This is a genomic window from Pseudomonas sp. LBUM1640, assembly GCF_059716225.1.
This window is the reverse complement of sequence record NZ_CP166816.1, coordinates 1,952,316-2,287,500: the sequence shown is the minus strand read 5'-3', so window position 1 is coordinate 2,287,500 and position 335,185 is coordinate 1,952,316. Positions and strand designations below refer to the sequence as shown.

Here is a 335,185-nt window from a genome sequence, read left to right as displayed (position 1 = left end):
ATTGCTCAAAGCTGAACTGTTAAGCATCATATGCCTTCTGCTTCTCTATTATGACTTCGGACGCTTCCCCCAATGACCACCCCACCCCGCAGCCTGGCCTCGGCGTTATTTCCTGTCGGCCTGCTGTTAATTGCCATGGCTTCCATCCAGTCCGGCGCCTCGCTGGCCAAGAGTATGTTCCCCATTGTTGGCGCCCAAGGCACGACCACTTTGCGCCTGGTATTCGCCAGTGTGATCATGCTGCTTCTATTACGCCCCTGGCGCGCCAAGCTGACGGCCAAGTCACTGCGCACGGTCGTCATCTACGGCATGGCATTGGGCGGCATGAACTTCCTCTTCTATATGTCCTTGCGCACAGTGCCCCTGGGCATCGCGGTTGCGCTGGAGTTCACCGGCCCGCTCGCCGTCGCTATCTACGCTTCGCGCCGAGCGGTGGATTTCCTATGGATTGGCCTCGCGATCGCCGGCCTTCTTTTGTTGATTCCCATGGGGGAAGCCAGCAGCGGTATCGACCCGACCGGTGCCGCCTACGCGTTGGGCGCGGGTGTCTGCTGGGCGCTCTACATTCTGTTTGGCCAAAAGGCCGGCAACGACAATGGCGTTCAGACCGCTGCCCTCGGTGTAATGATCGCCGCATTGTTTGTTGCGCCGATCGGTATCGTCCACGCCGGCACCGCGCTCCTGACGCCCGCATTGATCCCTGTCGCCATTGGCGTTGCCATTCTATCCACGGCGCTGCCCTACACCCTGGAAATGGTCGCGCTCACCCGCCTGCCCGCCCGCACCTTCGGCACCCTGATGAGCATCGAACCTGCATTCGGCGCGCTCTCCGGCCTGTTCTTCCTGCAGGAGCATCTGTCCCTGGCACAATGGCTGGCCATCACCTGCATTATTCTGGCCTCCGTAGGCGCCACGCTGACGATGCGCAACGAATCAAAACCGTTGGTGCCAGCGGACTGACCCTCTTTAAAGGTAGCTCTGGTATTTACCGCTCATTTAGGCCATGTTTAGGCGGTAAACGAAGATCATTCATGGAGAATTTCGACAAGGACAGCTGAACGCTACAATCGAGAGCGAGTAGAGCCTGCTTCGAGCCTTTTTACGCAGCGGCTATTAAGGATAGGAATGAAACGAATTTTGATACTGTTAATGGTCGTGGGCATTGCGGGCTGTGCTGCGACCACCAAGACAGAAGTTAAACGGGGCAAAAAAGGGCTGCACATCAACTGTTCCGGCCTGTCCTCCTCCTGGGACGAGTGCTACACCAGTGCAGCCAACTCATGTGGCGCAAAGGGCTACCGGGTTATCGCCAAATCTGGTGACAATTCCGAAGAACCCGGCGACTACCCTTTCGGCCTCAACCCTGCCGGCTATACCAGCCGCAGTATGATCGTCATCTGTAAATGACCGCCCGAGCAGTCCACGTCCGACTGCTCCCTCTTCTTAAATTTCCGACATCGACCCGGCCATTCGCGACGCTGCGGCTACACTCCTGCTCGACAATCGAGCAACGGAGTTCCCATGACGCACAACAAGAAAATCGTATTGGTAGTGGGTGCCGGTGATGCCACCGGCGGCGCCATTGCCAAGCGCTTCGCCCGCGAGGGTTATGTGGCCTGTGTCACCCGTCGCAGCGCCGACAAGTTGCAGCCCTTGGTCGACAGCATCCAGTCGGCGGGTGGCGAAGCCCATGGCTTTGCCTGTGATGCGCGCAAAGAAGACGACGTCATCGCCCTCATCGAACAGATCGAAACCGAACTGGGCCCCATCGAAGCGTTCGTCTTCAACATCGGCGCCAACGTGCCTTGCAGCATCCTCGAAGAAACCGCACGCAAGTACTTCAAGATCTGGGAGATGGCTTGTTTCTCCGGTTTCCTGAATGCGCGAGAGGTGGCAAAGCGCATGGTCACCCGCAATAGAGGCACCATCCTCTTCACGGGAGCGACTGCAGGCTTGCGTGGGAGCGCAGGTTTTGCCGCGTTCGCCGGTGCCAAGCACGGCATCCGCGCGCTCGCGCAAAGCATGGCGCGAGAATTGGGCCCCAGGAATATCCACGTCGCCCACGTGGTGGTCGATGGCGCCATTGACACCGACTTCATTCGCGACAATTTCCCGCAAAAATACGCCCTGAAAGATCAAGACGGCATCCTCAACCCCGAGCACATTGCCGACAACTATTGGTACTTGCACAGCCAGCCACGTGACGCCTGGACCTTCGAACTGGACCTGCGCCCCTGGAATGAAGCCTGGTAAGCACACGCCCCCAAAAAAGAACAATAAGCAGCGAGCATCAACCATGAGTAAAACCCTGGAATTCTTCTTTGACCTCGGCAGCCCTGCCACTTACCTGGCCTACACCCAACTCCCCACCCTGTGCGCCGAAACCGGTGCGCAATTGGTGTATCAACCCATGCTGCTCGGTGGTGTGTTCAAGGCCACCGGCAATGCCTCGCCGATCACCGTGCCTGCCAAGGGGCGTTACATGCTCAATGATTTGGCGCGCTACGCCCAACTCTACAACGTGACGCTCAAGTTCAACCCGCACTTCCCCATCAATACCCTGGTGCTGATGCGTGCAGTGACCGGCATACAAATGCACCAGCCTGAACGTTTCCAAGCCTTCATCGATTGCCTGTTCCGCGCCCTCTGGGTTGAAGGCCGTCACCTTGGCGACCCCACTGTCGTAGCCGAAGTGCTGACCGAAGCGGGCTTCAACCCCGAGGACGTGCTGACCCTGGCCAATGATGAAAGCGTAAAAGCCGCCCTCAAGGCCAACACCGAGCAAGCGGTTCAGCGCGGCGTGTTCGGTGCGCCGAGTATGTTTGTAGGCAAACAGCTGTTCTTCGGTCAGGACCGTCTGGAATTTGTGCGCGAAGCCCTCAGCTAAATGTCTATCGCCAATCGCCCCTGAGCGCCGCTTGCGAGCAGATCGTAAGCGGCGTTTGCCGTATGCAGGTCGAACTGATGCGCGTCCATGATCGGCTTGAGCTTGCCGGCATCAATCAACCCGCTTGCTTGGGCCAATATCTGCCCGTGGTGCTCACACCCTTTGCCGGTCAACAACGGCAACAATGTAAACACACCGGAATACGTCGCTCCACGGAACGACAGCGGCGCCAGGCTATGCTGCCCCCAGCCCAGGCAACTGACCACATGGCCGTGATAAACCTTGGCGGCTCGAAAGGAGGCATCCAGCGTCTCACCACCGACAGTGTCATACACAATGTCGAAACCTTCGCCTGCCGTGTGCTGCGCCACATAGTCTTCGACCCTGTGTTGCTGGTAGTCGATAAAGGTGGCGCCCACGCCTTCAATAGTGGCCCGATGCTTGGCGGAACCGGTCGCATAGACGTCGGCGCCATAGGCAATCGCCAACTGCACAGCGACATGTCCTACACCCCCTGCGCCGCCCTGGATCAGGACCTTATGGCCCAAGCCTACCTGCGCACGGTCCACCAACCCTTCCCACGCCGTGATCAGCACCAGCGGCAACACCGCCGCTTCGCGCATGCTCAGGGTCTGAGGTTTTTTCGCCAGCAGGCGTGCGTCGACCACCGCATATTCAGCTAATGACCCCTGCGCACCACCAATACCCGTCGCGAGCGCATAAACCTCATCGCCCACTTGCCACTCACCCACCGCCGGGCCTAGTGCTTCAATCGTTCCCGCAAGGTCCATGCCGATGACTGCCGGCAAGGGCTGACGGGCATGGGCGGCTTGGCCTGCGCGAATTTTCGCGTCCAGCGGATTAAGGCCACTGGCCTTGATCCTGACCAGCACCTGCCCGGCACCCGCCACGGGTTTGGGCAGCGTAGTCAAACGCAACGGTGCATCTACTGTGTCCACAATCAAAGCGCGCATATCAGTCATATCGGCGATCTCGGTTCAGCGAAGAATAAAGCCGATAATCCCCCCACCCACTCATGCCGATAAGACGCCAAAAAGCTATAGTGCCCATGCGCATACGGCATGAATCGGACAGCCCATGGACAAACTCAACGCAATGGCGATTTTTGTTCGAGTGATCGAACGCGGCAGCTTTTCCGCCGTCGCCCGGGAAATGCACACCACCCAGCCGACCATCAGCAAAGTGTTGCGTGCGTTGGAAACCGAACTGGGCGGCAAGCTGATTGCCCGCAGTACGCGCCACCTGTCCCTGACTGACGAAGGTCAACGCTACTATAGCCACTGCCGTGAAATCCTCGCGGCCGTGGACGCGGCCGAGCACAGTTTCCAGACCGGCAGGGAAACCATCGCCGGCCCGTTGCGCATCGGCTCATCCGTCAGCTTTGGCCGCCTGCAAATCGCCTCGCGGTTAAGCGGTTTCTTGCAGCGATACCCTGACGTGCAAGTCGACCTGCAACTCAACGATCAACTTCAGGATCTGGTCAGCGAAGGCCTGGACGTGACCCTGCGCATCGGCGAACTGCGCGACAGCGGCTTGATTGCCCGGCAGATCGGCATCACCCACCGTGTCACCGTGGCCAGCCCGGCCTACCTGGCCCGGCACCCCGCTCCGCAAACGCCGCAAGACCTCACGCAGCACAACTGCCTGCTGTTCAACCTGCTGAGCAGCCAGAACCAATGGACCTACGACAAGGATGGCGCGCGACACACAGTGCGCATTGCCGGCAACGCTCAGAGCAATAACTCCGAGGCGGTGCGCGAGATGGTGTTGACGGGGCTCGGCATTGCGCTGTCGCCCCTGTGGTTATTCGTTGATGACTTGCAGGCCGGCCGATTGGTCGCGGTGTTGCAGGACTACACCGCGCTGTCACTGCCGATTCACGCGGTCTCGGCGCCCAATCGCCGCCAATCGGCCCGGGTCAGGGCATTCGTCGACTATATGGCCGACGCCCTGGCCCAAGCCCCGCAACTGCAGCCGATCAAATAGCCGCTGTACGCACTTGTAACCACTCCAATGCAGCACCACTGAGCAACGGGCTCAAGCGCTCACGCACCTCGGCGTGGTAGGCGTTGAACCACTCGCGCTCGTCCGCCGTCAGCAACGACGGTTCCAGGCAGCGGGTGTCAATCGGGCACAAGGTCAGGGTTTCGAACTTGAGGAACTCCCCAAACTCGGTCTTGCCCGCTTCACGGTTCAATACCAGGTTCTCGATGCGCACGCCCCAACGGCCTGGGCGATAAGTGCCCGGCTCAATCGACGTAATCATCCCCGGCTGCATCGCGGTTTGCGGTGCAGTGGCCGCCTGATAGGCGATTACCTGCGGGCCTTCATGCACATTCAGGAAATAGCCTACGCCGTGACCGGTGCCGTGACCGTAGTCCACGCCTTCGGCCCAGATCGGCGCACGGGCGATTGAATCCAGCAGGGGCGACAGAATGCCCTTGGGGAAATGTGCACGCGACAGGGCAATCACGCCCTTGAGCACGCGTGTGCAGTCGCGCTTCTGTTCTTCGTTCGGCGTGCCGATTGGCACCATTCGGGTGATATCGGTGGTGCCGCCCAGGTACTGGCCACCCGAGTCAATCAGCAGCAAGCCATCGCCTTCGATCAGCGCATGCTCTTCTTCGGTGGCGTGGTAGTGCGGCATTGCACCGTTGGCGTTGAATGCAGCAATAGTGTTGAAACTCAGCGACACATAACCCGGGCGACGGGTACGCGCGGCGGTAAGGTGCTCATCGATAGTCAGCTCGGTGATGCGTTCACGCCCCAACGCGCTGTCCAGCCAGGCGAAGAATTCGCACAACGCCGCGCCGTCCTGCTCCATGGCTTGGCGGATATGCTCGGCGTCCGCCAGGCTCTTGCGTGATTTGGCCAATGTGGTCGGGTTCAGCCCTTCGATCAGCTTGACGCCGGCATCGAGGTTTTCCAGCAAGCCGGCAGTCACCCGCGCCGGGTCGACTTGCAGGCTCGCACCCGAGGGCACGGCGCGCAATGCATGCGCCACTTCGCTGTAGTCACGCAGGGTTACGCCATCCTGCTCGAGCACCGCTCGCAAGGCAGCGTCGACTTTACTCAACGCCACAAACAAAGTCGCTTGCTGCTGATTGATCAAGGCAAAGGACACAAACACCGGGTTGAACGATACGTCACCGCCACGCAGGTTGAACAACCAGGCGATGTCATCCAGGGTGGCGATGAAATGCCAGTCGGCGCCCTTCTCTTTCAAGCTGGCGCGCAAGGCGGCGAGTTTTTCGCCACGACTGACGGTGGCCTGCGGCGGCAAGTGCTGGTAGATCGGCTGGTTCGGCAACGTGGGGCGGTCTTGCCAGACTTCATTGAGCAAATCGATATCGGTACGCAAACGCGCACCGCGCTCTGCCAGCTTGTCGCCCAGGGTACGTGCCGAGGCCACGGCCATGACCGCGCCGTCCACCGCCACCACAGCGCCTTCCGGGGTTTGCTCGGCCAGCCAGTCCAATGGGCCAGGCTGGCCGGGCTGCAGCTTCACCAGCTCGATGCCGCTGCCCTTGAGTTCCTTGCTCGCCTGTTCCCAGTAACGGCTGTCCGCCCACACACCGGCGAAATCTGCAGTGACAATCAGCGTGCCCACCGAGCCATGAAACCCCGACAACCATTGCCGCCCCTGCCAGTAACCCGGCAAGTACTCGGACAAGTGCGGGTCGGCCGACGGCACCAGCAGGGCGTGAATGCCCTCGCGGCTCATCAGTTCACGGGTATGCGCCAGGCGCTGGGGAACCGTTCCATGGGTCAAAGGCTGCGTACTCATTGTGTCTCCTGCTAACCACTAATAATTGTTATGTACTGCGAATGAAAATTCAGACGGCCCAAAACGCCGGTGCACTGGCGAGTGCGGCCTTGATCAATTGCACAGCCTGGTCGATGTCGTGTTCGGTGGTAAACCGGCCCAGGCTCAGACGAATGGTGCGGCCGGCGCTGCGTGCGTCATGGCCCAGGGCCAGAAGCACATGGGACGGCGCATTACTCGCCGAGTTGCACGCCGAGGTTGCCGAAAAAGCGATGCCCGCGCTAAGTGCTGCCGAATTGAACTCACCTTCGCTGAACGTCAGGCTGAGGGTATGCGGAATGCGCTGCGTGGCGCTGCCATTCAGGCGCACGCCCGCCACCGCTTCCAACTGTGCAAGCAGACGCTGACGCAAGGCAACGATGGTGGCCTTTTCCTCAGCAAAGGACTGCGCCGCCAAGGCAAACGCGGTGCCCATGCCGGCAATCTGATGTGTCGCCAGGGTGCCGGAGCGCAAGCCGCCCTCGTGGCCGCCGCCGTGAATCTGCGCCAAGACTTTCTGCTGCGCCCGCGGGCCGACATACAGCGCGCCGATGCCCTTGGGGCCATACAGCTTGTGCGCGGAAAACGACATCAAGTCCACCGGCCATTCAGACAGGTCGATCGCCACTTTGCCCGCACCTTGCGCCGCATCCACATGCAGCAACGCGCCGTGTTCACGCACCTGCGCGCCGATGGCGGGGATATCGTTCAGGGTGCCCAGCTCGTTATTGACCAGCATCAGGGACACCAGGAAGGTGTCTTCGCGCAAGGCTTCACTGACCGCCGTGGCGCTGATCAACCCGTCGGCGTCCGGCACCAGATAGGTCACGGCCACCCCGGCTTCCTGCAACTGCCGTGCGGTGTCCAGCGTGGCCTTGTGTTCGATCTGGCTGGTGATGATGTGCCCGCCCGCCACGCCGCGCGCCTGGGCTACGCCCTTGATCGCGAGGTTGTTGGATTCAGTCGCACCGGAGGTCCAAACGATTTGCTCAGGGCTGGCACCGACCAACTCGGCGACCTGGCGCCGCGCCTGTTCAACCGTTTGCCGCGCCGCTTGGCCGAACGCATGGGAACTGGACGCAGGGTTACCGAAATTGGCATTGAAGCCCAGACACTCGACCATCACTTGGATAACCCGCTCATCCACCGGCGTGGTGGCGGCGTAGTCGAAATACAACGGACGTTTATTCATGACGTTTAAGACTCGCAGAGCGTATTCCCGAGAACAACGTCTCAGGGGCATCGACCGGAACAGAGGTCGTCAGGTTTAACCGATCGAATGCCATTAAAGAAGAACCACTTTATGTAAATGTGCGTAGGAACGCTCCTGAAATTCAGCTTAACAGGCTGAAGTAACCCAATGGCAAACAAAAAACCCGAGGTTCCTTAAGGGAATCCTCGGGCTTTTTGCCGCTGAGCACCGGCTCAACTGGGACGGCCCAGCAGAACCATACTGCGTTCGGCGTTCATTTCGCCCTGATGATCAAAGCCCAAGTGTCTCTGTGGCTGGCCGGTCAGTGCAGCGCGTTGCTGTTGGTATTCATCAAACGACAGGCCGCGACGGCTCAGGGCCTCCAAAGCCAACTGCTTGGTTTCTTCAGCGGTGTAGGGGCGCGATTCAGGCGATGGATGGGTCGCACAACCGGCAAGGAAGGCGCTGACAACTATTAAGGAAACAGCCAGGAAATGGTTCATGGTGGAGGCCCTGCAAAGGAGGTTTCGAGTCAATGAACACAGGCTACTCCCGCCCTTGCGCAGTGAAAAATCACCGTCCGTGATAGTCGCTATCAACCGTTCAGACACCTGCGATAGCCAGCCCAGCATATTCATTTAAGATCTATAAATATGGAAATACGTTCATTTACGGAATAACCGTAACCCTTTATAAATGGCCTCACACCGAATCAACACTGTTCGCCACGCAACTGTTGCGTCAGCAACAGCCATTCAACAAAACACCAGGCAACGAACAGCTTCACTTTTCAGCAGTGAGCCTGCAGCCCAAGCCAATCAAGGCCTCCAGCCGTTGGTACAGCTCTTGCTCAACACGTTTCACTTCACCTGTTATGTACCCCTGTTGAAAAAGGAACTGTTCATGACCCGTCCCCTGAATGTCGTTGCCCTGTCCGGCGGAACCTGGCGCCCATCGCGCACCCTGGTGCTGACCCAAGCCGTGCTGGCCGAACTGGCCACGTTGCTGGCGATCCAGACCACGTTGATCGAGCTGGGCGACATTGCCCGGCCCTTGGGCGGTGCCCTGTCGCGTGATGAACTGCCGGCCGAAGTCGAATCGCAACTGTTGGCCATCGAACAGGCCGACCTGCTGATCGTCGCCGCACCGGTGTATCGCGGCTCCTACCCTGGGCTGCTCAAGCACCTGTTCGACCTGGTCGGCCTCAACTCGCTGATCAACACGCCGGTATTGCTCGCCGCTACCGGCGGCAGCGAACGTCACGCGCTGGTGCTCGATCATCAACTGCGCCCGCTGTTCAGCTTCTTCCAGGCACTGACCCTGCCGATCGGCGTGTACGCCACCGAAGCCGACTTCACCGACTACCAAATAACCAGCGAGCCCTTGAAGAGCCGCATACGCCTTGCAGCAGAACGCGCAGCCCCGTTGTTTGCCGCGCACTCCCCTTCTCTGCTGAAAATCGCCTAAGGATTTGTCATGGATGTTTTCTGGTTTCTGCCGACACATGGCGACGGTCATTACCTTGGCACCACCCAAGGTGCGCGCCCGGTCACCCTCAATTATCTGAAGCAAGTTGCGCAAGCGGCTGACAGCCTGGGTTACTACGGCGTACTGATTCCTACCGGGCGTTCGTGCGAAGACTCCTGGGTCATCGCCTCGGCGTTGGTGCCGCTGACCGAACGCCTGCGTTACCTGGTCGCGATTCGCCCGGGCATCATTTCGCCCACCGTCTCCGCGCGCATGGCCGCCACCTTGGATCGTTTATCCAACGGGCGTTTGCTGATCAACGTGGTGACCGGCGGCGACCCCGACGAAAACCGTGGTGACGGCAGCTTCCTCGACCACAGCGAACGCTACGAAGTCTCCGACGAATTCCTGCAGATCTGGCGCCGCGTATTGCAGGGCGAATCGGTGGATTTCGAAGGCAAGCACCTGCGCGTACAGAACGCCAAGGCGCTTTACCCACCCGTGCAGAAGCCGTATCCGCCGCTGTATTTCGGCGGTTCTTCCGACGCCGCCCACGACCTGGCCGCCGAACAGGTCGACGTGTACCTGACCTGGGGCGAGCCACCCGCCGCCGTCGCGGAAAAACTCGCGGATGTGCGCGAACGCGCCGCACGCCACGGCCGCACGGTGAAGTTCGGCATTCGCCTGCACGTGATCGTGCGCGAAACCGAAGAAGACGCCTGGAAAGCCGCCGACAAACTGATCGAGCACATCAGCGACGACACCATCGCTGCCGCACAAAAGTCCTTCTCGCGGTTTGACTCCGAAGGCCAGCGCCGCATGGCGGCCTTGCACGACGGGCGCCGCGACAACCTGGAAATCGCCCCCAACCTGTGGGCCGGCGTCGGCCTGGTGCGCGGCGGTGCCGGTACGGCATTGGTCGGCAACCCGCAGCAAGTGGCCGAGCGCATCAAGGAATACGCCGACCTGGGCATCGAGAGCTTCATTTTCTCCGGCTACCCGCACCTGGAAGAGGCGTACCGCTTTGCCGAACTGGTGTTCCCGCTGCTGCCGGAACCCTATGCGAGCCTTGCCGGGCGCGGCGTCACCAACCTCACCGGCCCGTTTGGCGAAATGATTGCCAATGATGTGCTGCCAAAAACGAAGGCCTGAGTGCAGTGAGATCGGCTCTATGTAGGCGCGTTTTATTGTGGCGAGGGAGCTTGCTCCCGTTCGACTGCGCAGCAGTCGCCGGCTTTTAGGGGCGATTCGCACCCCAGCGGGAGCAAGCTCCCTCGCCACAAAAGCCAGCGCCCACATTTGGGCTTCATTGCCAAACAGACATTGAGGAACCACCGTGACAGCCAAACCCCACAGCGTCCTGCCCTCGCCGCTGCAAACCGCCAAACTGCTGGCCGCCGAATTCGCGCTCACCGCCGTCGAACGTGACGAGCGTGGTGGCACACCGAAAACCGAACGTGACGCCCTGCGCCACAGCGGCCTGTTGGCCCTGAGTATTCCCACCCAATACGGCGGCCTCGGCGCGCGCTGGAGCGAAACCCTGGGCATCGTGCGCGAATTCGCCAAGGTCGACAGCTCCATCGCCCACGTCTTCGGCTTCCACCACCTGATGCTCGCCACCGTGCGCCTGTTTGCGCGACCGGACCAATGGCAACCCTGGTTCGAGCAGACCGCGCGCAAAAACTGGTTCTGGGGCAACGCCCTCAACCCGCTGGACACGCGCACGGTGGTCAAGGATTTCGGTGGCTGGCGTGAATTCTCCGGCAAAAAAAGCTTCTGCTCCGGCGCCAGTGACTCGGAAATGCTCATCGCCTCGGCGGTGGATGAAAGCGCTGGCGGCAAACTGCTGATCGCGGCGATCCCCAGCGGGCGCAGCGGCATCACCTTGCACAACGACTGGAACAACATCGGCCAGCGCCAGACCGACAGCGGCAGCGCCAGCTTCGAGCGGGTGCGCGTCGAGGAATCGGAATTGCTCCTTGACCCAGGCCCGCTGAGCACACCCTTCGCCTGCCTGCGCCCGCTGATCGCACAGCTGACGTTCACGCATATGTTTCTCGGGATTGCCGAAGGCGCCTTTGACGAAGCGCGCAATTACACCCTGACCGAAACCCGCTCGTGGCACAAATCCTCGACCGACGACGTACGCCAAGACCCTTACGTGCTGCATCACTACGGCGAGTTCTGGGTGGCCCTCGAAAGCGTGCGCCTGCTGGTTGAACGCGCCGCCGAGCTGCTCGACCAGGCCTGGGCCAAAGGCCCCAACCTCAGCGAACACGAACGCGGCCAATTGGCCATTGCCATCGCCACCGCCAAAGTCGCCGCCACCCGCCAAGGCCTGGACCTGTGCAGCCGCCTGTTTGAAGTCACCGGCGCGCGGTCCACCCACGCCTCGCTGCGCCTGGACCGCCACTGGCGCAACCTGCGCACACAAACCTTGCACGACCCGGTGGACTACAAACTCCACGAACTGGGGGACTGGGCGTTGAACCAATCCCTGCCGATTCCCACGTTTTATTCCTAAGAGAGGTGCCCATGCAGCTTTTAACCTTACCGCCCTCGCCCGCCCTTGCGACCTCGATCCGCGCCACGGCCCAGGTCTTCGAAGACCCCAAATCCCAGGCGCTGCTCGACCACATCCAGCAAGTGGCGCCCAGCGAAGCGAGCGTGCTGATCATCGGCGAGACCGGCACCGGTAAAGAGCTGGTGGCGCGCCACATTCATAATCTGAGCGCGCGGCGTAACCGGCCGTTCGTGGCAGTCAACTGCGGGGCGTTCTCTGAATCCCTGGTGGAAGCCGAACTGTTCGGCCATGAAAAAGGTGCGTTTACCGGCGCACTCAGCGCCAAGGCCGGCTGGTTCGAAGAGGCCGACGGCGGCACCTTGTTCCTCGATGAGATCGGCGACTTGCCGATGGCGATCCAGGTCAAGCTGCTGCGGGTATTGCAGGAGCGCGAAGTGGTGCGCCTGGGTTCGCGCAAGAGCATTCCAATTGATGTGCGTGTACTGGCCGCGACCAACGTGCAGTTGGAAAAGGCCATCAACGCCGGGCATTTTCGCGAAGACCTCTACTACCGCCTCGACGTGGTCAGCCTGGAGCTCAGCCCGCTGCGCGAGCGCCCCGGCGATATCCTGCCGCTGACCCGGCACTTCATCCAGGCCTACAGCCAACGCCTGGGTTACGGCCCGATCACCATCAGCCGCGAGGCCGAGCATAAGCTCAAAAGCTACAGCTGGCCGGGCAATATCCGCGAGCTTGAAAACGTGATTCACCACACCCTGTTGATCTGCCGTAACGGCGTGATCGAACGCGATGATTTGCGCCTGTCGAACATGCGCATCGAACGCCAGGACGACAGCCAGCACGGCACCGACAACAGCGCCGAAGCGTTGCTGGCGCGGGCCTTTCAAAAGCTGTTTGAGGAGCAGGCCGGCGCCCTGCATGAAAAGGTCGAGGACGCGTTATTGCGCGCGGCTTATCGCTTCAGCCATTACAACCAGGTGCACACTGCCAACCTGCTGGGCTTGAGCCGCAACGTCACGCGCACGCGGCTGATCAAGATCGGCGAGTTGGCGGTAAACAAGCGCCGCCCTGGCGAAAACGTGCAGGGCGAACGGATGCTGCACTTATCCATTTAGGCGGCAGTGCAACGCGTTGTCATGGCTGCGCTCAAAGCTGCGCAGAACCTGGAACGAACCGAAGGTCACCGCCGTGGCCTGGTGGGCGCGGATCAGCGTCCAAAAATCTTCTTCGCCGTGCTCAAAGCATTTAAAGGCCGCCTCGCCCTCCTCGCGCGAGCGCCATTGCAGGTAATTGAGCACCCGCCGCCCGTCATCGCTGACCTGCACACTCGCATTGATAAAGCCGCCATGGCCCTGGGCCAAGCGCTCGCTTTGGGTGGACAAGGCCGCCACCAGCGCCAGTTGCTGCTGGGGCTCGATCTGAAACTCGATCAGTTGAGTGAAGCCGCGATTTTTCTCTGATACCTGCATGAACACTCCCCTTTCTCTGTAGGCAGAATCTTGCGATTCGATGCCACGCAGGGTAAAACCTCTAGTTAAGTCAAGGTCAAGCGTTGTTTCGGAGTTTTTCATGCTCAACAAAGCACTTACCGTCGGCCAATTGGCCGCCCGCAGTGGCGTGGCGGTTACGGCTCTGCACTTCTATGAAGCCAAGGGGCTGATCAAGAGCAATCGCAATGCCGGCAACCAGCGCCGCTATCCACGGGATGTGTTGCGGCGGGTGGTGGTGATCAAGATCGCCCAACGCTTGGGCATTCCGCTGGCGACGATTGGCGAGGCGTTGCAGACCTTGCCGGATGGGCGCACACCGACGACTGAGGACTGGGAACGGTTGTCGGCGCTGTGGCGAGAGGACCTGGATGAGCGCATCAACAAGTTATTGCTGCTGCGCGACAAGCTCAGTGGGTGTATCGGCTGTGGGTGTTTGTCGTTGGAGGCGTGCCCGTTGCGCAATCAGGATGACCTGCTTGGTGAGCGTGGGCCCGGCGCGCAGTTGTTGGAGCCCACCCCCGACACCTGATCTGCAAACCCAATCAGTGTGGGAGCTGGCTTGCCTGCGATGCAGACACCTCGGTATGCCAGTGACACCGTGGTGTTGCTATCGCAGGCAAGCCAGCTCCCACATTTGATCTCAGTTGAGGCTAGAACCCAGGTGCAATCTGGCCTTTGTAGCGCGTGAGGATGAACTGGCGCACTTCATCGGAGTTCAGCGCCTTGGCCAGCTTCTGGATACCCGGGTCGTTGATGTTATCCGGCCGCGCCACCAGGTACTCGACGTACAGCGATTTGCCCTTCTCCACAATCAACGCACTGTTGGTATCAATCCCCGCCTCCAGTGCGTAATTGGCAAACACAAACGCCAGGTCCACCTGGCTCACCGAACGGGCCAGCAAGGCGCCTTCCAGTTCACGGATTTTCAGGTGCTTGGGGTTCTGCGCGATATCACGCGGGGTGCTGAGGGTGTTGCCCGGGTCTTTGAGTGTGATCAGCCCGGCCTCATCCAGCAGCACCAGCGCGCGGCCGGTATTCACCGGGTCATTGGGGATCGACACGGTGGCGCCGTCCTTCAATTCAGCGATGTTTTTGATCCGCGTCGAATAGGCGCCAAACGGCTCGATATGCACGCCCACCACCGGCACCAGGTCGGTGTGGCGAGTCTTGTTGTAATCATCCAGAAACGGCCGGTACTGGTAGTAGTTGGCGTCGATGTTTTTCAGCGCCAATTGCTGGTTGGGCTGGATGAAGTCGGTAAAGACTTTGATCTGCAGATCCACGCCCTCCTTGGCCAGCACCGGTTTGACGAACTCGAGGATTTCCGCGTGGGGCACGGGGGTCGCGCCCACCACCAATGTCTCGTTGGCGAACGCATTGAACGACAGGACAGCAGCCAAAATGGCCAGGGACTTTTTCATGAATGCTCCACGATCAGCTTTATAAGAATTAACGGCGGCTATAGCGCGCCACCAAACGGTCACCGGTCATCTGCAGGGCCTGCACCAGCACCAGCAAAAGCACCACGGTGACCACCATCACGTCGGTCTGGAACCGCTGGTAGCCATAGCGAATCGCCAGGTCACCCAGGCCGCCGCCGCCGATCACCCCAGCCATCGCGGTGTAGTCCACCAGCACAATCGCGGTGACGGTGACCGCCGCCAGCAGCCCAGCGCGAGCCTCCGGCAGCAGCGTGTGGCGGATCACCTGCCAGGTACTCGCACCCATGGATTGGGTAGCCTCGACCACACCGCGGTCGACTTCGCGCAACGCGGTTTCCACCAGCCGTGCAAAAAACGGCGTACAGCCCACCACCAGCGGCGGGATGGTGCCCGGCACCCCAAGGGAGGTGCCGACCAGCAAGGTGGTCAGCGGGATGAGCACAATCAGCAGGATGATGAACGGCAGCGAACGCAGCACGTTGACCACCACCGACAACAACCGATACACCACCAGCGCTTCGTGCAATTGACGCTTGCCGGTCAGAAACAACAACACGCCCAGCGGCAACCCCAGCAACACGGTAAAACCCAGGGCGGCGCCGAGCATGCTCAGGGTTTCCAGGCAGGCTTGGCCGATGTCGGCCCAATAGATGTGTTTGAACAATTCGGCCATGGCTTATGACCAGTCGTGACGTGGCGGCTTGGTGCCATTGAGCAGCCAGTTGCCCACCACGTGGTATTTCCAGCGCACCGGGTCATGCAGCGTGTGCACCCGCGCATTGCGCCAGTGGCGGTCGAAGTTGTGCTTCTTCAGCGTCGAGCGGGTGCCGCCGAGTTCGAACAGCTTGTTGCTGGCTTCGATGGCGATTTCAGTGGTCAGCACCTTGGCCCGCGCCACCGCCAGGGAAGCCTGGGCGACGTTGTCTTCATTTGGCGCCGGGCGTGCCGCGTCCAGGGCCAAACCGGCGCGCTCCAACAGGGCTTCGGCGGCTTCCAGGCGAATATCCAGGGCACCGACCTGAATGATGGTCAGCGGGTCTTCGCTGGCTTTTTCCACCCCGGCGTCGATCCACGGCCGGGCGAATTGCTGCACGAATTGCACGGTGTCGCGCAAGGCGGCACGGGCGATGCCGGCGTCGATGGCGGCGGTGGTCAGCTGTGCAAAAGGACCGGCAAGGGTCGGCGAGTCGTAGGATTTATGCGTAGGAAACAGATTAAAGGCCGGCACCCGCAGGTTTTCCGCGAGCACAGTACCGCTGGAGGTAGTGCGTTGGCCCATGCTGTCCCAGTCATCGACTACCACCAGCCCTTCGGTGCCGCGCTTTACGAAGGCCAGTTGCGCATTTTGCTGCTCATCCAGCGCTAAAACCGCCAGCCAATGGGCATACAGCGAACCGGTGCAATAGCCTTTGCGACCGTTGATCACATAGCCGTCACCTTCGCGTCGAACAGTGGCCTGGATGTCCTGCACGTTCTTGCCGCCGGTTTCCGACAGCGCATTGGCAAAACGATGACCTTGCAGCGCCAGGCCGAAAAAATACGCCTGCTGCTCGGGTGTGCCTTGCAGGCGGATGTCTTCGAGCAGGCAATAGTGGTTCTGCGGGATTTGCCCCAGCGACGGGTCGGCCGCCGAGATAATCGCAATCACTTGGGCCAGCACCGCGTAGGAGACTTGGGCGCCACCAAATTCGCGCGGCACGCTGATGCCCCACAGGCCGCTGTTGGAATACAAATCCACCACGTTGGCGGGCACCTCGCGGGTGCGGTCGCGTTCGGCGTCCTGCTCGAGCAGCACGGCGGCGACACGATGGGCGACGGCAATCGCCTGGGCTTCATCGCGGATCAGGTCGGCGTGGGGCGTGTGAATCGGGTAATCGGCAGATACAGGCAGTACAGACATACAACGCTCTCGGGCGAATGGTTTGCCTGGTCTATTGCAGCTTCTGTGCCGAGCCCGGAAACCGCTGGGTTGGCCGTAAAATCGGGATCCAAAAGCGCCTTTGGCGCAGCAGTCTGCCTGTTCACTGTTGCCTGGCCAACACCTCGTCGGCTACCCGCAGGCCGCGCGATACGTGGCCTATAGTGAAAAGGCCGTGCCTCCAAAACCACCACCAAGGAGAACGATATGAGCGTTAAACCTATTCCCGAGGGTTATCACAGCGTCACGCCTTACATGGGCATCGACAACGCGAGCGAGGCCATCGAGTTTTACAAGAAAGCCTTCGGCGCCACCCAGGTCATGCGCCTGGACATGCCCGACGGCAAAGTCGGCCACGCCGAGCTGCGCATTGGCGACTCGGCAATCATGCTCGGCTCACCCTGCGCTGACATGGCCCTGCGCAACCCGGCTGAACACACCAGTGTCGGCCTGCACCTGTACGTGAACGACGTGGATGCGCAATTCGAACAAGCCGTTGCAGCAGGCGCCAGCGTGGTGTCTGAGCCGAAGGATCAGTTCTATGGCGACCGCTCGGCGAGCGTGAAGGATCCGTTTGGGCACCTGTGGTTTTTGGCTACGCGCAAGGAAGACCTGACCGAAGCGCAGATCCGTGAGCGCGCCATGGCGATGTTCAAGCAAGGCTGAATTGCCTGGTCCCATACACATCCAAATGTGGGAGCGGGCTTGCTCGCGAAAGCGGTGTATCAGGTAACAAATCAGGTGACTGAACTGACGCTTTCGCGAGCAAGCCCGCTCCCACACTGGGTCTTCATCGTTTGGAAGATCGGGCTCCTACACACTTCATGAACAACCCCTCCACGTTTTCCCCCTTGCCCCGAACGCTGGGTGATTCCACGATGCAGGCAATCATCACAAGGAGTCATTCCATGTTCGCCGGATTCCAAAAAGACCACTGCCACGTCAATGGCGTGGACATCAGCTACCGCAAAGGCGGTACAGGTCCCGGTCTGCTCCTGCTGCACGGGCACCCGCAAACCCATGTCATCTGGCATAAAGTCGCCGAACAGCTGGCTGAGCATTTCACTGTGGTGGCTGCCGACCTGCGCGGTTATGGCGACAGCAGCAAGCCGCCAGCAGATGAGCAACACGCCAACTACTCGAAACGCGAAATGGCCCGTGACGGCGTCGAACTGATGCAGGCCCTGGGCTTGGAGCAGTTCTCGGTACTGGCCCACGACCGTGGCGCCCGCGTTGCCCATCGCCTGGCGCTGGACCATCCAAAAGCGGTACAGCGCATGGTGTTGCTGGATATCGCGCCGACCCTGTCGATGTACGCCCAGACCGATGAAGCGTTTGCCCGCGCCTACTGGCACTGGTTCTTCCTGATCCGCCCGGCGCCGTTGCCGGAAGCCTTGATCGAGAGCAACCCCGAGCTGTACCTGCGCAGCGTGATGGGCAGCCGCAGTGCCGGCCTCAAGCCGTTCACCGATGAGGCCTTCGCCGAATACCTGCGCTGCCTGCAACTGCCGGGCACTGCGCGTGGTATCTGCGAGGACTACCGTGCTGCCGCCGGTATCGACCTTGAGCACGACCAGGGGGATATCGACGCCGGCAACCACCTGAACCTGCCGTTGCTGGTGATGTGGGGCGCCGAAGGCACCGTCGGCCGCTGTTTCGAGCCGCTCAAGGAATGGCAGAAAGTCGCCACCGACGTGCGTGGCAAGGCCCTGCCGGCCGGCCACTACATAGCTGAAGAAGTCCCTGAACTGTTGCTGGGCGAAGTCCTGACCTTCCTGCGCTGAATGCTGTAACCCCGTGACCTGAAAGACCCGCCTCGCAGGCTGCTGATGGCCTGCGACGGGTTCTGCTTGCCCAAAAAACGATTGAGATAATAACAATGACACTCAAAAAACTGCTGGGAACCCTGTACGTACAGGTGCTCATCGCCATTGCGCTGGGCGTGTTGATCGGCCACGTCTGGCCGCAAGTCGGCATCGACCTCAAGCCCCTGGGCGACGGGTTTATCAAACTGATCAAGATGATCATCGGCCCGATCATCTTCTGCACGGTGGTTTCCGGCATCACCAGCATGCACGATGTGAAACAGGTGGGCCGGGTTGGCGGCAAGGCGCTGCTGTACTTCGAAATCGTCTCCACCATCGCCCTGCTGATCGGCATTCTATCCGCGCACCTGCTGCACCCCGGCGTGGGCTTCAATATCGATGTGAAGACCCTGGACAGTTCGGCCATCGCCGGGTTTGTCGGCCAGGCGCAGCACAGTGAAGGCGTGACCGGTTTTCTGCTGAACGTTATTCCGGGCACCTTTTTCGATGCCTTCGCCAAGGGCGAAATCCTGCCGGTGCTGTTTATTTCCGTACTGTTCGGCCTGGGCCTGGTAATGGTCGGCGAAAAGGCGCGGCCACTGGTGGGCGTTATCAACCAGGCCAGCGAAGTGTTTTTCCGCATCGTCGGCATGATCAGCCGCGTCGCCCCGATCGGGGCCTTCGGCGCCATTGCCTTCACCATCGGCAAGTACGGGGTGGGTTCGCTGCTGCCGCTGCTGAAGTTGGTCGGCACCTTCTATATCACCGCGTTTTTCTTTGTCGCGGTGGTGTTGGGCAGCATCGCGCGTTACGCCGGCTTCAGCATTTTCAAGTTGATGGGCTATATCAAGTCAGAACTGTTGATCGTACTCGGCACCAGCTCCTCGGAGTCGGCGCTGCCGCAACTGATCCAGAAACTCGAAAGCCTCGGCGCATCCAAAGGCGTGGTGGGCATCGTGGTGCCGACCGGCTACACCTTCAACCTCGACGGCACCAACATCTATATGACGTTGGCGGTGCTGTTCCTGGCTCAGGCGACCAATACGCACCTGCCACTGGAGCAACAACTGACCTTGCTGGCGGTGGCCATGCTTACCTCCAAGGGCGCGGGCGCCGTGGTCGGTGCGGGCTTTGTGGCATTGGCCGCAAGCCTGGCGGTGGTGCCGACCGTGCCAGTGGCGGCGATGGTGCTGATTTTGGGCGTCGACCGCTTCATGGCTGAATGCCGCTCACTGACCAATATCATCGGCAACGCCGTCGCCGCCTTGGTGGTGGCCGCGTGGGAAGGCGAGCTGGACCGCGAAAAAATGGCGCCCATCGCCCTCAAGCATGGCCGCCATGCACGCGCTGCGGCGCAGGCGAAGATCGCCGCCGAGTAAACCCATCCCCTGTGGCGAGGGAGCTTGCTCCCGCTGGGCTGCGCAGCGGCCCCAAAAAACATGGGAGCGCTGCGCACTGAAGCACCAGCCCGGTCCAGCGGCAGCGAGCTCCCTCGCCACACCGGTGCTATTCTGGCGGCTCATGTCGCCATGCCTGTTTCTGATGACTAATAAGAAAGATACCGTGCCCCTACCCGAAGACCTGCGGGTGTTCCTGACCGTGATCCGCAAAGCGGGTTTCGCCGCCGCCGCCGATGAGCTGGGGCTGTCGCCTGCGTATGTCAGCAAGCGCATCCAGATCCTCGAAACCACCCTGGCCACCCGCCTGCTGCACCGCACCAGCCGACGTATTGCGCTGACCGAAGACGGTGAACGGGTGCAGCGCTGGGCCGTGCGCATCCTCGAAGACTTCCAGCAACTGTCCGACGAACTCAGCGACGCCCATGACAGCCCGCGCGGGCATCTGCATGTGTGCAGCAGCTTCGGCTTTGGCCGCAACCACGTGGCGCCGGCCCTGTCATTGCTGGCCGAACAGTACCCGGACCTGGAGATCCGCCTGGACCTGTTCGACCGCGTGGTGGACATCGTCAGCGAAGGTTTCGACCTGGAGATCCGCGTGGGCGATGACATTCCCGGCCAGCACATCGGCCGGCGCCTAGTGAGCAATCGTCGGGTACTGTGCGCCGCGCCGGCCTATCTCAAGCGGCGCGGCACGCCACAGCAGTTAAGTGACCTGGAACAGCACGACTGCCTGGTGCTCAAAGAGCGCGACAACGCCTTCGGCATCTGGAACCTGGAGCGTGATGGCGCCCCCGAAAGCGTGCGCGTGCGCGGGCCACTGTCTTCCAACAATGGCGAAATCGTATTGCAGTGGGCGCTGGACGGGCGCGGTGTATTGCTGCGCTCGATGTGGGACGTAAAGCCGTTGCTGGAACAAGGCAAGCTGGTGCAGGTGCTGCACGCCTACACCCAGAGCGCCAACGTATGGGCGGTGTACCCGACACGCTTGGCCTACTCCGGGAAATTAAGAGCCTGTGTGGAGTTTTTGCAGGAGCACTTCAAGGGGTTGTCGATCTGACGCGGCGGCGGGTGCTAATCGTGCTGCTCATCCCTGTGGCGAGCAGGCTTGCCCTGCGCAGCCCAACGCGAGCAAGCTCGCTCGCCACAGGGGTGTGGGGTTGGCAGTAAGCGTGTGGGAGGCTTCAACAACGTTTGTCTTCGCACACTGCACCGCGTCGATTGGCGCTGTACCCAAGCAATGCAGTCATGACCAGCAAGGCCGTCAGCGGCACCCCATGAAACAACACAATCACCTGCGCCGGCGTCCACGTCAGGTAGAACGGCCCGACCACCAGCATGCCCACGCCGAAGCCGGCCATCTGAATCAGGGTCAATAAGCTGAACAGCGGCAGGCGCAAGCTATCCGGCTCGCTTTGCGCGCGGGAGACCAGCGCGACCTCGGACACGCCATCGCCCAGCCCGGCCCACACCACATACAGCAGTGCCAGCCATAGCTCGGTTTGCTGGAAGGTCAGGATAAAGCCGCTGGACATCAGCGCCACGCCCAGCATGAACAGGCCTTCCATGGCCTGAGTGCCGCGGCGTTTCAACAGCGTACTGGCGATTCGCGCACCGACGAACTTGCCACATGCCCAGACCGCCAGCAGATACCCCATGACGGTCTTGGCCGTGTCCGGCGAAATGTACTGCGACAGCACCGGCCAGCCGACGTTATGCGCCGCGCTGCCGAGGGTGTCGAGCAGGCTGATCAACAGCATCGCCGCCAGCACCGGGGCGCCCCGCAGGCCTTGGGTCAGCTCGCGCCATTCGGCTGAGAGCCCGCGATGCGCGGCAACGGCCACCGAATACAAAGCGCGCAACGGCAGGATCAGGCCGGCGGCCAATACGTAGGTGCCGATATTCACGGCAAACACCGCCTCAAAGCCTCCCGTGGCGATCAATAGCCCGGACAGCAAACTGCCAAACACCGCGCCGGTGGCCGCCGCCGAGGTGATCCAGGCATTGGTGCTCACCCGCTGCTCCAGTGCCACCCAGGTTGGCAATTGACTGTTCAGGCCAATCGCGAACAATGAATTACACACGCCAATGCCAAATGCGATGAAAGGCAGGACGCTCAGTTGATGCGCCGGTACCAACAGCAGCAGCGGCGTCAGCAACAGCGCCCGGGCCAAGTCAAGCCCCGCCAAGGTGCTGCGCCCCGCGAAGCGCCGGAAAAACGGGATGCCGAACAGGCTGGCGACAATCCCGCCGGTGACGCGGCAGGCCAGAAAAATACTGACGAACACCACGCTTTGGCTGAGCCAATAGACATAGGTGGACAGCGCCACCATGTTGAGGAATGCGCCAAAATCCGAGACGCCACGGGCGAAGATGATCAAGCGTGCGTTGCGGGTCGACAGCGTTGATTCAAGATCAACGTTGAGCACGTCCATGTCAGGAATTTCCTTTTCTTATAATGAGCCGACTTCCTTGTCGGTCCCACTTAAGTCCAAGGCGCCGGGCGTGTCAACTGAGCCAGGGGTTGGCCGCCAAGTGTTGGCGCTCGAAGGCCTTGATCTGCTCACGGCGCTGCAACGTGCTGCCAATTGCATCCAGGCCGAGCACCAGCGCGGTCTTGCGTAGGGTGTCGATCTTGAATGCAATGACCTGGCCATCGGCCAAACGAATTTCCTGGGTTTGCAGGTCCACGCTGATCTGCGCGTGGGCAGGCGTGCTGACGGTCTGCCCGAGTTTGTGCAACACCGCCTCGTCCAGGGTAATCAACAACACCCCATTGCGCTGGCAGTTGTCATAGAAAATCCCGGCAAAGCTGCTGCCGATCAGCGCGCGGATGCCCATTTGCTTCAAGCCCCACACCGCATGTTCACGGCTGGAACCACAGCCGAAGTTCGGCCCCACCACCATAAAGCTCGCGCCCTGCCAGGCCGGCTGGTTCAGCACGAACTCAGGGTTGGGCTCGCCCGACGCCAAAAAGCGCAGGTCGAAGAACAGCCCACGGTCGAGGCCGCTGCGGTCGATACCTTTGAGAAATTGCTTGGGCATGATCACATCCGTGTCGATATTCGCCGCCAGCATCGGCGCGGCTTTGCCGGTAACCAGGGTGAAAGGTTGCAGGCTCATGCGCGGTCTCCAAAGTGGCGAATATCGGTGAGGCGGCCAGTGATCGCGGCGGCGGCGACCATTGCCGGGCTCATCAGGTGCGTGCGGGCACCCGCGCCCTGGCGGCCTTCGAAATTACGGTTGGTGCTGGAAGCGCAGCGGTCGCCGGGGGCCAGCACGTCGTCGTTCATCGCCAGGCACATCGAGCAGCCGGACTGCCGCCATTCGAAACCGGCGTCGATGAAGATTGCCGCCAGCCCTTCGGCCTCGGCCTGGTCACGCACCTCGGTGGAGCCGGGCACGATCATCGCCCGTACATGCTCGGCCACGTGTTTGCCGCGCACCACACTGGCCGCGTCGCGCAGGTCTTCGATACGGGCATTGGTGCAGGAGCCGATAAACGCGTGGCTGATCACGATATCGCTGAGCGGCATGCCGGCTTCCAGACCCATATAGTTGAGGGCGCGGCGCATGTCCTGGCGCAGGATCAGGTCGCTGACGTCTTGCGGGTCGGGTACACGCGCGCCAATCGGCGCAGCCTGGTCGGGGCTGGTGCCCCAGGTGACCATCGGCTCCAGGGTGTTGGCATCCAGCTGCACTTCCTGGTCGAACACCGCGCCTGCGTCCGAATGCAGTTGGCGCCAGCCCACCAGTGCCTGTTCCCACACCTCACCCTTGGGCGCGCGGGGCTTGCCTTTGAGGTAGGCGAAGACTTTTTCATCCGGCGCCATGAAGGCGCCACGCGCACCGGCTTCCACCGCCATGTTGCAAATGGTCATGCGCGCCTCGACGCTCAGCGCATCGATGGTCGAACCGCGAAATTCAATGGCGTAACCGGTGGCACCGGACGCGCCGACCTTGCCGATCAGCGCCATGATCACGTCTTTGGAGGTGAGGCCTGGCGCCAGCTCACCTTCAACCGTCACGCGCATGCTTTTCAGGCGTTTATAGACCAGCGTCTGCGAGGCCAGCAAATGCTCGATTTCCGAGGTGCCGATGCCAAAGCCGAATGCACCGAGGGCGCCGTAGGTGGTGGTGTGGCTGTCACCGGCGGCGATCACCATGCCCGGCAGGATGAAGCCCTGCTCGGGGGCAATCACGTGTTCGATGCCTTGGCGTTTGTCGAGGATGTCCAGCAGCTCGATGCCGAAATCCTGGCAGTTCTGCGCCAGGTACGACACTTGCCGCGCGCCGCCCGCGTCGGGCATGGCTGCGATGCGCTTGGGCGTGGTGGGGTTTACATGGTCGACCACCGCCAATGCCGTGCCGGGGCGCCAAACCTTGCGCCCGGCCTCACGCAGGCCGCTGAAGGCCTGGGGGCTGGTGTACTCGTTGATCACCTGGCGGTCTATATAAAGCAGCACATGGCCTTGGTCATCCAGGGCGCACACCGTGTGGGAGTCGATGTGTTTGTCGTAAAGGGTTCTGGCAGTCATTTTTCTTAGGGCTCACGTTTCTTGAGGCTGGCTCAACGGCATAAGCCCATCCTACGCAGCCGCCCCGCCCCATCAATGGCGCCTGGGTGATGGCTTGGAACATGTTTCGTGTTCGATCAGCGCTTCAAGCCGCTGTGAATGTGAACCTGAAACATTTTCTTTCATATCCGGCTTAGGGATTTCTGATTCTCATCCGTCTTAACTTAGATACAGCCCGTCGCGTCAGCAAAAGCTACGACCGGCCTTTTCCGGGCCTCTTTCGCCCCCCTCCGATCAAGACCCTCATTCACATGTCGAAGAAGTCACGCTCAAAACTCTGGTTTCTCGTACACAGCTGGTTGGCATTGCCCATCTGGTTTTTTGTACTGATCGTCTGCGTCACCGGCACCCTGGCAGTGGTCAGCCAGGAAATCGTCTGGCTGGCCAACCCGGATATTCGCGCGAGCAAGCCGTCGGATGACGCGCAAATGCTCAGCTTCGACCAAGTGATCGCCGCCATCAAACGCGACGAGCCCAAGGCGATTGTGCAGTCGATCATCCGCCCGGACGAAACGCACTTCGCGCTCAGTGTCGACCTCAGTTACCCCGATGGGCGTTCCGTGGAGGTCTACGTCAACCCGTACACCGGGGCCATCCAGGGCATCAGCCCGTCGTTCGATTTCAAGCAATTTACCCGCGCCCTGCACGGCTGGTGGCTGGTGCCGTTCACCAATGGTTTCAGTTGGGGCTGGTATCTGGTCTCGGCGCTCGGCCTGCCGTTGCTGGCGTCGCTGGTGACGGGGCTGGTGGTCTACAAACGCTTCTGGAAGGGTTTTCTGCGCCCTACCCTGCGCATCCGCCACGGCGCGCGGATCTTCTGGGGCGATTTCCACCGCCTGAGCGGGATCTGGTCAATCTGGTTTATTGCGGTGATTTCCATCACCGGCACCTGGTTCCTGATCCAGGCGATCCTGGGGGATAACCAAATTTCCATCTCCAGCGAACCGATCGTCCCGGTGATTGCCCGCGAGAAAGTGCCAATGTCCGCGCCCGGCGTGCCGGCGCCGATGATCGCGCTGGACGAAGCCATCAAAATTGCCACCCAACGCATTCCCGGGTTGGATGCCACGTTTGTGTTCCTGCCGCTCAATGCCTACAGCCACCTGCAAATCGGCGGGCGCGGCTGGTATCCGCTGATGTTCCAGACCGCTCAACTCAACCCCTACAACGGCGAAATCGCGGTGTCACACTTGCTGTCCGACCGCTCGACGCTGGAGTTCGTCACCGAATCCATGCGCCCACTGCACACCGGCGACTTTGGCGGGCTGTGGATCAAGCTGATCTGGGCGTTCTTCGGCCTGGTGCTGAGCATGATGGTGTTGAGCGGCCTGCTGATCTGGACCAAGCGCACCGCCCTGGCCACGCTCAATGCCCTCAAGCGCGAAGCCAAGACGCAGCGTGCGCAGGCTGCCGCCCCCGCCCTGCAGGCTGAAACTTCGCAGGCCAACTCATGAGCAAGGTCACTCGCGCTACACCCCCTTCGCCGCTGCGCGCCTTTTGGCTGAAATGGCGGTTCCACATCAACATCCTGCTGTTGCTGGTGCCGCTGGGGTTCATGCCCAAGTACTTTGCCGATGCCGCGTTGTTTCGCGGCGACACCGGCATTGGTGAGCGGGTAGTCGGTGACGTGCAGGTCGGGCCGTGGAGCCTGAAACTCGCCGAATTTCGCAATGAAGGCCCACGCCCGGACCCGGCCGGGCCGATGAAATTCTTCAACGCCGCCCTGTGCGACACCTGCGCCGAGCAGGTCAAGGCCACCTACCTGCGTATCGGCAAACCGCGCAGCCTGCGCGCCGCCGGGGTGATCTTCTTCGGCACGCCGTACCGCATGGGCGCCGCCCTGCCGGTGCCGGAACGCACGCCGGCCGACGCCGAACTGTGGGTCACCATGGAAGGTTGGGACGGCACGATGCACCAGGGTTCCATCCCGCTGAGCCAGGCCTCGCCTGCCACCATTGCCTGGCTGAACAAGCAAGGAGTTAAACCATGACTTTGAAGCGCCTGACCCGCGCCGGCGCCGCGCTGTTGCTCGGCGCCGGTTTCAGTACCGTTGCCCTGGCCCACAACCCGATGTGCGAATGCAAAGAGATCGCCGGCGAGCAGATCCAGTGCACCGGGGGCTTTTCCGACGGCAGCGGCGCCCCAGGTGTGACCCTGGACGTGATCGGCTACGACGAAACCATCCTGCTGCCCGGCAAACTGGGCCAGGACTCGACCCTGACCTTCAAGAAGCCTGCGGCCGAGTTCTACGTGCTGTTTGACGCAGGCCCCGGCCACGTGGTGGAAATCGACCAAGCGGATATCCCACCTCAATGAGCACGACACAGGTTGTACGCCCGGCAGGCGCCGGCCACGAAACCCTCTACGTGCTGCTGCTGTGCCTGATCATCCTGGCGGTGGCCGGCTCGGTGATCGCCCTGCACGGTGAAACTCAGGAAGTCGCTGCACTGCCCAGCCACCAGTTGGACGCCCGCCGCGACCTCAGCGCCTCCGAGCAAGGCATCTACGCCGACCTGCGGGTGACCCTGGATGAGATCCAGCTGCTGCAACAGGAGCAAAGCGCCCTGCCGACGCCTGAGCAACTGGCCGAAGAAGGTTTCGCACCGTTTGCCCAGGACGCCAGCTCGGTCAGCCGAGGCGACCATCGCTGGCAGTTGCTGGAACCTTCGGCCTATGTGGGCCTGAGCCAGACGCCCAGTGCCAGCGGCTCGCTGCTGATGCGCGTGCACGGCGCCGAGCCGGATATCTGGCTCAACCGCCAAGCCAACCTCGCCGCCCCTTCCGACCTCACTGACCAGGCGCTGATCGCGGCCGGCTGGCAGCAGGTGGTCGCGCAATTCGATGCAGGCGTCACCCGCCAGCACCGTCACTGACCGAGAAGACCGAGTGCCCATGTCTATTTCATCTCCCCTGTTACGCGTGTTGCTGGTCAGCCTGTTCAGCCTGATGCTCGCACCGTTGGCGAATGCCGAGGCGGCTAAACGCCTGCGCATCGGCATCACCCTGCACCCTTATTACAGCTACGTAACCAACATCGTCGGCGACAAGGCCGAGGTGGTGCCGCTGATCCCGGCCGGTTTCAACCCGCACGCCTACGAGCCGCGCGCCGAAGACATCAAGCGTATCGGCACGCTGGACGTGATCGTGCTCAACGGCGTCGGCCATGACGATTTCGCCGACCGCATGATCGCCACCAGCGAGCGCCCGGACATCCCGGTGATCGAGGCCAACGCCAATGTGCCGCTGCTGGCCGCCACCGGCAATGCCGCACGCGGTGCAGGCAAGGTGGTTAACCCGCACACCTTCCTGTCGATCAGCGCATCGATTGCCCAGGTCAACAACATCGCCCGCGAGCTGGGCAAACTCGACCCGGACAACGCCAAGACCTACACCCAGAACGCCCGTGCCTACGGCAAGCGCCTGCGCCAGATGCGCGCCGACGCCCTGGCCAAGCTGACCAGCGCGCCCAACCCCGACCTGCGCGTGGCCACGGTGCACGCGGCCTACGACTACCTGCTGCGTGAGTTCGGCCTGGAAGTCACCGCGGTGGTTGAACCGGCCCACGGTATCGAGCCGAGCCCCAGCCAGCTGAAAAAAACCATCGACGAACTGCGCGCCCTCGATGTGAAGGTGATCTTCTCGGAGATGGATTTCCCGTCCACCTACGTCGAGACCATCCAGCGTGAATCCGGGGTCAAGCTGTACCCGCTGTCGCACATCTCCTACGGCGAATACACCCCCGAGAAGTACGAAGTGGAAATGACCGGCAACCTCAACACCGTGGTGCGGGCGATTCAGGAGTCGGGGGCATGACGGCGGCGGAACAACTGAAGGTGGCCAGCATTGGCCCGACGATTGAGTTCGACAAGGTGTCGCTGACCCTCGGCCGCACGGTAATCCTCGATGGCGTGAGCTTCCAGGTCCAGCCGGGCAGCATCCACGCGCTGGTCGGCCCCAACGGCGGCGGTAAAAGCTCGCTGATCAAGACCTTGCTGGGGCAAACGCCACACCAGGGCCAATTGCGCCTGCGATGGCCGTCCACGCCCGGCACCGTCGGCTATGTACCGCAAGCGCTGGAGTTCGATCGGGGCTTGCCGATCACGGTCGACGACTTCATGGCCGCCATGTGCCAGCGGCGCCCGGCGTTCCTTGGCCTGTCCAGGCATTACGCCGGGGCGATTGGCGAGGCGCTGGAACGCGTCGGCATGCAAGACAAACGTAAACGCCGTATGGGCGCGTTGTCCGGCGGTGAGCGTCAGCGTGTGTTGCTGGCCCAGGGCCTGATCCCGGCGCCGCACCTGCTGGTGCTGGATGAACCGATGTCGGCGCTCGATGAAGCTGGCATCCAGGTATTCGAACGCCTGCTGAGCGACTGGCGCCTGGCCGGGATCACCGTGCTGTGGATCGAACACGACCTGGAAGCCGTTGGCCGCCTGGCCGACCGCGTCACCGGCCTCAACCGCCGTGTGCTGTTCGACGCCACGCCAAAAGAGGCGCTGACCCCGGACCGCCTGCTGACCCTGTTCTCCACCCACCCCCGGAGCCCGGCGCAATGAGCTATGAAGCGTTTCGTTTAATGGTCCAGGGCTGGGCGTCTTCCGGGTATCTGCCGGAAGCGCTGGCCTATGGCTTTGTGGTCAATGCGTTGCTCGCCGGCTTACTGATCGGCCCGGTACTGGGCGGCCTGGGTACGCTGGTGGTGGTCAAGCGCTTTGCGTTTTTCTCCGAAGCAGTCGGGCATGCCGCGTTGACCGGCGTGGCCGTGGGCATTCTGTTGGGTGAACCCTACACCGGGCCGTATGGCGCCCTGTTCGGCTACTGCCTGCTGTTCGGCATCCTGCTCAATTACCTGCGCAACCGCACCGGTTTGGCGCCGGATACCCTGATTGGCGTGTTCCTCTCGGTGTCCCTGGCGCTGGGCGCGAGCCTGCTGCTGACGCTGGCCGGCAAGATCAACGTGCACATCCTCGAGAACGTGCTGTTTGGCTCGGTGCTGACGGTCAATGGCAACGATTTGCTGGTACTGGCCGTGGTTGGCTCACTGGTGATGGCCCTGGCGCTGCCGCTGTACAACCGCATCATGCTCGCCAGCTTCAACCCGCAACTGGCCGCGGTACGCGGTGTGGCGGTGAAGACCCTGGACTATTTGTTTGTGATTCTGGTGACGCTGATCACCGTGGCCGCGGTCAAGGTGATCGGCGCCATTCTGGTCGGCGCCCTGTTGGTGATTCCGGCAGCGGCAGCTCGCCTGCTGAGCCAATCGCTCAAAGGTTTTTTCTGGGTCTCGGTGGTGATCGCCACGGTGAGCACGCTGTGCGGCATTCTGCTGCCGATCATCTTCGACCTGCCTGTCCCGTCCGGCGCCGCCATCATTCTGGTCGCCGGTATCGCCTTCGCCTTCGCCGCCATCGCGCGCGGCACAGTGCCCAGCCTCAAAGGGAATCTTGGATAATGCGCCCTGTCTTTCGCCCACTGGCCTTGGCCATCGCCTGCCTGATCAGCACCTCGGTGCTGGCCGCCGTTGACGGGTTTAATCCCAACGACTTTAAAGTCAACCAAGGCCTTGGCCATGCCGCCCTGACCAAAGCCAAAAAGCCGGTCAAGGTCCTGGCCTCGCTGCCCATTACTTACGGCTTGGCCGAGGTACTGCTCAACGGCACCGACGTGAAGCTTGAGCGCGCTGCCCCGGCCAACCTGCCCGGCTCGCGGCAAGTGTCTTACTTCACCGGCCGTGGCGCGCCGACGTTGAATACCCTGGCCCAGGAGGCAGACGCCGCTATCGGCCTGCGCTCATTATGGGCGGATGACCCGCTCTACCCCGTGGCACGGCGCAGCAATATCCGAATCGTCGAAGTAGACGCCGCACGCCCGGTGGACGGCGGCTTGCCGGGTATCGCCGTGCAGCCGGGCAGCACCGATGGCTTGAACAGCCAGCCGTGGCAATCGAGCAATAACATGGGCCGCATGGCCGATGTGATGGCCGCTGACCTGAGCCGCCTGGCGCCGAGCGCCAAACCGAAGATCGACGCCAACCTCGCCGCCCTCAAGCAGCGCCTGCTCAAGCTCAACGCCGACAGCGAAGCGCGATTGGCAAAGGCGGACAACCTGAGCGTGGTCAGCCTGAGCGATCATTTCGCCTATTTGATCAGCAGCCTGAACCTGGAAGTAGCCAGCACCGATGCACGGCCTGATGCGGACTGGACACCCGAGGCGTTGCAGCAATTAACGGCCAGCTTGAAGGACAGCGACGTGGCCGTGGTGCTGCATCATCGTCAGCCGAGTGAAGCGGTGAAAACCGCGGTGACGGCAGGTGGTGCGCAGCTGTTGGTGTTGAACGTCGACAGTGCGGACCCGGTGGCGGAGTTGGAGACCAATGTGGATCAGGTGATCAAAACCCTGATGCCATAGGCGAGCGACTCTTCCAGTCGAGCTCGGTTCAAATGTAGGAGCTGGCTTGCCTGCGATAGCATCACCTGGCTATGCCTGATACACCGAGGTGTCTGCATCGCAGCGGTTCGGCGGTCCGACAAGCCAGCTCCCACACAAAAGCAGCTCTGTTTTTGATCTGTTCCTGCTGTGCTGTTGCCCTGCTTTTGCTTCAACCACTCAGGTCGGCTACTAGGCCGCCGTGCTGTAGATTTTGATCTTGATCTGACAGGCCCCGTTAACCACGCTGGCCGAACGCAGGCTTGAATCCGTGGGTAACCCTAAGCCGCCGTTACCGAAGTAATGGATATGTTCCCCCCGCCCACCAGTCACACCACATCCACCCCCACATGAATCGCATCATGCCGCCAGAACTCCAGGTCGCAGTCGATCAACCGCTGGTGCTGGTCATAGTTGACCCGGGCAATCCGCAAACCCGGGCTGCCCACCGACACGCGCAACGTGGCGGCGGCGTCCACCGGCAATGAGGTTGGCACAATCTCGAAGCGCACCCGCCCGTAATGCAGGTCGTACTTGCGCGCATACAGCTCGGTCATCGACTGGTTCAGGTCACAGTCCAGAATCCCCGGAAAATACTGCGGGTTCAGGTAGTGTTCCACATACAGCACCAGCCGCCCATCAATTCGCCGACCCCGGCAAATCTGGATCACGCTGGACAACGCCGGCAACTGCAACCACGCACACACCGCCGCCGACGCCGGTTGCAGCCGCGCCGAAATCACCTCGGTCGACGCCACGCGCCCCTGGTCGCTGACCATCGCGTGAAAGTGGCTGCGCTGCATCAGGTTATAGGCCAGCCGTGGCGGCGAAACGAACCAGCCTCGGCGCTCCTCGCGATAAATCTGCCCCTGAGCTTCCAGCTGTAACAAGGCTTCGCGCACGGTAATACGCGTGGTTCCAAACAACTCACTGAGCTTGCGCTCGGCGGGCAACTTACTGGCAGGCGGCAACAGGCCGTGGTCGATCTGCTCTTGCAGCGCCAGGCCGATGGATGTCACCGCCTTGATTGCCTCATCACGCATCAACGTTACCTATCTGGACTAGACCAGCACCGTTCAGGTGCACAAACCGCTCCGTAAATGGGCTTTGGCTACTGCTTGCCAGCCTAGGCACTACAGATGACCGACAGATGACAGTCCCTGCCAACGCCCGTCTCCACACCCTGCAATACATCGGCCAAGTCCAAGACCTGCGGGCACTTGGGCATGGTCTACGCTGAGCCTGGAATGAACGACAAAAGCGATTTAAAAACGACATCGACATGAAACTGTCATCCATCGAGCCTAGATTGGCTCAGGTATTGCTGACCTAGACCAAACGGGGCGATTCATCACTGATTTCTTGGGGCGCGCCGCCCCTCAGGCGCAACGCGCCCCAAGAAATCAGTGATGAACCGCCCCCCGCAAACGTTCATAAAAACGCCGCGTTGAAAACGCCCAAAGGAGCTTCGGATGAAAAAGCTTTTCCTGGCATCACTGTTAGGCTCGACCATTGCCATGTGCACCGCCGCCATGGCTGCTGATACCGATCTAAAGACTCTGGAAGCCGCCGCGAAAGCGGAAGGCGCCGTTAACAGCGTCGGCATGCCCGATGACTGGGCCAACTGGAAAGGCACCTGGGAAGACCTGGCCAAGACCTACGGCCTCAAGCACATCGACACCGACATGAGCTCGGCCCAGGAAATCGCCAAGTTCGCCGCCGAGAAAGACAACGCCAGCGCCGATATCGGTGACGTCGGCGCCGCCTTCGGCCCGATTGCGGTGAAACAGGGCGTGGCCCAGCCGTACAAACCGACCACCTGGGCACAAGTGCCGGATTGGGCGAAAGATAAAGACGGCAACTGGGCACTGGCCTACACCGGCACCATCGCCTTTATCGTCAACAAAAAGCTGCTGCACGGCTCCGAAGCCCCAAAAAGCTGGGCTGACCTGAAAACCGGTAAATACAAAGTCTCCATTGGTGACGTGAGCACCGCCGCCCAAGCCGCCAACGGCGTGCTGGCGGCTGCCCTGGCCAACGGTGGCGACGAGAAAAACATCCAGCCTGCACTGCTGATGTTTGCCGAGATCGCCAAGCAAGGCCGCCTGTCGCTGGCCAACCCGACCATCGCCACCATGGAAAAAGGCGAAGTCGAAGTGGGCGTGGTCTGGGACTTCAACGGCTTGAGCTACAAAGCCAAGATGGCCAACCCGGATGACTACGTGGTGCTGATCCCGTCGGACGGTTCGGTGATTTCCGGCTACACCACCATCATCAACAAATACGCCAAGCACCCGAACGCCGCCAAGCTGACCCGCGAGTACATCTTCAGCGACGCCGGCCAGACCAACCTGGCGCGCGGCAACGCCCGCCCTATCCGTGCCGAGCACCTGACTCTGCCGGCCGACGTGCAGGCCAAGCTGCTGCCGAACGAGCAGTACAAGAAAGTCACGCCGATCAAAGATGCCGACGCTTGGGAGAAAACCTCCAAGGCACTGCCGCAGAAGTGGCAGGAAGAAGTCATCATCAATATGCAGTAAGGCTTTAACCCACATTGGATGTCTATTGGAGATCCAATGTGGGAGCGGGCTTGCTCGCGAAAGCGGTGGATCAGTGAAAGAAGTGTTGCCTGACATACCGCTTTCGCGAGCAAGCCCGCTCCCACATTTTTCACCCAGTTCCTCCCAGAAAACCGAGCCAAGTCTAATCCGTTGCGGAGCCCCAGCCCCTATGAAGCACAACGTCATCCTTGTGGTGCTCGACGGCCTGAACTACGAGGTTGCCCGCCATGCCATGGGGCATCTGCAGGCCTATATCGGCGCAGGACGCGCAGCGCTTTACAAACTGGACTGTGAACTGCCGGCCCTGTCCCGGCCCTTGTACGAATGCATCCTCACCGGCGTGCCACCGATCGACAGCGGCATCGTCCACAACAATGTCTCGCGCCTGTCCAACCAGCGCAGCATTTTCCATTACGCCACCGACGCCGGTCTCACCACAGCGGCGGCGGCTTATCACTGGGTCAGCGAGTTGTATAACCGCACGCCCTTTATTGCCGCACGTGATCGTCATACCGACGACAAGGCGCTGGCGATCCAGCACGGGCATTTCTACTGGAATGATCACTACCCGGATTCGCACCTGTTCGCCGACGCCGAAAGCCTGCGCCGCAAACACGCACCGAATTTTCTGGTGGTGCACCCGATGAACATTGATGACGCCGGCCACAAGCATGGCCTCGACACCGCGCAATACCGCAACAGCGCGCGCTCGGCCGACATCATCCTTGCCGACTACCTGCAAGGCTGGCTCGACGCCGGTTACCAGGTGCTGGTGACCGCCGATCACGGCATGAACAACGACCGCTCGCACAACGGCCTGCTGCCGGAAGAGCGCGAAGTGCCGCTGTTCGTGCTGGGTTCGGCGTTCAACTTCGACCCCTCTGCCAGACCCAAGCAAACCGAACTGTGCGGCACCGTCTGCGAACTGCTCGGTGTGCCCCATGACAAACCTGTATGCCGGGAGCTGTTGAAGTGAACGCCATGACCCGTGGCAAATGGCTGGCGATCCTGTGCCTGGTGCCATTTGCGTTGTTCTTTATCGTGTTTGAAATCGCCCCGCTGGTATGGGTAATGATCAACAGCCTGCAATCGGAAGAGTTCGGCTGGGGCCTGGCCAACTTCACCAAGATCTTCAGCTCGAAGTTCTACTTGCAGGCCATCCAGTACAGCCTGGAGATCAGCTTCTACTCCAGCGTGTTCGGCATCATCATTTCGGTGCTTGGCAGCTATTCGTTGCGCCGTGTGGATGGGCGGTTGCGCAACTTCGTCACCGCCTTCGCCAACATGACCAGCAACTTTGCCGGTGTGCCGCTGGCCTTCGCGTTCATCATCCTGCTGGGTTTTAACGGCAGCATCACCATCATGCTCAAGCAGGCCGGGATCATTCAGGACTTCAACCTGTACTCCAAGACCGGCCTGATCATTCTGTACACCTACTTCCAGATTCCGCTGGGCGTGCTGCTGCTCTACCCGGCCTTCGATGCGTTGCGTGAAGACTGGCGCGAATCGGCCTCGTTGCTCGGTGCCAACGGCTGGCAGTTCTGGCGGCACATCGGCTTGCCGGTGCTCACACCGGCACTGCTCGGCACCTTTGTGATCCTGCTGGCCAATGCCCTCGGCGCCTACGCCACGGTGTACGCACTGACCACCGGCAACTTCAACGTGCTGCCGATTCGTATCGCGGCAATGGTCTCCGGCGACATCTCCCTGGACCCGAACATGGCCAGTGCCCTGGCCGTGGTGCTGGTGGCGCTGATGACCGTGGTCACGGTAGTCCATCAACTGCTGCTCAAGAGGAGCTACCATGTCTCGCGCTGAAGCCGGCTCGGCCTCCCTCTACCATCGGGTAGTGGTGTACCTGTTATTTGCGATTTTGGTGTTGCCGCTGGTGGGCACCTTTGTCTACTCCATTGCGAGCAGTTGGTCGGCCACCATCCTGCCGGCCGGTTTTACCGTGAAATGGTACGTGCAACTGTGGAGCGACCCGCGCTTTCTGGCCGCCTTTGGCCAGTCGCTGCTGGTGTGCGTGTGCGCGCTGATCCTGTCGGTGGTGCTGATTCTGCCGCTGCTGTTCGTGGTGCATTACCACTTCCCCCGACTCGACGCGCTGATGAACATCCTCATCCTGCTGCCCTTCGCGGTGCCGCCGGTGGTGTCGTCGGTGGGCTTGCTGCAACTCTATGGCTCCGGGCCGCTGGCGATGGTGGGCACGCCGTGGATCCTGATCGGCTGCTACTTCACCGTGGCCCTGCCGTTCATGTACCGCGCGATCACCAACAACCTGCAAGCGATCAACTTGCGCGACCTGATGGACGCCTCGCAATTGCTCGGCGCCAGCACCTGGCAGGCAGCGATCCTGGTGGTGCTGCCGAACCTGCGCAAAGGCCTGATGGTGGCGTTGCTGCTGTCGTTCTCGTTCCTGTTCGGTGAGTTCGTGTTCGCCAATATCCTGGTCGGCACCCGCTACGAAACCCTGCAGGTGTACCTCAACAACATGCGCAACACGAGCGGCCACTTCACCAGTGCCATCGTCATTTCCTATTTCTTCTTTGTGCTGGTGCTGACTTGGGCCGCCAATATCCTGAACAAGGACAAAAGCCAATGAGCTTCGTCAGCGTCCAACACCTGCAAAAAGGCTACGCCGGCACCCCGGTGTTCAGTGACATCAACTGCGAAATCGCCAAGGGCGAATTCGTCACCCTGCTCGGCCCGTCTGGTTGCGGCAAGTCGACCTTGCTGCGTTGCATCGCCGGCCTCACGTCGGTGGACAGCGGCAAAATCCTGCTGGATGGCCAGGACATCGTGCCGCTGAGCCCACAGAAACGGCATATCGGCATGGTGTTCCAAAGCTATGCGCTGTTCCCCAACATGACCGTGGAGCAGAACGTCGCCTTCGGCCTGCGCATGCAAAAGGTCAACGCCGACGACAGCCACAAGCGCGTGCAGGAAGTGCTGCAACTGGTGGAACTCAAGGAGCTGGCCGGCCGCTACCCGCACCAGATGTCCGGCGGCCAGTGCCAGCGCGTGGCCCTCGCCCGCTCGCTGGTGACCCGCCCGCGCCTGTTGCTGCTGGATGAGCCGCTGTCGGCGCTGGATGCACGGATTCGTAAGCACCTGCGCGAACAGATCCGTCAGATTCAGCGTGAGCTGGGGCTGACCACGATTTTCGTGACCCATGACCAGGAAGAAGCGCTGACCATGTCGGACCGCATCTTCCTGATGAACCAGGGCAAGATCGTACAGAGCGGCGATGCGGAGACCCTCTATACCGCGCCGGTTGATGTGTTCGCCGCCGGTTTTATCGGCAACTACAACCTGCTCGACGCGGACAAAGCCAGCCAATTGCTGCAACGGCCGATCAGCGGGCGCATCGCGATTCGCCCGGAGGCCATCGAGCTGAGCCGCAGCGGCGAGTTGGACGCGCTGGTGCGCAGCCACAGCCTGCTGGGCAACGTGATCCGTTACCGCATCGAAGCGCGTGGCGTGGAGTTGGTGGTGGATGTGCTCAACCGTTCCGCCGACGATTTGCACCCGGACGGCCAGCGTTTGGCACTTTCCATCGACCCCAGTGCGTTGTGTGAAGTAGCCTGACGCCACGATTTATTCCAGAGAGCATAACGGATGGCATTGGTAATTTTTGATTTGGACGACACGCTGATCCACGGCGACTGCGCCACCCTGTGGAGCGAGCAGATGGGCCGCCTGGGCTGGGTCGACCCTGAGTCGTTCATGCGCAAGAACAACGAGCTGATGGATGCCTACGGCCAGGGCAAGCTGCGCATGGAAGACTTCATGGACTTCAGCCTGGAGCCGATGATCGGCCGCACGCCGGAGGAGATCGAGCACCTGGTAGAGCCTTGGGTCGAGGACGTTATCGAGCCGTTGATCTACAGCGAGGCCACCAAGACCATCGCCCGCCACCGCGCGAATGGCGACCGGATCCTGGTGATTTCCGCCTCGGGCACCCACTTGGTCACGCCGATTGCGGCACGCATCGGTATCGATGAAGTGTTGGGCATTGATCTGGAAGTCAGCCACGGCGTGTACAGCGGTCGTACCGTGGGTGTACTGACTTACCGTGAAGGCAAGATCACGCGGTTGATGGCCTGGCTGGAGCAGGAAGGTGAGTCGCTGGAAGGTGCATATTTCTACTCGGATTCACGCAATGATTTGCCCTTGCTGCTGAAGGTGGACCACCCGCAGGTGGTGAACCCGGACCCGACGTTGCGTGAGCATGCAGAAAAGGCTGGTTGGCCGATTCATCATTGGGTGTGACACCAACCACTTTGAATTGAAATCCAATCAACTGTGGGAGCGGGCTTGCTCGCGAAAGCGGTGGATCAGTGAAGAATATTTCATCTGAACACCACTTTCGCGAGCAAGCCCGCTCCCACCTTTTGATCTCATCTCAGCCTGAGATAGATGTCAGACCAAACTCTCGTCGATCACCAACACCAACTTCCCGGAAATCTGATTGGTCGCCAACTCGGCAAACGCCGCCTCGGCATCCTTGATCGAGAACGTCTTGGCCAGCTGTGGGCTCAAACGGCCTTCGGCAAACAACGGCCACACATGCTGGCTTAAATCGCTGAACAGGTCCGCCTTGAACTGATCACTGCGGCTGCGCAGGGTCGAGCCAAGCAGCTGAATGCGCTTGCCCAGCACCTGCGCCAGGTCGAGCTGCGCGTCGCGCCCGCCCATCAAGCCGATCAACACCCAGCGACCGTCCAGGGCCAGCAATTTCAGGTCCAGCGCGGCATAGCTGCCGCCCACCGGATCGAGGATCACATCAAACGGCCCGAAATCGCGCAGCCCTTCAATACCGTCGGTACGTACCACCCCGCCCTGGGCGCCGAGTGCTTCGCAGTAAGCCAGGCGCTGCGCCGAGCCGACACTGACCCAGCACGGGCTGCCAAACGCCTTGCACAGCTGGATCGCCGCCGAACCCACGCCGCTGGCACCGGCATGCAGCAAAACTTTTTCGCCGGGCTTGAGGCCCGCCAGCTGGAACAGATTCAGCCACGCGGTGCTGTACACCTCAGGCAGCGCCGCCGCTTCGGTCAGCGACAAGCCCTCCGGCACTGGCAGCACGTGGCGCGCATCCACCACCACTTCTTCGGCCATGCCACCACCGGCCAGCAGCGCGCAGACGCGATCGCCGACCAGCCAGGACGAGCCCGGCCCCACTTCGCTGATCACCCCGGAACACTCAAGACCCAGCACGTGGCTGGCGCCAGGCGGAGGCGGATAGAGCCCCGCGCGCTGTAACAAATCGGCGCGATTAAGGCCCGCAGCCGCCACACGAATGCGAACTTGGCCTACATCGCAGGTAGGACTGGGTTCTGTCAGCCACTCCACATGACCTTCAACGCCTTGCAATGCTTTCACAGTGCCTCCATAGTGAGTCTGGACTGAGCCCGTTGCTGTAGCGCCGGGCTTTTTGCATTATGCGACCGGATCATATGGAACCGGCTCCCTCAAAGACGGCCTAATATGCGTTATCAATTGCCCCCGCGTCGAATCAGCATGAAGCATCTGTTCCCCAGCACCGCCCTCGCTCTTTTCATTGGTCTCGGCTTCGCGTCGATGTCGACCAATACGTTCGCAGCCAACAGCTGGGACAACCTTCAGCCTGATCGCGATGAGGTGATTGCCAGCCTTAACGTCGTCGAGTTGCTCAAGCGTCATCACTACAGCAAGCCGCCGCTGGACGACGCTCGCTCGGTGATCATCTATGACAGCTATCTCAAGCTGCTGGATCCGTCGCGCAGCTACTTCCTGGCCAGCGATATCGCTGAGTTCGACAAGTGGAAGACCCAGTTCGACGATTTCCTCAAAAGTGGCGACCTGCAGCCCGGCTTCACCATCTACAAGCGTTATCTGGACCGCGTCAAAGCGCGTCTGGACTTCGCCTTGGGTGAACTGAACAAGGGCGTCGACAAGCTCGACTTCACCCAGAAGGAAACCCTTCTGGTGGATCGCAAAGACGCGCCCTGGCTGACCAGCACCGCCGCGCTCGACGACCTGTGGCGCAAGCGCGTCAAGGACGAAGTGCTGCGCTTGAAAATAGCCGGCAAAGAGCCCAAGGCCATTCAAGAGCTGTTGACCAAGCGCTACAAGAATCAGCTGGCACGTCTGGACCAGACCCGTGCCGAAGATATCTTCCAGGCCTACATCAACACCTTCGCGATGTCCTACGACCCGCACACCAATTATCTGTCACCAGATAACGCGGAAAATTTTGATATCAACATGAGTCTGTCGTTGGAAGGCATCGGTGCCGTCCTGCAAAGCGACAACGACCAGGTCAAGATCGTACGCCTGGTGCCGGCAGGCCCGGCCGACAAGACCAAGCAGGTCGCCCCGGCCGACAAGATCATCGGCGTGGCCCAGGCCGACAAAGAGATGGTCGACGTCGTCGGCTGGCGCCTGGACGAAGTGGTCAAGCTGATCCGTGGGCCGAAAGGCAGCGTGGTGCGCCTGGAAGTGATTCCACACACCAATGCGCCAAACGACCAGACCAGCAAGATCGTGTCCATCACCCGTGAAGCGGTGAAGCTCGAAGACCAGGCCGTGCAGAAGAAAGTCCTCAACCTCAAGCAGGATGGCAAGGACTACAAGCTGGGCGTGATTGAGATCCCGGCCTTCTACCTCGACTTCAAAGCCTTCCGCGCTGGCGACCCGGACTACAAGTCCACCACCCGCGACGTGAAGAAAATCCTCACCGAGCTGCAGAAAGAGAAAGTCGACGGCGTGGTCATCGACCTGCGCAACAACGGCGGCGGTTCCCTGCAGGAAGCCACCGAGTTGACCAGCCTGTTTATCGACAAAGGCCCGACCGTGTTGGTACGCAACGCTGACGGCCGTGTCGATGTGCTCGAAGACGAAAACCCAGGTGCCTTCTACAAAGGCCCGATGGCGTTGCTGGTCAACCGTCTCTCGGCCTCGGCTTCGGAGATTTTCGCCGGCGCCATGCAGGACTATCACCGCGCGTTGATCATCGGCGGCCAGACCTTCGGCAAAGGCACCGTGCAGACCATCCAGCCGCTTAACCATGGCGAGCTGAAACTGACGTTGGCCAAGTTCTACCGGGTTTCCGGGCAGAGCACCCAGCATCAGGGCGTGCTGCCGGATATCGATTTCCCGTCGATAATCGACACCAAGGAAATCGGCGAGAGCGCCCTGCCCGAAGCCATGCCGTGGGACACCATCCGCCCTGCGATCAAGCCGGCGTCGGACCCGTTCAAGCCGTTCCTGACGCAGTTGAAGGCTGACCATGACGCTCGCTCCGCCAAGGATGCCGAGTTCGTGTTTATCCGCGACAAGCTGGCCTTGGCCAAGAAGCTGATGGAAGAAAAAACCGTCAGCCTCAACGAAGCGGATCGCCGTGCACAACATACGAGCATCGAAAATCAGCAACTGGTGCTGGAGAACGCGCGCCGCAAGGCCAAAGGCGAAGACCCGCTCAAAGAGCTGAAGAAAGAAGATGAAGATGCGTTGCCGGAACCGGAAAAAACCAAGCCGGAAGACGACGCCTACCTGTCTGAGACCGGTCGGATCCTGCTGGACTACCTGAAAATCAGTAAGCAGGTGGCCAAACAGTAAATGATGGCAATTTAATGTGATCGCTCCCAGGAGTGTCATCATATAGACATCATTCTGTCGTGAAATGAAGGACCGCAGGCTTTGAGCCTGCGGTCCTTTTTTTTCGATCGAGATCGCCATGACCATGACCGAACAGCTGAATGCATTGGGCTCTATCCTGGCTCAAGGCAGTTTGCACAGCCTGTTCCAACCGATCATTTGCCTCTCCGAACGGCGCATCCTCGGCTATGAGGCCCTGAGCCGCGGCCCGTCCAACAGCCCGCTGCACTCCCCCGTCGCCCTGTTCGCGGTCGCCAGCCAGGCTGGGCGCCTCAGTGAATTGGAAATGGCCTGCCGCGAAAGCGCCTGCCGGCGTTTCAGTGAGCAGAAACTGCCGGGCAAGCTGTTCCTGAACATCTCGCCGGAATCCTTGATGGAGACGGCGCACCAACCGGGGCGCACCTTGCAACTGCTGCGCGACTTCGGCATTCCACCCAGCCAAGTCGTAATCGAACTCACCGAGCAGACCCCCACCGACGATTTCGACCTGCTGCAAACCGCCTTGCATCATTACCGCGACATGGGCTTCGCCATCGCCCTGGATGACTTGGGCGCCGGCTATTCCAGCCTGCGCCTATGGTCGGAGCTGCGCCCGGATTACGTGAAGATTGACCGGCACTTTATCGACGGCATCCATCAGGATGCGCTCAAGCGCGAATTCGTCGGCTCCATCCTGCAAATCGCCAAGGCATCACGCGCTCAGGTGATTGCCGAAGGAATCGAGCTGGCGGAAGAACTGGCGGTGTTGACGGAGATGGGCGTTGATCTTGTCCAGGGCTACCTGCTTTGTCGCCCCCAGGAACAGCCACCGCAGGAAGCGCGCCTGATGTTGCCCAAGCCGGACAACGCCAACCTCACCCTCAGTGAAGAAGGCAGTGACCTCAGTGCCCTGCTCAACGAACAACCGGCGGTGCACCAGGACACCGCCACTGCCCTGGTACTGGAGTCGTTCCGCCGCCAGGCCAACCTCAACTCCTTGGCTGTGCTGGACGGGCGCGGCCACCCGGTCGGCATCGTGCATCGGCATTCGTTGTCGGACGCGCTGCTCAAGCCGTTCGCCACTGACCTGTTCGCGCGCAAACCCATCAGCCGGTTGATGAGCGATGACTTTCTGGCGGTGGAGTTGAGCCAATCCCTGCAGCAAGTCAGCCGCTTGTTAACCAGCCGTGCGCGGCAGCGGATTGAAGAAGATTTCATCATCACGCTCAACGGCGACTACCTGGGTTTGGGCCGGGTAATCGATGTGCTCAAGCTGATCACCGAGCTGAAAATCCAGCAGGCGCGTTACGCCAACCCACTGACGCTGTTGCCGGGCAATGTGCCGATCCAGCAATGCCTGACGCGACTGTTGCAGCAACAAAGAGAGTCGGTGATCTGCTACGTGGATATCGACAGCTTCAAGCCGTTCAATGATATCTACGGTTACGGGCGTGGGGATGAGGTGTTGCTCTGCCTGGCGCAGTGCCTGAACGACCGGGTCGACCCCTGCCGCGACTTTGTGGGGCATATCGGCGGTGATGATTTTTTGCTGGTGCTCGGCCCGCAGGATTGGCGCAAGCGGCTCAACCAGTTGCTGGATGATTTCCACACCCAATGCCGACGCTTCTACCGTGCCGAACACCTGGACGCCGGTTGTTTCGTGGCGCTGAACCGTCAGGGTGTGCGTCAGGAGTTCGCCTTGTTGTCGCTGTCGATTGGCGTGGTGCATTTATATCCACAAGCCTGTGCACAACTGGACGCCAGCCAGTTGGCGGAGCTGGCTTCGCAGGCCAAGCACCACGCCAAGGACGTGGCCGGCTACAGCATTCATGTGATCGACAGCCTGGAGATGCTGGCGCAGGCCTAGGCCTCAGCAGACTCGGGGTACTCGTATTCGAACACCCGCACTACTTCCGAAGCATGCCAGGATGCAGCGGCGACGCCATCTGAGGGCCCGCTGAAACGCCCCAGGCGCTCCACGCATTCAAAGAAGCCGGTACGCGGCAGGCGGCTGGCGCCCTGGCTGATCACCAGGGAGCTGCGCAAGGGCTGCTCAGCCTTGGCGTCGAGCGCGGCCAGGTGCTCAAGGGCGGCGGCCAGGGTTTGCATGGCCGGCGTGGGGAATTGCAGGCGTTCGAGCAGCGCGCGATACGTCAGCAAATGGCGCTGGCGGCGCGCCTGGTCCAGTTCGTTGAGTAACCCATCCCAGTGTTGACGACTGATACGTAGGCTCAAGATTCATCCCTCCAACCTGCAACGCCCAATTCCCAGGCCAGGCTGCGGCGGATGGCGGCATCCGGCTGGCGTTCACCCTTTTCAATCAATCCCAGATACGAGGGGCTGATGCCCACAGTGCGGGCCAGCGTTTCTATGGCCAGGCCCTTGGCCTCACGCAAGCCGCTCAGGTCCGCGAGCGGGCGCAAAGCCTGATCGGCAGTAACCTGAACAGTAGAAGAAGGCGTTGGCACTGATTGTTGCTGACCGGCTGCTTTTAGTAGCGCCTGGTACTGGTCCCATGGCAACACCGCGTACTCGGGTTCGCCATCGCGTGAAATTATCTGAATATCCATGACTGCCCCGTAGGATAACAACACTCACTAAGTAAGCTCTTTCCTTAGGAGTGTAATCCTAACAGCCACAAAGGTCGCAGGGGGATATAAGCGTCGTCAGTTTTTTTGCGGGTTTTCCTGGGCCAGCAGCGCAGGCGTTGCAGGCAAGCGCTCAACCACCGCGAGCTTCTCGGGGCGCTGGGCGTCGCGCCAGGCGCGAAAGGCGCTCAGCTCGCCATTCAGTGCCTTCATGACCCATGCCAGCACGGCGATGTCGTCGAGCATGCCGAACACCGGGATAAAGTCCGGGATCGCGTCAATCGGGCTAAGAAAGTACATCAGCCCCGCCACCACCGAGATCAGCGCCTTGGGGCTGATTGCCCGGTACTCACCGCGCCAGTAAGCCAGACAAAGGGCCTGGAGCAATTTGAGATCATCCTTAAGCTTGCCCAGCCGGTTGCCCTGGCTTGAGCCTTTGGCGGCGACGGCAAACAGCAAGGTCGGCAACCGCCCGCGGCCGAGCAAGCGAGCTGCCATAGGCAAGAATCGGGTGAAATTGAAGGGTGGTTTCATTCGTCACTCCAGTTCCAGGCGACATAAAAGGTTATCCACACAAATTGTGGATAACCTTGTGAACAGAGCTTGTTTTATCGGCTGAAAGCCACGTACTACAAGGCTTTCAGTCAGATCGGGCGTTTTTTGCGCACATAAAAAAAACCTAAGATTTCATTGACTTGGCGTAGATGTGCGGCTACCCGTGCTCGAGTCTTATATCAGACTGTTTCAGGTTGCAGGGGTTCGTTTGGATTGTCAGCGGGTTTTACGATCGTTCCCACGCTCTGCGTGGGAATGCCGCCCGGGACGCTCCGCGTCCTGATGGCCGCACGAGGCTTGAAGCCAGGAATACGTGACGCGGAGCGTCGCAGGAGGTGTTGCCACGCAGAGCGTAGGAACAATCATTCACCTGGCGTCAGATACGACAACGCCCCGTTAAAACGGGGCGTTGTCGGTTCAGGCGCCGATTACTTCTTGGCAGCTGGAGCAGCAGGTGCGTCAGGGGCTTCAGCCTTGGCTGGGTCCTTGATGGCCAGCAGTTCCAGGTCGAATACCAGCACGGAGTTGGCTGGAATCGCCGGGCTCGGGCTCTGAGCGCCGTAGGCCAGGTCGGACGGGATGTACAACTCGACCTTCTCGCCAACGTGCATCAGTTGCAGGCCTTCGACCCAACCTGGGATCACGCCGCTGACCGGCAGGTCAATCGGGCTGCCGCGATCCACGGAGCTGTCAAAGGTAGTGCCGTTGGTGAGCTTGCCGGTGTAGTGAACAGTCACCACGTCGGTCGGCTTAGGCTGGGCGCCATCGGCTTTCTTCACGATCTTGTACTGCAGACCGGAAGGAGTGGTGACTACGCCGTCTTTCTTGGCGTTTTCTTCGAGGAATTTCTTGCCGGCGGTTGCCGACTCTTCACTCATTTTGGTCATACGTTCTTCTGCACGCTTCTGCAGTGCGGCAAACGCTTCAACCAGTTCGTCGTCTTTCAGCTTCTGTTCTTTCTTGCCGACGGCATCTTCGATGCCTTGGGCTACCGCTTTGGAGTCCAGGTCATCCATGCCTTCTTGGGCAAGACTTTTGCCCATGTTCAGGCCGATACCGTAGGAAGCTTTCTGCGCCGGGGTTTTCAGCTCTACGCTGGTCTGCGAATCACAACCCGCAAGTACCAGGCTAACCAGGGCCACCGCCGCCGCCAACCGATGCTGTTTCATGCTATTTCCTTGTTCATGCGCCAAAAGGGCAATCGAATAAAGTCGCGAGCTTATCAGGCGGCCACGACCAATGGCTACCGGCATGTGAGCAGGAAACTTCTGATAAGTTCACGTGTTTAAAAGCATTTTCATTCATGATGGAGGCCCGCGAAGGATCGCGGGACTGCCTGCAACCAGGCTCATGGCCACTTGCCGCGCCTATGGCGTAGTGGCATAACAACGCGACAACTCGACAAGGATAGTTATCTTGCGCATCTTTTCCCGTGCTTTGCTTCTGATATTGCTAGCACTCGGCCTGCTTCTGGCCGTGGTGCTCTACTACACCGTCAACCCCAAGCTGCCGGACTACGTGCCCGTGGAGCAGGTGCACTACCAAGATCAATGGAGTGCCGCCGACCGCCAGACCTACTACTTCACGCCCCAGGGCACCCAGGTAAAAGGCCTGCATTACGACTGGTTCACCGCCCTGGAGCTGCCGTTTTCGGACCAGCGTTTTGCCACGCCCGAGTACCTGGCGCGCTTCGGTTTTCTGGTCGACCCCAAGCAGGTTCCCACCGCGCAAAACCCTGGCAACTTGCCAGTGGGGTTTGCCCGGCACCGCAATGCCGACAGTAACGTTCAATACCTGGATATCACCTGCGCCGCCTGCCACACCGGCGAGCTGCATTTCAAGGGCCAGGCCCTGCGCATCGACGGCGGTTCGGCCCAGCACGTGCTGCCTTCCAGCGTGCCCACGTTGCGCGGCGGCAGTTTCGGTCAGGCGCTGGTGGCCAGCCTAGCCGCCACTTACTACACGCCGTGGAAGTTCGACCGCTTCGCCCGTAAGGTACTTGGCCATGACTATGACGATCACAACAAGCAGCAACTGCGTCAGGACTTCAAACAGTCGCTGAACCAGTTCCTCAAAGTCGCCTGGAACGACACCCATCGCGGCCTCTACCCCACCGAAGAAGGCCCGGGCCGCACCGACGCGTTTGGCCGCATCGCCAACGCCAGTTTTGGCGACGCCATCTCCCCGGACAACTACCGCGTCGCCAATGCGCCGGTGGACTACCCGCACCTGTGGGATATCTGGACCTTCGACTGGGTGCAATGGAACGGCTCGGCCCAGCAACCCATGGCCCGCAACATTGGCGAGGCCCTCGGCGTCGGCGCGACGCTGGACTTCTTCGACAGCGCCGGCCAGCCCCTTCAAGGCGATGCCCGCTACCCTTCCAGCGTGCGCGTGCGTGACCTCAACCTGATCGAAGAAACCCTGCAACGCCTCAAGCCGCCCACCTGGCCGCAAGAGCTGTTCGGCGCCATCGACAAGCCCCTCGCCGCGCAAGGCCGTGCGCTGTTTGCCGAGAACTGCGCCGGCTGCCATGTGCCTGCCGTCAACCAAGTCAATGGCCGCCCGGTGCAACAACTGAAAATGCTCCCCGTGGAATACATCGGCACCGACCCGGGCACCGCCAGCAACATCGCCGACCAGCGCTACGACCTCAGCGCCCTGCAATGGGACCCGGCGGAACTGGCCAAGCTCAATGTCGAACTGCACCCGACGCCGACCGCAGCACTGGACCTGCATAAAATGTCGGTGGCCCAAGGCCTGGCCTACGTCACGGCTTTCGTCGAAGAACACGCCTACCGCGCCGCCGGCGTTACCCCGGCCGAGCGCCCAAGCCTGGACGGGTTCGGCCTGCCCATCGGCGTGCGCGAGTTGCGCGCCTACAAGGCACGGCCCCTGGCCGGGGTATGGGCCACGCCGCCGTTCCTGCATAACGGCTCGGTGCCGACGATCTACCAACTGCTCTCGCCTCAGGATGAGCGCAGCACCACCTTCTACAAAGGCACGTTCGCCTACGACCCGCGCCACTTGGGCTTTGAGACCGGCGCGTTCAAGAATGCCTTCCTGTTCGACACCTCAATCACCGGCAACCACAACAGCGGCCATGAATTCCGTGACGGCAAGCGTGGTAATGGCGTGATCGGCCGTGGCCTGCTGCCGCAGGAACGCTGGGCGCTGCTGGAATACCTCAAAGTGCTGGGCAGCCCGCTGGAGCAACCGTTGCCATGATTATCCGATCTCAATACAAGGACCGTTCCATGCTCGCTCGTCTCTGGCTGCGCCTCGGCGCGTTTGTGGGTAAGACCCTGTTGTGGCTGGTCGGCCTGGGTCTGCTGGGCTGGCTGATCGCTACTGCCTGGTTTGCCTGGCAACACAGCGGCCCGGTGTCGCCCGACGAACAGATCCCGCCCGGTGAAGCGGCCATGACCCAAGGCATCATCCAGACGGCGGTGCGCATCGTTGATCAGCACCGCGAGGGCACCCGCTACCTGCGCGACGCGCATGCCAAGGCTCACGGCTGCGTGAAGGCCGAAGTCAGCGTGCCGGCGGATCTGGACCCGGCATTGCGCCAAGGTGTGTTCGCCGAGCCGGGCAAGACCTGGCAGGCGCTGATGCGTTTGTCCAACGGCAACGCTTACCCGCAATTCGACAGCATCCGCGATGCGCGCGGCATGGCCCTCAAACTGCTGGAGGTGCCGGGCAAACAACTGATGGCGGATCAGCAGGCGCGCACTGAACAGGATTTCGTGATGTTCAGCCATCCGAACTTCTTTGTCAGCGATGTGGCGGAGTATGCGCAGAACGTCGGCGCCCAGGCCGACGGCAAAAAGGTTCTGGCGTTCTTCCCCAAGGCTGACCCGCGCAGCTGGCAGGTGCGGCACCTGTTTATCGCCCTGGCGACCCTGGCCCCGGCTCCGGCCAGCCCGACGCAGACTACATACTTTTCGGTTTCGCCTTACAAATTCGGCGCGGCCAATGCCAAGTTCCGTGTTGCGCCCGACCCGCAAAGTTGCCCGGAATATGTGCTGCCCACGCAGAACCAGGATTTGCCGAATTTTCTGCGTAGCGCCTTGAACCAGCAACTGTCGACTGATCGTGTGCCGGCGTGTTTTGTGTTGCAGGTTCAGCGGCAGAATGCGCAGAAATTCATGCCGATTGAAGACACCAGTATTGAATGGAAGGAGAGTGATGCGCCTTATGAAACGGTGGCCAGGGTGCGGATACCGGCGCAGGATTTTGATACGCCGGCGTTGAATCTGGCTTGTGATAACCAGTCGTTTAATCCTTGGTTCGGGGTGGAGGCGCATCGGCCGATTGGGGGGATTAATCGGTTGCGTAAGGCGGTGTATGAGGCTGTGAGTGACTATCGGCATAGTCGTAACTTGTAGTACATATCCGTTATTTGGGTGATGGCCTCTATTGGTTCCGCTCTTACAGCCATGCCTTTCAAGGTCTTGGTTTAAAATCCCCCCCAAACTTCAGTCAGGATGACGAAACCATGTGGGAAAAGGTTCTAGAGCGGTTCGAAAAACAAGCACCGGCCAGTGTCATGACCAAGCTGGTATTAGAGCAGGCCGTACCTGCCGAATGGGTTGATAAGGTGTTCAATGATCACCGCCAACGTCAGTACTCCCGTGAGCTTTTATTTTCAACCGTTGTAGAGCTGATGTCCCTAGTTTCATTGGGCCTGAGACCCTCTCTACACGCGGCAGCGCGCAAGATGGAGGGGCTTTCAGTCACCCTTTCGGCGCTCTATGACAAGATTAATCGGACCGAGCCCGAGCTGCTTCGAGCCCTGATTTCGGGTAGCGCAGAGCGTTTAGAGCCGACCATAAAAACGCTCGGCCATTCATCGATCCTACCCGGCTGGCAATTGCGTATTGTTGACGGCAACCACCTGCCCTCCACTGAAAAACGTCTTGGTGCTTTGCGCGCTGAACGAGCTGCGGCTCGCCCGGGCTTTTCCGTAGTGGCCTACGACCCTGATCTGGATTTAGTCGTTGATCTTCAGCCTTGTGAAGACGCCCATGCCAGCGAGCGGGTCAGTGTTTTACCGCTGTTGGCCCGCGCAAGCGCGGGCCAACTGTGGGTGGCTGACCGGCTCTACTGCACGCTGCCGGTCCTACAAGCCTGCGAAGACACGGGGGCTTCGTTCATCGTTCGCGAACACAGCAAACATCCTCGCATAATTCAGGAAAGCGACTGGCAAGAGTCAGGGATCGTCGACAGCGGAAGCGTTCGTGAGCAAATCATTGAAGTAAAAGGTGGCCGCCGCTGGCGACGCGTTGAGTTGAGCCTGCAAACGGCAAATGATTCAGGCGATTCGGTGATGCGGTTCTGGAGCAACTTGCCCGACACCATTAGCGCTCGGCAAATAGCCGATTTGTACCGCCGCCGCTGGAGTATTGAGGGAATGTTCCAACGCCTTGAATCGGTGCTGGACAGTGAGATTAAGAGCCTTGGTAGCCCTAAAGCCGCGCTGCTGGGCTTTGCCTCAGCGGTTCTGGCTTACAACGTTTTGTCGGTTCTCAAACGCAGTGTTGATCAGGCCCACCGCGAAACGCAGCCAGCGGGTTGGGAGGCCTCGATTTACCATTTGGCGGTGCATGTTCGCAGTGATTATCAGGGAATGCAGATCGCATTGCCTGCGGAGAATTTCCCTATTGAAAAGACCTCGCAAGGGCTGGCAGAGCGGTTGTTGGCCCTGGCGAGGTTGATCAAACCCAAGGCCGTCGCGAAAAGTCCTCGTGGTCCTAAAGTCGCCAAACCTAAGGAGTGGCTGGAAGGTAAAGCTGCACGGGCCCATGTCTCAACAGCTCGGGTGCTCAAGGCTGCCAAGTCGGATAAACAAACTTAAACATGACTTTAAACGGATCTTTAAACGCAGACCTTGAAAGGCATGGCTCTTACAGCGGGTCACTTTTGAAAAGAGCCCAAAAGTAACCAAAAGGCTCTTGCCCCACCACTCGGCACCTCGCCTCCGGCTCGGTGTGCCCTCACGCAGGCTTTGGAGCGGGGGCCGCCGCGATGGGCCATCCTTGGCCCAGCGCGGCTAAACCGGCGTCCTGCCGGTTTACCCCCGCTCCAAAGCCTGCGTTCGGCCAGCGTGGTTGACGGGGCGCCTAAGATCAAAATCAAGATCAAGGTCTACAGCACGGCGGCCTGGTAGCCGACCTGAGTGGTTGAATCAAAAGCAAAGCCAAGGCGGCCTGACAGCCGACCTGATCTTGGAAACTGAACTCAATCAAATGTGGGAGCTGGCTTGCCTGCGATGGCATCAACTAGGTGTCACTGAAAGACCGAGGTGTCTGCATCGCAGGCAAGCCAGCTCCCACAGAAAAGCAGATCTGCTTTTGATCGTGATCTTGATCTTAGGCGCCCCGTTAAACCACGCTCCAAAGCCTAGGCGAGGTGCCGAGTGGTGGGGCCAGAGCGGTACCAATAGCGGCCGTTACTCAAACAACGGATATGTACACCACAGGCCGTAAAGAATCCGTATAAATCTCGGCCTTCCCATAACGATTACGTCGTCCCTATTGAGCAACTAACCCCGCACACTCTACCGTCACTCCCTACCCCCAAAACCCGTAGGAAGTCATCGTGGAAAGTTCAACTTTAGGCATGGTCGTCCTGTCAATGATTGCGCTCTTCGGCACCGCCGCGTTTTGCTTCGAGCACCTCGCCACCCGCGGCGAAAAGAAAAAGAAAGCCAAATAAGCTGATCGCTGAAATCAGCAGAACCCCAGTTTTTCAAGGGATACCCCGGCACCGGGCTGTCCCTTGTTTTCGTTCGCCCAGCAAAAACCTATCTATATACCGTCTTAATACCGCCCCCCGTAATCAGTGCCCAAGCTTGATACCCGAGCGCCTAACCTCCCCGGCTTATTCCACAAGGGGAGTTACACCGTGCTCACACTAACCTTCATTTATGTCGCCAGCGGCTTATGCGCCGTGGGCCTGTTCGCTTACTTGGGCTACGCCCTCATTCGCGCCGAAAAGTTCTAGGGAGTTCGCCATGTACGACGTGATGTTTATGGGCCTCTCCCTGGTGTTCTTTAGTGCGACTGCCATGGCCATTGTCGCCATGGGCAAGATTTGAACGGAGCCACGACATGTTAAGCACTTTGCTGGAATTCGCGCTGGTCCTGGGGTTGATGACCGCGCTCGCCGTGCTGATGGGCAAGTGGCTGACCCGGGTATTTACCGGGAACCGCCACGCCCTGCCGGAACGTTTTACCTTTCGCCTGCTGGGCATCGACCCGCTGGAGACCATGGGCTGGGCACGCTACGGTTCGGCCTTGCTGCTGTCGAACGCCGCGATGATGCTGCTCGGCTATACAGTCCTGCGCCTGCAGGCAGTGATGCCGATCAACCCGCTGGGGCTGGCCGCGCAAACCCCGGACCTGGCGTTCAACACCGCCGCGTCCTTTATTACCAACACCAACTGGCAGGCGTACTCAGGCGAAACCAGCCTGTCGAACTTCAGCCAGATGGCCGTCATCACCTTTCTGATGTTTGTCGGCGCTACGTCAGGCGTGGTGGCAGCCGCGGGTTTCATTCGTGGCTTGAGCCGCTCAAGCTCGGGCGACATCGGTAACTTCTGGGTCGACTTCACTCGCACCCTTTACCGGGTGATGCTGCCGCTGTGTGTGGTCATGGCGCTGGTGTATGTGTGGCAAGGCATGCCGCAGACCTTCGCCTCCCAGGCCTTGGCCACGACGCTTGAGGGCGCGCAGCAACAATTGATTGTCGGCGCAGTCGCCAGCTTTGAATCAATCAAGCACATCGGCACCAACGGCGGCGGCTTTTTCAGCATGAACGCCGCGCACCCGTTCGAAAACCCGACGCCGCTGACCAACATCCTGCACATCCTCAGCATGCTGCTGATCCCCTCTGCGCTGACCTACACCTTTGGCAGCATGCTGCTGCAACGCCGTCAGGGCTGGGTGTTTTTCGGCACCTTCCTGGTGATGTTTATCGGCTTCCTCGCGCTGGTGTATGGTGCCGAGCAAACCGGTAACCCACTGCTGACCCAGGCCGGCGCCAACCAGACGCTGTCGATCGAGCAAAGCGGCGGCAACATGGAAGGCAAGGAACTGCGTTTCGGCATCGCCGACAGCAGCCTGTTTATTGCCACCACCACCGCGGCTACCACCGGTTCAGTCAACGCCATGCACGACTCGCTGACGCCCATGGGCGGCTTTGTGCCCCTGGCGCAGATGATGCTCAACTGCGTGTTCGGCGGCGACGGCGTGGGCTTTATCAACCTGATCCAGTACGCGCTGCTCACGGTGTTCCTGGTGGGGATGATGATCGGCCGCAGCCCGGAATTCCTCGGCAAAAAGATCGAAGCCCGCGAGATGAAACTGGTGATGCTCTCGGTGCTCGCGCACCCGATCAGCATCCTCGGTTTCACCGCCCTCGCCGCCTTGTGGCCGAACACCATGGCCAGCCTCAACAACCTCGGCCCCCACGGTTTCAGCGAAGTGCTGTACGCCTACACCTCGGGCACCGCCAACAACGGTTCGGCGTTTGCCGGGGTGAACGCCAACACACCGTTTTTCAACACCACCATTGGCCTGGCGATGCTGATCGGGCGCTTCTTCACCATGCTGCCGATGCTCGCCGTGGCCGGTTCCCTGGCGATGAAAAAGACCGTACCGGCCGGCGCCGGCACCATCCCCACTGCGACTCCGCTGTTCATGCTGCTGGTGGTGTTCGTGGTGCTGGTGGTCGGTGGCCTGACCTTCCTGCCGGCGCTCGCGCTCGGCCCGCTGGTGGAGCAACTGCAGTTGCTGTCCGGCCAGACGTACAACTAAGGACCTGTTGATGACGACTCAATCGATATTCAAAGGGCTGCTGCGCCCGGTGCTGGTTTCGGCGGTGTTTTTTATGCTGCTGACCGGGCTGGCGTACCCCGCGTTCACCACCGTGGCCGCGCAATTGCTGTTCCCGTTTCAGGCCCAGGGCTCGCTGATTGAACGCGACGGCCTGGTGATCGGCTCCGCGCTGATCGGCCAGGATTTCACCAAGCCTGCGTACTTCCATGGGCGCCCAAGCATGACCCTCGGCGCCGACCCGCAAGACCCGAGCAAAAGCGTTTCGCAGCCATACAACGCAGGTTCCAGCGGCGCCAGCAACCTGGGCCCGACCAGCCAGAAACTGGTGGACCAGGTCGCCGCACGCGCCAAGGCCTATCGCCAGGACAACGGCCTGGCCGCCGATGCCCCGGTGCCGGTGGACGCGGTCACCGCCTCCGCGTCGGGCCTCGACCCGCACATCTCGGTAGCCAACGCCCGTCTGCAACTGGCGCGGGTCGCACGCTTGCGGCATATCCCCGAAACCGACCTGCTGCAACTGCTCAACGACCACACCGCCGCACGCACCCTCGGCCTGCTCGGCGAGCCACGGGTGAATGTGCTGCAACTCAACTTGGCGCTGGATGCACGTCAGCCCTCTATTGCGGTCAGTGAGTAAGAGATTGCCCTCATGAAGAATGCTCGTTTACCCCTGTTTGACCGACGCATCGTGCTGACTGCCGGCGTTGATGCGTTGAAGAAACTGCTGCCCCAGGCCCAATGGAAAAACCCGGTGATGTTCGTGGTGTACCTGGGCAGCATCCTCACTACTTTGCTGTGGTTCCAATCCCTGGGTGGCCAGGGTGAAGCGCCCAGCGGTTTTATCCTCAGCATCACCTTGTGGTTGTGGTTCACCGTGCTGTTCGCCAACTTCGCCGAAGCCCTGGCCGAAGGCCGCAGCCGCGCCCAGGCCGCAAGCCTGCGCGGCATGAAACGCCAGACCCTGGCCAAACTGCTGCAGCAACCGCGCCACGGCGCGGCCTGGCTACCGCTGGAAGCCAGCCTGCTGCGCAAAGACAACGTGGTGTTGATCGAAGCCGGCGACCTGGTGCCGCTGGACGGCGTGGTGATTGAAGGTGTGGCCTCGGTGGATGAGAGCGCGATCACTGGCGAATCGGCGCCGGTGATTCGCGAGGCCGGGGGCGATTTTTCCTCAGTGACCGGCGGCACGCGGGTACTGTCGGATTGGCTGGTGGTGCGCATCAGCGTCAACCCCGGCGAGTCGTTCCTCGACCGCATGATCTCGATGGTCGAATCGGCGAAACGGCAGAAGACGCCCAACGAAGTCGCCCTGACGATTTTGCTGGTAGGCCTGACCCTGTTGTTCCTGCTGGTCATCGCTACGCTCAGCCCCTATTCGATCTTCGCCGTGGCCATGAGCGGCAGCGGCAGCGTGATCAGCGCCACGGTGTTGGTGGCATTGCTGGTGTGCCTGATACCTACCACCATCGGCGGCCTGCTCTCGGCCATCGGCGTGGCGGGCATGAGCCGGATGATGTCGGCGAATGTCATCGCCACCTCGGGCCGTGCGGTCGAGGCGGCGGGTGATGTTGATGTGTTGCTGCTGGACAAGACCGGCACCATCACCTTGGGCAACCGCCAGGCCAGCAGCTTTTTGCCGGCGCCGGGCGTGAAGGAAGCCGAGTTGGCCGATGCTGCGCAACTCGCGTCGCTGGCGGATGAAACCCCGGAAGGCCGCAGCATTGTGGTGTTGGCCAAGCAGAAATTCGACATCCGCGCCCGCGACATCAACGCCCTGGGCGCCAGCTTTGTGCACTTCACCGCGCAAACCCGCATGAGCGGCGTTGACCTGCCCGAAGGCCGGGCGATTCGCAAGGGCGCGGCGGATGCGATTCGCAGCCATATCGAAGCCTTGGGCGGCAGTTTCCCGGCCGCATTGCAGGCCAAGGTTGATGAAGTTTCACGGCGCGGCAGCACACCGCTGGTGGTGAGCGACGGCGCCAAGGCGCTGGGTGTGGTAGAGCTTAAGGACGTGGTCAAAGGCGGCATCAAGGAACGCTTCGCCGAGCTGCGCCGCATGGGCATCAAGACCGTGATGATCACCGGCGACAACCGCCTGACCGCCGCCGCCATTGCAGTAGAAGCTGGCGTGGATGACTTCCTCGCCGAAGCCCGCCCGGAAGACAAGCTGCAACTGATCCGCGACTACCAGGCCCAGGGCAAGCTGGTGGCCATGACTGGCGATGGCACCAACGACGCACCGGCGCTGGCCCAGGCCGACGTGGCGGTGGCGATGAACAGCGGCACCCAGGCGGCCAAAGAGGCCGGCAACATGGTCGACCTCGACAGCAACCCGACCAAGCTGATCGAAGTGGTCGAGGTGGGCAAACAGATGCTGATGACCCGTGGCGCCCTCACCACCTTCAGCGTGGCGAATGACGTAGCGAAGTACTTCGCAATCATCCCGGCGGCGTTTGTCGCCACCTACCCACAACTGGGCGCGTTGAACGTGATGCACCTGAGCAGCCCCAACTCGGCGATTCTCAGTGCGGTGATTTTTAACGCGCTGATTATTGTCGCGCTGATTCCGCTGGCCTTGCGCGGGGTGACTTACCGCGCGATCGGTGCGGCGGCGTTGCTTAACCGCAACTTGTTGATCTATGGCCTGGGCGGGGTGTTGGTACCGTTTGCCGGGATCAAGTTGATTGACATGCTGCTGAGCGGATTGGGTCTCGTGTAGCACCGAAATCCAATGTGGGAGCGGGCTTGCTCGCGAATGCGGTTGATCAGTCACGCATGTAATGGCTGACACAACGCCTTCGCGAGCAAGCCCGCTCCCACACTTAAATCGTATTCAACAGGAAGAATATGCCCGCATTAAAAGATGATCGCCCCGACCCCGACGCCTTGCTGGCGCGGGTACAGCTGGAAGAACAGGCCGCCTTGCGCGGCAAATTGCGTATCTACTTCGGCTCCAACGCCGGTGTGGGCAAGACCTGCGCCATGCTCGCGGCGGCGCAACGCGAAGTCGCCCAGGGCCGGGACCTGCTTGCCGGCGTGATAGAAACCCATGGCCGCGCGCAGACCGCCGAGCTGCTTGACGGCCTGGAACAACTGCCCCGCGCCGCGCTGTTGCACCGTGAATTCGCGCTCAGCGAATTCGACCTCGACGCGGCTCTGCGCCGGCACCCGGCGGTGGTGCTGGTGGATGAACTGGCCCACAGCAATGTGCCCGGCTCACGCCACCCCAAACGCTGGCAAGACATTGAAGAACTGCTCAGCGCGGGCATCGACGTGTGGACCACGCTCAATGTCCAGCACCTGGAAAGCTTGAATGATCTGGTCAGTGGGATCATCGGCATTCGCGTGCGCGAAACGGTGCCGGATCATGTGTTCGATAACGCCCACGAAGTGGTGGTGATCGACCTGCCGCCCGACGATCTTTTGCAACGCCTCAAAGATGGCAAGGTGTACCTGGGCCCTGCGGCCGCGCGCGCCTCGCAGCACTTTTTCCGCAAGGGCAACCTGCTGGCGTTGCGCGAGCTGGCGCTGCGCCGCACGGCGGATCGGGTCGACACGCAAATGCGCGTGTACCGCCGCGAACAGTCGATCAAAGCCCTGTGGCCGGCCCGCGAACGGCTGTTGGTGGGCATTGCCGGAGATACCGGTGATGAACGCCTGGTGCGTGAAGCCGCGCGCCTGGCACAAAAACTTGAAGCCGACTGGATCGTGGTGCATGTGGCCACCCATCAAGGGCGCGGCGCCAAGCATTACCTGACGGCAATGAAAACCCTGGCGCTGGCGACTGAATTCGGCGCCGACACCGCGACGCTGCCGGGCATGGACGTGGCCGAGGCCCTGGCCGCCTGCGCCCGCGAGCACAATGCCAATCGCCTGGTGCTCGGCCACCATCCGCGCCGGGCGTGGCGGTTCTGGCACCAGTCGGTGAGCGACCGGATCAGCCGACACCATCCGCAAATCGATCAGATCGTGATTGCCCACGGTGTATTGCCGGGCCCGGCGCCGGTGATCGAAAAACCGCTGCCTGCACCGGGCAGCGCCTTGGCCTATCTGTGGGCCACACTCGCCTGCTTCACCGCCAGCGCCATCGCTGCATTGCTGCTTCAAGTGTTCGACCTCGCCAACGTGGTCATGCTGTTTTTACTCACCGTGGTGCTGGTGGCCTTGCGTTACGGGCGCGGCCCCGGCGTGTGGGCGGCGATGCTCGCGGTGCTGTGTTTCGACTTCTTTTTTGTGCAGCCGCGTTACTCGTTCACCGTCACTGACACCCAGTATTTCTTCACGTTTGCGCTGATGCTCGGCATCGCCCTGATCACCGGGCAACTCACCGCGCGCCTGCGCCATGAAGCACGCACCGCCGCCGCGCGCGAACGCCGCGCGACCTCCTTGGCGCGGCTGGCCCGTGATCTATCCGCCGCATTGACCGTGGAGCAAATCAGCGAAGTGGCGCTGCGCACCTTCAGCGGCGTGTTCGAAGCACGGGTCGGCCTGGCACTGCCGGACGCTGCCGATGGGGTGCACAGCGTCAGCGCGAGCGGGCTGCCGATTGACGACAGCATTGCCCAATGGACTTACGACCATGGCCAAGCCGCCGGCCAAGGCACCGATACGTTGTCGGCGGCCAAAGGCTGCTACCTGCCGCTCAAAGCGCCGATGCGCGTGCGCGGCGTGCTGGTGCTGGAACTGGCACAGAGTGAGCGCCTGAGTGACCCGCAAGAGCGCCGCCTGCTGGAAGCCTGCATGAGCCAGTTGGCAATTGCACTGGAGCGTGTGCACTTCGTCGAAGTGGCGCAAAGCACGCTGGTGCAGATGGAAGGCGAGAAGATGCGCAACACCCTGCTCGCGGCAATTTCCCACGACCTGCGCACGCCGCTGACCACCCTGATCGGCGCCGCCGACACCGCCCTGCCCCACGCCCCAGCTGGGCCGTTGACCGAGTTGCTCAATGGCATTCACGAACAGGCAACGTCGATGCAGCGGCTGATCGAAAACCTGCTGGACATGGCGCGCATGCAGGAACGCGGTGTGCGCCTGAACCGGCAATGGCACTCATTGGAAGAAATCGTCGGCAGCGCATTGCGCCAGTTGCGTGAGCCGCTGGCGCGCCACCGCGTGCACACCCTGCTGGACCCGCAATTGCCGCTGGTGGAAATCGACGCGCTGTTGATCGAGCGCGTGCTGGTCAACTTGCTGGACAACGCCGCCAAGTACACGCCGCCGGGCACCTCAATTACCGTCGCCGCGCGCTCAGACGCAGCGACCATCGTGCTGGAGGTCAGCGACACCGGCCCAGGCAAAGCGCCGGCCAACCTGTTCGAACCCTTCGCGCGGGGCCAGCAGGAATCGTCCGTCGCCGGCATCGGCCTGGGCCTGGCGTTGGCCAAACGGATTGTCGAGGCCCACGGCGGGCGCATCCAGGCCAACCCTGGCGATGCGTCCGGCATGCACTTCATCATCACTTTACCGGCGGGCACCCCGCCGCTTATGGAAACCCTATGAGCACTGCACGCATTTTGATTGTTGAAGACGAGGCCAATATTCGCCGCTTCGTTGGGATCGCCCTGCAAGATGAAGGGTTTCAGGTGTTCGAGGCCGACAGCGTCAAGCGCGCGCTGATCCATGCCGCCAGCCGCCAACCGGACCTGGTGATCGTCGACCTCGGCCTGCCGGATGGCGACGGCAAACAATTGATCAGTGAATTGCGCGGCTGGCTGGCGGTGCCGATTCTGGTGCTGTCGGCGCGTGATCGCGAAGAAGAGAAAGTCGCCGCCCTGGATGCCGGCGCGGATGATTACCTGACCAAACCGTTCGGCGTGCCCGAGTTGCTCGCGCGCATCCGCGCTCAACTGCGCAGGCATGGGCAGACCGGCGCCGTGGCGGCGACCAGCAAGGTGGCGTTTGGCGAGATTGAAGTCGACCTGTCGACCCATGAGGTATGGCGCCAGGGGCAACCGGTGCACCTCACGCCCATCGAATACCGCCTGCTCTGCGCGATGATTCGTGGCCAGAGCCGGGTGCTCACGCACCGCCAGCTATTGCTGGAAGTGTGGGGCCTGGATTACGTCGACCGCGCCCACTATTTGCGTGTGCACATGGCGCATTTGCGGCAAAAACTGGAGCAGGACCCGGCGCAGCCGCAGCATTTTATTACCGAGTTGCAGGTGGGGTATCGGTTGATGGGATTGTAAAGAAATACTCGCTCACTTGCCTCGGCATTCGATGTGGCGCACGGGTGCCGTCAGATTGTCAGGGCGGTTATTGCCTGAATGGGCGGCACGCTCCCATCAGAAAGGAGAGCGGCCGCCGCCCGAATCAATAACAACAGCCGCCTGCCATTAAAAACAACTATTGGGTTCTAATGATATCGCTCATTTGGACGCCGTCTGCCCGCACCTTAAAATCGGGTGCTTGACTCTGACGATAAACAAAGTTCGCCCAGTACGACACATGCGTCTCGCCAGCCGCGTTTGTGTTAACTTCCAAGTGAGAGCCATTAGGCACAGCGTACCCCGTATTACCTTGAGGGGTCCCAAAACTACTGATATCTATTTTATCCACGCCCGTTTTAAAACCAACGATAGTATCCAGTCGTTCCGGGGTGGAATCCCACCGATGTTGAAAGGCCACCGTATTGCTGCCCTGCCCCAATGTAATCCTGTTAGGTACAATATTGGGTGCGACGCTATTAGTACCCGAGCCTGTCTTGACGTCCTCAACTACCGCTTGCGGCGAAATTATCACATTATCCTTAAATCCGCCTACGCTGGAACGCGCCCCAGCGTGCATATCGATAACTTGATCGTGCGTATCACTTGCTGCATCGAGGGTATCGTGACCGCGTCCGTTTACGATGGTCATCGTGGCAGGGTTATTACCACGCCCCAAGTTACCAATCTGATATTCATGCCCTGGCGCACTTGTATTTAATCCAAACGCAGGGATCAACCGCTCGAAATCCTTTATTTGCGGGCGGGTTACAGAGTTACCTTTATAGTCTTGACCTGTGGTAGTTTCCGAATGACGACTGTGAACGCTGTAACCTCTGGAGTCGGGCTCACCCTCCGCCGGTGCACGAGCAGGCACGCCCAAGGAATACAACAGCGCGCGAGCAAGTAAATTCCCCCCTCGGTTAAGCGCAGTGGGCGCCAAAAAGGCCTGATCTTTGGCGTTGTCAGGGTTGCTACGAATATACACTTCGGTAGGTATAGTTGGGTTAGTCGATGGATAACCTACCACCAGGTTGGGCCGTGTTTCATTCTGTTTAAAGGTCCCAAACTTCACTTTCGCATCAGGGGTGGCGTAGATATCCTTAGCGTGAAACCTGACTTTTATATCGGCGCCAAGGTCACCCATCTGGGCGCCTAACTCCCTTCTCTGTGCATCATTCAGCGGTTGATACCCGCGATTACCAAGATTAGAAAAGTGTGTGCCAGGCCCACTGTCATAATCCACTTCGACATCTACCCACCCATTCCCATCTCTATCCACCAAGTGCGCAGAGGTTTCCACGCCATTGCGGGAGGCCGTTAGGACGTCGTTCCCAGACTGCGGCGCTACCGAGTTAGTAACCGGGATGACAGACGAAAAGGGGGTAGATGTAGAGGAGCCAATACTCATAGTAATCACCTGCGCAGATTAATTAAAAATACTTACATCACGCACAGCTTACATAACCCACAAATAAAAAATAAAGGGAGACACCTTGAGCAGATATTTCACATCTAAAATCAGGCAACTTCCCGCAACAAACAAGCCGAAAACCAACCCTCCTCAACAGAATATCCCTACATAAAAAACAAGCGTTCCAAACATTTAGAACATTAACTAAAAACTCTTTTACATCTTAAGTACTGACATAGGCATGGCCCGCGCGGCTATGCACTTCATTGCCCAGTTGCGAGCGGATAACTGATTCAGCCAGGCGTAAAAAAGCGTTCGGCAGCAAAGTCCACAAACGCACGAATTTTTGGCGAGAGGTGCCGACTGGAGGGCCACAGCGCCCAGAACTGGCCTAGCCTTGACCACCGCAGTGATTCTGGCGCCGGAACAGGGTTGGGCCTCTGCGACCACTCGTTACTTGCTTGGCGCAGCAGCGGTGTTTCTACTGATGGATGGCTTGGCGATCAGCGTAGTACCCAAAGAGCGTGCGGGGATGACGGGGCTCACCGTGCTCACGGCGGCGGTGATTTTCGTGTTCCTTGGCCGACGCGATGTCGCACCGATGCCCACGGCCCCCGCCCTTGAGTCATTGAGCTGAATCGCAGACAAAAAAAAGCCCGCTCAATGAGCGGGCTTCTTGTGGCGACCTGGCGTTCAGCGTTCCAGGTTACCGAATATGGCGCAGCGGACGGGACTCGAACCCGCGACCCCCGGCGTGACAGGCCGGTATTCTAACCGACTGAACTACCGCTGCGCGTAACACATGAAGCGAATGGTGGGTGATGACGGGATCGAACCGCCGACCCTCTGCTTGTAAGGCAGATGCTCTCCCAGCTGAGCTAATCACCCTTCGTTTCGGTGTGGGCGCATCATACAACAAAAAATCGTAATGTGTTGATTTAAATGCAATTTATTTAAAAAAACTTCATTGAGCGATTTATTGCCATATTTCGGACAAAAAAAACCCGCTCAATGAGCGGGCTTTCTGTGGTGACCTGGCGTTCAGCGTTCCAGGTTACCGAATATGGCGCAGCGGACGGGACTCGAACCCGCGACCCCCGGCGTGACAGGCCGGTATTCTAACCGACTGAACTACCGCTGCGCGTAACACATGAAGCGAATGGTGGGTGATGACGGGATCGAACCGCCGACCCTCTGCTTGTAAGGCAGATGCTCTCCCAGCTGAGCTAATCACCCTTCGTTTCGGTGTGGCGCGCATTCTACGGAGCGACCTTAGGTCTGGCAAGCACTTTCTTAAATCTTTTTTTTCAGCCCTTCCAATGGCTTAGGCAGGGTTGGCCTCAGGCGATATCAAGAGAATAATGCCCCCCTTTGTATAAAGGAGAGACTCACCCCATGTGGTTCAAGAACCTGCTTATCTATCGCCTGACCCAAGATCTGCCTGTTGATGCCGAGGCGTTGGAAGCGGCCATGGCCACCAAACTGGCGCGCCCGTGTGCAAGCCAGGAGTTGACCACTTACGGTTTCGTCGCGCCGTTCGGTAAAGGTGAAGACGCTCCCCTGGTTCACGTCAGCGGTGACTTCCTGCTGATCGCCGCGCGCAAGGAAGAACGTATCCTGCCGGGTAGCGTGGTGCGTGACGCACTTAAAGAGAAAGTCGAAGAGATTGAGGCCGAGCAAATGCGCAAGGTCTATAAAAAGGAACGCGAGCAGATCAAGGATGAAATCATCCAGGCCTTCCTGCCGCGCGCCTTTATCCGTCGTTCGTCAACCTTCGCCGCCATCGCGCCGAAACAGGGCCTGATCCTGGTCAACTCGGCCAGCCCGAAACGCGCCGAAGACCTACTGTCGACCCTGCGTGAAGTGATCGGCACCCTGCCGGTTCGCCCACTCACGGTCAAAACCGCGCCAACCGCGGTCATGACCGACTGGGTCACCACCCAGAAACCTGCCGATGACTTCTTCGTCCTCGACGAATGCGAACTGCGCGACACCCACGAAGACGGCGGCATTGTGCGCTGCAAGCGCCAGGACCTGACCGGCGAAGAAATCCAGCTGCACCTGACCACCGGCAAGGTCGTGACCCAATTGTCCCTGGCCTGGCAGGACAAGTTGTCCTTCATGCTCGACGACAAGATGACCGTCAAGCGCCTGAAGTTCGAAGACCTGTTGCAAGACCAGGCGGAACAGGACGGCGGCGACGAGGCCCTGGGCCAACTGGACGCCAGCTTTACCCTGATGATGCTGACGTTCGGTGAGTTCCTGCCGGCGTTGGTTGAAGCACTGGGCGGCGAAGAGACTCCACAGGGCATTTAAGCCATGTGAAGCTCAAAATGTGGGAGCGGGCTTGCTCGCGAAGGCACCGGGTCAGTCACCAGATATATTGACTGACACACCGCCTTCGCGAGCAAGCCCGCTCCCACATTTGATCGGGTTTACACTTCAAGAATCTAATAACAAGGACATCCCCCATGCGCGCACTCGCCGCCTTGAGCCGCTTTGTCGGCAATACCTTCGCCTATTGGGTGTTGATTTTCGCGGTGCTCGCCTTCCTGGAGCCCGGCTGGTTCATCGGCCTCAAAGGCGCCATCGTGCCGCTGCTGGGCCTGGTGATGTTCGGCATGGGGCTGACCTTAAAACTTGAAGACTTCGCCGAGGTCGCCCGCCATCCGTGGCGTGTGGCCCTGGGCGTAGTCGCACACTTTGTAATCATGCCCGGCGTGGCCTGGTTGCTGTGCCAGGCCTTCCACCTGCCGCCGGAAATTGCCGTCGGCGTGATCCTGGTAGGTTGCTGCCCAAGTGGCACCTCATCCAACGTGATGACCTGGCTGGCCCGGGGCGACCTGGCGTTGTCGGTGGCGATTGCCGCCGTCACCACCCTCCTCGCCCCGCTGCTCACCCCGGCGCTGATCTGGCTGCTGGCGTCAGCCTGGCTGCCGGTGTCGTTCATGGAATTGTTCTGGTCGATCCTGCAAGTGGTGCTGCTGCCGATCGTGCTCGGCGTGGTTGCGCAACGCGTGCTCGGCGAGCGCGTCCGCCATGCGGTGGAAGTATTACCGCTGGTGTCGGTGGTCAGCATCGTGATCATCGTCGCAGCCGTAGTTGCGGCGAGCCAGGCGAAGATCGCCGAATCGGGCCTGTTGATCATGGCCGTGGTGATGTTGCACAACAGCTTTGGCTACTTGCTGGGCTACTTCACCGGCCGGCTGTTCAAGCTGCCGTTGGCGCAGCGCAAGTCGCTGGCACTGGAAGTGGGCATGCAGAATTCCGGGTTGGGCGCCGCGTTGGCCAGTGCGCACTTCTCGCCGCTGGCGGCGGTGCCGAGTGCGCTGTTCAGCGTCTGGCACAATATTTCCGGGGCATTGCTGTCGACCTATTTCCGCCGCATGAGCGAAAAGGAAGACCGCCGCTTGTTGGCAAACACGCCAGAAACTTGATCGCCTGATCAATTTTCGGCACTCTACCGAGCTTCGCGGGGACGACCTCGCGACGCTGTCGAGCACTTATTCAGGGGACGACCCCACTTTTAGAAGAGAGGGTCATCATGTCCTGGATCATTCTGTTTTTTGCCGGGTTGTTTGAAGTCGGCTGGGCAGTCGGCTTGAAGTACACCGACGGTTTCAGCAAGCCACTGCCGACGGCCCTGACGATTGCCGCCATGGCCATCAGCCTTGGTCTGCTGGGCCTTGCCATGAAAGAATTGCCGCTGGGCACCGCCTATGCCATCTGGACCGGCGTAGGGGCGGTGGGCACGGTGATTGCCGGGATTATTCTGTTTGGCGAATCCATGGCGCTGTTTCGGTTGGCGAGTGTGGCGTTGATTATTTGCGGGCTCGTTGGCCTCAAGATCAGCGCCTGATTCACGACCGCTTTCGCAGGCAAGCCAGCGATGGCCATAGGTATCTACGCAACTTTTTGTGTTGCATTAGGCCTGTGGCGGGGTTAGGTAGATTGAGTACATATCCGTTGCTGCGGTAACGGCGGCTTAGGGTTTCGCTCTTACAGCGAGTAACTTTTGGCAAACGCCCCAAAAGTAACCAAAAGGTCTTTGCCCCACCACTCGGCACCTCGCCTAGGCTCGGTGTGCCCGCACTCCGGCCCGGCTCCGCGGGTCGCCGCGATGGGCCATCCATGGCCCAGCGCGGCTAAACCGGCATCCTTGCCGGTTTACCCGCTCCACCGTGCCTGCTTGCGGCCATCGTGGTTAACGGGGCCTGTCAGATCAAGATCAAAATCTACAGCACGGCGGCCTAGTAGCCGACCTGAGTGGTTGAAGCAAAAGCAGGGCAACAGCAGAGCAAAAGCAGAGCTGCTTTTCTGTGGGAGCTGGCTTGCCTGCGATGCAGACACCTCGGTACATCAGGTACACCGAGTTGATGCCATCGCAGGCAAGCCAGCTCCCACATTTGACCGAGTACACACACATATACCTGATGCACTGAGCTCAAAATGTGGGAGCGGGCTTGCTCGCGAATGCGGTGGGCCATTCACAGATGCATCAACTGACACACCGCATTCGGGAGCAAGCCCCTTCCCACATTTAACCGAGTTCAGCTTCCAAGAACAGGTCGGCTGTCAGGCCGCCTTGGCTTTGCTTTTGATCTAACCACTCAGGTCGGCTACTAGGCCGCCGTGCTGTAGATCTTGATCTTGATTTTGATCTTAGGCGCCCCGTCAACCACGCTGGCCGAACGCAGGCTTTGGAGCGGGGGTAAACCGGCAGGACGCCGGTTTAGCCGCGCTGGGCCATGGATGGCCCATCGCGGCGGCCCCCGCTCCAAAGCCTGCGTGAGGGCACACCGAGCCACAGCGAGGTGCCGAGTGGTGGGGCAAGAGCCTTTTGGTTACTTTTGGGCTCTTTTCAAAAGTGACCCGCTGTAAGAGCGGAACCAATAGAGGCCATCACCCAAACAACGGATATGTACCCAGTGGCCCCCACGACAACCACAGCACTCAACCCATAAAAAAAGATGTGTAGATACCTATGCTGCGATGAGACCTTCAAAGCCCGCAAATAACTACCTGTCACTCCCGCGCAACACCCCCACCCGCGCGTGCAACTGCGCAGGCGTCGCCGCCTCCACCATCACCGGCTCACCCGCCACCAGCACCACGCGCGACCAGATCCGGTGAAAGAAGCCCTTGTTCGGATCGCGACTGAAAAAGCTCCCCCACAAGCCCTGCAGCGCCATCGGAATCACCGGCACCGGCGTCTCCTCCAGAATGCGCGTCACGCCACCGCGAAACTCATTCATCTCACCGTCCGCGGTCAACTTGCCTTCCGGGAAGATGCACACCAACTCGCCGTCCTTCAGGTACTGGGCAATCCGCGTAAAGGCCTTTTCGTAGATCTGGATATCCTCGTGACGCCCGGCAATCGGAATCGCCCCGGCGGTGCGGAAGATAAAGTTGAGCACCGGCAAACGGTAGATCTTGTAATACATCACAAAGCGAATCGGCCGACGCACCGCGCCACCAATCAACAGCGCATCAACAAACGACACGTGGTTGCACACCAGCAAGGCCGCGCCTTCATCCGGTATCAGCTGCAGGTTGCGGTGCTCCACGCGGTACATGGAATGGCTGAGCAGCCAGATCATGAACCGCATGGTGAACTCGGGGACGATCTTGAAGATGTAGGTGTTGACCGCGATGTTGAGCAGCGACACCACCAGGAACAACTCGGGAATCGACAGCTTGGCCACGCTGAGCAGCAGGATCGACACGATGGCCGAGACCACCATGAACAGGGCATTGAGAATATTGTTGGCCGCGATCACCCGCGCGCGCTCGTTTTCGGCGGTGCGTGATTGGATCAGCGCATACAGCGGCACAATATAGAAGCCGCCGAACACGCCCAAACCAAGGATATCGAACAACACCCACCACGCCTGGCCGTAACTGAGTACCGCCAGCCAGTCGTTGGCCTGGACGTTCTGCGGGAAGCCGCCGGAGTGCCACCACAGCAACAGCCCGAACACGGTCAGGCCGAACGAACCGAACGGCACCAGGCCGATTTCCACCTTACGCCCGGAGAGCTTTTCGCAAAGCATCGAACCGAGGGCGATGCCCACCGAGAACACCGTGAGGATCAGCGTCACCACGGTTTCGTCGCCGTACAACCATTCCTTGGCGTAAGCCGGGATCTGCGTGAGGTAGATCGCGCCGACAAACCAGAACCACGAGTTGCCGACAATCGAGCGCGACACCGCCGGCGTCTGCCCCAGGCCCAGGCGCAAGGTGGCCCAGGACTCGCTGAAGATGTTCCAGTTCAGGCGCAGCTGCGGCGTAGACGCCGCCGCGCGCGGAATGCTGCGGCTGGCCAGATACCCCAGCACCGCCACGCCGACAATCGCCACGGCCACTATCGGCGCGTAATGGGTGGACGACATCATGATTCCGGCGCCGATTGTGCCCGCCAGGATCGCCAAAAACGTGCCCATTTCCACCAGGCCATTACCGCCCACCAACTCATCGTCGTGCAGGGCCTGGGGCATGATCGAGTACTTCACCGGGCCGAACAGCGCCGAGTGCGTGCCCATGGCAAACAGCGCCAGCAGCATCAGTTCCAGGTGATTGAACAAAAAGCCGGTGGCGCCGACGGCCATGATCACGATCTCGCCGACTTTGATCGCGCGGATCAACGCGTCCTTGTTGAACTTCTCGCCGAACTGCCCGGCCAGCGCCGAGAACAGGAAAAACGGCAGGATAAACAGCAAAGCGCACAGGTTGACCCAGATCGAGCGGTCACCGTCGATGGTGAGCTTGTAGAGAATGGCCAGGATCAGCGATTGTTTGAAGATGTTGTCGTTGAAGGCGCCCAGCAACTGGGTGATGAAAAACGGCAGGAAGCGCCGTGTGCGCAGCAAGGTGAATTGTGAGGGGTGGCTCATCGTCCGTGTTCCTGCGTGGCCTGTAGGCTGTTGTTGATCTTCAGGCCACGACTTTACCTAATCCCGCTTACTTATTCGCTAGCCCTGCAATGCAAGGTGAAACAAAAAGCTCACCTTTATAGGCGCCCTGCACGGTGCGCGTGGCCACGATCAACCACATCAACGCCAACGCCACCACCAGTACACAACCAAACACACTGAAGAACCCCAAGTGCAGCAGGCTTGCCAGCTTCAGTGTGGCCAAGGCGTACACACCTAAGGGGAAGGTAAAGCCCCACCAGCCGAGGTTGAACGGGATACCGGCGCGCAGGTAACGCAGGGTGATCAACACCGCGATCAGCATCCACCACAAGCCGAAGCCCCACAGGGTGATGCCGGCCACCAGCCCGAGGCCGTTGGCCATCTCGCCGACGCCTGGCAAACCATTGGCGGCGAAGATCGCCGGGGCGTCGCCGCCCAGCAACAGCATGCCGAGCGCGCCGGTGCCGATAGGCCCGAGGGCCAGCCAGCTCGACGCGGCCATGTTGGCGTGAGGCAGTTTGTGCAAGGCCATGCGCAGCATCAGGATGGTCAGGATGCTGAACGCCACCGGCAGGGAAAACGCCCACAGCACGTAACTGGTCACCAGCATCACCAGTTGCGAATGGGCGTAGGCCAAGTGCGGCGCCAACAGGCCACCGCTGGCGGCGGCGACTTCAGCGGCAACGACCGGCAGCAGCCATACGGCGGTCATCTGGTCGATGCTGTGTTCCTGGCGGGTGAACATCATGAACGGAATCAACACGCCGCAAGCCAGCGCCATTGCCACGTCCAGCCACCACAGGGCTTCGGCCAACGGCACCACATCGGCGCCCCAGCGCGGCAGCCCAAACAGCAGCAAGCCATTGATAATCGTCGCCAGGCCCATGGGGATGGTGCCGAAGAACATCGACACCGTGGAATGCCCGAAAATGCGCCGCGCCTCGTGGAAAAACATCAGCCAGCGAGCCGCGTACAACACACTGAACAGCACAAACAGGCCGACGGTGAGCATCCACAGCCCTTCGGCAATGGCATGCAGGCCGGGCAGATTGAACGGCAATTGGGCCAGGGCAAGCGCCAGCACGCCGGTGCCCATGGTCGCGGCAAACCAATTGGGGGTGAACTGGCGAATCACTTCCCGTGGGCGGGCCAGGTGACTGAAGGGTTTGAAGGTGGCGGTAGTCGAGCAGGTCATGTTGGCAATCCTCTTCCTCGCATGAGGTTGAGACCATCATAGAAGCTGATCGAATATCTATATAACGGGTAATATCTCTAACTGTTATCTATTTTACCAATATGCAGAGCGTGGCTAGGTCGCAGCCTTGGCCCGCGTCGAACCCTGCAACAGCAAACCGGCCAAGGCACTCAGGGCCAGCACGATGAGCACGGCGCCATAGCCGTCGGTGGTGGCGATCAGGCCAAACACCCGGCTCAAGTTACCCGCCAGCAGCGCGGGCACGCAGAACGCCAGGTAGCTCAAAACATAGAACGCAGACATCAACCCGGCCCGCTCATGGGGCAACGCCAAGCCGACGATACTGCGCACACTGCCCATAAACCCACCGCCGAACCCCAAACCTGCGATCACACTGGCAACGAAGAACAGCCACAAGCTGGCGCTCTGCACTGCGAACAGCAGCAACGTCACACCCACCGCCAACAGCACTGCCGACAGGCGCATGACCTTGTCTGCCGGGCGATCGCGCAGGCTGTAAATCATCACCGCACCACTCAAGGTCACGACCGCCACCAGGCCGCCGCCTATCAAGTGCGAGGTTGAACCAGTGGCAGTCCGCACCAGCGAGGGCGCCAGGGACGAAAAGAACCCACCCAGTGCCCACACCGCCACATTCAGCGGCATCGCCAGCCACAAAGCCCGACGCGCCTGCGCGGGCACATGCAGGGTGGGCGCCAGCGACTTCAAGGCACCCGGAATGCGGCTGACGGTTTCCGGCAAGCGCCATACATAGAGCGCCTGCAGCACCATCAACCCCAGCAACGCGAGGTAAATCAATTGGGTCGGGCGTGGTGCGTACTCCACCAGCAAGCCACTGCCCAAGGCGCCACTGGCCATGCCCAGCAGCGGCGCGAGGCTATTGAGCATCGGGCCGCGCAGGCGGTCAGTGTCCAGCAGCGTCGCCGCCAGCACCGCCGTTGCGGTGCCGGTGGCGAAACCTTGCAGCGCGCGGGCGGCAATCAGGTAGGCGGTGCTGTCAGCGTTGATAAACAGCAGCATCGACACAATATTGAGGATCAGGGCAACGAAAATCACCGGCTTGCGCCCCACGTGGTCCGACAGCGAACCTACAGTCAGCAGCGCCGCCAGCAAGCTCACGGCATACACACCGAAGATCACCGTCAGCATCGCTGCGGAGAAGTGCAGGTTGTCCTGATAGACCTGATACAGCGGCGTCGGCGCGCTGGACGCAGCAAGAAAGGTCAACATTGTGATGACCAGGAACGCCAGACTGGAACGTTGAGAAATGACGCTAGGCATGTGCACACTCCGCTAAAGCTAATATTTTGCTTTTGTGGAGTGTGCTACCGGGAAGCGCTTAAAGCAAATTCTTTGTGTTAAGGTTTTACGCATGGCGATAAAAGAAGGCCTTCGCCCGGGGGGCCGCAGTGCCCGGGTTCAAGAATCAGTGCATAACGCCGCGCGCGAACTGCTGGAAGCCCACGAGCGTTCCAGCGTTACCGTGCCGATGATTGCTGCGCGCGCGGGCGTCACGCCGTCGACCATTTACCGGCGCTGGGGCGACCTGTCCACGCTGCTCGCCGACGTGGCCCTGGAGCGTCTGCGCCCGGAGAGTGAGCCCGCCAACACCGGCAGCCTGCGCGGCGACTTGCGCGCATGGGGCGAACAATACCTGGATGAAATGAGTTCGGAGCTGGGGCGTAACATGATGCGCGACGTGCAGTGCAGTCATCCCAGGGACTATTGCAGCAACATTCTGATGGGCCAGATGCAGGTTATTCTCGACCGTTACCAGGGCAGCCTTGATGTACTGCCAAGCCTGGACCGACTGCTGAATCTGATTGCTGCGCCTACGGTTTATCGCAGTCTGTTTTCCAGTGCGCCGCTGCCGGTTGAGGAACTGCATGAATTGATCGAACTGGCACTGAAAGGCTAAGGGCCCAACGCCGATAAACTGTGGGAGCTTTGCAGCATAGGCATCTACACATCTTTTATGGGTTGAGTGCTGTGGTTGTCGCGGGGCCGCTGAGTACATATCCGTTGCTGCGGTAACGGCGGCTTAGGGTTTCGCTCTTACAGCGAGTCACTTTTGGCAAACGCCCGGAATGCCGGCCCAGCCAAAAGTAACCAAAAGGTCTTTGCCCCACCACTCGGTGCCTCGCTAAGGCTCGGCATGCCCTCACTCCGGCCATCGTGGTTAACGGGGCCTGTCAGATCAAGATCAAAATCTACAGCACGGCGGCCTAGTAGCCGACCTGAGTGGTTGAAGCAAAAGCAGGGCAACAGCACAGCAAAAACAGATCAGAAGCAGAGCTGCTTTTGTGTGGGAGCTGGCTTGTCGGACCGCCGAACCGCTGCGATGCAGACACCTCGGTATATCAGGCAAACCCAGTTGATGCCTTCGCAGGCAAGCCAGCTCCCACATTGACCGAGTACACACACATCTACCTGATGTACTGAGCTCAAAATGTGGGAGCGGGCTTGCTCGCGAATGCGGTGGGCCATTCACCAATGCATAAACTGACACACCGCCATCGGGAGCAAGTCGAACCGTCGCACCGCCCCTCCCACATTTAATCGAGTTCAGCTTTTACCATCAGGTCGGCTGTCAGGCCGCCTTGGCTTTGCTTTTGATTCAACCACTCAGGTCGGCTACTAGGCCGCCGTGCTGTAGATTTTGATCTTGATTTTGATCTTAGGCGCCCCGTTAAACCACGCTGGCCTCACGCAGGCTTTGGAGCGGGGGTAAACCGGCAGGACGCCGGTTTAGCCGCGCTGGGCCAAGGATGGCCCATCGCGGCGGCCCCCGCTCCAAAGCCTGCGTGAGGGCACACCGAGCCGGAGGCGAGGTGCCGAGTGGTGGGGCAAGAGCCTTTTGGTTACTTTTGGGCTCTTTTCAAAAGTGACCCGCTGTAAGAGCGGAACCCATCCAAGCCATCACCTAAACAACGGATATGTACCCAGCGGCACCCAATAAAAAACGACCTCATCAAGAGGCCGTTCTTTGCAACTGACTGACTGACTGCTTACGTACGCATCCCGCGCCCGCTCACCAGCAACCGTGCGCACCCGATATACAGCACCACAGTGGCCACCAGCATAAAGGTAATCGCCACACTGATCTTGATATCCGACACCCCCAGGATGCCGTAGCGGAAGGCGTTGACCATGTGCAGCACCGGGTTGGCCAGCGACACGGTCTGCCAGAACGGCGGCAGCAAGGTGATGGAGTAGAACACCCCGCCCAAGTAGGTCAGCGGCGTCAGCACGAACGTCGGGATGATCGAAATATCATCGAAGTTGCGCGCAAACACGGCATTGATAAAGCCCAGCAGCGAGAAGATCGTCGCCGTCAGTACCACCACCAGAATAGTCACGCCCAGGTGATGCACTTGCAGGTGGGTGAAGAACAGCGACAGCAAGGTCACGATCACACCGACCATCAAGCCCCGCAACACGCCGCCCAAGGTGTAGCCGATCAGAATTGTGTGCGGCGATACCGGCGAGACCATCAGTTCTTCGATGGAACGCTGGAACTTGCTGCCGAAGAAGCTGGAGACCACGTTGCCGTAGGAGTTGGTGATCACCGACATCATGATCAGGCCCGGCACGATGTACTCCATATAGGTGAAACCACCCATGTCGCCAATCTGACGGCCGATCAAATTACCGAAAATCACGAAGTACAGCACCATGGTGATCGCCGGCGGCAGCAGGGTCTGCGGCCAGATCCGGGTAAAGCGCTTTACTTCGCGGTAGACGATGGTCTGCAGCGCGACAAGGTTGGGTTGCAGTTCGGAACTCATACCGCCACCTTCGCCAGATTTTTCTCCACCAGGGACACGAACAACTCCTCAAGGCGATTGGTTTTGTTACGCAGGCTCAGCACTTCAATGTTCTGGGCAGCCAGCTGGGTAAACAGCGCGGTGATGCCCATGGCTTTGTCCACCTGGACTTCCAGGGTGTGGGCGTCGACCAGGCGACTTGGGTAGCCGAGCAACTGCGGCGCCACCGACAGATTGTTTTTCACGTCGAGCAGGAAGGTTTCCACATGCAACTGGCCCAGCAGGTTACGCATGCTGGTGTTCTCGACGATGGTGCCGTGGTCGATAATGCCGATGTTGCGGCACAGCTGCTCAGCCTCTTCCAGGTAATGGGTGGTGAGGATGATGGTGATGCCCTTCTCGTTCAGCTCGGTGAGGAAGGCCCACATCGAGCGACGCAGTTCAATGTCCACCCCAGCAGTCGGCTCATCGAGGATCAGCAGGCGCGGTTCGTGCACCAGCGCACGGGCGATCATCAGGCGGCGCTTCATGCCACCCGACAGCGAGCGCGAAGGCACATCGCGCTTGTCCCACAGGCCCAGTTGGGTCAGGTACTGCTCGGCGCGTTCCTTGGCGATTTTCGCCGGGATGCCGTAGTAACCGGCCTGGGTCACGACGATGTCGAAGGTCTTTTCGAACTGGTTGAAGTTGAATTCCTGGGGCACCACGCCGATGGAGCGCTTGAGCGCTGCCGGGGATTTGTCCAGGTCATGACCAAAGATATTCACCGTGCCGCTGGTCTTGTTGACCAGTGTCGAGAGAATGCCGATGGTGGTGGATTTACCAGCGCCATTAGGGCCGAGCAACGCGAAGAAGTCACCTTCGGCTACGTCCAGATCGATACCACTCAGGGCCTGGAAACCGTTGCCGTAGGTTTTGGTTAGCTGCCGGATTGACAGAGCGGAACTCATATCGGAATACGCACCAAAGAAGGGAATAGAAACAGTAGATGAGGGCGCAGCCCAGGTAGTTCAACGGCGGCGCATGACAAGCATGGTGCTTGCGCGCGCCGCACAAGTACAGTCACCCGTATTAATAGTGGGTATTAAGTCAACGCGGTCATCACGGCTTTGCGGTACGCCGAGCGCTGTTGCAGGCGTTGATACCAAGCCTCTAGATGGGGCATCGCAGGGCGTTCGATGGGCATTTCAAACCAGGCGTAGATAAAGCTGCCCAGGGGAATATCGCCCATGCCGATTTCGTTGCCGGACAGGTAAGGCTGCTCGGCAAGGGCTTTGTCGACGGTGCTCAATGCATCGATACAGGCTTGGCGCCCGGCATTGATGCTGTCCCAGTTCTGCTTTTCGGCAGGTGTGCGCAGGATGCCCCAGAACACCGCCTTGAACGGTTCGGCGAGGGTCGAAGTGGTCCAATCCATCCACTTTTCGGCATTCGCGCGTGCTTGCAGGTCGTTGGGATACCAGCTCGACGCCTGCTTGGCGCAGAGGTAACGCACGATGGTGTTGGACTCCCACAGCACAAAGTCACCATCTTCGATCATCGGCACCCGGCCATTGGGGTTCAACGCTCGGTATTGCGGCGTGTCGACCACACCAAAAGCCCCGCCCGCATCAATTGCCTCATAGTCCAGGCCGAGCTCTTCGGCGCACCACAGTGCTTTCCTGACGTTTGATGAATTTTTACGACCCCAGATTTTCAGCATGACCGCGCCTTATCGTTGATGAACATGGCTTGATGAACGCAGCAGCATACGCCGGTTCACGCGCGGCTTAAATCGGTCTGCATATCGCCCAACTGTTGCGGCATATCTTCGGCGAACAGGTGCGGGTAACACTGCTGAATATGCGCGAAGAAAAAACCCTCGGGCACGTCAGAAAACTGCCCGTGGTCCAGCACGTACTCCATCGAGCGCTGGCCCTGGCGATTGAACGCGTGAAACACGCTGTCATTAATGCCATCGAACCCCAGCGGCGGCACATCAAATAACTCGCACAGTTGGCTGTTGAACGCCGGCGTGGCCTTGACCCAACGGCCGCGCAGGTACAACTCGGTGTAGCCGTGCATGGCCAGCACATCGCTTTTGAGCAACGCGATCAGGCGCGGCGTCGACAGGTGATTGCGCACGTCTGCCAGGCCGATGCGCGCCGGGATCCCGCAGTGGCGGGCGCAGGCAGCGAGCAAGGTGGCCTTGGGCACGCAGTAACTCTCACCGCCAGCCAGGGCGAAGCTGGCGCTGAGGGTGCCGGGGTCGCGGCTGAAGGTGTAGGGGTTGTAGCGAATCGCCTCACGCACGGCGTAATAAAGACTGACTGCCTGGTCACGTAAATCCGCACTGGGACCGCGATGTTTTTCGGCGAACTCCACCACCGCAGGGTGGTCACTATCGATGAAGCGGCTGGGATTGAGGTACGTATCCATGCGCGTTATCTCCGAAGGAAGCCTTGAGTCTAACGACTGGTCTGCCCTTGCGATAACGACGATTCGGCCAAATGTCGGCGCCTGGTGATCGGCGCCAGCTGTACAACTCGTAACACCCTGATCACCGCGCTTTTTCGGATGCCGACTAAGCTCCATGGTGGTTTCGCCCCTGGTTTCACGGAGGATTGAATATGCTGTTGTTGTGGATACTGGTTCTGGTGGTCGGCATTGCCTACCTGGCACACCGCCGCACCGCGCCCCTGCCCGCCCTGGGCGTGGTCGCCGTTTACCTGCTGGCGATGGGCGCCTGGAGCCACGCACCGGGTTGGCTGCTGCTGATCTTCTGGGTGTTGATCGCAGCCGTGGCCCTGCCCTTGCTGCTGCCCGACCTGCGCCGTCAATACTTCACCAAACCGCTGTTCAGCTGGTTCCAGAAAGTCCTGCCGCCGATGTCCGAGACCGAGCGCGACGCGATTGATGCTGGCACCGTGTGGTGGGATGGCGAACTGTTCAGCGGTCGCCCCGATTGGGACAAGTTGCTGGCCTATCCCAAGTCGCAACTGACCGAAGAAGAACAAGCGTTTATCGACGGCCCCACCGAAGAACTCTGTGCGATGGTCAGCGACTGGGAAATCGGCCAGGCCATGGACCTGCCGCCCGCCGCCTGGGAACACATCAAGACGCACGGTTTCTTCGCCCTGATCATTCCCAAGGAATACGGCGGCAAGGGCTTCTCCGCCTATGCCCACTCCCAGGTCGCCATGAAACTCGCGACCCGTAGCGGCGACCTGGCCTCCACCGTAATGGTGCCCAACTCCCTCGGCCCGGCCGAGTTGCTGCTGCATTACGGCACCGATGAACAACGCAACCACTACCTGCCGCGCCTGGCGCGTGGCGACGATATTCCGTGCTTCGCGCTGACGGGCCCGCTGGCCGGTTCCGACGCCGGCGCCATGCCTGACACCGGCGTGATCTGCAAAGGTGAGTGGGAAGGCAAGGAAACCCTTGGCCTGCGCCTGAACTGGGAAAAACGCTACATCACCCTGGGCCCGGTCGCGACCTTGCTCGGCTTGGCCTTCAAGGCACATGACCCAGACCACTTGCTGGGTGAAGAAGAAGACTTGGGCATCAGCCTGGCGCTGATTCCGACCGACACCCCCGGCGTAGAAATCGGCCGTCGCCACCTGCCTTTGGGCGCCGCGTTCATGAACGGCCCCAACTCCGGCAAGGATGTATTCATCCCCCTGGAGTTCCTCATCGGTGGCCAGGAAATGCTCGGCAAGGGCTGGATGATGCTGATGAACTGCCTGTCGGTAGGCCGTTCGATCTCGCTGCCTGCGGTGGGCACCGGCGCAGCCAAGTTCACCAGCCTGGTGACCGGCCAGTACGCCCAGGTGCGTGAGCAGTTCAACGTGCCACTGTCGGCCTTCGAAGGTATCCAGGAAGCCCTGGCGCGGATCGGCGGCAACGCCTGGCTGATGGACAGCGCACGCATGCTCACCGCCAACGCGGTGGACCTGGGGGAAAAACCCTCGGTGCTGTCGGCGATCCTCAAGTACCACCTCACCGAGCGTGGCCGCGAATGCATCAGCCACGCCATGGACGTGCATGGCGGCAAGGGCATCATCATGGGCCCCAACAACTACCTGGGCCGTAACTGGCAGGGCGCGCCGATCTTCATCACCGTAGAAGGCGCGAATATCCTCTCGCGCAACCTGATGATCTTTGGCCAGGGCGCGATTCGCTGCCATCCGTTCGTGCTCAAGGAAATGGCCCTGGCCGGTCGTGAAGACCATGACCAGGCACTGAAGGAATTCGACGGCCTGCTGATGCAACATATCGGTTTCGCCGTGAGCAACGCCGCCAGCACATTGGTGCTGAACCTGGGCGTGGGTCACTTCGAGAAAGCCCCGGGCAACCGCCTGAGCCAGGGTTACTTCCGCGCATTGAACCGTCAGGCCGCCGCATTTGCCCTGCTCGCCGACTTGAGCATGATGCTGCTGGGCGGCGAATTGAAACGTCGCGAACGCCTGTCGGCGCGCCTGGGCGATGTGCTGAGCCACATGTACCTGGCCTCGGCCGCGCTCAAGCGTTATCACGACCTGGATTCGCCGGACCACCTGGAACCGCTGTTCGCCTGGGCAATGGAAGAAAGCCTCGGCGAGTCGGAGCGCGCGCTGGATGAGCTGCTGAGCAACTTCCCGAACAAGGTGCTCGGTTGCCTGCTGCGGGTGATCGTGTTCCCGTTTGGCCGTCGCCATACCGGGCCGTCCGACGCACTGGATGCCGAAGTGGCTGCCGTCATCGGTCGCGCCAAAGGCGATCCGACCCTCGAAGAACTGCTGGCCGGCTGCTACCGCCCGCAATCGGCGGACGATCCGGTGGGCGCCTTGCAACATGCCTATGACCTGCTCGGCGCCAGCCATCCGCTGCAGAAAAAACTGCATGCGGCGCTGAAAAGCGGCCAGGTCAAGCCATCTGCCGGGGAGCATGCCATTGATGCCGCGCTGCATGCCGGGGTGCTGCAACCGGCCGAGGCGCAAACCCTGCGCGACGCCGAAGCGGCGCGGCGCAAGGTCATCGACGTGGATGATTTCAGCAAGGAAGAGCTGACCCAGGCTGAGGGTAAAGTCCGCTGATACCAGCGGTCATATAAATACGGGCGCTTGAGCTATATACTCTCGCGCCCGTTTTTGCTTTAGAGGACTTATCGCGTGTCCAACATCGTTGCCGATCATCTCGTCTTGCTCGACCACTTGCGCAGCATCCTGGTTGCCGTTGGCGAAGCCGAACAGGTGCCCGAGGAAAGCCACACCTTGTTCCTGGAGCGTTTCGACGAATTGCGCGCCCTGCTGCCGATCGATCCGATCGAAAGCCAGTACCTGGGCCAGGACCTGATGAGCCAGGTCATCCTGCGCTACCCGCAAATCGCCCACTTGGTGCCGCGCGATCTGCTGTGGTTCTTTGGCGGTGACTGCCTGCACTTTATGCCGGATGACGAGCTGGACCTGTATCAGGCCCTGGAAGAGCGTCGCTTTGAAGCGGAACAGAACGACGAACCGTTCGACTGGAACCAGGAAAAGCAGCTGCTGGCCATGCCGCAGGATCAGAGCAAGCACTGATCTGCAGCGTAGTCATGAATTGGCTTGTTGTGGCGAGGGAGCTTGCTCCCGCTGGGGTGCGCAGCGCCCCCAAAAGCTTGCGACTGCTACGCAGTCGAACGGGAGCAAGCTCCCTCGCCACAACAGCCGTACACACGTTCCTACCGTCGGCGCAACGTCGGCTCCTTCGCCATACACGCCACCAGATAATCAATAAACACCCGCAACTTCGGCGGTAAATACCGTGTCGGCGAATGCAACAACCACGCCTCGCCATGGTAGGACGCAATAAAATCCCACGTCGGCAACACCTGCACCAAACTCCCCGCCTCCAACGCGTGCCGCGCCGTGAAATACGGCAAGCTGCCAATCCCCACATGCTGCAACACCGCATCCAGCCGCACCCCGGTGTGGTTCGCCGCGTAGCGCCCACGAACGCCAACCGTTACCGCCTTGCCAGCCTGGCGAAATTTCCAGCGCGAATCGCCTGGGGTTTCGCCGAGGTAGATGCAGCTGTGCTCGAGCAAATCATGCGGATGGCCTGGCGTGCCATGCTCGGCCAGGTACTGCGGCGTGGCGCAGAGCAAGTGTTCGATGGGCAATAATTGCCGGCCGACCAAACCCGGCGGCGGGCTGTCGGTAATGCGGATACTCAGGTCGACATTGTCATCGATCAAGTCCACATGCCGATCCTCAAGGATCAACTGCACATCCACCTTGGGATAGCGCCGCAAAAACTCCGGCATATGCGGGTGCACCACAAAACGCCCTACGGCCTTAGGCACGCTGACTCGTACCAGGCCCTCGGCCTCATGGTTGAACTGGCCACTGATTTCCATCACCGAGCGCGCGGCGTTGACCATCTCCTGGCAACGCTTGAACACCTCTTCACCGCCTTCGCTCAGGCGCAATTTACGCGTGGTGCGTTGCAGCAAACGGGTGGCCAGGGCCTGTTCCAATCGCGAGATACTGCGGCTCACCGCCGAAGGTGAAACGCTCAGTTGTCGCGCCGCTTCAGAGAAGCTGCCGGTTTCTACCACTTTGACGAAAATCGCCATTTCACCCAGCAGCGGCAAAGGAAGATTGATGCTCATGACGCACAGGTCCATTGATAATTGAACGGATTATCACTCATCTGCGCACTATTTATACTGCCCGTAGAACCCTGACGCGGATGTAGATGATGACCGAGCGCCTGTTTTTTACCCACGACCACCTGACTGCCGAGCTTGAAGTGCTGACCTGTACGCCGCACGAGGACCAGTTTGCCGTCACGCTGCAGTCGACGATCTTCCACCCGCAGGGCGGCGGGCAACCGTTCGACACCGGTTGGCTCGGCGACAGCCAGGTGCTGCGCGTCAGCCAGGAAGCCGACCGCGTGGTGCACTACGTCGACCGGCCCGTGGAGCCCGGCCCGATCATCGCGCGGGTCGATGAACAACGCCGCGCCCTGCACACGCGCCTGCATTCGGCCGGGCATTTGATTGGCAATGCAGGGGAAAGCCTGGGCTGGAGGCCAATCAAGGCCCACCACTGGCCGGGCGAAGGCAAAATCACCTTTATTCGTGGGCAAGCGGCGCAAGCCATCGACGCCGAGGCGATTCAAACACGAATCAACCAGTGGATCGCCGAGGGCTACCCGCGTCATATGAGGCTGGAAGATGGCAGCCGCGAAGTGGGCTTCGGCGACCTGCCCGCCTACGCCTGTGGCGGCACCCATGTGCAAGCGTTGAGCGAACTGGGCCAAGTGACAATTTTGGCCCTGTCGGAAAAAAAGGGCGCGCTGTCGGTGCGCTATGAAATCAACTGACAGGCATACGGGCTCGCTTGTTGTGGCGAGCCTGCACCCAATCAAAAAACCCATCAAACCGCAATCGCCCCCGCCCTCCCCGACTCCACCACAAACGACTTGAGGGTCGACACTGTCGCCGCCGGGTCACGTGGGTCGGTAATCACCCGATAGTTCGTCAGCATCCTCGCAGCCTCAAGCTGCACCGACACATACCCACGCTGGCGACTGTCGAAGAACCTCACATGCGGGTTGAGCGGCAAGATCTGGCTGAACGCCTCAAACGGCGGGCCATCGGAGGTCACCGAGCTGCCGACAAATTCGGTGGCGACGATGGGCGAGTCCGGGTTGTTGCCATCGGCATGCAGGTCCGTGGTCCAGAACGAATGAATATCGCCGCCCCAGAACACCGGATTCTTGAGCTTATGGCGTTCAATAGACGCCAGCATCCGTGAACGATTGGCCATGTAGCCGTCCCAGCCATCGGTCCAATGGCCGACGTTGGGGTTAGTCAGGTCACGCTGGATCAGCGGGGCCACCAGCAAGTCTTGGGCGATCACATTCCACTGCGCCTGCGACTGGGCAAAGCCCTGGTCCAACCAGGCTTCCTGCTGCCAACCCAGCATCGTGCGGCCGGGGTCGCGCAAGTCCGCACAGGTGTTGGCCGCAATGTGCCCCTGATGGCTGCCATTGGCGGGGATACACGGTTGCTCCGAGCGGTACTGCCGGCCATCCAGCACATGAAAACGCGCCAACCGGCCGTAATCCAGGCGCCGGTAAATGCGCATGTCCGGACCCTTCGGCACGCTGCTGGCGCGCAGTGGCATATGTTCGTAAAACGCCTGGTACGCCGCCGCCCGCTGCCTTAGAAACTGCTCCACCGGAATCTTCGGGTCCTGTGACCAGCGGTTTGCGTAGTCATTCTGCACTTCGTGGTCATCCCACGTGGCCACGCTGGGTGCCGCCGCGTGCAAGGCCTGCAGGTCCGGATCGGTTTTATACAGCGCGTAGCGGTTGCGGTAGTCACTGAGGCTCACGGCATTGCCGCTGCCATGGGGGCGGATGATCTTGCCCGAGTCCGGCGCATAGGAACTGTCGTAGATGTAGTCACCAAGGAAAAACACCAAATCGGGTTGCTCGGCCGCCAGGTGGCGATATGCGCTGAAATAGCCGCGCTCCCAGTGCGAGCAGGAGACGAACCCCACGCTGGCCGCCGCCATGGCGTGCAGCGGCGGCGTGGTACGTGCCTGGCCCACCGGGCTCTGTGCGCCAAGGCCGTCGAACTGATACCAATACGGCCTGCCCGCCGCCAACCCCGCGACCTCGACATGCACCGAATGGGCAAACCGCTCGGTCGCCATGACCTCGCCCTGCTTGACGATGCGCGTCATCGCCGCATCGCTGGCCACGCGCCAACGCACCGGTACTGCGCGGCTCAAACCACCGCAGCCATCCGCTGCGTTGAACAACGGCGCCAGGCGCGTCCAGATCACAAAGCCATCCGGCAGCGGGTCGCCGCAGGCCACGCCGAGTGTGAACGGGTAATCCACACCCGCACTGCGTGCAAACGGGCTGAGGATGGAAAACGCCGTGGCGACCGCCAGCCCGGTGAGGACTCGCCGCCGGCCATGGTCCACCTCGCCACTCACAACGCGCGCTCCCAGTCATCGCGCACGGTGGCGAAGCCGAGCAAGTCTTCATACACACCGTTCTTGAGGAACGCTTCGCGCATACAGCCTTCATAGCGCAAGCCAATTTTCTGCATGACCCGCGCCGATTCCTTGTTGCGGCCAAAACATTGGCTACCGACGCGCTGCAACCCCAGCGTGGTAAACCCGAAGTCCATCACCGCGCTGGCTGCTTCTGCCGCATAACCCTGGTTGCGAGCGTGCGCCGCCACCCAGCCGCCCAAATGCCCAGCGTGATGACGGGCATTCAGACGCAGGCTGACCATGCCGATCAGCGCGCCGGTTTCTTGCACATGCATCCCCAGGTTCAGCACCTCACCCGTGCGAAATTTTTCCGCGACCCCGGCAATAAAGTCCTGGGCGGTGTGCACGGTATAGGGCGATGGAATATTGGCCGTGTTGTCTGCAATGTTCGGCCCGTTGACGAGTGCACAAAGCACCTCGGCCTGGTTCATTTCCAGCGCGCGCAGCAGGAGTCGCGAGGTGGATAAATGCGGCAATGCAGTGGGCATACGAGCGGGCTCTCGAGATAAATTCTTCAAGAATGTACGGCCTTCATGTCAATTGCATTACGTCACAAAACTGCAAGGTGAATACCCTGTAAGACACGTCCTAGAGCCTTTAAAACGTAAATTAAAGTTAACCATTCGGTCATTTTTGGTTGTTAGCGTGTCGCCCCTAATTCAATAACGGGGTAACAGAATGAGAACCTGGGATGAACCCAAGAAACGCAAGGCGCACATCGAGTTGATCCCGATGATCGACGTGATGATGTTCCTCCTGGTGTTTTTCGTACTGGTGAGTCTGAACGTGATTCCAGCACTCGGCATGAAGACGCAATTGCCCAGCGCCAGCAGTTCACAGCAGCTCAAACCGCAGAACAAATTCATCCTGACCTTGGGCCTGGAAGGTCAGTTGCAACTCGATGGCAAGGACCTCACGGTCGACGCGTTGGTGCCGGCGCTGAAGGCCGCCGAAAAGCCCGATACCAAATCGACCATCATCGTCAACAGTGACAAGGGCGTTGAAGTCTCGCGCCTGGTGGAAGTGATGGACACCCTGCGCCTGGGTGGCTTTACCTCCGTGTCCATTGCCACGCGTAAGTCCTGAACATGTACGTCTTGTTTCGTGCGCGTCAGCTGCTGGGCAGTGTCCCGGCCCTGATCGCCCTGGTGCTGATTGCAATGGGCATCCAGTCACAGACATTGAAAGTCGAGCCGGTGTACGACGAGTCGGCGGTCGAGCTGGCCCTGGTCGAGCCGGAGCCTGAAGTGATTCCCCAGCCTGTGGTGGAGCAGGAGCCACCGCCACCGGTAATCGAGGACGAAGAGGCCGAACCGGCCCCGCCGCCACCGCCGCCAAAGCCGCTGCCAAAACCTGAACCCAAACCCAAGCCGGTGCCCAAGCCCAAGCCTGTCGTGGCCGCCAAGCCGGCACCAACGCCCACGCCGACGCCACCGGTTGCAGCCAAGCCGGTACAGGCCGCCGTCGTCGCGCCTCCAGCGCCGCCCGCCCCACCGGCGCCGCCCAAGGTCGACGGCCAGGCACTCGAAGGCGGTTACCTCAAAGGCCTGCGCAACGAGCTGGACACGTACAAGCAATACCCCACCGGGCGCCAGGCGTCCCTTGAACGCCCCAGTGGCGAGGTGGTGATCTGGTTGATGGTGGACCGACAAGGCCGCGTCCTCGACTCCGGGATCCAGACCCCGGCGCCGAGCATGCTGCTCAATCGGGCCGCTACCAATAGCCTGCGCCGCATCAAGCAGGTCAAGCCGTTCCCCGAACAAGCCTTCGGGGGCCGTAACGAGCAACGCTTCACCGCCACCTTCAACTACAGCGTGCAATAAGCACCCGACACCAGGACGACAGTGATGAGGTTCACACGTATTCATCTGGCACTCGTTGCCGCGACTAGCATGAGCCACGGAGTGGTCATGGCAGACACCAGCGACAGTGACGTCGGGACTATTGGGGTACAGGGCAAGGCAACCGCGGGGGGCGGTTACATGGTCCAGGAAGAGAGCGCCAAAGGCCGCTCGACCATCACCAAGGAAGCGTTGGACAAGCAGGCAGCCACCGGCAACGCCATCGACAAGCTCAAATACACGCCGGGGCTGAACATCTCCAGCGAGGACAATACTGGCCTCTCGGGTTTCCGCTTCACCATGCGCGGCATGAACTCCGACCAGGTCGGTATGTCGGTCGACGGCATGCCGATCAACGACTCCGGCAACTACGCACTGTATTCCAACCTGCTGGGCGACCCGGAAAACATCGACCAGATCTTTGTCACCCAGGGTTCTTCTGAAGCCGATGGCCCGCACATCGGTTCCAGCGGCGGCAACATCGGTATCGTGACGATTCGCCCAACCAAGGAAACTGGTGCCTTCGTCAAACAAATCGTCGGCAGCAACGCCACCCGCAAAACCTTCGCCCGCCTCAACACCGGTGAAGTCAACGGCCTGAGCAACTGGCTGTCGGCCTCCCACACTGAAGGCCAGATGTGGCGCGGCTCCGGTGCGGTGCGGGCGGACAAGGTGGAGTGGAACAGCTTCTTCGACGCCGGCAACGGCAACACGGCCAACCTGATCCTCAAGTACCACGAGCAAGACAACAACAGTTACAGCCAGTTGACCAAGGCCCAGTTCCAGCAGTACGGCCGCAAATATGACCCCTACCCGGCCAAGCCGGCGCTGGGCGCCAACGGCAAGATCAGCAGCTACTACGACCTGGCGCAGAACCCGTTCCAGACCTTCACCGCCGTACTCAACACCCAGTACAAGTTGAGCGACAACCTGTCCCTCTCGGTGATCCCGTATTACTACTACGGCAACGGCAGCGGCGTGGGCTCCTCCGCCTATGCACTGAACAGCGGCTCGAACAAGGGCGGCGTGTTCGACCTCGGCAACCTGCCGACGGCGGCCCAATACAATGCGGACGGTTCCTCGACCACCGGCGTCTACTACCGCCCTTCGCGCACACAGACCTGGCGCCCGGGCATCACCACCAAGCTGAACTGGGACCTGGGCGACCATAGCCTGCAATTCGGCTACTGGTACGAACGCGCCCGCCAAAGCCAGACCCAGCCGTTCATTGCCCTCAAAGACAGCGGCAAGCCCAGCGACACCTGGCCGGACGGCAACGCCGTGGTCGATGCCAACGGCAACACCGTACAGGGTCGCGACCGCTACACCGTGACCCCGGCGCAGAAAGTCTGGGCCCAGGACACCTGGTATATCAATTCGGACTGGACGCTGATTGCCGGCCTTGCCTACATGAATGTCGAGCGTGAAGGCACCAACCACGGCAGCATTACCGAGCAACCGGGCAAAGCCAACCAGACCTATAACAAGTTGCTGCCCAACGCCGGCCTGAAATACCAGATCGACGAGCGTGACCAACTGTTCTACAGCCTGTCGCGCAACATGCGTATCCCGCAGAACTATGTGCTGTACGACAAAGGCGTCGGCTCGCTCGACGCCAAGCCGGAACTGAGCTGGAACCAGGAACTGGGCTGGCGCTACACCGGCGAAGACACCACCCTCGCCGCCACCCTGTTCTACATGCAGTTCAAGAATCGCCAGCTCACCTCGCTGGACAGCAACGGTGATTCGGCCGACATCAACGCTGGCACCGTGATCAACAAAGGCCTGGAACTGGAGTGGAGCGGCCAGTTGCCCCACCACTTCAACTACTACACCTCCTACACCTACACCAGCGCCAAGCAACAGGATGACTTGACCGTCTTCAGCGGTGGCAAGCCCATCGTGCTGCCCACCAGCGGCAAGCAGTTCGCCAACGTGCCCACCAACATGCTGGCGGCCAACATTGGCTATGACGACGGGCGCTTCTACGGCACCTTCGGCGGCAAGTTCACCAGCAAGCTCTATGGCGATCTGACCAACGACGAAGCCATCTCTGCGCGCACCATTTTCAACCTCGGCGCCGGTATCTACCTGCCCGTGGACAAGAAAGTAGTCAAGGACGCAACCCTGCGCCTGAACGTCGACAACCTGTTCGACAAGAAGTACCTGGACGGCGTGTACACCACCAAGACCAACGCGGCGAGCTATAGCGGTTTCCGCGATGGCGACCCGGCTTACATCGTTGGCCTGGACCGTACCGTCACGGTTTCCCTGGAAGCGAATTTCTAACTGCGAGGCTAAAGATCATGGACATGAACCTGCTTCACGACATCACCTTTTATGTGATGTACGCCGCCATGGCGATTGCGATTTTTATCAGCATCGAGCGCGGCATTTACTTCGCCTACGTGCGCCGCCAGGCCCGTGCCTTGACCGAGGTGCTGGGTGCCAACGTGCACAGCGAGCGTGACTTGCCTGAGGGCCTGACCCGCCGCGACAGCCTGCCGCTGAACATGGTGCTGCCGATCCTGGCGCAAAAGGCTTCCAACGGTTCACGCAAGGACCTGGACGATGAAATCGAAACCCAGTACCTGAAGACTCGCGCGCCGCTGTCGCGCAGCCTGTGGATCATCGAAACCATCACCACGGCCGCGCCGCTCCTGGGTTTGCTGGGCACCATTCTTGGCATCATCGACACCTTCAAGGCCCTGGCCAGTGCCGGCGTGTCCGACCCGGGGCAGATTTCCGGTGGTATCGGCACGGCCCTGTTTGCCACCGGCCTGGGGATTGCCATCGCGCTGTTCTGCGTGGTGTTCCACAACTTCTTCCAGGACAGCCTGGAGCGCATCAACGACCAGCTGAAAATCCTGCTGATTCGTGCCGCCACCGGCGCTCGCATTCAGGGTGAAGTGCCGCACCTGGTGCCGACCCCACTGCACAGCCGCACTGCATAACCTTCGAGGCGGGCCCGTCAGGCGCCCGCCTTTCTTTTGCCTGCCGAGACACCTATGTCCCTATCGATGAAGTTACGTATCGCGGGCCTCGCCAGCCTATTGCTCAGTCCGCTTGCCCAAGCGGACTTTTCAATTCCAGGCTTTGAACTGGTACACACGGTGCCGGTGGATACCGCCCTTGGCACTGCCGATTTGCGCCAGCCGGGGCCGGTGTGGATCGAGTTGTTCGACGGCGCGAAAAGCAGTATCGATATCGGCCAGTTCTACGCGGCCGACCATCCCGGCTCGGTGATGGACACGGTTATCGAACACCTGGAAGCCGCCGGCAAACGCGGTGTGAAGATTCGCTTTTTGCTGGAAGAAAAAGGCATCAAGTTGTCGGAGGCCTCCACCCTGGAACGCCTGCGCGCGATTCCCAACCTGACCTTCCGCGTGCTGTCCTATGGGCAACTGAGCGGCGGCATTATCCACGCCAAATACATGCTGGTGGACGGCCAGCAGGCGTTTATCGGCAGCCAGAATTTTGATTGGCGCTCACTGGAACATATCCACGAGACCGGGCTGCGGATCACGGACAAGGCAGTGGTCGGCCAGGTCCAGGCGATCTTCGAGCAAGACTGGCAAGCCCAGGCAGCACTGGCGCAAAACAAACCGGTGCCGTTGCCGGCGACCCGCCCAGAACCTGCACGCACCGGCAATTACCTGGTGGCCAGCCCGCAACGCTACAACCCACCGGGCGTGGGTGATTCGCAGTTGGAATTGCCACGTTTGTTGAGCGAGGCCAAGAAAGAAGTCCGCGTGCAACTGCTGGACTACGCACCGCTGTCCTACGGACCGGATCGAACCCGGCCGTACTACGCGGTGATCGACAACGCCGTGCGCGCCGCCGCCGCGCGTGGGGTGTCGGTCAAGCTGATGGTGTCCAACTGGAACACTGACAAACTGGAACTGCCCTACCTCAAAAGCTTGGCCGTGCTGCCTAACGTGCAGGTCAAGATCGTCACCCTGCCCGAGGCCAAGCAGGGGTTTATCCCTTACGCACGGGTGATCCACAGCAAGACCATGGAAATCGACGGGCAAGTGGCGTGGGTCGGCACCAGCAATTGGTTGGGCGGATATCTGGATAACTCGCGCAACCTGGAGGTGGTGATGCGCAGTGAGGCGATGGCCAAGCGTGTAGGGCAATTGCATGAGCAGTTGTGGGACGGGCCGTATGCCAAGGCGCTGGATGTAGCGGCGCAATACCCGGAGCCGCATCCGGGCAAGCCTTGATCACCCATTTCAAACTTCACCGAAATCCCCTGTGGGAGCGGGCTTTTGTGGCAAGAGATTGCTCCCGTTCGACAGCGCAGCCGGAGCCGGCTTTTAGGGGCTGCTACGCACCCCAGCGCAAGCAAGCTTGCTCGCCACAGCAAGCCCGCTCCCACATTTGAATCTCTACATCTCGGGAATTTAAGTAGGACATTTCCTTCATCCGGGCCTCCCACATCGCTCCTTCGTGATGGTAGTGTGTGAAAATGTTTCTGACATTTCGATCAGAAATTTCCCACTCCTATTTTGCAAAGGAATGCCTCTAGCCATGCACTTCCCACTCAAAAAGCTGGTTGCTGCGACCCTGTTCGCCACCAGCCTCTGCACCGTCGCCACGCCTGCCTTCGCCAACATCACCGCCGAACAAAGCGCGACAATTCTGAAGAGCTTCAGCGAAACATCGGCCACCGATTTCCGTGGTTTCCTCGGCACCCTGGCCAAGGGCGACCTGGGCAAAACCGCCGACGTCGGCCCGGCCATCGACGCCTTTCTCGCCAACAAAACCCTGACCGCCGACCAGCAGAACGAAATCAATCGCCTGCTGGGCATTTACACCCGCGTTAAATACGGCAAAGCCGCGCTCGAAACCCTGCGCGAACTGGTCGAAATTCCGACCTTCAACGTCGACGGCCTGCCGCAGTACAAGAACCCGGAATTTCTCAAGATCGCCGACAAGATCCAGGGCCTGGCCAAGGCCTTTAACCTGAACTTCCGTAACGTCGACAACCGCGTCTACGAAATTTCCCTGGAAGGCAGCGGCGATGAAGTGGTCGGTATCCACGCCCACGCCGACGTGGTGCCAGTGACGCCAGAAAACTGGGTGCTCAAGGACGGCACCAAGCTCGACCCGTTCAAGGTCACACTGATCGGCGACCGCATGTATGGCCGTGGCACCGAGGATGACAAGAACGGCATCGTGGTGGCCATGTACGCCATGAAAGTGATCAAGGAAGAAAAGCTGCCGCTGGCGCGCAATTTCAAGCTGCTGGTGGACACCACTGAGGAAACCTCCGGCGACGCGATTCCTTACTACTTCGAACACAACCCAACGCCGCAATACAACCTGGCGCTGGACGGTGGCTACCCGGTGGTGATTGCCGAGAAAGGCTACGGCACTGTCATGGCCACCTTCCCGGTGCGCAAAGGTGAAGGCAAAGGCGCGGAAATTATCTCGATGACCGGCGGCATGGCCACCAACCAGATTCCTTCGGTGTCGGTGGCCACCCTGGTCAGCGACAAGCCTGCGGAACTGGCCGCCAGCCTGCAACAAGCCGGCGAGGAATACGCCAAGGGCCATGGCGGTGATTTCACCGTGGCGGCCAAGGTCGTCGGTAAAGAGGTCAAGCTGACGGTCACCGGCGTGTCCGCTCACTCGTCGGAGCCGCAATCGGGCGTCAACCCGGTCGCCCGCATGCTCGAGCTGATCAACAGTGTCGACGGCAAGATCGCCCTCAAGCACAACCACATCACCGACGCCGCGCGTTACGCCGCCGACAACTGGGGCCTGGATTACCTCGGTGGCAAGCTGGGCGTGGGCTTCTCCGATGCGTTCATGGGGCCGCTGACCACCTCGCTGACCTTTGTTGGCCAGGACGCCAAAGCCTTCAAACTGGCGGTGAACCTGCGCGTACCGAAGGGCAAAACCCCGGAAAAACTCAAGGCACAAATTGCTGACAAGTTGAGCGCCTGGGACAAGCACACCCAGGTCAAGGTGGACTTCACCTACTCGGTGGCCGAGCCGATGTACCGCAACCCTGAAGGTGAGTGGGTGAAAGCCTTGCTGGCGGTGGCCAGCGAAAACCTCGGTATGGAACACAAGTTCGGCACGTCAGCCGGTGCCACGTCCGTGCATGAACTGCCTAATGGCGTGCAATTTGGCCTGGCGCGCCCGGAAGTGAAGTACACCGGGCACACCGACGGAGAGTTCAAGACCGTCGACCAGTTCCTGCTGGACCTGCAGATCGTCACCGAAATGATGAGCCGTGTCGGGCAGCTGCCGAAGCTCTGACGCCCTTTGAGCCCGCCGCAATGGCGGGCTCATCGCATCAGGATATCTTCGAAAAACCCACCGATGGGCAACGCGGGATGACAGAGCTGTATCTCCAGCACCCACACCATTTCGCTGGGCGTGATGTCCAGGTTGGCCAGCGCCTTGTCGCCGAACAACGCATGCGGGAAATCGGCAATGCGGTGACCTGCCAGGTTGCGTGACAGCCGCCAGCCTTTTGCCACGGCACGCGCTTCAGCGAAGTCATACAGTTCACAACCGGTCATGCCCTGCAGCCAGGCCTCACGTGTTTCATCGAAGACTTCATGCAGCACCCTCCTGCAATCGAGGTGCAACGGCGCCTCACCGAAAATGAAGGTGTCGCCGTAGTCACCCTCGTAGCCGTCCCACACCGGGCCAAGGTCGACCACCACGATGTCGCTCGCGCGCAGCGTGCGCAGCGTGCGCAGCGGGTCAATCCCCTCCCGGGAGGGGCGCACCGTGTCGTCGCCAAAGCGGATGTAAGTCGGGTGCCAAGTATGCGAGGCGCCCATGGCCTGCAACTGTTGGCTGGCCATTTCCAGGGCGGCGCCGGTGGTCATGCCGACCTTCAACTGGCTGGCGATCGCTGCCAGCGCACGCACGGTTTTTTCACGCGCGGCGAGCATGCCGTCCAGCGAATACCGTGGGCCAACTTTTTCCCAGGTTTCATCCAGCGTATTGAGCAGCGTGTCGGCGCTCGACCGGCCACTGGGTACGAAGGCTTCTGCGACAAAACGATGGCTCGGCAAACCCGCTTCCAGGCAGTCGGCACGCGCCTGGCTGATCATGGTGCCGTTACCGCAGGCGTACACCTGAGCCGCTTGCCAGGGGTGGCCATGGCTCAGCGCCACTTCCTGCACCCTGCCCTGCGATGCCAATACCGGGTGCCAGTGAAAACGCGGGTGGTCGATGACCGCTTTGTCCAGAAATGCGCGGTCGTAAAAATCTGCCGCCTGCGCGCCGCCCCAGTAAAACGTCACCTCCACTTCCTGTTTCAAGGCGCTCAGCAGGATCGGCTTGATACCTGCGTAGCCGGTGCCCGTGGCGAACAGGACGACCGGCGCAGCGTCATCGTCCTGCCAGGTGCAGGCACCAAAAGGCCCTTCCAGTTGCAACAGATCGCCGGCCTCAAGGTCGCCCAATAAGGTCTCGGAGAAAAGCCCGCCGCTGACCCGGCGAATCTGAAACACCAGGCGCCCATCGCCTTCGGCGGGCAGGTTGGCGATCGAGAAGCAACGCGAGTCGCCATCGACCAGGCGGAACTTGAGGTACTGGCCCGCCCGCACGGCCAACGGCCTATCCGGCATCACCACCAACTCGATGATGTCGGGGCTGAGTGCACGCTTGCTCAGCACCGTCGCCTCGACGACCAGCGCAGGTGTGTCCAGTGACCAACCGGGAATCTCCAGGCGCATGTCGGCGCAGGCATGGCTTTGGCACAACAGCATTTCATTCGCCGCCAGCGGATAGCTGGGTGCGGGTGCGCCCGGCAGCAGTTGCTTGGCCCGGTACTGCCCCTGCGTGACCACGACCTTGCACGAGCCACATGCACCGCGTCGGCACGAGAACGGTACGCACAGGCCGCTGGCGAGCATCGCGTCGAGCAACAATTCGTCACCGGCTTCAAAGGTTTTCCCCGAGGGAGACAGTTCGATTACATGGCGTGTGTGCATAAAAACCTCGGGGTGAGTGAGGCTTGATTGTTGCGCTAGACTAGGCCCATTAGAACCTCCAGTTTTGGATACTTCAGATGGTCCAGATGCGTAAATGGCGCCCGCTGCTCAAGCTGGATGCGAACACAGGCCAAGCGACCTATCGGCAGATTGCCGAAGGCCTCGTCGCGGCGATCCTTGAGGGCCGGTTGCCCCCCGGCACACTGTTGCCAGGCACGCGGGAGATGGCGAGATTGCTCGCCGTCAACCGCAAGACCGTGATCCTGGCCTACGAAGAAGCCTTGACCAAAGGCTGGCTGATCAGCGAACCGCGCCGCGGGACGTTCGTCAATGCGCAACTGGCGCCCACGCCACTGCCCACTCGCGTGCAGCCGTCGTTTGCACCGCCCCTGCTGGCGCAGGCCGTGGTCCCGTATTTCACCCAGAACGCCCAGGTCATCGCACTCGAGCACCGCCATGACGCGCTGTTTTTCGATAACGGTGCCTGCGATCACCGCTTGCTGCCGCAGGCGGTGTTGCATCGCTACTACCGCAACGCGTTGCGCAGCAGCTTTGCATCCAACAGCGTGCGCTACGGCAGTGAAGGCACCGGCTATGAGTTGCGCTGCGCGCTGGCAGAGATGCTGCGCAGCAATCGCGGGCTAACGGTCAGCGCCGAGAATATCTGCCTCACGCCAGGCACCCAGGTGTCGCTGTACCTGACCGCCAGCCTGCTGATCAAGCCAGGCGACGTGGTGCTGGTGGAGCGCCTGAGCTACCCACCGGCCTGGGAGATCTTCCGCAAGCTGGGCGCGCGATTGGTCACCGTCGACATGGACGATGAAGGCTGCCGCACCGACCACATTGAGCAGTTATGCCAAGCGCATAACGTGCGGATGATCTACGTCACGCCCCACCATCAGTTCCCCACCACCGTGAGCCTGCATGCGGCGCGCCGCCAACAGCTGTTGGCCCTGGCGGCGTTGCATGACTTTTGCATCATTGAGGAAGACTACGACCACGAATATCACTTCAATGGGCGCCCCTACTTGCCGCTGGCCAGTGATCACGCGCAACGCCATGTGATCTACATCGGCTCGTTATCCAAGGCGCTGGGGTCGACGTTTCGCTGCAGTTATGTGGTGGCCCCGGCCAGCGTGATTGAAGTGCTGCAGAGGAGCGCCGCACTGGTGGTCGGGGACACCGACGCGGTCGCGCAGAAGATGCTGGCAGATTTGATCAATCAAGGTGAGTTGAAAAAACACCTGCGCCGCGTGTCGAAAGAATACGCGGCGCGTCGAGAGGTTCTGCAGGGCTGCCTGCACGCGGCATTCGGCGAGCGTATCCAGGTGCGCGAGCCCGAAGGCGGCCTGGCGCTGTGGGTGCGTTTCCAGGATGAAACAGACGTCGATCAGTTGGTAGACGCCGCCCTGGGCCAGGGGGTTGTGGTGCGCAGCGCGCGTCAGTTTTCGCCCATGAACCTGCCGGAAAATGCACTGCGCCTGGGGTTTGCTTCGCTGGATCGGGATGAGATCCGTCAAGCCACGTTGCGCTTGGCGCGGGCGATGAACTCCCGTTGAACACCCACCCACAAAAAACGCCGATCATGATTGATCGGCGTTTTTGGAGGTGCAGCGTTCAGAGAGGGAGCATTAAACGCGACTGCTGTTCCACCCGGGCAAGTTCAGGGAACTCCAGCAGCAGTGCCCTGTTGCCCCTGCCGATGTGTTCCATGACCGCTCGCGTCACGTGTTCACGCACCATCCCGGTCGAGACGTAATACATGGCCCAGGCTTGTTCTGGCGTGCAGTGACCAATCTGCTCTTCGATTTCCTTGTACGCCTTGTAGTCGTCCGATTTTACGTCGCACTGGTCATCACGTTGGCCCATGATTTTTCTCCCTCTCTGGGACCTTTACACAAGCCCCTTGGTCAGTCGCAAGACATGCCCGTTCGCTCAACCGATCACGTACCGCTCTTCACTTTGGTCCACACACGCGTGCGGATTCGCTCCAACTTCAACGGCAACGGCTCGAGGGGAACCAGCGTGGCAATGGTTTCCTTGGAAGGGTAAATCCACGGGTTGTCGCGCAGCTTCTGCTCTACAAGCTCAGTGGCATCCTTGTTGGCATTGGGGTAAAGCGTGTGGTTGGAGCTCTTGGCAATCACGCTCGGTTCAAGCATGTAATTGATAAATGCCAAACCTTCTTTCGCGTGGGGGGCGTCTTTGAGCAGCACAAAGTTCTCCGACCACACCAACCCACCCTCGCGCGGCAAGCTGTAGGCGATCTTGCGGCCGGTGTGGTTTTTTTCGTTGATGGCCTGTGCCGTTAACGCCCCACTCGCCCACCCCACGACCACACAGATATTGCCATCGGCAAAGTCAGCGTCGGTTCTGGAGGAGTCGAAGTAGAGGACGTACGGGCGGATTTTCAACAGCAGCGCCTGAGCTTTCTGGTAATCCTCAGGGTTCTGGCTGTTACTTGGCAGCCCCAGGTAATGCAGGGCGATCGAAATGATTTCACTTGGCGAGTCGAGCATCGCCACGCCACACGACTTGAGCTTGCTGATGTTTTCTTCTTTGAAGATCAGGTCCCAACTGTCCACCGGGGCGTTGTCACCCAAGGCTGCTTTGACTTTATCAACGTCATAACCAATGCCGGTGGTGCCCCACAAGTAGGGAATGGCGTAGCGATTGCCTGGGTCGTTAGCCGAAAGCAGGGCCAACATCTCAGGGTCGATATGGGCAAAGTTACTCAGCTGTTTGCGGTCCAGCGGCGCAAGCACGCCCGCCTGGATCAGGCTTGGCAGGACATTCGAGGTGGCGACGACGACGTCATACCCGGTGCGCCCGGCCATGACTTTGCTCTGCATGATCTCGGCGCTGTCGAAGGCATCCACGTGCATCTTGGTGCCGGTTTTTTGCTCGAATTCCTTTGGGGTCTCTGGCGCGATCAGCCCGAACCAGTTGTACAGATTTACCCGTGGCTCTGCGGCCGCTGCCGGCGCGCTGATACCGACACAGAGCAGCGAGGCCAAAAAAATGGCTCGCAAATGTGATTGACTCATATAACTATCCTTGTCAAAACGACAGGCCTTCAAGGCCATGATCCACTGGCTGGTGAATATACCCGGCGTCGCCGATTAGTAAATACCTACAAGTACTTAGCTCGGCACCACGAATCCCTAACCCTAAAGGGGTAGAACATGTCACTCGACCTTCATAACCTGGCCTGGCATCGATCAGCGGGCAAGTTGATCATGGAGCTGAACCGCCCGGCCTTCTGGAGCTCGCTGGTGCGCGTGGTAAAGGAGTATGTGCAGATCGATAACTGGGTGGTGTTGGTGTTCAGCGATCAACAGGTCAACGTTATCTGTGTGACCGAGGTCGCCGACGCGGAAGAAGTCGACGCACTGACGGAACGCTATGTAAAAGGCCTTTATCTGCTCGATCCGTTCTACATTGCCAACCGTGAAAACCCGCAGAGTGGCTTTTTTCATTTGTCGGACATCGCACCGGAGCACTTTCTGACCACCGAGTATTACCACCAGTATTTTGCCCAGTACGTGTCCGTGGATGAGGTGCAGTACAACGTCCAGCTCGACGCGGACAGAACCCTGTGCATTTCATTTGGCAGTAACGTGCGATTCAGCCCGGAGCAGATCACCACACTGGAGATTATCAAGCCTTGGGTGATGGCCTTGATGCACCAACGCATGTGCTTTGAAATTGACGTGGATAAAAATCTCACTGAGCCGCCACTCTGGTCCGAAGCGATTATTCAGCTCGGCACACAGATCACAATGCGTGAAAAGGACGTACTCAAATTGCTGCTCAGTGGTTTCTCGAATAAAGAGATCGCCGGCAAACTGTCGCTGTCGACGGAAACCATAAAGGTGCACCGGCGCAATATTTACAACAAGTTGAATATCAAATCACAGTCCGAACTGTTTGCGCGTTTCTTCATGCCCAAACAAGATGTTTACACCGTGATTTGAAATCGGCGCCCTCAGCCCGCCGCCCCCAGGAACGGCAGCGCCAGGAACAACTTGATCACCACCGCATTGGTGATGTCGATAAAAAACGCCCCCATCATTGGCACCACCAGAAAGGCAATCTGCGAGGGGCCGAAGCGTTGTGTCACCGCCTGCATATTGGCAATTGCGGTGGGCGTGGCGCCCAACCCGAAACCGCAGTGCCCTGCCGCCAGCACCGCCGCATCATAGTTACGGCCCATCACCCGGAACGTCACGAAAATCGCGAACAGCGCCATCAATAACGCCTGTGCCGCCAACAGGATGACAATCGGCAACGCCAGCGCCGCCAGGTCCCAGAGCTTGAGCGACATCAACGCAATCGCCAGGAACAACGACAAGCTGACATTGCCCAGCAACGACACCTCACGCTCAAACACTTGGTGCCAGCCGAGTGCCGACAAGCCGTTGCGCAACACCACACCCACGAACAGCACGCACACAAAGGTCGGCAACTCGTAGGCCGTGCCTTGGATAAAACCACTCAGGAACGTGCCAACTTGCAGGCTGATCGCCAGCAGCGCCAACGTCTCGATAAACGAAAACGAGGTGATCATGCGCTCGCGATTGGGCTGCTCGAAACCTGTTGGCAGGCGCGGTTGCGAGTGTTCAACGCCCGGCACCTGGACACGCTTGATGAGCAAGCGCGCCACCGGCCCGCCAATCAAGCCGCCCAGCACCAAGCCAAAGGTCGCCGAAGCAATCGCCAGTTCAGACGCGGTGGCCACGCCATATTTCTCACTGAACACCGCGCCCCAGGCGGCGCCTGTGCCGTGCCCACCCGACAAGGTGATAGAACCGGCCAGCAAGCCCATCAATGGGTCGAGCCCCAACGCTTTGGCCAAGGCAATGCCCATGGCATTTTGCACCACCAGCAAGGCCGTCACGACCAGCAGGAAAATACCCAGTACGCGCCCACCTCGTTTCAAGCTGGCGAAATCCGCGTTCAGGCCAATGGTGGCAAAAAACGCCAACATCAATGGGGTTTGTAAAGACGCGTCGAATCGAACCTCAATGCCCGCCAGTGCGCGCAACGCCAGAAGCAACGCGGCTACCAATAAACCACCCGCGACCGGTTCCGGAATACTGTAGGCGCGCAAAAAGTTGATTCGGGTCACCAGCCAACGCCCCAGCAACAGCACGAGAGAAGCGGCGACCAAGGTTGAATAAAAATCGAGTTGCAGCATCTGGGCAGTTCTCTGAAGTGAACAAGGAGAATGGGCTGGCCAGAGTAGAGACAGCGGAACAGGTACACAGCTACCCGAAAGTGATTACAGACTATTCCTACTCACTTCGCACTTAGGCTTACAGGGTGGTGTGTATTGCCGGATAAAATCGGCACGAACAAAAACGCCGATCATCACTGATCGGCGTTTTCGTTAAATATGGAGCGGGAAACGAGACTCGAACTCGCGACCCCGACCTTGGCAAGGTCGTGCTCTACCAACTGAGCTATTCCCGCAAATGGCGTCCCCTAGGGGACTCGAACCCCTGTTACCGCCGTGAAAGGGCGGTGTCCTAGGCCACTAGACGAAGGGGACACGCTACTGAAACACATGGTGTGTATTTCAGTGCCCAGAGGCCTCATCCGAAGACTTGACCCTGGTTTCACTCAATGCCGCCCGAGGGCAACACTGCTTAAAAATTGGAGCGGGAAACGAGACTCGAACTCGCGACCCCGACCTTGGCAAGGTCGTGCTCTACCAACTGAGCTATTCCCGCATATGGCGTCCCCTAGGGGACTCGAACCCCTGTTACCGCCGTGAAAGGGCGGTGTCCTAGGCCACTAGACGAAGGGGACACACGTACAACATTCACTCCCTACCGCGTTTCGCTGTGTGCTTTACGCTGTAAGTGGCGCGCATTCTATGGATGGATTGAAAGGTCGTCAACCCCCAAGGATAAATTTATTTAAATCAATGACTTCCCCCTGCTTTCCAGGGCTTTGCGGGCATTGTGCCCGTCCAGGCTTTGGCGCCTATATTCTGGCGCCCGACAAGGCGCTATAGTTCGCCTCAGCAAATGATGGCAATGTGCATCCACGCAGGGAACGCTTACCTATATAGAAGAAACTACCTGGGCAACTGGTCGAACAATCCTATCCGTCGGATGGCCCAGTCACTACACTCCACAGCAAACCCTATAAAGAGGTCACACCGGTGACACCACTCATGATCACCCTGCTGGTAATAGCCGGGATCGTAATACTGATCGCCATTGGCTACATGAACCACGTGGTGGAAAACAACAAGCTGGAAAAGAAGCGCACCGAGATCGAGCTTAACGATCGGCTGCGTCGTTGCGGTGAAATCACCGAGACGTTCCCAGGCCAGTTGATGACCCCGAAACTGAAACTGTTGTTGACCCGCCTGGAGCTCAACGTCAACCAGCGACTGTTGAACCTCAACAAGTCCAGCGCGCCGCTCAAGGCTCGTATCGCTGAGTTGAATGCACTGATCGGCCAGGGCGAATCGATTCCGGTGACCAACCCTCCCGCGCCGATCCAGACCGAAGCCAAGGCCAAGGACGTGCGTTTCCTGCTCGAAGCCCTGCACGGCCAAGTCACCCGTGCGGCCCAGGATGGTTTCCTGCCGACCAACGAAGCCAAGCACTGGATCAAGGAAATTCGCCATATCCTGGTGTTGCTGCACATCGAGTTCTTCAACAACCTCGGCCAGCACGCCCTGCAACAAGGCCAGCCTGGCCAGGCACGTCTGGCGTTCGAACGCGGCGTACAGTACTTGCGTAAACAGCCGGAGCCGGTGCTCTACAGTGCCCAGCTGCAATTGCTGGAGAACCAACTGGCCCGCGCCAACTCCACGGTGCTGACCAACAGCCAGCCCGCCGAAGATGAAGTCAACGAGTTGACCGAAGGCCTGAAAGTCGTCGATGCCGACGCCGAGTGGAAAAAGAAAGCCATCTACGACTGATCGCCCTACCTCCCATGTGGCGAGTTCCTCGCCACATGCCATCACTTTGCACCTATCCCCCCGCCCCCGACTAGCGTAAAAAAGTGCCCCTCACTCCGTGAAGTTAGAGGCCTGCTATGCCTGTTGCCGTGATTGATGGACAACCGCTGCACTATGTCGACCAGGGCACCGGCCCGGTTGTGCTGCTGGGTTCGAGTTACCTGTGGGACCGCGACATGTGGGGCCCGCAAATAGAAGCCCTGTCGCAACAGTACCGCGTGATCGTCCCCGAGCTGTGGGGGCATGGTGAGTCCGGTCCGCTACCGGCGCCAACCCGATCCCTGGATGACCTCGCGCGCCAGGCGTTGGCGCTGCTGGATCAGTTGGATATCGCGCACATCAATCTGGTCGGCCTGTCGGTCGGCGGCATGTGGGGCGCGCGCCTTGCGCTACTGGCACCTGAGCGTATTAACAGCCTGGTGCTGATGGACACCTACCTCGGCGCCGAACCCGAGGCCACGCGTCAGTACTACTTCTCGCTGTTCAAGATGATCGAAGACGCCGGCGCCATCCCTGAGCCCTTGCTGGATGTGGTCGCCCCGATCTTCTTTCGCCCCGGCATCGACCGCGAGTCAGCGTTGTACCAGGACTATCGCAAGGCGCTGCAGGCCTTCCCCAAGGAGCGCCTGCTGCAAAGCATCGTGCCGCTGGGTCGCCTGATCTTCAGCCGCGCCGACATACTGGACCAACTGCCACGCCTGGACCCCGACACCACCCTGGTCATGTGCGGCGAGCAGGATAAACCCCGGCCACCCGCCGAATCTCGGGAAATGGCCGAACTGATTGGCTGCAGCCTGACCCTGATTCCGGACGCGGGGCATATCTCTTCCCGAGAAAACCCGGACTTCGTCAACGAAGCGCTGCTGACCTTCCTCGCCAACCACGCCTGACCTGCCCGGCCCTTTGATCACGGCTGACACGCCGTGATCAAAGCCGGAAGTGCCCCACCATGCCTTTGAGTTCCGCCCCCAACTGCGCCAACTGGATACTCGACGCCGCATTGCCTTGCATGCTCAACGCCGACTGATCGGCACTGGCACGAATGCTGGTGACACTGCGATTGATCTCTTCGGCCACCGAGCTTTGCTCCTCGGCCGCCGCGGCAATTTGCTGGTTCATCTGCTGAATCAACGACACCGCTGCCGCGATGCTGCCCAACGCACTCTCGGTTTCCAGCGCATCGCTGACCGCCAGCTTCACCAGCTCGCCACTCTGCTGAATCTGCTGCACCGAGGACTGCGCCGCACTGCGCAACGTACTCACCAGCCGCTCGATTTCCTCGGTCGACTGCTGCGTGCGCTTGGCCAGCGCCCGCACCTCGTCGGCCACCACCGCAAAACCTCGGCCTTGTTCGCCGGCGCGGGCTGCTTCGATAGCCGCATTGAGGGCGAGCAAATTGGTTTGTTCGGCCACGCTTTTGATCACGCTCAGCACGGTGCCGATAGTTTGGATTTCCGCGCTCAGGCTTTCGATACTCGCGCTGGCACTGGTACTGGAGGTGGCGAGCAATTCAATGCGCTGCAGGCTTTGACGCACCACCTGCTGGCCGCTATCAACTTTGTCATCGGCGGTCTGCGCGGCGTGCGCGGCCTCTTCGGCGTTGCGTGCCACGTCATGCACCGTGGCGGTCATCTGGTTCATCGCCGTGGCGACCTGCTCGGTTTCTTCCTTCTGGCTGCTGACTTCAACATTGGTCTGCTCGGTGACGCTGGACAGTGAATGCGCCGAACTGGCCAATTGCTCGATTCCGGCCTGCAACCCGCTGACCATTTGGCTCAGGCCGCTGCTCATCTGCTGCATCGCCTGCATCAACTGGCCGATTTCATCACGGCGGCTGACTTCCATACGCCCGCTCAGGTCGCCCGCCGCAATCTGCTGGGCCACGGCGATCACACTGCGCAATGGCGCCACGATCAACCGGGTAATCACCCACGCAGCAATCAAGCCCACCAGCAGTGCCAGCGCTGACGAACCGACGATCAGCAGCGCGCTTTTTTTCAGCTGTGCCTGCATGGATTGATCTTCAGCGTCATACGCCTGGTTGACCCGGCTGACGACTTGATCGGCGCGGTCATGCAATTGCTTGTAGACGACTTTTTCCTGGGCCAGCAACCCGGTGTACTCGCCGAGCTTCTCGCTGAACGCAGCGATATGCCCGGACACTTCGTTGAGCACCGTCTGGTAACCCGCATCCTTGACCGAGGTTTTAAGCTGCTCGACTTGCGCCAGGGCCTGGTCGGCCTGCTCGATCTTGCCTTGCTCGGCGTTGTCCGCATCGACCTTGCGGCTCTGATCCAGGCGTAGCCGCGCTTCGTTCATGGCTTGCAACATCAACCGCGACACCTGGCTGACCTGCCCTGCCTGCTCGATAAATTCGGCGCCCTCCTTGCCTTGGCTTTCCTTGAGGCCATAGGCGCCATCGTCGGCCAGGCCTGCCTGCAACACGTCGAGGTTATTGGCCACACTGGACACCGACCAACTGGCCATTTCCAGGGCCAGGTCCTTGGTCTGGGTGAGCTCGACAAACTCGTCGAACGCCTTGCGATACGCGGCCAACGCCTGTTCGACCTCGCTCATCACCGGCACATTGGCGGCGGACTGGGCCTTGAGGCTGGCCGCCTGCGCCGCCAAGGCATCGACACTTTCGTGCAGGGCGTCGACGGCCTTGGGGTCGGCGTGCAGCGCGTAATCCTGCTCGATCAAACGCACCTTGAGCAGGCCGCTGTTGAGCGAAGACATCGCCTTGAGCCCTTCGAAACGCAGGCCAACGGTTTGCAGGGACCACACGCCGATGGCCGCCACCAGCGCCGTCAGCAGCAGCACCAGCGTGAAGCCCAAGCCCAATTTTTTCGCCATACCGAGGTTGGCGAAACGTCGTTGCACGGCCGAAATCATTGCACTTGAATCCTCTTGCAATGGCAGATGCCATCAAGCCTGGTTTCCATGCTGCGAGATTCGCAACGACGCGCTACCGGCACAAGACGTTGGCGCCACAATAATGGCAAAAAGCTACACGTTCGTCGTTTTCAGAATGGTCGAGGTCGATCTGGCGGGCCCCATGGCACGGAACAACGCCAGCGCGCGCTGATCAGCAGCATAGGCCACATTGATGCGCAGCCAGTCACTGTGTTCGCCTTTGGGACTGAACAGCGCCCCAGGTGTCAGCAACACACACAGTCGCCGGGCGCATGCCGGCAAACGTGAACGGTCACCGACGCCAGGCCGCGCCCACACAAACATGCCGCCGGCCGGTACGGCAAATACCTCCCACTCTTCGTCCTCCAGCACCTGCAAGGTCGCGGCCATTTGCAGATTCAAGCGCTTGCGCAGGCGCTGCACCCATTTGCGGTAGGTGCCGTTGGCCAATAGCGTGGCCACCACCGCTTCGGCAAACCGCGAGGTGCCGATGCCCGTCAACGTCTTGAGCGCGGCCATTTGCGTGACAATCGCCACGCTGGCGCTCAGATACCCGACCCGCAAGGCGCTGCTGAGGGTTTTGGAGAAGCTCGATATATAGATTACCCGCCCTTCATGAGGCAGCGCCGACAGCCGTGTGCAACTGGCGTGCTGCAAGTCGCCGTAGACGTCCTCTTCGACGATCAGGAAATCTTCGCTGCGCGCCAGTTGCAACAGACGCTCGGCCACCACACGGCACAGGCTGGTGCCTGTGGGGTTGTGATACAGGCAATTAATGAACAGGCACTTGGGACGATGGCTTTGCAGCAGCGTTTCCAACACCGGGATGTCTGGGCCACCCACGGCACGCGGGACTTCCAGCAGCTTGACGCCGTGACGCTCCAACTGACGATAGAGGTTGGCATACCCCGGTGTCTCGACCACCACCGTATCGCCAGCCTTGAGCAGTGTGCGTATCAACAGGTCCTGCGCATGGCTGGCGCCATGGGTGGTGAGAATGCAATCGAGGTGGGTGACCACCTTCATCTGGGTCAGCCGCTTGAGCAATTGCTCGCGTAACACCGGCAACCCCAGCGGCGTGCTGTAGTTAAACAGGCCGGCGGTGTCGGTACGGCTGATCTCGCGTATGGCGTAACAAATGTCATCGCTTTCACGCCAAGCGTCCGGCAACCAGCCGCAACCCAGGTTCAACTCACCGAGCGGGCCATCGACGTAGGCTCCCCAGCCCTGCTCCGCACCTTCATACCACTGGCTTTCAAGGCAGACCGGCGGTTGGGCCACGACAAATCCCGAGCCCTGTTTGGATGCTAATACCCCTTGGGCCACCATTCGCTCGAATGCTTCGATCACGCTGGACTGGCTGAGCAGGTTGTCGAGAGCCAATTGCCGAATGGACGGCAAGCGCGTACCGGGGCTTGCGCCGCTCTTGCGAATCCATTGCGCCACCGCACTGACGATTTGCTGCACCACCGGTACAAGGGCTTGTCGATCGATGCCTAAATCCATGAGCCACTCACTTCAACTGTCTGTTAATCAACCCTAAACAGTTAAGCACAGAAGCCCGGTACAGCCGGCCGCAAAAATTTATTAAAGTATTGATTTTATTGGATTATTTACCTACTGATACACAATCTGACGAGGCCTTGTGCCAGCCATGGAAACGCCCCACAGCGTCCCTGGCCTTTTTCGAATAGGCAGTGTCATCGAGTCCTAGATTGCCGTCGCGCCGCCGTCCACCGCCAGCGCCTGCCCCGTGGTAAACGCTGCACCGTCGCTGCACAGGTACAACACGGCACTGGCTATTTCCTCAACTTTGCCAATGCGCCCGACCGGGTGCATGGCGGCGGCAAACTCAGCTTTGCGCGGGTCGGCTTCATAGGCACGGCGGAACATGTCGGTGTCGATCACGGCAGGACACACCGCATTCACGCGAATTTTCTTCTTCGCGTACTCAATGGCCGCCGATTTAGTCAGGCCGATGACGGCGTGCTTGGACGCCGCATAGATACTCATCTTCGGCGCCGCTCCCAACCCCGCCACCGATGCGGTGTTGACAATCGCCCCGCCGCCTTGGGCCAGCAGCAGCGGCAACTGGTACTTCATGCACAGCCACACGCCCTTGACGTTAACGCCCATGATTGCGTCGAACTCATCCAGGCTGCCATCGGCCAGCTTGCCTTTCTCGATCTCGATCCCGGCATTGTTGAAGGCATAGTCGAGGCGCCCATAGGCGGCGATGGTCTGTGCCATCAGTTGCTGCACATCCGCTTCCAGCGTGACGTTGCAGCGCACAAACAGCGCCTCGCCACCGGCCTGCTGAATCAGCGCAACGGTGCCCTCGCCGCCCGCCACATCCAGGTCGGCAACCACTACTTTCAAGCCTTCTGCGGCAAATGCCAGTGCGGTGGCGCGGCCAATACCAGCGGCGGCGCCAGTCACCAGGGCGACCTGGCCGGAAAACGTCATGCTCATGAGGGGTGTCCTATGCAAGAAATAGCCGTAGGCCGAGTCTAGCCAACGGCGGCACGCGAGCGTCAGCACTATCAGAAGGCCAGTGAGCGCCGTATGAATTGCGGTGATAAGAGCACTGGCCTCACTATCAGCCAGACCTATCGGCGGGCATTCGCGCCTCTCGCACACCCTTGCCCTCAGCCGCTTCCAGGTCTATCACTGAGGGTTCATTTCTAAAGAGTCCTTGCCATGACTGCCCAGACCAACCGCCAGTTCCTGCTCGCCAAACGCCCGGTCGGCGCGGCCACGCGGGAGACCTTCACCTACCAGGAAGTGCCGGTGGGCACGCCGGGGGACGGCCAAGTGCTGGTGCACAATGAATACCTGTCCTTGGACCCGGCAATGCGCGGCTGGATGAACGAGGGCAAATCCTACATTCCGCCCGTGGGCATTGGCGAAGTGATGCGTGCGTTGGGCGTGGGCAAGGTGATTGCCTCGAATAACCCGAAATTTGCGGTTGGCGACTACGTGAACGGCGCGCTGGGCGTGCAGGATTATTTCCTCGGCGAGCCACGTGGTTTCTATAAGGTCGACCCCAAACTCGCCCCCCTGCCGCGCTACTTGTCAGCCCTCGGCATGACGGGCATGACCGCCTACTTCGCCCTGCTCGACACTGGCGCGCCCAAGGCCGGCGAAACCGTGGTGATCTCCGGCGCCGCCGGCGCGGTGGGCAGCATCGCCGGGCAGATTGCCAAGCTCAAAGGCTGCCACGTGGTGGGCATTGCCGGTGGCGCCGATAAGTGCAAATTCCTGGTGGACGAATTGGGTTTTGACGCGGCCATCGACTACAAAAGCGAAGACGTGCCCGCCGCCCTCAAGCGCGAATGCCCTAAAGGCGTGGATGTGTATTTCGATAACGTCGGCGGCGACATTCTCGACGCGGTGCTCAGCCGTCTGGCGCTGAAGGCGCGGGTGGTGATCTGCGGGGCAATCAGCCAGTACAACAATAAAGAAGCGGTCAAAGGCCCGGCCAACTACTTGTCACTGCTGGTTAATCGCGCGCGCATGGAAGGGTTTGTGGTGATGGACCATGCGGCGAATTTTGCCGCGGCCGGGCAGGAAATGGCCGGGTGGATGGCGCAGGGTAAGCTCAAGAGCAAGGAAGATATCGTCGAGGGGTTGGAGACTTTTCCGGAGACGTTGATGAAGTTGTTTAACGGGGAGAATTTTGGGAAGTTGGTGTTGAAGGTTAGCTAAGTCTGGGACATATCCGTTGTTTGGGTGATGGCTTGAATTGGTTCCGCTCTTACAGCGGGTCACTTTTGAAAAGAGCCCAAAAGTAACCAAAAGGCTCTTGCCCCACCACTCGGCACCTCGCCTCCGGCTCGGTGTGCCCTCACGCAGGCTTTGGAGCGGGGGCCGCCGCGATGGGCCATCCTTGGCCCAGCGCGGCTAAACCGGCGTCCTGCCGGTTTACCCCCGCTCCAAAGCCTGCGTGAGGCCAGCGTGGTTTAACGGGGCGCCTAAGATCAAAATCAAAATCAAGATCTACAGCACGGCGGCCTAGTAGCCGACCTGAGTGGTAGAAGCAACAGCAGGGCAAAAGCACGGCAACACAGTATCCATCTGATGGAATGAGATCTAAATGTGGGAGCGGGCTTGCTCGCGAAGGCGGTGTGTCAGTCAATTCATCTGTTACTGGCCCACCGCCTTCGCGAGCAAGCCCGCTCCCACATTTTGAGCTCAGTACATCAGGTAGATGTGTGCACTCGGTCAAAGGTGGGAGCTGGCTTGCCTGCGATGCAGACACCTCTGTACATCAGGCATAACCAGTTGATGCAATCGCAGCGGTTCGGCGGTCCGACAAGCCAGCTCCCACAGAAAAGCAGATCTGCCTTTGCCCTGTTTTTGCTGTGCTGTTGCCCTGCTTTTGCTTCAACCACTCAGGTCGGCTACTAGGCCGCCGTGCTCTGCTTTTGATCTGCTTTTGATCTTGATCTGACAGGCCCCGTTAACCACGATGGCCGCAAGTAGGCACGGTGGAGCGGGTAAACCGGCAGGGATGCCGGTTTAGCCGCGCTGGGCCAGGGATGGCCCATCGCGGCGACCCGCGGAAACGGGCCGGAGTGCGGGCATGCCGAGCCTAAGCGAGGCACCGAGTGGTGGGGCAAAGACCTTTTGGTTACTTTTGGGGCGTTTGCCAAAAGTGACCCGCTGTAAGAGCGGAACCCTAAGCGGCCGTTACCGCAGCAACGGATATGTACCCAATCAGAGCCCCACTGAGCGATCAAGCAATCTCAGCAACCACCGCCGCCAACGCTGCAGCCGGATCCGCCGCCTGGCTGATCGGGCGACCGATCACCAGATAGTCCGAACCCGCATCCAAGGCCTGACGCGGAGTCAGAATGCGCCGCTGATCATCCTGCGCACTGCCCGCCGGGCGAATCCCCGGGGTGACCAGTTGCAACGACGGGTGCGCAGTCTTCAACGCCTGGGCCTCCAGCGCCGAACACACCAGGCCATCAAGGCCAGCCTTCTGCGCCAGGGCCGCCAAGCGCAACACCTGCTCCTGAGGCTCGATATCCAAACCGATGCCAGCCAGGTCTTCACGCTCCATGCTGGTCAACACCGTCACACCGATCAGCAGCGGTTTCGGCCCGCTGCGCTGTTCCAGCACCTCGCGGCAGGCACTCATCATGCGCAGGCCACCGGAGCAATGCACGTTGACCATCCACACGCCCATTTCCGCAGCCGCTTTCACCGCCATGGCCGTGGTGTTGGGGATGTCATGGAATTTCAAATCCAGGAACACTTCAAAGCCTTTGTCACGCAAGGTGCCGACGATTTCCGCCGCGCAACTGGTGAACAGTTCCTTGCCGACCTTGACCCGGCAAAGCTTGGGGTCCAACTGGTCAGCCAGCTTCAGTGCGGCGTCACGAGTAGGGTAATCCAGGGCGACGATGATAGGAGTCTGGCAGACGGACATTGGAATGGGCTCTCAGGCAAGTCGAAATCGGCGCGGATTGTAGCGCAAGCAGCGCCGTTGCGGGATCCGATGATCGGTAAAATACTGATCAAGCGCCCATAACCCGGCATTTCGAGCAATTGTGTCAAGGCTGATACATTCACGACATGCCCACAACACGCATCGCGTCTAGCCTCGCGCACATGACCGCCCGTCCAGCACTTCCAGCCATGGAGCTGGGCGCCTATGCTGACAGCAACAACCAGGCAGATGATCGCACTATGCATACCCCTACCGTCTCTGTAAACGAAGAGCAAAAAGGCGCGGTGATCGCCGAAGACAAGCGCTGGAACACCCGTGCGCTGATCGTCGATGACGACCTGCCGATCCGTGAACTGCTGATCGACTACCTGGCACGCTTCAATATTCTCGCCGTTGGCGTCACCGACGGCACCGCCATGCGCACCGCCATGCAAGCCGAAACCTTCGATGTGGTGGTGCTCGACCTGATGTTGCCGGGCGAAGACGGCCTGTCGTTGTGCCGTTGGCTGCGCACCGAATCGGACATCCCGATCCTGATGCTCACTGCGCGCTGCGAACCCACCGACCGCATCATCGGCCTGGAACTGGGCGCCGATGACTACATGTCCAAACCCTTCGAACCCCGCGAGCTGGTGGCGCGTATCCAGACCATCCTGCGCCGGGTGCGCGATGACCGTACCGAGCAGCGCGCCAATATTCGTTTCGACAACTGGCGCCTCAACAGCGTACTGCGCCAGTTGGTAGCGGACGACGGGCTGGTGGTGCCGCTGTCCAACGCCGAATTTAGGTTGTTGTGGGTGTTTATCGAACGTCCGCGCCGCGTGCTGAGCCGTGAACAATTGCTGGATGCCGCGCGTGGCCGTTCCATCGAGGCGTTTGATCGCAGCATCGACTTGCTGGTGTCGCGCTTGCGCCAGAAGCTGGGAGATGACCCCAAAGCACCGCAGCTGATCAAAACCGTACGCGGCGAAGGCTACCTGTTCGACGCTCGGGATATCGGCTGATGCGCAACGGCTTCAATACGCTGTTCGGCAGGCTGTTCGGCGTATTGCTGGTGGCTATTGTGCTGGCCCATGCGCTGGCGTTCTTCTGGTTTCACCACTACGGCCCGCCGCCACCGCCACCTCAGGAAACCTTCGTCGAGCAGCCGGATGGCACGATGAAGCCCCTGCCCCGGCACCATCGCTCCTGGTTTGGGGGCCCGGTGGTGCCGCTGACCTTCCAGTTTATTTCGCTGATTATCGCCGCCTGGTACGGGGCAAAACTGTTGAGCCGGCCGATCCAACGCCTGAGCGCCGCCGCCGAACGATTGAGCCTCGACCTCGACAGCCCGCCCCTCAATGAGTCCGGGCCTCGGGAGGCGCGCCAGGCTGCATCGACGTTCAACCTGATGCAAAAACGCATCCGCGAGCAAGTCAGCCAACGCGCGCGCATGCTCGGCGCGGTTTCCCATGACCTGCGCACCCCGCTGTCGCGCCTCAAGCTACGTCTGGAACAGATCGAAGACACCAAGCTGCAAGGCCAGATGCGCCAGGACCTGGACGACATGATCGGGATGCTCGACGCCACCTTAAGCTACCTGCATGAACAGCGCACCAGCGAAACGCGGCACTGGCTCGACGTGCAGGCGCTGGTCGAATCCCTCAGTGAAAACGCCCAGGATCAGGGTTCTGATGTGCAGTTCGCCGGCACGTGCGCGCCTTTGCAGGTGCAGCCGATGGCGCTGCGCTCCTGCCTGAACAACCTGATCGACAACGCCCTGCGCTATGCGGGCACCGCGCGTATCGAGCTGGCTGACAGCCGCGGGGCGCTGGTCATTCGTGTCATCGACCATGGGCCCGGCATTGCGCCCGATAAGCGTGAGGCCGTGTTCGAGCCGTTCTTTCGCCTGGAAGGCTCACGTAACCGCAACTCCGGTGGCGTCGGCCTGGGCATGACGATTTCCAAGGAAGCCGTGGAACGCCTCGGCGGCCACCTGAGCCTGGAGGAAACCCCAGGCGGCGGCTTGACCGCCGTGATGTGGTTGCCGAGGGCTTAAAGGGGTTTGTCTTCGCGGCGGACCTGAGCCTGGGTCGCACTCCAATCCGTCAGCAGGCTGTAGGCGACCGCCAGTAAGGTCGGGCCGATAAACAGGCCGATAAAGCCAAAGGCGATCAACCCGCCAAACACGCCTAACAGCACAATCACCAACGGCAAGTTGCCACCGCGGCTGATCAGGTAAGGCTTGAGCACGTTGTCGACGCCGCTGATGATGAACGTGCCCCACACCCCGAGGAACACCGCATAGGTGTAATCGCCCTTCCAGGCCAGCCAGGCCGTGGCCGGGATCCACACCAGCGGCGGGCCCATGGGGATCAGGCTGAGCAGGAAGGTGACAATACCCAGCACCAGCGCGCCCGGCACGCCGGCGATCAGAAAACCGATCAGCGCCAGCAACGCCTGGGCGGCGGCGGTGCCGATCACACCGTTAACCACCCGCTGTACCGTACCAGCCACCAGTTCGATGTAGTAACCGGCGCGGTCGCCGATCAGGCGCTCCAACAGACGATGCACAAAGGTCGCCAGGCGTGGCCCGTCCCGGTAGAAGAAAAACACGAACACCAGGCTTAAGGTGAGCTCGAGAATACCGCCGCCAATCTGCGCACTGCGCGCCAGCAGCCAATTGCCGACCTGGCCCAGGTAGGGCTTGATACTGACCATCAGCGCCGCGCCCTGCTGGTCGATGCTGTCCCACGTTGCCACCAGGCGCTCGCCGACAAAAGGAATCGAACCCAGCCAGGTCGGCGCGGCAGGCAGGCCGTCGACCTGGATATCCTTGATCAGGCCCACGGCGTCACGCACATGGTCGGCCAGGTTGAACCCCAGCCACACCAGCGGCACCGCCACCAGCAACATCCAGCCCAGCGTCAGGATGCCCGCCGCCAGAGATTCGCGGCCACCCAGCCAGCGGGTCAGCAAGCGCATCAGCGGCCAACTGGCAAACGCCAGCACCGCGCCCCAGAACAGCGCCGACCAGAACGGCGCCATGACCCAGAAGCTGGCACCAAACAGCACCAGCAGCAGGATTTGCACCAGTAGGCGATCGTTATTGAGCATCGGGTATCTCGAAAAGAAGACTGTAGGAAGAGAGCTTAGGCGAACGGCGCGGGTCCGTTCGCCTTGTGACGGTCAGCGTATCAGATGCAGGTGCAAACCCTTAGCCTCACCGGTGCCGGTTTCCAGGCGTGCGGCGCGTACTCCGCTGTCGATCAGGCCCTGGCGCCAGGCTTCGGCGGTCGGCCCGGTCAAGCTGACGCGCAACGTGGCGTCGAGGTTCAAGCCACGGGAAATCAGGGTCAGCCAGGTGGCGTCAGGTTCGGCACCCAGCGCGGGGAAGTCCAATTCGCCAGTGCTTTTCAGTTCGCGCAGCAAGGTGGCCGAGGTGGGCAACAAGTCCCCCAGCGGCGCACTGGCGTCCAGTTGCTCTACATGCAAATAGGCGCGACGGTTGCCGCGGGTGATGCCATACAGCGCCACCAGGGCGTTGTCCTGCGGAGCCGCCAGGCGCAACAGCAGGTATTCCTGCTGACCATCGGCGCCGACCAGCTTGGCGTTGCCGAACACTTCATTGGCCCACAGGCTGCTTTCGCCGCAATCGCGGGCCTGGCACCAGAACAGCAGCTGCGCGCCCTTGGCCTGCAACGCTTCACGCGTCGCGGTAAACGCGGCACTGGAAGTGTGTTCGGCGGGCAGTTCATAGGTAATGGCGGTGGTTTGGCCGCGCGCCGTGGCTTGGCCTTCGTAACGCAGTTGGCCGCTGATCTTGCGGATCGCGCCCATCGGGTAGATGCGTTCCTTTTCTTCAGCGGGGCGGTAATCGACGATTTGCGCATCGACCTGGCGGGACACAGCCGGTAAATCCTGGCTTCCCGGCACGTCGGCGGCGAACACCAAAGGGCTGAAGCAGCACAGCCCGAGGGCACGGATACATCCTTTACGCAGGCTCATCGGATCGGTGTGCCCTGGCCATCGGAGTTCGCAGCGGTGTTGAGATCGTACATGGTTGACTCCCTTTCAATCCGCCCAGCCTCGGCAGTTGCCCGCGCCAAGTCAAGGCGCGTGGAAGAACCGATTGAAACAGTCTGCAACAAGGATCGCGCCGGGCTCATCATTAAGGTGTAAATGATGGCCGCCCGGCAGCGTGTTCACCGTAAAAGGTAGCTGAGAAAGCAATTCGGAATGTTTCGCCAGCATGCCGTCAGCCGCGACCACCAACTGCGTAGGGCAACCTACGCGCCGCACGAAAGCCATCGCCTGTTCATCGGTCAGGCGCATCGGCGAGGCGAGCGTCAGGCGACTGTCGGTACGCCAGGTGTAACCCCCCGGCACCGGCATCAAACCGCGCAGGGCCAGCAGTTCGGCGGCTTCACGGCTGACCGCCACCACGCCTTTCATGCGCGCTTCAACCGCCCGATCCAGGCTGCTGTAGACCGGCTTGCGCTTGCCGTGCAGGTTTAATTGCGCCTGCAACGCCATGCCCAGACGCTCAGCGGCGTTCTCGCCAGCGGCGGTCGGCGGAATCACACCGTCGATCAACCCCAGGTGCGTCACGCGTTCCGGCAAGGCGCCAGCCAGCACCATCGAAACGATGGCGCCGAGGGAGTGGCCAAGTAATGCAAAACGTTTCCAACCCAGTTGCTCGGCGACCTGCAGCACATCAAAGACATAATCCCACAAGGCATAACCGGCCCCCGCAGGGCGATGCGCCGAATGCCCATGGCCGGCCATGTCCAACGCAACGATACGCAAACCGTGCAGCTTGGGCGCCAGTCGCGCAAAGCTGTTGGCGTTGTCCAGCCAGCCATGCAGGGCGATCACCGGCAGACCGTCCTCGGGGCCAAACAAATGCGCCGCCAACTCGATGTGCGGCAGGCTCAGGCGGACTTCTTCGACCGGTGTGCTCATGCGCAACTGCGCTCGCGGGCTTGCCAGCGGGAGAACACGTTCTTGATCAAGGTCGCAGTGTCCTGAGGGCGTTCAAGGGGGAACATGTGGCCGCCAGGCATGGTGAGCATTTCGCCCATGGGCAGGCGGTCGACGCCGCTGGCATGGTGGCGCATCACTACCCGGCTCTGACGGCCGCGCACCACCGCCAGCGGCACTTTCAGTTGGCGAACCTGGCCGGGGCTGGTATGCGGCACGCCGCGGTAGATGCTGATTTCGGTAGCCGGATCAAAGCGTAGGCGCAGACGATCGCCGACCTGTTGCAGGCCATGTTGCAGGTAAGCGTCAAAGCACTCCGGGTCGAACCCGCGAAACAGGCTCTTGCCGGCGAAGTAACTGCGCGCGGCATCCAGGTCAGTGAATTCTTCACGGCGGCCCAGGGTGCGGCCGGCCGGGGTCAAGCGGTCGATAAAGCCGAAGCGCTTGGCGGCGCGAATCACCCAACGGTCGGCGCGGGTCAGCACCGGCGAGTCGAGCATCACCACGCCCCGGTACAGCTGCGGGCAGCGCAGGGCCGCGTGCAAATGCAACACGCCACCCAGGGAATGGCCCACGCCCCACACTGGTTCCGGTTGCAGCTGCAGATGATGGATCAACTCGTCCACCAGGTTCTGCCAGTTGTCGTCCACCGGAAACCTGGGGTCGTGACCGTGCTGCGGCAAATGAGCCACGGTGTACTCCGGGGCCAGGGCGGCAAACAACTTGCCGTAGGTGGCCGACGGGAAACCATTGGCGTGAGCAAAAAACACGTGCTGCGACATACCGGACTCATCTACAAAAACAGAAGTGGATTGTCACCACGCCTGGGCAACACAGCAATGACTGTAACTGCCAGGAATGATGACACTCACGCCACGCCTATCGCGCCGGCGGGTTCTCGCCCAGCGGCACCACGGCCATGGTCAGGCGCGATACACAGCTGGCCTTGCCGTCATCGCTAGTCAGGCGAATGTCCCACACTTGCGTGGTGCGGCCGATATGGATCGCCCGCGCCACCGCCGTCACCCGCCCGCTGCGCACACCGCGCAGGTGGTTGGCGTTGACCTCAAGGCCCACGCAATAAAACTTGCTGGCATCGATACACAGGTAAGCCGCCATGGAGCCGACGCTCTCGGCCAGCACCACCGATGCACCGCCGTGCAGCAAGCCGTAAGGCTGATGAGTGCGAGGGTCGACCACCATGCTGGCGGTGAGGGATTCGTCGTCGAAGCGTTCAAAGCGGATATCCAGCAGCTCACCAATGGTGTTTTTCTGGATGGCATTGAGTTGCTCGATATTCGGTTGGGTGCGCCACAAGCTCATGAAGTTGTCCTTATTGGTTTTATTACGACCCTAATCCTGCCACACAATGGCTTCGGTACGCTCGCTCCACGCCTGGAAATAAGTGCCGTAGGTCGATTCGATCACGTTGCGTTTTATCTTTAAGGTCGGCGTCAGAAAGCCGTTTTCTACCGCCCAGCTGTCTTTCACCACCACCAGTTGGCGCAAGCGCTCATGTTTGTCCAACGCCACGTTGACCTGCGCCAGCCAGCGTTCAAGGCTGGTGCTCAGTGCCTGTCGGTCCTGATTGCCCGCCGACAACACGCACAAGCCGATCGGCGCCGTGAGGCCATCACCGACCACGCACACCTGCTCGACCCGCGCATGTTCGGCCAGGCGGTTTTCAATCGGCGCCGGGGCCACGTATTTGCCCTTGCTGGTCTTGAAGATTTCCTTGAGCCGCCCGGTCAGGCGCAGGCGGCCATCGGCATCTTGTTCACCCTTGTCGCCGGTGCGCAGGAAGCCATCGGCGGTCAGCGTTTCGGCGGTTTTCTGCGGGTCCTTGAAATAGCCGAGCATGGTCGCGCCGCTGCGCACCTGCACTTCGCCCGTCGCGTCGATGCGCACTTCAACGCCAGGGCACGGCAGGCCGATCCAGCCAAGCGTCTGCTGGCCGGGGCGACAAACGTGGGAATAGCCGCAGCTTTCGGTCATGCCATACACCTCCAGCACATCCAGCCCCAGGCGCTGATACCAGCGCAACAAGGCTTCGGGCACGGGCGCTGCGCCGGACAATGCAATACGCAGCGCGTCCAGGCCCAGCCCCGCGAGGACTTTATGGCCGACGCGCTTGCCGATAAAGGGCAGGCGCAACAGGGCGTCGAGGCGCTGTTGCGGGATCTTGCTGTAGACGCCCATCTGGAACTTGGTCCAGATCCTCGGCACACCGAATAGCGCCGTTGGCCGTGCCCGGCGCAGATCCGCCAGAAAGGTATCCAGGCTCTCGGCGAAATACACGGTTTGCCCGGTGTAGATCGAAGCCAGCTCCACAAACATCCGCTCGGCCACATGGCACAGCGGCAGGTAGGACAGCAGTCGGTCGCCCTCCCCCAGGCCAAACAACTCAGTGCCCCGCGTGGCCGCAAAGCCCAAGGCGCCAAAGGTTTGCATCACGCCTTTGGGCAAGCCGGTGGTGCCGGAGGTATAGACGATGGTGGCCAGGCTCGTGGCGGCCGGTTCAGGGTTGCCCTGGATCGGCGAACAGGCTTGCAGGTCGGCCCAGCGGTAATCGAAGTCACCGGCCGGGCACAGTGGCAGGCTGATGGTCGGCAAGCCGGGCGGGATACCCGGCGCCATCGCAGGCCAGTCGTCCAGCTTGCCGATCAGCGCCAGCGCCGCCTCGGAATGGGTCAGCACATGGGCGATGGAGTCGGCGGTGAGGTTGGGGTACAGCGGCACCGAGACGTGCCCGGCCATCCAGATCGCCAGGTCGGCGATGATCCAGTGCGCGCAGTTTTTCGAGATAAGGGCGATGTGCGAGCCCTGGGGCAAGTTGCGGGCGCGCAGCCAGTGCGCGGCGCAACGGGCTTGGTGGCCGACCTCGCCCCAGGTGAGCGTTTGTACCTCGCCACCGCCCATCGGCTGCACCAGAAAGGGTTTGCGCGGGTGCCGCGCTTCACGTTCGAAGAAGACCTGCAACGGCAAACGAAAAGCGACAGGCATGGGGCGCGCTCCTTTGTGATCCGATGATAGCCAACCAAGCACTTGCTTGGTTGACTATATAGCACACACGAAGCGGTGATCTATCCTAGGGGCGTAGGTGGCTGCACGTATTTTTTATGGGCTGAGTAGTGGGGGGGTCGCTGGGGCGCTGGGTACATATCCGTTATTTGGGTGATGGCTGAGATTGGTTCCGCTCTTACAGCGGGTCACTTTTGAAAAGAGCCCAAAAGTAACCAAAAGGCTCTTGCCCCACCACTCGGCACCTCGCCTCCGGCTCGGTGTGCCCTCACGCAGGCTTTGGAGCGGGGGCCGCCGCGATGGGCCATCCTTGGCCCAGCGCGGCTAAACCGGCGTCCTGCCGGTTTACCCCCGCTCCAAAGCCTGCGTTCGGCCAGCATGGTTGACGGGGCGCCTAAGATCAAAATCAAAATCAAGATCAAGATCTACAGCACGGCGGCCTAGTAGCCGACCTGAGTGGTTGAATCAAAAGCAAAGCGAGGCGGCCTGACAGCCGACCTGATCTTGGAAGCTGAACTGGGTTAAATGTGGGAGCGGCGGTGCGACGGTTCGACTTGCTCGCGATGGCGGTGTGTCAGTCGGCTTATTTGTAACTGGCCCACCGCATTCGCGAGCAAGCCCGCTCCCACATTTTGAGCTCAGTACATCAGGTAGATGTGTGTACTCGGTCAAAGGTGGGAGCTGGCTTGTCGGACCGCCGAACCGCTGCGAAGGCATCAACTCGGTGTACCTGATGTACCGAGGTGTCTGCATCGCAGGCAAGCCAGCTCCCACACAAAAGCAGCTCTGCTTCTGATCTGTTTTTGCTCTGCTGTTGCCCTGCTTTTGCTTCAACCACTCAGGTCGGCTACTAGGCCGCCGTGCTCCCACATTTGGAGCTCAGTACATCAGGTAGATGTGTGTACTCGGTCAATGTGGGAGCTGGCTTGCCTGCGAAGGCATCAACTCGGTGTACCTGATATACCGAGGTGTCTGCATCGCAGGCAAGCCAGCTCCCACACAAAAGCAGCTCTGCTTCTGATCTGTTCTTGCTGTGCTGTTGCCCTGCTTTTGCTTCAACCACTCAGGTCGGCTACTAGGCCGCCGTGCTCCCACATTTGGAGCTCAGTACATCAGGTAGATGTGTGTACTCGGTCAATGTGGGAGCTGGCTTGCCTGCGAAGGCATCAACTCGGTGTACCTGATGTACCGAGGTGTCTGCATCGCAGGCAAGCCAGCTCCCACAGAAAAGCAGCTCTGCTTCTGCTCTGTTCTTGATCTGCTTTTGCTTCAACCACTCAGGTCGGCTACTAGGCCGCCGTGCTCTGCTTTTGATCTGCTTTTGATTTCGATCTGACAGGCCCCGTTAACCACGATGGCCGAACGTAGGCTTGAATCCGTGGGCAACCCGGCAGGACGCCGGGTTAGCCGCGCTGGGCCAAGGATGGCCCATCGCGGCGGCCCACGGATTCAAGCCTGCGTGCGGGCATGCCGAGCCTAAGCGAGGCACCGAGTGGTGGGGCAAAGACTTTTTGGTTACTTTTGTGTCTTTACAAAAGTGACCCGCTGTAAGAGCGGAACCCATAGAAGCCGTTACCCAAATAACGGATATGTACTCTGCCCCTACGGGTTCTTCACGCTCACCAGGCTCATCAACCCCGCCAACGGAAAATCCCCTTCAAGCTCCGCCAGGCTGGCGGTGTGCATCGGTTGCGGCTGACGCAGATGACCATGCTGCAAAAAGCTGATCAGGCTGCCCACCAAGGGCTGGTGACTGACCAGCAGCACATTGTCATCGGTGTCGAGCTTGTCCAGCACCTGCAGCGGGCTGCTGTCCGGCGTCAGCCACGGCACGGTACGAATCTCCGGCTCAAACCCCAACGCGTCACGCACCAGGTGCGCAGTTTGCTGCGCGCGCACATACGGGCTGGCGAGAATGGCACTGATCGGCTGGCCAATCAGCTGCGCAGCACTGCGCAACACTTCGCCGCGGCCGTGCTCGGTGAGGTTGCGCTCAGCATCAGAAGGAGCATGGGATTCGGCTTCACCGTGACGCAAAACCCACAGTTTCATAGTTTCGGCTCTTCATCGCGCACCGGATGCGGCGCCGGCGGCACACTGTGGGCGGCTTCGCCCTCGGGTGCGCGCGGGGTCGGCCAATCGGCGAACGGCCAGGGTTTTTGCTCGGTGTGGAAGCTGCCGAAACGGCCGATCTGCGCAAGGAACTGGCTGAGGCTGTCGCCAAAATTCATCAGGCCCAGGTTTGGCGCGCCGTAAATCAGGCGATACACCAACTGCACCACCACCAAAGCACCGAGCAGGAACTGCGCGACTTGCCACACCAGGGCAAACACCAGCATCCACAGGATACGCAGGAGAATGGACTCGTATTTAGGGGCAGCTTTGGGATCGTTCATAGCGCGTTCCTCAGTTGAAACCACTGGTGGAAATAAAGTCGACATCGGTTTTGGGCTCGGCGCGCATCAGCAACTCGATGACCTGGTTCAAGGTGCGCCCTTCAAACAGGATCGCGTGCAGCCCGGCGACCAGCGGCATGTACACGCCGACTTCCTGGGCCTTGGCCTTCAACACTTTGAGTGTGTTGACGCCCTCGGCGACTTCGCCCAGGCGTGTGACGGCGTCTTCCAGGCTCAAGCCCTGGCCCAACGCGAAACCGACCTGATAATTGCGGCTTTTGGGCGACGAGCAGGTGACGATCAAGTCGCCTACGCCCGCCAGGCCCAGGAACGTCATCGGGTTGGCGCCTTGATTCACCGCAAAGCGAGTCATCTCCGCCAAGGCCCGCGTGATCAGCATGCTCTTGGTGTTTTCGCCCATGCCCAAGGCCACGGCCATGCCGGCAATAATGGCGTAGACGTTTTTCAACGCCCCGCCCAGCTCGACGCCAAAACGGTCGCTGCTGGCGTAAACGCGGAAGGTACGGCCATGCAGCACCGCCTGGACGCGCTCGCACAGTGCCTCGTCTTCACTGGCGACCACGGTGGCCGTCAGCGCGTGCTCAGCCACTTCCCGCGCCAGGTTCGGCCCGGACAGCACGCCAATGCGCGCCTGCGGGGCAATCTCTTCGAGGATTTCGCTCATCAGCTTGAAGGTGTGTGCCTCGATACCTTTGGTCAGGCTGACCAGTTGCTTGCCCGCCAGGCGTTCGGCGTGGGGGGCCAGCACCGAACGCAAGGCGCTGGAAGGCAGCGCGACAAAGCACAGGTCGCAGTCAGTCAACGTAGCCAGCAAGTCGGTCACCGGCTCGACCGCCGGGTGGATCTTGATGCCTTTAAGGTAACGGGGGTTTTCACGGTGGACGCGGATGGCCTCGGCCTGCTCGGGATCGCGCATCCATTGGCGTACCGCGTGGCCGTTTTCGGCCAGCAGGTTTGCCACGGCGGTACCAAAACTTCCGCCTCCCAGGACCGCAATAGGGCGCTGTTCAGTCATATGCAATCCGTTAATCCATACCAGTGGCGATGGCCGCATTATACGGGCCGACCCGCTTGCGGCCAGCCCCCGTGTCAATTCATACGCTTGTCGGAAAATGCCAAGTCTGTGTGAAGTAATTGCCAGTGCGACGACTGGCAAATGGCCCCACCTCAGTTAACATGGGCGGCTATCCGTAATTATCAAGGCCGTGCCGTGTATTTGGGCCCTCCTCCTCGTTCATCTCTATTGTTGATGCTGTTGTGTGGCGCACCTGCGTTGGCGGATGACCTGTTTCTCGACAGCCAGCCGCTGCCCCAGGTACTGACGGCCACACGCCTCAAACAATCGGCCGCCGCCGTGCCCGGCAGCATGACCGTGATCGACAGTGAGTTGATCAAGGCCAGCGGTGCGCGGGACATCGCCGAGTTGCTAAGGCTGGTGCCGGGGATGATGGTCGGTTACACCACCGGCAACCAGGCAGCGGTGAACTACCACGGCACCAGTGCCAGCGATGCACGGCGCATGCAGGTGTTGATCGACGGGCGGTCGGTGTACCGCGCAGGCCTGGCCACGGTGGACTGGAGTGATATTCCAGTGGCCATGGAAGACATCGAGCGTATCGAGGTGTTTCGCGGCCCCAACACGGTCAGCTATGGCGCCAATGCCCTGATGGCGGTGGTCAACATCCTCACGCGTTCGCCCTCCAACAGCCACGGTTCACGGGTCAAAGTGATCCGTGGCGAGCGCGGGATCAACGACTTCTACGCCAGCCAGGGCGTGGGCTGGGAGACCGGCGACTTGCGCCTGTCGATGTCCGGGCAACAGGACGATGGTTTTGACAGCGATAAGGTCGGTGCCGACCGCCGTGACAACCGCCGCCTCAGTCGTTTCAGCCTGGCCGTGAGCCAGACCCTGAACGCGCAGCAGAGCATTGATGTGCAACTCGACGCCAAAGAAGGCAGCAACCAGCGGCCCTATACCTACACCCCGGTATTCGCCGGGATTACCGAAGGCGGCACCAATTCCGACGTCACCGCCAAGGACTATGCCGGTTCCTTACGTTGGAATTTTGATTTCAACCCCGAACACAGCCTGTACATCCAGGGCTCGGCCCAGCAATGGGACCGTCAACAGGTGTGGAAAGCCTGTGACGCCAAGGTGTCGTTCAGCCCGGAACTGACCCAGCTGTGGCAGCTTAACCCCAACTATGCCGAACAGTTGGCCCGGCATATGAACACCTACACGCCCGGCAACCCACCGCCTGGCAGTAGCGCCGAGCGGGCGCTGGCCGAACAAGTGCTGCAGCAATGGGCTGGCGACGGCAAAAACCCCGTGTGCGGCGACATCGACCAAAGCACCCGCGAAAGCCGCTACGACCTCGAGATCCAGGACACCCTGAGCCTCTCCGACAGCCTGCGCCTGGTCAGCGGCATGAATTACCGCTATGACCGCGCCGACTCCGACACCTACTTCAATGGCACGCTCGACGACACCACCTGGCGCCTGTTCGGTCACCTGGAATGGCGTGCCAGCGAACACTGGCTGCTGCAAGGCGGCGCGATGTACGAAGACACCCACTTGAGCGGCAACTCGCTGACGCCGCGTGTGGCGGTCAACTACCTGATCAACCCGCGCCACGGTTTGCGGGCGGTGTATTCCGAGGCGATTCGCTCACCGGACATGTTCGAGAACAACGTCAACTGGAGCTATCGCGTCACCAACCTGAGCTCCCCGGCCTACGGACAAAACTCCGGGCAATATTTTGTAGTAACACGCGGCCCCGGTAACCTCGATAAAGAGTTGATGCGTTCGCGCGAGCTGGGCTACAACGGCTTCTTTGCCGACCTCGGGCTGAATGTCGACGTGAAACTGTTCTACGACGAAATCACCGACATGATCAGCTCGCCGCTGCGCAACAACCAATACATTGCCAGCAACGCCAACAGCGCGCGGTTCACCGGTGCCGAATCGCAGTTCGATTGGCGCATGAGCAACGCCGACCGTCTGCGGCTGACCTATGCTTACGTCGACGCCACCTCCAGCAACCCGCTGGACAAGGCACAAACCGCGCGCAACAGCGGCTCGGCCGGCTGGCTGCGTGAATGGGGCCACGGCTGGTCCAGTGCGTTGTTCTACTATGGTGACGACGCACTCAACAGATATCGCTTCGAACGGGTCGACCTGCGCGTGGCCAAGCGCATGGCCCTGGGCAAAGCCAACGTGGAGCTGGCCGGCATGTTGCAACAACGCCTCGATAACCAGCCCACCACCTTTGCCGACAACAATTACGACAGTCGCCACGTCCTCTACTTCAGCGCGGAATTAGAGTTCTGACATGGGCGATCAGTCACGGATGACCGTCTTGTTTGTTTTACGCCTCTGGAGGCGCGCCTTGTTATGGGTGTGCCTGCTGCTGGCCGCGCCGGCCTGGAGCGCCGACATTCTGCTGACCGCCGCCGAAGACGGTGGCGGTGTACAAGCTTTTGCCCAGGCCCTTGCCCAGCAGCGTCCCGAAGACCACGTGACCTTCACTGCACTCAAAAACCTGCCGGCACCGAGCCATTTGCCGGCCAACACCCGCCTGATCCTGCTGGACCTGCCCGGTCTCGACTGGCGCCTGCAGGATGCCCAAGGCCCGCCGACCCTGGTGCTGCGCATCAGCCGCCTGCAAGCCCGGCAGCGCCTGGGCAACACTTACCCGGCAAAAATCAGCCTGCTGTGGAGCGACCCGCCGCTTGCGCGCCAGCTCAACCTGATCGCCCGCATCCTGCCGCAGGCAAAACGCATCGGCGTGCTCTACGGCATCGACAGTCAATTCCTGCTGCAGGAACTGCGCGATTATGCGACGCCGATCGGGCTGGAGATCGTGCCGCAGCTCTGGGACAACATTAATGACAGCCGTGCGTTGCAAAACCTGCTCAAGAACAGTGACGTGCTGCTCGGCCTCGACGACCCGCAGTTGTACAACCCGAAAACCGTGAAGAACCTGTTGCTCAGCAGTTACGCCCAGCAGCTACCGCTGGTGGGCCCCAATGCCGGGTTCGTCAAGGCCGGCAGCCTGGCCAGCACTTACAGCGACCAGGCCGACTGGCTGAATGTACTCGACCGGCTACTGGACCACCCGCCCGCCAGTTGGCCGCGCTCGTTGTACCCGGAACACTTCAAAGTCGCCAGTAACCCGCAAGTCGCACGCTCACTGGGAATCGAACAGGTTGACGAAGTCGCCGTCGCCGCCCGATTGGCCGAAGGAGAAAAACGTCCATGACCTTGCGCCGTCGTTGGGACATCAACACCCGCACCCAGCTCATCACCCTGGGCCCGGCGCTGTTGTTGACCTTGCTGTTGATCAGCTTCTTTACTTTCGTGCGTATCCAGGACCTGCGCCAGGAACTGGACCACACCGGCCAACTGATCGCCAACCAACTCGCGCCCGCCACCGAATATGGGGTGATTTCCGGCAACAACGACGTGCTCGAGAGCCTGCTGCGCGCAACCCTGGCCACGCCCCACGTGCGCTTCCTCGAAATTCAGGACAGCGCCGAGAACATTTTGGTGTACGTCGAACAGCCGTCGGAAAAACACGACCGTTCGCTGTCGGTCAAAGTGTTCCAGGCGCCCATCCGCCTGCAACATATCCAACTGGGCAATGACTTTTTCCAGGACAACCTCAACGAACCCAAGGCACCGCGCGCGGATTACCTGGGCCGGGTGATTGTCGGCATGTCCAACGACGCATTCAGCCAGCGCCAACAGGAAATCCTCTTCAAGGCCGGCATCCTCGCCCTGTTCGCGCTGCTATTTACCTTCCTGCTGGCGCGGCGCCTGGCTGCCAGCTTGTCGCAGCCGATCAGCGCCATGGGCCACGCGGTGAAGGCTATCCAGCAAGGCGACTACAAGACGCCGCTGCCGATTGTGGATGACTCGGAGCTGGGCGATCTGTCGCGCCATATCAATAACCTCGCCGAGGGCCTCAACCAGGCCAGCCGCGAACAGCACCAGGCCATGGCCCAGTTGATCCAGACCCGCGAGGAAGCCGAACGGGCGAACAATGCCAAGTCGGATTTCCTGGCGATGATGAGCCACGAGTTGCGTACGCCCATGAACGGCGTGCTGGGCATGTTGCAACTGCTGGAAACCACCGAGATGACCGAGGAGCAGACCGAGTACGCGGCACTCGCTTCTGAGTCCACCGAGCATTTGCTCAAGGTGATCAATGACATCCTCGACTTCTCGCGCATCGAGCGCGCCGCGCTGGAACTGGAACATATTTCGTTCAACCTCGCGGACCTGATCAGCAGTTGTGCCCAGGCCTTCCAGCACAGCGCCCAGCAACGCGGGCTGGCATTGGAGTTACCGATCCCACTGGGCATGGACGCCCTGCGCGTGCAGGGTGACCCCACCCGTATCCGGCAGATTCTGGTGAACCTGATTGGCAACGCGCTGAAATTCACCGAACACGGCACGGTGACCGTCGAGCCCCATTGGCAAACCCTCGACCATGAATTGGTGTGGTTCACCTGCACCGTGCGTGACAGCGGCATCGGGATCTCCGCCGAACGCCTGGAATTGATGTTCGACGCGTTCCAGCAGGCCGACAGTTCCATTTCAAGACGTTACGGCGGCACCGGGCTGGGCCTGCCGATCGCCCGCACGCTGGCCGAACGCATGGGCGGCACGCTGCGTGCCCAGAGCGAAGAAGGCCGGGGTTCGGTGTTTACCCTGGAAATCCCGCTGGCCATCGACCAGCAGAGTTTGCCGACGATTGCCCCGCGCGCCGAAGGCAAGAGCAGCGCCGGCGATGGCCGCCATGTATTGCTGGTGGAGGACAACCCAGTCAACCGCACCGTGGTTGAAGCAATGCTGCGCAGCCTGGGCTTTGAAGTGAGCCTGGCCACCGACGGTGCCGAGGCCATCCGCAGTGCCGAGAGCCTGATATTCACCGCGATCCTGATGGATTGCCGCTTGCCGCTGATCGATGGCTACGAGGCCACCCGTCAGATTCGCCAACTGCCCGGCTGCGCCGATCTGCCGATCATTGCCCTGACCGCGAACGCATTACAGGGCGATCGCGAAGCGTGCATGGCTGCCGGAATGAACGATTACCTGGCCAAGCCGTTCAAACGCACGGATTTGCAGCAAATCCTGCAGCGTTGGCTGCAATAGCGCCGCGCCATCAACCAACTGCGACTGGCGTGAAAGACGAAAGTGCGGCAGTCTTAGGCACCCGAACGGGCCCATAAACAGGCCCGGTTTAAAATTTCAGTGAACAAGTGTACATTCAGTACCTTATCGCTGTGACTTTCACTACAACGCAATAGTCTATGTGTAGGCTGCCGGTATGAGGCATGAACGCTTCATCCGGTTCGGGAAGATTTGCCCTACCCTGCCGCATGGGATTATTGAGGAGCTCGCATGACCAAACAAAACGCCTTTACTCGGGAAGACCTGCTGCGCTGCAGTCGCGGTGAGCTGTTCGGCCCAGGTAACGCGCAACTGCCCGCCCCGAATATGCTGATGGTGGATCGCATCACCCATATCAGCGAAGAAGGTGGCAAGTACGGCAAAGGTGAATTGGTCGCCGAGCTGGATATCACCCCTGACCTGTGGTTCTTCGCCTGCCATTTCGAGGGCGACCCTGTCATGCCAGGTTGCCTGGGCCTCGACGCCATGTGGCAACTGGTCGGCTTCTACCTGGGCTGGCAAGGCCTGCCGGGCCGCGGCCGCGCCTTGGGTTCGGGCGAAGTGAAGTTCTTTGGCCAGGTCTTGCCGACCGCCAAGAAAGTCACCTACAACATTCAAATCAAGCGCGTCCTCAAGGGCAAGCTGAACCTCGCTATTGCCGACGGTTCGGTGACTGTCGACGGTCGCGAAATCTATACTGCCGAAGGCCTTCGGGTCGGCGTATTCACTTCCACTGACAACTTTTAAGGGTTATCCGCATGCGCCGCGTCGTTATCACTGGTCTGGGCATTGTTTCTTGCCTGGGCAATGACAAAGAGACCGTCACCGCTAACCTGCGTGCAAGTCGCCCTGGCATCCGTTTCAACCCGGAATATGCCGAAATGGGTCTGCGTAGCCAGGTTTCCGGCTCCATCGACCTGCCCCTCGAAGAACTGATCGATCGCAAGATCTATCGCTTCGTTGGCCACGCTGCCGCCTACGCCTACCTGGCCATGAAAGACGCCATCGCCGACTCCGGCCTGAGCGAAGACCAGGTTTCGAACGTACGCACCGGCCTGATCGCCGGCTCCGGCGGCGCATCGACCCTCAACCAAATGGAAGCGCTGGACATCCTGCGCGAAAAAGGCGTGAAGCGCGTTGGCCCTTACCGTGTAACACGGACCATGGGCAGCACCGTTTCGGCCTGCCTGGCCACGCCGTTCCAGATCAAGGGCGTTAACTACTCGATCTCCTCCGCCTGCGCCACCAGTGCTCACTGCATCGGTACTGCGGTTGAGCAGATCCAGCTGGGCAAGCAGGACATCGTATTCGCCGGCGGCGGTGAAGAAGAACATTGGAGCCAGTCGTTCCTGTTCGACGCCATGGGCGCGCTGTCCACCCAGTACAACGAAACCCCGGAAAAGGCCTCCCGTGCCTACGACGCCAAGCGTGACGGTTTCGTCATCGCTGGCGGTGGCGGCATGGTAGTGGTCGAGGAGCTGGAACACGCTCTGGCCCGTGGCGCGAAGATCTACGCGGAAATCGTCGGCTACGGTGCTACTTCCGATGGCTACGACATGGTTGCGCCAAGCGGTGAAGGTGCGATCCGTTGCATGCAGATGGCCATGTCCACTGTTGATACCCCAATCGACTACCTGAACACCCACGGCACTTCGACTCCGGTCGGCGACGCCAAGGAAATGGAAGGCGTGCGCGCGGTATTCGGCGACAAGGCTCCGGCCATCAGCTCCACCAAGAGCTTGTCCGGTCACTCCCTGGGCGCCGCTGGCGTACACGAAGCGATCTACTGCCTGCTGATGATGGAAGGCAACTTCATGGCCGGTTCGGCCAACATCGACGAGATTGATCCGGTTGTGGCTGATATGCCGATCCTGACCAAGACCGTTGAAAACGCCAAAATCGATACCGTGATGAGCAACAGCTTCGGCTTTGGTGGCACCAACGCCACTCTGGTACTGAAACGCTGGCAGGGTAAGTAAGCCCCCCGCAGGTTGATCACATGAAAAAGCCCCGACTGGTTCGGGGCTTTTTTTATGGGAGTTGGGTTGGATTGGGCTGGGTACATATCCGTTATTTAGGTGATGGCTGATATGGGTTCCGCTCTTACAGCGGGTCACTTTTGAAAAGAGCCCAAAAGTAACCAAAAGGCTCTTGCCCCACCACTCGGCACCTCGCCTCCGGCTCGGTGTGCCCTCACGCAGGCTTTGGAGCGGGGGCCGCCGCGATGGGCCATCCCTGGCCCAGCGCGGCTAAACCGGCGTCCTGCCGGTTTACCCCCGCTCCAAAGCCTGCGTTCGGCCAGCGTGGTTTAACGGGGCGCCTAAGATCAAAATCAAGATCAAGATCTACAGCACGGCGGCCTGGTAGCCGACCTGAGTGGTTGAATCAAAAGCAAAGCCAAGGCGGCCTGACAGCCGACCTGTTTACTGAAGCTGTTCTCGGTCTAATTGTGGGAGGGGCGGTGCGACGGTTCGACTTGCTCGCGAATGCGGTGTGTCAGTCAGCTTATTTGTAACTGACCCACCGCATTCGCGAGCAAGCCCGCTCCCACATTTTGAGATCAGTACATCAGGTAGATGTGTGTACTCGGTCAAATGTGGGAGCTGGCTTGCCTGCGAAGGCATCGACTGTGTCTTACTGATGTACCGAGGTGTCTGCATCGCAGCGGTTCGGCGGTCCGACAAGCCAGCTCCCACAGAAAAGCAGCTCTGCTTCTGATCTGTTTTTGCTCTGCTGTTGCCCTGCTTTTGCTTCTACCACTCAGGTCGGCTACTAGGCCGCCGTGCTCTTGCTTTTGATCTTGATTGCGCTGCATCCACCTGCAGCAGGTCTCCTGAAAGGTATCGGCGCTTTACCGACTTTGCGTAAGACGAAAAGGCGATATCAATGTGCCTGCTCATCGCGAGGGGGTTTCGGCAGAATGGCCAGGAAGTTATCGCGCGCCACTTTGCGGGCTACATCTTCGGGTAGCGCATCCAGAAAGGGATCAAAGCGGCGCATTTCCTTACCCAGCTTGTTGAAGCGCCCTACGACATCCGAGCCCAGCATAAAGCGCTCCGGGAAGCGCTCCACCAGCGTTACCCACTCAGGCCGAGGCTTACCCGCCTCATCGAGCAAGTACGGCGTGAGCATGCTCCAGGAGAGGTCGATGTACAGGTTGGGATACGCCTCCAACATCCGGTTCAAGGTCGGCAGTAGAAAGTCCATCTGCACCTGATGACGGTGGATCTCCTTGCTGGTGCCGGCATGGGCCCAGATAAAGCGGGTGTGCGGGTGGTTACGCAGGGATTCCTCCACTTCCGCCAGGTACAGCGGGTTGCGCTCGCGTTTAGAGGTGATATTGGAATGCAGCATCACCGGCAGGTCGTTTTCGGCGGCGAGGTGATAGATGCGCGTCATGGCTTCGTTGTTCGCGCGCGGGGTGTCGCCGGCGGTCAAGGCCGTGAGGTCGTCGTGGCGCGTGAACACTTCGCCGATGCCCTGCCACAGCCCAGGGTTGAGGTCGAGCATGCGCTGGATGTGGGCGGCGGAGTTCTTGTCGTTAGGGTTAAAACCAGACAGAAACGGATGGAAATGCTGACGCTGCTCGGGCGTGAGCTTATTCACCGCAGCGGCAACGATCACGTCTGTCGCGCTGTACCAATAGGCATCGGCATCGTCACCGGCGTAGTAACGCGGGCGCTTGGGTTCGTCTTCATGCCATTTTTTCGCCACGGGAATGCCGGAAATCATCACATGTTCAATGCGCGCGTCGGCCATCGCCTTGAGCAAGGTGTCCATGCCGGCCGTTTCCTGGAAAAAATCCACGTAGTGCAGGTGCGCGTCGCTGTAGGCATAGTCGCGCGCCTGCACAGCAAGGCTGGCGGCGGCGAGCAACAGGGCGATACTCAGGCGGGTCCAGGGCACGGTAAAACCTCGATATAGGCTAATACAGGTAGACCTTGCGCCTCACGCCAGGGTTCATCAGCCAACACACACGGAACACCCAAGTGCCAGCATGTTCTATAACTGCATGAGCTTCTTACTGCCAACCTGTGAGGTTCACCATGCCTGTTACCGTCAACACCCTGAACCAAGACAACTTTCGCCACAGTGTGAATATCAATAATCACGAACTGTTCACCGACCTGCCCAAGAGCCTGGGCGGCGATGACTCGGCGCCCTCCCCCCACGATTACTTTGACGCCGCCCTGGCCTCGTGCAAGGCCTTGACCGTCAAGCTCTACGCCCAGAAGAAAGACATCCCGCTGACCGGCGTGACCGTGGAGGTCAGCCACGACAGCACCGAGGAGCAACAGGGCAAATACAAGCTCAACGTCAAGCTGACGCTCAAGGGCGTACTCACCGATGAGCAGCGCGACGAACTGCACCGCGTGGCTGATCGCTGCCCGGTGCACAAACTGATGACCACCGCCGAGGTCACCATTGAGACTAAATTGTCCGAAGGCGCCTTCAGCCAATAGCGCCAATCCACTGTCGAGCGGGTTATGCTCAAGCAGCCTCCAACCCGCTCAGACAGGGACGCACCATGACCACCCTCACCGTGATCCGCCCGCGCATCGAAGATGTCGAAGGCCAGCCGATCCTGCGCCCGCTGCCGTCGCGTGAATGCCGCAGCGTCGGGCCCTTTGTGTTTTTCGACCATATGCTGCTCACCCGCTATGCGCCGGGCACGGGCATGAATATCCGCCAACACCCGCATATCGGGCTGTCCACACTTACCTATCTGTTCGAAGGTAGGTTGCAGCACAAGGACAGCCTCGGCTCGGACCAAGTGGTGCAGGCCGGCGACGTCAGCTGGATGACCGCCGGCAGTGCGATTGCTCACGTCGAGCGCACGCCTGAAGCGCTCAAGGCTGCGGGGTTCAGCCTGCATGGCCTGCAAGTGTGGCTGGCCTCGCCCAAGGACCACGAGACCGGGCCGGGGCATTACAGCCATCACCCGGCGGCGAGCCTGCCGGTGAGTGACAACCTGGGCGTACAGATTCGCCTGATCGCAGGCAGCGGTTTTTGCCTCAAGTCACCGGTGCCGGTGCTGTCGCCCACGTTATATGCCGAAGTGCAGATGCAGACGGCCACGACGCTGCTGATCCCCGATGAGCACGAAGAGCGCGCGGTGTATGTGCTGGAAGGTGAGGCGCAGCTGGACGGCGCGGCGTTGGAGGTGCACAGCCTGGTGGTATTGCCTGCGGGGCAGGAAATGACGCTGTTTGCTGAAAGCGATTGCCATCTGGTGGTATTTGGCGGCGCGCCGCTGGATGGGCCGCGGCGGATCAACTGGAATTTTGTCGCGAGCGACCCGGCAATGATTGAACAGGCCAGGCAGCGTTGGGCGGCCGGGGATTGGCCGACGGTGCCGGGAGAGTCTGAAAGGATTGAGTTGCCAGTGAGATAGCGTTGGATGATCGTTCCCACGCTCTGCGTGGAAACGCAGCCCGTGACGCTGCGCGTCACAAAGAGCCGACGCAGAGCATCCAGCCAGGCATTCCCACGCGGAGCGTGGGAACGCTCACAGGGTCAGCCCTTGAACACTTCATCCAGCAAGTTATGCATCGACTGGAACGCCCGCTTGGCGGTCTTGGCGTCGTACATCATCTTGCCCGGCACATTGGCGTGCGGGTCGGTGAACGAATGCACCGCGCCGCCATAGCTCAACAGCTGCCAATCCACACCGGCCGCGTTCATTTCCGCTTCGAACGCCGGCAGTTGCTCTTTGGGCACCAAGGGGTCGCAAGCACCGTGCAGCACCAGCACTGAACCCTTGATGTGCTTCGCACCTGCCGGGTTCTGCGTGTCGATAGTGCCGTGGAACGATACGGCAGCCTTCAACGGCGCACCGGTACGCGCAAGCTCCAGCGAGCAGAAACCGCCAAAGCAGAAGCCGAAGGTTGCCAGCTTCGAGGTATCAACCGCGGCTTCGGTCTGGCCTTGCAGGTGCTCGAATGCCGCCTGCAGACGTTTGATCAACGCCGGGTTGTCATTCTTCAACGGCATCATCGCCGCGCCGGCTTCATCGCCATTCGACGGGCGCACGGTTTGCCCGTACAGGTCGGCGATCAGTACCACGTAGCCCTTGGCGGCAACGCTTTTAGCGATCTCTTCGGCACCCGCACTCACGCCCATCCAGTTCGGCGCCATCAGCAGGCCCGGCAGCGGGCCTTTGTGGCTGGCATCGAACGCCAGGCGGCTTTCATAAGACTGGCCATCAATCTGATAGACCACGGAACGTACAGTGACTTGGCTCATCGTTTACTCCAGTTGAGGTGCGTTAGAACGAAAAAACCCGCCGAAGCGGGTTTTTCTACAACGGTGTTAAACCGACAGTTCAACCAACAGCTTGTTCAGTCGGCGCACGTAGGCAGCCGGGTCCTTCAAGCTGTCGCCGGCAGCCAGTGCCGCCTGGTCGAAGAGGATGTGCGACAGGTCGCCAAAACGCTCTTCGCTTTGCTCGCCGTCGAGTTTCTCGATCAGCGGGTGAGCCGGGTTGAATTCGAAGATCGGCTTGGAATCCGGAACCTTCTGACCGCTGGCTTCGAGGATCTGACGCATCTGCATGCCCAGGTCCTGCTCGCCGATGGCCAGAATCGCCGGGGAATCAGTCAGACGGTGGGAAACCCGCACTTCGCTGACGGCATCGCCCAGGGCGGCCTTGATCCGCTCAACCAGGCCTTCTTTGGCCTTGGCGACTTCTTCGGCTTCTTTCTTCTCTTCTTCGGAGTCCAGGTTACCCAAGTCGAGGTCGCCACGGGCGACGTCAACGAAGGTCTTGCCGTCGAACTCGCTGAGGTAGCTCATCAGCCACTCATCGATACGGTCGGTCAACAGCAGCACTTCGATGCCTTTCTTGCGGAAGACCTCCAGGTGAGGGCTGTCTTTAACAGCTTCGTACTTCTCGCCGGTCAGGTAGTAAATCTTGTCCTGACCTTCCTTGGCGCGTGCCAGGTACTCGGCCAGCGACACGACTTGCTCCGCATCGCTACCTTGAGTCGAGGCAAAGCGCAGCAGGCCGGCGATTTTTTCCTTGTTGGCAAAATCTTCAGCCGGGCCTTCTTTCATCACCTGGCCGAAGTTTTTCCAGAAGCCTTTGTATTGCTCAGGCTCGTTCTTCGCCAGTTTTTCCAGCATGTCGAGCACGCGCTTGGTCAGCGCCGACTTCATGGAGTCGATGATCGGGTCTTTCTGCAGGATTTCCCGCGACACGTTCAACGACAAGTCGTTGGAGTCGACCACACCTTTGATGAAGCGCAGGTACAGCGGCAGGAACGATTCCGCCTGGTCCATCACGAACACACGTTGCACGTACAGCTTCAGGCCTTTGGGCGCTTCACGCTGGTACAGGTCGAACGGCGCGCGGGCTGGTACGTAGAGCAACGAGCTGTATTCCAGCTTGCCTTCGACCTTGTTGTGGCTCCAGCTCAGCGGGTTTTCGTAGTCGTGAGCGATGTGCTTGTAGAACTCCTGGTATTCCTCGTCTTTGACTTCGGTACGAGGACGGGTCCACAGGGCGCTGGCGCGGTTGACCACTTCCCATTCCTGGGCCGGCTGCTCTTCGCCTTCAGCAGCTGCTTGCTCTTTGGGCAGCTCGATCGGCAAAGCGATGTGGTCGGAGTACTTCTTGATGATGTTGCGCAGGCGCCAGCCATCGGCGAATTCATCTTCAGCGGCTTTCAGGTGCAGCACGATGCGGGTGCCGCGGTCAGCCTTGTCGATGGTGGCGATTTCGAACTCGCCTTCACCTTTGGACGACCAATGCACGCCTTCGCTGGCGTCGAGACCGGCGCGACGGCTGAACACTTCAACTTTGTCGGCGACGATGAAGGCCGAGTAGAAGCCCACACCGAATTGACCGATCAGGTGCGAATCTTTTTTCTGATCGCCCGACAGGTTTTTCATGAAATCGGCGGTGCCGGATTTAGCGATGGTGCCCAGGTGGGTAATCGCGTCTTCACGGCTCATGCCGATACCGTTGTCTTCGAGGGTGACGGTCTTGGCGTCCTTGTCGAAGCTCACACGGATTTTCAGTTCGGCGCCACCTTCCAGCAACTCAGGCTTGGACAGGGCTTCGAAACGTAATTTGTCGACAGCGTCAGAGGCGTTCGAGATCAATTCGCGAAGGAAGATTTCCTTGTTGGAATACAGCGAATGGATCATGAGGTGCAGCAGTTGCTTCACCTCGGTCTGGAAGCCCAGGGTTTCCTTTTGAGTTTCCACACTCATGGTCATCAAACTCCAATTGGATGGCAGTGGCCGCGCCCTTGAGGGTTGGCGGCGGGTTGTCATCAAAGTTGGGGGCTAAGACCAGGATTTCAAGGGCGGGCCGACTCCTCAATTTTGAAATGTGCACGGGCGGTGGCAATCGGTTCGGCCGCAGTGCTTTGCCAGGCGGTGATCGCCACATTCGCAACGCGCCGGCCCTGGCGCCACACCTGGCATTTGGCGTAAGTGTCGCGAAACTGCCCGGCGCGCAGGTAATCGAGCGAGAAATCGATGATTTTCGGGATGCCTGGCGAGCCGGTGAATACCAGCAGATGTAACGCCGCCGACAGTTCCATAAACCCGGCAATCACGCCACCGTGCAGCGCTGGTAATATCGGGTTACCAATGTTGTCCTTGTTGGCCGGCAGGCGAAACAGCAACTCATCGCCCAAACTCGTGCATTCGATGCCGATCAGCTTGGCGTAGGGAATCAGGTCGAGCAGCGCTTCGTAGTTGCCGCGCTCATGCGCCTGTTCGAGGCGGGTCTTGAACCGATGAGTCATGCCTGCTCTCCCTTGAGGGTGCTGCCCAATCCTTGCGTACCTTTAAGGCGCTTGCCCATGCGCATGAACGTGCCTACCACGTGGGCGATGGGTTGCTGCGGGTCATCCTGGTAGGCAAAGCCACGGGTGAAGATCACGTCGGTGGTCACTCGGTAGCACTGCGCGAAGCCGTACACCGGTTTGTGCGGTTCGGCGGGATGCATGTAGTCGACACGCAGGTCGAGGGTCGGGCAGACCTCAAATTCGGGCAGCACACACAAGGTGGCCATGCCGCAGGCGGTGTCCATCAACGAGGTGAGCGCTCCGCCATGAATTACGCCGGTCTGCGGGTCGCCGACGATAGAGGGCGCGTAGGGCAGCACCAGCGTCATGCCCTCCTCGCCGGCTGCATGAACGGTAATGCCCAACACCTGACAGTGGCGCAGAGCCGAAACAAAGCGCATGGCGCGCTCCAGCAAGGGATTTTCGGTCATGTGTACAGACTCTTATTAGTGTTGATTGGTGGAGTATGGGGTGACGGGTGAAAGTTCCTTGAGGGCCGTGTTTTATATATCTGTGAAACAAAAGGAACTAATGCTGACTGCCCAAGCTCGAAAGGCCAGTAGATATCTTCAATAAGGAGAAACACCCCATGCGCAAGACTTTAGCTATTTCCATGATGTTGGCCGCTGCCCTCGGTCTCGCTGCCTGCGATAAAAAATCCGAAGACAAAGCCCAAGATGCAGCCGCGCACTCTGAGCAAGCTCAGAAAGACATGGCCAAAGCTCAGGATAAAGTGAACGACGCTGCAAAAGAAAACGCCGATGCTGCCAAAGCTCAGGCTGAATCGAACGCAGCCGCCGCGAAAGAAGCAGCACCTGCCACATCTGCAGAGCCAGCCAAGAACTAATCGTCTGGCCATTGCTGCAAAAAAAGCCCGCTTTTACATAGCGGGCTTTTCTTTGTCTGCTGTTTTATCCGTGACAAAAAGTTGGACTAACCTTGCGGCGCTAGTTAAGACACCGCTTCTTTAGTCGCTTCCGATACCGCCATGTCGGTCGGGGTATATACCATCACCTGCAGTACGTCGGAATGAAACTCACGGCGATACAGCACCACCACCACTCCACTGCTCATCAACATGAACAGCCAGGGGCTGACAAACCAAGCCAGCATGGTCATGCCGAAGTAATAAGAACGCAGGCCAAAGTTGAACTGGTTAGCCGCCATGGAAATCACCCGGGCCGCCCTCAGGGCAAACGCCTTGCGCTCCTGCTCCGAGACCTGCCGCTCACCCACCATCGGCGCCGACCCCACCAGCACCGCCGCAAAATTGTATTGGCGCATGCACCAGCTAAACGTGAAGAACGCGTACACAAATACCAGCGCCAGGCACAGCAGCTTGATTTCCGACATGCCCTGAGAGGCTTGCTGCACCATGGGAATGTCCGCCAGCAACGACACCGCACGCTCTGAAGCACCCAGCACGGTAAGAATGCCGGCGAGGATGATCAGCGTGCTGGAAGCGAAGAACGAGGCGTTGCGTTCCAGGTTGCCGATCACGCTGGCGTCGGCGATCCGGTTATCACGCAGCAGCATGCGGCGCATCCAGTCTTCGCGGTACAGGTGCAGCACGCTGGCCAGGCACGCGGTGTCGCGGGCTTTCCAGAGGGCGTAACGGGTGTAGCCACCCCAGCACAGCACGAACCAGAGGGCAGCAAGCAGGTGGATCTGATTGGTTTCAACGAACGACATGCGGGTCCTTAAACACAGTGGATGGGGCGAACGCGGTTTAAAATGTGGGAGCTGGCTTGCCTGCGATGGCGTCGGTGCAGTCGCTACCGCGCCACCTGGTCCACCGCTATCGCAGGCAAGCCCCACACACTGACCGAATTCCAACTCTAGTGGGTTGTTTCTCGTACGCATAAAAAATGCCCCGTATCGATTGATACGGGGCATTTCAGTAATGCGTGAAACCGTTGGTTATGCGATGGCTTCGCTACGCTTGCCGAGCATACGGTCAACCACTACAGCCACCACCAGCGTCATCACCGCCGGCACCAGCCACGCCAGGCCTTGCTCGCTCAGCGGCAGGTGCGCCAACTGCGCAGGCAACCAATCGGCCAGGCCCGCGCCCTTGAGCGCGTCAATGCAACCAAAGATGAACGACACCAGCATCACCGGGCCGACGATACGGCCCTGCTCCAGCCAGAAGTCTTTGCAGAAGCTCAGCGCCACCAGCACGATGCACGGCGGATAGATCGCGGTGAGGACAGGGATCGAGAAGGCAATCAGCTTGGTCAGGCCCAGGTTGGACACAAACAACGAAAACAGCGCCAAGATCACGACCAGCGTCTTGTAGGACAGCGGCAGGATTTTACTGAAGTACTCAGCGCAGGCGCAGGTCAGGCCCACGGCGGTCACCAGGCACGCCAACGAGATCAGCACCGCGAGGAAGCCGCTGCCCAGGGAGCCAAAGGTGTGTTGCACGTAAGCATGCAGCACGGCCGCGCCGTTGCTGGCACCGGCAGCCACGGCATGGCTGCCCGAACCCAGGCGGAACAGGCTGATGTACACCAGTGCCAGGCCCACGCCGGCGATCAGCCCGGCAATGATCGCGTAACGCGTGATCAGCTGCGGCGACTCGACGCCACGGGAGCGAATGGCATTGACGATTACGATACCGAACACCAGCGCGCCCAGGGTATCCATGGTCAGGTAACCATTGATGAAGCCTTGGGAGAACGGTGCAGCCACGTATTCAGGCGTGGCAACGCCGACGTCACCGGCCGGCAAGGCAAACGCGGCGATGCCGAGGATGGCTAGGGCAATGATTTTCAGTGGCGCCAGGAAGCGACCGACGGTGTCCAACAGACGGCCCGGGTACAGGGACACAAAGAACACCACCAGGAAATACACCGAGCTGTAGAGGAAGAGCGCCAGCGGGCTCTCGCCGGTCAGCGGCGCCAGGCCGACTTCAAACGAAACGGTCGCGGTGCGCGGGGTAGCGAACAGCGGCCCTACCGCCAGGTACGCCGCCGCCGCGAGCAGGCCGCCGGCGATCTTGCCGATCGGGCTGCTCAACGCGTCCATACCGCCGCCAACCTTGGCCAGGGCGATCACAGTGACCACCGGCAGACCAACCGCAGTGATCAGGAAGCCCAGCGCTGCCATCCAGACATGAGGCCCGGACTGCAAACCAACGATAGGCGGGAAGATGATGTTGCCGGCGCCCACGAACAGGGCAAAAGTCATAAAGCCTAACGCCAGGACATCCTGGCTTTTCAACACTTTCATTTGAGGAAATACCACACTACTGAATCGGAATTTAGAGAGGGATTCCCTATGGATGAGGGAACTGCTGCCGGCCCTGATGGGGACCGACCGGTCTAGCGCGCGGCTTCCTTTTGGGATGCGGACGCATAAAGAGGCGGCTAGCCTAACGAATTTGGGCGACAAACGCACTGTTGCGGGGCGAACTGTCCGATAAGCGACATCTGGATGTCGCATTTTCGTACTTAACTAGCAATACAGAACAATGTGGGAGCTGGCTTGCCTGCGATACAGACGACTCGGTCCATCAGTTGGACCCCGTTGATGCCATCGCAGGCAAGCCAGCTCCCACAGGAATCGAGTACATACCCAGAACGCACAAAGGCCACCCGAAGGTGGCCTTTGTGTGGGTGAAGCGTCAGCTAAGCGCGAGGCTTACTTGACAGCCCAACCGGTCAGCTCGGACAAAGCCTTGCCGATGTCTGCCAGCGAACGCACGGTTTTAACACCTGCGTCTTCCAGGGCAGCAAACTTCTCGTCTGCAGTGCCTTTGCCGCCAGAGATGATTGCGCCAGCATGGCCCATGCGCTTGCCCGCAGGGGCAGTCACACCAGCGATGTAGGAAACAACCGGCTTGGTCACGTGTGCCTTGATGTAGGCAGCCGCTTCTTCTTCAGCCGAACCGCCGATCTCACCGATCATGACGATCGCTTCGGTCTTCGGGTCTTCCTGGAACAGCTTCAGGATGTCGATGAAGTTGGAGCCTGGGATCGGGTCACCGCCGATGCCGACGCAAGTCGACTGACCGAAACCGGCGTCAGTAGTTTGCTTAACAGCTTCGTAGGTCAGGGTGCCGGAACGCGAAACGATACCGACTTTACCTGGCAAGTGAATGTGACCTGGCATGATGCCGATCTTGCATTCGCCTGGGGTGATCACGCCTGGGCAGTTAGGGCCGATCAGGGTAACACCCAGCTCGTCGCACTTAACTTTAGCGTCCAGCATGTCCAGGGTAGGAATGCCTTCGGTGATGCAAACGATCAGCTTGATGCCGCCGAATGCTGCTTCCAGGATGGAGTCTTTGCAGAAAGGAGCTGGAACGTAGATCACGCTGGCGGTGGCGCCAGTGGTTTCTACTGCTTCTTTCACAGTGTTGAACACTGGCAGGCCCAGGTGCTCGGTGCCGCCTTTGCCTGGCGTTACGCCGCCAACCATCTTGGTGCCGTATTCGATGGCTTGCTGGGTGTGGAAACTACCTTGCGAACCGGTAATACCCTGGCAGATAACTTTGGTGTCTTTATTGATCAGGACGCTCATTATTTGCCCTCCGCAGCTTTGACAACTTGTTGAGCAGCGTCGGTCAGGCTGGTAGCCGCGATGATGTTCAAACCGCTTTCTGCCAGTACTTTAGCGCCCAGTTCAGCGTTGTTACCTTCAAGGCGAACAACAACCGGGATTTTAACGCCGACTTCTTTCACTGCACCGATGATGCCTTCGGCAATCATGTCGCAACGAACGATGCCGCCGAAGATGTTAACCAATACTGCAGCGACGTTGGAGTCGGACAGGATGATCTTGAAGGCTTCGGTTACGCGTTCTTTGGTAGCACCACCGCCCACGTCGAGGAAGTTGGCTGGTTTGCCGCCATGCAGGTTGACGATGTCCATGGTACCCATGGCCAGGCCAGCACCGTTGACCATGCAACCGATGTTGCCTTCCAGCGCTACGTAGTTCAGTTCGAACTTGGCAGCGTGCGCTTCGCGCGGATCGTCTTGCGACGGATCGTGGAAAGTCTTCAGCTTAGGCTGACGGTACATGGCGTTGGCGTCGATGTTGATTTTGGCGTCGAGGCAGTGCAGATCGCCGTCAGCCTTGATCACCAGCGGGTTCACTTCCAGCAGAGCCAGATCGTGATCCTGGAACAGTTTGGCCAGACCTACGAAGATCTTGGCGAACTGGGCAACTTGCTTGCCTTCCAGGCCCAGCTGGAAAGCCAGCTCGCGACCCTGGAATGGCTGAGCGCCAACCAGTGGATCGATGGTGGCTTTCAGAATTTTTTCTGGGGTTTCGTGAGCGATCTTCTCGATGTCCACGCCACCTTCGGTGGAAGCCATGAACACGATGCGACGGCTCGAACGGTCAACGACAGCGCCCAGGTACAGCTCTTTAGCGATATCAGTGCACGATTCAACCAGGATCTTGGTGACTGGTTGGCCATTGGCATCAGTCTGGTAAGTCACCAGACGCTTGCCCAGCCACTGCTGTGCGAAGGCCTTGGCGTCTTCTTTGCTGCGAACCAGCTTAACGCCGCCCGCTTTACCGCGACCACCAGCGTGGACCTGGGCTTTGACAACCCACTCGGTGCCACCGATTTTGTCGCAAGCTTCTGCTGCTGCTTCCGGGGTGTCTACTGCGTAGCCCTTGGATACTGGCAGGCCGTATTCAGCGAACAGCTGCTTACCCTGATACTCGTGAAGATTCATGCTTTTTACCGTCTTCGTTAGGTACTGCGCATTCGGCGCTGCGCTCATTATGAGTGCCGCGCCACCTGTGACTTCTGCTCGCGCAGCTTGCGGGGCTTAACGCCCGTAAAGCTGCGCAAGACTGCGTCCAGCGGATATTCCGCGGTGAGTCTTGCGCGCAAGGCTCACGACGGGCAACTCCGCCGTGGTTTCTTATTATCTCGCTTAGCGCTTCTTCTTGTTGGCGATGTGGATGGCGCCGCCATTCACTGCCAACGCTGCTTCGTGCAACGCTTCGGACAGGGTCGGATGGGAGAAGACCATCATGCCCAGGTCCTCGGCACTGGTGCCGAATTCCATACCGATTGCGCCTTGCTGAACCAGTTCTGCAGCGCTTGGGCCAATCACGTGGACGCCCAATACGCGGTCAGTCTTGGCATCAGCGATGACTTTGACAAAACCACCGGTGTCGTTGGCTGCCATGGCACGGCCAGAAGCGGCAAACGGGAAGGTGCCGACGTTAACTTCAACGCCTTCAGCTTTCAACTGCTGTTCGTTCTTGCCGACCCATGCAATTTCCGGGTGGGTGTAGATAACCGATGGGATCAGGTCGTAGTTCATCTGGGTTTTGTGGCCCTTGATGCGCTCGACAACCATGATGCCTTCTTCGGAAGCCTTGTGTGCCAGCATCATGCCGCGAACCACGTCGCCGATGGCGTACACGCCAGGCACGGTGGTAGCGCAGTGATCGTCGACGTGGATGAAACCACGCTCATCGATGTTCACGCCGCTGTCGGAAGCCAGCAGGTCGGCGGTCACTGGACGGCGACCCACGGCTACGATCAGCTTGTCGAAGGTGATGGTCTGCTCGCCTTCTTTATCGGTGTAGGTCACCACGACTTCTTCGCCGTTGACCTTGGAACCGGTAACTCGGGCGCCCAGCTTGATGTCCAGACCTTGTTTGGTCAGGGTTTTCAGCGCTTCTTTGGACACGGCGGTGTCGGCAGCCAGCAGGAACGTGTCCAGGGCTTCCAGCACAGTCACTTCAGAACCCAGGCGGGACCATACCGAACCCAGTTCCAGGCCGATTACGCCAGCGCCGATCACACCCAGACGCTTAGGAACGGTTTGGAATTCCAGGGCGCCGGTCGAATCAACGATCACGTTCTGGTCAACTGGAGCCGGTGGAATGTCGATTGGACGCGAGCCTGGAGCCAGGATCACGTTTTCGGCTTCAATGATTTCTACCGAACCGTCAGGCTTGGTGATTTCAACTTTCTTGCCGGCCAGCAGTTTGCCGTGGCCTTGCAGGGAAGTAACGCCGTTGGCCTTGAACAAGGTGGCAACGCCGGAAGTCAGGCCTTTAACGATGTTGGCTTTACGGCCGACCATTGCTGGCACGTCCATGGTCACGCCAGCATGGTTGATGCCGTGGATCGCGAAACCGCTTTGGGCTTCGTGGAATTTCCAGGAACTGTCGAGCAGCGCCTTGGAAGGAATGCAACCGACGTTCAGGCAAGTACCGCCCAGTGCCAGTTTGCCTTCCTTGTCGGTGTATTTTTCGATGCAAGCAGTCGAGAGGCCCAGTTGTGCGGCCTTGATGGCGGCAACGTAGCCGCCAGGACCTGCACCAATCACTACAACGTCAAATTTCTGCGACATGAAAATAGTTCCTCTATTTAGCAGCAAGCTTTCAAGCCGCAAGCCCCGAGCCCAGCTGCCTTCTTAGGCAGCCTGTCACTCGAGGCCTGCAGCTGCTTCTATCAGATATCCAGCAGCAGACGAGCCGGGTCTTCCAGCAGGTTCTTGATGGTCACCAGGAAAGTCACGGCTTCTTTACCATCGATCAGGCGGTGATCGTAAGACAGTGCCAGGTACATCATTGGGCGGATCACGACTTGGCCGTTGATGGCCATCGGACGCTGGATGATGTTGTGCATGCCCAGGATCGCAGCTTGTGGCGGGTTGACGATCGGGGTCGACATCATCGAACCGAAGGTACCACCGTTGGTGATGGTGAAGGTACCACCGGTCATCTCGTCGATGGTCAGCTTGCCGTCACGGGCTTTCTTGCCGAAGCCGGCGATGCCGCCTTCGATTTCAGCCAGGCTCATCAGTTCGGCGTTACGCAGAACCGGCACCACCAGGCCACGGTCGCTGGACACGGCAACGCCGACGTCTGCATAGCCGTGGTAAACGATGTCGCTGCCGTCGATCGAAGCGTTGACTGCCGGGAAGCGTTTCAGCGCTTCAGTGGCCGCTTTCACGAAGAACGACATGAAGCCCAGGCGCACGCCGTTGTGGGACTTCTCGAACAGATCCTTGTACTTCGAACGCAGGGCCATGACTTCGGTCATGTCGACTTCGTTGAACGTGGTCAGCATCGCCATGTTCGACTGAGCTTCAACCAGGCGCTTGGCCACGGTGGCACGTACGCGAGTCATCGGTACACGCTTCTCGGTGCGGTCGCCGGCAGCGAACACAGGCGCGGCGGCAGCAGGAGCAGCAGCCTTGGCAGGTGCGGCAGCTGGAGCGTTTTTCTTGGCTTCAACCGCAGCAACCACGTCTTCCTTGGTTACACGGCCGTCTTTGCCGGTGCCTTTGATGGAAGCCAGGTTGATGCCATTTTCTTCGGCCAGTTGACGAGCAGCCGGCGCAGCGATTGGATCTTCGCCAGCAGCAGCCGGAGCAGCGGCTGGAGCAGAAGCGGCAGCTGCCGGTGCAGCAGCGGCGGCAGGGGCAGCGGCTGGAGCAGCAGCGCTGCCCTCTTCGATCGAGCCCAGGATCTGGTTCGACAGAACGGTAGCGCCTTCTTCGGCAACGATTGCGCCCAGTACGCCGTCAGCTTCGGCCAACACTTCCAGAACGACTTTGTCGGTCTCGATGTCGACGATCAGGTCATCACGCTTAACAGCGTCGCCTGGTTTCTTGTGCCAGGTGGCAACGGTGCCATCGGCAACCGATTCCGGGAATGACGGGGCTTTGATTTCGATAGCCATTATCTGTGGGTCCTTAAAATTCGGTTTCAGTCAGCGCGAAGGCGTTAAACAGTGAAAGCATCTTGCAGCAGTTTTTCCTGCTGCTCGGCGTGCATCGACGCATAACCACACGCAGGTGCAGCAGAAGCATCACGACCGGCGTACTCCAGGCCCAGGGCCTTGTTATGGTTACCGATGCTGCGACGCAAATGATGCTGGCTGCTGTACCACGCGCCCTGGTTCATCGGTTCTTCCTGACACCACACCACGTTGGTGAGGTTGGTGTAAGGCGCGATGGCCTCCATCAGGTCGTCTTCCGGGAACGGGTAAAGCTGCTCGATCCGCACGATGGCGATGTCTTCGCGGCCTTCGGCACGGCGTTTTTCCAGCAAATCGTAATAAACCTTGCCGCTGCACAGGACCAGGCGCGTGACCTTGGCCGCATCCAGGGTGTCGATTTCTGAAATAACGGTCTGGAACGAACCGTCGGCCAGATCTTCCAGGGTCGAGATGGCCAATTTGTGACGCAACAGCGATTTCGGAGTCAGCACTACCAGCGGCTTGCGCAGCGGGCGGATCACCTGACGACGCAGCAAGTGGTAGATCTGGGCCGGGGTAGTCGGCACGCACACCTGAATGTTGTGCTCGGCGCACAGCTGCAGGTAACGCTCCAGACGGGCCGAGGAGTGCTCCGGCCCCTGACCTTCATAACCGTGTGGCAGCAGCATGGTCAGACCGCACAGACGGCCCCACTTGTGCTCGCCGCTGGTGATGAACTGGTCGATAACCACCTGGGCACCGTTGGCGAAGTCGCCGAACTGGGCTTCCCAGATCACCAGGGCCTGAGGCGTGGTGGTCGAGTAACCGTATTCAAACGCCAGTACGGCTTCTTCGGACAGGAACGAATCGTACAGGTCGAAACGTGGCTGGCCTTCGTACAGGTTCTGCAACGGGATGTAGGTGCCCGCGTCTTTCTGGTTGTGCAACACAGCATGACGGTGCGAGAACGTACCGCGGCCGATGTCCTGGCCGGTCATGCGGATCGGGTGACCTTCGAACGCCAGGGTCGCGTACGCCATGGTTTCGGCGTAACCCCAGTTGATCGGCAGGCCGCCGGCTTGCATCTTCTGACGGTCTTCGTAGATCTTCGCAACCTGGCGCTGCACCACGAAGCCATCTGGGATTTCCAGCAGCTTGGCAGACAGTTCCTGCAGGGTTTTCAGATCGAACGAGGTGTCGTGGCGCGCAGTCCAGGCGTGGCCCAGGTATGGACGCCAATCCACGAACAGCTCTTTGTTCGGCTCTTTAACCAGGCTTTTTACGACATGCAGGCCGTTGTCCAGCGCGTTGCGGTATTCATCGACTTTCGCTTGAACACGCGCATCGTCAACCACACCGGCCTTGGTCAGGCTTTCGGCGTACAGCTCACGCGTAGTGCGCTGCTTGGTGATTTGCTGGTACATCAACGGCTGGGTGCCGCTAGGCTCATCCGCTTCGTTGTGACCGCGACGGCGGTAGCAAACCAGGTCGATCACCACGTCACGCTTGAACTGCATGCGGTAGTCGATAGCGAGCTGGGTCACGAACAACACGGCTTCCGGATCATCACCATTCACATGGAGGATCGGCGCCTGAATCATCTTGGCAACGTCGGTGGCGTACTCGGTAGAGCGCGCATCCAGCGGGTTGCTGATGGTGAAACCGACCTGATTGTTGATGACGATGTGAATCGTACCGCCGGTCTTGAAGCCGCGAGTCTGCGACATCTGGAACGTTTCCAGGACCACGCCTTGACCGGCGAATGCCGCGTCACCGTGGATGGAAATCGGCAGAACCTTCTCACCCGTGGAATCGTTACGACGATCCTGGCGAGCGCGCACCGAACCCTCGACCACTGGAGAAACGATTTCCAGGTGGGAGGGGTTGAAGGCCATGGCCAGGTGAACTTCACCGCCGGTGGTCATCACGTTGGACGAGAAGCCCTGGTGGTATTTAACGTCACCGGAACCCAGCTCGACCTTCTTCTTGCCTTCGAACTCGTCGAACAGCTCGCGCGGGTTCTTGCCGAAGGTGTTGACCAACACGTTCAGGCGACCACGGTGAGCCATGCCGATCACGATTTCCTTGGTGCCGTAGGAACCGGAACGCTGGATCAGCTCGTCGAGCATTGGAATCAGGCTCTCGCCGCCTTCCAGGCCGAAACGCTTGGTGCCTGGGTATTTGGTGCCCAGGTATTTCTCGAGGCCTTCGGCCGCAGTCACGCGCTCCAGCAGGTGGCTGCGCACATCGGCGGACAGCACCGGACGGCCACGCACGCCTTCCAGGCGATGCTGGAACCAGTGGCGCTGCTCGGAATCGGTGATGTGCGTAAATTCAGCGCCGATGGTGCGGCAATATGTCTGCTGCAACGCTTCGTGAATTTCGCGTAGGCTCGCTTCCTCTTTGCCGATGAACAGGTCGCCGGCACGGAAGGTCGTATCAAGATCGGCATTGGTCAAGCCGTAATGATTGATCGACAGGTCAGCAGGTGCAGGACGCTGCCAGAGCCCCAGCGGGTCAAGCTGGGCCGCCTGGTGGCCACGCATCCGGTAGGCCTGGATCAATCGCAATACTTCAACTTGCTTCTTCTCATGCTCACTGCTCACGCTACCGGCGGAAACCGGTTGGGCGCGGCGCTGGTTCTTTGCCAGCAGCACAAACTGATCGCGAATTGTTGCGTGCGATACATCGGTGGCAGCGTTGCCGTCTGAAGACAACGTCTGAAATTTGGTGCGCCATTCTTCTGGCACAGCGTTAGGGTCGTGCAGGTAGAGCTCATAAAGCTCTTCCACATAGGCAGCGTTACCACCTGAAAGATAGCCGCTGTTCCACATGCGCTGCATCACGCTTTCTTGCATGCTTGGTCACCCTCGATTTGGGGACACCACCGGCGAAAACACCGAGTTTGCTTGCAAAAGGCCAAGTGCAGCGACCAAAACAAGCCACTTAGGATCACGCTGATAGTTCGGGTACCAACCCGAATGCCCCTGCTTGTCTCATTTCTTCAAAATAAGAGCCGCGGCTTTGTAAGTCGCTGCTCAAGTTAAAACTACGGCGCCGGTTGAAGCCTGCGCCGTAGCATTTACGGGCACAACGGTCCTGCTTTGCTACAACGTCGCTTACACGCCGCTTTGCAGCAGCATGTTACGGATGTGACCAATGGCCTTAGTCGGGTTCAGGCCTTTGGGACATACGTTGACGCAGTTCATGATCCCGCGGCAGCGGAATACGCTGAACGGGTCATCCAGTGAAGCCAGACGCTCGGACGTCTTGGTGTCACGGCTGTCTGCCAGGAAGCGGTACGCTTGCAGCAGGGCAGCTGGGCCCAGGAACTTGTCCGGGTTCCACCAGAAGGATGGGCACGAAGTCGAGCAGCAAGCGCACAGGATGCACTCGTACAGACCGTCGAGCTTCTCACGCTCTTCCGGGGACTGCAGACGCTCGATGGCCGGAGCCGGCGTGTCGTTCTGCAGGAACGGCTTAACTTTCTCGTATTGCTTGTAGAAGATGCTCATATCGACGACCAGGTCACGGATAACCGGCAAACCTGGCAGAGGACGAACGATCAGCTTGTTGCCTTTAACCACGGCGGACAGCGGCGTGATGCACGCCAGGCCGTTTTTGCCGTTGATGTTCATGCCGTCGGAACCGCACACACCTTCACGGCAAGAGCGACGATAGGAGAAACCTTCGTCCTGCTCTTTGATCAGTGCCAGTACATCCAGCACCATCAGGTCTTTACCACCGGTATCGACCTGGAATTCCTGCATGAACGGCGCAGCGTCCTGATCAGGGTTGTAGCGGTAAACACTGACTTTCAACATGGCAGCCACCCTTAGTAAGTCCGAATTTTCGGTTCAAACGTCGGAACCGTCTTCGGCGAGAAGTTCACGGCACGCTTGGTTACGCGCTTGTCACCCGGGAAGTACAGGGTGTGGCACAACCAGTTTTCGTCGTCGCGGTCTTCAAAGTCTTCACGAGCGTGAGCACCACGGGATTCTTTACGAACCTCGGCGGCGATCGCAGTCGCTTCAGCCACTTCCAACAGGTTTTGCAGCTCAAGGGCTTCGATACGAGCGGTGTTGAACGCCTGGCTCTTATCGTTGATCTTGACGTTGGCGATGCGCGTGCGCAGGTCAGCCAGCTGGGCGATACCCTTCTGCATGTATTCGCCGGTACGGAACACACCGAAGTAGTTCTGCATGCAGCTTTGCAGCTCGCGACGCAGGGTAGCTACGTCTTCGCCATCGGTACGCTCGTTCAGAGCGTTCAGGCGCGCCAGGGCAGCTTCGATGTTGGCGTCGGTGGCGTCATCGTATTCGATGCCGTCAGTCAGCGCCTTCTCAAGGTGCAGGCCGGCGGCACGGCCGAATACCACCAGGTCGAGCAGCGAGTTGCCGCCCAGACGGTTGGCACCGTGAACCGATACGCACGCCACTTCGCCTACCGCGAACAGACCATGAATGATCTCGTCCACGCCTTCGGCGTTCTGAGTGATCGCCTGGCCATGAATGTTGGTCGGCACGCCGCCCATCATATAGTGGCAAGTTGGAACAACCGGAACCGGAGCAACCACCGGGTCAACGTGAGCAAAGGTCTTGGACAGCTCACAGATACCTGGCAGGCGGCTGTGCAGGACTTCTTCACCCAGGTGATCGAGCTTCAGCAGTACGTGGTCGCCGTTCGGGCCACAGCCGTTGCCGGCGATGATTTCTTTAACCATCGAGCGCGCAACAACGTCACGGCCAGCCAGGTCTTTCGCGTTCGGAGCATAACGCTCCATGAAACGCTCGCCGTGCTTGTTGATCAGGTAACCACCTTCACCACGGCAACCTTCTGTAACCAGTACACCGGCGCCGGCGATACCGGTCGGGTGGAACTGCCACATTTCGATGTCTTGTACCGGAACGCCTGCACGCAGGGCCATGCCAACGCCGTCACCGGTGTTGATCAGGGCATTGGTGGTGGAGGCGTAGATACGACCTGCACCACCGGTCGCCAGCACAGTAGCCTTGGCGCGGATGTAGGTGGTTTCACCGGTTTCGATGCAGATGGCGATCACACCGACGAATGCGCCGTCAGCGTTCTTCACCAGATCCACCGCGTAGTACTCGTTCAGGAACGTAGTACCGGCTTTCAGGTTGCCCTGATACAGGGTGTGCAGCAGCGCGTGACCGGTACGGTCGGACGCGGCGCAGGTACGGGCAGCCTGGCCACCTTTACCGTAATCCTTCGACTGGCCGCCGAATGGACGCTGGTAGATACGACCTTGCTCGGTACGCGAGAACGGCAGACCCATGTGGTCCAGCTCGAACACGGCGGCCGGGCCTTCTTGACACATGTATTCGATAGCGTCCTGGTCACCGATGTAGTCGGAACCCTTGACGGTATCGTACATGTGCCAGCGCCAGTCATCGTTCGGGTCGGCGGACGCGATGGCGCAGGTGATGCCACCCTGGGCCGATACGGTGTGGGAACGCGTCGGGAACACCTTGGTGATCACGGCAGTCTTGTGACCGCCCTGGGCCAGCTGCAGCGCTGCGCGCATGCCAGCACCGCCGCCACCAATAATGATGGCGTCGAAGGAAATAGTTGGAATGTTAGCCATGAATCAGATACCCCAAAGAATCTGCACACCCCAGACGAAGTAAGCGAACATCGCGACGCCGCATACTGCCTGGAAGAGGAAACGGACTGCAGTCGCGGACTTGCCCAGCGCCATTGGCGTCAGGTAGTCGGTCGCGATGGTCCACATGCCGACCCAGGCGTGTGCGCCCAGAGCTACAAGTGCCAGCAGACTGAAGATTCGCATCGCATTGTGGGAAAACAGCCCGTGCCATTGCTCATAGCCAATGCCCGGGTTTGCGACGAGGTATCCGATCAGGAAAATGAAATAAGCCGCGAGAACGACCGCAGACACACGTTGTGCCATCCAGTCATAGAGGCCCGAACGCGAAAGGTTCGTAACGCTGGTTACCATATCCAAACTCCTGCCAGAACGATCAGCACCACGGAAATGGCGATGATGATTTTCGAGCCCAGGCGGCCGCCTTCCAGCGTCTCACCGATGCCCATATCCATGATCAAGTGGCGCACGCCGGCTACCAGATGATAAAGCAGAGCGGACAGGAGGCCCCATGCTACGAACTTGGCCAGCGGGCTGGTCAAGCATGCCTTCACCTCGGCGTATCCTTCCTCGGAACCCAGGGATTTGCTCAATGCATAAAGCATGATGCCCAAGCCCAGGAACAGGATGATGCCGGAAACACGGTGCAGGAACGACGTAACGCCGGTGATGGGGAGTTTGATGGTCCTTAGGTCTAGGTTTACAGGTCGTTGGCTATTCACGGCTTTTTTTCACACTGAAGAGCCCCTAACAATCAGGGCAAAGTTGTTGGGGAGTGCACTGGTCAGGTAAGCACCACCCAGGGAGTGCGACCCCCAATGAAAGCAAGCCCAAAAGCCCTTGGCGGTCGGTGGCCGAGTATAGACAGTTAGGCTACTAATGACAACGCGCGCTCCTCACCCTAATAGCTGATTGCGCTGGCGGGATAAAAGGCGTAAATGGCAGCCAATTTCGACGAAAAAGTACGGTTAAAGCCTTCTGGAGCAAGACTTTAGGCAAATTGACATCTGAATTTATCTCACTATAGTGGTGCGGGCCCTGCGTGGGGGGTCTGTCTGATGATTTGAAGCATAAATAGGAGGCCACATGGCTGACAAAAAAGCGCAGTTGATCATCGAGGGCGCAGCCCCCGTCGAGCTGCCCATTTTAACCGGCACCGTTGGTCCCGATGTTATCGACGTACGGGGCCTGACGGCCACGGGCCGTTTCACTTTCGACCCAGGCTTCATGTCGACCGCCTCTTGCGAGTCGAAGATCACCTATATCGATGGCGACAATGGCATTCTGCTGCACCGGGGCTACCCGATCGAGCAGCTGGCTGAGCAATCGGACTACCTGGAAACTTGCTACCTGCTGCTAAATGGCGAATTGCCAACGGCTGCGCAAAAAGCCCAGTTCGTCAGCACCGTGAAGAACCACACCATGGTTCACGAGCAGTTGAAGACCTTTTTCAACGGCTTCCGTCGCGACGCCCACCCGATGGCCGTGATGTGCGGTGTGGTGGGTGCCCTGTCGGCCTTCTATCACGACTCCCTGGACATCAATAACCCGCAGCATCGCGAAATTTCCGCGATCCGCCTGGTTGCCAAGATGCCGACCCTGGCCGCAATGGTTTACAAGTACTCCATGGGCCAACCCATGATGTACCCGCGCAACGACCTGACGTACGCGGAAAACTTCCTGCACATGATGTTCAACACCCCGTGCGAGATCAAACCGATCAGCCCGGTGCTGGCCGCCGCGATGGACAAGATCTTTATCCTCCACGCCGACCACGAACAGAACGCCTCGACCTCTACCGTGCGCCTGGCGGGCTCTTCGGGTGCCAACCCGTTCGCCTGTATCGCCGCCGGTATCGCCGCACTGTGGGGCCCTGCCCACGGCGGTGCGAACGAAGCCGTTCTGACCATGCTGGATGAAATCGGCGATGTCTCGAACATCGACACGTTCATCGCCAAGGCCAAGGACAAGAACGATCCGTTCAAGCTGATGGGCTTCGGTCACCGCGTCTACAAGAACCGCGACCCGCGCGCCACCGTGATGAAGAAGACCTGCGACGAAGTGTTGAAGGAGCTTGGTATTCAGAACGATCCGCAACTCGAACTGGCCATGCGCCTGGAAGAGATCGCCCTGACCGACCCGTACTTCATCGAGCGCTCGCTGTACCCGAACGTCGACTTCTACTCGGGGATCATCCTCAAGGCGATCGGCATTCCAACCAGCATGTTCACCGTAATCTTCGCCCTGGCCCGTACCGTGGGCTGGATCTCCCACTGGAAAGAAATGCTCTCCAGCCCGTACAAGATTGGCCGCCCGCGCCAGCTGTACACCGGCTACGAGTCGCGTGACATCACCAAGCTGGAAGATCGCAAGTAAGCCATCAAGCGCTTGGTTGCACTGAAAACGGCCTCCTTTGTGGAGGCCGTTTTTGTTTGTGTCGCCAGGCCCGGCGCCATCGCAGGCAAGCCAGCTCCCACAGGAGAATGCATTTCAAAGGTGGGAGCCGGGCTTGCCCGCGATGAGGCCAGCCAAGACACCCCAGAAACCCCAGCCACCGACTGATCGTTCGCACGCTCTGCGTGGGAACGATCAACTATCTGCTTTTTATTGATGCCAGACTTGAGAAACAGTTTTGTGAAATCCGTTACCAATAAAAGCAAAAAAATGCCCCGATCTCACGACCGGGGCATTTTTTTTGTAACCGTTACAACCCTTAGTGGTTAACCGCCCCACTCGCCCCCAGGCCAGTTTGCGAACGCACAAACTGCGGGAAGTACAGCGCACGCTCCTTCTCTGCCGCCGCCGACTTGTCGGTGATGGAGAAGAACCAGATACCGACGAACGCGATGATCATCGAGAACAGCGCTGGGTACTCGTACGGGAAGATGGCTTTTTCGTGGTGCAGGATCGACACCCAGATGGTCGGGCCGAGGATCATCAGGCCGACGGCACTGACTAAGCCCAGCCAGCCGCCAATCATGGCGCCGCGGGTGGTGAGGTTTTTCCAGTACATGGAAAGCAGCAACACCGGGAAGTTACAGCTGGCCGCAATGGAGAACGCCAGGCCGACCATGAACGCGATGTTCTGGCTTTCGAACAGGATACCCAGGCCGATTGCCAGCACTGCCAGAGCGATAGTGGTGATCTTCGACACGCGAATCTCATCCTTCTCGTTGGCCTTGCCTTTCTTGATCACGCTGGCATACAGGTCATGGGACACCGCCGAAGCACCGGCCAGGGTCAAACCGGCAACCACCGCAAGGATGGTGGCAAAGGCCACGGCCGAGATGAAGCCCAGGAAGATACTGCCGCCCACTGCGTTGGCCAGGTGCACCGCCGCCATGTTGTTACCGCCCAGCAACGCGCCTGCAGCATCCTTGAACGCCGGGTTGGTGCTGACCAACAGGATCGCGCCGAAGCCGATAATAAAGGTCAGGATGTAGAAGTAGCCGATGAAACCGGTGGCATACAGCACGCTCTTACGCGCTTCCTTGGCGTCGCTGACGGTGAAGAAGCGCATCAGGATATGCGGCAGGCCGGCAGTACCGAACATCAGCGCAAGCCCTAAGGAGAATGCCGAGATCGGGTCTTTCACCAAGCCGCCCGGGCTCATGATCGCTTCACCTTTAGGGTGAACCTTGATCGCCTCGGAGAACAGCATGTTGAAGTCAAAGTTGACGTGCTTCATTACCATCAGCGCCATGAACGAGGCACCGGACAGCAGCAGCACTGCCTTGATGATTTGCACCCAGGTGGTTGCCAGCATGCCGCCGAACAGCACATACATGCACATCAGGATACCCACCAGGATCACCGCCACATGGTAATCCAGGCCGAACAGCAGTTGGATCAACTTGCCCGCGCCGACCATCTGCGCGATCAGGTAGAACGCCACCACCACCAGCGAGCCGCAGGCCGACAGGCTGCGGATCTGAGTTTGCCCAAGGCGGTAGGACGCCACGTCGGCAAAGGTGTATTTGCCCAGGTTACGCAGGCGCTCGGCGATCAGGAACAGAATGATCGGCCAGCCCACCAGGAAGCCGATCGAATAGATCAGGCCATCGTAACCGGAGGTGAACACCAACGCGGAAATGCCCAGGAAGGACGCCGCCGACATGTAGTCGCCGGCAATCGCCAGGCCGTTCTGGAAACCGGTGATCTTGCCGCCGGCCGCATAGTAGTCGGCCGCCGACTTGTTGCGCTTGGACGCCCAGTAGGTAATGCACAACGTCGCGCCGACAAACGCCACGAACATCAGGATCGCTGCAATATTCAGCGGTTGTTTGTGCACTTCACCGGTCAATGCATCCGCCGCCCAAACGGCGGGCGCGAAGACCGAAGCGCCGAATACAGCCAATAGACGACGGATCATTGCGCAGCCTCCTTGAGAATCGCATTGTTCAGGTCGTCGAATTCGCCGTTGGCGCGTCGTACATAGATGCCGGTGAGGATGAAGGCCGACACAATCAGCCCAACCCCGATCGGGATCCCCCAGGTGATGGACGAACCAGGGCTGAGTTTGGCCCCCAGCACTTGTGGCCCGTAGGCAATCAACAGGATGAAAGCGGAGTAAAGCCCTAGCATGATCGCCGAGAGAATCCAGGCGAACCTTTCCCTTTTTCTCACCAGCTCCTTGAAACGCGGGCTGTTTTGAATCGAGAGGTAAATGCTGTCGTTCATTGTTTTTATCCTCGCAGCACAGCTTTTTTATTATTGGAACGTATCCACTGTATGCGGCTGCAGAACAGGTTCCAGACGACCTTAGTAGTAGAACGACATTAGGGTTCGCGCCAACTTTGAACTGATTAAAGTGACAGCCTTTACCCCAGAAACGACAAAACCCGCCGGGCGAAAACGCCAGGCGGGCTTGCAAGGTGCTATTTAGACGCTTCGGGTGTTATTTACCGATCCACTCGGCCACACGCTCAGGGTGCTTGGCAACCCAGTCCTTGGCCGCCGCATCAGGCTTGGCGCCCTCTTGAATCGCGAGCATGACTTCGCCGATTTCGTCCTTGGAGGCCCACTGGAATTTCTTCAGGAAGGCGGCGACTTCCGGCGCTTTCTTCTCCAGGCCCTTGCTGCCGATGCTGTTGACGGTTTCAGCAGCACCATAAATCCCTTTTGGATCGTCCAGGAAACGCAGTTTCCACTTGGCGAACATCCAGTGTGGCACCCAGCCGGTCACCGCAATGGATTCCTGCTTGTCTTCGGCGCGGGTCAGTTCGGCGATCATCGCCGCGCCCGAGCTGGCTTGCAGCTTGTAGTCCAGGCCATAGGCCTTGATGGCTTCGTCGGTCTTGAGCATCACGCCTGAACCGGCGTCGATGCCGACAATCTTGTTCTTGAAGGTGGTGTCGGTCTTGAGGTCTTCGATAGAGTTGGCTTTAACGTACTCGGGCACGATCAGGCCAATTTTTGCGTCCTTGAAGTTGGGGCCGTAGTCGACCACCTTGTCCTTGTTCTTGGCCCAGTACTCACCGTGGGTCACAGGCAGCCAGGCGGAGAGCATGGCGTCGAGCTTGCCGGTGGCCACGCCCTGCCACATGATCCCGGTGGCGACGGCTTGCAGCTTCACGTCATAACCGAGCTTTTCCTTGATCACTTCTGCCGCCACGTGAGTGGTGGCAACGCTGTCGGACCAGCCGTCCACATAGCCGATGCTCAGGGTTTTGCTGTCGGCGTTGGCCAGTGTGGAGCCCATCGCAACTACCAGAGTGGCAGCTGCGCCCAAGAGTCGTCGCATCTTCATCGTACTTCCCCGAAAGTGCTGCGCCCGGCGGATGCCGAGCGACGTCAACCTGTTGTTATATGGTGCACCGCGCCCCCGTCACGCGCATCGATCCGGCGGCCCAGACATCAGCGGAGTGCTGACACTTCGATCATCAACCTGCCGGGGCCTTGGACCTGCTCTGACTGCGACCTCAGGTAAGCAAGAAACGACATCACATCGCCAGCAGGACGATTTGTAGGACATCGCCGCAAAATCCCGCCCGAACTTTGCATGTCTAAATTATGCAGCCCCACTGGGACGGGCTAAATCCGGTTAAGATGCGCGCCTTTGCTCTCCCAGATAAGCCGACTATGCCCGCGACTGCCCGCTTCCCTGCCCTGCCCTATGTTTTCGCCTTGATCCTCGGCGTGCTTGCCCTTGTCGGCTATTGGTACGGCCTTGGCCGGCCGGTGGTATTGCCGGACGTGGCCAGCGCCAGCCACAAAATGCAATGTGCGTCCTACACGCCGTTCGACAAGGACCAATCGCCCTTCGATCAGCCATTCACGCTGCGCCCCGAGCGCATGGACGCCGACCTGGCGCTGCTGGCCACCCGTTTCGAATGCATTCGCACTTACTCCATGACCGGCCTGGAAGCCCTGCCCGGCATGGCGCGCAAGCATGGGCTGAAGCTGATGGCCGGCGCCTGGGTCAGCAGTGACCCGGTGGCCACTGAAAAAGAAATCGACGAGTTGATCGCGGCGGCCAACGCCAACCCCGACGTGGTCACCTCGGTGATCGTCGGCAACGAAGCCCTGCTGCGCAAGGAAGTCACCGCCAAGCAGTTGGTGACGCTGATCCATAAAGTCAAAAGCCAGATCAAACAGCCGGTCACCTATGCCGACGTATGGGAGTTCTGGCTGCAACACCCGGAAATCGCCCCGGCCGTGGACTTCCTGACCATCCACCTGCTGCCGTACTGGGAAGATGACCCGTCGGGTATCGACCAGGCACTCAAGCATGTGGGCGACGTGCGCCAGACCTTCGGCAACAAATTCGCCCCTAAAGATGTGCTGATCGGCGAGACCGGCTGGCCAAGCGAAGGCCGCCAGCGCGAAACCGCCGTGCCGAGCCGGGTTAACGAAGCCAAGTTCATGCGTGGCTTTGTGGCCATGGCCGAGGCCAACGGCTGGCGCTACAACCTGATCGAAGCCTTTGACCAGCCGTGGAAACGCGCCAGTGAAGGCGCGGTCGGTGGTTATTGGGGACTGTTTGATGCCGATCGCCAGGACAAAGGCATCCTCGCCGGGCCGGTGACCAATGTGCCGTACTGGCCGCTGTGGCTGGGCGTGGGCGGGATTATCCTGCTAGGCACCCTGGCGCTCGGTGGCCGTGTTCGCAGCACGCGCGCCGCGCTCTTGCTGCCATTGCTCGGCGCCGTGGCAGCCTGTTCCATCGGCACCTGGGCCGAACTGACCCGCGTAACCGCGCGTTTCAACGATGAATGGGTGTGGGCAGGTTTGCTGGTGGTGCTGAACCTGCTGGTGCTGGCCCACGCCGCCCTGGCTCTGAGCGCGCGGGAAGGTTGGCGCGAGCGGGCCTTCAATTGGCTGGAGCAACGCGCGGGCTGGCTGGTGGCAATCGCCGGGTTCGCCGGTGCGGTGATGATGCTGGCGCTGGTGTTTGACCCGCGTTATCGCAGCTTTCCGAGTGCGGCACTGGTGCTGCCGGCCTTGGTCTACCTGGTACGCCCGGTGACTGGGCCGCGTCGGGAAATTGCCCTGCTGGCGTTCATCATCGGTGCCGGCATTGCGCCGCAGCTGTATCGCGAAGGGTTGCTGAACCAGCAGGCATGGGGTTGGGCGGTGGTCAGCGTGCTGATGGTTGTAGCGTTGTGGCGTTGCTTGCGGGCGCGCAAGGCTTAAATAGAGAACCTGTGGCGAGGGAGCATGCTCGCGCTGGAATGCGCAGCGCTCCCGCTTTCTTGGGGCCGCTTCGCGCCCCAGCGCGAGCAAGCTCCCTCGCCACAAAAGTGCCCTTATACGGGTTAATCAGTAACCCGAGGCTTCCTGACCAACCGCAGCCCCGCAATCACCACCGCAAACACCGCAAACGTGGTGTTGTACAACGCCAACGCCGGCAAACCAAACACCATCCCCAACACGGCAAGACCCCATCCTGCACGGCCCGGCACAAAGAACGCCAGCACCGAGGTGACCAGTGCCGCCCAGCCCAGCACCTTGAAGTGGATCATCAGCCCCAGGTTAGAGCGCAACTGGCATTCCCAGCGGCTGGCCTCATCGACGCAGACGCCCACCCAGCGGCCATCCTCCATAAAACCGTAGCGCGCGCCATAACTGGCGGCCAGCCATAAAGGCAGGGCAATAAGCAGCAAAATCAGCGGCAAACGGTGGGACATGGGGCACTCCGATAGGCAAAAACGGCGCTCAGCTTAATGCGCCTGCGGCCGTTAGCAAGGCGCATACACACAATTAGTGTTCATCAACGCGCGGCAAAGTGTATCTTCTCGCTACTATTACCCCGATTCCGACGTTTTTTTTCCGAATTTTCGTGCCGAAGGCTGGCACTTCGGTGGCAACGCGGTGGTCATAGCCTGCGAACTTCATTCAGCACGTTTCCTCTTAGGGATTAAGTCATGCTCCGTTCCTTGCGCTGTGCTGCCTTACTGGGCAGCCTTTTTTTGAGTGCGTCAGCACTGGCCGTCGATATCGACCAGGCCAGCTATGGCTACCCTTTGACCAACCCGTTCGAAGCAACCATCGCCACCACACCGCCCGACCTTCGGCCTAAATTGCCGACCGACGACGAGATCAATCAGTCTGACTACACCCTGAACATGCGCCCCGAGCGCGAGTTCAGCCTGCCGGACAACTTCTGGGCGGTGAAAAAACTCACCTACCGCATCGCCAAGCAAGACCGCGCTGCGCCGCTGATCTTCCTGATCGCCGGCACAGGTGCGCGATTTGACAGCAGCATCAACGAATACCTGAAAAAACTTTATTACCAAGCCGGCTACCACGTGGTGCAACTGTCGTCGCCGACCAGCTTCGACTTCATCAGTGCCGCCTCGCGCTTCGCCACGCCGGGTATCACCCAGGAAGACGCCGAGGACATGTACCGTGTCATGCAGGCCGTACGCGCACAAAACGCCTCGCTGCCGGTGACCGACTTTTACCTCACCGGCTACAGCCTGGGCGCCCTGGATGCGGCGTTTGTGAGCAAGCTCGACGAAACCCGTCGCAGCTTCAACTTCAAGAAAGTGCTGCTGCTTAATCCGCCGGTCAACCTCTACACCTCGATCACCAACCTGGACAAGTTGGTGCAGACCGAGGTCAAGGGCATCAACAACACCACCACCTTCTATGAACTGGTGCTGAGCAAACTGACCCGCTACTTCCAGCAAAAGGGCTACATCGACCTTAACGACGCCCTGCTCTACGACTTCCAGAACTCCAAGCAGCACCTGACCAACGAACAGATGGCGATGCTGATCGGCACCTCGTTCCGCTTCTCGGCGGCCGACATTGCCTTCACCTCGGACCTGATCAACCGCCGCGGCCTGATCATCCCGCCCAAATACCCGATCACCGAAGGCACCAGCCTCACGCCGTTCCTCAAGCGTGCGCTGCAATGCGACTTCGACTGCTACCTCACCGAACAAGTGATCCCGATGTGGCGCGCGCGTACCGACGGCGGCAGCCTGCTGCAACTGGTCGACCAGGTGAGCCTGTACGCCCTCAAGGACTACCTGCACACCAGCCCGAAAATCGCGGTGATGCACAACGCCGACGACGTGATCCTGGGCCCTGGCGACCTCGGTTTCCTGCGTAAAACCTTCGGCGATCGCTTGACCGTCTACCCGCTGGGCGGCCACTGCGGCAACCTCAATTACCGCGTCAACGCCGACGCCATGCTGGAGTTCTTCCGTGGCTAAATATCTTCTGCTGCTCGCCGCCCTGATGTGCGCGGGCGTCGCCAATGCCGACAACAGCAAGGCGTACGAACCGGTCAAGGTCGACTCTGACGGCTTCAAAGAGCCGCTGACCAAGCTCAAGTTCAACCCGGGCCTGGACCAGCGCGAGTTCGAGCGCTCATCGCTGACCGCGCTCAACGTGTATGACCCGCTGGAGTCGTGGAACCGCCGTGTGTACCACTTCAACTACCGCTTCGACCAATGGGTGTTCCTGCCGGTGGTTGACGGCTACCGCTATGTCACACCGAGCTTCCTGCGCACCGGCGTGAGCAACTTCTTCAACAACCTGGGCGACGTGCCCAACCTGATGAACAGCCTGCTGCAACTCAAGGGCCATCGTTCCCTGGAAACCACCGGGCGCCTGTTGCTCAACACCACTATAGGCATCGCCGGCCTGTGGGACCCGGCCACCGCCATGGGCCTGCCGCGCCAGAGCGAAGACTTCGGCCAAACCCTGGGCTTCTACGGCGTGCCCGGCGGCGCGTACGTTGTGCTGCCGATCTTCGGGCCCTCGAACCTGCGCGACACCGCCGGCCTGATCGTCGACTACGGCGCCGAGACCCAGATCAACTTCCTCAACGTGTCCAAGGTCAGCGAAAACCACCCGGAAATCTGGGCCCTGCGCGCCGTCGACAAGCGCTACCAGACCAGCTTCCGCTACGGCCAGATGAACTCGCCGTTTGAGTATGAGAAGGTGCGGTATATCTATACCGAATCGCGCAAGTTGCAGATTGCTGAGTAACGAGAGCAACACAAAAAAGGCCATTCGATTGAATGGCCTTTTTTATTGCGCTTTAGGAAAGTCAAACGCTGCTAAGCATTTTCGACATCACGGCAAGGTAACCCGTAGTTATTCTCCCCCTTGTCGCCTTTCTTCAGCAATTGAACGCTAACAATGATAAGCCCCACGAAGGGTAGATGCCTGGAAAATCGAACGGCAGGATTAAGATTAAACTGCGGTTCAATCGGTACTCGATACGGGCAAATCAACCCTTCGCGGCTCGCCATATCTTGCCGAGCACTTGGACGACGACCAACACAACACCCCCCGCGATAATCCCAGCCACCGCATTCAGCAATGTCGGCATCAACCACGCCAAGCCACCGGTGCTCTGGCTCACCGTCTCGATCCAGTGATGCACCACTGGCACGCCATGGGTGAGAATCCCGCCGCCGACCATGAACATCGCCGCCGTGCCGATCACCGACAGGCTTTTCATCATGTAAGGCGCGGCGCGAAGAATCGCCCCACCGATGCTACGCGCCGCCTGGCCCGGCTTTTGCGTCAGCCACAGGCCCAGGTCATCGAGCTTGACGATACCGGCAACCAGGCCGTAAACGCCGATGGTCATCACAATGGCAATGCCCGACAACACGACCACCTGCTGCATCAGCGGCGCATCGGCCACGGTGCCGAGAGTGATGGCGATAATTTCCGCGGAAAGAATGAAATCGGTACGGATGGCGCCCTTGATCTTGTCCTTCTCAAACGCCACCAGATCAGTCGACGGATCAGCGACTGCCTCAACCAGATGCGCCTGCTCCTCGGTGCGCTTGTGCAAGAACGTATGCGCGAGCTTTTCAAAGCCCTCGAAACACAGATAAGCCCCGCCCAGCATCAACAACGGCGTGACCGCCCACGGCGCAAACGCACTGATCAACAGCGCCGCCGGCACCAGAATCAGCTTGTTTAGAAACGAGCCCTTGGCCACCGCCCACACCACCGGAATTTCCCGCTCGGCACGCACCCCGGAGACCTGCTGGGCGTTGAGCGCCAAGTCATCGCCGAGCACACCCGCGGTTTTCTTGGCGGCCATCTTGGTCATTAACGCCACATCGTCGAGGACGGCGGCGATGTCGTCGATCAGTACCAGTAAGCTGCTTCCTGCCATGACGCGTCCATCCTGCGGTTAGAGTGCCGTGAATATAACGCGGCGACCGTGAGGGAATATAGGGCTGTGTACAGCACGGATGATTGCTGTTGATCTGCTTTTGACCTTGATCGTGATCTTGATCTGAAGCGCCCCGTTAACCACGCTGGCCGAACGCAGGCTTTGGAGAACGCGTTCAGTATCAAGACAGATAAAGTCAGCTGCAACGCACGGTGTGCAAGGGCTGCGCCTGCATGATTGAGCGCTGCGTCAAGCCGGTGCTACCATGCTCGACCGCCTGTCTTGGCAAGGAAACTGTTGGTTTATGAGCACCATTCGCGAGCGCAACAAAGAAAAGATCCTGCGGGCGGCGAGCGAGGAGTTTGCCGACAAGGGCTTCGCCGCGACCAAAACCAGCGACATCGCCGCCAAGGCCGGGCTGCCCAAGCCCAACGTTTACTACTACTTCAAGTCCAAGGACAACCTCTACCGCGAGGTGCTCGAAAGCATTATCGAGCCGATCCTGGCGGCGTCCACGCCGTTCAACCCCGAGGGCGAGCCTTCGGTGGTGCTGAGCAATTACATCCGCTCAAAAATCCGCATCTCCCGCGACCTGCCGTTTGCCTCCAAGGTGTTCGCCAGCGAAATCATGCACGGCGCCCCGCACCTGAGCCCCGAGCAAATCGAGCAGCTCAACGCCCAGGCCAAACACAACATTGATTGCATCCAGAGCTGGGTGGATCGAGGGCTGATCGCCGCCATTGACCCCAATCATTTGATGTTCAGCATTTGGGCGGCAACCCAGACGTATGCCGATTTTGATTGGCAGATTTCGGCGGTGACCGGGAAAGCCAAGCTCGATGAGGCCGATTACGAGGCGGCGGCGCAGACGATTATTCGGTTAGTGTTGAAGGGGTGTGAACCGGATTGATGGACCGTGGCGACGTCATCGCAGGCAAGCCAGCTCCCACACTGGCCTGGGTCGCACACAAATTGTATGAACACCGCTGAGCCAATGTGGGAGCGGGCTTGCCCGCGATAGCGCCCTCCCAGACACATCCTGCCAAAAGCCTGCTAATCAGCATAAGCCACCAAGATCTAGCCTCTCAGAACCCCACCTGAAGAGAGGCCAAGGAATGCCTGATCTAGCTACCTCACACCGCCTGCGCGTTGGGCGGTTCAGCGAACCGAACCGCACCTACCTGATCACCACCAACACCCACGAACGCATACCCATATTCAGTGACTTTCAGCTGGGTCGCTTGGTGGTCTGGCAATTCAGGTTGGCCCAGTATCAAGGGCTGGCTAACTCCCTGGCCTGGGTGGTGATGCCTGATCACTTTCACTGGCTGATCGAACTGCAAAAAGGCTCGTTGGGGGATCTGCTGTGCCAAGTGAAATCCAAAAGCACTCGGACTGTGAACGGTGCCTCGGGCCGCAAGGGGCGCCTTTGGCAAACCAGCTTTCATGACCGAGCACTGCGCAAGGAAGACGACCTGGTAAAAATGGCCAGGTATGTGGTGGCTAATCCTCTGCGGGCCGGTTTGGTGAAGCGGATTGGCGACTATCCGCTGTGGGATGCGATTTGGGTTTAGAGCCTAGACCGAGGCGCCGCCTTCGCGAGCAAGCCCGCTCCCACATTGACTGCATTCACAAATATAAATGTGTGAACCCTATCAAATGTGGGAGCGGGCTTGCTCGCGAAGAGGCCCTTACAGTCACCAAAGAATCAAGCAGACACCCCCGCATCCGCCATCAACCCCACCCCCTCAATCGCCGTAATCGCACACTGCTCATCAATATCGGACGTATCCCCACTGATCCCAATCGCCCCCAGCACCGCACCCGCCAGGTCTCGAATCAACACCCCACCCGGCGCCGGCACCACACTGCCCTGCCCCAGGCTGTTCAAGGCCGCGATAAACGCCGGCCGCTGTTGCGCGTCCAGCGCCAGCAAACGTGAGCCCTTACCCAACGCAATCGCACCCCAGGCCTTGCCGATGGCGATTTGCGGGCGTAGCAGGCTGGCGCCATCTTCGCGCTGCAGGGTGATCAGGTGCCCGCCGCTGTCGAGCACTGCGATGGTCAGCGGCGCGGCAGAAATGGTGCGGCCTGCGGTGAGGGCCTGGCTGGCCAATTGGGTGGCGAGTTTCAAGGTTAAAGCGCTCATGGTGCCGTCCTTCTTTTGTTATTGGGAAGCCGGTGGAGGTCTGTTTGATCAGAAGCTCGATCGAACAAATAGAACACAATGATATTTATTTTTGTATACAATATTTTCGCACAAACGCTCCATACGTCGAAAAAAGCCATTCAGACGAACGCATAGGTGGGTTTATAAAATGCATTGACCTGCGCCGCTCGCCATGAATACACTTTGACCAGACACCACTTGTATACAATTACAAAACGCAAGAGGCACCAATATCATGAGCAAAATGAGAGCAATCGAAGCCGCCGTCCTGGTCATGCGCCGCGAAGGCGTGGACACCGCCTTCGGTATTCCAGGCGCCGCCATCAACCCGCTGTATTCGGCCTTGCAGAAGGTCGGTGGCATCGATCACGTCCTTGCTCGCCACGTTGAAGGCGCCTCGCACATGGCCGAGGGTTACACCCGCACCAAGGCCGGCAATATCGGCGTGTGCATCGGCACATCGGGCCCGGCGGGCACCGACATGGTCACCGGCCTGTACAGCGCCTCAGCCGACTCGATCCCGATTCTGTGCATCACCGGCCAAGCCCCGCGTGCACGCATGCACAAAGAGGACTTCCAAGCCGTCGACATCACCAGCATCGTCAAGCCGGTGACCAAGTGGGCGACCACTGTTCTGGAGCCCGGCCAGGTGCCTTACGCGTTTCAGAAAGCCTTCTATGAAATGCGCTCCGGCCGCCCTGGCCCGGTGCTGATCGACCTGCCGTTCGACGTGCAGATGGCCGAGATCGAATTCGACATCGACGCCTACCAGCCGCTGCCGCTGGCCAAGCCGTTGGCCACGCGCATCCAGGTCGAGAAAGCCCTGGCGCTGCTGGACCAGGCCGAACGCCCCTTGCTGGTGAGTGGCGGCGGCGTGATCAACGCCGACGCCAGCGAATTGCTGGTGGAGTTCGCCGAGTTGACCGGCATTCCGGTAATCCCGACGCTGATGGGCTGGGGCACGATCCCCGACGATCACCCGCAGATGGTCGGCATGGTCGGCCTGCAAACTTCGCACCGTTATGGCAACGCGACGCTGTTGAAATCCGACGTGGTGCTGGGCATCGGCAACCGCTGGGCCAACCGCCACACCGGTTCGGTGGAGGTGTACACCGAAGGGCGTAAATTCATTCACGTCGACATTGAGCCGACGCAGATTGGCCGCGTGTTCACCCCGGACCTGGGCATCGTTTCCGACGCCGGCTGCGCGTTGACGATGTTCATTGAAGTGGCCCGCGAGTGGAAAGCCGCCGGCAAGCTCAAGGACCGCAGCGCCTGGCTCAATGACTGCCAACAGCGCAAGGCCACCCTGCACCGCAAGACCCACTTCGACAACGTGCCGGTCAAGCCGCAACGGGTGTACGAAGAGATGAACCAGGTGTTCGGCAAAGACACCTGCTACGTCAGCACCATCGGCCTGTCGCAGATCGCCGGCGCGCAGTTCCTGCACGTGTACAAACCACGTCACTGGATCAACTGCGGCCAGGCAGGTCCCTTGGGCTGGACCATTCCAGCCGCACTCGGTGTGGTCAAGGCCGACCCGAGCCGCAAGGTCGTCGCGCTGTCGGGCGACTATGACTTCCAATTCATGATCGAAGAGCTGGCCGTGGGCGCGCAGTTCAAGCTGCCCTACATCCACGTGGTGGTGAACAACTCCTACCTGGGGTTGATCCGCCAGGCCCAGCGCGGGTTTGAAATGGACTACTGCGTGCAGCTGTCCTTCGACAACCTCAATGCTCCGGAACTCAACGGTTATGGCGTGGACCACGTCGCGGTCGCCGAAGGCCTGGGTTGCAAGGCCCTGCGTGTGTTCGAGCCGGGCCAGATCGCGCCGGCGTTGCGCCGCGCCGAGGAAATGATCGAAGAATTCAAGGTTCCGGTGATTGTTGAGATTATTCTGGAGCGCGTGACCAATATTTCCATGGGCACCGAGATCAACGCCGTCAACGAATTCGAAGATCTGGCACTGGTCGGCAACGATGCGCCGACTGCCATTTCCCTGCTCGATTAAGGAGAACCTTATGCCGCGTTTTGCCGCCAACCTGTCCATGCTGTTTACCGAGCAGGACTTTCTCGCCCGTTTCAAAGCGGCTGCCGACGCCGGCTTCCAGGGTGTTGAGTACCTGTTCCCGTACGAATTCAGCTCCGCCGAGATCAAGGCGCAGCTGGACGCCAATGGCCTGACCCAAGTGTTGTTCAACCTGCCGGCCGGCGACTGGGCCAAGGGCGAACGCGGCCTGGCGTGCCACCCGGACCGCGTCGAGGAATTCCGTGCCGGGGTCAAGCTGGCCATCGCCTACGCCCAGGTGCTGGGCAATACCCAGGTCAACTGCCTGGCGGGCATCCGGCCGCAAGGCGTTGACGACCAAACCGTGGAAAAGACCTTCGTCGCCAACCTCAAGTACGCCGCCGACAAGCTGCAAGCGGCAGGCATTAGGCTGGTCATGGAGATGATCAACACCCGTGACATTCCAGGTTTCTACCTGAACAACACGGCGCAAGCCCTGACGATTCGCGAGCAAGTGGGCAGTGCCAACCTGTTCCTGCAATACGACATCTATCACATGCAAATCATGGAAGGCGACCTGGCCCGGACCCTGGCGGCGCACCTGGGTGAGATCAACCATATCCAGCTGGCCGACAACCCCGGGCGCAACGAGCCGGGGACTGGGGAGATCAACTACCGCTTCCTGTTCGAGCATCTGGACCGCATTGGTTATACCGGTTGGGTTGGTTGTGAATACAAGCCGCTGACCACCACTGAAGCGGGCCTGGGTTGGCTCAAAACCCACAACGCGATCTGATTGAACAAACACGGGACCCAATGTGGGAGCGGGCTTGCTCGCGAAAGCGGTGTATCAGTCGACATCAATGCTGAATGTCAGACTGCATTCGCGAGCAAGCCCGCTCCCACATTGGACCGCCTGTGTTTAGAAGGCCGTGCCAGGCCCATACACCTAATAAAAAGAGGATTTTGATCATGGCTAAAATCGGATTTATCGGCACCGGCATCATGGGCGAACCCATGGCTGCGAACCTGCAGAAAGCCGGTCACCAACTGTTCCTCTCCGAACACCACGGCAAGGCCCCGCAAGCATTGCTCGACGCCGGCGCCGTGGCCTTGGCCAACCCACAGCAAGTGGCGCAGGAAGCCGAGTTCATCATCGTGATGGTGCCCGACACCCCGCAGGTCGATGACGTGCTGTTCCGCGCCGATGGCGTGGCTGCTGGCTTGTCGCCGAACAAGGTGGTGATCGACATGAGTTCGATCTCCCCCACCGCGACCAAGGCGTTTGCCGCCAAGATCAATCAGAGCGGCGCGCAGTACCTTGACGCCCCGGTGTCCGGTGGTGAAGTCGGCGCCAAGGCCGGCACCTTGAGCATCATGGTCGGTGGCGAGCCGCAGACGTTCGAACGCGCTTTGCCGCTGTTCCAGAGCATGGGCAAGAACATCACCCTGGTCGGCGGCAATGGCGATGGCCAGACCGCCAAAGTGGCCAACCAGATCATCGTCGCCCTGAACATCCAGGCGGTGGCCGAAGCGCTGCTGTTCGCTTCAAAAAATGGCGCCGACCCAGCCAAGGTGCGTGAAGCGCTGATGGGTGGTTTTGCCTCGTCGAAGATTTTGGAAGTGCATGGCGAGCGCATGATCAAGGGCACCTTCGATCCGGGCTTTCGCATCAACCTGCACCAGAAGGATTTGAACCTGGCGCTGGCCGGGGCCAAGGAGCTGGGGATCAACCTGCCGAATACCGCCGGTACGCAGCAGGTGTTCAGCACGTGCACGGCGATTGGCGGTGGCAATTGGGACCACTCGGCGCTGATCAAGGGCTTGGAGCATATGGCGAATTTTTCGATTCGCGATAAATAACCCATACCGTTCCTCCCGTTGAAATGCGGTCGAATGTGGGAGCGGGCTTGCTCGCGAAAGCGCCAGGTCAGTCAGCATGGATGTTGAATGAAAGACCTTCGCGGGCAAGCCCGCTCCCACATTTGATCGCATTCCAAGTCTGAAATTGATGCATCTCTAATAACAAAAATCCCCCGGGAGCCCGCTTATGTCGGTCGATCCGCAACACCTGCTTCGCGAGCTGTTTGCCACAGCCATCGACGCCGCCCACCCCCGGCAAGTCCTTGAACCTTATCTGCCCGCCGACCGCAGCGGCCGGGTGATCGTGATCGGTGCCGGCAAAGCCGCAGCGGCCATGGCGCTTGTCGTCGAAAACTGCTGGCAGGGCGAGGTCTCGGGCCTGGTGGTCACCCGCTACGGCCATGGCGCACCGTGCAAAAAAATCGAAGTGGTCGAAGCCGCGCACCCGGTCCCCGATGCAGCTGGCCTGGCCGTTGCCGAGCGTGTGCTGGAGCTGATCAGCAACCTGACCGAAGACGACCGCGTGATCTTCCTGCTTTCCGGCGGTGGCTCTGCCTTGCTGGCCCTGCCCGCCCAAGGCATCACCCTGGCCGACAAGCAAACCCTCAACAAAGCCCTGCTCAAATCTGGCGCAACCATTGGCGAGATGAATTGCGTGCGCAAGCACCTCTCGGCGATCAAGGGCGGGCGACTGGCCAAGGCGGCCTGGCCGGCGACGGTGTACACCTACGCGATCTCCGATGTGCCGGGCGACCTGGCCACCGTCATCGCCTCCGGCCCCACCGTCGGCGACCCGAGCACCTCGCAGCAAGCCCTGGCGATCCTCAAGCGCTACAGCATCGACGCGCCCGCCTCGGTGCGCAGCTGGTTGCAGAACCCGGCCTCGGAAACCGTCAAACCCGGCGACCCGGTGCTCGCGCGCAGCCACTTCCAATTGATCGCCCGCCCGCAACAATCCCTGGAAGCGGTGGCGGTGAAAGTGCGCCAGGCCGGGTTCAGCCCGTTGATCCTCGGTGACCTCGAAGGCGAAGCGCGGGACGTGGCCAAGGTACACGCCGGTATCGCCCGGCAAATCGTGCAGCATGGCCAACCGCTGGCGGCGCCGTGCGTGATCCTCTCCGGCGGCGAAACCACCGTCACCGTGCGCGGCGATGGCCGTGGCGGGCGCAACGCCGAATTCCTGCTGAGCCTCACCGACAGCCTCAAGGGCCTGCCCGGCGTCTACGCCCTGGCCGGCGACACCGACGGCATCGACGGCTCCGAAGACAACGCCGGCGCAATCATGACCCCGACCAGCTATGCGCGCGCCGAAGCCTTGGGCCTGTCGGCCAGCGATGAGCTGGATAACAACAATGGCTACGGCTACTTCGCTGCGCTGGACGGTTTGATCATCACCGAGCCGACCCGCACTAACGTCAATGACTTTCGCGCCATCCTGATTCTTGAGACTGCCCAACATGACGCCTGACAAGAAGGTCAAAATCCTCGCCACCCTCGGCCCGGCTACTGACAGCATTGATGACATCCGCGAGTTGGTGGAAGCCGGGGTGAACATCTTCCGCCTTAACTTCAGCCACGGCGACCACGCCGATCACGCCCAGCGCTACCAGTGGATTCGCCAGGTGGAGCGCCAGCTCAATTACCCGCTGGGCATCCTGATGGACCTGCAAGGCCCGAAACTGCGCGTCGGACGGTTTGCCGAGGGCAAGGCGCAACTGGTGCGCGGCCAGGCCTTGCGTCTGGACCTGGACCCAACGCCGGGCGACCAGTGCCGGGTCAACCTGCCCCACCCGGAAATCATCGCGGCGCTGGAACCGGGCATGGACCTGCTGCTCGACGACGGCAAGTTGCGCCTGCGCGTGATCACCAAACATGCCAACGCTATCGACACCACCGTACTCAATGGCGGCGAACTGTCTGACCGCAAAGGCGTGAATGTCCCACAAGCCTTGCTGGAACTCAGCCCGCTGACCGCCAAGGACCGCCGCGACCTGAGCTTCGGCCTGCAGCTGGGCGTGGACTGGGTGGCGCTGTCGTTTGTGCAGCGCCCGGAAGATATTCGCGAGGCCCGCGAGTTGATCGGCGACAAAGCGTTCTTGATGGCCAAGATCGAGAAGCCGTCCGCCGTACAACGCCTGCAGGAAATCGCCGAACTGAGCGACGCGATCATGGTGGCCAGAGGCGACCTGGGTGTTGAAGTGCCCGCCGAGAGCGTGCCGCAAATCCAGAAAGACATCATCAGCACCTGCCGCCAGTTGGGCAAACCGGTGGTGGTGGCCACGCAGATGCTTGAGTCCATGCGTTTCTCCCCCGCGCCGACCCGTGCCGAGGTCACAGATGTGGCCAACGCTGTAGCCGAAGGCGCGGATGCGGTGATGCTGTCGGCGGAAACGGCGTCGGGCGAGTACCCGCTGGAGGCCGTGCAGATGATGAGCAAGATCATCCGCCAGGTGGAAAACGGCCCGGATTACCAGACGCAACTCGACGTCAGCCGGCCCAAGGCGGATGCCACGGTGTCGGACGCGATCAGCTGCGCGATCCGGCGTATCAGCAGCATCCTGCCGGTGGCGGTGCTGGTGAACTACAGCGAGTCCGGCAGTTCCAGCCTGCGCGCCGCGCGGGAGCGACCAGTGGCGCCGATCCTCAACCTCACGCCCAACCTGTCCACGGCGCGGCGCTTGAGCGTGGCGTGGGGCGTGCACTCGGTGGTCAACGATCGGCTGCGCCAGGTGGATGAGGTGTGCTCCACGGCACTGGAAATTGCCCAGGCGCAGGGCATGGCGCAGCGCGGGGATACGTTGGTGATTACCGCAGGGGTGCCGTTTGGGCAGCCGGGGTCGACCAATTCGTTGCGTATCGAAACCCTGATCTGACCCCCTGTGGCGAGGGAGCTTGCTCCCGCTGGACTGCGCAGCAGGCCTCTCTTTTGGGGCCGCTTCGCGCCCCAGCGGGAGCAAGCGCCCTCGCCACAGGGTTGGTGTTCACTTGCAGAAACTCAACTCATGCACAACCCAACCTGCCCCGACTGGGCCGAAGCCCTGCTCAACGGCTTCAGCCAGATCTTCCTGCAACGCCAGCCACTGTGTGGCCTGCTGTGCCTGCTGGCCATCCTGATCGGCGCCCCGGCCTTGTTCGGCGGGGCGTTGTTGGGTGGCGTCGCGGGTTTGCTCACGGCCCAGCGCCGGGGTTACCCCAAGGCGGAACGCCAGGCCGGGCTGTATAGCTACAACGGCGTGCTGCTGGGCTTGCTGATCAGCCAGCACTTCGCCTGGTCGGCCTTGTTGCCGCCGCTGATCCTGGCGTGCGGTGGCTTAAGTGCGATGCTCACGCGCCAATGGTTGAAACATGCCACGCAAGCAGATGACTTGCCCGTTTATACCGCGCCTTTTGTCGGCCTCGGCTGGTTGCTGTTGGGCACGGTGCCTGCAAGCGCCCTGACCGAACCCGACACCCTCGGCATTTTCGCTGCGCCCTTCACCGGGCTCGCGCAAATCATGCTGCTGGACCAGCCACTGGCCGGCGCCCTGATCGCGTTTGGCCTGTTACTGGCCAACCGTCGCGCCGCGCTGTGGGCGTTAACCGGTGCCATCAGTGGTGTGCTGATCGCCCTGCTGATGGACGAAACCAGCGCCGCCCTCCTCGGCCTGCACAGCTACAACCCGGCGTTGGCTGCGCTGGCTTTGAGCCAGAGCCGTCGCCAACCCTGGCTGCCGCTGCTTGGCATCCTCTTGGCGGTCATGCTCACGCCCGGTTTCGCCGCCCTGCACCTGCCCGCGCTGACCGCGCCGTTTATCCTCGCCTGCTGGTTGGTACGCGCCAGCCAGCGGATGTTCAAAGCCCGCGTGGACAGCCCGTTCGAATCCCCCTAGGCTTGCTCGATCTTCGATTCAGGCGGGCTTTATGGACAGCAACAACGACTGGCGTCAGCGGCTCTACGTCATGGTTTTCCAAAGCGATACAGCGGCCGGGCGCCGCTTTGACGGCATTTTGTTGCTGATCATCCTCGCCAGCATTGTGATCGTGATGCTCGACAGCATCGACCAGATTCACCAGAACTACGCGAGTCTGCTGGCCTATATCGAGTGGGGCTTCACGCTGATCTTCGCCATCGAGTACGGCTTGCGCCTGTATTGCTCGCCCAAGCCGTTGCGCTACGCCTTCAGCTTTTATGGGCTGGTGGACTTGCTCGCGATCGTGCCCGGCATCCTCGCGCTGTATTACAGCGACGCGCAGTACCTGCTGATCATCCGCATCATTCGGATGCTGCGGATTTTCCGCGTGCTCAAGCTCAGCCCGTACCTCAAGCAAGCCAACTACCTGATGGCGGCGTTGCGTGGCAGCAAGCAGAAGATCGTGGTGTTCCTGGTCAGCGTGTGCACCCTGGTGACGGTGTTCGGCACCTTGATGTATGTAATCGAAGGCCCGGAACATGGGTTTACCAGTATTCCAAAAGGCATCTATTGGGCGATTGTGACCCTGACCACGGTGGGCTTTGGCGACATCGTGCCGAAGACGCCATTGGGCCAGGTGATTTCGTCGCTGGTGATGATCACGGGTTACTCGATCATCGCCGTGCCCACCGGGATTTTTACTGCTGAACTGGCCAGTGCCATGCGCGGTGAGCAGCTGCAACACGACTGCCCTGTGTGCAAAAAAGACAACCATGAGCCCAACGCGGCGTTTTGCTCGCGCTGTGGCAGTAATCTGTTTCGTAAAGTGGAATAAGCAAAGTTCGTTTTAATCTTTAAACGTCTATGCGGGCGCGGCTATAGTCGGTGGCAAATTGCCCCCACTCAATCGACAACCTTCTCGAACAACAAGGAATGAGCAGTGAAAAAACTCGTTAGCGCCTCTCTTCTGGCCGCCGGCCTTGCCTTGGCGGGCGCCGTACAGGCTGCCCCCGTCACACTGCTCAACGTCTCTTATGACGTGATGCGCGACTTCTACAAGGACTATAACGCCGCCTTCCAGAAGCACTGGGAAGCCGAGCACCCGAACGACAAGCTGACCTTGCAGATGTCCTTCGGCGGCTCCAGCAAACAAGCCCGCTCGGTAATCGACGGCCTGCCGGCCGACGTGATCACCATGAACATGGCCACCGACATCAATGCCCTGGCGGACAACGGCAAACTGGTGCCGGATAACTGGGTTACGCGCCTGCCGAATAACAGCGCGCCGTTCACCTCGGCCACGGTGTTTATCGTGCGCAAAGGCAACCCCAAAGCCCTGAAAGACTGGCCGGACCTGCTCAAAGATGGCGTGCAAGTCATCGTGCCCAACCCGAAAACCTCGGGTAACGGCCGCTACACCTACCTGTCGGCCTGGGGTTATGTGCTGAAGAACGGCGGTGATGAAGACAAGGCGAAGAAGTTCGTCGGCGAGCTGTTCAAACACGCCCCGGTGCTGGACACCGGCGGCCGTGCAGCCACCACCACGTTCATGACCAACCAGATCGGCGACGTGCTGGTGACCTTTGAAAACGAAGCGGAAATGATCGCGCGTGAATTTGGCCGTGATCAATTCGAAGTGATCTACCCAAGCGTCTCCGCAGAAGCTGAGCCACCGGTATCGGTGGTCGACAAAGTCGTCGAAAAGAAAGGCACCCGCGTGGCTGCCGAAGACTATCTGAAGTACCTGTGGTCGCCGGAAGGCCAGGAAATTGCTGCCAATAACTACCTGCGCCCACGTGATCCGAAGGTGCTGGCCAAGTACACCGACCGCTTCCCCAAGGTCGACTTTTTGTCGGTAGAGAAGACCTTTGGTGACTGGCGCACCGTGCAGAAAACCCACTTCAATGATGGTGGGGTTTTTGACCAGATCTACAGCGGCCAATAAACCGCTCTAGCTGAATAAACGCGGTCAAGTGTGGGAGCTGGCTTGCCTGCGATAGCATCACCTCGGTATACCTGATACACCGAAGTGTCTGCATCGCAGGCAAGCCAGCTCCCACATTTATTTTGTGTTTGGCCCCTACATCGGCGGTGTCACGCCATCTTTACCGGCCGAGATAGCCTGTGCGGTAATCGTCCCATCGGCCCCCTGCGCCGCAAACATCACCACCTTCACCCCCGGCTTGAGCAAGCTGCGGTCACCCGGCTCCAGGTTGACGATCGGCACATCCTCCGGCACCACAATCTTCTGCTCGCCGCCTTTGTACTTCACGGTCAAGGTGCGCCCGTTGCTGACCACCAGGTCGCCGACGGTGCCGTTGGTCATGCTGCTGCCTTCTTTCAAGTCGAACGCGCGGTGCCCATCACCGGTGCCGGCCATGGCCGGTGGGAACACGTGGACTTCCAGGGCTGTGAGGGTGCCGTCGGCATTCGGCATGGCGGCAGAGCCGATATAGCTGCCGGGCTTGATTTCATCGATCTTGGCCAGGGTAACGGCGCGCACTTGGGTGTCCTTGGTCAGGTGCACGATGACGTCTTCACCGCTGTTGACCTTGACGTGCATCGCGTCGCCGTCCATCGCCGTGATGGCGCCGCGCACACCGACTCGCGGCGCGTCGGCAGCATTGGCGGCGTTGGCCAAGCCAATGGCCATGGCCGCGGCAAGTGTTGAAGCCAGGATCATCTTGTTCAGCGTGATTTTCATGAAAGTGGATTTCCTGTTTCGGCAGTTGTGACTGAATGTATCATTGGCGTTCGATCCAAAAGTTAACGATTCAGTCATTAATTTTCGGCATGAGTGATATCACTGACAGCGCCCTACTACGGCACAGGCGTTGTCTTTACTCTCGCACGCCATCTTCCTTCGCTTTGATGAGAACACCATGACCGCTACCCCACACGCTACAGGCACTATGACCCGAGGCATGGTGATGCTTTTTGCGTTCTGTTGCGGCGCCATTGTTGCCAACATCTACTACGCCCAACCGATCATCGAACTGATTGCGCCGGACATCGGCCTGACCCCGGCAATGGCCAGCCTGATCGTGTCCCTCACGCAAATCGGCTACGCCTTGGGCCTGTTCTTCCTGGTGCCGCTGGGTGACCTGCTTGAAAACCGCAAGCTGATGATCGCCACCACCGTGCTGGCCATCGCCAGCCTACTGGGTGCAGCATTCACCGAGCAGCCGAATTTGTTCCTTCTTGTGTCGCTGCTGATCGGATTCAGTTCCGTCTCGGTGCAAATTCTGATTCCGCTGGCCGCGCACCTGGCGCCTGCCGAATCCCGTGGCCGCGTGGTCGGCAGCATCATGGGCGGGCTGTTGCTCGGCATTCTGCTGGCACGGCCGGTGTCCAGCCTGGTGGCCGACCACTTCGGCTGGCGTGCGATGTTCATGGCCGCTGCCGCGTTGATGGCGTTCATCAGCGTGGTATTGCTGATGACCATCCCCAAACGTCAGCCCGACCATAGCGCCAGCTACGGCCAGTTGCTGCGCTCGCTGGGCACCCTGCTGCGTGAGCAACCGGTATTGCGCCAGCGCGCGTTCTACCAAGGCTGCATGTTCGCCACGTTCAGCTTGTTCTGGACCGCCGCGCCGCTGGAGCTGGCACGTCATCACGGCCTGAGCCAAAGCGAGATCGCACTGTTTGCCCTGGTCGGCGCGTTGGGTGCCATTGCCGCCCCCATCGCGGGCCGCCTGGCCGATGCTGGCCACACGCACCGTGCCTCGTTGCTGGCCATGCTGTTTGCCGCGTTGAGCTTCTTGCCGGCCTTCGTGCACCCGCTGTACAGCGTGATCGGCCTGGCCGTGACGGGCGTGGTCCTGGATTTTTGCGTGCAGATGAACATGGTCCTCGGCCAACGTGCCATCTACGCCCTCGACGCCAACAGCCGCAGCCGCCTGAACGCGCTGTACATGACCAGCATTTTCATCGGCGGTGCCTTCGGCTCGGCGATTGCCAGCAGCGTGTATGAACACGGCGGCTGGCTGGGCGTAATGCTGGTGGGCAGCGCGTTCCCGCTGCTGGCGTTGTTACGCTTCCTCAGTGCTTCGCGTGGCGCTTCGGTTGCCACCGCCTGAGAACCCTCAGGAACGCACCAACTTCTCCAAAGCCGCATCCGCCAAAAATGACGAGCGGCTTTTGACCTTGTGCTCGCGCACATAGCGGTCGATTCGCTGGATGACATAACCGGGCAAGGTCACATTGACCTTCTCGGTTTTGCCCAGATAGGGCGAGATGTCCAGCTCCAACATCCCCCAGCCCATCCCGGCGTAGTCTGCGTGCGCGTGATGACTGGCCACCGACGTTGGCATCGGAATCGGCCCACCTTCGGCGGCGATTTCTTGCAACATGATGTGCGCGACTTCCACGGCGGCGTTGTACGCCTCTTCAAAACTGTCCCCGGCGGTGACCGCACCTGGAATATCCGGGATCTGAATACCGGTGGCGGTAAAATCATCGCCCCATTCGATACACATTGGGTATTGCATGAATGCTCTCCTTAAAACTGAAACAGCCCGGCGCGTTTCCTGATGCTTCTGACCGTGCCCAGGGGCAAGTCCTTCTTCGGATGCGGCACCGGGATCGTGTACGGGCTATAGCGGTGAGTAAAAATATGATGACTGCCCGTGACCCGCTCCAGCACCCAACCCGCCTCTTGCAGCTCCTTGATCAATAACCTGCTTTGCACCCCAGCCTCCTTGGCTTGGCCTGAATAAAAATAACCCTAGAGTTATATTTACTCAAGCACAGAATCGCTCGACCGAATTGCCGGTTGTATTACGCAATATTGGAAACCCGCCAAATCTATTCCAACAGGGCATAAATCCTATGCCTGTGCCCGGCTTCCTCGCCCATCCTGCCGCCCTCATCCTGCTGTCTTGCCAACCCGGCTCATCTCCCGATGGGAATACCGCAATGACACTTCAAGCCACACTTGATGCCTTCCGTGCTGACTTCAAAGCCGGCAAACCGCCCTACAACGCGCCGGCACACATCCACCCGATCATGGAGCGCGCCACCGCCGAGCTGGGTTTCCCGATCCTCAGCGATGCCCACAACGACGTCGCCGCTGCGTTCGGCCTGCGCTTTGAGCTGCCGAACTACCTGATCGAACGCTACAAGGCTCTGGGCAACAACCTGCCGCTGATCAATGACGATCCGGCCTGGACCCTGCCCATGCCTGCGCGCTATGTGATCGGCCAAGGCAGCGTGATCCGTTACGCCGAGGTCAACCCGGATTACACTCAACGCCCAGACCCCTCGGCGCTGCTCGACGCCCTCACCCGATAACTCAAGGAGCCGCGATGGACCGCCTCACCGCCATGCAAACCTTCGTCCACGTGGTTGAAACCGGCTCGTTCGCCGCCGCCCGAGGCGCGGGTACAGGGTTGTCGGGCAACTTACGCGTCGGTGCCGCAACGACCTTCGCCCGGTTGCACATCATTCCTCACCTGGGGCCGTTCCTGGCGCAATACCCTGGGGTCAAAATCGAAGGGGTGCTCAATGACCACAGCCTCAACCTGGTGGAAGAAGGCATCGACGTCGCCCTACGCATGGGCAACGTCAGCGCTAGCGAGTAGCCAGCCCGAGCACATCCTGCGGCCTGATCAACCGCGCGCTTCGAATGAGGAAGTCCGACTGATGCCGCCCCAGCAGGTCTATACCCACAACGGAACGGCCACTGCTTGGGTCGTACTTGACCACGGTATCGCCAATGCGCCCTGTAAAGGCATCCACCAGGCGCAAAGGCGTGCCCAACTCTTTTGCCAGTGCCGTCAGATCAATCGTGTCTTCGCCACTGGCAAAATCCATGATCAGGTCCGGATCGTAAACGCTCGAGTCAGTGACCTTGGCATATTTGAACGTGTTTTTACCGCCCACGCCCCAGAGCTCATCGCCGCCGCCACCGCCAGTGAGGGTGTTGTTCACCGCGTTGCCAACGATCCGGTCTCTGCCTGAGCCGCCTACCGCATTCTCCAAGATAACGCCTTTAGCTATTGAGACGTTGTCGCGCAGGCCGCCTACGCTGGAGGTTGCGTCAGAGCGCAAGTCGATGGCCTGGTGCTGCCTGAAGCCGGAAAAGTCCAGGGTGTCATTGCCGCCGGTGTCTCGGATGATGAGGTTGGGCGCGCCGCTACCGGCATGCAGGCTGCTGGCGCTATCACCGGTGTTGGCGTTAAACCCATACACCGTATCGTTCGGGTTGATGCCAGGCGCAGGCTTCGGCGCCGGGCTCCGTTTGGGGTTCATTTGCGTAACGCCGCTGCCAGTGACGATGTCACTGGCCTGAATCCTCCCCACGCTCTTGATAAACAAAGCGGCTTTGCCGCGGCCCGTCAGGTCCAGGCTCAAGCTCCCCGTCCCGTTGTTCTGGTCATGGCTGAGGACGATCTCGCCGGCTCGCCCCGTAAACTGCTTGACCACCCTGAAGTGCTGGATTGCAGCGTTTTTTAATAGGCCGCTCAGATCAATTTTGTCGGTGCCGCTGGTGAAATCCAGAATTTCGTCTGGCTTGGCGAGTGTAGAGTCACTCGCCCTGTCGTAAACAAAAACATCCGCGCCTGCGCCGCCTCTCAACGTGTCCGCACCGCCCCCGCCACGAAGCCGGTTGCCCACTTCATTGCCATTGATTTCATCGTCGCCTGAACCGCCAATAGCGTTTTCCAGGACCACACCCTTGGCGATGGAAACATTGCCCTTCAAGTCGCCAACGCTGGAGTACGACTCAGCGCGCAAATTGATTTTCTGGTGCTGGAAAAACCCGGAAAAATCCAGAGTGTCATTACCCCCACCGTCCCATATTGAAAATATAGGCCTGTCATTCGGGGATTTAAGACTGAAGTTATCAGTGCCCGCAGTGGCATTAAAACCATACACAGTGTCCGTCTTCCGGGTATTGAAGTTGACACCATATAATGTCTGCCCCGCTGCAATATCATCCTTCAGTAGCAATGAAGGTTCACGTTTTTTGAAATCATGACCCGGTTGGTTGGTTTCGCGCCAATAGCTCATTACGCTGTGGGCCCTGGTGTCTTGTGCGTAGGGTGTCTTGGCATAGCTGTCCACACCTTCCTTATAGTTGCCGGGGTGACCAAGACCAATGGCATGCCCCACTTCATGAATGGCGGTTAATAAAAAATAGTCGCCATTTTTTGGGCCATCCGAAGCGCCCTGCGTTCCGAGAGTGGTGGTCATGTGGGCGAAACGCCACTCAGGCAAATTCGAAACTCCCCCGCTGGTAGTAGGATCGGCGTTGATCGTTATGGAGCCGTCCGCTGGGGTTGAGCCTTCTTTGAATGTAATATTGCTCACCTCCTGCCAAGCCTGCAGCGCTTTGCGAACAGCCCCTTTTTGTTGTGCCGTGAACGCCGGGTCAAGGGTGAACGACAGCTCGATTTTTCCGTCGCCATTACGATCATAATGCCGATACCCCCCTCGCAAGATCTGTTTAGCCGCCTCGTCCGTGTTGAAGGAGTTTTTTTGAGTTGTGCGATTGGAAACAGTCGGAAGTTGTGAGAAGGCGGGAGCCTTCAGCGTAGGAAGTTCATCAGTGGGAATATGATGATTAACAAACGAATTAGCGACTCGCATAAAACATCCTTTGAAAAACTTTATAATCAGCCCAAACAAAAGGCCGTGACGGCGGCAACCCTAACTAACCGCAATAATAAAATCCCATAGATAAATCGTTAACACCAACCCGATAGTATTTCACGTTCAAACTTTAAAACACCTGAAACCCACCATCCACCTGCAAAAACGGGCTTATCGCGAAGAGCAACACACATAAAGTTCTACAATTACACATCAACTTAAACACGGCGTGGCTCCGCACTTTTAAACCGCGCAATACGCCCATTCAACGAAGGCCAGTATCCGCACTGGCGAGCACCGGCCCAGACAGTCGGCTGACGCAGTAATACCAGGAGCGCCTGTGCAGCAATGCCTAATGCGAGCTTTTGGCCAGGGCATTGATGTCTACCAACGCCAAAGCTGAACACTCGACGATGGCGTCGCTCAAGCACAAAACTGTCCGGATCCGGGTTCGCTTCGGGGTCGCGATTCGCAGCAGCCAACAGCACTAGAACGGTATCGCCCTTCTCTAGAACGCGATTGCCAATCGAGCAGCGTTCGGCCACAAATCGCCGGGTGTTCTGGACCGGCGAATCGTAGCGGGCCACCTCTTGCACCAGTGCCGTCACCAAGGTAGGCATACGTTGAATCTGCTCAAGCAGGTCAGGCCGCCGAACAAGGGTCACCAGCGCATTGCCAATCAGGCCGGCACTCGCTTCGCACGTCTGGGACAACAACCCAATCAGGTTGGCGGTCAGTGCGTCACGGTCAGCCCAATCGCCTTGGAGAAGCTGCTTGAGCAGCCCTGTCTGTTCGAGCACGCCATTGAACATCTGCCCCAGTTGCACGGCCCCGGCATCGGCCGTACGTAATTGAGCGTCACTGCTCAGCGGCGACAGGCAAGCGACAAAATCCCGTGTCAGTCCGGCGACGCTGCTTAACTGCTCGCCGGGCACACCCAGCAGAGACCCGACCACCGAGACCGGCAAGGTAAACATCCAATCCTCCAGGCTATGCATGCAAACGCTGAGTTGCCTCACTGCCCCTGCAATGCGCTGCGCGTCCAACGTGGCCAACGCAGGTTCGACCACAGCCCTGGGGCACTGGTGGGCCAGCCCTTCGTTCATGCGCATTAACCTGGCAAACACTTGCCCCGCCGCCCCGCTCGCGATAGCGGCAGGCACAGGCTCATGTGACGGGCGTACCCGACAGTCGGGATGCGTCAGCACCGCCTCGACGGCCTTGGCGGTACTGGCGATCCACACTCCAAGGTCAGCATCGAACAACAGCTCATTGTTGCGTCGCAGGCCTGCGTAATAGGCGTACGGGTCGGCATGGGTAGCGGCTTGCAACGGGGTCATTCGGCACGTCCTGTTCGTAAAAGAAGCGTTACTATCGGCCCCCTCACACGGTAACGATTCGCCCAGGAACGAAATATGGACGCCTACGACGATGACGACGCGCTCTCACACGTGGCGGGGGCGATTGCCGAGCCCGCGCGTACGAAAATGCTCTGTTCGCTGATGGACGGCCACGCGCGCACCAGCACCGAGATGGCGGTGATTGCCGGCGTCAGCCCGTCGACCGCCAGCGCTCACCTGGCCAGGCTCAAGGACGCTGGCTTGCTCACGCTGCACACCCAGGGCCGCCATCGCTATTACAGCCTGGCCGGCCCGCATGTTGCACAGGCCATTGAGGGCTTGATGGTGATCAGCCGCAATACCCCCAAAGCGTTCGTCCCCACCACACCCAATCGCCTGCAGTTCGCGCGCACGTGCTACGACCACATGGCCGGCACGCTGGCGGTACAGCTGCATGATCATTTCATCGCAGCCGGCTGGCTGATGGGCGACGGGGTTTATCAGCTCAGCGTGCCCGGTGAAACAGCGATGCTCGAACTGGGCGTCGATGTGCCGGCAGTGCGTACGCAACGCCGACGTTTCGCCTGTGCGTGCCTGGACTGGAGCATGCGCCGCCCGCATTTGGCCGGTGCTTTGGGCGCAGCGTTTTTGCAGAGCATGATCCGCCGTGAGTGGGTGACCCAGGACCTGGACAGTCGGGCATTGGGGGTGACGGCCAAGGGGCACAGGGAGTTGGCGAACCGATTTGGAATCGATACTTGCAAACAGTGAAGATCAAAATGTGGGAGCGGGCTTGCTCGCGAATGCGGTGTACCCGGTAAAAATCTATTGACTGACACACTGCATTCGCGAGCAAGCCCGCTCCCACCTTGGTTATGCGGCGTTCAAAGCACGCGGCCATCCCAGGCCACGGTCACATGCCGTGGCAACTGCCGCCGATGCTCCAGCAACCACGCATCCAGCGTATGCCCCACATGGGTCAACACGCCCAGTTGCGCGCCGGTGTCCTCAATACTCTGCAATGCCAGCGTCAGGTCATTGTGATTACGCGGCGCTTGGGGCTGCGGGGGCATGGAGCAATCGAGCACCAACACCTCCAGGGGTTCACGCTGCAACCAGGCCAGCGTTTCGGGCGGCAGGCCGACGGTGTCGGTGAGGTAGGCGATGCGCCGCCCTTGCCCTTGCAGCAAGTAACCCAGGGTCAGTTTGGAATGCTGCAACGGCAACGCAGTGACGCTCAGTTCGCCAAACTGCCGGGTTTCGAACGCTGCGAACGGTTGGCTGAAATCCAGAATGCCGGGGTGTTTGTAAAGGTCGGACAAACCCTCGGGATCGGCCGGGCCATGCACCGGAATGATCAAACCCTGGCCCCAGCGCAGGTGCAGCAACCCTTGGGCATGATCAGCGTGGTAGTGAGTCTGCAAAATCCCGTTGAAGCTGCGCGGCGGGAAGCGTTCGCAGAGGTCGGGCAAGCCGCTGTCGATCAACCAGCGCTGGTCGCCGCATTCGATCAACGCGCTGCACGGCAGGCGGCGCAGGCTTGCATCGCTGCGCGCCAAGCCACACGCCGCACACTCGCAGCCGTACACCGGAACTTGCCGCGCGTCGCCGGTGCCCAGCAACGTCAGGCGCATGCCGAGTGCCCGTGGTCCAGGCAGCACAGCAAACGCTCGACGGTATGCTCCAGTGGCCCGGAATTATCCAGCACAAACAGCCCCGCGCTATTACCTGCAATCAGGTCAGCGGTGAACCGCGCATTGCGCGCCAGGCGCTCTTCAATATCGGCCAGAGACTCACGCCCGCGCGCGATCAAGCGCTCACGCAGCACGGCTTGATCCACCGTCAGCAACAGCACCAACAACGTCGGATAACGCTCGCGCACCTGCGCCAAGTGCGCGCGGGAGCCGTTGACCAGCACATCGTCCCCCGCCGCCAGCCACGTATCGATGGCCTTGGGAATGCCATACGACAACCCATTGGCGTGCCAGCTGAGGGCAAACGCGCCCTCGGCCTGCATCGCGGCGAACTGCTCCGGGCTCACGCCCTGGGCGGCCTCGCCCGCCGCCTCGGCCGACCGCGTGATCACGCGGCGCACAATGCGGCAGCCGCGCTCGGCCAAACGCGGGCGCGCGGCATCCAGCAGGCTGTCCTTGCCCGAGCCCGATGGCCCGATGAGATAGATCAACCTGCCTGCCATCAAAACACCCTCTTCGCTTGTCGCCACACTTGCTGCACCACGGGCAACCCTTCACGGCGCCTGGCTTGAACCAGGTCGGCGCGCAGGCCAATGGCGATTTCACCGCGATCGGTCAGGCCCGCCGCGTGTGCGGGGGCCAGGCTGATCATCTTGACCGCCCGGGCCAGGTCGCCGCCGTCCTGTTGGTCGGCCAGCACGAATGCGGCCTGCAACAGGCTGGCCGGGTAGTAGTCGCTGGACAGTATATCCAGCAAGCCCTCGGCCGCCAGGCCGGCGGCGGCCACATTACCGGAGTGCGACCCGCCGCGCACCACGTTCGGCGCGCCCATCAGCACTTTCATGTTCAGCGCCTGGCAGCCCTTCGCCGCTTCAAGCGTAGTGGGGAATTCGGCGATGGTCATGCCATAGCGCGCCGATTCCTCAACATGTGCAAGCGTCGCGTCGTCATGGCTGGCCACTGACAGGCCGCGCCCCAGGCAATGCTCGACGATGGCCGCACGATAGCGGTCGCTGTACTCCCGGGAGTTGGCCATTTGCAGCACGATAAACGCGTCCATGGTTTCGTCGTTGAGGTGGTATTTGCCCATGTAGTACTCACGGTACTTGGATTCGAGCACGAACTGGCGCTGACCCGGCGAATGGTCCATCACCGACACCAGCCGCACCAACGGGTTTTCCACCAAATCGCGGAACACGCTGAGGGTGTCCGGGTGGCACAGCTCGCAGCGCAGGTGCAGGTGGTGCTCGGCACGGGTCAGCCCGGCGCCTTCGGCCGAGGCAATGGCATCGAGCATCGCCGGCAGTTTTTTCATGCGGTTGCCCTTGGGGTTCACATCGCCGATGGACACCGCGTCGAACACCGTGGTGATGCCCGCCGCGATGATCTGCGCGTCATGGCTGAGCACCGCCGAGGTCGACGGCCAGTCCACGCCGGGGCGTGGGGTCATGTGTTTTTCCAGGTTATCGGTGTGCAGTTCCACCAGCCCCGGCAGCAGGCAATCACCGCCCAGGTCCTGGGCCTGGGGCAAGTGGCTGCGGCCTTCGGCGATGTCGACAATCTGGCCGTCGCGCAGCACCACAGAACCGAGGAACACGCGATCAGCCGTAACGACTTGGGCATTACTGAGGATCTGTTCAGCGGGCATGTTCGTATTCCTCTTCGGCAACGGGCGTGGGGGTCATGTCGAAATGGCGATCAGCGACCGCCTCACGGGCGGCGCGGTCGTGGAAGATGCCGATCAGTGCGGCGCCGCCCGCCTTGGCTTCGTTCATCAGTTCCAGCACCACCTGGCGGTTGTTGTCGTCCAGGGACGCGGTGGGTTCGTCCAGCAGCATCACCGGCCACTCGACCATGAAGCCGCGGGCAATGTTGACGCGCTGTTGCTCGCCACCGGAGAAGGTGCCGGGTGCCAGTTGCCACAGGCGCTGCGGGATATTCAGCCGCGTCAGCAGGTGCTCGGCGCGTGACTGCGCATTGGCCTTGGACCAGCCACGTGCCAGCGCCGGCTCCATCACCACGTCCAGGCAGGCTACACGCGGGATCACGCGCAGGAATTGACTGACGTAGCCCAAGGTCTGTTGGCGCACCTGCAAAATAGCGCGCGGCTCGGCGCCGACCAGCTCCAGCCATTCACCGGCATGCCGCACGCGAATGCTGCCGCCTGCCGGTAGATAGTTACCGTACAGGGTGCGCAGCAAGGTGCTTTTACCCGCGCCGGACTGGCCGTGCAGCACCAGGCATTCGCCGCCCTGCACGCTGAATTCCACGCCGCGCAGCACGTTGAGCACCACGCCGTTCTGCTGGTGCAAGGTGAAGGTTTTCGAAAGGTCACGGACCTCGATCAAGGCGTTCATCATGGCTGCAATACCGAAGACACCAGCAGTTGAGAGTAAGGGTGCTGTGGATCATCGAGGATCTGGTCGGTGAGCCCGGTTTCCACCACCCGCGAGCGGCGCATCACCATCAGGCGGTCGGCCAGCAAGCGCGCCACCGCCAAGTCGTGAGTGACGATCACCACCGCCAAATCCAGCTCACGCACCAGGCCGCGCAGCAGGTCGAGCAAGCGTGCTTGCACCGACACATCCAGGCCGCCAGTCGGTTCGTCCATAAACACCAGGCGCGGGCTGGACACCAGGTTGCGGGCGATTTGCAGGCGCTGCTGCATGCCGCCCGAGAAAGTGCGCGGCAGGTCGTCGATGCGCTGCGGGTCGATTTCCACCTGGCCCAGCCAGTCGAGACCGGCGCCGCGCAGTTGCTGGTAATTGCGCACGCCCTGAGCCATCAGACGCTCGCCGATATTCGCGCCGGCCGACACGCCCATGCGCAGGCCGTCGCGTGGGTTCTGTTCGACAAAGCCCCATTCAGTGCGCAGCAAAGTGCGGCGCTCGGCTTCGCTGGCGCTGTAGAGGTCCAGCCACTCGCCGTCCTTGCTGCGGTAACCGATGGTCCCGGCTTGCGGCGGCAGGCGCCCGCTCAACAACGAGAGCAAGGTGGATTTACCTGAGCCGGATTCGCCGACAATCCCCAAGACTTCGCCGGGGTACAGATCGAAACTGACGCCCTGGCAGCCCTTCTCCGGGCCATAGAGCAAAGACAGGTCGCGCACTTGCAATAACGGCTGGCTCACTGGTTGTTCTCCTTCACCCGTTGGGCGCAGTACCAGGTGTCGGAACACACAAAACTCTGGGTTCCCGCGTCGTCGAGAATCAGCTCATCGAGGAACGAGTCGTGGCTGCCGCAGATCGCGCAGTTGTGCGCCCACTTTTGCACTTCGAACGGGTGGTCTTCAAAGTCGAGGCTGGTGACCTGGGTGTACGGCGGCACTGCGTACAGGCGCTTTTCACGACCGGCGCCGAACAGCATCAGCGCCGGGCTCATGTCGAGTTTCGGGTTGTCGAATTTGGGGATCGGCGAGGGGTCCATCACGTAGCGCTCATCAACCATCACCGGGTAGGCGTAGCTGGTGGCGATATGGCCGAAGGTGGCGATGTCTTCGTAGAGTTTTACGTGCATCACCCCGTAATCGTTGAGGGCGTGCATGGTGCGCGTCTCGGTTTCCGACGGTTCGATAAAGCGCAGCGGCTCGGGGATCGGCACTTGGTAGACCATGATCTGGTCGGCCTGCAACGGCGTTTCCGGGATACGGTGGCGGGTCTGGATCACCGTCGCATCCGGCGTCGCTTCGGTGGTGGCGACGCCCGCCGTGCGCGCGAAGAAGCGGCGGATCGACACGGCATTGGTGGTGTCGTCGGCGCCTTGGTCGATCACCTTAAGCACGTCATCAGCACCCAGGATCGCGGCGGTCAATTGCATGCCGCCGGTGCCCCAGCCGTACGGCAATGGCATCTCGCGGCCGCCGAACGGCACTTGGTAACCAGGGATCGCCACGGCCTTGAGCAAGGCGCGGCGGATCATGCGTTTGGTCTGCTCATCCAGGTAGGCGAAGTTGTACGCCGGGTCGCGGACCGGCGGTTGCGTCAGGTCATTCATGGCGGGTGCTCTCGGCCGGTTGGCGCAGTTTGCGGATCAGTTCCAGCTCGGACTGGAAGTCCACGTAGTGAGGCAATTTGAGGTGCGAGACAAAGCCCGCCGCCTCGACGTTGTCGCAGTGGGCCAGCACGAATTCTTCGCGCTGAGCCGGCGACACCACCTCTTCGTTGTATTCCTCGGCGCGCAGTGAACGGTCGACCAGCGCCATGCCCATGGCCTTGCGCTCGGCGTGCCCGAACGCCAGGCCATAACCACGGGTGAACTGCGCAAGCTCGGTGGCCGAGCCGACGAACTGGTTGACCATCTCGCACTCGGTGACTTCGATGCTGCCCAGGCAGATCGGGAAGCCCAGCTCTTCGGGGTCGATCCAGACTTCCACGTCGCCGATGCGAATTTCACCGGCAAACGGGTGGTTGCGCCCGTAACCGCGCTGGGTCGAATAGCCCAGCGCCAACAGAAAGCCTTCATCGCCACGCGCCAGTGCCTGCAAGCGCTCGGCACGGCTGGCCGGGTATTCCAGCGGGTCGCGGGTGATGTCGGCGACGCTGGCGTTGTCGTCGGCTTCGTTTTTGATCAGGCCTTCTTTGGCGAGCAAACCGAGCACCCGTGGGCAGGCTTCGATGCGCGCCTCGGGCGGGGTCTGCGGGCCTGGGTATTCACCTTCGGCCAGCAGCGAAAAATCCAGCAGGCGGTGGGTGTAGTCGAAGGTCGGGCCGAGCAGTTGGCCGCCGGGCACGTCCTTGAAGGTGGCCGACAGGCGCCGGCTTAGCGACATCTGCGCGGTATCAATCGGCAGGCTCGGGCTGAAGCGCGGCAGCGTGGTGCGGTAGGCGCGCAGCAGGAAGATCGCTTCGACCAAGTCGCCCGCCGCTTGCTTGATCGCCAGCGCAGCCAGTTCTTCGTCGAACAGCGAGCCTTCGGTCATTACCCGCGCCACGGCCAGCGGCAGTTGCTCGCGGATCTGCGCCACACCGAGTTCAGGAATCGCGGTATCGCCCCGACGTTTTTTCGCCAGCAGGCGGTGGGCATTGTCGATGGCCTGTTCGCCACCTTTGACGGCTACGTACATCAGGCGTGCTCCTGTGCAATGCGGCTGCTGCGCGGCAGGCCGATCAGGTGATTACCTGCGCTGAACAGCACGTCCAGGCCACGCGGGAAGGCTTCGCGGCGCTGGCGTTCCAGCCAGAAGGCTTGCGGCACCGGCAGGTTGACCGTGCGCTGGGTCTTGATGCCGGGGCCGCGCCAGTGCAGGCTGCGCCCGGACTCCAGGTCGGTGAGTTGCACGAGCAAGGTGCAGGACTGGTCGGGGTAACGGTCGTTGCCGTGGTCGAAGCCGCTGAGGTCGAGCAGGTCCTGCTCACCCAGTAGCGCAAACACGGCTGCTTCGCGCGTATCCGTGAGCGGGCAGCCGCAGTGGAACGCCAGGTTGGCGCGAATCAGCGGCGTGTCGAAGCTCGGCGCCAGCCACAGCGGCGTGTCCATATCCAGCAGCGCCAGGCACAAGGCATAGGTGGCGGGCGCCAGGCCGTCGAGGCGTGGAGCCGAGGGCAGATGCTGGATCAGGCCGGGTTCAGCCAGTGCCTTGAGCGCCGCGCGAAAACCGCGCTGGGCATCCAATACCGGGTCGACAAACGCCGGCTGTAACAGTTGAGCGTTCATCAGTTTTCTCCTCGCACCAAGGTGAAGAACTCGACCTTGGTGGCGGCGGTGTCGGCTTCTTTTTGCGCGCGGCGTGTGGCTTGGGCAGTGGCCAGCGCGGTGATCAGATCGCTGAGCCAAAGGCTCGGCTGGGTGCCTTGCAGGTGCGCGTCGGCCAGGGCGGCCAGCTCGGCGTGGCGCTTGTCGCGCCCGGCCAGGTAGCTGTAGCCGGTGCGGCCGTCAGCCAGGCGCACCACGCAGCGGGTCACGCTCATTTCGCCGACGTTGAAGGCGGCGCCATCACCGCCCATGCGGCCACGTACCAACGTCATGCCGATTTCCGGGGCGCGGATCAGCTGGTACTCGGCATCCTTGAGTGCGGTTTCGTGAGGTTGCAATTCATTGAGCTGGGCGCGGGCTAATACGCCAATCCAATGCTGACGCGGGGACAGATTCATCAGGGTCTCCATTCAAGTCTCTTTCAAGTCACAATCTGATAATGAAAGCGATCCGAACGGCTGGTGGACTGCGCCAGCTCCACCGGGCGGCCGTCGCGATCGCAGGAAAGGGTAAAAACGGTAAGGGCCGGCAAGTGCCGAGGCATCATCAGCAGCGCGGCTTCATCACGGTTGGGCAAACGCGCACCAATCAGGCTTTGAGTGCGGGTCAGCGGCAGGTCACGTTCGCGCAGGTACTGGCGCAAGGAACCGCCGTTGTAGTCGGCCAGCAACGGCGCGCGGCTGGCGCAGTAGCGATGGCGGATCAGGCTGACGGGCTGGTGATCGAGCTTGCGCAGGGTTTGCAGCTCGATCATCGGCGCCATCTCGGCGATGCCTAAATGCAGAGCCTCATCGCGACTGGCGTAGCAGTAGCGGCGCTTGAGCAACACCGCCTGCACGCCGACGCCCTGGGCCGACAGCGATTGGCTGTAGGAAGTCTCGGCGCCCATCGAATAAATCAGCGGGCGGTCGAGCACCTGGGTGCCCTTGCCTTGGCGGCGCAACAGGCTGCCTTCGAACACCAGCTCGTCGATGGCCCGGCGCAGGGTGTGGCGGTTGACGCCGAAGCGCTCGGCCATGTGCACCTCGCCGGGCAGGAAATCGCCGGCGCTGTAGCTGCTCAGTTCACGGCGCAGGATGTCCGCGAGTTCGCGGTACACCGGCTCATCTTGTCTAGACAACTGCATGCTTAAAAAAAGCGCCGCGCGGGCACCCCTCAGGCGTCAGATGAACTGCTTGCGCAGGCGTTGGGACAGCACGTCGATACAGCTCACCACCACGATGATCACCAGCAGCACCGCGCAGGTTTGTACGAACTGGAAGGCGCGGATGTTTTCCCAGAGGATCACGCCGATACCGCCCGCGCCGACCATGCCCACCACCGTGGCCGAACGTACGTTGGCTTCGAAGCGATACAGCGCGTAGCTCACCCACAGCGGCATCACTTGCGGGATTACCCCGTAGATCACTTCCTGCAAGGCACTCGCGCCAGTGGCCCGCACGCCCTCTACCGGGCCTGGGTCGATGGCTTCGACGGCTTCGGCAAACAGCTTGGCGAGCACGCCAGTGGTGCTGATCCACAGCGCCAATACGCCGGCGAAGGGACCGAGGCCGACCGCGACCACGAACAACATCGCGAAGACCATTTCATTGATGGAACGGAACGCATCCATCACGCGGCGCAGCGGCTGGTGCACCCACCACGGGGTGATGTTGTCGGCGCACAAGATGCCCAGCGGCACCGAGCAGACGATGGCCAGCACCGTGCCCCAGAGCGCGATTTGCACGGTGACGATCATCTCCTTGAGGTAGGCGCGCCATTCGTGGAAGTCCGGTGGGAAGAAGTCGGCGGCGAAGGTCGCCATGTTTCCGGAATCGCGGTACAGCGCCAGCGGGTTCATTTCCGCGCCGTGCCAGGCCCAGGCCAGCAGCACCAGGAACAGGCCCCAGCCGAGGTATTGCGGCCAAGTCCTTTTGCCAACAGCTTCAGCGTGCAAGGTAGTCATTGGATCACTCTCGATAACTGTGGGAACCGGATCTCTGTGGGAGCGGGCTTGTGTGGGAGCGGGCTTGCTCGCGAATGCGGAGTGTCATTCAACCCATCCGGCGACTGATTCACCGCTTTCGCGAGCAAGCCCGCTCCCACATAAACCCCGTTCCTACAGGGGGTTAGCCGTTGGCTGCGGTCTTCTTGTCCAACTCGGAGATGCGCTGCTGCAGCTTCGCCAGGTCGGCGTCGATGTCAGCCAGCTTCTTGGCCTTGTCAGCCGCTTCCAGCTTGTCGTCGGCGCTGATCGTGGTGCGCTGCTTGAACAGCTCCAGCTGGCGGATCGGCAGTAACTGGTCATCGCTGGAGGCGAGGAACTTGCCCAGCTGCATGTTCTTCAGCACCGCCTTCTCTTCAGCGGTGTCGCCGTAGTGGGCGAAGAAATCGCGGATCTTGGTCTTCTCGCTGTCGCTGAGCGCCTTGCTCCACACCATCGGGTCGGCCGGGATCAGCGGCGATTTCCAGATCACCTTGAGCTGTGCTGCCTTATCCGGCTGGGTGACTTCCAGGCGGTCCCAGCTTTCGGTGTTGAAGGTGGCGACGTCCAACTGCCCCTTGGCCACGCTCAACGCGTTCACTTCATGGCTGGAGTTGAGCGTGCGTTTGAACGCGGTGGCGGCGTCGACGTGGTTCTTGGCGAACACGTAATAGCCCGGCACCAAGTAGCCCGAGGTGGAGTTCGGGTCGCCGTTACCGAAGGTCAGGTTCTTGGCGTTCTTGAGCATGTCGTCGACGTTGTTGATCGGGCTGTCTTTGCGCACGATCAGCACGCTCCAGTAACCGGCAGCGCCATTGGCGGCGGCGGTCTGGGCGAAGATCTCGCCGTTGGAGCGGTCCACGGCCTCCATTGCCGCCTTGTTGCCCAGCCAGGCCACGTCGACCTTGTTAAAGCGCATGCCCTGGATCAGGCCGGCGTAGTCGGAGGCGAAGGTGGCGTTGATGGTCAGGCCGGTCTTCTTGTGCATGTCATCCAGAAATGGCTGCCAGATGCTCTTGAGGTTCTGCGAAGACTCGGTGGACATGATGCCGAAATTGATGGCTTTGTCGGCGGCCTGGGCGTTGCCCATTGCGACGCCGGCCAGCAACACCGCAGACAGAAACACGTGGCCGATACGGTTCAACATGGAAAGGATTCCTGTGGGTCGTGAGTAGGGTTTCAAGCGCGCGCCAGGGCCAGCCGAGGGGAGCCTTGGGTGTGGCGGGTCTGGTCGGAAAACATCAGGCTGGTGTCGACGTCGGCACCGTACAAATCGTTGAGGAACTGGCTGCTCATGGCGCTGCCCTGCCCGTCGAAATGAATGCGCCCACCTTTAAGCGCAACGGCTCGCGGGCAATAGCGCATGGCGTAATCGACTTGATGCAGGGTCACCACCACGGTCTTGCCGTCGCGGCGGTTGATGTCGGCGAGGATCTCCATGACCTTGCGCGCCGACTCCGGGTCGAGCGAGGCGATGGGCTCATCGGCGAGGATCACTTCCGCGCGCTGGGTCAAGGCGCGGGCAATCGCCACACGCTGCTGCTGGCCGCCGGACAAGGTCGATGCACGTTGCGCCGCCAGGTCGGCCAGGCCGACGCGGGCCAGGGACTCCATGGCAAAGGCCTTTTCCTCGGCATTGAACAAACCTAAGTTGCCACGCCAGCGCGGCATGCGGCCCAGGCAACCGAGCAGCACGTTGTCGAGCACGCTCAGGCGGTTGACCAGGTTGAACTGCTGGAAGATGTAGCCGATGTCTGCACGCAACCGCCGCACCTTGCCATTGAGCCGTCCACTGGCCTGCACCTCCCGACCGAGCACCTTGACGCTGCCGCCGTTGCTCTTGTCGCAACAGGCCAGCCCCGCCAAATGGCGCAACAACGTGGACTTGCCGGAACCGGAAGCGCCAATCAGCGCGACCATCTCACCGGCAGCAATGGTGAGTTCGAGGTCGACCAATGCGGATTTCTTCGCAAAGGTCTTGTTCAAGTGATCGACATGGATAGCGTGAGTCATGGGCTTCTCTGTCTTGTTTGAACAGCCACAAGAGGGCTGCGGTTGAGTTCAAACGACAGTAGGCGCGGGAGGTGTCAGTGCTATTACTTGCACATGACTGGCGGGCGGCGGATTGATGAAGGTTTTGTGAAAGGTTGCAAAGCCACCGCAATTGATCGTTCCCACGCTCCGCGTGGGAACGCCGCCTGGGACGCTCCGCGTCCCGAACCCTGCGCAAGGGTGACGCAGAGCGTCACGGGATGCATTTCCACGCAGCGCGTGGGAACGATCTACGCCCTGTGGCGAGGGAGCTTGCTCCCGCTGGGCTGCGAAGCGGCCCCACAACCGGCTGGGGCGGTGTGTCAGGGTGATCGACGGTGACTGGATTGGGACTGCTGCGCAGTCCAGCGGGAGCAAGCTCCCTCGCCACAGGGGATTTTGATCGTTCCCACGCTCTGCGTGGGAATACCGCCTGGGACGCTCCGCGTCCCGAAGTCGGCGCGTGACTCACGCACTGGGCAAGGGTGACGCAGAGCGTCACGGGATGCATTCCCACGCAGAGCGCGGGAACGATCTAAGACTTTCCCTACGCCCACTCATCTAATCGGCCTCCATTATGTGGACCGAGCCGTACGCAGGAGGGCCAAGCCCTGCCGGGTTTCCCATTCCCCGGTCGACCAAACTGCGTACGGCTCACCTTTTTTTCAGGCTGCTTTGTGGCGGCTGTGCATGGGAGGCTTCGGCCTACGGGTTTTCTGTGACCGGTCTACCGCCCTGTGTACAGCCGCCTCCTTACATCCTCCGGTCGCGATCGGCAAAGTGACGTGAAGAAACGCCCTACACAATTTTCGGGTTGCGTGCGACCAAACCTCATCGCTAACCTCCGTGGGTCGTTGCAAAATCAGCGGCCGGGTGTGGAAGCCCGAATGATCCAGGCGCATAAGCGCCCATAGCCTTTAGTGGGCGCTTTTTTCATAACTCACGGAGCATCCGTATGAAAAAAGTAACGCCTGACCCACTGTCATCCCCTTCAGATGACACCCCACAAACCCCACCCGACCTCATCTTCACCGTCCGCCCCGGCCTCAGCACCGAAGTTGCCTTGAGCAATGCCAGCGAAATGCTCGAATCGGCGACTGTGTGTGCGTACGACTGTGCCGAGCACTTGGATGGCTCAAGCCGCAAGCAGGTACTGGCGGTGGTGCAGATGCTTGAGATTGCGCAGTTGTTGGTGGATCAAGCGCTGAATCGGGAGTGCCCCGTGGCCTGATGGCTGAGGCGATCTCCTGTGGGAGCTGGCTTGCCTGCGATGGCGGTGGGTCAGGCAATAAATGTCTGGCTGATAGGCCGCCATCGCGGGCAAGCCCGCTCCCACACTTGGGCTGTGTTGTTGGCGGGAATGCATTTCTGGGTCGTACAGAGGTCCCCTGTGGGAGCGGGCTTGCTCGCGAAGGCGGTGGGTCAGTGATTGATGGGCTGGCTGACACTGCGCTTTCGCGAGCAAGCCCGCTCCCACATTTGATCTTCAGTGTTTGAAGGGATGTATTTCAAGGTTATGAAAAAGGCGACCCGAAGGTCGCCTTTTGTCATTGCGCGTATTGCTTGCTCAACCCCGGCGGCACGCCCTGCACGTCGGTGTCTTCCCACGGGCCGTTCGGGCTGATGGAGCGGCTCCAGCCGTTGCTCCAACGGTAATAGGTGCGCTGGCGGTAGAAGGTATCCGGCTGCTCTTCCAGCACATACACCTGCATCTTGCCGTCCCAGTGGCTGGCGGCGCCCGGTGGTGGGGCGAAGGTTGGCGATTTGCTCGGCAGCGGTTTCGGCGACGGGGTAACCGGGCCGGAAGGCTTGGTGCCCGGCTGGGTCGACGGGCCCGACGGTGGGATGGTCGGGCCGGTGGGCGCGGGAGGTGGCCGGTGAACCGCACAAGCGCTCAAGCCGAGTACCAGGCTGAGCAAGGTGATGCGTGCAAATGCGGTCATAGGCGTTTCCTCAAGTTACTTATCCGGACTGTCGATGGTCAGCTGCTGCAAGGCAGTGGTAGTGCTGGCCAAGGGTTGGCTGCGGCCGATCCATTCGCCAGTGGTTGGAACACCTGCCCGGGATATGCGCGCAACCAGTTGGACTTCTGGGAAGTTCGACAGTTTCAACTGCGGCATCATCGCATCGGCATCGCCCAGTTCGACGGTGATCGGCAGATCAGCGACGGTAACGCGCTTGGCCGCCAGCGGCGCAGGCGGGCCGGAGACCGCGCGGGCGAAGATGAACACGCTGTCGGTTGGCAGGGCTTTGGCCTTCACGTCGGCAGACAAATCCACGCGCACTTTCAGAACAGCCTTAGGCGCTTGGGCGACGGTGCCACCGCTCTCTTTGAGCTTTTCCGCCGCGCGGTCGATGCCACCTTGCAGCGCAACACGGGAATTGTCTTGCGGTGGCAACTGCGCCAACAGGCGGTTCCAGTAGTCGATAGCTTCCTGATAACGCTGGCCTTCAAAGGCGGCAATACCCAGCAGGCCAAGGCTGGTGACTTCCTTGGGGTCCAGCTTCAAGGCTTCATCGGTCAGCGCCTGCACCTTGGGCGACCATTGTTTATTGTCGGCAAAGTACTGCGCCTGCGCCCACTGGCCGAGCAGTTCCGGCTGGCGGCCGGCCAGAGCTACGGTGCGCTCGAAGACTTTCGCCGCATCGGCCGAGCGGTCCTGGGCCATGTAGGCGCGACCGAGGAAGTAAAGGCCTTCCGGCGAATCCGGCTGGGCAGCGGCGGCACGCTCCAGGCGCTGGGTCATGTCTTGCATCGACACCGGCGGCTGGGAGAATTCGCGGGTCAGTTCAACCTTGTCGCTGGCCCCGTAATGCAGGTACAGCGCAACGCCCAAAATCGGCACCAGAAACGCCGCCAAAAAAGGCAGCGGTTTGCCCAGGCGCGATTCGCGAGGTTTTTCCACACCTTCAGTGTCGGCCAACAATTCGCGGGCCGCTTCGGCGCGGCCGGTGTCGAGTTGCGCGGCGTTGAGCACGCCTTCGTCCTGCTGCACTTGCAGCTCGGCCACGCGCTCCTGGTAAAGCGCCACGTTCAGCGCGGTGCGATCCTCTTCACGCTGGGCACGGCGGTCGCGCAGTACAGGGATCAACAGGAAACTCAGGGCAATCAGGAGCAGCAACCCTGCTGCGAGCCAAAAATCAATCATCAGTCTTGGTGTCCAGCAATTGGTCGAGGCGTTTGCGCTCTTCAGGAGATAGCGCGTCGGAACCATCGGTAGGGGCGGCGCGGCGACGGCGCACGATCACGGCCATCACCACCACACCGGCCAGCAACAGCCCGGCGGGGCCGAACCAGAGCAGCGCGGTCTTGCCAGTGAGGGCCGGTTTGTAGCGCACGAAATCACCGTAGCGGTCGACCATGAAGTCGATGATCTGCTGGTTGTCCTTGCCCTCCCCCAGCATGCGGAAAATCTCTTTGCGCAGGTCGGCGGCGATGGGCGCGTTGGAGTCGGCGATGTCCTGGTTCTGGCACTTGGGGCAGCGCAGCTCCTTGGTCAGTTCGCGAAAACGCTCGCGGTCACCGTCCTTGGCGAACTCGTAGGTGTCGATGGCCGCATGCGCAACGCCGACCAGTCCAAGTGCGAGAACAGCAGCGGCTAACAAACGCTTCATGGCGTGACCTCATCGACCAGCGCCTGGTACTTGGCGGCGAGTTGCTCGCGCCAGACCACTTCGTCGATCACGCCGACGTACTTGTCGCGGATCACGCCCTTGGCATCGATGAAGAAGGTTTCCGGGGCGCCGTATACGCCAAGGTTCAAACCGAGGTTGCCGTCTTCATCGCGGATATCCAGTTGATACGGGTTGTGAAACTCGGCCAGCCACTTCAAGGCCGCTGCATTGTCGTCCTTGTAGTTGATGCCGTAGATCACCACGCCCTTCTCAGCCAGTTTGTTCAGCACCGGGTGCTCGACGCGGCACGAGATGCACCAGGTCGCCCACACGTTGACCAGCGCCGGTTTGCCCAACAGGTCGGCCTGGGTCAAGGTTTTGTCGCCCTGCACCGTCTTCAGGCTGAACGCCGGGAACGGCTTGCCGATCATCGCCGAAGGCAGCTCGGCCGGGTCCAGGTACAAGCCGCGATACAGAAACACCGCCACCACCAGAAACGCCGCCAGCGGTAACACCATCAACCAACGCTTCATGCCGCTGCTCCCTGCAGGCCAAGGGCTTCACGCACCCGGCTCTTGACCTTGACCCGATAACGCCGGTCCAGCGCGGCCAGCAAACCACCGAAACCGGTGAGCAACCCGCCGAACCAGATCCAGCGCACGAACGGTTTGACGTGCACGCGCACGGCCCAGGCGCCGTCGCCCAGCGGTTCACCCAGCGCCACATAGAGGTCGCGGGTGAAACCGGCGTCGATGCCGGCTTCGGTCATCATTGAGCTTTGCACGGTGTACAGGCGTTTTTCCGGGTGCAGCACGGCCACTTCCTTGCCGTTGCGCACCACGCGCACGGTGCCTTTGTCCGACGTGAAGTTCGGGCCTTCGAAGTGCTTGGCGCCTTCGAAGATGAAGTGGTAACCGGCCAAGTCCATGGACTCGCCGGGCGCCAGGCGCAGGTCGCGCTCGGCGCTGTTCTGGCTGGAGAGCACCACGCCGAGGGCGCACACGGCGATGCCGATGTGCGCGACCTGCATGCCCCAGTAGCTGCGGGTCAGCGTCGGCAGGCCTTTGATCAGGCCTTTGTGGCGGGTTTTGTCGAAAATATCGCGCACGCCGGCCAGCAACACCCAGGCGGCGAGCAGGAAAGTGGCGAGCACCGCCCAGTTGAAGTCGCCGTAGGCAAACCCGGCGATCACCGCCAAGGCCACACTGCCGAGCAGCACCGGCATCAGCATGCCCGCCAGCCATTTCACCGGGGTGTCTTTCCAGCGCACCAGCATGCCGACCGCCATCACCACCATCAACAGGCCCATCAACGGGATAAACAAGGCGTTGAAGTACGGCGGGCCCACGGACAGCTTGGCGCCGCTCAGGGCATCCAGCACCAACGGGTACAAGGTGCCGAGCAGGATCATCGATGCGGCCACCACCAGCACCAGGTTATTGCCCAGCAGCAGGGTTTCGCGCGACCACAGGTTAAAGCCCACCTGGCTCTTGACCACGGGCGCGCGCAGGGCGAACAGCGTGAGTGAGCCGCCGACTACGAACAGCAGGAAGATCAGGATGAACACGCCGCGCGCAGGGTCGGAAGCGAACGCGTGCACCGAGGTCAACACGCCCGAACGCACAAGGAAGGTGCCGAGCAGGCTGAGGGAAAATGCGGCGATGGCCAGCAGCACGGTCCAGCTCTTGAACACGCCGCGCTTTTCGGTGACGGCCAATGAGTGAATCAGCGCGGTGCCCACCAGCCACGGCATGAAGGAGGCGTTTTCCACCGGGTCCCAGAACCACCAGCCGCCCCAGCCGAGTTCGTAGTAGGCCCACCACGAGCCCAAGGTGATGCCGATACCGAGGAAAGCCCAGGCGACGATGGTCCACGGCCGCGACCAGCGCGCCCAGGCCGCGTCCAGCCGCCCGCCGAGCAAGGCAGCGATGGCGAAGGCAAAGGCCACCGAGAACCCGACATAACCCATGTAGAGCATCGGCGGGTGCACGATCAGGCCGATATCCTGCAGCAGCGGGTTGAGGTCATGCCCGTCCACCGGGATCTGCGGCAGCATGCGGCTGAACGGGTTGGAGGTCATGATCAGGAACAGCAAAAAACCGATGCTGATCATGCCCATCACCGCCAGCACCCGCGCCAGCATGACTTGCGGCAGTTGGCGCGAGAACACCGACACGGCGAAGGTCCAGCCGCCGAGGATCAGGGCCCACAGCAGCAGCGAGCCTTCGTGGGCGCCCCATACGGCACTGAACTTGTAGTACCAGGGCAAGGCGCTGTTGGAGTTATTGGCGACATAGGCGACGGAAAAGTCGTCGGTCATGAAGGCGTAGGTCAGGCAACCAAACGCGAACAGCAGAAACGCGAACTGGCCCCAGGCGGCCGGCTGCGCCAGGCTCATCCACAAGCGGTCGCCGCGCCAGGCGCCGAGCAACGGCACCACAGCCTGGACGACGGCAAAGCACAGGGCGAGGATCATCGCCAACTGGCCCAACTCCGGAATAAACAGTGCGGACGTCATTAACTTAGCCCTCCTTGGCAGGTGTTGGAGCCGACTGGCCGCTGTCTTTCAAGGCCTTGGTGACCTCGGGCGGCATGTATTTCTCATCGTGCTTGGCCAGCACTTCATCGGCCACCACCACGCCATCGGCATTGAGTTTGCCTAGGGCGACGATGCCCTGCCCTTCGCGGAACAGGTCCGGGAGGATGCCGCGATAGGTAATGGTCACGGCTTTATTGAAGTCGGTGACCACAAAGGTGACGTCCAGGGAATCACCGGTACGCTTCAGCGAGCCCTTCTCCACCATGCCGCCCGCGCGGATACGCTTGTCTACCGGCGCTTCGCCGTTGGCGATCTGGGTCGGGGTGTAGAACAGGTTGATATTCTGCTGCAGGGCGCTCAAGGCCAGGGTCACGGCAATGCCGACGCCGGCCATGATGGCGAGGATGATTAACAGACGCTTTCTACGCAGCGGATTCACTTATCGGTCTCCCGGCGCAAACGACGCGCCTCTTGTTGCAGGTAACGCTTGCGGGCCAGGATCGGCGCGGCGACGTTGAGGGCCAGCACCGCCAGGCAAATGCCATAGGCCGTCCAGACATACAGGCCGTGATGGCCCATGGCGAGAAAATCACTGAAAGAGGCAAAACTCATCCCCGGGCTCCCAGGCTGGCCTGCACGTGGGCCTTGACCCAACTGGTGCGGGCTTCGCGCTTGAGCACTTCCAAGCGCATGCGCATCAGCAGCACGGCGCCGAAGAAACAGTAGAACCCCAGCACCATCAGCAGCAGTGGCGCCCACATTTCTACCGGCATGGCCGGTTTTTCGGTGAGGGTGAAGGTGGCGCCCTGGTGCAGGGTGTTCCACCACTGCACCGAGTATTTGATGATCGGGATGTTGATCACGCCGACGATGGCCAGCACCGCGCAGGCCTTGGCGGCGCTGTCACGATTACTGATGGCATTGCCCAGCGCGATCAGGCCGAAGTACAGGAACAGCAGGATCAGCATGGAGGTGAGGCGCGCATCCCACACCCACCACGAGCCCCACGTCGGTTTGCCCCAGATCGCACCGGTGGCCAGCGCCACGGCGGTCATCCATGCGCCGATGGGCGCGGCGCATTGCAGGGCCACGTCGGCCAGCTTCATCTTCCACACCAGGCCGACGATGCCGCACACGGCCAGCATCACGTAGCAGGACTGCGCCAGCATCGCGGCGGGCACGTGGATATAGATGATGCGAAAGCTGTTGCCTTGCTGGTAGTCCGGCGGCGCGAAGGCCAGGCCCCAGACCAGGCCGATGCCGATCAGCAACACGGCGGCGACGCTCAACCACGGCAGCAGCTTGCCGCTGATGCCGTAAAACCATTTGGGCGAGCCGAGCTTGTGAAACCAGGTCCAGTTCATTGCTGTTTCCATCACGGTGGCCTCTTGTCTTGGCAAGAAGCTCTCAGGGTCTTTACTGGCCAGGGTTAACCCCTGACCAGACCTCATTATTCGCCGACGCTGATCTTCAGGCCAGCCGCTATAGCAAAGGGTGTCAGGGTTACCGCCAGGGCGGTCAGGCTGCCAAGCCACAAGAGGTAACCGGTCGCCGGCATGCCCATGAGCGCGGCCTGCAAGGCGCCGCTGCCGAGGATCAACACCGGGATATACAAAGGCAGAATCAGCAGGGCCAGCAACAGGCCACCCCGCTTCAAACCGACGGTTAACGCGGCGCCCACCGCCCCCAACAGGCTGAGCACCGGCGTACCGAGCAACAACGACAAAAGCAGCACCGGCAGGCATTCGACGGGCAAACCCAGCATCATCGCCAGCAGCGGTGAGAGCAAGACTAGCGCCAAGCCGGAAAAAGCCCAGTGTGCCAGTACCTTGGCCAGTACCAGAAGTGGCAAAGGGTGCGACGAAAGGACCCACTGTTCCAGGGAACCGTCTTCAAAATCACTGCGAAACAGCCCGTCCAGCGAGAGCAACACCGATAAAAGCGCGGCTACCCACACTAACCCTGGGGACAAGGTTTGCAACAGTTTAGTCTCGGGGCCGACCGCCAACGGGAACAGCGCGATGACGATGGCGAAAAACACCAGCGGGTTCGCCAATTCAGCCGGGCGACGGCACAACAAGCGCGCTTCACGGGCGACCAACAGGGCGAACACACTCATAGCGACCACCGGCCCAAGTCGAGGTCGCGGTAACCGGCGGGCATGCGCGCCAGCGTGTGGTGAGTGGTGAGCACGATGAGGCCGCCCTGCTCGCAGTGTCGGGCCAGGTGTTCTTCGAGTTGGGCGACGCCTTGTTTGTCGAGGGCGGTGAACGGTTCGTCGAGAACCCACAACGGCGGGCCAGGCAGATACAAACGCGCCAGGGCCACGCGGCGCTGTTGGCCGGCGGACAGGGTGTGACAGGGCACGTCTTCGAAACCCTTGAGGCCGACAGCCGCCAGGGCTTGCCAGATATTGTCGCGGGAGGCCGGGTGATGCAGGGCGCTGAGCCAACTGAGGTTTTCTTCCGGCGTGAGCACATCCTTGATGCCGGCAGCGTGGCCGATCCAGACAAGGTTGCGAGCCAGCTCGCTGCGCTGTTCGGTCAGGGGTTTGCCGTTGAGTCGCACCTCACCGGCCGTCGGCTGCATCAACCCGGCCAGCAGGCGCAGCAAACTGGTCTTGCCGCTGCCATTGGGGCCGCTGATTTGCACCATGTCGCCGCCCGCCAGCCGCAGGTCGAGGTGCTCGAACAGCAGGCGCAGGTCGCGTTCACAGGAGAGCGCTACGGCTTCAAGAAGAGGGCTGGTCAAAAGATCGCGGGCCTTTACGGTTCAAGTCGGCGGTGCAGCAGCCGTTATAGAGAAAAGCACAATAACGGCTTTGGCGACCGATTTTAGAGAGCTGGATCAAATAGTTGTGAGGTTTTTACCGCTCTCTTTGCAGACGGGCGGCATTATACATGCGATGCCCTACTCTAAAGAGGGCAATTTCCCCAGAGACGACGCGCACGATGACCGGTGAGATCAACCTTCCTACGCTGCCGCCTGCCCCGGTGACCAGCCCTGCCCCGCTGCCGCCGACCGGTGAGCTGCTTAAGCTGCTGGAGCCGCAGACCGGCCTGATCGACCCTGGAAAAACCGTCAACGCCGAGGTGATTGCACTTAAACAAGGCGGCGATGCCTTTCAGCTGTTGCTCAAGTTGACCCTCGAAGGTGGCCGCCAGACCTTGGTGCAGGCCAGCAGCGCCCAGCCTTTGCCGCTGGGCAGCAATGTGGCGGTGAGCCAGACGCCCACCGGCAACCTGACCATTTCCTTGCAGCAAGCCTTGAGCGCCAATGTGGCCGCGCTCACCCGCATCGACACCACGCAAATGCCGGAGGGCACGCTGCTGCAGGCCAAGGTGCTGACCACGCAGATGCTGCCCCAAGGCACTGCGCAACCGGCGATCTATCGCTCGCTGGTGACCGTGCTCAACAACGCCCTGGCCGGCACCACACTGACGCTGGAGAGCCCGCAGCCGCTGCGGGTCGGCAGCTTGCTCAGCGCCGTGGTGCAGAACGCACAGACCTTGAATTTCGTGCCGCTGAGCGGGCTCAAGGATCAATTGGCGGTCGCGCAACAGCTCTCCACCCAGCAAAGTCGCCAAGGCTCGTTGGACGTGGTCTTCACCGCGCTGCAAAACTTGCCCACGGACGACAGCACGTCCACCGACCTGCGCGCTGCGGCTGCGCGTTTACTGGCGGCGCTGCCCGACCTGGCCCAAGTCAGCAACCCCAAGGTATTGGCGCAACTGGTACAAAACAGCGGCGCGTTCCTTGAAGCCAAACTGCTGGCCGGGCAAAACCCGCAGATACCGCCGTTGGACATGAAAGGCGCGCTGCTGCGCCTGGTCGCCGACTTGCTGCCGGCGCTGCCGTCCGCCACCAACCTCAATGCGATTCTCGCCGCCAATACCCTGGCCCAGGTGTTGCCCAATTTCGTGCGCAGCCCGCTGAACACGCTCGGCCAGGTCAGCGCCCGGCAAACACCCGCCGGCTTCCCGCTGCCCGAGCGGCTGATGGCGAAACTGGAAGGCGAAGGCGACCTGGAAAACCTGCTGCGCCTGGCTGCCGGGGCGATTTCGCGCCTGCAGAGCCATCAGCTGTCGAGCCTGGAGCAAACCGGCACCACCGCCGATGGCCGCCTGCAGACCACCTGGCAGCTGGAAATCCCCATGCGCACCTTGCAGGACATCGTGCCGTTGCAGGTCAAGTTCCAGCGCGAAGAACCGGCGCCGGACAAAGACCAGCCCGAACGCAAAGACATAAAAGACCCCAAGCAGATGCTCTGGCGCGTCGAGCTGGCCTTCGACATGGAGCCCTTGGGGCCGTTGCAGGTTCAGGCGCAACTGACGCAGGGCAAACTGTCCAGCCAGCTGTGGGCGACTCGGCCCTTTACCGCCAGCTTGATCGAAAGCCATTTGAGCAGCTTGCGCGAGCGCCTGGTGACCTCGGGCCTCAACGTCGGCGACCTCGATTGCCACCTCGGCACCCCACCTCGTGGGCCAAGAACCGGGCTGGAACAACGCTGGGTGGATGAAACCGCATGAAAAACCCAACCCCACCGCGCCAGGCGATTGCCCTCAAGTACGACGGCCAGCAAGCGCCGACCCTGACCGCCAAGGGCGACGATGCCCTGGCTGAAGCCATCTTGAAGTTGGCGCGGGAAAATGAGGTGCCGATCTACGAAAATGCCGAGCTGGTGAAGCTGCTGGCGCGCATGGAATTGGGCGACAGCATTCCGGAGGAGTTGTACCGCACAGTGGCGGAGATTATTGCGTTTGCATGGACGCTGAAGGGCAAGTTCCCGGTGGGGTATGACCCGAATGCCGAGCCGGTGGAGCGGGATGTGACTGAGCGTGGGGATGATTACTGACGGGATGATCGTTCCCACGCTCTGCGTGGGAATGCCGCCGGGGAAGCTCTGCGTCCCGATGCCGACGTAAGATTCAAGCCCTGCGCAATGGTGACGCGGAGCGTCACAAGATGCATTCCCACGCAGAGCGTGGGAACGATCTACACATTTTTTATCTGTGTTTAGTTCAGCACTTCGCTCAGGGGAATGAAATTGACTTTGTCCCCGATAGCCAACGTCGTCCCTTCCAGCACCTCCACAAACCCTTCTGCCCACGCCGCGCTGCGTAGCACGCCAGAGCTCTGGTTGCGGTAGATGATCGCCCGGCCCTGCTCGATCCGCCCGCGCAGGTACTCGCGGCGGTTGCCCGGCTTGGGCCACACGAACCCCACCGGCACTTCGACGCGCAACGGTTCGACGTCTTGCACACCTTGGCGGCGCAGCAGATAGGGCCGCGCCAGCAGCGCAAACGTCACCAGGGTTGAGGCCGGGTTGCCGGGCAGGCCGATCACCGGCACGCCGCGGAAGTGGCCAAAAGTCAGCGGTTTACCCGGCTTGATCGCCAGCTTCCACAGGGCCAACTCGCCCTCTTCGCGCAGGGCGATGCCGAGGAAGTCCGCCTCGCCCACCGACACACCACCGGTCGACAGAATCAGGTCGACACTGCCCAAGTCTGCCAGGCGCTTGCGGGTTTTTTCCAGGTCATCCGGCAGAATCCCGGCATCGATCACTTCACAGCCCATGCGCACAAGCCAACTGCACAGCACACGGCGGTTACTGTTGTAGATCTGCCCCGGGCCCAGGGGCAAGCCGGGTTCGATCAACTCGTCGCCGGTGGACAGCACGGCCACGCGCACGCGGCGCACCACACTCAGGCGGTCGTGGCCCAGAGACGCGGCCAGGCCCAGCTCAATCGGGCCCAGGCGGGTACCGGCGTTCAAGACCAACTCGCCGACCGTGGTTTCCTGGCCTTGGGGGCGGATGTTCTGGCCCCGCTGCAACGGCTCGGTGAAGCTCACGCGTTCGTCGGCGTGGGCCACGGCGTTTTCCTGCATCTCTACGCAATCGGCGCCTTCAGGCACCGGTGCGCCGGTAAAGATGCGCGCGCAGGTGCCGGCCGCCAGCGGCTGCGGCGCCTGGCCTGCGAAGATGCGCTGGCTGACGGGCAAGGGCTCGCCCGTCCAGTCCGCAAGGCGCAGGGCGTAACCGTCCATGGCACTGTTTGGCCAGGGCGGCAGGTCGAGGGTGGAGACTAAATCCTGCGCCAGCACGCGGCCGTCGCAGTCGGCCAGGGGCAGCACGTGCGGCTCACGGATCGGCGCGGCTTCGGCCATGTCCAGCAGTTGGCGCAATGCGTCTTCCACCGGCATCAAGGCGCCGCCCTTGCCGGGCTTACCCACGGGATTCGCAGGGTTCGGCCTGCTTCAAGTGGGGGACGAAGTTGCACGGGCGGTGGCGGTTATCCAGTTGCTCGGCGAGGATGCCATCCCAGCCAGTGCGCACCGCATTGGTGGAGCCCGGCAGGCAGCACACCAGCGTGCCGTTGGCCAGGCCGGCCAGGGCACGCGACTGCACGGTGGAGGTGCCGATGTCGGCCACGGAAATCTGACGGAACAGTTCGCCAAAGCCGTCGACTTGCTTGTCGAGCAGGCAGCTCACCGCTTCGGGTGTGCTGTCGCGGCCGGTGAAACCGGTGCCGCCAGTGATCAGCACCACTTGCACCACGTCTTCGGCGATCCAATGCGCGACTTGGGCGCGAATTTTGTAGAGGTCGTCCTTGAGCAGCACGCGCTCGGCCAGGTTGTGGCCCGCGGCAGTCAGGCGGTCGACGAAGACCTGGCCGGAGGTGTCGGTGTCCAGGGTGCGGGTGTCGCTGACGGTCAGTACAGCGATATTCAGGGGTACGAAGGGCGCATCAGCCTTGGCGTTCATGGCTCGGTCCGGTTGTCGAAGGAACAGCCCGATGTTATATCACAGGGCCCTATTTACCTGCCGCAGCGGAACCACCATGTCTTTCGATTCTTCGCCCCTGCCCTGTTCGATTCTGCTGCTGGCCGGTGGCCGTGGCCACCGCATGGGCGGCCAGGACAAAGGCCTGCTGCCCTGGCACGGCCAGCCATTGATTGCACACTTGCAGCGCCTGACCCGGCCGCTGACAGATGATCTGATTATCTCGTGCAACCGCAACCACGACCTCTATGCGCCCTATGCCGACCAGTTGGTGAGTGACAACAGCCCGGACTTCCCCGGCCCGCTGGCCGGCATCCGCGCCGGATTGGCCGCCGCGCGTCATGGGCACTTGCTGATACTGCCGTGCGACGTGCCAAACATCGACGTGGGATTGCTCACCGACTTGCGTGAGACAGCTCGCCGCAACCCGCAGCTGCCCGTGATGGTGCGCCATGGCGAGTTCTGGGAACCCTTGATCTGCATCATCCCGACTCACCTGCAAACCGAGGTAGAACGGGCCTGGCACGCCGGTGAGCGCAGCCCGCGCAAGATCCTGTTGCAACTGGGTGGCGTGGGGCTGGAATGCCAGGCTGAAGACCCGCGCCTGGCCAACCTGAATACACCTGAGCTGTTGCACCCGGCCTCTGGCGTGTCAGAATGAACCTCGCACAAGGAACTTTGTCGACGCCGTGCGCGTCACAAGGTCAGCCATTTAAAAGAATTCTCTCGGAGACAAACTCATGACTCAACGGACCATCGCCGCTCTCATGCTTGCACTGGGCCTCGCCACTCTCGCCGGTTGCGCCTCGCCTACAGTGATCACCCTGAATGACGGTCGCGAAATCCAGGCCGTCGACACCCCTAAATACGACAAGGCTTCGGGCTTCTATGAGTTCGAACAACTTGACGGTAAGCAAACCCGCATCAACAAAGATCAGGTTCGCACCGTTAAAGATCTGTAAGTCTTAGCGCTTGCCAACAAGGCCCGCCTCGTGCGGGCCTTGTCGTTTCCGAGGGTCACCAATCGAGGGTGATCTGGCTACGGAAATCGCGCTGTTCACCGGTGACCGGGTCGATAAAACTCACGCCTTGGGCCAGCAGTTTGAGCGGGTTGGCGTAGTCGTCCTCGGCATCCTTGATCACGTCGGGGTAGAACGGGTCATTGCAGATACTCGCCCCAAGCGCCGTCATGTGCACCCGCAGTTGGTGCTTTTTGCCGGTCACGGGGAACAGGCCGTAGCGCCATAAGTCGCCATTTTTTTCGCGCACTTCCACCGCGGTTTCGGTATTGCTGGCACCGGGCCCTTCCTGCATGCGAAAGAACGGTTCGCCATCCACCAGACGGCTTTTGTGCACCCTCGGGAAGGTCAGGTTCGGTAAGGCGGGGGCGATAGCTTCGTAGAATTTTTCGATGCGCCGCGTGGGAAACAGCTGTTGATACGCCGAACGGCTTTGCGGGTTGGCCGAGAACAGCACCAGCCCTGCGGTGTGTCGGTCAATGCGGTGCAACGGCACCAGCGAGGGGTTATCCAGGCGACGAATCAGGCGGCGCAACAAGGTCTGCTCGACATACTCACCGGCTGGCGTCACCGGCAGAAAGTGCGGTTTGTCGGCCACTACCAGGTGTTCGTCGGCGTACAGGATGGTTTCCAGCGCCGGGATCACCTTTTCATTCGGCACTTCGCGAAAGTAGTAAATGCACAGGCCTTCTTTGTAGGCCAGGTCCAGGCTGATTGGCGCGCCGTTAACGTCCAGCACTCGGCCACGGGCGATGCGGTCCAGCCACTGTTCACGGCTGATCGCCGCAAAGTGCTCGCACAGGCACTCCAGCACCGTCGCCCAAGGGCCAGGTGGCAAATACAACGTGCTGGCTTGATGCTGGGATGCGGAAAAACCGGAAGATGACATGACAATGCTCGAAGCCTGGAGAATCAGGCGGGCATTATCCCGCATGGAGCGGGATGGAGCCTAGGGCGGATCTCAGGCCTTGGCCAATTCGGCGCGCAGGATCGGCGAGGCGCTGGCGGCTTCGGTGAATTCCTTGAGCCAGCGCAGCACGTCCACCGCTTCCCAGCGGCCAGGATCGTAAAGCGCGTACAACAACCCCTGGTAACCCACCACATCCAACTGCTTGTGGTAACCGGCGCGCTGGAACAATGCCTCGATTTCCGCAAAGCAGGTGTTGAAATGCACTTTATTAAAGGGCGTCTTGCCTTCCGTGACCAGGCCATCCAGGCGCAGCTCGTTCACCGCGTCGCGCACCACATCGGCGGACATGCGATTGACGCTGCTTTTCAGTTGTTCAACATTCACCACGGGCGTTCCCTCTACTCAATCACTGTACAGGCATACAGTAACGTAATATTCGCAAACTCGCCATCAGTGACGCACATCCGTTTCACCGGGACTCGGGCGCTGTGTGTCGGGTGAGCGTGTCACCGGCAGGAAGGGCTTTTTCAGAGATTGCCTAACCGAGTGCTTATCTGCTGGCAATTGCTTCGAAGGACATCAACAAAGTGCTCCACGGTAGACGATTCGGGGCGGTGCAACGGGCGTACGACACTCACACAGTAAGAAATCGAATGGGAAAAGCGACGGATCTGCAAACCTCGCCCGACATAGTCGAGGGCTGTGAGCGGATTCACAATGGCAACGCCCACCCCCAGATTGACGGTCGCGCACACGGCGCTCGCGTTATGTGTCTCGACCACCAGTCGTCTTTCAATGCCTGACTGATGGAAGATAGCGTCGGTTTTTATTCTGTAGGGATCATCCGCTGCAAGGTAAACAAAATTTTGCCCCTCGAAGTCTTGTGGCGTGAGGACTGTTTTCGCATTCAATGCATGATCAGACGGTAAGACACACACCACGTCGAGGTTTAAGAGTGTTTCGATGTAGGTGCCCGGGGGTGTTTCCAGGGTTTCAGTCAGCCCCAGGTGATAACGCTGCGCCGTCAGCGACTCCTCGAGGGCAGGCGATTCCTGGGGCGTGATATTAATGCTCACGCCCGGAAATTTACTGCAGAAATCCTGGCAGACCTGCGGTAACAGGGCATTCGAGAAAGCCGGTATACACGTCAACGAAATTTGCCCTTGCCGAAAATGCCTGATGGCCTCGACGGCATTTTTCACACGGGCCAACCCCACATAGCTGCGTTGAACTTCATCGAACAACATCAGCCCATGCTCGGTCGGAATCAACTTCGCGCCCGCGCGCTTGAACAACGTCAACTGAGTCAGCGTTTCGAACCGGCTGAGCTCTCGGCTGATGGTGGGCTGCGAGGTATGCAGAAGTGCAGCAGCAGCTGTAGCACTGCCTGTGGTCATTACCGCCCAGAATACTTCCACATGGCGAAAACTGAAATTCATGAGCCAATCTCGCGGTGAATTGAACACGCCAGATCATATCAGAAATGAATAGCTAGCCACTAAATTGATATTTTTACTTTGTTTTTTTGCTGCGCATACTTTCCAAGTACTCGAGACATTAGTGATCAGGGTGATCGCTACATGAGTGCGCTTATCGCGTCCTGAATAAAATAACTCTATAGCGAGCGGGCGATGAAATACCGGCGATTTGGACGACTGGAATGGAATGTTTCTGAAGTTGGATATGGCATGTGGGGCGTCGCGGGTGGTGAGGGAGGCTGGACGGGTTCATCCGATGTCAGCGGCCTGGCGGCGTTGGAACATTCGATTCAACTAGGCTGCAACTTTTTCGATACGGCGTGGATTTATGGCCGTGGCCACAGCGAAAAAATGCTTGGCGAAGCACTGCGAAACCACCCTGGCAAAACCTTATATGTAGCCACTAAAGTTCCGCCGAAGAACCGAGAGTGGCCCTCTCACCGGGGTGACCGTTTAGACCAAATCTTCCCGCCCGACCATATTGAAGAATATGTCGAGAACAGTTTGCAGTCACTCGGCCTGGCGTCCCTGGACTTGCTGCAATTTCATGTCTGGGAAGATGCGTGGGCTAATGATGAGTCCTGGATGCGCGTGGTGGATGACCTCAAACGGCAAGGCTTGATTCGTGGCATCGGCATCAGTGTCAATCGCTGGGAACCCACCAACGTAGTTGAAACACTGAAAACAGGCATGATCGACGCGGTACAGGTGATTTATAACGTCTTTGATCAAGCGCCTGAAGATGAATTACTTCCGTTGTGCCGCGAACTGGACATCGCCGTCATCGCCAGGGTGCCCTTCGACGAAGGCTCCCTGACCGGGAATTTAACGATCGATTCCACGTGGCCTGCGGGTGATTGGAGAAGCAGCTATTTCGTGCCAGAAAACCTGGCAGCGACGGTGGCGCGGGTCGAGTCTCTGAGACGGGCTCTTCCCACCGATACCCCGCTATCGGAAGTTGCGCTGAGGTTCATTCTTTCCAACGATAACGTCGCAACGACTATTCCTGGCATGCGCTCTATCCCACACGTGGAAGCGAACGTAGCGTGTTCTGAAAAGGGAAAGATAGAGCAGACGTTAATGGCGCTGCTAAGACGGCACAGATGGGACCGTGAGCCGACGGCGTGGTCGCAGTAACAGGCGTCAATCGAAACCGTTAAGAACAAAAACTCTATAAAGGACTATCGCGTGAAATTCTCGGACTTGAAAGGCAAGAAAGTTGGCATCTGTGCATCCGGCGGTCTGGTCAGCTTATTCATTGCGCAGCGTTTGAAAGAGGAACAGGTCGACGCCGAACAGTTCATTGTCGACATTGGTCAACCGGGTGATGAAGCACACGAGTTTTGTGCAGACAACATTGAATTGATGCAGGCCGTTAATGTAATTGATTTGAAGGAAGACATTGCGCTTAGCTTTCTCCACGCTGTGCGTGCCCAGGCGCACTACGACGGTGGCTACTGGAACACGACTGGCATTGCCAGAGCCGTAACCGTTAAAGGCCTGGTTAATGCATTGCGCACCCGGCAGTGCAGTGTATTGGCCCATGGCGCCGTGCATGGCGGCAACGATGAATTCCGCTTCAATTACTATTTGAAAATGTTCGCGCCGGAAATCACGCCCTTTTCTCCTTGGGAAGATTCAAGCACGTCCGATCGCTTTCGAACCCGCGTAGACATGGGCGACTTTGTTGCCGACGCCGACGAAACCATGATGCGTACTAAAGCCCATCACTCCGTTGATGCCAACGTCGGCGGTGTGTCGCATGAGAATCGCGAAGTGGAGGTGCTCTCCAATTCACCCGACATGATAAGCCCCATTATGGGCGTCAAAGTCATGGATGCACCTGATGTACCAGAGACTTGCAGCATCACCTTTAAGCAAGGTATTCCCGTTGAGATTAATGGTCAGCCCGTGAGTCACTACCAGGCGATCGCTGAAGCCAACAGGATCGCAGGTCGCAATGGGGTGGTCTTGAAGAACGTATTGGAAAACCGAATGAACGGCACTAAAGGCCGTGGCCTATACGAATCTCCGGGCCTGGATATGCTCGGCATCGCAGCGAAACATCTACTGCAAGCAACGGTCGACAAGGACTCATGGGAGGTCCTGCGGTTTTTGTCACCCTTTATCGCGCGTCAATCGTATGCAGGTCGTTTGTATGACCCCGCCACGCAAGCCGCATTGGCCAACGTAGCCGCATTGACTGAACAGGCGAATGGCACCGTCGACATGATCGCTTATAAAGGCAACTACATGGTTGACCGCGTACGCGAATATTCCAAGTCGCGCTTTACCGCACAGCAATTCCGTTTCGCTCATGGCGGGCAAAAGTGGATCACTGAATCCGTTTAAGTCATGAGGGGCTGACTGTCCTGGCATCCTGCACGTATTCTTGAAATAAAGGTTAACTATGCAGCACAGACTAATTGTTATGTGGGCCCCTCCGCGCTCGCTGTCCACCGCGTTTGTACGTGTGATCGCTGCGCGTGGTGACTTCACTATCTTGCATGAGCCTCTGTGCGATCTGTCGGCGCGTGGTGTCTACAACCACCCACAGACGGATCATTCAACTCAGACATTGAACAACTCAGCGCAGATGTTCAACTACGTACAGGCAGTGCGCGCGCAGCGTGCTGTGTTTATCAAAGACACCTGTGAGTTTGACTATCGTCACCTATTGACGGGGACGCGTTATATGCGTGAAGCGCAACATGTGTTCATGTTGCGCAATCCGGAAAAGGTGATTAACTCACACTTTCACATCAACCCAGGCCTCACGTGTAATGAGGTCGGCTACCAACACTTAGCTGAACTCTATGATGCCGTGAAGGCTGAGTCGATACATTCGCCCTTGTTCGTTGATGCGGATGACATGATCCTGAGCCCAGAGTCTGCCATCTCGAATTTTTGCCGCGACGCTGACTTGCAACACATACCCTCTGCTCTCCAGTGGCAGAGCGGACACTTGGAGGTGTGGGAGCGAACTCAGCATTGGCATGTGGATGCAGCAAACAGCACGCGCATTGCGCCGATCAAAAAGCAATACAGCACGCGTGTCGACAACCACCCGGTACTGCATGAATTCTACGTAGAAAACATGCCGTATTATGAGTATTTGAAGCGTGAAAGGGAGGCTGTACTCAATAAGAACCTTGGCGATCTAAGGTGAAGAACGAAATGCCTATAACTGATGTGTCCTGCGACCTGACGTGGCAATTATTTCCCGTGGAACACTCTATGCGCAGCGCTCGATTGAAACAAAAACCTTGTGTGCTTTGGTTTACCGGCTTGAGTGGGGCTGGCAAGAGCACCGTGGCCGGTCTTGTAGAGTCGCTGTTATTCCAGAAAGGTTACATGACTTACGTGTTGGACGGGGACAACGTACGTCATGGGCTATGCCGTGATCTGGACTTCAGCCACCAAGGGCGAAGTGAAAACATTCGACGGGTGGGTGAAGTCAGCAAGCTGCTGGCCGACGCGGGCTTAATCGTATTGACCGCGTTTATTTCTCCATTTCGACATGACCGTTCCCTGGTAAGAACGCTGATTGGCGACAGTGATTACGTGGAAATTTATATCAATGCCTCTTTTGATGTGTGCGAGGCACGCGATCCAAAAGGGCTCTATAAAAAGGCCAGGGAGAAACAGGTCGCCGAGTTTACCGGCATTGATTCTCCGTACGAACCACCGGTACACCCAGAGCTCATCATCAATACTGACACTCAAACCGCAATCGCTTGCGCAGAGAAGATTGTCAACTATTTGTACAGCACGGGTCGGCTGTTATTGGAGTCAACGGATGACTGCTTACCCCGCGAGCGTGTCAGTGCGCGCAGTTAACGTCATCAATTGGAGGAAGCAAGATGGACCATTTTAATTTTATCGACGGTCATTTACATGTGGAGCAGCTCGATGTTCGTCAGATAGTCGAACAGCATGGAAGCCCCGTGTATGTCTATTCAGCACAGACCCTGAAAAATCACTACGCCGTGCTGAAAGATGCTTTTTCCGCCCTCTCGCCGTTGATTTGTTTCTCAGTTAAAAGCTGCAGTAATCTCAGCATCCTTAAGCTCTTGGTCGATCAAGGATCGGGGCTGGATGTGGTCAGTGGCGGTGAACTTTACCGGGCACTGATGGCGGGAGTCACTGCGGACAAGATTGTATTTGCCGGGGTCGGCAAGTCACATGAAGAAATTCGCTACGCTGTTGAAGCTGGCGTTTTCCTTTTTAATGTGGAGTCTGAAGGCGAGCTGCTGCGGCTGGATGAGGTCGCTACGACGGCCGGTAAGCGTATAAAAGTGGCCATTCGTATCAATCCGGATGTGGCTGATGCTGGCACCCATGAGAAAACCTCCACAGGCGGGCGCCAGACAAAATTTGGCATACCGATTGACCGCGCCTATGAACTCTTCGAGCCAAAGCGTTACGCCAGCGTCGATGTCGTTGGGATCCATATTCACCTGGGGTCGCCGATTCCATCGGCTCAGACCTATTTGTCTGCCATCGATAAAATTGAGGACATGATCAACCGACTTGAGGCGGTTGATTGCGCGATCGAATTTGTCAACATTGGCGGAGGTTTTCCAGCGCAGTACGGCATCGAAAGCAATCCCGTTGGCTCATTAACTGAAACGGGAGCACTTATTTGCCAGCGTCTACAAGGACTGAAACAGCGCGGTGTCCATTTCATCATTGAACCGGGTCGTTCGATCAGCGCAAATGCCGGTATTTTGCTAACCACCGTCGAATACATCAAACAAGGCTGGGATCGCAAGATTGCAATTGTGGATGCGGGCATGAACGTACTGCTGCGCCCTACCCTGTATGGCGCTAACCATGTTATTTGGCCGACCCATTTTGACAATTTTTCTGGCCATTGGACTGCCTTAACGCAGAGCGCGCAGCAGTCCCACGTCACTCACCTCGAAGAGACCGATATTGTCGGACCTATTTGTGAGACCGGCGATCACTTTGCATTAGGTCGACCCTTACCGGTGTTTGGCAATGGCAGTGTGTTGGCGATTTTTTCATGTGGCGCCTATGGCATGAGCATGGCCAGTCAATACAACTCCCGTGGCCGCCCACCCGAAGTATTGGTTGAGGGAACCCATGCCAAATTAGTACGGGTGCGTGAGACTCACGAAGATTTAGTGGCTCACGAATTATGTGGCTTGGACAACGCTTAACGCTGACTCACTGCGGCGGCTCTCTAAATAGACTGGAATGTGACAATGACTAAAAAAATTGCAGTAATCGTCGATGCGTATTCCACTGGCGCGAAACTGGCCTCTAAGTTTCATTCAGAGGGCGTCGCGGTCCTGCACGTCCAAAGCGCCTCGCCCATCATTGATTTTTATATCAACGATTTTCGGCCCGGCGACTTTATCGCCAATGTGGTCTTTAACGGTTTGGCCGAATGCCTGGCTGAAATCAATCGGTGGTTGAACGCCAGCCAACCCATTTGTGTTTTAGCCGGCGCCGAAACCGGCATTGAATTAGCGGATCTGCTAGCCTCCGAACTCGGCGTGGAAGGCAACTCCACGGAGACGTCGCGTGTTCGTCGAGATAAATACGCAATGGCCTGTGCGCTTAAAGAGGCGGGGTTAGCCACACCTTTCTTCCTGCGCACAGACAGCTTACACACGTTAACTGAATGGGCCTCAAGCCACTGCTGGCCAATTGTGCTGAAGCCCTTAGCCAGTGCCGGTAATGACAGTGTTTTTTTCTGCAATGACCGACCCGAACTGGAAAGTGCTTTTCAATCCATCTATAACAAGGCCAATCGCTTTGGCGGGCACAATAACCATGTGCTCGCGCAGACCCTTTTAAAGGGTACGCAATACGTCATTAATAGTATTTCGATCGACGCGCAGCATTATATTTCCGATATGTGGATCGATCGCCGCAAAGTGATTGCCGGCGCGTCGAATATTTATGATTGCGAAGAGCTGCTGGCCTATGAAGGTGAGGTGCAGGAGGCTTTAGTCAGCTATATGAAAAAAGCGCTTGATGCGCTGGGTGTGCGCAATGGACCCGCTCACTCCGAAATCATGATGACCGCTGAAGGCCCGGTGTTGATTGAAACGGGCGCCCGCCTGCAGGGCGCAATGCTTGAAGAGGCTGTTATTGAGGCGCTTGGCGAGAGCCAGATCACGCTGACGATCGAACGTTATTGCCACCCTCACGTGTTCAAACAGCGTTTGGGCCAGCAGTACACTTTATCAAAACATGTCCTGTGCGTAGCGATGATCTCCGACCAAGAAGGCGTCGTCGTTGATACAACGGGCTTCGAGAATATTCGCTCGCTTTCTTCCTACGCCTGCCATTTTCACCTGCCTGAAAAGGGCGACACCATTACACGCACCATCGACTTATTTTCGATTCCTGGCGTTGTTTACCTAAGTCATGAAGCGCTCGCCGTTTTACAGGCTGATTACGCAACGATCCGTCGGCTTGAGAGAGAACACCAAGTGTTTTCTGTGCATGAGAACACGCGTGTATAAAACCGGGTTCACTCGGCCCACCTGAGTTGAGCGAGTACCACAGCCTTCGCTCGCTTGGCGGTTGAGCATTTACAGCATTCTCTGACGAAAGCACATAGCACTTAGATTGTTTATACATTTCTATTTACAGGAGTATTAGATGATTATTGGTCAACGCGAGCACTCGCCCCTGCGTGGCTGTCAGCCAGACAGGCTAAGTGTACTGGCGATGGTGTATACGGCTGCACACATGCAGGGAAGCAAAACAGCAGTCACCTGCGGTGATCAATCCCTTACTTATAATGAACTAATAGCCGCTGCACGCGCCAACGCAAAGCGTTTGCACGCGAGCGGTGTGAGCAACAAAGACATTGTGCTCTGTGCGTTGCCGACCGGTGTTGAGTTACCCATCGCGTGGTTGTCCGTGATGATGGCCAACGCCATCATTATTCCGATAGATGCCAAATGGCCGGAAAATAGAATACACGCCGTCGTCGAGGCCAGCCAGGCAACATGGGTGATAACGAATGGAGAACAGCCGGCCTTAAGGAATGCTGGCTTGAACCTATTTGAAATAAGACTCGACAGCACGACTGACTTAACGTCTGAAGCGCACGCCGCGTGTTGCTCAGACGACCTGCTCTATGGTTTTTTTACATCGGGATCCACCGGCCGCCCGAAATGCGCCTTGAATTATCATGCTGGACTTGTGAATCGCTTCACCTATATGACCAAGCGCTTTGGTGGCGGGCACGCTGTCTTTCAGAACAGCGCGCCCTTATTCGACTCCTCAATTTGGCAAATGCTGTGGCCGCTCACTAACGGCGGCGTGGCGGTATTGCCTAAACAGCGCGATCACTGGAATGTAGAGTCGCTGGTAGACGAAATTGAGCGTCATCAAATCACGATGACTGATTTCGTACCTACCCTCTTCAAATTATTAATTCGTGCTCTAGAGAATGGAACCCTTGCTGCAAAACGCTTAGACAGCTTGCGGCATGTCTTGATCGGCGGAGAAGAGATTGACTCTGAATCCGTGCACACGTTTAGGCGCTTGTTCCCACGTTGTACGGTCATCAATACCTATGGTCACACCGAGGCATCAATCGGGATGGTATTTCATGAGGTGTGCGATCGCGACAAGGACAAGATCCCGCTCGGCCGGCCTATCGATAATACGTATGTCAAAATAGTTGACGACCAGTTGAAGCCCGTTACTGATGGCGCCTTTGGTGAAATCGTTGTTGCCGGTATTTGCGTCGGAGGGGGTTACCTCAATGCTCCGGAGCTGAGCGCACAATCGTTTATACGTAATCCATTTTCAGACCTGCCTGGTGAAAAGGTTTACTTGACTGGGGACATTGGCCGTATACGGTCTGATGGTTGCCTGGAATATGGCGGCAGAGCTGACGACCAAGTAAAGGTGCGTGGGGTTCGTATCGAGCTCAATGAAATAGTGTCGGCAATCAAGACCGGGTTCGACGCCGTAAACGACGCACTGGCGTTTGTCTTGCCAACTCAGCAGGGTGACGCGAGTTTGGCGCTGGTCTACGTGTCGCCACACGCATTGGATTTACAGCACGTACGGCGCGAACTGGCGCGGCATCTGCCGGCGACCCACATGCCCCAGTTAGTGCATCACTTGAAGACCCTGCCTATTTCACCCAATGGAAAGGTAGACCGTAAACGTATAATCAATGACTTGAAAAACCATCATTCCGATACGCTGCAACCGTGTAGCAACAGTACCCTGCTGGAAAAAATCATTGCGTGTTATCGCACCGTACTGCTGAACAATCAGATCGGGGGTGAAGACGACTTTTTCGAGTGCGGTGGAGATTCGTTAGCGGCCGCTAATCTATCACTGACATTGCGCAAGCCTATTTCAACCGACGTTCCGATGGCCGCCATTTATCAATACTCAACGCCCTCGCGGCTGGCCGACTTTATCAGCGGCTGTGAGCGAACGGCCGAAGCCACGCCGAGCGACAGCTTAGCGAGGGTCGCATTCACTAATCACCAGCCGACGGCGACAACAAGTGCGACGCTCTTATTGACCGGTTCGAGTGGTTTTGTAGGCATTCATATTCTTGCGCACTTATTAGCCACCACCCAGCTGAACGTGACCGTTCTGCTACGTGGCAGCACCAAAGAACGTGCTTTATGCCGTTTGGAGAACGTGTTCCTGAACGCGTTCCCTGCAGGCGTATTACAACGCCAACGTATTAATGTCGTGCTAGGTGATTTGGCCTTGCCACGTTGGGGGCTGGATCAAGATGAATGGCAACATCAATGCGCTTCTATTGATGAGGTGATCCATTGTGGCGCGGCGGTCAACTTCCTGTTCCATGCCTCCCAATTGTTCTCAGCGAATGTGGGCGGAACCCAGGAGCTCATCCGATTCTGTAACGAAGGTAAGGCCAAGCGGTTGCACCACGTTTCATCGTTGGCGGCCAAGCTGCCAGCAGCGTCTGGCCGAGATCCGGAGGGCATCGTCTCGGACATCGAGGCAGCAGCATTAGGGGTTACCGGGTACGGATACACCAAATACCTGGCAGACAACCTCGTCGTTGCCGCGCAGCAGCAAGGGCTGAATGCCAGGATTTATCGTGTTGATGATGTGTTGCCGTCAATGAGTACCGGCTACTCAAATGGCCAGTCTCTTTTTCATTTACTGCTTAAGCAATGCGTTCAGATGGGCGTTGCACCTACGGGCTGCGGCAGCCTCGGTCTATTGTCGGCGGATGCGTTGGCCGAGTGGCTGTGCACGTTTGTGGGTAGCCAGGAACGGTTCCGGCGCGGGGCATCATTGATTGATGTTGTAGGCCAACGCTACGTCGGATTTGACGACATTGTGCGCTATACCGCGCAGAAAACGGGTCGTGATACAGCCTGCGCCTCCTATACAGAATTTTTGTCGATGCTCACGCACCTTGGTCAAAGCAAAGCAACGCTGATACACCAAATATTACCGCCAGCGAGTGCTGACAAAGTGGCATTCACCAAAGCGTCCAGTTGCGTGCCAGGGGATATCCCTCAAGCCCATCTACTCACGGCGGACCTGAATAGTTTCGATGCGTTCATTCGCCTGTTCAAAGCCGAACTGGACGAGATACCCAACAACCCAAGTAGCGTGCCGAGCTAACGCGCGAGCGTGTGGCTTCAACGTTCACACGCGCTTTAACTACTTACCTGTATTTTCCAGGAGAGACCTGTGATGCGTCGCTTAATTATGATCGGTGGCTGGACTGAAATTTATATAAAGGCCAAGGCGTGTGGCTTCCATCTGACCGTCGTACAGCAAAAAGAAGATATGACGTTCGAAGACTTTCTCATCGCGGATCAAATCATTTCCTCTCCCATGGGCGAAAAAGTAGTTGTCGACCTGGTCGAGACACTGCATCGGCGCACGCCCTTTCACGCGGTCGTTTCCTTTCAAGAGTTTGGCCTCTTGAACGCAGCGCTGATCCAGGACCGGCTGGGCATCTTGGGAAATCCCCTTGGCCCGGTTTTATTAACGCGTGACAAAGGGCATATGCGTGCGCACATGAAAGCAACCGGCCTACCGTCGATTCCATTCGCAACCGTCAGCAGCCCTGAAGAGGTGATCGCTTTTGCACAACAGTGCGGATGGCCCATCATCATCAAGCCGGTGAACGGTGCGGGGAGTCTACAGGTGCACAAACTGTTTTCAGAAGATGAAGTGGTGCCGGCCTATCACGCGATCAAACAGGACTTCTTGACCACGGATTTAATTAAATACGACTTCCCTGACATCGGGATCATCGCCGAAAAGTTTATCGAGGGCCCAGAAGTCAGCGTCGAGGCCATTTCCTGGGACGGTCAGCACACGGTATTAGGCGTCACCGACAAAATCACAACCGGCTATCCTGGTTTTGTAGAGACCGGGCACAGTATGCCTTCGGCACTGGCGCCTGAAAAAATTGACGCCATCCAACGCCTAACCGAATCTTTCCTCACCTCTATTGGTCATCTGTATGGCCCCTCCCATACCGAAGTCATCTTTTCGGACACCGGGCCCGTTATTGTTGAATCCCATACACGCACGGGTGGCGACCGCATTTTTGAAATGACCGAGCTGGCGTACGGCGTCGACATGTTTACCGCTACGCTTCAAGGCTTGTTTGGGGCATTCCCGGACATTCAAATGACTAAAACCAACGGTGCCGCTATTCGGTATCTGTCGTTGCCGACTGGCCGGGTGGCCAGTATTTCAGGGCTCGATACCGCTAATCAATCGCCTGGCGTCGTCCGGTGCGATATCACGGTTAAGGCTGGGGACACCTGCAAACGCCCTCAGAACTCAGATGAAAGGGCTGGCTACATTCTTGCGAACGGGGATAGCGGACCGCAGGCCATTGATAATGTGATGCGAGCCTTAGCCAAGGTCACGGTTGAAGTGGAGCGCCTTGATGCTTAGCTTGCTCTCGCTCATTGGCGGCCGGGAATTCAGAAAATACATAGCCGCGTCGGTATTAACCGCCATTGGCAGCGGCATGTATTTCGTTGCCATTTCTTGGTACATCTACACAACCTCTGGCTCCGCAATGGCAGTCGGTTGGGTGTTGATCGTTTCTTCACTACCGGGTTTGCTGTTTTCACCCTGGATTGGGGTGTTGGTTGACCGGTGGAATGTTCGATCCATTTGCATCGTCGCCGATTTTGCGCGCGCGCTCATTTTGATGTTCGTTGCGGTTTCGATGTACTACGAGGTATTGGGGCTCACATCAATTTACCTGGCGACCTTTCTGATCGCGCTGTGTGAGAACTTCTTCCAACCTGCCGTCGGTGCGTTGATACGCGATATTGTCCCGAAGGAGCGTCTTCTTGAAGCCAATGTGTCGAGCAGTATGAGCATGCAAATCGGCTTGCTCATTGGCGCCAGTATTGGCGGCTTTTTAGTTGCGCTTTTCGGCACGCAATATGTGGTAGTCATTAACGTCATTTCATTTTCCATCTCGGGTTTCCTTACCCTATGGATAAAACACACGCCCGCGATCAAACACAGGGTCGACAGGTTAGTCACGCCAGGCGCGATCAGAGAGTTTTATGACGCGATTCACTATGCGATTGGCACACGCTTTGTTATGGGGCTGGCGATCCAGCAAATGTTCATTTATGTGACGCTTTCGGTGTGCAATACGCTTCTGCCGATTTTCGTCGACAGAGAGCTTTCAGCGGGCGCCCAAGGGTTTGGATTAATTGACGCCGTGTGGGGAGTGGGTGCCATCTGTGGAGGTTTTTCACTGACCTATATTGTCAAAAAAATAAGCGCGGAGTGGTTTGGCGTCGTCGGCTTAAGTGCGATTTCCTTTTTACTGTTTATTTTCTTGACGGCAAACAGTGTGCCTCAAGCGGCGGTCGCTTATTTCTTGTTAGGCGCTTTCGTCGTCATGATTCGGGTCAATTCAGACACCCTTATTGCCATAGGGGTAGAGCCCTCTCATTTTGGAAAAGTCAAAGCAGCCATTTCGATGTTCATCTCCTATGTGAGCCTTATCGCCTACGCCGGCGTGGGTTACTTGGGAGATATAATGTCTGTTCGCTGGATTTATTTGGCATTGAGTGTGGTTATTCTATGCTCAGCGCTGGGGATGTTATGGAAAAACCTATCGAAAGACACACGCGTGTTATTGGGTAACGTCGACAGCGCTAATTAAGGGATGCCGAAACACCAAAGCCTGACGCTCGACAGCCCACCGATTTTTCGAGCTCCCACTGGCGGGGGGTAGCCAAAAATCGGTGGGTAATTAGGCCTGTTTCTAAAGCAGAAACGAGACCACCTGCTCCGTGTCGAACGGCCAGCCCAACTCAGCCCCTGTATCCACGCGCCGAAGCACCGGAATACGCAGGCCGTAGGTCTCGAACAGGGCTTCGGAGTCGGCGATATCGACCAGCTCGACCATCAACCCGTGTTCGACGAGCGGCAAGACTTCTTCTTCGGCGAGCTCACACAGATGGCAGCCCAGCGTGGTGAACAACTGACATTCAGGAGGCATGACAAAGTAACCTGATCGGAAGTAGGTCACTATTCTATGCTCACCCCAACACGGCCAACAGCCCACAACCCCTGACCCAGATCACCATGGCGTATAACTGATTCAGCGATTCTCGCGGCTTTTTGTCCGCTCAACCTGCAAGGAAGCTGCTCGTGTTCGCCAACCTGCTGATCATTCTGGCCTCATCCCTGGTGGTGATTGCGCTGTTTCGCCGGCTGCAATTGCCGCCCGTGCTGGGTTACCTGTGCGTTGGCCTGGCTGTGGGCCCTACCGCGCTCGACTGGGTAAATGACAGCGAAGAGCTGCCCGACCTCGCCGAACTGGGTGTGGTGTTCCTGCTGTTTTCCCTGGGGCTGGAGTTTTCTCTGACCAAGATGCTGGCCCTTCGCAGCGTGGTGTTTGGCCTGGGCAGTTTGCAGGTACTCGGTTGCGCGGTGCTGCTAGGCGGCCTGCTGATGGGCTTCGGCCTGTCGCCAGGCGTCGCGCTGTTGCTCGGCGCGGGCTTGGCGCTGTCGTCCACGGCCATCGTCAGCAAGGAGCTGGGCAGCCTCGGGGAAATCTTCAGCAGCCATGGCCAGAACGCGATTGGCGTGTTGCTGTTCCAGGACGTGGTGGCGGTGTTGCTGCTCACCTTGGTGCCGGTGTTTGCCGGCAGCAGCTCACAGGCTTGGTATTGGGCGTTGCCGATGACCCTGGGCAAAACCGTGCTGTTGTTCGTCGGCCTGCTGTTTGCCAGCCGCTGGTTGTTGCCACGCCTGTTCCATGAAGTCGCCGCGTCCCATTCGGCGGAGCTGTTTGTGCTGTTGGCGCTGGTGATCGTATTACTCACCGCCTGGCTCACGCATTTGCTGGGGCTCTCCCCTGCCCTTGGTGCATTCCTGGCCGGCATGCTGCTGGGGGAAAGCCACTACCGTCATCAAATCGAAGCGGACATCCGGCCGTTTCGCGACATTCTGCTGGGGCTGTTTTTCGTCAGCATCGGCATGCTCATCGACTTACAATTGTTCGTCAGCCATAGCCTGCTGATTCTCGGCCTGACCCTCGCGCTGATGCTGATCAAAGGCTGCGTCGTGGCGGCGCTGGTCAAGCTGAGCGGCAGCGACAATGAAACCGCCTGGCGCAGCGGCCTGGCCCTGGCACAAGGCGGCGAGTTTTGCTTTGCGTTGATGGCGCAAATGCAACAGAGCCGGCTGATCCCGGACGAATTCAACGGTTTGCTGCTCGCCGCCACCTTCTGCTCGATGCTGCTGACCCCGCTGCTGTTGCGCGCTGCACCAGCGGTTGCCCTGCGCCTGCACCGCAAGCCCAACCAGCAGGTGCAGTTGGAAGAGATCACCGCACTCAATGCCGAGTTGCGCGACCATGCGGTGATTTGCGGCTATGGCCGAGTCGGGCAGTCCATCGGGCGGTTTCTACACCGCGAACAACAGGCGTTTATTGCCCTGGATGACGACCCCGAACGCGTCAAGGAAGCCGCCACCGAAGACCGCAACGTGCATTACGGCGACTGCCGTCGGGGCGCCCTGCTCAGTGCCGTCGGCCTGGAACGCGCGCGGTTGGTGGTGATAGCCGTGGATAACAGCGATGTCGCCCTGACTGTCCTGATAGAGGCAAGAAGAATCAACCCGCACGTCACCATCCTGGTGCGCACCCGCGATGACAGCCAGTTGGCTGAGCTCAAGGCGGCAGGCGCCAGCGAAGTGGTGCCTGAGCTGTTGGAGTCGAGCCTGATGCTCGCCTCCCACGCCTTGATCCTGCTGGGCCTGCCGGACCAACAGGTGCAGGCGCGGGTCGATGAGGTGCGGCACAGCCATTATCGCCTGCTGCACGGCGTCTACCCCGAGACTGGAAAACCGATCAATCCTGACTGACCGCGCCAATTTTGTGGATCGACAAGTCCGCGCCGTAATACTCCTGCTCCTGGCTCAGGCGCAGCCCGTGCACGCGCTTGATCACGCCATATACCAGCAGGCCACCGACCAGCGCCACCGCCACACCCAGCGCAGTGCCGATCAATTGGCTGATCAGGCTGACACCGCCCAAACCACCGAGGGCGGTTTGGCCGAAGATACCGCACGCGATGCCGCCCCATACGCCACACAGGCCGTGCAGCGGCCACACGCCCAACACGTCGTCGATTTTCCAGCGGTCCTGGGCCGCGATAAAAAACCACACGAACACACCACCGGCGACGGCGCCGGTGACCAGCGCGCCCACCGGGTGCATCAGGTCGGAACCGGCGCAGATCGCCACCAGCCCGGCCAGGGGGCCGTTATGCAGGAAGCCTGGGTCATTGCGGCCGATCACCAGGGCGGCAACGGTGCCGCCGACCATGGCCATCAGCGAGTTCACGGCGACCAGGCCGCTGACGCCATTGAGGGTTTGGGCGCTCATCACGTTAAAGCCGAACCAGCCGACAATCAGGATCCACGAGCCCAGTGCCAGGAACGGAATACTCGACGGCGCGAACGCCACCAATCGCCCTTCGCGGTAACGCCCATTGCGCGGCCCCAGCAGCAATACCGCCGCCAGCGCCAGCCAGCCACCCATGGCGTGCACCACCACGGAACCGGCAAAGTCATGGAAGCTGGCGCCAAAGGTCGCGAGCAGCCAGGCTTGCAAGCCGAAATTGCCGTTCCACACCATGCCTTCGAAAAACGGGTAGATAAACGCCACGATCAGCGCCGTGGCGCACAACTGCGGAGCGAACTTTGCACGTTCGGCAATCCCCCCGGAAATGATCGCTGGAATCGCTGCCGCAAACGTCAGCAGAAAGAAGAACTTCACCAGGCCGTAACCATGATCGGCACTGATCACCGCAGCCGGTTGCATGAAGCTCACGCCGTAGGAGATCCAATAGCCTATAAAGAAATAGGCCAGGGTGGAGATGGCGAAGTCGCTGAGGATCTTCGACAGCGCATTTACCTGGTTTTTCTGGCGTACGGTGCCGACTTCCAGGAACGCGAAGCCGGCGTGCATGGCCAAAACCATGACCGCACCGATCAGGATGAACAGGGTGTTGGAGCTGTGGACGAGGGTGTCCACTGCACTTTGCAGGTTGTCCATGGAGGTTGGCAGGCCTGTAATAAAGGCAAAAAGCACCAAAGCGGTTCAAGCCAGGGTTTCGCGCACTAAATTGGCACTGCCGGCCCCGCCCCTCTACAGAGGGCGTGAACCGCTTTAGCGCAGCGATCAACACAACAGGCCGTTGCCGACAGGGTTTTTCCGCGAGTTTCAGTTATTTAGGGTAAGGTTTTTAACGGCATTCGCCCTGACCGCCCAGATTCAGCGCAGCCCTGAGGGCGTGCGCACCAAGGCAAAGCAAAAGCTGTACCAGACAATTGCAGTGAACCTTCACCGAAGCCGGTGACTCGAAAGCAAAATGTAATTAACCAATTTAATGAACTAATTTAATTAACCAGACGTACAGATCAGCCAATCACGGAGATAACCATGGCCAGAAGAACTGCAAAGACTGCTCAAGAAATACTGATGGCGGATTTTCAAACCCTGGTCAGTGACACCGAAAAGTTGCTGGACGACACCGCCGTGCTGGCCGGTGACCAGGCCGACGAGCTGCGCAGCAAGATTCACGAAAGCCTGCTCAAGGCCCGTGAAACCCTGCAACTGACCGAAGATTCCCTGCGCGAACGCGGCCAGGCGGCGGTCACTGCGACGGAAGATTACGTGCAGGCCAACCCCTGGCAGTCGGTGGGCATTGCCGCCGGCGTAGGCTTTTTGATCGGTCTGCTGGCTACAAGGCGCTAATACCATGTCTATCGGCGAATCCGGCTCGTCCACGAGCTCAAGCTCCACTTCCCGACGCCTGGGCGCGGCCGTTCTGGGCTTGCTGCACAGCCACGTCGAATTGTTTGGCATAGAGTTGCAGGAGCAAAAATCCCGCACGGTCAGCTTGTTGTTGTTTGCGGGCCTGGCACTGGTGTTTGCCTTGCTGTTGCTGGTGGGGTTATCGGCGTTGGTGATGATTCTGGTATGGGACACTTACCGTCTCACCGGGATCATCAGCCTCTGCGTGTTCTACACCCTGGCCGCCGCCTTCTGCGGAGTGCGCTTGAAAGCGGCGATATTCGATGAATCAACGCCCTTCCATGCCACCCTCGAAGAGCTGGCCAATGACCGGGAGCGCCTGCTGCCATGAGCATGACTGAAATCCCGCAAAACACTTCCCGCCGGGAAATGCGCAAGGCGTTGATTCGTCTGCGCATGGAAATGCACCGTCAGGAGATCCGCCACGAGTCCCAGCAACTCATGGTGCCCCTGAACAAAGTGCGCGACCTGCGCCATAACTGGCAGGACAGCCTGGGCATCAAGCACGCGCCGCTGTGGGGCGTGGCAGCAGTCACGCTGATGGGCTTTTTCACCGGCAAGGGCGCCAAGGGCGGCAGTGTCAGCAGCCTGACGCGCCTGGTGCGGTTGGGAGCCGGTTTGATCCCGCTGATCAAATTGGCTATGGCAGGGCGCAAGGGTTAGGCGCTACTGGCTGCATTCTTGCAAACAGAATCGGCCCGGCCCTCGTTAATGAGGGCCGGGCCTTTTTTCGCCGACGCTTTTTTAAGGAGGCCCCGTGATCGACGGGCAACCGCTCGCCTGTTTCCAACCGTTCATCGACACCGCCACCGGGCGCATCGCCGGCGTCGAGGCGCTCGGCCGCCTGCGCCAAGCGGATGGCCGCTTGCAGTCGGTAGGCCCATTGTTTGCCGACCCGCGCACACCTGGCGTGGCTTTGCGGCGCCTCGACCGGCAGATTCGCGACAATGCCCTGAGCCGTCTGCATGAAGCGCCCGAGGACTGGTTCCTCAGCCTGAACATCTCACCGCGCTGGATCAACCGGCTGCGCCCCGGCCAAGCCTTGCCCAGCTTGAAGCAAGTGCATGCCCACGGGGTCGACCCACAGCGCATTGTGTTCGAGATCACCGAATTGGGCGGCGACATTCAGCGCCTGGCCGACGTGGTGGTGCGTTATCGCGAGGCCGGAGCACGCATCGCCATTGATGACTTCGGCGCCGGCTATTCCCAGCTCGATCGGGTATTGGCGCTGCAACCGGACATACTCAAGTTGGACATGCGCCTGTTTCAGGAAGCCGCGAAGGGCGGACCGAGCAGCGAAGTGGTGCGGGCGCTGGCGCAAATGGCCGAAAAGACCGGGTGTTGGATCATTGCCGAAGGGGTGGAAACCGAGGCGCAGTTGAGTTTTGCCCTGGAATGCGGCGCACGGTATGTGCAGGGTTATCTGTTTGCCCAGGCGCAACTCGACTGGTTTGCCACGGATGCTTTCGTGTCGCGCTTTGCCCAACTGCGCACCGCGTACGTTCAGCAAAAGCTGGCAGAGCGCGGGCGCATCATGCAGTTGCGCCTGCAATTGGCCGAGCTGATGAGAATCCTGCAGGCCTGGGCACAGGACCGTGCGCCTCTGGACCAGCTACCGCAATTGCCGGGCTTCCCCTGGCTGCTGCGCTTCTACCAGTGCGACCGGCATGGCACCCAACTGACCCCCAACTTCGAATGGCGCCAGGACGCCTGGCAGGCCGACAGCCGCTACCTGGGACACAACTGGTCATGGCGGCCCTACTTCTACCACCTGCTCGCCGAAGGGTGGGAAGAACGGCGCCTGACCCTTTCCTCGACCTACCGCGACGCCACCACCAACCAATACTGCCTGACCGCCGGACAATTCTTCGATAACGGTCAGCGTTTGCTGTTAATCGATATAGACGCTGCCGGACTGTAGATTTTCGCTTGCCCCGCCAAGGCGGAACCGCGAAGCTGGGCAGTGTCATTCACCGTACGGAGAGTACCCGCCTTGGATTGGCCCACCCTGCTTACCCGCGAACGTCTTGGAAAGCCCCTGCATAGCCCGGAAGAACTAGGTCGCAGCCCGTTTCACAAAGACCATGACCGCATTATTTTCTCCGGCGCGTTCCGCCGCCTGGGCCGCAAGACCCAAGTGCACCCGGTGTCCAGCAACGACCATATCCATACCCGCCTGACCCACTCGCTGGAAGTCAGTTGCGTCGGTCGCTCCCTCGGCATGCGCGTCGGCGAGACCCTGCGCAGCGCCCTGCCCGACTGGTGCGACCCCAGCGATCTGGGCATGGTGGTGCAATCGGCTTGCCTGGCCCATGACATCGGCAACCCGCCGTTCGGGCACTCCGGCGAAGATGCCATTCGCCACTGGTTCCAACAGGCGGCCGGGCGCGGCTGGTTGGATGACATGAGCAGTGCCGAACGCAATGACTTCCTCAATTTCGAAGGCAATGCGCAAGGCTTTCGCGTGCTGACCCAGCTTGAGTACCACCAGTTCGACGGCGGCACACGGCTGACCTATGCCACCTTGGGCACCTACCTGAAATATCCTTGGACCGCCCGTCACGCAGACTCGCTGGGCTATAAGAAGCATAAGTTCGGTTGTTACCAGAGTGAGCTGCCGATCCTTGAACAGATCGCACATAAGCTCGGCCTGCCACAGCTGGAAGAACAACGCTGGGCCCGTCACCCATTGGTCTACCTGATGGAGGCGGCAGACGATATCTGCTACGCGTTGATCGACCTCGAAGACGGCCTGGAAATGGAGTTGCTGGAATATGCCGAGGTCGAGTCATTGTTGCTCGACCTGGTGGGTGACGATCTCCCCCAGACGTATCGGCAACTGGGCTCGCAGGACTCGCGCCGGCGCAAGCTGGCGATCCTGCGTGGCAAGGCCATCGAGCACTTGACCAATGCGGCGGCGCGCGCCTTTGTCGAGCAACAGGATGCCTTGCTCGCCGGCACGCTGCCGGGCGATCTGGTGGAACACATGCACGGTCCCGCCAAGCGTTGCGTGCTGGACGCCAAGGACATGGCCCGCAAGAAAATCTTCCAGGACAAGCGCAAGACCCTGCATGAAATCGGCGCCTACACCACCCTGGAAATCCTCTTGAACGCGTTTTGCGGGGCGGCGCTGGAGCAACATGGCGGGCGCACGCCGTCGTTCAAGAACCGGCGCATCCTCGACCTGCTGGGCAATAACGCGCCAGACCCGGCCTGGCCGTTGCACGCCTCGTTCCTGCGCATGATCGACTTTATCGCCGGCATGACAGACAGCTATGCAACCGAAATGGCGCGGGAGATGACTGGGCGCTCCAGCCCGCAGTGACGCTATCGGTCACGCCGCCTGCCGCCCGGGTAGAATTTGCCTACGACGGGAACAGAGCGGCCTGATCGAATTCGCACACCCATTCGAGGAATAATCACGCACGCTTCCGGCGGACGTGGCGAGCAATTCCTACGTTCCAACCCTCGACATTTGACTGAACCTATGTGCCTCCTATGCCCAGTTCCCCCCTCCGAATCCTGTTGGTGGAGGATCATCCCTTTCAGCTCCTGGCCACTCAGTGCCTGCTTAAAAGCTTCGGCTACGAGCATCTGACCCTCGCAGAAAATGCCGAACAGGCCATCCGCGTGATGTCTCAGTCCCAGGCCCCTTTTGATCTCATGCTATGCGATCAATGCCTGCCTGATTTACCAGGGCTGGAACTGGTGGAAATTGCCAACCGTCGACGTTTTATAACGGGCGCCATCCTGTTGAGCGGGCTCCCCGCTACGGAACTGTCCAACCTGACAAGCCAGGCCCTGCAGCGTGGCTTGCCACTCCTGGGTTATTTATTGAAACCCCTGAACAGAGATGAACTTGCAACGTTGATTGCACCAATACGCTCATTATAAATGTAGGACTTTAAACACTACCCACCGACGAAAGATCTCATCAGAGCCCCCGCTGAATCCCTGGCACCGTCGATGAGCGCAATCACCCAATAATTACTTACACCTACAGTCACAAAGACTGAGCAGCCGGTAGGCGGTTACCTTTTTTCATGTAGGAATTCTCTTGTTTTATACCTACTCCCCACAAGGTTCATGCGCCTCCCTCATCTTCTGAGCTAATGTGCCCGCTTTATTTGCACTTGCATGGAACGTGATTATGAACACAGTTTTTATCATAGATGACCACCCCGTTATCCGGCTGGCGATCCGGATGTTATTGGAACATGAAGGTTATAAAGTCGTCGGTGAAACGGACAACGGGTGTGATGCGATACAGATGGTTCGTGAATGCCTGCCGGACTTGATTATTCTGGATATCAGCATCCCCAAACTTGACGGCCTCGAAGTGCTGTGCCGATTCAACGCCATGAACACCTCGATGAAAACCCTGATTCTGACTGCCCAATGCCCGACGCTGTTCGCCACACGCTGCATGCGCTCAGGTGCAGACGGCTATGTGTGCAAGGAAGGTGACCTGAGCGAACTGCTGAGCGCCATCCGCGCGGTGCTGTCGGGCTACAACTACTTCCCCAGCCAGGCATTGAATGCCAACAGTGCAGACGGCAAGGACTTCGAGGAACTTGAACTGTTCAAGACGGTGAATGATCGAGAACTAATGGTCTTGCAACTTTTCGCACAAGGGCGCACCAACAAAGAAATAGCCAAAGGCATGTTTCTGAGTAACAAAACAGTAAGCACTTACAAAAAAAGGCTGATGCAAAAACTTAAAGCCAAATCCTTGGTAGAACTTATCGAGATGGCAAAACGAAACGCGCTAGTGTGAGAAAGCGGATGCCCAGGTGTATAAAGGACTATTTGATTATATTAATCGCCGGTGTGTGCTTCAGCGCGACCGTGCCTGCGACCGCTCAAACCGGTCCGGAACACTTCACCTTATTGAGCCGCGCGGGTGCCGTTCAACTGGATGTTCAACTGGACAAGGCTCAGCGCCAGTGGCTGCAGAACAAACGCGAGCTGGTATTAGCCACTGCGGCACCTGACTACCCGCCCTTCGATCTCACCTCCAGCGGCCGCGACTATGAGGGCCTGACCGCCGATTACGCGGGGCTGCTGGCCAAAGCCCTGGCCGTGCCGATCAAGGTGCTTCGCTACCCCTCGCGGCAGGCAGCGATCCAGGCCCTTGAAACAGGTGAAATTGACCTGCTGGGCTCTTCCAACGGTTTTGAGGCCGCCAACCCGAACCTCACCCTGTCGCAACCCTACGCAGTGGATCAACCCGTACTGGTGACCCGCGAGGGCGAAACGCGCAGCCTGAGCGACGGCCTGGCCGGGCTTCGCATGAGCCTGGTCTACCATTACCTGCCGCTGGGCGAAGTGGAAAAGTTATACCCGCAAGCGCAAATCCGCACCTACCCCTCGTTTCAAAACGCCCTGAATGCAGTCGCTTTCGAACAGGCGGACGTGTTTCTCGGCGATACCATTTCCACCCATTACATGATCAACAAGGGCTACCTGAAAAATATCCGCATGGCCAACTTCGGCAAGCATGAAGCCTACGGTTTCAGCTTTGCGCTGCGCCAGGACCAACACACGCTCCTGAGCATCGTCGACGCGGTGCTGGCCGCCGTGCCCATCAATGAGCGGGACAGCATCGCCAAGCGCTGGAGCGCCGGCAGCGATATCTTGCTGACCGATAAAAAACTGCAACTGACCCAACGCGAAGAGCGCTGGCTCAGAGACCACCCGGTGGTGAAAGTCGTCGTCAATGAGACCCTCGCGCCGCTGACGTTCTTCGATGCCGACGGCAACTTTCGCGGCATCACCGCAGACTTGCTGGAACTGATTCGCCTGCGTACCGGGTTGCGTTTCGAGATCCAGCGCACTCGCGAAGTCAACGCGATGATCGACCAGCTCGCCACCGGCAAAGCCGACATCATCGGCGCTATCGTCCCCAGCGCTGAAAGGGAAGCCCAGCTGAGTTTCAGCCGTCCCTACCTGGAAAACTCCTATGTGCTGCTGACCCGCAAGGAGCCCAACGCCCCCTCGAACCTGGAGCAGATGGCAGGCTTGCGCCTGGCAATCACCGAGGGCAACCCACTGGAAAAAATCCTGCGGCAGAATTTCCCACTGGTGCGCCTGGTGGAAGTCAGTGATACGTTCAAGGCCTCAGAACTGCTGGCCCAGGGGAATGTGGAAGGCGCGGTGAATTCGCTGGTGATCGCCAACTACTTTCTGTCCTCCCTGATGTTCCAGGACAAACTGCAGATCAGCACCAGTATCGGCACCCTGCCCGCCACGTTCGCCCTGGCGACGCCACGCCGCGCCGTCGAACTGAGTTCAATCCTCGACAAGGCACTGCTGAGCATTGCCCCGGACGAAATGGGCGTGATCAACAGTCGCTGGCGAGGCTACACCGCCGCCTCCGACAGCTACTGGCGCGATTACCACCAACTGATCGCGCAAATCATCATCGGCACCGGGCTGTTGCTGCTGATCTCGCTGACCTGGAACGCCTACATGCGCCGCCAGATCAAACACCGGAAGATGGCCGAGCGAGCCCTGAACGATCAGTTCGAGTTCATGCGTGCATTGGTCAATGAGACGCCGCACCCAATCTATGTGCGTGATCGCAAGGGGCTGCTGCAAACCTGCAATGACAGTTACCTGCAAGTGTTTGACGTCAAGCGCGAAGAGGTGATTGGCAAAAGTGTGATCCAGATGGACATGGCCTTGGAGTCGGAAGCCGCGCAATATCACGCCGACTACCAACGGGTGGTGGTTGAAGGTATCCCGTTGATCCTTGATCGCACCCTGCATATTCAAGGGAAAAAACTGACCATCTACCATTGGATCCTGCCCTATCGCGATTCGGACGGCGAAGTGCAAGGCATTATCGGTGGCTGGATCGACATCAGTGATCGGCGCCAACTGTTCGACGAGTTGCGCACCGCGAAAGAGCGCGCCGATGAAGCCAACCGCGCCAAAAGCACCTTTCTCGCCACCATGAGCCATGAAATCCGTACGCCGATGAACGCCGTGATCGGCATGCTGGAGCTGACCCTCAAGCGCGCCGACCAAGGCCATCTTGATCGTCCGGCGATCGAAGTGGCCTACAACTCGGCCAAGGACCTGCTGGAGCTGATCGGCGACATCCTGGACATCGCGCGCATCGAGTCCGGCCGTCTGAGCCTGGCGCCGGAACGCGTGAACCTGGGAGAGGTGATCGAGTCGGTGGTGCGCGTTTTCGATGGCCTGGCCCGACAGAAAACCCTTAGCCTGTTGCTTGAGTTCGACCCGGTTATCGACGATACCGCCGTGCTGATCGACCCCTTGCGCTTCAAGCAGGTGCTGTCCAACCTGGTCAGCAACGCGATCAAGTTCACCGAGCGCGGGCAGGTGAAGATCAAGGTGCACGTGCAAGCCACCGAACGGCCGCAGGAGATCCAGATGAAACTGGTGGTCGAGGACACCGGTATCGGCATCAGCCGAGACGACCAATTACGCCTGTTCGAACCCTTTGCCCAGGCTGACAACTCCGGGCACCTGGCCAGGAGCGGAGCAGGCCTGGGCCTGGTTATCTGTCGCAGCCTGTGCGCGATGATGGGTGGGCAACTGAGCCTGAGCAGCGTGCCGATGGTTGGCACCCAGGTACATGTCACCCTGAACATGACGCTTCTGCAGCCAATTGAAGTGGTGGACGAACTCAAGTCGCAGACACCCGCTGCCGCTCCGGTACTCAACGTACTGGTGGTGGACGACCACCCGGCGAACCGCTTGTTGATGTGCCAGCAACTGGGTTACCTGGGGCATCAGTTCACTGCCGCCCAGCACGGTGCTGCCGGCTTTCAAGCCTGGCGCCAGGAGCGCTTCGACTTGGTGATCGCCGACTGCAATATGCCCGTCATGAATGGCTACGAGTTGAGCCGCTCGATCCGTGAATATGAGCAACGAGAGCAATTGGCGCCTTGCGTGATACTCGGCTTCACCGCCAATGCCCAACCCGAGGAGAAACATCGCTGCGCGCAAGCGGGCATGAACGATTGCCTGTTCAAACCCATCAGCCTCACGGCACTGGAGCAGCAACTGGGGCAAATCCGGCCGCAACCTGCAGGCCAGCAGTTGGACTTGGACTGTCTGGACGCGTTAACCGGTGGCGATCCGCAATTGAGCCGGCGCTTACTGGAGGAACTGTTGAGCAGCAGCCGTCAGGACCGCCAGGAACTGCTCGCTCTGCTCGCCCGGCAGGCGGCGCCCCAAGACATCATCGAGCAAGCCCACAAAATCAAGGGCGCGGCGCGCATCGTGCAGGCAAGCGCACTGGCAGCGCAATGCGAAACACTGGAGCAAGCCTGTGCCCGCAGCGATGATCGCCCCCTGATCGAAACCTACGTGAAGTCCCTGGAAAAGCTCATGCTCGAACTGGAGAGGACGCTGCATGTGCAGCTCCATAAACTGGATAGCCCATAACCGAGGCTAGCCCCCTCCTCACCGATCAGCAGTCGGTCAAACGCAGGAAAATCGCCACCAACCGCTCGATACCCGCCTGGTCCTCAAGGCTGAAACGGGCCAGCGACGGGCTGTCCAGATCAAGCACGCCGATCAACACGCCAGCCTTGACCAGCGGCACGACCAGCTCGCTGTTTGAGGCGCTGTCACAGGCGATATGCCCGGCAAACGCGTGAACGTCTTCCACCCGCTGGGTTTGCCGCGAGGCTGCCGCCGCGCCGCATACGCCACGACCGAACGGAATACGCACACAGGCGATCTGGCCCTGGAACGGGCCAAGCACCAATTCCTCGTTGCGATTGAGGTAGAAGCCTGCCCAGTTCAGATCGTCCAACTGGTTGAACAGGAACGCCGAGAACTGCGCGCTGTTGGCGATGAAGTCGCGCTCATCGGCCAGCAGCGACTCCAACTGCGCGCAGAGCATGGCATAGCCGTCCAGGCCGGTGCCGGCCTGTTGCAAATCAATCATGGTTGACGCTCCAACAACTTCAGACCTACCCAGTAACGGGCGAATTGATACGCGCATCGGCCGTTGCGGTTGCCACGCCCGGTGGCCCAGCGCACGGCAAGGATATCGAGGGCTTCATCACGCTGCCACTGCAAACCGGCCTTGCTGGCCAGCTCGCCGATCCAGTGTTCGACCACATCCAGAAAGTGTTCCTGGTTGAACGGATAGAACGACAGCCACAAGCCAAAACGGTCGGACAAGGCGATCTTGTCTTCCACGGCCTCACTGGGGTGCAATTCACCGTCTACCCGCTTCCAATTGTCGTTGTCGCTCTGGTTTTCCGGCACCAGGTGACGACGGTTGGAGGTGGCGTACAGCAACACGTTTTCCGGCGCCTGTTCCAGTGAGCCGTCCAGCACGCTCTTGAGCACGCGGTAGTCGCCCTCGCCGGCCTCAAAAGACAGGTCGTCGCAGAACAGGATAAAACGCTGTGGCAGCTTGAGCAGTTGCTCGACCACACGCGGCAGGTCGGCCAGGTGGTCGCGCTCGATTTCAATCAGGCGCAAACCGGCCTTGGCGTGTTGGGCGAGCAAGGCGCGCACCATCGACGATTTACCCGTGCCGCGCGAACCCCACAGCAGCGCATGGTTGGCGGGCAGGCCATCGAGAAACTGTTGAGTGTTACGCGCCAGCTGTTCACGTTGCTTGTCTACGCCGATGAGGTCGGACAGGCGCATGTCCAGGCTGACTTCCAACGGCAGCAAAAAGCCACTGCGGCCTTCACGCTGCCAACGGGCGGCAAGGCATTGGTTCCAATCGATGGCTTGGCGCGGTGCAGGTAACAAGGGCTCCAGGCGAGCCAGTACCGCATCGGCGCGCTCAAGAAAGGCATTCAATCGAGAATCCACGATTATTCCTCTGGCAAGTTCTTGCAAAAGATGGCGTATTGGCAACCCTGCGGCAGACCGCACGAGGCTGCATAAAAAAATGATTCATGCCGGCCAAGCCAGAGCCTGTGGATGTTCAGCTATGCTTGCCGGGCGAAGGGAAACGTAAAGTGGTTCAACACCCGATGGATATCAAGTTCGCCCACCGCTTGTCTTATAAACAAGCTCGATTGACTGTGCTGGTCGGTTTCGTCTTGGGAACCTTGCTCAGTCTGATCCAAATCGGCATTGATTATGCCAGCGAAGACGCATCCATCAACCGTGAAATACGCTCGCTGATCGAAATCAGCCATAACCCCGCTTCACGTATTGCCTACAACATCGACGCCGAACTCGCCCAGGAACTGACGCTGGGCCTGCTGCACTCCCCGGCGATCATCCGTGCGCAGCTAATCGATAACAACGGCGTGGTCCTGGCCGACGTTGATCGCCCGCGCAAGGAAAGCACCTACCGACCTCTCAGCGACTTTCTGTTCGGCGCCAACCGCCAGTTTGAAGACCGGTTGTTCCTGAGCCACATGCCCAACGATTCCCTCGGCGTCCTGCGCCTGGATGTGGACACCTACGCCTTTGGCAGCCGTTTCCTGCACCGCGCCGAAATTACGCTGCTTAACGGCTTTGCCCGCAGCCTGCTATTGACCGGCATCCTGCTGGGCCTGTTCTACGTGATGCTGACCCAGCCGCTGGTGCGGATTATTCGGGCGCTGAGCACCAGCAAGCAGGCGCACCTGGATTGCCCTCCGGGGCACGAAAACGACGAAATCGGCGTGCTGGTAAGCGTCGCCAACCAGCAATTTGAAAACATGGAGACCGAAATCCAGCAACGGCGCCACGCCGAAGACCGCCTCACCGAATACCTGGGCCAACTGGAAGATATCGTCTCCGCGCGCACGCTTGAGCTCAAGGCCAGCAACCAGCGCTTGAGCCAGTCCAACGATGAACTGGAAGCGGCAAAGTTGACTGCGTTGGCCATGGCCCAGGCCAGAGCCGCATTCCTGGCCAATATGAGCCACGAGATCCGCACGCCGCTCAATGGCTTGCTGGGAATGATCGCGTTGTCACTGGACAGTTCGCTGAACGCCGAACAACGCCAGCAGCTGTCCATCGCCCACGATTCGGGCAAGGTGCTGGTGGAATTGCTCAACGATATCCTCGACTTGTCGAAGTTCGACGCCGGCCAGCTTGAGCTTGAGCGCATCCCTTTCGACCTGGGTTCGCTGGTGGAAGACACCGCCAACTTGCTGTCGCAGAACGCCGCGCCCAGTGTCGAGTTGACCTGCCTGATTGACCCGCTGTTTCCCGCCCAAGTGATTGGCGACCCGACGCGGGTAAGGCAAATCGTCAGCAACTTGCTCTCCAATGCCTTGAAGTTCACCCGCTTTGGCCGTGTGGATGTGCGCCTCAGCGCCCTGGATGACCGGGTAAAAATCGAAGTCTGTGACACCGGCATCGGCATTGCCCAGGAAGCGCAGGTCAAGATATTCCAGCCGTTCACCCAGGCGGGTGCGGGTATCACTCGTCAGTTTGGCGGCACGGGGCTGGGGCTGGCGCTGACACACAACCTGTGTGAAGCGATGAAAGGCCGCTTGAGTATCAGCTCGGAAGTCGGGTTTGGCAGCCAGTTCTGTGCCGATCTGCCGCTGCCCACGCATTTGCCGGCAGCTCGGTATGCGCCCCTGGCGGGCGAAGTCATTGCCATCACCAGCGCCGCCAGCGGCTTGACGGAGTTGCTCACCACTTTGCTGCCTCATTGGGGGCTGACGCCGCGCGTCTATTCCCAGGACGATGACTTGAGTGGGCAAACCCCCGACTTGCTGATCACTGATTGCCCGGAGTGTCTGTTCCGCCTGCGCCCAGGCATTACCGCGCCCATCCTGGTGGTGACCGCCTACGGCAACTTCATGCCCAGCGAAGAAGTCGCGGGCCTGGCGCCGTTGCAGCAACAGGCACGCCCATTGAGCCGCAACGCGCTGTACCAAATTCTGCAACGCAACTTGCGCAGCGACGCGCCACTGATCCTTGACCCGATCCAGATGGAGGCCGCGCCCTTCGCGCATCGAGCGCGCATCCTGCTGGTGGAGGACAACCCGGTCAATCAGTTGGTGGCCAAGGGCATGCTCAGCAAGCTCGGCTGCGAAGTGATCGTGGCCGCCCACGGTGGCGAAGCGCTCAAGCGCTTGGAGGAACAGCGTTTTGACATGGTGTTGATGGACTGCAACATGCCGGTGATGGACGGCTACGAGGCCAGCCGGCAGATTCGTCGCAGCGGGCGCTGGCCGGACTTGCCCATCGTCGCCTTGACCGCCAATGCCCTGTCCGAGGAACGCGAACGTTGCCGGGCCGCGGGGATGGATGACTACCTGGCCAAGCCGTTTCGCCGCGAAGAGCTCAAGGCTCTGCTGGACCTGTGGGTGCCGCAGACGACAAGCCTTTGAGCTGCGCCAGCAACTGGTCCAGGCCATCGCGCAAGGCGTCGGCCTGATTCAGGTCGATACCACTGTCGCACAACAGCCGGGTTTTCAAGCCATGGGTCTGGTCGCGCAAATGCACACCGGCCGAGGTCAGGCTCAGGTGCACCTCCCGCTCATCCCGTGCACTGCGCTGGCGCCGTATCAAGGCGAGCTGCTCAAGACGCTTGAGCAGCGGCGTCAGCGTGCCGGAATCGAGCATCAACCGCTTCCCCAATGCCTTGACCGTAGGGTGCGGCGCAGTTGCCGCGTGCCACTCCCACAACACCAGCATCACCACATATTGCGGGTAGGTCAGGCCCAACTGATCGAGCATCGGCTTGTAGGCGCGTGTCACCGCGCGTGAGGCGGCATAAAGCTTGAAACACAGCTGATCGTCCAGGGCCAAGGACACGGTGGGTACGTCGATCATTTGAGCAGGGCTTCAATCTCTTGGGTCAAGTTCTGGGGCTTGGTGGTCGGGCCAAAACGCTTGACCACCTGGCCGTCACGACCAATCAGGAACTTGGTGAAATTCCACTTGATGCCCTTGGAACCAAGCAGACCGGGCGCCTGTTTTTTAAGCTGCACGAACAGCGGGTGGGCCTCGCTGCCGTTGACGTCGACCTTCTTGAACAGCGGGAAGCTGACGCCGAAATTCAGCTCGCAGAACTCGGAAATCGCAGCTTCATTGCCCGGCTCCTGTTTACCGAATTGGTTGCAGGGGAACCCCAGCACCACCAACCCCTGGTCTTTGTACTGCTGCCACAGGTGTTCGAGGCCTTTGTACTGTGGGGTGAAGCCACATTTGCTGGCGGTGTTGACCACCAAAATGGCCTTGCCGGCGAAATCGGCCAAGGTCTTTTGCTCACCCTTGATGGTGGTGCATGGGATGCTCAGCAGGTTGTCGCTCATGGCAGTGCCTCGAATAAGGTGGAAGAAGTTGAAAGATAGTAGGCAATTCAATTGTGTGCAATTTAATTAATCGGATTGATGGCGCCTACTCGGCCCCAATGTGGGAGCGGGCTTGCTCGCGAATGCAGTGTGTCAGTCTGCGCATAAGTTGACTGATACGCCGAATTCGCGAGCAAGCCCGCTCCCACATTGGGGAGGTGTTGTCTGCCCTAGCGTGGGACGAGGTCCAGGCACACCGAGTTGATGCAGTAACGCAACCCCGTCGGCGGCGGGCCGTCCGGGAACACATGCCCCAAATGCGCATCGCACTTGGCACAGGTCACTTCGGTGCGGATCATGCCGTGGCTGACGTCGCGGATCTCGATCATGGCACTGTCGGCAATCGGCGCGTAAAAGCTCGGCCAGCCGCAGCCGGAATCGAATTTTGTTTTGGAATCGAACAGCGGTTCATTGCAGCAGATGCAGTGATACACACCGTCGGTTTTGGTCTCGTTGTACTTGCCGCTGAAAGGTCGCTCGGTGCCCTTGAGGCGGCACACGTTGTACTGCTCCGGGTCGAGCATGGCCTTCCACTCATCAACCGTTTTCTGCAACTTATCCATCAATCCACCTCGGCAACTGAAAAAGCCTGATCTGTATCTTTTCCATGGATCAGGCGGCACGTATGATTGCGCCTCTTCAAAACGCCAGTCTGGCACCCGCGCTACCGGCATTCAAACGTATTTATGGGTGCGGGCCTCGCAGGATTCGCAGTACGGTAGTGTCCACGCCGTCTGGATCGTTCATTTTCAGGATCACATCGCCATGCAGGTCAGCAAATCGAACAAGCTCGCCAACGTCTGCTACGACATTCGCGGCCCAGTGCTCAAGCACGCCAAACGCCTGGAAGAGGAAGGCCATCGCATCCTCAAGCTGAACATTGGCAACCCGGCGCCGTTTGGTTTCGAAGCGCCGGACGAAATCCTCCAGGACGTGATCCGCAACCTGCCGACCGCCCAGGGCTACAGCGATTCCAAAGGTCTGTTCAGCGCGCGTAAAGCGGTGATGCAGTACTACCAGCAGAAGCAGGTGGAAGGTGTTGGCATCGAAGACATCTACCTGGGCAATGGCGTGTCCGAGCTGATCGTGATGTCCATGCAGGCCTTGCTCAACAATGGCGACGAAGTGCTGGTGCCGGCGCCTGACTACCCACTGTGGACCGCCGCCGTAACCCTGGCCGGTGGCCACCCGGTGCATTACCTGTGCGACGAAGGTGCCGACTGGTTCCCGGACCTGGCCGACATCAAGGCCAAGATCACCCCGAACACCAAGGCCCTGGTGATCATCAACCCGAACAACCCGACCGGCGCCGTGTACTCCAAGGAAGTCCTGCTGGGCATGCTGGAACTGGCACGCCAGCACAACCTGGTGGTGTTCTCCGACGAGATCTACGACAAGATCCTCTACGACGACGCCGTGCACATCTGCACCGGTTCCCTGGCGCCGGACCTGCTGTGCCTGACGTTCAATGGCCTGTCAAAATCCTACCGCGTGGCGGGTTTCCGCTCCGGCTGGATCGCCATCTCAGGCCCCAAGCACAACGCCCAGAGCTACATCGAAGGCATCGACATGCTGGCCAATATGCGCCTGTGTGCCAACGTGCCGAGCCAGCACGCGATCCAGACTGCACTTGGCGGCTATCAGAGCATCAACGATCTGGTACTGCCTCAGGGCCGCCTGCTGGAACAGCGCAACCGCACCTGGGAGTTGCTCAACGCGATCCCGGGCGTCAGCTGCGTGAAACCCATGGGTGCGCTGTACGCCTTCCCGCGGATCGACCCCAAAGTCTGCCCGATCCTCAACGACGAGAAGTTCGTGCTCGACCTGCTGCTGTCGGAAAAGCTGCTGGTGGTGCAAGGAACGGCGTTCAACTGGCCGTGGCCGGATCACTTTCGCGTGGTAACGTTGCCGCGGGTGGATGACCTGGACATGGCCATTGGTCGCATCGGCAACTTCCTCAAGTCCTATCGCCAATAACGTAAATGACGCTGTACGATCGACAATCGGTCGTACAGCGAGTATCTGGCAACACTTCTCTGCGTTACGCCCCCTCTCCCTTGTCGCTGTACACCACGGATCGGTCAGCCCCCGCAATTACGGGAGACAAACACGTGAGTGCAGTGATCGCAGCTGGTTTTACCGGTCGGAAAATCCTTTCAAGTCTCTACATTCAGGCTGTAGGACACAGTTTGAAATAGTCGCTCGGTTGAATCACCCCAGGCCGCACCTTATATACCCCGCAGTACGCGACATATTAAGCATGAGGAGAACTCTACAACCATGATGCGCATCCTGCTGTTCTTGGCCACTAACCTGGCGGTCGTGCTGATTGCCAGCATTACCCTGAGCCTTTTCGGCTTCAACGGGTTCATGGCGGCCAACGGGGTTGATCTGAACCTCAATCAGCTGCTGGTCTTCTGTGCAGTCTTTGGTTTTGCCGGCTCGATCTTCTCGCTATTCATCTCCAAGTGGATGGCGAAGATGAGCACCAGCACCCAGGTCATCACCCAGCCACGCACCCGGCATGAACAATGGTTGCTGCAAACCGTTGAGCAGCTGTCCCGCGAGGCCGGCATCAAGATGCCTGAGGTCGGGATCTTCCCGGCCTATGAAGCCAACGCCTTTGCCACCGGCTGGAACAAAAACGACGCGCTCGTCGCGGTCAGCCAGGGCATGCTGGAACGCTTCTCCTATGACGAAGTGAAGGCGGTACTGGCCCACGAGATCGGCCATGTGGCCAACGGCGACATGGTCACCCTGGCGCTGGTACAGGGCGTGGTGAACACCTTCGTGATGTTCTTCGCGCGGATCATCGGCAACTTTGTCGACAAGGTGATCTTCAAGAACGAAGGAGGCCGCGGCATTGCCTACTTCGTGGCGACCATCTTCGCTGAAGTGGTACTGGGCTTCTTGGCCAGCGCTATCACCATGTGGTTTTCGCGCAAACGCGAGTTCCGCGCAGACGAAGCCGGTGCCCGCCTGGCCGGCACCGGGGCGATGATTGCAGCACTGCAACACCTGCGCTCCGAGCAGGGCCTGCCGGTACACATGCCGGACAGCCTGACCGCATTTGGTATCAACGGTGGCATCAAACAAGGCTTTGCACGCATGTTCATGAGCCACCCACCACTGGAAGAGCGGATCGACGCGCTGCGTCGCCGGGGCTGATACCTGGTTGGCAACACTGAAAGGGGCGATCTGATCGCCCCTTTTTTGTGGGCGCTCACTGCCGCCATCGCGGGCAAGCCCGATTCCCACAGGGATCTGCTCAGGTTCACATAAACTCTGAACGACGCGGTGAATGTGGGAGCCGGGCTTGCCCGCGATAGCGATAGCAGGGTCAGTACTTTGTCAGTTGGTACACCCGCTCCTCCAGCCGAGTGACGCCGTCCTGCACGAACTTCCAGCTCTCGCCCAGGATGTCTTGCTCCTCCAGCACCTGCGCAGCCCAGTGCGCCCCCAACAACACCTTCACCTCTTCATCTGTCACTGCAAAAGGAGGGCCGGCCTTTTGTGTTTGGTCGTAGTCGAGCGTGATCAACAGGCCCTGACAACCCGAACCCAAAAGGCGGGTGAGGTGCCCGGTGTATTGCGCCCGCATCAACGGCGGCAACGCGATCAACGCCGCGCGGTCGTAGAGCGCAGTGCAATCAGCGACCGCCTCGGCCCCCAAGGCAAAGAAATCACCACACCACACCTCGATCAGATCGGCCTGGTACACCTTGAACGCACCGCGCTGGCTGATTCTGGGCACAAGCCGTTGCTCACTGAAAAAAGCCTCAACCGCCTGCTCAGACAGCTCCACCCCCAGCACGCGATAACCGGCACTTGCCAGCCACATCACGTCCAGGCTTTTGCCACACAACGGCACCAGCACCTTCGCCCCGTCGGCCAAGGCCAGTTTGGGCCAGTGTCGCTGCAGGTAGGGGTTCACCTCGGGCAGATGAAAGCCGATCTGGTTGCGTGCCCAGCGCTCTTGCCAAAACTTAGGCTCCATGTAATCACCCTGAAAATTCGATCAAAAGGCGCTAAAACTTATATTAGATTTAGATCAATGATCTGATTGAAGATGGGCCCATGTTAACGCTCAGGACCCCACTTATGTTCCCCAGCCTATTTATCTCCCACGGTTCGCCCATGCTTGCCCTGCAACCCGGCGCCAGCGGCCCGGCATTGCTGCGCCTGGCCGCCGAATTGCCCCGGCCCAAGGCGATTGTGGTGGTGTCGGCGCATTGGGAAAGCCATGAATTACTGGTCAGCGGCAGTGCCGCCCCGCAAACCTGGCATGACTTCGGCGGCTTTCCCCGTGAACTGTTTGCGGTGCAATACCCTGCGCCGGGCAACCCGCAGTTAGCCGGTGAGATTGTCGAGTTGCTCAACGCCGATGGCTTGAAAGCGCAGATCGATGATCGCCGCCCCTTCGATCACGGCACTTGGGTGCCGTTGTCGCTGATGTACCCGGCAGCCGATATCCCAGTGGTGCAGGTGTCGTTGCCCAGCCGCATGGGCCCTGCCCTGCAGACCCGGGTCGGGCATGCACTCGCCAGCCTGCGCGAGCAAGGCGTGCTGTTGATCGGCTCCGGCAGCATCACCCATAATCTGGGCGAGCTGAACTGGCAGGCCGGGCCTGAGAGCATCGAGCCTTGGGCACGCGATTTTCGTGACTGGGTGGTGGATAAACTCGCGGCCAACGACGAGGCGGCCCTGCACGATTACCGTCGCCAGGCGCCCCATGCTGTGCGCAGTCATCCCAGTGATGAGCACCTATTGCCGCTGTACTTTGCGCGCGGCGCCGGGGGTGATTTCAGCGTCGCGCACCAAGGCTTTACCCTGGGTGCGCTGGGGATGGACATCTACCGCTTCGGCTGACGCGGGACGCGGAGCGTTCAGGGCTGCATCCCCACGCAGAGCGTGGGAACGATCATGTCAGGCAAAAAAAATCCCCGAACCAGTCGGGGATTTTTTATGTGCGATCAATCAGCCCAAAGGCGGATCAATCTTCGCGGTAGCGACGCAGCTTCAGCTGCTTACCGGCAACGCGAGTGTCTTTCAGCTTGGCCAGCAGCTTTTCCAGACCGTCCTCCGGCAGCTCCACCAGGGAGAAGCTGTCACGAACCTGGATGCGACCGATGGCTTCACGTGCCAGGCCACCCTCGTTGAGGATAGCGCCCAGCAGGTTCTTGGCAGCGATACCATCACGCGCGCCCAGCGCGGTACGGCAACGAGCACGACCTTCAGCCAATGGAACCGGAGCACGACGCTCACGATCACCACGGTCTGGACGGTCGCCAGTACGCTCTGGACGATCACCGCGTGGCGCGTTGTTCGGCACCAGTGGGCGTTCTTTCTCGATGGCTGCCAGGGTCAGGGCCTGACCGTTGGTAGCTTTGCGCAGCAAGGCTGCAGCCAGGGCACGTGGGGTGCAACCGATATCGGCGGTCAGGCGGTCCAGCAGGTCGCCGTGGGTCGATTCAGCGTCAGCCACCAGTGGCGACAAGCTGTTGGTCAGTTTCTTGATGCGTGCATCCAGAACAGCCTGGGCATCCGGCAGGCGGACTTCGGCAACTTTCTGACCGGTTACACGCTCGATCACTTGCAGCATGCGGCGCTCACGTGGAGTCACCAGCAGCAGTGCACGACCTTCGCGACCGGCACGGCCGGTACGGCCGATACGGTGAACGTAGGACTCTGGATCGTACGGCATGTCAACGTTGAACACGTGAGTGATACGTGGAACGTCGAGGCCACGAGCAGCAACGTCGGTCGCCACAACGATGTCCAGACGGCCATCCTTGAGGGAGTCGATCACGCGCTCACGTTGGTTCTGGGCGATGTCACCGTTCAGCGCAGCGGCTTTGTAGCCTTTGGCTTCCAGGGCACTGGCCAGGTCCAGGGTCGCTTGCTTGGTGCGCACGAACATGATCAGGGCGTCGAAGTCTTCGACTTCCAGCAGGCTCAATACAGCCGAGGTCTTCTGGTCAGCGTGAACCAACAGGTGAGCCTGTTCGATCGCGGTAACGGTCTGGGTCTTGGTCTGGATCTTCACGTGTTGCGGATCGCGCAGGTGGCGCTCGGCAATGGCACGGATCGACTGTGGCAGGGTCGCCGAGAACAGTACGGTCTGACGGGTCGGTGGCAGCGCCTTGAAGATGACTTCCAGGTCATCCATGAAGCCCAGCTTCAACATCTCGTCAGCTTCGTCCAGAACCAGGTGGTTCACGGTCGACAGCACTTTCTCGTCACGACGCAGGTGGTCGCACAGACGGCCCGGAGTGGCGACAACGATCTGTGCGCCGTTACGGATTGCTTTGAGTTGTGGGCCCATAGGCGCGCCGCCGTAAACGGCCACAACGGTTACGCCTGGCATTTGCTTGGCGTAGGTTTCAAAAGCGGTTGCTACTTGCAGCGCCAACTCACGGGTTGGCGCCAGGATCAGGGCTTGCGGCTCGCGCTTGGCAGGATCGATGCAGTGCAGGATAGGCAGGGCGAACGCGGCGGTTTTACCGGTACCGGTTTGCGCCTGGCCAATCATGTCTTGGCCGGCCATGATGATCGGGATCGATTGCTGCTGAATAGCCGAAGGTTCTTCGTAGCCGGTCGCGATGACGGCAGCAAGAATGTTCGGGTTAAGATTAAAAGCGGCGAAGCCGCCGGTTTCCTGGGTCATGGGTCTGCCTCTAAGTGCATCCGCAAAGACCCATGCTCCAAAGCTGCGCATGCCGTGTTGAGACTCAAGAGTCGCCCTGGCTGCTTTGTCGGCGGGGATTTGCGAAAACGAATGAATGAAAAAGATTCGTCAAGGGAGAGTCCGCTGTGCGGACGTGCAGCCGAAGCTGACTTCGGGGAATTGCGCTACCTAAACGCGGCCCGGTTAAAGGCCGGCGCGCACTATACCGGAAATAGCTGAAAAAGGGAGCTTTTTTTATCGTAAAGCACCGATAAACCGCGCTGCGTCAAAGCCTTTGCAGAGCGCTGCGCCAAGGTCTATTTTTCAAAGGCCCGGCCCTGTTGGTCATAACGCTTAAACGGTTCACCCGCAGTAAAAGACCTTTAGTCTGAAACCTAACCCAAGCCTTGAGGGCGCACCCCATGAATCAAGCCAGCAGCAGCCGCGTCAGCCGTGAATTACAGGGCCATGTCTTGCTGTTAGGCCTGGACCGTGTGGCCAAGCGCAATGCCTTTGACTTGGACCTGCTCAATGAGCTGAGCCTGGCCTATGGCGAATTTGATCGAAATGACGAGGCGCGGGTGGCCGTGGTGTTTGCCCACGGCGATCACTTTACCGCCGGGCTGGACCTGGCCAATGTCAGTGGCGTGATGTCGGGAGGCTGGCAACCGCCGCTGGGCGGCTGCGACCCTTGGGGCGTTTTCGCCGGGCCCAGGGTCAGCAAACCGGTGATCGTCGCGGCCAAGGGTTACTGCCTGACCATCGGTATCGAGTTGATGCTGGCGGCGGATATCAATATTTGCGCGAGCAACACGCGCTTTGCGCAGATGGAAGTACAGCGCGGGATTTTCCCGTTTGGCGGCGCGACGCTGCGCTTTCATCAGGTGGCCGGTTGGGGCAATGCGATGCGCTGGCTGCTTACCGGCGACGAGTTCGACGCCCATGAAGCCCTGCGCCTGGGCCTGGTGCAGGAAGTGATGGCCAGCGAAGACCTGCTGCCCCGCGCCATTGAACTGGCCAACCGCATCGCTCGCCAGGCGCCGCTTGGGGTGCAGGCGACGTTGATGTCGGCACGTCAGGCGCGGATGGAGGGCGAGGCGGTTGCGGCGGCGGCGTTGCAGCCATTGGTGGAGAAGCTGCTGAACAGCGAGGATGCCAAAGAGGGTGTGCGGGCGATGGTTGAGAAGCGGCCGGGGGTGTTCAAGGGGATTTGAGTTGGCAGTGCGGGCCTCTTCGCGGGCAAGCCCGCTCCCACAGGGGAATGCATTTCAACAGGTGAACACACTTCAACTGTGGGAGCCGGGCTTGCCCGCGATGGCGTCAGTACAGGCAACTAAGTCGCCGGCCGAATAGCTTTTATCAGTTGCTGCAACGAGTACCCCAACCGCGGCGCCAAGGCTTCGGCGCGGGCCGAGAGCGCACCCAGGTCCAACTCCTGATCCAGCTCGGAAGGCACCAGCAGAATCACATTGCCCTCCTTCACCGGCAGCTCCCAATAGTGCCGGTGATACAACCCGCGCAGCAACGCAGCACCCAGCGGCTTGCCATCGTCGGTGGCCCACTGGTTGATCACCAGCCAGCCGCCGGGGTTGAGCTTCTTCTGGCAGTTTTCCAGGAAGGTCCAGGCCAGGTGGCCCACGCCCGGGCCAACATCCGTATACAGGTCGACGAAAATCAGGTCGGCCGATTCAGCGGTATCGAGCAGTTGCAGCGCATCGCCAATGCGGATGTACAGGCGCGGATCATCATCCAGCCCCAGGTACTCAATGGCCAGGCGCGGCACGTCCGGGCGCAGCTCAATGGCTTCGACGTCTTCCAGCGGTAGGAACTTGAGGCACGCCTGGGTCAGCGTACCGGCGCCCAGGCCGAGGAACAGCGCGCTCTCCGGTTGCTCATGGCACAACGCACCAATCAGCATGGCGCGGGTGTAGTCGTATTCCAGCCAGCTTGGGTCAGCGGTAAATACGCAGCTTTGCTCGATGGCGTCGCCAAACTCGAGAAAACGGTAATCGGCCACTTCGAGCACACGGATCATGCCGAAATCATCATGGACTTCGGCCAGCAGGCGCTCGACACGCTCCTCGCTCATCACTACTCCTAAAGGGTTTACCGCAGGGCAAAGGCGCGATTGTCGGCCAACCGGCGGCAACAGGTCACGCACTAATTGCTGATAACATTGGCGCCCGACCGTCAATCAACCAATCGAGTTCATGATGAGCCAACCCTGGAGCCCCGACAGCTGGCGCGCCCTGCCGATCCAGCAACAACCCCAGTACCCGGACGCTGCACACTTGCTGCAAGTGGAGCAGAACCTGGCCAGCTACCCGCCGCTGGTGTTTGCCGGGGAAGCCCGCGAGTTGCGCCGTCAGTTTGCCGAAGTGACCCAGGGCCGCGCGTTCCTGTTGCAAGGCGGCGATTGTGCCGAGAGCTTTGCCGAGTTCTCGGCGGCAAAAATCCGCGACACCTTCAAGGTGCTGCTGCAGATGGCCATCGTCATGACCTTCGCCGCCGGTTGCCCCGTGGTGAAGGTCGGGCGCATGGCCGGCCAGTTCGCCAAGCCGCGCTCGTCCAACGATGAAACCATCGACGGCATCACCCTGCCCGCCTACCGTGGCGACATCGTCAACGGCATCGGTTTCGACGAAAAAAGCCGCGTACCGGACCCGGACCGCCTGCTGCAGTCCTACCACCAGTCCACCGCCACGCTCAATTTGCTGCGCGCGTTTGCCCAGGGCGGTTTTGCCGACCTGCACCAAGTGCACAAATGGAACCTGGACTTCATTGCCAACTCCGCACTGGCCGAGAAATACAGCCAACTGGCCGACCGTATCGACGAAACCCTGGCCTTTATGCGCGCCTGCGGCATGGACAGCTCGCCGCAGCTGCGCGAAACCAGCTTCTTCACCGCCCACGAAGCGCTGCTGCTCAACTACGAGCAAGCCTTCGTGCGCCGCGACAGCCTGACCAACGATTACTACGACTGCTCGGCCCACATGCTGTGGATTGGCGACCGTACTCGCCAGCTGGACGGCGCCCACGTTGAATTCCTGCGCGGGGTCAACAACCCGATTGGGGTCAAGGTCGGCCCGAGCATGAACCCCGACGACCTGATCCGCCTGATCGATATCCTCAACCCGGACAACGACCCCGGCCGCCTTAACTTGATCGCGCGCATGGGCGCCGGCAAGGTCGGCGACCACCTGCCCAACCTGATCCGCGCCGTGCAGCGCGAGGGCAAGCAGGTGCTGTGGAGCAGCGACCCGATGCATGGCAACACCATCAAGGCCAGCAGCGGCTACAAGACCCGCGACTTTGCGCAGATCCTGGGCGAGGTGAAGGCGTTCTTCCAGGTGCATCAGGCCGAAGGTTCGTATGCCGGCGGGATTCATATCGAGATGACCGGGCAGAACGTCACCGAGTGCATTGGCGGTGCACGGCCGATCACCGAAGACGGCTTGTCGGACCGTTACCACACCCATTGCGACCCACGGATGAATGCCGATCAGTCGCTGGAGTTGGCGTTTTTGATTGCCGAGACCTTGAAACAGGTCAAACGCTAAACCCTTTGTGGCGAGGGAGCTTGCTCCCTCGCCACAACAGCTCAAGCCTGTAGCATTGCTACTCTCAACCGGGCCGCACTGGGCCGTTGGCAATTGAGCTGGACCTGTTCCAGCCCCAGCCAATCGGCCATCTGCCGCAGATTCAATGCCAACGCCTGCATCCCCTCCTCATCCAACCCCGGTTCTTCTTCGTGCACCGCATGCACCGCCAGGCGCCCATTGGCGCGCTCGGCGCGCAGGTCCACCCGCGCAGCGATGCGCTCATTGTGCAAAAACGGCAGCACGTAGTAGCCGTACACCCGCTTGGCTTGCGGGGTGTAGATCTCCAGACGGTAACGAAAATCGAACAGTCGCTCGGTGCGGCTACGTTCCCAGATCAGCGAATCGAACGGCGACAGCAAGGCACTGGCCAGCACCTTGCGCGGCACTTTCGGCTCCGGCAGGCAGTACGCCGGTTGCTTCCAGCCTTGCACCTGGCACAGCTGCAGCTGCCCCTCTTCGACCAACTCCGCCAAGCGACTGCGGCTGTCGGCAGGGTCCAGACGGAAGTAATCACGCAGGTCCTTTTCAGTGGCGACGCCCAATGCCGTCGCGCTGTGTAACAGCAAACCGCGCTGGGCCTGGGCCTCGCTCACAGAAGCGTGAAGCATCTCGCTGGGAATAACACGCTCCGGCAAATCATAGAGTCGCTCAAAACCGCGCCGTCCTGCGACGGTGACCAACCCCGCCGCGAACAGCCATTCCAGCGCGTGCTTTTCATCGCTCCAATCCCACCACGGGCCAGCGCGCTCCTCACGGGTCGACAAGCTGCCCGCGCCCAGCGCCCCCTGTTGCTCGACGGTCTGCAATACGCGCTGAATAATAGCCCGCTGCTCACGCCCAAAACGCGCCATCTGCGAATAGATCCCCTGCCCCTGTTTCGCCCGCTCCATGCGCCAGCGCATCAACGGGTACAACGCCATCGGCAACAGCGAGGCCTCATGGCCCCAATACTCAAACAACGAGCGCCATCGGCCCTGGCTCCAAGCGGCTTGTTCCAGGATTAGCGGGGAGTAATGTCCCAGGCGGGAAAACAGCGGCAGGTAATGCGAGCGCACCACGGCATTGACTGAGTCGATCTGCAGCACACCCAAACGCTCGATCAAACGATTGAGGTGCGCGGCCTTGATCAGGGCCGGCGCCTGGCGCCCGGAAAAACCCTGGGCTGCCAGCGCCATGCGTCGAGCTTGCTTGAGTGAAAATGACAGGTCGGTGGGCATGGGTCTCTCCGTGTGAGCTCGCCGACCACCCTACTGCATCCAGGGTCATTTTCGCAGCGGGTCTTGCCAAAAGTGCAGGTGCCGATCCTGCTCCACATCACCGCGATTAAGCCCGATGTCCTTGAGCGCCTCATCGCTCAAGCTCGCCAGTGTCTGGCGCTCTTCGTGCAGCGCCTGCCAACGGGCAATCGTGTGAAACAGCCCGGAAAACGGACGTTTCACCATCAACACATAACCTTTCTGACCTTTCATCTTCTCGCCCTCCAGTGGGGATGACGAGAGTGTGTGCCCGGCCTTATGATCAATCCAACGAATGTTTCTTATGCAACACATCTCGGAGATTGATCAATTGTCCGGCTACCCAAGCATCGACACTGAAGTGCTGCGCACCTTCGTCGCCATCGCCGACCAGGGCGGTTTTACCCGTGCCGGCGAACTGGTCAACCGCACTCAGTCGGCGGTAAGCATGCAGATGAAGCGCCTGGAAGAAGATGTGTTGCAGCGCAAATTATTCGAGCGCGACGGTCGCCAGGTGCGCCTGACCGCCGAAGGCCAGGTGCTGCTCGGTTATGCACGGCGCATCCTGAAGCTGCACAGCGAGGTGTTCAATACCCTGCGCGAACCGCATATGGTCGGATTGGTGCGCATCGGCACGCCGGATGATTACGTGATGCGCTTCCTGCCGGGGATTCTCAAGCGGTTTTCCAAGGCCTACCCGCTGATCCAGATCGAAATGCATTGCGAATCGTCACTGGTGTTGATGCAGCGTCGGGACTTGGCCTTGACGGTGATCAGCCGCGAACCAGGCAACGAAATCGGCGAATTGTTGCGCAGTGAGCGCATGGTCTGGGTGGCAGCGCCGTGCTTCTGTGTGGATGAGCACGAGACCTTGCCACTGGCCATTTCCGGCGTGGACAGCTTTTGCACCCAGTGGACCCGTGCCGCGCTGGATTCTGCCGGGATCGACTATCGCCTGGCCTATCACAGCTCCAACGTCGCGGCGATCCAGGCGGTGGTCGGCGCAGGCTTGGCGGTCATGGTCAGCATGGAAAGCCTGGTGACCGACGATTTGCGGATTTTGGGAAGCGATGAAGGCTTTCCGCCGCTGCCGTCGATGAGCCTGCGATTGCTGAGAAACCCTGCCATGGCCTCGCCGATCACCGAATGCCTGGCCGAATACATCCTCGAGGGCTTCAGACTTTAAACGTCAACATCACCGCGCACACCGCCAGAAAGCCACAGAACAGGCCGCGCAATACCCGTTCCGGCAACGCATGAGCGACTTTTACGCCCCAACTGATGCTCAGCAGGCCACCGACCGCCAGCGGCACACCAATCATCCAATCCACCTCGTGGTGCCAGGCGTAAGTCACCAAGGTCACGCTGGTGCTGGGTAATGCCAAGGCCAGCGACAAACCTTGCGCGACCACTTGGGTGGTGCCGAAAAGACTGGTCAACACCGGCGTGGCAACCACCGCGCCGCCCACGCCAAACAAACCGCCCATGGAACCGGAGGCGGCGCCGAGTACCCCAAGCCATGGCCAGGAATAGCGCATGTGCGCGGTCGGCGGCGCATTGCGGGTGAACATGCGCACCAGGTTGTACGCCGAGAGCGTCAGCAAGAAGGCGATAAAGCCCACGCGCATGGCGCCGGCATCCAGCCCAACCGCCCAGATCGAACCGAGCCAGGCGAAGCTGAAGCCCATGACGCCCAACGGCAACGCGTGGCGCAGCTCAATACGATTGCGTTGGTGATAGCGCCACAGCGCCAGCATCACGTTAGGCACGACCATTACCAGCGCAGTGCCTTGGGCGAGTTGCTGATCCAGGCCGAACAACACACCCAGCACCGGTATAGCTATCAGCCCGCCGCCTATGCCGAACAGGCCGCCGACCGTGCCCAGGGCCGCGCCTAATAACAGGTACACCGCTAAATCCAGCACCGCTCGTTACTCCAGAATCCCAAGCCTTGCATGCTACGCAGTCGGCTCTGGCGCGGAAACGCACAGCAACGCACAATGGCTGTGCCAACTTCGCATAAGCACCCCTATGAACCCGAATACGCTGACCGATCAACTGAGCCTGTTTCTCGACGTATTGGAGACCGGCAGCTTTTCCGCCGCTGCCCGCCGCCATCCGCTAACCCCCTCGGCAGTGGCTCGGCGCATCGACAGCCTGGAAAGCTCGGTCGGCAGCCGTTTGTTCCAGCGCAGCACCCACGCAGTAGTGCCTACACCGGCAGGCCTGGCCTTTGCCGAGCGGGCGCGGCGGATCGTCAGCGAGTTGCAACTGGCCCGGGCCGAGGCGGTGTCGTTGAGCCATGCGCCGGAAGGCTTGATTCGCGTGGACGCCCCAGCCGCCTTCGGGCGAAGGCATCTGGCGCCGGTGATCGCCGACTTTCTGAATGTGTACCCGGGGCTGGACGTGCACCTGCACTTGATCGACAGCTTTGTCGACATGCAGGGCGCGCACTTGGGCAAGGTCGACTTGGTCCTGCGCGCCGGGCATATCGTCGACACGCGTTTGATTGCCACACCGCTGGCCAGCATCGTACGTATCGCCTGCGCCAGCCCGGCCTACCTCAAAAGCCGTGGCACGCCGACGCACCCACGCGAGCTGAGCGAACACGACGGCCTCGACTGGGACGGCCTGGCGCCGATGTTCGCCTGGCGCTTCGAGCTGGACGGGCGCCGCGCCACCTACCGCCCGCAGCGCATTCGCATGAGTGCCAATAACGCCGAAGCGCTGCTCTCGGGTGCGCTCGCCGGGCTGGGTATCGCGCACCTGCCCACCTGGCTGGCCAGTGAATACCTGGTACGCGGCGAACTGTTGCCGCTGTTCTGCGAAAACGGCCTGCCCAGCCCGGAAACCAGCGGCATTTACGCGCTGCGCCTGGAACAACAGGCGAACGCCCGTAGCCGTTTGTTGCTGGAATACCTCAAGTCGCGCTTCAGCCCCGTGCCGCCGTGGGATCTGGCCCTACAAAGCGGCTTGGTCTGACCCGGCAGACAGAATTATCTGGCGCATTAAAGGTTTGACCGCTAGATTCCAGCCCATACACGCTTTTTCGAGGCACCGTCATGAGCAAAAATCCCGACCCTTGCGAATCCCTGATGCTGGATAACCAGCTGTGTTTCGCCCTGCACTCCACTTCGCTGCTGATGACCAAGGTCTACAAGCCGCTGCTGCAAGCCCTCGGCCTGACCTATCCGCAGTACCTGGCCATGATGGTGCTGTGGGAAGAGGATGGCTTGACCGTGGGCGAAATCAGCAGCCGCCTGCTCACTGATCCGGGCTCGCTGACGCCGTTGCTCAAGCGCCTGGAGGCCGAAGGCCTGCTCAGCCGCACCCGCAGCCGCGAAGATGAACGTGTGGTGGTGGTGGAACTGACCCAGGCAGGCCGTGCGTTGCAGGAAAAGGCCATGGGGATTCCGCAATGCATCCTCGGCGCCAGCGGGTTGGAGCTGGAGCAGTTGCGCAAGCTGCAGGGTGATTTGATTGCCTTGCGCAGTAACCTGCAAGGCGCCATCTAACAACATTCACGCACTAAAAATGTGGGAGCGGGCTTGCTCGCGAAAGCGCAGTGTCAGTCGACTGATTTATTGACTGATTCACCGCTTTCGCGAGCAAGCCCGCTCCCACATTTGCTTGTGTGGCGCGTCAGGGAATTACGCTTCACAAACTATTTTCAAAATTTATCTTGCGCACTAAACATTAGCGCTATACATTCACCCCACCAACTACTTAGCGCGCAAATATTTAGCGCTAACAAACCAAGAGGAAGACCCCATGCAAACGCTCTATACCGCAGTATCCACCGCCACCGGCGGCCGTGATGGTCGTGCTGTTTCCAGCGACAACATCCTCGACGTGAAACTCTCTACCCCCAAAGAACTGGGCGGCGCCGGCGGCCAGGCCACCAACCCTGAGCAACTGTTCGCTGCCGGTTACTCGGCCTGCTTTATCGGCGCGCTGAAGTTCGTCGCCAGCCAGACCAAACGCAAAATCCCCGATGACGCCTCGATCACTGCCCACGTCGGCATCGGTCAAATCCCCGGTGGTTTCGGCCTGGATATCGACCTGAACATCAACCTGCCGGGCCTGGCTCAAGACGACGCGCAAAGCCTGGTCGATGCTGCCCACCAAGTCTGCCCGTACTCCAACGCCACCCGTGGCAACGTCGATGTGCGCCTGCACGTGACTGTCTGATGACCTTTGCCGCCCCAGGAGAAGAACATGAACACAATTGGTAAAGCACTCACCGGCACCCTGCTCGCCCTGTCGATCAACACCGCCTTCGCCGCCACCGGCGACGTCGAGCACACCACCCAGGCCTTCCTGGATGTGTTGAATGCCGGCACCGGCAAACCCATGGAGCAGCTGACGCCCAAGGAGGCTCGTGCAGTGCTGACCGGCGCCCAGGCGGGTGTGAAGTTGAGCTTGCCCAAGGCTGATGTGAGCCAGAAGACCATTCAGGTCGACGGCCAGCCGCTGGACCTGACCATCGTGCGACCAGCCGGGGTCAAGGGCACATTGCCGGTGTTTATGTTCTTCCACGGTGGCGGCTGGGTGCTGGGGGACTACCCCACTCATGAGCGCCTGGTACGGGACTTGGTGGTGGGTTCGGGGGCTGTCGCCGTCTTCGTCAACTACACGCCGTCGCCGGAAGCGCACTACCCGGTGGCGATCAACCAAGCCTACGGCGCAACCAAATGGGTGGCTGAGCACGGCAAAGAGATCAATGTCGATGGCCAGCGCCTGGCGGTAGCGGGCAACAGCGTTGGCGGCAATATGGCGGCGGTGGTGAGCCTGATGGCCAAAGACAAGGGCACACCGGCGATCAAATTCCAGTTGTTGTTGTGGCCGGTGACAGACGCCAACTTCGACACGGGCTCTTACAACCAGTTTGCCGAAGGGCACTTCCTCACTCGCAACATGATGAAGTGGTTCTGGGACAACTACACCACCGACGCCAACCAGCGCGCCGAGATCTACGCGTCGCCGCTGCGGGCCACTACCGCGCAACTCAAGGGCTTGCCGCCCGCGCTGGTGCAAACTGCCGGGTCCGATGTGCTGCGTGACGAAGGCGAAGCCTACGCCCGCAAGCTGGATCAAGCCGGCGTACCGGTGACCGCCGTGCGCTACAACGGCATGATCCACGACTACGGTTTGCTCAACGTGGTCAGCCAGGTGCCGGAAGTACGTTCGGCCCTGCTGCAAGCATCGCAAGAACTCAAGCAACACCTGAAATAAAAGCCACGCCCACAAAAAAGCCCGACTCAAGGTCGGGCTTTTTTTCGTATCGGCGGGGCCAGAATTACTTCTTGGCGCGACCTTTGTACGAACCACCTTCGCGGGTGTCGATCTCGATCATGTCGTCGATTTCGATGAAATCGGCCACTTGCAGCTCAGTACCGTTAGCCAGTTTGGCAGGCTTCATTACTTTGCCGGAAGTGTCGCCGCGAGCGGAACCTTCGGTGTAGGCAACCTTACGTACGATGGTGGTCGGCAGCTCTACGGAAACCAGGCGCTCTTCGAAGAAGATCGCTTCGCAGATATCTTCCATGCCTTCTTCCACGAACGGCAGAACGGCTTCGATGTCTTCAGCGTTCAGCTCGTACATGGTGTAGTCGGACGTGTCCATGAACGTGTAGGTGTCGCCGCTGATGAAGGACAGGGTCGCTTCTTTGCGGTCGAGGATCACGTCGTCCAGTTTGTCATCGGCGCTGTAGACGATCTCGGTCTTGTAACCGGTCAGCAGGTTCTTCAGCTTGGTCTTCATGATTGCGCTGTTACGACCAGACTTGGTGAACTCAGCTTTCTGAACCAGCCAAGGGTCGTTTTCGAGACGGATCACTGTACCGGGTTTCAGTTCTTTACCAGTTTTCATTGCGTATATCCGAAATTTGGATGGGGTTTACAAAAATCAAGGTGGCGTATCATATCCAACTTTCATAAAACTGTACCAGCGCCGTCGCAAGATCGGCCTGCAAGCCTTGTTCCAGACACCACGCCTGGGCGTTTTGACACACCTCTGGCCAGTGTTCCAGCAGCATTTTCCACGGATGTGCCATATCGCCATCAGCGTTCCAGGCCTGCCAGAGTGCGACCACAGCCACTTTGGCGGCTGGCGATAAGCCGGCGGTGTACAGCGCCAGAAAGGCATCGAGCTTGTCCAGGTGGATGTCTTCGTCCTGACGATAGATGTGCCACAGCAAGGGCCGCCCGGCCCATTGGGCGCGCACGAACGAGTCCTCGCCGCGCACGGCGTTGAAATCGCAACACCACAGCAGGCGGTCATATTGCTCCTGGCGTACGAACGGCAGCACCTGCACGGTCAGGGCTTTGCGCTGATGAACAGCCCCCGCCGCCAACCCTTCCACACCCAGCCAACGCTGCACATCGCCGAGGATGCGCCCTTCTGGCACCAACAGATGAGTGGCACGCCCGTCCGTCGCCAACACGTCCAACCAACTGGCGAGCCCGGCATTTTCGTAGGCGAACAACGACATCAAACGCGTACCCGCTGCTGGAAATACGCCGAGCGCTTGCAGGAATTGTTGCTGGGCGGCTGGATCCTGCTGAAAAGCCTGACGGTGCTCTAACAACCCGCCTTCGCGCAAAAGCCCCCCCGTGCCGGGACGAAAGCCAGGGAAAAAGAAGTACTTTTGCACACCCTTGAACTTCACCGACGGCAGGCGATGGCAGCCCACCACCCAGTCTTCGGCGCTCAGGTAATCCAGGTTCATCCACAACGGCGTGCGTTCGCGCGCGGCCATGGCTTCCATATAGTCAGGTGGCAATTGGCAAGCGAACGCAGCGATCACCACATCGGCCGATGGCGTGTCGCGCCACTGCGCCGGCCAATGGCACACCTCCACGCCTGCCTGCCACTGCTGGTCCCGTTGCACATCAATCTCTGGGCACATGCGCTCGAAGGCGCGCAGGTCATCGACCCACAAGCGCACTTCACAGGCGTGCTCCACCACCAATTGCCGGGCCAGGCGCCAGGTCACGCCGATGTCGCCGTAGTTGTCGACGACGCTGCAAAAAATATCCCAGCGGGGTTTCATTCCGGGCTCCAACGCTCAAAGGCTCGATTGTCCGCATAAATGCGCCGATGCAGAAGGCTTGATCGCGATTATTCTGCACAGTGGCTGTGCGACAATCGCCGCCACGCCGTCAATGCCTGCCAGGAGGCCATCATGTCTGATCGTTCGTTGTCACTATTCAAGCTCAGTGTTGCTGTGGCGTTCGGCCTATGGCTGGGGTTTATCGCCATTGTGCTGACCACCTGGCTGGCGTCGCGCTACCTGTTCCCGCAAAGCCTCGCACCCGTGGCCCAGGCGGTGCAGCAATTGGGCAAGCCTGCCGCCGTTGTCGCGCCGGAGCCGCCGAACCGCATGTTCGAGCAGTACCAAGAGAACCTTCGCAAGCAGGAACAGCAGCAAACCCTGGACCAGGCGCGCAACAACGCGCGCAACCTGGCCAACCCCAAATGCCAGTTCTGGCTGCAACAAGATCAGAACGCGCCCAATGAAAAGAGCAAGGCGAATGTCCTGCAATTCTGCGATTGATGACCATGAATAAGCACGCCGTCCTCCAGTTGATCCTGGAAAAACTCACCGTCGACCTCGGCATCGCCCAGCGTGCCGCGCAGACCGCCTACGAAACCGCGACCCACGAAGAAAACATCGCCGAAAACAAATACGACACCTTGGGCCTGGAGGCCTCCTACCTGGCGGCCGGGCAAGCCAAGCGGGTCGAGGAAATCAAGCAGTCGGTGGCGCTGTGCCAGAACCTGCAGCTACGCCCTTACGATGAGCAACGCGGCGTAGAAGTCGGCACGCTGCTGGGCCTGGAAGACGAAAACGGTCGCCAGCAATGGCTGTTTTTGGCGCCGGATGCGGCAGGCTTGAAGGTCGATGTGGTTGGGCAACCGGTGACCGTCATCACCCCACGCTCGCCCCTGGGCAAAAGCCTGCTGGGCAAGTTCGAAGGGGATGAGGTGGAGATTCTGGTGGCAGGCGCCCGGCAACACTTTGCGGTTACCGAGGCCAAATAAACCACTCAGTGGACGGGCAATTCTACGCCGTCAAACAGCTCTTCCAGTTCTTGCTTATCGTGGCACTGGATCGCCTTGGCCATGACTTCGCGGGTCAGGTGCGGCGCGAACTTCTCGATGAAATCGCACATGAAACCGCGCAGGAATGTACCGCGACGGAAACCGATCTTGGTCACGCTGGACTCGAACAGCTCGCTGGCGTCGAGGACCACCAGGTCCTTGTCGAGGTTGGTGTCGACCGCCATCTTGGCGACAATGCCCACACCCAGGCCCAGGCGCACGTAAGTCTTGATCACGTCGGCGTCGGCGGCGGTGAACACCACTTTTGGCGTGAGGCCGCGATGGCTGAAGGCTTCGTCGAGCTTGGAACGGCCGGTGAAACCGAACACGTAGGTCACGATCGGGTATTCGGCCAAGGCTTCCAGGGTCAGTTTCGGCAACTTGGCCAGCGGGTGGCCCTGGGGCACGACGACGCAACGGTTCCAGCGGTAGCACGGCATCATCACCAGGTCACCGAACAGCTCCAGCGCTTCGGTGGCGATGGCGAAATCGACGGTGCCGTCAGCGGCCATCTCGGCGATCTGCATCGGCGAACCCTGGTGCATGTGCAGGGCGACGTCCGGGTATTGCTTGATGAAATCGCGGATCACCGGCGGCAAGGCATAACGCGCCTGGGTGTGGGTGGTGGCAATCGACAGGGTGCCTTTTTTCTCGTTGGAGAATTCCTGGGCGATCTGCTTGATGCTTTCGACTTTACGCAGGATCTCGCCGGCGGTGGTGATGATGCGCTCGCCGGCCGGGGTGACGCGGGTCAGGTGCTTGCCGCTGCGCGCGAATACTTCAACGCCCAGCTCGTCTTCGAGCAGGCGGATCTGCTTGCTGATACCGGGTTGCGAGGTGTAGAGGCTTTGAGCGGTAGCGGAAACGTTGAGGTCGTGGTGCGCCACTTCCCAGATGTAGCGCAGTTGTTGAAGCTTCATATGTGTCCCTCAAAGCAAATAGACGCCACGGGTATCAGCGACGGTATATAACTATATTAAAGGTCAGACAGATAAATCTAGAACTTTTTATCGTTTTTACCGCTCAACCATCATCACTGCGCCTGCGCTGCAGCGACGGCACCATATAAACCGGCACTGTCGCCAGTTGCAGCACCCGCGCAGCCGTGCGCCCAAGCGGTGTGGCGGCCGCGGTTGCGTGGCTGTGACTTCCTACGATCAGCAGGTCGACGGAAAGTTTACGCAGTTGGTCGAGAATCACCTCGCACGGGTCCCCCTGGATCACCCGCACCGAGCGAATCAATTTCAAGTCTTGCTCCCCTTCCCCCAACTCCTCGCGAAAACTGTCCAGCACTCGCTGCTCGATCGTCGCCATCACCGTGGTCAGCCCCTGGCTCTGCCATTCACTCAGGGCCTTCTCATCAAGGTAGCTCTGCAACACCGATTCGGCGAACAGCCCAATCGGCTCGACCGCGTGAATCACATACAAATCCGCCTTGAACGTTCGGGCCAGCGCCAGCGCATGTTGCATGACATAAGGCGCATACAGGCCGAGATCCGTGGCATACAACATCGAACGAATCATAGAACCTCCTGGACTGCCAGGATGGCGGGGATTGAATGAGCTTAGCAGCGCCTACGGGAGTTCGACTGATTAGCGCTCGGTGTGGATTTTCAACTCATTACTGATGCCATGGGGCACATGCCCGGTGGCGACCACCTCCCTGGCTTTCTCGCAATGACCGGCCTGGTCATCGAAAAATACATCGGCGGCAAACGCCTCCAGAAACGCTGATTTCTCCAGGCCGCCGAGGAACAACGACTCGTCCAGGCGGATATCCCATTCGCGCAGGGTGCGAATCACCCGCTCGTGGGACGGCGCCGAACGCGCGGTGACCAACGCTGTGCGGATCGGGCACGCCTCGTCTGCGAACTCACTCTGCAACACGTTAAGCGCCGCCAGGAACCCCTTGAACGGGCCACCGTGCAACGGCTGGCGCGCCGACTCGCGCTCGCTGGCCAGGAATGCCTCCAATCCGCCCGACTGGTACACACGTTCGGACTCGTCGGAGAACAGCACCGCATCACCGTCGAACGCAATGCGCAGTTCTTCACTCGACGCCCGATGCGGGCCGCCCGACAGAATCGTCGCCGCGGCAAAACCGGCATCCAGAGCACTGCGCACATCGTCCGCATGGGTCGACAGAAACAGGTGGCAACCAAACGCGGCCAGGTAAGGATAGGGGCTGCGCCCGCCGACAAAAGCGGCACGGGAAATATCCAGGCCGTAATGCTGGATCGAGTTGAACACGCGCAAACCGGTGTCGGCGCTGTTGCGCGATACCAGCACCACCTCGACGCGGGCACGGCCCAGGCTGGCGTTAAGGCTCAAGAGTTTCTTGACCAGCGGGAAGGCATCGCCGGGCTCAAGGGTTTCTTCCTCGTGTTCGATCTGGTACTTGCGGTAAGCCTCCACCCCTTCGGCCAGGTAGACCTTGTGGCTGTCACTCAGGTCGAACAGTGCCCGCGACGAAATCGCCAGCACCAGCTTGTCGCCCAATCCCTTTGCCATGGTGTTCCCCCCGAATCAGCGCCCGAATCAGCGATTGTGCCGATCAATAAAACTCAAGGCCTGGTACAGCGCCTGCATGCGTGGCAGTTCGCACCCTGCGGCCTTCGCAGCGGCCAATGGCCGGGCGTAGATCGCCGCCAGCTCCAGCGGGCGTTTGTGCACGTGGTCGTGGTACATGCTGGGCAGGTAGTCGTCCATGGTTTCGGTCATGGCGAACATCTGCTCGGCGTAGCTGGCAGGAATTTCATGGCCACAGGCATGGGCGCCCTTCACCACTTCGGCCATCAGTGCCTGGATCAACTCGCGGCTGGATTCATCGGCCATCATTGCAGTGGTGCCGCTGCCCAGCAGTACGCAGAGGCCGTTGTACGGCACATTCCACACCAATTTGTGCCAGCGGGCCAGGTGCACGTTGGCCATGGCCTGGGATTCAATACCGGCCTGGTGAAACAGCGCGGCGCCCTCTTCGACAATCGCCTGCTGGCGAGCCTCATCGTTGGCCGCCGTGCCACTGTGATAGCCCAGATTGACCCGGCCCAAGGCCTGATGCTCAACGACGCCCGGCGCGGCGCGGTGCACGCCGATGTAGCAAAGCCCGCCCAGCAAGTGCAGCGACGCCGGCAGGTGTTCACGCAGGCTGTCTTCGACGTCGAGGCCATTTTGCAACAACACCACCTTGGCGTCCGGCGCTGCGACTTGAGCGATGGTCGGCGCCAGGTCCACGTTGCCGGTGGATTTGGTGCCTACCAGCAACCAATCACACGCCGGCATATCCGCCGCACGTGCATAGGCCTGCACCGGGTGCAGGTGCAACTTGCCATGCAGCGTACTGTTGAGGTGAAGCCCGTGCTCGCTGACCGCTGCGTATTCACTGCGCAACAGAAAGTGCACATCGAAACCGGCACGCGCGAGCATCACGCCGTAAAACCCACCGATAGCACCGGTGCCGATAATGCCTATGCGTGGCGACGGGGATGCAACTGCGGTCATGGCAAATCCTCTGGTGTGCGGGTGAGTGCTTGATTCACGGCTTCGGCAAGGTCGGCATGGGTAAGACGCGTCTGTAATTGCCCAAGGAATTGACCCTCGCACACGAGGAACAACGCGGGCAAATGAAAGATCTGGTAGCGCTCGACCGCACCGCCGTTGTGCCCGGCATCCACCCAGCACACGCGATCGACCGGCAAGCGCCAGCCGGGCAGTTGTTGGCGCGCCCAGCGGCAACTGGAACAACCGACACTGGTAAACACCAGAAGCGAAATACCTGGCAATCCCAGCAATTGCTGGTCAATATCCAGGTCAGTCAATTCCAGTTCCTTCACTATACTGCTGCCACCGCCGTCAACTGGACGGTGCTCGGAGTCCGTGTACATGGGTCGTTTTTTACCTCACCCTGATGATGTCGCTGTCGAGTTAATCCAACGTCCCGCTCCCGCCATTCCCCGCCAACGCCTGCACACTATCGGCCTGGGCGGCGTCGCCTGCAATTGCCCGCGTGCCTGGCGGCCGGGCACGGCGGTTGATTTGCACATCCCCTCGCTGGGCGCCAGCGCCCGTTATCCGGGCTATGTAGCCTGGTGCCGCAGAGTCGAAAATGGCTATCGCATCGGTATTTCTTTTACCGATGAACACGCCTTGTTCGGTGCGCGAATGGGCGAGCAAGTGTGCCAGATCGAACGCTACTGCCGCCTGCAAGAACACGCAGAGCCCACGCCTGTGCAACTCGAAGCCATGGCTCGCGAATGGGTTGCACGCCATGCCAGTGAGTTCTCCCACGAGGCTGTTGTGGCGCCAGCACTGGATTAAAGCCGGCTTTGCCCATTGTCGCGGGCCCGCATTACGCGCTAAGGTTCCTCCCCCCTGCATTCAAATCATGCTGTGCCCGCCGCACGGGGATGGCTGGCGGCCGGCACCCGTGACCCTGGCGAGTAACACGATGGCTGATTTACCGATCAATGACCTAAACGTCGAATCCAACGAGACCCTGATCACACCCGATCAGCTCAAGCGCGAAATCCCCCTGAGTGACGCTGCCCTGCAGACCGTGACCAAGGGCCGCGAAGTCATCCGTGACATTCTCGACGGCACCGACCACCGCCTCTTTGTGGTGATCGGCCCATGCTCGATCCACGACCTCAAGGCTGCCCACGAATACGCCGAACGCCTCAAGGTGCTGGCGGCTGAAGTGTCCGACACCTTGTACCTGGTGATGCGCGTCTATTTCGAGAAACCGCGCACCACTGTCGGCTGGAAAGGCTTGATCAACGACCCGTACCTGGACGACTCGTTCAAGATCCAGGATGGTTTGCACATCGGTCGTCAGTTGCTGCTGGACCTGGCCGAAATGGGCCTGCCTACCGCCACCGAAGCCCTCGACCCGATCTCCCCGCAGTACCTGCAGGACCTGATCAGCTGGTCGGCCATCGGTGCGCGCACCACCGAATCCCAGACTCACCGCGAAATGGCGTCTGGCCTGTCTTCGGCCGTGGGTTTCAAGAACGGCACCGACGGCGGCCTGACAGTCGCGATCAACGCGCTGCAATCGGTGTCCAGCCCGCACCGCTTCCTGGGTATCAACCAGGAAGGTGGCGTGTCCATCGTCACCACCAAGGGCAACGCCTATGGCCACGTGGTATTGCGCGGCGGCAACGGTAAGCCCAACTATGATTCGGTCAGCGTTGCGCTGTGCGAGCAGGCGCTGAACAAGGCCAAGATCAAGCCGAACATCATGGTCGACTGCAGCCACGCCAACTCCAACAAGGACCCGGCCCTGCAGCCGCTGGTGATGGAAAACGTCGCCAACCAGATTCTTGAGGGCAACCAGTCGATTATCGGCTTGATGGTCGAGAGTCATCTGAACTGGGGTTGCCAGGCGATTCCAAAAGACCTGGCCGACTTGCAATACGGCGTGTCGATCACCGATGCGTGCATCGATTGGTCCGCCACCGAGACCACCCTGCGCAGCATGCACGCCAAGCTCAAGGACGTATTGCCCACACGCAAACGCACCTGAACCCGTACCTGATTTGCGCACACAAAAACGCCGGGCTAAACCCGGCGTTTTTTATTGGCTGCTGATTACTTACAGCTTCGCGGCATGGCGCTGGTGGCGCTCCATGTAGCGCTCTACGTAAGAGCACGAAGGGATGACTGTGTAGCCGGCCTCTTCGGCGAACTTCAAGGCCTCTTCGGTCAACGCCGCCGCAATGCCACGGCCGCGCAATGCATTGGGCACGAAGGTGCGATAGATATCCAGGGTCTGTTTACCGAGGTCCATATAGGTCAGATAGGCACGATGACCGTCCACATTGGTCTCGAACTGATGACCAGCCTGGTCATGGTGGATGGACAACGCCTCGCTCATCACTACTCCTCGCGGGTCTTGGAATTGGACCCCTACCTTACCGATGTTTTTCCGGCGAAGGAACATCTACGCCACCCCGTGCCGGTTTCGACAACGAGAAAACCTATAGCGCTCACAACCAGCACGTAGGGAATAGTAGGCACCAATCCTGCGATAGCTCAAGGCGCACTCGTCATCCCCTGCCGCTGGAGGTTACACAAAGGGCTCCGATCAATCGGTGATCGATAGCCTGAACATTGCCGGCAGTTGAAGCTTGAGACGAACTGCCGCTCTTAAAGTCACCTCTACATGCGCAAAAGATGCCGGGTGAGGTAAAGGCCAAGTGAAAAAAAGTGTCAACGTCGATATATAAATCTTTACCGGTTTACCCGGCCCGACACATGCAGGCCGGACCTTTCAGCTTCGATCCAGTTCCCACCAAAATGAAAAAAGCTGGATAGTTTTTATACAAACCTCCTAAAGATTAGCCAAAATAGATTCGGCACAAGAATTTTTTTTGCTTCTTGCGCTACGTCAGTTTACTTACTACAAGTAATGAGTAGTATGTACGCCGGCTATCAGCTCACTCTGAGAAAGTAGCCATTTAATAGAAAGTCCTTGAAGGGGAACACGATGAACAACGTTCTGAAATTCTCTGCTCTGGCTCTGGCCGCAGTTCTGGCTACCGGTTGCAGCAGCGTCTCCAAAGAAACCGAAGCTCGTCTGACTGCAACTGAAGACGCAGCAGCTCGCTCCCAGGCTCGTGCAGACGAAGCCTACCGTAAAGCTGATGAAGCTCTGGCTGCTGCTCAAAAAGCACAACAGACTGCTGACGAAGCTAACGAGCGCGCTCTGCGCATGCTTGAAAAAGCAAGCCGCAAGTAATAATCCCTCGGGGTTGTTATCAAGCCGATCCATTCTTGGGTCGGCTTTTTTATTGCTCGAATTTTGCCCTTCCCCCTCTATGAGAGCGGGCTTGCCCGCGAAGGTCGTGAACGATGACGCGGGCCTGCAGGTTGAACGCCGCGCCGTGGAATCGCAGGCAATAAAAAAACCGCTCCGGCGCAATTCCGGAGCGGGTTATAGACCCGGCAGGCTTACTGCTGCAGGTCGACTGGCGTGCTGGACACCACTGGCGCGTTGCCGCCCGGCACACCAATTTCCGTGGGCAGGCCATCTTCGGCCGCCACCACGTCACGCACTTGATCCCAGTTAACCCGCAGGCTGTTGGCCAGGTCTTCGCGCTTGAGCAAGGCATTGATGACCGCGGTGTGCTTGTCGACCACTGACGGTGTGCCGTCGTCGTTCAGCGGCGTATGCGCTTCAAGGTAGACCTTGCCGCCACTGCTGCCGAACTTGTAGGCATCGTTGATGATGCGCACCGAAGTGCCTACCGGCACCATGCCGGCCATTTCCAGCACATTGTTGTTAAACATGCGGAAGCAGCCGTGGCTTGTACGCGTGCCGATACCAAATTTCATGTTGGAACCGTGGATCAAGTAGCCCGGCGTGCCCAAGGTGAACTTGAACGGCCCCAGCGGATTGTCCGGACCGGCCGGCACCACGTTAGGCAGCGGGTCACCATTGGCAGCATGCTCGGCCTTGATGGACGCAGGCGGCGTCCAAGTGGGGTTCGGCGTCTTCGCGATAATGCTGGTGTGGGCAATAGGCGAACCCCAGCCTTCTCGGCCAATGCCCAGCGGGAACGTGTAAACCACGTTCTGGCCCTTGGGATAGTAGTAGAGACGGTATTCCGCCAGGTTGATCACGATGCCTTCGCGGGGGCCAGGCGGCAGGATAAACCGCGTGGGCAGCACGATATCGGTGCCCGCACCGGGCAACCAGGCATCAACGCCAGGGTTGGCCGCGACCATTTCCGAATAGCCCAGGTCATAGGTCGTACCGAGGTCAGCAAAGGTGTCTTCGTACTTGGCCTTGATCACCTGGACCTGGCCAACGATGTCTTCGCCCGGCGGCGGCAGGGGCAACTGCAAGGCTGACGCCGAACCGGCTGCACAGAGTGCAGCGAGAGACAGGCAGCAGGTAACGACGGAAAGGCGCGACAACATCCGGAAAATCCTTCGCAGAACGACGGGTAGGAAAAAACTGATTGTATACGCGAAGCGCGCTTCAAGCATCAGCTGCCCCGCTGCTATTCGAAGCGCAGCTCCGGCCAGATAAGCGGCGTGCCGCGCTTTTGCGATTCGAGAATGGCCCGGCACAGCGGGCACAGCCGCTGGTCCTGGAAGATCGCGCGATCCACCGACGACCAGCGCGGTTGCGCCGGCAGCAACGTGCCGCAGAGCGTGCGGTCAATCGAGCCGCCAAGCTCCAGTTGACGCGCAACCAGATGCACCCGGACTTCCTGGCAGGCGAACAGATCCAGCTGCTCGTCAGGCTCGATCAGTTGGTAGTTGAACAGGGACCAGGCAGGGCGCGACATCGGGGGCTCCAGATCGGGGGGGCGCCACCTTAGCCGAAAGCCTGCCGGTAGAAAAGCGTCATAGCAGCGGTTTTAGCGTCGGCCAGACATTTTCCAGCAACTTGCCCTGCGCGCCGACCGCCGGGTGCAACTGATCAGCCTGCATCAGCTCCGGATGACCGCCCACGCCCTCAAGGAAAAACGGCACCAACGGGATGCTTTTTTCCTTGGCCAGGGCCCCGTAGACCTCGGCAAACGCCGTGGTGTATTTCGGGCCGTAATTGGGCGGCAATTGCATGCCCAGCAACAGCACCTTGGCACCGCCGGCCTTGGACTTGTCGATCATCGACGCAAGATTTTGTTTCAATTGCGCTGGCGGCTGCCCACGCAGGCCATCGTTACCGCCCAACTCAAGGATCACCAGGTCCGGCTTATGCTCTGCAAGCGCCGCCGGCAGCCGCGCGAGGCCCCCTGCGCTGGTGTCGCCACTGATGGAAGCGTTGACCACTTTATCGTCAAAACCTTCCTGCTTGAGCCGTTGCTCCAGCAAGGCCACCCACCCTTTGCTGGTATCCAGGCCGAAACCGGCACTGATACTATCGCCAACGATCAGGACTGTACCCGCCGCTGCGTTCTGGGCCATGCACATCAAGGCCAGGCCAGCACTCAAAAACCACATTCGCATCGGATTCTCCATGGGCGCAAGCATTCTCACCGCGCGGAACCTTAGCAAAGTGGTTCCCAGCGCGGAAGGTGAACTGACTATCCTGCACGAACTCAGCCTGGAACTGAACAAGGGCGATAGCCTGGCTATCGTCGGCAGCTCCGGTTCCGGTAAATCCACCCTCCTCGGCCTGCTGGCCGGCCTCGACCTGCCCAGCAGCGGTGAAGTCACGCTCGCCGGGCAAGCCTTGAGTGTGCTCGACGAAGACCAGCGCGCGCGCATACGCGCTGAGCACGTGGGCTTCGTCTTCCAATCATTTCAGCTGCTCGACAGCCTCAATGCCCTGGAAAACGTGATGCTGCCGCTGGAGCTGGACGGTCGCAAAGACGCCCGCGAGCGCGCCAGGCACCTGCTGGAGCGCGTCGGCCTGGGCCAACGCCTCACCCACTCGCCCCGCCAGCTTTCCGGAGGCGAGCAACAGCGAGTAGCCATTGCCCGGGCATTTGCCGCCGAGCCGGACGTGCTGTTTGCCGATGAACCCACCGGCAACCTCGACAGCCACACCGGCGAGCGTATCAGCGACCTGCTGTTCGAACTCAACAAAGAGAGCGGCACGACCCTGGTGCTGGTGACCCACGACGAGCGCCTGGCCCACCGTTGCCGACGCCTGATCCGCCTTGAAGCCGGCCTGATGGTCGCGCCCCTGGAGCCTTGATGGCACGTTTGCCGCTGTTGCGCCTGTTCAGCCTTGCCATGCGTCAATTGCTGCGCGATGCCCGCGCCGGCGAGTTGCGCGTGTTGTTCTTCGCCCTCGTGGTGGCAGTGGCTGCCAGTACGGCCATCGGCTACTTCGGCGCACGCCTCAACGGCGCCATGCTGTTGCGTGCCACCGAGTTCCTCGGTGCCGACCTGGTGCTCGAAGGCAGCTCGCCGGCCCGGCCCGAGCAAATCAAATCCGGCAGTGAGTTAGGCCTGGATCACGCACGCATCGTCGAGTTCTCCAGCGTCATTGCCACGGATAACGGCATCCAGCTTTCCAGTATCAAGGCGGTCAACGAGCAATACCCGCTGCGTGGCGAGCTGAAAAGTGCCACAGAGCCCTTCGGCACAGAAACACCTGGAGGCGGCCCGAAGCCCGGCGAAGCCTGGGTAGAAGCACGGCTGCTGACGGCGCTGGACCTGAAAGTCGGCGACAACATCGATGTCGGCATGAAAACCCTGCGCCTGACTCACATACTGACGTACGAGCCCGATCGCGCCGGCAACTTCTACAGCCTTACGCCACGGGTGATGATCAACCTGGCGGACCTGGACGCTACCGGCGTGGTGCAGCCCGGCAGCCGCGTGAGCTATCGTGAACTGTGGCGCGCGCCTCAAGGCAGTACGGCGCTGCAAACCTATCGCGACCTGGTCAAGCCGGGGCTTGCCGCCAACCAGCGCTTGCAGGATTCGCGCGACGGCAACCAACAGATCGGCGGCGCCCTGGGCAAAGCCGAACGCTACCTGAACATGGCCAGCCTCGTCGCAGTGCTACTGGCCGGCGTGGCCGTGGCACTGTCGGCCAACCGGTTTGCCAGCCGCCGCTTCGACGCCAGTGCGCTGCTGCGCTGCCTGGGTTTGTCACGCCGCGAAGCGATGCTGCTGTTCAGCCTGCAACTGAGCGCACTGGGCCTGGCGGCGAGCCTGGCCGGCGCCCTGCTCGGCTGGCTCGCACAGTTTGGCCTGTTCTATTTTCTGCACGATCTGCTGCCGTCAGACGTGCCGCCCGGCGGGCTGCTGCCAGCGGTTGCAGGCATCGGCACCGGGCTTGTCGCCCTCGCCGGCTTCGCCCTGCCACCCTTGGCGGCGCTGGGCCGCGTACCACCGCTACGGGTATTACGGCGTGACTTGCTGCCGATCCCTTCCAGTACCTGGATGGTGTATGGCGCGGCGCTGTTCGCGCTCGGCCTGATCATGTGGCGACTGAGCCTCGACCTGGTATTGACCTTCGCTTTACTGGGCGGCGGTGTAGTAGCGGCGCTGATCCTCGGCGGCTTGCTGCTGTTGTTGCTGCAAAGCCTGCGGCGCTTGTTGGCGCGCGCTTCCCTGCCCTGGCGCCTGGGCTTGGGTCAATTGCTGCGTCATCCGTTGGCAGCGGCTGGGCAGTCCCTGGCGTTTGGCTTGATCCTGTTGTCCATGGGTTTGATCGCCCTGCTGCGCGGTGAGTTACTCGACACATGGCAAAACCAGTTGCCCAAGGACGCCCCCAACTATTTCGCCCTGAACATCCTGCCGGCCGACAAGGATGCCTTTGGCGCCCGCCTGCTGGACGTGCAGGCTCAAGCAGCGCCGCTGTACCCGGTGGTGCCGGGCCGCTTGATCAGCATCAATGGCGAACCCGTGCAGCAGCTTGTCAGCAAAGACTCCAGCGGCGACCGTGCGGTGCAGCGTGACTTGAGCCTGACCTGGGCGGCCGACCTGCCACCGGGCAACGTCTTGACCGCAGGTTCCTGGTGGTCGCAGCAACCGAGCGATGAAATCCCAGGCGTGTCGGTGGAAGCCAAGGTCGCCGAAAGCCTGAAGCTCAAGCTGAACGATCATCTGGTGTTCACCATTGGTGGGGAGAACCGCGAAGCGCGCGTCACCAGCCTGCGGACGATCAACTGGGATAACTTCCAGCCCAACTTCTTCATGATCTTCCAACCGGGCACCTTGAAGGACCTGCCCGCGACCTACCTGACCAGCTTCTACCTGGCGCCTGGCCATGACCAGCAGATCGTCGACCTGTCCCGAGCGTTTCCGGCCGTTACGATCCTGCAGGTCGAGGCCTTGCTGGAGCAGTTGCGCAGCATCCTCGCCCAAGTAACCCTGGCGGTGGAATACGTGCTGCTATTCGTGTTGGCAGCGGGCATGGCGGTGCTGTTTTCCGGCTTGCAGGCCACCCTGGATGAACGTATTCGCCAAGGCGCGCTGTTACGTGCGCTGGGTGCGGAGCGCAAGTTGCTGGTCAAGGCGCGACGCATCGAGTTTGGCCTGCTCGGCGCGGTCAGTGGCCTGCTGGCGGCACTGGGCACGGAGCTGGTGACCTGGGTGCTGTACCGTTACGCGTTTGACCTGGCCTGGCACCCTCACCCGTGGCTGTTACTGCTGCCGGTAATCGGTGCCGTGCTGATCGGCGGTGCCGGGGTTTTCGGTACGCGTCGCGCACTGAACGCCAGCCCGCTGACGGTATTGCGCGAGGGCTGAAACGGCCGATGGCCGGCACGCGATATCACGTGCCGGCCATCGTCTACTTCACATATTCAATAGCGGTAATCCACCAGCACACTTCGCCGTTCGGGGTCTGCACGATAGCTTCATCGTCAACTTCCTTGCGCAGCAGAGCGCGTGCCATGGGTGAGTCGATGGAGATGTAGTCCATGCGCTCATAAATTTCGTCATAGCCGACAATACGGAAACGCTTGGTCTCGCCCTGCTCGTTTTCGATATCGACCCAGGCACCGAAGAACACCTTTCCTTCCTGCTCGGGCATGTACTCCACCACCCGCATATCTTCCAGCCGCTTGCGCAAATAGCGTACCCGCCGATCAATCTCACGCAGCAGCTTCTTGTTGTATTGGTAATCCGCGTTCTCGCTGCGATCCCCCAGAGAAGCCGCCCAGGTCACCTTGCGGGTGGTGTCCGGACGTTTTTCACGCCACAGGTAATCCAGCTCTTTTTTCAGTGCTTCATGACCTTCTTTGGTAATCAGCTTGGTACTCAAACGCATGCATCCCCAGGCAATGTCCAATGGTGCCGATACGCCATGGCCTCATGCTTTGGCGTCGGCTGGCAGGGGTTGATGATAAATGAACCCAGGAAAGTAGCCAGGTCGCAGAGCGCATCGATTTACGCCTGGCCATCCAAGGTTTGATCCAGCTCAAGGAGCACGCCCCGCACACGCTGTCGCATACTCGACAATTGCGACATCGCCAACGTCAACTGCTCGGTCTTCTGACTAACTTCGGCTTGTTGGCTCAGCAGCTGTGCTGCACGCTGCTCCAGCTCACGGCTCTTTTGGCTAATGTCCATTCGTTGGTGCTGCAGCTGCGTATCGCGTTGCTCCAACTCTGCGCCCTTCTGATCCAATTCTCCTTGCGCCTGCTGCAGCCGAGCCTGCCACTGCTCAAGCGCCTCTTCACGCTCGATGACCACGAGTTTTTGTTGCGTCAGCTCCTGGGCGACCTTGGCGAGGGTGGTCAGCGTGCTGTCAACTTCGATCATCGCTGCGTGTTCCATCGGGGCGGGGCGTTTCAGCGGCGCGGGCTCCTCAGGTTGAAACTGAGCTTGTGCAGGCTGCGCGCTGAACTCGACCTTCTCCTTCGCCTGCACTACCTCATCCGCCTGCGCTATCGCGATGGGAGCGTCCGACGGTTCGTCAACAACAGGCTCGTTTACGGGCTCAGCGGGCTTGGGTTTATTTGAGGTCCTGGGCGGCGAGACCATTTGCGACGAGAAGCGAATGGACGGCACGATCAACGAAGCACTCTCGATCGCAGGCAACGCAGGCGCAGACATGCCCAAGGTGATCACCTTCATCACCAATGCCTTCTTGATGATCATTGAGTGATGATCTTCTGGCCTGGCAGGCGGTAACTTGCAACCTTTCAAATCAATGAAATGAAAAGGGATCGAAGTGTCGATGACCGCGCCCGTCTTAGTGCCGGATGCCGCCGCTGTCATCAGAATTTGCTTAAAAACTTGCATGGCTATTTGCAAGTCTTCCTTGGATTCAACACCGCCCAGAAAGTACCGATCGAGCTTCTTACGTAGCGCAGCGATATAGACCCTGGAATTACCCGGCTCGGTCTCTTCATCCAGGCTATAGACCAGAAAGTTTGAGTCGGTTTGCGCGACAGCAAACCCGCAGAGCAGCGCACCGTTGACCGGCGCATCCTGACCGCTGTGTTCAAGAACTAGAGTGCGTAGAAGCATCATGGCAAACAAGCCTCATTAAAAGAGTAAACCTTACATAAAGACCGGAAAAAATCCGGCGATCAATAAGCCTCGGAAACAACGCAATTGTTTCAGCAAGTTATCCATTTTGACGTAGGAACTATCTGATAAACATGTCCCCACGTTCCCAATTCAAATGATTGAACGTAACCTTTCAACGCTCAACCGTTCATGACGGGCATACTTTCATACGCTGTGCAAAACTTATTCGGTAAAAAAATGCTCGAGATAAGCAGCCTGACAAAGTACCAGGGCAAAAGAAAAGTAATTACCGATCTCTCGTTTTGCGCCCAACGCCAGGAATGCATAGGCCTGTTCGGCGAGGATGGCGCAGGTAAAACAACACTGCTGAATTTGATAGCCGGATTGGTGAAACCCTCTGGCGGGCATATCAGTATTCAAGGGTTCAACCCTCAAACCCACCCGCTTCACGCAAGAAGAGCCCTCGGTTATCAACTGCAGGACGGCCTCAGCCATCACACGATGTCCGTCAAGGGCGTGCTGAATTTCATTGCAGCTATTCGAGGGTTCAGCGGAGCGGAAAAACGCAGCCGGGTAGATCGGGCAGCCATGCGCCTGGAGTTGTCACGCGTGCTCAACGCCCCCATCGATACGCTCTCCTTGGGCTTGAGGCGCAAAGTAGCTATCGCCCAAGCGATCCTGCATACACCCAGCCTGCTGTTGCTGGATGAACCGACTGAGGGAATGGCGACGGACCAACGGCTCAAGTTCAGGACACTGATCCAATCCTTGACCGAAGAAATGGCGGTCATCGTCGCGTCCCGGCACTGCAATGAGCTGTCCAGTGTCTGCACACGCGCTCTGGTTATCGCTGGGGGTCGCTTGATGGCGGACACCTCACTGCCAGAGTTGCGACGTAACTCGCGGCATTTCCAAGCCGTCACCCTGGCCGCAGAAACGCCCCTGGATTTACTTGCACTGGCCGTATTGCCCGGCGTAGCAGGTATCGAAGAGGACCGGCATGCACCCGGCACGGTGACTGTTCTCGCCATGCCGGGGCACAACATCTATCCCGCTATAAACGCACTCATTGCCAGCCGCGGCTGGAACATAACTTCTCTAAATCTGGAGCCTGGGCGCCTGAACGAAGTTGTTCACCATCTGAGCCAAGAGGTATCCCCTTGAAACTGCTGCCCGTCATTTTCAAACGCCAGCTCACCAGTTTTGCCGGCACGCCAAGCACGTACCTGAGTGTTGCTGCTTTTCTGGTGCTGTGCGCAGCACTTGGGGTGTATACAAGCCAGTGGATGCAACGCGACAGCGGCAACTTGCAGGTGTTTTTCCAGTTACACCCCTGGCTCTATTTGCTGCTGATTCCCACGTTATCCACGCAACTATGGGCGGACGAACGTAACGCCGGCCTGCGCGACGTCATGAACACTCTGCCCATCACCACCTTCGACCGTGTGATCGGAAAATTTCTGGCCGCCTGGGTCGTGTGCGGTATCGCGCTGATCCTGACTTTTCCTGTAGTGATCGTCGCCAACTACTTGGGCGCTGCGGACAATATTGTTATCACTTCACAATTCCTGGCGAGCTGGTTGCTGGCGGGCAGCTATCTATCGGTCGGCTGTTTTATTTGTGCCCTGACGCACCGGCGCGTGGTTATTTTTCTAATGACCCTGGGCTTGCTGCTGATCGCCAGTGGACTTTCTTCAGTCCTGGATGCCCTTGAGCATCAGGCTCCCATCTGGGCGATCGACAGTTTGATCGCGCTTAACCCCCTCTCGCGTTTCGGCACTATCGACAACGGCAAACTGACACTCCATGACAGTTTGTATTTTATCAGCATGATCGTTGCGTTTCTTTCGGCAACGACTGTCACCCTCAACTACAAAACCAGTTGAGAAGGAAGCAACGCATGCGATCCGTTCTTCGTACGGGGATGACACTTACGGTCATACTGCTACTTTTCCTGGCGTTTAATCTGACCTGGGTGAATAACATCCCCAATTTACGCTGGGATCTTTCACAACAAAAAATTCATACGTTGTCGCCCCCTGCACGACAATTACTCACCACACTTGAACACCCGCTGGACCTTTATTACTTCAACTCAAGCAATGACCCGAAAAAGAGCCAAGCGTTAAAACGCTATGGCGAGCGAGTAGAAGACCTGCTCAAAGAGTACGAAAAAGCGGCAAAAGGCATGATTAACCTGCACCTCATTGACCCAGGACCTTATTCAGAGGATGCCTACAAAGCCGGCTTGTTCGGCCTTGACGACACACAAGGTTTTCTGGGACTCATAGGCACCCGTGCAGGCCAGGCCGCACAACGTATCGACGTATTCCATCTCGACGACGAGCCATTGCTTGAGTATGAAATCAGCCACCTGATCTACAAGTTGATGCACCCCGAGCGCCCCACTGTGGGCCTTCTATCCGGGCTTTCATTGAACCAGCCGGCCGGGCACGTCGTGGAGCAAATGCAGCGGCATTTCAACCTTGTTGAGCTGGCTTCGAACACCGAACACATCCCACCCTCAATCGGAACGCTGATGGTGGTGCATCCTCGTGCGCTACCGGAAGCAACCCTGTACGCGCTTGAGCAGTTTGTATTGAGCGGTGCCAAACTGATGATGTTTATCGACCCGATGAGTGAGACGCAGACGAGCGCGGCACCGACAGGGTCGAGGCTGGATGGGCTGCTTACCGCGTGGGGCATACAGATGCCAACGGACAAGCTACTGGTCGATAATCTCTACGCCTCATCGGCCTCATTCGGCCCTGGCGAGCCCACCGTACTGCATCCGGCCAGGCTAAACCTGCCACGGCAGGCGATGACCGGTAATGACATCAGCGCCTGGAAACTCGACTCAGTGATCGTCTCAAGCAGCGGCGCACTGTCTCGGCTAAGAAAAAGCCGTACGACACTCACCCCGCTGCTGCAAAGCTCCAGGCAATCTGCGCTGCTGGACACGAAGCGTTTTGCATCAGCGACCGTGTTCGACTCACTGATCGATGAGGCGCCCATTCCCAGGCAACGCCAGGTGATAGCCGCTCGCCTCGATGGGCCAGCCTACTCCGCCTTTCCCGACGGTATGAACGGGAACGCGGCCGGTTTGCAAAAGGCCGCAAACATCCAGGTGGTAGTGGTCGCCGACACGGACTTACTCATGGACACCGTCATCAATTCGGCGCCCAACAGCAATCTGTCGTTTGTGTTGAATACCCTGGATAACCTGGCGGCTCCCGATGTTCTCGCGAACATTCGACCACGTGCAGTAGCCGGCGAACCGCTCAACCCGTTGGAGTACATGCGCGAGGCTGCCGCACAGACTTATGCGCAAAAATCGGCTGAACTTGAACGACGCCTCGAACGAACAGAGCAGGAGTGGCAACGGTTGAATCCGCCAAACTCAAGCGTCGGCACTCAAGCGGTGGATAGCAATACCCAGTTGCAAGCGCTGAACAAGGAACGCCTGCGACTGCCCATGGAGCTGCATGCCCTCAAAGTCGAGGCTTACCAGCAAGTGAATCAAGCGGAACGCCACCTGAAGCTGCTGATTATTGCCGCGGTGCCGCTGCTGTTATGCCTGATCGCCTGGGCCGTTTTTATATACCAGTGCCGACGTCGATCATCCGCTGCCGCTTTACCTCGCTGAGCAATCAACAGCACGCTGTCAACGACGAGCAATCAGCCCTTGTCGCGCAATGCGCGTCAGTTGGCGAATCACCTCATCGGCGTCGCCGGCACTGGGCGCCTGGATAACCGCAAGATCAAAGCTGTTGCTGGCAAAGCGGGCCAGTGATTCGCCATCGTCGACAAATTGGATCAGGAACGCCGAGGGCCGCCCCGTGCGACGCGGCCAGCCGTCCAGATAACGCAATAGCGTCGGCTGGTGCTTGCCGCCCAGGAGAATTTTCGGATTGCGTTGAGTCAGGTCCGCGGTGATCGGGGCCAGGCGTACCAGGGGGCGTAGTGCATTCATCGTGTCGTGTCTCTGCCTCAAAAGTCTGCGGGCAGGTGAGAGGCAACACCGAACCAGCGCTTTAGCGGAATTTCGAAGCCTGACTCTGGATGAGTGCATGCTTCTGTCGGGCTGCATTGAGTCCCGGTGGCGCCCCGCAATTAGCTGTTTAAATCGGCGCATGAGCAGCATCCTAGAGAAGCCGATGGGGCAGTGTCAAGAATCCCGAGCAACGAAAAAGCCCGCGCATGGCGGGCTTTTTCTGAGTTTCAGGTAGGTATCAGCTGGTGATGGCGCGGTCGGCAGACAATTTGCCCGCCCCTTCCAGCAGCACCGCCAGCGAGCCGCCGAGCAAGGCCAGTGCGAACTCATAACCGTTGTTGGCCATGAACAACCCGTTATGGATATGCACCGAGAAGATTGCCACCAGCGACAGGAAGGTCAGCCCCAGTGCCGCAGGGCGCGCGAGCAAACCGATGATCAAGGCCAGGCCGGCGAAGAACTCCGTACCGCCCGACAGCACCGCCATCAAGGTGCCCGGTGTCAGGCCGAGGCTCTCCATATACTGCGCAGTGCCCGCCAGGCCGTAACCGCCAAACCAGCCGAAGAGTTTTTGCGAGCCGTGGGCAGCGAAGATGATGCCGACAAAAATTCGCAGGATGGTCAGGCCATAACCGGCGCGGGTAGACAGAATACGGTTGATCAGTGGGCTCATGGTGCTAATCCTTTTCAAAGTAGGGGGTGGGTTGGCCGCTATATTAATCGGATAAGGCAATGATAACAGCGCAAAAAATGCGTAATATCCATCTGTAAAACCGATTATTTGCGTGAAGCAATTTTTGGCGACACCGGTTCCAGGGACTCCCGCTCCCGATCAAACGCCAAGTAGTACTTGTTCACGCTATTAACATAGCTGACGCCGCCCATTCCTACCTGCTCCATGGCAATGCGCTCGACCTGGAAGAACCACTGATTGGGGTTCAACCCTCGGCGACGCGCCTCCGCGCGCATGCCCTGCACCCGCTCCGGCCCCATGTTGTAGGCCGCGAGCACGAAGGCCATGCGTTCGCGTTCATTGAGCTTGGGGCTGGCGAAGAATTTACGACGGATCATCGCCAGGTAGCGGGCCCCGGCCTGCACATTGCTGTCCAGGCTCTCGATATTGTTGACACCCACTCGCTGCGCCGCCGACGGCGTGATCTGCATCAGCCCGGTCGGGCCGCCGCTGTTACGCGCGCCGGGGTCAAGGGCCGACTCCTTGAACGCCAGCGCTGCCAGGTTCAACCAGTCCATGCCCTGCTCGCGGGCGTGTTTTTGCAGGACCGGGCGCAATTTTTCAAGGCGCTGCCGGTCGGCGCGGGCCAGCGGGTTGCGCACTTGATAGAGGCGACGGTAGATACGTTGAAATGCCACGTCCTGGTCGGACGGGGTTCGGTAGGTCTTGAGGAAACGGTCAATACTGGCCCGCAGCATTGAGGCATCCTGGCGCACGAACCAGTATTCATCGCCCGGCTCGCTGATCGCCACCTGCCGATCAAAACGTAATTTGGGCAGGATTTTCGACCAGCGCTCGGCAATCGGTTTCTCGACAATGGTGAGGTGGAAGATCCCGGCCTGAACCATCTCAAGCACATCTTCCACGGCCAACGTCGGGTCGACCCATTCGACCTTCACCGGCGGCCGCTTATGCAGGGCCAACTGCTGGTTGACCTGATTGATCGCATCCGCCGCCGCACTGCCGGTGGTCAGCGCCAGGGTGCGCCCGGACAGTTGCTCCAGCTTGGTAAAGCGCCGCTCACCCTTGACGCCCACCAGCCACAACGGCACATCACTGGCAATCGGGTCACTGGTGCTGATTTTGTGCACGGCCTTCACGTCGAGTAATTCACCGGGCGCCACCAGGTCGCCTTCGCCACGCGCCAATGCGCCGAGCAGTTGGTCCTTGGCCTTGGGAATAATCTTGAGGTTGATTTCCTCACCGTCACGGGCGTGACCATTGAGGTATTGCTCGAAGGCGCGCAGGCGATGGTATTCGACCCCGATGGCCTGGCCCTGGACCTCACCGGAACTGTTACGGCTCTGGTTGACCAGCACGCGCAGGGTGCGACTGGAGCGAATCTGCGCGAGGTCACGCACCTTGCCGGGCTTGGTCACTTCCAGCGGCCCGTCCAGACGTGCGACCGCCGCCGTGGGCAGCAGTAACGTCAGGCACAACATAAGCAACGCCGAGGGTCGGATCATCCGCTCTCCGGAAAGAATACTGGCCAGTGCCGTCGTGAAAGACGCGGGACTGGGGGTCAGAAACAGAGCGCTTTATGCGCTGGCAAAGCACGCAACGGCGGCACGATGGAAAGCGTATGGCCAACCACAATGTCACTTGCGACGTTCAAAGACAGCTATAACTCGTTGTAGTTCTTCGTTTTTCTTATAAATCTACAGCTCTGATATGCTTTCCGGCCGCAGGCGGAGATAGCACCATGCAACTCATTGATATCGGCGTCAACCTGACCAACCCCAGTTTCGACGAGAGGCACCAGGCCGTTCTCGACCGCGCCTACGCCGCCGGCGTGCAGCAACTGGTGCTCACCGGCACCAGTGTCGAGGGCAGCGAACAGGCACTGGAACTGTGTGTAAAACTCGATGAAAGCGGCCAGCGCCTGTTCAGCACTGCAGGCATTCACCCCCACTGCGCCAGTGACTGGAACGGCGACAGCGCGCAGCAATTACGTGGCTTGCTCAGCGAAAGCCGTGTGCGTGCGGTGGGCGAATGCGGGCTGGATTTCAACCGCGATTTTTCCCCGCGCCCACAGCAGGAAAAAGTCCTCGAAGCACACCTGGCCCTGGCCGTGGAGCTCAAACTGCCGGTGTTTCTCCACGAACGCGACGCCAACCAGCGCCTGCTGGAGATTCTTAAAGACTACCGCGACCACCTGACCGCGGCCGTGGTGCATTGCTTCACCGGTGAACAGCACGCGCTGTTCAGCTACCTCGACCTGGACTTGCATATCGGCATCACCGGTTGGATCTGCGATGAACGCCGTGGGACGCACCTGCATCCGCTGGTCAGGGAAATTCCCCGTGGCCGTCTGATGCTGGAAAGCGATGCGCCCTACCTGCTGCCGCGCACGCTGCGGCCGAAGCCGAAAAATGGCCGCAATGAACCGGCTTACCTGCCGGAAGTACTGCGCGAAGTCGCCTTGCACCGCAACGAAACCATAGAAGACCTGGCCGAACATAGCACCGCCTGCTCGCGCGCCTTTTTCGGCTTAGCTGCAGTGGATTGATGCGGCGCATTGACCCATGTCAAAACCGGTTTCCTGGGTAGCGGCATAATAATGGCACCTTGCCAATGCTGTTTCCGCTATCAGAGAAAACCTTCCATGGGTGCCTGGCTTAGCAATATCTCGCTGAAATACAAATTCTGGGCCGTCAACGCGGTCGCTTTCATCACCACCCTGCTTTTGGTGCTGTACGCCGTGCAGCTCGAACAACAGGCACGCAGCGAAGCGTCCCAGGCCTCGGCGCAGGCGCAGGCGCAACTGCTTGGTGCCTGGCCTGCCGACAAGCCGTTGCCCAAAAGCGAGCATTGGCTGACATTTGCGCGTGGCCAGGCCCCACAGCGGGCCGACCAGGATCTGTCAGCGCTGAGCAGCGCCAGCGGTTGGGTCGAGCTCAATCACATGCCGCTTTTCGGCGAAAACCCGCTGATCGGTGCTGAAGTCGTCGCGCGTGCCGACGCTCAACAGATCGCCGTACTGGCCTATGGGCGCAGCCTCAGCCAAGTATTCAGCGAACGCTTCGCCAACTACGCCGTGGCGGTGCTGATCCTGATGCTGGCGATGCTCGGTGCCTCGCAGTTGCTGATCCGCTTCCTGCTCAGCCAACTTAACACCCTCAAGGACGTCATGCTGCACGTGGAAAAGACCGGCGACCTGTCAGCCCGCGTGCCGCTGGCCTGCAAGGATGAAGTCGGCCAGATGGCGAGTGCCTTCAACGCCATGCAAGCCGGCTACCAACGGGTGGTCAGCACCGTGGCGCGCACCGCGCAGCAACTCGATGAGGGCGCCGCGCGCCTGGCCAGCAGCATGAACGAAGTGCAACACGGCATGCTCGGCCAGCAAAGCGAAACCGATCAGGCCGCCACCGCGATCAATGAGATGACCGCTACCGTCTACCACATCGCCCAACACGCCGGCGCCACCCGCGACCTTTCCCAAACGGCCGACACCCTCGCCGGCAGCGGCCAGGAAGTGGTCGGCCGGGTGCAGCGCTCGATTGCAGGGCTGTCCAGCGGTGTGCAACAGACCGCCGAAATGATCCAGAAACTCGCCGAAGACAGCCAGAAAATCAACGGCGTTGTCAGCGTGATTCACAGCATCGCCGAACAGACCAACCTGCTCGCCCTCAACGCCGCCATCGAAGCGGCCCGCGCCGGCGAAATGGGCCGTGGTTTTGCCGTGGTCGCCGACGAAGTACGCAACCTGGCAAAACGTGTGCAAAACTCCACCGACGAAATCACCCACATGGTTTCAGCCCTTCAGGCCGGCACCCGTGACGCGGTGGACTTCATGCAGGAAAGCTCGTTCAAGGCCGACGATTGCGTACAGCAAGCCCAGGAAGCCGGCGCGGCCCTCGCCGAAATCACCGGCGCCGTGGCGCAGATGCGCGAGAGCAATACCCAGATCGCCGTGGCGGCCGAACAGCAAAGCCATGTCGCCGAAGAGATGAACCGTGCGGTGGTGAGCATTCGTGACGTGACCGAGAACACGGTGCAGCAGACCGTGGATTCGGCGACGACCAGCAATGAGCTGGCGACGTTGGCTGGGGAGTTGAGCAAGGCGATTGGGCAGTTGAAGCTGTAGGCCCGCTGAACCTGTCATCCGACTCCTACAACCCCCCCTCCGTTTACCCGATTTATTGGCGAAACATCCTAGCCATACTGACGAATAACGCCGACATCTTTACCTGACAAACCTCTCCAAAGTCTCTCGCCTGACTATTCAGTGCGAGGGATTGCAGATGGTTTTTTCCGTTAAGGCCCCGGTTGTTGGGGCTGTCGTTTGAACACGGCCATTGGCAGGCTGGCCCTGGCCCCAATGGATGCAACGACAGTCGATGTTGAAACCGTCTTGCGTGACTTTCGGGAATGCCTGAACACCTTTGACGAGTGGGCGTCCAGCTTCTGGAGCTTTTCGGCGCTGGACGTCGAACAGGTATTTAAAGTCGGGGAGGAAGTGGCGCTGGTCGCCCCCATCAACCGCTCCATCATTCCCAGCAGCACCGTCGCCACCTGCCAGGCCAACGGCACCTTGACCCTGGTGCACATGTTCCAGAGTGCTCAGTTCGTGCCCATTGGCAATACGCCCGTGGTGTTGCAACGCATCGACCCCAACGGTGGCCCGCTGGGCGAGCCGATCCACAAGACCATCGGCCCCAGCGGCGTTCTCGAAATCACCGAGTGTGATCGCAACCAGCAGTACCGAATCAATTTCTATCCCAACGTTTCCAAGGATCACGTCAAGGCGCTGTATGCGTCTTATCAGTCGGTGATCGAAGATCTGGAAGTGCGTCTGCACGACGAGTGGAACGGCACGTTTCAGGCGCAGTGGAAAACCTATACGGACGCTACTCCGCTGGACCGGCGTCGGGTGCTGGAGGCAGCCTTTCTCAATGGCATGGGCAAAGCGCTTTACAGCCTGTGGGACAACATAACGCAGCTGTTCGACATGTTGGCGGACATCAAGCCTAACAGCGAAAAGTTGCTGCACTACATCTCCCAAACCGAACTCGATGAGCTGCTGAAGCTCGGCAACGACGCGATCGCCATCGGCCTGCTGGTGCTCAGCGATGAGCCGCTGTTGTTCATTTATGTGTCGGCGATGGTCAGTTGGATGCGCATGCTGCCACCGCAAGAAATGAATGAGCTGATGGGGCAAATCACTGGCGAGGTGTTGATCAACCTGCTGCTGATCTGGGCGACGGCGGGTATGGGCGTGGCGGTGCGTCTGGGTACGCAGGTGCTGGGGCACATGAAGTCTGGACGCGGGCGGGATCTGCTGGAGTTGCTGGCTAAAAAGCTGGTGATGCCCCGGTTGGAGTCGCATGCCGAGGTGGTTAAGCCGTTGCTGCTGGGTAGTGTGGCGACGCCGATCAAGACGGTGCCGGTTGCGTCGTTGAAGGCTGGGGATCAGTTGGTATCCAACCCGGTGCCTGCGGTTCGCAGCAAGACGCAACGGACGGCGTTGGTACGCCAGGAACATGTGGATGATGTGCCGGCCGCTGCGAAGAATCCGCAGGGAGATGCAGCGGCGCCTGCGGATAAGACCTCCACCAATGGCTGCCCGGTATCGATGGTTACCGGGGAAGAATTACTAACCCTTACCGATGGTGCGCTGGACGGGATTTTGCCGTTTGAGTGGACGCGGTTGTACCGCACCAGTGCGGTGGAAGTGGATTGCGGGTTGGGGTTTGGTTGGAGTCATGCGCTGGCGCAGCGGTTGGTGGTTGCGGGTGATTCGGTGGTTTGGACGGATCATGAGAATCGCAGTACGGAGTTTCCGCTGCCCACCGCCTCGCGGCCTGCGATCACTAATAGCTTGGCCGAAGCGGCGATTTATTTGGGTGCCCTGCCCGATGAGTTGGTGCTGGCTCAGGCGTCAAGATTTTATCACTTCCGCGACGGTGTGCTGACAGCGATCAGTGATGCGTATGACAACCGGTTGCGCATTTCTCGTGATCGTTTGGGGCGGATTGAGCGGCTGGATAACGGTGTCGGCCGTTGTTTGTTTTTGCGCTACGAACTGGGCCGCATTGTGGCGGTGGACTATCAGGTTCATCGCGCCAAAGGCCGTGAGCCGTATGTGTGGGTAACTGAACAGAACGTCGTTTCCTACGCCTATGACGACGCTGGGCGCCTGGTTTCGGCGACCAATGCTGTAGGCGAAAGCGAGGTTTATCGGTACGACGACCAGCACGTCATTCTTGAGCGGCAGTTGGCTGGTGGGGCGAGTTTCTTTTGGGAGTGGGAACGGTCTGGAAAGGCCGCGCGATGTGTTAGGCATTGGGCCAGCTTTGCGCAGATGGACACGCGGTATGCGTGGGAGGACGGCGGCAAGGTCACAGTTCACAACGCGGATGGCAGCCAGGAAGTGTATGTCCATGACCAGCGCGCGCGGCTGGTGCAGCGGGTTGATCCGGACGGCGCTGAGCACTTCAAATCCTATGACGACAAGGGCCGGCTGACGGTTGAGCAGGACCCGCTGGGGGCGGTGACGGCGTATCAGTATGACGACGCCGGGCGTTTGGTGGCGCTGTTTCCGGGAGAGGATGAGCCGACTTCCTACGAGCATGACAACGGGTTCGTACGGGTTGTGCGGCGGGGTGAGGCGGTCTGGAAATACGAACGTAATGATCAGGGAGACGTTACGCGTAAGACAGATCCTGACGGCAACGTTACGGACTACACCTACAACAAACACGGGCAACTGTCCGGCGTTTGGTATCCCGATCACAGTTGTCATCGGCTGGTTTGGAATGAGCGTGGGCAGCTTACCGAAGAGCAACTGCCCAATGGCGGTATCAAGCGTTATCGCTATGACGATGTTGGACGACAGGTTGCGCGTGAGGATGAACATGGGGCGCTGACCCAGTACCAGTGGGATGCGGCCGGGCGCTTGTTGAAACTCACCCAGCCCGATGGCGCCACGCGCGAATTCAGCTACAACCCCTACGGAAAAATCACCTCCGAACGTGACGAATTGGGCCACGTCACCCGCTACGAATACGCCGACGGCCTGCACCTCATCAGCCGCCGCCTCAATGCCGATGGCACCCAGGTCAACTACCGCTACGACAACACCCGGTTACTCCTGACCGAGATCGAAAACGAAGTCGGCGAAACCTACCAACTCGACTACCACCCCAACGGCCTGATCCAGCAGGAAACCGGCTTTGACGGCCAGCGTACGGGCTACGTGTATGACCTCAACGGCAACCTGCTGGAAAAAACCGAACACGGCGACGATGGCAGTCAGCTAATCACCCGTTACGAGCGAGACCCTTCCGGCCGCCTCGTAAGAAAAACCCTCCCAGACGCTGGAGTTGTTGATTACGCCTACGACCGCCAAGGCAACCTCCTCAGCGTCGACGACGGCCACTGGGCGCTAGCCTACGAATACGACAGCCAAAACCGCCTCACCGCCGACCACCAAGGCTGGGGCACCCTGCGCTACGGCTACGACACCTGCGGCCAGCTGAAAAACCTGCGCCTGCCGGACAACAACCGTCTCACCTTCAACCACGACAAAGGCGGCCACCTCGCCACCGTCGAACTGAATGGCAAAACCCTAACCTCCCACCTCTTCAAAACCGGCCGCGAACGCCAGCGCCAGCAAGGCCAACTGCTCAGCCACTACCACTACGACGAACAAAACCGCCTGCACGCCCACGCAGTGACCCAAGAGGACCACAAGCACTACCGCCGCCACTACGACTACGACAAAACCGGCAACCTCACCCGCCTGCTCGACACCCGCAAAGGCGAACACCACTACCACTACGACCCCCTCGCCCGCCTGACCCGCGCGGATCACTCGCAAGACCAGCAGGAACGCTTCGGCCATGACCCGGCCGGCAACCTGCTGATGCAAGACCGACCCGGCCCGGACATCGTGGCGGGGAATCGGTTGGTTATTCAGGGCGATCATCACTACGACTATGACGCGTTCGGTAATCTGATCCGCCAAAGACGCGGTAAAAACCACCAACTCGTCACCGAGTATCGCTACGACTGCCAGCACCGGCTGATCGGCATCACCCAGCCCAACGGGCAAACCGCCAGCTACCGCTATGACCCGTTTGGACGGCGGATCAGCAAAACCGTCGAAGGCATAACGACGGAGTTTTTCTGGCAAGGCGACAAGCTGGTTGCGGAGCATCACGCTGACCGTCATCGCAGTTACCTCTATGAACCGGACAGTTTCCGGCCGTTGGCACTGCTGGAAGGTTTTGGACCGAAAGACACCCAGCCCTTCCACTACCAACTCGACCACCTGGGCACCCCGCAAGAACTCACGGCACCTGACGGCGAAATCGTCTGGTCCGCGCACTACCGCGCCTACGGCCAGATCAGTCGCCTCGACATCAACAAAATCGACAACCCGCTGCGCTTCCAAGGCCAATACTTCGACCCGGAAAGCGGACTGCACTACAACCGCCATCGCTACTACAATCCAGATATTGGTCGTTACCTGACGCCGGACCCGGTGAAGCTGGCGGGTGGGGTCAATGCCTACCAGTACGTGCCTAATCCGACGGGGTGGGTAGATCCGTTAGGGCTGACTGCCAATTGCCCCCCCAAAGGAGCGAGGCAGCCACGCTGTAAAACACCCGACGAACCGGACACTCCCGATGTTTCTCGCAAAGGAGCATTCAGGGAAGCTAAAAGAGATGCGAATATACCAATGGTGCAGCGCCCTGACGTCTTCGTAGACCCAGAAACAGGAAGAGGAAAACAATACAAGATAGAAAGAATGACAGACCTGAACGAGAAAAACGTATTGAATAATAATGGCTTACCGATTGATACAAGGGTCTACCAATTCACTAAATCAGACGGCTCAAAAATTCTTATCCAAGACCACTCAGCAGGGCATAATTTTGGCAGAGCAGATGGAATAGGAGACCATTCCGCACACTTCAACTTACGACCAATTGATAAACCTCGAAAAGGCCGTATAACCGGGGCGAAGGAACACTATCCATTTAGGAAGCAAAAATGAAGTACTGGAATGAATTAGACGGAAGTATATTTTTCGGAAAGATTTTTAGCCAACCGATAGCAATTGATAGGATAGCTCTTTTTTCTATAAGGATTGATAACGATCAACCCTGCGTCGGCCTAGGGTTTGACATACCTGAATTTCCGGACAGGTTACCGGAAAAGTGGAAGAACAAAGGATACAACACTTGCAGAACCGGATTAACTTGTCACAACATTAAAGAGCTAAAAGTACAAAACATACCCATCCACGAGGTATTCAATGTGAAAATAGAAAAATACAACGACCACTTCGAGTTTCGCGCAACCAGCGAAAATGCCTCAATAGAATTCAAAGCCAGATTCATTTCACTTAGCGACCCTAATGTATATATAAATGGTACGGATGATTACTATTTCAAATAACTAAAAAACACGAAACCCAAATTAGAAACCTTGTCCTTATCCATTTCAGGATAGTAAACCAACCAAGGCTCCCATCTCAATTTACGCGTCTTTTGGAAGCACGGACACAGGAAAAATAAAGGTGAGAATGATCACTATAATCTTAAGGTTAGAAAATGAAGTTCTGGAATGAATTCGATAGGAGTGTTCTTTTTAACAAGGTATTCTCCAGGCCGATACCAATAGGAAATATAGTCTTATTCTCTATAGACATAGATAACGATAGACCTCATATAAATCTAGCCTTTGACATACCTGAAATACCGGACAGACCGCCCGAAAAATGGACCATCGAGGGTTTTAACACATGTCGCATTGGCCTTAGCTGTGGCGGACTTAGTGACGTCACCATAAAAAATATCCCCACGCTCGACACGTTGAAAATAACAGTACGGAAGTATGAGGATTTTTTTCTCGTAAAAGCTGAGTCTGAAAAGTCGTTGATTGAATTCAAAACGCGATATCCGTCTCTCTGCGGACCCTCCGTCTACATAAATGACCCTGATTCCGCCTGTTATTAAAATGGTGACACCAACATCTAAGCTATGAGGCCGATAGCCAGCGCCAATTCGCCACCCAGCCCAGCCAACCCTAAACTCTGTCCAAGCTACTTCAACGGACAGAGGATTCACCATCATGGGCAAACGTCACCCCAATCTCCCCGCCTGGCAATGGCGTAATCACCCACAAAACCATCAGCACCCGACCAACTTGGGGCTGCAGTTGATTGCTGTACCGCTGCTGATCATCAGTTTTCTGTTGATGGCGTCCGGCGTGTTCAGCCTTAGCCTGGCCAGTTTTGCCGTCGGCGTAATCGGCGTGTTGGCAGGCGTGGCGCTACAGCGCCACGGTCGCAAGCTGGAAGCGCAGGGCAGCCAGCGGTTCTGAGGGTCAGGCAAAGACCACCACAGTCTGGCGGCTGATGGCGATCAACTCGCCGCTCGGGCTCCAGAGCGCGGCGGCGGCGTGGCCGTAACCGTCGCGGGCATGTTCGATGTTGACGTAGTACTGGCACCAGTCGAGGGTGGTCAGGTCGTGCAGCGGCTGGATAAATTCAATGGTCCAGGTCAGCGTGCTACCGGGTGCCGGTTTGGTCAGGTGTGGCAGCAAGGCCGGCGGCCAGGCGTCGACCAGTGCGAGAATATGCGACTCGGTCAGCGGTTCTTCCTTCACGTCCCCACGCAGGCGTACCCAACCGCCCATGTCGCGCGATTTATTACCGGTGAACGGCAACCCACCAACGCTCCAGCGCATCGCCACGTGGCGCATGAACTCAGGAGTGACGCCCTTGATATACGGCAATTCCTGGCACTCGTCCCAGTGTTTGAACACAGGCGGTGCCTCGTTCGCGACATCAATCACTGACTCACGGGGCGCGCCAAAGCTGGCCTGTACCAGCGTCGCCACGTCGCCGTCTTGCACCACGCGGCCAAGCAACTGGCTGACGGCCTTGCCTTCACGCAGCACTTCGACTTGATAACTGGCAGGTACACCCGGGGCTACCGGGCCGACGAAGGTGACAGCCAGTGAACGCAAAGGGCGATCCGCCGGCACTTGGGCGCGCAACGCTTCGTATTGCAACGCGGCCACCAAGCCACCAAAGGTCGCACGGCCCTGGGCCCATTCAGCGGGGATCGTCACATCCAACGGGTTGCTACGGGCAGCGTCGAGCAAATCACTAAAGCACATGGCGACCTCACATCAAGAAAACCGATGGACGATCTTAACCATAGGGCCAGCCCGGTACAGCGCCCATTCCGGCCAAAAACCGGACCGGCTTAGAAACAATCCGCGCTGAGTTTGTCCAGCACCCGATCGGCCTGGCCTTCAGCCTTGGCCATGGTGCGATGCCATACAGGCACGCACGGCTGCAAGTCCGGCTGGTGCCCGGCCTGGGCCAGCCACTGCCAGCAGTCGTGCCAATCACCCAGCGCGCCTTGGGCTTGTTTCAGGCGCGAGATGGCCTTGGCAGGGAGTTTGTTCAGCTCCGGATAAGCCTCGGCGGCGTAGCGCACGCGCTTGATCAGCAAGCGCAGACGGTGGCGATCGTGGTTCGGGTCTTTCAGCGCGTCATCAAGTGTGTGCCACTGCTTGGCCAGACGCTTTTCGATGCGCGGGCGCAGGCCCTTGAGTAATTTCTGGTGTTGGGAGGCGCGGATAAAACGTGGGAATGCATCGAGGATCAGCAGCAAGTGCGCCACTTCCGGGCTTTGCGCCACGTGGCGATAAGCATCGGGTTGCAGGCGCAGGCGCCGATCAGCCGCTTCGTGATAGCCGTGCTGATGCAGGTAAGCGGCCAGGACCTCGCGGTCGCGTAGGGGCGTGGTCAATTGGCCGACCGTGCTGGCGGCCAATTCGAGCTGCTCCACACCTGGCAAGCCACGCAAGGGGCGCAGTAAGCTGCGCAGGCGCCGCACGGTCGTGCGCAGGTCGTGCAAGGCTTCGTCGTCGGTGACAGCGGCCAGGCGAGCCTGGCAGCTCAGTAACCCTACTTCCAGGCCAATGACCTGAGCGACTAACTGATCGACCAAAGCTGACATTCCTTGCTCCCTTGACGATAAAAAATCCCGCCTGCCGCTACAACTTAACGCCCGGCGCGCGACTCGCGAATATAGAACCGCGCTTTCTCGGCTTTGTTGGAGCAGCCTTCAAACGCTTCGAATTGCTGCTGGGTCTTGGCACCCGTCAACAAGGACAAGGCCTTAGAGTAGCTCACGGTGCCGGCAAAACCTTCGGCCTTGGCCAAGTCCAGCTCATGCCATGCCGCATCCAATTGCGTGCCACAGCTATCGCGGTAAGCGGTTTTCCCGGCACAACCGGCCAGGGCCAACACGATCACAGGTACACACATCCAGGCTTTCATCAATGACACCTCAAGAAAAGAAAAACAGTCGTACGGTGTAGACGTTGCCTACAAGGAAAAGTGCCTTGTCCACCGCCTGAAATCAGAAGCGCCTATGGGCAGAGCATACCCGAGCCTACTCACTATTCTGGAAAAATATTACGAGGTGCAGCGAACATTGAAGCCGTCCCCTCAATAGGTGCATTGTGAGCACCTGCCTTGGGAAGGATATGGACCATGAAGAAGCGTGTTGCCTTGGTGCTGGGCTCCGGCGGAGCCAGGGGCTACGCCCATATCGGCGTGATTGAGGAGATCGAGCGGCGCGGCTATGACATCGCCTGTATCGCCGGTTGCTCCATGGGCGCAGTCGTGGGCGGGATCTACGCCGCCGGCAAACTGGATGAGTATCGAAACTGGATCGAAAGCCTCGACTACCTGGATGTGCTGCGCCTGGTCGACGTGAGTTTTCGCCTGGGGGCCATTCGCGGCGAAAAAGTCTTCGGGCAAATCCGCAAGATCGTCGGCGAGATCAATATCGAAGAGCTGCGCATTCCCTACACTGCCGTCGCGACCGACCTGACCAACCAGCAGGAAATCTGGTTTCAGGAAGGCTGCCTGCACCAGGCCATGCGCGCGTCAGCGGCGATACCCAGCCTGTTCACGCCGGTGATGCAGGGCAACCGCATGCTGGTCGACGGTGGCCTGCTCAACCCGCTGCCGATCGTGCCCGTGGTGTCGAGCCACTGCGACTTGATCATTGCCGTCAACCTCAACGCCACCAATCAAAAACACTACCAACTGCCAGTGATCCAGCGCCCGCCAGCGTTCAAGAGCCGCTTCAACAGCTTGGCCAAGTCACTGGGTTCACACCTGCCGTTTCGACGCAAACAAGCCGAACAGTTAATGAAGCTGGAGCAGGAGGCCTTGCACGCCCAGACGGCGGAGATCAACCCTTGGTTGGAATCGGCTGAACCCGAATCCCAACAACCCGCCGCCGCACCGGAAAAAGCCGGGGCGCCGAAGTCGGCGACCGGTTCGTTCATCATCGACAACGTCGGGCCAGCGTCGCTGCTGGACCTGATCAACCAGAGTTTCGAGGTGATGCAGACGTCGCTGGCGCAATACAAGATCGCCGGGTACCCGCCCGATGTGTTGATCAACGTGCCGAAGCGCGTGTGCCGATTTTTCGAATTTTACAAGGCGCCGGAGTTGATCGCGCTGGGGCGGGAGATTGCCAGGGATACCTTGGACAAGTATGAGAGTGAGCAGGGTTGAAATTTTGGGTGGGGCTGAGGTCCCCATCGCAGGCAGCCAGCTCCCACCTTCGATAGGTGAATACATTCAAAATGTGGGAGCTGGCTTGCCTGCGAAGAGGCCGGTTCAGGCACAGATAATTTCAGGCATTCAACAACCGATACCCCACACCCGCCTCGGTCACAATAAACCTAGGCTGAGTCGGGTCATCCGCCAGCTTCTGGCGCAAATGCCCCACCACAATGCGCAGGTAGTGACTGTCTTCTGTGTGGGTCGGCCCCCAGATATCCTTGAGCAGTTGTTGCTGGGTAATCACCCGGCCCGGATGCCGCGCCAATTGCGCCAGCACCGCGTACTCCTTGCGGGTCAGCGCCACCTCGACACCGTCCAGCAGCACTCGGCGATAAGCCAGGTCTACCGTCAGCGGGCCAAAACTCAAGGCGGCCTCCTGAGCCTCCCCCGCCGGAGCCTGGCGCAGTAACGCGCGAACGCGGGCGAGAAATTCCTGGATGCCGAAAGGTTTGGTCACGTAATCGTTGGCGCCGCTGTCCAGGGCTTCGACTTTCTGCACCTCGCTGGCGCGCACCGACAGCACCAGTACCGGCACGGTCGACCATTCGCGAAACTCGCGCAGCACTTGCTGGCCGTCCATGTCAGGCAGACCGAGGTCGAGCACCAGCAAATCCGGTTTGCTCAATGCCGCCTGGGCCAGGCCTTCGTTGCCGGTGCCGGCCTCGATCACCTTGTAGCCCTGGGAGGCCAGGCTGATGCGCAGGAATTTGCGAATCTGCGGTTCGTCATCAATGACTAAAATCGTCGCGGTCTGGCTCATGGTGTCCAATCAAAATCCGTGAAAAAAAGAGGGTAGCTCAAGCCTCGCGTTCCAGGCCAGGTTGAGTCGGCAACGGCAGGAACAAGGTGATGCACGTGCCCCGCCCGTCAATGCCGTCGGCGACGCTGATACGCCCACCGTGGGCACCGACCATGCCCTGGCAGATGGCCAGGCCAAGGCCCGTGCCCTGCCCGCCGCGGTCACCCCGGGCGGCGGTGTAGAACATATCGAAAATCTTCGCACGCTCGTCTTCGGGAATTCCAGGCCCCTCATCGGCCACGGCGAAAAACAGTTGGTCATCCGCCACGCCCGCGCTCACCTCCAAACGGCCTTGGGCGGGTGAAAAACGCGCGGCGTTTTCCAGCACATTAACCAGCGCCTGCTCGATCAGCGCGGCGTGCACATACAGCAAAGGCAACTCTGCAGGCACATCAGTCTGGACCTGCAACGGCGCCAGCACCGCGCGCAAACGGCCGAGGGCGCTGCCGACAATATCACCCGGAGAGACCCAGTCGCGCGCCAGTTTCAGGGCGCCGTGGCCCAGGCGCGTCATGTCGAGCAGGTTCTGGATATAGCGGTCGAGGCGCTCAGCTTCATCGCGGGTGCCTTCAAGTAATTCGCGACGATCCTCCAAAGGGATGGCTTCGCCCAGCGCCAACAGGCTGTCGATGCTGCCGCGCATGGAGGTCAGCGGCGTGCGCAAATCATGCGACACCGAAGCGAGCAAGGCGCTGCGCAGTTGTTCGGTCTCGCCGTGCAGACGTGCAGATTCCAGCTCCTGCGCCAATTGCGCCCGCGCCAACGCCTGGGCCAGCGGCTGACTCAATGCGGTGAGCAAACGACGGCGCTGGCCGCTCAATTCCAGGCCCGGCTTGGGGCTCACACCAAGCAAGCCCAATGGCCCCTCCTCACCCGACAGCGGCCACCACCACCAACGCCCGAACGGCAAGGTGCCGGTGCCCATGCCGGCCGGTTGATCATGCTGCCAGGCCCAATCGGCGGCGGCGCGTTCGGATTCAGTGAGGTTCAGCGCGGAACCGGTCTCGACCTTCCAGTCACCCTGGCTGTCACGATTGACCAGGCACAGATCCAAATCGCTCCAGCCTTCCAGGTGATGCGCCGCCGCGCTGATCACTGCCTGGCGATCGGTGGCGGCAGTGAGTTTGCGCGACAGGTCGAGCAGTTCGCTGGTTTCTTCCTGGGTATCGCGCAAGGCCTGCAGCTGCCGACGCTGACGCGCGGCCAGGTTACCGGTCAACGCCGCCATCAACAGGAAGAACAACAGGGTCAGTACATCTTCTTCACGCTGGATGGCGAAGGAGAAACTCGGCGGGATAAACAGAAAGTCGTAAGTCAGGAACGACAGCGCCGCACACACCAGGGACGGCCCCAGGCTGCTGCGCACACCGACCAGCAATACCGCGGCGAGAAACACCAGGGAGATATTCGGCAGCGGCAACACGCTGGCCACCGCCCAGGCCAGCGCCGCCGCCACGAAGGTCGCGACCACCGCCAGGCCGTAGTCGAACCACACCAGCCCGCGCACATCCGGCAAACGCGGCGGTGCAGGCATATCGTCGCTGTCGAGGACGTTGATCTCCAAACCGCGCGCATTGCGCAGCAAGCGCGCCGCCAGGCCGCCGCCGAACAACCGGCGGCGCCAACGCATGCGCGACTGCCCCACCAGCAACAGGCTGGCGCGGCGTTCGGCGGCGTGCTGGATCAGCGTTTTCGCCACCTCCCCGGCCCGCAGCAACACCACTTCGCCGCCCAGCCGCTCAGCCAGTTGCTGGGCGTTTTGCAGGCGCAGGCGCGATTGCTCATCGCGCGCGCGGCCGTTATCGATATGCACCAGGCTCCAGGGCAAATGCCGACGCTGGGCCACGCGGCTGGCATGCCGCACCAGGCGTTCGGCCTGCGCATCGCCGTCCACGCCCACCAGCAAGCGACCACGTACCGCTGGCGCAGCCTGGCCGAGTTGCCGGTAGCCTTGGGCCAAATCGTCATCGACGTGGGCGGCGGCGGTCTGCATCGCCAGCTCGCGCAGGGCCATCAGGTTGGTCTGGGTGAAAAACGCATCGATGGCCGCGCGCGCCTGTTCGGGCACATACACCTTGCCGTCACGCAGGCGTTCGAGGAGTTCGCGCGATGGCAGGTCGATCAGCAACAGCTCGTCGGCCTCTTGCAGCACCCAATCCGGCAGGGTTTCGCGCACTTGCACGCCGGTGATGCCGCGCACCTGATCGTTGAGGCTTTCCAGGTGCTGGACGTTGACCGTGGTGAACACGTTGATGCCGGCGGCGAGCAGCTCCTGGATGTCTTGCCAGCGCTTTTCATGACGGCTGCCGGGGGCGTTGCTGTGGGCCAGTTCGTCGACCAGCACCAGCTGGGGCTTGGCGGCGAGCAGGCCGTCGAGGTCCATTTCTTCAAGCATCACACCGCGGTATTCGGTACGCACCAACGGTTGTTGCGGCAAGCCGCTGAGCAAAGCCTCGGTCTCGGCGCGGCCGTGGGTTTCGACCACGCCAGCGATCAGGCGCACGCCCTGGCGCAGCTGGGTGTGGGCGGCCTGGAGCATGGCGTAGGTCTTGCCCACACCCGGCGCGGCGCCGAGGAAGACTTTGAGCCGGCCACGGCCGTCCCGGGGCAGATCGGCTAACAGGGCATCGGCGCGGCCGGAGTCGCTCATGCTTTGCGGTTCCTTCAGGTGTTTATTTGGAGTCCTTCAGGCCGCCATCGCGGGCAAGCCCGCTCCCACAGTTGGAATGCATTCCCCTGTGGGAGCCGGGCTTGCCCGCGATGGCGGCATCACTGCTTACAACTTTTCCAGCGCCATGTTCAGCGCCAACACATTCACAACAGGCGGCCCCACCAACGGGCTTTCGATGTGCTCATCCAGCAAGCGCTGCAGGGTCGCCACCGGCATATTCCGTGCGGCTGCCACTCGCGCCAGTTGATAGGCAATTGCCGGTGGTGGCAAGTGTGGATCAAGACCGCTGCCGGAGGTAGTCAGTGATGCCAAAGGCACGGGCCCCTGGGCTGGCACCAACTGCTTGTTGGCATCATCAAAAATGCGCGTGGCCAGCGCCGGGTTGCTCGGGCCCAGGTTACTCGCGCCGCTGGAAACCGTCGCAAACGCGCCGGCCGATGGGCGCGGATGGAACCAGCTGTCACCGGTAAAATCCTGGGCGATCAGGCTGGAGCCGCGCACTTTGCCGTCGGCATCACGCACCAGGCTGCCGTTGGCCTGGTCAGGAAAGGCGACTTGCGCGACACCGGTGACGACCAATGGGTAGGCGACGCCGGTGATCAGGGTCATGAGTACCAGCAGGCTCAGGGCCGGGCGGATCATGTTAGTCATCTTCAAATCCTCAATAAATCGAGAAATCAATGTGGCGAGGGAGCTTGCTCCCGTTCGGCTGCGTAGCGGCCGTAGAACGTGGGACCGCTGCGCGGTCCAGCGGGAGCAAGCTCCCTCGCCACAAAAAGTGCGGATCAGTTACACCAGGTGCAGCGCCGTCAGCAGCATGTCGATCGCCTTGATGCCCACGAATGGCACCAGGATCCCGCCCAGCCCGTAGATCAGCAGGTTGCGACGCAGCAACGCCGCCGCACTCGCCGCCTGCACACGCACACCGCGCAGCGCCAGGGGAATCAGCACCACAATGATCAGCGCGTTGAACACGATGGCCGAGAGGATCGCGCTCTGCGGGCTCTGCAAGTGCATCACGTTGAGCACACCCAGTTGCGGGTAGATCGAGGCGAACAGCGCTGGCAGGATCGCGAAGTACTTGGCCACGTCGTTGGCGATGGAAAACGTGGTCAGTGCGCCGCGAGTCACCAGCAGTTCCTTGCCAATCTGCACCACGTCCAGCAGCTTGGTCGGGTCGCTGTCGAGGTCGACCATGTTGGCGGCTTCGCGAGCGGCTTGAGTACCGTCGTTCATCGCCATGCCGACGTCAGCCTGGGCCAGTGCCGGGGCATCGTTTGCACCGTCGCCGCACATCGCAACCAGGCGACCGTCGTTCTGTTCGTGACGAATGCGTGCGAGTTTTTTCTCCGGGGTGGCTTCGGCCAGCACGTCATCCACGCCGGCTTCGGCAGCAATCGCCGCAGCGGTCAGCGGGTTGTCGCCCGTCACCATCACGGTGCGAATCCCCAGTTTGCGCAGCTCGGCAAAACGTTCACGGATGCCAGGCTTGACCACGTCTTTCAAATGGATCGCGCCGAGCAATTTGCCGTCGGCGCACACCAGCAACGGTGTGCCGCCGCTTTGGGCGATCTTGTCGATTTCCCGCGACAGCGCAGGCTGCAGGTCGCGACGTTGTTGGCCGATAAACGCCAGCAGCGAATCGACCGCGCCTTTACGGAACACACGGCCTTGGTAGTCGACACCGGACAAACGTGTTTCAGCACTGAAGGGCACCGAGGTCAGTTGGTCCAGGGTCGGCTCGGCCTGAGGGTGCAAGGCGCGCAAGTATTCGACGATGGATTTACCTTCCGCCGTGTCATCGGCCAGCGATGCCAACAATGCGCCTTCTGCCAAGTCCCGACCGCTGACGCCAGGCGCCGCGATCACCGCTGCGCAGCGACGGTTACCGAAGGTGATGGTGCCGGTTTTATCCAGCAGCAACACATGCACGTCACCCGCTGCTTCCACGGCGCGGCCGGATTTAGCGATCACATTCAGGCGCACCAGGCGGTCCATACCGGCGATACCGATGGCCGACAGCAGGCCGCCGATGGTGGTAGGAATCAGCGTCACCAGCAGTGCGACCAGGAACACCAGCGGCAGGCTGCCATTGGCGAAGTGGGCGAACGGCTGCAGGGTGACCACCACCAGCAGGAAGATCAGGGTCAGGCCGATCAGCAGGATATCCAGCGCGACTTCGTTGGGGGTTTTCTGGCGTTTGGCGCCTTCCACCAAGGCGATCATGCGGTCCAGCGTGGACTCGCCCGGGTTGACGGTGATGCGGATCAGCAGCCAGTCCGACACCAGACGGGTGTTGCCGGTCACGGCGGAACGGTCGCCGCCGGACTCACGGATCACTGGCGCGGATTCGCCGGTGATCGCCGCTTCGTTTACCGCTGCAATGCCTTCGATGACCTCGCCGTCACCGGGGATCATTTCCCCGGCGGCAACACGCACCACGTCGCCTTTACGCAGGCTGGTGGCCGGCACGACCTTGAAGCTGCCGTCAGCCTCTTTGCGGCGTGCGCTGAGGCCTTCGCTACCGGCCTTGAGGCTGTCGGCGCGGGCCTTGCCACGACCTTCGGCCAAGGCTTCGGCGAAGTTGGCGAACAGCACGGTGAACCACAGCCACACCGCAATTTGCACAGAGACAAAAGTGGGCACGTTGATGTCGGGCACAAAGCACAGCACGGTGGTGAGGATAGCGGTCAGTTCGACCACCAGCATCACCGGCGAGCGTTGCAACTGACGCGGGTCCAGCTTGACGAACGCTTGGCCCAACGCCGGGCGCCACAGGGCGGAAATGGCGGTTTTGGCGGGTTCCTGGGTTGTCACAGGGGCCGCATTTTTTGCAGGCATATTCATTTTCATATCCCTCAGAAGCCCATGCTCAGATGTTCAGCAATAGGGCCCAGTGCCAGTGTCGGCAGGAAGGTCAGGCCGCCCACCAGCAAAATGGTCACGGTCAACAGGGTCACGAACAGCGGGCCATGGGTGGGGAAGCTGTTCTGGCCAATCGGTGCGGTCTTTTTCATCGCCAGGCTGCCGGCCAGGGCCAGTACCGGAAGGATGTAGCCGAAGCGGCCGATCAACATGCCCAGGCTCATCATCAGGTTGTGGAACGTGGTGTTGGCACTGAAGCCGCCGAACGCCGAACCGTTGTTGGCACTGGCCGAGGTGTAGGCGTACAGCAACTGGCTGAAACCGTGCGGGCCGGGGTTGCTGATGGCGCCCGCCGGGCCAGGCAGGCTGGCGGCGATGGCGCCCAGCACCAGCGTGCCCACCGGCATGACCAGCAAGGTCACCACCAGCAATTGCACTTCCTTGGCCTGCAGCTTCTTGCCCAGGTATTCCGGGGTGCGACCGATCATCAAGCCGGCGAGGAACACTGCGATCAACACGTTGAGCAACATGCCGTACATACCGGCGCCGACGCCGCCGAAGATCACTTCGCCGACCATCATGTTGACCAGTGCCACCATGCCGCTCAGCGGGTTCAGGCTGTCGTGCATGCCGTTGACCGAACCGTTGGACGCTGCCGTGGTGGCCACCGACCACAACACTGTGCCGGTGGTGCCGAAGCGCGCTTCTTTACCTTCCAGCGGTGCGCTCTGCTCAACGGCGGGATTGTTCAGCGTCGGGTTGGGCTGGTATTCGGCCCATAGCGAGGTCGCGCCGCCGATCAGGAACAGGGCCAGCATGCAGCCGAGGATCGCCCGGCTCTGACGCAGGTCTTTCACGTAGTGGCCGAAGGTGAACACCAGCGCCACCGGGATCAGGATGATCGCCGATAACTCGAACAGGTTGGCCCACGCAGTCGGGTTTTCAAACGGGTGCGCCGAGTTAACGCCGAAGAAACCGCCACCGTTGGTGCCCAGTTGCTTGATTGCAATCTGGCTGGCCGCCGGGCCCAGTGGGATCACTTGGTCAACGCCCTGCATCGTCACGGCGTTCACATAGTGAGCGAAGGTTTGCGGTACGCCCTGCCACACCAGGAACAGTGCAAACACCAGGCACATCGGCAGCAGGCCATAGAGGGTAGCGCGGGTCATGTCGACCCAGAAGTTGCCCAAGGTCTTGGTGGATTTACGCCCGATACCACGGCACAGCGCGACCAGCACGGCCAGGCCGGTGGCAGCACTGAGGAAGTTCTGCACGGTCAGGCCGACCATCTGGCTAAGGTAGCTCAGGGACGCCTCACCGCTGTAGTTCTGCCAGTTGGTGTTGGACATGAAACTGACCGCGGTGTTGAAGGCCAGGGTCCATTCCTGGCCCGGCAATTTCTGCGGGTTCAGTGGGAGATATTCCTGGAACAGCAGGATCGCGAACAGCAACACAAAACCCGCCAGGTTGAACGCCAGCAGCGCCAGCATGTACTTCTGCCAGCTCTGTTCCTGATGCTCGTCTACACCCGACAGGCGATAACAGGCGCGCTCGACGGGCCCGAACACCGGCGTGAGCCAGGTGCGCTGGCCTTCCATCACCTTGTAATAGAACCGCCCCAGAAACGGCGCCGGCACCAGCACCACGGCAAAGAAGGCGATGATCAGCCAATAGTCATAACTGTGCATAGCCTGCTCCTAGTTCCGATCCGCGCGTAACAGCGCAACCAGCAGATAAATGAACAGCGCCACGGCCAATAGCAGTGACACCCCGTCCAGAACGCTCATGGAAGTCTCTCCGTTTTGCGGCGATTGCCGCGTGTAGGGCAATTGTCCGCAGGAGTGGCGTAAAGGAACGAGAGCGACGGTGGGGGCCGGGCGTAAAGACGGCGTAAAGAGTGGCTTTATGCGGGGTTTACAGGAGGGTTTTCGGCGACTGGGTGGGCCTTATCGCGGGCAAGCCCGGCTCCCACACTGGACCGAGTTGCCCAGGTGAGCGCTCATCAAATGTGGGAGCCGGGCTTGCCCGCGATGGCGGCGGTGAGGTCGCCACCGCCCCTATCTGGTGCAACGCTGGCAATTTTCAAACGCCAAACCATTCCCTTGACGACAGTTCGGCGCCTTTACGACACCGCATCGCGCAGTGGCATGGCCGCTGCAACACTCTGAAATATTCCAAACCGTTCAGGGAGCGCAACACGATGAACACACAACTCAAACCGACCTTGGGCACCTTGCATTTATGGGGCATTGCCGTGGGGCTGGTGATTTCCGGCGAATACTTCGGCTGGAGCTACGGCTGGGGCGTGGCCGGTACATTGGGCTTTCTGGTGACTTCGTTGATGGTTGCCGCCATGTATACCTGCTTTATATTCAGCTTCACCGAGCTAACTACCGCAATTCCTCACGCGGGCGGGCCATTTGCCTACAGCCGTCGCGCCTTTGGCGAAAAAGGCGGCTTGATCGCCGGCCTCGCAACGTTGATCGAATTCGTCTTTGCACCGCCCGCCATCGCCTTGGCTATCGGGGCCTACCTGAATGTGCAGTTTCCGGCACTCGACCCCAAACACGCGGCCGTCGGCGCCTACATCGTGTTCATGGGCTTGAATATTCTCGGCGTGAAACTCGCGGCCACCTTCGAACTGGTGGTGTGCGTGCTCGCCGTCGCCGAGCTGCTGGTGTTCATGGGCGTGGTCGCGCCTGCGTTCAGCTTCAGTAATTTTGCCCTCAATGGCTGGGCCGGTTCTGACACCTTCAGCGCGCCCGCCATTGCCGGGATGTTTGCCGCGATTCCCTTTGCCATCTGGTTCTTCCTCGCCATCGAAGGCGCAGCCATGGCGGCCGAGGAAGCGAAAGACCCTAAGCGCACCATTCCAAAAGCCTACATCAGCGGCATCCTGACGCTGGTGATCCTGGCGATGGGCGTGATGTTCTTCGCCGGCGGCGTAGGCGACTGGCGCACCCTGTCGAACATCAATGACCCATTGCCGCAAGCCATGAAAGCCGTGGTGGGCGACAGCTCCGGCTGGCTGCACATGCTGGTGTGGATCGGCCTGTTCGGCCTGGTGGCGAGCTTCCACGGCATCATCCTCGGCTATTCGCGCCAGTTCTTCGCCCTGGCCCGCGCCGGTTACTTGCCGTCTTTCCTCGCCAAACTGTCGCGTTTTCAGACACCACACCGGGCAATCATCGCCGGTGGCGTGGTCGGTATCGCCGCCATCTACAGCGACGGCCTGATCAACCTGGGCGGCATGACACTGACGGCGGCGATGATCACCATGGCGGTGTTCGGTGCCATCGTGATGTACATCATGAGCATGCTCAGCCTGTTTAAACTGCGCAAAACTGAACCGCTGCTGGAGCGCACCTTCCGCGCCCCAGGCTACCCGATTGTGCCGGGCATTGCGTTGGTACTGGCGGTGGTATGCCTGGTGGCCATGGCCTGGTTCAACGCGCTGATCGGGCTGATCTTCCTGGGCTTTATGGTGGTGGGCTTTATCTACTTCCAACTGACTGCGCAAGACCGTGCCGACGCACCGGCGGATGCGATGTTGACGGGACTCTAAGACCTTGAGCAGGAACGGGCCTACAATGAACTACTAAGAAAGCCCGTTACTCAAAGCAGCTATTACCGTGGGAAATTTCCCCACGGTTTGCTGCCTCAAGGAGAGCCCTATGCCGTGGTATGCCTGGTTGATTTTAGTGGTCGCGATCGGTTCGATCGTCGGTGGTTTATTGATGCTGCGTGACAGCGCCAACAAGGTGGAACTCACCGACGAACAGCGCAAACGCGTGGCCGAGCGCAACGCCCAGGCGGATTCAAAGGACGCCCAGGACCGCTGAACCTGCCGCTACTCCCACTGCGCCTTCGCGATATGCAACCCGTGCTGGCCTTTATAGGCCGCACGCTCGGGCTGGCTCCAGCCCTTGAGCAACTCATCTTCCAACCGATAAATCTCGACGCCCAGTGGGCGGCAGACCGTCAGCGGGTCTTGCGCGTCCGGCCCCCACATGGGCAGCGACAGGTCCCCGCCCGGGCACGTCGACAAGGCGCACAGTAAATCAATCTCGGCAAAAAACTCCAGGTAGTCGCCCTTCTGCGCCGGGCACGCTTTCATGAAGTACATGTCGTCGTGGTTGAGGCCGGTGCACTGGAAAATATTCAGCACGTCATGCACATCAAATTCGGTCAGGCCGTAGGGCAGTACAGCGCGCGTCAGGTTTGAATGGCAATGGTGATGAAAGTCTTCACCGGTGAGCATGCGGTTCACATACGGGTCGCAACGCGTGCCAAGCAAATCATGCAGGCGCCCGCCATGCTCATCAATGCCGTAGCTCGCCAAGCTGTCATCAGTGATGGTGACCAAAGGCCGCAGAAATGGCAGGTTCGACCACAGCCGGTCATGGGTGCTGACATGCGCGCCCTGCAACTGACGGGTTCGCGCCGCCCACAAGCGTTCGCGCGGGTCATTGGCGTTCCACACATTGAAGTCGCCGACCTGCGGCCCCACCGGCGTGGTGACACGGAACACATGCCCGGCCGGCACTTTCCACGCCCTCCCCGTGCGAATCGGCACTTCGAATTGCTCGATCAACGTGCGTTTATCCGCCTGGCCACGAATGCGCTCGTAGAACGCCGTGTCCACCTGCAGTGCCGAACCTTTACTGACCTGATAAGCGGCCGGATAGTCTTTGTACATCGTGCAGTTCCTCGATCAGGGTTAGGTAAACAGGGCCAATGACAGGCGTTCCGAATCATCCAGGTACAGGCTCATCGCTTTACCTGCCGCCGGTTTATCCACTTGGACCAATAACGCGTAAATCTCGCGGTCGCGTTCCAACCAGGGCGACTGGAAACGTTGCTCATCCATGGCTGAACAAAACACCAGGCGCAGCTGGGCAATGACCTGGGCGAAAAACTCATCGAACAATGGGCTGCGCATCAGCCCGACAATCTGCTGGTGGAATACCAAGCTGTGCGTCGCCACGGCGCGCCAGTCTTCACGATCTCGAGCCAGCGTGGTGGCCTCAATGGCGTTTTGCATGCGCTCGGCCTGAGCGTCAGTCAGTGCGCCGCTCTGGGCGATGGCCTGCAACTCAAGTGTGCGACGTACGACGAACAGATCACGCACCTCGTCTCGCTCCAGTCGCCGCACCATCACACCTTTGTTGCGCACGTAGCGTGTGAGGCCCTCCTGCCCCAAACGATGCAATGCCTCGCGGATTGTATTGCGCGAGGCGTTATAGGCCTTGACCAGATCTGCCTCAACCAGCGCCATTCCAGGCAACAGCCGCCCACCGATGATGTCGGCACGCAGTTCAAGCGCAATCTGATCGGCTAAAGACAAGCTGAGCGTCATGACCACCTCACGATTGTTGAACAATCACTGAACCAGATGTAATCACTTTTCATGCCAACCCGGTTGGGAGTTGTCTGGATGTGTAAAAGGGCGTAACCCGTTAAAATCCGCGCTTGTTCACGAGGCAGTCCTATGCGTTATTCGTCAGACCATAAAGCCCAGACCCACCAACGCATCATCAAGGAAGCCTCGGTGCGCTTTCGCCGCGACGGTATTGGCGCCACCGGCCTGCAGCCATTGATGAAAGCGCTGAACCTCACACATGGCGGGTTTTATGCACATTTCAAATCCAAAGACGAGCTGGTAGAGAAAGCCCTGCAGGCTGCCGCTGCGGAACTGGATGCGCATTGCGAAATGCTGTTCAGCCAGGAACGACCGTTGGATGCGTTCATCGACAGCTATCTGTCTGAATGGCACCAGCGCTCACCGGATAAAGGCTGCCCGCTACCGACCATGTCTTCGGAACTTGGCCTCAGAGGCCAGCAGAGTCCGACCACGGATGCAGTACTTGGCGCCCGGTTGAAGCAGGTCGAAGCGGCGCTTGGAAGTGCGAATGCCGATGAACAAAGCCTGGTGATGATGTCGACACTGGTTGGCGCGCTGGTACTGGCCAGGAGTGTTGAGAGTGCTCAGTTGGCGACACGCCTCATGGAGGTGGTACGCGCCCGTTTGAAAGCGCAGGTTTCAGAGGATCAAAAGGCCGGTCAATGACCGGCCTCCCTGGCAACGTTCACATCCTCAATTGATAACCAACCTGTCGCGGTTCTTCTCCAGCAACGCCTTGCCGATGCCTTTTACTTCCAGCAACTCATCCACGGCCGTGAACGGGCCATTGCTTTCGCGGTAAGCGATGATCGCCTTGGCCTTGGCAGCGCCGATGCCGAAGAGATCGCGACGCAGGGTTTCGGCGTCGGCGGCGTTCAGGTTGACCTTGGCGGATTGCTCTGCCTTGGTCACCTGCGCGGTGACGGGGGTTGGAGCTTCGGGTTTGATAGAGGGTGCTGCGTTAGCGGCAATTGAGAACGTGGTGAGGAAAGCAAAGATCAGGGAAGAGATGTAGGTGTTTTGCATTAGTGACGCTCCATGACATCGGTAGAAGAAAAGCAGCTTTCCTAAGCTGCTTCTTCTAACGTAGGTGATGTTTGGAGGGAGTCAAAAGTGGGTGAGTAACAGGGTGTTAACTCACGGTTCCAGACGGCGTTGTTGGAAGATGAGATCGACGATTTCGCCATCCGGCGAGTAGCCACTTACGGTATCGCGCAGCAGCTGTCGAACGCGGGAGTAATCGTCCTGATCTACGGCCATCAGCAGGTCGTTCAGCCTACCCTTGAGCAGATCCCAGGCCAGGTGGTCTTCGTTGGCACTCATGATCATCGGGTGCTGGGTGGCAACCACGTTGTCGCCAATAAGTAACTCTTCGTAAAGCTTTTCACCCGGTCGTAGTCCTGAAAACTCTACGGCGATATCGCCATGCGGATTTTTATCAGAGCGCACACTCAGGCCTGACAAGTGAATCATCTTCTCCGCGAGCTCGACAATCTTAACCGGTTCGCCCATATCCAGCACGAATACGTCACCGCCCAGGCCCATTGAGCCTGCCTGAATCACCAACTGCGCAGCTTCCGGGATGGTCATGAAGTAACGGGTTATTTTCGGGTGGGTGACCGTCACCGGGCCCCCCGACTTGATCTGCTTGTGAAACAGCGGAATGACTGAACCGGAGGAGCCAAGTACATTGCCGAAACGCACCATGGTGAATCGGGTCTTGTTCACGCGCGAGACGTTAGATTTGTCGCCAAACAATACGGGCGCCACCTCACGGCTAAGGGCTTGCAGCGTCAGTTCGGCGAGGCGCTTCGTACTCCCCATGACATTGGTCGGGCGGACCGCCTTATCGGTAGAGATCAGCACGAAATTGGCCACGCCTGCCTGCAACGCTGCTTGCGCCGTATTCAGTGTGCCAATGACATTATTCAACACGCCTTCAGCGATATTGTGCTCCACCATTGGCACATGTTTGTATGCAGCAGCGTGATAAACGGTGCCGACGCGCCAGGCTTTCATGACATCGAGCAACTTGGATGGGTTGCGAACCGAACCCAGGATTGGCAAAACCTTGACCGGTAATGACTCGCGATTAATACGCTCTTCCAGTTCGCAAAGGATGCTGTATAGATTGAACTCACTGTGTTCGAACAGCAGCAATGATGTAGGGCGCAGTGTCAGAATCTGCCGACACAATTCTGAACCAATTGAGCCCCCCGCCCCCGTTACCATCACGTTCTGCCCTTTGATGCAGCGTTCCAGCAGCTCGTGCTGGGCAGGCACAGTGTCCCGCCCCAAAAGGTCAGCAATATCGACTTCCTGGATATCATCGACCTTCACCCGGCCACTGGCCAGGTCCATGAATCCGGGAACACTGCGCACATGCAGAGGAAAACCTTCAAGAAACCCGAGGATCTCACGACGGCGACCGCGGTTGGAGGAAGGAATTGCCAGCAATATTTCCTGTGCCCCCGTCGCATCGATCATGCGTTGAATGTGCTTGGGCTTATACACTTGCAACCCGGAAATCACGCGTTCGGAAATACTTGAATCATCGTCAATAAATGCCACCGGCCGCATGACACGGCCCATTCGCAGGGCTGCTACCAGTTGATTACCAGCAGCGCCTGCGCCGTAAATGGCGACACGCGGCAATCCATCTTCACGGCTGGCAAAAGGCACATGTTGTGCCGCGGAAAACCAGTCACCCAGGAAATATTGGCGCATGCCAAGCCGCAAGCCCCCCACCATGATCAGGCTCAACCACCAATAGTTGAAGATAATGGAGCGCGGGACCACGTTTTGATGGTTGCTGTACCAGTAAACCACCACGCCAAGGATGAGCGAGGACAAACTGACCGCCTTGATAATAGCGATCAGGGCGTCGTTTCCAAAGTAGCGCATCACCGCACGGTACATGCCGAAGCGAATGAACAGAGGTATTGCAATCACTGGAGCGGCAATGAACAACCAAAGGTGAAGACGAACCGGGTTGACCAGTTCATCGATGCCCAGGCGTACAACGAACGAAAGCCACAAGGCAGCCCAAACGACAAACACGTCAGTACCGACCTGAATCAGCCGTTTTTTTCGTCTAGGCAGAGCGACCAAATAGGCCCGTAACTTATCCATAGCGTTTCCAAACACCTCTTAACATCCCAATGCCTCGTCCTTGTAAAGCCATGCCTGGGCCCGTCGCGGGTGCTCAGACTGGCTACAGTTGCCACTCAGTTGGCAGCTTTTACTGCTCAAGCTCGCCGGCGTGAAACTTGATGGCGAGCAGGGTCAGCGGTACATAAGCGAGAATCAGAGCCCAGGCTCCATCCCATCCGAATAGAACAACACCCAGCGCAATGGGCAGTAACCAAATCAGGTTAATGACCGCCACTGCCAATGTCACCGGCAGGTGTTTACCGAATTTACGTGAAGCAAACTGATAGGCATGACTGCGGTGCGCTTCGTAGACCTTGTCACCCCGTAGCAGGCGGCGCACAAGGGTGAACGTCGCATCGACCACAAACACACCCAGCAAAATCAGCCAGGCCCAGAAAAACGATGACTGAACCCAGGCGGCCTGAATCGCGAAACAGCCCAAGGTAACGCCCAGAAACCCGCTCCCGGCATCGCCCATGAAGATTTTGGCAGGTGGAAAATTCCACACCAGGAACGCGCCCACCGCCGCGGCCAACAGCAGCGGCAACCAAATCATGTCCTGATGACCACTCAGCGCATACAGCAAACAGCCGCCAAGGCACGCGCAGATGGCTTCAACACTGGCGATCCCATCAATGCCATCCATGAAATTGTAGAGGTTGAGCATCCAGACCAGAAACACCGCAGCCAGCACATGCCCGGCCAGGCCCAGATGCAGTTCCCAACCGAACACGGTCAGCGGGCCAAGCCCGTTCATCCAGAACAACGCCCATATCGCTGCTGCAAAATGGCCTGCCAGGCGCCAGCGCGCGGCAATATGACCATGATCGTCCATAAAACCCAGGACGGCTACCAGTACACCAGCCCCTCCTACTGCGATCAACGTCTGTTCTGAAGCCAGGCCCAGCCACCCCAGAACAGGGGTCACCGCCAAGAACGCCAGCACAATCGCAACACCGCCGCCACGCGGCGTGGGCACCGAATGCGAACTGCGTGCATTCGGAATGTCGATAATGCTACGCGAAAGCGCATAACGCCTAAGTACAGCAGTCATCAGAAAAGAGATCAATGCAACAACAAGAACGATCCACCCATCACTCATTTCTTTTCATTTTCCATGTAATCCGATGCAGTGAGTTTCAGCGCCTGTTCCACTGACAATGGCGGTTCCCACCCCAAAACGGCACGCGTCTTGGCTATATCGACCTGCAATGAACCACACAAACGTTGAGAAAGGCTGCGCTTGCCGAGCATGCGGGCAGCGGCACTCAATAGAACAGCAGGGACGGGAAGAAGACGCGCCGGCTTGCCCAATGCTGACGCCATCTTGCGTAGCAGGCCGGTGGTTGACAGATCTTCGCCATCGCTGACCATAAAGGTCTGGTTGGCGGCAGCTGGATGGCTCAGGCAGAGGAGGGTCAGATCAACCAGGTTATCCAAGGCCACAAGGCTGCGAGCGTTATGGATGGCGCCAAAAGGCAACGGTACACCCTTATACAGCCAACGCATCATGCTCAGGAAATTAGCTTTCACGCCGGGCCCATAAACCAGTACGGGGCGAATGATCACGACCTCCATACCCGTCGCTATGGCCATCTCCCGAAGACGCTGCTCAGCTTCCATCTTTGAAACGCCGTAAGGGTCCGCAGGGTTTGCAGGCTGATCCGCAGTAAACGGCACACCTGGCTCGGTGCCTTCGCCGTTGACCTTGATCGAGCTGAGAAACACAAAGCGACGCACCCCAGCCTCTGCGGCCTGACGCGCCAGGTTAAGCGTGCCCTCGACATTGACCTGGCGGAAAGCGTGCAGAGGGTCGGCTTCCAAGTCGTTCATGACATGCACGCGAGCGGCGCAATGCACCACGGCGTCCACACCGGCGAGGTCGGCCGAGAAACTCGCCGTTGCAAGATCCTCGAATCGAACCACCCGCTCGGCCGCTGCGCAGGTAAAGCGACTGCCCCTTGCTGCAACAGTGACAAGCGCGTCAGTACCAGCGGCCAACACTTGAACCAACCGGCTGCCAACGAATCCCGAAGCTCCAGTGACAAATATGTGCACGTAAAGCTCCTTGCTTACGACTTGGACCAGACAGTGCGATTGATGTAATCGGTGTAACTGTGCACGATCCGCACGACCTTCTTGGATACCGCCCCGCCACAATAATCACCGACCACCGCAAACGCCCGCTCGCCACGAACATGTTGCGTGGTGACGATACGCACCGCATCAAGAACGCGCTCGGCTTTCAACCCACACATGATCAGCGTACCTTCATCCATGCCCTCTGGTCGCTCATGAGCGTTGCGGATGGTGACTGCCGGCAGGTTCAGCAACGAGGCTTCTTCAGTAATAGTGCCGCTGTCGGAAACCACGCAAAAGGCCTCCATCTGCAACTTGATGTAATCAAGCAAGCCAAACGGTTTGACGAAACGAATCAGCGGGTGATCCAGCGATTCGCCCAGCGCCTCGAGACGCTTGCGGGTGCGCGGGTGAGTAGACACGATGACCGGGTATTGGTACTCGTCCGCCAACGCCTTCAGCGAACCCAGCAAATCTTTCAGGTTGTCGGGAGTGTCAACGTTTTCCTCACGGTGCGCGCTGACAACAAAATACTGCCCCGCTACCAGCCCTTCTCGAGCGAGCACATTCGACGCGTCAATCTTGGGCATGTAATGCTCCAAGACTTCCGCCATATGCGAACCGGTCTTGATAATGGTCTCAGGGCGCACCCCTTCATCCAGTAGATAACGACGAGCATGCTCGGTCAGGACCATATTGATATCGCTCAAATGGTCCAGCACCTTGCGGTTAAGCTCCTCGGGTACACGTTGATCGAAACAGCGATTCCCCGCTTCCATATGGAATACAGGGATTTTTCGGCGCTTGGCAGATATAACCGCCAAACACGTATTCGTATCACCGTAGAGCAGCAGGGCGTCGGGTTTTTCCAACTCAAAAAGCTCGTCGGATTTGGCGATCACCTGGGCAATCGTCTGCGCCGCGGTTTCGCCGACGGCCCCCAAAAAGTGATCGGGTTTACGAATGTCCAAGTCGTCAAAAAAGACCTGGTTAAGCTCATAGTCATAATTCTGGCCCGAGTGAACCAGAATATGCTGAGTCTGTTTATCGAGTTCCGCGATCACGCGACTCATCTTGATGAGTTCCGGGCGAGTACCGACCAGCGTCATGACCTTAAGCATTGAGCTGCTCCTGAATAAACTCCAACTTCAACAACAGCGCTTTAACGCCCTCGACGTCCAGACGCTCGGTATTATGAGAGGTGTAGTCATCCAACTCGGAAATGTGCGTTTCGCCTTCTACAAAATACTTTTCATAATTCAAGTCGCGGTTATCCGCCGGGATGCGATAGTAGCGGCCCATGTCCTCGGCCTTGGCCATTTCTTCCCGAGAAATCAGCGACTCGTACAGTTTCTCACCATGCCGAGTACCGATCACTTTGATGGTGTTTAAGCGGTGGAACAGTTCTTTCAGCGCTTGCGCCAGATCTTCCACCGTAGACGCCGGTGCCTTCTGAACGAAAATATCGCCTTGCTGGGCAAACTCAAAGGCATGCAGCACCAAGTCAACGGAGTCTTCCAGCGACATCAGGAAGCGGGTCATATTCGGGTCGGTGACCGTAAGTTCACCGCCCTGCTTCAATTGATTGACGAACAACGGGATGACCGACCCCCGCGAAGCCATGACATTACCGTAGCGCGTGGAGCAAATAACCGGGCCGCCTTGCGGGATCATCCGGGACTTGGCAACCACCAGTTTTTCCGCCATGGCCTTGGAAATACCCATGGCGTTGATCGGGTACACCGCTTTGTCAGTGCTCAAGACAACGACACGTTCTACATTGTTGGCGATGGCCGCATTAAGCACGTTCTCTGTACCCAGAACGTTGGTTTTAACCGCCTCCATCGGGTAAAACTCACAGGACGGAACCTGCTTGAGTGCCGCAGCGTGGAAGATATAGTTAACACCGACCATGGCTTGGGAAATACTCGCGTAATCGCGCACATCACCAATGTAAAATTTAACTTTGTCATTGCCGAGCGCAATGCGCATATCTTCCTGTTTTTTCTCGTCGCGGCTGAACACGCGAATTTCTTTCACTTGCGTGTCGAGAAAACGCTTGAGTACGGTATTACCAAAAGAACCGGTGCCACCGGTAATCATCAAGATTTTGTCATCAAACATAAAAGCTCCTAATTTATCGCTGTGCGCGCATAAACTGAATCAGGTCCGGCCATGACGGCGGATTATAACCCACGGCCTCACGAAAGCGCGTCGAGTCAAGGGAACGGTCGATCGCTAATTGGTCATCGGGAATAATATTGATATTTTTCTGGTAGACCTTAGCGACTTCAGTCAGCAGCGTGAACTTGTCAATGGGCTCGGCAGAGACGTGATAAAGACCAAACATCTGTGGGTTGGGCAGTACACACTCAACGATGATGCGAGCCAGTTCCACGGTAGGCACACCGGAAAAGATAGCGTTGGTAAATCCCTTAACCGAGCCTTCCTGGGACAGAAACCAGTCGACCAGCGACGCACTGCTGGCCAACTCATGACCAATAATGGAGGTGCGCAACGTGATCGCATGAGGCTGATCATTCACCTCACCAATAAATTTTGACTTGCCGTACAAGTCGACTGCATCCGACATATCTGACTCAACGTACATGCCCTTCGCACCGGTAAATACACAGTCGGTACTGATGTGAATCAATCGCGCGTTAGTCAGCTGGCATAACTTGGACAGGCGATGCGGCAGCATTGAATTAAGCGGCAACGTTGACAAGGGATCTTTGGCCTGTGCCAGCTGCTTGATCAAGCCGACACAGTTGATCACCACGTCCGGACGCGTTTTCTCAAAGACCGTTACCAAAGACTCGTAGTCTAAAACATCGACATCCGAATAAAAGCAGCCCTGATGTTTCTGCTCGAAGTAATCTGCACCGCTTTTGCCACGCATAGTGCCGAAAACACTATGTGAAGTGTGATTGGAAATATACTTGAACACAGCACTTCCAAGCATTCCTGTCACGCCCAGCACTAATATTTTCATGGTTGTTCTCTAAGGGTTGGCAATACGTTCTTCAATAATCTGTACCAATCGACGGCATTGCGTCTTCATTTCGTAATTGTCACAGAAAAAGCGGAAGGCCGCCGCTCCGTGGGCGGCTCTTTTTTCCGGCGTAGCCTCGTAGAGCGCCGCAATATTCTTGGCCAGCGCGGCCGCATCCTCTGCCGGAGAACATAATCCTGCCCCCGCTTGGGCCACGATCCTGGCCCCTTCTCCATCCAGGGCCGCCAGAATAGGCTTGCCCGCGGCCATGTACGCCTGAACCTTGCTGGGTATGGTCAGGGCGAATATCTCTTCGCGCTTGAGCGTCACCAGTAACGCCTCACTTTTTGCGAACAACTCAGGCATCAGTGAAGAGGGCAAACGCCCTACGAGCTCCAGGTTGTGCAACTGGTGGTGGCGCTTTTGCTCCTGCATCCAATCCAAACGGCTACCACTGCCCACCACGACAATCTTGCACTCCAGGTGCACCAGGGCCTTTGCGGCATCGACTATGGTTTCCAAGGACTGCGCAAACCCGAGGTTACCGGCAAAGACCACGCAAAAATTCGACAGCAATAACTGGCTGATCTCAAGCGGCAGGCCGTCAGCAAGATCGGTCTGGGTGGCCGGAGCACGGTAGGAGTTGGGGTAGTAAACCAGCTTATCTTTCGCTACATATTTGGACGCAGAGGAAATGAACGCTTCAGATTGAACCAGCACCGTGTCCGCCTGGGCGTAGATTAAGCGCACCAAGACACCGATTGCCTTTAACAACAGCGGATTCTTGATAAACCCCGTTGCCTTGAGTGTTTCCGGCCACAAATCCTGCACCCAAACCATCAAGTGCGCCTTGCTGGACCGCTTCAACACGATCGCAGGAATAGCTGCCGTAATCGGGGAAACCGCGAAAACAATGATCGCGTCGAACTGTTTCCCGGCATTCTGTTTCGGGAAGTACTTGACGCCATTTTTCACAAAGGAAAGGTAGTTGAGAAAAAGATTTTTGGCCCCCCCTGACTTTCTGGGTCTCAACGGAACCCTATTAACCTTTACGCGGCCCTTGTAGATCTGTTCACTGCAAGCAGTCGGATCATAGCCTTCGTAGGTGTCGCCTTCGGGATAATTAGGTTGCCCCGTGAAGACTTCAACCGTGTGCCCAAGGCACGCCAGTTCCTCAACAATATCATTGATAATAAAGCTCTCAGGATAAAAATACTGAGTGACAATCGCAATATTCAAAGACATATCATCCCACACTATCAAATCGGGATTTAAGTGCTTTAGGCCCTTGAACAACCACTGATTTGATAAATGACAAAATAGCAACCCAACGATTCATTGAAATATCAAATACAGGAGTACGATTAGACAGCTCAATAAACTTTTTCGAGGTTTCGACAATATCAAATATCTTGGCTTTTAGTCGATGTTTATCAGAGACTTCGCGATATTGTTCAGGGCTCATATTATGTAACACCTCGATCGTTTCGCGGATCCCCATTCTCACTGTCGTCGCAGACTCTTCGTTGTAGGAATACCCTGAAACATCCGAAAACAACCCACAGGTCAAGGGCAACTCTATGGATTCAATGCCCACCACAGAAGGAATACCGGCGGCAGAGGCTTCGATGATCGTCGTACCAGAGCCTACAAAACAAAATGCCCCGTCGAAAATGCTGGGGAGCTCGGCATATTCCACCTCGCCCATAAAGTGCACGTAGTCACTGACACCCTGCGCTTCAGCCAACGCCACGAGCGCCGAGTGCTCCGGACCGGCACCGTAGATAAAATACTCAAAATTGGCGCGTTTACGCAGCTCAGGCAGCTGTGTAATGACGTGCTTATTGTAAACTTTAAAATCGACTAAACGACCTATGGAAACGATGCGCAGAGACGATTGAAGCGGCTGACGCGCGCTATAGCTTTCAAAGGAAACACCCAACGGCAATACATCCAGCGTCGCCACATCAACATTAGAAAACGCTGCAGCCATCTCAGCGGTGCGCTCATTGGGGAAGAGCGTCAACTGGACGTTTCGATCGTACAACTCGAGCATTTTCTTTCTAAAATAGATATTGCGCTCCCGCCACCAACTGATTTCCATTGAGTGATAGATACCAATACTGAGGAAAGAAAACTTCAGTCGCGTCTTGTTCAGAAAAACATACGCCAAGGTCAACACATCAACGACATGAACAACGTCGTATATAACCGGATCTTTTTTTACGGGCAACAACGCATTCACCCAACTGGACGCAGGGAAAAACGGTACGCGCTCAACGACATTGACGGTAGCATAGCGAGATAACTCGTTGAACAGGCCTGCATCACACTTATTGGAAAGTAATGTAACCGTTACATTGCACCCCGCCTGACTGAGGTACTTAGCCAATCTGACAACATAGGTCTCAACGCCACCAATGGCCAAGCCACCCAACACAAATAAAATATTCTTCATACGTTCACCGAAATAAATTATAAAAAGTTAAAAAACACTTCAGAACCGCCTGTCCATCCCCGATGGCTACTCAGATTAAGGTAGAGGGCGCCGAGAGCATAAAAAGCAACAATTAAAAACCCACGTTTTTTACCAAACAAGTGCACTGCGATCATGGGCAAGAGGACATATTCAAACATTGATATGCTCGCGTACCCGCGCCCCGCAAGAATCGCAAAGTCGCCCATTACAATTCGCAAGAATGTCGCGCAATAAAATACGCAGTAAACCAGACTAAAGGTGGGATAGTGCAGTTCCAGCTGTTTCGACCACACCCACCCGGCTGCCACCAAGAGTAAATTCTTGATGTTGACCAAACCAAAGAGCGGCAGTGCATAGCCGTACTTTTCAGTCGTTAGATAAGCGTCAATTTTTTCACTGATAAAACTGATGAACGCCATTTGGCCTAACAACCATTTTGAGTCGACAACGGAGGCCATCAAAACAAGAACGGCACTGAGCACTAGGTAAACAGCGCGTGTTGGCTTGAGCAAATACAATACGACAGGCATTATAAAAATGGCTGACGACACATGCACCATCATCGCCAGCGCAAGATAAAACGCCAACAGCATGTATTGCTTTTTGTGGAGATACGTCGCAGCCAAAAACACTAACCCGGACGCCATCCCCAAGCGTATCGCGTTCAGGTCTTTCGCAAGATAAAAATGCGTAAAATAAACCAGCACACCCAAGGCAAAGTAAGGAGAGAAATACCGAATACTCCTGACATTCAGACCTACCGCAACCAGCGAACTGACGCCAAACAAAATATAGGAATTCCTCGCTAATGCCGCCAGCATTGAGAGGAGCATAAAGAAGCCGAATTCGACGTTAAACGCTGTATAGCTGTAGTCGCAGTAAATATTACTGCACTCCAGCACTGAGGGGATTTCATGCAGCATTTTCAGGTAGGCTAGATCGTCATTGCCCACACCGGGCACCCTGAAGGTAGCCAATAGGACAAGCGGCACACCCATCAGGGCAGAAACAACTGCGCGTGGCCACGTGTGCTCGCTGAGTATATCCCACGCAGCGACGATGACTAGAAATCCGAATACCAGATACAACGGGAGGTAAAACTGCATGCCCATCAGTGACGTGCCCAATAAACAAAACCGACGATCGAAATCATAAAAAATATAATATATGCCAGCATATAAGCATACATAACACCGTACACCCCACCCACTTCGCGCCCGACCGTAAATGTTAAACCGACAAAAAGTAGCGCCTGCAGCATCTCAGACAAGATATACAACTTCGTTGCCGCCTTCGCCACTGCAACAAAACCCACGACATAAGCAGAGACTTTAAAAAAGTCCCCAACCAACTGATAAATTATATAACCTTCCAACTCATGAAACTCAGAAGACAATAATACAGGGATAAAAAAACTACGCCCAAAATACAGAACGCTGCCGCCTGCCACAAAAGCCGCCATTACCAGCAGCATGAATTTCACTACCTGGATTTTGATCACCGCCTTGTCTTGTGTCGACGATACCAGCGGCATGTAATAAGACGCTAGAAAAACACTGAAAAAACCTATATACGCGCTCGAAAGCTTGATACTCCCTTGCCATATGCCCGCTTGGGCATAGCCTACCTGCGTGATCAGCGATTGCCTGATGATTATCTCCACCACGGGAAACATCAAGGCACTGACCAGCAACATCAAGCCGAATCTGGAGAACTGCTTGCCCAGTGCGATATCAAACTTCTGCCACTTGATCATTCTGAAAATGGACATCCCTTTCAGAAAAAAGAAAGAGATGAGCGCGGGCATGGTAAACATTGACACCATGGCTATCGCTGCACCTGGCACACCCCATGCAGAAATTAGCCACCAGATAATAGGAAGCACAAGAATATTAGAAATGACTTGAACGCCGGCGTTCACGTTCAATTTTCCAAGCCCGTTAAAAAAACCGGAGAACAAAATATTGAACGCAAATACAAACTGAGCAAAAGCCAGCACTATGACTACCCAGTAATTTTCACGCTGCCCGAAAACGAACGTCGAAATTTTTCCTGAAAACATAATCAGCAAAACAAACGACACAACGCAAAAACTCAAAGCATAAAAAATCGACGTCGAGAACAACTTATATAACTTAAAACGACTGCCTTTAAATTCCGCAACGTACTTGATTACGCCGTGGCTTATCCCGCCCCCGGCCAGCAGGACAATGACAGACACCAAGCTCATGAAATGCCCTAGCTTGCCCAGGCCGTCTGCGCCCAGGTACAGGGCGATTAATTTCAGTACACAAAAGCCAACCAGTATCTTTGACGCTTGTGCGGCGCTTGTAAAAAAAGCGCCGATAAGCATATTGCCACCTGAAGCTTTCAACTTATCGGCCGACGGCATCAACTGCACCTATCAAGGACTCGATAACATGCTGGGTCTCAGCCTCTGTCATACCATGCCAGACAGGCAAACGAATAAGACGCTCACTTTCCTTGGTAGTAAAACGGTCTTCGCCGGTGAATCGGCCGAGCAAAACACCCGCAGGCGCGCTGTGAAGCGGAACATAATGAAAAACCGCCCCCACGCCAGCAGCATTCAGATGACTGAGCACTGACTTGCGTGCGGCGATATCTTTTACTTTAATATAAAACATGTGCCCATTGGCGACACAGTCATTTGGAATGCTAGGAATTTCAATTAGCCCCGTCGCAGCCAATTTTGCGAACGCCGTACAGTAGCGCTGCCAAATACTCAGCCTGAAATCATTAATGAGCGTCGCGCACTCTAATTGCCCAAACAAGTAAGCGGCTTGCAGCTCACCCGGCAAATAACTACTCCCGATGTCAACCCACGTATACTTATCAATCATCCCTCTAAAGAACTGACTACGATTAGTGCCCTTTTCCCTGATGATTTCGGCACGACCAATGAACCGTTTGTCATTGATTAACAGCAAGCCACCCTCACCGCCACTGGTGTAGTTTTTTGTTTCATGAAAGCTATAGGCAGCCAAATGCCCGATGGTGCCTAACCAACGCCCTTTATATTTCGACATCATGCCTTGAGCAGCATCCTCAACGACGAATAAGTCATGTCGCTGCGCAATATCCATGATCACGTCCATGTCACAGGCAACACCGGCATAATGAACGGGCACAATCGCCTTGGTCCTTTCATTGATCGCCGCTTCGATAAGCGTTTCATCGATATTCATTGTGTCTGGCCGAATATCCACAAACACAATCTTTGCGCCTCGAAGTACAAAGGCATTGGCAGTACTTACAAAGGTATAGCTGGGCATGATGACTTCATCACCCGGCTGGATATCTATCAGGATGGCAGCCATTTCGAGCGCTTGAGTGCACGAGGGTGTCAGCAACGCTTTTTCACAGGAAAATGTTTCTTCAAACCAACGCTGGCAACTCATGGTGAACTCACCGTCACCCGACATCTTGGCGCTGCGCATGGCGCGCGTTACGTATTGATCTTCGTTACCCGTATAGGGTGGTTTATTAAATGGAATCTTCATCGCGCTCACCGTAAAATTCTTCTTCTAGCTTTAGTAAATCTTTCTTCCTGTCTTTGACTCGCTTTGCAGGTACTCCCGCGTAAATACCCCAAGCATCAGTACTTTTAGTCACCAGCGCCATCGCGCCCACTGCACAGCCCTCAGCCAATACTACGCCAGGGAAAACTACCGCCCCGGCACCGACGATGACATGCTTGTGTACGTGTACGGCAGAGAATGTTTCGTTTTTATATTTTTTCGGGATGAGAGAATTTGTCAGCGTCTGACCACTGTAATCATCAGACTGGGAAAATATTTTAACGCCGTACGCAAGCGTACAAAAGTCTTCAAATATGATCCCCGGGACACCCCCTGCAACCAGACACATAGGGGTTATATGATTAAACTTGCCGATTTTTACCTTACCCGAGATCACACAGAAATCGTCAATTCGAGAGTAATCACCTATCTCAATTTCATCGGCATTATAAATGCTGGCGCGATCGCTGATTTTCACTTCTTTGCCGAGTGCTCTAAAGCCCATTTGGGCTAGCTGTTCGCGTGATAAATATGCCATGCTTTTCCCTACAAATAGCACATACGATCATGAGCCCTTCATTCACCGCTTCACATCACCTAAAACAGCGCTCAAGCTCTGAAATATGGCCCTGCTTTTGAGACGTTTTCTTAGAGGCTGGAGCCTGGTCGCACCCGCCAGTCAATTCTCCAATGCCCCTCGATAAAAGCTGACCAAAATCCAACTATCGGTCACAAACCTCATGCAGCTGATTCTGTCGAAGCTGTTTATGCGCGTTCTGCAGCATGAAATTGATCATACAAATTTTCACTTGGTTTATGCCCGAAACGCAAGGCACCAGCGAGATAAGTCGGCGCCCCCCCCATGAACGCTTGGGGTTGGCGCCGGATGTACCTTTTCAGCCTGGCACTTAAGCCCAGGAGCCAACGCGCGACGGCTGTGCAGCAGCTGCCTCAAGCAAGGCAGCCATTTCGCCGCCACGACGAGCCTTAAGACCCGCAAGCAGAAATATTTGTCTAAGGGCATTCCCTCACTGCTTTTTACAAAAAACTCAAGACGGATAGCCATGGCTATCGCTCGCTTGCGATCATTAGTTGTAAAAAGTTGTTTGCGGGTGTTGCACCGCTAACATTTTCTGCGTACTAGGCTTAGGCCAGATAATTACTCAAGGACAAGGCCCGTAAGCCGACTAGTTGCTGTCCTGATATTTGTCCCGGACACACAAACTTGGGGGTTTTCACACAGATAGGAGAGTGTTTGCTATAGCAGATGATCGGTGAAAACCCGCTCACCTGTTGAGCATTGAAGACGCAAGACACCCGCTACCGTTATCGCGGAGCATTTTACCCGATAACCGGCGCGCTTTGAACCTTGACGCGCCTATTTTGTAAAGCTCGTCCGGGGCAATGCTATCCGTAACTATCTGATTTTTTTGAAAGAAGGGCTTAAAAGCGCGGTATCGGTTGACCCGATTAACAGAAGGGAGGAAACGCATTCACCGTAGAGCACCCAAATAACGCGTGCCTTACAAGAGGATTACCGAAACCTCCTCCACCCAACCCACAAGAGCGAGCATTAGCGAGGAGGAACCTTTATCCGCGCACAACCGGCGCTCGCTTATTACGACGGCCACTGGCGGCCAAAACATAAAACAACGGACCTATCAACAGCCCGACGATCAGCGCTGCCACAACATACACCGACACCGGTAGCTGCATCGTGGTCCAGCCCAAAAACGAAAGTGAGACGCCTTGTTGGTTTTCCAATACAAAGCCCAAGACCACCAGCGCGACAACCAGAACCGTCAGCACCAACACAACGCGTTTAATCCCACGCATAACTTACTCCTACCCCAAAACCACTCAGACGCCCTCTTCCTCGTCTTCGTTCACTCGATCCCGCAATTCCTTACCCGGCTTGAAGTGCGGCACAAACTTACCGTCAAGGCTTACGGACTGCCCGGTTTTCGGGTTACGGCCCACACGCGGAGCGCGGTAGTGCAAGGAAAAGCTACCAAAGCCCCGGATCTCGATTCGATCCCCGGTGGCCAGGCATTGGGACATTTGCTCAAGCATGGTCTTGATAGCCAGCTCTACATCCTTGGATGAAAGCAGCCCTTGATGGGTGACAATTCGTTCGATCAACTCCGACTTCGTCATATTTTTCCCTTCTTTTTCAAGCAGCTAGGAAAAGCGCTTCAAAGGTTTTAGCATGACTTGGTGAATTTGAACAGCCCACGCCTTAACTTATCTGCAGGTTCGTTTTACGCCCATAAAAAGCGCCAACGCCTTTATTTGCAGATCACCAGCATCGTGCGGGTCACCGCGCCAGCCGGGTTCCAGCCAAACGGGTAGTAACCCTCTTCATCCTTGGCGTCGCTGGACCGCGTCACAACTTTGTAGCCCTGCATCTTGCACTCACGGGCAGCCCGCTTCTCGCACTTCTGCCAACTGGAGCCAAGCCCCGAACAGTCAATCTCGATGCCGCTGACGCCATGCCTGGCGTGAGTCTTGGCACTGGTGGAACACCCAGCAAGCAGTACCATTGAGAAAACGACAATCAACCTGTTCATTCAAATCCTTATTGAAGCAGCAACCGAAATAGCGGGTATTAGAACTATAGTCAGTTCTGACACCCGACTGCACACCTTGGTTCTGGGTTGTTGATTCAACAAATTTCAGACACAAAAAAGGACGACCGAAGTCGCCCTTTTTCTATGGTCTGACAGAACTTAGTTCTGCTTTTCCATTTGTGCACGCAACAGGTCGCCCAGAGTGGTAGGACCAGCAGCAGGCTCAGAGGTAGCTGGCTTGTCGCGCAGGCTCTGAATTGCTTCTTTCTCTTCAGCATCGTCTTTCGACTTGATGGAGAGCTGGATTACGCGGCTCTTGCGGTCAACGCTGATGATCTTGGCTTCTACTTCCTGGCCTTCTTTCAGAACGTTGCGCGCGTCTTCAACGCGGTCACGGCTGATTTCGGAGGCTTTCAGAGTCGCTTCGATATCGTCGGCCAGAGTGATGATGGCGCCTTTAGCGTCAACTTCTTTCACGATGCCTTTAACGATTGCGCCTTTGTCGTTGTCCTGAACGTATTCAGAGAACGGATCGCTTTCCAGTTGCTTGATACCCAGGGAGATACGCTCGCGCTCTGGGTCAACCGACAGGATAACGGTGTCCAGCTCGTCGCCCTTCTTGAAACGACGAACAGCTTCTTCGCCAACTTCGTTCCAGGAGATGTCGGACAGGTGAACCAGACCGTCGATGCCACCGTCCAGACCAATGAAGATACCGAAATCGGTGATCGACTTGATGGTGCCGGAGATTTTATCGCCCTTGTTGAACTGGCCAGAGAAATCTTCCCATGGGTTAGATTTGCACTGCTTGATACCCAGGGAGATACGACGACGCTCTTCGTCGATGTCCAGAACCATAACTTCCACTTCGTCGCCGACTTGTACGACTTTCGAAGGGTGGATGTTTTTGTTGGTCCAGTCCATTTCGGAAACGTGTACCAGGCCTTCCACGCCTTCTTCCAGCTCTGCGAAGCAGCCGTAGTCGGTCAGGTTGGTAACACGCGCGGTTACGCGAGTGCTTTCTGGGTAACGAGCTTTGATAGCAACCCATGGATCTTCGCCCAGCTGCTTCAAGCCCAGGGAAACGCGGTTACGCTCACGATCGTACTTCAGAACCTTGACATCGATCTCGTCGCCAACGTTGACGATTTCGGAAGGATGCTTGATACGCTTCCAAGCCATGTCGGTAATGTGCAGCAGGCCATCGACGCCACCCAGATCGACGAATGCGCCGTAATCGGTGAGGTTCTTGACGATACCTTTGACTTGTTGGCCTTCCTGCAGGGATTCCAGCAGAGCTTCACGCTCGGCGGAGTTTTCTGCTTCCAGGACGCTACGACGGGAAACGACAACGTTGTTGCGCTTCTGGTCGAGTTTGATGACCTTGAATTCGAGTTCTTTGCCTTCCAGGTGCGTGGTGTCGCGCACTGGACGAACGTCGACCAAAGAACCTGGCAGGAACGCACGGATGCCGTTAACGTCGACAGTGAAGCCGCCTTTAACCTTACCGTTGATAACGCCCTTAACCACTTCTTCAGCTGCGAAGGCTGCTTCGAGAACAATCCAGCATTCAGCGCGCTTGGCTTTTTCACGGGACAGCTTGGTTTCACCGAAACCGTCTTCAACCGAGTCCAGAGCAACGTGAACTTCGTCACCGACATTGATAGTCAGGTCACCAGCATCGTTGTAGAACTGTTCCAGCGGGATCAGAGCTTCAGACTTCAGACCAGCGTGAACGGTTACCCAGCGAGCTTGGTAATCGATATCAACGATAACACCGGTGATGATGGAGCCTGCCTGAAGGTTCAGGGTTTTTAGGCTTTCTTCAAAGAGTTCCGCAAAGCTTTCGCTCATTTTAATTCCTGTTGATAAGGGCGAAGAATACGCCCATCTCCACACCCCAGACGGTGTGGGTCAGTTTCAATTAAAAGAAGCACCGCAGGACTATGACTGGTCCCCTGCAGCCTTCTTGGTCACCCGGCGATATCGCGAATGGCGATTTCACTCAAGATGCGTTCCAGCACCTGCTCGATGGACAACTCCGTGGAATCCAGCTGTATGGCGTCAGCCGCCGGTTTGAGCGGGGCTACCGCACGCTGGGTATCACGCTCATCGCGTGCACGGATCTCATCTAGCAGACTCGACAGACTAACACCATCGACTTTGCCCTTCAACTGCAAGTAGCGGCGGCGAGCCCGCTCCTCGGCGCTGGCGGTCAGGAAAATCTTCAGCGGCGCATCCGGAAACACCACCGTGCCCATGTCGCGACCATCGGCCACCAGGCCCGGCGGCTCCTGAAAAGCCCGCTGACGCTGCAGCAGAGCGTCGCGCACGGCAGGCAGCGCGGCAACCTGGGACGCCCAGGAGCCCACTTGTTCATTACGCAGATCATCGGTCACATCGTCGCCTTCGAGGATGATGCGTTGCGGATGACCTTCCGTCGCGCCGACGAACTGCACATCAAGGTGCGCCGCCAGCAGCTTCAAGGATTCTTCGTTGGTCAGGTCGACGCCATGGTTGCGCGCGGCAAACGCCAACAGGCGGTACAGCGCGCCGGAATCCAGCAGGCACCAGCCCAGGCGCTTGGCCAGGATGCCGGCGATGGTGCCTTTGCCCGAGCCGCTTGGCCCGTCGATGGTAATCACCGGTGCTTTGATATTCACAATTGAGCCTCTTGGGCAACACGGATGCCGACTTGGGCACACAGTGTAAGAAAATTCGGAAAAGATGTAGCAACATTGGCGCAGTCACGGATACGAATCGGCGCCGCCGCACGCAGGGAAGCCACGCTGAAAGCCATGGCAATCCGGTGATCGCCATGGGCATGCACTTCACCGCCCCCCATCAGGCCACCCTCAATGATAATCCCATCAAGAGTCGGCTCACACTTCACACCCAGCGCCAGCAGACCGTCGGCCATGACCTGGATACGGTCGGACTCCTTCACGCGCAGCTCCTCTGCGCCGCGCAATACCGTGCGCCCCTCGGCACAAGCTGCCGCGACGAACAGCACCGGAAACTCATCGATTGCCAACGGCACCAGCGCTTCGGGAATCTCGATACCCTTCAGCGCCGCCGCGCGCACCCGCAGGTCCGCAACAGGCTCACCGCCAACTTCGCGCTGATTTTCCAGAGTGATATCCGCGCCCATCAGTCGCAGGATATCGATCACCCCGGTACGTGTCGGGTTGATACCGACATGCTCCAGCAACAATTCCGAGCCCTCGGCAATCGAAGCCGCCACCAGGAAAAACGCCGAAGACGAAATATCCCCTGGCACTTCAATATGCGTGGCAGTCAGTGCATGACCTGACTCGACCGACGCCGTAGCGCCCTGCACCTGCACCGGATACCCGAAGCCGCGCAGCATACGCTCAGTATGGTCACGGGTCGGCGCGGGCTCGGTCACCGAGGTTGTACCCTCAGCATACAAACCCGCCAACAACAGGCAGGATTTGACCTGAGCACTCGCCATCGGCAGTGCGTAGGTCAAACCCTTCAGTGCCTGACCACCGCGGATGGTCAGCGGCGGATGCCCTTGCGGCCCGGTCTCGATCACCGCACCCATTTCCCGCAGCGGCTTGGCCACGCGGCTCATCGGGCGCTTGGACAGCGAAGCATCGCCGGTCAACACACTGTCGAAGCGTTGCGCCGCCAGTAAGCCGGACAACAGGCGCATCGACGTACCGGAGTTACCCAGGTAGATAGGGCCCGGCGCTGGCTTCAGGCCATGCAAGCCTACGCCATGAATGGTGACGCGCCCATGATGCGGCCCTTCAATCACCACGCCCATGTCGCGAAACGCCTGCAAGGTCGCCAGGGCATCTTCGCCCTCGAGAAAACCCTCAACCTCGGTCACGCCTTCGGCCAATGAACCGAGCATGATTGAGCGATGGGAGATCGACTTGTCGCCAGGCACCCGAATCTGCCCGCTCAAGCGGCCACCCGGGTTGGCGAGGAAGGTCTGCTCATCGGCGTTCACAGCGGTTTCCATATAGGCCCGGCGAGCCAGGATCTTGCTGAAATGCTCGCGCGCTACCCGCGCACGGGTGAACACGCCCAATAATTGATGGCCATCCCCGGCATCGACCGCATCGCGCAATGCGTCAAGGTCACTGCGGAAGGTGTCCAGGGTACGCAACACGGCTTCGCGATTGGCGAGGAAGATGTCGTGCCACATCACCGGATCACTGCCGGCAATCCGGGTGAAATCGCGGAAACCACCAGCGGCGTAGCGGAAAATATCGAGGTTTTCGTTACGTTTAGCCAGAGAATCCACCAGACCAAACGCCAGCAGATGCGGCAAATGGCTGGTCGCCGCCAGCACTTCGTCGTGACGCTCGACCTGCATATGCTCGACATCCGCGCCCAACTCGCGCCACAGGCGATCCACAATCGCCAAAGCGGCCGGATCGGTCTGCTCAAGTGGCGTCAGAATCACCTTATGGCGGCGGAACAGCTGCGCATTGGACGCTTCCACCCCACTCTGCTCGGAACCGGCAATCGGATGCCCAGGCACGAAGCGCGCCGGCATGCCGCCAAACGCCAGTTGCGCCGCGCGCACCACATTGCCCTTGGCGCTGCCGACGTCCGTCAGGATCGCCTGCCCCAGGTCCATACCGGCCAGCAAGGCCAGCAACTTCTCCATGGCCAGAATCGGCACGGCGAGCTGGATCACATCCGCCCCCCGGCACGCGAGCGCCAGGTCTGCCTCACAGCGATCCACCACGCCCAACTCAACCGCCAACTTGCGCGATTGCGGGTCCAGGTCCACACCGACCACTTCACCGCACAGCCCGCTTTCGCGCAGGCCTTTGGCGAAGGAGCCGCCGATCAACCCCAGACCGACCACCACCAGGCGACCGATCATAGGCACAGCAGGTTGCAATGCAGTGACATCAACCACGAGCCAGAACCTTGGCCAATGCCTCCAGGAAGCGGCTGTTTTCAGCCGGCAAACCGATGGTGATACGCAGGTGGTTCGGCATGCCATAGTTGGCCACCGGGCGCACGATCACGCCTTCGCGCAGCAGGCCCTGGAATACAGGGGCGGCTACTTGAGCGAGGTCGACGCAAATGAAGTTGCCCTTGGACGGAATCCAGCCCAGGCCCAGTTCACGGAAGCCTTCTTGCAGTTGCAACATGCCACTTTCGTTGATGCGACGACCCTCTTCCAGGTACTCAGCATCCTTCACTGCCGCACAGGCTGCAGCCAGGGCGAGGCTGTTGACGTTGAACGGCTGGCGCACGCGGTTCAGCACATCGGCCACCACCGCCGTGGACAAGCCGTAGCCAACCCGCAGCGACGCCAAGCCGTAAGCCTTGGAGAACGTACGCGACACCAGCAAGTTCGGGTAAGCCGCCAGGAAGTCCAGGCCATCCGGCAAGTCGCTGCCTTCGGCGTACTCGATGTAGGCCTCGTCCAGCACTACCAGCACGTGTTCCGGCACATCTTGCAGGAAGTCGTTCAGCGCCTGAGCGTCAAACCAGGTGCCGGTCGGGTTGTTCGGGTTGGCGATAAACACCACGCGGGTCTGGGCGTCGATGGCCGCCAGCATCGCCGGCAGGTCATGCCCCCAATCCTTGGCCGGAATCACGCGGGCGTCAGCACCAACGGCTTGCGTCACGATCGGATAGACGGCAAACGCGTGCTCACTGAACACTGCATTCAAGCCAGGCGCCAGGTAGGCGCGACCGACCAGCTCAAGAATATCGTTGGAACCGTTACCCAGGGTCACCTGGTTCAGCTCGACCCGGCAGTTTTCTGCCAGCAGGGACTTGAGGGCAAAACCGTTACCGTCCGGATAGCGGGTCAGCTCGGCCAACTCTTCACGAATCGCCGCCAGCACTTTGGGACTTGGGCCCAGCGGGTTTTCGTTACTGGCCAGCTTTACGATCCTGGACGGGTCCAGGTTCAACTCACGCGCCAGCTCATCCACAGGCTTGCCGGGAACGTAAGGCGACAGTTGTTGCACGCCCGGCTGAGCCAGGGCGAGGAAGTTGCCACTCATGTTAATGCCTCACAAAACCGCTTTCGGGTAAGAGCCCAGCACCTTGAGTGCTACGGCTTCCTGACTGATTTTCTCCAGCACACCTTTAACCAGTGGGTCGCGGTGGTGGCCGATGAAGTCGATAAAGAACACATACGTCCATTTACCGCTGCGCGAAGGGCGCGTTTCGATTCGCGTCAGGTCAATCCCGTTGTCGTGGAACGGCACCAGCAGCTCATGCAGCGCGCCGGGCTTGTTACTCATGGAGACAATGATCGACGTCTTGTCGTCGCCGGTCGGCGGCACTTCCTGGCTGCCGATCATCAAGAAGCGCGTGGAGTTGTCCGGGCGGTCCTCGATTTTCTCGGCCAGACGCGTCAGCCCGTAAAGGCCAGCGGCCATATCACCGGCAATCGCCGCCGAGTTCCACTCACCCTTGACCCGCTTGGCCGCTTCGGCGTTGCTGGACACCGCCACGCGCTCGACATTCGGGTAATGCGCGTCCAGCCACTTGCGGCATTGGGCCAGTGATTGGGCGTGGGAGTAGATACGGCTGATGCTGTCGGTCTTGGTGTTCTCGCCCACCAGCAGGTGGTGGTGGATACGCAGCTCGACTTCGCCGCAGATCACCATGTCGTGCTCAAGGAAGCTGTCCAGCGTGTGATTGACCGCGCCTTCGGTGGAGTTTTCCACCGGCACCACGCCAAAGTTCACCGCACCGGCCGCTACTTCACGGAACACCTCGTCGATCGCCGCCATGGGCTTGCTGATCACTGCGTGGCCGAAGTGCTTCATGGCCGCCGCCTGGGTGAAGGTGCCTTCAGGGCCGAGGTACGCGACTTTCAGCGGCTGCTCGAGGGCCAGGCACGACGACATGATTTCACGGAACAACCGCGCCATCTCTTCGTTGCCCAACGGGCCCTTGTTACGCTCCATTACGCGCTTGAGTACCTGGGCTTCGCGCTCAGGCCGGTAGAACACCGGCACTTCGCCTTCTGCCAGGGACGCCATTTTCACCCGCGCCACTTCTTGGGCGCACCGCGCGCGCTCACTGATCAGTTCCAGGACTTTCTCGTCCAGGCTGTCAATGCGTACGCGCAGGGCCTTGAGTTCTTGCTCAGACATTAGCCATGTTCCTTTTCGAACTCTGCCATGTAGGCAACCAGCGCCTTGATGGCGTTGATGTCGACAGCGTTGTAGATAGAGGCGCGCATGCCGCCGACCGAACGGTGGCCCTTGAGGTTCAGCAGGCCACGCTCTTCGGCGCCGGCCAAAAATGGCTTGTCCAGACGGTCATCGGCCAGACGGAACGGCACGTTCATCCACGAGCGGTCGGTCAGGTTGATCGGGTTGCTGTAGAGGCCGCTGGCGTCGATGAAGTCGTACAGGGTGCGCTTTTTCTCTTCGTTCAGCTTGCCCATGGCGGCAACACCGCCCTGCTCTTTGAGCCATTCAAAGACCAGGCCGGACAAGTACCAGGAAAAGGCCGGCGGGGTGTTGTACATCGAACCGTTATCGGCCGCGACCTTGTAGTTGAGCATGGTCGGGCACAGCGAACGCGCGCGACCCAGCAGGTCTTCGCGGACGATGTTGACCAGAATGCCGCTCGGGCCGATGTTCTTCTGTGCGCCGGCGTAGATCATGCCGTACTTGGACACATCAATCGGGCGCGAGAGGATGTCCGAGGACATGTCGCACACCAGCGGTACGTCACCCACTTGCGGCACCCAGTCGAACTCCAGGCCGCCGATGGTTTCGTTCGCCACGTAGTGAACGTAGGCCGCGTCTTTGGAGAGTTTCCACTCGTTCTGACCGGGAATCGCGAAGTAGTCGTACGGCTTGGCGGTGCCGGCCACATTGACGTGACCGTAACGGGAGGCCTCTTCAATGGCCTTCTGCCCCCAGATGCCGGTGTCGATATAGTCGGCAGTGCCGTCTTCCGGCAGCAGGTTCAGCGGGATCTGGGCGAACTGCTGGCTGGCGCCGCCTTGCAGGAACAGAACTTTGTAGTTGGAGGGGATGCCCAGCAAGTCGCGCAGATCCTGCTCGGCCTTGGTGGCGATGGACACGAACTCATCGCTGCGATGGCTCATTTCCATCACGGAGAGGCCTTTTCCATGCCAGTCGAGGAGTTCACCCTGCGCACGCTGCAGGACTGCTTCAGGAAGCGCCGCGGGACCGGCACAGAAGTTATAGGCTCTCTTGCTCACATCCAATCTCACTCTGATTTGGTGGTAGTCACGCAAACATATCAGCCGACACCCGATCCAATGTGGGAGCGGGCTTGCTCGCGAAAGCGATCTAACAGGCGACATCTCTGGTGAATGTCAGTCCGCTTTCGCGAGCAAGCCCGCTCCCACACTACATCTCTATAGCTGTCGATATTTCCGTGCGGACAAACAACAAGGGGGCGAATCTTCATCCGCCCCCTGTGTGTCCGCTTATTCCTGCGGTTCTTCTTCGTCTGCGGCAGCATCAAGGGTTGGCTCGTCAACGTTGTCATCGCCGGTTGCGATAACCTCGCCGTCAAACACTTCACCTTCTTCCAGCTCTTCGCCTTCGACTTCCGACGGTTCCTGCACACGCTCCAGGCCGACCAGTTTTTCGTCCTTGGCCAGCTTGATCAGCGTCACGCCCTGAGTGTTACGGCCCAGGCTCGACACTTCAGCCACACGGGTACGTACCAGGGTGCCCTGGTCGGAAATCAGCATGATCTCCTCGCCATCAAGCACCTGGACCGCGCCGACCAGACGGCCGTTGCGATCGTTGCTGACCATGGCGATAACGCCCTGGCCGCCACGCTTGTACTCCGGGAACTCGCTGATGGCAGTGCGCTTGCCATAACCACGCTCGGAAGCGGTGAGGATCTGGCTGCCTTCTTCCGGGATCAGCATCGAAATCAGCTTCTGCCCTTCTGGCAGACGCATGCCGCGCACACCGCGGGCGGTACGGCCCATGGCGCGAACGTCGGATTCCTTGAAGCGCGTCACTTTGCCGCCGTCGGAGAACAGCATGACTTCACGCTCGCCATCGGTGATGGCAGCGGAGATCAGTACGTCGCCTTCATCCAGCTCCAGGGCGATCAGGCCCACGCTGCGCTGACGGCTGAACGATTCCAGCGGGGTCTTCTTCACGGTGCCCTTGGCGGTGGCCATGAAGATGAAGTGACCTTCGGTGTACTCATCAACCGGCAGCATGGTGGTGATGTATTCATCACTGTCCAGCGGCAGCAGGTTGACCAGCGGGCGACCACGGGCAGCACGCGAGGCTTCCGGGATTTCGTAGGTTTTCAGCCAGTACACTTTGCCTTTGCTGGAGAACAGCAGCAGCGTGGTGTGGCTGTTGGCAACCAGCAGGTGAGCGATGTAGTCCTCATCCTTGACGCCAGTAGCCGATTTACCTTTACCGCCACGACGCTGAGCCTGGTACGCAGCCAACGGCTGGGTCTTGGCGTAGCCACCGTGGGAGATGGTCACCACGCGCTCTTCTTCCGGGATCATGTCACCCAGGGTCAGGTCGAGGCGCGCATCGAGGATTTCGGTACGGCGCACGTCGCCGTATTCGGCGCGGATCACTTCCAGTTCTTCGCGGATCACTTCCATCAGGCGCACAGCGCTGCTGAGGATGCGGATCAACTCGCCGATCTGGTTGAGGATCTCCTGGTACTCGGCCAGCAGCTTCTCGTGCTCCAGACCGGTCAGGCGGTGCAGGCGCAGTTCCAGAATGGCCTGGGCCTGCTCCGGCGACAGGAAGTACTTGCCATCACGCAGACCGTATTGTGGGTCCAGGGTCTCCGGGCGGCACGAATCGGCACCGGCACGTTCAACCATCGCCACCACGGCGCTGGATTCCCACGGCATCTTGATCAGCGCTTCTTTAGCTTCCGACGGCGTCGGCGAAGCCTTGATCAGGGCGATGACCGGGTCGATGTTCGACAGCGCAACCGCCTGGCCTTCCAGGATATGCCCACGTTCGCGCGCTTTACGCAGCTCGAACACGGTACGGCGGGTAACCACTTCGCGGCGGTGACGCACGAAGGCTTCCAGCAGATCCTTGAGGTTCAGGATGCGCGGGCGGCCGTCGATCAGGGCAACCACGTTGATACCAAACACGCTTTGCAGCTGGGTCTGGGCGTAGAGGTTGTTGAGGATCACCTCAGGCACTTCGCCACGACGCAGCTCGATCACCACGCGCATACCGTCTTTGTCGGACTCGTCGCGCAGTTCGGTGATGCCTTCCAGCTTCTTCTCTTTCACCAGCTCGGCGATCTTCTCGATCAGACGCGCCTTGTTCAGCTGGTACGGCAGTTCGGTGATGACGATCTGCTGACGGCCACCGACCTTGTCGATGTCTTCGATCATCGAGCGGGCGCGCATGTAAATGCGGCCACGACCGGTGCGGTAGGCTTCGATGATGCCGGCGCGACCGTTGATGATCGCGGCGGTCGGGAAGTCCGGGCCGGGGATGTATTGCATCAGCTCATCGACGGTCAGCTCAGGGTTGTCGATGAGGGCCAGGCAACCGTCGATGACTTCACCGAGGTTGTGCGGCGGGATGTTGGTGGCCATGCCCACGGCGATACCGCTGGAGCCGTTGACCAGCAGGTTGGGAATGCGGGTTGGCATGACCGCCGGGATCATTTCGGTGCCGTCGTAGTTCGGCACCCAGTCCACGGTTTCTTTGTGCAGGTCGGCCAGCAGCTCGTGCGCCAGCTTGGTCATGCGCACTTCGGTGTATCGCATGGCCGCGGCGTTGTCGCCGTCGACCGAACCGAAGTTGCCCTGGCCGTCTACCAGCAGGTAGCGCAGGGAAAACGGCTGAGCCATCCGAACGATGGTGTCGTACACCGCAGTGTCGCCGTGAGGGTGATACTTACCGATCACGTCACCGACAACACGGGCAGATTTCTTGTACGGCTTGTTCCAGTCGTTACCCAGCTCGCTCATCGCGAACAGCACACGCCGGTGCACGGGCTTCAAGCCATCGCGCGCATCAGGCAGTGCCCGACCGACAATTACGCTCATCGCGTAGTCGAGGTAGGACTGTTTCAGCTCGTCTTCGATATTGACCGGGAGGATTTCTTTGGCCAGTTCGCCCATGAGAAGCCTGATTCCTTTTTCGGGTGAAACCTCGTCACATCCATATGGGACGAACGAAGCTCGCCGCTGCCGGCACAGTGCCTGACAACGACTTACGACAAATCAACGAGTTATGACACGGATCTGCACGTTATAGGCAGCCCCTCGGGGCAGCCCTGGAAACCGCCGGATGTTATCACAATCGCCGCCACGCACCTATCCCCCTGATGCGCATGGAGCATAGTTAGTTGACGGATGACAGGCTTGAGGGGGACGAGAGGGGCTCAGAGGTAGGGTGGTGCTATTTTCAAGCTACAGATCCAAGGAATTTATTGACTTCAAGGCCCATTCGCGAGCAAGCCCGCTCCCACACTTGAGTTGTGAACACTTCAAGTGTGGGAGCGGGCTTGCTCGCGAAAGCAATCTTACAGGCGCCAAAGCCCTCAATGCAGGCGCTTACGGCACATCAACTTGGCCAGCTTGGCGGTGTCCGGGCGCTCAACGATGCCCTTTTCGGTCACGATCACATCGATCAGGTCGGCCGGTGTCACATCGAATACCGGGTTAAAAGCCGCGACATCCAGCCGCTGCCCCATCACCTCCAGCAACTCACCCGCCTCACGCTCTTCCAGGCTGACGTCTTCGCCGGTGGCCATCATCAGGTCCAGCGTCGAACTCGGCGCCACCACCATAAAACGCACGCCATGGTGCATCGCGCACACGGCCAATTGATAGGTGCCGATCGTGCCGATCACATCACCGTTGGCGGCAATGCAATCGGCGCCGACGATCACCCAGGTCACGCCCTTGGTCTTAAGGATATGCGCGCCTGCTGAGTCAGCATTCACCACGACTGGGATGCCCTCGCCCGCCAGCTCCCACGCCGTCAGCCGCGAACCTTGCAGCCAGGGCCGGGTTTCATTGACGTAGACCTGCTCGACCAGCCCCTCGAGGAAGGCCGCGCGAACCACCCCGAGGGCCGTGCCGACGCCGCCCGTGGCCAGTGCGCCGGCATTGCCGTGGGTCAGGATCGCCTGGGCGTTGCCTTGGTGCTTGCGAATCCGCTCAAGCCCCAATTGGGCCATGACCACATTGGCTTCCCGGTCACTTTCATGGATCGCGATGGCTTCGGCTTCCAACACCGCCAGCGGGTCGGCGTGCTTCTTGAGGCGATCGAGGCGATCGCGCATACGCTTCAAGGCCCAGAACAGGTTCGACGCCGTCGGGCGGCTATCGGCCAGGAGCGCGTAGTCTTCTTCCCATGCGGCCTGCCAGTCACCGCCTTCAGCGATGCGTTCACGGGCGGCGAGCACCAGGCCATAGGCGGCGCTGATACCAATGGCCGGCGCGCCACGCACCACCATCGTGCGAATCGCGTCGGCTACTTCAGCCGCAGTTGTGCAAGCGACCCAGGCTTCCCGGGACGGCAAGGCACGCTGATCGAGCAGGTGCAGTGCGCCATCACGCCACTCGATGGCCTTCACGTTGTCTGCCGCTAACAGTCGGTCGCGCATCCCTTACCCCGCACTCTAGAACAAAAGCCGCCGATTATAGCGATCCGCCAGCCAGGACGCTCGGGTATACTTCGCCCTTCTTTTATAGCTGCCCAGGAAGAAGCCTGCGATGACCTCCACTGCCGCCCCGCTCGACCTGTTGCTGCTGCCCACTTGGCTGGTGCCTGTCGAACCTGCCGGTGTGGTGCTCAAAGAACATGGCCTGGGCATCCGTGACGGGCGCATTGCCTTTATCGGGCCGCGGGCTGCGGCCTTGAAGCTGGCGGCCAGCGAAGTACGCGAGCTGCCGGGCATGCTGCTCAGCCCCGGCCTGATCAATGCCCACGGGCATGCGGCGATGAGCCTGTTTCGCGGCCTGGCCGATGACCTGCCACTGATGACCTGGCTGGAAAAACACATCTGGCCCGCCGAAGCCAAATGGGTCGATGAAGCCTTCGTGCGTGACGGCACCGACCTGGCTATCGCCGAACAGCTCAAGGGCGGTATCACCTGCTTCAGCGACATGTACTTCTACCCCAAGGTCGCCAGCGACTGCGTGCACAACAGCGGCATACGCGCGCAAATCGCAATTCCGATCCTCGACTTCCCGATTCCCGGCGCCAGTACGCCCGATGAGGCGATTCGCCAAGGCGTCGAGCTGTTCGGCGACCTCAAGCACCACCCACGCATCAAGATCACCTTCGGGCCCCACGCGCCGTACACCGTGTGCGACGAGAACCTGGAGAAGATCCGCATCATCGCCGAAGAGCTGGACGCGTCAATTCACATGCACGTGCATGAAACCGCCTTCGAGGTGCAGCAAGCCGTTGAGCAGACCGGTGAACGCCCGTTGGCGCGCCTGGGTCGCCTCGGCTTGCTCGGCCCGCGCTTCCAGGCCGTTCATATGACCCAAATCAGCGAGGATGACCTGGCTTTGCTGGTAGAAAGCAACACCAGCATCATCCATTGCCCGGAATCGAACCTGAAACTGGCCAGCGGCTTTTGCCCGGTGGAGCGTCTGTGGCAGGCTGGCGTCAATGTGGCGATCGGCACCGACGGCGCCGCCAGCAACAACGACCTGGACCTGTTGGGCGAAACCCGTACCGCCGCGATGCTGGCCAAGGCCGTCGCCGGCTCGGCCACTGCCCTGGATGCCCACCGCGCCCTGCGCATGGCCACGCTCAACGGCGCCCGCGCCATGGGCCTGGAAAGCGAGATTGGCTCGCTGGAGGTCGGCAAGGCTGCCGATATCGTGGCTTTTGATCTTTCGGGGCTGGCGCAACAACCGATCTACGATCCGGTCTCACAGCTTATATATGCCACCGGACGCGATTGTGTGAAACACCTTTGGGTCGCCGGCAAGCAGTTGCTCGACGACCGGCAATTGACCCGCATGGATGAGCAACAGTTGACCGCCACGGCCATTGCCTGGGGCCAACGCATCAGCGGGCACAGCGAATAACGCCGGTCTTGAACCCTGACGTTCAGGACGGACAAACCGATTTATCAGCTTTAGAGGATTCACCATGAGCAACGTCGACCACGCCGAAATCGCCAAATTCGAAGCCCTGGCCCACCGCTGGTGGGACCGCGAAAGCGAGTTCAAACCCCTGCACGACATCAACCCGCTGCGGGTCAACTGGATTGACGAGCGCGTTAACCTGGCCGGCAAGAAGGTGCTGGACGTCGGTTGCGGCGGCGGCATCCTCAGCGAAGCGATGGCCCAACGCGGTGCCACCGTGATGGGTATCGACATGGGCGAGGCGCCGCTGGCCGTGGCGCAACTGCATCAGTTGGAATCCGGCGTGAGCGTGGAATACCGCCAAATCACCGCCGAAGCCCTGGCCGAGGAAATGCCCGAGCAGTTCGACGTGGTCACCTGCCTTGAGATGCTTGAGCACGTGCCCGACCCATCCTCGGTGATCCGCGCGTGCTTTCGCATGGTCAAGCCGGGCGGCCAGGTGTTCTTCTCCACCATCAACCGCAACCCCAAGGCCTACCTGTTCGCGATCATCGGCGCCGAATACATCATGAAACTGCTGCCGCGCGGCACCCACGACTTCAAGAAATTCATCCGCCCCTCCGAGCTGGGCGCCTGGAGCCGTCAGGCCGGGCTGACCGTCAAAGACATCATCGGCCTGACCTACAACCCGCTGACCAAGCACTACAAGCTGGCCAACGACGTTGACGTCAACTACATGATCCAAACCCTGCGCGAGGAGTAAGCCTGTGAAGTTGCGAGCGGTTCTCTTCGATATGGACGGTACGTTGCTGGACACCGCGCCGGACTTCATCGCGATCTGCCAGGCGATGCGCGCCGATCGCGGCCTGGCGCCGATCAACGACCAGCACATCCGCGATGAAATCTCCGGCGGTGCGCGGGCGATGGTCGCCGTGACGTTCTCAATGGACCCGCAATCCCCAGGCTTTGAAGAACTGCGCCTGGAGTTCCTGGAGCGCTACCTCAAGGGCTGCGCGATCCACAGCAAGCTCTTCGACGGTATGGAAGAACTGCTGCAGGACATCGAAAAATCCAACCTGGTGTGGGGCGTGGTCACCAACAAGCCGCTGCGCTTTGCCGAACCGATCATGCAGCAGTTGGGCCTGGCCGAGCGCTCGGCGCTGCTGATCTGCCCGGACCACGTGAAGAACAGCAAGCCGGACCCGGAACCGCTGATCCTGGCGTGCAAGATGCTCGACCTGGACCCGGCCAGCGTGCTGTTCGTGGGCGATGACCTGCGCGACATCGAGTCCGGCCGCGACGCCGGCACCCGCACCGCAGCGGTCACGTTCGGCTATATCCACCCGGACGACAACCCGCGCAACTGGGGCGCCGATGTGGTGGTGGATCACCCGCTGGAACTGCGCAAGGTGCTGGATAACGCCCTGTGCAGTTGCTGATTGGAAATGATTTAGGCTGATGCGCCTTTGTGGCGAGGGAGCTTGCTCCCGCTGGAGTGCGAAGCGCTCCCAAGATTCTGGGGCCGCTGCGCAGCCCAGCGGGAGCAAGCTCCCTCGCCACGAAAGCTTGGCCGCAATCAATCACATGGATTTTCTGTGAATTCTGTCGAGGCTATTTATGTTTGATTACTGCGCACGTCCAGAACTGCTCAAAGGCCGGGTGATCCTGGTGACCGGCGCCGGGCGCGGGATTGGCGCGGCGGCGGCGAAAACCTATGCCGCCCATGGCGCCACCGTACTGTTGCTGGGCAAGACCGAGGCCAACCTGGCCCAGGTGTATGACGAGATCGAAGCGGCGGGCCAGCCGCAGCCGGTGGTGATTCCGTTCAACCTGGAGACCGCCCTGCCCCATCAATACGATGAACTGGCCGAGATGATCGAAAAAGAATTCGGCCACCTCGACGGCCTGCTGCACAACGCCTCGATCATCGGCCCACGCACGCCCATCGAGCAGTTGTCCGGCGAGAACTTCATGCGGGTGATGCACGTTAACGTCAACGCGATGTTCATGCTGACCAGCACCTTGCTGCCGCTGCTCAAGCTGTCCCAGGACGCGTCGGTGGTGTTCACCTCCAGCAGCGTCGGGCGCAAAGGCCGGGCTTACTGGGGCGCCTATGGCGTGTCTAAATTTGCCACCGAAGGCTTGATGCAAACCCTGGCCGACGAGCTGGAGGATGTGGCGGCGGTACGCGCCAACAGCATCAACCCGGGCGGTACGCGCACCAGCATGCGCGCCCAGGCGTACCCCGGTGAAAACCCGATGGAAAGGCCGGCACCGGAAGAAATCATGCCGGTGTACCTGTACCTGATGGGGCCGGACAGTACGGGCATCAATGGGCAGGCGTTTGATGCGCAGTAACACTTAAGCAGGTCCAACTGACACAACATAGAACTAAATGTGGGAGCGGGCTTGCTCGCGAAGGCGGTGGATCAGTCGACATCTCTATAGACTGACACTCCGTCTTCGCGAGCAAGCCCGCTCCCACATTTGATCTTTGGCGTATTGGAAATATTAGTTTTTCACCACTTCCTCAAGCGTGAAACGCCCCAGTGGGTTCTGCAGGAAGTTGCTCACATTCTTGCGTGAGATGTTGATGTACGGGCTGTAGTACAAGTCGATCCAGTTCACATCCTGTTTCGCCAGTTTCTGCAGGTCGACATACATCTGCTCACGCTTGGCCGGGTCGGCCTCGATTCGCGCCGCCGCCACCAGTTCCTTGACCTTGTCGTTCTTGTAGCGGGTCATGTAGTTCTGGTTGGTGTCGTGGCCCAGCACGAAGGTGGTCTTCTGGTCCGGGTCGAGGATGTCGTTGGTCCAGTACATCACCGAAATATCGTACTCACCGTCCACCAGCATCTGCCAGCTTTGGGTCGGGTCGACTTTCTGCAGGTTGGCGGTCACGCCGACCTTGGCCAGCTGGTCCTTGATGATCACCGCGATCTGCTCGTCGGCTTCGTTGCCGGCGTTGACCACGTAGTTGAGTTTCAAGTCCTTGGCACCGGCTTCTTCCAGCAGTTTCTTGGCTGCCGTCGGGTCATACGGGCGTTGCAGGTTGTTGGCGTAGTGGTACAGCGAGCCTTTCGGAATGTAGGAATAGGCCACGGTGCCTTGACCGTACGTGGCGGTCTTGACCAGCGATTGTTTGTCGATGGCCATGTCCAGCGCTTCGCGCACTTGCGGCTTGGCCAGCAGGCCGTGGGCGTGGTTGATCAGCAGATGATCTTCGCGAGTGGACGGGTCGGAGTGGATCACTACGTTTTTGTCTTTCTTCAGCTCTTCCACGCGGGAGAACGGCACGAAGATAGCCGTGTCGAGCTCGTTGTTCTGCACCATGCGCATACGCGTATTGTCGTCGGTGACCGACACCCACTCCACGCCATCCAGGCTCACGTTCTTGGCCTGCCAGAAGTTCGGGTTCTTCTTCAAAATCACCCGGTCGCCCTTGCGCCACTCCTCCACGGTAAACGCGCCGGAGGTCACCGGGTTTTCCGAGTAGGCGTCTTCGCCCATCTTGGTCATGGCTTTTTCCGACAGGATCGACACCGTCGGCGACGCCAATTGCGAGAGGAAGGCTACAGCCGGGGTTTTCAGGGTGACCACCAGGGTCTTGGGATCGCTGGCCTTGGCCGTGTTGATCAGGCTGAACGGGTCGCTCCACAGCGAAGCCTTGTTGTCGCGGATACGCAACAGGCTGAACGCCGCATCGTCGGCGGTGATCGGCGAGCCGTCGGAGAACTTCGCCTCACGCAGCTTGAAGGTGTAGGTCAGGCCGTCCTTGGAGATCTCCCAGCTTTCTGCCAGGCCCGGTTCCATCTTGGTGCCCAGGTTATCCACGCGCACCAGGGTGTCGTAGACGTTGGCGAATACCCAGGTGTCGCGGTTTTGCGCGCTTTTAATCGGGTCGAACGTGGTGCTGTCTTCACGGCAGCCGATGGTTAGTACACCGGCGGCCTGGGCCAAGCCAGCGGTCAGCGACCAGGCGGTGAGCGTAGCGGCGGCGAGCAACTTCAAGTGGCGCGATTGCATGTCATAACTCCTTGTTTAGGACGGCAGAAAGGTTAATGGCTCTTCAAGCACGCAACTGTATCGATGCTCGTGCAGGAAATGCGTCGGCGGCAACACCACGGAACACATGGTCCGGGCATGCCGGCAACGCGGGTGAAAGGCGCAGCCTGTAGGCAAATTCAACGGGCTCGGTGGCTCACCGGGCAAAGGTTCTGCAGGCAACGGCCGATGCGGATCGATCTCGGGGATCGCCTCGATCAACGCCGCCGTGTACGGATGGCGCGGCGCGGTAAACACCGCCTCCACCGGGCCTTCCTCGACGATCTTGCCCAAGTACATCACCGCCACGCGGTCGCACAGGCGCCGCACAATGGCCAGGTCGTGAGCGATGAACAGGATCGCCAGGTTCATGCGCTGTTGCAGTTCCAGCAACAGGTTGATGATCTGGCCCTGGATTGACACATCCAGCGCCGCCACGCACTCATCGGCAATGATCAAGCGCGGCTCCACCGCCAGCGCCCGCGCAATGCCGACGCGCTGGCACTGGCCGCCACTTAAGGAGCCGGGTTTGCGGCTGGCCAATTCGGGGCGCAGGCCGACCAGATCGAGCAGTTCATTGACGCGTGCCGGTATCTGTTCCGGCGTGACCTTGCGCTGCACGCGCAACACTTCGGCGAGGGTTTCGCCGATGGTGTGGCGCGGGTTCAACGCGGCGTACGGGTCCTGGAAGATCATCGCGGTTTCATGCCGCAGTCGGGCGATATCGATGGCGCTGCCGTGGGCCATGTCGATGCCGTCAAACAACACTTGGCCGGCGCTGATCGGGTTGAGGTGCAGGATGGCCCGGCCGAGTGTGCTCTTGCCGCTGCCGGACTCGCCGACCAACCCCAGGGTTTGGCCTGCGGCCAGGTTCAGCGAGACGCCATTGACCGCCCTCACCCACTGTTTATTCAGGCCAAACAAACCCGTGCCGGACGCGGCAAAACGCACCTCAAGGTCCTTGATTTGCAACAGGCTCATGGGCGGCCTCCCAACGGATAGTGGCACGCCACCCGCGCGCCTTCCGGCAGCAACTCGGTGCACAACGCGCGCGCCTGCGGGCAGCGTGGGTTAAAGCGGCAACCGTCGGGCAAAGCATCCAGCAACGGCGGCTGCCCGGGAATCGTACGCAGTAATGCGTGGCCACTGCTGTGGGCCGGTTGGCAATCGATCAGGCCTGCGGTGTACGGGTGTTGCGGATGGGCCAGCACGTCGTACTTGCTGCCGTGCTCGCATAAGCGCCCGGCGTACATCACCGCAATCGAATCACAGGTCTGCGCCACCACGCCGAGGTCGTGGGTGATCATGATGATCGACAGGCCGCGCTGGTCGCGCAGGTCCAGCAACAAGCGCAGGATTTGCGCCTGCACGGTCACATCAAGGGCGGTGGTCGGCTCGTCGGCAATCAGCACGTTCGGGTTGCAACCCAGGGCCACGGCAATCATCGCGCGCTGGCGCATGCCACCGGAAAACTCGTGAGGGTAGTTGTCGACCCGCGCCTTGGGATCGGGAATACCCACCTGGCGCAGCACCTCGACGGCCAGCAGGCGCGCGTCTTTTTTCGACGCGCCCTGGTGCAGGCGGATGCCCTCGGCGATCTGCTCACCAATGCGCATCAACGGGTCGAGGTGGCTGCTGGGGTTCTGGAAGATCATGCCCAGTTGCCCGCCGCGCACGGCGCGCATGCCGGCATCGTCCAGCTGCAACAAGTCCTGGCCGGCCAGGCGCACCGCGCCGCCTTGCACGCGCAGGTTGGGCGACGGCAGCAGGCGCATCAGCCCGCGACAGGCCAGGGTCTTGCCCGAGCCGCTCTCGCCCACCAGCCCGAGGATTTCACCTTCGGCCAAGTCGAAGGACACGCGATCAACCAAGGTGACATCGCGCCCGGCATTATTGGCGATCACGCTGAGGTCCCGTACCTGAAGCAGGCTCATGCGCGATCCCCCAACACTTGCGCCACGCCATCGGCAAGCAGGCTGAAACCCATGGCCAGGGTCACGATGGCCAGGCCTGGGAAGGTGCATATCCACCAGGCCGTGGTGATGAACGCCTGCCCTTCGGCGACCATCGTGCCCCACTCGGCCGTCGGCGGTTGCACGCCCAGGCCCAAGTAGCTCACGGCAGCGCCGTTGAGCAGCACCAGCACGGCGTCAGACATGGAAAACACAATCGAACCGAACATCGCATTGGGCAGCAAGTGCCGAAACAAGATGCGCCCATGACCAAAGCCCAGGCTCTTGGCGGCCAGGGCAAACTCACTTTCCTTGAGCACCAGGATCTGCGAGCGGATCAGCCGCGCATACGAGACCCAGCCCACCAGCGCCATGGCGATATAAAAGCTCTGCAAGCCTGGGCCGAGGATGGCCATGATCGCCAGCATCAACACCAGGAAAGGGAACGCCAGGATCACGTCGATCACGCGCATGCAG

General features: G+C 59.6%; 309 protein-coding genes, 8 tRNA genes and 5 pseudogenes (1 of these 322 running past the window's edge). 144 read left to right on the top strand and 178 right to left on the bottom strand.

Annotated features, from left to right (window positions below; translation table 11 throughout):
• Positions 1-72: 72 nt before the first annotated feature.
• The 4 genes from rhtA to ACA065_RS10340 all read left to right on the top strand — a co-directional run bounded on the left by rhtA (position 73) and on the right by ACA065_RS10340 (position 2,887).
• Positions 73-960, top strand: coding sequence for a threonine/homoserine exporter RhtA (rhtA, locus tag ACA065_RS10355; protein WP_497694408.1), 888 nt, complete (start codon positions 73-75; stop codon positions 958-960).
• Between the two features lie 165 nt (positions 961-1,125).
• Entirely contained in the window at positions 1,126-1,407 is a 282-nt protein-coding gene (locus ACA065_RS10350) for a hypothetical protein (protein WP_497694407.1), read from the top strand.
• Positions 1,408-1,521: 114 nt separating this feature from the next.
• A complete protein-coding gene (locus tag ACA065_RS10345) occupies positions 1,522-2,253 on the top strand; it encodes an SDR family oxidoreductase (protein ID WP_497694406.1) in 732 nt (243 codons plus the stop codon).
• A 43-nt stretch (positions 2,254-2,296) separates the two neighbouring features.
• Positions 2,297-2,887, top strand: a complete 591-nt coding sequence (locus ACA065_RS10340; protein WP_497694405.1) for a 2-hydroxychromene-2-carboxylate isomerase — start codon at positions 2,297-2,299, stop codon at positions 2,885-2,887.
• Here the strand turns inward: ACA065_RS10340 and ACA065_RS10335 are convergent.
• Positions 2,884-3,861 carry a zinc-dependent alcohol dehydrogenase family protein gene (locus ACA065_RS10335; RefSeq protein ID WP_497695330.1) on the bottom strand — a complete coding sequence of 326 codons (978 nt, stop codon included), beginning with the start codon at positions 3,859-3,861 and terminating at the stop codon, positions 2,884-2,886. The two genes, ACA065_RS10340 and ACA065_RS10335, sit on opposite strands and share 4 nt — an antisense overlap.
• 124 nt (positions 3,862-3,985) lie before the next feature.
• Here ACA065_RS10335 and ACA065_RS10330 point away from each other — a divergent pair, with 124 nt between their 5' ends.
• Positions 3,986-4,894 carry a LysR family transcriptional regulator gene (locus tag ACA065_RS10330; RefSeq protein WP_497694404.1) on the top strand — a complete coding sequence of 303 codons (909 nt, stop codon included), beginning with the start codon at positions 3,986-3,988 and terminating at the stop codon, positions 4,892-4,894.
• Here ACA065_RS10330 and ACA065_RS10325 read toward each other — a convergent pair.
• The 3 genes from ACA065_RS10325 to ACA065_RS10315 form a co-directional block, all read right to left on the bottom strand.
• A complete protein-coding gene (locus tag ACA065_RS10325; protein ID WP_497694403.1) occupies positions 4,887-6,695 on the bottom strand; it encodes an aminopeptidase P family protein in 1,809 nt (602 codons plus the stop codon). The genes ACA065_RS10330 and ACA065_RS10325 overlap by 8 nt on opposite strands.
• A gap of 49 nt (positions 6,696-6,744) precedes the next feature.
• Positions 6,745-7,905, bottom strand: a complete 1,161-nt coding sequence (locus ACA065_RS10320; RefSeq protein ID WP_497694402.1) for a cysteine desulfurase family protein — start codon at positions 7,903-7,905, stop codon at positions 6,745-6,747.
• 233 nt (positions 7,906-8,138) lie between these two features.
• Positions 8,139-8,408 (bottom strand): hypothetical protein, encoded by a 270-nt coding sequence (locus tag ACA065_RS10315; protein WP_497695329.1) that lies wholly within the window; start codon positions 8,406-8,408, stop codon positions 8,139-8,141.
• 400 nt (positions 8,409-8,808) lie between these two features.
• Between ACA065_RS10315 and msuE the strand changes: the two genes are divergently transcribed.
• The 4 genes from msuE to ACA065_RS10295 all read left to right on the top strand — a co-directional run bounded on the left by msuE (position 8,809) and on the right by ACA065_RS10295 (position 13,011).
• Positions 8,809-9,372, top strand: a complete 564-nt coding sequence (gene msuE / locus ACA065_RS10310; RefSeq protein ID WP_497694401.1) for an FMN reductase — start codon at positions 8,809-8,811, stop codon at positions 9,370-9,372.
• A gap of 9 nt (positions 9,373-9,381) precedes the next feature.
• Positions 9,382-10,524, top strand: coding sequence for an FMNH2-dependent alkanesulfonate monooxygenase (gene ssuD, locus ACA065_RS10305; protein WP_497694400.1), 1,143 nt, complete (start codon positions 9,382-9,384; stop codon positions 10,522-10,524).
• A 184-nt stretch (positions 10,525-10,708) separates the two neighbouring features.
• Positions 10,709-11,896, top strand: a complete 1,188-nt coding sequence (locus ACA065_RS10300) for an acyl-CoA dehydrogenase family protein (RefSeq protein ID WP_497694399.1) — start codon at positions 10,709-10,711, stop codon at positions 11,894-11,896.
• Between the two features lie 11 nt (positions 11,897-11,907).
• Positions 11,908-13,011 (top strand): sigma-54 interaction domain-containing protein, encoded by a 1,104-nt coding sequence (locus tag ACA065_RS10295; protein ID WP_497694398.1) that lies wholly within the window; start codon positions 11,908-11,910, stop codon positions 13,009-13,011.
• On the opposite strand, the gene ACA065_RS10290 is transcribed toward ACA065_RS10295, so the two are convergent.
• Positions 13,000-13,365: an antibiotic biosynthesis monooxygenase gene (locus ACA065_RS10290; protein ID WP_497695328.1), complete on the bottom strand. Its 366-nt coding sequence runs from the start codon at positions 13,363-13,365 to the stop codon at positions 13,000-13,002. The genes ACA065_RS10295 and ACA065_RS10290 overlap by 12 nt on opposite strands.
• Before the next feature lie 100 nt (positions 13,366-13,465).
• Here ACA065_RS10290 and soxR point away from each other — a divergent pair, with 100 nt between their 5' ends.
• Entirely contained in the window at positions 13,466-13,915 is a 450-nt protein-coding gene (gene soxR / locus ACA065_RS10285; RefSeq protein WP_497694397.1) for a redox-sensitive transcriptional activator SoxR, read from the top strand.
• A 121-nt stretch (positions 13,916-14,036) separates the two neighbouring features.
• On the opposite strand, the gene ACA065_RS10280 is transcribed toward soxR, so the two are convergent.
• The 3 genes from ACA065_RS10280 to ACA065_RS10270 are packed head-to-tail and all read right to left on the bottom strand — an operon-like array spanning position 14,037 to position 16,728.
• Entirely contained in the window at positions 14,037-14,807 is a 771-nt protein-coding gene (locus ACA065_RS10280) for a MetQ/NlpA family ABC transporter substrate-binding protein (RefSeq protein ID WP_497694396.1), read from the bottom strand.
• Between the two features lie 28 nt (positions 14,808-14,835).
• Positions 14,836-15,501, bottom strand: a complete 666-nt coding sequence (locus ACA065_RS10275; protein WP_497694395.1) for a methionine ABC transporter permease — start codon at positions 15,499-15,501, stop codon at positions 14,836-14,838.
• A gap of 3 nt (positions 15,502-15,504) precedes the next feature.
• Positions 15,505-16,728, bottom strand: a complete 1,224-nt coding sequence (locus ACA065_RS10270) for an SfnB family sulfur acquisition oxidoreductase (protein WP_497694394.1) — start codon at positions 16,726-16,728, stop codon at positions 15,505-15,507.
• 225 nt (positions 16,729-16,953) lie between these two features.
• On the opposite strand from ACA065_RS10270, the gene ACA065_RS10265 reads away from it, so the two are divergent.
• The 4 genes from ACA065_RS10265 to ACA065_RS10250 all read left to right on the top strand — a co-directional run bounded on the left by ACA065_RS10265 (position 16,954) and on the right by ACA065_RS10250 (position 21,008).
• A complete protein-coding gene (locus tag ACA065_RS10265; RefSeq protein ID WP_497694393.1) occupies positions 16,954-17,412 on the top strand; it encodes a VOC family protein in 459 nt (152 codons plus the stop codon).
• A gap of 242 nt (positions 17,413-17,654) precedes the next feature.
• Positions 17,655-18,530 carry an alpha/beta fold hydrolase gene (locus ACA065_RS10260; protein WP_497694392.1) on the top strand — a complete coding sequence of 292 codons (876 nt, stop codon included), beginning with the start codon at positions 17,655-17,657 and terminating at the stop codon, positions 18,528-18,530.
• 95 nt (positions 18,531-18,625) lie between these two features.
• Positions 18,626-19,930, top strand: a complete 1,305-nt coding sequence (locus tag ACA065_RS10255; protein WP_497694391.1) for a dicarboxylate/amino acid:cation symporter — start codon at positions 18,626-18,628, stop codon at positions 19,928-19,930.
• 163 nt (positions 19,931-20,093) lie between these two features.
• Positions 20,094-21,008, top strand: coding sequence for a LysR substrate-binding domain-containing protein (locus tag ACA065_RS10250; protein WP_497694390.1), 915 nt, complete (start codon positions 20,094-20,096; stop codon positions 21,006-21,008).
• Positions 21,009-21,132: 124 nt separating this feature from the next.
• Here the strand turns inward: ACA065_RS10250 and ACA065_RS10245 are convergent, their stop codons facing one another.
• From ACA065_RS10245 to leuC, 3 genes are all read right to left on the bottom strand, one after another.
• Positions 21,133-22,383 (bottom strand): MFS transporter, encoded by a 1,251-nt coding sequence (locus ACA065_RS10245; RefSeq protein ID WP_497694389.1) that lies wholly within the window; start codon positions 22,381-22,383, stop codon positions 21,133-21,135.
• Between the two features lie 73 nt (positions 22,384-22,456).
• Entirely contained in the window at positions 22,457-23,071 is a 615-nt protein-coding gene (gene leuD, locus ACA065_RS10240) for a 3-isopropylmalate dehydratase small subunit (protein WP_497694388.1), read from the bottom strand.
• Positions 23,068-24,486 carry a 3-isopropylmalate dehydratase large subunit gene (gene leuC / locus ACA065_RS10235; protein ID WP_497694387.1) on the bottom strand — a complete coding sequence of 473 codons (1,419 nt, stop codon included), beginning with the start codon at positions 24,484-24,486 and terminating at the stop codon, positions 23,068-23,070. Before leuC ends, leuD begins: the two co-directional genes overlap by 4 nt.
• A gap of 290 nt (positions 24,487-24,776) precedes the next feature.
• On the opposite strand from leuC, the gene ACA065_RS10230 reads away from it, so the two are divergent.
• Genes ACA065_RS10230 through ACA065_RS10195 form a run of 8 tightly spaced genes read left to right on the top strand, consistent with a single transcriptional unit; the run spans position 24,777 to position 30,933 of the window.
• Complete coding sequence (locus tag ACA065_RS10230; RefSeq protein ID WP_497694386.1) at positions 24,777-25,979, top strand: PepSY-associated TM helix domain-containing protein; 1,203 nt, start codon at positions 24,777-24,779, stop codon at positions 25,977-25,979.
• The gene (locus tag ACA065_RS10225; RefSeq protein WP_497694385.1) at positions 25,976-26,515 is read left to right on the top strand and encodes a PA2404 family protein; all 540 of its coding nucleotides are present in this window, start codon (positions 25,976-25,978) and stop codon (positions 26,513-26,515) included. Before ACA065_RS10230 ends, ACA065_RS10225 begins: the two co-directional genes overlap by 4 nt.
• Positions 26,512-26,841, top strand: a complete 330-nt coding sequence (locus tag ACA065_RS10220; RefSeq protein WP_497694384.1) for a hypothetical protein — start codon at positions 26,512-26,514, stop codon at positions 26,839-26,841. Before ACA065_RS10225 ends, ACA065_RS10220 begins: the two co-directional genes overlap by 4 nt.
• The gene (locus ACA065_RS10215) at positions 26,838-27,398 is read left to right on the top strand and encodes a DUF6162 family protein (RefSeq protein WP_497694383.1); all 561 of its coding nucleotides are present in this window, start codon (positions 26,838-26,840) and stop codon (positions 27,396-27,398) included. The genes ACA065_RS10220 and ACA065_RS10215 overlap by 4 nt, the downstream gene beginning before the upstream one ends.
• 19 nt (positions 27,399-27,417) lie before the next feature.
• Positions 27,418-28,338: a metal ABC transporter substrate-binding protein gene (locus ACA065_RS10210; protein WP_497694382.1), complete on the top strand. Its 921-nt coding sequence runs from the start codon at positions 27,418-27,420 to the stop codon at positions 28,336-28,338.
• Positions 28,335-29,081 carry a metal ABC transporter ATP-binding protein gene (locus ACA065_RS10205; protein ID WP_497694381.1) on the top strand — a complete coding sequence of 249 codons (747 nt, stop codon included), beginning with the start codon at positions 28,335-28,337 and terminating at the stop codon, positions 29,079-29,081. Before ACA065_RS10210 ends, ACA065_RS10205 begins: the two co-directional genes overlap by 4 nt.
• Positions 29,078-29,977 (top strand): metal ABC transporter permease, encoded by a 900-nt coding sequence (locus ACA065_RS10200; RefSeq protein ID WP_497694380.1) that lies wholly within the window; start codon positions 29,078-29,080, stop codon positions 29,975-29,977. The genes ACA065_RS10205 and ACA065_RS10200 overlap by 4 nt, the downstream gene beginning before the upstream one ends.
• Positions 29,977-30,933 carry a metal ABC transporter solute-binding protein, Zn/Mn family gene (locus ACA065_RS10195; RefSeq protein ID WP_497694379.1) on the top strand — a complete coding sequence of 319 codons (957 nt, stop codon included), beginning with the start codon at positions 29,977-29,979 and terminating at the stop codon, positions 30,931-30,933. Before ACA065_RS10200 ends, ACA065_RS10195 begins: the two co-directional genes overlap by 1 nt.
• 347 nt (positions 30,934-31,280) lie before the next feature.
• Here the strand turns inward: ACA065_RS10195 and ACA065_RS10190 are convergent, their stop codons facing one another.
• Complete coding sequence (locus ACA065_RS10190; RefSeq protein WP_497694378.1) at positions 31,281-31,994, bottom strand: UTRA domain-containing protein; 714 nt, start codon at positions 31,992-31,994, stop codon at positions 31,281-31,283.
• A 429-nt stretch (positions 31,995-32,423) separates the two neighbouring features.
• Here ACA065_RS10190 and ACA065_RS10185 point away from each other — a divergent pair, with 429 nt between their 5' ends.
• The 6 genes from ACA065_RS10185 (at position 32,424) to ACA065_RS10160 (ending at position 37,787) form a co-directional block, all read left to right on the top strand.
• Entirely contained in the window at positions 32,424-33,491 is a 1,068-nt protein-coding gene (locus ACA065_RS10185; RefSeq protein WP_083359270.1) for an ABC transporter substrate-binding protein, read from the top strand.
• Positions 33,492-33,681: 190 nt separating this feature from the next.
• Positions 33,682-34,488, top strand: coding sequence for an alkaline phosphatase family protein (locus ACA065_RS10180; RefSeq protein ID WP_214248399.1), 807 nt, complete (start codon positions 33,682-33,684; stop codon positions 34,486-34,488).
• A 5-nt stretch (positions 34,489-34,493) separates the two neighbouring features.
• Positions 34,494-35,330 (top strand): ABC transporter permease, encoded by an 837-nt coding sequence (locus ACA065_RS10175; protein ID WP_497695327.1) that lies wholly within the window; start codon positions 34,494-34,496, stop codon positions 35,328-35,330.
• A complete protein-coding gene (locus ACA065_RS10170; RefSeq protein ID WP_497694377.1) occupies positions 35,317-36,117 on the top strand; it encodes an ABC transporter permease in 801 nt (266 codons plus the stop codon). Before ACA065_RS10175 ends, ACA065_RS10170 begins: the two co-directional genes overlap by 14 nt.
• On the top strand, positions 36,114-37,103 hold the full coding sequence (locus ACA065_RS10165; RefSeq protein WP_010565203.1) for an ABC transporter ATP-binding protein: 990 nt from the start codon (positions 36,114-36,116) through the stop codon (positions 37,101-37,103). The genes ACA065_RS10170 and ACA065_RS10165 overlap by 4 nt, the downstream gene beginning before the upstream one ends.
• Before the next feature lie 30 nt (positions 37,104-37,133).
• Complete coding sequence (locus tag ACA065_RS10160; protein ID WP_497694376.1) at positions 37,134-37,787, top strand: HAD family hydrolase; 654 nt, start codon at positions 37,134-37,136, stop codon at positions 37,785-37,787.
• Between the two features lie 150 nt (positions 37,788-37,937).
• On the opposite strand, the gene ACA065_RS10155 is transcribed toward ACA065_RS10160, so the two are convergent.
• On the bottom strand, positions 37,938-38,900 hold the full coding sequence (locus ACA065_RS10155; RefSeq protein ID WP_497694375.1) for a zinc-binding dehydrogenase: 963 nt from the start codon (positions 38,898-38,900) through the stop codon (positions 37,938-37,940).
• A gap of 138 nt (positions 38,901-39,038) precedes the next feature.
• Here ACA065_RS10155 and ACA065_RS10150 point away from each other — a divergent pair, with 138 nt between their 5' ends.
• Together ACA065_RS10150 and ACA065_RS10145 are read left to right on the top strand one after the other, a co-directional pair.
• Positions 39,039-41,117 carry a carboxy terminal-processing peptidase gene (locus ACA065_RS10150; RefSeq protein ID WP_497694374.1) on the top strand — a complete coding sequence of 693 codons (2,079 nt, stop codon included), beginning with the start codon at positions 39,039-39,041 and terminating at the stop codon, positions 41,115-41,117.
• A gap of 118 nt (positions 41,118-41,235) precedes the next feature.
• Positions 41,236-43,002, top strand: coding sequence for a bifunctional diguanylate cyclase/phosphodiesterase (locus ACA065_RS10145; RefSeq protein ID WP_497694373.1), 1,767 nt, complete (start codon positions 41,236-41,238; stop codon positions 43,000-43,002).
• On the opposite strand, the gene ACA065_RS10140 is transcribed toward ACA065_RS10145, so the two are convergent.
• From ACA065_RS10140 to bamJ, 4 genes are all read right to left on the bottom strand, one after another.
• Complete coding sequence (locus tag ACA065_RS10140; protein ID WP_005786715.1) at positions 42,999-43,370, bottom strand: hypothetical protein; 372 nt, start codon at positions 43,368-43,370, stop codon at positions 42,999-43,001. The genes ACA065_RS10145 and ACA065_RS10140 overlap by 4 nt on opposite strands.
• Complete coding sequence (locus ACA065_RS10135) at positions 43,367-43,705, bottom strand: helix-turn-helix domain-containing protein (protein ID WP_497694372.1); 339 nt, start codon at positions 43,703-43,705, stop codon at positions 43,367-43,369. Before ACA065_RS10135 ends, ACA065_RS10140 begins: the two co-directional genes overlap by 4 nt.
• 96 nt (positions 43,706-43,801) lie before the next feature.
• Positions 43,802-44,257, bottom strand: coding sequence for a YkvA family protein (locus tag ACA065_RS10130; RefSeq protein ID WP_497694371.1), 456 nt, complete (start codon positions 44,255-44,257; stop codon positions 43,802-43,804).
• 449 nt (positions 44,258-44,706) lie between these two features.
• Positions 44,707-45,447: a BamJ family beta-barrel-assembly machinery protein gene (gene bamJ / locus ACA065_RS10125; RefSeq protein WP_497694370.1), complete on the bottom strand. Its 741-nt coding sequence runs from the start codon at positions 45,445-45,447 to the stop codon at positions 44,707-44,709.
• Positions 45,448-45,694: 247 nt separating this feature from the next.
• Here bamJ and ACA065_RS10120 point away from each other — a divergent pair, with 247 nt between their 5' ends.
• The 9 genes from ACA065_RS10120 to ACA065_RS10080 all read left to right on the top strand — a co-directional run bounded on the left by ACA065_RS10120 (position 45,695) and on the right by ACA065_RS10080 (position 59,306).
• Positions 45,695-47,506: a di-heme-cytochrome C peroxidase gene (locus ACA065_RS10120; RefSeq protein WP_497694369.1), complete on the top strand. Its 1,812-nt coding sequence runs from the start codon at positions 45,695-45,697 to the stop codon at positions 47,504-47,506.
• Positions 47,507-47,535: 29 nt separating this feature from the next.
• Positions 47,536-48,666, top strand: coding sequence for a catalase family protein (locus tag ACA065_RS10115; RefSeq protein ID WP_497694368.1), 1,131 nt, complete (start codon positions 47,536-47,538; stop codon positions 48,664-48,666).
• 161 nt (positions 48,667-48,827) lie between these two features.
• The gene (locus ACA065_RS10110) at positions 48,828-50,135 is read left to right on the top strand and encodes an IS4 family transposase (protein WP_497695326.1); all 1,308 of its coding nucleotides are present in this window, start codon (positions 48,828-48,830) and stop codon (positions 50,133-50,135) included.
• Positions 50,136-51,184: 1,049 nt separating this feature from the next.
• On the top strand, positions 51,185-51,283 hold the full coding sequence (gene kdpF / locus ACA065_RS10105; RefSeq protein WP_053255293.1) for a K(+)-transporting ATPase subunit F: 99 nt from the start codon (positions 51,185-51,187) through the stop codon (positions 51,281-51,283).
• A gap of 107 nt (positions 51,284-51,390) precedes the next feature.
• Positions 51,391-53,097, top strand: coding sequence for a potassium-transporting ATPase subunit KdpA (gene kdpA, locus ACA065_RS10100; RefSeq protein ID WP_497694367.1), 1,707 nt, complete (start codon positions 51,391-51,393; stop codon positions 53,095-53,097).
• 10 nt (positions 53,098-53,107) lie between these two features.
• Positions 53,108-53,755: a K(+)-transporting ATPase subunit C gene (gene kdpC / locus ACA065_RS10095; RefSeq protein ID WP_497694366.1), complete on the top strand. Its 648-nt coding sequence runs from the start codon at positions 53,108-53,110 to the stop codon at positions 53,753-53,755.
• Between the two features lie 12 nt (positions 53,756-53,767).
• On the top strand, positions 53,768-55,837 hold the full coding sequence (gene kdpB, locus ACA065_RS10090) for a potassium-transporting ATPase subunit KdpB (RefSeq protein WP_497694365.1): 2,070 nt from the start codon (positions 53,768-53,770) through the stop codon (positions 55,835-55,837).
• Positions 55,838-55,965: 128 nt separating this feature from the next.
• Complete coding sequence (locus ACA065_RS10085) at positions 55,966-58,617, top strand: DUF4118 domain-containing protein (RefSeq protein ID WP_497694364.1); 2,652 nt, start codon at positions 55,966-55,968, stop codon at positions 58,615-58,617.
• Complete coding sequence (locus ACA065_RS10080) at positions 58,614-59,306, top strand: response regulator (protein ID WP_497694363.1); 693 nt, start codon at positions 58,614-58,616, stop codon at positions 59,304-59,306. Before ACA065_RS10085 ends, ACA065_RS10080 begins: the two co-directional genes overlap by 4 nt.
• Before the next feature lie 157 nt (positions 59,307-59,463).
• Here the strand turns inward: ACA065_RS10080 and ACA065_RS10075 are convergent, their stop codons facing one another.
• Both ACA065_RS10075 and ACA065_RS10070 read right to left on the bottom strand, forming a co-directional pair.
• Positions 59,464-60,735, bottom strand: a complete 1,272-nt coding sequence (locus tag ACA065_RS10075) for a M10 family metallopeptidase C-terminal domain-containing protein (RefSeq protein ID WP_497694362.1) — start codon at positions 60,733-60,735, stop codon at positions 59,464-59,466.
• A 296-nt stretch (positions 60,736-61,031) separates the two neighbouring features.
• Positions 61,032-61,130, bottom strand: a pseudogene (locus ACA065_RS10070) (LysR family transcriptional regulator); the annotation flags it as partial.
• 5 nt (positions 61,131-61,135) lie between these two features.
• On the opposite strand from ACA065_RS10070, the gene ACA065_RS10065 reads away from it, so the two are divergent.
• Positions 61,136-61,375 carry a hypothetical protein gene (locus ACA065_RS10065; protein WP_497694361.1) on the top strand — a complete coding sequence of 80 codons (240 nt, stop codon included), beginning with the start codon at positions 61,136-61,138 and terminating at the stop codon, positions 61,373-61,375.
• Between the two features lie 79 nt (positions 61,376-61,454).
• Here the strand turns inward: ACA065_RS10065 and ACA065_RS10060 are convergent.
• The 4 genes from ACA065_RS10060 to ACA065_RS10045 form a co-directional block, all read right to left on the bottom strand.
• Positions 61,455-61,531: transfer RNA gene (locus tag ACA065_RS10060), tRNA-Asp, on the bottom strand.
• 19 nt (positions 61,532-61,550) lie between these two features.
• A tRNA-Val gene (locus tag ACA065_RS10055) sits at positions 61,551-61,626 on the bottom strand.
• Positions 61,627-61,802: 176 nt separating this feature from the next.
• Positions 61,803-61,879: transfer RNA gene (locus ACA065_RS10050), tRNA-Asp, on the bottom strand.
• Between the two features lie 19 nt (positions 61,880-61,898).
• Positions 61,899-61,974: transfer RNA gene (locus ACA065_RS10045), tRNA-Val, on the bottom strand.
• 159 nt (positions 61,975-62,133) lie between these two features.
• Between ACA065_RS10045 and rdgC the strand changes: the two genes are divergently transcribed.
• The 3 genes from rdgC (at position 62,134) to sugE (ending at position 64,597) form a co-directional block, all read left to right on the top strand.
• Positions 62,134-63,054 carry a recombination-associated protein RdgC gene (rdgC, locus tag ACA065_RS10040; protein WP_497694360.1) on the top strand — a complete coding sequence of 307 codons (921 nt, stop codon included), beginning with the start codon at positions 62,134-62,136 and terminating at the stop codon, positions 63,052-63,054.
• 155 nt (positions 63,055-63,209) lie between these two features.
• Positions 63,210-64,175, top strand: coding sequence for a bile acid:sodium symporter family protein (locus tag ACA065_RS10035; RefSeq protein WP_497694359.1), 966 nt, complete (start codon positions 63,210-63,212; stop codon positions 64,173-64,175).
• Between the two features lie 107 nt (positions 64,176-64,282).
• Complete coding sequence (sugE, locus tag ACA065_RS10030) at positions 64,283-64,597, top strand: quaternary ammonium compound efflux SMR transporter SugE (RefSeq protein WP_017136389.1); 315 nt, start codon at positions 64,283-64,285, stop codon at positions 64,595-64,597.
• Positions 64,598-65,756: 1,159 nt separating this feature from the next.
• On the opposite strand, the gene ACA065_RS10025 is transcribed toward sugE, so the two are convergent.
• The 3 genes from ACA065_RS10025 to ACA065_RS10015 form a co-directional block, all read right to left on the bottom strand.
• Positions 65,757-67,631 (bottom strand): MFS transporter, encoded by a 1,875-nt coding sequence (locus ACA065_RS10025; protein WP_497694358.1) that lies wholly within the window; start codon positions 67,629-67,631, stop codon positions 65,757-65,759.
• A gap of 67 nt (positions 67,632-67,698) precedes the next feature.
• Positions 67,699-68,847, bottom strand: coding sequence for a TDT family transporter (locus tag ACA065_RS10020; protein WP_497694357.1), 1,149 nt, complete (start codon positions 68,845-68,847; stop codon positions 67,699-67,701).
• A 114-nt stretch (positions 68,848-68,961) separates the two neighbouring features.
• Positions 68,962-70,149: an MFS transporter gene (locus tag ACA065_RS10015; RefSeq protein ID WP_497694356.1), complete on the bottom strand. Its 1,188-nt coding sequence runs from the start codon at positions 70,147-70,149 to the stop codon at positions 68,962-68,964.
• Positions 70,150-70,240: 91 nt separating this feature from the next.
• Here ACA065_RS10015 and ACA065_RS10010 point away from each other — a divergent pair, with 91 nt between their 5' ends.
• Positions 70,241-70,786, top strand: a complete 546-nt coding sequence (locus ACA065_RS10010) for a TetR/AcrR family transcriptional regulator (RefSeq protein WP_497694355.1) — start codon at positions 70,241-70,243, stop codon at positions 70,784-70,786.
• 1,090 nt (positions 70,787-71,876) lie between these two features.
• Here ACA065_RS10010 and ACA065_RS10005 read toward each other — a convergent pair.
• The 4 genes from ACA065_RS10005 to ACA065_RS09990 all read right to left on the bottom strand — a co-directional run bounded on the left by ACA065_RS10005 (position 71,877) and on the right by ACA065_RS09990 (position 75,053).
• Positions 71,877-72,656: an ABC transporter permease gene (locus tag ACA065_RS10005; protein WP_053128662.1), complete on the bottom strand. Its 780-nt coding sequence runs from the start codon at positions 72,654-72,656 to the stop codon at positions 71,877-71,879.
• Positions 72,653-73,585 (bottom strand): ABC transporter ATP-binding protein, encoded by a 933-nt coding sequence (locus ACA065_RS10000; RefSeq protein WP_497694354.1) that lies wholly within the window; start codon positions 73,583-73,585, stop codon positions 72,653-72,655. The genes ACA065_RS10005 and ACA065_RS10000 overlap by 4 nt, the downstream gene beginning before the upstream one ends.
• Before the next feature lie 134 nt (positions 73,586-73,719).
• On the bottom strand, positions 73,720-74,337 hold the full coding sequence (locus ACA065_RS09995) for a glutathione S-transferase family protein (RefSeq protein ID WP_497694353.1): 618 nt from the start codon (positions 74,335-74,337) through the stop codon (positions 73,720-73,722).
• Positions 74,338-74,393: 56 nt separating this feature from the next.
• Positions 74,394-75,053, bottom strand: coding sequence for a transglutaminase-like domain-containing protein (locus tag ACA065_RS09990; RefSeq protein WP_497694352.1), 660 nt, complete (start codon positions 75,051-75,053; stop codon positions 74,394-74,396).
• Positions 75,054-75,244: 191 nt separating this feature from the next.
• On the opposite strand from ACA065_RS09990, the gene ACA065_RS09985 reads away from it, so the two are divergent.
• Positions 75,245-77,692 (top strand): acyl-CoA dehydrogenase, encoded by a 2,448-nt coding sequence (locus tag ACA065_RS09985; protein WP_497694351.1) that lies wholly within the window; start codon positions 75,245-75,247, stop codon positions 77,690-77,692.
• 75 nt (positions 77,693-77,767) lie between these two features.
• A complete protein-coding gene (locus ACA065_RS09980; protein ID WP_497694350.1) occupies positions 77,768-78,175 on the top strand; it encodes a PA2817 family protein in 408 nt (135 codons plus the stop codon).
• A 140-nt stretch (positions 78,176-78,315) separates the two neighbouring features.
• On the opposite strand, the gene ACA065_RS09975 is transcribed toward ACA065_RS09980, so the two are convergent.
• Positions 78,316-79,248, bottom strand: a complete 933-nt coding sequence (locus ACA065_RS09975; RefSeq protein ID WP_497694349.1) for a LysR family transcriptional regulator — start codon at positions 79,246-79,248, stop codon at positions 78,316-78,318.
• 89 nt (positions 79,249-79,337) lie between these two features.
• Here ACA065_RS09975 and ACA065_RS09970 point away from each other — a divergent pair, with 89 nt between their 5' ends.
• Positions 79,338-79,964, top strand: a complete 627-nt coding sequence (locus ACA065_RS09970; RefSeq protein ID WP_497694348.1) for an alanyl-tRNA editing protein — start codon at positions 79,338-79,340, stop codon at positions 79,962-79,964.
• Between the two features lie 53 nt (positions 79,965-80,017).
• On the opposite strand, the gene ACA065_RS09965 is transcribed toward ACA065_RS09970, so the two are convergent.
• Positions 80,018-81,592, bottom strand: coding sequence for an alkaline phosphatase D family protein (locus tag ACA065_RS09965; RefSeq protein WP_497694347.1), 1,575 nt, complete (start codon positions 81,590-81,592; stop codon positions 80,018-80,020).
• Entirely contained in the window at positions 81,589-82,143 is a 555-nt protein-coding gene (locus tag ACA065_RS09960) for a GNAT family N-acetyltransferase (RefSeq protein WP_497694346.1), read from the bottom strand. Before ACA065_RS09960 ends, ACA065_RS09965 begins: the two co-directional genes overlap by 4 nt.
• Before the next feature lie 190 nt (positions 82,144-82,333).
• On the opposite strand from ACA065_RS09960, the gene ACA065_RS09955 reads away from it, so the two are divergent.
• The 6 genes from ACA065_RS09955 (at position 82,334) to ACA065_RS09930 (ending at position 89,769) form a co-directional block, all read left to right on the top strand.
• The gene (locus ACA065_RS09955; RefSeq protein WP_005786670.1) at positions 82,334-82,741 is read left to right on the top strand and encodes an ExbD/TolR family protein; all 408 of its coding nucleotides are present in this window, start codon (positions 82,334-82,336) and stop codon (positions 82,739-82,741) included.
• 2 nt (positions 82,742-82,743) lie between these two features.
• A complete protein-coding gene (locus tag ACA065_RS09950; protein WP_497694345.1) occupies positions 82,744-83,478 on the top strand; it encodes an energy transducer TonB family protein in 735 nt (244 codons plus the stop codon).
• Between the two features lie 24 nt (positions 83,479-83,502).
• Positions 83,503-85,785: a TonB-dependent receptor gene (locus ACA065_RS09945; protein WP_497694344.1), complete on the top strand. Its 2,283-nt coding sequence runs from the start codon at positions 83,503-83,505 to the stop codon at positions 85,783-85,785.
• Positions 85,786-85,802: 17 nt separating this feature from the next.
• The gene (locus ACA065_RS09940; RefSeq protein ID WP_497694343.1) at positions 85,803-86,450 is read left to right on the top strand and encodes a MotA/TolQ/ExbB proton channel family protein; all 648 of its coding nucleotides are present in this window, start codon (positions 85,803-85,805) and stop codon (positions 86,448-86,450) included.
• Between the two features lie 54 nt (positions 86,451-86,504).
• The gene (locus ACA065_RS09935; protein ID WP_497694342.1) at positions 86,505-87,722 is read left to right on the top strand and encodes a phospholipase D-like domain-containing protein; all 1,218 of its coding nucleotides are present in this window, start codon (positions 86,505-86,507) and stop codon (positions 87,720-87,722) included.
• 307 nt (positions 87,723-88,029) lie between these two features.
• Positions 88,030-89,769, top strand: a complete 1,740-nt coding sequence (locus tag ACA065_RS09930) for a dipeptidase (protein ID WP_497694341.1) — start codon at positions 88,030-88,032, stop codon at positions 89,767-89,769.
• 29 nt (positions 89,770-89,798) lie between these two features.
• On the opposite strand, the gene ACA065_RS09925 is transcribed toward ACA065_RS09930, so the two are convergent.
• Positions 89,799-91,463 (bottom strand): M24 family metallopeptidase, encoded by a 1,665-nt coding sequence (locus ACA065_RS09925; protein ID WP_497694340.1) that lies wholly within the window; start codon positions 91,461-91,463, stop codon positions 89,799-89,801.
• 77 nt (positions 91,464-91,540) lie between these two features.
• Here ACA065_RS09925 and pdxR point away from each other — a divergent pair, with 77 nt between their 5' ends.
• A complete protein-coding gene (pdxR, locus tag ACA065_RS09920; RefSeq protein ID WP_497694339.1) occupies positions 91,541-93,022 on the top strand; it encodes a MocR-like pyridoxine biosynthesis transcription factor PdxR in 1,482 nt (493 codons plus the stop codon).
• Positions 93,023-93,080: 58 nt separating this feature from the next.
• Here pdxR and ACA065_RS09915 read toward each other — a convergent pair whose 3' ends face one another.
• On the bottom strand, positions 93,081-93,332 hold the full coding sequence (locus ACA065_RS09915) for a hypothetical protein (RefSeq protein ID WP_497694338.1): 252 nt from the start codon (positions 93,330-93,332) through the stop codon (positions 93,081-93,083).
• Between the two features lie 74 nt (positions 93,333-93,406).
• Entirely contained in the window at positions 93,407-94,510 is a 1,104-nt protein-coding gene (locus ACA065_RS09910; protein WP_497694337.1) for a polyamine ABC transporter substrate-binding protein, read from the bottom strand.
• Between the two features lie 138 nt (positions 94,511-94,648).
• Between ACA065_RS09910 and ACA065_RS09905 the strand changes: the two genes are divergently transcribed.
• The gene (locus ACA065_RS09905; RefSeq protein ID WP_497694336.1) at positions 94,649-95,440 is read left to right on the top strand and encodes a helix-turn-helix domain-containing protein; all 792 of its coding nucleotides are present in this window, start codon (positions 94,649-94,651) and stop codon (positions 95,438-95,440) included.
• An 11-nt stretch (positions 95,441-95,451) separates the two neighbouring features.
• On the opposite strand, the gene gltS is transcribed toward ACA065_RS09905, so the two are convergent.
• From gltS to ACA065_RS09880, 5 genes are all read right to left on the bottom strand, one after another.
• Positions 95,452-96,663 carry a sodium/glutamate symporter gene (gltS, locus tag ACA065_RS09900; RefSeq protein ID WP_497694335.1) on the bottom strand — a complete coding sequence of 404 codons (1,212 nt, stop codon included), beginning with the start codon at positions 96,661-96,663 and terminating at the stop codon, positions 95,452-95,454.
• Positions 96,664-96,862: 199 nt separating this feature from the next.
• Positions 96,863-96,938, bottom strand: a tRNA-Gly gene (locus ACA065_RS09895).
• A gap of 3 nt (positions 96,939-96,941) precedes the next feature.
• Positions 96,942-97,017 (bottom strand) — tRNA-Glu (locus ACA065_RS09890).
• Positions 97,018-97,122: 105 nt separating this feature from the next.
• Positions 97,123-97,198 (bottom strand) — tRNA-Gly (locus tag ACA065_RS09885).
• A 3-nt stretch (positions 97,199-97,201) separates the two neighbouring features.
• Positions 97,202-97,277 (bottom strand) — tRNA-Glu (locus ACA065_RS09880).
• Positions 97,278-97,647: 370 nt separating this feature from the next.
• On the opposite strand from ACA065_RS09880, the gene ACA065_RS09875 reads away from it, so the two are divergent.
• Together ACA065_RS09875 and ACA065_RS09870 are read left to right on the top strand one after the other, a co-directional pair.
• Positions 97,648-98,406 (top strand): hypothetical protein, encoded by a 759-nt coding sequence (locus tag ACA065_RS09875; protein WP_497694334.1) that lies wholly within the window; start codon positions 97,648-97,650, stop codon positions 98,404-98,406.
• A 116-nt stretch (positions 98,407-98,522) separates the two neighbouring features.
• The gene (locus ACA065_RS09870) at positions 98,523-99,335 is read left to right on the top strand and encodes an alpha/beta fold hydrolase (protein ID WP_497694333.1); all 813 of its coding nucleotides are present in this window, start codon (positions 98,523-98,525) and stop codon (positions 99,333-99,335) included.
• 37 nt (positions 99,336-99,372) lie between these two features.
• On the opposite strand, the gene ACA065_RS09865 is transcribed toward ACA065_RS09870, so the two are convergent.
• From ACA065_RS09865 to ACA065_RS09850, 4 genes and pseudogenes are all read right to left on the bottom strand, one after another.
• Positions 99,373-100,077 carry a methyl-accepting chemotaxis protein gene (locus ACA065_RS09865; RefSeq protein ID WP_497695325.1) on the bottom strand — a complete coding sequence of 235 codons (705 nt, stop codon included), beginning with the start codon at positions 100,075-100,077 and terminating at the stop codon, positions 99,373-99,375.
• Positions 100,078-100,278: 201 nt separating this feature from the next.
• A pseudogene (locus ACA065_RS09860) lies at positions 100,279-100,458 on the bottom strand (HAMP domain-containing protein); the annotation flags it as partial.
• Positions 100,459-101,454: 996 nt separating this feature from the next.
• Complete coding sequence (locus ACA065_RS09855; protein WP_497694332.1) at positions 101,455-102,867, bottom strand: aminotransferase-like domain-containing protein; 1,413 nt, start codon at positions 102,865-102,867, stop codon at positions 101,455-101,457.
• A 204-nt stretch (positions 102,868-103,071) separates the two neighbouring features.
• Complete coding sequence (locus ACA065_RS09850; RefSeq protein ID WP_116630422.1) at positions 103,072-103,833, bottom strand: SDR family oxidoreductase; 762 nt, start codon at positions 103,831-103,833, stop codon at positions 103,072-103,074.
• 228 nt (positions 103,834-104,061) lie between these two features.
• Between ACA065_RS09850 and ACA065_RS09845 the strand changes: the two genes are divergently transcribed.
• A complete protein-coding gene (locus tag ACA065_RS09845; protein WP_497694331.1) occupies positions 104,062-105,069 on the top strand; it encodes an NADP-dependent oxidoreductase in 1,008 nt (335 codons plus the stop codon).
• Between the two features lie 1,030 nt (positions 105,070-106,099).
• On the opposite strand, the gene pyrF is transcribed toward ACA065_RS09845, so the two are convergent.
• Entirely contained in the window at positions 106,100-106,798 is a 699-nt protein-coding gene (gene pyrF / locus ACA065_RS09840; protein WP_497694330.1) for an orotidine-5'-phosphate decarboxylase, read from the bottom strand.
• 260 nt (positions 106,799-107,058) lie between these two features.
• Here pyrF and ACA065_RS09835 point away from each other — a divergent pair, with 260 nt between their 5' ends.
• Both ACA065_RS09835 and ACA065_RS09830 read left to right on the top strand, forming a co-directional pair.
• A complete protein-coding gene (locus ACA065_RS09835; RefSeq protein WP_106580678.1) occupies positions 107,059-107,823 on the top strand; it encodes a response regulator in 765 nt (254 codons plus the stop codon).
• Positions 107,823-108,857, top strand: a complete 1,035-nt coding sequence (locus ACA065_RS09830; RefSeq protein WP_497694329.1) for a sensor histidine kinase — start codon at positions 107,823-107,825, stop codon at positions 108,855-108,857. The genes ACA065_RS09835 and ACA065_RS09830 overlap by 1 nt, the downstream gene beginning before the upstream one ends.
• Here ACA065_RS09830 and ACA065_RS09825 read toward each other — a convergent pair.
• The 9 genes from ACA065_RS09825 to ACA065_RS09785 form a co-directional block, all read right to left on the bottom strand.
• On the bottom strand, positions 108,854-109,915 hold the full coding sequence (locus ACA065_RS09825) for an AI-2E family transporter (RefSeq protein WP_395608376.1): 1,062 nt from the start codon (positions 109,913-109,915) through the stop codon (positions 108,854-108,856). The two genes, ACA065_RS09830 and ACA065_RS09825, sit on opposite strands and share 4 nt — an antisense overlap.
• Positions 109,916-109,987: 72 nt before the next feature.
• On the bottom strand, positions 109,988-110,806 hold the full coding sequence (locus ACA065_RS09820; RefSeq protein ID WP_497694328.1) for a DUF4892 domain-containing protein: 819 nt from the start codon (positions 110,804-110,806) through the stop codon (positions 109,988-109,990).
• 102 nt (positions 110,807-110,908) lie between these two features.
• Complete coding sequence (locus tag ACA065_RS09815; protein ID WP_497694327.1) at positions 110,909-111,763, bottom strand: alpha/beta hydrolase; 855 nt, start codon at positions 111,761-111,763, stop codon at positions 110,909-110,911.
• Positions 111,760-112,563 (bottom strand): alpha/beta fold hydrolase, encoded by an 804-nt coding sequence (locus ACA065_RS09810; protein ID WP_497694326.1) that lies wholly within the window; start codon positions 112,561-112,563, stop codon positions 111,760-111,762. Before ACA065_RS09810 ends, ACA065_RS09815 begins: the two co-directional genes overlap by 4 nt.
• A 97-nt stretch (positions 112,564-112,660) precedes the next feature.
• Complete coding sequence (locus tag ACA065_RS09805; protein ID WP_497694325.1) at positions 112,661-113,104, bottom strand: hotdog fold thioesterase; 444 nt, start codon at positions 113,102-113,104, stop codon at positions 112,661-112,663.
• Positions 113,105-113,134: 30 nt separating this feature from the next.
• The gene (locus tag ACA065_RS09800) at positions 113,135-114,784 is read right to left on the bottom strand and encodes an AMP-binding protein (RefSeq protein WP_497694324.1); all 1,650 of its coding nucleotides are present in this window, start codon (positions 114,782-114,784) and stop codon (positions 113,135-113,137) included.
• A 1,620-nt stretch (positions 114,785-116,404) separates the two neighbouring features.
• Positions 116,405-116,854, bottom strand: coding sequence for a phosphohistidine phosphatase SixA (gene sixA, locus ACA065_RS09795; RefSeq protein WP_497694323.1), 450 nt, complete (start codon positions 116,852-116,854; stop codon positions 116,405-116,407).
• A complete protein-coding gene (locus ACA065_RS09790; RefSeq protein ID WP_497694322.1) occupies positions 116,851-117,198 on the bottom strand; it encodes a DUF4389 domain-containing protein in 348 nt (115 codons plus the stop codon). Before ACA065_RS09790 ends, sixA begins: the two co-directional genes overlap by 4 nt.
• A gap of 10 nt (positions 117,199-117,208) precedes the next feature.
• Entirely contained in the window at positions 117,209-118,234 is a 1,026-nt protein-coding gene (locus tag ACA065_RS09785; RefSeq protein WP_197623358.1) for an NAD(P)H-dependent glycerol-3-phosphate dehydrogenase, read from the bottom strand.
• Positions 118,235-118,429: 195 nt separating this feature from the next.
• Here ACA065_RS09785 and ACA065_RS09780 point away from each other — a divergent pair, with 195 nt between their 5' ends.
• The 5 genes from ACA065_RS09780 (at position 118,430) to fabB (ending at position 125,376) form a co-directional block, all read left to right on the top strand.
• On the top strand, positions 118,430-120,550 hold the full coding sequence (locus ACA065_RS09780) for a TonB-dependent receptor plug domain-containing protein (RefSeq protein ID WP_497694321.1): 2,121 nt from the start codon (positions 118,430-118,432) through the stop codon (positions 120,548-120,550).
• 1 nt (position 120,551) lies between these two features.
• Entirely contained in the window at positions 120,552-121,481 is a 930-nt protein-coding gene (locus tag ACA065_RS09775) for an ABC transporter substrate-binding protein (RefSeq protein WP_497694320.1), read from the top strand.
• Positions 121,478-123,379, top strand: a complete 1,902-nt coding sequence (locus ACA065_RS09770; protein WP_497694319.1) for an ATP-binding protein — start codon at positions 121,478-121,480, stop codon at positions 123,377-123,379. Before ACA065_RS09775 ends, ACA065_RS09770 begins: the two co-directional genes overlap by 4 nt.
• 249 nt (positions 123,380-123,628) lie before the next feature.
• Positions 123,629-124,144: a 3-hydroxyacyl-[acyl-carrier-protein] dehydratase FabA gene (fabA, locus tag ACA065_RS09765; protein ID WP_003210552.1), complete on the top strand. Its 516-nt coding sequence runs from the start codon at positions 123,629-123,631 to the stop codon at positions 124,142-124,144.
• Positions 124,145-124,155: 11 nt separating this feature from the next.
• Positions 124,156-125,376 (top strand): beta-ketoacyl-ACP synthase I, encoded by a 1,221-nt coding sequence (fabB, locus tag ACA065_RS09760; RefSeq protein WP_017134470.1) that lies wholly within the window; start codon positions 124,156-124,158, stop codon positions 125,374-125,376.
• Positions 125,377-126,280: 904 nt separating this feature from the next.
• Here the strand turns inward: fabB and ACA065_RS09755 are convergent.
• Positions 126,281-127,303 (bottom strand): amidohydrolase family protein, encoded by a 1,023-nt coding sequence (locus ACA065_RS09755; protein ID WP_497694318.1) that lies wholly within the window; start codon positions 127,301-127,303, stop codon positions 126,281-126,283.
• Positions 127,304-127,443: 140 nt separating this feature from the next.
• Here ACA065_RS09755 and ACA065_RS09750 point away from each other — a divergent pair, with 140 nt between their 5' ends.
• Positions 127,444-127,860 carry an OsmC family protein gene (locus ACA065_RS09750; protein ID WP_497694317.1) on the top strand — a complete coding sequence of 139 codons (417 nt, stop codon included), beginning with the start codon at positions 127,444-127,446 and terminating at the stop codon, positions 127,858-127,860.
• 65 nt (positions 127,861-127,925) lie between these two features.
• Entirely contained in the window at positions 127,926-128,792 is an 867-nt protein-coding gene (locus tag ACA065_RS09745; protein WP_497694316.1) for a pirin family protein, read from the top strand.
• Positions 128,793-128,914: 122 nt separating this feature from the next.
• Here the strand turns inward: ACA065_RS09745 and ACA065_RS09740 are convergent, their stop codons facing one another.
• The 4 genes from ACA065_RS09740 to ACA065_RS09725 all read right to left on the bottom strand — a co-directional run bounded on the left by ACA065_RS09740 (position 128,915) and on the right by ACA065_RS09725 (position 132,629).
• The gene (locus ACA065_RS09740; RefSeq protein ID WP_497694315.1) at positions 128,915-129,643 is read right to left on the bottom strand and encodes a dienelactone hydrolase family protein; all 729 of its coding nucleotides are present in this window, start codon (positions 129,641-129,643) and stop codon (positions 128,915-128,917) included.
• Between the two features lie 66 nt (positions 129,644-129,709).
• The gene (gene htpG / locus ACA065_RS09735) at positions 129,710-131,614 is read right to left on the bottom strand and encodes a molecular chaperone HtpG (protein WP_497694314.1); all 1,905 of its coding nucleotides are present in this window, start codon (positions 131,612-131,614) and stop codon (positions 129,710-129,712) included.
• A gap of 89 nt (positions 131,615-131,703) precedes the next feature.
• On the bottom strand, positions 131,704-132,156 hold the full coding sequence (locus ACA065_RS09730) for a PaaI family thioesterase (protein WP_497694313.1): 453 nt from the start codon (positions 132,154-132,156) through the stop codon (positions 131,704-131,706).
• Positions 132,153-132,629 (bottom strand): PaaI family thioesterase, encoded by a 477-nt coding sequence (locus ACA065_RS09725; RefSeq protein WP_497694312.1) that lies wholly within the window; start codon positions 132,627-132,629, stop codon positions 132,153-132,155. Before ACA065_RS09725 ends, ACA065_RS09730 begins: the two co-directional genes overlap by 4 nt.
• 158 nt (positions 132,630-132,787) lie before the next feature.
• Here ACA065_RS09725 and ACA065_RS09720 point away from each other — a divergent pair, with 158 nt between their 5' ends.
• The gene (locus tag ACA065_RS09720; protein ID WP_497694311.1) at positions 132,788-133,045 is read left to right on the top strand and encodes a hypothetical protein; all 258 of its coding nucleotides are present in this window, start codon (positions 132,788-132,790) and stop codon (positions 133,043-133,045) included.
• 104 nt (positions 133,046-133,149) lie between these two features.
• On the opposite strand, the gene ACA065_RS09715 is transcribed toward ACA065_RS09720, so the two are convergent.
• The 11 genes from ACA065_RS09715 to sdhC form a co-directional block, all read right to left on the bottom strand.
• Positions 133,150-133,890 carry a DUF599 domain-containing protein gene (locus tag ACA065_RS09715; RefSeq protein ID WP_497694310.1) on the bottom strand — a complete coding sequence of 247 codons (741 nt, stop codon included), beginning with the start codon at positions 133,888-133,890 and terminating at the stop codon, positions 133,150-133,152.
• Between the two features lie 228 nt (positions 133,891-134,118).
• The gene (brnQ, locus tag ACA065_RS09710) at positions 134,119-135,432 is read right to left on the bottom strand and encodes a branched-chain amino acid transport system II carrier protein (protein WP_497694309.1); all 1,314 of its coding nucleotides are present in this window, start codon (positions 135,430-135,432) and stop codon (positions 134,119-134,121) included.
• A gap of 411 nt (positions 135,433-135,843) precedes the next feature.
• Positions 135,844-136,725: a succinate--CoA ligase subunit alpha gene (gene sucD, locus ACA065_RS09705; protein ID WP_065872666.1), complete on the bottom strand. Its 882-nt coding sequence runs from the start codon at positions 136,723-136,725 to the stop codon at positions 135,844-135,846.
• On the bottom strand, positions 136,725-137,891 hold the full coding sequence (gene sucC / locus ACA065_RS09700) for an ADP-forming succinate--CoA ligase subunit beta (protein ID WP_003233235.1): 1,167 nt from the start codon (positions 137,889-137,891) through the stop codon (positions 136,725-136,727). Before sucC ends, sucD begins: the two co-directional genes overlap by 1 nt.
• Positions 137,892-138,095: 204 nt before the next feature.
• On the bottom strand, positions 138,096-139,532 hold the full coding sequence (gene lpdA / locus ACA065_RS09695) for a dihydrolipoyl dehydrogenase (protein ID WP_497694308.1): 1,437 nt from the start codon (positions 139,530-139,532) through the stop codon (positions 138,096-138,098).
• A 101-nt stretch (positions 139,533-139,633) separates the two neighbouring features.
• Complete coding sequence (gene odhB / locus ACA065_RS09690) at positions 139,634-140,869, bottom strand: 2-oxoglutarate dehydrogenase complex dihydrolipoyllysine-residue succinyltransferase (RefSeq protein WP_497694307.1); 1,236 nt, start codon at positions 140,867-140,869, stop codon at positions 139,634-139,636.
• Between the two features lie 44 nt (positions 140,870-140,913).
• Positions 140,914-143,745, bottom strand: a complete 2,832-nt coding sequence (locus ACA065_RS09685; protein WP_497694306.1) for a 2-oxoglutarate dehydrogenase E1 component — start codon at positions 143,743-143,745, stop codon at positions 140,914-140,916.
• 261 nt (positions 143,746-144,006) lie between these two features.
• Positions 144,007-144,711 carry a succinate dehydrogenase iron-sulfur subunit gene (locus ACA065_RS09680; protein ID WP_003172807.1) on the bottom strand — a complete coding sequence of 235 codons (705 nt, stop codon included), beginning with the start codon at positions 144,709-144,711 and terminating at the stop codon, positions 144,007-144,009.
• Between the two features lie 11 nt (positions 144,712-144,722).
• Positions 144,723-146,495, bottom strand: coding sequence for a succinate dehydrogenase flavoprotein subunit (gene sdhA / locus ACA065_RS09675; protein WP_017134444.1), 1,773 nt, complete (start codon positions 146,493-146,495; stop codon positions 144,723-144,725).
• Positions 146,496-146,498: 3 nt separating this feature from the next.
• The gene (sdhD, locus tag ACA065_RS09670) at positions 146,499-146,867 is read right to left on the bottom strand and encodes a succinate dehydrogenase, hydrophobic membrane anchor protein (RefSeq protein WP_003172805.1); all 369 of its coding nucleotides are present in this window, start codon (positions 146,865-146,867) and stop codon (positions 146,499-146,501) included.
• Positions 146,861-147,235: a succinate dehydrogenase, cytochrome b556 subunit gene (gene sdhC, locus ACA065_RS09665; RefSeq protein WP_003172804.1), complete on the bottom strand. Its 375-nt coding sequence runs from the start codon at positions 147,233-147,235 to the stop codon at positions 146,861-146,863. Before sdhC ends, sdhD begins: the two co-directional genes overlap by 7 nt.
• A gap of 364 nt (positions 147,236-147,599) precedes the next feature.
• Here sdhC and gltA point away from each other — a divergent pair, with 364 nt between their 5' ends.
• The gene (gltA, locus tag ACA065_RS09660) at positions 147,600-148,889 is read left to right on the top strand and encodes a citrate synthase (RefSeq protein WP_497694305.1); all 1,290 of its coding nucleotides are present in this window, start codon (positions 147,600-147,602) and stop codon (positions 148,887-148,889) included.
• Between the two features lie 337 nt (positions 148,890-149,226).
• On the opposite strand, the gene ACA065_RS09655 is transcribed toward gltA, so the two are convergent.
• From ACA065_RS09655 to ACA065_RS09645, 3 genes are all read right to left on the bottom strand, one after another.
• Entirely contained in the window at positions 149,227-150,885 is a 1,659-nt protein-coding gene (locus ACA065_RS09655; protein ID WP_090407113.1) for a cation acetate symporter, read from the bottom strand.
• Positions 150,882-151,193, bottom strand: coding sequence for a DUF485 domain-containing protein (locus ACA065_RS09650; protein WP_106576745.1), 312 nt, complete (start codon positions 151,191-151,193; stop codon positions 150,882-150,884). The genes ACA065_RS09655 and ACA065_RS09650 overlap by 4 nt, the downstream gene beginning before the upstream one ends.
• A 217-nt stretch (positions 151,194-151,410) precedes the next feature.
• Positions 151,411-152,262 carry a glycine betaine ABC transporter substrate-binding protein gene (locus tag ACA065_RS09645; RefSeq protein ID WP_497694304.1) on the bottom strand — a complete coding sequence of 284 codons (852 nt, stop codon included), beginning with the start codon at positions 152,260-152,262 and terminating at the stop codon, positions 151,411-151,413.
• A gap of 332 nt (positions 152,263-152,594) precedes the next feature.
• Between ACA065_RS09645 and ACA065_RS09640 the strand changes: the two genes are divergently transcribed.
• Positions 152,595-154,148: a glycoside hydrolase family 17 protein gene (locus ACA065_RS09640; RefSeq protein WP_497694303.1), complete on the top strand. Its 1,554-nt coding sequence runs from the start codon at positions 152,595-152,597 to the stop codon at positions 154,146-154,148.
• 122 nt (positions 154,149-154,270) lie between these two features.
• Here ACA065_RS09640 and ACA065_RS09635 read toward each other — a convergent pair whose 3' ends face one another.
• Positions 154,271-154,642 (bottom strand): hypothetical protein, encoded by a 372-nt coding sequence (locus ACA065_RS09635; protein ID WP_497694302.1) that lies wholly within the window; start codon positions 154,640-154,642, stop codon positions 154,271-154,273.
• 237 nt (positions 154,643-154,879) lie between these two features.
• On the opposite strand from ACA065_RS09635, the gene ACA065_RS09630 reads away from it, so the two are divergent.
• Together ACA065_RS09630 and ACA065_RS09625 are read left to right on the top strand one after the other, a co-directional pair.
• Positions 154,880-156,178, top strand: a complete 1,299-nt coding sequence (locus ACA065_RS09630) for a serine/threonine protein kinase (protein WP_497694301.1) — start codon at positions 154,880-154,882, stop codon at positions 156,176-156,178.
• A complete protein-coding gene (locus ACA065_RS09625; RefSeq protein ID WP_497694300.1) occupies positions 156,171-156,959 on the top strand; it encodes an MlaA family lipoprotein in 789 nt (262 codons plus the stop codon). The genes ACA065_RS09630 and ACA065_RS09625 overlap by 8 nt, the downstream gene beginning before the upstream one ends.
• 244 nt (positions 156,960-157,203) lie before the next feature.
• Here ACA065_RS09625 and ACA065_RS09620 read toward each other — a convergent pair whose 3' ends face one another.
• Entirely contained in the window at positions 157,204-158,109 is a 906-nt protein-coding gene (locus ACA065_RS09620) for a DUF808 domain-containing protein (protein WP_497694299.1), read from the bottom strand.
• A 304-nt stretch (positions 158,110-158,413) separates the two neighbouring features.
• Here ACA065_RS09620 and ACA065_RS09615 point away from each other — a divergent pair, with 304 nt between their 5' ends.
• Entirely contained in the window at positions 158,414-159,019 is a 606-nt protein-coding gene (locus ACA065_RS09615) for a TetR/AcrR family transcriptional regulator (RefSeq protein WP_159955085.1), read from the top strand.
• A gap of 205 nt (positions 159,020-159,224) precedes the next feature.
• Entirely contained in the window at positions 159,225-159,683 is a 459-nt protein-coding gene (locus ACA065_RS09610) for an REP-associated tyrosine transposase (RefSeq protein ID WP_497694298.1), read from the top strand.
• A gap of 134 nt (positions 159,684-159,817) precedes the next feature.
• Here ACA065_RS09610 and ACA065_RS09605 read toward each other — a convergent pair whose 3' ends face one another.
• A complete protein-coding gene (locus tag ACA065_RS09605; protein WP_497694297.1) occupies positions 159,818-160,258 on the bottom strand; it encodes a GlcG/HbpS family heme-binding protein in 441 nt (146 codons plus the stop codon).
• A 256-nt stretch (positions 160,259-160,514) separates the two neighbouring features.
• Here ACA065_RS09605 and gcl point away from each other — a divergent pair, with 256 nt between their 5' ends.
• The 8 genes from gcl to ACA065_RS09565 all read left to right on the top strand — a co-directional run bounded on the left by gcl (position 160,515) and on the right by ACA065_RS09565 (position 169,985).
• Positions 160,515-162,290 carry a glyoxylate carboligase gene (gene gcl, locus ACA065_RS09600; protein ID WP_497694296.1) on the top strand — a complete coding sequence of 592 codons (1,776 nt, stop codon included), beginning with the start codon at positions 160,515-160,517 and terminating at the stop codon, positions 162,288-162,290.
• Between the two features lie 10 nt (positions 162,291-162,300).
• Complete coding sequence (hyi, locus tag ACA065_RS09595) at positions 162,301-163,083, top strand: hydroxypyruvate isomerase (protein ID WP_497694295.1); 783 nt, start codon at positions 162,301-162,303, stop codon at positions 163,081-163,083.
• A 176-nt stretch (positions 163,084-163,259) separates the two neighbouring features.
• Positions 163,260-164,150 carry a 2-hydroxy-3-oxopropionate reductase gene (locus ACA065_RS09590; protein ID WP_497694294.1) on the top strand — a complete coding sequence of 297 codons (891 nt, stop codon included), beginning with the start codon at positions 163,260-163,262 and terminating at the stop codon, positions 164,148-164,150.
• A gap of 187 nt (positions 164,151-164,337) precedes the next feature.
• Complete coding sequence (locus ACA065_RS09585) at positions 164,338-165,618, top strand: glycerate kinase type-2 family protein (protein WP_497694293.1); 1,281 nt, start codon at positions 164,338-164,340, stop codon at positions 165,616-165,618.
• The gene (gene pyk, locus ACA065_RS09580) at positions 165,608-167,023 is read left to right on the top strand and encodes a pyruvate kinase (RefSeq protein ID WP_497694292.1); all 1,416 of its coding nucleotides are present in this window, start codon (positions 165,608-165,610) and stop codon (positions 167,021-167,023) included. Before ACA065_RS09585 ends, pyk begins: the two co-directional genes overlap by 11 nt.
• 129 nt (positions 167,024-167,152) lie before the next feature.
• On the top strand, positions 167,153-168,019 hold the full coding sequence (locus ACA065_RS09575) for an urea transporter (RefSeq protein ID WP_497694291.1): 867 nt from the start codon (positions 167,153-167,155) through the stop codon (positions 168,017-168,019).
• A 31-nt stretch (positions 168,020-168,050) separates the two neighbouring features.
• Positions 168,051-168,875, top strand: a complete 825-nt coding sequence (locus tag ACA065_RS09570) for an ion transporter (RefSeq protein WP_497694290.1) — start codon at positions 168,051-168,053, stop codon at positions 168,873-168,875.
• A gap of 105 nt (positions 168,876-168,980) precedes the next feature.
• Positions 168,981-169,985, top strand: coding sequence for a sulfate ABC transporter substrate-binding protein (locus ACA065_RS09565; RefSeq protein WP_159955075.1), 1,005 nt, complete (start codon positions 168,981-168,983; stop codon positions 169,983-169,985).
• A 135-nt stretch (positions 169,986-170,120) separates the two neighbouring features.
• Here the strand turns inward: ACA065_RS09565 and ACA065_RS09560 are convergent, their stop codons facing one another.
• Positions 170,121-170,744, bottom strand: a complete 624-nt coding sequence (locus tag ACA065_RS09560) for a DUF5666 domain-containing protein (RefSeq protein WP_497694289.1) — start codon at positions 170,742-170,744, stop codon at positions 170,121-170,123.
• 178 nt (positions 170,745-170,922) lie between these two features.
• On the opposite strand from ACA065_RS09560, the gene ACA065_RS09555 reads away from it, so the two are divergent.
• Positions 170,923-172,119, top strand: coding sequence for an MFS transporter (locus ACA065_RS09555; protein WP_497694288.1), 1,197 nt, complete (start codon positions 170,923-170,925; stop codon positions 172,117-172,119).
• Positions 172,120-172,125: 6 nt separating this feature from the next.
• Here the strand turns inward: ACA065_RS09555 and ACA065_RS09550 are convergent, their stop codons facing one another.
• Positions 172,126-172,530, bottom strand: a complete 405-nt coding sequence (locus tag ACA065_RS09550; protein ID WP_497694287.1) for a type II toxin-antitoxin system HicB family antitoxin — start codon at positions 172,528-172,530, stop codon at positions 172,126-172,128.
• Between the two features lie 11 nt (positions 172,531-172,541).
• Entirely contained in the window at positions 172,542-172,730 is a 189-nt protein-coding gene (locus ACA065_RS09545) for a type II toxin-antitoxin system HicA family toxin (RefSeq protein ID WP_497694286.1), read from the bottom strand.
• Between the two features lie 227 nt (positions 172,731-172,957).
• Between ACA065_RS09545 and ACA065_RS09540 the strand changes: the two genes are divergently transcribed.
• Both ACA065_RS09540 and ACA065_RS09535 read left to right on the top strand, forming a co-directional pair.
• Entirely contained in the window at positions 172,958-173,332 is a 375-nt protein-coding gene (locus tag ACA065_RS09540; RefSeq protein WP_497694285.1) for a thioredoxin domain-containing protein, read from the top strand.
• 14 nt (positions 173,333-173,346) lie between these two features.
• Positions 173,347-173,616: pseudogene (locus ACA065_RS09535) on the top strand (LysR substrate-binding domain-containing protein); the annotation flags it as partial.
• On the opposite strand, the gene ACA065_RS09530 reads toward ACA065_RS09535, so the two are convergent.
• The gene (locus ACA065_RS09530) at positions 173,612-175,054 is read right to left on the bottom strand and encodes a M10 family metallopeptidase C-terminal domain-containing protein (RefSeq protein WP_497695324.1); all 1,443 of its coding nucleotides are present in this window, start codon (positions 175,052-175,054) and stop codon (positions 173,612-173,614) included. The pseudogene ACA065_RS09535 and the gene ACA065_RS09530 overlap by 5 nt on opposite strands.
• 800 nt (positions 175,055-175,854) lie before the next feature.
• Complete coding sequence (locus ACA065_RS09525; RefSeq protein WP_497694284.1) at positions 175,855-176,976, bottom strand: cytochrome P450; 1,122 nt, start codon at positions 176,974-176,976, stop codon at positions 175,855-175,857.
• A 75-nt stretch (positions 176,977-177,051) separates the two neighbouring features.
• Between ACA065_RS09525 and ACA065_RS09520 the strand changes: the two genes are divergently transcribed.
• Positions 177,052-177,747, top strand: a complete 696-nt coding sequence (locus ACA065_RS09520) for an ArsR/SmtB family transcription factor (protein WP_497694283.1) — start codon at positions 177,052-177,054, stop codon at positions 177,745-177,747.
• Between the two features lie 113 nt (positions 177,748-177,860).
• On the opposite strand, the gene phnP is transcribed toward ACA065_RS09520, so the two are convergent.
• The 13 genes and pseudogenes from phnP to phnC form a co-directional block, all read right to left on the bottom strand.
• Positions 177,861-178,610, bottom strand: coding sequence for a phosphonate metabolism protein PhnP (gene phnP / locus ACA065_RS09515; protein ID WP_497694282.1), 750 nt, complete (start codon positions 178,608-178,610; stop codon positions 177,861-177,863).
• Positions 178,601-179,173, bottom strand: a complete 573-nt coding sequence (phnN, locus tag ACA065_RS09510; RefSeq protein ID WP_497694281.1) for a phosphonate metabolism protein/1,5-bisphosphokinase (PRPP-forming) PhnN — start codon at positions 179,171-179,173, stop codon at positions 178,601-178,603. Before phnN ends, phnP begins: the two co-directional genes overlap by 10 nt.
• Positions 179,173-180,318, bottom strand: a complete 1,146-nt coding sequence (locus ACA065_RS09505) for an alpha-D-ribose 1-methylphosphonate 5-triphosphate diphosphatase (protein WP_497694280.1) — start codon at positions 180,316-180,318, stop codon at positions 179,173-179,175. Before ACA065_RS09505 ends, phnN begins: the two co-directional genes overlap by 1 nt.
• Positions 180,308-181,027, bottom strand: a complete 720-nt coding sequence (gene phnL / locus ACA065_RS09500) for a phosphonate C-P lyase system protein PhnL (protein WP_497695323.1) — start codon at positions 181,025-181,027, stop codon at positions 180,308-180,310. The genes ACA065_RS09505 and phnL overlap by 11 nt, the downstream gene beginning before the upstream one ends.
• Entirely contained in the window at positions 181,027-181,836 is an 810-nt protein-coding gene (phnK, locus tag ACA065_RS09495; protein ID WP_497695322.1) for a phosphonate C-P lyase system protein PhnK, read from the bottom strand. Before phnK ends, phnL begins: the two co-directional genes overlap by 1 nt.
• A pseudogene (locus tag ACA065_RS09490) lies at positions 181,797-182,655 on the bottom strand (alpha-D-ribose 1-methylphosphonate 5-phosphate C-P-lyase PhnJ); the annotation flags it as partial. The pseudogene ACA065_RS09490 and the gene phnK, both read right to left, overlap by 40 nt.
• The gene (locus ACA065_RS09485; protein ID WP_497694279.1) at positions 182,656-183,732 is read right to left on the bottom strand and encodes a carbon-phosphorus lyase complex subunit; all 1,077 of its coding nucleotides are present in this window, start codon (positions 183,730-183,732) and stop codon (positions 182,656-182,658) included.
• Positions 183,732-184,322, bottom strand: coding sequence for a phosphonate C-P lyase system protein PhnH (gene phnH / locus ACA065_RS09480; RefSeq protein ID WP_497694278.1), 591 nt, complete (start codon positions 184,320-184,322; stop codon positions 183,732-183,734). Before phnH ends, ACA065_RS09485 begins: the two co-directional genes overlap by 1 nt.
• Positions 184,322-184,759, bottom strand: a complete 438-nt coding sequence (phnG, locus tag ACA065_RS09475; RefSeq protein WP_497694277.1) for a phosphonate C-P lyase system protein PhnG — start codon at positions 184,757-184,759, stop codon at positions 184,322-184,324. The genes phnH and phnG overlap by 1 nt, the downstream gene beginning before the upstream one ends.
• A 23-nt stretch (positions 184,760-184,782) precedes the next feature.
• Positions 184,783-185,487, bottom strand: coding sequence for a phosphonate metabolism transcriptional regulator PhnF (gene phnF / locus ACA065_RS09470; protein WP_497694276.1), 705 nt, complete (start codon positions 185,485-185,487; stop codon positions 184,783-184,785).
• 36 nt (positions 185,488-185,523) lie between these two features.
• Positions 185,524-186,306, bottom strand: coding sequence for a phosphonate ABC transporter, permease protein PhnE (phnE, locus tag ACA065_RS09465; RefSeq protein WP_497694275.1), 783 nt, complete (start codon positions 186,304-186,306; stop codon positions 185,524-185,526).
• Positions 186,307-186,469: 163 nt separating this feature from the next.
• Positions 186,470-187,471, bottom strand: coding sequence for a phosphonate ABC transporter substrate-binding protein (gene phnD / locus ACA065_RS09460; protein ID WP_497694274.1), 1,002 nt, complete (start codon positions 187,469-187,471; stop codon positions 186,470-186,472).
• 32 nt (positions 187,472-187,503) lie between these two features.
• Positions 187,504-188,337 (bottom strand): phosphonate ABC transporter ATP-binding protein, encoded by an 834-nt coding sequence (gene phnC / locus ACA065_RS09455; RefSeq protein ID WP_497694273.1) that lies wholly within the window; start codon positions 188,335-188,337, stop codon positions 187,504-187,506.
• 973 nt (positions 188,338-189,310) lie between these two features.
• On the opposite strand from phnC, the gene ACA065_RS09450 reads away from it, so the two are divergent.
• Positions 189,311-189,586 (top strand): DUF6124 family protein, encoded by a 276-nt coding sequence (locus ACA065_RS09450; protein ID WP_497694272.1) that lies wholly within the window; start codon positions 189,311-189,313, stop codon positions 189,584-189,586.
• A 316-nt stretch (positions 189,587-189,902) separates the two neighbouring features.
• Here the strand turns inward: ACA065_RS09450 and ACA065_RS09445 are convergent, their stop codons facing one another.
• The 10 genes from ACA065_RS09445 to ccmA all read right to left on the bottom strand — a co-directional run bounded on the left by ACA065_RS09445 (position 189,903) and on the right by ccmA (position 197,260).
• Positions 189,903-190,298 carry a hypothetical protein gene (locus ACA065_RS09445; protein WP_497694271.1) on the bottom strand — a complete coding sequence of 132 codons (396 nt, stop codon included), beginning with the start codon at positions 190,296-190,298 and terminating at the stop codon, positions 189,903-189,905.
• Between the two features lie 15 nt (positions 190,299-190,313).
• Complete coding sequence (ccmI, locus tag ACA065_RS09440; protein ID WP_497694270.1) at positions 190,314-191,504, bottom strand: c-type cytochrome biogenesis protein CcmI; 1,191 nt, start codon at positions 191,502-191,504, stop codon at positions 190,314-190,316.
• On the bottom strand, positions 191,497-191,970 hold the full coding sequence (locus tag ACA065_RS09435; protein ID WP_012723038.1) for a cytochrome c-type biogenesis protein: 474 nt from the start codon (positions 191,968-191,970) through the stop codon (positions 191,497-191,499). The genes ccmI and ACA065_RS09435 overlap by 8 nt, the downstream gene beginning before the upstream one ends.
• Positions 191,967-192,503, bottom strand: a complete 537-nt coding sequence (locus tag ACA065_RS09430) for a DsbE family thiol:disulfide interchange protein (RefSeq protein ID WP_497694269.1) — start codon at positions 192,501-192,503, stop codon at positions 191,967-191,969. The genes ACA065_RS09435 and ACA065_RS09430 overlap by 4 nt, the downstream gene beginning before the upstream one ends.
• Positions 192,500-194,488, bottom strand: a complete 1,989-nt coding sequence (locus ACA065_RS09425) for a heme lyase CcmF/NrfE family subunit (protein ID WP_497694268.1) — start codon at positions 194,486-194,488, stop codon at positions 192,500-192,502. Before ACA065_RS09425 ends, ACA065_RS09430 begins: the two co-directional genes overlap by 4 nt.
• Before the next feature lie 4 nt (positions 194,489-194,492).
• Positions 194,493-194,948, bottom strand: coding sequence for a cytochrome c maturation protein CcmE (ccmE, locus tag ACA065_RS09420; protein ID WP_497694267.1), 456 nt, complete (start codon positions 194,946-194,948; stop codon positions 194,493-194,495).
• Positions 194,945-195,121 carry a heme exporter protein CcmD gene (ccmD, locus tag ACA065_RS09415; RefSeq protein WP_071487711.1) on the bottom strand — a complete coding sequence of 59 codons (177 nt, stop codon included), beginning with the start codon at positions 195,119-195,121 and terminating at the stop codon, positions 194,945-194,947. Before ccmD ends, ccmE begins: the two co-directional genes overlap by 4 nt.
• On the bottom strand, positions 195,118-195,873 hold the full coding sequence (locus tag ACA065_RS09410) for a heme ABC transporter permease (protein ID WP_497694266.1): 756 nt from the start codon (positions 195,871-195,873) through the stop codon (positions 195,118-195,120). The genes ccmD and ACA065_RS09410 overlap by 4 nt, the downstream gene beginning before the upstream one ends.
• 86 nt (positions 195,874-195,959) lie before the next feature.
• Positions 195,960-196,628 carry a heme exporter protein CcmB gene (gene ccmB, locus ACA065_RS09405; RefSeq protein ID WP_003189951.1) on the bottom strand — a complete coding sequence of 223 codons (669 nt, stop codon included), beginning with the start codon at positions 196,626-196,628 and terminating at the stop codon, positions 195,960-195,962.
• A complete protein-coding gene (gene ccmA / locus ACA065_RS09400) occupies positions 196,625-197,260 on the bottom strand; it encodes a cytochrome c biogenesis heme-transporting ATPase CcmA (protein WP_497694265.1) in 636 nt (211 codons plus the stop codon). Before ccmA ends, ccmB begins: the two co-directional genes overlap by 4 nt.
• Before the next feature lie 200 nt (positions 197,261-197,460).
• Between ccmA and fliK the strand changes: the two genes are divergently transcribed.
• Positions 197,461-199,038, top strand: a complete 1,578-nt coding sequence (fliK, locus tag ACA065_RS09395; RefSeq protein ID WP_497694264.1) for a flagellar hook-length control protein FliK — start codon at positions 197,461-197,463, stop codon at positions 199,036-199,038.
• Positions 199,035-199,364: an EscU/YscU/HrcU family type III secretion system export apparatus switch protein gene (locus ACA065_RS09390; protein ID WP_053255183.1), complete on the top strand. Its 330-nt coding sequence runs from the start codon at positions 199,035-199,037 to the stop codon at positions 199,362-199,364. Before fliK ends, ACA065_RS09390 begins: the two co-directional genes overlap by 4 nt.
• Positions 199,365-199,525: 161 nt before the next feature.
• Here ACA065_RS09390 and ACA065_RS09385 read toward each other — a convergent pair whose 3' ends face one another.
• Both ACA065_RS09385 and moaB read right to left on the bottom strand, forming a co-directional pair.
• Positions 199,526-200,713, bottom strand: coding sequence for a molybdopterin molybdotransferase MoeA (locus ACA065_RS09385; protein ID WP_497695321.1), 1,188 nt, complete (start codon positions 200,711-200,713; stop codon positions 199,526-199,528).
• Positions 200,714-200,735: 22 nt separating this feature from the next.
• Complete coding sequence (gene moaB / locus ACA065_RS09380; RefSeq protein WP_314567925.1) at positions 200,736-201,275, bottom strand: molybdenum cofactor biosynthesis protein B; 540 nt, start codon at positions 201,273-201,275, stop codon at positions 200,736-200,738.
• A gap of 76 nt (positions 201,276-201,351) precedes the next feature.
• Here moaB and mobA point away from each other — a divergent pair, with 76 nt between their 5' ends.
• Positions 201,352-201,954, top strand: coding sequence for a molybdenum cofactor guanylyltransferase MobA (gene mobA, locus ACA065_RS09375; protein WP_497694263.1), 603 nt, complete (start codon positions 201,352-201,354; stop codon positions 201,952-201,954).
• Positions 201,955-202,033: 79 nt separating this feature from the next.
• Positions 202,034-202,255, top strand: a complete 222-nt coding sequence (locus ACA065_RS09370) for a YgdI/YgdR family lipoprotein (protein WP_017136187.1) — start codon at positions 202,034-202,036, stop codon at positions 202,253-202,255.
• 55 nt (positions 202,256-202,310) lie between these two features.
• Here ACA065_RS09370 and ACA065_RS09365 read toward each other — a convergent pair whose 3' ends face one another.
• The 3 genes from ACA065_RS09365 to ACA065_RS09355 form a co-directional block, all read right to left on the bottom strand.
• A complete protein-coding gene (locus ACA065_RS09365; RefSeq protein WP_497694262.1) occupies positions 202,311-203,201 on the bottom strand; it encodes a pseudouridine synthase in 891 nt (296 codons plus the stop codon).
• Between the two features lie 72 nt (positions 203,202-203,273).
• Entirely contained in the window at positions 203,274-203,609 is a 336-nt protein-coding gene (locus ACA065_RS09360) for a hypothetical protein (RefSeq protein WP_010565034.1), read from the bottom strand.
• A 140-nt stretch (positions 203,610-203,749) separates the two neighbouring features.
• Positions 203,750-204,661 carry a LysR family transcriptional regulator gene (locus tag ACA065_RS09355; RefSeq protein WP_497694261.1) on the bottom strand — a complete coding sequence of 304 codons (912 nt, stop codon included), beginning with the start codon at positions 204,659-204,661 and terminating at the stop codon, positions 203,750-203,752.
• A gap of 192 nt (positions 204,662-204,853) precedes the next feature.
• On the opposite strand from ACA065_RS09355, the gene ACA065_RS09350 reads away from it, so the two are divergent.
• The 9 genes from ACA065_RS09350 (at position 204,854) to ACA065_RS09310 (ending at position 216,863) form a co-directional block, all read left to right on the top strand.
• Entirely contained in the window at positions 204,854-205,837 is a 984-nt protein-coding gene (locus ACA065_RS09350) for an aldo/keto reductase (RefSeq protein WP_497694260.1), read from the top strand.
• Positions 205,838-205,888: 51 nt separating this feature from the next.
• Positions 205,889-207,052, top strand: a complete 1,164-nt coding sequence (locus ACA065_RS09345) for an argininosuccinate synthase domain-containing protein (protein WP_497694259.1) — start codon at positions 205,889-205,891, stop codon at positions 207,050-207,052.
• A gap of 79 nt (positions 207,053-207,131) precedes the next feature.
• Complete coding sequence (locus ACA065_RS09340) at positions 207,132-207,869, top strand: sulfotransferase-like domain-containing protein (RefSeq protein ID WP_497694258.1); 738 nt, start codon at positions 207,132-207,134, stop codon at positions 207,867-207,869.
• A gap of 8 nt (positions 207,870-207,877) precedes the next feature.
• Complete coding sequence (gene cysC / locus ACA065_RS09335) at positions 207,878-208,540, top strand: adenylyl-sulfate kinase (protein ID WP_497694257.1); 663 nt, start codon at positions 207,878-207,880, stop codon at positions 208,538-208,540.
• Positions 208,541-208,563: 23 nt separating this feature from the next.
• Complete coding sequence (lysA, locus tag ACA065_RS09330; protein WP_497694256.1) at positions 208,564-209,886, top strand: diaminopimelate decarboxylase; 1,323 nt, start codon at positions 208,564-208,566, stop codon at positions 209,884-209,886.
• Positions 209,887-209,931: 45 nt separating this feature from the next.
• Complete coding sequence (locus ACA065_RS09325) at positions 209,932-211,203, top strand: ATP-grasp domain-containing protein (protein ID WP_497694255.1); 1,272 nt, start codon at positions 209,932-209,934, stop codon at positions 211,201-211,203.
• A 139-nt stretch (positions 211,204-211,342) separates the two neighbouring features.
• The gene (locus tag ACA065_RS09320) at positions 211,343-214,327 is read left to right on the top strand and encodes a non-ribosomal peptide synthetase (RefSeq protein ID WP_497694254.1); all 2,985 of its coding nucleotides are present in this window, start codon (positions 211,343-211,345) and stop codon (positions 214,325-214,327) included.
• Positions 214,328-214,399: 72 nt separating this feature from the next.
• Positions 214,400-215,623: an ATP-grasp domain-containing protein gene (locus tag ACA065_RS09315; protein WP_497695320.1), complete on the top strand. Its 1,224-nt coding sequence runs from the start codon at positions 214,400-214,402 to the stop codon at positions 215,621-215,623.
• Positions 215,616-216,863, top strand: a complete 1,248-nt coding sequence (locus tag ACA065_RS09310) for an MFS transporter (RefSeq protein WP_497694253.1) — start codon at positions 215,616-215,618, stop codon at positions 216,861-216,863. Before ACA065_RS09315 ends, ACA065_RS09310 begins: the two co-directional genes overlap by 8 nt.
• A gap of 102 nt (positions 216,864-216,965) precedes the next feature.
• On the opposite strand, the gene ACA065_RS09305 is transcribed toward ACA065_RS09310, so the two are convergent.
• The gene (locus ACA065_RS09305) at positions 216,966-217,202 is read right to left on the bottom strand and encodes a glutaredoxin family protein (protein WP_497694252.1); all 237 of its coding nucleotides are present in this window, start codon (positions 217,200-217,202) and stop codon (positions 216,966-216,968) included.
• A 152-nt stretch (positions 217,203-217,354) separates the two neighbouring features.
• Between ACA065_RS09305 and ACA065_RS09300 the strand changes: the two genes are divergently transcribed.
• Positions 217,355-219,073: a cation:proton antiporter gene (locus ACA065_RS09300; protein ID WP_497694251.1), complete on the top strand. Its 1,719-nt coding sequence runs from the start codon at positions 217,355-217,357 to the stop codon at positions 219,071-219,073.
• On the opposite strand, the gene ACA065_RS09295 is transcribed toward ACA065_RS09300, so the two are convergent.
• The gene (locus ACA065_RS09295; protein ID WP_497694250.1) at positions 219,060-220,268 is read right to left on the bottom strand and encodes an ammonium transporter; all 1,209 of its coding nucleotides are present in this window, start codon (positions 220,266-220,268) and stop codon (positions 219,060-219,062) included. The genes ACA065_RS09300 and ACA065_RS09295 overlap by 14 nt on opposite strands.
• A gap of 387 nt (positions 220,269-220,655) precedes the next feature.
• Between ACA065_RS09295 and ACA065_RS09290 the strand changes: the two genes are divergently transcribed.
• From ACA065_RS09290 to ACA065_RS09255, 8 genes are all read left to right on the top strand, one after another.
• Positions 220,656-220,970 (top strand): ElaB/YgaM/YqjD family protein, encoded by a 315-nt coding sequence (locus ACA065_RS09290; protein ID WP_017136182.1) that lies wholly within the window; start codon positions 220,656-220,658, stop codon positions 220,968-220,970.
• Positions 220,971-220,974: 4 nt separating this feature from the next.
• Positions 220,975-221,361 carry a phage holin family protein gene (locus ACA065_RS09285; RefSeq protein ID WP_083359418.1) on the top strand — a complete coding sequence of 129 codons (387 nt, stop codon included), beginning with the start codon at positions 220,975-220,977 and terminating at the stop codon, positions 221,359-221,361.
• Positions 221,358-221,693, top strand: a complete 336-nt coding sequence (locus ACA065_RS09280; protein WP_497694249.1) for a hypothetical protein — start codon at positions 221,358-221,360, stop codon at positions 221,691-221,693. Before ACA065_RS09285 ends, ACA065_RS09280 begins: the two co-directional genes overlap by 4 nt.
• A gap of 94 nt (positions 221,694-221,787) precedes the next feature.
• Positions 221,788-222,951 carry an EAL domain-containing protein gene (locus tag ACA065_RS09275; protein ID WP_497694248.1) on the top strand — a complete coding sequence of 388 codons (1,164 nt, stop codon included), beginning with the start codon at positions 221,788-221,790 and terminating at the stop codon, positions 222,949-222,951.
• A 72-nt stretch (positions 222,952-223,023) separates the two neighbouring features.
• Complete coding sequence (locus ACA065_RS09270; protein ID WP_497694247.1) at positions 223,024-224,355, top strand: deoxyguanosinetriphosphate triphosphohydrolase; 1,332 nt, start codon at positions 223,024-223,026, stop codon at positions 224,353-224,355.
• A gap of 173 nt (positions 224,356-224,528) precedes the next feature.
• Entirely contained in the window at positions 224,529-224,924 is a 396-nt protein-coding gene (locus ACA065_RS09265) for a response regulator (RefSeq protein WP_497694246.1), read from the top strand.
• Between the two features lie 256 nt (positions 224,925-225,180).
• Positions 225,181-225,807 (top strand): response regulator, encoded by a 627-nt coding sequence (locus ACA065_RS09260; protein ID WP_497694245.1) that lies wholly within the window; start codon positions 225,181-225,183, stop codon positions 225,805-225,807.
• Positions 225,808-225,815: 8 nt separating this feature from the next.
• On the top strand, positions 225,816-229,451 hold the full coding sequence (locus tag ACA065_RS09255; protein ID WP_497694244.1) for a transporter substrate-binding domain-containing protein: 3,636 nt from the start codon (positions 225,816-225,818) through the stop codon (positions 229,449-229,451).
• A 25-nt stretch (positions 229,452-229,476) separates the two neighbouring features.
• Here ACA065_RS09255 and ACA065_RS09250 read toward each other — a convergent pair whose 3' ends face one another.
• Positions 229,477-229,959, bottom strand: a complete 483-nt coding sequence (locus tag ACA065_RS09250) for a GAF domain-containing protein (RefSeq protein ID WP_497694243.1) — start codon at positions 229,957-229,959, stop codon at positions 229,477-229,479.
• On the bottom strand, positions 229,956-230,846 hold the full coding sequence (locus ACA065_RS09245) for an ATP-binding protein (RefSeq protein WP_497694242.1): 891 nt from the start codon (positions 230,844-230,846) through the stop codon (positions 229,956-229,958). Before ACA065_RS09245 ends, ACA065_RS09250 begins: the two co-directional genes overlap by 4 nt.
• Before the next feature lie 164 nt (positions 230,847-231,010).
• Between ACA065_RS09245 and ACA065_RS09240 the strand changes: the two genes are divergently transcribed.
• On the top strand, positions 231,011-233,320 hold the full coding sequence (locus tag ACA065_RS09240; RefSeq protein ID WP_497694241.1) for a hybrid sensor histidine kinase/response regulator: 2,310 nt from the start codon (positions 231,011-231,013) through the stop codon (positions 233,318-233,320).
• Here the strand turns inward: ACA065_RS09240 and ACA065_RS09235 are convergent.
• From ACA065_RS09235 to msrB, 3 genes are all read right to left on the bottom strand, one after another.
• Entirely contained in the window at positions 233,274-233,765 is a 492-nt protein-coding gene (locus ACA065_RS09235; protein WP_497694240.1) for a MarR family winged helix-turn-helix transcriptional regulator, read from the bottom strand. The two genes, ACA065_RS09240 and ACA065_RS09235, sit on opposite strands and share 47 nt — an antisense overlap.
• Positions 233,762-234,247 carry a glutathione peroxidase gene (locus ACA065_RS09230; RefSeq protein WP_497694239.1) on the bottom strand — a complete coding sequence of 162 codons (486 nt, stop codon included), beginning with the start codon at positions 234,245-234,247 and terminating at the stop codon, positions 233,762-233,764. Before ACA065_RS09230 ends, ACA065_RS09235 begins: the two co-directional genes overlap by 4 nt.
• Before the next feature lie 209 nt (positions 234,248-234,456).
• Positions 234,457-234,849, bottom strand: coding sequence for a peptide-methionine (R)-S-oxide reductase MsrB (gene msrB, locus ACA065_RS09225; protein ID WP_497694238.1), 393 nt, complete (start codon positions 234,847-234,849; stop codon positions 234,457-234,459).
• A gap of 202 nt (positions 234,850-235,051) precedes the next feature.
• Here msrB and ACA065_RS09220 point away from each other — a divergent pair, with 202 nt between their 5' ends.
• The gene (locus ACA065_RS09220; RefSeq protein ID WP_017136168.1) at positions 235,052-236,263 is read left to right on the top strand and encodes a pyridoxal phosphate-dependent aminotransferase; all 1,212 of its coding nucleotides are present in this window, start codon (positions 235,052-235,054) and stop codon (positions 236,261-236,263) included.
• A gap of 303 nt (positions 236,264-236,566) precedes the next feature.
• The gene (htpX, locus tag ACA065_RS09215; RefSeq protein ID WP_159955029.1) at positions 236,567-237,454 is read left to right on the top strand and encodes a protease HtpX; all 888 of its coding nucleotides are present in this window, start codon (positions 236,567-236,569) and stop codon (positions 237,452-237,454) included.
• A gap of 172 nt (positions 237,455-237,626) precedes the next feature.
• Here the strand turns inward: htpX and ACA065_RS09210 are convergent, their stop codons facing one another.
• Positions 237,627-238,283 (bottom strand): thiopurine S-methyltransferase, encoded by a 657-nt coding sequence (locus ACA065_RS09210; RefSeq protein ID WP_497694237.1) that lies wholly within the window; start codon positions 238,281-238,283, stop codon positions 237,627-237,629.
• 104 nt (positions 238,284-238,387) lie between these two features.
• On the opposite strand from ACA065_RS09210, the gene ACA065_RS09205 reads away from it, so the two are divergent.
• Positions 238,388-239,155 (top strand): DODA-type extradiol aromatic ring-opening family dioxygenase, encoded by a 768-nt coding sequence (locus tag ACA065_RS09205; RefSeq protein WP_497694236.1) that lies wholly within the window; start codon positions 238,388-238,390, stop codon positions 239,153-239,155.
• Between the two features lie 124 nt (positions 239,156-239,279).
• Here ACA065_RS09205 and ACA065_RS09200 read toward each other — a convergent pair whose 3' ends face one another.
• Positions 239,280-240,953, bottom strand: coding sequence for a DEAD/DEAH box helicase (locus ACA065_RS09200; protein ID WP_017136163.1), 1,674 nt, complete (start codon positions 240,951-240,953; stop codon positions 239,280-239,282).
• A 422-nt stretch (positions 240,954-241,375) separates the two neighbouring features.
• On the opposite strand from ACA065_RS09200, the gene ACA065_RS09195 reads away from it, so the two are divergent.
• Positions 241,376-242,167 carry a crotonase/enoyl-CoA hydratase family protein gene (locus tag ACA065_RS09195; RefSeq protein WP_497694235.1) on the top strand — a complete coding sequence of 264 codons (792 nt, stop codon included), beginning with the start codon at positions 241,376-241,378 and terminating at the stop codon, positions 242,165-242,167.
• Positions 242,168-242,286: 119 nt separating this feature from the next.
• Here the strand turns inward: ACA065_RS09195 and ACA065_RS09190 are convergent, their stop codons facing one another.
• Positions 242,287-243,042 carry a spermidine synthase gene (locus ACA065_RS09190; protein ID WP_497694234.1) on the bottom strand — a complete coding sequence of 252 codons (756 nt, stop codon included), beginning with the start codon at positions 243,040-243,042 and terminating at the stop codon, positions 242,287-242,289.
• 124 nt (positions 243,043-243,166) lie between these two features.
• On the opposite strand from ACA065_RS09190, the gene ACA065_RS09185 reads away from it, so the two are divergent.
• The gene (locus tag ACA065_RS09185) at positions 243,167-244,513 is read left to right on the top strand and encodes a class II 3-deoxy-7-phosphoheptulonate synthase (protein WP_497694233.1); all 1,347 of its coding nucleotides are present in this window, start codon (positions 243,167-243,169) and stop codon (positions 244,511-244,513) included.
• Between the two features lie 41 nt (positions 244,514-244,554).
• Here ACA065_RS09185 and ACA065_RS09180 read toward each other — a convergent pair whose 3' ends face one another.
• Both ACA065_RS09180 and ACA065_RS09175 read right to left on the bottom strand, forming a co-directional pair.
• Entirely contained in the window at positions 244,555-245,772 is a 1,218-nt protein-coding gene (locus tag ACA065_RS09180) for a winged helix-turn-helix domain-containing protein (RefSeq protein ID WP_497694232.1), read from the bottom strand.
• A 45-nt stretch (positions 245,773-245,817) separates the two neighbouring features.
• Positions 245,818-246,024 (bottom strand): DUF1127 domain-containing protein, encoded by a 207-nt coding sequence (locus tag ACA065_RS09175; protein WP_497694231.1) that lies wholly within the window; start codon positions 246,022-246,024, stop codon positions 245,818-245,820.
• Positions 246,025-246,094: 70 nt separating this feature from the next.
• Between ACA065_RS09175 and ACA065_RS09170 the strand changes: the two genes are divergently transcribed.
• The gene (locus ACA065_RS09170) at positions 246,095-246,976 is read left to right on the top strand and encodes a LysR family transcriptional regulator (RefSeq protein WP_497694230.1); all 882 of its coding nucleotides are present in this window, start codon (positions 246,095-246,097) and stop codon (positions 246,974-246,976) included.
• On the opposite strand, the gene ACA065_RS09165 is transcribed toward ACA065_RS09170, so the two are convergent.
• Positions 246,966-247,715, bottom strand: coding sequence for a sulfite exporter TauE/SafE family protein (locus ACA065_RS09165; protein WP_497694229.1), 750 nt, complete (start codon positions 247,713-247,715; stop codon positions 246,966-246,968). The genes ACA065_RS09170 and ACA065_RS09165 overlap by 11 nt on opposite strands.
• Before the next feature lie 106 nt (positions 247,716-247,821).
• Here ACA065_RS09165 and ACA065_RS09160 point away from each other — a divergent pair, with 106 nt between their 5' ends.
• The 4 genes from ACA065_RS09160 to ACA065_RS09145 all read left to right on the top strand — a co-directional run bounded on the left by ACA065_RS09160 (position 247,822) and on the right by ACA065_RS09145 (position 251,025).
• Positions 247,822-248,772, top strand: coding sequence for a LysR family transcriptional regulator (locus ACA065_RS09160; RefSeq protein ID WP_448652307.1), 951 nt, complete (start codon positions 247,822-247,824; stop codon positions 248,770-248,772).
• Between the two features lie 80 nt (positions 248,773-248,852).
• The gene (locus tag ACA065_RS09155) at positions 248,853-249,305 is read left to right on the top strand and encodes a MarR family winged helix-turn-helix transcriptional regulator (protein WP_497694228.1); all 453 of its coding nucleotides are present in this window, start codon (positions 248,853-248,855) and stop codon (positions 249,303-249,305) included.
• Positions 249,306-249,561: 256 nt separating this feature from the next.
• Positions 249,562-249,981, top strand: a complete 420-nt coding sequence (locus ACA065_RS09150; RefSeq protein ID WP_497694227.1) for an organic hydroperoxide resistance protein — start codon at positions 249,562-249,564, stop codon at positions 249,979-249,981.
• A gap of 27 nt (positions 249,982-250,008) precedes the next feature.
• Complete coding sequence (locus ACA065_RS09145) at positions 250,009-251,025, top strand: alpha/beta hydrolase (protein ID WP_497694226.1); 1,017 nt, start codon at positions 250,009-250,011, stop codon at positions 251,023-251,025.
• Positions 251,026-251,089: 64 nt separating this feature from the next.
• On the opposite strand, the gene ACA065_RS09140 is transcribed toward ACA065_RS09145, so the two are convergent.
• Together ACA065_RS09140 and earP are read right to left on the bottom strand one after the other, a co-directional pair.
• Positions 251,090-251,662 carry an elongation factor P gene (locus ACA065_RS09140; protein WP_497694225.1) on the bottom strand — a complete coding sequence of 191 codons (573 nt, stop codon included), beginning with the start codon at positions 251,660-251,662 and terminating at the stop codon, positions 251,090-251,092.
• A gap of 49 nt (positions 251,663-251,711) precedes the next feature.
• Positions 251,712-252,845, bottom strand: coding sequence for an elongation factor P maturation arginine rhamnosyltransferase EarP (gene earP, locus ACA065_RS09135; protein ID WP_497694224.1), 1,134 nt, complete (start codon positions 252,843-252,845; stop codon positions 251,712-251,714).
• A 132-nt stretch (positions 252,846-252,977) separates the two neighbouring features.
• Here earP and ACA065_RS09130 point away from each other — a divergent pair, with 132 nt between their 5' ends.
• Both ACA065_RS09130 and ACA065_RS09125 read left to right on the top strand, forming a co-directional pair.
• Complete coding sequence (locus ACA065_RS09130) at positions 252,978-253,349, top strand: hypothetical protein (RefSeq protein WP_497694223.1); 372 nt, start codon at positions 252,978-252,980, stop codon at positions 253,347-253,349.
• Between the two features lie 5 nt (positions 253,350-253,354).
• Positions 253,355-253,837: a GreA/GreB family elongation factor gene (locus tag ACA065_RS09125; RefSeq protein WP_497694222.1), complete on the top strand. Its 483-nt coding sequence runs from the start codon at positions 253,355-253,357 to the stop codon at positions 253,835-253,837.
• A 5-nt stretch (positions 253,838-253,842) separates the two neighbouring features.
• On the opposite strand, the gene cysB is transcribed toward ACA065_RS09125, so the two are convergent.
• The 5 genes from cysB to ACA065_RS09100 form a co-directional block, all read right to left on the bottom strand.
• Entirely contained in the window at positions 253,843-254,817 is a 975-nt protein-coding gene (gene cysB / locus ACA065_RS09120) for an HTH-type transcriptional regulator CysB (RefSeq protein ID WP_497694221.1), read from the bottom strand.
• A gap of 103 nt (positions 254,818-254,920) precedes the next feature.
• Positions 254,921-255,421: a universal stress protein gene (locus ACA065_RS09115; RefSeq protein WP_497694220.1), complete on the bottom strand. Its 501-nt coding sequence runs from the start codon at positions 255,419-255,421 to the stop codon at positions 254,921-254,923.
• A gap of 69 nt (positions 255,422-255,490) precedes the next feature.
• Complete coding sequence (locus ACA065_RS09110) at positions 255,491-256,408, bottom strand: 5'-nucleotidase (protein WP_497694219.1); 918 nt, start codon at positions 256,406-256,408, stop codon at positions 255,491-255,493.
• 27 nt (positions 256,409-256,435) lie between these two features.
• Positions 256,436-257,398, bottom strand: coding sequence for a putative 2-dehydropantoate 2-reductase (locus ACA065_RS09105; RefSeq protein WP_497694218.1), 963 nt, complete (start codon positions 257,396-257,398; stop codon positions 256,436-256,438).
• Positions 257,395-257,781, bottom strand: coding sequence for a YbbN family protein (locus ACA065_RS09100; protein ID WP_497694217.1), 387 nt, complete (start codon positions 257,779-257,781; stop codon positions 257,395-257,397). The genes ACA065_RS09105 and ACA065_RS09100 overlap by 4 nt, the downstream gene beginning before the upstream one ends.
• Between ACA065_RS09100 and ACA065_RS09095 the strand changes: the two genes are divergently transcribed.
• Both ACA065_RS09095 and ACA065_RS09090 read left to right on the top strand, forming a co-directional pair.
• The gene (locus ACA065_RS09095) at positions 257,780-258,214 is read left to right on the top strand and encodes a PilZ domain-containing protein (protein WP_497694216.1); all 435 of its coding nucleotides are present in this window, start codon (positions 257,780-257,782) and stop codon (positions 258,212-258,214) included. The two genes, ACA065_RS09100 and ACA065_RS09095, sit on opposite strands and share 2 nt — an antisense overlap.
• A gap of 130 nt (positions 258,215-258,344) precedes the next feature.
• Positions 258,345-259,421 carry a 3-deoxy-7-phosphoheptulonate synthase gene (locus ACA065_RS09090; RefSeq protein WP_497694215.1) on the top strand — a complete coding sequence of 359 codons (1,077 nt, stop codon included), beginning with the start codon at positions 258,345-258,347 and terminating at the stop codon, positions 259,419-259,421.
• A 69-nt stretch (positions 259,422-259,490) separates the two neighbouring features.
• On the opposite strand, the gene ACA065_RS09085 is transcribed toward ACA065_RS09090, so the two are convergent.
• Positions 259,491-259,772 (bottom strand): GNAT family N-acetyltransferase, encoded by a 282-nt coding sequence (locus ACA065_RS09085; RefSeq protein ID WP_003189869.1) that lies wholly within the window; start codon positions 259,770-259,772, stop codon positions 259,491-259,493.
• A gap of 612 nt (positions 259,773-260,384) precedes the next feature.
• Between ACA065_RS09085 and oprI the strand changes: the two genes are divergently transcribed.
• A complete protein-coding gene (oprI, locus tag ACA065_RS09080) occupies positions 260,385-260,636 on the top strand; it encodes an outer membrane lipoprotei OprI (RefSeq protein ID WP_003172710.1) in 252 nt (83 codons plus the stop codon).
• A 212-nt stretch (positions 260,637-260,848) separates the two neighbouring features.
• On the opposite strand, the gene ACA065_RS09075 is transcribed toward oprI, so the two are convergent.
• From ACA065_RS09075 to ACA065_RS09065, 3 genes are all read right to left on the bottom strand, one after another.
• Positions 260,849-261,820 carry a L,D-transpeptidase family protein gene (locus tag ACA065_RS09075; protein WP_497694214.1) on the bottom strand — a complete coding sequence of 324 codons (972 nt, stop codon included), beginning with the start codon at positions 261,818-261,820 and terminating at the stop codon, positions 260,849-260,851.
• Between the two features lie 83 nt (positions 261,821-261,903).
• A complete protein-coding gene (locus tag ACA065_RS09070) occupies positions 261,904-262,194 on the bottom strand; it encodes a hypothetical protein (RefSeq protein WP_017136142.1) in 291 nt (96 codons plus the stop codon).
• A gap of 58 nt (positions 262,195-262,252) precedes the next feature.
• On the bottom strand, positions 262,253-262,858 hold the full coding sequence (locus tag ACA065_RS09065; RefSeq protein WP_497694213.1) for an arylesterase: 606 nt from the start codon (positions 262,856-262,858) through the stop codon (positions 262,253-262,255).
• Positions 262,859-262,868: 10 nt separating this feature from the next.
• Between ACA065_RS09065 and ACA065_RS09060 the strand changes: the two genes are divergently transcribed.
• Positions 262,869-263,552: an ABC transporter ATP-binding protein gene (locus ACA065_RS09060; protein WP_497694212.1), complete on the top strand. Its 684-nt coding sequence runs from the start codon at positions 262,869-262,871 to the stop codon at positions 263,550-263,552.
• The gene (locus ACA065_RS09055; protein ID WP_497694211.1) at positions 263,552-266,062 is read left to right on the top strand and encodes an ABC transporter permease; all 2,511 of its coding nucleotides are present in this window, start codon (positions 263,552-263,554) and stop codon (positions 266,060-266,062) included. The genes ACA065_RS09060 and ACA065_RS09055 overlap by 1 nt, the downstream gene beginning before the upstream one ends.
• Before the next feature lie 43 nt (positions 266,063-266,105).
• Here the strand turns inward: ACA065_RS09055 and greB are convergent, their stop codons facing one another.
• Positions 266,106-266,579, bottom strand: a complete 474-nt coding sequence (gene greB, locus ACA065_RS09050; protein ID WP_159933607.1) for a transcription elongation factor GreB — start codon at positions 266,577-266,579, stop codon at positions 266,106-266,108.
• Positions 266,580-266,704: 125 nt separating this feature from the next.
• Positions 266,705-267,793 (bottom strand): hypothetical protein, encoded by a 1,089-nt coding sequence (locus ACA065_RS09045; RefSeq protein WP_497694210.1) that lies wholly within the window; start codon positions 267,791-267,793, stop codon positions 266,705-266,707.
• Between the two features lie 237 nt (positions 267,794-268,030).
• On the opposite strand from ACA065_RS09045, the gene ACA065_RS09040 reads away from it, so the two are divergent.
• The 3 genes from ACA065_RS09040 to ACA065_RS09030 are packed head-to-tail and all read left to right on the top strand — an operon-like array spanning position 268,031 to position 271,439.
• Entirely contained in the window at positions 268,031-268,957 is a 927-nt protein-coding gene (locus ACA065_RS09040) for an ABC transporter ATP-binding protein (RefSeq protein ID WP_497695319.1), read from the top strand.
• Positions 268,954-269,679, top strand: a complete 726-nt coding sequence (locus ACA065_RS09035) for an ABC-2 transporter permease (protein WP_497694209.1) — start codon at positions 268,954-268,956, stop codon at positions 269,677-269,679. Before ACA065_RS09040 ends, ACA065_RS09035 begins: the two co-directional genes overlap by 4 nt.
• Before the next feature lie 14 nt (positions 269,680-269,693).
• Positions 269,694-271,439 carry a Gldg family protein gene (locus tag ACA065_RS09030; protein ID WP_497694208.1) on the top strand — a complete coding sequence of 582 codons (1,746 nt, stop codon included), beginning with the start codon at positions 269,694-269,696 and terminating at the stop codon, positions 271,437-271,439.
• Between the two features lie 18 nt (positions 271,440-271,457).
• Here the strand turns inward: ACA065_RS09030 and ACA065_RS09025 are convergent, their stop codons facing one another.
• The 3 genes from ACA065_RS09025 to ACA065_RS09015 form a co-directional block, all read right to left on the bottom strand.
• Entirely contained in the window at positions 271,458-271,766 is a 309-nt protein-coding gene (locus ACA065_RS09025; RefSeq protein WP_497694207.1) for a class I SAM-dependent methyltransferase, read from the bottom strand.
• Positions 271,767-272,025: 259 nt separating this feature from the next.
• Positions 272,026-272,460 carry a DoxX family protein gene (locus ACA065_RS09020; RefSeq protein ID WP_497694206.1) on the bottom strand — a complete coding sequence of 145 codons (435 nt, stop codon included), beginning with the start codon at positions 272,458-272,460 and terminating at the stop codon, positions 272,026-272,028.
• Between the two features lie 104 nt (positions 272,461-272,564).
• Entirely contained in the window at positions 272,565-273,986 is a 1,422-nt protein-coding gene (locus ACA065_RS09015) for an MltF family protein (RefSeq protein WP_497694205.1), read from the bottom strand.
• Between the two features lie 236 nt (positions 273,987-274,222).
• Between ACA065_RS09015 and ACA065_RS09010 the strand changes: the two genes are divergently transcribed.
• From ACA065_RS09010 to ACA065_RS08985, 6 genes and pseudogenes are all read left to right on the top strand, one after another.
• Positions 274,223-275,029, top strand: coding sequence for a TatD family hydrolase (locus tag ACA065_RS09010; RefSeq protein ID WP_497694204.1), 807 nt, complete (start codon positions 274,223-274,225; stop codon positions 275,027-275,029).
• Between the two features lie 96 nt (positions 275,030-275,125).
• A complete protein-coding gene (locus ACA065_RS09005; RefSeq protein WP_497694203.1) occupies positions 275,126-276,607 on the top strand; it encodes a methyl-accepting chemotaxis protein in 1,482 nt (493 codons plus the stop codon).
• 234 nt (positions 276,608-276,841) lie between these two features.
• Positions 276,842-281,524 carry an RHS repeat-associated core domain-containing protein gene (locus ACA065_RS09000; RefSeq protein ID WP_497694202.1) on the top strand — a complete coding sequence of 1,561 codons (4,683 nt, stop codon included), beginning with the start codon at positions 276,842-276,844 and terminating at the stop codon, positions 281,522-281,524.
• A complete protein-coding gene (locus tag ACA065_RS08995; protein WP_497694201.1) occupies positions 281,521-281,928 on the top strand; it encodes an Imm50 family immunity protein in 408 nt (135 codons plus the stop codon). The genes ACA065_RS09000 and ACA065_RS08995 overlap by 4 nt, the downstream gene beginning before the upstream one ends.
• A gap of 155 nt (positions 281,929-282,083) precedes the next feature.
• Positions 282,084-282,488 carry an Imm50 family immunity protein gene (locus ACA065_RS08990; RefSeq protein ID WP_497694200.1) on the top strand — a complete coding sequence of 135 codons (405 nt, stop codon included), beginning with the start codon at positions 282,084-282,086 and terminating at the stop codon, positions 282,486-282,488.
• A 115-nt stretch (positions 282,489-282,603) separates the two neighbouring features.
• A pseudogene (locus tag ACA065_RS08985) lies at positions 282,604-282,852 on the top strand (terminase); the annotation flags it as partial.
• Positions 282,853-282,858: 6 nt separating this feature from the next.
• Here the strand turns inward: ACA065_RS08985 and ACA065_RS08980 are convergent.
• The 3 genes from ACA065_RS08980 to ACA065_RS08970 all read right to left on the bottom strand — a co-directional run bounded on the left by ACA065_RS08980 (position 282,859) and on the right by ACA065_RS08970 (position 284,830).
• Positions 282,859-283,656 carry an acyl-CoA thioesterase gene (locus ACA065_RS08980; RefSeq protein ID WP_497694199.1) on the bottom strand — a complete coding sequence of 266 codons (798 nt, stop codon included), beginning with the start codon at positions 283,654-283,656 and terminating at the stop codon, positions 282,859-282,861.
• Between the two features lie 89 nt (positions 283,657-283,745).
• Positions 283,746-284,507: a CHAD domain-containing protein gene (locus ACA065_RS08975; RefSeq protein WP_497694198.1), complete on the bottom strand. Its 762-nt coding sequence runs from the start codon at positions 284,505-284,507 to the stop codon at positions 283,746-283,748.
• A 44-nt stretch (positions 284,508-284,551) separates the two neighbouring features.
• Complete coding sequence (locus ACA065_RS08970) at positions 284,552-284,830, bottom strand: hypothetical protein (RefSeq protein ID WP_010176194.1); 279 nt, start codon at positions 284,828-284,830, stop codon at positions 284,552-284,554.
• 216 nt (positions 284,831-285,046) lie between these two features.
• On the opposite strand from ACA065_RS08970, the gene ACA065_RS08965 reads away from it, so the two are divergent.
• Positions 285,047-286,084, top strand: a complete 1,038-nt coding sequence (locus ACA065_RS08965; RefSeq protein WP_262207617.1) for a patatin-like phospholipase family protein — start codon at positions 285,047-285,049, stop codon at positions 286,082-286,084.
• A 121-nt stretch (positions 286,085-286,205) separates the two neighbouring features.
• Here the strand turns inward: ACA065_RS08965 and ACA065_RS08960 are convergent, their stop codons facing one another.
• The 6 genes from ACA065_RS08960 to kdpF (ACA065_RS08935) form a co-directional block, all read right to left on the bottom strand.
• Positions 286,206-286,895, bottom strand: a complete 690-nt coding sequence (locus ACA065_RS08960; protein ID WP_053255124.1) for a response regulator — start codon at positions 286,893-286,895, stop codon at positions 286,206-286,208.
• Between the two features lie 37 nt (positions 286,896-286,932).
• Entirely contained in the window at positions 286,933-289,584 is a 2,652-nt protein-coding gene (locus tag ACA065_RS08955) for a DUF4118 domain-containing protein (RefSeq protein ID WP_497694197.1), read from the bottom strand.
• 126 nt (positions 289,585-289,710) lie between these two features.
• Positions 289,711-290,256 (bottom strand): potassium-transporting ATPase subunit KdpC, encoded by a 546-nt coding sequence (kdpC, locus tag ACA065_RS08950; protein ID WP_497694196.1) that lies wholly within the window; start codon positions 290,254-290,256, stop codon positions 289,711-289,713.
• A gap of 138 nt (positions 290,257-290,394) precedes the next feature.
• On the bottom strand, positions 290,395-292,452 hold the full coding sequence (gene kdpB / locus ACA065_RS08945) for a potassium-transporting ATPase subunit KdpB (RefSeq protein WP_497694195.1): 2,058 nt from the start codon (positions 292,450-292,452) through the stop codon (positions 290,395-290,397).
• An 11-nt stretch (positions 292,453-292,463) separates the two neighbouring features.
• Positions 292,464-294,158, bottom strand: a complete 1,695-nt coding sequence (gene kdpA / locus ACA065_RS08940) for a potassium-transporting ATPase subunit KdpA (RefSeq protein WP_497694194.1) — start codon at positions 294,156-294,158, stop codon at positions 292,464-292,466.
• Positions 294,159-294,167: 9 nt separating this feature from the next.
• The gene (gene kdpF / locus ACA065_RS08935) at positions 294,168-294,257 is read right to left on the bottom strand and encodes a K(+)-transporting ATPase subunit F (protein ID WP_003218754.1); all 90 of its coding nucleotides are present in this window, start codon (positions 294,255-294,257) and stop codon (positions 294,168-294,170) included.
• A 413-nt stretch (positions 294,258-294,670) separates the two neighbouring features.
• On the opposite strand from kdpF (ACA065_RS08935), the gene eat reads away from it, so the two are divergent.
• Both eat and ACA065_RS08925 read left to right on the top strand, forming a co-directional pair.
• Positions 294,671-296,035 carry an ethanolamine permease gene (eat, locus tag ACA065_RS08930; protein WP_497694193.1) on the top strand — a complete coding sequence of 455 codons (1,365 nt, stop codon included), beginning with the start codon at positions 294,671-294,673 and terminating at the stop codon, positions 296,033-296,035.
• Positions 296,036-296,144: 109 nt separating this feature from the next.
• A complete protein-coding gene (locus ACA065_RS08925) occupies positions 296,145-296,312 on the top strand; it encodes a DUF2897 family protein (RefSeq protein WP_083359476.1) in 168 nt (55 codons plus the stop codon).
• An 8-nt stretch (positions 296,313-296,320) separates the two neighbouring features.
• On the opposite strand, the gene ACA065_RS08920 is transcribed toward ACA065_RS08925, so the two are convergent.
• Entirely contained in the window at positions 296,321-297,169 is an 849-nt protein-coding gene (locus tag ACA065_RS08920) for an urea carboxylase-associated family protein (protein WP_497694192.1), read from the bottom strand.
• Between the two features lie 21 nt (positions 297,170-297,190).
• Positions 297,191-297,829 (bottom strand): GntR family transcriptional regulator, encoded by a 639-nt coding sequence (locus tag ACA065_RS08915; RefSeq protein ID WP_497694191.1) that lies wholly within the window; start codon positions 297,827-297,829, stop codon positions 297,191-297,193.
• Between the two features lie 132 nt (positions 297,830-297,961).
• Here ACA065_RS08915 and ACA065_RS08910 point away from each other — a divergent pair, with 132 nt between their 5' ends.
• Complete coding sequence (locus tag ACA065_RS08910; protein WP_497694190.1) at positions 297,962-298,540, top strand: TetR/AcrR family transcriptional regulator; 579 nt, start codon at positions 297,962-297,964, stop codon at positions 298,538-298,540.
• A gap of 27 nt (positions 298,541-298,567) precedes the next feature.
• Here the strand turns inward: ACA065_RS08910 and ACA065_RS08905 are convergent, their stop codons facing one another.
• The 24 genes from ACA065_RS08905 to mtnA all read right to left on the bottom strand — a co-directional run bounded on the left by ACA065_RS08905 (position 298,568) and on the right by mtnA (position 327,271).
• Positions 298,568-298,900 (bottom strand): ComEA family DNA-binding protein, encoded by a 333-nt coding sequence (locus ACA065_RS08905; RefSeq protein WP_497694189.1) that lies wholly within the window; start codon positions 298,898-298,900, stop codon positions 298,568-298,570.
• A gap of 111 nt (positions 298,901-299,011) precedes the next feature.
• Positions 299,012-301,006 (bottom strand): polysaccharide biosynthesis protein, encoded by a 1,995-nt coding sequence (locus tag ACA065_RS08900; protein ID WP_497694188.1) that lies wholly within the window; start codon positions 301,004-301,006, stop codon positions 299,012-299,014.
• A gap of 109 nt (positions 301,007-301,115) precedes the next feature.
• Positions 301,116-302,129 carry an MraY family glycosyltransferase gene (locus tag ACA065_RS08895; protein ID WP_497694187.1) on the bottom strand — a complete coding sequence of 338 codons (1,014 nt, stop codon included), beginning with the start codon at positions 302,127-302,129 and terminating at the stop codon, positions 301,116-301,118.
• Positions 302,126-303,085, bottom strand: coding sequence for a UDP-glucose 4-epimerase family protein (locus ACA065_RS08890; protein ID WP_497694186.1), 960 nt, complete (start codon positions 303,083-303,085; stop codon positions 302,126-302,128). The genes ACA065_RS08895 and ACA065_RS08890 overlap by 4 nt, the downstream gene beginning before the upstream one ends.
• A 14-nt stretch (positions 303,086-303,099) precedes the next feature.
• The gene (gene wecB / locus ACA065_RS08885; RefSeq protein WP_497694185.1) at positions 303,100-304,227 is read right to left on the bottom strand and encodes a non-hydrolyzing UDP-N-acetylglucosamine 2-epimerase; all 1,128 of its coding nucleotides are present in this window, start codon (positions 304,225-304,227) and stop codon (positions 303,100-303,102) included.
• Positions 304,220-305,230 carry a polysaccharide biosynthesis protein gene (locus tag ACA065_RS08880; RefSeq protein ID WP_497694184.1) on the bottom strand — a complete coding sequence of 337 codons (1,011 nt, stop codon included), beginning with the start codon at positions 305,228-305,230 and terminating at the stop codon, positions 304,220-304,222. Before ACA065_RS08880 ends, wecB begins: the two co-directional genes overlap by 8 nt.
• Before the next feature lie 13 nt (positions 305,231-305,243).
• Entirely contained in the window at positions 305,244-306,101 is an 858-nt protein-coding gene (locus ACA065_RS08875) for a dTDP-4-dehydrorhamnose reductase family protein (protein ID WP_497694183.1), read from the bottom strand.
• A 9-nt stretch (positions 306,102-306,110) separates the two neighbouring features.
• Entirely contained in the window at positions 306,111-307,346 is a 1,236-nt protein-coding gene (locus tag ACA065_RS08870) for a glycosyltransferase family 4 protein (protein WP_497694182.1), read from the bottom strand.
• A gap of 1 nt (position 307,347) precedes the next feature.
• A complete protein-coding gene (locus ACA065_RS08865; RefSeq protein ID WP_497694181.1) occupies positions 307,348-308,559 on the bottom strand; it encodes a glycosyltransferase family 4 protein in 1,212 nt (403 codons plus the stop codon).
• 17 nt (positions 308,560-308,576) lie between these two features.
• Positions 308,577-309,692: an EpsG family protein gene (locus tag ACA065_RS08860; RefSeq protein ID WP_497694180.1), complete on the bottom strand. Its 1,116-nt coding sequence runs from the start codon at positions 309,690-309,692 to the stop codon at positions 308,577-308,579.
• Positions 309,692-310,972 carry an O-antigen translocase gene (locus ACA065_RS08855; RefSeq protein ID WP_497694179.1) on the bottom strand — a complete coding sequence of 427 codons (1,281 nt, stop codon included), beginning with the start codon at positions 310,970-310,972 and terminating at the stop codon, positions 309,692-309,694. The genes ACA065_RS08860 and ACA065_RS08855 overlap by 1 nt, the downstream gene beginning before the upstream one ends.
• Positions 310,956-312,101: a dTDP-4-amino-4,6-dideoxygalactose transaminase gene (gene rffA / locus ACA065_RS08850; RefSeq protein WP_497694178.1), complete on the bottom strand. Its 1,146-nt coding sequence runs from the start codon at positions 312,099-312,101 to the stop codon at positions 310,956-310,958. The genes ACA065_RS08855 and rffA overlap by 17 nt, the downstream gene beginning before the upstream one ends.
• Positions 312,085-312,657 carry an acyltransferase gene (locus tag ACA065_RS08845; RefSeq protein ID WP_497694177.1) on the bottom strand — a complete coding sequence of 191 codons (573 nt, stop codon included), beginning with the start codon at positions 312,655-312,657 and terminating at the stop codon, positions 312,085-312,087. The genes rffA and ACA065_RS08845 overlap by 17 nt, the downstream gene beginning before the upstream one ends.
• Positions 312,658-313,709: 1,052 nt before the next feature.
• Entirely contained in the window at positions 313,710-313,955 is a 246-nt protein-coding gene (locus tag ACA065_RS08840; RefSeq protein ID WP_497694176.1) for a LapA family protein, read from the bottom strand.
• 24 nt (positions 313,956-313,979) lie between these two features.
• Complete coding sequence (gene ihfB, locus ACA065_RS08835) at positions 313,980-314,276, bottom strand: integration host factor subunit beta (protein ID WP_003218804.1); 297 nt, start codon at positions 314,274-314,276, stop codon at positions 313,980-313,982.
• A 131-nt stretch (positions 314,277-314,407) separates the two neighbouring features.
• Positions 314,408-314,689, bottom strand: coding sequence for a hypothetical protein (locus tag ACA065_RS08830; RefSeq protein WP_497694175.1), 282 nt, complete (start codon positions 314,687-314,689; stop codon positions 314,408-314,410).
• A 159-nt stretch (positions 314,690-314,848) separates the two neighbouring features.
• The gene (rpsA, locus tag ACA065_RS08825; protein WP_110623291.1) at positions 314,849-316,543 is read right to left on the bottom strand and encodes a 30S ribosomal protein S1; all 1,695 of its coding nucleotides are present in this window, start codon (positions 316,541-316,543) and stop codon (positions 314,849-314,851) included.
• A gap of 119 nt (positions 316,544-316,662) precedes the next feature.
• Positions 316,663-317,352 (bottom strand): (d)CMP kinase, encoded by a 690-nt coding sequence (gene cmk, locus ACA065_RS08820; RefSeq protein WP_016971485.1) that lies wholly within the window; start codon positions 317,350-317,352, stop codon positions 316,663-316,665.
• Positions 317,349-319,559, bottom strand: coding sequence for a bifunctional prephenate dehydrogenase/3-phosphoshikimate 1-carboxyvinyltransferase (locus ACA065_RS08815; RefSeq protein ID WP_497695318.1), 2,211 nt, complete (start codon positions 319,557-319,559; stop codon positions 317,349-317,351). The genes cmk and ACA065_RS08815 overlap by 4 nt, the downstream gene beginning before the upstream one ends.
• 28 nt (positions 319,560-319,587) lie before the next feature.
• Complete coding sequence (gene hisC / locus ACA065_RS08810) at positions 319,588-320,700, bottom strand: histidinol-phosphate transaminase (RefSeq protein WP_497694174.1); 1,113 nt, start codon at positions 320,698-320,700, stop codon at positions 319,588-319,590.
• A 9-nt stretch (positions 320,701-320,709) separates the two neighbouring features.
• Complete coding sequence (gene pheA / locus ACA065_RS08805; RefSeq protein ID WP_003172650.1) at positions 320,710-321,804, bottom strand: prephenate dehydratase; 1,095 nt, start codon at positions 321,802-321,804, stop codon at positions 320,710-320,712.
• Positions 321,804-322,889, bottom strand: coding sequence for a 3-phosphoserine/phosphohydroxythreonine transaminase (serC, locus tag ACA065_RS08800; RefSeq protein WP_497694173.1), 1,086 nt, complete (start codon positions 322,887-322,889; stop codon positions 321,804-321,806). The genes pheA and serC overlap by 1 nt, the downstream gene beginning before the upstream one ends.
• Before the next feature lie 231 nt (positions 322,890-323,120).
• Complete coding sequence (gene gyrA, locus ACA065_RS08795; protein WP_497694172.1) at positions 323,121-325,778, bottom strand: DNA gyrase subunit A; 2,658 nt, start codon at positions 325,776-325,778, stop codon at positions 323,121-323,123.
• A 422-nt stretch (positions 325,779-326,200) separates the two neighbouring features.
• On the bottom strand, positions 326,201-327,271 hold the full coding sequence (gene mtnA / locus ACA065_RS08790; protein WP_497694171.1) for an S-methyl-5-thioribose-1-phosphate isomerase: 1,071 nt from the start codon (positions 327,269-327,271) through the stop codon (positions 326,201-326,203).
• Positions 327,272-327,380: 109 nt separating this feature from the next.
• Between mtnA and ACA065_RS08785 the strand changes: the two genes are divergently transcribed.
• The 4 genes from ACA065_RS08785 to ACA065_RS08770 all read left to right on the top strand — a co-directional run bounded on the left by ACA065_RS08785 (position 327,381) and on the right by ACA065_RS08770 (position 331,070).
• Positions 327,381-328,712, top strand: a complete 1,332-nt coding sequence (locus ACA065_RS08785; protein WP_497694170.1) for a TRZ/ATZ family hydrolase — start codon at positions 327,381-327,383, stop codon at positions 328,710-328,712.
• 64 nt (positions 328,713-328,776) lie between these two features.
• Positions 328,777-329,475, top strand: coding sequence for a bifunctional 2-polyprenyl-6-hydroxyphenol methylase/3-demethylubiquinol 3-O-methyltransferase UbiG (gene ubiG / locus ACA065_RS08780; protein WP_003189760.1), 699 nt, complete (start codon positions 328,777-328,779; stop codon positions 329,473-329,475).
• Between the two features lie 4 nt (positions 329,476-329,479).
• Complete coding sequence (gene mupP, locus ACA065_RS08775; protein WP_497694169.1) at positions 329,480-330,151, top strand: N-acetylmuramic acid 6-phosphate phosphatase MupP; 672 nt, start codon at positions 329,480-329,482, stop codon at positions 330,149-330,151.
• 178 nt (positions 330,152-330,329) lie between these two features.
• Complete coding sequence (locus ACA065_RS08770) at positions 330,330-331,070, top strand: YciK family oxidoreductase (RefSeq protein WP_497694168.1); 741 nt, start codon at positions 330,330-330,332, stop codon at positions 331,068-331,070.
• Positions 331,071-331,223: 153 nt separating this feature from the next.
• Here the strand turns inward: ACA065_RS08770 and ACA065_RS08765 are convergent, their stop codons facing one another.
• The 4 genes in view from ACA065_RS08765 to ACA065_RS08750 are tightly spaced (at most 15 nt apart) and all read right to left on the bottom strand, a layout consistent with a single transcriptional unit that may run on beyond the window.
• Positions 331,224-332,738 (bottom strand): ABC transporter substrate-binding protein, encoded by a 1,515-nt coding sequence (locus ACA065_RS08765; RefSeq protein WP_497694167.1) that lies wholly within the window; start codon positions 332,736-332,738, stop codon positions 331,224-331,226.
• A 15-nt stretch (positions 332,739-332,753) separates the two neighbouring features.
• Positions 332,754-333,737, bottom strand: a complete 984-nt coding sequence (locus ACA065_RS08760; RefSeq protein WP_497694166.1) for an ABC transporter ATP-binding protein — start codon at positions 333,735-333,737, stop codon at positions 332,754-332,756.
• Positions 333,734-334,690 carry an ABC transporter ATP-binding protein gene (locus ACA065_RS08755; protein WP_497694165.1) on the bottom strand — a complete coding sequence of 319 codons (957 nt, stop codon included), beginning with the start codon at positions 334,688-334,690 and terminating at the stop codon, positions 333,734-333,736. Before ACA065_RS08755 ends, ACA065_RS08760 begins: the two co-directional genes overlap by 4 nt.
• Positions 334,687-335,185 carry the 3' portion of an ABC transporter permease gene (locus tag ACA065_RS08750; protein WP_497694164.1) on the bottom strand. Its footprint extends 359 nt past the window's final position, so 499 of the gene's 858 nt are visible here — the last part of the coding sequence; its start codon lies beyond the right edge, outside the window — the gene reads right to left on this strand; its stop codon occupies positions 334,687-334,689. The genes ACA065_RS08755 and ACA065_RS08750 overlap by 4 nt, the downstream gene beginning before the upstream one ends.

What these genes read in the sequence shown, in the direction of transcription:
- rhtA (WP_497694408.1), top strand. Translation starts at nt 73, where the DNA reads ATGACCACCCCACCCCGCAGCCTGGCCTCGGCGTTATTTCCTGTCGGC.
- ACA065_RS10350 (WP_497694407.1), top strand. Translation starts at nt 1,126, where the DNA reads ATGAAACGAATTTTGATACTGTTAATGGTCGTGGGCATTGCGGGCTGT.
- ACA065_RS10345 (WP_497694406.1), top strand. Translation starts at nt 1,522, where the DNA reads ATGACGCACAACAAGAAAATCGTATTGGTAGTGGGTGCCGGTGATGCC.
- ACA065_RS10340 (WP_497694405.1), top strand. Translation starts at nt 2,297, where the DNA reads ATGAGTAAAACCCTGGAATTCTTCTTTGACCTCGGCAGCCCTGCCACT.
- ACA065_RS10335 (WP_497695330.1), bottom strand. Translation starts at nt 3,861, where the DNA reads ATGCGCGCTTTGATTGTGGACACAGTAGATGCACCGTTGCGTTTGACT.
- ACA065_RS10330 (WP_497694404.1), top strand. Translation starts at nt 3,986, where the DNA reads ATGGACAAACTCAACGCAATGGCGATTTTTGTTCGAGTGATCGAACGC.
- ACA065_RS10325 (WP_497694403.1), bottom strand. Translation starts at nt 6,695, where the DNA reads ATGAGTACGCAGCCTTTGACCCATGGAACGGTTCCCCAGCGCCTGGCG.
- ACA065_RS10320 (WP_497694402.1), bottom strand. Translation starts at nt 7,905, where the DNA reads ATGAATAAACGTCCGTTGTATTTCGACTACGCCGCCACCACGCCGGTG.
- ACA065_RS10315 (WP_497695329.1), bottom strand. Translation starts at nt 8,408, where the DNA reads ATGAACCATTTCCTGGCTGTTTCCTTAATAGTTGTCAGCGCCTTCCTT.
- msuE (WP_497694401.1), top strand. Translation starts at nt 8,809, where the DNA reads ATGACCCGTCCCCTGAATGTCGTTGCCCTGTCCGGCGGAACCTGGCGC.
- ssuD (WP_497694400.1), top strand. Translation starts at nt 9,382, where the DNA reads ATGGATGTTTTCTGGTTTCTGCCGACACATGGCGACGGTCATTACCTT.
- ACA065_RS10295 (WP_497694398.1), top strand. Translation starts at nt 11,908, where the DNA reads ATGCAGCTTTTAACCTTACCGCCCTCGCCCGCCCTTGCGACCTCGATC.
- ACA065_RS10290 (WP_497695328.1), bottom strand. Translation starts at nt 13,365, where the DNA reads ATGCAGGTATCAGAGAAAAATCGCGGCTTCACTCAACTGATCGAGTTT.
- soxR (WP_497694397.1), top strand. Translation starts at nt 13,466, where the DNA reads ATGCTCAACAAAGCACTTACCGTCGGCCAATTGGCCGCCCGCAGTGGC.
- ACA065_RS10280 (WP_497694396.1), bottom strand. Translation starts at nt 14,807, where the DNA reads ATGAAAAAGTCCCTGGCCATTTTGGCTGCTGTCCTGTCGTTCAATGCG.
- ACA065_RS10275 (WP_497694395.1), bottom strand. Translation starts at nt 15,501, where the DNA reads ATGGCCGAATTGTTCAAACACATCTATTGGGCCGACATCGGCCAAGCC.
- ACA065_RS10270 (WP_497694394.1), bottom strand. Translation starts at nt 16,728, where the DNA reads ATGTCTGTACTGCCTGTATCTGCCGATTACCCGATTCACACGCCCCAC.
- ACA065_RS10265 (WP_497694393.1), top strand. Translation starts at nt 16,954, where the DNA reads ATGAGCGTTAAACCTATTCCCGAGGGTTATCACAGCGTCACGCCTTAC.
- ACA065_RS10260 (WP_497694392.1), top strand. Translation starts at nt 17,655, where the DNA reads ATGTTCGCCGGATTCCAAAAAGACCACTGCCACGTCAATGGCGTGGAC.
- ACA065_RS10255 (WP_497694391.1), top strand. Translation starts at nt 18,626, where the DNA reads ATGACACTCAAAAAACTGCTGGGAACCCTGTACGTACAGGTGCTCATC.
- ACA065_RS10250 (WP_497694390.1), top strand. Translation starts at nt 20,094, where the DNA reads ATGACTAATAAGAAAGATACCGTGCCCCTACCCGAAGACCTGCGGGTG.
- ACA065_RS10245 (WP_497694389.1), bottom strand. Translation starts at nt 22,383, where the DNA reads ATGGACGTGCTCAACGTTGATCTTGAATCAACGCTGTCGACCCGCAAC.
- leuD (WP_497694388.1), bottom strand. Translation starts at nt 23,071, where the DNA reads ATGAGCCTGCAACCTTTCACCCTGGTTACCGGCAAAGCCGCGCCGATG.
- leuC (WP_497694387.1), bottom strand. Translation starts at nt 24,486, where the DNA reads ATGACTGCCAGAACCCTTTACGACAAACACATCGACTCCCACACGGTG.
- ACA065_RS10230 (WP_497694386.1), top strand. Translation starts at nt 24,777, where the DNA reads ATGTCGAAGAAGTCACGCTCAAAACTCTGGTTTCTCGTACACAGCTGG.
- ACA065_RS10225 (WP_497694385.1), top strand. Translation starts at nt 25,976, where the DNA reads ATGAGCAAGGTCACTCGCGCTACACCCCCTTCGCCGCTGCGCGCCTTT.
- ACA065_RS10220 (WP_497694384.1), top strand. Translation starts at nt 26,512, where the DNA reads ATGACTTTGAAGCGCCTGACCCGCGCCGGCGCCGCGCTGTTGCTCGGC.
- ACA065_RS10215 (WP_497694383.1), top strand. Translation starts at nt 26,838, where the DNA reads ATGAGCACGACACAGGTTGTACGCCCGGCAGGCGCCGGCCACGAAACC.
- ACA065_RS10210 (WP_497694382.1), top strand. Translation starts at nt 27,418, where the DNA reads ATGTCTATTTCATCTCCCCTGTTACGCGTGTTGCTGGTCAGCCTGTTC.
- ACA065_RS10205 (WP_497694381.1), top strand. Translation starts at nt 28,335, where the DNA reads ATGACGGCGGCGGAACAACTGAAGGTGGCCAGCATTGGCCCGACGATT.
- ACA065_RS10200 (WP_497694380.1), top strand. Translation starts at nt 29,078, where the DNA reads ATGAGCTATGAAGCGTTTCGTTTAATGGTCCAGGGCTGGGCGTCTTCC.
- ACA065_RS10195 (WP_497694379.1), top strand. Translation starts at nt 29,977, where the DNA reads ATGCGCCCTGTCTTTCGCCCACTGGCCTTGGCCATCGCCTGCCTGATC.
- ACA065_RS10190 (WP_497694378.1), bottom strand. Translation starts at nt 31,994, where the DNA reads ATGCGTGATGAGGCAATCAAGGCGGTGACATCCATCGGCCTGGCGCTG.
- ACA065_RS10185 (WP_083359270.1), top strand. Translation starts at nt 32,424, where the DNA reads ATGAAAAAGCTTTTCCTGGCATCACTGTTAGGCTCGACCATTGCCATG.
- ACA065_RS10180 (WP_214248399.1), top strand. Translation starts at nt 33,682, where the DNA reads ATGAAGCACAACGTCATCCTTGTGGTGCTCGACGGCCTGAACTACGAG.
- ACA065_RS10175 (WP_497695327.1), top strand. Translation starts at nt 34,494, where the DNA reads ATGACCCGTGGCAAATGGCTGGCGATCCTGTGCCTGGTGCCATTTGCG.
- ACA065_RS10170 (WP_497694377.1), top strand. Translation starts at nt 35,317, where the DNA reads ATGTCTCGCGCTGAAGCCGGCTCGGCCTCCCTCTACCATCGGGTAGTG.
- ACA065_RS10165 (WP_010565203.1), top strand. Translation starts at nt 36,114, where the DNA reads ATGAGCTTCGTCAGCGTCCAACACCTGCAAAAAGGCTACGCCGGCACC.
- ACA065_RS10160 (WP_497694376.1), top strand. Translation starts at nt 37,134, where the DNA reads ATGGCATTGGTAATTTTTGATTTGGACGACACGCTGATCCACGGCGAC.
- ACA065_RS10150 (WP_497694374.1), top strand. Translation starts at nt 39,039, where the DNA reads ATGAAGCATCTGTTCCCCAGCACCGCCCTCGCTCTTTTCATTGGTCTC.
- ACA065_RS10145 (WP_497694373.1), top strand. Translation starts at nt 41,236, where the DNA reads ATGACCATGACCGAACAGCTGAATGCATTGGGCTCTATCCTGGCTCAA.
- ACA065_RS10135 (WP_497694372.1), bottom strand. Translation starts at nt 43,705, where the DNA reads ATGGATATTCAGATAATTTCACGCGATGGCGAACCCGAGTACGCGGTG.
- ACA065_RS10130 (WP_497694371.1), bottom strand. Translation starts at nt 44,257, where the DNA reads ATGAAACCACCCTTCAATTTCACCCGATTCTTGCCTATGGCAGCTCGC.
- bamJ (WP_497694370.1), bottom strand. Translation starts at nt 45,447, where the DNA reads ATGAAACAGCATCGGTTGGCGGCGGCGGTGGCCCTGGTTAGCCTGGTA.
- ACA065_RS10115 (WP_497694368.1), top strand. Translation starts at nt 47,536, where the DNA reads ATGCTCGCTCGTCTCTGGCTGCGCCTCGGCGCGTTTGTGGGTAAGACC.
- ACA065_RS10110 (WP_497695326.1), top strand. Translation starts at nt 48,828, where the DNA reads ATGACCAAGCTGGTATTAGAGCAGGCCGTACCTGCCGAATGGGTTGAT.
- kdpA (WP_497694367.1), top strand. Translation starts at nt 51,391, where the DNA reads ATGTTAAGCACTTTGCTGGAATTCGCGCTGGTCCTGGGGTTGATGACC.
- kdpC (WP_497694366.1), top strand. Translation starts at nt 53,108, where the DNA reads ATGACGACTCAATCGATATTCAAAGGGCTGCTGCGCCCGGTGCTGGTT.
- kdpB (WP_497694365.1), top strand. Translation starts at nt 53,768, where the DNA reads ATGAAGAATGCTCGTTTACCCCTGTTTGACCGACGCATCGTGCTGACT.
- ACA065_RS10085 (WP_497694364.1), top strand. Translation starts at nt 55,966, where the DNA reads ATGCCCGCATTAAAAGATGATCGCCCCGACCCCGACGCCTTGCTGGCG.
- ACA065_RS10080 (WP_497694363.1), top strand. Translation starts at nt 58,614, where the DNA reads ATGAGCACTGCACGCATTTTGATTGTTGAAGACGAGGCCAATATTCGC.
- ACA065_RS10075 (WP_497694362.1), bottom strand. Translation starts at nt 60,735, where the DNA reads ATGAGTATTGGCTCCTCTACATCTACCCCCTTTTCGTCTGTCATCCCG.
- rdgC (WP_497694360.1), top strand. Translation starts at nt 62,134, where the DNA reads ATGTGGTTCAAGAACCTGCTTATCTATCGCCTGACCCAAGATCTGCCT.
- ACA065_RS10035 (WP_497694359.1), top strand. Translation starts at nt 63,210, where the DNA reads ATGCGCGCACTCGCCGCCTTGAGCCGCTTTGTCGGCAATACCTTCGCC.
- sugE (WP_017136389.1), top strand. Translation starts at nt 64,283, where the DNA reads ATGTCCTGGATCATTCTGTTTTTTGCCGGGTTGTTTGAAGTCGGCTGG.
- ACA065_RS10025 (WP_497694358.1), bottom strand. Translation starts at nt 67,631, where the DNA reads ATGAGCCACCCCTCACAATTCACCTTGCTGCGCACACGGCGCTTCCTG.
- ACA065_RS10020 (WP_497694357.1), bottom strand. Translation starts at nt 68,847, where the DNA reads ATGACCTGCTCGACTACCGCCACCTTCAAACCCTTCAGTCACCTGGCC.
- ACA065_RS10015 (WP_497694356.1), bottom strand. Translation starts at nt 70,149, where the DNA reads ATGCCTAGCGTCATTTCTCAACGTTCCAGTCTGGCGTTCCTGGTCATC.
- ACA065_RS10010 (WP_497694355.1), top strand. Translation starts at nt 70,241, where the DNA reads ATGGCGATAAAAGAAGGCCTTCGCCCGGGGGGCCGCAGTGCCCGGGTT.
- ACA065_RS10005 (WP_053128662.1), bottom strand. Translation starts at nt 72,656, where the DNA reads ATGAGTTCCGAACTGCAACCCAACCTTGTCGCGCTGCAGACCATCGTC.
- ACA065_RS10000 (WP_497694354.1), bottom strand. Translation starts at nt 73,585, where the DNA reads ATGAGTTCCGCTCTGTCAATCCGGCAGCTAACCAAAACCTACGGCAAC.
- ACA065_RS09995 (WP_497694353.1), bottom strand. Translation starts at nt 74,337, where the DNA reads ATGCTGAAAATCTGGGGTCGTAAAAATTCATCAAACGTCAGGAAAGCA.
- ACA065_RS09990 (WP_497694352.1), bottom strand. Translation starts at nt 75,053, where the DNA reads ATGGATACGTACCTCAATCCCAGCCGCTTCATCGATAGTGACCACCCT.
- ACA065_RS09985 (WP_497694351.1), top strand. Translation starts at nt 75,245, where the DNA reads ATGCTGTTGTTGTGGATACTGGTTCTGGTGGTCGGCATTGCCTACCTG.
- ACA065_RS09975 (WP_497694349.1), bottom strand. Translation starts at nt 79,248, where the DNA reads ATGAGCATCAATCTTCCTTTGCCGCTGCTGGGTGAAATGGCGATTTTC.
- ACA065_RS09970 (WP_497694348.1), top strand. Translation starts at nt 79,338, where the DNA reads ATGACCGAGCGCCTGTTTTTTACCCACGACCACCTGACTGCCGAGCTT.
- ACA065_RS09960 (WP_497694346.1), bottom strand. Translation starts at nt 82,143, where the DNA reads ATGCCCACTGCATTGCCGCATTTATCCACCTCGCGACTCCTGCTGCGC.
- ACA065_RS09955 (WP_005786670.1), top strand. Translation starts at nt 82,334, where the DNA reads ATGAGAACCTGGGATGAACCCAAGAAACGCAAGGCGCACATCGAGTTG.
- ACA065_RS09950 (WP_497694345.1), top strand. Translation starts at nt 82,744, where the DNA reads ATGTACGTCTTGTTTCGTGCGCGTCAGCTGCTGGGCAGTGTCCCGGCC.
- ACA065_RS09945 (WP_497694344.1), top strand. Translation starts at nt 83,503, where the DNA reads ATGAGGTTCACACGTATTCATCTGGCACTCGTTGCCGCGACTAGCATG.
- ACA065_RS09940 (WP_497694343.1), top strand. Translation starts at nt 85,803, where the DNA reads ATGGACATGAACCTGCTTCACGACATCACCTTTTATGTGATGTACGCC.
- ACA065_RS09935 (WP_497694342.1), top strand. Translation starts at nt 86,505, where the DNA reads ATGTCCCTATCGATGAAGTTACGTATCGCGGGCCTCGCCAGCCTATTG.
- ACA065_RS09930 (WP_497694341.1), top strand. Translation starts at nt 88,030, where the DNA reads ATGCACTTCCCACTCAAAAAGCTGGTTGCTGCGACCCTGTTCGCCACC.
- ACA065_RS09925 (WP_497694340.1), bottom strand. Translation starts at nt 91,463, where the DNA reads ATGCACACACGCCATGTAATCGAACTGTCTCCCTCGGGGAAAACCTTT.
- pdxR (WP_497694339.1), top strand. Translation starts at nt 91,541, where the DNA reads ATGGTCCAGATGCGTAAATGGCGCCCGCTGCTCAAGCTGGATGCGAAC.
- ACA065_RS09915 (WP_497694338.1), bottom strand. Translation starts at nt 93,332, where the DNA reads ATGGGCCAACGTGATGACCAGTGCGACGTAAAATCGGACGACTACAAG.
- ACA065_RS09910 (WP_497694337.1), bottom strand. Translation starts at nt 94,510, where the DNA reads ATGAGTCAATCACATTTGCGAGCCATTTTTTTGGCCTCGCTGCTCTGT.
- ACA065_RS09905 (WP_497694336.1), top strand. Translation starts at nt 94,649, where the DNA reads ATGTCACTCGACCTTCATAACCTGGCCTGGCATCGATCAGCGGGCAAG.
- gltS (WP_497694335.1), bottom strand. Translation starts at nt 96,663, where the DNA reads ATGCTGCAACTCGATTTTTATTCAACCTTGGTCGCCGCTTCTCTCGTG.
- ACA065_RS09875 (WP_497694334.1), top strand. Translation starts at nt 97,648, where the DNA reads ATGATCACCCTGCTGGTAATAGCCGGGATCGTAATACTGATCGCCATT.
- ACA065_RS09870 (WP_497694333.1), top strand. Translation starts at nt 98,523, where the DNA reads ATGCCTGTTGCCGTGATTGATGGACAACCGCTGCACTATGTCGACCAG.
- ACA065_RS09865 (WP_497695325.1), bottom strand. Translation starts at nt 100,077, where the DNA reads ATGACCGCCACGGTGCATGACGTGGCACGCAACGCCGAAGAGGCCGCG.
- ACA065_RS09855 (WP_497694332.1), bottom strand. Translation starts at nt 102,867, where the DNA reads ATGGATTTAGGCATCGATCGACAAGCCCTTGTACCGGTGGTGCAGCAA.
- ACA065_RS09850 (WP_116630422.1), bottom strand. Translation starts at nt 103,833, where the DNA reads ATGAGCATGACGTTTTCCGGCCAGGTCGCCCTGGTGACTGGCGCCGCC.
- ACA065_RS09845 (WP_497694331.1), top strand. Translation starts at nt 104,062, where the DNA reads ATGACTGCCCAGACCAACCGCCAGTTCCTGCTCGCCAAACGCCCGGTC.
- pyrF (WP_497694330.1), bottom strand. Translation starts at nt 106,798, where the DNA reads ATGTCCGTCTGCCAGACTCCTATCATCGTCGCCCTGGATTACCCTACT.
- ACA065_RS09835 (WP_106580678.1), top strand. Translation starts at nt 107,059, where the DNA reads ATGCATACCCCTACCGTCTCTGTAAACGAAGAGCAAAAAGGCGCGGTG.
- ACA065_RS09830 (WP_497694329.1), top strand. Translation starts at nt 107,823, where the DNA reads ATGCGCAACGGCTTCAATACGCTGTTCGGCAGGCTGTTCGGCGTATTG.
- ACA065_RS09825 (WP_395608376.1), bottom strand. Translation starts at nt 109,915, where the DNA reads ATGCTCAATAACGATCGCCTACTGGTGCAAATCCTGCTGCTGGTGCTG.
- ACA065_RS09820 (WP_497694328.1), bottom strand. Translation starts at nt 110,806, where the DNA reads ATGAGCCTGCGTAAAGGATGTATCCGTGCCCTCGGGCTGTGCTGCTTC.
- ACA065_RS09815 (WP_497694327.1), bottom strand. Translation starts at nt 111,763, where the DNA reads ATGAGCACACCGGTCGAAGAAGTCCGCCTGAGCCTGCCGCACATCGAG.
- ACA065_RS09810 (WP_497694326.1), bottom strand. Translation starts at nt 112,563, where the DNA reads ATGTCGCAGCACGTGTTTTTTGCTCACGCCAATGGTTTCCCGTCGGCC.
- ACA065_RS09805 (WP_497694325.1), bottom strand. Translation starts at nt 113,104, where the DNA reads ATGAGCTTGTGGCGCACCCAACCGAATATCGAGCAACTCAATGCCATC.
- ACA065_RS09800 (WP_497694324.1), bottom strand. Translation starts at nt 114,784, where the DNA reads ATGCCTGTCGCTTTTCGTTTGCCGTTGCAGGTCTTCTTCGAACGTGAA.
- sixA (WP_497694323.1), bottom strand. Translation starts at nt 116,854, where the DNA reads ATGAAACTGTGGGTTTTGCGTCACGGTGAAGCCGAATCCCATGCTCCT.
- ACA065_RS09790 (WP_497694322.1), bottom strand. Translation starts at nt 117,198, where the DNA reads ATGAACGATCCCAAAGCTGCCCCTAAATACGAGTCCATTCTCCTGCGT.
- ACA065_RS09785 (WP_197623358.1), bottom strand. Translation starts at nt 118,234, where the DNA reads ATGACTGAACAGCGCCCTATTGCGGTCCTGGGAGGCGGAAGTTTTGGT.
- ACA065_RS09775 (WP_497694320.1), top strand. Translation starts at nt 120,552, where the DNA reads ATGGGCGATCAGTCACGGATGACCGTCTTGTTTGTTTTACGCCTCTGG.
- ACA065_RS09770 (WP_497694319.1), top strand. Translation starts at nt 121,478, where the DNA reads ATGACCTTGCGCCGTCGTTGGGACATCAACACCCGCACCCAGCTCATC.
- fabA (WP_003210552.1), top strand. Translation starts at nt 123,629, where the DNA reads ATGACCAAACAAAACGCCTTTACTCGGGAAGACCTGCTGCGCTGCAGT.
- fabB (WP_017134470.1), top strand. Translation starts at nt 124,156, where the DNA reads ATGCGCCGCGTCGTTATCACTGGTCTGGGCATTGTTTCTTGCCTGGGC.
- ACA065_RS09750 (WP_497694317.1), top strand. Translation starts at nt 127,444, where the DNA reads ATGCCTGTTACCGTCAACACCCTGAACCAAGACAACTTTCGCCACAGT.
- ACA065_RS09745 (WP_497694316.1), top strand. Translation starts at nt 127,926, where the DNA reads ATGACCACCCTCACCGTGATCCGCCCGCGCATCGAAGATGTCGAAGGC.
- ACA065_RS09740 (WP_497694315.1), bottom strand. Translation starts at nt 129,643, where the DNA reads ATGAGCCAAGTCACTGTACGTTCCGTGGTCTATCAGATTGATGGCCAG.
- htpG (WP_497694314.1), bottom strand. Translation starts at nt 131,614, where the DNA reads ATGAGTGTGGAAACTCAAAAGGAAACCCTGGGCTTCCAGACCGAGGTG.
- ACA065_RS09730 (WP_497694313.1), bottom strand. Translation starts at nt 132,156, where the DNA reads ATGACTCATCGGTTCAAGACCCGCCTCGAACAGGCGCATGAGCGCGGC.
- ACA065_RS09725 (WP_497694312.1), bottom strand. Translation starts at nt 132,629, where the DNA reads ATGACCGAAAATCCCTTGCTGGAGCGCGCCATGCGCTTTGTTTCGGCT.
- ACA065_RS09720 (WP_497694311.1), top strand. Translation starts at nt 132,788, where the DNA reads ATGCGCAAGACTTTAGCTATTTCCATGATGTTGGCCGCTGCCCTCGGT.
- ACA065_RS09715 (WP_497694310.1), bottom strand. Translation starts at nt 133,890, where the DNA reads ATGTCGTTCGTTGAAACCAATCAGATCCACCTGCTTGCTGCCCTCTGG.
- brnQ (WP_497694309.1), bottom strand. Translation starts at nt 135,432, where the DNA reads ATGAAAGTGTTGAAAAGCCAGGATGTCCTGGCGTTAGGCTTTATGACT.
- sucD (WP_065872666.1), bottom strand. Translation starts at nt 136,725, where the DNA reads ATGAGCGTCCTGATCAATAAAGACACCAAAGTTATCTGCCAGGGTATT.
- sucC (WP_003233235.1), bottom strand. Translation starts at nt 137,891, where the DNA reads ATGAATCTTCACGAGTATCAGGGTAAGCAGCTGTTCGCTGAATACGGC.
- lpdA (WP_497694308.1), bottom strand. Translation starts at nt 139,532, where the DNA reads ATGTCGCAGAAATTTGACGTTGTAGTGATTGGTGCAGGTCCTGGCGGC.
- odhB (WP_497694307.1), bottom strand. Translation starts at nt 140,869, where the DNA reads ATGGCTATCGAAATCAAAGCCCCGTCATTCCCGGAATCGGTTGCCGAT.
- ACA065_RS09685 (WP_497694306.1), bottom strand. Translation starts at nt 143,745, where the DNA reads ATGCAAGAAAGCGTGATGCAGCGCATGTGGAACAGCGGCTATCTTTCA.
- ACA065_RS09680 (WP_003172807.1), bottom strand. Translation starts at nt 144,711, where the DNA reads ATGTTGAAAGTCAGTGTTTACCGCTACAACCCTGATCAGGACGCTGCG.
- sdhA (WP_017134444.1), bottom strand. Translation starts at nt 146,495, where the DNA reads ATGGCTAACATTCCAACTATTTCCTTCGACGCCATCATTATTGGTGGC.
- sdhD (WP_003172805.1), bottom strand. Translation starts at nt 146,867, where the DNA reads ATGGTAACCAGCGTTACGAACCTTTCGCGTTCGGGCCTCTATGACTGG.
- gltA (WP_497694305.1), top strand. Translation starts at nt 147,600, where the DNA reads ATGGCTGACAAAAAAGCGCAGTTGATCATCGAGGGCGCAGCCCCCGTC.
- ACA065_RS09655 (WP_090407113.1), bottom strand. Translation starts at nt 150,885, where the DNA reads ATGATCCGTCGTCTATTGGCTGTATTCGGCGCTTCGGTCTTCGCGCCC.
- ACA065_RS09650 (WP_106576745.1), bottom strand. Translation starts at nt 151,193, where the DNA reads ATGAACGACAGCATTTACCTCTCGATTCAAAACAGCCCGCGTTTCAAG.
- ACA065_RS09645 (WP_497694304.1), bottom strand. Translation starts at nt 152,262, where the DNA reads ATGAAGATGCGACGACTCTTGGGCGCAGCTGCCACTCTGGTAGTTGCG.
- ACA065_RS09640 (WP_497694303.1), top strand. Translation starts at nt 152,595, where the DNA reads ATGCCCGCGACTGCCCGCTTCCCTGCCCTGCCCTATGTTTTCGCCTTG.
- ACA065_RS09635 (WP_497694302.1), bottom strand. Translation starts at nt 154,642, where the DNA reads ATGTCCCACCGTTTGCCGCTGATTTTGCTGCTTATTGCCCTGCCTTTA.
- ACA065_RS09630 (WP_497694301.1), top strand. Translation starts at nt 154,880, where the DNA reads ATGCTCCGTTCCTTGCGCTGTGCTGCCTTACTGGGCAGCCTTTTTTTG.
- ACA065_RS09620 (WP_497694299.1), bottom strand. Translation starts at nt 158,109, where the DNA reads ATGGCAGGAAGCAGCTTACTGGTACTGATCGACGACATCGCCGCCGTC.
- ACA065_RS09615 (WP_159955085.1), top strand. Translation starts at nt 158,414, where the DNA reads ATGAGCACCATTCGCGAGCGCAACAAAGAAAAGATCCTGCGGGCGGCG.
- ACA065_RS09610 (WP_497694298.1), top strand. Translation starts at nt 159,225, where the DNA reads ATGCCTGATCTAGCTACCTCACACCGCCTGCGCGTTGGGCGGTTCAGC.
- ACA065_RS09605 (WP_497694297.1), bottom strand. Translation starts at nt 160,258, where the DNA reads ATGAGCGCTTTAACCTTGAAACTCGCCACCCAATTGGCCAGCCAGGCC.
- gcl (WP_497694296.1), top strand. Translation starts at nt 160,515, where the DNA reads ATGAGCAAAATGAGAGCAATCGAAGCCGCCGTCCTGGTCATGCGCCGC.
- hyi (WP_497694295.1), top strand. Translation starts at nt 162,301, where the DNA reads ATGCCGCGTTTTGCCGCCAACCTGTCCATGCTGTTTACCGAGCAGGAC.
- ACA065_RS09590 (WP_497694294.1), top strand. Translation starts at nt 163,260, where the DNA reads ATGGCTAAAATCGGATTTATCGGCACCGGCATCATGGGCGAACCCATG.
- ACA065_RS09585 (WP_497694293.1), top strand. Translation starts at nt 164,338, where the DNA reads ATGTCGGTCGATCCGCAACACCTGCTTCGCGAGCTGTTTGCCACAGCC.
- pyk (WP_497694292.1), top strand. Translation starts at nt 165,608, where the DNA reads ATGACGCCTGACAAGAAGGTCAAAATCCTCGCCACCCTCGGCCCGGCT.
- ACA065_RS09575 (WP_497694291.1), top strand. Translation starts at nt 167,153, where the DNA reads ATGCACAACCCAACCTGCCCCGACTGGGCCGAAGCCCTGCTCAACGGC.
- ACA065_RS09570 (WP_497694290.1), top strand. Translation starts at nt 168,051, where the DNA reads ATGGACAGCAACAACGACTGGCGTCAGCGGCTCTACGTCATGGTTTTC.
- ACA065_RS09560 (WP_497694289.1), bottom strand. Translation starts at nt 170,744, where the DNA reads ATGAAAATCACGCTGAACAAGATGATCCTGGCTTCAACACTTGCCGCG.
- ACA065_RS09555 (WP_497694288.1), top strand. Translation starts at nt 170,923, where the DNA reads ATGACCGCTACCCCACACGCTACAGGCACTATGACCCGAGGCATGGTG.
- ACA065_RS09550 (WP_497694287.1), bottom strand. Translation starts at nt 172,530, where the DNA reads ATGCAATACCCAATGTGTATCGAATGGGGCGATGATTTTACCGCCACC.
- ACA065_RS09540 (WP_497694285.1), top strand. Translation starts at nt 172,958, where the DNA reads ATGACACTTCAAGCCACACTTGATGCCTTCCGTGCTGACTTCAAAGCC.
- ACA065_RS09530 (WP_497695324.1), bottom strand. Translation starts at nt 175,054, where the DNA reads ATGAGCTATTGGCGCGAAACCAACCAACCGGGTCATGATTTCAAAAAA.
- ACA065_RS09525 (WP_497694284.1), bottom strand. Translation starts at nt 176,976, where the DNA reads ATGACCCCGTTGCAAGCCGCTACCCATGCCGACCCGTACGCCTATTAC.
- ACA065_RS09520 (WP_497694283.1), top strand. Translation starts at nt 177,052, where the DNA reads ATGGACGCCTACGACGATGACGACGCGCTCTCACACGTGGCGGGGGCG.
- phnP (WP_497694282.1), bottom strand. Translation starts at nt 178,610, where the DNA reads ATGCGCCTGACGTTGCTGGGCACCGGCGACGCGCGGCAAGTTCCGGTG.
- phnN (WP_497694281.1), bottom strand. Translation starts at nt 179,173, where the DNA reads ATGGCAGGCAGGTTGATCTATCTCATCGGGCCATCGGGCTCGGGCAAG.
- ACA065_RS09505 (WP_497694280.1), bottom strand. Translation starts at nt 180,318, where the DNA reads ATGCCCGCTGAACAGATCCTCAGTAATGCCCAAGTCGTTACGGCTGAT.
- phnL (WP_497695323.1), bottom strand. Translation starts at nt 181,027, where the DNA reads ATGAACGCCTTGATCGAGGTCCGTGACCTTTCGAAAACCTTCACCTTG.
- ACA065_RS09485 (WP_497694279.1), bottom strand. Translation starts at nt 183,732, where the DNA reads ATGTACGTAGCCGTCAAAGGTGGCGAACAGGCCATCGACAATGCCCAC.
- phnH (WP_497694278.1), bottom strand. Translation starts at nt 184,322, where the DNA reads ATGAACGCTCAACTGTTACAGCCGGCGTTTGTCGACCCGGTATTGGAT.
- phnG (WP_497694277.1), bottom strand. Translation starts at nt 184,759, where the DNA reads ATGAATCTGTCCCCGCGTCAGCATTGGATTGGCGTATTAGCCCGCGCC.
- phnF (WP_497694276.1), bottom strand. Translation starts at nt 185,487, where the DNA reads ATGCAGTTGTCTAGACAAGATGAGCCGGTGTACCGCGAACTCGCGGAC.
- phnE (WP_497694275.1), bottom strand. Translation starts at nt 186,306, where the DNA reads ATGACTACCTTGCACGCTGAAGCTGTTGGCAAAAGGACTTGGCCGCAA.
- phnD (WP_497694274.1), bottom strand. Translation starts at nt 187,471, where the DNA reads ATGTTGAACCGTATCGGCCACGTGTTTCTGTCTGCGGTGTTGCTGGCC.
- phnC (WP_497694273.1), bottom strand. Translation starts at nt 188,337, where the DNA reads ATGACTCACGCTATCCATGTCGATCACTTGAACAAGACCTTTGCGAAG.
- ACA065_RS09450 (WP_497694272.1), top strand. Translation starts at nt 189,311, where the DNA reads ATGAAAAAAGTAACGCCTGACCCACTGTCATCCCCTTCAGATGACACC.
- ACA065_RS09445 (WP_497694271.1), bottom strand. Translation starts at nt 190,298, where the DNA reads ATGACCGCATTTGCACGCATCACCTTGCTCAGCCTGGTACTCGGCTTG.
- ccmI (WP_497694270.1), bottom strand. Translation starts at nt 191,504, where the DNA reads ATGATTGATTTTTGGCTCGCAGCAGGGTTGCTGCTCCTGATTGCCCTG.
- ACA065_RS09435 (WP_012723038.1), bottom strand. Translation starts at nt 191,970, where the DNA reads ATGAAGCGTTTGTTAGCCGCTGCTGTTCTCGCACTTGGACTGGTCGGC.
- ACA065_RS09430 (WP_497694269.1), bottom strand. Translation starts at nt 192,503, where the DNA reads ATGAAGCGTTGGTTGATGGTGTTACCGCTGGCGGCGTTTCTGGTGGTG.
- ACA065_RS09425 (WP_497694268.1), bottom strand. Translation starts at nt 194,488, where the DNA reads ATGACGTCCGCACTGTTTATTCCGGAGTTGGGCCAGTTGGCGATGATC.
- ccmD (WP_071487711.1), bottom strand. Translation starts at nt 195,121, where the DNA reads ATGAGTTTTGCCTCTTTCAGTGATTTTCTCGCCATGGGCCATCACGGC.
- ACA065_RS09410 (WP_497694266.1), bottom strand. Translation starts at nt 195,873, where the DNA reads ATGAACTGGACCTGGTTTCACAAGCTCGGCTCGCCCAAATGGTTTTAC.
- ccmB (WP_003189951.1), bottom strand. Translation starts at nt 196,628, where the DNA reads ATGAGTGTGTTCGCCCTGTTGGTCGCCCGTGAAGCGCGCTTGTTGTGC.
- fliK (WP_497694264.1), top strand. Translation starts at nt 197,461, where the DNA reads ATGACCGGTGAGATCAACCTTCCTACGCTGCCGCCTGCCCCGGTGACC.
- ACA065_RS09390 (WP_053255183.1), top strand. Translation starts at nt 199,035, where the DNA reads ATGAAAAACCCAACCCCACCGCGCCAGGCGATTGCCCTCAAGTACGAC.
- ACA065_RS09385 (WP_497695321.1), bottom strand. Translation starts at nt 200,713, where the DNA reads ATGCCGGTGGAAGACGCATTGCGCCAACTGCTGGACATGGCCGAAGCC.
- moaB (WP_314567925.1), bottom strand. Translation starts at nt 201,275, where the DNA reads ATGAACGCCAAGGCTGATGCGCCCTTCGTACCCCTGAATATCGCTGTA.
- mobA (WP_497694263.1), top strand. Translation starts at nt 201,352, where the DNA reads ATGTCTTTCGATTCTTCGCCCCTGCCCTGTTCGATTCTGCTGCTGGCC.
- ACA065_RS09370 (WP_017136187.1), top strand. Translation starts at nt 202,034, where the DNA reads ATGACTCAACGGACCATCGCCGCTCTCATGCTTGCACTGGGCCTCGCC.
- ACA065_RS09365 (WP_497694262.1), bottom strand. Translation starts at nt 203,201, where the DNA reads ATGTCATCTTCCGGTTTTTCCGCATCCCAGCATCAAGCCAGCACGTTG.
- ACA065_RS09355 (WP_497694261.1), bottom strand. Translation starts at nt 204,661, where the DNA reads ATGAATTTCAGTTTTCGCCATGTGGAAGTATTCTGGGCGGTAATGACC.
- ACA065_RS09350 (WP_497694260.1), top strand. Translation starts at nt 204,854, where the DNA reads ATGAAATACCGGCGATTTGGACGACTGGAATGGAATGTTTCTGAAGTT.
- ACA065_RS09340 (WP_497694258.1), top strand. Translation starts at nt 207,132, where the DNA reads ATGTGGGCCCCTCCGCGCTCGCTGTCCACCGCGTTTGTACGTGTGATC.
- cysC (WP_497694257.1), top strand. Translation starts at nt 207,878, where the DNA reads ATGCCTATAACTGATGTGTCCTGCGACCTGACGTGGCAATTATTTCCC.
- lysA (WP_497694256.1), top strand. Translation starts at nt 208,564, where the DNA reads ATGGACCATTTTAATTTTATCGACGGTCATTTACATGTGGAGCAGCTC.
- ACA065_RS09325 (WP_497694255.1), top strand. Translation starts at nt 209,932, where the DNA reads ATGACTAAAAAAATTGCAGTAATCGTCGATGCGTATTCCACTGGCGCG.
- ACA065_RS09320 (WP_497694254.1), top strand. Translation starts at nt 211,343, where the DNA reads ATGATTATTGGTCAACGCGAGCACTCGCCCCTGCGTGGCTGTCAGCCA.
- ACA065_RS09315 (WP_497695320.1), top strand. Translation starts at nt 214,400, where the DNA reads ATGCGTCGCTTAATTATGATCGGTGGCTGGACTGAAATTTATATAAAG.
- ACA065_RS09310 (WP_497694253.1), top strand. Translation starts at nt 215,616, where the DNA reads ATGCTTAGCTTGCTCTCGCTCATTGGCGGCCGGGAATTCAGAAAATAC.
- ACA065_RS09305 (WP_497694252.1), bottom strand. Translation starts at nt 217,202, where the DNA reads ATGCCTCCTGAATGTCAGTTGTTCACCACGCTGGGCTGCCATCTGTGT.
- ACA065_RS09295 (WP_497694250.1), bottom strand. Translation starts at nt 220,268, where the DNA reads ATGGACAACCTGCAAAGTGCAGTGGACACCCTCGTCCACAGCTCCAAC.
- ACA065_RS09290 (WP_017136182.1), top strand. Translation starts at nt 220,656, where the DNA reads ATGGCCAGAAGAACTGCAAAGACTGCTCAAGAAATACTGATGGCGGAT.
- ACA065_RS09285 (WP_083359418.1), top strand. Translation starts at nt 220,975, where the DNA reads ATGTCTATCGGCGAATCCGGCTCGTCCACGAGCTCAAGCTCCACTTCC.
- ACA065_RS09280 (WP_497694249.1), top strand. Translation starts at nt 221,358, where the DNA reads ATGAGCATGACTGAAATCCCGCAAAACACTTCCCGCCGGGAAATGCGC.
- ACA065_RS09265 (WP_497694246.1), top strand. Translation starts at nt 224,529, where the DNA reads ATGCCCAGTTCCCCCCTCCGAATCCTGTTGGTGGAGGATCATCCCTTT.
- ACA065_RS09260 (WP_497694245.1), top strand. Translation starts at nt 225,181, where the DNA reads ATGAACACAGTTTTTATCATAGATGACCACCCCGTTATCCGGCTGGCG.
- ACA065_RS09255 (WP_497694244.1), top strand. Translation starts at nt 225,816, where the DNA reads ATGCCCAGGTGTATAAAGGACTATTTGATTATATTAATCGCCGGTGTG.
- ACA065_RS09250 (WP_497694243.1), bottom strand. Translation starts at nt 229,959, where the DNA reads ATGATTGATTTGCAACAGGCCGGCACCGGCCTGGACGGCTATGCCATG.
- ACA065_RS09240 (WP_497694241.1), top strand. Translation starts at nt 231,011, where the DNA reads ATGGATATCAAGTTCGCCCACCGCTTGTCTTATAAACAAGCTCGATTG.
- ACA065_RS09235 (WP_497694240.1), bottom strand. Translation starts at nt 233,765, where the DNA reads ATGATCGACGTACCCACCGTGTCCTTGGCCCTGGACGATCAGCTGTGT.
- ACA065_RS09230 (WP_497694239.1), bottom strand. Translation starts at nt 234,247, where the DNA reads ATGAGCGACAACCTGCTGAGCATCCCATGCACCACCATCAAGGGTGAG.
- msrB (WP_497694238.1), bottom strand. Translation starts at nt 234,849, where the DNA reads ATGGATAAGTTGCAGAAAACGGTTGATGAGTGGAAGGCCATGCTCGAC.
- ACA065_RS09220 (WP_017136168.1), top strand. Translation starts at nt 235,052, where the DNA reads ATGCAGGTCAGCAAATCGAACAAGCTCGCCAACGTCTGCTACGACATT.
- htpX (WP_159955029.1), top strand. Translation starts at nt 236,567, where the DNA reads ATGATGCGCATCCTGCTGTTCTTGGCCACTAACCTGGCGGTCGTGCTG.
- ACA065_RS09210 (WP_497694237.1), bottom strand. Translation starts at nt 238,283, where the DNA reads ATGGAGCCTAAGTTTTGGCAAGAGCGCTGGGCACGCAACCAGATCGGC.
- ACA065_RS09205 (WP_497694236.1), top strand. Translation starts at nt 238,388, where the DNA reads ATGTTCCCCAGCCTATTTATCTCCCACGGTTCGCCCATGCTTGCCCTG.
- ACA065_RS09200 (WP_017136163.1), bottom strand. Translation starts at nt 240,953, where the DNA reads ATGACCCAGGAAACCGGCGGCTTCGCCGCTTTTAATCTTAACCCGAAC.
- ACA065_RS09195 (WP_497694235.1), top strand. Translation starts at nt 241,376, where the DNA reads ATGAATCAAGCCAGCAGCAGCCGCGTCAGCCGTGAATTACAGGGCCAT.
- ACA065_RS09190 (WP_497694234.1), bottom strand. Translation starts at nt 243,042, where the DNA reads ATGAGCGAGGAGCGTGTCGAGCGCCTGCTGGCCGAAGTCCATGATGAT.
- ACA065_RS09185 (WP_497694233.1), top strand. Translation starts at nt 243,167, where the DNA reads ATGAGCCAACCCTGGAGCCCCGACAGCTGGCGCGCCCTGCCGATCCAG.
- ACA065_RS09180 (WP_497694232.1), bottom strand. Translation starts at nt 245,772, where the DNA reads ATGCCCACCGACCTGTCATTTTCACTCAAGCAAGCTCGACGCATGGCG.
- ACA065_RS09175 (WP_497694231.1), bottom strand. Translation starts at nt 246,024, where the DNA reads ATGAAAGGTCAGAAAGGTTATGTGTTGATGGTGAAACGTCCGTTTTCC.
- ACA065_RS09170 (WP_497694230.1), top strand. Translation starts at nt 246,095, where the DNA reads ATGCAACACATCTCGGAGATTGATCAATTGTCCGGCTACCCAAGCATC.
- ACA065_RS09160 (WP_448652307.1), top strand. Translation starts at nt 247,822, where the DNA reads ATGAACCCGAATACGCTGACCGATCAACTGAGCCTGTTTCTCGACGTA.
- ACA065_RS09155 (WP_497694228.1), top strand. Translation starts at nt 248,853, where the DNA reads ATGAGCAAAAATCCCGACCCTTGCGAATCCCTGATGCTGGATAACCAG.
- ACA065_RS09150 (WP_497694227.1), top strand. Translation starts at nt 249,562, where the DNA reads ATGCAAACGCTCTATACCGCAGTATCCACCGCCACCGGCGGCCGTGAT.
- ACA065_RS09145 (WP_497694226.1), top strand. Translation starts at nt 250,009, where the DNA reads ATGAACACAATTGGTAAAGCACTCACCGGCACCCTGCTCGCCCTGTCG.
- ACA065_RS09140 (WP_497694225.1), bottom strand. Translation starts at nt 251,662, where the DNA reads ATGAAAACTGGTAAAGAACTGAAACCCGGTACAGTGATCCGTCTCGAA.
- earP (WP_497694224.1), bottom strand. Translation starts at nt 252,845, where the DNA reads ATGAAACCCCGCTGGGATATTTTTTGCAGCGTCGTCGACAACTACGGC.
- ACA065_RS09130 (WP_497694223.1), top strand. Translation starts at nt 252,978, where the DNA reads ATGTCTGATCGTTCGTTGTCACTATTCAAGCTCAGTGTTGCTGTGGCG.
- ACA065_RS09125 (WP_497694222.1), top strand. Translation starts at nt 253,355, where the DNA reads ATGAATAAGCACGCCGTCCTCCAGTTGATCCTGGAAAAACTCACCGTC.
- cysB (WP_497694221.1), bottom strand. Translation starts at nt 254,817, where the DNA reads ATGAAGCTTCAACAACTGCGCTACATCTGGGAAGTGGCGCACCACGAC.
- ACA065_RS09115 (WP_497694220.1), bottom strand. Translation starts at nt 255,421, where the DNA reads ATGATTCGTTCGATGTTGTATGCCACGGATCTCGGCCTGTATGCGCCT.
- ACA065_RS09110 (WP_497694219.1), bottom strand. Translation starts at nt 256,408, where the DNA reads ATGGCAAAGGGATTGGGCGACAAGCTGGTGCTGGCGATTTCGTCGCGG.
- ACA065_RS09105 (WP_497694218.1), bottom strand. Translation starts at nt 257,398, where the DNA reads ATGACCGCAGTTGCATCCCCGTCGCCACGCATAGGCATTATCGGCACC.
- ACA065_RS09095 (WP_497694216.1), top strand. Translation starts at nt 257,780, where the DNA reads ATGGGTCGTTTTTTACCTCACCCTGATGATGTCGCTGTCGAGTTAATC.
- ACA065_RS09100 (WP_497694217.1), bottom strand. Translation starts at nt 257,781, where the DNA reads ATGTACACGGACTCCGAGCACCGTCCAGTTGACGGCGGTGGCAGCAGT.
- ACA065_RS09090 (WP_497694215.1), top strand. Translation starts at nt 258,345, where the DNA reads ATGGCTGATTTACCGATCAATGACCTAAACGTCGAATCCAACGAGACC.
- ACA065_RS09085 (WP_003189869.1), bottom strand. Translation starts at nt 259,772, where the DNA reads ATGAGCGAGGCGTTGTCCATCCACCATGACCAGGCTGGTCATCAGTTC.
- oprI (WP_003172710.1), top strand. Translation starts at nt 260,385, where the DNA reads ATGAACAACGTTCTGAAATTCTCTGCTCTGGCTCTGGCCGCAGTTCTG.
- ACA065_RS09075 (WP_497694214.1), bottom strand. Translation starts at nt 261,820, where the DNA reads ATGTTGTCGCGCCTTTCCGTCGTTACCTGCTGCCTGTCTCTCGCTGCA.
- ACA065_RS09070 (WP_017136142.1), bottom strand. Translation starts at nt 262,194, where the DNA reads ATGTCGCGCCCTGCCTGGTCCCTGTTCAACTACCAACTGATCGAGCCT.
- ACA065_RS09065 (WP_497694213.1), bottom strand. Translation starts at nt 262,858, where the DNA reads ATGCGAATGTGGTTTTTGAGTGCTGGCCTGGCCTTGATGTGCATGGCC.
- ACA065_RS09060 (WP_497694212.1), top strand. Translation starts at nt 262,869, where the DNA reads ATGGGCGCAAGCATTCTCACCGCGCGGAACCTTAGCAAAGTGGTTCCC.
- ACA065_RS09055 (WP_497694211.1), top strand. Translation starts at nt 263,552, where the DNA reads ATGGCACGTTTGCCGCTGTTGCGCCTGTTCAGCCTTGCCATGCGTCAA.
- ACA065_RS09045 (WP_497694210.1), bottom strand. Translation starts at nt 267,793, where the DNA reads ATGATGCTTCTACGCACTCTAGTTCTTGAACACAGCGGTCAGGATGCG.
- ACA065_RS09040 (WP_497695319.1), top strand. Translation starts at nt 268,031, where the DNA reads ATGCTCGAGATAAGCAGCCTGACAAAGTACCAGGGCAAAAGAAAAGTA.
- ACA065_RS09030 (WP_497694208.1), top strand. Translation starts at nt 269,694, where the DNA reads ATGCGATCCGTTCTTCGTACGGGGATGACACTTACGGTCATACTGCTA.
- ACA065_RS09025 (WP_497694207.1), bottom strand. Translation starts at nt 271,766, where the DNA reads ATGAATGCACTACGCCCCCTGGTACGCCTGGCCCCGATCACCGCGGAC.
- ACA065_RS09020 (WP_497694206.1), bottom strand. Translation starts at nt 272,460, where the DNA reads ATGAGCCCACTGATCAACCGTATTCTGTCTACCCGCGCCGGTTATGGC.
- ACA065_RS09015 (WP_497694205.1), bottom strand. Translation starts at nt 273,986, where the DNA reads ATGATCCGACCCTCGGCGTTGCTTATGTTGTGCCTGACGTTACTGCTG.
- ACA065_RS09010 (WP_497694204.1), top strand. Translation starts at nt 274,223, where the DNA reads ATGCAACTCATTGATATCGGCGTCAACCTGACCAACCCCAGTTTCGAC.
- ACA065_RS09005 (WP_497694203.1), top strand. Translation starts at nt 275,126, where the DNA reads ATGGGTGCCTGGCTTAGCAATATCTCGCTGAAATACAAATTCTGGGCC.
- ACA065_RS09000 (WP_497694202.1), top strand. Translation starts at nt 276,842, where the DNA reads ATGGATGCAACGACAGTCGATGTTGAAACCGTCTTGCGTGACTTTCGG.
- ACA065_RS08995 (WP_497694201.1), top strand. Translation starts at nt 281,521, where the DNA reads ATGAAGTACTGGAATGAATTAGACGGAAGTATATTTTTCGGAAAGATT.
- ACA065_RS08990 (WP_497694200.1), top strand. Translation starts at nt 282,084, where the DNA reads ATGAAGTTCTGGAATGAATTCGATAGGAGTGTTCTTTTTAACAAGGTA.
- ACA065_RS08980 (WP_497694199.1), bottom strand. Translation starts at nt 283,656, where the DNA reads ATGTGCTTTAGTGATTTGCTCGACGCTGCCCGTAGCAACCCGTTGGAT.
- ACA065_RS08975 (WP_497694198.1), bottom strand. Translation starts at nt 284,507, where the DNA reads ATGTCAGCTTTGGTCGATCAGTTAGTCGCTCAGGTCATTGGCCTGGAA.
- ACA065_RS08970 (WP_010176194.1), bottom strand. Translation starts at nt 284,830, where the DNA reads ATGAAAGCCTGGATGTGTGTACCTGTGATCGTGTTGGCCCTGGCCGGT.
- ACA065_RS08965 (WP_262207617.1), top strand. Translation starts at nt 285,047, where the DNA reads ATGAAGAAGCGTGTTGCCTTGGTGCTGGGCTCCGGCGGAGCCAGGGGC.
- ACA065_RS08960 (WP_053255124.1), bottom strand. Translation starts at nt 286,895, where the DNA reads ATGAGCCAGACCGCGACGATTTTAGTCATTGATGACGAACCGCAGATT.
- ACA065_RS08955 (WP_497694197.1), bottom strand. Translation starts at nt 289,584, where the DNA reads ATGAGCGACTCCGGCCGCGCCGATGCCCTGTTAGCCGATCTGCCCCGG.
- kdpC (WP_497694196.1), bottom strand. Translation starts at nt 290,256, where the DNA reads ATGACTAACATGATCCGCCCGGCCCTGAGCCTGCTGGTACTCATGACC.
- kdpB (WP_497694195.1), bottom strand. Translation starts at nt 292,452, where the DNA reads ATGAATATGCCTGCAAAAAATGCGGCCCCTGTGACAACCCAGGAACCC.
- kdpA (WP_497694194.1), bottom strand. Translation starts at nt 294,158, where the DNA reads ATGCACAGTTATGACTATTGGCTGATCATCGCCTTCTTTGCCGTGGTG.
- kdpF (WP_003218754.1), bottom strand. Translation starts at nt 294,257, where the DNA reads ATGAGCGTTCTGGACGGGGTGTCACTGCTATTGGCCGTGGCGCTGTTC.
- eat (WP_497694193.1), top strand. Translation starts at nt 294,671, where the DNA reads ATGAACACACAACTCAAACCGACCTTGGGCACCTTGCATTTATGGGGC.
- ACA065_RS08925 (WP_083359476.1), top strand. Translation starts at nt 296,145, where the DNA reads ATGCCGTGGTATGCCTGGTTGATTTTAGTGGTCGCGATCGGTTCGATC.
- ACA065_RS08920 (WP_497694192.1), bottom strand. Translation starts at nt 297,169, where the DNA reads ATGTACAAAGACTATCCGGCCGCTTATCAGGTCAGTAAAGGTTCGGCA.
- ACA065_RS08915 (WP_497694191.1), bottom strand. Translation starts at nt 297,829, where the DNA reads ATGACGCTCAGCTTGTCTTTAGCCGATCAGATTGCGCTTGAACTGCGT.
- ACA065_RS08910 (WP_497694190.1), top strand. Translation starts at nt 297,962, where the DNA reads ATGCGTTATTCGTCAGACCATAAAGCCCAGACCCACCAACGCATCATC.
- ACA065_RS08905 (WP_497694189.1), bottom strand. Translation starts at nt 298,900, where the DNA reads ATGCAAAACACCTACATCTCTTCCCTGATCTTTGCTTTCCTCACCACG.
- ACA065_RS08900 (WP_497694188.1), bottom strand. Translation starts at nt 301,006, where the DNA reads ATGGATAAGTTACGGGCCTATTTGGTCGCTCTGCCTAGACGAAAAAAA.
- ACA065_RS08895 (WP_497694187.1), bottom strand. Translation starts at nt 302,129, where the DNA reads ATGAGTGATGGGTGGATCGTTCTTGTTGTTGCATTGATCTCTTTTCTG.
- wecB (WP_497694185.1), bottom strand. Translation starts at nt 304,227, where the DNA reads ATGCTTAAGGTCATGACGCTGGTCGGTACTCGCCCGGAACTCATCAAG.
- ACA065_RS08880 (WP_497694184.1), bottom strand. Translation starts at nt 305,230, where the DNA reads ATGTTTGATGACAAAATCTTGATGATTACCGGTGGCACCGGTTCTTTT.
- ACA065_RS08875 (WP_497694183.1), bottom strand. Translation starts at nt 306,101, where the DNA reads ATGAAAATATTAGTGCTGGGCGTGACAGGAATGCTTGGAAGTGCTGTG.
- ACA065_RS08870 (WP_497694182.1), bottom strand. Translation starts at nt 307,346, where the DNA reads ATGTCTTTGAATATTGCGATTGTCACTCAGTATTTTTATCCTGAGAGC.
- ACA065_RS08865 (WP_497694181.1), bottom strand. Translation starts at nt 308,559, where the DNA reads ATGAAGAATATTTTATTTGTGTTGGGTGGCTTGGCCATTGGTGGCGTT.
- ACA065_RS08860 (WP_497694180.1), bottom strand. Translation starts at nt 309,692, where the DNA reads ATGGGCATGCAGTTTTACCTCCCGTTGTATCTGGTATTCGGATTTCTA.
- ACA065_RS08855 (WP_497694179.1), bottom strand. Translation starts at nt 310,972, where the DNA reads ATGCCGTCGGCCGATAAGTTGAAAGCTTCAGGTGGCAATATGCTTATC.
- rffA (WP_497694178.1), bottom strand. Translation starts at nt 312,101, where the DNA reads ATGAAGATTCCATTTAATAAACCACCCTATACGGGTAACGAAGATCAA.
- ACA065_RS08845 (WP_497694177.1), bottom strand. Translation starts at nt 312,657, where the DNA reads ATGGCATATTTATCACGCGAACAGCTAGCCCAAATGGGCTTTAGAGCA.
- ACA065_RS08840 (WP_497694176.1), bottom strand. Translation starts at nt 313,955, where the DNA reads ATGCGTGGGATTAAACGCGTTGTGTTGGTGCTGACGGTTCTGGTTGTC.
- ihfB (WP_003218804.1), bottom strand. Translation starts at nt 314,276, where the DNA reads ATGACGAAGTCGGAGTTGATCGAACGAATTGTCACCCATCAAGGGCTG.
- ACA065_RS08830 (WP_497694175.1), bottom strand. Translation starts at nt 314,689, where the DNA reads ATGAACAGGTTGATTGTCGTTTTCTCAATGGTACTGCTTGCTGGGTGT.
- rpsA (WP_110623291.1), bottom strand. Translation starts at nt 316,543, where the DNA reads ATGAGCGAAAGCTTTGCGGAACTCTTTGAAGAAAGCCTAAAAACCCTG.
- ACA065_RS08815 (WP_497695318.1), bottom strand. Translation starts at nt 319,559, where the DNA reads ATGATCGGTCGCCTGGTGGTGGTCGGTCTGGGGTTGATCGGCGGCTCC.
- hisC (WP_497694174.1), bottom strand. Translation starts at nt 320,700, where the DNA reads ATGAGTGGCAACTTCCTCGCCCTGGCTCAGCCGGGCGTGCAACAACTG.
- pheA (WP_003172650.1), bottom strand. Translation starts at nt 321,804, where the DNA reads ATGTCTGAGCAAGAACTCAAGGCCCTGCGCGTACGCATTGACAGCCTG.
- gyrA (WP_497694172.1), bottom strand. Translation starts at nt 325,778, where the DNA reads ATGGGCGAACTGGCCAAAGAAATCCTCCCGGTCAATATCGAAGACGAG.
- mtnA (WP_497694171.1), bottom strand. Translation starts at nt 327,271, where the DNA reads ATGCGCGACCGACTGTTAGCGGCAGACAACGTGAAGGCCATCGAGTGG.
- ACA065_RS08785 (WP_497694170.1), top strand. Translation starts at nt 327,381, where the DNA reads ATGACCTCCACTGCCGCCCCGCTCGACCTGTTGCTGCTGCCCACTTGG.
- ubiG (WP_003189760.1), top strand. Translation starts at nt 328,777, where the DNA reads ATGAGCAACGTCGACCACGCCGAAATCGCCAAATTCGAAGCCCTGGCC.
- ACA065_RS08770 (WP_497694168.1), top strand. Translation starts at nt 330,330, where the DNA reads ATGTTTGATTACTGCGCACGTCCAGAACTGCTCAAAGGCCGGGTGATC.
- ACA065_RS08765 (WP_497694167.1), bottom strand. Translation starts at nt 332,738, where the DNA reads ATGCAATCGCGCCACTTGAAGTTGCTCGCCGCCGCTACGCTCACCGCC.
- ACA065_RS08760 (WP_497694166.1), bottom strand. Translation starts at nt 333,737, where the DNA reads ATGAGCCTGTTGCAAATCAAGGACCTTGAGGTGCGTTTTGCCGCGTCC.
- ACA065_RS08755 (WP_497694165.1), bottom strand. Translation starts at nt 334,690, where the DNA reads ATGAGCCTGCTTCAGGTACGGGACCTCAGCGTGATCGCCAATAATGCC.